Origin of the sequence: Lysinibacillus sp. RS10, assembly GCF_041956855.1 — a bacterium.
GTDB classification, from domain to species: domain Bacteria; phylum Bacillota; class Bacilli; order Bacillales_A; family Planococcaceae; genus Lysinibacillus; species Lysinibacillus xylanilyticus_A.
The window spans coordinates 2,128,781-2,590,153 of record NZ_CP167122.1 but is presented as its reverse complement, the minus strand read 5'-3'; the positions used below and the strand labels follow the sequence as shown (position 1 = coordinate 2,590,153).

The following is a 461,373-nucleotide window of genomic DNA, read 5'->3' as shown; positions in this document are numbered from 1 at the left end:
CTTTACCAGACAATGCTTTTGATGTCGTGTATATGGATCCGATGTTTGAAGAGATTATTGAAGAAGCGAATAATTTTGAGGCATTACGATTAGCTGGGGAACATGTGACATTAACGGATGATTGGGTAAGTGAGGGGAAGCGAGTGGCGAGAAAACGGGTTGTGTTAAAGGCTCATTTTCGCTCAGAATGGTTTGCTAAATATCAATTTAAACAATTTGAAAGAACAACTGCGAAGTTTCATTATGGTGTTCTGAATGTGTAGAAATATTTTTAAGAGGCTTGTTCATTTTGAACTTGCCTCTATTTTTTATCTAAATATTAACTTCTTTCAGCGTGTGTCCAAACATTTAAGAGATTCACATCCTGTGAAAACGCCTGAGTGATCAAGTACAAAATCAATTCTAGACGCAATTTTGACGAGGCATAATTGATAATATGGTAATATGAAACAGTAATGGGTTGTTATTTTATTTGGAATGTTACTATTCCCTTAAAACGAGGTAGTTTTACATTAAATACCTTCATGTTGTGCAATAGGAGATTAATATACATATTTAGGTAAGGAAGTGAAGCAATGATTTACTACGAAGAAAATAGCGGGTATGTATCGATTTGGGTTGGCCATTTTAAAAATGATGAACAGCTTAATCACTATCTTGCCACGGTGTACCAGCGTGAGGACGAGACAGATGAAGAGTTCTCCCAAAAGCTAGAGCAGCTTTTCTTACCGCAAAATCTACACCGCGCTTGTGAAGTTGAATTTAAAGAGCTATATGATGAATTTTACAATCAATTTGAATATGATTTCGGCTTAACCTTTGATGAAGATTTTTGTGAAGCTGTTTGTTATGAGTCATCTACTATTAATCTTCATCAATTAATCAATGATGATTTCTCTTATTCTGAGCAATTTAAAGAAAGATTTATTTCAATGGTAGGAAATGAATTATCGACACCATACAATACGATTATTTTATTGTACGGTGTTGATTATGATGGGCAGATTTCAACTGTCAATCATGATACATGCCAGATTGACTTTATTGGTAAGATTGATTTCGATGATGAAAGGGGATAGCCATGAGAATTCTTTTTTGTAGTGATCCTTTAAACAGACAATCTGTTGATGTTGATTATGAATTAGAAATGAATACAGCGAAATCGCTTGGGTTTAAGGTTGATTTCGTTCATCTCGAAGACGTATTAGATCATAAAGTGAAGCAAGCATTACGTCTAATTGAGCCTTCGCATACGCTGGAAACGGTCATTTACCGTGGCTGGATGTTGAGTCCTGAACATTATGAAAAGTTATATCAAGGGTTGCTAAAGAAAAACTTGGAGCTTATTAATGACCCCACGCAATATGTAGCTTGTCATTACTTTCCAAACTCCTATCCAATTATTAAAGATTACACCCCTAAAAGTAGATGGCTTGAGATAGATGCTGTTCATCAAGATTACAATAGTATCTATGAGAGTGTTGCTGAATTCCATCAACAACCGATTCTCATTAAGGACTACGTGAAATCAAGAAAGCATGAGTGGGAAGACGCGTGCTTTATTCCTGATGCGTCTGATAAAAAACAGCTTGATTTTGTAGTCAAAAATTTTATTGAGAGACAAGGTCAGGATCTCAATGGTGGGATTGTCTTTCGTGAATTTATTTCATTAGAGAAGGTAGCTGAACACCCTAAGAGTGGTATGCCGCTGTCGAGAGAATATAGATTGATGTTTTTTAAGCGTCAGCTTTTACAAGTGCTCGATTATTGGGAAGAGGTTACTTATGATTATGGGCAACCTAATTTGGACATTTTTATTCAGTTAGCTAGTCAGTTTAACAGTAACTTTTTCTCCATCGATATAGGAAAAACGGTTGATGGTCGATGGCTTATTATTGAGGTTGGAGATGGGCAAGTATCAGGATTACCTGAAAATGCTGTTGATGTGGAAAAATTTTATAAGTCTTTGAAGGAGGCTATGTATGAGCCAAGTATATGAAGAAATCGAGCTATTTTTGAAAAATCCATCTGCGGAAGAAGAAAGGTTTTGGGGTAGTGAAGTATTGGTGTGGGTGGATTGGAAAGATTTTGACGATTCTATTGTTGAATATTTTAACGCTTTCATACCTGAAGAAGAGCATCTAAAATTTGAACTCATTGAAAATGATAAGCCTAGGGGCGTTGATATTTTCTTGATGAAAGATGGGATGAAGAAAGCAATCCCATATGATGAAGAAAGAACCGATAGAGACACAACCTTGAAAGCTATTCAGGACTTTATGGCTCCAAATAATCAAATCCGTTGGTACATGGATTCACTCGGCGGAGATACTTTAGCTTTTTGTCTGCTACCAACGGAAAAGTGGTTGCAGTTAGAGAAAGAATATGGGACAGAAAAAGTTACCTATTATTTTGCACCTATTTCACAAGACTCAGTGATGTTTGAAATGGATATGGACGGAGTTTTTAATTTGATGGAAAAAAGAAAACAGTAGAGGATGTAGCAAAATAAATTGGGGATAAAGAGTTACATCAGTAATCGACTGTCAGAACTTTATCGTCTGTGCAACATGGGTAAGATATGAAATGAAAGCTTTACTTTTCAAATTCACTATAGTATAATATATTACGTGCTATTTTAGGTGGCATATTTCTGTAATCTGGCATTCTACTTTTTGTTTTTGAGGATACTTATTCACACTGGCGCATGCTTTGGGGCTGCAAGGACGCAAAAGAAGGTTGGGTTTGCGTTGCTTAAGTTAGAAGGCACACAGTGGAATTTTACCGCGGCGATGAAACATATACGTTTCAAGATAACATTCCCCAGATGATTGGGTTGAGACTTTACAATTTACAAAAATGTTACCTATCAAATACTAAAGGGGTGGCTTCGCAAAGGCGAGGCTGCCCCTTGTCTAATTTTTCGGGCAGCGTTGGCTGAAATGACGGATAGAAGGGCTGAAACGACGAATATAATCATCGAACAGACATTCAGTAGTAGACAGATTTTGTCTACTTTTTTTGTATGTTGTTGAAATTGATATAGTACTTTATAACTGTTTTGGCGGATGGATGTTCCAATTTATTGGAACATATGTAACAATAATTACTATACATTGAACCTTACCATTCATTTTTGAGTGAAAAATAGCAATAAGCACGTTAGGTTCATGAGCAAAATTTTCAATAGGTGAAGATAATAGTACACGGTAATGGAGCAATTGAACGTGTATTGAAGTGATGGAAGTTCCTATGATGGAAAAGTGGAGGGGGATAGAAGCACCTTTACAACGCACTGAGATATTAATATATAATAAGAAGATTGAAAATTTAGACAAAAGGTACCGAATATTGCTGTTATGATAGTTAAGGCAATTACAGAGGAAATGATTGTGGAGGTGTTAATATGGCATTTAAGCAGACATTAACGATTTTAGATGTATTCGTTCAGCTAAAAGTGAATGGTGAAAAAGTGGTACAACTATTTGATGAATATGGAGAGGTAGAAGCCTCCTTTCAAACGGTACAAGGTGAGCAAAGGGCAACGGACTCTGTGAAAATTGTTACTGTTGAAGTAGCGAAGGAATTCGTGGGAGGTACAGCTAAGTTTTATAATGAAAATGTATGTAAGCATTTGCGGAAATTATATGGTTCAAAGACACATCTTCAAACTTTAGGAGTGGCTGCGAATGAATAAAGTCGGGATACTAACAATCGGACAATCGCCTCGTTCAGACATTACCCCTACTTTTAAAGAATTCTTTCATGACAAAATTGAAATTGTGGAAAGAGGAGCATTAGATTCTTTAAAAGAAGCGGAATTACTCAAAGTGATTGCGAAAAAAGAGAAGAATATCTCTGTTTCGCGATTGCGTGATGGTAGATCGATAATCGTTAGTAAAAGAGAATTACTGCCGTTATTACAGCATGAATTATCAAAGTTAGCACAAGAGGTTGATATGGTCATCATACTATGCACAGATGATTTTCCGACGTTAACATGTGAAAAGCCCATTTTTTACCCTGGTCGAATAGTTACACAAGTTATTGCTGCAATGGCCGATCAGCCGAAGATCGGTTTAATTGTTCCGCTAGAAGAACAGAGAAGAATCACACAAAATAAGTGGAAAGGTGTTACGAATGAAATTACTGTTGCTGTAGCCTCGCCTTATGATTATGCCAACTTTAAAGCAGCCGCTCAATACCTTAAAGATTACCAGGTCGATCTAATTATTTTAGATTGTATGGGCTACAATGAAGAACATAAGCAGCTAGTTAGAAAAGAAAGTGGTATTTTCACAATTTTGCCACGTACTTTAATTGCGAGAATTATTCTTGAATATTTATAAATATGGAGTTCGTTCTTCCTTACTTAAAGGGGATCGTTTCAGACTGTAGGAAATGTCACGCGGCTTTACCTACAGTCTTTTTATTGACAATAAATTAATGGGATAAGTTGGATGGTTTTTATTACCGTTTACTCCAATTCTAAAATACGCCATAATAAAGAAGGAATTTTAATAAAATTTTGACAAAGGCGAGGCTGACAATGGAAAATAAAAGCTCTATATCAATGAATGTTTTTGATCAATTAATGAATGTAGCTCAAGAAAACGATGCACACGTAGATGAACTGGTCGCACGATATATACAAGAGAGATTCATATATCGATTATCAGTGTCTTCGTATCAGGATCAATTTTGGGTGGGAGGAGATTTATTACTAGTTGCTTTGACAAATGGTTTCATAAAGCAGCCACAAGAAATATCTTTAACAGCAAAACCTATCGCACAAAAAATCAGCATGATGAAGCATGCATTTCAGGAGATTTGTGGAATTGAACTACTGGAGGATGGCGTTGTATTTTTAGGAAGTGAAATAGAAATATCTTTAAAAAAAGATATGATTCATTTGAAGATACCCGCTACTTTGTCACACATCACTACATACATATTAGCAACGATTCGTTTTACAGAGATTACTCCGTTGGCACCGAAGACAATTGTTTTTCCACCATTACTCGACATAGCTTCACCAGTGCTTGTAACAGCGTCACCTGAGTTTGCCTTGGCTCAAAAGTTTGTGGAAATGTATCAATATCCAACACTAGAAACGACGATAAAAACATTTAATGATGTTTTGGCGTTGTTAAAAACGCAGAAAATAGAAGGGCGTGTATTGCAACAATGCATTCTAGAAATGTTTGATTATCAGCGACTAATTTTGGAAAGAAATCATCCGCTTTTCATGAAGCAATTGGCAGATCAGACAGTAGCATTTGTGGATATCATAAAGCAGGTGCAACGATTCTTTAGACCGGTCTATGAAGTATTGTTGAATGAAGATGAATTTTTCAAACGATGGGATTGTGAATATCAGATATGGCAATAAAGAAAAGTCCGCGAGCTCAGTAAAGTTCGCGGATTTTCTTAGTAAAATAAATTAAATTAGTCCGTGAAGCATAAAGATGATAAATAACCTAACATTAATAAAAGACCAATACCCATTGCGATTTCCATGCTTGTACCTCCTTTTAAAAAACGACACATTTTTCCTATAAATAACAGGAAGTAAATGTTGAGTGAGTTTTCACTTTATACATAAATATTGTACAATGAAATATGGAAATATGAAACCTTTTATTGGCTTGTGCGTATATATTAGTAGTAGAGTTACCAATTTGTACATAAAGAGAAGGTGTTAATTAATGAAAAAGTGGTTTAAAAAGAGTATCGTCATCATGGTTGCGTTTTTAACATTAGGATTAATTACGCCAACACATGAAATATGGGATGCATTCGATCAAAATGCTTCAAATCGTTCTTCAATTGATTCACCACCAGGGACAAGCACTGCCGTTGCAGCTGAACCAAATGCAGCAATAGAAGAAAAGACCGAGATACATCAGGAACCGGTTGACTACGGGTCATTGCTTGTTGATGCCGCTAAAGAGCAATCCTACATAAAGTTCGGCACAAAAATTGGCCCAAAAATTAGCAATGAATTTGACGCCATTATCTTCCCTAAAATGGAAGAAGCAATTGCCATGACAGTAGCGAGCTTAGACGATGCATCATTAGCATCCTTATCAATTTCAGAAAAGCCAAGTGGGAATTATGGCGAAAAAATTTTTAATATTACTAGCAATGAAACAGGCAAGGATTTAATTCGCTTCCATGTCCGTACAGAAAAAAGACCGCAGGAAGGCTATTATTACAACTTCCACTACCACAGTGCAGAGGATAGTTTTATGGCACACAACAATTTAGGGGATATTTATTGGGAGAAAAATACACCTCCGAAGTGGTTATCCTAAAAGTTACGAAACACTCGTTTAAAATACGAGTGTTTTTTTGCGCGTAAATATTGAGATATCAACGTTTATACTGATTTGCTGAGTTATTATATTTACACATGATCTGGGTGGAGGAGGGAGAGAAGGAACGGGTGCCCCAAAAAGTACCCCAAATTCATTATTTTCTGATTTCCTCAGATTCTACAAATAAACTCAAATTGATAATTTCATCCATAAGATTAGGGGCGTGTACTATAAAGGCGCATGGGAATGGGCTATTAAAGAAGGCATCATGAAAGGTGATGGAAAAGATACAAATCCTGCAGGAGCTCTAACGCGTCAACAAACGGCAACGATGCTTAAAAGCGATCATGATAAAAGACCAGCTTGGCTAAAAAAATTTAGCCAAGCTGGTCTTTTTTATTGCACAACGCCAAACGAAATACCTTGTAAGTTTAATTGTATTCAAAACACCCTTCAAAGTGTTAAATGGTGTTTTGATTTTACTAATTTTATATTGAATTTCGATAAGCATTTAATGTTGAATTGTACTTAGAATTTGATAAAAATTTTTGGAGGTTGTGCTTCCCCCATGGTCCTAATTTATTCGTACTAGAGCCTAATAAACCATCCTTAGCAGCACTTTTAAGTGTTTCAATCTGTTTACTAGAGAGTTTAGATGTTTTACTTTCTTCGATAATTTTATTAACATTGTTTATTCTTTCTTGACTCTTGGGAGTACGGTTAATTTCGTTACTGTTTTTTTGAGTGAGCCCATATTGTTTATACGATCTACGTGACATTAAATATTGAATAGTTGTTGAATTTCTTGAAGTAATCATAAAAGTTTTCCACCTTTCTAGTTAGTTGAATTTTTAGTATTTACCATACTTATTATAATATCGGCCAGTATTTTAAATAAATTAGTCTTTGTGAATATTTTACTATTAAATATAATTATTGATATTACTATTGTGAAGCGGGGGACCTATTTTAAGTTTCTACTCATCAATTCTTACGTGTCCTATAGGGAAGAAAAATAGAGAATGACATTTCAAAAACAACATCGATTTTGATGTTGTTTTTAATTTTTACAGAGCAACTAGCACGGGGAGCTGACAAAACAAACAAATGTTGGATTTGATGTTTATGAGATTTGGCTAATTGGGATGAAATAATTGCCAGTTGCGCCTTTTCTAATTTCAATCTACACGCATCTTCAGCTGCAGCCATCTCCTCAAACTGACGATTAGAATTACGCAACTCTCTGATTGCTCTCGATCAAGCAGTTGCGCCTGTCTTTCCCATGCGAATTGGAAAGTATTCTACTTCATTTAATGTATGCTCATATTTCATTTCAGTTTTACCATCGTCCTAAGTGCTCTCATTTGATGAATTCCCATACTTAAAACTTAAGTGGGAATAAATTATAAAAAATATATTTTTATGAAACTATTTTCAAACTCAAAGCGTTATAAAATAACTGGGTATATAAACCATTTATACTTATAGTTGGATCTTAGCCAAAAGTTGTAGATGACATTTGTTAAATTATATGTCATGTATATAGGTTGATTGGGGTGAAGACTGGACGCCCCCCAGGAAAGCGCCCGGTCGGAACGGAAATCAACGACACGCTATGGTGATGAGCCGAATGATGGAGGAAAAAGAACTATGACAGTTAGTTATTGGACAGGACCAAATCTTACGCTACGAGCGATACAACCGGAAGATATCGTTGTATTTGAATTATTAGATGATGAAATTCTTCGCAATATGGATTCCATACATTTTCCTCGCTCTGCGGATCAAATGAGTGAGTGGGTGGAGGAACAATTATCTGAAGAAGATGATGAATTCCGCTTTATTGCAGTAGATAAAGACAATAATATTGTTGGTATGATTGAAACCTTTGATTGTGATTTGAAGAATGGTATTTTTGATTATTATTTAGCTGTATTTGAGCCATACAGAGGTAAAGGGTATGCAAAAGAAATGATTCTTATGGTTCTTCGCTTTTTCTTTTCAGAGCGTGCATTTCAAAAAGTCAATACAACGGTTTACTCTTTCAATGAGCCATCGATGCGCTTGCATGAGAAATTAGGTTTCGTGAAAGAGGGGCAACTAAGAAATATCCTTTTCACAAAAGGAACTTATCATGATGGTATTTGCTATGGGATGCTAAAACAAGAGTTTGAACAGAATCATGGAATTCTGTAAAAAGTAAAAATCAACAATTTAACAGTACCATTGGAATTGTTATTGTTGATATTCCCTTCCGTTGAGGAGGTTGACTTAGGAATGTGAAAACGAAATGTCCTGGATCATTTGCTACAGGAGCATCATATGATGAGCGTGGCTTTCCTCGTTTGCTTTGACGGTTACGTAAGTCGATAAATGTGAATGATCTATTTGTCGATGAAAGAATATCCTAGATTGCTCCTTTTATTGGCGGTAAAACAGCATTGGCTCGCGGATATTATTGGCTGTTTCATCACTAGCCATCCGACGTCCCTGGGAAAGCGCTCAGTCGGAACGGAAATCAATCAAACATTGTGAGCCGAATTTCTAACAATACTAACAAAAATAATAAATAACTATATTAACCAAACGATCATTATGATATACTATTTTTGTTTTACATATTTGGGAATAATTTAAAGTTTAGGGAGGTAGCATCTTAGGGTGTGGAAGGCATGAAAAAATTATTTGGAAAATTAAATAAAATCGATACATTTTCACCGTATTTCTTTTTACCGTTTATTTTAATACTCTATTTCTTTACGAGTATGTTTGATTGGCATAAGTTTGAGCAGTACAATATACATGTATCTATTTGGCCAGCTGTTATTTTAGCGGTTATTTGTTATTACATAGGTGTGTATGTTATAGACAAGCTGAATTGGACGATTCCTTCATTTGGTCTATCGTTTTTAAGCAAATATGTGATTCATTTTATTGTGTTTCTGACGTTACTTGGTTTAGGTGCTTTCATACTGATGACTATTGAAGGCGGCCTTGGAATTTCGGATGAGTCAAATAGACGAAATCTTGATCCAAAGCTAAACTTCTTTAGTCAATTACTATGGTTTGGCGTTTTATTGCTACTATCTTATAAAATGATTTTGGAAAAGAATATGACATGGAAAAAAGCGTTCGTCTATGGTTCTATCTTTGCAGGCGTCCTCTTTTTATTCTTGTTAATGGCCTATCGAACGCCATTAATTATTATGCTATTTACAGGAATCATCATTTTCCACTATGTAGTGAAACGAGTCAAATTAACGTGGTTTTTAACAACGCTGTTAGTTATTGGAGTAGCTTTCTCTATGTTTAGTTTTATTCGTGTGTTAACGGAGGATAGGTCATTAGAATTCAATGACCGGGAACAACCTGATGTAGAACTGACGGAAGACGAGAGAGAGAACCTGTTAACGGCTGAACAAAAGGTTAACCAAACGCCGTTATGGATACGTGCACTAAATGAGGAGAGTGTAACAGGTCATATCGTGTTAAGTACAATTATTGAGTATACACAGGAAAACGGGTATTTAAATGGAGAAATCCATAAAGGTATCTTTAGTACGTTATTACCTGGTGAGCAAACTTCACCTCGTATGGAGGTAACGGAGGTTGTCAATTCCGTAAGTGTGGAGAAGGGTAAGAATATTACACGTGAAAACCGAACAACGACACCAACCTTTATCGGTCAATTATTTTTAGATGGCGGCTATTTATTAGTGGCAATTGGTTTCTTTTTATACGGAGCTTTAATTTCACTTATTTACAATAAAGTGAAACAGGAAGGTATTCGTAGTTTCCATACTGTCGCATATGCATTTACTATTACGGTATTTACGGTGTCTATGCATACCGGTCTACTCGATTTAATCATTATACTAATGCTTGGTTTCGTCATTATTGCATCGTCTATTATTAATATGGAAAATAAAACAGCTTCGGTCATCTTGAAAAAGACGGCTTGGGCTAACAATATGAATTCTTGAGTCATTGTAAGTAAATTTGAAAAGTGGATATCAAAAAGCCTTCCCCGTCATTGGAGAAGGCTTAATTTTATTGAGTAATGCGCTCGAAAAACGCTTTTGTTTTTTCAATATCCGTAACATGCTGATTGCACTGTTGGCTATCTGCGCAAATGTAATTACTATAATTCGTGAACGTTCCAACGACTTGCCCTTTTACGGAAGTAGTAAATAGACCTACTTCGGAATGGTGGTTGCATATTGCACATATTCCTTTAATTGTATCGTTAGAGAAAATGCCCTTAATCGCTTTTAGCTGTTCATCTTGTTCAATTACGACATATTTTCGATGTGTTCCAGGATCATCCCAAGCTAAATAACATGTCTGTTGAAAATCCATGTTTTCAAGCTTTGGTAGCTTCAGCTTTTTTTCCTTTTTAAATAGGCTTTTCAGTGTGCTGGCAGTCAGTGCTTTGAATGGGATGACATATGGTTTTAATTGCTCTAAATATGCTTCACCTTGTGTACGATCTGTAACATCAAAAAGCTGTTCGATTAGCTGAGCATCCACAGCGGACAAAGCTACTTTTGCAGTAATTTCGCTTTCAACAATACCGTGTACGGCAAGGATGACGTCTTTATCTTTTGTCGTTGCAAGTGTTTTTATGATTTTATTCATTTGCTGTTCAAGTAAATTAAAGTTTGCGACCGTTAGAAACGGCTGAATTGTTTGATTTTCCATTTGAAATCACTCCTGTATATTAGGCTTTTAATAAAGGTTTGTGGCCTAAAGAGATCCTTCAATTTATGTTAACTTTTCTAGACCTCTTTGACCTGTAAAGTGTTTAGTCTAGAGCAAGCATTACAAAAGAATGCGTCCATTTCGATTCCTCCTTGAAAAGAAAACTACTATTATAATAGCATCTTTTGGGAAGTTGATAAATGAAAAAGGTGTAGTAGTTTGCATTTTTTTGTAAAGTTGGATATACAATAAATTGGTAAATTTGGTACAATGGTAGTATTGGTTTGAAAGGGGGAATTTTTATGAAACAGGTTATGTATGATAAAAGTTTAGTTGTTTGGAGCGGGATGAAAATTTAAGGAAACAACAGGAGGAACTATATGCTAAATCAACTAGGATTTAATTTATGGGCTGACGGTTATGATAAAACGGTTCAGCTTAGTGAGGAAAGTAATCAATACCCATTTGCAGGTTACAAGGCAGTATTAAATACGATTTTTAACGAGGTCATGTACAGTCCAAAATCAACTGTACTGGACATTGGCTTTGGGACAGGGGTATTAACAGCAAAGCTTTATGATAATGGCCATATGATTAATGGGTTCGATTTCTCCTCGAAAATGATCGAAATTGCGAAGGAAAAAATGCCGGATGCTAACTTAATGGAATGGGATTTATCAAAAGGCTTGCCAACAGCGCTACTGGATCAAACATATGATGCCATTATTAGCACTTATGCGCTGCATCATTTTACAGATGACATGAAAGTACAATACATCACAGCATTATTGCAGCAATTAACACCAACAGGAAAAATTTTTATTGGCGATATCGCTTTTGAAACAAGAGAGCAGTTGGAAAAATGTCGTCAAGACAGTATTAGCTATTGGGATGATGATGAGTTTTACTTTATCTATGAGGAAATTGGCCCCTTATTAAAAGGACTATGCCAACTAGAGTTTCACCCAATTTCGCATTGTGGTGGGGTTTTTGTTATTTCGAATTGTTAGTTTCTCGATAAATCTTCGATAAATTAACAATATTAGTCGATAAATTCACGAGTTTTCTCGATAAACGAAAGAGAAGGGGCTGTCTACTGGCAGCACCTTTTTTTATGCAAACATCGACATAATATACTTACCTGATAACATAAAAACGGCATAAACTGCGAGAGCGCTAATTACAGAAATGCCAGGTTTAAACCAACTTGTTAATAAAAATGCTAGAACCGTGAAAAGTAACATGCCTACAGCCCCAAACACAGTATTTTGTAAAACGCTATGGAAAGTATCTTCCTTCATATTTTTCATCTGCATGCCCATATGGATTAGTGTTAGGATAGGCAATGCCGTAATGATGCCTGATAAAAACAAATATTTTGATTGGCTTAACAGTAATGCTAATACCATGATAGTGCCGCCTACTATAAAATATAGAATATATAACATATAAAACCCTCGATCTTGTATTCAGAATAGTGTAATAATACTGTGCGGAATAACTACTTACAAGTCCCTGTTTTGCGTATTTAGCAAGAAGATAAGAAAGATAGGTTTTTATCAAAAATAACGAGAATATTTTGATATAATAGGACATGTCTTTTTTCTGCTATTAAAAAACTATCTGAAAATATAAACTTTATCAAATCTCTTTTTATATATCGTGTTATACGATATAATCGAATCGAACGATATATTGAAGGAGTAAATTTGATGATTACAGACATAAATAACTATTTTACATCAATTTTTTATCATCTACATACCACACATGAAGATGTGATTTCGCATCAAAGCGTACGTATTTTACAGATGATTCAGAAGGAAGAGGAAGTAACAGTTCGCGATATCGCAGGGTTACTGAATATTTCTCAAAATACTGCCTCTGAGCACGTAAAAAAGCTGGAGCGTAATGGCTGGGTGAAAAAAGAACGAGACATCAATGATCAACGCAAAGTAAATCTGCATTTAACAGCGGAAGGGCTTCAGATCGTCAAGAAAAACACAGAATTAGATGATGACAAACTACAACATGCATTAAATCAATTATCAGAACAACAACAACAAACGATTTTACAGGCATTTCGTCTATTAAGCGAGGTGTCTAAATAATGTATACACTTGTGAAAATTCTCTGCTCAGCAGCTATAATCGGTATTGTAACAGAGGTTGCGAGAAGATTTCCTTCCTATGGTGGCATGATCGCAGCACTACCTCTTGTTAGTATTTTAAGTATCATTTGGCTAACTGTGCAAAGTGAGTCGAGTGAGCATATTCAGCGATTTACTTATGGTGTAATCGTTGGACTACCAGCAACTATGTTCATGCTATTTGTAATATATATGGCGATGAAATCATCGATCCATATTGTTTTTGCCATTGGACTAGGAATTGTTTCGTGGGCGGTATTTCTTGGGGTTCAAAAAGCCATTGCTGGTATTTTCAATATTTCCATTTAGTTAGGAGAATAATAGATGACAGTAATTTCTATTCAACTGTTACCTCAAACGGATGTGTTGCAGTTTTTTACAGAACATTGGGGAAGTACAGAAATGGTTATTTCTAGCGGAGTTTATGACTGTAGCAAATTACATGGTTTTGCCTATGTAGATAAACAAAATACTATTTTAGGTCTTATAACGTATAGTATTCGTCATAAAGAATGTGAAATTATTTCTCTTGACAGTATTGTAGAGGGAAGAGGGATTGGTTCATTACTTGTACAAGCTGTTGAACAAAAAGCATCCGAACAAAACTGTACAATGATTACCCTCATTACGACCAATGATAATTTACACGCGTTAAGATTTTATCAAAAACGTGGCTATCACTTAGTCGAAATATTACAGAATGCTGTAGAAAAAGCACGAGCATATAAACCTGAAATTCCTTTAATCGGCAATGACGGGATTCCAATACGTGATGAAATACGACTAGAAAAGCAATCTGGCTCATAATGAGTCAGATTGTTTTTATCTTCATTCAGCATTTATTTTATGTAGCGAAAGCGAAGCGACAGCACAATTACGCCAAGGCGAAATTGATATTCTAGGTATCATCACCTGCCATTTCTCGCTATACTTAATGGAGAGCTAGAAAGTGAGGAATTTATATGAAAAAAATACTATTTGTTTTATTATTTAGCGTTCTTATGGTGGGAGCGGGCTTCATCATTTATTTAAAAAGCAATCCACCACTTGTCATGAACAGCTATACAAATCCTACTGATGATTCAACCATTAGAATTGTTGAAATTGAGAATAAAGGACTACATGAGATTCAGCTTCAGCAAATACTCGTTAATGATAAAATGCCTGAAAATGTCGAGCTTGTCGTTAGTAAGTCTGAACCGTTTGAAGCGGAAACGAAACTGGAGGATAACCCGAATATTACATATCATAAGTTAAGACAAATTAACATTTTTCCCAGTAAATACATAGATCGCGAAGACGTTGGAAAGCAGCCTCAGCATTATGCTGTAAAGGTTGAGGCACCAAATATTAAGACCATAAAGATTAAGTACAATTATTTAAAAATCCCATTTACATTAACAGCTGAGTTACAGGCTACAAAATAAAGTGAAACGATAATCAGTGGGGTTCTTTTCCCCACTGATTATTAGTTTTCACCAATTGGGCTTTTGCGGGGAGTTAATGCCGGAAAATGATTTAAGTGTCTAATGCACTATATACTAGTTTTTTGTCTTATCATTTATGCCCGTGTCATTTCATAAGATTGTTTGGTGAAAAAATACTGTTCCTCCTAAAACATGATAATCTAATAGTAACAGTAATGCAGTGTTAGGAGGGACCCGATGGAATTTGTCGTCATTGGTATAGTACTTGTTATCTGTATATTCACTGTGATTTTAGTGGTTATCAGGAAGCTTCCGAAGGGTGATGTTATGCTGACAGTAACATCTACATATGAAGGGAAAAATGAATTAGATCAAGCAATAATGAAGATATACTTTACGTTTTCAATTGGCAAACTGGCGCATCGTAAAAAAGACATAATAGGCAGTATTGATTGGTCAGAAGGATGGATGCCCGTTTGCTTTAATTTAAAGGAAAATGGAGCCTATCAGGAGAAACGATTACTCCATGCAACAAATGAGAAAACCTATACAACCTTCGAAATAAACGCTCCAAATGCAATAGATCATCTCGGTCGGGGAGAAGGGTATGTTGTATTCGTACTAGAAGGCCATATTTCTACAGATAAATCTAGAGCAGGTGTGATTCTTGCTGTAACTGCCAATATGGTGACCTATCAGCTGTCTGATTCAACAAGTTGGCATAATGACTTTGCTGTTCAGCATTAAATACTGACGAAAGCTATTCATCGGGAGAAAAGTCCTAATGAATAGCTTTTTTATTTAGCAGGAAAATAAAGGAACCTATTAAAGTGGATTTCGTAGAATATAAAAAGGAAGGGGTGTCTATATTGTATTCATTACTATACTATAAGGAAAAACCTTGGGAGATCGAAAATGAGGAGGAACTTACTCAATATGCCCAAAAGCTTCAAAAGCACATTGCCATCTTAACCTATGGTAATAATCTAGATGAAGAAGCCTTTGATGAGCTGATTGCAAACTATTTAACAGAGGAAAGTAGCGGAGATCCAACTAAATTAAATATAAGATATGATACATATGATGCTAATGTGGATAGTCCCCATAGGAATAATTGGCTTTCGGGTATTCAGATGGATGATGAGCAGTTTTTAGCGTTTGAAGCGGCTATCCAACGTTTAGATGGGACACATGTCAGAATTCACCATAGGAGTAGAGGCCATTATGAAGTAGGAATTGATGGGAAACTATATTCCACAAGGGTTTATCGTACTAGAGATTGCTCGAAAATTTATCGAGAGCCCGTAGAGGGGAGATACTTACTTTTTATCGACGAGGAGTCCGAAGATAATGAGTTGTTAAGAAGTAAGATGCATACGATACCAGAAAAATTGCAATCGCTCTCCTTATCAGTGACAATTCCTTATGAAGAGTGGGAAGTATATGTACGAGATTGGATCAAACAATTACTCAAATTTATACAAGAGTAACAGCCAATCAACAACAAAAAAAGAAGGTAAAATACTTTGGATATTTTGACAGATAAATTAATAATGATTGGTTTGTTTATTCTCATCATTCATTCGATAGAAACGCTTGCGTATGCAGTTCGATTATCAGGTGCACGTGTGAAATTATTAGCCTCTGCACTATCATTGTTCAACCTCTTTCAACGGGTTACAAACACCCGCTGAAAGAAATTAAAGCCCCCGGCGGATGTCACGGAATCGGAAAGGAGTTCTTTGTGCAAGCACAAAGCCGATTCCGGACGCAATTATGCCGAGGCATAATTGATTGTCATGGTCATGGTTTCAAGGCTTGCAAATATGATGCAGCAACCTTTTACTGGAAGTTTGACTGACACAGCACCAAAGGAAAACACACTGGCATTTGTGGAGCAGCAGTTTCGCGTACTTATTGGCGCCGCTTCACTAGGTACATTGGTAGGCATTTTTCTATTGCCGACATTTGTAGCAATTTTTTCAAGGGCTATAATCCATTTGTCTGAGGAAAGAGGCTCCATTCCAGCATTATTCAAAAAAAGCTTTAGTATCAAGTATGTCAAACGGGGAATAAAACATATTCATATGCCAAGTTTTTCATACTTAAAGGGTATTAGTTGGCGTGATATACCTATTAAATTATTTATCGTTAATGTAGCCATTACGGCCATTTATACAATTGGTGTCCTATCTGCACTTTACGCCTCTTTATTAGTTCCTGAAAGATCGACAACCGCTGTGATGTCGTCAGGGCTTATTAATGGTGTAGCAACGATGTTATTGATTATCTTTATTGACCCTAAAATTTCCATTCTAGCTGATGATGTTATCAATCAAAGAGGCAGCTACTTAAGTCTTAAACGAGCTTCTGTGATGATGATGGGTTCAAGGCTGCTAGGCACATTCGTGGCGCAGCTATTATTTATACCGGGAGCAAAATATATTGCCTGGTTTACACAATTTATGACATAGAAGGATTCACATGACTCAAGAATCTTATGACCGTCCAACAGATAATTATGATAACCAGCTGTTTACTATTGATGAACAAATATGTGTTAAAACGCATGCCATGTATATAGGTTGATTGGAGCGGAGACTGGGCGACTCCTTGGAGATAGCGTCACAGATGAAGACCCTGCAGCGCAAGCGAAGCGCCCCAGTCAGAACGGAAATCAACCACACATTATGGTGACCAGCCATAAAATTTCAACTATTGACAAGTTTTAGTGTATTCGTTATAGTAAATAACAATTTCATCAAACAATGGAATTGGCGATGACGAGGACACGAGGTTTGAAAAGCGATTTACAGAGAGGGAGGCATTGGCTGAAAGCTTCCTAATGCAGCTATCAAAGCTTACTACCTTTGAGCTGTGCTTGGAAACTTGCACCGTTTTTGCAACGTTACTGCAAAATCAATGAGCCACTAGTGCATCTAGTGGGAATTTGGGTGGAACCACGGGTAATCAACACATACTCGTCCCTTTATGGGACGAATATGTGTTTTTTTATTTTAAAAAAGGTTAAAAGGAGTAGAGAACATGTCAAATCAATTAATTAACATTCAATTTCCAGATGGGAAACAACAAGCTTTTTCAAAAGGTGTTACACTAACCGACATTGCACAAGCGATTAGCCCTGCTTTACGCAAAAAAGCAATCGTAGGGAGTGTGAACGGAACCATCATTGATTTGACGCGCCCGATTTTGGAAGATACACAAATTTCCCTGTACGATGCTAGCTCAAAAGAAGGAATTCAGGTTATTCGTCATTCAACAGCCCATTTACTAGCCCAAGCAATTAAGCGTTTATACCCTGATGCTCAATTTGGGGTTGGCCCCGTAATAGAAAATGGCTTTTATTATGATATCGACATTGCGCATTCATTAGCACCTAGTGATTTACAACAAATTGAAAAAATGATGAAGCAAATCGTTCAAGAAAATATACAAATACAGCGCAAAGAAGTAACACGTTCTGAGGCACAGCAGCTATTTGCTCAGGATGCGCTAAAGTTAGAGCTACTAGAGGATATTCCTGAACATGAAGTTGTGACGGTTTATGAACAAGGAGAATTTTACGATTTATGCCGTGGACCGCATGTACCCTCTACAGGAAAAATACAACACTTTAAATTAATGCATGTGTCAGGAGCGTATTGGCGTGGAGATAGTAATAATCAAATGCTTCAACGTATATATGGTGTTGCATTTGCTTCAAAAAAAGAACTGGAGGAATACTTTGTTTTCTTAGAAGAAGCAGAGAAGCGCAATCACCGTAAGCTTGGAAAAGAGCTAGAGCTTTTTATGTTTTCAGAAGAAGCACCTGGGATGCCGTTTTATTTAGCAAATGGGCAGATTATACGCAATGAATTGGAGTCCTATTTACGTAATTTGCAAACGAAATTTGATTATCAAGAAGTACGGACGCCATTAATGATGAATCAGCGTTTATGGGAACAGTCAGGGCATTGGGATCATTATAAAGAAAATATGTACTTTACACAGGTCGACAACCAGAGTTTCGCATTAAAGCCCATGAATTGCCCTGGTCATATGTTGATCTTTAAAAATGATTTGCATTCATACCGAGATCTTCCGATTCGTATGGCAGAATTCGGTCAAGTTCATCGACATGAATTTAGTGGTGCATTAAATGGACTTTTACGAGTACGAACTTTTTGCCAAGATGATGCACATATTTTTGTCACGCCACAGCAAATTGAGGATGAAATTACGCTTGCTTTGAAAATTATTGATGAAGTGTATCAAGTTTTTGGCTTCCAGTACGACATTGAATTATCAACAAGACCAGATAATTATATGGGCGATATTGAACTTTGGAATCAAGCAGAAGCGGCGTTAGAAAATGTGCTTCAAAATTTAGGCTTCCCTTATACAATAAATGAAGGTGACGGGGCATTTTATGGACCGAAAATTGATATTCATATTAAAGATGCCATTCATCGTAGTCATCAATGTGCAACGGTGCAGCTCGATTTCCAGCTACCTGAGAAGTTCGATTTAACGTATATCAATGAACAAAATGAAAAAGTAAGACCTGTCGTTATTCATCGAGCAGTATTTGGCTCAATTGATCGCTTCCTAGGTATATTAATAGAGCATTTTAGCGGTGCGTTCCCAACATGGCTTGCACCTCAACAAGTAACAGTGATTGGTGTTGCCGATCAGCATCAACGCTATGTACAGCAAGTAGTAGATGCTCTCCAAAAGGAACAAATACGTGTAAAGATCGATAATCGTCAAGAAAAGCTCGGTAAAAAAATTCGTGAAGCGCAACTGAAAAAAATACCGTATATTTTAGTGCTTGGGGATAAGGAAATGGATCAACAAAATGTCACTGTTCGTCAATATGGTCAGCAAGCTTTATCCGAAAAATCAATAGCGCAGTTTATCGAGGAGATTAAGCAAGAGATACAACAAAAAGCTTTATCTTATGAAGGAAATTAAACTACTTTGATGCTTGTATAATAAATAAAAAGGCTTGTAGCTCGTCATCTAGGAGTTCATGTGAAACTAATCGAAATTAGTCACTGCCCTAGAGTCGAGCTAAAACAAGCCATGAAAGCAATGTTGTGAAAAACTATTTTTTTAAAATTTACTTAAAATTGTTAGTTTTTTCATTTATTTGCTACTATTAATCAATTTTCAAGCATACAATAAATTAAATAACAAACGAACTATATACGAAAAGGTGCTATTGTTTTGATGTTAATTTCTATTGGATGGTTTGTATCTCAGCATCGATGATAAGGTATTTAAAAAGGATGCTAAAAAATATACTTGTCAATTGGAATGAGTAAAAGTATGTTGAGAGGTCTATTTTTCATGTATACAATTTGAGTTTTTAGATGAAATGTTTCCTCAGCCTGCGGAACACCCTAAAGGCTATGTTTGACGAAAATTCAAGGTAGCATTTGTTATATTCCTCATCAGTACGAAATGATTGATATTGATTATTAGGATATTATTAAGATGTAGTTTCAGATGGTATGCTAAGTGTAGGTGCTGTGTTTTCTACTGAATCTTGAGGCTACGGTAGTAAAAAGCTTGAAATAACGACCAATGTTAATATCGATACTTAGTATTTTTAGGCCTCCTTTTTCGTGCTATAAAGAAGATTTACTGATTGTATTGATGTATACCTAATTGTAGACATGACATCAGGATCTAATGTTTCTTTATAACGGGAACCTAGTACAGGATAAAACTTGTCAAATCATTGAAATATTGGACTGGCTTTACTTTATCGATCGTTTAGTATTTCCAACAAAATGCCCCTTATAATTAGGAAGCTTTTAAATATTTATTTAATAGGACATCTAATTCTTGACTACAATCTACCACACTAGGATGGGTGAAACCTAAATCCATAGCCTTTCTATACATAATTCTTCTTTTAACTTCAATTTCCATTTTTAAAAATTGTTTACGCGATTTATTTCCCAAGATCTTTTCCTCCTAATTTCTTCTCAATATTCTTGAAATAAAATATTATATGACCTCGATTCAACTTTTTCATTGTATCTCACTTAAAATAAAAAATATGTCATATTGTGTATAGGGTGAGAAATTCGTAATATAGTCACAGGAAATTATCCTAATTCTTAAAAGAGGGGAAAGATAAAAGGTTTCAATATAAAGTATTTCGACCTATTTTTACTTACTTTTATTGTTATTGTAAGCATTCTATTGCCTTATATACGACTATATTAAAGTTTTTAATTGCTAGACTATAGAAAACGTGTAGAGATAGGTTTAATAGATTCACAACTTTTTTACTATAAAGATTTAACCTGTATTGAACTTCGTATCTTGTCATAATTTATCAAATAAACTTTTTTGTTGTTTGTTATTGAGGAGAATTCAATTTGTTTAATAATGTTGAGAATTTTCGAAATAAATGGAATAATAGGTAAATAGAGATGTAACATACATTCATTCCTAGAGGAGATTATAATGACCGTAATTTACTTTGTAAGACATGCTCATTCTTCTTATACAGCTGATGAGTACAACCGCCCGCTTTCTGAAAAAGGGTTTGAGGATAGGGAGCGTGTCACTAAATTATTTAAAGATAAAATAATCCACGCAGCCTATTCAAGTCCATATAAAAGAGCCATCCAAACGGTGGAAGGCATAGCGCAAGAACATAATCTACAGATTAATACGATTGATTCTTTAAGAGAACGAATACTATCTAATAGGGAGATCCTTGATTTCGACGATGCCATTTATCAATTATGGAGTCAGCCCAATTTTGCATTTGAGGGTGGTGAATCAAATGAATCCGCAATGGAACGAGCAATTACCACCTTGCAAAAAATAGTACTTGCACATCCAAATGACAATGTAGTAATTGGTACACATGGCAATATAATGGTTTTGATGATGCACTATTTTGATACACAATTTGATTACACTTTTTGGAAGGATCTTGCCATGCCAGATGTCTATGAACTTACATTTGAAAACCTCCTGTTAAGGGATGTTCAGAGAATTTGGAGAGAGTAGGATAAGAGAGAGAGAACAAGAATTATGTGAACAAATATTGAAGCTAGAAAAGCAATTAATGCATTATAGGAAAGCGGATTTTGAGAATATATTGGCTGATAATTATCGAGAATTTGGAAGTTCGGGCACAATGTATGATAAATTAATAGGCGTGTTGATTAGGGAAAAATAGGTTTATTATTGAGCGATGAAAAGATTTTTTTGTTACCACTTTGCCAATATATTACCATTTTAACTGATTGTAGTGTAGGGCTACTCGACTCCCGCGGGAAAGCGAGACAGACGAGACCCTGCACGGAGCGGATGTTTTCTGTGCGAAAGCGTGAGTGCTAACGTAGCGGCAGCAGCGAAGCGGAGGAAGCGGCTCGACGCTCGCCCGCAGGAAAGCGAGTAGCCCGTAACGGAAATCAGCCTCTTCGAACTCTTCGAATGTATAAAAATGGTTAATCAACACATCTAATAAATTAATACAATTAAATTCGCTGGAGAACGAAGGTGGATTTCAGAATATCCCATTTGTTGTTAGATTTTGCGATCCAGCAATGCTACATATTGTACAACTTCAATTGCAAGCGACAAAAAATCATTAAGAAGCTCTATTGCGGACTCAGAGTGGAAAATGTATTTCATCAGGGAACCCCAACTTTAAACGCTCGTATGTAATATGACATACGAGCGTTATTGAATTTGGCTGAAGTGGCAGCCCCTTATTTCGTTTTACCGAGAAAATCAAGGATTTTTATCTGGGCCATTCTTCTCGTAATAGACCAAATAATAGTAGATCATAAAACTTGCCGAAACGGAAAATCTCATTTCTTAAAGTACCTTCTTTTGTAAAGCCGCATTTTTCATAGGAACGTATTGCTGCTTCATTAAAGCTAAACACCTGAAGCTTAATCTTATTAATGGAAATGTAATTAAATATAAAATGAATAAGGGTTTTCATGGCATCTGTTCCAAGCCCTTTACCTTGCCATTGTTCACCGATTGAAATGCCTACAAAGCATGTGCTATTTTGCCAGTTAATTGCATATACAGCACAGGAGCCGATTAGTTCATTAGATGAATTTTCAAATATCCCGAAGAAAAACTCTTCCTTTTTCCCACTAATATTTTGAAAAAATGAGGAGTGATCCTCAAAGGTTTTTGGAAAGGGGATCTCGTCATTCGCAAGTAATAACGACTTTTTTTCACTTTCAATTTTTACAAATGCTTCTAAGTCAGAAGATGTCATTTGCTGTAAAGTAATAGAATGACCTGTAAGAAATTCTTTAAAATAATTTTCCATTAGTTTGGTTTTCTCCCTTGTTCAAGGGCTGCAGTTAGAGCGATATCCCTTGATTTATTTGTTGAATAAATAAAACATCTACTGCACTTTTCGCACTCATTGGCACATCTCCTTATGTTTGAATACCTTTATAATAGCATTTTTAGAAATTTATAGAAATAATTATTTTCACGTAGCTTTTTTGAAGGTCGCCAGTTTGTCTGATTATTAATATCTTGTTGCTCCTTCCACTGAAGAAAAGTTTCCGTGTCTCGAATATTGTGATCTAATACAGCTTGATAGACATAGATTGAAGGAAGTATTAAAGTTTTCTGTAGCAGGTCTTCTTTTATTTTTAAAATACACTTTCGACGATCAATTGTTAAAGAATCATTCATAAGCGAAACTAAATCTCTTGATAAAGGGCCATTTCGTGTTTCAGAAAACAGCCACATATCAATATTCCAAATGTCTGAAGGAGTATGCTGATATTGTATTTTAAAATAGTAACCATGATAGGCTGTTTCAAAATAATTACGGTACTTTAACTCTAAAACCTTAGGATGGTTAGTTAAATCTGATAGTATCGTCATGGCTTCAGCCGGATTAGGACTGACACTGAAGGTTTCGATATCGATGTCTTGATCTACTAGCAAATCATAGGCCGTAGCTCCAACAACATATGCTTGTCCGATTTTATTCCATTTTTCTAATAACGCCAATTCGTTTAGAATTGTCAAGGCAGTTTCTTTTCGCTCTTGCGCTCTCTTTAATATTTCCAAAATTTACACCTACCCTTAAATTTATTTCTAAATCATGTTAGAATACATTATATTTGTCATTTGTTCAATATTTTATTAGGAACAAAACAAGGGTTTTTTTTGCTGCTGTATGCCCATTTTTAGTTGATTAATAGAATATGATGTACTAATGCTATGAACAATATAAGACAGAAAGAAGGAATAATACATGCGTACTTTTACTCCATATTTTAATGGTCTAATGAAATACTTACCTGAAGAGGAGCAGCTTCAATTACAACGGGCAATCGGAGCAACAGAGTCTCAAATACAATTGTTGCTTGAAGTATTTCCAGAGTGTCCGGAGTCACTTATGAATCTATTAAAGGATGTTAATGGAACGTACTATTGTAAGCATGGTGATGAAACGATTTGTGTACTTGTACTCGGCTCGGGTCTTGATGAATATCCATATTATTTAAAGTCCGTCGAGCAAATCATTAAAGATTACCGAGTAGAAGATAGTGTAAGTATTTATGATCGTTATAAAGATTTTTTAGATTGGGTGGAAGTGGATGAGCGTATTAATCTTCACGTACCGCTAAAAGAACGATTATGCTTTTCGGATTGCATGAACAATGGGGGTACGTCTAGTTTATATATTGACTTCAAGCCGAATGATTGTGGGGTAGTAGGACAAGTGATTCGCTATATGCATGACCCAGATAGCTATGAAGTGATTGCACCTTCCTTTGACGCATATTTACAGCAGCTGATGGATGGGGAGTATGAATTTACTGCGCTCTATGAGGAGGACTACGACTAATGTCGGAAGGGAAAGCTTCTATGAGATTAAAGTTTCTAGAAGAAAATGATGATCACTTGCTTGAACGATATACCATAACAAAGGAGCAACTTCGCTATACGAAGTCTCCAATGGATTGCATTGAATTAGTGAAGCAGGACAAAAACCTCCATGCGATTTTGGCATTAGACGGAGACAAGCTCGTAACTTTCTTTGTGCTCCATGAAAAAGAAGGTGTCAAGCCATATTCCTCTAATAAACAAGCAATATTAATCCGTGCCTTTTCTACAGACTTTTTTGAGCAAGGTAAAGGCTATGCGAAAGCAACATTACAGCTTGTGCCGGACTTTGTTACGAAGCATTTTCCTCATGTAAATGAGCTTGTGTTAGGCGTTAATTTACCGAATACTGCTGCACAGGCATTGTATAAAAAATGTGGATTTGTCGATGAAGGCAAGATGGCTGTTGGGTTTACGGACATTAAAGTAATGAGTTATTACATAAGTGAGTCACAAGTAATCGAAGCATATATGGAGCAATTTGAGGAGATATGTGCGATTGATCAAGATGTAATTGGAGATTTCTCAAGAAGTGAAACTATTCGCACAGCCGTTCAAGAAAAACGTTGTCTTATTCAACAGTCCGAACAGGGGATTGCTGGTTTTCTCATTTTTACAAATGACTTTTTTGACAATAACTTTATTTCACTAATCATCGTCAAGCCATCTGAGAGACGAAAGGGTGTTGCTACTGCATTATTAGCTTTTTATGTAGAAATGGCAGACACACGAAAAATCTTTTCTTCGACGAACCAATCAAATACGAGTATGCATAAAGTATTTGAAGCAGCAGGATTTGTGAAAAGTGGCTATATTGAAAACTTAGACGATGATGATCCAGAGATGATCTATGTGAAAATGAAGTAAATGGCAAGTCTCGTAGAATGTTTACTGCGAGACTTGCCATTCGTTATTTTCTTGCCTTTATGAATAAAAAGGAAGGGCGACTAATCTCTTTTTTGAGAGAAGGCAGCTGTTGCATAGCTTCATCGCTAGGAATCGGTTCTAGTATTTTTTCAATCGTCAAGCCATGCGCGATTAAGGTATTGATGATTGTAGAAACACTGCGGTGATATTTGACAACGTCATCTACAAACCAAGTTTGCTCACGCTTGCCCTCATCGTGGTAATGGTCGACTGCATAATGGCTTCTATTGCCATGTTCATCATAAAACCAGTTGCCCTCTATCGTTTTACGAGCTGTAACAATCGGGTGCTCAACTGAGAAAATAAACAAGCCATTAGGACGAAGCATTCTTGTAATGTTTTCAATTACGCCATTGAAATCAGCTATATAATGTAAGGAAAGAGAGCTTGTAATACAATCAAAGCTTTCTGGGGCCGCATGATAATCCTCTAATGCTTGCAAATGGTAGTCTATGTTTGCATGAGCATGTTCACGTTGAGCAATTGACAGCATATTTTTGGAAACATCAATGGCTGTTACATGCTTTGCGCCATTCTCAATACAATAGTATGCGAATTCTCCCATGCCACAGCCGATATCAAGCATTTGTAAATGGATTAAATCAGGGAGCAATGATTTGAATGCTGGTTGCTCCAGTAAATGGTTATAGTTATAAGGTGTTTGCCGTAATTTCCGGTATTGTCGGAAAAATTCTAGATGATCATAAATGTTTTGTTTCATGTCAAACCTCCACTAGTTTTACATAACGTTATGTAACATTTGCGCATAATTATTGTCACATAGCTATTGAAAAAGAAATAGACTTATATTTCAAATTTTAGTAAGATGTAGATAGAGGCATGTCAATTTTTTACAATTGGAGCTGGCCTAAAAGTAAATATAGAATGGTTAAAGAAATTCTATAATGTAATTTTTGATTTAAAGGTAAAAATCTGCGTAGACTCCTGCGGGAAAGCAAGAGCAAGAGACCCAACAGGGAGCGTTAGCGACCGATGCGGCTCGTGTCTTGCCCACGGAAATCGATGCGGATTTTTACCTTTTACAATTATGCTAGAATTCTTATGAAGGACTTTTTAGAAAAAAACCTTATGATGAAATCGGGGAGGGAGTTAACTGAAAAAATATGTACTATTGTCTTCCACTTTATGTATATATGTCCTCACCATTGTGGTTCATTTTTTCTTGAATTCTTTTGAAAATGGAAGAGCCTTTTTAGGATTTACAATGATAATTCCACTCCTTGCCGTTTTCCTCGTTCAAAAAATGGGGGGAGGGCTACCTATTCTTAAAACATTTTCTTTGACATGGCCCTCGAATAAATGGGTATTCATAAGCATTATTGTGCCGATCATAATGGGCATTGGGCTTCATACCTATTTTTATGTCACACATGGAGATTTTTTTCTCATTACTAAACCTTCGCAATTCATAGCCTTACTACTTATAGGACTTACGATTAGTGCGTTTTCTGCATTAGTGGAGGAAGTGGTATGGCGGGGGAATTATCATTATTATTTGCGTCAACGTTTTAGTTTTTGGCCTACAGCTTTGTTCATAGGTGTGATTTGGTCATTATGGCATTTGCCCATCGCCTTATTATACAAATCCTATACAACACCCGTTCTTTCAGTTCCTGTATATTTGTTCATACTTTTTGCATTGTCACTAGTACTTTCTATTATAAGAGAAGTTGCTCAATCTATTATTCCAGTCGCACTATTACATGGCATGATGAATGTTTTTTATCTGAGTGATGGCCAACAAATGTCTGTGACAACAGATTTTCAAGAATGGCTAAAATGTATTGGCATAGTATTACTGTTCATTGTTTGTATCCTCCTTTCGCGTCATAAAATTGTAACAATTCAAAAAAATAAAAGTATTTAAAGGGAAATGATGGCACTTTTTTTTAATGAATGACGTTATTTTCATTGGGAGTAAATAGGATCATCGCCAAAAATTGTGGATGACATCTGTCAAAACTTATGGCATGCATATAGTTGATTGGAGTGGAGACTGGGCGACTCCTTGGGGATCAGCGATAGAGGAACAAAGGCTAAAAACATCACGCCCTGTGATAACGCCTTCGTGACCAACATCGTGTAGGCCCGAGACCCTGGAGCGAAGCGGATGTTTTCTGTGCGAAAGCGTAGTGCTAACGTAGCGTCAGCAAATGTTTTATCTGTGCGAAAGCGAAGCGTCAGCGGCAAATGTTTTATCTGCGCGAAAGCGAAGCGTCAGCGGCAATGTTTTATCTGTGCGAAAGCGAAGCGGCAGCAACAAAGCGCCCAGTCGGAACGGAAATCAACCACACGTTATGGTGATGCGCCAGTAAATATCTAGCCTCCCAAATAATATATTGGAGGATTTTACATTGAGTAAAGAAGAATTATTGAGTTTGAGTAGTAATTCATTGTTCGTGGCCTTTATTTTACTGCTAATCGCTATTATACCGATTGGACTTGCCGTGAAATCAAAAGGAAAAATGTTTGGTAAAGTAGGGCTTATACTTACCTATATTGCCTTTACTTTGCAACTAGTTTATTTTGTTCTAAGGTGGATTGCTGTTGACCACGCACCTGTTAGTAATATGTATGAGTTTATGACGTTTTTTGGTATCATGCTTACGGGTAGTTATTTAATTATTCATTTTTTATATAAGCAAATCGTTGTTGGCTTGTTCACCATTCCTGTGTCATTAATTATTCTCGGTTATGGAAGTGTTTTTACAAAAGAAGTTTCACCACTTGTTCCATCGCTGCAAAGCCACTGGTTAACGATTCACGTTATGACCGTTGCATTTTCAAGTGCCATACTATCGATTTCGTTCGCAACAGGTATTATTTATTTATTAAGAACATTAGATGTTTCTAAATTTTCGATTCGTACATTTGCCTTGGAATTTGTCATGTATTGTTTAGTTGTCGTGATTGGCTTTATTGGTGTGGGCACTTATTTTAACTTAGCAGCAGATAAACTTGAGGTTCATTTTGAAAATGTACAAGAAAAAGAAGAAACAGCCGTTTATACGATGAAGCCGCTCATTGTCACGAAAGACGCAGTAACATCTAGTGGGGAACCGGTTGGCGTTTTACAGATTACAAATAAGATAGACGCGAAGAAATTGAATTCGATCGTATGGGCATTTATAGCTGGAACGATTTTATATGCTGTCATTTTACTCATTGCGAGAAGACCGTTAATTGTTTTATTAAAGCCATTAACAAACCGTGTACAACCAGCATTAATAGATGAGATTACATATCGAGCCGTTGTTATAGGTTTTCCGTTGTTTGCTTTAGGAGGGCTTTTGTTTGCCATGATTTGGGCACAGATTGCCTGGAGTAGGTATTGGGGCTGGGACCCTAAGGAAGTATGGGCTCTAATTACGTTTTTATTTTATGCTGCTTTCCTTCATTTGCGACTTTCTAAAGGCTGGGAAGGAGAGAGGACAGCTTGGTTAGCGATTGTTGGATTTGGCATTATTGTTTTTAATCAGGTATTTGTGAATTTAGTCATTGCAGGTTTACATTCTTATGCATAAGAGGCTGCATTAATTTATGTTAGAACTTAAAAAGAGACATCCGCAATTGGGATGTCTCTTGAATTTGCATTTGTTTATTATAAAGCTGGAATTAAAGCTTTACAACATTCGTTGCTTGTGGTCCGCGGTTTCCTTCTTCTACGCCGAATTCCACTTTTTGACCTTCTTCTAAACTTTTAAAGCCCTCTGATTGAATTGCAGAGAAATGTACGAATACATCATTTCCACCTTCTACCTCGATAAAGCCAAAACCTTTTTCTGCGTTAAACCATTTTACTGTACCTTGTGTCATGTGAACACCCTCCTAAAAAAATTCAACAATCAAATTCCTTCAACGCTCGCAAAGAATCACGAATTCAAAAGCTCGTATTACTTTTGAATACGTGATTTTAATGATTAAGATGAAGTAATGTAATTATTTTTTTTATTATATAACAAATTCGTATATTTATCCAGTATATTCCGTTTTTAGAAAGAAAAATTTACATTGCATCGTTTTTGGCTCATTACAGCAAAAGGGTTTCGTCTGTGCGAAAGCGAAGCGACAGCAGCAGGATGTTGGTCACGAAGGGGTTATCACAGGACGTGATGCTCTTAGCCTTTGTTCCTCTATCGCTAATTCCCAAGGAGTCTCCCAGTCGGAACGAAGATCAACGTATAGACAAAGCATACGTTTTAACAAATGTCATCCACGACTTTTGGTGATGAGCCTCGTTTTTCTATAGTATTAATTGATCCATGCTTTCTCTTTAGCGACAATTACTGCCTCTGCACGAGATTCTACATTTAGTTTGACAAAGAGTTTGGATAAATAGTTTTCAACGGTGCGTTGAGTAACCCCGATGGCTGAAGCGATTGCTTTATTCGTACAGCCTTGTGCGACAAGCTGTAAAATTTCTTGCTCCTTGTCGCTTAGTAAAACGTCTTGCTGAGCATTTGATCGATTGGTGCGCTGATGTACAAAATCTAAAAAATCTGCTGCTAATAAGATTTCACCTCTTAATGCGGCTTGAATCGTTTGAATCACTTGCTCTTTCGTGGCAAGCTTGGATAATAGACCATCGACTTTTTTCTCGATAAGTAGTTCGTAATAATCGGAAAGTTCGTATCCAGTATAGAGTAAAATAAGTGCTTCTGGTTGCTTTTTCTTAATCATTTCTGAAAGCTGGATGCCGTTGAGTGGTTTCATATTAATATCAATCAAAAATAATTGGAAGTCTTGAGCATCCATTCTCGACAGTACAGAAGCACTATCCTGCTCAGTGTCTATACGAACATTTGTTAAATCCTGTAATAATGTTTTTGTACCATCTAAAACGACAGGATGGTCATCGACAATTAGAATATCAATCATTTGATTTCACGTCCTCTTGTATTTGAATAAATATATGCATTCCTTCATTTTGACTGGAAGTTATGGCGATATTTCCATTGAAAGCACGGACACGTTCTCGAATACCGTTAATGCCCATAGAAGTTGAAGATTGCAGTAAATCTTCAATATTACAGCCAATGCCATTATCGTCGTATTGGAGGATAAAACCGCGATGGGTCGCTTGTAGTTTTAGTGATACCTCGGTAGCCTCAGCATGCTTGATCGCATTATTTAAAAGTTCTTGCACTAGGCGATAAACGACTAAATGTAAGGTTGCATCATGGAATTGAACCCGTTCTATTTGCGTGGTTAACATAAAGTCGGCACGTATTTTCACTTTTTGTATCAGTTTTTTTAAGGCCATTTGTAACCCAAATGTGTCGAGCAAAGGAGGGCTTAGATTCTCGCAATATTCACGTAAATCTTTCGTTGCATTTAGTAATTGCTCCCGAATATTTAAGACTTTTTCCTTTTTTATCATCGATGAGCCAGCTAGCACATCTAATTCTCTCGCTATATGAAGCTGCTCTTGCAAAATAGTGTCATGTAATTCTTGTGCTAAAATACTCTTTTCTTTTTCAGTGATCGTCCATAACAATTTATCGAGCCAAGGAAGCTGTGTATCATGGTTATCCTTCATATGCTGTATTTCACACACTAAATCTTCAATGAGCTTTAAATTATTTATAAACATTGAAACATAGAGTGCAAGTAACTCCAACCAAAGACGTTCTTCTTTGTGTAGGGCATGTCTAATTTTTAAAATAATCTTTTCTTCACCCGTATCATGTAATAACAGATGAGTCCTGTCAGTCTCTGCGCTAACTTCACCAAGGCTAATTAGCACATCTTCCGCTATTGTTGTAATAGTAAAGGATGCAGTACCAAGCTTTTCTATTATTTCATATTTAAACAGATTAAGTAATTCTTGCTGATTTTTTGCTTTACCCATACGGTTAACGGCACCATATAAATTATGTACATAATTTCCAGTAGAAGAGAAGATAACTTTCCGATACTTATAATCAAGCTGCTCCTTAATATAGAAACAAGCAACGAAAATAAGGAAAGTAAGGATAAAGACACTCGTAATTTTAACAATCGACAATTGGTCTAAAAACACGATCATCAAGCTCGAAGACAATATTAATGTACTAAAAAAGGCTAGTGTTGAATAATAACGTAAACGAGATAATTGATATTCAATATCGAATAATCGTTCATTCATTTGAATGAAGATAAAAGAAAAAGGAATAAACAATAAAAATAATGCAGCTAAGTCAGATTTTAAAATAGGTTGATGTCCTAATATTTCAGGTATGACGAAAAAAAGTAAAAAGGGCAGAAATGGAGTTATAAATGCAATAGCGATAAGACGGATCTTGGCCAATTTCGTTCGTATGTAACTCGTTAGTAAAATATAGATGGCATAAAGTACAAGAACAGCAAACATAGCAAGGTTTACGATACCCGCTATATTAAATTCGGTATTAAATACTTCAATGAGAATAAAGCAAGGTATAAGTAGCAGTATTCCATATAGCCATTTGGTATTGATATAGGGCCATTTTATATGAAGATAGCGGAAATAGTATTGTAAAAAGTGAATAAATATCACAAGACATAAATCAATACAAATACCTATGATTAACCTTCCGATTACATCTCCTCTACCTGAGGCTCCTGTACTTATATAGGCTAGTGAACATGTTAATAAAAATAATATTAGTAAATTTGTTAGTTGATGATCTTTCTTACTTTGCCATAAGTAGATGGCAACGACAAAAGATAAGATGAAATAAAATAGTGGAAAGATAACTTGTAAATATAATTCTTCGGGAATATCTTTATGCTGAACTAAAATATTGTGAATATCGCCATTTGGCTTGGAAATGGTTAGCTCATTTGCACTTCTAGCGAGAGAATAGCGTTGAATTGAGCTAAAATCTTGTGCTGGCTTGCCATCGATTGTTAGTAAAATATCACCTTTTTCAATGTTTTGTTGCTGTGCCCAGTCAGGATAATAGAAATCAACAATCACTGGTTGTCCGCTAGTTGTGTCTACGGAAATACTAATAAAAGGTACTCGTATTGCTACTACGAGCACATAAATACCAAGAAGTAGGTATGTTATAAAAACACTATATGTCCATTTGCTCATCATTCTCTCGTCTCTTTGCATAATCGAAATGCCCCGTTCTTCATTATGTATGCTATATATTATCCATAATTTTTGGTAATTTTGGAATACCGAAATATGGTGTTTCGGAAAACCACTATTACTTTTTCGGAATAACGAAATAGTCTTTTCGGAGAAGGATATGATAGTGTAAACCTAGCATATGTGACGAAAAGGGGGAGCGTTGCATGAAAAAGCGTGGATTGTCACTGATCCTTTTTTTTCTAGTCGTCATAATGTCGTACCCAATGACAACGATCGCTAAGAACTTTGAAAATGATGTGGTGAAAGTAGATATTTGCATTAGCGGGGGTGACAATCATTTTGTCTATAAGATTCCAAAACATTTACATAATAATACGCCGTATTATGAAATGAAGAATAACATTGAAACTTCATTAGCGAGGCATTGGAAGGTCGGGGATGCCCATTATGAAGCCCAACAGTCGGAAGTTACGTATACTTTTTTTATTAATGATTTAATTCATGAACAACAAGATGGGCAGATGAAGGTAGCGATACCCTATAGTATTTTACTAGGAATGTTTGATGAAAATGATGCCATTCAATTACGTATTTTGGCGAGCAAGCTAACTAACTGGAAAGTCAACACAGCGGATTGGACAACTCTCGGCTTTGTGGAACCGCTTAGTTATTTTAGTGATCAGGAATATGTATTTGAGGGAGCAATTAACGAGCTATTACAACAGCGGGTAGGACATTTTAATGGAACAGTTATAAAAGGTCAAATGATTCTACATTGTATCATTTATTTTAACTTTATAATTGCACAGCTTATTGCCTGTATACTTTTATCAAGGCACTTTAAAAAGAGAATTATTGAAGATCCAGAAACGATGCATCAGTTCCGAAAGCTCAAATATATGTATCAAATCATTCCGTTAATGATTATTGTTGTGCAAATTGTTTTTCTAGTCATGTCAGGGTTAGTGACTGCGTTTGGGCTTTATTTTAACCCAGGCATGGATCTATTATTTGTTTTTGGCCCTATTGTATTTAATATTATTTTGTTGCCAATGTTTTTCTTCACGACTGCAAGCGAAATTTCAAAGGAGCTAGAATACAATTCCTTTGGCTCAGGCTTGTAAACATGGAATGATTGTTTTTATTTTTGGTCGACCAAATGTAGTTATTAGATTATAATGGTCAACAGCATACTTGAAGGAGCTGTTGATTGACATGACGCACCCAGAAATCGCGTACTTAAATTTACTACAACATATATTAGATAATGGAGTTAAAAGAGAAGATCGTACCGGAACAGGTACATATAGTGTATTTGGCTATCAAATGCGATTTGATTTAAGTAAAGGTTTTCCTCTTTTAACGACTAAACGTGTACCTTTCAAGCTTGTAGCAAGTGAGCTACTTTGGTTTATTAAAGGGGATACAAATATTCGTTATCTACTGAAAAACAACAATCATATTTGGGATGAATGGGCTTTTAAAAAATGGGTTGAGTCTGATGAATATTCAGGCCCTGATATGACGGATTTTGGACGTCGTTGCTTAGTGGACGAGTCTTTTAATGCCGTCTATCAACAAGAGTTAGCATCGTTTTGTGAGCGAATTTTAACAGACGATGAATTTGCACGTCAATACGGGGAGCTTGGGAATGTTTACGGTAAGCAGTGGCGTAATTGGACAACATCAACAGGAGAAAGTATTGACCAATTACAAGATGTGATCCACCAAATTAAGCACAATCCAGATTCACGACGCATTATTGTCAATGCATGGAATCCTGAGGATGTCATCAATGCTGGAGCGAAAGGCAGTAAAGCCGCATTACCTCCGTGTCATGTAATGTTTCAATTTTATGTGGCGAATGGTAAGTTAAGCTGTCAGCTAATGCAAAGAAGTCTTGATACATTGTTGGGCTGTCCATTTAATATTGCGTCCTATGCATTACTGACACATTTAATTGCCCATGAATGTGGCTTAGAAGTTGGCGAATTTATTCATAGCATTGGGGATGCTCATATATATTTAAATCACGTGGAGCAAGTGAACGAACAGCTATCACGCGAGCCTAAGGAACTACCAACCTTAAAAATCAATCCGGATAAAACGTCAATTTTTGATATAGAACTCGAAGATCTTTCTATTGAGGGCTATGATCCACATCCTGCAATTAAAGCACCAATTGCCGTATAACCTGAAGCAGCAGCCGATTTTGGTTGCTGTTTTTTTATGAAGATCGAAGCAATGGATAGAAGAATTGAATCGACCGATAGAAAAGCCTGAGCGACGGATAGAATTCAGATCGATGGATAAAAAAAGCCAGTGCGATGGATTGAAGAGGCAAAAAAACAGATAGAACCTGCAAAGTGATGGATAGAATCAGAGCGACTGAATGCTGAGGCAAAGCAAGGGATAGAAATGAGAGCGGAGGATTGAAGAGTAGAGCGACGGATAGAACCCTCAAAGTGACGGAAAGAAGTGAGAGCGACGGAAAGAAAGGCCAGAGCGACGGAAAGAAAGGCCAGAGCGACGGAAAGAACAGGCCAAACGACGGAAAGAAAGGCCAGAGCGACGGAAAGAAAGGCCAGAGCGACGGAAAGAAAGGCCAAAGCGACGGAAAGAACAGGCCAAACGACGGATAGAAGAGCCAAAATCGTGGATAGAGCCATCAAAATCGTGGATAGAACCATCAAAATCGTGGATAGAACCATCAAAGTGACGGAAAGAAGTGAGAGCGACGGATAGAAAGGCCAGAGCGACGGAAAGAACAGGCCAAACGACGGATAGAACCCTTAAAGCACAAGATAAAATGCCAAAAGAATGAGGCAAATGCCAAATTTTCTAGCACTTCATATGAAGCATGTTTTAATTTATGAAATTTTTTCCGATATAAGTTTTAAACTGGAAATAGTTTATTAAAATGTAGAGGTGAGTGGTGTGGGGATGTCAAGGGTGTTTCAAATAGATGAAAGAGAAAGTGAGCAACGTTTAAGGAGGCAATTACTTTTGAGGACTTCTCAACAAGAGCAGGAATTTACTCAACGACATGAGCTAGCAAACACCTCTGCAACATTAACACAGGAGCAAATATTTAAAATGATGCAGGTCATTGAGGAGATCCGGCTAAAACGTAATGAAGAAACACTATAAATGTAAGCGCCTTCTAAGCTATAATAGCTGAGGAGGTGTTTTATGATGAACGTGATCTTTATAGAAGCGGTTTCAGGTGCAGAACTTTTACAAATGGTGTCACATGATGTGGCGGGCATATTAGCAGCGGCACAGGGCGAAAGTGTGACGTTCCCAGTTGGGCATTTTAAGTATGAGTTTCATAATTTAGATTTTTATGAAGAAGATGGAGAAATACGACAAGAATTAGTCATTTACTTAAATAAAATATAATCATCGAATAGTACTTCTCAAAACGAAAAATAAATACAGGTGCAAATAGAACAATTCATTTGCTTTTATTCAAACCTGTAACTATAATAGTTACAACAGGTGGTGATACATATGGTGAACAGTCGGTTTTCGGTAGCGATCCATATACTTTCTCTCATCGCAACAACATCTGATAAAAGTCAGTTGACATCTGATTATATCGCAGGGAGTGTCAATACAAATCCGGTTGTCGTACGACGAATGATCGGAGTGTTGAAAAAAGCGGGTTTGCTTACATCGCAAACAGGCATTGCAGGCTATGACCTATTAGTAGAGCCAAAAGATTTAACGTTATTAGCTATTTACCAAGCTATTAATGGGCCCGAGCAGCTTTTTGCGATTCATGATGAGCCAAATCCAGATTGTACGGTTGGTCGAAAAATTCAATGTACATTGGAAGGTGTTTATACATCTGTTTGGCATGCAATGGAAGAACAGCTTCAAGCACAAACTTTACAGGATGTGCTAGATCAACTTCGTTAAATAACGAAGTCGGTCTTTTGTATCTAACCTGTAACTGAAATGGTTACAAACAAAAGTGGGAGGAACTAAATATGAAAATTGCAGTAATCGGTGCAACAGGAAAAGCGGGACAAAAAATTGCAGAGGAGGCACTACAACGTGGTCATGAGGTAAATGCGATTGTACGTACTGCCTCAAAAGTAACAGCAAAAATTGACGTTATTGAAAAAGATGTTTTCGAATTAACGAAAGAAGATGTAAAAAGCTTCGACGTTGTTGTAAATGCATTCGGTGCTCCTTTTGGTCAAGAGGAATTACATGTAAAAGCTGGCCGTCATTTAATTGATATTTTCACGGGCATTGAGACAAAACTATTTGTTGTCGGTGGTGCAGGTAGTTTGTTTGTTGACCCAGAAAAAACAGTTCGCGTAATGGATACGCCAGACTTCCCTGAAATGTTCTTTGCAACAGCTAAAAACCAAGGTGAAAACCTACAAGACTTACAACAATCAACAATTACTTGGACATTTTTAAGCCCATCCGCTTTCTTTGATCCTGAAGGTCCACGCACAGGCAGCTATACGACTGGTGTTGACCATTTATTAGTTAATGCCGCTGGTGAAAGCTATGTTAGTTATACAGATTATGCCGTTGCTGTGTTAGATGAAATTGAAAATCCAAAGCATGTAAACAGCCGTTTTACAGTGACTTCAAATAAATAATCAATAGGTACCCCAAAAAAGGCAGAATCTTTATGATGCTGTCTTTTTTTATTCGCTAAGATCAGCAATCATTTGTTATTACAAAATTGGATGGATTTGGTGGATTAAGCATGCTTGATTGATATATAATTTTAGTTAAATAGGATTTCCATTAACTGTGCAATTTAAACTATAAATGTCTTATACGCAGAATATAATGTTAATGAAGGGGGAGACTAAATGAGGTATACTCGTTTTTACTTTGGATTAGTATTATTCCTTTTGATCGCAGGTGCATTCTTTTTTTATCTGATTAATGACACTTATGTAGAAGCTGTTTATCAAATTGGAGAAGAAAATTTGGTGGAGGAAAACGGTGATTATTACCTTATATTGGATAATCGTAAATTAACTTTACCTGAAAGACTGTATGACGAAATTAAATGGGAAAAAAATGATGAATACCATGTAGGATATGAATATAAAAGTTTTTCAAAAAATAATGGTGATGTTGTCATGTTAAAAAAATATGGCTATTCACCTTGAGTTCATATGCAACAATATGAGCAATTACTTGTTAATGTTACAGAGGAACAGTCATTTTTTAGCGAAAAATGAGCCTTTTTCACAGAATTTTTCATTTTACAGAAAAATGCCTGTTTACAATACTCCATTAATTAGCTACTATCAAGTGTGAGTATTACATCAAAGGAGACGACAATTATGTCCACACAACGTATAGAAAAAGACTTTTTAGGTGAACGTGTATTACCAAGCAATGCTTATTATGGAATTCAAACGCTTCGTGCAACTGAAAATTTCCCAATTACAGGTTACACGATTCACTCATCTCTTATTAAAGCAATGGGTATCGTAAAAAAAGCAGCTGCATTAGGGAATATGGAAGTACACCTACTTTCAAAAGAAATCGGAGATGCAATTGTCGAAGCTGCACAAGAAGTTATTGATGGTAAGTGGGATTCAGAATTTATCGTAGATCCAATCCAAGGCGGCGCTGGCACATCTATTAATATGAATGCCAATGAAGTCATTGCTAACCGTGCCTTAGAGATTTTAGGCAAAGAAAAAGGGGACTACCAAGCAATTAGCCCAAACAGCCATGTTAATATGTCACAATCAACAAACGATGCTTTCCCAACAGCTATTCATATCGCTGTTTTGAATTTAATAGATGAATTACTTTTAACAATGGAAAATATGCAAGTGGTGTTCCACCAAAAAGCGGAGCAATTTGCACATGTTATTAAAATGGGTCGTACGCATTTACAAGACGCAGTGCCAATTCGATTAGGTCAAGAATTTGAAGCATACTCTCGTGTTATTAGCCGTGATATTGTTCGTATTCGTCAAACTCGCCCAAACCTTTATGATGTGAATATGGGGGCAACTGCAGTTGGTACAGGCTTAAATGCATTCCCAGATTATATTCAATCAGTAGATGTTCATCTTGCTGAAATTTCAGGTTTGCCGTTAAAAGGCGCTTCCCATCTAGTGGATGCAACACAAAATACAGATGCTTATACAGAAGTATCAGGCGCATTAAAAATCTGTATGATCAACATGTCGAAAATTGCCAATGACCTTCGTTTAATGGCATCTGGTCCACGTGCAGGTTTAGGCGAAATCATTTTACCAGCTCGTCAACCTGGTTCTTCTATTATGCCAGGGAAAGTAAATCCTGTTATGCCAGAGGTTCTTAACCAAGTTGCCTTCCAAGTAATTGGTAATGACCATACAATTTCTTTAGCATCTGAAGCAGGACAATTAGAATTAAACGTTATGGAGCCTGTACTTGTCTTCAACTTAATTCAATCGATTAGTATTATGAATAATGTTTTCCGAGCATTTACGCAAAATTGCTTGAAGGATATTGAAGCAAACGAAGAGCGTATGAAAGAATATGTGGAAAAAAGCGTTGGTGTACTAACAGCAGTAAACCCACATATTGGTTATGAAGTAGCTGCACGACTTGCGCGTGAAGCAATTCTAACTGGTCGTTCTATTCGAGAGCTTTGCCTTGAATCGGGTGTATTAACGAAAGAACAATTAGATTTAATTTTAGACCCGTATGAAATGACACATCCAGGTATTGCTGGTTCAAGTATGATGAAATTAAAATAATGATGATTAAAGCACTTTGTGTAGAGCAAAGTGCTTTTTCTATGTCTTTCGCCTGACAAAAGTTGGGCTTTTTTTCTGTTAATTTTAGGAGAATCCAACTATAATAATTACATTGAAGTAATAAAATAGTTGGGGGAATATAGTATGAGTTTACGGAAAAGAAGTATCATTGGCTTTGCAGCTTTAAATGTTCTAATGATTGGAATTTTAATCATAGATCTATCGAATTCAACATCATTAGAATGGCTAGCTACCTTAGTAACGATCATAGGAATTGCGATGACAACATCCTATATATTCTATGTCAAATATAAAATTATTAAACCAATTAAGCAATTAGCTGCTTCTGCTCAAGCAATAACTGAAGGAAACTTCCATACTGCTTCTATTGAAGTGCATACCAATGATGAAATTTCTGAGCTAGCAACAGCATTTTTTGAGATGAAAGAACAATTACATATGATGACACAAAAGATTGCCAGTGGTTCAACAGACTTATCAGCGAGCATAGAGGAGCTATCAGCTAGTACAAATGAAATTACAGTTGCGGTTGAAGAGGTAGATGCACAAATAGTGAAAACGACAGAAGGTCTTAAGCAAGCTGCGCAGTCTGCAAATGAAAGTGCCGTTTCTATGCAAGAAAATGCTGACGGCATTGAACGTATTACCGTGGCAACACAAGAAGTTTTTAATCATGCCAAAGAAGCAAATGAAATTGCAGGGAACGGTGCAGAAATTTTACATGTAGCAAAAAATCAAATGCAATTTATTTCAAATTCTACTGAAAAAACAAGTGAATTAATGCAACAATTATCAAATAAAATGACGGATATTAAATCCATGACAGACATGATCACAGCCATTACAGAGCAAACAAATTTGCTTGCCTTAAATGCAGCGATTGAAGCGGCACGTGCTGGAGAACATGGTAAAGGCTTTGCGGTAGTAGCGGAGGAAGTTCGAAAATTAGCAGAGCAATCTAAGCATTCGGCTATTCAAATTGTCGAGCTAGTCGTTGGCATAGAAAACGATACAAAACAAGTAGCGTCGTCTGTCGAAGAAGATTTGAAAAACGTACAACAAGGCGTCTATGTTATTGATGAGGCTACAAAGTCATTTGGAACGATCTCTCAGCACGTTAGTAAAATGACGAATCAGCTAGAGGATATTTCCACAACGGCTGAGGAGCTTTCAAGTGGCGCTCATGAGGTAACCACATTCATGGTGACAATCGCCAACGAAATGGACAAATTGTCTACTTATACAGAAGCCGTTCTGCAGTCTATGGATGAGCAAAGCGCCTCCATGCAAGTTGTCAATACTGTAGTATCACAAGACTTATGTGAACAAGCTGAAAATTTACAAAAGCTTACACAGCAATTTAACGGATAAGAAATTGAAAAGAGTATAAGACGATATTCATCGAAAAAGGCTATTTTGCGAAAGATTAATTTTCTGCAAAATAGCTCTTTTTTATTTTTGGTGTTGAAAATCGATTTTGATTTACTTATTAAATTTTCTTAATTTTGGTATAGTATTAAAAAAATGGCTCATTATCAAAGCGTTAAGGCATACGTCTTAGCAAATGTCATCCACAACTTTTGGTGAAGAGTCAAAAAAATAGAAGTGTGAGGAACTTAGGATGGGGATAAATTTCAATAGCTTTTTCAGAGAAGAATTGTCAGTACAAGATATTCAAGTAGCTATGGAACAGGGGGAAATAACATCTAAAGAATTAACAATGTATTATTTACACAGAATCGCTAAGTATGATCAAGATGGGCGAAAAATTAATTCTATGCTTGAAATTAATCCTGAAGCGATATTTATTGCTGAAGCGTTAGATGAAGAAAGAGTAACAAGGGGTGCTAGAGGACCTTTACACGGGATACCGGTTGTTTTAAAGGACAATATTGAAACGAAAGATTTTATGCATACTAGTGCAGGTACTATAGCTTTAGAAAATTATCTAGCTGAGCAGGATGCATTTATAGTAAGAAAGCTACGTGAAGCAGGGGCAGTTATTTTAGGGAAAACAAATATGACTGAATTAGCAAACGCAATGTCGAGTACGATGTGGGCGGGTTATAGTTCTCGAGGTGGGCAAACACTAAATCCTTATGGTGATCCAAATCTTTATGTGGGTGGATCTAGTTCTGGATCGGCGGTTGCAGTAGCATCGAATTTTTCAGTTTTATCAATTGGAACGGAGACAGACGCCTCGATTCTAAGTCCTGCTATTCAAAATTCAGTAGTCGGCATAAAACCGACTGTTGGACTCATTAGCCGCCGAGGCATTATCCCATTTACATACTCTCAAGATACCGCTGGGCCATTTGCAAGAACAGTGACAGATGCAGCTATTTTATTGGGCGTATTAACAGGAGTAGATCAAGATGACGTCGCTACACATAAAAGTGAAAGAAGGATATATCAAGATTACACAAATTTTTTAGATGCTACAGGTTTGAAGGGTGCTAGAATTGGCGTGTATAATAATGCCTTAAAAGAGTACTATGAGTCAGCGGAGTATGATGAAACACTTTTTAATAATGCCATTCAGGTTTTAAGAGAGCAAGGAGCCGTTATTATTGAAGATATCAATATCCCTTCTTTTCATAGAGACTGGAAATGGGATGTAGGACGATATGAATTAAAACATAGTTTAAATAATTTCCTTATCAATCTACCTTCGCATATGCCTGTACATTCTATCGCTGAGCTCATTCAATTTAATGAACGTTCAAAAGAAAAGTGTTTGAAATATGGGCAGGATAAATTGGAAATGAGAGAGGGACTATCAAATACATTAAGAAATTCTGAATATTTACATGCAAAATTAGAGGATCTGTATTTTGCGCAAGATCAAGGAATTGATTTTACATTGAAAAAATATGATTTAGATGCGATTATCTTTCCGTCATATATAGGTTCGACAGTTAGTGCGAAAGCAGGGTATCCCTCTATTGCAATTCCAGCCGGGTATATGAAAAATGGGCGACCGTTTGGCATAACTTTCGCAGGAACTGCATTTAGTGAGGATGTTCTTATAAAACTCGCTTTTGCATTTGAACAAGCAACTAAATTTAGAAAAGCACCGAAATTGTAATATGATTTACTAGCTAGGATATAAAACTAGAAGAACGAGCTTGAAATTTCCGTAGCAACACTTCTTTTATAAAAATTATACTACTTACAATTATTATGCAGAGCAACTACCACTTCTCATCATTTCTAACATTTAATGAGAGGTGGTTTTTTTATGCAAAAAACGATCGTGGGGGCAAAACAAAAGGACGTGTGTATATAAGTTAAATCATACACACAAGTCCTTCCTTGATGGCGATGTTGTAAAATTCAATCCTATTTCGTGAATTGGATGTTACAAAATTGCGTCTTTTACTGCACTTGTTGAATCTCTTCATCAGATTTTTTTATCAAATCACCTATTTTTGCAAGTATATAAACGAATCCATAGGTAATAGTGAGGTAGCTGAATTTATTAGCAATATCACTAAATTGCACAATTGAAAAATTAGATACCAATAAATCCATAAAAAAGAGAAACAGGGTAAATTGAATAATTTGAATCAAAAAATAGATTCCCTTATTTTTCATACCTATATGCAGCGCAAATGATTCTAATATAATGCTTATTGGTATTAAAAGAATAAAACCAATGATGATTCCAATTGATAAAATAATTGAGCTATATATACTTGTGAATCTAAAATCTAGAATAAGACTCGCTATATATTGAACGCCCATTAGTAAACTTATAATAATACCTAACACAGCAACCAGAAAAGCAGGGATTAAAAAATAGTCTCTTGTTTTCATAATTTTTAGACAAACCCTTCTTAGAAGTATCATTATTTCACGTTTTAATTGAAATAGGGAATAAAATTTTTGAAAACTGCATACGTTTACTTACTTCTCGCAGCAATTAACATTCTATGTTTGCGTAAGCCTAAACCAATACTCCACGTCACAACAATCATCAAAATTAAAATAATGATAAAACGACTACTTGGAAAGGTATCACTCATGGCAGAGTTGATTAAACCTATACAGCCAAAATAAATAAGTAATAAAGTTCCTATGCCAAAAAACATATAAATCAATACATCTTTAAGGTTCATAATTACTCCTCGTTATTCCCTTTACTTAACTAATTGTAAATTATATCCACAAAGTAATCATAACATAGCAAAGCATTATTTGGTAGTTAAATGGAAAATATGCATCCTACAGAAAGTGACTATAGCACCTGTTACGTGTTGAGAATGAAGTGGAAAAATCGTTTGTACAGTCGTCTTATGGTTGCTACAGAGCTATATGTGGAACTATCGAAGCGTTTTATGTGAAAGTGTTAGTGCATAACAAAAGGACTTGCATTTATGAAGATTAATCATAAATACGAGTCCTAATCTTAATTAATCTATAGCTGGTTTCGTCGAATAAGGGGTATTTTTTTAGATTGTTTCCAAAATCTCTTTTGCGATTTCATCAATTTCTTCTGCGAGTTCATTATGTGTAGGTGTTTCAGCCACTCTTGTTAAATACTCGCTAAACTGAACCCTTGATTCTACTGGCAATTTTATAACTAAAAAGTGTAAAATAAACCACTTCCAATTATCATCATCTGAAGATAAAACATCTTGCACATGTGGGACAATTTCTTCTGGAAAAGTTAAAAGTAATCCTAATACGCTTGGTGCCACTGGCCAATTCATATCTTGAATCCATTCGAGGAGGTAAGGCAGTAAAGGCAATATTTTATCTCTATCCATTTTTTTAATCACTTCTACTCTATCATTATCAAATATATGTCTTGGTAAAAGATCTGCAAAGTTTTCCAAATGCATCCCTCCTTTAGATTTTTATACATGGCAATCTATTTATTATATCAGTCTTTATTAAACTAATTGTCGAGCGTGAATATAAACAATTTTTACAAGCTGTGATCGCGTATTAAAACAGGCAAAGAAACTGAGCAAGATTTGTAAATAAATTACAGGTAAAGACGATTACTCACGTTGAGCAGAGAGAATACCCGCGGAAGCAGAGCAAATATCCGCGCAATCAGACCAATCTCCCATAAATCACAAAAAAACAGGACATGCATATAAAAAAATCATGTCCTGTTTTAAAATGTGAATTATTTAATGCAATGCATCGCTGCCTCAGCTTCATGCCACGGAACGGAGTAGCCTTTGCCTTTTGCACAAAATATACTAGAGGATGTATAGTCAGGATCGGCATTTTTATCGTAGCCGATTTGCGCGATCACTTCTTCTGTATTATGGCACACATCATAGCCATCAAATTGTAGGGAGAGTATGCCTTTCCCATTAGTATAGGCGGCAAAGGTTGTGCTGTAGTTCATAAATGTTGCGACAGGGGCACGTCCAGTTAAAATGACGTCATTTTCAGTTAAGATTGGTGCGTCAAATGTACCTGAAGCTTGCTGAATATCGGTCATCATGCGGCCGATAAAATCACTAGGGGCTTTAAGTTTAAAGCGATAGTAAGGCTCTAGTAATATATTTTCTGCTTGCTCAAGACCTTGCCGTAATGCACGAAATGTTGCCTCGCGGAAATCGCCACCCTCAGTATGCTTAATATGCGCTCGTCCCGTTAAAAGTGTGAAACGAATATCCGTTACAGGAAAACCTGTTAATAAGCCATGATGATCCCGTTCGAATACATGTTTTTCTATGAGTCGCTGATTGCCAACCGATAAATCATCCGCATGGCATGCATTGACAAATGTAATGCCCGCACCACGTGTGTTTGGCTCCATCAATAAATGTACCTCGGCGTAGTGCTTTAATGGCTCAAAATGGCCGTAGCCTGTTACAGTTGTTGCGATTGTTTCCATATATAAAATTTGTGGCTCACCAAATGAAACAGCTAGTGAGAAACGTTTGTAAAGGACTTCGGCAAGTACCTCGAGCTGGATGACCCCCATAATATGGACATGAATTTCCTGGAATTTTTCATGCCATAGTACACGTAATGATGGTTCTTCTGCTTCAAGCATGCGAAAAACTTTTAACACTTCTTTTATATGCTGATTGCCTGTATATTGGACTTTTGCTTGCAAGGTCGGCACTAACTCATAGGGCTGCGGGTTAGTCGCACTACCGATGATATCACCGGTGTTTGCGAGACTTAGCCCTTTGACTGCGAAAATCTCCCCAGCTTCAACCTCTTGGACTGTTTCATAGCGATTTCCATTATATAATCGAATTTCAGTCACTTTTTCAGTTAGATCTCCAAACGAAAATTCATCACGAACACGCAGAGTTCCTTGTAATGCCTTCATAAAAGTTAAGCGTTGATGTCCATCATGACGAATTTTAAATACTTCTCCTTGGAACGTTCCATTGTCGTTAAAATGTGTCTCAGAAAGTAGAGGGAGCTGTGAAATGAATTCCTTTATCCCAGTATCTTTTAAGGCAGAGCCAGTAAAACATAAAAAGGCCTTTTCCTGTTTAATCATCGCTTGTATATGAGTAAGGCAGTTAACGCTATCCAACGTCTCGTTAAGAAAAGCATCGAGAAGCTGCTCATCACGCTCAGCAAGCCACTCCATCATGTAATTGGAAACATAATCAGAACGGAGTGGTTCATCTACTAATAGTACATCCTTAGAGCAATCTTTTTGAAGCTGTGCCATAACGGCTTCGACATCTGCACCTTCACGATCTATTTTGTTAATAAATAAGAAGGTAGGGACATGATACTTGCGTAAAAGTTGCCACACGGTTTCAGTATGACCTTGCACTCCTTCGACCGCACTAATAACAATGATGGCATAATCCATAACACGAATAGCACGTTCCATTTCTGGCGAAAAATCGACGTGCCCAGGTGTGTCGATTAACGTATATGTATCGTTTCCAATCGTCATGCGACCTTGTTCCGCAAAAATAGTAATGCCTCGCTGTTGCTCTAGTTCATGATTATCTAGAAATGTATCTTGATGATCAACGCGACCACGGGCTTGAATACTGTTTGTATGGAATAGTAACTGCTCAGAAAATGTTGTTTTTCCTGCATCAACGTGAGCGAGTACACCAATTGTTTTATGCATAAAAAATCCTCGTTTCTTTTTTTCGTCCAATATCATTGTAACAGAAATAAAATAAAGTAAAGACTACTAATCAGTGAGGGTTTCGCCACCCCAACTCGATAGAGGAACACCCTGTTGCCCCAAAGTAATCGGGCATTTCCGGGCTGTTCATCTTCCGTTAAACTTCTTGGCTGTCTGCTAGTTATGTGGGACAAAAATATTTCATGTAAAATAGTTAGTGTTTATGTCGAAATAGTGCTACTATATTCATAATACTTATTTTTCGATTTTTTCGAGAGATTGCGAACATAAATTTCTTCTGCTAGTCTAACAATATCATTTTAAAAAAATAATAGATGTATTGGTGCAAATGATTTGTCATTTGCTTAAAAGGGAAATCGGTGCGAATCCGATGCTGTCCCGCAACTGTAAATGGGGAGTCTATACAAGATGCCACTGTAGCCATGCTATGGGAAGGCGTATAGATGATGAACCTAAGCCAGGATACCTGCCAATATGTAATCTTTGCTTAAACCACGAGGATGGGGCTAGTGAATAGGTTGTAGAACCCATCTTTCACTATGCGAACCTCTTGGAAACAAGGGGTTTTTTTTATGCCCTTTTTAACTTATGTTTAGCGGGTGTGGATTCGGTAAGGTGTTCTTAGGGGATGTTAGCCTAAAACCACCGCATCCATGCGATAACGGCTAACTGACCTGCACCGGTGCTGTGTTGCCGCTGCCGCTACGCTTTCGCGCAGTTAAAACCCTTTTGCTGCCGCTACGTTAGCACTGCGCTTTCGCACAAAAAACATCTGTTGCTGTCGCTACGTTAGCACTGCGCTTTCGTACAAAAACATCTGTTGCTGTCGCTACGTTAGCACTGCGCTTTCGCACAAAAAACATCTGTTGCTGTCGCTACGTTAGCACTGCGCTTTCGCACATAAAACATTTGCTGGCCTAAGCACAAAGCCGAATCCGGACGCAATTATGCCGAGGTATAATTGATCATTCAGTAGCGAGGAAGTCAAGCGATTTCTTTCTATATATTTAACACAAAGGAGACGAGGACATGAAAAATTGGAAAAGCTTGTGGCTTGTCTTTGCAATAGCAATAATCGCTATTCTAGGAGCATGTAATGCAAAGGACAAACCAGAATCGGCTGCCCAAGGTGAGAAGGTAGAACCTTCACAAGCTGAAAAGTCAGAGATAACGATTGAAAATAATGGAACAACACAAGTATATAAGGAAGCCCCCAAAAAAGCGATTAGCTTAAATCAACATGTAACAGAAATTATGTTGGCATTAGGCTTAGAAGATTCAATGGTAGGTACCGCCTATTTAGATGACAAAATTTATGAGCCCTTACAAGCTGCCTACGATAAAGTGCCTGTGTTAGCTAATCAGTATCCTTCAAAGGAACAGGTTATTGATGCAGAAGCAGACTTTTTATACGGCGGTTGGAAAAGCGCCTTTGGAGAGAAAGGTGTTGGTACACAGGAAGAGCTTGAGGCATTAGGGATTCACACTTATTTACATACAGCCTCAAGTATGACGAAACCAACTTTAGAAGATATTTTCACAGATATCCGAAATATCGCAAAAATATTCCGTGTCGAAGAACGTGGAGATGCTTTAATTGCACAAATGACTAAAGATGTAGAGGCTGTACGTGCGAAATTACCACAAAATGGGGAAGAACTGCGTGTATTAGTGTTTGATAGTGGTGATAAAGATGTTCTTACAGCTGGACAAAACTTTATGAATGAGCTTGTGACGATTGCTGGTGGTAAAAATATTTTTGGTGATGTGGAATCAGGATGGACTACGGTATCAAAAGAAGATGCAGTAGATCGTAATCCAGAAGTCGTTGTTGTTGTTGATTACGGAGAAACAACGGCGGAACAAAAAATTAACTTCTTAAAAAATGATCCTGCCTTAAAAGAAATGGAAGCTGTTAAAAATGAACGCTTTGTGATCTTACCACTTTCAGCTGCATCTGAAGGGGTTCGTGCTGCAGAAGCTATTCAAATTTTAGCAAAAGGCTTTTACCCTGAAAACTTTTAGACTAAATAAGGAGCTAGCGACTTGCTAGTTCTTTTTTTATAAGGAGAGTTATAAATGAATGCATTTTGTGAAAATATACCAGACAAAACATTTGAAAAGCTAAATCATAATGGAGAGTTTACACGTCTTGCAGTTAGCCCGGGTATTATTAATAAACATTATACCCCTGCACAATTTCAAGCAATTGCAATGGTTGTAGGGGAAACAGGTGCAATCAAATACTCCGCTTCTTACAGTATATTATTATCTATTCCGACAGTAAATGTAGCAAATACGACTAAGGAGCTACAAGATGCTGGCCTGTATGTGGCAAAGCAAGGACCAATTGTTGCGATGAAGGCCTGCGATTTCTGCGATGGGGATAAGATGGAGGCAGCACCGATTACTGAACAGCTATTTCATTCATTGGAAGGAATATCTGTACCTACAAGATTACGTTTAAACGTAAATGGCTGTGCCTCTGCCTGCTACAATGCAGTGTATGATGATATTGGCCTTGTTTATCAAAAAGATAGCTTTGATGTTTATTTAGGGGCGGTGCCAATGGGGGCAAATGCACAAGCTGGGACGCTCTTTGCTAAAAGGGTGGCAGTTGACCGTATTGAAAGTTTTCTTCATGAAATCATTCGACTCTATAATGAGCATGCTCGTCCGAATGAACCTTTTTATAAATTTTATCGCAGAACAAATTCTGCTGAATATTGGAAAATGTAAAAAAAGTGATGATAAAACACGCTACGTTTTTTTCAGTGTATGTTTTTAAGCATCTCAAATAAGGTATAACGCGGCTATTTTTAAAAATTTTCTGTTTATAAGCAGGAATAATACTTAGGGCGTCGAAATATTGTACTATGTAATGCAATTTACAAAAAGGGGCGGGAAAATATGACATCCAAACAAGGGATTAAACCGGAAGATCTATATCAATTAAAATCAGTGGCAGATCCACAAATATCACCTGATGGAACAGAAGTAGTCTATGTAGAGACTCGTATTGACGACAAGAAAAAAGACTATGTGTCTAATTTATTTTACATAAAGTTGAATGAAAAAATTCCTCAACAATGGACATTTGGTGAAGATAAAACAAATTCACCTACTTGGTCTCCAGATGGCAGTAAAATCGCGTTTGTGTCAACGAGAAATGGCAAGTCACAAATTTTTGTGCTTTCTAAAACAGGCGGAGAGGCGAAGCAAGTGACTCATTGTAAAAACGGTGCGACATCACCTGTTTGGTCGCCGTGTGGCAAGAAAATTGCTTTCTCTGTAAAGCTTGGTAAAAATGAAAGCATTGATGATAAAGCTGAACATGATAAGAAAGAAGACAAAGAACTAAAACCACTTGAAATCGAAAAGATGAAACATAAGTCAGATGCAGCTGGATTTATGGATATGGAGCAATTTACTCAAATTGCAACCGTCAATCTTGAATCTGGGGAATTAGAGCTAATGACGGAAGGAAAACATCATTTCCAGCTTGGTACATGGTCTCCAAACGGAAAATATCTTTCTTACAGTGCAGACGTAACAGAGGATCTAGATTTTTCATTCATGAGTGATCTGTACTTATTGGATGTTGAAACGAAACATGCGCGCAAGCTAACGGAAGGAACAGGGGTGTTCTACCAAACTTCATGGTCTCCGAACAGTCGCTACATAACTTATGTTGGAAGTGAAAGAGAATTTGAAAATGCGACACATGCGAAGCTATGGGTTTATGATTTGGAACATAACCTTACGACATGTGTAACGAGTGTATTTGACGCGCCTGTCGGTGATTTTGTTGTGGGTGATTTCCTTCGAAATGTTGTTGCCCCGCGTGTCCAATGGTTGGAGGATAGTGAAAGCTTTTACTTCCAAGTGACAGATCGCGGAAATACAGCCATTTATTTTAGTAATCTTTCTGGAGAATTATATCCAGCTATACATGATGATCAGTATGTATATGGTTTTTCACTTGATCAAAAAAATGATAAAGCGGTAGTCGCAATTAGCACGACGACAAATCCAGGCGATTTATTTTATGTAAATTTAAATACTGGTGAAAAGGAACAGCTTACACAAGTTAATGAAGAATTTTTGAAGACGAGAGAATTATCTGTGCCAGAAGTAATTGAATATGAAGGGGCAGATGGCTGGAAAGTAAGCGGCTGGATGATGAAGCCAATCGGCTATGAAGAAGGGAAGAAATATCCACTTATTTTAGAAATCCATGGTGGTCCGCATGCTATGTATGCCAACACCTATTTTAATGAATTCCAAATCCTTGCTGCACAAGGCTTTGCGGTTCTTTATACGAATCCTCGCGGAAGCCATGGATACGGTCAGAAATTTGTAGATGCAGTCCGTGGTGATTATGGTGGCAATGATTATCATGATCTAATGGCTGCTGTTGATTTTGCATTGGAGCACTATGATTTTATTGATCAAGACCGTCTCGGTGTAACAGGTGGGAGTTACGGGGGCTTTATGACAAACTGGATTGTCGGACATACCAATCGCTTTAAAGCCGCTGTTACGCAACGTTGCATTTCTAACTGGATTAGCTTTTATGGTGTAAGTGATATCGGCTATTACTTCAATGACTGGCAAATCCAAGCGGGACTAGACAATATAGAGAAGCTATGGCATCATTCACCGCTTAAATATGTGGACAATGTGGAGACGCCACTGTTAATTTTACACAGCGAAAAAGACTATCGCTGTCCGATTGAACAGGCAGAGCAATTATTTATCGCCTTGAAACACCGTAAAAAAGAAACAAAATTTGTTCGCTTCCCTGAATCCAATCACGAACTTTCAAGGAGCGGAAAACCAACGTTAAGAATCAATAGACTAGAATATATTCGGGATTGGTTTGTGGAATATCTGTAAGAGAAAATTTTGGTGGTCTATGAGGTTGGGGGAGGAATATGAGTAATTATAGCATTGCAAATACAACTAAAGAAGAACGAGCAGAAAGATTGGCACAAGCAGAAGCAATTAACAGCTTAGGAGCTAAACAAGTAGCACCTGAAGACCAGGTATTATTCCAGAGACATATTGACGTGAGTTGGAAATTGAAGAAGAAGTAACACAGATGTTAATTAATAAATACAAAAAATCTCCTAAAGCTCTGAATGATTAATTTCGGAGCTTTTTTGAAATTAATTATTGTTCCAGGCCCGGTACCAGCGTTGCTGTAGCCAGGGGCAAAGTAGAAAATAATTATGTATGGATTCCTGACAGAAAATGTTCTACGCGCGTCATGCCAATGATTCTTACTTGGAGTATATGTCTCTCAAAGATCTCTCTAGACGTCTTACTCATCATATTCAGTTCAATGAATAACCGCTTGAATTCGTTGGTAAAGGTGATTGATTTTTCGCCGGTTTTACTTACATATTTATTATTAGAAAAAAGTTCACGATCTGCTTAGCTAAAACATTTCTTACTCACGCTAGCCTCCTCTATGCTTACTCCCAGTTTACAAAAAGATACCCACAGCTTGAACACCCTTTATTTCTAAAGTGTCCAGTCTATGGGTACCAGTTTATCTGGGTAAAGCCAGCTTAATCATTTAATTATTTAGCTGTTTTAAATTCACTTCGCACATCTTGGTACAAATCCTCAGACCCAGCGTTCGGTGATGGAGTAAAATCTAGGGTAACTTTATTATCGGTAATCAGCACAATCATTTCTTTATCGTTTGCCGATTGAATGAGTACTAATGATCCTTTTGATTCTTCGTTCTCATATGCAACAGTTTCTGCAACCTTCGGATCCTTCAGCATTTGGTCCTCCGAAACTCCCGACTTAGCATTGGTGCGATATCCACCTTGCATATCAGGGTGCACACTCTCCTCAACAAACTTCAATTTCTCCTCTTTTTTTTCATTGTTGTAGTAATCAGTAACATAGGATAATGCCAGCTTCTCATCAGCAGCTTCTTTCTCCGAAACCGTAGCATTATTACTTGAACATCCAGATAATATGATCACTGCGGCGAATGAAATAGATAGAAATTTTGTAAAGTTCTTCATGTTTTCCCCCTTGGAATAATTGAGTATACTTATTAGTCTATCAAATGCAGGAAGGATTTGGTAGTTGGATTCAAGGCGTTTTATATATTATTTTGAAAAATATGTTAATTTATAAAAATGCCGTTTTCGACACATATTGCTCCTGGTTACAGCAACGCTAGTACTGGACCATCCAGGATGAGAAGTATTATAGCGATTTTTGTGAAATGATAGTGCTTGCGAATCGAATGCAACGAAATCATAAGCGTATTTCTGTTCGTGTTCAAGATTTCGCACTAGGTGTTTATTTGGATAAGACTACACTGGAGTTAATGAGATAAGAAAATATTTCTTAGATAACCTTTTTTTTAATGGGAGGGGGATGCATAATAACATCACTTTACCTACTATTACTTTTAAAGAAAAATTTGAGATTGATTTAGGTGGTATTCGATGTATAGTCCAACATGTATCTTTTCTTTAATTTGGAGGAATGAAGGAACTAGATGGGCGGAAACACATTTTTGAGAATCTGGGCTGCTGCATTATTCATTAATTATCCCATAATAAACTATATCCTCGTATTTACCATCTTTTATGACGTGATCCTTTAAAATTCCTTCTTGTTTCATGCCAATCTTCTCCATTACTTTTCCTGAAGCGGGGTTTGATGAAAAATAGCGAGCAAACACTTTGTGCAGTTTCTTTTCTTCAAAAGCAAATTGTACAATCGCCTGCGCTGCCTCAGTAGCATAGCCTTTTCCCCAATATGGCTCGCCAATCCAATAGGCTAATTCTCCTTGGTTAAAATCTTTCTTGTTCGATAATCCAATTGTTCCAAATAAGTCCCCAGTTTCTTTATCTGTGACTGCGAACTCATACGAAAAATCCTCGATAAAATTATCATAATGGAATTCAATCCATGATAATGCATCATCTAAACTATACGGAAAAGGTAGGTACAACGTGCTTTTATAAATATTATAATTATTGCAAAGTGTCGCAACTGTTTCTGCATCGGATGTTTGAAATAATCTGAGAACAAGCCTTTCTGTTGTAATCATTAATTTTTCAGGAACATATGCCATTCAATCATCTCCATTAATTTATAATTTCGAACTCATCACCAAAAATTGAGGATGACATATGTTAAACGTATGCCATGAGATAAGTTGATTTCCGTTCCGATTGGACGCCCGCAGGAAAGTGCCCAGTCGGAACGGAAATCAACCCCACGTTATGGTGATAGAACTATAATTTGTAAATTACATTATATGACAAGAGGGGAATTCAAACAATGATACAAGAGGGGGTTATCATAAAAAATTTCTCCCAAACAAAAAAAGACAGAATGCTAAGAAAGCGATTCTGTCTGGGTTCATCTAGTTGAGTTTTTCTATAAAAACAACCTTTAAGTAATTGAATTCTGGATATTCACGTGAGGCACGGAAATCCTTTGGTAAGCTGTATTCTTCAACAATTTTATAGCGTGTTTTTGTTTCTTTAAAGGCTTGATCAATAAAGCTTTTGAACTTTTTCATACCGAAGCTTGCATTGTTCGTTGAAGCAACAATGATACCGTTTTTCTCGGTAATGGCGATTGTATCCATCAGTAATTTAGGATAGTCCTTCGCAGTTGAGAACGTTCTTTCCTTCGTACGTGCAAAGCTAGGTGGATCTAAAACAACAAGATCGAATTTTAAATTATGGCGCTGAGCATATTTAAAATAGTTAAAGACATCCATTACTTTAATATCCTGTGATTCGTAATCAATGCTATTGACGCTAAATTGCTCAATTGTTTTGGCTAAACTACGCTTTGCTACATCTACACTTGTTGTTTTTACTGCGCCTCCAAGTGCCGCTGCGACAGAAAATGCACCCGTATAGGAGAACGTATTTAGCATGTTTTTACCCTCTGCAAAACGTTCGCGAATGGCAAGTCTCACTTCTCGTTGATCGAGGAAAATACCTGTCATTGCTCCATCATTTAAATTGACAGCGTAATTCATGCTATTTTCAGTTACGATAATAGGGAATTCGCCAGGTGTACCCATGACGAAATCGTCCTGTTCCATATATTGACCTTTAGTATCGAAACGCTTTTTCTCATAAATGGCTTTGTAGTTTACTGTCTCTGAAAGGGCTTCATATACCATTTCTTTAAATGAATAAATGCCCGCGCTATACCAGCTCACCATATAGTAAGAATCGAAAAAGTCAATTGTCATACCGCCAATACCATCACCCTCGCCATTAAAGATACGAAAGGCTGTTGTCTGAGGATCATTGAAAAATGCTTCCCGATTTTGAATGGCCTTTTTAAATTTTTTAATGAAATATGCCGTGTCTATGTTTTCATTAGCATCGGTTGTTAGTACCCATCCAATACCTTTGTTTTGTAAGCCGAAGTATCCAGTGCCGATAAAGCGGTTATGAACATCCGTAAGTCTTAATAGTGCGCCTTCCTCTTTTGGAAGATGGCGTGCATCAACAGCATCCTTTGAAATAAGAGGATAGCCTTTTTTTAATTGATTAGAAAAGGGATTGTTAATTTGTAAAGCAATTGTTTGTGTCATGTTGTCATCCTTTAAAATACATTTTGCTCTATTATCGCATTCTTTTATGTGGATAGACAAACTTATTTCACGAAATGAGTGATTTTTTCAACTGTGTCAATCGTTGCTGCCTCAAAAAACTCCATTTTGCTGAAGTAACTATGAATTAATCCAGGCATATGAATATGCTCTACTTCTACATTTGCCTCTGCTAGCTTTTGCGCGTATGAAAGGCCTTCATCATAAAGGACATCTGCCTCTGCAGCAATAATAATTGTTTTCGGTAAAACGCTTAAGTCTTCCATATGAAGTGGGGAAACAAGTGGGTTTTTATAGTTTTGTTTATCTGTGTAATGATCCGCAAACCATTGCATTCCTTGTTTGTCTAAACCATAATGTTCCCCATAAGCACTGTAGGAATCCGTTGTAAAATCAACATTGACTACAGGATAAATAAGTGCCTGAGCTGTGATCTTTGGTCCATTTAATGTAGTGGCTAAGTAAGCTACAACGGTTGCTAAGTTTCCACCGGCACTATCACCAGCCACTGTGATCGTTGATGCATCTCCGCCAAAATGTTGGATGTTGTCGTCAACCCATTCTAAAGCGTCATAGGCATCGAAGAGCGGGGTAGGAAATGGGTATTCTGGTGCTAAGCGATAATCGACCGAGACAACGATGGCTTGGGCTTTTTCTGCTAATAGCTGGCAGCCTGCATCCGTAGAGTCTAAATTTCCAAATACCCAGCCGCCTCCATGATAATAAACAATGACAGGAAGTATTTTGTCTAACACAGGTCTATAAATGCGCACATTAATTTGTGCGCCATCTCGAACCGATATTTTGCTAGTTTCGATTGCCGCAAGCTGTGGGCTATGTGGTGACGTCCATTTTGGCACTACTTTTATTGCTCGCGCTTCTTGGGGTGTTAAATTATAGTACTTCATAGAAGAATCACTTGCTTTTATATAACGGATCGCTTCATCTTTTAATGTTGTCATCATCATCAATCCTTTTTCATTACATTTGTTAGTCTCATTATAAACTATTCATATAATTTTACTAGGATTTAATAAGTAAAAAAGAAAATTATTTAATGACAAAGTAGAAATAATCCGATTGTAAAGTAAAAATATGTTTATAATATAGTGAACAATGTATTTGGAGGGACAATAGATGATTTCTTTAATAGTGGCACATGATACGAATTATGTAATTGGATATGAAAATGGTATGCCGTGGCATTTGCCTGGGGATTTACAATATTTTAAGAACAAAACGATGGGCAAGCCTATGATCATGGGACGAAAAACATTCGAATCCATCGGTAGACCGCTTCCAGGGCGTCGTAATATTGTTATTACTCGTGATGAAAACTATCATGCGGATGGGATTGACGTGGTGACAAGTGTAGAGGATGCCCTCGCTCTTGCTGGAGATGTTCCAGAAATTATGATTATTGGTGGCGAGCAAATTTTCCGCTTATCCATGGAAATCGCCGATCGCCTATACATTACAAAAATCAATCATTCCTTTAATGGGGATACATATTTCCCGAACTACGAACAGGATTTTGTGGAAATATCCTCAGAAGAGCCTGTGACAGCAAAAGAAGGCTATACATTCCAATATCAGATTTTTGAACGTAAGAACTAATTAAATAGGAACTGGTAAGCACGGTGAGCTAATGACCGTGCTTTTTTGTATAACGGAAGGCGTTTGGAAATATTTGTGGAATAAATAATAATAAGGCTCATCAGCATAATGTGGTGTTGATTTCCGTTCCGACTGGGCGCATTCAAGAAGTCTAACAAAGTAAAAATTTTACCAGTAAATCCGTTTTACCCGATCGACGGAGTGAAACGTCAAAGTGCCGGATAGCTCCTGAGGGCAATCGATGAGCTTTTTTACTGCTTAACATTCCGACAATTACATTCAAAAGATGGGGAACAATTGTGAGAAAAATAACATTGGCAAATGGAAAAAAGGTAGAAGTGGAATGTTTGAGCTGTGCCATAACGAGTGGACTCAATCAATTATGCCTTGGCATAATTGCGTCCGGAATCGGTTTTGTGCTTGCACAAAGAACTCCTTTCCGATTCCGTGACATCCGCCGGAGGCTTCAACTTCCTTCAACGGGTGTTTGGACACCCGCTGAAAGAAGTTGAACCAGATGGAGGCGTGGTAATTGAAACGGACTATTTTCATGCCCATCAAGATGTTGCTTATCCGATAAAGGGATTAATCATTCTAGCTTCAAAGCGCCATATTAGATGTTTGGATGAGCTTAACGATGAGGAGAAAATGGACTACATAAACCTTTTATCAAAAATTAGAAAGGCTCAAAGGGAGGTATTGGATATAGAACATGTTTATTATTTCTATAATGAAGATACGACACACCATTTTCATACTTGGATGGTGCCGCGCTATGAATGGATGTCTGCATTCGGACGTTCCGTAGAATCGATGAGACCTGTTTTACCTCATGCTAGAAATGAAATGAATAACGAAGAAAATATTCAAGAGGTCATGCATGCAATCAAGGCATTAACCAAGGAATTAAGTAGTGAATAGTAAATACACCAATATAAAAAATCGCTCCTTTTGTATTATCTACGAGAGCGATTTTTTGTTAATACCTACAAGTAAAAATAAACACAAGCATACATAGAGCCACAACCAGCTAACACAAAGAGGTGCCAAATTGCATGATTGTAGGGCAGGGATCTCCATGCGTAAAAGATGGCGCCAATCGTATAGAAAAGCCCACCTGCTAACAGTAAAGCAAAGCCATTAAAACCTAAGTAAAGATAGACAGGCTTAATGGCAAAAATAATTAACCAACCCATACCGATGTAAAAAATTAATGAAAGCTTCTCAAATCGATTAATGAAGAAGCATTTAAAAATAACGCCTAATAACGCAAGTGACCAAATAATACATAATAATGTAATACCTAACGTGCCACCAATCGCAATTAGAAGAAACGGTGTATACGTTCCGGCAATTAAAATATAAATAGAAGAATGGTCAAGAATGGCGAAAATGTGTTTATATTTTTCAGGCATGCTATGTAGCAGCGTCGACATTAAAAATAAAATGATGACTGAGGCACCAAAAATACTAAACGTTGTAATTTGGAGCGCACTTCCGGTTTGTACAGCGGCTAAAATAAGTACAATTAGCGCTGGAATACTTGCGATAAATCCAATGCCATGAGTAATGGCATTCCACAATTCTTCCTTCCACGTTTTATAGTCAAATGAATCTAGCATAACGAACACTCCTTTCGTGCATATATTTATTATACGCCAATAATTTTCATCCTGCTATTTACAATTGTCATGTATTTATTATCAAAATTGTCATAGTTATGGTTATTTGTTTGAAGGTCTTTGTTAGACAAGTACTCGACAAAACGTTATAGTAACCAAGGTAGTGATTCAAAACAGACTAAATAGGGTGATGTCTAAATGACAAATGTCATGTTTACATAATGATTCATTAGTCTATATAATAAATTTTAATGAAGTAAAAGGATGTGTCGAAGTGGGACGAATTCATATTGTAACTGACTCAACTTGTGATTTAACAAAAGAGGAAGTAGTGCAGCATGGTATACATATTGTGCCTTTAACGATTCAAATTGATGGAAAAACATATACAGATGGTGTTGATATAGAGCCACAATCTTTTTTAAGCTTTATGCAGAATTCCGAAAATTTGCCTAAAAGCTCGCAGCCTGCGCCGGGGAAATTCAAAGAATTATACGATGAACTAGGAAAAGACGGAGATCAAATTATTTCAATTCATATGACTGGTGGCATGAGTGGTACAGTTGAATCGGCTCGTCAAGCAGCGCAAATGACGGATGCAAATGTGACTGTTATTGATTCACGTTTTATCGCCTTTGGTTTAGCTTTCCAATTACGAGAAGCTATTAAAATGCGTGATGCAGGTGCAACTGTCGAGGAAATTATGGCTCGTCTGGACAAGGTTCGCGAAAATACGTATTTGTATGTTGTTGTCGACACACTTGATAATTTAATTAAAGGCGGACGTATTGGGAAAGGTAAAGGCTTTATCGGTTCTTTACTGAACATCAAAGTAATTGCAAACTTAGAAGGTGGCGCATACAATCCCGTAACCAAAGTGCGTAGCCATAAACAGGTTGTGAACTACTTATTTAAACAATTCCAAGCAGATACTGCCGGAAAAACAGTTAAGTCAGTTGGAATTTCTCACGCCGATGGAATGACAACGATGGGTGGACCATTAAAAGAATTGATCGAGGGAACAGGTGTAAATGAAGTAGAAATTGCCTTTACTTCACCAATCATCTCTACACATACTGGCCCAGGTGCAATTGGTTTCATGTTTTTTGCAGAATAATATACGATAGCTACTACATAGGTTTTGTAGTGGCTTTTTTTATGTGGAATGGAAAAATGCATGCCTAAAAAAAGAAATACATTGTGAAAAAATGCGTACTTTTACGGAATACCTAGGTTAGTCACTTTTCATTGCAGCATAAACTATTCTATAATAGAAGAAACAGCAAATGATGGAAGGTGGTCAAATGAACATTTGGCGAATGCTAGTTTTGTCATGTTTGACCGTCTTAATACTAAGTGGTTGTGAAATATCAATAGATGAACCGAATCCGCAAGCTGAACCGGAAGGGGAGCAAGCAGGGACGGAGCAAGATATGAGCCAAGATGAGCAACAAACGGAAAATGAGGAAAAAACCTCAAGGAATGTATTGACGCAGATTTTTGAACATTTTTTTGAGCCAACTCCCGAGGATTTACGGCAAATTGATGAGGAAAACGCAAAGCAACTACAATATTTGGCACTCGGCGATTCTTTAACAGCCGGTGTCGGTGATGAGTATAGTGAAGACGGTTTTGTAGGTAGATTAACAGATTCATTGGAAGCTTGGCCCTCGATTTCTGAAGTTGAGGTCGATAATCGAGGAAAAAGAGGAAGACGTAGTGATCAGCTATTAAAATTAGTGAAAAAAGGGCATTATGATGAAGAGCTGCAAGAAGCACAACTCATTTCCGTTACAATGGGTGGAAATGATGTCATGAAGATCGTCAGGAAGGATCTGTTGAATTTAAAACGAGATGCTTTTGATAAAGAATTGCAGGCATTTAAGAAACGCTATAGTAAAATCATTGCTGGCATTCGAGAAAAAAATCCGACAGCGCCCTTATTACTAATCGGTTTTTATAACCCATTCTCGATCGTGACAAATGAAGCCAATGAATTTGATTCGATTATTACGGAGTGGAATAAAGTCATTGAAGATGTAGCGAGAGAAGATGTTAATGCTTGCTATATATCCGTGGAGGACCTGTTTGTTTCGAATAAAGAGCTCGTTTATCATACGGATTTCTTCCACCCAAATGCAAAAGGATATGAGAAAATGAATGAACGTATTTTAGAAGCAATGGAGAAATGTGGTATGGAAGAAAAGATTAACAAGGAAATAGGCTTCGAGGAGTGACAATATGAATAAATGGAAATTCGCATTTTTTGCCTTAGCGGGCACAGTGCTTTTTGCAATCCTCCTCGTCGTTTATTTAGCAACTAGACCAGTAGATGGAGTAAATTTAGCAGAGAGTTCAGATGGTGAAAATGAAGTGAAAGGGAATGTTCTCGTTGTCCAAACAACAACGAAGGAATTGGAATCTATATCGAAAAAGTATTTAAAGGATGCTTCTAAAGGATCACCATTACCGTTGGACTTTACCATTGATGATGATATTGAATTAAGAAGTACATTAACAGTGTTCTATACAGAAATTCCAATTTCAATGAACTTTGATCCCATTGTCGATAAGAAAGGTAATATTATTTTAAAACAGACAGGAATGAATGTTGGGCTTTTAAATATTCCGCCGGAGACAGCTATGAAGATTATGCGAGACTCGTTGGAATTCCCTTCATTTATTACAATCAATCCAAATAAGGCAGAAATCTATATTGATTTATCGCGCATAAATATTGCTTCAGGATCACGTATCAAAGCAAAAGAATTAGATTTACCAAACGATAAGATTTTACTGGAAGTTATTGTTCCTGGTGAATAAGGAGTGAAATGAATGGCAAAGCAATTCGGAACATTTGCAGGTGGATGTTTTTGGTGTATGGTCAAGCCCTTCGATGAAACACCTGGCATTGAATCAGTGATTTCAGGCTATACGGGTGGACATGTTATCAATCCAACGTATGAGCAAGTTTGCTCTGAAACGACGGGGCATATTGAAGCGGTTCAAATTACTTTTGATGATGAGTACTATTCGTATGAGCAATTACTTGCGACATTTTGGACAATCATTGATCCAACAGATGCAGGTGGACAATTTTATGATCGAGGGGAGTCCTACACAACTGCAATTTTTTATCACAATGAAGAGCAACGCGAATTAGCAGAACGTTCTAAGGCAGATTTACAGGCATCTGGTAAGTTCGATAAGCCCATTGCAGTGAAAATTGTACCAGCTAGTACGTTTTACCCAGCTGAAGACTATCATCAATATTATTATAAGAAAAATCCAATGCATTACGAGCGCTATGCTGTCGGTTCTGGTCGCAAAGCGTTTCAGGAGCAACACTGGGGGCAAAAAAATGAATAAAGAACAACGCTTAAAAGAATTAACAGACATGCAGTATTATGTGACGCAAGAAAATGGCACAGAGCCACCATTCCGCAACGAATATGATAAACACTTTGAAGAAGGTATTTATGTAGATATCGTGTCAGGCAAGCCATTGTTTAGCTCCTTTGATAAGTTCGATTCGGGTTGTGGTTGGCCAGCGTTTGCAAAGCCAATTGAACAGGAAGAAGTCACAGAGCATTTCGATACATCACATGGAATGCGTCGCGTAGAGGTTCGCAGCAGTGCAGCAGATTCTCATTTAGGACATGTTTTCCCTGATGGACCAAGTGAACGTGGTGGCTTACGCTATTGTATTAACTCCGCTGCACTTCGCTTTGTACCAAAAGAAGATTTAGAAAAAGAAGGTTATGCAGAATATCTTTCATTATTTAAATAATATAAACTCCTAGCAGGATTATATCGTGCTAGGAGTTTTTTTTATTGTTTTAAAATTGTTTCAAAAGCGACGGAAAGAGCCCTCGAAACGACGGAAAGAACAACTGAAGCGACGGAAAGAGCCCTCGAAACGACGGAAAGAACAACTGAAGCGACGGAAAGAGCCCTCGAAACGACGGAAAGAACAACTGAAGCGACGGAAAGAGTTCTCGAAACGACGGAAGAACAATCAAGCGACGGAAAGAGTCGTCGAAACGATGGAAAGAACAACTGAAGCGACGGAAAGAGTCATCGAAACGACGGAAAGAACAACTGAAGCGACGGAAAGAGCCCTCGAAACGACGGAAAGAACAACTGAAGCGACGGAAAGAGTCGTCGAAACGACGGAAGAACAATTAAGAGACGGAAAGAGCCCTCGAAACGACGGAAAGAACAACTGAAGCGACGGAAAGAGTCATCGAAACGACGGAAAGCACAATCAAGCGACGGAAAGAAACGTCGAAGTGACGGAAAAGATCGTCGAAACGATGGATAAACTTGTCAAACTGATGGATAGAACGTCATAATTGATTAGAAATATTAAATGATTGAACTAGCAATTCTAAATCCGATATCATCAATAAAGAAATCAGGCATACTCTTACGTCGACAAGTAGCTCCACATCCACGTTCTTCTTCAGCCCAACTGCCTCCTCGAATTATTCGGTAATTACCAAATATCTCTTCATCGTATAAGTCCCAGCACCACTCCCAAACATTTCCTATCATGTCGTACAAGCCCCATTCATTAGGTGTTTTTTCACCAACTTTGTGAACATGTTCGTTAGAATTATCTTTATACCAAGCAATGTCATCAATATTACCATAGCGATATCCTGTTGAATTTGCTTTACATGCATATTGCCATTCAGCATCTGTCGGTAATCGAAAACCATTAGAACGAGGATTGCATACAACTGATTTACTTTTCTTATCACAATCATAAAACTTATCATAGCCTAGAGCATCAGACAATGAATTACAAAAGTTCACTGCATCTATCCATGAAACATTAACAATTGGTTTTTGATCTTTTGTTGTTAAAAAACTCTTCCCCATAATAATCGAATAAAGTTCTTCTGTTACAGTATATTTGGCAAGATAAAATGGCTTTATCTCAACATTCCAAATAACTTCCTTTAAATTTTTTCTTATACCCGGTATTCCAAATTTATAGTTTGAACTAATCCATTTTTGCTCGTTTCGAAAATCTCGTAAGTGGATTTCTCCTTCAGGAATATACACCATTAATTCTTTTAAGTAATGATTTAAGTTCGTTATCATAGTTCTCTCCAAATCTTTAATGATTGTTTTTAGACACTACTTTCATAGTACAATCTCCATCCAAGGATTAAAATAAAATGCTCGTATATTGATCGTTCATAACCTAACATCCACATAATAATGATGAACGATATCTAAAAACTCCTGCGTTAGATTATGAATCTGCATCATTTATTATGAACATGTTTCAGGGACACTGTAAACTTTAAATTCGGAGACAAGATTCCGCAGACTATCAAATGTTAGGGTGATTGTGGCGAAAGGAGACCCTAGGAAAAGTGAGCAACCCGTAGCGGAAATGAAGAAAACCTTCCGAAATAAATGTTTCATTGTTATGACTAAGAAGATATTTTCTGATAAACTAGCGGAAAGTAGATGTGTAAAGAAGGGAAAATTAGTATGAAAAAGAGCTTTTATTTGTATGTACTGACATTCAGAGGTGGGGATTGGTCAGATCCGAAGGTACGATTTGCGGAGGAAATGTTCAATGAGCATAATTTTCCGAAGCAAAGCACAGACTTTGATGAGCTATCTACTTATATTGAGTCGTTCGCCACTGAAAACTTAACAACAGGTATGTTTGATGAATTATGGTCATTATACGTAGACCAGGGATGAAATTACGTTAAAACAATAGAATTTATTTTAAGTTGCTAGACGTCTAGCATTGCGAAATTATGAGAAACACAGTATTATTTAAAGTGATAACTGACAGAAAAGAGGGATTGCAGTATGAGTATTCATATTAATGCAAAAAAAGGCGAAATCGCTGACACAATTTTACTTCCAGGAGATCCATTACGTGCTAAATACATTGCTGAAACGTTTTTAGAAGATGTTACTTGCTATAACGAAGTTCGTAATATGTTTGGTTATACAGGTACGTATAAAGGTAAACGTATTTCTGTACAAGGTACTGGTATGGGCGTGCCTTCAATTTCGATTTACGCTACAGAATTAATGCAAGAATATGACGTTCAAAAATTAATCCGCGTAGGTACTTGTGGTGCAATTCAAAAAGATGTAAAAGTTCGTGACGTAATTTTAGCGCAAGCAGCAACTTCTGATACACGTATGAACCAAATCATTTGGGGCAACAATATCGATTTCGCACCGATCTCTGACTTTGATTTACTATTAAAAGCATACAATGCAGGTAAAGAAGCTGGTTTAAACCTACAAGTAGGTAATATCTTCACAGCAGATATGTTCTACTCTGATGAGCACCAAAACGAAAAATTAGCTCAATACGGCGTACTTGCAGTGGAAATGGAGTCTGCGGCACTTTACACATTAGCAGCGAAACATGGCCGTAAAGCACTTTCTATCCTAACAGTAAGTGACCACATTCTAACTGGTGAAGTTACATCAGCAGAAGAACGCCAAACAACATTCAACGATATGATCGTTGTTGCTTTAGAAGCGGCTATTCAAGAATAAGCATAACAAGGGTTTGAAGTTTGGAATAAATTTCAAAGGGACTACACTAAAAATTAAGAAGATTTTTAATCCTCAATGGGTGACTCGATAAATGAGAGCCTGTTGAGGTTTTTTTGATTATAAAGAGTTGAAAAGCTCCGTAGCACTTTTCTTAGGATATTTTTTTTGCTGAAGGTTGTTTGTATAAGCATGTTCCTGAAGAGGTTTGTAGCATTGCTTGCTTCTAACGAGATTGAACAGCGCTCAACGTAATCGAGTGACCAACTATTCATATGTTCATTTCTCGATTCGCCTAAGAGTGCTGTTCAGAACTTGAATGACGGCAGATAAAGCCATGCCACACGTATGCAGTTCAGCACATGAGGCTTTCACAATGCCATAATAGATTTGATCGCCTTAATAGAATATCATGAAAGCCGTGCTGACCATTCGTTAGATGGTTTGTGAAGTTAAGTTATGACATTGAACGCAAAGTACATTCCAACTAGGATAGCTAATGTAATAAAAGGTTTGAAAACCCACTGTGGGGCTTTAATTATTTTCAAAACCACCCCTATAGCAACACCTGCTACAAGCATGATTATTAGAATAAGAGCTAATTGAATCGCCATGTTATTTATAACTGAATTATCTATAAAAAAATTCATTCTCTATTTCCTCCTTCTTTACTTGTAATTGTAAATGAAGTAGTAAGTGATAGCATTAATGTAATTTTTGATATTAGTAGGATTTGTGCGACTTAATCGTTTGACCGTTACTCATAGCGAGACGATTAGGTCGAAACCATTTTAAGTTTGAGTTAGATTACAACAATAGCAAGCTTACAGAGCCATTTAACGAGCCTGTAACAGTTGATAGATTTGGCTTGGGCTTGTCTCAATGGACTTTAGGAAGCTTACATATTTAACAAAAAGGTAAAAATCCAACAATCACTATTTACAACCCTTTCACAGAATCCATATTAAACAATATATGTTAGGGCTATCATTTATCAATCAATCCTGTTAAATGAAAGAAACATTGACTATTACCACTATCCTAAATATTGGGTTTATGATAACATATATTTGAATCTTTTAACTTTAGAAAATATGAAAGGAAGTGTAATATTCATATATGAAAAAGATATTGAAACCATTGATTAGTGTTATTGCCATTGGTGCCCTCTCTCTATCTATAAATATAGATAAAAATGTATTAGCTAATAATATTGCAAATACATGTGATTATGATTCGGCATCGAAAGGAAATCCTGATTTTTCCACAATGAACTGTTTGTTAACCGAAACAGCACTGATTTATGATGTTCCTCCTGAAATTGTGAAGGCAATAGCGGAAGGTGAAAGTGGAAATTGGCGTCATTTCGATAAGAATGGTGAAGCGATTGTGACAGCTGATAATGGAATTGGTGTTATGCAAATTACAAATCAAGCCGGCTACAATCAAGATAGACTAAAAAGCGATATTGTCTATAATATTCAAGCTGGTGTAGAGACTCTAAATAATATGTTTGAGCGGAAGGATTTACCTAGCATCAACGGTGGGGAAAGAGATGTACTGGAACATTGGTACTTCGCTATCATGGCTTATAACGGTACTAAGCCAGTAAATAGTCCAATTGTCCAAGCAACTGATGAAAAAAATACAAATGCCTATCAAGAAAGAATTCTCCAAATTATTGAGAAATCGGAATTAATAGACTTAACGGAGCTACCTTTTTTACGCGAACATTTTCAATATGACTCTAACAGCAGGGAAAATATTAAATTTTCAGCGATGAACTATGATTTTGATTTACCATTAAATAAATCAAAGTATTTTTTTGAAACAAATCAAAAAGTTAGTGCAACAACTAATGTAACATTAAGGACAAGACCTACTACGGATAGTCCATCTATGGGTACTTTACGTGAAAGAGAAATTGTTACCATTACGGGTCCTTTTGTATATGAAGAAGTATCAACGAAGAAAAACCATTTTGTTTGGTATCCTGTGAAAAGAAGTGACGGGACAAAGGGGTATGTAGCATCAAGTTATTTAAACTACTCAGCTTCAACACCAACGCCTCCGGTAACACCGCCTACAACGGGAAACGTTGATGTATCAAAGTTTGCTGATTACAATGCAAACCAATACTGGGCTGAGGATTTTAAGTGGGCAGTCAACATCGGTATCATCAGTGGATACCCAAACGTGAAAAACCCATCAACAGGGAAGTACGAAAACTTACTTAAACCGTACAATAACTTAACGGAAAACCAAATGTTATCTATCCTATTTCGTTACTTCAAACCATCAGAACTAGCTTCAACGATAGCTAATACTTCATGGTATGGAGACGTAAACTATCAACTGGCTACAAAATACTCCCTACCAGTCCTAGGTGCAAACACAGCATCCAAACAAGCCATTGCAGGGAAGGATATCACACGGGGTAACTTCGCTCGTATCTTAGCTTCAATGCATTATGGTAAGACTGTATCTCAGTCAGAAGCTATTAAATTCCTTCGTGATAATGGTTTAACAACTACTAAAACAAATGAAGAGTTTAAACCAAATGATTCTCTAGCAAGAGCGCACACAGTGGCATTCTTCCACCGTTACGAACAAATATTCAATAACTAAATTGCTACTTACAAGTGAAAAGGTGACTATAAAAGTCATCTTTTCTTTTTTATGTTTAATAAATCCTTTCTTGATCCTCCTCGAACCTTTCATAACTAAATTCATTGACACAGATTGCTTGATGGAAGCTACAAAGCCATGTGAGAAGCTACAGGAGAGGTTGAGGAAGCATAACAAAAGGACTTGCATGTAATGAGGTTGAATCATACACGTAAGTCCTGTTCTTTTTGGAGAGAAGCACCTGTTTGTAGCACGACTATATACTTACCATTACGGAGTCAATAAATAATAATATTAAAAAGATACCGACAATATATTTAGAAACTTGCTTTAGCTTTTCATTTTCGTATGTTTTATTTAATAAGAAAAAGAATCCTATTACCCATATGCCATTTTGAAAAAAGGTAGCAGTAATACTTCTGAGCATATTAAGAATAAAGTATATGTCCATTGTTTCCCCTCATCTTTCTCTTGATATAGTTGTTTGGAAAGTTCTGCAATTTGGCTCGATTGTTGAATAACCGAATAATTAGTTGTTTGGTATATTATAGCGCATTTACAATTATTGGTTCGTCCTAATCTTAATTAAACTAAAGCCCCATTAGTCTAAGTTTAAATCTCCACAAAGTTCGTTTCTTCCTTCAAGAATTAAAGGTAATATAAATCATCAAAACTATGAAGAAAAATAATGTTTCAAGATTAATTAGAAGTGTATTGGCTTTTGCCTTTGAAAAAAACTTGATTCGTTTTACTAAGCTTGTATCCAGCACTATAAATAAATAATAAAAAATTAGTGAACTGAATAAAAACATAATACTTGCCATTAATAATTCTCTACTATTCCAGAAAGTAAATCCTAAAAATAATGCCCAAATACTTTTGAAAACATTTGCCAATCCTTCGAAAGGATTAGATAATGTTGCCATCATATAATCTCCTTGTTTATCTGTAATTGATTTATTAACATTATGTTTTACTATATATGTAATATGACCTGTTTGAAGTGTCATTGTAATCACTATCATAATTAAATAAACTAAGCCAAATATTGTCCCCACATGTAGAAATTCCGAATTTAATAATTGGTACAAAGCCAATGGTAAAGGAAACCACATTGCATACATCAATGCCATTAAGTTATGCAAAAAAGCAAACTCGTTATTTTTAACCAACTTTTGAAATGTGAAAACAATAATTAAAAATATCAATATTCCTATCCAGCCCAAAATTATTGTGGAAATTAACATAAGTCCCCCTTAGAGCTACTTAGATTATTTATGTTTTTGTTAACCTGCTTCTTTACGTTAATACGTTCGAAATAAGTTATTCTAATTTGTAATAAATTTTACATTTAATTTTTACATTCAATACAAACCAAAATCTATTTTGTTTATATTCTGCTAATCTGCTCCGTTCGTTGGATATCTGAATGATCAGTTGTTTGGACTAGTTTAACACATTTCCAAATGTTGGTATAGAGAGGTGTGTAAGTTGATAAAGTAATTTGTGAAGAAGTTGCGGTAGCTGATGTGCTTTGTTAAGTCCCGCAGATCAGCGCTCAGATGATTCGAGTAGGGGATGGATACTTGATGGCAGAACTGCTCCAGGGTCAATGCGAGAGCATAACAAAAGGACTTGTGTGAAATTTTATGCACAAGTCTTATAGTCGGTGAGATGGATTATTCCACCAACCCCCTGTCACTAAACTTATTGACAATATTAGTGAAAGTTTCATTGTATTGTTAATTACTATTACCGGATTGCTGAGGCACAGACGATAGAAGTAGAGAATTTCCGGGAGGGAGACTAAACAGGGGGCACGACTTTTCGACCGTCTGCTACAAAATAAGGAGGTCCCAATTTGACCAACCGAAGTTCACTGGTGGCAAATATAGGCGAATGCTTAGACGGTCAAACCTTACTTCGCATATCTTAAACCGAAATCGAAAGGGGGAAAATTATGCAATATTATGACCGAAACGATGGGGATTGGGATTATGACAGTTATGGAAGGCGTCGAAGAAGAAGGGACCGTTATCCGTTTTACCCATTCTATCCATTCTTTCCACCATTTTATCCGCCGTATTACCCACCGTATTACCCGCCATATTATCCATACTATCCACCACGCAATCGACGTCCATACGGCTACTAATAAATAATGGATCTACTAAAAAATTTGAAACGACAACATCTTCAATAGAGAGCCTGTCGTTCCAGTTCGTTCAAAATAATCATTTTAAACGTCCACAATTATGACGAAGTATTATTTCAAAGAAATTAGGACAATAAAAAGGTCACTCAGTCAAAGTGACCTTGAATGAAGAGGAGTAAGGCTAGAAAGCTTTACCCTCTTAATTTTTCTAGTCTGATCATTCAACAGTGGCATTTGAAGATTAATACATGAAAGAAGCGCCGACAATAATTAAAAGTATAAATAGAACAACAATTAGAACAAATGTTGAACTGTTATTGCCACCTCCACAGCTATAACCCCCATAGTAACAATTGTTGTTGTAATTACCCATATTTCCGCAGGATCCCATGAAGCATTCCTCCTTTCTATGTCTATAATATGTACCGTTATAAAAAGTGGGGGAGATATTTATCCAACTAAAAATCCCTTTGAATTAGAAATTTGGAAAACAATTATACTAACGTTCGATAAGAAATAAAAAGGGCCACCCGATCGAAGTGACCCCTCAGTAACAATTCAAGGCGGTGTAAGCTAACAATTAGCTTATATTATGTTTATGAGGAGATAGCCTTTTTTGCATAGTGTATTGCCTTAGAGAAAGAATTATTTTGCAAACTACAGCTAGAACAAAGAAATGATGCTTGGTACATAATTGTGTTGTCGATTCATCTTACAGACCACTAAAACTTATATTTTTCTGAAGAGCTTCATAAAAGATTGATTTGATGTACTATCCCTTTGGAATGCTACTAGCCAGCCTATTATTTTGGATAAAAAAGCGATTCTATTGATTTTCAATTCATCACTTTATAATAACCTAAACCTTGTGAATCATTTTCCATAACCTATTATTATCAATAGATTGAAAAGAGGGTAAAGCGATGATGGATTCTTGCAGCAATTGTGATTGCCACAAAAAAATATTTCGGTTAAATAAGGTATCTTCTTGCCCGGATTGTCGAGGTAGTTCAGTTCAATCTTCAGTTCCTAGCAATTTTACTTCAGGAGCAATATGGAGAAATCACGAGACAGAGAAAATAGTTGTCTCTCTATTAAATAAATCAGACGTAGACCGGACAGTGACAGTATCGGTAGTAGATTGGCAAAACTGTGCCCAAGAGGAGATGCCAAAAGAAGCGTTCTTATGTGGAGAATCTCAGTCTTCGCTTTTTAATGGCACACCAACGCCTCTTACGTTTACTATTCCAGCTAAAAAACTTCTCGTCATTCACGCAATTCCGCAAAATATTTGGCAACCAAATGATCCGATTTATGAGGTGCTTGTTATAACCCCAACGGATCCTGTCCTTCCAACTGATCCCGTCTTTCCAAATGATCCCATTATCTTTAATACATGGGGGATTAATGATTCAGGGGTGCCTCAAGTAGGAAATACAGTGTTACATCAACAGTTTCATCGAACGTTTTTTGTTTGAAATAGGGAACTAGAACAACTTCTTATGAGTTAATAAAAATGACTAGAACTTATTTTTAAAGTGAGTGACTAATCATTTTTTCTTCTAATATCGTTAACCAAATTCAAGTGGTGTTTACGCTTTGTTCAGAATGAAGTAGTACTCTTGCCAAACAAGCTCAAGGGGCCATGCACTCATATTATCTAATGTGAGCTCTGGTCTTTTTGTATTGTATATACTTGATAGTTCGTTTAGCCAGTAGTTGTAATGAAGGAGATGAATTTGATGATAATCGAGGTTTGTATTGTAACTGAGGGGGCAGGCCTGAATCTGATTATAAAGAGCTAATTGAAAACGTAGAACATGATCTTCTAATAGCGAAGGAAGATGAAAGTGTAGTAGGTTTTGCAGTGAAACTTCTCCATCTTTCAAATCGCTTATTTAACGTAAATTAGGGTCACCGGAGGAAAGTGACCCTGAGTTATACTTTGAAGGTGAAGGGGTAAATTAGTATATCCTTAGTGAAAATATGAGCAACAGAGATATTGGCGTTGGCGATTATTAATAATGCATGAAGCTTGCGCCGACAATAATCAATAGAATGAATAGCACTACAATTAGGGCAAATCTTGAACTAGAGCGGTTGCTACCTGAATAGTCCATTATCTTTTCCCTCCTTTCTTTAATCTATAGTATGTATAGTTGTAGAAAGGAGGAAAGGTAATCATCTAATCTATTTATTTTTTCGAAATTTATATTCATGAATAGATATAGATTTAAATAAAAAAAGGTCACTCTGATAACAGTGACCCCGAAATGAGGAAGGATAAATTAGTTTCCTTTCCTATTACAGCATATTTTACATAGAAGATCATGTTGAAGGCTTTAGCTTTATCCATTCATGAATATTTCGAATAAAAGCTAAAGCCTTTTTAACATTAAAAAAAGAATGTTAAATTAGTACATGAAAGTAGCGCCGACAATGATTAGAAGGATGAATAGAACAACGATTAGCACGAATGTAGATCCGTAACCTCCGCCAGAGCCACCAGAACAACAATTGTAATTACCCATATTTCCATAGTATCCCATAAATATTCCTCCTTTCTACAACCTATAATATGTATAGTTGTGGAAAAGAGGAGAGTTAAACATCCAATCCATCATTATTTAGTTGGAGCGGCCATTTCAGATGAAAAATTTTTCTCAAGATTTTCTTTTGTTTCAGCATTGACGGTTTTTTCCTTTGCTTCTGCTTGTTCGCTAGCTGGGGCTTCATCTTTAGAAGAACATGCGGTTAGGAGTAATGTAGCCATTGCTCCTATATACAAAAATTTCTTCAATGCTATAACCTCCGTTATTGTTAGTTACGTTTTAGCTTGCACACATTACACTTAGAATATAACGGAATTGGCAATGATAAAATTTGGATTTGCAGCAAAAAATGATGAATGGTCATTAAACAATACGCGGGAGTGTAACTAAATTCTGAGAATTCAAAGTGGAACCTGTAAATTAAAGAAGATTTATTCATTAAACAGTTATAAATAATGCAGTATAAACCGCATCCAATGTCCAATACTAAAGCTGTTTTAAAATATTCAGCATGAGAAAGGTGGATTTCATCAGTGAGGTTATTAACATTGGGAATTATAGGCGCTGCTGCTATTTTTGGTGTACTGAAACGCTTTGGGCTAACAAACAATGCACAACAAATGACACAGTCTATTCAGCAAGGAACGACACCAGTACAATTAGTAGCAAATAGTAATCCACTTACCGCCAATACACCAAAACAGTAAATTGAATAAGCAACAGCAAGCTTATAGACCTTTTTTTTTCAATGGTCTATAAGTTTTTACATAAAAAAACACATATGAAAATGAGGAGTAATTATGACGAATTATCAATTAATAAATGATTACAAGGACAATCAAAAATATAGAGAAAGTTTCAATGACTTAACAAGGTTAGTTTTTGGATTAGATTTTAGCCAATGGTATGAAAAAGGATGCTGGAACGATCAATACATCTGTTACTCATATATTGATGGAGAAAAAGTTATTGCCAATACATCAATAACTAAAATGACTGTAGTTGTAAATGATAAGGAATATAATGCTATACAAGTTGGAACAGTAATGACACATCCAGATTATCGTCATAAAGGCTTAGCAAGAAAATTAATAGATTATATCATTGATAAATATGAGGACCAATGTGAATTCATCTATTTATTTGCAAATGAAACAGTACTTGATTTTTATCCGAAATTTGGATTCTCGCGAGTACAAGAAAGTAGATATTTTTTAATTACTGATAATTTAAAGAAAAAATCAACTACAACAATCCGAAAATTAGATAGTAAAAATATCAATGATTTATCTTTATTGCACTTGTATGCGAAGGAAAGAATTCTAGTGTCATCGGTGTTAAGTGTGAAAGACAATGAGAGTTTACTTATGTTCTATTTTCTTATTGCGTATCCTAATTCAATTTATTTTATCGAAGAGGAAGAGGTTATTGTATTATTCGAAAAAGAGGACGAGGAATTACATCTTTTTGATGTTATTAGCCGCAGTAAAATTGATGTAAAAGAGGTTTTAAGGTATATTACTTCATCAGAAATAAAAAGAATTAATTTTCACTTTATCCCTGATTGTCAAGATACAGAATCAGAAGTAATAGATGCCAAGGACGATGTGTTGTTTATTCGACCGATGATAAAATTCGGGACAGACCGACCTTTATTTCCACTCACATCACATTCATAATCATAAGATCATACAAATTGACTTTAGAATAGGTACCCCAATTGTTAAACAAAAAATCTAACGATAGGTGTTTTGTGTTAGAAAGTCTGGCAAAATGTTTGTTTACAGTTATACCCATGTACAATACGATTGTCTAAAGAATGTAAATGAAAAGGATGATTAAAGTTGTTACAAATAAAAAGGATTTATAAAGAAGATTTTCCTAACGGTAAAAAAATTATCTATCAATACAGCTCCGATAACTATTATGATGTTTCCTATAAAGAGAGCGAAAATGGCTGGGCAATTGATTTTACATTAAAACCTTTTAACATACCATTTCAAAAATATTTAGAGGGAGAAATTTTTGAAGATTATATTGAGGATATTGAATGCTATATTGCTGAGTTTGATGGGAAAGAGGCGGGAATAGTTAGCTTCAGTCATGAGGAATGGAATAATGTGTTAAGAATTAATGATATTCATATTTATCAATCTCATCAACATAAAGGAATTGGTAGCAAGTTCATGGCTTTGGTCAAAAAGCGAGCAGCAGAAAAAGGGGTGAGGGCGATCGTTTTAGAAACGCAAACTTCTAATTATCCCGCCATACAATTTTATAGAAAGAATGGATTTCAGCTTATTGGATGTGACCTATTAAGTTACTCAAATAATGATATTGAAAAAAGGGAAGTTAGAGTAGAAATGGGCCTTGTTCTTGAAACATAATTATCGAAAAAAGGGAGGGGTTACTATGGCAGATGTCATTGTTTACGATAAGGCAAAATATCATTATGAAGGAGATTTTCCAAATGGCTTGGCAATTAAATATGCTTTCGTACATACTGGGATGTTCTTAGGGTGGATTGTCGATCATTACTTATTCAGTGAAGAATTTGAGGAAGATAGTATTAATGAAATTGAAAAGTTTAAGCAAAGAGCACTGACAGGAACACAAATATATGAAATGTGGGATGGTGTTCTGTCTGAAGATATGTTAAGCGATGAAGGAATGGAATTTGCGAATGATTATTTTGATTTCGAAAAGGGGATGTTTTTACATGATTATGAAGCAACGTTCCCGGGAAAAGAATCATTGTATTTTGTAGAGGATACGTGGGAGAACTATTTTAAGATTAAAGAGGTTATAGATCAACGTTACCATGAGTGGAGGCTAGTCAAAGTAGCAAAAGACCAAATTTAAGCACTTTATAGGATTAAAAAAAGGGGGAACATGTTTCAAATCGTGTTCTCCCTTATAAATCTATATTTACCGATTTTGAGTTTGAAGAGCTAATTTGACGCCTAATCCTATATAAACGAAACCGACAGCCTTTTCAAGCCAACGAGAACTATTATTTGTTCTCGTAAAGATTTTTTCACCAATAAAGCTTGTAATGATGGCTAATAAAATAGTATACAAAGCGCTCAAGACAACAAAGGTAATGCCTAAAATCAATAATTGTACAGTGACGGATTGTCCATTAGGCTGAACAAATTGAGGTAAAAATGCTAAGAAAAATAACGCCGTCTTTGGATTTAATATTTCCGCTAAAAAACCTTGTCGGAACGAAGTACTTGCAGGGCTTTGTTCAACAGTTGGTTTTTCAAGTTTTTGTGGTTTTGTTAGTAGCATTTGAATACCTAAATAAACAAGGTAAGCGACACCTATATATTTCACTATTTCAAACGCAGTGGCAGAATTCATTAAAATAGCTGATAAACCTAATACAGCAGCTAATGTATGAACTAAGTCACCTAGCCCAATGCCTAGTGCAGTGAAAATACCGTTCTTTTTACCACTTTTCAGCGTTTGCGTGACCGTGATGATAACAGCAGGGCCAGGAATTAAAAATAAGAGAAGAACTATTGCGATAAAAGATAACATGCTTGACCATCCTATTCTAATAAACTAAACATTCATTTAAGATGAATGCAAAAAATATTATATTCTATCTTCTGTATACCTGTCGATAATGAAATGCTGAAAAGTTATGAATGTAACAAATGAAGAAAAAGGTAAAAATAGTAATATTCATATAATGTTATGTATTATTGAATTATAGAGAATGGGTGGAGGTGATAAATTGAAAACAATGAGATGGAATTTATCTTTTGGCATTCAAATTATATTAACTGTTTTTATTATAATGATTAGTATTTATTGCATTAAATCTAAAGATTTTACTTTATTGCCTTTGTCACAGGTGTTGTTAGCGCTGACCTTTATCATTATTGGGCTTCGAGAATGGAAAAAAGCAAAAAGAACGTATGTAAGCATACTCTATTTCGGTGTTGCTATTTTTATATTATTTGTAGTTGTACAATCTTTTGTTGCTTATTAGAAACATGTTCATAGGAGGTGTAACAATGAAGAATGTGATTGAAATCGTTAGAAACGTAGATCAACTAATGATTCCAGAAAATTTTGTTGGGATAGGCTCTACTAGAAAGGTTTTTCGTTTTAAACATTGGGTCATTAAGAAGCATTTACACGAGATTGGTTATATACAAAGTCAAAATGAGCAAAAAATTCATCAAGCATTAAAAAAGGTAGGATTAGCCAATTACATAGCACCTATTTTGTACTTAGATGAAAAAATCTCCATACAACCTTATGTTCAAACATTACCTTTAGTTAATGGTGAAACATTCGACATAGATTATAAAACGGATTTGCGTATATCCGTAAATTTAAAGGAAGCAATTGAAGAAATTGAGCGAGCCCATGATGGATTTGACTTTTTAGATAGCAGTAATTATGGCGAAGATGACCAAAGTCAATTGATTTTAATAGATTATTGAATGACGAAAACTTTGTATGAATCAAAATGGGTTCCACTCGCAGAAGCAGGCGTGTTACCACAAATTTATTTTGAGCCATGTATAAAATGTGGTGTAGAAAAAGAGCTTAGAATTTATGGTGAACATGATACAGATAGAAGGTGTTACGATTGTGGAAAAGAATAAGCCGAATCCGTGCCACCCGTTGAAAGAAATTAAAATAGTACCAACTACTAATAATTAGTGATAGAATTAGATGACAAATACGTTGGAGGTATTAAAATGTTAGATATTCAACAAATACAAGAAGTCATTAGACATCGTTATCCTTTTCTTTTAGTGGATAGAGTACTGGAGTTAGAAGAAGGTAAAAGAGCGGTAGCGATTAAAAATGTAACGATAAATGAAGAATTCTTTAATGGACATTTTCCTAATTATCCAGTAATGCCTGGTGTGCTTATTGTGGAAGCGTTAGCCCAAGTCAGTGCCATTATTATGCTTACAAAAGAAGGTAATCAGGGAAGACTGGGATTACTAGCAGGTATCGATAACTGTCGTTTTAAAAAACAAGTGAAGCCTGGTGATCAGCTACGCCTTGAAGTAGAAATTACACGCTTAAAGGGTGTTATTGGTAAAGGACGAGGAATTGCAACTGTTGACGGAGAAATAGCTTGTGAGACCGAGCTTATTTTTGCATTTGGAAACTAAGCCAAGTTTTGTACTTGATAAAAGAGTGCTGCAAAAAATGATTGCAGCACTTTTGTTATGTATAAAAAACAATCCATTAAGCCACAGAATATACATAAAAAACCAATAATAAAGACTTGAAGCGAAATATATATAAATGATATACATAAATTAACATAAAGAGGACCAAAAATGACAAGAAAGGGGTATTTTATATGTCGGAATGCACACCATTTATAAAAGATATACCTGATAAAGATGTAAAGTTTTCCGTTATAATACCTGCTCACAATGAAGAAAATTATATTGGAGAGTGTCTAGAGTCAATTGCAAAGGCTGCACAACCATTTAAAAATCAAGTTGAAGTGATCGTTATGTTAAATCGTTGTACGGATAGAACGGAAGAAATTGCACAATCCTACAACTGCGTGACATTGAAAAATGAAGATAAAAATTTATCCAAAATCAGAAATGCTGGAGCTGTGTTAGCAAAAGGCGAAATCCTGATTACAATTGATGCAGATAGTCGAATGACAGAAGACCTGTTATCTGAGGTTGAAAAGCACTTAGTATCCAATCAATACATTGGTGGTGGTGTGAGCGGAAATTTTGAAAGAATGTCCTTAGGTATAGTAGTTTCTACCATGCTACTAATTGTTCCCTTACTATTCAAGTATGGTTTTATTTCTGTAGGGGTTTTTTGGTGCTATAAAAAAGACTATCAGGCAATTAACGGTTTTAATGAAAATATGCTAATGGCAGAAGATGCTGATTTTGCAAAACGGTTAAAAGAATGGGGCAAGAAAAACGGAAAAAAATACGGAACGATTAAAAACGGAATGATTACTTCCTGCAGACGATTTGATCATTATGGGGACTGGATGTTACTGAAACGGCCTGATATGATTGTAGCTTATATCAAGGGCACAAATCAAAAGGCTGCTGATGAAGCCTATTATGATGATCAAGCGAGATAATGTAATACTCAATGGCTAGTATCCCAGCTTAAAAATCATAGGACTACCACTATTAAATATCATTCACCTTTATTGCATTTTCAGGTATTATAGGAATTGAAAGGGTGATGAGTGTGAGTAATAGAACTAAAAACATAATCATGTTTCTTCTAGGCTTTTTCACATTTTTTATTTTATCCACTTTATATCGCTTTTTATTCTAAGAAAAGAAGTTAAAAATGCGAACTTTCCACAATAATTACTTATTTTGATATTTATTAAGTTAAGGTATTTTATTTCAACCCCCTACATCACGTACTACTTCATACGAAAATCTATCTAGTCAAATGAAAAATAAGAATCTAATCAATCTCAAAGAGCATACAGAGTCAACGAAATTTTAATTACTTGAGGTGCTATAAAAATAAAAGATGGATTTTGTCGAAAATAACATACAACGTTCATTCCTTCATATAATTTTAGTATCTGAAAGATTTGGGTGACTTTCAACAAATGTTCTCATTAAAGTACGGTGACATACGCCGGAGAGGCATTAGATCAATAGATGTTTTTGCGCGATAGCACCAGCTCTTTCGCTACAAAACGTTTGCTGAAAGAAGTTAAATATCAGGTAAACCAGTATGAGAGGATGAGGGGGTTTGAAACATCCCAGCGCAAATATTTTAGAAAATAAAGAGGAATTATTTATACCTGAAAAAGCATTAAATAAAGATTTTTGTGATCAATTAGTAACAAAAATTCATAAAAACATACTGAATGAAAATATAGCAAATGATGTTTACATGTCATATTTCGTTATTTTTGATCAACGATATACATTGAAAGAAATTCGATATTTATTAGATGTTTTAAAATTGCAAGCAGATGAAATTATTCGATCTAAGCCAATTTATATTACATTGAGTGGTGTGATAATATCATTAATGGTCATAATTGCTTCTGCCATAAATACGAAACTGGTCATTGGGATCTCGCTTGTCCAAATTTTTGCTTTAGCAGTTTTAAGTTTTAATGTAGCTATATTGTTTATCTCCTATAAAATAGAAAAAGAATATAAAAAAATTAATGAAGTCATTAAATTAATTAACTATTACTTAAGTTTTTATAAGGAGTAGCTGACTTCTATTTTCCAATTCCGTTACTATTCAAAACCTCTATCCTGAGCTCTCCAATTTTTACACAATGAAAAAATCAAAAATAAAGCATGTTATTTATAAATCCTCAAATAATAAAGTACGAAATATTTTATTTGGGGAAGTGAAGATTTGAAAAAGTTTTTCCTGTTGTTAGTACCTATTTGCCTTTTAACGGTCTCTTTTTTTTATGTAAAAGTTAGTGCAGCCACATATGAAAATAAAGGACGAAAGTATTATGAAGAAGCAGGACAAATTGTTTGGGAAGTTAAAACGAATGAAAAGTTGATTGCTATTACTTTTGATGATGGACCACATCCAAAGTATACACCTCAGATTTTAGATTTATTAGCCAAATACAATGCAAAAGCAACTTTTTTTATTGTCGGTCAAAATGCAGATAAAAATCCTGAAGTCATTTCAAGAATGTATAATGACGGTCATGAGCTGGCCAACCATACATTTACCCATCCATTAAGGACGAATGTTCCAAACTTACTTAAGGAGATTAAGCAAACGAATGAAACCATTCATACCATCACAGGATTTACTCCTACTTTATTTCGACCAGTTGAAGGGCAGTATTCTGATGCGATGATTGAAGCGATTGCAAAAGAAAAATATAAAGTTGTTATGTGGTCATGGCATTTAGATACTTTAGATTGGAGAAGTCCTGGTACGAATAGAATTGTTGATACTGTGTTAAAAGGTGTAAAAGAAGGAAATATCGTTCTTTTTCATGACGGAGGCGGGAATCGTCAGCAGACGGTCAAAGCAATGGAAAAAATATTACCCGAACTTGAAAAGCAAGGATACCGATTTGTCACAGTCTCTGAATTACTCGACGTGCAGAATAATCACTAAAAAAGGCAATAAAACAAGAATAATGAAGATCAGGCTAAACTGCATATAGCCTGATTTTTTATTGTTAAGGAAATGATCTTGAGTGTTGTATAACCCATAGTGGAAATCTGAGCCTTCTAATGAATTGTGATGGATAAAAATGGTTAATCGACACACCTGCGAAATTATAGATTTTTTTCCTGAGGTTCATCACAAAAGCTGTGGTGATGCGGCTCATCAGACGCCCTCAGTCGGAACGGAAATCAACCACACGTTATGGTGATAATCCTAAAAAAAGGTATAATTACTATCATATATAGGAGGGGTTGTCAGTGAGTAAGGTTGAATTGCTTGAATTAAATCCTGAAATTTTAGAGGGGGAAGGCAGCTTTTGTCTTAGAAGTAAGAAGAAATCAACGGGCTATATCAATAAAAATAAATGGCTACATAATAGCTTTGAAGAGGGCTTGAAATATGTGCAAGTAATCGATAATAAAAAACAAGTAGGATTTATTGAATATACTGAAGCAGAAAATTCCTCAAGAGTCGTTCATGCTGATGGTTATTTAGTGATTCATTGTTTGTGGGTTAGTGAAGTTGGAAAAGGTTACGGGACTCGATTGATCCATAAATGTGTAGAAGATGCAAAAAAGCTAGCAAAAAAAGGTGTTGTCGTAATCACGAATTCAAAAACATCTTGGACGCCCAGTAAAGAGATATTTTTAAAAAATGATTTTCAAGTTATTGATTCGGCGCCATATGATTTTGAATTACTAGTCTATCCATTGAGCATCGAAGCCAAACAACCATATTTTCCAACCGATTGGGAGGAGAGAATAAAAAAATTCAATCATTTAACGATCCTACGTTCATTCCAATGTCCATATGTTGAAATTGCAACTGAAAATATTATAGCTGGTGCCAATAAATTGAATATATCGGTTGAACTCATTGATTTCCAAGATAGAGGAGAGTTGATGGCATTATCGCCAACTCCGTATGGTATTTTTTCGGTCATTTATAAAGGACAGCTTATTTCATTTCATAGGCTAACAGTTCATTCAGTAATAAAAAAATTAAAAGCACTTACGTAAAAACTTAGTGCATTTACTATAAAAATACTAGTAAATTCGGTTGAAACTAGTGTGGTTATTAATGCTTATAAAAACACAATAGAAGTTACAAAAGGTGCATAATATATAGTGAAATCAATTATCTATCTTCGGCACGAATGATCAGATAGTTTGATTTTTTACAAAGTATTTTCAAACGTCCTGCTTTTTGGCTATAGAACAAAGAGAAGGGAGGGAAACCTTTTGGTAACGATTCGCCAAAAATTAGTATCAGCTTCACAAGCAGTTAAAATTACAAGTGGTAAAAATAATGCAAAAAAATATATTGTCGTTCATGAAACCGATAATACGGGCGTTGGAGCCGATGCGGATGCTCATGCTCGCCTACAGAGTAATAGCAATAGCAGGCAAGCTAGCTGGCACTGGCAAGTGGATGATAAGGAAGCTATTCAATCATTTGAACATTTTTGGGAGTGCTGGGCGGCAGGAACATATACCGGTAATAAGCAAGGCATTCATGTGGAAATTTGCGTAAATAGCGATGGGGATTATTATAAAGCTGTGCAAAATGCTGCGAGTCTTATTGCAAAAATAATAAAAGATGAAAATATCGCAATTCAGAATATTGTTCAACATAATTATTTTAGTGGGAAAAACTGCCCTCGTAATATTCGCGCTGGAAAAATATCTTGGTCTCAATTTATTGAAATGATTAAAAATGCTGGAGATATTCCAAAATCGCCAGCGGAAACGTCGAAATATCGTATCATGACGGGAATCTATAGTACACTGAAAGCAGCAGAAAGCGCGGCACAGGTGATGAAAACAACATTTGGTTGGGTTGTTTACATTGAGCAAGATGACACAAACTATCGAATTAGAACAGGAACTTTTACAGGGATCAATGCAGCGAAAAATGCTGAAAACAAAATAATAGCTGCAAAATTGGCGCAAGTTACGTATATAAATGATGCATAAGAGGATATTTGATTTCTATTAATCTATGAGGATTTTAGTTGACTGCTTCTAAGAAACGAGTAAAATAGAAAAGCAGTACCATTATATACCTTTAACTTAGCAGAGTGTAAAGGTGCCTTAGAAAGTGCTTCTAAAAGCACCTTTACTTTAACTAAAATCTAAAGCAATAACGCCTACATAGAATAAAGTGGATGAGCAATATAAGCGATTAAGTTGAAAAGTTGCTTTAATATGCTGGATTTTATGAAGATCGTTGAAGGTCGAGATTTGTCTTGAAATTTTGACAGTCTTTTTCTTTTCGTCTTCTCCATAACCTGTTAAGATGGTAATAGTGTGACAACAAGTTAGTGTATATGAGAGTGGTGACAATCAAGATGGATGAACAGAAAAAAGATGGTATAGAACAGCAGCAAGAACAAACACCAACTGAAGTAAAACCGGCAGGGAAATTTATTCAATTAAAACCGTTTAAATTTATCATGCTGATGTTCTTTACAATCCTTATTACTTCAGGCTTAACGATATTTGCGTTAACATTCGGTGATAAGAATGTAGTTGAAGTGAAAGTACCGACTGAACGTGCAGAATTTAAAAAATTATATGAAGCCTTTGATTTACTTGAAAACAAATATTACCAAGATATCGATGATGAAAAAGTGGTCGATGGTGCTATTAACGGCATGTTCGATGCTTTAGATGATCCGTATTCTGATTTTATGGTGAAGGAAGAAGCAGATCAATTTAATTCTGGTTTATCTTCTAGTTTCCAAGGAATTGGTGCGGAAATTCAAGAGCGTAATGGCTTTATTACAGTAGTGTCACCTATAAAAAATTCTCCTGCTGAAGAGGCTGGCTTATTACCGAAAGATATTATCTTAACGGTTGATGGGAAAAGCATTCAAGGATTCAGTGCTTCTGAAGCGGTCGCACTTATTCGTGGTGAAAAAGGAACATCAGTGGAATTAACCGTGAAACGTGGCGAAAATACTGAGCCTCTTAAAATGACAATTGTTCGTGATGAAATTCCAGTAGAAACGGTTTATGGTGAAATGCTTGATGGCAATATTGCTCATATCCAAATTACATCTTTCAGCGAAGAAACTACACAAGAGCTAGAAAAAATCCTTGCAGATTATGAAGGCAAAGGGATGAAAGGGATTGTCCTAGATTTACGTCAAAACCCTGGTGGTTACTTGCAAGCTGCAATAGAAATTTCGAATCTATTCGTTCCAGAAGGTAAACCGATTGTTCAGGTACAAGATAAAGATGAAGAACCAAAAATCACAAATGCAATTGGTGGTAAAAAATATGATCTTCCTGTGACAGTTCTTGTCGATAGTGGTAGTGCATCTGCATCTGAAATATTAGCTGCTGCATTAAAAGAATCTGTTGGTGCTAAAATTATTGGAGAAACATCATTCGGTAAAGGTACCGTGCAAAATGTGATACCACTAAAAGATGGCTCTAACCTTAAATTCACAACAGGTAAATGGTTAACACCAAATGGTAACTGGATTAATGAAAAGGGCATTGTACCAGATGTTAAAGTGTCATACCCTCCTTATGCATCATTACCATACTTGGATCCATCTATGGAAATGAAAAAGGGCGTGCAGTCTAACTCTGTAAAAGCGGCACAAGAGATGCTAGAAGTTCTAGGATACAAGCCTGGTAAAGCAGACGGCTTTTTTGGTCAATCTACAGAACAAGCAGTGAAAAAACTGCAAGCTGCAAACAATCTTGAAGAAACTGGTGTTTTAACTGGCGATACAACGTATGCTTTAATGGATGCATTACGTGTAAAAATAAAAGCAGAGGATCCTCAATTGTTAAAAGCAAAAGAGCTGCTTACTGGTACGCCAGCAAAAACTGAGTAAACTACAAACTAACAAAGTAGCTGTCGCAGCAGGCGTTTCTAACGACCTATGGCGACAGTTTTTTTCATAGGAGGAAATGATTGTGAAGGACGTATACTTATTTAGTGGATTTTTAGGCAGCGGGAAAACATCCATGTTAACAGATGTTATTCGACAACTGAAAGAAAAAAATTTAAAACCCGCTGTCATCATGAATGAGCTTGGAAAGCTGCCATTTGACTCACAGGCTGTAGAAAAGGATATCCCGCTTAAGGAGATGCTAGAGGGCTGTATTTGCTGCTCAGGCGCTGAAAAAACAGAGGCGCAGATTCAATCTCTTCTTTTAGATAGTGACTTTGATGTCCTAATTATTGAAACAACAGGTGCTGCACATCCTGTAGAAGCATTAGACGCTGTTTATTCACCGTTATTTGCGGAAAAGTTAAATGTCAAAGGAATTGTCACAGTTGCTGATTCAAAGCTGTGGCTGGATCGTGAGACCTTAACCCCACAAGTGCGTTCCTTATTTATGGAACAAATCCGTCACGCACATTTATTACTGGCCAATAAAACGGATTTACTTACAGAGGCAGAGCAAGCCAAAGTCGTCTATGAGCTACAAGGTTTTAATCCTCATGCCTTTATATTGCAAACAACAAATGGCCGAGTACCTTTGCATTTATTAGAAGATTTAAAAGCAACTGCACAGGTGGACACACAAGATATTGTGAAAGCTCCAATCGCATCGATGCATTTAGGCTCACGATTAGTTGAATTTAAGGACGTTGACTTTACGCAAGAGCAATTTGAGGATTGGATACGTACATTACCTGAAACCGTATATCGAATGAAAGGCTACGTGCCAATTGAAGGTGTAAAAAATCCAATGTTGTTTCAATATGCTTACGGCATGGTCCAATGGCTCCCAGAGTACGTAAAAATGCCTGCAAAACTTGTCATCATCGGTGAAAATGTAGCTTCTTTACATGTAATAGGGATGGACTAAGGGTAAAAAACAACGCTCAATTTTGCTGAGATCTACTCGTGGACTTCAATATTATACTTATAGAAATGGATATGCTCTCCAATAGGTAGACAGATGAAAAAATAAATCTGTTTATCAAGGGAGAGCATTTTTTTATTGGCTCGAAGTAAGTGCTTAAAAGATGAAAAACTAGACATTCTTAGGCTTCACTACAAAAGTCACAATTTCTAGCTACTAAGTTTTACGTTCCTTATTAAAGATTGAATAATGGAATGACAAATATGAATTAGATGAAGAAGTTGACCTTGAAGTATCTTCTTCTACTCTATCGAGAATGTGAAGGAGAATACTATAGCAATAAAAGGGCTTTCTTACGGAAAGTCCTTTTCCATTGATCATTACACAACGATCTTTTTGCTCCTACTGAAAAATCCTTCAAAAAACGACCGATTTCACTTTGAATAAAAGCTTTTTTACTCAATTTTAGTCTGATAGTATTGTTTGAATTTTGAAAATAATTACTAGTTTTCTAGGGGTGTCAACCCTATTTATAACGTAAGTATTTCATAGCTTGGTGAAACCTGTTAAAAAATATAGCAAAAGAACGCTTATTTTACGCGAATCTGTTTCTGTAATGGTGTTGTTAGCAGATGTTGGCAAGAAATTAAATAAAAACGTCCTTTACGATTAGTTGCAGAGAAGGAGGAATTGCAAACATGAAAAAAACACTAACTGCAATTTGTGCAACATTTTTATTAGCAGCTCCAATTCAAATGGCTTCTGCTGCTTCAAATACAACAGAAGGGAATACTGTTCAACAAACGAATAATTGTAAAGTCTATTATTATACTTGGTCAAATAATAAGTGGAATGTAAAACTACCACAAACATCAGCACCATCAAAAGGAACAACAAATAATAATACACAAACAACTCAAAAAGAAAATACAGCAACTGCACCATCTAAATCAACACCATCTACAACTACTTCAGATGTAAATGCTTTTGAACAAGAGGTAGTAAAATTAACGAATGCTGAACGTACAAAAGCTGGTTTAGCACCTTTAAAAACAGATAATCAATTGATGGCTGCTGCTCGTGAAAAATCACAAGATATGCAATCTAAAAAGTATTTCTCACATACGAGCCCGACATTCGGTTCACCATTCGATCGTATGAAAGCTTTAGGTATCAGTTATAAGAGTGCAGGTGAAAACATTGCACAAGGTCAACGTTCACCTCAAGAAGTAGTACAAGCTTGGATGGATTCACCAGGTCACCGTGCTAATATTTTAAACGCGAAATTTACGCATATCGGTGTTGGTTATGTGAAAACAGGTAACTACTGGACACAACAATTTATCCAAAAATAATAGTGTAAATTGAATAGCTTCATTGAATAAAAGGATGTCCACTAAGTCGTCAAATACTTAGTGGCATCCTTTTTGTTTTGACTGAAAAACAAGCGAGTAAATTACCGGGGATAATTGAATACATTAGATATGTTGAAAAAAATGGCTTCACTATGCGATCTAGCAAATAGTTGAATAATTTACTGTAGCGATGAACAAAATTCATTTAAGAGGCTATAGGGCTGCGTTAACAAACTGAAAAAAGGAGAGTGGTATATGATATTAATAAAATGTGGCGAATGCGGTAAATTAATAATAGATAGAGCAAAAAGTATTTATAACACTCAAGCTGATAAATTTTACTGTAATGAAAGTTGCGAAAAACAGGACTTGGAAGACATGAACAGTCGAGTTCCTCCTATTAAAAATAATAATAATGGGCAATTGTATTGGGATTTTCGAATAGAGCACCAGAGCGATGAGAAAAGCTTTTAAGGAAATACTAAAAAGAAATAAATCTTACCATTAGTTTTTAAAACCATATTCTTTACTATTCAAGGGGATGCAAATTAGAATAAAGATTGGGGAGTTTTGTAAATGAAGTTCCCTCTTTAGAAGAGGGGATATTCAATGTTGATGAATGTTTTGGGGTTTTTCTTCTATTATGCAAAATAGCAAACTAGAACAATGTCTAGTTTGCTATTTTTACTTTGGACGTGCTTGTAAATCTTTTTTGAACAAGTAATAACCTGATTAATAAAGTAATTGCTCCTGTTGTCAGGCCTGCAACAAGTCCAATCCAGTAACCAAACGGTCCGAAATCTGTATGCGTCGCAAGCATATATCCGACAGGTAAGCCGATCACCCAATACGAAATAATAGCCATAATAAAAGTGATCATCACATCCTTATAACCTCTCAAAGCCCCTTGTACTGGCGCTTGAATAGCATCAGATAGCTGGAAAATGGCTGCGAATACTAAAAATTGTACGGCATATTCTATTACTTCACGATCAGTTGTATACATATTGGCGACGGGTTCACGCAGTAAAAAAAGGATACAAGCTGATATAAAGCTAAATAAAATCGCAGTCGCAACACATAAATAGCTATAGATTCTAGCATCTTGCATTCGACCAGCACCTATTTCAAAACCTACTAATATCGTAACGCCCATTGAAATGCTAAGTGGTACCATGTATAGCAAGCTGGTGAAATTTAAAGCGATTTGATGAGCGGCAATGATTTCTGTACTAAAGCTACTCATCATCATTGTGACTGCCGAAAAAATACTTGTTTCTGCAAATAAGGATATACCGATTGGCACGCCGATGATTAAAATTTCCTTCCAACGAAGCCATTCTAATTTTGGCCAATCATGGAATATGCGAAAGCGTTCAAAGGGCACATGTTTTGCAATAATCCAAACGGTTATAAAGAAAATAAGCCAGTAGGTAATTGCTGTTGCAACCCCTGCACCGATTCCACCAAGCTCGGGCGCTCCAAATTTCCCGAAAATAAAAATATAATTTAACATAATATTAATCGGTGTAGTAAGTAGCGTGATCATCATTGTGACGCGTGTTTGTCCGAGAGCATCAATAAAGCAGCGCAATACACAAAATAAAAAGAGCGGTAAAATACCAGCACACATCGCGTAAATATAGGATTTAGCAATGTTATGTACAGAGGTTTCTAAATTCATATTCCCTAAAATCCAATCAATTCCAACTAATAGCACACTGAAAATAAGTACAGCTAATAGAATGGCTACATAGATCCCTTGCTGGACAGCCTTTTTAGCATCCAGTTCTTTTTTAGCACCTACAAGCTGAGAAACAATTGGTGTAATGGCAAGAAGAATTCCGGAAAGTCCTATGTAGATAGGCATCCAAATGGAAGAACCGATCGAAACCCCGGCTAGGTCTGCTGTGCCGTAGCGACTCGACATTAGAATATCGAAAAAAGAAATTAGATACATCGCTACTTGCGTAACTAAAATGGGTACAATCATTTTTAACATTAGTTTATATTTATCTTTTATCGTAGTGGTTTGATACATTTAGTCTAACTTCCTCCATTAACATAATGAATAAGTATAGCATACTTAAATAGGTATAAATTGAAAAATTAAAGGCTTCATCTATATCTTTTCGTTCGCATATAGTAAAATAAAAGACTGTAAACAAAAAGTAGTGACGGCTTTTTAAGGAATAGGAGAATTTACGTGAAACAACAAACAATCATTTTAACCGGTGGAGGGACAGCTGGTCATGTATCGCTCAATCAAGCGATACTCCCGTCTTTACTAGACCTAGGTTATGATGTCCACTATATTGGGTCTGATCAGGGCATTGAAAAAGAATTAATAAGCGAGGCATTTCCTGATGTTCCGTTTTACGGTATTTCAAGTGGAAAATTGCGTCGTTATTTCTCAATGAAAAATTTTACTGACCCATTTAAAGTGCTTGCTGGATTGATGCAGGCTTTTCGTATTATTAAAAAAGTGAAGCCGCAAGTTATTTTTTCAAAAGGCGGCTTTGTTTCTGTACCCGTTGTCATGGCTGCGAAACTTGCTGGTGTTCCAGTGGTCATCCATGAATCAGATGTAACACCAGGCTTGGCCAATAAAATTGCGCTACCATTCGCATCGCATATTTTTACGATTTTTGAAGAAACATTGCAACACTTACCGAAAGAAAAGGCAACTTGCACAGGCTCCATTATTCGTGAAGAGTTATTTATGGGTGATCGAGCGAAGGGGTTATCTCTCTGTAGCTTTACAACATTAAGACCTGTTCTTCTTGTAATGGGGGGGAGTTTAGGGTCAGTTGTTTTGAATGATGCACTTCGTCAAAATGTACCAGAGCTTGTCAAACAGTTTCAGATCATTCATTTGTGCGGTAAAGGAAATTATGACAAATCATTCGAGTCTATGTCTGGTTACAAGCAGTTTGAATATGTAACAACAGAATTACCAGATTTATTACATGCGGCAGACTTTATCGTCTCACGTGCAGGCTCCAACTCGATTTTTGAATTTTTAGCACTTCACAAGCCGATGTTGTTAGTGCCATTATCTGCACAAAAAAGTCGTGGTGATCAAATATTAAATGCCAACCTATTTAAAAGACAAGGTTATGCAGAAGTATTACAAGAGGAAGAGTTAACAAAGGAATCGTTTAAAAAATCGGTGCATGTGTTAACGGAGCGCAAAGAAGAAATGGTAGCAACGATGCAAAAAACACAAAGACCTAAAACGCCAGAAGAAATGGCGAAATTGATTTTACAATATAAAAAGTAAGCTCTTTACTCGATATGCTTTAGACAATACCCACAAAATAGGGGCCTTACTGCATGTAAAGCCCGAAAATAAAAGCTATGTGCCTGTCATTACGACAGAACACATAGCTTTTTTTATTTGTAGATTACATCGCTTGCTCTTCGCCTTCTTGCGTCTGATTGGCTGTTGTCAAATAGAACAAGTCTTTTGGAATTTTAAATAAATTAAATTGCGCTTCGCCTCTGTTTACCTGTGCTAATAACGTCGGGTGTTCTTCATTTGCACAAACGACATAAGGTAGCTTTAAGGCTGCACGCTGTGATTTTATATTTTCAACACGAATACGGAGAAATACCGTATGGAAGTTGTAATCAAAAAATAGTTCATTCAAAAAAAGCATCTTTGCCTTTTGGTTATATCCTTTACCTTGATAAGGGAGTCCAATCCACGTTCCTAAAAAGCCTGCACCTTCCTCAACATCATGAATGCTAATGGTGCCGATTGGTTGACCCCAATCATCGGTAATGGTCCTAGAAATAGCGAGTCCCTTCGCTTCCTCTTCAATCAGTTGCTTTGTCATAAACCAGTATTCATCAGCAGACGTGGCTTTTTGACGGACAAATGGGAAAACAGAAGGGTGTGATAATAGCTCATAAAGCTCTGTACATTCATGAAGGTCTCGATGTTTAAGCATACGAAACGCCTCCTTTACTAGGGTAGTTAAAACAATTCCGTTGAAACATAAAGAAGAAAACTACAATTCGTACTGGAATTAAAACCCAAAGAACTAGACGTTATAACTATGATATCCATAATTTCCCGCTGTCTTACTGATTTTTCGCCCATACCGAAAAAAGGCTAGCTTTTTTAATATAATATAACATTCTTACTGCTTTATGCAATCATTTTCCACGAAAAAACAAAAAATAAATATATTAGTCAGTAAATTCCGAAAGGTGAATTGTTATATTCTAATTTTTAGGATATTTAAGTCTAAAATAACAATTTTCTGTATAAAAATATTTAAATAGTGTTTCTTTAGAATTATATTTTTTCTTCAAAAGAGGTAAAATATCAAAAAAAACCCTGAAAAGGATACAATTTTTTCGATTTGGAAAATGTGATTCCTTGATATTATGTTATAATAGTAGTATTGATTTTTTTGTATAAACAAACAATATAAATAAATTTTATCAGTCGTGTTGATTAGGAAAAAATCGGTTTATTATGGAGTAATAAAAAGTTTTTTGCTGCTATTTTGAAATATATTCCTATTTTCAACTGATTGTAGTGTATGGCTACTCGACTCCCGCAGGAAAGCGAGTAGTCCGTAGCGGAAATCAGCACCTTCTTATTAATTAGGATGGATAAAAAATGGTTAATCAACACATCTGAAAATTTTATTTTAATATGATCGACTTATGGGGGTGACAGCATGGAATATCTATTAAGCGAAGATTTTTTTAATGAATTGTTTATTGGCAAAGATTTTGTCTTTCTAATGAAAAGAGTGGGAGACGATTATCAATATATTCGCTTAAATCAAGCAGCTCGAGCTTTGTTATCACATGAGGCGATTGGGAAAATGCTTTCTACCATTACCTCGAGTCGTAATTTTTCGATAATTCTAGAGAATTACCATCAAGCAATAGCGAAGCATAGTCAAGTTGATTATGTTGATTATGCTTATGTTAAATCTGAAGTTCGTAAATATGAGACATCTGTTCGTCCGTTTAAAAATAATAATGAAGACTATATTTTAGCCATAACAAAAGAGATTCTTTATGATCGCAGTATTGAAGATAAGTTTTTATTTATGCGCTCAATGTTTGATCATGCCTTTTTCTCTACGGTCATCCTATCAGCTGAAGGGGCTATTTATGAAGTGAATTCCAGCTTCATGGAGGACTTTAAATTAGATAATGAAACGGTCAAACACAAAGTATTCGTTGATTTACCAATTGTTCCTAAAGATGAGGTAGAAAACATTCAAAACTATTTACAAAGGGCAGCAATGGGCGAAAATATTGGAGAAAAACTCATCAAGCTTCATACACTGGATAAAAAAGAGCGCACGTATTTACTTTCACTCTCTCCTGTGATGCAAGGAGATAACTCTTTTGCTATTTTTCTTATCATGCAGGATTTCACACAATTCACTCAACAAAAAGCGGAGTTACGCTCTAAATCGCATGGTTTAGAGGTTTTTAAAGCTGCTCTAAATTCTGCAACGTCCATTGCTGTTTTTGATATAGATGGAAATATTGTGGAAGTTAATGATTTGTTTTTAAGTGCGTCTGGTTTCACGGCAGAGGAACTAATTGGTCAATCTTATCATTTAATCAAACCTCGATTTCAAACGGAGGACTTCTTACAATCGATCAATGCAACAGTTGGAGCGGGGGAAATTTGGCGAGGGGAAATGTGCTACCGTACAAAATATTACGCTGAATACTGGGTAGAAGTAGCTATAGTTCCATTAAAAAATGAATTTGGCAAGACAGAAAAGTACTTATCCATTAACTATGATATTACAGACAAGAAAAGAATGTTAACGGAATTGAAAAATATTGAACGAACATTTCGTCTCATAACAGAAAATACAAATGATTTGATTGTCATTACTAACGAGGATGGCATCATTATTTATGCCTCACCATCCTATAAGGTATTCTTAGGGTACGAAAATGTAGAATTACAAGGTCAGTTTTACAGTAACATCATCGAGGACGAAAGTAAGAAAGCATGGCAAACGTTTCTAAATAATTATTCGGGTCAAACAGATACGCAGTTTGAGCTACTGCTTAAAGCAAAGGATGGTACGCCTGTTTGGACTGAAGGAAATGTAACAGTTGTACATGATCCTGAACGCGAAAAAGTTTCACAAATTATGATGGTATCCCGTGAAATAACCCGTCGTAAGGAGCGGGAGAATGATCTATTATATTTAGCTTACCACGATACGTTAACACAGCTACCAAATCGTCGTTTTTTACAAAAGGAGTTCCCGAAATTACTGACACAAGCACAAGAACATCATGTGTGTTTAGCTATTCTCTATATCGATGGGGATGACTTTAAGAATGTTAATGATTGCTACGGCCATGATACAGGGGATGATTTTATCCGGAAGTTTGGCCAAGTTTTAAATACAGCTGTACGTAGTCATGATTTAGTTATTCGCATTGGCGGCGATGAATTTATCGTTGTCTTAACAGGTTTAACTCGGGATGATGACAAGAGGCATACTCAAATTATGCACATTAATAATCGGATCCGTCATGAACTTAAAAAAGGTTGGACCATTGAAAATCATCATTTTTCCCCAACTGCCTCTATTGGAATCGCTTATTATCCGGATCACGGTACTTCATTAAATGAATTGCTAGAAATAGCTGATCAAGCCTTATATAAAGCGAAGGAATTCGGGAAAAATAATTTCTATATTGCTGATGCACAGTAAAAAAGTCTGTACAAACAAGTAATTGCTTGTGGTACAGACTTTTTGTTTGATGTTATGCTATAACAGTGCTAAGGAGGAAATCCTTATCGTTATTTTTAGAAAAGAAGGTGATGGAATGCCTAAAAAGATACTTTTGGTGGAAGATGAGAAGCATATCGCGCGCTTTGTGGAGCTCGAATTAAAGCATGAGGGCTATGATGTATTGGTCGCATTTGATGGACGTGAAGGACTTGCACTAGCGTCATCTGAAAATTTTGATGTTCTGTTATTAGATGTTATGCTTCCGGGGATAAATGGTATTGAAATTTGTCGCCGAATACGTACGCAATCAAAGGTACCGATTATATTGTTAACGGCACGAGATGCTGTGATGGATCGTGTAGCTGGCTTAGATGCTGGTGCAGATGACTACATAGTAAAACCATTTGCGATCGAAGAACTACTAGCAAGAATTCGGACTATTTTACGTCGGGTAACACCTGATGAAAAAAGTGCAGAATCATTAAATTTTCGTGATATCGAAATCGATATAGCAGCCTATGAAGTATCCGTGCAGGGGGCTAAGCTTGATTTAACGAAGACGGAATACGATTTACTTAAACTATTAATCGAGCATAAAAATAAAGTTTGTACACGAGAGCTCATTTTAACCTCTGTTTGGGGGTATGATACGGATATAGAGACAAATGTTGTAGATGTATATATCCGACATTTACGAACAAAACTACCTGGAGATATGAATGCCTATATAGAAACCGTTCGTGGGGTTGGGTACGTGATGCGTGAATGAAAAGATTGAGAGATTATTTAGTTCATCAACCCTTACAAAGAAAATGGATGCTAACATCTAGTGCTGTAATATTTTTTAGCTATACGATTATTTGTATTGTCGTTTATATTTCGCTCCATACATGGCTATTACATGACGAGGAAAGTAAAATCAAACGGACAAGCGATGATTTGGTGTCTTTTTTAGAGTCACAAGGACCCAACCTTACAATTCAGCAAATTCAAAAAAACACAGGGCTATTAAATTCCATTGTGGATCGTGATCAAACTGTTAGAGTGTTTAATTTAGATGGTGTAGAGATTTTACGTATTAATAATGCTTCACAGGCTGCGCCCATTACCTCAATGCGAGAAATTATGGAAGTGACCATTGATAATGAGGATGCCTTTGTCATAAATGTACCAATTCAGCTAGGTTTCTTTCAAGGCTATATTCAAATTATTCATCCACTGACAGGGTTCCAATCATTGATGCATTATTTATTAACGGCGATGCTTATAGCAGGTTTAGGAGCATTGTTGTTATCAGCCTCGATTGGCTATTATCTTGCTAACTATTTAATGCAACCATTACATGCGTTACGTTCATCCATGAAAACGGTTATGGATAAAGGATTTAATGAGCCAATTCAATTAACATACTCTTCTCATGATGAGATTGGTGATTTATTGAAGATGTACAATGCAATGATGGACGAACTGCAAATTTCATTTACAAAACAACAGCAATTTGTCGCAGATGCTTCTCATGAGTTACGTACGCCAATTCAGGCCATCGAAGGACATCTCTCTCTATTGAAAAGATGGGGGAAGGATGATCCGGAAATTTTAGAAGAATCTATTGATACTTCCCTAACAGAAATTGCACGGATGCGTAAAATGATTGAAGAATTATTAGAGCTTGCACGTCGTGAAGAAAAAGATGACACGAGTGAGGCTGACGCAGTAACTGTTATTACAGGGGTAATAGAAGAGATACAGTATCTTCACCCAGAAGCTCGAATAACGCTGTCGAAAAATGAAGAAATAGGTCAGTTGTTCATTACGGAAAATGCACTCAGTCAAATTGTTCGTAATATAATAGAAAACGCAATTCGTTATTGTGAAATAATTCCAGAGATTCAAATTTCACTATTCGTCTCCGGGAAGGAAGCGCTGTTAAAAATAGAAGATAATGGAATTGGAATAACGGAAGAAAACATTCCTTTCATTTTCGATCGCTTTTATCGGGTTGATGAGGCTAGAAATCGTCAAATAGGCGGTACGGGCTTAGGGCTTAGTATTACCAAAATGTTGCTAGAAAAATATAATGGTACTGTAGAAGTCAAGAGTGAAGAAAACGTTGGAACCGTTTTCTTCTTAAAAATCCCGCTAAAATATTAAGAAAAATCCACGCTTTATTTAATTATTTTAGCCTTTGCGAAAAAATTTGCTTAATTTCATAAAAAGAGTTGTATTTTTTGTGAAGAGTAGTAAGATTGAGATGGAAAAAACGTTCTTTAAATAATGGATAAGTTGTGTCAAACATCCTTTTAAAGAACAGAAAAATATTATATAATTAATTGCAATTTAATTAATGGAACTGCCGAAAGGCAAAATTTGGAGGTCATTTTTCATGTCGAACAACGTTACAACTGTAAGTTCTCCATGGTCAGCTTTCTCTGGTCCTAACCTAGGATATGTGATGGAGCAATACGACTTATTCTTACAGTCTCCTGAAGAAGTAGAACCGGAGTTAGTATTATTATTCCAACAATTTGGTGCACCAGTAGTAGTTGAAGGTGAAGTAGCTGTAGCAAGTAATGCAGCAGCTCCTGCTGGCGATTACAAAAAAGTGTTAGCAGCTGTGAAACTAGCAGATGCTATTCGTACACACGGCCATTTAGCGGCAGATATTTACCCTCTGAAAAACCGTGAACTACAAACAGCTCAAATTGAAGAAAGCGCGTTCAACTTAAGCGCTGCAGATTTAGCTGAAATTCCTGCAGCTGTCTTCTTCAAAGATGTGCCAGCAAACGTGAAAAATGGTAAGGATGCAATCGATCACTTAAAATCTGTTTATACAGAAAAAGTAGCATTTGAATATAATCACGTAGTAACAACAGAAGAACGTGATTGGATTCAAGCACAAATTGAATCAGGTTCATTTAAACAAACATTAGCTTCTGATGAGAAAAAAGCATTATTAGACCGTTTAACTCGTGTTGAAAACTTCGAGAAGTTTATCCACAAAACTTTTGTAGGTCAAAAGCGTTTCTCTGGTGAAGGTTTAGATACTCAAATCGTTCTATTCGATGAAATTTTAAAAACATCTGAAGCAAATAACGTAGAAAAAGTACGTATTGGTATGGCTCACCGTGGTCGTTTAAATGTGTTAACACATATTTTAAATAAACCATACGACATGATGTTCTCCGACTTTGCACACGTGTCTAATGAATTGTTTTTACCAGAAGATGGTCGCCTTGAAATAACTAAAGGCTGGACAGGTGATGTAAAATACCACATGGGTGCTTCTTACAACCGTGAATCAGGTATGAATGTTAAACTTGCTTACAACCCATCTCACTTAGAAGTAGGAAACCCAGTTGTTTTAGGTACTGCTCGTGGAGCACAAGATGATACTTCTAAGCCAGGGCAAGCGATTCATAACCGTACAAAAGGATTAGGTATTCTTGTGCATGGTGACGCTGCGTTCCCAGGTCAAGGTATCGTAACAGAAGTATTAAACTTTGCAAAAACTGAAGGGTTCACGACTGGTGGTACAATTCACATCATTGCTAACAACATGATTGGATTTACAACTGAACTACAAGACTCTCGCTCATCTGTTTACTCTTCTGACCCTGCAAAAGGTTACGAAGTGCCAGTTGTGCACGTAAATGCAGATAGCCCTGAGTCTGTTGCTTTAGTAGGTCGTTTCGCAGCTACCTACCGTCAAAAATTCGGTAAAGATATCGTCGTAGACTTAATTGGTTATCGCCGTCACGGTCACAATGAAACGGATGATCCAACTGTTACAAACCCTGAAACATACAAATTAGTTGTTAAACATGAACCAGTTCGTGCTTTATATGGTGCACAATTAGCAGCTGAGGGTGTTGTTTCTGCTGATGATGTAGCAGCTTTAGATACAGCTATTTATGCAGAAATGCAAGCAGCTTATGACCACGTAAAAGAAATGGCAGCTAAAGATGAGCACAAACATCTAGAAATGCCAGAAGAGTTAAAAGTAGAATTCCCACAAATTGAAACAGCAGTTGGTGCGGAACGTTTAGAAAAAATTAACGAAGAGCTTTTAGTGTTTGAAGAAAACTTCGAGCCACAGAAAAAACTTGGCAAAATTTTAGAAAAACGCCGTGATGCATTTGCTTCTGCAAAAATCGACTGGGGTCATGCAGAAACTTTAGCTTATGCAACAATTATTCAAGATGGCACACCAGTACGTTTTACAGGTCAAGATGCACAACGTGGTACGTTCTCTCAACGCCACTTAGTGTTACATGACAAAAACAATGGTAACTTATTCACGCCACTTCACCATATTTCAGGTGCAAATGCTTCATTTACAGTGCATAACTCTCCACTGACAGAAGCAGGGGTAGTAGGCTTTGAATATGGTTATAATTTAGAAAATGACCATGTATTATCAGTTTGGGAAGCTCAATTCGGTGACTTTGCAAACATGGCACAAGTGATGTTTGATAATTTTATTTCAGGTGCACGTGCTAAATGGGGTCAAAAATCTGGTTTAGTAATGCTTTTACCGCATGGTTATGAAGGTCAAGGTCCAGAACACTCTTCTAGCCGTATGGAACGTTATTTACAAATGTCAGCTGAAAATAACTGGTTCGTTGCAAACTGTTCAAATGCAGGCAACTACTACCACTTATTACGTCGCCAAGCAGCATTATTAGGAACAGAAGGTGTTCGTCCGCTTGTAGTGGTATCACCTAAATTCCTACTTCGTCACCCATTAGCTGCTGCAAACGCTGATCAATTAGCAAATGGCTCATTCCAAGAGGTAATTGAGCAACCTGGTCTAGGTTCAAAACCAGAAGCTGTTGAGCGCGTTGTATTAGGAACAGGTAAAGTAATGATCGATATTGCGGACCGTATTAAAGATGGTGAAGGCTTCGATCACTTACACATTGTACGTGTAGAACAACTTTACCCATTCCCAAAAGAGCAAGTTGCTGGTATTATTGCTAAGTATCCTAACGTAAAAGAAGTTGTTTGGGTACAAGAAGAACCTAAAAACCAAGGTACTTGGAATTATGCATTAGAAACATTATTTGACCTTTCTGAAGGTAAAAAGCTACGTTATGTAGGTCGTCCTGCAATGAGCTCTACTTCTGAGGGTGATGCAGATTCTCATAAAGCAGCTCAAGCAGCACTTGTAGAAGAAGCAGTTGCTGAGCCTGTAAAAGTTAAATAATCAATCACATAATAATTTTAAAAGCCGGGCTACTTGCTTAGGCAGTAGCCCTTTTATGTGCACACAATGCACGTTAATCAAAGGAGGAAATGAAAGTGGCTGAAATTAAAGTCCCTGAATTAGCAGAATCGATTACAGAAGGTAGTATCGCACAGTGGGTAAAAAAAGTGGGCGATCGCGTTGAGAAAGGTGAATTCATCGTTGAACTTGAAACAGATAAAGTAAACGCTGAAATCATTTCTGAAGAAGCGGGTGTATTAACTCAAATTTTAGCTGAAGAAGGCGATACTGTACTTGTAGGTCAAGTAATCGCAGTTGTAGAAGCTGGCGAAGGCGCAGCTCCAGCTCCTGTTGCAGCGGCTCCAGTTGAAGCAACACCAGCTCCAGCAGCGCCACAAGCAGCTCCGGCTCCTGTTGCAGCAGCTCCAGTTGTTGAAGAAACTTCTGGTGAGCGTGTAATCGCATCTCCAGCAGCACGTAGACTTGCTCGTGAAAAAGGTATTGACCTTGCTGCTGTATCTCCAGTAGATCCACAAGGCCGTGTACGTGTACAAGACGTTGCAGCTCATGGTACAGCTCCAGTAGCAGCACCACAAGCAGCTCCAGCAGCACCTAAAGCAGTTGTAGCTGTAGATGAATCACGTGTGACAGTTGAAAAAATGAGCCGTCGTCGCCAAACAATTGCAAAACGCTTACTTGAAGTAAAACAATCTACTGCGATGTTAACAACATTTAACGAAGTAGATATGACAAATGTTATGGCATTACGTTCTCGTAAAAAAGACCAATTCTTCGAGTCAACTGGCTCTAAACTTGGTTTCATGTCATTCTTCACTAAGGCAGTAGTTGCTGCACTTAAAAAATATCCATATGTGAACGCGCAAATCGTTGGTGACGAAATTCACTTAAACAACTTCTTTGATATCGGTGTAGCTGTATCAACAGAAGAAGGATTAGTAGTACCAGTTGTACGTGACGCTGACCGCAAAAACTTCGCTGAAATTGAAGATTCAATTGCAGACCTAGCGAAAAAAGCACGCGACAAAAAATTAGGTTTAGCAGATCTTTCAGGTGGCTCATTCACAATTACAAACGGTGGGGTATTCGGTTCATTAATGTCTACACCTATCATGAATGGTACACAAGCTGCTATCTTAGGTATGCACACTATCAAAAAACGTCCAGTAGAAGTGAATGGTGAAGTAGAAATTCGCCCAATGATGTACTTAGCACTTTCTTATGACCACCGTATTATTGATGGTAAAGATTCTGTAGGTTTCCTTAAAACTGTAAAAGAATTACTTGAAAACCCAGAAGATTTATTATTAAATTCTTAATTCCAAAATCATATTTAAACCCTGCGAACTTTGTTTTGCAGGGTTTTTTTCTTTTTATGGAACATTTAAGGGAGCGATGGATAGGAAATTTAAGTGGATGGATGGAAAAATAGAAGCGGCTGATAGAAGAGCCGGAGTGAAGGATAAAGCAATCGAAGCGACGGATAGAAGAGCTGAAGTAACGGATAGGAAACGAAGCGATGGATATGAAGTGACGAATAAGCAATCGAAGGCGATGGATAGAAAGGCCGAGTGACGGGTAGTAACTGAAGCGACGGATAGAAATCAAAGCTACAGATAAAAAAGCTAAGGCAAAGGATAAAGCAATCGAAGCTACCGATAGAAAAGCCAAACTAAAGGATAAAGCAATCAAAACAACGGAGAGGTTGCCCCAAAGTTTGCAAAACCTTCACATAGTAAAAAACATATAGTACAAAAGGCGTTATCTTTACTGATCAACAATTTCTTTCCAATTACTAAAATGGGAGTTTAGTAATAAATAGTAAAGGTTTTACTAAAAAAAATAATGATGATTTTCAATTCTGAAAAAATGTACGATGGATATAAGAAGAGTAATACCCTAATATTGTAAATAATCAGAAAAATGATGAAATTATCTTGACGAATATCTTACTTTTATTGTAGTATCTTAATATCAATTAAATAAACAAACCTCACATTTGTTCTACGGTGAGGTAGAGGCGCGGTATTTATTAGTACATTGTTGAGTATAAGCAAGCGAAGACGCAATGGAGAAGGAACTACCGCCGAAGTATAAAAGGAGCTCGTACTTTTATGCTGGGTCTGCAGTGAATAAGTGCAGGACTGTCCTAGTGAATTATTTTCCAGATTTACTAGGTTGTGCTATCTCGGAAACATGGAAATTATAGTGAGGATTTGGGCAACTGTTAATTAAAATAAGACCTAAGTTCAATTCTTAGGTCTTTTTTCGTACAGTTGTCTTATTTTTTTACAGAAAAGGGGAGTTTTTCATGAAAAGAAAATGGTTGTTATTAATGTTAACGGTAATGACTGCAATTGTGATGGCAGCATGTGGTGCTGGCGACAAAAAGGATGAAGCAACAGGTGATGCTGGTGCAGATAAAGATGGCGGAGGTGAATTCCGTGTTGGGATGGAAGCAGGTTATGCTCCATTTAACTGGACGCAGCAAGATGATGCAAATGGTGCAGTAAAAATCGCCGACAATGCTGAATATGCAGGCGGCTACGATGTGCAAATGGCGAAGAAAATCGCTGAAGGCTTGGGCAAAGAATTAGTCATTGTGAAAATGGAGTGGGATGGTTTAGTACCTGCACTGCAATCAAATAAAATTGATGCCATTGTTGCTGGGATGTCACCTACTGATGAGCGTAAGAAAACAATTGATTTCACTGAAAATTACTATACTTCTGATTTTGTTATGGTTATTAAAAAAGGTAGCAAGTATGAAAAAGCAAAATCAATCCAAGATTTTTCAGGAGCTAAAATCACATCACAATTAAACACATCTAACTACGATGTGATAGATCAGATCAAAGACGTTCAAAAACAAACTGCAATGGATAGTTTCCCAGCTATGCGTGTAGCCTTAGAAGCTGAAAAAATTGATGGCTATGTAGCAGAACGTCCAGAAGGAATTTCAGCTGCTGCAGCAAACGATAAGTTCACATATGTAAAGTTTGAAGAAGGCTTTGATACAGATATTTCAAACACTTCTATCGCAGTAGGTTTACGTAAAGGTGATGCAAATCTAGAAAAAATCAATGAAATTCTAAAAGGTATTTCTGAAGATGATCGTCAAAAAATTATGGAAGAAGCAATTCATCAACAACCAGCAGCACAATAATAAGACTGCACGGACTACTTGCTTAGTCCGTGCAATATCTTTTCATCATTATTCAATGAGTACCTCTTTAAATAATGATAATGTCCTAGCTAATAGAATCATAAAATAATAAGAAAAAGTAAGTTGCAATGAAATAGCTAAGGCAAAAAAGAACAAGCAAACAACACGACGTTGTAAGGAGGCACATCATGAGTCTTGAATGGATTATTTCAATTGTTGAGAACAACTGGCAAATGTTTTTACGAGGTGCGTATTATACATTACTTATTTCGATTACTAGTACAATTATTGGTGCACTTATCGGATTTTTCATCGGAATTATGCATACTATTAAGGTTCGTAAAAAGGGTGTAAAATACTATAGCTTAAAGATCATTAATTTTATACTAACATGCTATGTTGAATTCTTCCGTGGTACACCAATGATTGTACAAGCTATGGTTGTATTTTACGGATTAGATATGGCATTTGGTATTGATATGCACTTTATTACAGCAGGTATTTTAGTCGTTTCACTAAACACAGGTGCTTATATGACGGAAATTGTACGTGGTGGTATTGTATCGATTGATAAAGGACAGTATGAGGCTGCTTCAGCAATCGGTATGAATCATTTTCAAATCATGCTATATGTAGTCTTACCACAAGTTGCGAGAAATGTATTACCTGCAACAGGTAATCAATTAATTATGAATATTAAAGATACAGCAGTATTAAATGTGATCGGTGTTACGGAATTATTCTTCCAAACAAAATCAATTGCAGGTAATAACTTCCGCTATTTTGAATCATTCTTCGTAGCTTGTGTCCTTTATTTCATCATGACATTTACAGCATCAAGGATTTTACTATATGTAGAAAGACGACTTGATGGACCAGATGCTTATCAAAAAGAACAGAAAGAAGCAATATAGGGGGACGAACAAGTGGCCGTTATTAAAATAGAGCATTTAAGTAAATCATTTGGGCGTAACCAAGTGTTAAAGGATGTAAACTTTCAAGTAGAAAAGGGTGAGGTTGTCTGTTTAATCGGTTCTTCAGGATCAGGTAAATCAACACTACTGCGCTGCATTAATCTACTAGAAACACCTAGTGGTGGTCAAATTATTTATAAAGGTGAAAATATTTTAGACGAAAAGCATAATATCCAAGAATACCGTACACATTTAGGGATGGTATTCCAGCAATTTAACTTATTCAATAATCATAATGTGTTAAATAATTGTACGGTTGGACAAGTGAAAGTATTAAAGCGTTCAAAGGCAGAGGCTGAGAAAATTGCTTTAAAATATTTGCAAATCGTTGGCATGGATCAATATGTCAATGCAAAGCCTCGTCAGCTATCTGGCGGGCAAAAACAGCGAGTAGCGATTGCACGCGCATTGTCCATGAACCCAGATGTGATGCTATTCGATGAACCTACGTCTGCATTAGATCCAGAGATGGTTGGGGAAGTGTTGAAGGTTATGCGCCAGCTAGCGGATGGTGGAAATACGATGTTAATTGTTACACATGAAATGGAATTTGCTAAAGAAGTAGCCGATCGTGTTGTATTTATGGATAAAGGTGTTATTGTAGAAGAGGGACCACCATCACAGGTATTAATAAACCCTCAACATGAACGTACAAAAGAGTTTTTAAAACGTACACTAAAATAATTTCAAAAAAAGTGAGTCCAGACGAATGGGCTCACTTATTTTCTAGAATTCCACTCTGCATATAAAACAAAGCAAATTGCAAATGCAACGGCAATGATAAAAAACCATTGCGGTACACCACCAAAGCTCATAATATCACCTCGAAGTTAAGATTTAAGAATATAAATGGTTGAAAAAACGGACTTCTATGGTTTTTTTCTCCACAAAAGTACAAAAATATTATAAAATAAGCAATAGACATTAGCTTCATGCTAGTAAAGAAAGGTAGAGATATTATGTTACATTTAAAATGGAAAGATGCACCAACACTACGCGCAGTTACTTGTAAGCATACAAATGCATCAAAATATTTAGTATCGAACGTATTAACAGTAGGGAAACAATATGATGTAAAAAATGAAACAGAAGAGTTCGTTTTTATTATTGATAACACTGGTAATATTGGTGGCTACTATAAAGATTATTTTGAATAAGTATAAAAATCAATTTCGCCTTGGCGTAATTGTAGCTGACGCTTTGCTTTCGCTACAGAAAACATTTGCCGCTGTCGCTACGCTTTCGCGCAGAAAACATTTGTAGCTGACGCTTTGCTTTCGCACAGAAAACATTTGTAGCTGACGCTTTGCTTTCGCACAGATAAACACTGCGTCCGGATTTTCGCAGGATGCGAAGGTTATAGGCTAACATCCTTTTATTCATTCCTTTTAAAATCCGTGACATCCGCCGGAGGCTTTATTTTTATTCAATTGGTTTGAATAAAAATAAGAGGGTGGTTCAGATGATTTCTGAGCCACCCTTTTTTCGTTGGAAGAACAGAATCAGTCCCTCTTATAGCCCTTTAATTCTGCTACATCCTGTAAATGCTGTTTTTCATGTTCTGTAGCTGTATGTAGGGCAAAGACGTCTTGGATAGCAGTTTGAAGCTCATGCTGTGTTTCTTTGAATTTCGATACTTGCTGCTCGAAAGAAGGGCTTGCAAAACGGTCATTCGTGCGAGATAACCGCTCCTCTAGCTGGGCATAGTGTTGGTCCATATTCATGGATAACATCATGGCCAACTGATTTTTCCAAAGCGGAATGAGGGTAACAATTGAAAATTCTATTTTTTCTGCTAGCGTTTGATTTGATTGCTGAATCATCCGTATTTGTGGTGCCGTTTGTAAAGCAACCTGCTGCGACACTTGTAAATCATAAATGCGCTGATCGAGTCGTTCGATTTGAGCGGCAAAGTCATTAAGCTGTTGGATCGCAAGTGGTTGATTCGTTGCCTGGACACTAGTCACCTTTGCAGGAAGCTCCACTTCGATTGCTTGCTGCTTCTTCATTTGCCCAGCCGCAATAGCAGTCGCTAACTCTTCAAAAAATCCTTTATTATGTGAATAAAGTTCTTCAAGCATTTCTACATCTTTAATCATTTGAAGCTGAGCACGCTCGAGCTGAACACCAATTCGCTCTACTTGGATACTAATACGTTCAAATTCCGTTAATGTTTGCTTAATAGGACGCTCAGTTTTACCAAATATTTTTTTAAATAAAGACTGCTTTTTTGGTTCTAACGCGTTAGGATCTACGCGGTCTAACGTTTGCATTAATGAATCTAACATTTGGCCAATTTTTGAAACGTCTTTTTGTTTTACTTGTACAAGCATTCGATCAGCAAATTGAGAAAGAGCTCGCTGTGAATCTTGCCCTAAAGATAGCACTGATTCGAAGCTTGTTAGGTCGATTTTACTAGCAAATAGAAGTGAACGACTTTGTGCAAGAGGCGACAGCGTTTCATACGTCGCCATCGCCTCGTTATTTGTAGTTTCTAAATAAGATTGTACAAGGGGGGAAAGACCTTGTATTGTATTTAGTTGAAATGCGTGATCATTTGCTGTCACTTATCATCGCCTCGCCACTCCAATTGTTCTTTTCGTCTACTATTTGAACGATTTGCAAATTCGATTTCCATTTGAAGATGGTCGATATCATTAGAAAGCGCATCCTTTAAATCGATTTGAATCGTATCATTTAAATCTGTCAGTGTTTCTCGTGTTTTTGATAATGTTATTTGAATTTCCTTATCTTTCACTGGCTGCTTCGATAACATCGTATATTTTTCCGTTAATTCGACAGCGGAAGGTAGGTGAGCATAAAAAAATTGTTCAACATTATAAAATTTTCGTGGATCTGCCTTCACCATTTTCACGATATTTTTTGAAATACGTGTCATTTCGATTAATTGTTTAAATGCTGAAACAGAGCGTACACGTAAGTAGTTTTGGCTTAATGTTTGTATGTTTTTATTGGCTACTTTAAGTTGTGTTTCAATAAGTTTGTATTCTTCTTTTGTTATACCTGCAATTTGTCTGACTTTCTTTTTCTGTCTATGTTTCAACAACGCTGTACTTGGCGCGTAAGTTCCAGCAAACAATAAACCACCAAGGAAGAATCCTGGATCTGCGGCAATTGCTGCGATAGAAACAGTTGATAGCGAAATAAAGACGCTAGCGGTATGTCTAGAGAAAAACTGTCCGACACTGAGCATGTTTCTTCCTCCTAGCATTTAAATATGTCTATATTCTTATACGAAATAATCGACATAAAGTTTCAATAAAATAAAACCCTTACATAAATTTTACTGCTAATTGTAAAGTTTCTCAATGATAATACATAAAAACGAGGAAATCCGTTGCTTTATAATAGAGAATTGGGGCAAACGAAATAGAAGTTTTGGTAGAATAGTGGCGCATCACCAAACGTGTGGTTGATTTCCGTTCCGACTGGGCGCTTTTCTAGGGGCGTCCGATGAGCCGTTCCTCTTTCGCTGATCCCCAAGGAGTCGCCCAGTCGGAACGAATACAAGGCTATCTCTTAGCAAATGTCATCCAAAAATTTTGATAAAAACATAATATTATATTTGTGGTATATAATACTAATTAATTGTGTTTGAGGGGGAGAAAAATGAAGAAATTATTTATTGTGTTACTAGCAGCATTTGTATTTGCGGTAGTAAGTCCAACAAAATCAGAAGCGAAAGTGATGTATGATGGAGCGGAAGTTGTAAAGGGGCAAACAGGAAAAATGACCTTTAAAAAAGACATCAAGGTATATAAGAAAAATCCAGATGGTTCGTTTGATTCTTTAGTGGTTAAAAGAAATAACTTCTTTAAAACGTATGATATTGAAAAATATGATGGCAAAACATTCTACCAGATGGGGCAATATCGAGTACAAGCAACAGATTTGGTAGTTTTCAAAGAAGTACCGATCGATATTCGATCATCTTTTTATGACATTCCAACCTATGTCATGATTAATCATCAGGGTGTGGAAATCCCTGGACAATACAATGATATCGGATATGGTCAACCTTTAATAGTTGGAAAACGAAAAGATGTTTGTACTGGTCCAACATCAAGATTAGTTTCTATTGAGAAAGGCAAATTATATTACCATTATTGTGTTGGAGATATTGAAGGAGAGGATGTAATTGATAACGCCATTATTGATGGCACTGATGTTCGAATTTTTGAAACGATAAATAATGGTTCCTATGTATTAATAGAAGATACAGAACTTTTAAGTGCTCCAATGAAGGGGGCACCTAGTTATACAAAAATGTTGAAGGGAACGATCTTCCAGTTATCAGGGATTGAGATCAATGGTTATGTTGAGGTGGGTCTCAATAAATTTTATTTCAATTACATTCCAGCAAATCTACTGAAGCCGGTGAATGGCGAGTAAGGAACCCGGATTCAAATCTTAAAAAGAGAAAACGTGCTTGCGTTCTGAGCTAACAGCGGATAAACAAGAGCAACTTAGTCCTGTAGAAGGGGCTGTTCATAAGGGAATGTATGCAAAAGGAAGTGTTTTTTTCAGTGGAAAGGAAAGTATAGTTTTCAAGCGTATCCACATTAAAAAAGACATCAACTCCATGAATCCGATCATTTAAATGGCGTGTTAATTTCTCAGATTGGAAAATGTATTGAGCAAAAAATCGTCCAATACGAAGAAAGGTAAAATAAAAAACCGGCGGGACATAACTGGTCAAAACCTTAAAAAGCGCGAGAAATCAATTTTAGAAACGTTGATTTCTCGCGCTTTTCTGTTGTGAATTTTTTAATTTTGCTTTGAAAATATACTTATGACCAAGCCTCATTCTGTCGTTTGCTTATGAAAAGAGGAATGATACATAATGATCCAAGGAGAATGAACAGAATTAAGGTGTTGATTGGATTATCTTTTATAATTGTATCTTCTTTGTGGTTTTTTTCAAATTCTTTTACCTCTTCTATGGTCTTTACTTTATCATCTGGAAGAAATTCATTTTTATTTACATCATAGTAATAGAATCTGTGTTTGTTAAAGGTGAAAAAGTCATCTATAAGCGTTTTATATGAACTTGAAATCATTGCTAAGTTCACTTTTTCCGTATCAATCACTTTTTTTACATATTTTTCACTTTCTTTTTTAAACAATTCTTTTTCTTTTTTTAATAAGTTAGCTGCCTCACTTTTTACTTTTTCTACATCTTGCAGTGTTGTTGCTTTTTTCAATCCCTCTTCAATAAAGGCTATTTGTTCCATTTTCATTTTTTCTTCAAATTCTTTTGTTTTTTGCTCTAATAATGATTTATCTTCTCTTTCTGTTTTAATCAGCACCGTTTTTGTTTCTTGTGCTAATATTTTGGCGGAGTCGTTTTTGTAATTATGAATTTCATTTTTGTTTTTATTATTTACTGAATTCAGATGATCTTCTGTAACGATTTTTGTTGCCATGCTGGCAGATGAAAAAACGATACTCAATAGACATACTGACAGTCCGATCACACTTAATTTTTGTATAAATTTCATTTAAATCACCCCGTTTTTCCTATTATTATCCAAATAAACCCCTTTGCATTTTATCTTTTAAATTCAAATTTTTTCTATTTTATGATGGATCAAGGAACTATATGAAAGAAAGAATTTTTCTTAACCGAAGAACAACTAAAGCGTTCAGATACATTAAGACAAAAAATAATTTGGTATGAGAACAGGGGAGGGGCGGATGCATCCACTTTAGAAATGATATATTACACTTGATAATGCATTCTTTCCGTTAATCAAAGCTATAACAGAAGAAAGTCAAAACTCGTAACAACCACGCAAAAAAGTTACTATTTTGCTAATGTCTTTCCATTTTATCTGATTGTAGGGTAGGGCACTCGAGTGCTCCTGTCGCTTCGCTTTCGTCGCAGAACAAAGCTTCCCATAGGAAAGCGAGTAGCCTGTAGTAGAAATCTGTCTTGGTTAATCAACACACCTGACATGAGACAGTGATTAAAAGTGAATCAGAGCAACTATTTGAAAATCAAATTAATTGATGAAACTCTCTCATTCATTTATTGATCAAAATATCTAAATAGGTTATATGATTACAAGTAATAAGAAAGTAAGAGGAAACGAAAATTTCAATAGGGGGTAATCAATGAATCAACCTTGAGATGAAGCATTTAAAAATATGCTTAGATTTTTATTAAAAACTAGTGTTCCACGGCTAATCGCTAAAAGAATTAATAGAAAGAGAGCAATAATAAATCATCTAAATAATTATTTGCACTTGCTACGGCAGGTGTTTTTATGGGAGGGAAAAATAAAAAGGACTGGGTTACTATCCCAATCCTAATTGATAAAATATAAACTAACCTCCAGCAACTTCATTTTATAAAAACCGTATTCTAACACTACAAAAAAGGAGGAGCCAGACTAAACAATGTCTGACTCCATACGTACATAACCTTTTAAATCATCATAAAGCTCTAGCGTAAATGAATTAGAATCGGCTTGAGGGCTAACTCCTTTTTGAACAAACACTAGGAATTCGTCAATCGCTTTTTGTGCACCTTCAACTTCAACTTCTATTTGTTCATGATTGTTTAGTTTGCAATAACCTTTTAATCCTAGTTCAATCGCTTTTTGTTTAATAAAAAAACGGTAGCCAGTCCCATAAACATCTCCGAAAAATCTAATTAGCGCTCGCTTGTTCATGCTAAAACCTCCTAAAAGTTAAGGGGAAAGAGTTCTCCCTGTACTTAGTGCATAACACGTTCTTTTTCTAAATATAAAATTAGATTATTGATATAGTAGAGTACCTGCTTAGAAGCTTGGTCTACTTCTTTTAAATGAATTTCAGCCTGTTGAATTTGGCCAGCTTTGTGAGCCTCCGCCGCTAATTTTGCAGATTCATGAACACGTATATGATAGGCGTCTAATTCACGATAGTCTTGTAAGTGTCCAAAACGTTCTACAGAGCGTTGAGATGAATACCATTTACCTAGACGACATTCTTTATGAGAAGAAACATCACTTGGCTCTACGTTTTCGAGACCAAGGAACATATTATAAATTCGCCATTTCCATAAAATATGATCTGCTTTTGATAATTGTAAAAGCGCAATAGATGATAGCTGAACATTATTATTGGCAATAATATCATTGCGGAAACGATTAATTTCTTTTCCTAATAAGTGAATATCGCTAGAAGTGTTATGACTATATTCACGAATATCATCCTGAAGACTAGAAATCTCAATCATTCTTGCTGAAACTTCATCTATTGCAGCTGCTTGTTCTTGAGAGATTGCGGCTGTATTTGTGACATCCAGATTAATATCTTCAATTGCACTAACAATTGCATTTAATAATGGTAACGACTCTTTCGCTTCAACTGTTGCTTCTTTAATAATCTCTGTCGTTCCCGTAATGGAGTTGGATACATCATTTGAATAACTTTTTAAATGATGAACATTTGTAGTGACCTCGCTGAGTGCCGATACAGTTCCTTCAGCAAGTTTGCGAACTTCCTGTGCAACTACAGCAAACCCTTTGCCATGTTCACCCGCACGGGCAGCCTCAATAGAAGCGTTCAAAGCAAGTAAATTCGTTTGATCAGCAATTTGGTTGATTAACGTTACAACATGTTCAATATCATTAACCCGCTTTTGCAATTCTGAAAAGGATTCAACAATACTTGTGAATGTCTCTTCTGTTTTAAAGATTTCAGATAGGGCATGCTCAATGGCATTTTTTCCTTGTACAGCGTGATCAACAGACTCAGTTGTTTTCTCTGAAATACGAGAAGACATTCGAGCAACTTCATTAATAGAAGCGGCAATTTCTTCAGTTGCTGCGGTAGAGGATTGGATTTCTTCATTTTGTTTATCTAAGCTAAATACTAAATCTTTCATATACATGATTTTAGCGTTGACATCCATTAAAGAAGAAACCTCAGCAACTACATTTTCAATAATTCTTTCCGTTAATACTTCAACCAGTAATTCCTGATCGACATTGACAGCTGATTGAAAAGATTTCATATATTCAAAGGCTTTATAAGGTTTTAAACCGAAATTATGTAATATGTATGTAGTAATATAAAATGCGAATTGATTGAATACGACAATTAGTTTACCAGGCTCGTATTGATTTTTTCGGAATAAGTTGAAAAATTTAACGGTTTCATCCACATATTCGTCATCGCGAGTACCTAAGAAAAATTGCGTTAAGTATCGGTTAATATATTCTTCACTAATCGTTAGCTGAGAGGTTGGGGAAATTTCACTTAAATAATTATGAAAAATAGCATTCATAGAAGGTGTGATGTCTTTTAACTTATAGTAGAGAGTTTTTAAATTTTCCTCATCTTGAGAATTAAAATGGTTAAATGCAAGTGTTTTATTGAAACGGCCTGTTGCATGTAAATTTGTACCACGCTTTAATAATTCCTCAAGCTCGGCTTTCGGTCGAATACTTGAAAACATAAAAAATACCTCCTAAAAATAATGAATAATAAGGCAATAATAGCATATTTCAGGGGGTTTTAATAGACATTTCAGATGTCTTTGCTAAAATGAAAATATCTTATTACAGCAGGGAATGTGGCAAATATGTATACAATTATTTACATGAAAGCTGATTATGAGCCTTGGTGGAAATTCGAAGGCTGGGAGACTTTTATCCAAACAAATGAAACGTTTGAAACGGGAGAGCAATTTGAATTGGCATTACAAAGAAAGTTGCAACATTTCCGATTAACCTATGACAATGAGGCAACTAAAGATGGGGGATTTTGGGCCTTCTGGTCAGAGGAAGAAAGTGTTTTTTGCGAAGCCTGTGATGATGATGTACAAATATATCATGGTATTATTGCAACGAAATCTGAGGAATTGAAATAAAATTTCGAAATTAATTAAAAAAACAATTTTCTTTATTTGACAAAATTATGAATGCTGGTTATACTTAGGTTAACAATTTAATTGCTTCACCGGAAACATGAATTCACATATTACAAAAAGTGATCGCGTTAGTTCGGTACTCTTTGTAATATGTGAATTTTTTTCAATCGCTGAAGAAATTACATATTGTTCACTTTTATTTTTTGGAGGTTTTCTTAAATGAAACAAGGTACAGTAAAATGGTTTAACTCAGAAAAAGGTTTTGGATTCATCGAAGTTGAAGGTGAAAACGACGTATTCGTACACTTCTCAGCTATCGGAGGAGAAGGTTTCAAAACTCTTGACGAAGGTCAAAAAGTGGAATTCGAAGTTGTAGATGGCAACCGCGGACCACAAGCTGCTAACGTAACTAAACTTTAATTCTCAGTAATTAAAATTACTTTCGTTAATTTAAAGGCATCCTATGTAAATAGGATGTCTTTTTTTTGCATTCTTTGAATGTTAAAGGGTTAGAAATCTCTAATTTTGGTTAAAAGTATAAAGATGTCATTCTGGACTTTTAGGAAGCTTGCATTATGCTCGTAGAAACAAAAGGGACGGATAGAATCATCGAACAAATGGATAGAACGTTAGAGGGAAAAGGAGTTACAGGAACGTTTGAGCAAGCCTCGAATTGTGCCTTTCCGCAACATTTGATGTAAAATCAAGGAAGTGAAGGAGGATGAAAGATTGAATACATCAACACAAATTCCTAGTGAACAGGAGCAGCAAGATTTTTATAAAAAGCTACGTGCTAAATTAGTTTCTTATCTCACATCAAAATCCGGGAAAAAAAGTAAATTCACACAATATTTAATGTTTGTGCCCGATTTATTCCACTTATTAGTAAAAACTCTTACAGATCCTAAAATTGATAAGAAAAGTCGTACCTTAATAGGTGCCTCAATAGCATACTTTGTCATGCCAGTGGATTTTCTACCAGAAGGGTTACTTGGCTTTGGCGGATATTTAGATGATCTTGTTATTGCAACCTTTGTCGTTAATACCGTGATGAATAAATTAGGATCAGACGTTATTGAAAAGCACTGGACTGGAGACGATAAACTTCTAAACGTCCTTCAAAAAATTGCTGAAGTAAGTGATGAGGTTACTAGTAAAATCCCGGTAAAATCAGTTTTAGCTCGATTTATAAAACACGAAAGTAAAGATCTCAAATAATTTTATTATGTAAACTAAAATAAAGCTGCTTGTCTTTTTTAATAGAGGACAAGCAGCTTTAAACTGTTATTTTAATTTACGCTGTAACACTTCAACAGGAACAAATAAGCCCACACGACCATATGGATCCTTTTCTATCGTTGCAAAGACGATTCCGATAACCTCACCATCAGCATTTATGACAGGGCTCCCACTATTTCCTCGATAAACAGGGGCCTCCATCATCATAACAGGTTCCTGCCAATCTGTAAGATATGTTGATTCAAGTAAAGTTCCTTCATTAGCAATGCCTGTAAAAGCTAGTGGATTGCCAATGAAATAGACATGCTCATTGTTACCATAGTTCGGATCTTCTGCAAGTGGAAGGGATGGTAGCTCATCACCAGATACTTGCAATAACGCTAAATCAACATCTGGGAAGCTTTGTAGTAACTCAGCTTCCATTAATCCCTCCTCAGGAAAAATGACTAATAATTTTTGAGCATCCTCAACAACGTGTGCATTCGTTACGATAAGACCATCAGGTGAAATGGCAAAACCAGTGCCTTTACTAGAGCCTGTAGAGATCTCTACAACAGCCTTTTTATATGTTTGTATATCTTCTTGTGCTGATAGCCGTGCAGACACCTTTAAAAATTCAATAGCTGGGATGGAGTAAATTTGAAAGATAAGTGCAAATGTATTCAAAAACAACACAAATGCCATACTCCAGACTATCCACTTTACAATCGGTTTTAGCTTCTTTGGCTTTTTACCTTGCTGCCGCTGTTCTTGCTCTTCTGCTAACGCCTTTTGCTGTTCAGCAAGGACTAGCTCAATGAATTCTTCTTCTGTCAATTCATCTTCAGTTGCTGATTTATGTATATCATTCATAAAAACTACCTCCTTATCAAAAATGAAAGACGCCCAAGCAGGACGCCTGTAGTGTGAATATTATTCAATTTTTTGTAAGGTTGACGTTATGACAAACTGTTCTTTGTTAGCTGTCACCATCATATCTTCTGTACGGATAAGACCAATGTTTTTTACATAATATTTCGTTGTTGTTAGTGCATCTTCTGAGCGAGTAAGCTGAATAACGTCTCGATAAACCGTTGTTCCAATAGTAAGTGAAGCCGTATTCGATTGAATTGTCCAACCATTAAAGTTATTTCCTACTGTTAAAGGTTTTTGCAAAATTGTTTCGAGTACTGGAAAGGAAGCAGCTTCTTGTGCTGTAGGGAGGGTGGGGTTAGCGTCTACAGCTTCTTTATAGACAAGCTCAATCGCTAGATCCGTAATCCGGTACAACTTTAAAAGTGTGACACCGCCGTTATCTTCCACTTGTGCGATATGATTTGCACCGATGTAAGTTGTTTGAAGTGTGAAACTAGCAAATTCATTCCCTTCACCTTGAAAAAAGGCTGTTGAACCATCTGGTGGGAAAAAGGATGCGAGTTCGGCTTTTTCGTTAGTTTGTTGTTCAACAGGCTGTTTGACTTCAGGTGTTTTGTCCACCACGTTATGTTTAGGTTGATCCTCATGCTCTGTTCGATTTTCTTCACTACAACCAAAGAGTAATACTGCAAGAGAAAGTACGACTACATTAAGTCTCATATGCAAACTCCTTCAGCTATTTTCTATCATTATACGCGAAGTCCATAGGTTATACGAATGTTATGAAAACCAGTTTTCTAGCAAGGTAATCTGTTTATTAGTCGAATCGACGCGAACTCGTAAGCCGATAGGTATGGCATGAAGGGGATGCGTGTGGCAGCAATCGACATCAGCGATAATAGGAATTCTACGTCCATCTAGCTGCTCTAGCAACACATCATAAGGCTTTCTTCCAGAGCCTAAATCATCATATTGTTCATGTTTTCCTAAAATAATCGCGGATACTTTGTCAAAGAAGCCGTGTAACTTTAGCATGGCAAAGTTTTTCTCAACAACAGCAATGGTTTTAGATGTATCTTCTAGAAGTAAAATATCTCCTTCTTTAATTTGAGGGAAATAAGGTGTGCCAATAAAGCCGTACATCGTATTAATATTTCCGCCTATTAAACGACCTTCCGCTATACCGGGTTGGACGGTAATCCATGAGTTAGGATGCTGTGTTTTTTCAATCGTTTTTTCTAACCAATTTACTCGGTCATCTGTCCATATTGGTGGGATTGGTATGTCATAAGGAATCGATAATGAACGTAAAAACAAATCTTTAAAATATTGCTCTGTATAATGGACAAATGGTGGAAATTCGCCAAGGGTAGAAGCTACAGAAGGTCCATAAAAGACGGGAAGTCCAGTCTTTGCATACATCGCTAGAAGTATGGCAGTTACATCAGACAAGCCAACAAGTATTTTGGGGTTGTGCTGAAAGGCTTGGTAATCTAAATAAGGGAGCATACTATTGGCGTTCGTACCACCCATAGTGGGTAAAATCATTTTGATGTGGGGATCACGCAGTAGCGCATTAAGCTCTTCTGCTCGTTCCTTAGGTGTACCGGAGCGATAAAAATCTTCTTTTCCAGTTAAAGAACCTTCTTTTAATGTAAAGCCAAGCGCTTCCAGACGCGCTTTACCGCGTTCATAGCGAGCCTTTGCAATTGCTGTAGCTGGTTTGGAAGGCGAATAAATACCAATGATATCGCCTTTAGTCAATGGGGAAAACATAAACTACCTCTTTCTTTTTAACTTATTTCAGCCGATTCCGGACGCAATTATGCAGAGGCATAATTGCTAATAAGACAAAACTATTATACATGATTTTACAATTTTGTGATCGTAGACTCGAACTTTTGTAAAGAGAGGTAAAAAGTAACTAGAAAGCATTGTTATAATAGCTATCAACATAATTATATTATGTAAACTTGAGGTTGGAAACTTGTAAGCGTGTTTATTATTTAATATGATAGAGAAGAATTTTATGAAAATGGGGGCGTTTACATGTATCGACAAGTAGATGATTTTATTAATGAGTGGTCAGCTGCAACACAAGGTACGATTCAAGTATTAAAAGCTGTAACGGATGACAAGTTAGAGCAAAGCATCGTGGAAGGTCACAGTACACTTGGCTGGTTAGGCTGGCATTTAGTTGGTGCTGCTGGTTATTTCAGTTACTTAGCTGGTTTACAGGTACCAATGACTCGTCAAGAAGATCCAATTCCATCTACAGCTGCTGAAATTGTAGCTGCCTACGAAAAAGTAGCAAATAGTGTGAAAGTGGAAGCGGCAAAGCTTTCAAATGAAGACTTAGTAGAGGAAGTAAAGGGCTTTACTGGACCAATAGCTAGAGGTGCATTATTACGTGTACTAGTCGATCATCAAACACATCATCGCGGACAGATGACAGTGCTCCTACGTCAAGCGGGCTTGCCAGTGCCTGGCGTATTGGGACCAACGAAGGAAATGCAAAATAAATAAATGCAGCTTGAAAATGTACATGACTAAATTCAATTTTAGTGGTGTACATTTTTTATTTTATTGGAATTTTTTTAGCAAATTATTGCATAATGAAGCATTCATATTATTATCTCAAACAATGAACAAGAAAAAATTGACATTTAAATATATTTTATTTAGAATAGTTGGAAATAAAAGCGACGTAGTGAATGCAAGTAGTAAGGCTATTTATCTTCAATATAGAGAAATCGGTTGGTGCAAGATTACAAAGAAACTTCCTAAACTTGCTCCGGAGTGGTAGGACGAATAAGGTCTTAACCTCTGTCGTTCGTTATACGTTTAGAGTGGTACCACGTCAGTTACGTCTGTCGTCTCTTAGGTGATGATAGGCGTTTTTTATTACATGAATGAGGTGATGAAGGTGAACATTAGAGAGGCGACAATTCAGGATGCACAAGGTATTGGCAAAGTCCATGTTGACAGTTGGAGAACGACTTATAAAGACATTATTCCTGATCATTTCTTAAATAATCTTTCATATGAACAAAGAACAGAACTAGCGAAAAGGAATATTGCAAAAAAAGATAATCACATGCTAGTAGCAGAAAATGAATTTGGAGAAATAGTTGGCTTTGCTGATGCCTCGACTAGAGAATCAAATGTCGTACCATATTCAAGCGATTTAACGTCCATTTATCTACTAGAAGAATATCAAGGCAAAGGGATTGGAAAACTTTTATTGAAAGAGTTATTTATGTACTTTAAACAGAAAGAGTATCAGTCCATATTTGTAGAAGTATTGGCAGAAAATAAAACACGTAATTTCTATGAATATTATGGAGCGGAATATGTCAAAACAGTACAAATTGCTATTGGTGGCAAAGTATTAGAAGAATTTGTTTATGTTTGGAATGATATTGATAAGGTCTTAGAAACATTCGAATAAAGGGGCTAATGTCATTTGGTTCGCCACCCAAAATGATCAACCTTGTTTTATTCTCCTATAAATGTTGGGGGATATAATTTCTAATCTGGTTTGTTCATCAAACATCACTCCTATTAAATGATGTTCCCAAATATAAAATATTACGTAACAATAATATCAAATAAGAGGAGGCAATTCCCATGTAAAGTTAAAAAGGAATTGCCTCTTTTTATTTAGCGCAAATGATGAATCATATAGGTTATAGAATAGGTGTTATGAACATACTTCTTAATTAGAGATGCCCTTATATAAACCATCTAAAAATATTGATATAAAGCCTTTACTCTCTTGCAATAAATCGAAATCCTTTCCAAAAACTAGCCAGTCGTATAAAGAACCACGCATACAACGAGAAATATAAATAGCAGTTTGCTGAACGTCCGTTTGTACAGATAATTCGCCATCAGTAATGGCTTTTTGTATAAAAGAATGGAGGATTTTATAGAGTTTGCGTTCGGAATGTGTAAAGAAATTTTCTTCGTTTTCAATTAAGCCACTTTTGTAAACGGACCGCATTAAATCCATTCCTAAATCTTCTTTTAAATACTTCATTTGTGCCTCAATTAATGCAATAACCTTTTCCTTAAAGCAAAGATTTGCTGGTAATGTCGTTGTAAATTCCTCGTAAAAAAGATCAATTTCTTTAAATTTCTCTAAGAAAATATCGTACTTAGAAGAGAAATGACCATAGAATGCTCCTTTTGAGCTTTTGCTTTCTAAAACAATTTCATCAACAGTTACTTGATCAAAGCCTTTCTCTTGGAATAATTGAAGTGCTGTTTCGTATATATGTTTTTTTGTTTCTAACGCTTGTTGTTGTCTTGTCTTTTTCATTTTCTGCTCACCCAATTTTTATCAATTTCGCCTTGGTGTAATTGTAGCTGACGCTTTGCTTTCGCTACAGAAAACATTTGCCGCTGTCGCTTTGCTTTCGCGCAGATAAACAATGCGTCCGGCTGCATGCGCACTTCACTCATTTCATATTCCGTAACATCCGTCGGAAGCTTTATTTTCATTCAATAAGTGTTTGGACACCTGTTGAATGAAGATAATATATTCTACTTAACTTTAACATAATTTGCGTTTATGTAATAATTTTATTTTTTGAAATAATCAGAAAAATATTGACAACTAATTGTCTTGCCAATTAATATACAGACTATAGTCTATGAAACTATTTCAAAAGGGGTGTATATCATGGATTTAATTGGAAATAGAACATTGTGTTCTGTTTTAAGAGAGAGCGCTGAACAACAACCTGAAAAAAGTTTTCTTCATTTCGAAGATCAAAGTGGCATACTTTTTGAAAAAAATTATGGGGATTTTTTTCAAGAGGTCCTACGTTTCAGTAATGCACTTCTTAAGCTTGGCATAAAAAAAGGGGATCATGTTGTGTTACATTTACCAAACAACATGGAATTTTTCACAGCATGGTTTGCTCTTGCTGAAATTGGAGGCATTATGGTGCCAACTAACATTTTATCACCAGCAGATGAGATGAAGTATATGATTACACATTCAGAAGCTGTCCTTGTTATTACGGAAGAGGCTTACATCGAAAAGTTTGTAAGTATTAAGTGCGAAACGCCAACTATACAAAATATCATCATAACGAGACATCAAGGTAAGCTTGAGGGAGTGTTAAATTTCAATGAGCTTATTAATAATGAAAGCGTTAGCAATTCGCATTTTCCAACCGTGTTGTCAGAGGACATTGTGGCACTTCTCTATACATCTGGCACAACATCGAAACCAAAAGGTGTTCAACTGACACATGCCAACTATATTTTCACAGGTGAATTAATGGCTCGTACCATTGCATTAACACCGGAGGATCGAACATTTATTGTCTTACCGCTTTTTCATGGTAATGCACAATATTACTCAACGATGTCTGCCATCATGGTAGGAGCGAGTATTGCAGTGACTGAGAAATTTAGTGCTTCGCGATATTTTAAGCAAGCGAAGACATTAGGAGGTACAGTTGGTTCATTATTTGCGGCACCTATTCGGATGATTTTAGCAAAAGATTATGACGAAGATGTCAGGGATAATCCGTTACGACTTGTCCTGTTTGCACAAGCAGTAGCCGAACACCAGCTAATGCAATTTGAAGAACAATTTGATGTGAAATTATTGCAGCTGTATGGTATGACCGAAACAGTTGGGATACCGCTTATTAATCCTCTATTCGGTAAACGAAAAAATATGAGTATAGGTAGACCAAGCATTGGCTATGAAGTTCAGCTGGTTGATGAACATGGGTTACCGGTGAGACAAGGGAAAGTTGGTCAAATAGCTGTTAAAGGGATTCCAGGAAGAACTTTAATGAAGGGATACTTTAAAAATGAACAAGCGACTAATGACACACTGAAAGATAACTGGTTACTCACCGGTGATAATGCACGAATCGATGAAGAGGGCTATTTTTATTTTGTAGATCGTTTAAAGGATATGATTAAACGTTCAGGTGAAAATATTGCAGCGCATGAAGTAGAGGGGGTATTAGCGAAACATCCAGCTGTATTTGAAGCAGCAGTCATCGGTATACCAGATGAAATGCGTGATGAAGCTATTAAAGCTTATGTCATTTTACAGGCCGGTGCCACTGTTAGTGAAGAGGCGCTGATCGAGCATTGTCAAGAACGTCTCGCAAAGTTTAAAGTGCCAGATAGAATTGAATTTATGACGGATTTCCCTCGTACAGCTGTTGGCAAAATTCAAAAGCATGTTCTACGTAACTCGTATTTGATGACCAAAAATTGAATGTAGAGAGAAGGGGCTATATGAAAAATGTCAAAATATTATTAGCAAGTTTAGCAGGCTCGATCATTGAGTGGTACGATTTTTATTTGTATGGGACTGCAACGGGATTAGTTTTTACTACATTATTTTTCCCTTCGACTAACCCAGCAATCTCTATTTTAATTGCTTTTGCTACATTTGGGGCTGGGTATGCAGCACGTCCAATTGGCAGTTTGATTTTTGGACATATGGGTGACCGTGTCGGTAGGAAAGCCTCGCTAATGCTTACTTTAATAGGGATGGGTGGTAGTTCGTTCTTGATAGGTTTATTGCCTACCTATGCACAAGTGGGGTTACTCGCGCCAACGCTATTAGTCATTTTGCGACTTATTCAAGGAATTGCTCTTGGTGGTGAATGGGGTGGTGCGGTGTTATTAGCTACTGAATCCGCTACGAAAGGTGTACGTGGTTTTTTCGGTTCCATTCCACAGCTTGGTGTACCGATTGGCTTAGTGTTAGGAACATTTAGTTTTACACTTATTTCTTCATTAACGACAGAAGCGCAATTTATGGCCTGGGGATGGCGTTTACCATTTCTTTTTAGTGCAGTTTTAATTGTATTAGCCATTTGGATTCGAAGCGGGATCGAAGAAACACCTGAATTTAAACGCAAAAAGGACAATGGTGAATTAGCTAAATTACCAATTGTCCAAGTATTTAAATATAACAAAAAAGATATTTTTCGCATTATTGGCTTAAAAATAGGAGACGGATTTTTCAACGTATTTTTAATGTCCTTTATTTTAGTTTATGCGACTACGTATATTGGCTATACAAGAGATGTCGCACTGTTTGCTCTGACAATAAGCTGTGCCACAATGATTGTAACGATTCCAATTGTAGGGTATTTATCAGATTTTATTGGGCGTAAGAAAATTTATATTGGCGGACTTATATCGATGTTACTCCTAGCTATTCCATATTTCGTCATGATTCCGATTCATTCAACTTATTTCTTTATTATGCAAGTCGTTTTACTAGGTGTCGTTTGGGCAGCTATTTTCGCGACTCAAGGTACGTTTTTCTCTGAATTATTTCCAGCGAATGTTCGATATACGGGGCTATCCTTTGGCTATCAAGTCGCTGCGGCTATAGTCGGTTTCGGACCTATGCTATGGACATCTTTAGCAACAGAATATGGGGCATCACCTTATTTATTCGGTACATTAATGATCGCGGGACTCCTTCTATCACTGCTACTTGCCGTATTTTCACCTGATACACGTACAATCACGCAATATGAAGAACCTGTTGAGAAAGTACATGAAGATGAACAGATGTCTGATACTCAAGTAGAAGTGGCGATGACCTCGACAAAGTCGTAGTTTATTAAATGAAATACGAGACAAGTAAACAATTAGGGGTGAAACAAATGGAAAAAGAAGTGGCAATCATTACAGGGGCTGCAAGTGGTATTGGACAGGCAATTGCTATCGCTCTATCAGAAAGAAATATATGTACAATTCTAGTAGATAAAAATCCATGTACAGAAACCATTCAGCAGCTAACAGGTGATTTCTTTGAACATAATGGTGATATCAATAGTGAAGCCTTTATCGATGAGGTCATTACGAATACAATCAAGCGTTTTGGCAAAATTGATATTTTAGTAAATAATGCAGGAACGTGCGGTAGAAGTTCATTGGAAACAATGACACTCGAAGAATGGACACGCGATATTTCAACAAATTTACAGAGTACCTTTTTATTTATTCAAAAAGTAGTGTATCCGCATATGAAAGAACAAAAATATGGACGAATCATCAATATTAGCTCTATTTCAGGTATGAATGGCGGTGCTATTTCTGGGGGCGAAACAGTAGGGAGATCGGGCCCAGCGTATGCTGCATCAAAAGGTGGCGTCATTGCATTAACCAAATGGGTTGCAAAAGAAATAGGGGCCCTTCATATCACATGTAATTCTGTTGCACCAGGGGCTACTGAAACAGGCATCACAAAAGGTGTCAATTATGAAATTAGCAATCAGCCGATTAATCGTATGGGGCAACCAAGTGAAATAGCTGCTGCCGTTGCTTTTTTAGCAAGTAAAGAAGCAAGTTATATTACGGGGCAAGTGCTTGCGGTAGATGGCGGATTATATATGTAGGAAGGATGACAATCTAAGGAAGCGGGGAAGTAGTGATTAAAGATTGAAGGTACTAGTTACTCAAATACAATCATTCATAGTTCAACATGATTCATTTACTTCATAAAATAACATGATTCATTTACTTCATAAAATAACAGGGTTCTCCTTTTTGAATAGGAGAACCCTGTTTTGTGCATTAGTTTAAGCCTTGGCTATCTTTCCACTCTAAGAACTCATCATAAGTTAATAGTTTATCTAAAATTGTGCCGTCTTCACGGATTTCGATGACACGGTTCGCAATTGTTTGGATGAACTGATGGTCATGAGATGTGAAGAGCATCGCGCCTTTGAAGCGCATAAGTCCTTCGTTTAGTGCTTGAATAGATTCAAGGTCAAGGTGGTTCGTTGGTTCATCTAGTAAAACAACGTTTGCTGTGGCAAGCATCATTTTAGATAACATACAACGAACTTTTTCTCCCCCTGATAGGACAGAAGGGGATTTCTTTACTTCCTCACCAGAGAATAGCATACGACCTAAGAAGCCGCGTAAGAAGCTTTCTGTTTCATCATCAGGAGAGTATTGGCGTAACCATTCCACTAATGATTTCTCTGAACCTTCGAAGTATTTATCGTGATCATTTTCAAAGTAACTTTGAGAAGTTGTTACGCCCCATTTGAACGTACCAGCATCTGCTTTTCTTTCATCCATTAGAATATCAAGAAGAGCCGTTTTGGCCATTGGATTACCAAGTAAAATGATTTTATCATCTTTGTTCATTGAAAAGCGAATATCTTTAAATAGTGTTTCGCCTTCATTGCTTGCTGTAAGACCTTCCACTGTTAACACATCGTTACCGATCTCACGTCCAGTTTGGAAGTTAATGAATGGATATTTACGGCTAGAAGGTTTAATGTCGTCAAGCTCGATTTTATCCAACATTTTCTTACGAGAAGTCGCTTGGCTAGATTTCGAAGCGTTCGCAGAGAAACGAGCAACGAATGCTTGTAGCTCTTTAATTTTTTCTTCTTTCTTCTTGTTTTGGTCTGCCATCATTTTTTGTGCTAATTGGCTAGACTCATACCAGAAGTCATAGTTACCAACATATAATTGGATTTTAGAGAAGTCTAAATCCGCGATATGCGTACATACTTTATTTAAGAAGTGACGGTCATGGGATACAACAATAACCGTATTTTCAAAGTTAATTAAGAATTCTTCTAACCATTGGATTGCTTTTAAGTCAAGGTGGTTGGTAGGCTCATCTAGTAATAGAACGTCTGGTTTACCAAATAAAGCTTGTGCTAATAATACTTTGACTTTGTCAGAACCTTCAAGATCAGCCATTAACATATAGTGAAGCTCGTCGCCAATCCCTAACCCGTTTAATAATGTTGCAGCTTCTGAGTCAGCTTCCCAACCATTTAGGTCAGCGAATTCACCCTCTAATTCAGCAGCACGCATGCCATCCTCATCAGAAAAGTCTTCTTTTGCATAGATAGCGTCTTTTTCAGCTTTTACTTCCCAAAGACGTTTGTTCCCCATAACAACTGTATCTAATACATTGTATTCATCGTATTCAAAGTGGTTTTGTTTAAGGACTGATAAACGTTCGTCCTTACCCATTGATACGTGACCTTCTTGCGCTTCAATTTCACCAGAAAGAATTTTTAAAAATGTTGATTTACCAGCACCATTTGCTCCGATTAAACCGTAGCAATTCCCCGGTGTGAATTTTATATTTACGTCTTCAAATAGTTTACGATCGCCATAGCGAAGACCTACATTACTTACTTGAATCATGCAAGTTCCTCCTTTTTTTCACAATGCACCTAGTATATCATGAAATATGTTCCATAGTCTATAAACATTATTAAATCAACGTTTGACGTTATATAAATTATTTACAGTACGAATTACATCAAGATAAACCACATTAATATTATGCGTACGATGCAATACACTGAAAAAGTATCATCAAAGGCATGTACGCTTGCATGTGCTACTGAATCGGTAGTCTCTTAGTATAATTATAGTACATTCCATTTATACTATCGTGTAGGTGAATGGAGGTGTTGACTAATGGAGTATGAATATACAATGAAGTTTTACTTTGACGAAGGTCGTGAAGAAGATTATAAAATCAAGACAAATATTGAACAAGAAACATTTACAGAAGAAATGTCGAATAGATTCAATGAGAAACCCTGGTATTCATTTACGGAGACAGAAAATTATAAAACGATTTTAATTAGTACGAAAGATGTTTATAAGGTAGTAGTAGAAAAAGATGTTTTAACATTTGATTAATCCAATGTATTTAGTCACATCCAAATCAGGTGTGGCTTTTTATTATGTCTCGAAAGTTCGAGTATGATATAGAAAAAGAAAAGATATTAAAAGGGTTTTCGTTCCTTTAACAGATGCACATATAGCAAGTAATGTTTCGCCTTGATTTGTTAGCGTAGCATCAAACAATTGGATCTGTTTAGGCATTGCTCCTAATTTAGCAAATATTATTGTTTCTGTGATTGTGTCCATGTCATGCAATCCGGACAGTACATTAGTGCATATAAAAAAGCCACTTATTGAAGTGACTTAGAAAAACTAGTAAGAGCAACGCTGAGTCAAAATTGTCTTTTTGTTGAATTATTGCGTTGTACTTTTTCTAACAAAAAAAAGAAAAATCAGTTGAAACAGTACAACCACTATAAATACAATAACCAAAACTGCGAATGATATCATTTTAATTTCTGGCGTTTGAACTACTCCTGCAGCATCGACTTCTCTTACTCCTATAAATATTGCTCCAACAGCAAAAATAAATAGCCACACAATATTTATAGCCCACCACATGATTTTAATAATAATCAACCTCTCTCTATAATTGTATTTGGTTCATCACCATAAATTAGAGTTGTTTTCCGTTCCAGCGGGGCACTTTCTAAGGGCTTCCAGTAATCACTTTGGAGAAACCAGGAACGAAATCACCGCGCATTTTAAAATTTATACGCTTAAACAAATATCACCTTCGACTTTTGGTGATGAATCGCAGTGTTTTTTTCATTTTTTTCCTTTTGTGGTTTGATTATAATTCTTCTTCTTTTTATCGGCAACGAACTTGAGTCGGTGCTACCACTCAGCCTTAAGACTGATTTCCTTATCATTCACAAAAATAAATGCAAAAAACAGACAACCAATAGTAGTTATCTGTTCCTTAATCTTAAATATTTCATTTATGTCTGTTATTTAAATTAGTTCTTGCAAGACTTTGTTATTCAAGCACCCAAAAATCCTCGATATAGCTAGATGACAGCACTTATCTAATCCAATTCTGCGTTAACTTGATCGAACATCATGAAATATGTTCCTTACGTCTATAAACATTATTGAATGAACGTTTATCGTAAAATTAATGATTTGTCCTAGTTTCTTGTAAAATGTTACTGAATCAACCAATTTTGGAAACTATTTATGTATAATGAATTTAAAGGAGGGGAAATTTAACAAAAGTCTGACTGTAATGGTAAATGGATTGGCTTGTGACAAATAGCTGAGTTACTTCATTTCGAAATACGTATAGTTATTATGATAAGTATTCTTACATTATTTTCAAACAGACGCAAAAAGAAAGATAGCAAAAAATATACTAGACATAAATAGTAGGAGGAAACAATGAAACTGAAAACAATCGCAGCATTATTCGTTATGTTACTTTTAGCATTCAATTTTGAGGTAGCTGATGCGAGCTCATTTAAAGAAGTTAAAGTTATTACAAGTCCATCTATTGAAGTATATGAAAAACCCGATGCATCCTCAAAAGTATTAGGAACTGTGACAGAAGGAACGCTTGTAACACAAATCAGCGAGGGACATAATGGTACATTTTCACGTATATCCTATCTAAATAGAGATGGGAAAATAGTAAATGGCTATATAGCTGATATTGCACTTGATGATGCTCTATACGGTATTCAGATAGCTAGTTCTAAAAGTGGTTTGGTAGTGAAACAAACACCATCATTGAACGGAAAAACAGTTGCGACTCTACAACATAAAATGGTTGTGAAAGACTTCGGTTCTGTTGGAAACGGATGGTCATTGGTACAATACGGTAATGTCATTGGCTATGCTACTACAAGTTTTATGAGTGAATCTAAACCAACAACAAAATATGTCGTAACACAAGGTCTTGTTGTTAGAAATATCGCTAGTCCTTCTGGAGATAATATCGGAGAACTTTCGAAAAACGAAGAAGTTTTAGTTCATTCTACAATTGCTGGTTGGTCATTTGTAACAACGCCATTGTACGGAGGTTATGTAATAGATTCACATTTAACTTCTAAAAATCCATCGGCTAATACTAGTAATGGGTCAAGTAGCTCATCAAAACCTTCAAACGGAAGTAAGTCAAAATACAAAAATTGTACAGAACTTCGTAAGGATCATCCAAATGGAGTAGGTAGCGATCACCCAGCTTATGAAAAAAAGCATGATCGTGATGGAGATGGATGGGCTTGTGAAAGATAAAAAAAAAAGCTACCTGTAATTGAGGGCACTGAAAAACTTACGTTTTCATAAAAGCGAACCTTTCTCAGATAAAAATAAGGCACTTCTTGTTCAATGTTGAACAGGAAGTGCCTTATTTCTGTCTCTATTCCTTATTCATTTTCGTTTAGTAACTTTAATATCCGTTTCAAATTGACAGCGAATATCGTTGTAGCACCTTGAATTTCCATGCCAAATAGACCCGCAGTCGATGCCGTATCGTACCCGTGTCCGTTTTTTAATTCACTATTCTTCGCTTCTACTTTGTAGCGATTTGCGGCTAATTGCTTAAATGCTTCCGTATTTTGAAATGCCTCTTGTTCGGCATGTGTATCCGACTTAATTGTGACAGAATATGTTTTACTTTTTGCGCCTTTTTTATAACAGCCCTCTCTCATTGGACATACTTTGCATTTTTCAATGTCAAAATAATATGTCTGACTTTGACTCTTACTCGTTCCTTTTTTACCCGTACGTGCTTTTCTTGTCGCGAGATGACCGGCCTTACAAACAAACATTCCAGCGTCTTTATTAAACTCAAACTTGTCTTCTTCTTTTCGTGGTCCTTGTGTAAGAATAGGATTCAACTTTGCCACAAGCGCGATTTTCTCTTCTTTTGTATATTCGATATTTGCCTTTTCAGAGTAAGCTGCGTCTCCAATAACTGTATTAATTTTCATACCTGCTTGTGTGCTTTTTTCAATTAACTCTTGAAGATATTTTCCATCGCTTTTTTCACCTGTTGTAATGACAGCCGCTGTAATAATACGTTCATCACTCAACGCGATATGTGTCTTATACCCGAAGAAAGAAGATTCCGACGTCTTATGCCCTTTTTGCGCATCCGCATCAGAAGAGTAATTTAGATGTTCTTGGAAATCTTCTACGACTTCTTTTAAAACATTCAGCTTTTCTTTGACAGATGGCATTTGTGCAATTTGTGGTTCCTTTTCAATGACTGAAATAACTTCCTTACAGTAAGTTAACTCATCCTTTACTTCGTTAGAAGTGGTCTTTGTGGGGAATTTGTCTTTCATCGATTCGTCAATTTTGTAGACAGCTTTTCGAGCGTTTTTTGATTTCTCTTGTAAAAATTCTTTAGGCGTTTTTTGGTTGTAACGTGCTTTTGTATGTGTGGCATCCACAATAATCGTTTGACTGTTGATGATTTTTTTCTCCAATGCGATCTCAACTGTTTTCCCAATGAGCATGTCTAATAAGCTTACGTCTTGAAGACGAAGCCGACGAAATTTTGTAAGCGAACTTGAATCAATGACTGGATCTTCTGGCGCCATATCCAAGAAATATTTAAATGACATATCGTACTTCGAACGCTCTACAAGGTCGACGTCTGATACATCATAAATTGCTTTTAATAATAAGTACTTAAACATACGAATTGGAGGAATGGCATTACGTCCATTGTCTAAACAATATTTTGTTTTTAACTCTTCTAAAATGAATGAAAAATCAACAAGTTCATTGATTTGGCGAAGTATATTATCTTTTGGCACAACAATATCGTAGATCGCCATATATGGACTTAAATTAAGGGTTTCTTGATTTGAAATCATGGGGGGCACCACCTGCACATTAATTCTTTTATTATAAAGGAAAGCGTGACTAAAATAATAGTGTGAAACATTGCGTTGTTTGGAGAAGCATCGCTCGACTCCTGCGGGAAAGCGAGACAGACGAGACCCCGCACGAAGCGAAGTGTAGGAGGAGGCTCGGCGCTCGCCCGCGGAAAGCGAGCGGAATGCTTCGGAAAACAACAGTAGAGTCACAATGTGAGAAGATATAGACTTTTTCAGTGCCCTCCTGTAATTGGGTAGCTTTTTTTGATAAATTATTTAAGTTAATAATGCTCGATTTTTTAAATATATGATTTTCTTCGATAAATACTCAGCGTCAAGCCGATAGCAACGCTTCCTAGTAGCATTGGGAAAAGACCATAGCTAATAAATGGGATTGGCATTGACATAACGGGTACAAGGCCAAATAACATGAATACTTGGTAGACAATTTGTGTTGTTACAAAGGCAAGCCCACCTATAATTAATAAACGACCATATTCGTTATGAATGAAACCTAGTGTGTGTGCTATACGGTAAATAATGAAGCCAAGAATACATAAAACGATTACTCCTGCAATAATCCCATACGATTGTAAAATCGTGAGTAATACAAAATCAGTATGTGCTCCACCCGCAAATGTTTGACTGCTGGAGCCAAACCAAGTGAGGTCCTTCATCGCAGTTGAAATAAATAGTACGTTAGAAGAATCTTCTAAACCTGGTGTAAAGATCGTCTTCATTCGTGCAAGCTGATACGGTTCTAATGGCGCAACCATTAAGTATCCGATAAAAACAACAAATAGAAAACTAAATGCTGCAGTAATGGCTAGCTTGTGCTTACGAGAAAAGCTGCTTGTAAAAAATAATGTGGCAACAATCGCTGTATAGGTACTGAGTAAAGAAATGTCCGATAATCGCATGTAAAAATATACGCCTATCGCATAAAGAATAAGTAGAAACCATAATGATTTTTTTTGTTTAGCGAAAAGCCCAGCAAAAGAAATTAAAAAGAGAGGCAACGTCATCCAACCTTGAATTTCAAGAGGACCTGCTTTAAAGAAAATTACACCATTGATCGCTTCGTTCCCATTTAAGACAATGAGAAACAAAAGACATGCAAGTATATACATATGCGTGGAATAGCGCTCAAGCTTGCGACAATCGAATCGCATTAAGAACATCGCCACAGCAATGCCAGCAATAACAATAACGATATTACGCATGATAAAATCTCGTAACGAGAGCTCAGCTGGTAGGAGCGTTAAAAAGCTACACATCGCTGCCAGCACAAATGGAATAACTAGTAGCCAATCGATTTTCGGCTGATGTATCTGATTGAGCGAGATACCAAGTTTCGTTGCATTACCCATTTCAAGCACCGCCTGATGTTCCGCATCGGTATCGTTGTATCCATTTTCCTGCCAAGCCTGCTTCGACTTCGCTAAATGATACGTCAACTCCTTTTCAACCGAATCATGTGCCTCCTTATTGCGAATATGTCCCTTTACGTGTTGAATATAGTCCTTAATCGTTCGCATAGCGTGCCTCCTTCAATACTTGCTGAATAGAAGGGAGGTTGTGCGCTTCTTTGTTAAGCTTTGTCAATAGCTTGACGCCCTTATTAGAAAGTACATATCGTTTTTCGTTCTCCTGCCATTCACTAACGACTAGCTGCTGTTGTTCGAGGCGATGAAGCATGGCATAAATCATCCCTTCATTTAAATGGACTGTCTGTTTGTTGTTAGTATAAAGTAGCTGCGTGAGCTCATAGCCTGTGCGTGTCGTTTGTAGCATCGATAATAGCATTTGATCAGAAAATTCCTCATGAATTCCTTTACGTATCGCTTCCCGATGTTTTTCTGTAAACTGCACTTTTTTAAACTGATTTTTCATCGCTTGTTTAAAACGTGTTTCCGTCAAATGGATTCCCTCCTAACGCTTTTTGTAACAAAGTACGTGCCTTATGAAGTCTCGTTTTCACCGTATTTTTATTCATTGATAAAATACTGGCAATTTCCTGAACCGAATACTCCTCAAAATAATAAAAGTAAATCACTTCACGATACTTAACAGGGAGTTCCATCACAAAGTCAAACAACGCCTCGTCCTCACTATTTTGAACGACGTGTTCTAACAAATTATCCGTTTCCAGTGTTTCCGCTAACACATTCATTTCGGTAACATCAACGTTTTTCTTGTACCAGCTCTTGAGATAGTCCTTTGAATGATTAATAGCAATACGCCACAACCAAGTCTTCATACTGGCGTTCCCTCGGTAGCTAGGAAGGGCCTTATAGCACTTTATAAAAATCTCTTGTGTTAAATCCTCAGCAAGGGCCGCATCATGAACATATGTATAAACGAGCTGTAGAACCTCTTGACCATAATCTGTCATTAGCTCCTCAATTACCTGATTTCGTGATAATGCGCTTATTTGAATCGTTTCCTCCATTTTCATCCCTCCTTACCTGTTCATACATTAGACGACTGCCAAATAGTACCGGTTTTGTTTTTATTATGGATCATCACCATAACGTGTGGTTGATTTCCGTACCGACTGGGCGCTTTGTTGCTGCCGCTTCGCTTTCGCACAGAGCAAAGCTTCCTGGGGGCGTCCGATGAGCCGCTTCACTCGCTAAAGGAACGAAGGCTAAGTTCGTCACGTCCTGTGACAATGCCTTCGTGACCAACATCGTGTTGGCCTCAGGGTCTCATCTGTGACGCTAATCCCCAAGGAGTCGCCCAGTCTCCACTCCAATCAACTAATATACAAAGCATACGTTTTAACAAATGTCATCCACAACTTTTGGTGGTGAGCCTTTATTAAATAAAAAATCAACTACACTACTTCATTATTAAATGAATTGAATGATAGGCAATGATTTTATAGGCTTTTGTATAGGAATTGTTTTGGAAAGAATTCTAGATATTTGATGAGAGGGGTACAGTATTAGAAGTATGTTCCAATGGTAAAAGTTCTAATGGAAGTACCTCCAAAAGAGTGTATAAAGAATCAAAACTATTAGGAAGAGGGGTAAACTTTGAATAAATTTTTCGTTTTTTTGATAATTATTGTATTTATTTGTATAGTCTTTAGTAATAAAATATTTTCAATTGCTAATAGTCCTTCCGAATCTAAGCTTTACATAAATGTTTTTGATCCTAAAAGCTTGATGTTTACATTTTATCAATACGACCAGATTCAAAATAAAAGTAAATCATTATTAAGTAAGGAAACAGCAGATTATACTGCTTTCGCTTATTCTGAAGGTAATAATAAATTGTATTTTGCAGATGGTATATCAGATCGTACAATACAATTATTTGAAAATGACCTAAATACTAATCAAATGAAACAGTTAACCACGGTCTTTAATAACGTCGATTTTATCCAAATAGACAAAGAACAAAAAATGATCTTTATGAGAGTATTATTAAGAGATGAATTTAAAAATTTTCATATGGCTACCTATAATCTTGAAACACAGAAAATACAGATATGGGAAGAAGAAAATAAGGATAGAAGTGTTTTAGATTTTAATTATAACCCAAACAATAATCAATTAATTGTAGTATCTTTCTCCCAGGACGAACATCAGAAGAAACTTGACGTGGCTAATAAAAATCAAACGAAATTACAACCGACCAAATACAGTTTAGATATTTATGATATTGAAGGACAAAAAAAGAAACATATAGCCGATGTTGAGAGATTTATAAGTGGAGCATCATTGGCGCCAGATGCTAGTTCGGTTATCATCAGCTATGATGAAGCTGTAGACAGTCCTATTTCGCACGTTGTAGAAATAGATATTAAAACAAAAAAGGTAGTGCCTTTACTAGATCGTAGTGGTATTTATTCGAAAATTCGCTCCGAAATTCGATGAAAAAAAAGAAGGATTTTATTTCTTATCTAGTGTGATTGATGAAGAAAAGGGTTATAGCATTTTGAAAATACCTAAAGAGAGCGTACTTTCATACTATGACATTAAGAAAAAGAAAGTTAAAAATATATGGCGGGCTGAAAAAAGTGTCATTGTAAACTATTCAGCTGATAATTTTTAATGAGTAAAGAGTGCTAAGTACAACGCTCAAATATAAAGAGAGCAATCTAGCTAAATTTTATTTGCGCGAAAAACATTACAGAAATTACTCTCCATTGCCCTGAGAAGATGTTTTGGCGTTGTTTAATTAAATCGAATAATTCAGAAAAAACCATTGACTTTAGAAAATCGAGCATGTAAAATATTTCAAAATTACTGTTAAATTCGATGAAAAAGAGAGTAGTTTATGGTGGGACTGGAAAGCGAATTAGGGACGGTGTGAGCCTAATGCAGCAGCCATAAATGAAACGCACTTTGGAGAAGGTTCTCGAATGAGTTGTAGAGAATACCGGGGAGTCACCTCGTTAACAACGGAAAGTGGTCATATAATATGGCAACTAGAGTGGTACCACGGGATAACTATGCTCTCGTCTCTATTTTAGAGACGAGGGCTTTTTTTATCTTCATTCAGCAGAAAACGCTTATCTCTAAAGGTAAGAGATGAAAAGGGGATGTGGTTCCTTTTCAGTGAGTTTCCAACCCGCTACTGAATGATGATAATGCCTCCGGACGTTATTACGCCAAGGCAAAATTGATTATATATTGGGAGGAGAAAAAAACATGCATACACAAATCGCGAAAAGCATTGCTGAGGCATTAAAGAATGAGCTTTCTGTCAACGAAATTCAACATTTACTGGAGAAACCGAAAAAATTGGACTTATGGGATGTGGCATTTCCATGCTTTATACTAGCTAAGAAATTAGGGAAATCGCCTCACAGTATCGCTTCCGAAATTAAAAACAATATACGTTGTGAAAAAGTGCAAGATGTTCAAGTAGTAGGTGGTTACGTCAATATTTTTTACCATCAGCCGATGATTACAAAACAGGTGCTTAGTCAAATAGTAAAAGAAAAAAATTTATATGGAACCCAACAGGAACCAAAAGGAAATGTAGTTTTTGATTTTTCTTCCCCTAATATAGCGAAGCCTTTTTCAATGGGCCATTTACGTTCTACAGTAATCGGTAATGCTTTAGCAAACATTGCCGAGAAAAATGGCTATAAAGCAATTCGTATTAATCATTTAGGGGACTGGGGAACACAGTTTGGAAAATTAATCGTGGCCTATAAAAAATGGGGAGATCGACAAAAAATTGAAGCTGCTCCCATAAAGGAATTATTAAAAATATATGTGCAGTTTCATGAAGAGGCGGAGCAGGATGACACACTCAATGAACAGGCACGTGCCGCATTTAAAGCATTAGAGGATGGGGATGAAGAGACATTAGCTCTTTGGCAATGGTTTAGAGATGCATCACTTGTAGAATTCAAGACCATTTATCAACTGCTGGGCATTGATTTTGATTCATTCGATGGGGAAGCTTTTTACAATGATAAAATGGCTGCTGTTGTGAAAGAGCTGGAAGAAAAACAACTGCTAGTGAAATCGGATGGTGCGTATGTCGTTGAATTAGACAAAATGCCGCCATGCTTAATAACTAAAACAGATGGTGCTACGCTTTATGCTACTCGTGATTTAGCAGCCGCTTTTTATCGACAAAAAAAATATGACCCTAAAAAAATATTTTATGTTGTAGGGAATGAACAATCTCTTCACTTTACCCAATTATTTAAGGTTATTGAAAAGATGGGGTACAATTGGGCAAAAGACTTACAGCATGTTCCTTTCGGGATGATTCTGCAAGAGGGGAAAAAAATGTCGACGCGTAAAGGCAAGATTGTTCTTTTAGCAGATGTACTGAAGGAAGCGATTGCTACAGCGAAGCGAAATATCGATGAAAAAAATCCAATGCTTGAGCAGAAAGATAGCATCGCACATCAGGTCGGTGTTGGAGCGGTCATTTTTAACGATTTGAAAAATGATCGTCTACACGATATTGAGTTTTCCATTGAGCACATGATGAATTTTGAGGGAGAAACAGGGCCATATATACAATATACTTATGCACGTATTTCATCTCTATTAGAAAAAGCAGAATACAACGGTAACGAAGTTTCTTGTGAAACATTAGGTGAGCAAGCATGGCCAGTCATTTTATTACTAGAACAGTTTCCCAATGTAATTACCAACGCTTTTGAGCAAGCAGATCCAAAACAAATTGCTAAATATGCCATACAATTAGCGCGTCTATTTAATAAATATTATGCGCAAAATAAAGTATTGGTCGATGACAACCAAAGAAGTTCACGATTAGCATTTTGTCAATGTGTATCTGTTGTTTTAAAAGAATCGTTAGCAGTGTTAGGAATTGAAGCACCTAAAAATATGTAGGCGCTTCTATATCATCGTTGTAGATGCATTTTCAGTCATTTATTGATATGAAATTGACCGCAACTAGAAAAAATGGTACAAGGAAATAGTGTGAAATTTAAGGTCTTATCAGCATGTTAGACTTTAGTGGGATTTTTCGAAATATATAGAGAGAAGGTTTTTAGAAAGTATGAAGAAAAAGCAATGGCGTGTTTCCGCGCTACTTGTGATTGTCAGTATTTTTTTCGTTGCACTCAATATGCGGCCAGCAGTCACAGGAATTGGACCACTATTTAATGTACTTTTGGAGTCACTCCATGTATCCAATACAAAAATGAGCTTTTTAACGTCTATTCCGGTGTTTTGTATGGGACTCTTTGCACCATTCGCAGTACCCTTACAAAGGAAACTCGGAACAAAAACAGCAATCACGCTACTACTAATCATCATCGCATTAGCAAATGGGCTACGCTTTTTTAAAGAAAGCTATGGACTACTTGTGGTCACAAGCTTTGCTGCAGGGTTTGCCATTGCGCTAATTGGTCCCATGTTAAATGCCTATATAAAAAAGAAATTCCCGACCCGTTTTACAACAGTTGTAGGGATTTATTCATTTGGAATAGGAACAGGGGCGACATTAAGTGCAGCACTAACAGTAACATTTTATAATCGTTTTCATGAGAGCTGGACAATGGCGCTCGGCAGTTGGGCAGTACTAGCAATGATCGCTCTTGTCATTTGGTTACTGACAATACAAAAAGACCAGGATGAGTTATCAGAAACAGATGTATTGAGTGAAAATGATGCGCGAAATCCATGGAAAAATGTTCGTGCTTGGACTATTTTAATTTATTTTGGTTTACAAACATCGTTGTTTTTCTCAATGATGTCTTGGCTAGTACCGATGATACAGGATAAGGGCTATTCACTTGTCGCTGCAAGTTCTATGCTAACATTTATGTCAATCGTTCAAATGATTGGAAATATCTCTGTCCCTATACTAATGGAGAAGTGGGCGAATCGAATGGGTTGGCTTTTCTCTTTAGGAATCCTAGGTATTATCGGCTTTGCACTACTATGGTTAAGTTCAGGTGCTATGTTGTGGATTGCCGTATTAATAATAGGGATCGTTTTAAGTGGCTTATTTCCAATTGGTCTTTTGTTACCATTGGACGAGGCAAAAAATGATGAGGAGGCCAATAGCTGGTCATCAATGGTGCTTTCCGGAGGCTTTATGATAAGTGCCATCATTCCTATACTAATTGGCTATTGCTATGATGTGACGGGTAATCATACATTTACCTATGCCATATTTATGCTGTTAATGCTTGGCATAGTAGCTACTACAATATTTCTAAAGAAAAAATAATTTTGAGGCATGCGAGAATTTACGCGCATGTCTTTTTTTTATAAATAATATTTCAAACGCGATTTATAAGTCATTTTTCATAGCAAAGCTAGAAAAGAATCGTTTTTTATAGGTATAACGAATTGAATAAAAGGGATGAGTAGTATTTTCACAACAAGTCTAAACTAATAATATTATTATGTAAACTTGAAACGTATAAAAACCTTGTTTATGATAGAGAAGAAAGAAATTAACTTCTTTTAGCGATTGTCCAAACATCCGTTAAAAGAATTTATAGCCTCTGGCGGATGTCACGAATTCGGAATGGTGTTAATAAAGGATGTTAGCCTAAAATCATCGCATCCATGCGATAATGGCTAACTGACCTGCATCCAGCAGGCCTAAGCACAAAGCCGAATCCAGACACAATTATGTCGAGGCATAATTGATAGAAAGTTTTGGTGAACGTATGCGGAAAAAGATGCTCATTCTTGGAGCAACAGCTTTACTATTAACAGGCTGTGAAAATGATTCATTGGCAGAAATGTTTCATACTAAAAAGGCCGAGGTAAAATCGGAAAAAGTTGTTATGAAGAAAGAAGAAAAAATTGTACCAGAAGTAAAAATAGTTGGAGAGAACGGAATCGGTGCAGGCATTATTGTTAAAAAAGAGGACGCGAAGCTTTATATTGTAACAAATGGTGCGCTCGTAGCTTCAAAGCCAGCTGCTCTCGTCCAATTTAATAATAATAAGCTTGTGGAAGCCAATGTGCACTATATGTCTACAGCATATAATATCGCCATTTTAGAAGTTACATACAAGGCATCGGTAAAGGTGCCAACTGTTTATAACGGGGAATTAAATCAATTAGCTGTTTTTGTCGATAGTTTACCGCACGTCATTAACAAATATAGTGACAGAAAAGCAGCTTATTACATAGATGCAGAACAAAACATACCTTTAGGGAGCCCTGTTCTAGAAGCGGAGAGTGGTGAAATTGTAGGCATCTATTTTAAACGCCAGCAAAACGATGTTTCACAGCCGTACATACTGCCATTTAAAGATATTGAGCAGGTTTTAGATGAATGGATTGAAGAAGGTATGAAGACAAGAGATCGGCTATCTCAGTCAAAAAATTTATATCCATATATAGAACAGGGTGACAAAGAAGCCGTCCAGCAAGCTATTGACCGATATGGAAAGAACATTTTTGCTTATAATAGTGATGAAGTAAAACTATTTATAGATACATTTCATAAGCATTTACAAGCAGCTGTTGAGATTTATGATGCTAGTGTAATGAAACCTTTCGCAGGTACAGACGAGTTACAAAGCACACTGAATAATATGGTTGCGTATTATGAATCCAAACACGCGAAAATTCAATTTTCCAATACGACGATTAAAAACATCAAAATGGATGGACAAACTATTGTAGTTCGTGCAAAAACGGAATATGTACTAACGAATGCTGCTGGTCAAGAAGCACTTGCAAATTCTATGATGGTATATGAAATAAATAAAAATGAACAGGGCGAGTATAAGCTTATTCGTCTAACAACTGAGGAGTGAAAAGTTGGATGGAGCAAGCAAGACAAATGCTACAACATCATTTTGGCTATGATTCATTTCGCAATGGACAGGCACCAATTATAGAGCAAACATTACGAGGTCAATCAAGTCTTTGTGTGATGCCAACTGGCGGAGGTAAATCAATTTGCTATCAAATTCCAGCACTGATGCTAGATGGGCTCACAGTCGTCATATCCCCCTTAATTTCTCTTATGCAAGATCAGGTAGAAGCATTACGTGCCGCCAATATTCCGGCCGCTTATATTAATAGCACCTTATCTGTACAAGAAGTGAATGAAACAATCCAGCTTGCGAGTGCAGGTTATTTAAAGCTGCTTTATATAGCGCCAGAGCGATTAGAGAGTGCAACGTTTTTACAAGTATTAGCGAATTTATCTGTGCCATTGCTTGCTATAGATGAAGCACACTGTATATCTCAGTGGGGGCATGATTTTAGACCAAGCTACCGAGCAATTCAAAAATTATTTACATTATGGCCCCAAAAGCCTACAGTCCTAGCACTAACTGCAACAGCTACACCAGCAGTTTGTGATGATATTAGACAATTATTAGAAATTGACGAGCATTCAACGGTGATCACTGGCTTTTCGCGTGATAATTTAGCTTTCTCTGTGTTAATTGGTGAAAATAAAGAACGTTACATTAAAGATTATTTAGTGAAAAATAAAAATGAAGCGGGCATTATTTATGCAGCGACTCGAAAAGCAGTAGACGCCATCTATGAGCTTTTAAGTCGTTTGGGCGAATCTGTTGCTAAATATCATGCGGGACTACCAGAGGACATGCGTACGTCAGAGCAGGAGCGCTTTTTAAAAGATGAGGCGCGGATTATGGTAGCAACCAATGCATTTGGAATGGGGATTGATAAGAGTAATGTACGCTTTGTCATTCATTATCAAATGCCTCGCAATATGGAGAGCTATTATCAGGAAGCGGGGCGTGCAGGACGCGATGGCTTACCAAGCGCCTGTATTTTGCTGTATGCATCAGGGGATGTCCAAACACAACGCTTTTTAATTGAACAGACGCAGGATGAAGCTCGCATTACGCAGGAACTAGCAAAGCTACAAACGATGGTTGACTATTGTCATACAGAAGGCTGTTTACAAAATGCGATCTTAACGTATTTTGGCGAAGAAGCAGGCGTGCCTTGTAGTCGTTGTAGTAATTGTAATGATGGACGGGAAGTCAAAGATGTGACAGTAGATGCACAAAAGGTGTTAGCCTGTGTCGTAAGGATGGGGCAAAAATTCGGCAAGACGATGGTGGCTCAAGTGCTAATTGGCTCCAAAAATCAAAAAATGACTGAATTTGGCTTTGCAAGGCTGTCTACCTATGGCATTTTAAAAGGCCAATACTCCTCGAAGGATGTCTCAAGCTTTATAGAATTTTTAATCGCTGAAGGTTTACTGGCTGTTAAGCATGGCACGTTTCCAACTATTTATGTACCTGAGGAAGGCAAAGAAGTGCTAATGGGTAATCGAACGGTTATGCGAAAAGAAGCGGTTACTGTGCGTAAACTCGCAGAAAATGACCCGTTATTTGAGCATTTACGAGTATTGCGTAAAGAGATTGCTGATGAAGAACAGGTACCACCATTTGTTGTGTTCTCGGATAAAACATTACGTGAGCTATGCGACAAAAAGCCAATGGAGCTTGAAGGGCTGCGACATGTTAGTGGGATTGGTGAAGTAAAATTCGAAAAATACGGCAAGCGTTTCTTCGATGCCCTTCAGTCTTTTTTGAAAACAACACCAAATAGTTAGTTGAAAGTGATAAAGGAAAAAAGGCAGTGCTTAATTCAAAAGAATTAGGCACTTTTTTTTCTTGTAAAGTAGATGTGAACTTACTCAACTTGATGGTCGAATGTCATGATGTCCTTAAATCAACAAAAACAAAAAACCCGGAAAAAATTTTCCGGGTTTGATTCTCACTTACTTATAGTGCTCCATGACACACTGCCTCGCTTCCGCATTGAATCTTAAATTTTTTTAAGAAAACTGTGCTTTAGCTTTATTCAGCTTTGATGGTCCTTCTGAGTTACCGGTCAGCCCCACTCATCGGGTTAACCCTCCTTGTCATTGGATTTGAAGTGAAATCTTTAATAGTATAGACCGTTTATTCTTCAACTATACCGTTAGTTTAAGTACAATTTTACTTAATATTTATTGGAAAAATTACCTCAAATAAATCAAAGCTACAATATCGAAAAAAATAAAAACCCGGGAATAAATCCCAGGCCTGATTCTCACTTACTTAAAGTGCTCCATGACACACTGCCTCGCTTCCGCATTGATCTTAAATTTTAAGACAACTGTGCTTTAGCTTCATTCAGCTTTGATGGTCCTTCTGAGTTACCGGTCAGCCCCACTCATCGGGTTAACCCTCCTTGTCATTGGATTTGGAAGTGAAATCTTTAATAGTATAGATCGTTGATTATTTTTTATACACGCTTTTAAAAGAAAAATAAAAAATCTATTTAGAACACGTTTATACCCTGAGTAAAATAGGTGAGTTAGCAATCAAAATGGAATTTCTTTTGTCAGTATTTTTCCCAATGCTCAGTGATGAACTGATCTCGACCTGAAAGCGTACGATCTTTCTCATAATGCTCCGACTCTTTTTTATAATAGTCCTGATGATAATCTTCTGCTGGATAGAACTGTTTGGCATCGCGAATTGTGGTTACAATAGGTTTAATAAAGCGACCACTTTTTGCTAGTTTTTCCTTGGATAATTCGGCAATGCGCTTTTGCTCGTTTGAATAAGTGAAGATTGCCGTCGAGTATGATTCACCACGGTCATGGAATTGACCATGGGCATCCGTTGGATCGATTTGCATCCAGTAAATATCAAGAAGCTGCTCATAACTAAAAACGCTAGGATCGAATTCGATTTCGATTACTTCTAAATGCCCAGAAGTACCTTTCTTGACATCCTCATAAGTAGGATTTTTTAAATGGCCACCCATGTAGCCAGAAGTAACCTTATGTATACCATCCCATTCAACAAATGGCTTAACCATACACCAAAAACAGCCGCCTGCAAACGTTGCTTTTTCAATCATATTGATCATCCTTTCTACTCTATTTTGAAGAAATTATAGCATTATTTTGCTCGTTATTGGCATTTTAGGTGTAAAATAACGAATAGGTAGTTGATGATAGGCGCAGCAACGTTTAAAATGAAACTTTCCTTACGATGAATCGTTACATTAACTATAAAAAATAGAGGAGTTACTAGTTATGGAAGAGCAAGATTATACAAGACGCTCGCAACGTCCCAAAAAACGTCGATTGCGAAAAGGGAGAGTATTGTTCACATTGTTATTACTCTGTGTCATTGGCGGCGTGGGCTATGCTGTTACGCAATATCAAAATGGGCTAGAATTAGCAAGCGATACAAAGGTAGCTCAGGAAGATTTCAGCGGCGACACAGTAAAAGGCGATATTGAAAACTATTTATTATTAGGAATCGATACACGTGGTGAAGAGAAATCACGAACAGATACAATGATGGTATTGTCTTGGAACAAGAAAACAAATGATGTCAAACTCGTATCATTTATGCGAGATATTTATGCGGATATCCCTGGTTACCAATCCTATAAGCTAAACACGGCTTACTATTTAGGTGGTGTTCAATTATTAAAGGATACGATTAGCAATATGTTTGGTCTTCCGATTCATCATTATGCGATTGTCGATTTCAAAAATTTTGAATCACTTGTCGATATTTTAGCGCCAAATGGAGTGAAAATCGATGTAGAGAAGGATATGTCTGAAAAAATTGGCGTTTCATTAAAGCAAGGTGAGCAAAACTTAAATGGGAAAGAGTTACTTGGCTATGCACGATTCCGCCACGATGCTGAAGGCGATTTTGGTCGTGTCGCACGTCAGCAAAAAGTTATCGAAGCCTTAAAGAATGAAATATTAGCGCCTCAAAATATAGTGAATATACCAAAATTCGTTGGTGCGGCACAAGGCTATATAACAACCGACCTTTCATCTAAAGAAGAGGTTCAGCAAGTGCTTAAAATGGTGTCTAAAGGTAAAGTCAACATAGAAAAAGCAACGATTCCAATTGAAGGTAGCTTTAGTTACAAATACTTTAGTCATGCTGGTGATTCAATCGTTATTGATGTAGAGAAAAACAAAGAATTTTTACGTAAATTTTTAGGTATTTCTTTGGAGTGATGTTTCGCCAAAGCTAATATTTTCTTGTAAAATAAAGGTATAGGATTTGTATTGGGGTGAGTACATGGAAAAAGAAAGACCAAGAGAGCGATCCAATTTCTTTTCAACGAAGTTTATTCGCTTTTTAGGTGGTAAAAACTTATTTTTTACACTAATTATTTTAGTATTACTTGCGTGCGTTATTTTTATGTTCCAAAAAGTTGCCTTTATATTTACCCCGCTAAAGGTTTTATTTCAGGTAGTAATTCTACCAGGGGTACTTGCCGGTATTGCGTATTATTTATTACGCCCATTATTAGGGCTTTTAGAAAGGTGGCGTATCCCAAGAATTTGGGGTATTTTACTACTGTATATCGCTGTAATTGGCATATTAACGTTATTAGTATTACTTGTCTATCCGTTTTTGAGAGACCAGTTTACTAATTTAGCAAAGGAATTCCCAGAGTATTTTATGGCGTTAACGCAAAATACGGTTGATTATCTCAATAATTCACGCATTACTGAGTACTTAGATAAAATGAATTTTAACTATAATGAAGTAGTGAAGAACTTTACTACGGATATGGTGAAAACAGTAAAAGATACGGCTACCAACTTAGCGCAAGGCGTAGCATCTGGTATTACTGGCTTCGTTTCAACATTAACGGGTATTGTTCTGTCATTAGTGACGGTGCCATTTATTTTATTTTACTTACTTAAAGATGGTGAAAAACTACCGAATTTTATTTTAAAAGCATGCCCACCACGTATGCGTAAAGAAGTACATGAAATTTTCCACGATATGGACAAGCAAATTAGTTCATACATACAGGGGCAAATTTTAGTATCCATGTGTATCGGTTCAATGGTAACAATCGGCTTTTTAATTATCGGTATGAAATATGCTTTATTGCTTGGGTTCCTTGCGATGATTACGAGTGTGGTTCCATACTTAGGGCCAGTCATTGCGATTACACCGGCTGTCATTATCGCTCTTGTAACATCACCGTTCATGCTCTTTAAATTAGCCATTGTATGGACAGTTGTACAGCTGATTGAAGGGAAATTCATTTCTCCTCAAATTATGGGTAAATCACTAAGTATCCATCCAATTACAATTATTTTTGTGTTATTAACGGCAGGTTCATTATTTGGCGTACCAGGTGTTATTTTAGGGATTCCAGGCTATGCCATCTTAAAAGTACTTGTGACACATTTATTTAAGCTATTTAAGCAACGTTATAATCGTTACGAAGATGAGGAACAGCAAAAATATGAGGTGTAAGAAGAGACAGTTACTGCGAAAGTGCAGTAACTGTTTTTTGATTGAAATCAAAGTTCACAAGCTTATTCAAAGTGAAGGAATGAAAGCAACTGTGTCATTTTTTTATAGGGGGAGAAGTGTTTGAAGTTAGTCGATTTGTAAAAGTATGTAGTGCATCTAAAAATTTTTCATGTTCTTCAATAAAAGGGAAGTGGTTACTATTTTCGAATATTTGAAGGCTTGAATTAGGCAACAGGTTATGTAGTTCTTCAGAAAATTCAATAGGACATTGAACATCATATTTTCCGCATAAGATTAAAGACGGAACCGGGTTATTATTTATGGTTTCACTGACATCATAATAACGTAATTCAGATGAATAAGCTGCCATTCTTGATTTATTAATAGCGACGAATTGCATTTCTTTGTAGTATTCATCAACTTTTTCTTTAGCATGAATGCATAACTCGAAGAATTTTTTTGCTGCAGATTCTTTATTTTTCTTACTCATAAAAGGTAACATTTTAAAGAAGATTTTTATCATATCTTTTTTGTATTTACCATTTTCCACATTGAATAAATTGTTTTTAGATCGGTTTATTCTATTTGATACTGCTGTACCACATAAAATAATTTCAGATAGTTTGTCTGGATATATAGAAAGATAAGTTAAACCTAAAAAACCTCCTGTTGAGTGTCCAGCAAAAGCCCAATTAGAATATTTAAGTTCCTTACGAATACTTTCTAAATCTTTCACAGTTTCTTCCATGCTTAAATCTTTTTTTGATTTAATTTTAGTGGAAGACCCCGTATTTTTAAAATTTACTAATATTACTTTATAACATTCTCCAATTGCAGCGGAATATGGCTCTTTACCAGATAAAAATTCTTGGTATAAATGTGCTATGCAAATTGGGTCTTTGCCTTTTCCACCAATAAATACTTCAAATTCTCCACGATCTGTTTTAATCATTTCTCTCAGCAAAAGACTTCATCCTTTCTTATTTAGAGTGAAAAAAAAATATAGCAATAGCTATAAATACTTTTTAAATGCGTTGTATAGTTTGTAAGATACGAGTTCATGTAGAAGTTGTATCTTAGGAATATTGCATTTTGGTTGTGGGTTATACTTGAAACGTCAATTTTTTTGAGGTATTTTAATATTAAGGTTAGTAATGTTTGGTAAATATTCCACTTTTCTAAGGTTAATTATATCACAAAAATTGGAAATAAACAGTTGGTTCAAATCATGTCTTAACTTATAAGGAGGGCTTTATGGGATATATAAAGGATTTGCGTAAAGTAGTTGGAAGTAGACCATTAATCATGTGCGGTGCTTGTGTATTAGTCATCAATAATCTTCAACAAGTTTTATTACAGCTTCGAATAGACAACGGGTGTTGGGGCTTGATTGGTGGTTCAATGGAGCTAGGTGAAACTTTAGAACAAGTCGCCCATCGAGAATTATTTGAAGAAACAGGGCTTACAGCTAAAAATCTAAAATTAATGAATACTTATTCGGGACAAGAATTTTATTATCAATATCCTCATGGTGATGAAGTTTATAACGTAGTTACAGCTTTTGAATGTCAAAAATATAGTGGTTTACTCACTCATGATAGTAACGAGGCAACGATGCTTCAATTTTTCCCTTTAGATGATTTACCCAAAAATATTAGTCCACCTGATCGACCGATACTAGATGATTACATAGTAAGCTACAGCAAAAACCCTTCCAACAAGTAAAGTTAGAAGGGTTTTCAAATTGTTTACGTGTTTATTTTTGTAGTGTTACTTGTACTTGTACTTGTGCTAATCGATCAACAGCTTCCTGTAACAATTCTTTTGGTTGTACTAAGGCTAAACGTAAATAGCCCTGTCCAGCAGAGCCGAATACTGTACCAGGAACTGTCACAATGCCGGCTTGCTCAATTAGTTTAAAAGCTAGCTCTGTACAGTCAATGTTGTACGGATATTTTGCCCAGACGAACATGCCACCGTCAGAAGGGGCTGCATCCCATCCTAAATCACGTAAGCCATTCATTAGTGTTTTATGACGTTCTGAGAATGTTTCACGTAAACTTGCTGTAATTTCTTCTGCATTATCAAGCGCTACGACCGCAGCATCTTGAATCGGCTCGAAAATACCGAAGTCTAGGTTTGATTTTAATTGCTTGATGATGTCAATCATTTCAGCGTTGCCGGCGATATAAGCGATACGTGTACCCGCTAGGCTAAAGCTTTTCGATAAAGAGTTAATTTCCATCCCAACTTCTTTTGCTCCGGGAGCGGCTAGGAAGCTAATTGGGCCATCACCTGAAAAATAGAACTCAGAGTAAGCCGCATCATGTAAGACGATGATGTTGTATTTTTTCGCAAAGGCAATGACCTTTTCAAAATAAGCTAATGAAGGCATTGCAGGCACTGGGTTACCTGGTAAGTTTAAAATCAGTAGTTTTGCTTTTTGCGCAATTTCTTCAGGTACAGCGTCAAGATCTGGTAAATAGTCGTTGTCAGCTGTTTGTGGCATATAGTATGGAGTTGCACCTGCTAAATGAATCCCTGCATCATAGGCAACGTAAGCTGGGTTTGTGGATAGTACGATGTCACCTGGGTCACAAAAGGCGATTGGTAAATGCACTAAGCCCTCTTGAGAGCCAATCGTTTGAATGATTTCAGAAGCGGGATCTAAATCTACATTACTACGACGTTTATAATAGCGGCTAACGGCTTCATAAAAACGTTGTGTGCCTGTTAATGTATACCCGTAAGATTCTGCTAAACTTGCTCTATAGGATAAATGCTCACGGATTTTAGCGTGTGGGGGAAGGTCAGGGCTACCTAAGCTTAAATCAATCATTGTCATACCTTTAGCTTCTTGTTGTTTAGCATGTTTTTTTAAATCTCCGAAAATTGCTGGTGTAAATAAAGACATTTTTTTAGATGGTACGATTTTCAAACTAGTACACTCCTTATAGTTGTATAACAGAATAGTAGTACACATTTTATCATACTAAAACACATAAAGGGAAAGTTATTCTGAAAAAAGAATATATTTAAATAATGGACAAGATGTGTGCGTAGGCTAGCGGAAATAATTTTGCTAATGCTGGAAATAATATTTTTGACGGAAAATGAATAACATTTCTGCTATGATAATGAAATGGAAGGGAGGCTATGAAAACTATGAATGTTAATTCGTTAAGTGGCCCAAGCGGAACAGGGAAAAGTACAAGCGCACTTGTTTTTGCCCATAAAATCGGTGTAGAGGCTCTTATTGATGATGGACTTTTAATTGTAAATGGTGTGAAGGTAGCGGGAATCTCGGCCAAGTTTGAGAAAAATACGATTACAGCAGTTCGGAGAGCCATTTTTACTGACGATATCCACCGTGAGGAAGTAAAAAAAGCACTTGATACATATAAAGTACAATCGATTTTAATAATCGGCACGTCCGATAAAATGACGAAGACGATCGCTCGACAGCTAGATCTTGATCCTATCGAGAAATATTACTATGTCGAGGATGTACGTTCGCCAAAAGAAATCGCCAAAGCTCGCTTTATTCGACAGACGCAAGGGAAACACGTCATGCCAATACCATACCGCCAAGTCGAGCAAAACTTTTTTAAACGGCTCGTGCAAAAAGGGAAGGAGATTTTCTCTTCAAAACGTGAAAAAATAGGGGAGACGACAATTGTTCGCCCTGATTTCCAACAGGAATATATAGCTATTGACAGGCATGTTTATGTGGAGTTACTAACGTATTGCTGTGCAAAACAAAATATCGTACACAAGGTCGAGCAAGTACAATTTATCTTTGGTGAGCTAGCGCAAGCAACGATTACATTACAACTTAAGCTACCAATCAACTATTCATTACCAGACCGATTATATGAATTACAGAAAACGATACAGGCAGAATTTTCTCAGCATTTTGGTTATGAATTAGATGCAATTCATCTTCACATTAAGTCGGTAGTAATTAAGCGAAAATCATAAAAAATAGGTACTCCATTCGCAACGAAGGCGAGCAGAGTACATATTTTTTATTTTGATTGACGTGTAAATTGAGGCTGACGTTTTTCGACAAATGCACGGCAACCTTCTGCAAAATCGTTTCCTACAAACGGTGTTGAACCGTTCCATAATGATGGCACACTGTCCATGCATTCTTGAACAGATTGCTTCACGGCTAGTAACGATTCTGGTGACATCCCAGCCACAAGCTTACCCATGCGAATCATGTATTTATTTAAATCTTTTTCAGCTACTAAATAATTAAGCATACCAAGTTTAAAGGCTTCTTCTGCTTTAAACATGCGACCGGTAAAAACTAAATCCTTCGTAGTTGATGGGCCTACAAGTTGTACTAAACGCTGTGCAAATTTGTTATTTAAGGTAATCCCTAATTTACCGACAGGAATCCCAAGCTTTGCTTTCTCGGAGCCAATACGGATGTCACAAGCTAAAGCGAGCTCTAAGCCAGCACCCATTGCGGGACCATTAATGACGCCGATTGTTGGAATTGGTAAACGTTCAATAGTGGAAATCGTTTTTTCCATATGTACAAAGGCTTCTTCCGCTTTTTCAAGGGAAATGGCGTTGAATTCTTTAATATCAGAGCCAGCAGTAAAATTTTCACCAGATCCGCGTAAAATCAATACTTTATTTTTCGGATTATCTAATACTTGAAGGGCAATTTTGGCTAATTGATCCCACATATTCGCTGTAAGTGCGTTTTTAGCCTGGGGGCGGTGAATCGTAATAATCGCTAGCCCAGCTGTTTCTTGATAAATAATTTTTGCTTCTTCTGCCTCAAGTCGAGTTGTTTTTACTTGCATACTTGATAATCCCCCTATAGTTGAAATTTAATACACTTATTATATAACAGAAACCGTATTAAACACTAAATTATACGAATTTTCATGTAAATTATCCTTGTTATACAAGAATAGGGTCATTTCAAAGAAATTGTACTACTACAGAGTACGGAAAATTGCTATTGTAAGAAAACAAAAGATATGAGACACTGCTGTAGGAACATTTGTTTCTTCTTTGTAAAAGGAGCATTTGAACACTTGAAGTGGGATCGTGTTTGAATAATACAGATTATCCGACATTGCAATTTATATAAATAAATTAAACGTACGCACCCAAAATATAGTAAACTATTGATAAAACACGCACAGCTAACAAGGAGGGAGCCAGATGGTCACACTAGAGGCGGCATGGAACAGCTATTTATTACTTTTAAACTCTTTAAAGAAAAGTGCTGCTACAAAAAAGCAGTACAATATCGATGGACAGCAATTTTTAGCGTTTGCTCATGAAAAAAACTACTTGCATGTGGATCGTCATTTAAAAGAATTGTTATTTATATATAGTAATTATCTGAAGGAAACCTATGAAAATGTCAACACATTTAATCATAAAATTGCTACATTGCGAGGCTTTGTAGACTTTGTCTTTTTACGAGAGTGGGTGGAGCCTTTTGATTACGAGAGCATTTTACAACCAAAAAAGAGGCATAAAGAGGCATTAAAAGTACTGACAAAGAAGCAATTGATGCAAATTACAAATGTCTGGCCGACTTATTTTCAATTCGCGAAAACGATGGAACATGCGTGGCTAGCAAGACGTAATGGCTGCATTGTCCAAATGCTGATGGAAACAGGATGTAAACCAGCTGAGCTTGTTCGAATGAAATGGGCGCATCTAAACATCGACTCTTCCTTCATCTACATTTCTAACCACAACGGGCGTCGAGAAATAAAACTTTCTCCGATCTTAATGGACATGCTAACACATTATCAAGAGGCAACAGAGAAATTACATGAAGAAAAACTGGGGGAATGGGTTTGGGTTAGCGAGGCTAGTCAATCAAAATCCATCTCAACGAAAACAATTGAGCGAATTTTCCAAACGATGTCAAAGGATATCGGAACAAATGTGAGGGCAACAGATTTGCGCTACACGGTCATGCAAAAGGCATTCCAAAGTGAAAAAACAATCGAAAATATTCAGGAAAAGATGGGTAACTAAACTGTTACGACAAATTTAGGCAAAACTATACAAACCTGTATAGAAATATAGATTTATAACAGAATACCCTTCGTATCAAGCGATTGGTGCGAACTCCACGTTAATTGCTTTTAACTCCTAAAGCCTTGTGACCAACGCGGAGCTGGAAACGGCAGACGTAACGGTGCGAAAGTAGAAAAAACAACAAGGATGGCATAAGCTGAAAAAAATTACTCAGTGTCCGTAAAGGATCATCGTGACAACGGAAAACGGTAGCGCTAAGTGCTTTGACAATGGATGTTTAGCAGCGAACTCCTAAATCTCTATTGAGACATGGAAGACGTTCAACGACTATCTCCTTGAGGGAGAGTAAAACCGCAAGCGAATGGCGGAAGAAAACTGTGGCTCTTATCAGAAGATAAGATGAAGATATAGTCTGCGCTTATGTGAAAGCATAAGAGGTCTACTCGTGAGAGAAAGACTGCATGAAGGGTTGCGCCTTTGTGTGAACAAGAAAAATAGATACAAATATAAAAATGTTAACAACCTCTCTAAATAGGGTAAAGTGATTTTATCCTAGTGAAAGAGAGGTGGTACGCATGGAATTAATGTCCATTGGGAAATTTGCTAAACATGTTGGTGTAAATGTTGTCACGCTAGGGACAAAAATCAGACTAAAACCAACTAAAGAACAAGAGGTTTTGTTTTGGAAGTCTGCGGGGACTGCGAGATGGGCTTACAATTATTTCTTGGCTGAAAGCGAACGTATTTATAACGACGAGAAGCGTACAGTCAAAGAGGGCGAAGTTCGTAAGAAAATCAATAACGAGCTGAAACCAACAACGCATAAATGGCTGAAGGAAGTCGGAAGCAATGTGATGAAACAGGCGGTGAAAGATGCCGATATTGCTAGAAAGCGTTGGTTCGAAGGCATGACTGAAAAGCCAAGGTTCAAAAGCAGACGAAGAAGTAAAGTTAGTTTTTATGTAAATTATGAAAGTTTAAAACGAACAGGTGAAGGTTTTAGAGGTGAAAAGGTTGGCAGTGTAAAAACCTGCAATGCGCTTCCTAAGCTTAAAAAAGGTCATAAATATTCGAATCCACGTATTTCATTTGACGGACGAAATTGGTTCTTATCCATTGGATATGAGCAAGAATTTGAGCAATTTAATTTGACAGATGAGAGTTTAGGAATTGATGTGGGTATCAAAAAATTGGCAGTTTGTTCTAATGGTGAGTTCAAAGAGAACATCAACAAAACCAAAGAAGTCAAACGATTAGAGCGAAAGTTGAAGCGAGAACAACGACAACTAGCTCGTAAGCTTGAAGCCAACACGAAAGCGTATACTAAAAAACGAAAGCCAATCTATAAAATACCTTTAAAGAATATGAAAAATATTCAAAAACAAAACACTGAAATCCGTAATTTATATAAGCGACTTAACGACATCCGAACAAATCATTTAAATCAGTGTTCTAATGAGATTGTGAAAACCAAGCCATCTCGTATTGTAATGGAACATTTAAATGTAAAAGGTATGATGAAAAATAAACATCTGGCGAAGGCGGTAGCCAGGCAAAAGTTATATGAATTCAAACGGCAAATTCAATACAAATGTAAAAAATACGGAATTGAATTTGTTGAAGCCGACAGATGGTTTCCATCATCAAAAACTTGTTCTTCTTGTGGACAAGTCAAATCCGATTTGAGACTGAAAGACAGATTATTTATCTGCTCTTGCGGATTAAAGATGGATAGAGATTTGAACGCAAGCATTAACTTAGCAAATTATTCAATCTAAGAAGCTTAACTGAAACTAAGCCTTAGATGTGTACGCAACGATACTGCGGAATTTAAGCCTTTGGAGAGTCATACTAAATGGCAGTAGCTTCGGCGAAACCAGGCTCGGAGAATAAGGAAGACATAAATACGAAAGTCAGAAGATATAAGTTGTGTCACAGTAGAGATGTCTACATTTTTTAAGAAATGTATATGTTTTTCGTATCGGCTATGTTCGAAAGTGGGTGCTTACTGAAAGACAGGGGCGTTTTGAATAGAAATGGATAGTTTTTTCGTCTGTATTGAATTGTTATTAAGCGTCCTTAAGGAGAACACATCATAAATAGTTGAGGTTATTCTGTTTGAAAAAATAGTAATGAATCTAAGCTCAGCAAAGTGTTTAGTGTACTACTAAAATAGAGGGCAGTATAACAGTAGTTTTTCCAGAGAAGCATTTATGAGAAGACTTTATAAAAAAATCATTTGACGTTTTGTACTATTTTATGTATTATATTGAAAAAAGAATGCCCGAACTAGAACGGGAGAGGTTCATAGCTGATACCCTCTATAAAAAACTATGGAAACATGATAATATGCCATGTCCATATCGGACGTGGCTTTTTTTATGTTTTTACTTATGTTTTATTAGAATGATTGGTGATGCCTCTCTTGAAAAGTGTTGGGAAACATTTTACAAGGAGGTTTTTTGTTTGACCAAAGCCATGAAGAAGGACTGACAGATTTAACTTTATTGGGTAACCAAAGTACACTATTTTCATATTTCGTTTAACGAATCACAATCTTAATCCAGAATAAATTGAAATGCGGACTTGAATAGTTCAATGAAGAAAGAGGTATTTAGCTACCCTCTAAAAAAAACTAAGAAGAAAGCAGTACTTTTCTTAGAGTGCTGGTTTTTGATACAAGGGAGTTTTATAGATGAAGCAGGGAAAAGCAATTGTTGTATTTAGTGGAGGTCAGGACAGCACAACTTGTTTGTTCTGGGCAAAAGAACGTTTTGAAGAGGTTGAGGCAGTAACTTTTGATTATGGTCAAAGGCATCTTCTTGAAATTGAATGTGCGAAGATGATAGCAGGGGAGCTCGGTGTCAAGCATCACATTCTTGATATGTCACTCCTAAATCAGCTTGCTCCGAATGCATTGACACGACAAGACATAAAGGTAGAAGACGGAGAAAATGGTGAGCTTCCATCTACTTTTGTACCTGGCCGAAATCTTCTCTTTCTTTCATTTGCAGGCGTTTTAGCGAGCCAAGTAGGAGCTAAGCATATTGTAACTGGCGTTTGTGAAACAGATTTTAGCGGATATCCAGATTGCCGAGATGTTTTTATTAAATCCTTGAATGTAACGTTAAATTTATCGATGGATGATTCCTTTGTGATTGATACACCATTGATGTGGCTGAATAAGGCACAGACATGGGAGCTTGCTGATCAGTTTGGGGCACTTGAATTTGTTCGGGAAAGAACGTTGACTTGCTATAACGGTGTAATTGCAGATGGCTGTGGTGAATGCCCAGCATGTAAACTGCGAAAAAATGGGCTTGATGAGTATTTGAGTTACAGAAAGGAGTCTTAAGGCATGCCAGATTTTAGAATCGTCGATAAGCTCCAAAAAATAGATGAAGATATTCAAAGAAATCAATTAAACTATCATGCAAAGCGTGTTCTCGTAAGCAAAGAATTTACCTTTGATGCTGCCCATCATTTACATAATTATGAGGGGAAATGTAAAAACCTACATGGTCATACGTATCGCGTAGTATTAGGACTGAGTGGATACACAGATGAACGCGGTTTGATGATTGATTTTGGCGATATCAAAGGAATATGGAAAGAAAAAATAGAGATACATTTGGATCACCGTTATCTCAATGAAACGCTTCCACCCATGAATACGACGGCAGAGAACATTGTTGTTTGGATTTACGAAAAGTTGGCTGCGGCCTTACTTGATGAACAAAGATATAACGGTTCGCGTGTAGAGTTTATCAGGCTATATGAAACCCCGACAAGCTATGCAGAAGCGAGACGGGAGTGGATGGAAGTTGAGTAAGATACCGGTTATCGAGATTTTTGGACCGACGATTCAAGGTGAGGGAATGGTAGTTGGCCAAAAGACAATGTTTGTGAGAACTGCCGGGTGTGATTATTCCTGTTCTTGGTGTGATTCATCGTTTACGTGGGATGGCAGCGGAAAGCATCTTATTGTCCATATGACAGCGGAAGAGATTTGGTCTGAGTTGAAACGTCTTGGAGGCAATGGCTTTTCATTTGTCACGATTTCAGGCGGCAATCCTGCACTCATCCAAAATTTGGAGAAGCTCATTGCCATTTTAAAAGAAAATGACATACAGATAGGGGTGGAAACACAGGGAAGTAGGTGGCAAAAATGGATGTATGAGATTGATGAGTTGACAATTTCACCAAAGCCACCTAGTTCTGGAATGACTACAGACTATTCGGTGCTCTCTGATATCTTTGAAAAACTTAAAAATCGAAACAGTAATTATCATATATCCCTCAAAATAGTCGTCTTTAATCAAGATGATTACGATTATGCTAAACAAATTCACCACCGGTATCCAATGATTCCTTTTTATCTACAAGTCGGTAATGATGATCTCACGACGACTGACAATTCACGATTAATACTACATTTATTAGATAAATATCATGCGCTGATTGATCGAGTGATTAAGGATGAGGAATTAAGAGATGTCAAAGTACTGCCACAGTTGCATGCGCTTGTTTGGGGGAATAAAAGAGGCGTATAGTGCCATTACGGGGTCCCGTCAGAAAAATGCGGATTTACAACGTTAAGGAAAAATGGATTAAAAACGAGAGCATGCTCAACTCTAAATGTTGTGCTGCTCTTGTTTTAAATTGCGATAAATTGTAGCGCGACTAATTCCGGTCATTTCAACAATTTCACTGACGCTATATTGTTCAGATTTATATAATTTGAGTGCCTTTTTCAGCTCTCTTTCATTTACTTTAGGACGACCACCTTTGCGACCTCTTGCTCTTGCACTATTTAATCCTGCCTTTGTTCGCTGGACAATTAAATCACGTTCAAACTGACTGAACGCTTGAAAGACAGTCATCATTAATTTCCCTTGTGGCGTGGAAGTATTAAAGTTTTCTTTAATGCTAAGTAGCTTTATCTTTTCTTCAAAATAAGCAACTAATTCAATTAAATCCTTCGTACTTCTACATAATCGGGAAAAGCTTTCTACGACTACCATTTCTCCTGGTTGCAATTTGTCCTTCAAACGATTTAACCCCGGACGTTCTGCTTTCGTTCCAGACATTTTCTCTGTTAAAATCTCGTGGCAATTGTATTGTTTTAGTAAGTCCAACTGTTGAATCAATTCTTGCTGTCGTGTACTCACTCGTGCATAGCCATAAATATACGAAGTCACAGATTTCTCCCTTTCGATATTACAGATATAATATCATAAAGGGTGCTTTATGAAACATAGATTTTGAGCAAAGTTTTGAAACAGCATTTATACAAAATACAGTAAAAAAAGTAGCCTAATGAAAACGTCTCAAAAAAAATCGTTTTCGAGATTAGAACATGATATAAAAAAATATTAAATTCTATGCAACTAAATATCCTTTCAAATGCTCTAACGGTTGTAAGGAAAAGAGAGGTGCTGGTAATGGAGAATGACATTTTAGTAAAGAAAGCGCAGAAAGGAGATGGCGAAGCATTTATACAGCTGATTCAGCAATATGAACTTATTTTGTATCGCACAGCAAAACGACTAGGTTTAAAGGATGAGGACATTGCGGATTTATTGCAAGAAACCGTTATGACCGCATTTGAAAAAATCGCAACGTTGAAAAAGGGACAGTATTTTAATACGTGGATATGTCGGATTTTATTGAACAATTCCTACCGCTTTATGAAAAAAAATAAACCTTTAGCTACAATGGATGAAACAGTTCTCAATAATTTATCACATCAAGATTTTTTGTCGTTGGAGCTAGACGATGCACTAAATAGTTTAGATAACAATCACCGGATTGTACTAACGCTTTATTATGTAAACGGCTTTACTACGAAGGAAATTAGTGAATTTCTACATGAATCCGAAGGCACCATAAAATCACGTATTTCAAGGGCCAAAAAACAATTGAAAAATACGTATTATATGGAAGGAGCTAATTTAATATGAAACGTAATGCGGATGACTTAGTACGCGAGGATATGAATAAGGAGCAAGAATTACCTGCTTCAATTCGTTCTGCTTTTGACCAATCATACGAACAAATTCGTCAGCAACCCAAGAAAAAAGCAAAAAAATCATGGCTAAAACCATTCTCAGCAGCGGTGGCAGCACTTACATTAAGTTCGGCTGTCTTATTAACCAACGATACAGCATTAGCAAAGTTACAAGCTTTTTTAGGCATTAACGACCCAGGTTTAGAAACAGCTGTTGAAAATGGTGATTTACAATATATTGGGCAAACAGAGAAGTCTGAAAATATTACCATTACATTAGCTAATTTTTTTGCAGACGCCTATCGCCTAGGTCTACAGTTAACAATTGAATCAGATCATATTTCGAAGGACAACTTAAACTACTTAAGCTTTGAATACCGTCTTTTTGACGCAGATGGTAAAGAGATCAATGCTCTTGTATCGGATACAAAGGAAATTGCAGGTCCAGGGATTTATAGTGGTGGAGAATTCCAACTTACAGATGTGAAAAATAATATCGCAACACTTGAACTACTTGAGGAGTCAACTACGACAACTGCTCCATCTTTAGAAGGTGCTCAATTGGTTGTTGAAGCCGTGCATTTTTTCAACAAGGACGGAGGTAGTACATCCGTTGATGGCAAGTGGGCATTTGATTTAACATCTGCAAACGTGGTTAAACAAGTGTATGTAGCAGAAAATTCAGTTCCTGGTTTAACATTAGAACAAGCTAGCATAACAAATGGTTCGATGCAAGTGAGTTATAAAATTAATGGTATAAATGAAGATGAAAATGATATTTTTGAAACAGCATTAGTAAATGGAAATGGGGAATCCTTCTATGCAAAAAGCGCAAATTTCGAACGCTTAAATGAAGAACAGCAAACAGTGATTAGCCTTGTTTTCCCTTACAGTGTGTGGAATGAAAAGTCATCACTTTCATTAAAAGTGAAGGGGTATGAAGAATTAAAATTAGTGGAGAAAGAGTAAACTGTACGGAGAATTTAAAAGAAATTATTTTACTATAAGTAGTCCACTGTCATTTTTAATGACAGTTGATTTGCTGTTTTTAATATTAATTACAGGGTTGGTGAATCATGAAAACTTTAAGAGGACGCGAGCTACTAACAGAAAATCAACGAAATGAAATGATGGAATTACATACAGATGCATGGAACTTAGGAACGTATTATACTTTTTCAATGCAGGATTTGTAAGTAATTCATAAACGAAGACGTGAAGAAAATCGATTAGGTTTTGCAGTGCAGCTCGCTGTTTTACGTCGAAGCATCTTGCGCCCCTTGTCTTAGAAAACGGGGAAATGGTGTATTTAATAAATGCGTGTTTTGAATTCTTAAGAAAAAATAAAATTATTTTTCCAGCTTTAACAACACTAGAACGAATGGTTAGGTAATCTAATATTATTTTTTTCACTAATTTAAGATTACGTCATTTAGAAACTATTATTTAAAAATCAATAGAGAAAACCACAATTTGTAGTTTTTTTATTTTAATCTATAAAGGTTTTTCGAAGTTTACTAATTGAGCTATTTTCGTTCAAGCAGAGCAATCGCCTTATCAATTTTCTTAATCGTTTTGTCAAATCCATGATTAGTTACTTTGGTGTGTGGCTGTGTGGATTTTCTCTTTGTTGTACGTTTCAAGCTCATGTTTGTTCCTCCTGTATAGCTTTTTTATTAAAATTCTCCTTTAAGATAAGGTTGGGTTAATTTTAACATATTTAGATTGCTATTAAGTTGCATAATTGATTCATTTTAATATTAAATAATGTTTCTAAATAAGACATAGGGAATGTTCGATTCAGCAGCTAAGATCTTCACTAAGTCTTAGCTGTTTTTTATTTAATTGTCTTAATCTTATAGGCTGCCCAGCTATTACTGGGTAGTCTTTTTCGTTTTTCTACAATCGAGACATTATTTTGAATGGGGGATTTGCTTTCTTCTCCTTATTTAATGAATAATCGTAAAATTTGGTAACATTTCAAACAGCGACAAACACCGGTTTAACAGTGTTTGTCGCTGTTTTTTATAGAAAATAACACACTGAGACGCTGTGAGAAATCATTTTAAAGAGGACTGTTCGATCCACTTGTTCTGAATGGCGGTAACATATAAATAGACGCTTAATGAAATGTACCCCAAGTTCAGCTTTGGGAATGTTATTCAATTTTATTATTATTTAAAACGAGTATGATTGAACCCCGAAAGAATAGAACATTTTTATAAACATATTTACTTTTTGTTTATTTATATATAAACTTAATTAAAATTAGTTTTATGGAGGGGATTTGGTGGAAGTTCTAGATATTTCATTAGAGGATTTAATTAAAGGTTATCAATTGATTAATAATGAGTACCACTGTTTATTCTGCGAGACAACTTTTGACGATGACCACGTGTATCCAATGAATGAGCAATTTTTAACAGCTAAAGGAATGATGAAAAATCATATTACGTTGCATCATCGTTCACCTTTTCATGGAATGCTCTCATTAGATAAAAAAATACTTGGTTTATCTGATGTACAAATTGAAATGATAAAGTATTTTTATGAAGGTACATCTGATAAAGACATTGTAAGTCAGAGTAATTTAACGAGTGTATCAACGGTACGCCAGCATCGTTTTAAATTAAGAGAAAAGGAAAGACAAGCTAAGTTATTTCTTGCTCTGATGCAACTATTAAAAGAACCAGAAAATTATTTGGTTCATAAAGGGGCTAAACAAGTGGATGAACGTTATGGAGTAGAACAGGAAGAACGTGATAAAGTCTTGAAAACGTATTTCAAAAATGGGCTTGAAGGTGAAATTACGACAATCCCTAGTAAAGAAAAGAAAAAACTAATTATTTTACAGCATATTGTGAAACGCTTTGAAGCAGGAAAAACGTATTCAGAAAAAGAAGTGAATGAAATACTAAAAACGGTTCATGCAGATTTTGTTTCGTTACGCCGTCATTTAATCGAGTATGGGTTTATGAATCGAAATGATGATGGTTCTGAATATGCTTTGAAAATGTAGAGGGTTTTATAAGATGAAATTGTAAAGTAATGGAGGGCGAAAAATGAACGTAGAATTAACACGTTATCGAGTTAAAAAAAGTAAATCTGAACGAGTGGATGAATGGTTAAAATTTTTGAACGACAACATGAAAGATGTTTTAGTAACCCTTGAAGGTGAAAAAATGTATGTTGAAACTATTTTTAGAGAGATATTAAAGGGCGAGGAATATTTATACTGGTATTCAGTTCGAGGGGAAGGTGGGCAAGATGTAGAACAATCTGAACACTGGATAGATAAAAAGCATTTGGAATACTGGGATGAATGTATTGATGAAACGTTTGGCTCATTGGACTTAAAAACTGAAGTAATAATGATACCTGAAAAAATACAAAAATCTATGCAATAAAAATTTTAGTATTACGTTTATACATAAAAATTCCACCAAAATCCCGTTGGAAGTTCTGGTGAAAAAAATTTTCATGGAACCAGATAATTACTTATAAACTAAAAAACAGAAAATATAGTAGTACAAACGTTCGTTTTGTGTTATATTGAAAATGCTTCAAAGGCGATTAGCGAGATAAAAGTTAGTGAGGGCGACTACGAATGATCTTAATAAAACCCCTGATTCTTCTGCTTAGCGTAGCAAATCAGGGGTATAATTTTAACTATAGCACTTCTTTGTTACAAATGATTCACTGCTTTGACGCTCACTTTAACTGTTAAATCATGTTTTCCACCTGAATAAACACCTTCAACCGGGCTGATATCGGAATAATCACGGCCAATGCATAAAATAATGTGATTTTCTAATACTTCTACATTATTAGTTGGATCTAGGCCAATCCAGCCGATTCCTGGTATCATGACTTCGACCCAAGCGTGGGTTGCAATATCACCGACCAAAGCAGAGTTTTCATCAACATATAAATAACCACTAACATAGCGAGCTGGAATTCCTTTTGCTCTTAATACCGCAAGCATGACATGGGTGAAATCCTGACAAACACCTCGCTTAATGGCAAAGGCTTGACTTGCAGTTGTCGTAACATCAGTCGCACCAGGATCATATTCAAATGTCGAGTATAAATATTGCATTAAATTCAGCGAAAATAGCACCGGATTTTCCGCATGACCAATCGCATGATAAACTTCCTCTAACTGAATTTCTGTCATATACGTAAAATGTGTAGACTTTAAATAGGGCAAATAATGCTCATAAAACAGCTGAGAATGAAAAATTGTTTGCATCTCGTGTGAATATTGAATGCGATGAATAAAGGGTGCACGTTGAATGCTGACAATAGATGTCGTTTGAATTTCTAGCTCTTGATGCTGCTCAGGTATATAAAAAGTGCCAACCGTATTGCCCCAAATATCTGTATGCTCACGCGTTAAAGATGAAGGTGTAATGGCAATTCGATAGGATAATAAGCGCTGACGCTCATCACCTCTTGGCTTCAAGCGGATAGTATTTAAACTTTGATCGACTTCAGACTCATATTGAAAAATATTAGTATGTTGAATTTCAAATTTCATGGTGTCCGCTTCCTTTTGATTACTGACTTGCTTGTTGAAAGGGAGCTGTGGTTGATTCCTTTCAAGGTTGTACGCTGGGTTCATATAAATGATAAATTGTTGCAAATGTATTTCCAAAATCAATACATTGACACAATCTTTCCTCCATTAACAGAATCGTTTCCTCTAAGGTAATATTCCATAAGTCCACATTCATCATGGCAAATAATAAATTCTTTAATGGGGTATGAAGCTCTATATATCTTGCTGAAATAGGATCATTTTCTAAACAACTTAACGATTCCTCTAATTTTTGTAAGCAAAACATCACTGAACGTGGGAAGTGCTTATCCTGTAATAAATATTGAATGACACAAAGTAAATTTGTTTGGCGATGCTTCCGCAAATAAGACTCCGTCGCCTCCGATAAATCAAGTAAAAACGTTCCGTCCGCTTCAAATAAGGAGATGGGTACTTCCTTATGTTGCTCCAGTATAATTAAAGCCATACGAATTGTCTTTTCAGCTCGTTCTAACCATTTCCCAACGTGCATGTAATAAAAAGGTAAATCTCGATCCATCGAGCCTTCGATAAGCCCAGTAACCGTTAACGATGTCTTTCGAACATTTTGCAAAAATGAATTCAGAACGATAAGTGGAATGGGTCTTTCACGTCCGATTATTTCTTGCTGTAAAGATAAATAAAAGGCATTTTGCAATTCCCAAAGTTCAATCGGGATGCTATCTCGGGTTACCCGCGCATTTTCCCTAACCGCACGTAAAGTAGCATGAAGGGCGTTACAGTTTTTATCAGAAAATAGAAGATATTCGATCAGTAGATTAACTCGAATGGATTCATAAAAAGTCAAATACTCTTCCTTCGAGGCACAAATATCTAACACCGCTTCCCAATGGTCGATGTATTCATTTTCTTTACCTGATTGCTCCAACATATTCAACAGCTGTACTTGTAATATATGTGCATTTGTTTGTGTTCGTTCACTATATCTTGCCATCCAATACAGTGCATCGGCTACTCGACTTAGCATGCTGTAATTCCTCCTTTAATATCCATGTATCTTTTGCTCCTCCGCCCTGTGACGAATTCACGACTAAAGAACCTTCTTTCAGTGCCACACGAGATAAACCACCAGGTAGTACATAAATATCATCACCCTTCATGACATATACACGCAAATCGACATGGCAAGGATAGAATTTCCCATCCTGAAAAGCAGGTGCTCTAGACAAGTTAATCGTTGGTTGAGCAATATATTGAATCGGGTTTTCTATAATTTTTTCTTTAAATTTAGTAATTTCTTCATCACTCGCATGCGGACCAATTAGCATATCATAGCCACCAGAGGCACTAACATTTTTTATGACAAGCTCTCTCATATGCTCAAGAACCCAAGCTCGCTGTCTGTCATCATCTAAATGATAGGTCTTCACATTACGTAAAATAGGCTCCTCATTTAAATAGTAGCGAATCATATCCGGCACATAGGCATACATCGCTTTATCATCGGCTACACCGTTACCAACAGCATTTAAAATAGCAATATTTCCAGCTTTATAAGCATCCATGATATGAGGGACTCCAAGTAAAGAATCCTTTCGAAAAACAACAGGATCTAAGAAATCATCATCAATTCGACGATAAATAATATCGATTTGCTCTAGGCCATAAATTGTCTTCATATACACCTTATTATCTTGAACGACTAAATCATGCCCTTCAACAAGCTGAATATTGAGCTGCTGAGCTAGGAAAACATGATCATAATAAGCTGAATTATACATGCCCGCTGTTAATAGGACAGCCTTAGGTTCTACACCTGGCTTCATACAAGGTGGTCGATGAGCAAGTAGTGCCTTTTTCATAAAGGCCATTTGTTTGTCGAGTGACTGGATGGAATGCTTAGAGAAAAACTCAGGATATACTTCCTTCATGACATATCGATTTTGAAAAACATAGGATATACCTGAAGGATTACGTAAATTATCCTCTAACACGTAGTAAATACCGTTTTCATCACGAATCAAATCAATGCCTGCTAAAAAAATATGATTATCGATCGGTACTTTTACACCAAGCATTTCTTTATAGTAGTACGGATTGTTTTCAATAAGCCGTTTCGGAATAAACCCATCCTCAAAAATGGACTGTTCATGATAGACATCATGCAAAAAGCAATTTAAAGCTTTGACACGTTGCTTCATACCAGCTTCAATTACTTCCCACTGTTCATGTGGAATAATAATAGGGATAAAATCAAAGGGCATTGTCCGTTCTGTGCCACCTTGTGCTCCGTATACGGTAAATGTAATGCCTTGTCTAAGGAAGCTTGATTGTGCTTGTTGGTATTTTTCATCTAACTGTTCCTTAGGAAAAGCATTGAGCTTATGGTGGAAAGACCGATAATGAGGCTTCGGTTGATTGCCATCAAACATTTCATCAAAATACAAACCAGATTCATAGAACTTCATCATATGGATCGCCCTCCGAATTTAAGTAGTAGAGAAAACGTGTTAAACTAAATATGAAACAATTTCGCATTGGCGTAATTGTTGCTTTCGCACAGAAAACATTTGTAGCTGACGCTTTGCTTTCGCTACAGAAAACATTTTGTTGCTGTCGCTTCGCTTTCGCACAGAAAACATTTTGTTGCTGTCGCTTCGCTTTCGCACAGAAAACATTTTGTTGCTGACGCTTTGCTTTTGCGCAGATAAATTGCGACTGGACATGGCGTTCTTAGACTGGGTTACTCTATTTCAGTTTGTGTTAGGGCACTAATTGAAAAGGAACCACAACTGCATTCATTCTCCACTTTTAGAGGAATGAAGATAAATACATAAAAGGAGCTAGAAAAAATGACAATCATTAATTTAATGCAAGCTTATGAGTTAGACAAGCTTTCAAAATTAGGTTTAACTGATGAAGAGATTGTAGGCACATTGCATACAGGGGAAGTATCAGCCTGGCAAGAAAAAGTACCAAACTATGAATTTTCCGAAACAACGGCACTTTTTAAAGAAGGGGAACAATCGTTCTTAGACGCTCTGCATGGTAACTATCGTATCAAATATGTAACTTTGCCAGGCATTCAGCGTTTGCTGCATCTTCGTTTTTCATTAGAAGAAGATAAGGATTATCAATTATTAGAAACAGGAATCCAACATTTAACTTGTAATGAGGAAACTATCGTGAAGCTTCAACATATGCTATCAACAAACTGGTCTCTAGCAAAACAAGTAGATGGGACGTATAGTGTTTTTGTTAAGTAATTCACTTCCGCACAGAAAACATTGCATTCGGAATCAACAAAACCAGATAATTCCATGCGCATTGTGAGATAAATCGACACGTATAGTTACCCATCTTTTCTTTTTTCGAATCGTCTCACAGCATTTTAGTACACTAGATTTTAATATTCATTTTCCTTGCACTTTATGCATGAAAAAGTAGATCTTTCAAAAAAACTTTCAAAAAGGTGATTTTCTTTATAAAGAGAATCATCTTTTTTTACTCTCAATTAAACAAACGTATGTTCCGTTTTACGGAAAAAAGGCACTTTTTTCACCATAAAGTTCCCAAATTTATATTTGGGAACGTTTTTTCGTGGTAAAATAGAGAAAATAGAGGTGATTTTATGGAAAAGACTAAGCTCCCTAAAATAATGAGAGACTTCCTTGTCTATTTAACGACGATTAAAGGGAAGTCTCCGCGCACAAGAAAAGAATACGAATATGATTTGACATTATTCTCTCGTTTCTACATAGCAATCCAGAACGATCTTGATATAACAGATATAACGAAAATAGATATTTCTACTATTACAATAGAAGAAATCCGAGAGATCACACTGGAGGATCTTTATTTATTTATGGAGTATTGCGAAGTACAGCGCGGAAATTCCGCATCCGCGAGAGCACGTAAGGTGGCAACGTTAAAATCATTTTTTAAATACCTTAAAGGAAAACGCCGACTTCTTGAGGAAAATCCCGCTGATGAATTAGAAACACCAAAGATTGGACGAAAAAGACCTATCTATATGAATCTTGAAGAAGCCACTCAATTTATTGATGGCATCCAGCCAAATCGCGCATCTCCAAGAAATTATTGTATGATGATGTTTTTCTTAAATTTAGGGATTCGTGTAACCGAGCTATGTTCGCTCCATAGGTCATCTATACAAGGGCGCTACTTAACTGTTGTTGGTAAAGGTAATAAGGAACGTACCGTATACTTGAATGATAGCTGTATGCAGGCACTTGCAGACTATGAAAATAGTGGAAAGGCACCATATAAAGGAGAGGGAGAAGAGCCTCTTTTCGTCTCACAAAAGGGCACACGCTTTACACGTCAAACCGTTGCTAAAATCGTTAAACGAATCAATCAGCATTCTGGGCTTCAAAAAGAACGACTGACACCACATAAATTACGTCATACATCCGCAACGATGATGTATAAATCAGGGGCAGATATTCGAAGTCTCCAGCATATACTTGGCCATTCAAGTGTTGCGACGACACAAATCTACACACATATTGAAGATGAAGAACTGCAACATGTACTCGAAAATAATCCGTTCAATATTGTGCGAGAAAGATAATTTTCAAAACTACTTTCCAAAATTTTAAAGGAAATCAAAGTAATCGAAGAGAATACATTACATTGGATAGATTTTATACAGAACCAATAACTTTTGGTGAGGGGAGTAGTTTATGAATCCATTAATAAATGATCATCTGCGTGAAACGAGAAATACTTTAGTGAAGGAAATTGAGTTATTAAGTGATCGTCAATTAAATGATAAACCTGATTTAAAAAGTTGGAGTATCGCCCAAATTTGCCATCACCTAGCTTTAGTGGAAGAGTCTTCAGTAAAGGCGATTGCCTGGGGATTAAAACAAGAAGATAGTAAGCAAACTGAACGCAAAAATGTTCAACTTATCGTAGATCGAACAAAGAAAATGACAGCTCCAAAAATTGTTGAACCGGCTGAAGACTTATTTACAGTTCAGCAAATCATTGAGATGCTGAACGATTCGAGAAAAAAATTAACAACTTTCCTTGATACAATTGAAGATAAATCAATATTAGGTGAAAAATCCGTGAAGCATCTTGCACTCGGTGAACTACCTCTTGATCAATGGGTTGAACAAATTTATTTACATGAGCAACGACATATCGTGCAAATATTAGAAATCAAAATGTGTTTAGAGGTTGAGCATTAATGAATTCACAGGAGACGGAATACAAGCAATATAAGCCGGTTCGTTAAAGAAATGATACTAGCAAGCAAAAATTCAATCGAAATAGAACTTGTCTGGAATATGTTGATGTTTTTTTCAAAAATGATAATCTGATTATTGGAGTAGCGTCAGGGAAATGCGGATTTACAACGTTAAGGAAATTCCAATATTAAAAAGCCAATTTCTTAGCATTAAAATAAAGAAATTAGGCTTTTTTTTCGTTGCATCGGTAAAGTATTCGCTACTGAAAGTTTTCTATATAATGAAGCTCTAGATTTTTGTAGATAAGTTATCAGGTATGTTGATTCACCCTTTTTATCCACTCTAATTAATTAAAAGGCTCTGATTTCCGCTACGGGTTTTTCACTAATAAGACAGATTTTTTAAATGGAAAATTTATTTAAAATTGGAACCTGTATTTGTTTCATGCGTTTTAAATATAGAGGGTAGTATTTTGGAATAGGGGCGAATGAATGGTTAGAAGAAGAGGAACATATCAAATAAAAATTCGTGACAAACAGCTCATTTGTTTATTTTGTCAGAGCGATCAATTTCAACATCGTGAAGTTTATCTGGATTTAAGTCCTTTAGGTGAATCGGTGAAGGACCAGCTCACAATGCAATCATTTTACTGCACGTCATGTGGTAATATCCGTATGTTTCAAGAAAAGAATCGATTTGACCATACATTACAAAAACAAGTATCTATAATTGAGTATTCGGAAGTGTTAAAAGAATGAGTATAAGTAATTTAATGCAGAAAAAAAGTCGTATTACAATTTTTGATGAGCCTATTATTTGTAGGTTTTGTTCACATGATGTGTTTATCCCTTATGAAGTTAATGTGAATGTTGAACAACCGGGTATCGGTGTTCGTCATACTCGTGATATAGCAATTTGTCAATATTGTGGTGAAGGGAAATTTTTTGGAGATCCAAGTTATTATGATGCTGAAAAAGATAATTTTATTTGGGCATTGAATCAGCATTTACTTTCCGTTAGAAAATATAAGATTAAGTTTGCATTATATGTTGGGAAAAGAAATAACGATAAAATAACTTCTTTTATAGATAAACTTATTCAAGACTTAAGAATAGAAGTAGAGAATATGAGTGATTTAAAAGGTGGAGTAGGAGTAGTACTTCAAATAAAACTTTCTAGTTTAAATGATATTCAAACGATTAGATCTATTATAATCGATTCTGCAAAGCGAATGAATATCACAATTAAGGATCTAACCATTAAATAGTATTTTCTAAGTGACATTTATTTAAATGTCACTTAGATATTTTATGAGATATTTTCACTAAAACGAAACTAAATGAAAGTAAATAGTCTAATTTTTTATTAAAAATCGCTTAAAAAATCGAAGAGAGCCATTGTTTTGATCAATATTATTCAAAACAATGGCTTTGTTTATGTCGTAAGACTAAGGCTACAAAGGTATTTTTAATTAAACCTTTTTGTAATGCTTGACGAAAGAAACAAACTGTTATATATTAAATAAAAATAATATCAACTGTTATAAAACAGTTTGGTTCAGGGAGGAATTCTAATGTCTAAGTATCGTGTTGGTTATGATTTTTATTGTGAAATGTGTGAACGCTATGGTTTGGAGCCAATTTCATTCCGCTATTATGTATTACAGTTATCACAGCAGCAACTTTCAGCTTATAATATGCAAGCAAAACAATTAGATATTTAATAGTTGTTAATAAAGGATGTGGTTATTACGGAAGCCGACTTGAATATTTTATGAAGAGCCCAGCCATACTAACTTAAATGGACTGGGCTTTCGTTTATTTAAAAGAAATATCAGATAATTTGTTGACATAATAAATAATCTGTTATATATTATTAAAAAATAACAAAACTGTTATATAACAAAAAGGAGCGAATGCACATGTCTCATTATAAATCTGGCTATGAATTATATCTTCATTCAGCAAAAGACTACCACCTTTAAAAGTGTGAGATGAACGAGGAAGTGGTTTCCTTTCAATGGGATCCAACACCTACTGAATGAAGATAAAGCCTCCGGCGGATGTCACGGATTTCGATAGGAATGAATTGTGTCAGCACAATTCAAAATCCGGACGCAATTACGCCAAGGCGAAATTGATTAAAAATATCCGAACAATTTGATTTAGAACCAATTAATTTCTATTATTATGTCAATCAATTATCGCAAGAACAATTAGAGTATTATAACGAAGCTGCACAAATGAAAGGAAGTTATTAGGATGACAGATTATCGTGAAGGCTATGAATTTTATCGACAAGTATGTGAGACACACGATCTAGAGCCAATAAATTTTCACTATTATATTTTAAACTTATCTCATGAGCAACTAAATGCTTACAATGAACGAGCCAAATCATTGGGAGGTCCAATAGAATATGAAGTCTCTTAATTTATAAATGCCTTACTGCCAGTATGTGACAGTAAGGCATTTTTGTCATTTCATAATTAGAAATCAACCAAATTTGTTTATGTTGTAATTTTATTTTATGATTAATATAAAAATAAGAAAGAGATATATTATGCAAGAAACATTTTTTCAATTATTAGAACAGGCTGGTCTGTTTGCCGTATTTTTAAGTTTATTCATTAATATATTAGTGAGCATTATAGGTGTATTACCAAGTGTATTTATTACAGCAGGAAACCTAACAATTTTTGGTCTATTTAATGGTTTAATCGTTTCTATTATTGGTGAGGGTTTAGGCGCACTCATTAGCTTTCTTTTATATAGAAAAGGGTTAAAGAAATGGAGACATACGGATTACCAACATCCGGTAATTTTAAAATTAAAGCAGCTTGAGGGATATAATGCATTTTGGGTTATTTTATGCTTAAGAATTCTCCCATTTACTCCATCTGGTGTTATTACGTTAGGAAGTGCATTTTCAAAAGTTTCACTGGGTATATTTACAGTTGCTAGTACGTTAGGGAAAATACCTTCACTTATTATAGAAGCAGGTGCAATATATGGTTTTATGCAAATTGATTCGAAGTGGAAATATATAATCATTGTTGTTATCTTGATTCTCTTTCTATTATGGAAGGTAAAGAATAAGTCTTCATGATGAAGTAAGCATTCGAAGGGAGCATTATTCCAGTAATGAGCATTTTGTGGCTCATCATCATAGCATGTGGTTGATCTCCGTTTCGACTAGATGCTTTCCAAGGGACGTCCAGCCTCCGCTCAACCTATATATATAGGATACGATTTAACAAATGCCATCTACAACTTTTGGTGAAAAACCATTTTACGGAATAACTCTAAGATCAGCAACTAAAAACGCATTTTTCTTGAACGAGGTCCGTTTCCTATCGCGAATACAGAAAATGTCAATTAAAATGAGTGTCAAATTGCAGATGTATTTGACACTCATTTTTTATTGTTGTGGAACCCTTTTTTGTTAATTAAGATTGCTTTGAAATATTTATGAATTAGTTAAAAGCAATTCTGTTTACAAGCAATAGAAATAATTTTCTGATATTTCCCGAAAAATAATTGATATTATTTAACAGTTTTGCTAAAGTTATATGAAATATCAATCGATGATGTGGCCAAGTAAGTAAGAAATGTGAAACAGAAAATATAGCAATTGCTGAGAGCTATATCACCGCTTCTTATCTGAAACCTACCACGGAGGTGTTATGCAAACATAACCGAGTCGTTTTCGTTACAAAACGTTAGAGGGTTTTAATATTTCCTTAAAACTAAATTCAAGGTGGTACCACGTTTAGTCGGCACAAAGACGTCCTTATTTGGAGGATAGCTTTGTGCTTTTTATTTTTCAGTAAGTAAAGTTACAGAAATGGAGGAGAGAATATGACAACACAACAAAATGATTTTTCAAAATGGTACATTGATACAATCCAAAAGGCAGACTTAATGGATTATACACCGGTTCGCGGCTGTATCGCATTTAAACCAGACGGCTATGAAATTTGGGAACATATTCAGGAAGAAATGGATCGTCGTTTTAAAGAGACTGGTCACCGCAACGCTTATTTCCCTATGTTAATTCCTGAATCCTTCTTCCAAAAAGAAAAAGAGCATATCGAAGGTTTCTCACCTGAGCTTCCTTGGGTAACAGAGGCGGCAGGCGAGAAATTAGAAGAACGTTTAGCGCTTCGTCCGACATCTGAAACAATGATTGGTCATTTATATTCAAATTGGATCAATAGTTACCGTGATTTACCTGTCTTGATTAATCAATGGGCAAATGTCTTTCGTTGGGAAAAGAAAACACTTCCGTTCATTCGAACATCTGAATTTTTGTGGCAAGAGGGCCATACAGCGCATGTTGATGAAGAAGATGCGCGTAAAGAAACAATGCAAATGTTAACTATCTATAAGGAAGTTGTAGAGGAGTTGCTGGCAATCCCTGTCTATGATGGACAAAAAACACCTTCAGAGCGTTTTGCAGGGGCTGTTGATACTTATTCTATCGAAGCAATGATGAAAAATGGAAAGGCCGTACAAGCCGGTACCTCTCATTATTTAGGGACAAAATTTGCTGAAGCTTTTGATATAAAATATTTAAATAAAGCCAATCAGCATGAATATGTACACACAACATCTTGGGGGACTTCCACACGTTTAATAGGTTCAGTAATTATGGTTCACGGTGATGAGCAGGGTCTTATTTTACCACCACGAATCGCACCAACCCAAGTTGTCTTAATACCTGTAGGTCCATGGAAAAAGACCCCTGAAATTATGGAGAAACTAGATGACATATATGCAGTCCTTAAGAAGAAAGGAATTCGAGTACGTCTTGATGACTCCGATCAATCACCAGGCTTTAAATTTAATGAATGGGAATTAAAAGGTGTACCAGTCCGAATTGAATTAGGACCTCGTGACTTAGAAAACAATCAAGCCATGTTAAAAGCACGTGATGAAGATGAGAAACAAGCGATTGATCTTAACAACATTGTTTCTGCAATTGAAGAAGAACTAACAACGATGCAAACTCGTTTATTTGACAAAGCGCGCCAATTCCGCGATGCAAATGCTCATACACATATTGATACGCTACCTCAATTACAGCAGCATATTAATACTTCTAAGGAAAATGGCTCTATTCCAGGCTGGGTGCTTGCTGGATGGTGTGGAAATGATGCGTGCGAAGAAAAAGTGAAAGAAGAGACTAAATATACGTCTCGTAATATTCCGTTTCATCCACCAACTACTAAAACAACGTGTATTTGCTGTGGAAATGAAGCGAAACATACAGTTTGGTTTGCTCAGGCATATTAAGTTGTCAAATTTCGCTTTCAAACGCAACGCAAGTATTCAGCTTTTGTAATATCTTCATATTTCCAATCCATATATAGATTATCTGTGACGGCTGTTATTTTTTCTAACTCTTGTTGTTTAGTCTTGTAAAATTGTTCTAATTGTTTTGATTTCGTCTGAACGATTGGCTGTTTATTATTCCTTAATGTCGGTGGTCATATCATCGACAAGTGCTATTTACGCTTGAATGGCTCGTAATCCAACTTCTGTGATGTCCACTATACTCATACTGTGTCGTGTGCATTTCCCTCTATGTTTGACTACATAAGTAGAACAATCGTAGTAGGGACATTCTTTCAATTCTGTTTTCGTTTGTTTACGACTCGTTTTCCCCTGCATCTCCATCTGGAAATGCAGTGTTTTTATCTTGATTCAGCAATGTTTTTTCTGTGTTTTCAAAAAAATGCTGGTATGCTAAAATAAAAACAGAACATATATTCTTTTTTCGTAGAGGGTGAAAACAATGAGTTATGATTTAATGGTCTTTGATAAAGAGCAAGCTCCAAACAATAAAGAAACATTTTTGCAATGGTATGATGAACAAACAAAATGGGCTGAACCACATGATTACGCAACAATAACAGTTACAACACCGGCATTACAAAAATGGTATCAGGATATGGTGGAACAATTCCCCAATATGAATCTGGTGGATGAGGAATTATTGGATGAAGATGACGAGTTAGAGAGTCGTTTGACTGAATATAGTATTGGTTATGCCGTGATTTACACAGCTTTTGCCTGGTCTGTAGCGGATGAAGCATATAGTACGATGAAGGAGCTTGCAAAAAAGCATGGAGTCGGTTTTTTTGATGTGAGTGGTGAGGGGGAGATTTTCTAAATCATTAAATCGTATGTCGAGAGGTGGATAAGAAATGACAGAAAATCTTATTGCGCAATGGCAAGAGCAAAGAAAGACGTTTGATGCAAAGAATGACAAAGCAATTAACGCCATGCATACGCTAAGGGAGCAAGTTCAAAAAGCGGAGCGAACAGAGGTAAATTTGCGCATGCTCGTCGAAATTTTCTGTATGTTGAAAATCTATGACGCGGCATACAAAATTTTTACATCCGTTATGGATTTACGTAATAAAAAAGATCAGAAAAAATACGGCGCGATTAAATATTGGATTGACAATCCACAAACTGTAAAGCCACTAGTGCCACGTGTCATTCAGGAGCAAGCGGAGCTGAAAATACCATTACCAACATTTAAATATATGCCGAATCCAATACAAGCGAATATTTTTAAAACGGGTGAATTAGTTGTTTGCGACTGCTGTGAGCAAGAAGTGGACATTTATTGTACTATAGGCATTTATGCGATTAAAGAGGTGGAATATCTTTGTCCAAGCTGTATTCATAGTGGGCTGGCTGCACAAAAATTTGATGGTCAATTTCAGCAAGATTTATTAAATTCCGAGCTTGTGAAGAATGATGACTATACAGATGAAGTGTTGCATCGAACACCTGGCTATATTAGTTGGCAAGGAAATGACTGGGTAGCCCATTGTACGGATTATTGCACATTTATCGGTTATGTTGGCTGGCAAGAGCTAGTGGAGATGGGCATTACGGAGGAGTTTGAACATTTTAATGGTCATACCAAAGATGAGCTAGCCGCTACTTTGCGTAATAATGGCTCGCATCAAGGTTATTTATTTCAATGCTTAGAATGTCAGCAATACATTCTGTATTCCGACTTTGATTAAATCTAGGTTACATTGGTGAAGTATGGGGAAGTTGACCATGGCTCTGGAGAAAATGTACCAAAGTTACTACACTAGCTAGTGCGGAGAAATGACCAAGAAACAGCAGATGAATTTCATGGAGATTATTTGTTTCATTTTAGCGAAATTCGCTTGTTTTATAGATTGGAAGAAGACATTTTCAAGCATCTGGATAGTCGGTAAGGCATCGACTTCATCCTTGCGATAATCCTTGTCAATTGGCTGTTCAGGACGGACTAGTGTAATAACTCTATCTAAAAGAATGGTGAGTAAAAGTACATTGATTTCTTTTTGGTACAAGATGAATTGATGAATTGATGGATTTGAAATGTAATACAAGGATAGTCGTGGTTTTGGTGCAAAAATTAGGTACTTGTAGTTTGATAATTAAGAAATCACGATTGTCCTTTTTTGCGAGGCGAAGACAAATACTGACAAAATAGTAATTATGGAACTTTATATCCAAACAATCGAATGGGGGAAATGAATTTGTCACAGTATATAGAACAGTTTTTGGCGGATGTATGGCAACAGTTAGAGCGCTTTTATCAGCAGGAAAACGACCGAATTAGTAAAACGAAGGACTGGAGCCGGCTCCATATAGGGGTTAATCATTATATAAAGGTGAAATGGACATCAGAAAAATTGAATAAATTACAATGTGGAACCCCTCATTATGGAACGATTTCGATTTATACATACGAGCCATTTAGTTGGCGTGATGATGCTTATAAAGTAGCAGCGGGCGATTACATACAAGAGATATCAGACATCAACCAAATAGAAGAATTATTTTCCGCTTTATGTGCCAAAATGGATGCGGTTTTCCAATCCGATGAATATCATGCGAGGCTTTTTGATTATCGCCTTCAACTTATATTGGAATTTGAGCATGAGGGACGTGCGATTTGCTATCAAAAAGAGCTACTAAATAACGACAAATTCACATTAGCGAAACAAACGTTAGCTACTTTTATTGAAACAAAAGTGATGGCTGATTTACCTGTATGTCCTGGTAAGAAAGATGGATTTTTCTTTGCTCGTTGCCTAGTCAATCCTCATTTTTTCCATCAGCGCGTAGCTGATATCGAACCGTTAATGCAAAAGTTATTGGAGAAGTATAGCGGGAATGAAGAACGCTTAAAACAGTGGATATATGATTATACATTGGCATTTAAAGCTTGGGCAGAGGAGTATATTTTATCGGTTTATTTTGAGGAAACAGGAGAATATGTAACGAAATGGATACTAAACTCAGAGGCTAGACCTAAACAGAAGGAGCTAGAGTTCTTCGTTTATATTGCCTTACAAATCGGATCTAAAGAACCTGATACACGTATGCAATATCTTGAATTGGCGCAGCAACTTGGCTCACAAGAGGCGGAGGATTATTTACAAAATGGCAGTAATCATTTTGAACATAGTAGGAAAAGTGCGCGCTTTCAAGGAACAGCCAATGATATTCGAAAACTCATTTCAATTCACATCATTGTTGAGGAAGAAGAAGCCTATCGTGAAGCGTTGCAATACATCATCGATTTGTTACAAGCGGGCTTTATCAAGGGCTATAGTTTACAGTTAGAGAGTCAGGAAGAAAGCTATTTACCGATTCAAGGTCTTGCGAAAACTGAGCTGCATCAATTTTTTGCAAATTGCTTTGCGTATCCAAACCTGTTCCCATTGATTGCCGACTATGCAAAAGTGGCAATGGAGGAATATGCATGGTATGAGGACGTGGAGCCTAGCGAGCTATCCGCTATGCCTGGAACATATGCTGTATTTGGTTTAGGGCTTTATAGTGATGCTTATTTTCCCCTTGTGCAAAGCTATATGTCACTTGTTGATTCAGAGCACCAGCTTGTACAAAATAACTATGCAGAAGCTTTTCTTAACATGCACGAACTATCAGTAGAACGGATGCCTGTACTGATTGACATTTTACTTAGCGCAAATGAGGGGGACCTCGAGCAGTTAAAAGGAATTCACGTTGATGAACTGGAATTGCTAGCTGAATTGATACATCAACTGGAGAACAAAGAAGATTACCAACGTAGCTATGTGTTATATCAAATTTTTGGTAATATGGAGGATCTAGCACAGCGCATTAAAAAAGAATCAGCGCCAATCCAAGAAATGCTAGAAAAATTTCTAGGTTGGATGGAAGATTATTAATGGGTTAGCTTTCCTTAGTACTTTAAAAGGCAAGACATCTCTGTAGAGTAGGAAGTGCAATGTTGAGGAGATGCTAGCAAAATGTCATTTTTAGCATCGAGAGCAAAATAGCTGCAAGATAGTTAAAATCGCAGTTGCTTTTGATAAAAAATCAAGAAAGAGGAGGATTCTATTGTTAGATATTAATCATACTACTGCTTGGATCGAGTTGTTGTCCACTTATGAAGTTAATCCGAAATATGGCAATCCTGATGTAATTGATCAGTACCTGGATCAGCGGGATGCCGATCCGTTTGATTCACAATGGATGGCTGCACATGGCGACCTGACAGCTATCATTGACAGTATATTGGTGGCGGATCGAAAGGAGATAGAGATGCTTCAGGATCGCGCCAGTAAGCAAATTTACGAAACAATCATTGGACAGACTAGTCACTCTGACCTAGCCGCCTATGCATCCGATGATGTAAGGCTGATTGTTGGCTTCCTTGTGACGGGCCGAGTTAACAGTTTTGTTCTTGAAATGAAGGAAAGTTACGAACGCGGCGATTTACCCAATGTTGAAGAGAGTCCTTTTTCATGAGAAAAACCGTACCTGCTGATGTTTCAATCCGCTGTCGCACAGTGATACCCGGCAATATAGGCATAGTTTGTTGCTTGATTTAGAAAAAGAATGTGTGCTTGTCAGTGGTGGTTGGGGTGTAGCGTTTGCTGCATGGCGACTATGGGCTTTTACCTGAGGATGGACGCGAAATGGCATCTTCTATCTGTTAGAAAAGGAGCCTCAATCCGATTTCAATGTGATGGTCTTATGCCGGATAGTTGGCTTCGGTTAGGATGCGTTCAGAATAATGAGAAAAGCGTAAAACATGATTAGGTCAGTTAATTAACAAGGAGGCTACTACAATGACAAATGATACTTTACAATTATCCCAGAAATGGCGAGATGAGGGGTTACGTTATGCAAGTGAGATTAATGCCTACGTGCGCAGAGGATTAGAAAGCAACTGGGAGACACCTGGAGAGGAGCCGTCTGAAGATTCACGTGGACAATTAGCTTCGCAAGTGTACAAATTTATTAAAGAGGCGAATAGAACAAAGGATCTGGAAACGCTCCGTGAACAGTTTCCAGCTGCTTCTTGGCCTTTTCAGGAAACGCACAGCCAACTAATGCGAGCTGTTTATCCAATTGCGTTTCTACGTGATGGTGCATTACTTGTTGCAGCGCAAAATGAAGATTTATCACGCACTGTCTATGTGATGGATAAACAGGAAGCAAACCGTATCGAGCATGTACAAGCGGCAAGTTGTTCTCCGAATGGGCGCGACATTGCTTTGATGGATGAGCAAGGAGTTCGTATCGTACGCGAGCCTGATCGAGAGTTGAACGGTGCTCTGCTGGCTACATACACATGGGCGACAATCATCGACCAATTGCGCGAAAAATACCCCGACATTGAGACCTTACAGCCAGAAAGCTATCGAAGCGCAGATGTCATTCCATTCGCTGATGGCACGAAGTTGTTGATGGTGTCGCATGACGGCATCTATTTGATTGAGGAAACAGGTGCCCTCTTGTTACACCCGACAGTGGAAATTATACGGGAGTGGGCAAGGGAAGATGATGACTTGACAGCAAGTTTAGCGATGCCACATGGAGCTGTTTCGCGAAGCGGCAGATGGCTGGCTTATGGAAGTCAAGACAGCGAGCATATGTTGCTGGATATGGAAAAGTATGTTACGCACTCGTTTGAACCGATGTCGAGTTATCCGCATTACAGCTTGTTCAGTGCCAATGATGAGCATGTTTTGTTCAATGCATGTCATTTTTACAATGGATGTACGCTAGGTATTTCACTCCATGATCTTGAACAGTACAATAATGAAGAACCCCCTTCAATAGATGATAGTATGCGTGTATATGCCGGTGTTGCAGTGCAAGGGGGCAACATTATGGGTGACGCATATGGTTATTTACGAATGATTGATTTGGAGGGGAATGAACTTTGGCGTTACTTCGTATCTGGGACAATTAGTGGTATGGCATTAAACTCTGACGAGACAATATTACTTGTCGGTACATACAATGGAACGCTACATGTACTTGATTTGACTAGTACAGAGCCAAGTCCGTATGAGATTAGCACAAGTTCAATACGTGAATCGTACCGCTGGATTTTCTGGGATACTCAACAACCACTGTACTGGTAGTTTTTATAGGCAAAATCGACGAAACGATAAGGTTCTTTTTTATCAAAATCATATGTATTTGAAATGACAGATACATATAATAGTTTGCGTTTAGTCTAAACTTCAAGTGTTAGTAAAAGTAATTAATTGTTAGAAGTGTCACGATGGAAACATCTAAATGGATTCCTTTAATTAACATCTGGGATGAAGAAAAGATTTGGCTAGGAACAAGAGTTAGATTATACAATGTAGATCTAACTCTTGTTGAAGATAGCAAAGATAATTACTACGAATGCTTAATATCATCTATTTATGAAATCGAAACTCACTTACAGCATATCTAAGGAAGTGAAAGTATGTTTTATTCGATTGGCAACACAACAATAGATTCTGATAAATATAGAGAAAAATTTGCAAAACGTTATTATCTGCCTTTTATGAAAGAATTGATAGATTTATCAGGATGTTCTTTAAAGGAAGCAAAAGAGTTGATTGATTTAGTGATTCATGAGGAAGGCATTATTGTTTGCCAAACATCACAAGAGTTACAAGATACTTGTTTAGCTGAATTACAAGATGATTGAGAGGGAGTTGGATTATGCCAAAAAAATTATTGAATATGTGCGCATTGTTTCGATTCCTTGCTGGATTTAAACAAGCGTGTGAAAATGATGAAAAGATACATGATTTATTTTCTAGGGCGATATTGGATTAATGGATATTGAAGACGCATTAAGGAACGTGAATGGTAGTGAGTTATGTTTAAAATAACTGTTACGATCTACGCAATACTCTAAATTATAAAGGCTTTTATAGAGGGATTTTTTACTAATTAGAAACTCAAGATAAAGGGGAATGGACTATGCAAGATATTCGACCAACATCACGCTGGCGCAATGCTAAAAGAGAAGAAGAGGAAGAATTTACTGCTGGATTGATTGAGAAAGATGACTGTATTTACGCGGAATTGTTTCCAGATAGTTTTATTCATCAGACGGAAATGGTGCTAGAGCAGTATGCAGCATCCATTGCGAAACTACCAAATCACCCAGATAGCTATCCTGCAATTATGAAATCTATTGAAACGGCGGTACTTGCCCTAAATGAGATTAATGAGGTGGGTGGAGGCGGATTAATTGAAACTGGAGAACGAGAGGAGCTTTGCGACTATTTTGACCAAGTGCTGATTCATTGTGGACTTGATGTTGATGACCTTGCTAAAAGCCAGAATCTGGAACGTTATGAGTTAACAGATGATTGGCGTGAGTGGTAATTAGAGGGAAGTGTACGTTTTGCTTGAATTGACGAGTGCAGTATTGGGAAATCTGACAGGACCAAAGGGCTCTGGAGAGAATGTTCCAGCGTTATTACAGCAATTGAAGCAAGCATACGACCAAGAAAGTGGTAAGTTACCTGCAAGTTGATACATTTTATCTTCATTACCAGACCACCATCTTGTTTCAATGGCACCTGGAGATATACAATTCACTCTAATAGTAGGTGCTAATGCGATAGCTAACGATCTGGTCATTGTGTGAATGGCAGATTTTGTTGCTGCATAGGGGATTGATGAGCCTATTCCGGTCATTCCCGCTACGCTCCCCATATTCACAATCACACCCGATTGTTGCTTCTTCATATAAGGAACAACAGCTTTTACGCAATGAAACATTCCTTTCACATTTACACTGAAAAGGGTATCCCTTATTTCATCTGTTACAGCATCTAAGTCATCTAAAGCTATTTGAGCAGTAATACTCGCATTATTTATTAATGCATCAATCGTCCCGAAAGTTTCTGCAATATAGGATACTAAATCATTCACCTCTTTTGCAATCGCTACATTTGCTTTATAAGCCATTGCTGTTCCTCCTAGATGTGTAATCTCATGTACAACTTCGAAAGCTTCTTTTTCAGAACGACTATAATTAATGACAACTTTTGCACCTTCAGCTGCTAACTTTACAGCTGTTGCTCTCCCAACACCAGTGCCGCCACCCGTTATGAGAACTACTTTATCTTTTAGTTCCATGCTAAAACATCCTTACTTTATTTGGATTTTTAATAGGTTTCTAGCTCATCACTATGACGTGTGATTGATCTCCGTTCCAACTGTACGCTTTCCTTTGGCGTCTGATAAGCCGCTTCACTGCAGGGTCTCGGGCCACCAAAAGATGTCACCCATAACTTTTGGTGATGAGTCATGTTTCTATTATATTTTTATGAATATGAAGTGTATAATACTGAATAATGAAGAAGGTATCATTTTAAATGATATCAATGAGAGGGATATTATTCTTGGAAAGTCATGATTTGTGGATTTTTAAACATGTTGCAGAACTACAGTCAGTATCTAAAGCTGCTGAAAAATTGGGTTATGTACAACCTAATGTTAGTCAGCGTATTAAAGTGTTGGAAGAAGAACTGGGGGTAAGGTTATTTAAGCGTAATAATAGGGGAGTAACATTAACGGAGGAGGGTAAAGTCTTACTAGAGTATACAATTCAAATTATGCTTTTAATGGATGAAGCCAAGTCATTAGTTAATCCAAAAAAATGGAGAGAATCTCTTGTAATAGGTGCTTCTCAAACGATTTCTGCAGTTAAAATACCTCAATTATTTTCTTCTTTTTTGAGTGAACAAACAAATATTGATGTAAAAGTAAAAACGAATGATCAGGAAAAGTTACAAGACATGCTTACTTTGGGAGAGCTCGATGGTATTTTTATAAAGGGTCCATGTAATCACGCACAGTTTGAAACCGTTTATAGCTATTTTGAGAAACTCGCACTTATTTCACCAAAAAATAAAGAATTTGAAAAGCAACATCGTCAAACTTTAATTGTAAATAGTGATAAAAATTGCCTATATAGAAATAAAACATTGGATCTTTTCAAAGAGAATCAATCCATAATAGAGTTTGATTCACTAGAATCTATTCTTCAAGCAGTTCACGATGGACTTGGGATCAGTATAATACCTGCAGACGTCGCAAACAGTCGGAAAAAATCTATTCAATATCAGGAGCTTTCTGAAACAATCAAGATAGACTTCATTATCAAACATAGAAAACAGCAATCGCAAAGTCTAAAGAAATTTATTGATTTTTTACAGAGGATATAACATCTACTATACAGCGAGTTATTAAAGATTAAAATTACTGAAAAAGCTAAAGGGTATGAATTGATAAAGGTTGAATACGACATAAATACTAGGAGATCAAAATGCATATTGTTGAAAGAATTAGCACTTTAGAAAAGTATTTACAAGCATTCGATTTACATGATTATTGGGTAGGGTTTAAAACGATACCTTTTGCAATTTTTAATGACAAGATTGTCTATTTATTTAATCATCCTAATTATACAGATCATACTCCTAAATCGTATGTAGTTCTTGATAAAACGGATGATTTCAACGGGTGTACACTTATCTTATTTGAGAAAATACCTACTGCTATTATCGATATTTCATATTACGATACAGATGAATTATTATATTCTATTTTAGTGCATGAATTATTTCATGGTTCTCAATATCTCAATGAGGAATCAAGGTTTGCCAATGAAATAGTTGGCGCTACATATACAAATCACCCAGAAAATATTGAAATAAGAAATCAAGAAAGGATCGCACTATGGAATGCACTTAACGTCCAAGAAATATATGAAAAAGAATACTATACTCAACAATTTGTATCTTTTAGAAAAAGTAGACAAGAGAAATTCCCAGAATATGTAGCGTATGAAAATTTTCTTGAAACAATTGAAGGCCCAGCATTTTATGTAGAATATCAGGCTTATCAAAACGTCATGCCTGATGATATACGGAGAGATTTTATCCATGATCTGCATGATATTAAAGCTTCGACACTGAATGTTCGACAAAGTTGTTATTCATCTGGATTAGCGTGCTGCCTATTGCTTGATATATTTGAACCAAATTGGAAGAAAGATTTTTTCTGTACATCCAAGCCATTATTTGAAATCCTTTTACAGTATGTTAGTACCATTCCGGTCCCATCCATTGAAATCAGTGAAAAAGCATTTCAGTTATCGAAAGAAATGGATATACGTAAGCAAAAGGAAATCGAAAATTTTACAAAGAAAAATGTCTCAAAAATTGTAGCAATCGGTTCTATCAAAGTTGTAGGATTTGATCCAATGAATATGGTTGTAATGAATGAGCTGACATTCCATAAAACATTTGTAAAGCTACAAGTAAAAAATGATGTCATGACAATAAATCAACCAATTGTAATTAAAAAAGTGGATGAAGAAAACACCTTATTTTATTTAGAACTAGCAAATCAACCTGCTATTGATGAACCGTCAATATGCATAAAAGAAATGGGAAATTTAATAGGTGAATTGGTTTCGATGACTGAGAATACCTATGTGTTAAAAGTGTAAATTCGTGACATCACCCAGAGGCTTGATCTTGTCTAGTAATTGTTCACAAAACAAAAATAAATATATTATGTAAACTAATAAGAAAATCGAAAGTAAAGAACGAATTAGCATAGCATTTACAAAGTGATAAACTTTTAAAAAGGGGATAAGAAAATGGCTCATTTCTATTTATCTGATTTATTACAGCGTTGCAACTATAACATGAATAAAACATTACTTATTCGTCATTCATTAAAACACGAACGATTTATCAAAGCGTATCGCGACGGCTTTTTACGTGAATATACGCAAAAACAACCGCTTCATTTTTTTGATGTCTATGATCATGTGATTGTCTTTTCTGCAGATGATCGCACGACTGCTAAATATTTAACATCGTATGAAGTGAGACATGGTGAGGTACCAAATGTTTCCGATGATTGTTCACCATTTTTGCTAGAGCCTTATAAAGATGAAATCATGCACCCTTTGTTTGAAATCCCAAATGACCCATTACGTCCATATGAAAATAAATTATTTATTGAATGGGGCAAAGCTGCAGTAAAATGGTATCAAAAAGGAACGAACGAAAAAATCATCACCCAGCTAGTTAATACGAGTCAATTTATCTTTCCAGGATATGAAAATGTTCTATTAACTTTTGATAAGCTACAACAAATCGTTGATGATCCTCAAACATTTGCGGACTGGCATATTGCTTTAAGCTCGATTAATGCGATTTACGCTATCACAGATTGCTCTAACGGAAAAATATATATCGGTTCTTCCTATAATAAAAACGGTTTACTCGGTCGGTGGTCAGATTATGCTACAACGATTCATGGAGGCAATCTAGCTTTTAAGCAGCTACATGCCAACAATCCCAAAGCGCATTTACAGTTCCAATATACAATTTTAAAAGTGCTGCCAAAAGATATCACAGCATTAGAAGCGATTGAAATTGAAAACAGTTTTAAACGTAAGCTACAAACCATTCCATTTGGCTATAATCATAATTAAAGACATTGAGGTGAAGACATGCTTGCTGATGTACACGGTAAAATAAGTGAATCTAGTAATAACTTATCAGATCGATTAGAGGATTATTTAACAGGAACATTTTTCGGTACTTTACGATATATGGGCTTTCATAAAGGTTTAGGTGCTTTGCTAAGTAGAACGTTAAAGCCTAGCGAGCTGCGTACATCTATTGCAAAGCTCACCTATGATCATTGGTCTCCGAATGTAGAGTTTTGGCCGTATCATCAAGATGGTGAGCTTGATGTTGTTATAGATTTTCCTGAGTTGTTAATAGGAATTGAAGTAAAGTATTTAAGTGGGTTATCGTCAGATGATAAAGAGAAAGGATTTGTAGCGCCAGAAGAGAGTGAAAATCAATTATCTCGGGAGGCTAGAGTTTTACAAAGTCGTGGTAAAAAACCGAAAATTTTAATATTTATCGCACCTCAAGGCAGTTGCCAAGTGATATACAATGCTTCACTACCAAAAGTTACGGATGAGGTATCATTTGCTTATGTCACATGGGAAGATTTATATGAAGCATTGAATTTTATCAAAAGAGATAACCAATATGAGCAGATAATGATTGAAGATTTAAAAGCATTTTTGAAAAAAAGAGGATTTGAACAATTTAAATCTATGGCTTTTGAAACAGAGACAATTACTAATGATTATTATCAATTTAACTTATTTCAGCAGGTGTCCAATCATCCGCTGAAATAAGTTAAGCCGCTGGTGGATGTCACAGATTCGGGAAGGGGTTCTTTGTGCTAGCAGAAAGCCGACTCCGGACGCAATTATGCTGAGGCATATTTGATTAAGAATATTTCACAATTGTTTTCATTTCAGACAACTATTGATATAAAGGAGAATTACTATGTCTTTAGAATCTAATATTATCAATGCCTTTTCTGTCGTTCATCATACATATGAAAATGTCCAAAAACTAATGAATTATGTAAAAGGGATTTCTGAAGAATATGGGTATGAATGTAAAATAGATAGATTTTTACGCTATAAATCGGATGTTTATGTTGAAGGATATTACATTCATGATTTCATTGTATTATTTCAAAGTACCAATGACAGTGTTCTTGAAACGGGTTGGCGTAATGGTCCTATTTATACACTTGAAATTGAGTTGTTTAACCCAAACGAAAAAGATAAGCCGATGCTGTATGTAAGTAAGTATACTTATGCGGATATAGCATCCTGGACAGCTGGTTGTTCTTCAGGAAATCATTATATCTTTTATAATCCAGGTCGCACAGAATACTTTGAAACCGTAGAAGGAAATGACGGAATTTGTACAGTAACGCCAATAGACGACGAATATGCAGATAAAAACTATTGGGGCCTACGAGAGGTACGCTATATTGGCACGCCACTCGTTGATGTTACAGTTGAAAATATTACTGCTATATTGTTTGACGTCTTTCATAAACTTTAACAAACAGACTGTTTTGAAATAGCTATTAGTAGGGATCGAGAACAAGTTATTAGAATAAAGGAGAAAGATATTATGACAGAATGTATAGATTGGAAAAACAATGCTCGAGGGCATAGATTTATAGCTTCTTTTAGCGGAGGAAAGGATAGTGTCTTAGCTCTATATAAAGCAGCGAAGGTTGGGGAAGCGATTGGACTGATCGTCATGCTGGAGGAAGAAGGGAAACGTTCTAGATCTCATGGAATGCCTCCAGAGCTTATATGTGCCCAAGCAAAATCTATCGGGTTGCCTGTTTATACTGCCGCTTCAAGCTGGACAGATTATGAAAAAGAATTTATTCGCCTTTTAGAAAATGCTAAAAATCAAGGTGCAGAGGTGTTAGTAACTGGTGACTTAGATATGCCTGCACATGGCTGTTGGCATGAAAAGGTTACAAACAATGCTGGATTAAAGCTTGGCATGCCTTTATGGGAAATGGACCATCGTGAAGCCGTTGAGGAATTCATAAATTTAGGATTTGTAACGATCCTTGTAACGGTAAATTTATCATTAGGCATGCGAGAGGACGATTTAGGACGAACGTTAACGCATGAATACGTGAAGGAGCTTGAAGCTCGTGGTATTGACCCTTGCGGAGAAGGCGGAGAGTTCCATACTACCGTCTTAGATGGGCCAATTTTTAAAGATCCGATTCCAGTTCGTAAAGGGGAAATTATTAAAGACGGGGAATATGCTTTTTTGCCTTTAGAGCTAGATTAGAAGGAAGGAAGGAAGGAAGGAAGGGCGAGAGGATGAACTAAATCCTTATGCTTCAGCTCATATATTTAGCTTTTAAAGGTGAAATGGCAAAATTGGCCGCTTCACCATGCTGCGATATGAAATACGTTGTAGAATAGGCGATTTACTAAACCCATCAATATCATAGCCTTTGAAGTATTTTTCTTCTTTCGCAAGTTATTTCTTTCCTTTTCTCCTTAAAATATTTTATAGTCAATGTAGTCGGATATTTAGGAGGAAATTATGGGAAGATTAGTTCATTTTGAAATTCATGTAAGTGACATGGAACGCGCAAAAGCATTTTATGGAGAGGTTTTTGGATGGACCTTTCAAGATTGGAGTGATTATGCCGGAATGCCTTACTTTGGGGCAGTGACTGGTAATGACGATGAACTTGGAATCAATGGTGCTTTAATGCAACGTCAAAGTGCTCCTCCTGAAACAAATCAAGCTTTGAATGGATTTGCTTGTACAATGGGTGTGGAAAATTACGATAGTACGGAAGCTAAAATTCTCGAGAATGGCGGCACGGTCGCAATACCAAAGTATGCACTACCTGGAATGGCGTGGCAAGGATACTATCTTGATACTGAAGGCAATATTTTTGGCATTCATCAACCTGATGTAAATGCAAAATAGACTCTTTGAACTACTCCCACCTCTACAAGTGGGAGTAGTTCAAGGATTTAGGAATGAAAACCCAAATTAACACAGCAAAACGAATAGAATTGTTCTTTAAAATACATACTACCATTCAGCTTTCTAAAAGTATTTGTTTATCTGGGCTGATTAGTCGTGCCAATGTTAGTTGTAGAAGGTAGTAGCTTATACTATCATGTAAAGGGTGAGGCGACGCCCATTGTCTTTATTCATCCTCCATTACTGACAAGCACAAATTTTGTTTATCAAGTAGAACAATTATCTAAAAAATATAAAGTGATCACCTTTGATATTGAAAAGCTACCTTACTCTGTAAAATTAAAGACAAGTGAATGTATTACAAAACAGTAATATCAAGAGGTTGTCTTTAATGTCACACATTATATTAAATAATTAGAGGCTGGGACATAACTGGTTAAATCCTTAAAAAGCGAGGGAAATCAATTTTAGAAACGTTGATTTCTCGCGCTTTTCTTATGTGAAATTTTTTCATTTTGCTTGGAAAATATACTTATGTCCCAGCCTCTTTTGTTTGTTAGACCTCTAAATGAACTCATTTGCTACCACATTTCCCTAACGATACCACTTATGGTATATTAACTTCAACGATTTATTACGTCATGGTGTATGGCAATCATTCAGTCGGCAGAGGTGAACAGAATGAAGAATAGTAGTCGAAAGAACTGGGGGACTTTGCAGTATCACATCTCAATGAAGGATCAGGAATTTCAGCTTGAGCCCTACTCGAAACGTTTGTTTGATGTGATCAAGATGGGGCTGCTTTTTGCTGCAGCTCTTTATGTCGTGCTGCTTGTGTTCGAGTTGCTTACCTTGATCGGCTCTTGGAGCAGTAGTTCTTTTCTCGGAATGCAGCGTCTCAATGCATGGATTTGCGGCGGCGTATTTGTCCTAACCATTGTTGGCGCCTTTCCACGCCTTGCCAAACGTTCTGAGCATAAGCCAGAGCAACTGCGTTTTGATGATGGATCGCTTTGTTTTCGTCTCAACGGCAACGATGTTGCATGGAGGAGCAGCGACATTCTGGGAGTGAACCAGCACTACCGCCGCAATAACTTGATCACTTCGTGGATGTCCGTATACGATGTACGCACTGCCAAAGGGATATACCGGCTCGATTTGGAAGACTATGCGCGTGAAGTGGTTGTGGCGAATTACTTGCTAGACTGCAACCGGGAGCGCAATGCGGAGAAGGTACGCAAATGGCAGACAGCTAAACAAGCGTTTCGTACGTCGGATCGGGTGACGTTCGGTACGAAGCGGAGGCTCGTTGTCTTCGAACAGCAGCCCCCTAGTATGACAATTGGACATAAGCGGCTGGAACTATCGTCCGTTCGTCGGATTGTCGTCGATCCGACGGTGGAAGGACGCGGGAGATTGAACATTCATGTGGCGGTTATACAGCAGAACGGCAAGGAAGTGGCCCTATCGTCACTGCGTTACCGTGCCATCGAAGACGACTGGGATTCGTTTTTACATCATCTGTTTGCAATCGCAAGAAGGGCCAATGTCCCTGTGGAGTTGAAAACGGAAAACCGTCGTGATGTGTCGCTTGGCCCGTCACGAAACAAAACATATCCAATTTGGAACGGAAAGGAAGGAAACGGCGAATAACTAGAGTCATAGAAGTAGCGAATAAGTCGTCAGAAAAAGGTTAAATCGACCCTATCTAGACGCTATTTTGACTGTGACTTGACGCCAATTACAAGTGCACTCAAAATTTACTAAAATGCTTGAAGATACCGTGCGTTCATCTAAAACCTATAGCTTAACTTGATGGGTATGGGGTAGTACCAACAAAACGCGAATTTCGTACGCTAAGGTAGAATCGATCTTGATTTCTAAAAACACAAGTCGTGGAACAAGCAATTCTATCGTAACGAAGAAGATAATTAGGAGTTCCTAATCTTGTTTTATTAAAGTGTTCGTTCGATAAAACATATAAAGAGGCTGGGACAGAACTCGATTATTTTGAAAAATAGCGAAAACAGATAATAACTTTTTCGCTTCAATGAGTAGAGTGTTCCTTCCTAAATAAAAAAAATGTTAGACCGAAACTACTACCGGTCTAATTTTTAAGGTCACATCATTATTTGTATAGAAAAACTTGCAAGTTATCATTTTTGTCGATTGTCGCTAATATGACATCTCTAATGTCTACGTTATAGGTTGACGTAAGCTTATTTTTTAACCAATCCTCAGTAAATTTTGTTTTGTTTAACTCATCGTAATCAATTTTTCCTTCTTTTATGAGGTTAAATGGGAGAGAAAAAGGCTCTGGTACCATGTTCATATCTGCTCGTGTTGGTTGTTGTTGTTGTGGGTATAAAAAACTTGCAATAGATCCATCTGGTTCCCATAAAGCAAGAGCAATTTTTTGAACATCTTCTATCTTTTCTTTTCTTAACTCTGATAAAAGAAAATCTACGGATATTCTTGCCTTTCGTAAGTTTGCGGAAACAATCTGCCCATTTTTTATAAGTGGAATTGGAAGGGGATCTAAAAAATGTCGAAACGAGGCCCACTTCAGGCTCAATAATACACCGGCTGTATATAAAATAACTAATACTGACATTGTAATCATGGACCCTTTCATCCCTGATCCTTCATCAGATAAGGGATGGGAGATGATATTACCTAAAGATATTGCCATAGCAAAATCGAGTAATCTCAGCTGGGAAATAGAACGTTGCCCCATAATTTTTGTCGCAAAGAGTAAAAAGAAAAAAGCAATAATCGCTCTTAGAACCCATTGAATTGCTGTAAGTGTTTCTTGTCCATTTAAGAAATCCACTCCTACACGTCCTTTTTCACTTTATGTTTTTCTCTTAATTGTCTCCTTTAACACCATTATTATGTGTTTGTGTCCCACACGGTTTTTTACGGCTAATCTTTTGTGACGAAGCTAAAATGATGGCGATTTACCAATTCCTTGAGGGAAATAAATAAACATAGAGCTAGATGTCAGAGAACTCATTTGCAATGATAACTTGCAAATGAGTTTTATGTACTCGTGAATGTTTCCAGGTCAACTTCTTTTAATATAATAACGATAACCTTCACATAAAAACGATCTTCGCTATTGCTTTACCTTACCGTATAATAATCGTGTGCAATTTCATGAAGAGTGGATGATAGGACTCGGTCAAAAGCTGAGATAAGGGAACAAGATAAATTGATGGGGGCAGCATCATATGAAGCGCCAAATCTAAAATGGATGGAAGGAGACTAGAAACCAAATAGTTCAAACTAGGGAACGCACTAAGAAAATGTGAAAAAAAAAGTCGAATTCCTGTACGAAAAGGAACCGACTTTTTATTGTGATAGATGTATAGAAATTGAAAGAATCCACAATTAAATAAATTATGTACAACACATTGAAACAAATGATCTTTTGTGTTAAATTTATATAGATAGACATTATATAAATAGAATTCAGCGAGATATCCCTATTTTAATTATATAATAAAATCTATCCTTTCGTCAACTCTTATATTTATTTTTTTAAAGGAGTGATTGCTTTGAATTCGAAAATTCAGCAGGAGAAGACAGCAATACAGATCGGAGGACCGAATTAGTTTGTATCCAGAATTCTGAAGGACGTTGGATGGAGATAACAAATTGGAGAGACTTCATAAAGAAGTAATTGTGATGAAAAACAAAGAAATGAGATAGAAAGTAGGACTGATTTTATTGTCGGAGAAAACCCATTCTTTAGAGAAAAAAGCGCCATACGGCATGATTGCCATTTTATTTATTGGTGCCTTTGTTGCTATTTTAAATGAAACATTACTAAACATTGCCCTTCCGTCTATTATGGAAGAATTCGAAGTGAAAGCCACGGCAGTGCAGTGGCTTTCTACGGGCTATATGCTTGTTAACGGTATTTTGATACCCGCGAGTGCGTTCTTTATTCAGCGCTTTTCTGATAAAAAGTTATTTATAACAGCTATGTCATTGTTTACTTTAGGAACGTTCCTAGCTAGTATCGCACCTTCGTTCGGTGTGTTATTAGGGGCTCGAATGATTCAAGCTGCAGGATCGGCGATTATGATGCCGTTATTAATGAACGTCATGCTTACCGCTTTTCCAGTCGAAAAAAGAGGGGCAGCGATGGGAATGTTTGGACTTGTTATGATTACAGCTCCAGCGATTGGTCCGACTCTTTCAGGATGGTTGATTGAGCATTACAATTGGAGAATGTTATTTGATCTTGTTCTGCCAATTGCCATTTTAACCTTAATTTTTGCAGCATTTAAATTAAAAGATGTAACACCACAACGTGCTATTAAGCTTGATGTCTTTTCTCTTGTTTTATCTAGCATAGGATTTGGTGGCTTGCTTTATGGCTTTAGTTCCGCGGGGGAAAAAGGATGGGATAGTCCACTTGTTTACGGCACGATTATTATTGGTACACTTGCTTTAATTACCTTTACACTTCGTCAACTTCGATTGGATGAGCCTATGCTTGAGTTTCGCATCTTTAAATATCCAATGTTCGCCTTATCATCGGCCATCTCAATTGTCATTGCTGTCGCGATGTTTTCAGCCATGATCTTGATGCCCATTTATGTACAAACAATTCGTGGGATTTCACCAATGGATTCTGGCCTACTAATGCTCCCTGGAGCTATTGTCATGGGGATTATGTCGCCAATTACAGGGAAACTCTTTGATAAGTATGGAGCAAGAATTTTGGCAGTGATCGGATTGACCATTACCATTGTGACAACTTATTACTTTAGCAAAATTAGTATGAATACGGCTTATTCTACACTTGTTTTACTGTATACCCTACGTATGTTTGGGATGTCAATGGTCATGATGCCAGTCATGACCAATGGTTTGAATCAATTGCCAGCGCATAATAATCCACACGGAACAGCTATGAATAATACACTACAACAAGTATCTGGTGCAATTGGTTCCGCGGTGTTGATTACCGTAATGAACCATCAAACGACTGCAAAAGCAGAGGAACTAGCTGCTGACGCAATGGCAAACATGAGTGCAAACGCAGTTCAACCATCTGCACAGGCTGCAGCTGAAATGCAACAACACATCATGAATGAAGCGATGTTACATGGTATTAATTTTACCTTTTTCATTTCAACATTAATTGCGGTTATCGCCCTTATCCTTGCATTCTTTATTAAAAGAGTTACACCTCCTCACGAAGTTATGACGGATGGGGAACATTTAGAAACTGTTAATGAGAAATAATTAAACTAGAAAACGGGTGATGCTTACCTCAAGCAACACCCGTTTTTATTTGTTTGAAATTGTGCGTAGACTATTTCTTTCATAATTTATTAATATAAAAATAGTCTGAAAATTAAATTGACAATGGAAACAAATTACAATACAATTTGATTGATTCATCAATCATTTTCTGAAAGGAGTTTCTAAATGGAACCTAAACTTACTATTGATGAAAAAAAGAAAATAAAAAGATCTACTATTCTAAACGCCGCAATCAAATTATATAGCGAGAAAGGTTTTGCAGAGACAAAAGTTGCCGAAATAGCGAAAGAGGCAGGCGTTAGTTTTGGTACTGTATTTACGTACTTTGATTCAAAAGAAGCTCTTTATGAATCAGCGTTTTTAGAGCCATTGGAGGAAATCAAAACATATTTTATCGAGATAGAAAAACACTTTAAAGGTGAGCCTCTTGAAGTCGTGAAGGAAATGATAGATTGCCATGTACAACTGTTTTCAAAGAGAAATGAATACCTTCGTATAATTCAGCAGGTTCTTGCGAGACCTGATCGATTTCCAAAACTTTTTAATGAACTAAACGATTTCGTAAATGGCTTTATCGTCAGTATTCATCCAGTTATTGAAGTCGGGCAAAGGCTTGGTTACTTTTATGAAGAACCAACGTCATTAATTGCTAAATCATACTTATCCATCTTAAATGGGATGCGTTTAACGTTTGTAGATGAATCTACAAGCTTGATATGGAAGGATATAACGCGACAAGCACTGAGATTATTTGGTCCTATCACGAAAAAGGGGTGATTAATATGAAATTGAGAGATATCCATCCAAATGTCAAATTGCGTCTAGCAATGCAATTTCTAGGCAGCCTTATTTCGATGGCTGTTATACCTTTTCTAGCAATCTATTTTTCTCAAAAAATCGGCGCCACTAAAACAGGTATTATTCTTATCATCATTGTGATAAGTGGGGTCATTGGTGGGTTAATCGGAGGTCATGTCTCAGACAGAATAGGTCGAAAAAAAATAATGATTTATTCTGAACTGGGTCTATTGCTTTCATATCTGTTTATAGCACTTTGTAATTCCCCTTGGTTTGACTTACCGTATTTTTCTGCAGCATTTTTTACCATCAATATGTTCTGGGGTGGAATGTTTCAACCAGCAGCACAAGCTATGATTATTGATATTACTAATTCCGAATCAAGAAAGGTTGTATTTACAATTAGCTATTGGTTAGGGAATTTAGCAACTGCTATTGGAGGAATTATTGGCGCATTTCTTTTCAAAAATTACTTATTCGAATTATTTATTGGAATATCACTCATCTCTTTATTATCTGTATTAATAACCATATTTTTCATTACGGAAACCTACACACCCGAACCTTCTTCTAAGACTTCAAATCAAACACAAAAATTTGCATTAAAAGCGATGTTTAAGAACTTTTCTACCGTGTTAAAAGATAAGCTGTTTATGCTGTATATTTTGGGAGCAATTTTTATTTTTTCTTTGGAACAGTCATTAACTAACTATATTGGGATTCGTCTCGAAAAAGATATACCTCATCAGTCTGCTTCATTGTTTGGAATAGATTTCATACTTGATGGCACAAAGATGCTAGGTTTTCTTCGAACGGAGAATACAATTCTTGTAGTCCTCCTATCCGGTGTCGTATTATTCGTATTTAAAAAGTGGAGTGATGGTTGGACTTTAGTTACAGGGATGTTGATTTTTTCGATCTGTTTTAGTGTTTTTGCCTTTACAAATAGCGTGTTGATTCTTTTTATTGCTATGTTTATTGGAACAATTGGTGAACTGATGTATGTTCCTATTAAACAAGCGATGATAGGGGAAATTGCACCACCAAACGCTCGTAGCACCTATATGGCTTTTAATAGTATGACGATCTATGGCGCAATAGTTGTTTCTTCGCTGCTGATCATCGTTGGGGAGTGGATTCCTCCAGTATATATGGGAGGATTGCTTCTTGTACTAGGATTAACGGGTACATTTTTGTTCTACATAATAACAAAAACACTAGACTCTAAAGTAAGTGAGGAAAATGAAAGTAAAATACCTGTTTAGAATGAAAGAATATCCTCATCAGAAAACAAAAAAAGTAAATTTTTGTTTTCTAAGGAAAATAATTATGAATGCATATACTAAGAGCAATATAGTAGTTTTCATAGTCAATTGTCTCAGGCTTTAAGTGGGGCGAATTCTAACAGGGAAGCCAGAATAATAAATCATACGAAAGTGAGTTGCAAATAATAGTGGAGATCATGAGTAAGGTTCATGTTTGGGTGGGAATTAGCAACGTAGATAACGATACTTTTAATGCGTATTTTGAAATCGATTATAGTGATCCAGACATGGATATTGATGATCCAAAATATAAAATATGTGAATTTTGTAGGGATATTAATGAAAAATTCTATGACGAGGATTGGATTGGTGTCTACTGGCAAGATAAATTAACAGACGTGGATGAATTTATTGAGGAACTATCAGTAGAGGATGAGATGATGGTTGAAATAAAAAAGATTTGTATTCACAAAGGATTAGAAAAAGTAAACACAATGTTTTATTATTTCGATCCGGAAATAGAAATTACTGATGTTAACAAGCTTTATAACGGTCTGCATTATATCAGATTATTCGATACCGACTTTTAGTGCAGTAAACGATAACGAAAGCGAGGGTATAGTTCTAAATTACCAATTTATACATATAGAGAAAATAAAAATATAATTGACAATGATTATTAATGATAATAAAATGATACTCGTGTAAATGATATTGAAATTCTTTATCAATTAGAAGGTGTTACCAAGGAGGGTCTTCATGGGGAAAAGTCTATTACTTAAATTATCTATCCTTCTATTAATATTAGGAATTGGAATACATACTCCTGCTATGGCAGCTGGAAATTCTAGTCAGGATATTAAGAAGGCAGAGGAATCCGTTAATCGCGCAATTGATTTAGCTTCTCAAGGGAACCTTGCTGAAGCAGAAAATGCTTATGATCAATTTAATAAAACTTGGAGGCAAATTGAAGAAGAAATAAAAGCCTATTCTATTACTGCTTATCGTGATATTGAATCGAGTATGGGGAAAGTAGTTTATGCTTTTACTATAAATAAGCAAGATCAAGTATTGTTGGCTTTAAATGATTTAAAAGCTGTAAATGAAAAATTTGCAACTGGCGGTTATCATAAAGAGTCTGATTTGAAGAAGGAAGATCTTTCTTTAGACGATTTTATTCTCATTTTACAAAAGACTAAAAAGGAAATTCTTGAAGAAAACAAATCGGGTGCTATTGAAGGGATTAAAAACGCTAGTGACAGCTGGTTAAGTGTTGAAGGCGTTGTGGTTGCACAATCTGCATCTATATATAGTGATTCCGAAAGAGACCTTGTCGCCGTACAAGCCATGTTAAATGCTAATCCACCAAACTATGAACAAGCAGAAAAACTAATTGATAACATGGTGACATATTTAACCCCATTAGCTACAAAATCTCAATATACATATTGGGATGCAGCCATGATCCTAATTCGTGAAGGATTGGAAGCATTACTTGTAGTAATTGCCTTAATGTCGTTTGTTAAAAAATCTGCGGACTCAAAAGGAAAAGCTTGGATTTGGACTGGTGTTCTAACAGGTTTGGGAGTAAGTGTAATACTTGCTCTAATCGTTAAGTTTGTTATATCCTCTGGTGCTTTTGGAAATAACAATGCCCTTATTGGCGGATGGACAGGTGTATTTGCGGCAGTCATGCTGTTATATATGAGCTATTGGCTCCATAGTCAATCTAATATCGCTGATTGGAATAGATACATTCATGAAAAAAGCCAAAATGCATTAACAACTGGCAAGCTCGTTTCATTAGGTGTTCTCGCGTTTCTAGCAGTGTTCCGTGAGGGAACAGAGACGGTATTGTTTTATATCGGCATGGCAAGTCAAATTGAGCTTCAGTCTTTACTATTTGGATTTTTAATTGGGGCTGCTATTCTTGGGATTTTAGCTTATTTAATGGTCTTTGTTGGTTTAAAGTTACCGCTCCGTCCATTCTTTATAGTCTCAAGCGTAATCGTATTTTATCTTTGTATTAAGTTCACGGGGATGGGAATTCACAGTTTACAATTAGCAGGGTTGCTTCCTACAACGAATGCTCCGGGTATTCCAAATATAGAATTTTTCGCTCTTTACTCCTCATGGGAGAGCGCAATTCCACAGATTATTCTGGTTCTTGCTGCAATTCTTATTCTGTTAATTAAAAACATAAAAAATAAAAATTTTAAAACAGTTAATAATAACTAAAATGAAAGAAGGAATGGATTATGAAAAAGTTAATGACATTGGTATTAGCAATCGGTCTTGGATGTACTTTATTTTTAGCAGGATGTAGCTCAAAAGATAGTAAAGTTACGGATGGAGTTAATAAAATGATGGAGACTACTGATCAGTTATCCAAAGCTATCGAAAGTGGAGACCAAGCGAAAGTAAAAGAAGTTGGACCAAAATTAGAAGACCAATGGAAGGTTTTTGAAGACGAAGTAAAGAAGGATCATAAAGACCTTTACGAGAAAATTGAAAAATATCTTGACCCTACGATTGCTGGTTCAGAAGCAGATACTCTTGATAAAGAAGCATTAGGCACTTTAAACGCTCAACTTACTGATGCCTTAAAAGAATTGGAAAATAAAACTAAATAATGAAAACGGAAAACACCAACTTTATGAATTGTTGGTGTTTTTTGAACTTGAAAAGACCAACTGCGAGCATGTGAGCAAATAAGAGTAAAACTATCCTCATCTAAAAAAACAGATGGGGATTAGGTTGTTAGTTAGACCCAGGCACTCAATATTGAGCTGGGGCTTTTTTTATTTCCAAAAATGTAACCTTTTTAAAACACAATCATTGTTCTATTTCTAATTCAAATTACTTAAGGAAAAATTAAAAGGGTCACTCGGAGGTTAGTGACCCTTTGTAAATATTAGAAGGGAATGAATAGTATTATCCTACATCCTTCAAGAGTATAAATAAGGTGTTAACTAAAGGACATATCCAATCGGGAATGGCTATGATTTTTGTACAGGTGGGACAGCGATGTATTTAAAAGATAATGGGCGAGATGAGAGTTTGCAATCCAAAGGCTTTTGCAAGTAAAACGTACCACTTACAAAAAAACTAATTGGTTATTAATTGATGCATCCGTATATTCCACTTATCATGCTGGGGTGAACGTCCGTCTTAGGGAAACCTCAATTTGATTAATTTGGTCTGAAACAACTTATTTTCATTCTCTAAATTTATTTAGTAATGGTAAAAAAGGTTGCTGTAGACCCACTCGATATTCGTTTGATATCATAGTTGAGTATTAATGGAAGGAAGAAGATTAAGGGGATTTGAGGAGAATTCTTCCCTCATTTTTAATTGTAAAACTCTTAATCGGAGGAGAGATAAATGGTTAGTGAGAGAGAAAAAATTAGTAAAAAAGTTGCGTGGATTGCACTTGTATCCAACCTATTTCTAATGATAGGTAAAATCTTCTTTGGTCTTTTTGGGGGTAGTGAGGCAGTTTTTGCAGACGGAATTCATTCAGGGGCAGACGTAGTAGCTTCGATTGCTGTGCTAGCGGTAGTAGGAATCTCTAATAAACCACCTGATAAGGATCATCCATTTGGGCATGGTAAGGCAGAGGTTATTAGTGAAGCGATCGTTGGAATTATTTTATTACTGGTTTCAATATATATCTTAATAGAAGCAATTTTAGCATTTTTTGATAAACCCAGTGTACCACAGTACAGTGCATTAATTGCAGCCATAATTTCTTATATAGCAAAAGAAATATTGTATAGATACTCCATAAAACAGGGGGAAAAGTGGAATAGTAAGGCTATCATAGCGATTGCGTTAGATCATAAAGGTGATATTGTTGCTTCCCTAGCTGCATTTATTGGAGTCCTTTTAGCAATAATAGGAAATGCAATAGGATGGACATTTTTGTTATACGCGGACGCTATTGCAAGTGCTCTAGTAGCTTATTTTATTTTTAGAATCGCAATGGAATTAGTTAAGCCTTCTGTTGATGTTTTAATGGAAAAAAGTGTGAATCAGGAACATTTAGACGAGTATGAAGCTACTATTCATGAATTTAATCAAGTGCAACGAATAGACAAAATTCGCGCAAGAGAACACGGTCACTATAAGCTTCTCGACATTCGTCTATCACTTAATCATGATTTAACAATTAAACAAGGCCATGATATAGCTCGTGACATAAAAAATGAAATATTAAATAAATATCCTGATGTAGGGGAAGTCCTTATTCATGTAAATCCTTACTATATAGAACCTAATCAAGAGTAGCACTACCAAGTTGCGCAGCTTGAACTGTTGGCGCTACTATCTATGATGGCTTAAATAACCGCTGTGTTCAGTAATTGAGAAATTTATTAACAAGAAGCCTTTTATTTCGAAGGCTTCTTGTTTTAATAGCAACAATCTTTGTGAAATGCTCTTTTCGTATGGATTGTTGCTATATTAGACAGAAGATAGTTAGCTTTGATTAATTTTTTTAAAAAGTAATTTATTTTTGTTCTTGATAATTAATGGCCTCTTTAAATTCTTCGCTAGCGAGGATATTATAAAACATATTTCTACTATTTACGTTTGCTATTGTCCCTGTAATTGTATTGTCGATCCATAAATAGTATTCATCTTCGTTTAGTTTGATCTTATATTGCGGAACTACTTTGTTATCTACTTCACCAAATTCTCTAGCTTTTTTAAATGTTTTCTTTATAATCTTTATATTCTTCGCATCAGATATTAACTGTAATGTGTCGGGTTTTTCTTCTTCGAAATTAATTAATTCTTGAATTTCTATCGTTTTTGTTGTTTCTCCATTATCGTTACAAGCCACTAACCATATAGAACAAATAATTAATAACAATATTATTTTTATTTTCACCTTATCTTCACCTCTAATTTACTATTTCTTCTCCATAATCGTTGAATTCATATATCCCCTTACTAAGTACTTCTTCACATTGTAAAAAAAATCCTTTCCAATTGTCGGAAAAGCTTTTGATCGTATTGGTCCAAAATTTTACTTGCGTTTTGGATTCTATGCTTAGTTATTTCAACAACTATATTATTCTTTGTCATTAGCGCCACAACACCACCTTGGTTAGTAATAGTACCCCGTATGATTTTCTACGTAGGTGTATCAACAACTATTATACCGGCCACGGTTCCGCGGTCATAAACACACTTCAGCAAATTACAGGTGCTGCAGGTACCGCATTAGCAATTACACTTATGACAACAGGACAGCACCGCTTTACAGTAGAGCATTCAAAAGCAAACCCTGGAACACTAGTTGCAGCAGGAACACAATTTACATTTGGCACTATTGTAATTGTGGCCGTAATCGGTCTGCTATTAGCATTTTTTTGTGAGACGCCCAACAAGTCATTCGCACTAGTTTTCAATTTTTAAAAAATGATTATATGCAACAAGCTACTCTACCATAAAAGAATAAAAAACGTTGGCATCGTAACCTTGCTGAACACATAAATAAAAAATAATAGAACGAAACACCAGGATCATTGGTAAATCATTGATCCTGGCGTTTTTAGTTGCTCGTAAATTAAGAACCTTCGAAAATGTAAGAATTGTAAAAATATTCATAATATCTTATTATAGTACTGTAAATGCTTTCATTGATAAGTGAGGAGGATGACAGTGTTAAGAGCATTAAAAGTAGGTCTAGTTATTGAGCGAGCCAATCGGAAAAATTTAGTCGCACTACTAGCAGTTGTTATGATCGTTTTTGGCTTTATGTTTTATATAAATGCACAAGCCGTTGGTAATCAAATTGTCGAGAAAAAGGGTGATTATTATTCAGCACAAGCTATACTATCAAAGTTTCAAATTAAAGATGCTTCAGAAACAGGTGACGGAAGTGACTTATATAAAAATTTAGTTAAACAAAAAAGCACTATTGCTTTACAAATAGCATCATTAACGATGGACAAACAATCTATGTATTATGAGACTTCACTTAAACTTGCAGAATTAAGACAAGAAGCATTTGAATTAGAAGGATATGGAAATGTCGCAGAATTATTACCTTCTAAATTGCAAAATTCGATGGACTATCTTTATTTTAAGAGGATGGTTGATGAGGGAAAGGATACAATATCCAATTTATTTCAGTACATGCCGTTTTTATTATTTTTCTTTGTCCAAGTTGGAGCAGGCTGGTACATATTTATTAGCTTCCATACAAGTTCTATTTTGCTTGATGACTTTGAGCATTCTAGTATAATTCAGGGCTTTCCTGTCCGATTCGATCACTATATTTTATCTAAATGCATCATTGCTTTTTTAACCATAGTTACAAGTATTTTACTCATTTTTATTTGCGCAATTCCATTGTGGATATTAAATGGACTTGGTAACCCTTTAGAGCCTGTTGGGATCTATGTAGGAAATGCCACATTAATATCTACGATTCAATATATTGCAATGAGCGTTGGTTATATGCTATTAATTTCAATTTTTGTCATGCTATTGTCGATTATTTTAAATGTGTTACTGAAAAATATGTATTTAACATTATTTGTACACTTTATTTTATTCTTTTTACCAATGATTTTTCCATCTCTTATTAGTTTATTACCCTATAATCCTTTTAATTTCATGAACTTCAATGATATTTTACTAGGCGTACCTGTAGATTTAGCGAAGCCTGTAGATATTACGATGAATTTAGGCTTAATCATCATATGTATAAGTATTATTTTAATGTTATTCGTTATTAAAACATTTTTCTCAACAGGAAAAATCAATAGGGCGTAGGGGGTATTAAGCATGTGGAGTTATTTTAAATTTGAATTCAAGCAGTTTTTTACGAATAAGAAAAACCTAGCAATCTATTTTTTGCTTGCTTTTGCAACCTTTTTTTATGTATTTAAAATAGCGCCAACTTACAATCCGATAGAAAGTGTTGACTATGATGAAATTGAGGCGCGCTATTTAACACGTCAGGAATTTTTAGATCATATGGAAGGACAAGATTTAAATAATGTACATCCTTCCGTTATTTATGCTATTGAAATATTTAAGGAAATTAACCCTATAGATAAAGGAAGATTAGATGCATTAGATGAGGGCAATTTTAAAAAATATGCAGATTTAACTAGCGATTGGTACTACTTTACGAATTCGATTACATATAGAAATGAGGTATTTTCATATAACTCAAAGTATTTTATAAAAAATAACAAGTATGCAGAAGATGATGCCTTTTACGCCTATTTAGAGCAGGCTGTCCGTTATGATGCTTATTCGAAAGCAGATTATGAGTTATCATTGGAAATTTTTGAACAACGTACAGCGCTTCAAACGCTCGAACGCCTATTAAAGGGTGTACTTCCTATTATTTTAATTGTCTGTGTCCTTCTATTATCAATTGATATTGTTAAAAAAGATCAACGTCATCCATCTATTTTAAAGGGATTTCCGATTAGTGATTGGAAAAAGCTACTTGTGAAAATGTTCGTTGCACTACTAGGTAGCATGGTATTATTTGTACCGCTTATAGTTGGCGTCTTTATCATAGGTTTACAATCCGGTTTTGGGAATTTCAATTTACCATCTCCTGTGTATGCAGCTCATCTCGATTGGCGTGTGGACGGTAAATTTGAAATGATGACATTAGGTACGTTTTTTGGACAATCTTTCATTTTGCTTTTTACCTGGTTTATCGTCATGATCAACGTTGTGCTATTATGTAGTATTATTTTCCGAAGCGAGATGGTAAATTTCGCTGTTGGCTTGCTCCTTATTTTCGGCGAGAATTTTTATTCCAGCCGTTACGTCGGCTATTTTTGGGACGTTCAAAACTATCCGACATCTTACATTCAAGTCGGACAAATTGTTTCAAAAAGGCGAAATTTTTATTATATGAACAATGATTTAGATTTTACTTTAGGATTACAGCTGTTACTTGGGCTGGCAGGGGTGGTCATTTTTTTAATGATACTGATTGCATTGAATAGGCGATATAAGCTAATTAAATAGGAGGCGTAAAGATGCTTGAAGTTCAAAATATTACCGTGCAATTTGGGGAACATAAAGTGTTAAATGATATTTCTATGACATTTGAGCAAGGAGAAATGATCGGGCTTGTTGCACCAAATGGAACGGGAAAATCCACATTTATGAATGTATTGATGAATTATGTGAAACCTATGAAAGGAAAGGTAGTTTTTAAAGATGGTCTAAGTTACTCGAATAAATCAAATGAAGTGAAAATTCATCAATTCGTGTCGATGATGCCGGACCAAAGTGACTTGTATAATCACTTAAGTGGGCGAGAGCATTTAAAAATGTTTGCAACCATGTGGCAATCGGATTTAAAACTGATTGATGAAACAATCGAAGCATTAAATATGGGGCATTATGTGAATAAAAAAACCGGCACGTATTCTCTTGGTATGCGCCAGCGTCTATGCTTTGCAATGCAAATTGTCACAAATACGGAAATTATGATGATGGACGAAGTAATGAACGGACTTGATCCAAATAATGTAGAAATAATTTCGAAAATATTAGTAAAGAAAAAGGCGGAAGGTAAGATTCTTATTATTGCCTCCCATTTACTTGATAATTTAGAGAAATATGCAGACCGAATTTTCTTATTTAATAAAGGAAAGCTGGTTAATACCAATCAAGTAATAGAAGGTTTTAGTCAAGCGCATATTAAAACTATTCGAGTGAAAAACATGGAAGATCATACTAAAAAACAACTTCACGAGCTATTTCCAAATATAAAACTTGAAACACTTACAAACGGAATGTCACTAATTCATTTACCAAGTTCTGAAGCAAGTTTATTAAGTTCGCTTACATCTTTTTTAGTTGAGAGAAATGTGGTGGATTTTGCATTTGGGAAAGTTACATTAAATGATTTGTATTCAATGTATTATCATGAAGAACGCAATGGAGACAGCCAGTTAAAAAAGAACAACCACATTCATTATGAGGACTAGAAATCAGCTTAATATAGGGATTTTTAAAAAAGAAAGTCCTAACTTTTATGTACTTGTATTTGTTCTCTGTTAGTGAAACTGGTGCTAAAGCGAATGCATCTGTTTAAGTTTAGCTGAAACGGCAAAAGCGAACAGAATTGATATGAAAATATTGAAAACATTTCCATATACTCTATAATTATTTACATAAACAAATTTCTAGTAAGGGCTTGTTTATAATAATTATTCGAGGTAACTAAATGAAAAGAAAATACAATATCCTGTTTTCACCCTTGATAGTGGCGTTAGTTACTACATTCATTATTCAATTCATTGAAGAGAAGAAGCCGGAATCGGAATTAATTGGGTTCACAATGTTTGAAAATCTCATGATATCTGCATTCATTTTTTTAGGTCTCTATTTATTTACAATAATCGTTGCAGCACCTATTGATCTTTATTTAATGAATAGGTTAAAAAACAAAATACTATATTTTATCCTATTCAATAGCATCGGTTTAGTGTTGATAGCGTGTCTTAACGTGTGGATATTGAAAAGTGATGATTTAAAGTATTTGTTTTTAATTTTCCCATTATTTGCTATACTTTCATTATCAGTTGAAGTCTATTTCAAAAAATGATTTTGTGCTTTGAATTTATCAAAAATTACAACATGAATTTACTTTGTTGTGATGTTTGCAGTTTCATACTTTTCATCTCGTAAAACAATGGTTATTCACGCTAGTGTTTTATTAAACAAAGAAGAAGGATTTTTAGAATTTGAGTAGAATATTTTATAGTATCCCAGGAAATGTTTGGAGGTAGTAATGATGTTACTTTATAATTGATCGATCATCTCCCTAAAAAATTATTAAATAATTTAGGAGTTGATATATGATGATTTATAAAAAATCTATGGATGGAATTTCTTCTGATATGTTGAATGGCTTTTTTGTTGATTGGCCAAATCCACCAAATCCACAAACGCATTTAAAGTTGTTAAAAAACAGTAGTAAAGTGATTATTGCTATAGATGATCACACTAATCAAGTAGTTGGATTTATAACAGCAATTAGCGATGGTGTTCTATCTGCCTACATTCCGTTCCTTGAAGTGTTGCCAGCGTATAAAAAGAAAGGTATTGGCAAGGAATTAGTAAAACAAATATTAAAAGAACTTGATGATATATATATGATTGATTTGTGTTGTGACGATGACTTAATTCCTTATTACGAGAATTTTGGCATGATAAAATCAAACGGAATGCTCGTAAGAAATTACGAAATGCAGTCGGGAATTTCCAAATAAAAAGCGATAAGCAACAGCTCATTTAGCAACGAAAGAATAACGATAAAGACACCAAGGATTGTGCTTTGGTGTCTTTGTCATTTTATGATTTACATATAATTATTCAAAATCTTGCTTTACACAAATAAATTATTATTTGATAATAATTGCTTAACATAGATTTAACACAAACCTTTTTATAATAAGAAAATGAGGTGATGACGATATGAGAATTCTAGTTGTTGAAGATGAGATAGATTTACAGGAAGCTATCGCTGAGGGACTTAGAATTGAAGGGTATGCAGTTGATACATGTAGTAATGGAGAAGATGCTTATGAACTGGCGTACGTTGAAAACTATGACTTAATAATCCTTGACTTAAATCTTCCGAAAATGGACGGATTAAAGGTTTTAGAAAAGATACGAGAAGAAAATAACGAATTAAAAGTCTTAATCCTTAGTGCAAGAAGTAGCGTAAACGACAAAGTTAAAGGCTTAGATATTGGTGCGAATGATTATTTAACTAAACCATTTGAATTTGCAGAATTGGAAGCAAGAATAAGAAATTTATTAAGGCGAAAATTTGTGCAGGAAAATAGCCTTTTATCTTGCGGTAACATAAATGTTGATTTATCTAAACGCACCGCATTTGTGGATGAAAAAGAACTGATACTCACAAAAAAAGAATTCGCATTGCTTGAATACTTTCTGCTAAATCAAGAAAAAGTAGTCAGTCAAGAAGAGTTGATTGAACACGTTTGGGATGGAAATGCCGATAGCTTTAGTGGTGCTATTCGCGTTCATATCGCCACATTACGAAAAAAAATGAAAGTTCTTTTAGATTATGATCCAATACGTACAAAGATTGGTGAAGGGTATTTTATAACTAAAAATGATGGTGACGCTTGATGTTCAAAAAAATGCCAATTCGGCTGCGATTTACTGTAATGATGATCATTTTATTAACGATTTGTTGTATAGGACTTACATTAATACTGAATTTTTCTGCTGGTATAATGGCTACAAGAATTGATGCAGCCACTTTACTACCTGCACAAGTGGTTGGTGAAGATAACAATAATATGGACAGTCTCCAAACGCCACCAGATGTCATGATGACTACACCATCTGAAGAATCACAACAAGCAAGAACGGACTTTAAGATGAATAGTATTGTTTATCTGCTTATAGTTATAGTCGGTGGTGGCGTATTGACATACTATATATCGGGCAAAGTGTTAAAACCACTTGATACACTAAATAGTCAAATTAAAAATAGGACTGTACATAATTTATCGGAAACGATGGACATTCCTTCAACCAATGATGAAATAGCGGAACTAACACAGTCTTTTAATGAAATGACGAATAAGCTAAACGATACTTTTATGATGCAAAGTCGCTTTTCTGCAAATGCAGCTCATGAACTTCGAACGCCACTTGCGGTTTTAAAAACAAAGGTGGATGTATTTAAAAAGAAACATACACATTCTGCAGAAGAATATGATGCGCTGATTTATGTTTTTGAAAAGCAAATACAGCGACTATCTGAGCTTGTTAGTAGCCTTTTGAATATGACAAATATGAATGATGAACTTGCGAATGAAACGATTTGCTTGAAGGATGTTTTAGAAGATATTGTTTCTGAGCTTTCTCATATTGCTGAAGAAAAAGATGTTACATTATATTTGGATTGCGATGAAAGCGTTGTTTACGGTAATACCGACTTACTATATCAAGCGCTTTATAATATTGTTGAAAATGGTATTAAATACAATATTGACGGTGGTATGGTAATCATTACTGTTAAAACGGATAAAAAGCAGGTAGTCGTTGAAATTAAAGATACGGGAATCGGGATCCCTGATGAGGAAAAAAAGAATATATTTGAGCCGTTTTATAGAGTGGATAAATCACGTTCTCGTGAAATGGGCGGTTCAGGATTAGGACTTTCTATTGTGCATAGTATTATACAAAAGCATAACGGAAACATCTTAATTACGGATCATGAAAACGGCGGTACTTGTTTCGAAATTACGCTTGGCAAAATAAAATAAGAAAAAGAAAAGGCTTTAAATGGCAGCTAAAACTGTTTATTCAAAGCCTTTTTTTGTGAATTTATAAAAACTATTCCTCTTAACATGGATTTAACATGAATTATTATAAACTGGTGATATCAAGTAGAAAGGTTGCAAGCTATGCCGATGAAGTCTGTGGTACGTTCGATGGCAGACTTTCTCTTGTGAAGAAAATAGATGACTAAATCAGATAGGGGGATAGTAAAAATTACAGGTGAACCAACTCTAAGGTTACAATGAACATTTTAAGAGTAATTTCAAAAATCAGAACGGTTAACATTGTTACACATCTTGGGTAGTAACTAAAAACATTCTAGGAGGAATTTATGATGAAGAAAAAATTAACAATTACAACATTGGTGTTAGGATTATCGATTGTTGCAGGATCTGCATATGCTGCTAGCAACAACGACATGTGGGCAACTACTAAATCCAGCGAACCTGTCAACTTAGAAGAAATGGCGAAAGAAAAAGGGATTACAGTAGACGAATTGATTGCTCAACTTGAAAAAGAAGGCAAACTAACAAAAGCTGCTAATGTAACTGAATCTACGAAAGCTGAAGGCACAATTGAGTCAGATACGGCCAGCAAAACTAGTGAAGTCACAAATTCCAGTGAACCAGTTAACTTGGAAGAAATGGCGAAAGAAAAAGGAATTACAGTAGATGAATTGATTGCTCAGCTTGAAAAAGAAGGCAAACTGACAAAAGCTGAAAAAGTAACAGAATCTATGCCAGCCGAAAATAATAAGTAGCATATATAGAGTACCTCGAGCTGTCTCAAAAGTTAACTTCTACTAAGGAGAAACTTATGAACAGCTCTGTTCACTTTGTTCAGCAATAAATGAAGGAAGGACCAGTGAACAAACGGCAAGTAATTTGCAAAGTAATTCTTTGGGATTTCTTTACTAAAATTGGTAATTGCGATACCATATAAGCATGGAGATGTACGAAAGGAGCATGGACTTTAATGGGAGATATTCTTTAATGGCTTAGTAATTGTATGGAGTTATTGATTCCCCTTCATTATAAGAGGGGTAATTTTCCATTTTAATTCACACCACTTTAGGATTGCTGGGTTCATGTACTATAAACTCACCGAGCGAATGCCTATTAGGTATTCTTTTTTTTGTTTGTTAGTATTACATCTCCAATAGTACCTTGTTCAGCGTATCCATAAGGAGATGCTTTTATGAAACGATTAATGAACAAGACTGCAATTGTTACTGGCGCTAGTCGAGTAAATGGTATTGGTACTGCAATATGTCGGGAACTGGCCAAAGAAGGTGCAGACATTTTTTTCACTCATTGGTCAAAGTATGATCGTCAGATGGAGTATTTTATTGATCATGATTCCGATTGGCCGCAACATCTTATGGCGGAGATCCGTAGCCTTGGAGTGAAATGTGAATCAATGGAACTGGATCTGTCACAATCAGATGCACCGAAGAAATTGCTTCATGAGGTTCATGAGAAAATAGGTACACCATCCATTCTTGTGAACAATGCAACTCATTCTGTTGATGTCGATTTTCGTTCCATAAATGCAGATATTCTCGATGCTCATTATAAAGTGAATGTTAGAGGAACATGTCTTTTGACAGCCATGTTTGCTCGTCAAATTGAAGGCAAACATGGGGGTCGAATTATCAATATGGTGTCAGGTCAAGATAAATCACCTGAACCAGGTAACCTAGCTTATGTTTCAACAAAAGGTGCCGTTTCCACTTTTACTAAATCAGTTGCTCTTGAGTTGGCACCGCTTAACATCACGGTTAATGCCGTGGATCCCGGACCAACTAACAGTGGCTGGATGAGCAGTGAGCTGAAGAAAGGCTTATTACCGAAATTTCCGATGGGACGACTCGGTGAACCTAGAGATGCTGCAAAGTTAATCGTCTTTTTAGCAAGTAATGAATCTGAATGGATTACGGGACAAATTATTCATTCAGATGGAGGGTTCTGGTGATTTTAACGGCTTAAAACAGTTCCGGAGAAGGGTACTATTCAGAAGTAATAATAAAAGTCCAATTTCCTTTAATATTGGGGAATTGGACTTTTTATATTTACTTGTGGTGCAAAATAACTCTTAAAGTGACAGTCTAAGGAATCGTGCTCCTAGGGATTTTCACCAAGAGGAAGGTCTACAATTTCAACTATCATGGTAAATAGAATACTCGAATGAATAATTAATAATATTAATTTGCGAATTAACATTATTAATTATTTTAATTAAAAAATTTAAGTTTTATTATTTGTGTTTTCGATTTCTTGTTGTATAATCAAGTTAACTAGAAGGAAGGGATTTCATTATGGCTTATCAAGTAATCACAAATTGTCCTGTCTGCAGTAAAACATTGAAAATTACAAAGTTGCAGTGCTCTCATTGTCACACTACGATTGAAAATGAGTTTGAATTATCTAAACTGGCATCCTTATCAAAGGATCAGCTTCATTTTGTGGAAGTATTTTTAACATGCAGAGGGAATATTAAAGATGTTGAAAAGGAACTGGGAATCTCGTATCCAACGGTTCGAGGCAAGCTAACAGACATCATTTCATCCCTTGGATATGTGCAGAAGAAGAAAAATGAAGTAGACGAGAAAAAAGTTGTTACCATGTTGGAAAATGGCGAAATCACACCAGAAGAAGCCATTAAGCTCTTAAAAGAGGAATAGGGAGGAATTTATCATGAACGAGGAAATTACTAAAGTGTTAACAATGATACAAGATGGGAAGATTGATGCCGATCAGGGATCCGAACTGATTCAAGTGTTAAAAGAGAAAGAAGAAACAACTAACAAGCCCAAATATTTAGATAAGACATTAAAAATCCGTGTGGTATCAACCGAAAATGATAACGTCATGGTCAATTTGCCGATAAAACTTGTCAAGGCAGTATTAATGGCTGGACATAGCATCGCAGCGAGTATTCCTCAATCGGAAAAATACGTGAAAGATATTGACATAAACCTTCTTATTGAAGCAATCGAAAACGAATTAGATGGCCAAATTGTTGATATTAAATCAGCGAACGGGGATACCGTTTCGGTTATCATTGAGTAGTGATTTGCTTATGATGCATGTAAAAGTGAAAGCAAAAGACGTTCGGTTTACCATCCCAATTCCATATGCTATTTTAAATATCGTGATTTCAATTTTGTCTTCAAAATTTATTCAGCAAAATGTAAACAAATGGACAAAAGTGCACTTCGAAAGAAAAAAACTGGACTTTACCTTTCCGCTAATAGACAAAGAAACGCTAAAGCCTATCGTCAAGGAACTGAAAAATTATAAGGGGATCGTGCTAGTAGATGTCAAAGCTAAGGACGGTACTGAGGTTAAGGTCAAACTATAATTTATAATAGAATACACCGATCACTGACGAAAAATAAATCACAAAGAGCATGTTTTATTATAAAAAATATGCTCTTTTAGTCATTTGCAAAAGAGCTACGTAAATCCCAGAGTGCGGATGTCTTTTGTAATGAATAATTTTAAAAAATACAAAAATGGGAGCAGAACGATTTATTCTAAGAAATGAACCAAATGCCTTTCTAGAAAATGAGACAATTAATCATCTTTTGGTATAATAAAGTTTAGATTTTTTGGAACGGAGCGATTGATATGAATGGAACGCAAAAAGCGTTTTTTGAGGAAAAAGAGCGTTCACTTGGCGTTCGTCTAAATGATGTGCAGACGCAGGCGGTGTTGCAAACGAATGGCCCGCTGTTACTATTGGCATCTCCCGGTTCAGGAAAAACGACGACGATTATTATGCGTATTGGCTATATGATTGAGGCGCTTGGTGTGGATCCTTCTCGCATAAAGGCTGTCACCTTTAGTAAGGCATCGGCCGGTGATATGAAGGCCCGTTTTGCAAAGTTTTTCCCGCATTTGCCACCGGTTGATTTTTCAACGATTCATAGTTTAGCATTTCAAGTTGTGCGGCAGACACTTGAACGTCAGGGCATTTCGTACGGTATCATTGAAGAAGCGGACAAGCCTGGTGTTGTTTCAAAAAAACGAGTGCTTCGCGAGATTTTTGAACAATTAAATGGCTCAAAAATTACCGAAGATCAGTTAGACGAGCTACTGACGTACATAACGTTTATCAAAAATAAAATGCTCCCAGAACAAGAATGGGCAATTGCAGATGTAAAGGTGCCAAAAAAAGTCGAGATTTTACAGCGTTATGAGGAATATAAACGCGCAGGTAGTGACCGTTTGTTAATTGATTTTGACGATATGCTATTAATGGCGAATGATATTTTTACGAAAAATCGAGAGGTGCTGGCGCAATACCGACGCCGCTACGATTATTATTTAACGGATGAAAGTCAGGATACATCGCCCGTTCAACATGCGCTCATCGCGAAGCTCGTCGAAGTCCATCAAAATTTATGCGTCGTTGCAGATGAGGACCAGGCCATATACAGCTGGCGTGGTGCAGAGCCAGATTATTTGTTAAATTTCCGAAAGATATATCCGGAGGCGCATGTTTTACTTATGACGCAAAACTATCGTTCATCTGCAACGATTGTAGAGCCAGCCAATATATTCATTCAGCGAAATAAAAAGCGTTATAACAAACAAATGTTTACAGAAAATCCTGCAGCAGAGCCAATCTCGTTTAAAGTCTTAGAGAATTACAATTTTCAGGCCAAATATATAGTGGATCAGTTGAAAAATCTGTCAAAGCGCGGCTCAACGGCTATTTTATATCGAAATAATACGTCAGCCATTCCGCTTATGGACGCGTTTGACAGAGCAGGTTTGCCTTTCTATATGAAAGATTCCACGATTCGCTTTTTCACGCATTGGGTCGTGGAGGATATTATGAACTTCATGCGGCTAGCGTACAATACAAAAAATATCACGGTATTTGAAAAAGTTTATAGAAAAATGAATGCTTATATTACACCAACGCAATTGAAGGCGCTGCAGAATTTGCCGGAGGATGGCTGTGTATTCACACAGTTGTTAGAGCATGTTGAGTTAAAGGATTATCAGCCTGAATATATTAAGCGGATTCGCAAAACGTATGATAGCATTCAATTTGATAAAACGACGCCAACAGCCATGCTAGAGCATATCCGTTTTGACTTTGGTTATGAGCGTACCTTAAAGAAAATGAGTGAGACACTCGGTTTTAATTATGAAAATTTACTAGATGTTGTGGATGTACTTGGTTTAATTGCTCGTCATACGCCGACGATGACCGAATTTGCGGGTCGTTTGAAGCAGCTTGAAAATTTAGCACGTTCGTCTCACATGAAAAATGAATTGAATGCAATTACACTGACAACATTGCACAGTTCAAAAGGCTTGGAATTTGACCGTGTGTATTTGATTGACTTGATTGAGGGGATTTTACCTAGTGAGGCGGAAGAAGAAATCGAGGAAGAAACGCGACTCTTTTATGTCGGTATCACGCGTGCGATTCGCCATTTGGAATTAATTTCGTATAGTAAACGCTTTAAAACAAGTGTGGTGCCATCGATTTTCATGAAGGCGTTAAAACAAATCGTCTCACCGCAGGAATTGCCAAAGAAAGCGCCGAAAAGTACGAAGAAAGCACAGAAGCAATACCGTAATGAGCGGACGATTACAACCGAGTCAGCGTTAATCGTTGGCTCAAAAGTAAAGCATGTGATTTTGGGAGAAGGGGAAATATTAGCCGTTACGAGTAGCACGATTGAATTATCATTCGCTAGAGGGATTAAGCAGTTTCTGACGGATACATGTTTACAGCAAGGCTATTTAGAAACGATGGAAGATTAAATGAAGCGTATTCGAGATTTTTTCGAATACGCTTTTATAATGCTATTTTGTAGGGGTACCTTGCTGGAAAAACAAACGTCATTGCTCATCTTGTTCGTAACACAAAATAGAACTTCTATTCGATTTCTTGCGGGTTTCTTTATGTGCATTATAAAACGTGTCATAACAATGTTTTCATAGACTTCAAAGTCCGTAATAGAGAACAGAATTTCATCAATGCCATAATTTGATGTACTAGTTGTAAAGTTTTGTCCACTTTTCCACTTGATGAAACAAGGTCTTTCGTCTGCGTGTAAAATGTCGTGCCGAAGGAGTACTGTATCCCTTTTAAACTTTATACTGTGTAAAGCTTGAAAATGACCTTACGTCATTTTATATAATTTGCGTAAGGAGGTTTATTTTATGTTAAAACAGTCTGCTTTTAATTTGTTGTTCGTATTAATCATTCTTGCAGGGCGTTCATCAGGAGAAGAGTTTTCGGAAAAAAATGAAGGTTTTTGTTATTCGAGTTTGAAGGAGAGATACAATTATGATTTCAGTTAATCGATTATGTAAGTCTTTCGAACAAGGTAATCAAAAGATAGAAGTGCTAAAAGGTATTAACCTCTCTATAAAAGAAGGTGAGTTTATAGCAATAATGGGACCTAGTGGTTCGGGTAAAAGTACTCTATTACAACTATTAGGTGGATTAGATACACCATCATCTGGACAAGTGAAGATACAAGGAAAAGATTTTTCTGGATTAACTGAAAAGCAAAGAACGATCGTAAGGAGAAAAAATATCGGATTCATTTTTCAAAATTATCAATTATTACCTACATTAACTGTAGAAGAAAATATCGGTTTTCCACTTCATACAGATGGCCGGAAAGACAAAAACATCAAAGAGAAAATAAGGAACATTATCAAAGAAGTTGGTTTAGAAGGTTTTGAAAAGAAACCCCCTAATCTTTTAAGCGGAGGACAGCAGCAAAGGGTATCAATAGCAAGAGCTTTGATCCACGAGCCGAAAATACTATTAGCTGATGAACCAACGGGAAACCTAGATAGGAAACGAGCCAAAGAAATACTGGATCTATTAGCTAAATTCAACAAACAAAGAAAACAGTCAATTATTATGGTAACTCATGATATCTTCGCAGCTGGTTATGCGGATAAAATTATTCTGTTTAAAGATGGATTAATTGAAACGGAAGTAACTAGGGAGGATCATGGCTATGCTGAATATTTGGCTAGTTTCTTGGCGTAACTTAACAAAAAATAAAAAAAGGTTTTTCTTTACACTCATTGCAGTAATACTTGGTATCCTCTTAACCACTAGTATGTTGGTTGCTAATAACACGATTAAAGGTACATTTAGGTATTATGAAGAAATCTATGCAGGGGATGCTGATTACTGGATACTAAGCAAAAATTATTCTTTCTCAGAAGATGAGGTAAAAGAAATAAAGCAGCAGGATATAGTATCGGATAGCTTAAGTGTCCTTGATAAACAAGCATTGGTGGAAATAGATCAACCTAAAGCTCCGGCTGAAACTTCAGTTAGAATAACTGGTGTCAGTGATATAGAAAGTAATCTATTAAAGCTCCCATTAATAAAAGGGAATTTGGAAGGTAATGGTATAATTATACCTGAGAATGCTGCTAAACTATGGGGTAAAGATATAGGAGACACTTTGACATTTAAAGGGTTGGGTAAAATAGAAGTAACGGGGATTGTTGGCTTTACATCTTGGCTTGCCAGTCCTAATAATTGGCATGACGCTAAAGGTAGATCCTTTAGAGTTATGATGGATTTAGACACTCTTCAAGACTGGACTAACCAAGATAATCAAATAAGTTATATACGATTACAACATAACGATCGCGATAATGAAAATTGGTTATCGAATTATCAAGACTTATTACGAGGGACATCACTATATGTTCAACCTGTTGTTATTGATGATTTAAGAAATAATGACGTAGAAGGTCTATACTCTGTCTTTTATCTAGTATGTATTCTTTCTCTTTTTATAAGTGGCTTCATAATATTTAATATGATTTATTCAAGTGTAATTGAACGAAAAAAAGAATTTTCTGTTATGAAAAGTCTTGGATATACAAATGTTGACGTATTTAAACTTGTTTTGATTGAAGTCTTTTTACTTTCTCTTTTAGGTACTGCTATTGCATTACCTCTTGGTGTTTTATTCGCAGATATGTTTGTAGAGATGCTTTTAGGAATCTTTCAAGATACTATGGTTTACACGCTAAATTGGAAAAGCGCAACAATTTTATCAGGATTAATCGGAGTCTTATTTCCAATAATGATTTCTGGAATACCCATGTATATTGCTTTTAACACGCCTATAGTATACGCAATGCGAAATACAGATAAAACTTCTAGGTTTAGAGTAGAAATTCTTAGATATTTATTCGGTATTATACTCATATTCCTAAGCTTTGTTGACAGTTATTTGGGGTATATTTCCTTATTATTTGGGGTGGTATTAATATATCCATTGGGGATGAGGATCCTTGCAAAAATTCTTGCACCAATGATAGAAAAAATACTTGGCTATCCAGGGAAATTATCTGTCAGTAATATAAAAGTTAATACGAATCGAAACGCTAATACATCCGCAATGTTAGAAATAAGTATTGCTGTAGTAATTTTTTTAGGTTCAGCTTTAGAATCAATCCCTTCTGGATTCGAAAAGGAGATTCGCCAAACTTTTGGAGGGGATATTCAAGTACAGTTTGAAGAACCAGTAAATGAAGAAATTATGAATAAGGTAAGTAGTTACGCTGGAGTTGAAGGGGTTGAATGGTTCAGAGAAACAATGGTCACCTGGAAAACAGTTGAAGATGAGTATAGAGAATTCTATGTTATGAGTTCGCCATCTGAAAATACTAAAGAATATCAGCTCTTCGAAGATCCAGGTATTCGTCTTCCATCAAACTCTATACTATTAGGTGAAAGAGCGTATGATGAATGGGGTGGGAAAATTAATGATTACATTACGATTAATTCCCCTTCCGGTACAAGAGAGTATCAGGTAGTAGGGAAAGTTAATACTTCTCAAGATGGAGGATATGTTGGATTTATCTCAGAAAATGAGTTTACAAAAGGTTTTAACTGGGATGTCATTAATACAATTATGATCAATACCAGTGATTTGGGGAATCCTTATACATTGCGTGAAAAATTAAACTCTGATTTTGCAACTTACATTTCTACCGTTACATTAGTAGAGGATCAAATTACATCTGCTCAAAGTTCTTTTGATGGAATGAATGAAGTTATGCAATTTTTATTGATAATTGTGATTGCCCTTTCCAGTATAGGTATAAGTAACACATTATTGATGAATACGATGGAAAGAGTCGGAGAAATTGGTACAATTCGTGCGATTGGATTTACCACTAAACAAGTCAGAACAATGATTATAGGAGAAGGTTTAGTGGTAGGTATAGCAGGAATAATTATGGGGGTTTTATTGGGCATATTTGTAGTATATTTAAACTCTATCTCAAACACTTCTGCAATGCATATGCCATTTATTATCCCGTGGGACAACGTAGTTTTGGCAATTACTGCAGGGATATTCCTATCTCTCATTGCCTCAACAATACCATCCTATATGGCCGCAAAGGTTAATCTTCTAAGTGCATTAAAAGAAAATTAAATAATGATATAGTTCCCCTCTGGAAGACAGAAAAGAAAGTAAATTAATCTGTCTACTATAGGGGATTGTTTATGGGAAAGTCCGTATATTCTTGTCCATGTACAACGATTCGATAAATATATAATACCTCCTCTCTTCAATCGGATGGTTCCTATAATTGATCGTTTAAAAGGGGATTGGTACAAATAATTTAAAATACATATTCTCCTAAATACTTTATTCATAAACTAACCCTAAAACCTCATCAAACTAAATTGAACGTAAATTCCCAAGATAGGATTATTGGAATATTTAGGAAAGAAAAGCGGATTATTTTATTGAAATAACCAGCTTCGATCTTTTTCAAGCAGGTCTCTTTTGGAACGCAAAGGGATTCGTTTTTTAAATTCACTCTCTTTTTATTGAGTACATTCCGGTTTAAGATGTCATTATTCAGTAAAGGACACGCCATAAATAAAAGGTAGCGTATGATTCCCAGTTTTTCCATGGAAACGATATTTCTAAAATTTCATCTTTCGTAGGCTTTCGGTTCATATTACGTAATCGTTTTATCGAATTAATCAGACCCACATCATCGATTGGAAAAGCTGTCTGGAACCTGAGGCAGCGCATTAGCACATAATTGGCTGTCCAAGGACCGATTCCTCGTATTTTAATTAAGTTTTTTTCAGCATCTTTAAAGTTCATGTTCATTAATTTTTCCCTTGATAATTCTCCACTTGCCATTAATCTCGCAATTCCAATAATATATTCACTTTTTTTTACCGTCATTTTAATATCTGCTAGGTCGGCAGGTGTTAACTGTGCAAGTCGTTCGTACGGTGGGAACACCCAATACTTTTTACCATTCCATTCGATAGAATCGCCAAATCCTTCTACAAATTGCTTCTTTAAGGTGTACGCAAAGGCTAAGTTAATTTGTTGCCCTAAAACTCCCCAGCATAAAGCTTCAAATAAATCGGGAATGCCGATAACTCGCAATCCATAGAATTTTCGAGCAGGCATGTTAAGTAATGGGTCTGCTTTTGCCATTTCATAAAATGGCGTTAAATCGTTATCAAGATCAAACCATTCATGAATATATTTTACAATCTCTTCCCGTTTCCACTTTTCAATAGGTCTAGAATCATTTAGGAATTGAACAACCATTTGTTCATTATCGATAACGCTAACCTGTACTAAGGACCGAATTTCTCCAATGGCTATAACTTTTGTAATTGTATCGTTCTCTATTTCATACATACATTCATTTTTTTCCCTTGTTAGATAGCCTAGGTTTGCATTCATATCGAAATTTTCAGGTAATGTAATTACAATAACATCATTGACTTCATGCCATGTCACTTTTTCATTCTCCTCATCTTATTACGATTTTCTATTGCAATTTTACTTTATCACAAAATAATCTTTACTAATTTTGTTATCTTGCTATTACATTCTAAACACCTTATTTTTTTCTAATTATGAGGTTATAGTGTTAGTGATCAAGAATGCTAAATAGAGGTAGTGGATAAAAATGGTCCAAGATATAAAAACACGTGTCGAAAACTTAAATTGGGATTCCATTCAAAATGAATTAGATGCGCAAGGATTTGCAAAGCTTCCAGTGATTTTAACAAAAGAGGAGTGTGAATTTTTCATAGAAATGTATTGTAAGGAAGAGTCCTACAGAACGACAATCAATATGACGAGATATCGCTTTGGGAATGGGGAGTACAAATATTTTTCCTATCCATTACCTGAAATCATCCAAAGTTTAAGAGAGTCCTTTTATCTTGAATTGGCCAAAACAGCCAATCGATGGTTAGGTTATTTAAAGAAATCAGAACAGTTTCCAGATCACCTTCAAGATTTTTTGAACACCTGTGAAGAATATGAACAAACTAGACCGACACCTTTACTATTAAAGTATGAAACAGGCGGGTTTAATTGTTTGCATCAAGATTTATATGGCGATATATTTTTCCCGTTTCAAGTAGTATTTGTATTAAATCAACGAGAGAAAGACTTTTGCGGTGGAGAATCTCTATTAGTGGAACAAATTCCTCGTGCTCAGAGTAGGGGACATGTCATTACTTTAGAACAAGGCAGTGCGCTAATCTTTCCTACTAACCATAGACCTGTTCTAGGTAAAAAAGGATATTACAAAAATACGGTTCGTCACGGAGTAAGCACCGTTACTGCTGGAGAACGATACGGTCTAGGAATCATTTTTCACGATTCAAAATAAAGTGAAACTTTGATCAGTGGGGGTTTTCTTCATCCCTCACTGATCATTAGTTAAACCAACTGGGCTTTTACGGGCTGTTCATCCATCGCCTAAATTTTTCCGATTTCTCCATGTTTTGCAGTTGGAGTCTTACAGCCCGTTAATGCGGGATAAAAATTGAACTTCAATATCTTGCTATTCCATTCCCAGAATTGTACATTCTGAATTTATTGGGAGTATATTGTAAGGAGAGGTGAAATATATGCCGGATAATATTAATAACGGACATAAAGTGAGCCATGATCATCGAATTACGAATGATGTAGAAATGATAACAGATGAAAAGTGGCAAGCAATTATAAATAATGATACAGCGTACAATAATCAATTTTTCTACGCTGTCAAGTCGACAGGGATATTTTGTAAACCATCCTGTAAATCTCGCGTTCCGAAAAAAGAAAATGTATGCATTTTTTCAAACGCACAACAAGCTCTACGCGCAAATTTTCGCCCTTGTAAACGTTGCAAGCCCACTAATGAAAATCTGCCAGATAGCGAGTGGGTTGATGTAATTACGGAATACATTGATAAAAATTTCACAGAAAAATTAACGCTAGAATCGTTAGCAAATATTTGTCATGGGAGTCCGTATCATCTGCATCGAACTTTTAAAAAGATTAAAGGCATTACGCCGGTTGAGTATATACAACAAGTTAGAGTACACGCGGCTAAAAAGTATTTGATTCAGACAAATAAAGCGATTGGAGATATCGCCATATGTGTGGGTATGGCTAACGCGCCTTATTTTATTACTTTATTTAAAAAGAAAACTGGACAGACACCAGCACAATTTCGTCAAATGAGCAAAATGGAGGAAAAGTACAATGGAAACAAAGAATAAACCAACCCTTTATTGGTCTTTACTAAAGTTTAATGATTGGAATTTTTATATTGCTTCAACTTCAAAGGGTCTTGTGTTTGTAGGTTCACAGAACAAACCATTCGAGGAATTGCTCGAATGGGCTAAGAAACGCTTTCCAGGTAGTCCTCTTGTTGAAGATGATGAAAAACTTGAACTCTATGTCGTTGAAATCACTCAGTATCTAGAAGGAAAGCGGGAAACCTTTACTGTTCCATTTGAGTACGTAGGTACGCAATTTCAATTAGCAGTCTGGAATGCACTTTGTGAAATTCCTTATGGACAGACGAAATCCTATTCCGACATTGCAAATGATATAAATAAACCAGCAGCTGTTCGTGCTATAGGAGCGGCTATTGGGGCTAATCCGGTATTAATTACCGTACCGTGCCATCGTGTAATAGGTAAGAATGGCTCATTAACTGGCTATCGGGGAGGATTAGAAATGAAGATACTGCTACTGGATCTAGAAAAGCGAGCTTCATCTAGCAATGAGTAATTATTACCGTACTATGAATGGAGGTTCCGTCATGAAAAGTGAATTATTCTATAAAAGTCCGAAAACCATTCTAAATAAAGGGACTGGCTTTCTTTCTGGATATACTCATTCACTAAATCCTTATACAGGCTGTTCCTTTGGGTGTTCCTATTGTTATGTACGCGAAATGCCTGTATCTCTTTTTCGAGAAGGAGAATGGGGAAATTGGGTCGATGTTAAAAACGGAGCTGCGAATTTACTAAAAAAGGAGCTCCATCGCGCCAAAGCCAAAGGGAATGTCACCATTTTTATGTCATCAAGTACAGACCCGTATCAACCAATAGAGTATAAGGAAAAAGTGACGCGATCTTTACTAGAAGTGATGGTAGAAGATCCCCCTGACTTCCTATTTGTACAGACTAGAAGCCCACTTGTAAGTCGAGATATCGATTTGTTGCAACATTTTAAAGATAAAGTTCGGATAAGTATGACAGTAGAGACTGATAGGGAAGATATTCGCAAGCATTTTACGCCCTATGCTCCTCCTATTCCAGCAAGGCTTAAAACACTCCAACTGCTTGCTGAATTCGGTATTCCTACACAGGTTGCCATCGCACCCGTTTTACCAAGTAGCGAGCGATTTGCAGAAATATTGCGTCCCTTGGTTAACCGAGTATGTATTGATGATTATTTTATGGGGGACGGCAGCGGTGGTAAACGAACACACAAAATGGGCTTACAAACGTTATATAGAAACCCAGAAATGGAAGAATGGTATCATCCATCCGTCTATCAAATGGTATATAAACGAATGCGGCAGTATTTTTCGGAAGATGAACTTTTCATTAGCCAGAAGGGTTTCGAACCCTAGCGTTATAAATAGTAATCATCAAGTCATTTTGGAACTAAAATCGCTTTTATAACAGGTTTTGATTTTTTTGTGGGACAAACATTAGATGAAAAGCCACTAATATACCTGTTTGATTAGTGGCATCATTGTTTCTACTCTATTTACCCCCATTAGGTGCAATTATAGTCCGGACCCTCATTCCATCTCTTTTAGGTTGCCGAAACAGCGAAAGCGAATAGGTTAGATTTTTATCGATACATAGAAAAACAGCTCACTGAGTGGCCGAATGTACCATTCCATCAGGACAGGAATATTTCAGATAAGTTCATACCTGGGTCTACATCTAGCCAATCGACCTGTGGAAAATCAGTAGCTGTATATCTGATGATACTATCAAAGATATACAGCTACGCGTCATATGTTTCCAGATTTTTATATTTTTAATAACGGTTCCCTAAATAATTTTTAAATTTTTGAACGAAATGAAGCATCGATGAGTCTAATTAGGGAAGGAGGCGAAAAGGATGGAATTTGAAATCGTGCAGCGTGCTATTCGTGGGGATCATCAAGCGATACTTTCACTTATTGAAATGGATGAAGAAATTTTATATCGCATGGCTTTTACATACATGAAAAATGAGCAAGACGCTTTAGACGTGATGCAGGACCTGGTTTACAAGGCACTGAAGAAAATGCATACCGTTCAACAGCACGAATATGCCAGAACATGGCTCGTGCGCGTCTTAATCAATTGTTGTAAAGACCATTTACGAAAACGCCAACCAACCGTTTCAATTGAGGAACATCATCTAGTTGAATGGGTCATTTACTCTGATATGGAGCGGTTATTGGAACATTTATCCTTGTCGGAGCAGCAACTCGTCTATATGAAATATTTTCAGCAACTAAACTTTAGAATATGTCTGGATATTCTTGTCCAAATTCAGAGACAAGAATGTCCAGACAAACATGTTAAATTTTTTATATAAACCAAAAAGAAATAGTTGTTGATGGATAAGACCAATCTCAGTTGGATAAAATATTTGTGAACTTAAAAAGTTCAAATTTCAAGGATTGTGAGGACTATATATGTCATCTGAAATGGGAGAAATAAATCGTACTGGTCAAGACATTAACGACGAAATAGTACATTTTGGTGGGCAAGCTGAGAGTGTTTTTAGTTCATTGGCTGAACAAGGTCGACTTTCAATACAAAAGAAAGCAGACGAATTAGCTGCACAGTATCTTGAAAGTAATCCTAATCCAGACTATTATGATTGCGTTACAATTGTAGCAGAGGGAGTTTTAACAGCAGGGAACGAAATAAAGGCTAGCAGTGGTTCTTGGGGAGAATCAGTAGAAGCAGCACTTGGTGCTGGTGTTGATATTCCAGCAGCAAAAATAGCTTGTAAAAGAATAACGATGTCTGAACATTAATTTTTGAAAAAGCGTAGGCGTAAGAAGCTTATGCTTTTTGATATTTATTGATTTTTTTTATCCTCTCAAGCGGAGAATTAAGATAAGATTTTTATAGTACATATTTTTAAAGCTATTTAAATTTAATTGAAATTGAGTCACACGTCTAACATGGCTTGTCCTTTAATTATGTTGAGGAAAGTAAAAACATATTTTTATAATTCAATTGAAGTTGTGAAGGATTAAACTTATGCTCGTTTTGGCATTCATTCTAATTTCAGTATAAAAAACGCTAACCGAAAGATTAACGTTTTATACATGATGTAAGGGAACATGCAAGTGTATCTGGTGTTTACTGTATTAGATTCAAAAAATAATCTCTAATTATGAAAGTCCGCACGTTTCTAAAGTAAGTCTGAACGCTAGGATTACAAAGGTCAGAAGCGGTTTTCTAATATGGAGTCGGAGTCGGAGGAGAACAACGGAAGGAGTCAATGTCTCTTAAAGCAATCGAATATTGATTCCATCTTCCACCGAAAAACCTGTAGCCATAAGCTCTTTCGTGTCCAATAGCGGTCAGAAAGAACCAGAAATTGTCACCATTTCTAAGCCACATATACGTGAAACGAAATATACAATTTTGAAGACCCCTTGGATTCTGGCCATAGAAAGGCATTTCATCCATATATCGCATAAGTCAAGATTCACCCCTTTTAAAATTAGACATATAACCAGTTTATGCCTAATGTCAGAGCTTGGGTTGGATGTATGCCCTAAATAGTTTATGTAAGAGGATAGCAGCCACTTTTCGACAAGCTGCAATTCCTTGTTAAGTGACGGGTGTGTTCTTCGTAGATAGGGGAAGTGGCGAGTCGATTCAAATGAGATTTGAAGGAGACGGCTTTGTCATTGTGCAACCGTATGAAGAAACATATATAACAGGTATAAAGCTAATACTTTTGAAGTGGGCAAGATAATTGACTCCTTCATTTTCGTTTTTCAATCATTAAATAAATGCAATTCTATTTCGTGTTACAATAGATTCGCAGCATCCAGCTGACTCCTTTTTAGGAAGGAGGTGTGCTGCTGTGTCTTATCCATCACGCGTTAAAAAGGCCAAGGCTGAAACGAAAAAGAAACGTGAAAAAAGATTAGCCATCTTTCGCCACGCTACGGATTTATTCCGTTTTATCGATACTGTGTATCGTCTTTTTCGGATGATGCTGTAAAAAACTTACGTTTCACCGCTTTGTCTAGCCAACCAAGCGGTGTTTTTAGAAAAATAATCAAAAAAAGCGATTGGGAGCCACCCAATCGCCGCGTACTGCTGTAGATCCATCACGCATGAATCTTACTATCTTCATTGTATGCAAATAGAATAAACATGTCAATGAATTACTTTAATCTATGCAACAAAACTCCATTTTATGCATAGATACTATGGACAGCTTATATTGTCTTATTAAAGTTTAGCATATATTTATTATTAATTCCTTTGAGGTCTATCTTATTTTGGGATTTCTTATTAAACTAGCAATTAGAAGGTTAAATTTCCTTTTTTGGAGAATGTATAATTTCAGCGCATAAAAGGAGACAAGCTGTTGCTATTTTGAGATTTGTGAAATACTAATTATTAAATATAAGGGGTACGATGAGTGAAAATGAAGAAATGCCTTTTTCAACACATCTTTAAAACCTCCCTTAAAGAAGCTTTATAGGATGCCAGAAGCGGGATTAAGTGTGGATGAAGCGGCAATATCTGTTCTTTTTTCCTTTTCCATCTATTCAAATCGTTCCATTAATCAAATCAATTTGCTCCCATGTTAATGAAACAAGTTCAGAACGTCTCAGACCTGTTGTTGCTAACAATTTAAACAATTAAGCTCATTCCGCATCGAAAAACGTGATTGGGCACGTTCTAAATAGCCAAATAGCTGTTGTAGACCGGTTAATGTCATATAGGACACGCTTAATAAGCTGTTCTTTGAACTATGTCCGAACAAAAAAGATGTTATCGATATTCTCTTGAAGGCATCAACGCTTAATGATTTTTATAGTACAAACATTACCTCAATCTATCCAGTGGCTAAGCACATTTGTGACCTAGATATTAATGCGAGACTTAAAGCCGTAGATGTTACCCTGGTTGGAGATATCCAATATGTAACTTTCGGCGAGACAAAGAAGATTTTTTACTCCTTTGCCTCAAAGTATTGTAGCCATCACAATCCGCTCGATTATCCAATTTATGATAGCTATGTCGATGTGGTGCTTCGCCATTTCAGAGATCGTGATAGTTTCTCAGATTTCAAAAATAGAGATTTAAAAGACTACGTAAAATCCAAAGGCAAACTGATTGTAGTTTTATAAAAAAGATTGATCATTAAAAACAAAGTTCGATAATTTAAAATAAACATTGATTATTTTAATAAAGTTTGATTAAAAATCCTGTATCAAAGCAGGATTTTTTCTTATACCACAAACGGGACAGATTGTGGTATAACACTGCTTTATAAAAAAGTCCGCTGACCACTTCACAAATTCTTTAAAAACAATATTAATACCCATTTCAGCCTAATTACCGATAGCATATTAAATGATTATCCATTATGGTTAATAGGTCGTAAAAGAAATCGTCAGGGAAATCCTGTGAATATATGAAATGATAGGTGGAAACAATGAATTATCAAGTTTTATTATATTACCATTACACTAAGATTGAAGATCCAGCTGCGTTTTCGGCAACACACTTAACAATGTGTAAAGAAATCGGTTTAAAAGGTCGTATTTTAGTAGCCAATGAGGGCATTAACGGTACTGTTTCAGGTACGATTGAGCAAACAGAGCAATACATGGCAAACATGCAAGCAGACTCATTATTTGAAGGCATTGTCTTCAAAATTGATGCGGTAGATGGCCATGCATTCAAAAAAATGCACGTACGCCCACGTCGTGAGTTAGTAAACTTAGGCTTAGAAGAAGACGTAAACCCACATGAATTAACAGGTCGCTACCTGACACCAGAACAATTCCTTGCTGAAATGCAAGATGAAAATACAGTAGTATTAGATGTGCGTAACACGTATGAATACGATGTCGGTCATTTTCGTGGCGCGATACGACCAGATGTACAAAACTTCCGTGATACACCGGAATGGGTACGTGCAAACCGCGAGCTATTCGAAGGGAAAAATGTTTTAACATATTGCACTGGTGGGATTCGTTGTGAGAAGTTTTCGGGCTGGATGAAACGAGAAGGCTTTGGCGATATCGGTCAATTACATGGCGGTGTTGCAACATACGGAAAAGACCCTATCTCGAAAGGCCAATTATGGGACGGTCAAATGTACGTATTTGATGAGCGTTTAACTGTGCCAATCAATCAAGTAGAGCATGTGATTATCGGTCGCGATCACTATGACGGTGAACCTTGTGAACGTTACATTAACTGTGCAAACCCTGAATGTAACAAGCAAATCATCGCATCTGAAAAAAATGAAGCAAAGCATTTAGGTGGCTGTACAATCAAATGTACAAAGCATGCGCGCAACCGCTACATCGTGCGTCACAATTTAACAGAAGAGCAAGTAGCTCAAACAATTGAGGCATTACAATCATAAGCATGAAAAGCTGTCTAAACATAAAAAACGTCATTAAATCTCTTTCATAACCTCAACCATCTATTTAGAGGTACTTAAAACACTCTATGTAAGTGTTCAAACTATTCATTTCAAAATTGGACTAGTCTGCTCGCTTACATAAGGTGTTTTTTCTTTTGTAAGGAAGAAGTAGATGACTAGTTGTATGTGTTGGAACGCAGGATGAAAAAAATATGCAAGTGAAGTGATTTCTAAAGAGGATGTAGCAAAAAAGAATTTTTACTTTTTACAAAGAGTGAATTTCTTATTTTTTGAATAAAGAGGAGTGTCAATATGGAAGTAGTATATTTGGCAGGTGGATGTTTATGGGGAGTACAAGCTTTTATAAAAACTCTACCTGGAGTTACGTTTACAGAAGCAGGTAGAGCTAATGGAACAAGTCATACACTTGAGGGCGATTATGATGGGTACGCCGAATGTGTAAAAACAGGATTTGATCCGACAGTTGTAACAATCAGTGAATTAATGGGGTATTTATTTGAAATCATTGATCCTTACAGTTTGAATAAACAAGGACAGGATGTGGGCAAGAAATACAGAACGGGCGTATTTAGTGATAATCCTAAACACTTAAAGGAGGCGAAGACATTTCTTAGTGAGAGAAATGATTATGACCTTATAGTGGTTGAAGTCTTACCTCTTACAAACTATGTAAGAAGTGCAGAAGAACATCAAGATAGGTTAGCTAGATGTCCAAATGATTATTGTCATATTCCAGAAGAAATATTAAATAAGTATATAGTATAAGTATCGAGATTATTAGAAGATGATTTATGGGATCTATCGTTTCAATATTGTCTTTCTATATAATAAGGGGAAACAGAACTGTTTAATCATTTTAACTATCGGACTCATTGTTTAATTAGCTTCTATGTTCTTCTTATACTCCCATGAAAGAACTTAATCATCTTTCATTTTCTGTGATGTAGCGCTGGTTTTTGCGCTACATGGATGGCTAACGGGAGTGTTTGTTCAATAAAGATTGATTTTGAGCGCAAATACATTATTTGATGGGAATTAAACAACTTTAAAGAGCCTTACTACAATAAAATGTAGCAAGGCTCTATTATTTGTTGTAGCTAACAATTTAAACATTAGCTCATTCCACATCGAAAAACGTGATTGGGGCGCGTTCTACAAAACAAATTCATCAATGGCAGCATGTACAGAGAGGTTACTTATACATAAAAAAACGCAGCGTCGTCAAACGCTACAGCAATGTAGAATTTCCAGTAACTATAAAAAACATTGGTAGGAAAATCATATTTTAGGAATACTTTGTTATTACTTGATATGTGAGCTAATAATAATAAGTGTTATTCCCGTAAATAGGCAAATGATTCTCGCTACAGGAATTTTATCAGCTAGTCCAAATAATGCAATTGCAGTCGTTACGATTAAAACTGTTGGACCAACCAAAGCAAGCATTGTATTAATATAGAATGCTTTTTCTAAATTATTCAACTTTAGCATCAACAAACCAGCACTTACTTCAATACTTCCAGACAATACACGTAATATAACCATAGCAAGAACCGATTTTTCAATAATTGTCATCATCCTATCTTTATAGAAAATTTTCGATTATATTATCATTCCATCATTAGGATAACTATAGACTTCTGTTTTAATGAAATACTAAAAACAATATATGTATGATTCATATCAAATATTCTTGTTATATAATGCTTTATAGTATTAATTTAGTAAGTGATTTTCTAATTAAAAGTTCAAAGAATGTATTAATAGAATCAGTTTTATTAATCCATTTTCTAAGGAAATAGTATAGGTGCATATAATAAAATCCTAAATATTTATGGGAAAGATAGTACTTATAAAAGATGCAAGCTTTACAAATATCTCAATTGAAACGAAAAATAATTCCAAAGAATTTTATCCGTGAATAACTATTATTCAAGGTTTTAAATAAAAGGTTTAATTAACTGCAGATCCCAATATAGAAGGGAAAATATTACCCGTTACGAGTAGTAAGATTGAATTGTCATTTGCTACGGGGATTAAGCAGTTTTTGACAGATACATGGTTACAGCAAGGATATTTAGAAACGATGGAAGATTAAATGAAGCGTATTCGGGATTTTTTCGAATACGCTTTTATAGTAGTGCTATTTTGTAGGGGGACAGGATCCTCTTGGCCAATGCCACTCTGCATAATCATTAAGTTGTAACTGGTATTATGATTTTAACTTTTATAATCAAAGTTTAGATATTATTTTGAATCATTGAAAACGTTTCAAACAGGAGTACTCATTATTATATTTTATGATAAACAAAGGTTTAAACATGTAATTACCATATGTTATACATTAAAGTGTAATAGTGGTATTGTATAAAAAGATAGACTTTTCGCTCAATTTAAAAAAGGAAGGAGTTTTCATTATGTTATCTTTTTCTAAACCAGATGTAGAACAGTTTTTACGAACATTTTCGATTGGTGATTTTGCGGTTAGTCCAGATGAAAAACAACTAGTTTTCAGTACAAATTTAAGTGGCAAGTATAATTTATGGGCCATGAATTTACCCAATACGTTCCCGACGCCGCTTACTTTTATTGACCAGAGCTGTCAAGGCCTTCTCTATGATAAACAAGGACGGTTCATCATTGCCGGTTTTGACCAAAACGGGAACGAAAATACGCAATTTTATGGACTTCCACTTCAAGGTGGGACAATGAAGAAAATTATTTATGAAGAAGGAACTCGCAATTCCGGACCAATTTTATCCGAAGATGGGAACAAGCTTTATTATACATCTTCGAAAGGAAATCCAACGTATTTAAATGCATATGTCTATGACTTGGTGACTGGTGAGGAAGAAACAGTTCTTGAGGGAAAAGATGCGCCAACTTTTTTAATCGATTTTAGCCCAAATGAAGAGGTAGCCCTCTACTATAAACATTTTGCTAATACGTATACACTCCTATACGCCAAACGAGGAGAGGAACATATTCTTCTGACACCGCCAACAGATCAGCAACATACGGTCAGTGACGCAGTTTTTGTATCCGATGAGCTCATCTATTTATTAACGAATTACGATGCTGATTTTACGTATTTGGCTTCGTATAATTTAGAGACAAATGAGTTTGTAAAATTGAAAGATTTGGAGAATGAAAGCTTTACTACGTTGAAATATAACAAAGAAAAGCAGTGCCTGTATGTAATTAGTGAAAAAGGTGTAGAAGATCATTTATACATGCTTGATTTGCTATCGAATAATTGGGAAGAACTAGATTCACCGTGCAGTGTCATCGAAAAGCTTATAGTCACAAAATCCGGTAGTTTATATTTATTAGGAAGAAGTGCTACGAAGCCGATTAATATTTATCAATTTAAGGAAAATGGATGGACATCTTTAACGGAATACACAGTTCCAGGTGTAGATCAAAGCGAATTAGTTGAGCCGGATGTGATTACTTATTCTTCTTTTGACGGACTTGAAATTGAGTCCTTATTTTTCAAAGCTAAAAAGGAAAATGATAATGGTGAAATCATCTTTTGGCCGCATGGTGGTCCGCAAGCTGCAGAGCGTAAATTTTTTAGAGCTTCCTTCCAATTCTTTTTAAATCATGGGTATAGCATCTTTGCTCCGAATTTCCGAGGTTCGACAGGATATGGATTGGCATTCACGAAAATGGTAGAAGGAGATTGGGGACACGGTCCACGCCTTGATAATGTAGCTGGTCTCGACTGGCTCATTGATAGTAACTACGCGGAAAAAGGCAATATTTTATTGATGGGCGGAAGTTATGGAGGATACATGGCCTTATTACTTCACGGTAAACATGCTGATTATTTCAAAGCCGTAGTGGATATATTTGGTCCATCTGATTTGTTCTCATTTATCAACTCGGTTCCTGAAGACTGGAAGCCAATTATGGATCAATGGGTAGGAAACCCTGAAAGAGACAAGCAAAAACTCATTGAATACTCACCATTAACATATCTAGAAACCATGGTCAAACCAATGCTAGTTATCCAAGGAGCGAATGACCCACGTGTTGTGAAAGAGGAATCTGATCAAATCGTACAAGCTTTAAAAGACAAAGGTCGTGATGTCGAGTACATGCTTCTTGAAGACGAAGGACATGGGTTCTCTAAAAAAGAAAATGAAATTGCTGTCTATCAAAAAATCCTTTCATTTTTGAATCAATTCGTTGGATCTAAAGTGAAAGCATAACGGAAATACTGTTTGAAGTTAAATGAAAAAACTGGGTTCTACGATGGTAGAACCTAGTCAATTACATAAAACAATCAACATCCTTTGTGTTGCCCCATACACTCCTCACTTGTTGTATGGGGGATTGAAACAGACATTTATCCTACTTTAAGATATTTCATTAACATATAAAAGTAGGGAACATAGGCATATATTGAAAAACAAATTTAGACAATTGTTTATTGCTTATCCATATAGAAAAATACAAAATTTTACATATTCACTACTACCTTTATTATTTTCTTTTAGATGACTTCCCATAATAACATTCGTGTTTTATTCGATTTATGCACGATCCAGACGATGGACAAATAGCACTTTCAATAGTAAAAAACGAACATCCGTATTTATTTCTTGCGGAAAGTTCGTTTTTAATCCTCTGATAGGATTTTAGCAAACAATAGTCGCTAACTATATCAGGGTGAATCAAATGCTTTATGATATTCATAAACGGTTGCATAAGTGTAACCTCTTTTCTGTAAACTCTCTTAGCAAAGAAATTCTAACATGTTAGAATATAGATTGATATATATGGTAAATGACGTAATGAACTATATTCAATAATCTTATGTAAGGAGCGAAAATACATATGGCGAGGAAGAGAAAAACGTTACCGAAAAATTTTAATGAACTAATTGAAGCAGGTGATATTGCGGCATTACAAGAGGTATTTACAAAGTGCGAGCTAGATGCATATGGTGGTTATAGTAAAACAACAGCCTTAAGTTTTTTCAATGTACCGGATGAATTGGTTCGCTGGCTCGTGGAACAGGGGGCAAATATAAATGCGAGAGACAATTACAAAAGTTCGGCTTTACATAATCAGGCAATAAGTTGGCGGGGGAATATTGAATTGCTTCTTGAGTTAGGTGCAGATATAGAAGCCTTGAATTATCAAAACGAAACACCTTTATTTGCTGCGGCTGCTTTTTTTAAACCAAATGCGGTGCGCACATTGATTTCTAAAGGCGCAAATATTAGCGCGGTAAATAAGATGAATAAGACGCCTTTGGACAAAGCTTTAGCAGTATGTAGCAATATAAATATTGTTGATCTAGTAGAAGTTTCTGAGATTTTTCTGAGCGCGGGTATAGCTGTAACGCCGGAAATGAAAAATTCTATTAAGCGAATTGGAAAAGACTTCGAATTTCACAGAGAAGGTTTTAATAAAGAATATTTGAACGAAACGGATGAGGCACTTTCCCGTCTTTATGAGCTATTTGATGTTCCACCAGTAGAGAAGCGAAAAACGCATGATGGTACGTCTCCAATAACAGTATCTACAAAGGGCTGGCAGGCGCAACATAATGAACTATGGAATTTATTAATTCCTTCGCAAGGACATGCGCAAACTGTACAAGGAGAGGTTATTCGTATTACTGGTAAAGTCTCATACGAAATTTTAGATAACGGCGGCATCAACTGGGATAATGATTTTCGTAAAATGCTCAAAAGTTTGAACCATTACTTTAGCTTAGGTACGCCATTACATCCCGCTGTACTTCAGGAGTCTATCACTTTAGCGAAAGAACTTCACAAAGGCGATGGAGATGAGGAACCTGCGAGACTATGCGAGTTGGCAGTGCAATGGGTACTTAGCAATCCGAATCCGATTATTTTAGAACAGCCCGAATATAAGCGCTAACATATTTAACGAATCCAATAAACAATTTTATAAACAATACTATCCACTTTTCTAAGCACTTAACGGCTAAGAAAAGTGGATAGTATGCCGTAAGTGATGCAACGTGAAGCGGGTAGGGATGTGTTAGAAGGATAGCATCTACATCTTCGAAAATGTGAAGTGAAACAGTCAATGAAGTCAATGGATTTCTGCGATAATTTCTAGTGAAAGGGACTGGTGAAAGTTTACCAGCTTCACTCAACATCGGATCAATCAGTAATCATTTTCCATTTATTGAGATAATTGATGTAGCATGTCGAATATGCTGTACTGAAATGGGCATAAAAGCATCTCCTCTAAACAATTTAGTAACTACAAAAATAAATTCGTATGTATCTTCCAAAAAAACATATTTGTTTTCTTTCAAAAATATATGAACCTAGCGTTAAAACACATGTGAAAAATGGCAAGCCATCCAAAACAGTTTTGGGGTTCAGTTCAACTTTGTTCAAAATGAGATTCATTTTTAGCAGTAAAATCAATTAAAGTATAGCCTTTTTGATTAATTTTTTTATTAAACTAACAAAAATACTTGCAACACTTATTGTAGTACTGTACAGTACTAATTATGACAAAGGTAAAACTAATGAATCAAAAACGTGTGATTGAAGTAGCTGCAACATTATTTTTAGAAAAAGGGTTTGCTTATACAAGCATGGATGAATTAGTTCGTGTAAGCAAAGTTTCAAAGTCTAATGTGTATTATCACTTCTCTAATAAGGAAGAATTGTTGGAAGGGGTCGTTGATTATTGGATTGAAATGTATCAATCTGCAATTGATGGCATACTATCTCAAAACCAATTATTAGTTGAAGATCGTATCCAACTGTTTTTAAAGCAATTATCACAAGGAGTTCAGACGAGAGAATATAAGGGGAGCTGTCCATTTATAACGCTTTATATTCAAAGCCCTACAAATGCCACAAAAGTAAAAGAAAGAATAGGTCTTTTTTTTATAGGATTACAAACGAAAGTTTCTCTATTACTTAAACAAGGGGTAGAGAATGGTGAATTTAGAAGGACAATTAATATTGACGAGGTTGCATCTCTTTTTATTACAAATCTTGAAGGAGCGCTATTTATTTCAGAAACACTGAAGGATGCAACTGTAATCATGAAAACAGCAGATCATTTTTTTAACTTGCTTCGATAAAAGAAGCATTTTTTTTACATCAAATTAGTACTGAATAGTACTAAAAGGAGGATTTATATGAGAACAGTATTTTTAACTGGTGGAACAGGTTTTATTGGAAAGCAATTAGTGAAGGAATTGGCCAAAGAGCATGTTACAATTCTTCTATTAGTGAGATCGAAAAGTAAAGCAACACGCATTTATCAAGAAAGAGGCATCTTAAAAGAGGCAGTTATGCACTTTATTGAAGGTGATTTGACGAAAATAGACTTAGGTCTAAGTGCTGAAGATAAGGAGTTGGTATTGAAAACGGATGTGATTATTCATGCAGGAGGCCCCATGGATATTCAAGCGACAAGCAAAGAGGCAGCTTCCGTATTTTTGAATGGTGCCCAACATATTAGTGAATTCGCTAAAAATATTCATCAATTGAAGGGATTGCAGCAATTTATTCATGTTGTAGGCTATATGAGTCCCTTTGATGATAAAAATAGCAAGATTGCGATAGATGTGTTTAAAGAAGGAAACAATTATTTGAAAATAAAAAATCCATATGAGAGAACAAAGTTTTTAGCAGATCTTTATATCCGTCAACAGGCATCCACAGTAGGTTATCCGCTTTCAGTAATTAATCCACCAACTGTAGTTGGTAGTAGTAAAACAGGGAGTACGGAGCAAACAGGAGGCTTAGGCTTGCTTGTGAGGAGTATGCGAAAAGGGCTCATGCCAGTGATCCCTGGAGGTAAGGAATATAGATTACCACTTATTGCAAACGATGAACTAGCAAAGTTTATTGTGCAGGTTTTCAGATTGGAGCAACCAACTATACAAACATATACACTTGTTGAAGATAAACAACATGATCAGAATATTTCAGAATTATTGGATGCTATGTCTGAAAGTATGAATATGACTGCACCTAAAATTTCTGCCCCAATGCCATTTATGAAAGCACTTATGAATAGTGGCGTAAGCAAAATAACCCAAATTCCTGCTGATGGGCTAAACTTTATTACAAATCGAACATTTTCAAATGGTTCAGTGAAGAAGATTATGGGAGAAGATTGGTTTAAGGAGACAAATGTAATGAAATTTTTCCCAGCTGTAATAGCTGATCTGGATTATCGCATGATGTATTATAATGGCCAGCACAGTCATTTATTTAAACGAACATTATGTAATAATACTACCATTTACCAATCACAAGGAGAGGGAAAACCGTTTATTTTATTACATGGTTTATTAAGTGATGGAGAGGATTTATTTCCTTTAGGGAAAGAGCTTCATGAAAAAACGGGTCGACCTGTATGGATCATGGACCTTCCAGGTTTGGGACGTTCTCCTTTTAAACGAGAGAAAAATCTTTTAAATATCTATTTGAATGTATTGAATAAGTTATTGGAGAAAGCTACTAATGGTGCCCATCTAATTGGCCATTCATTTGGTGCGTATATTCTTTTGGAAGCATTAGTACAAAAGTATATCGATGAGAAGTATACAATTACTTTACTTCAGCCACCTGTTGCTAAAAAAAATGCTAAATCGATAAATGTTCCTCAATTTATGAACAAATGGACATTGAAATTGGCAACTACTAATTTGATCGAGCGTTATTTAGTAAGTAATGGTTTATTTGAAAGTACGGAGAGCATCCCTGAACATTATATTGAAAAAATAAGTAACAGTTTTACTTCTCCTAGAATTTTAAATACTACGGTTCAGCTTAACAGTTTACTATTGAAAAACGTTCAAGGTGATTTCAATGAAGTAACAAAGTATAATCTTCGCATTATTTGGGGGGATTATGACAGAGGCTATTCTGCTCCTTCGCATCTGGGTAAGGTTGATTTTGTTCCATATGGTCATCATTTTCCTCTTAACCATCCGAGTGAAACGGCTAATTTGGTAATAAAAAATAGTAGTACTAGCAGATGAGAGTGTAGGATAAATAAAAAGCGTGTAGTAAGATCGTTGTGTCTTTGAAATAAAGTCGTATTGTTTGAAAAAAAAGATTGTCTACTTGAACGCTGGATATATTTACTTAAGAATCTAAAAGCTAATCAATTACAGCGTACATATCAGTATCCTGAGGTAGTAAAATGCGAATTGAACAAAGTATTGCTCCTTACGCATGGCATGTAATCACCTTGTGAAAGTGGAGAAGAATGCAATAGGATTTTGTATTATTTAAAAGTATGCGCTAAATACAACACACCTTCTACTAAAAGTCTGGGCATGAGTAAACTAGTCATTTTAGGACTTTTTTTAGTAGATAAGAAAGGAAGAAAGGACATCATTTCGCTCTAAAATGGGCGAGATGTGTCCTTTTAATCTTCTACGTTACCGAACGGGCTAAATACATTAACATGTGGAACTTTTCATCCTTAACATGATAATCAAAAAAAGGTCCAGGATCTGTACAATAACCGATATGATCGCTTTGTGTTAGTTGAAAGTCATTGACTAATAAATTCTCCTCTATGTAATTTGGATATAAAATGTGTTGGTGAGAATCTGGATATATGGATGAAATATTTTTCAATGAATTGGACGAACTTTCGTAATAAGAGTAGCCCCCAACGATAATTGAATCGCTGTGGAAACGGTCTTTTAGAATAGGTATAGGAAACTGTGGATTGAGTAATGAAAAATCATTGGTTGTAAAACTGTCCACAAAAACATCGATACTAAGTGGTTTTAATGGCAGGTTTAAATCGGAATTCAAAATATAAAGTACGTTAAGTAAAGGATTGATACATTCAATCCTTTTTCTAACCTTCTTGAGCATCTCAAGTGAGTAGCCACTGAATACATAGGATGCACTCAAGTCAAAATTATCACTATATTTGGGTAGTGTCACAAAAGCATCGATGTTGGTTTCCACAATTAATTTGTTTTTCAAATCTATATTTTGCAGTGTTTTTTGAAACCAAAAGTTACTTTTTTCAAACAAATTTATCATTCCGTGATTCATCTCTTTAATTGTTTGTATGTCGTAAAAATAGGACGGGTATGGAGAAATCTCATACAAGTTAGCGGTGATGATAATACCTTCTTCAATAACTGCTTCGTAATCACAAGTACAAGTTAAATAACCTTTTTGAATGGAATTATCAATAATCGACACATCTTTCATTTCAAGTGGGATGTGGCACTTTGGACAATAGAGAATATTTACAAAGGATAGCGGGACACCTTTTAAATATTCCTTTTCGGACGCAGAATTTTTAGTGTGAATCGATTTATCAATTAGTTGGATTGCCTTTGATAACTCGTCTTTTTTCTGGATTAACTGGTCCTTTTTATCGATTAGCAAGGTATTGTAGTAGACGAGATCTTCAGGGTCCATGAAATTTGTAACACGCTGATACGATAGAATTTGTTGTATTTCTAGCAGTGAAAAATGGAGCTTTTTTAGCTTAGCAATAAAAATCATATCATCGTGGCTCGATTGATTCATTTGATATTGAGTGTTTTTTTTGTCTGGAAGTAACAAACCAAGTTCGATGTAATAACGAACAGTATCGATTGAAACATTGTAAATCTTTGCAAATGTGCCGATTTTCATAGATTCCCCCCAGTAAAAAAGTGGAGTTACTCCACTTTTTTTTGAAATGTGTCTAAAAAGTGAAAAAAAAACTATTGACCTTGAGTCAGCTCCAAATATTATGATAGCTCTAATAAGTTTAAATAATCAGAATATTGTTAGGGTAATTTTAACATATTAGTCAACAAAGGAGAATTACTATATGAATAAAATGGATCGAATGGATACGCTTTCATTGTGGAAAGCGACTGAAAACAGCTATAAAAAAGAGAATTCTCTTGAAGGAAATCAAGAGGCAGATGTCGTTATTATTGGCGCAGGATTTACAGGTCTTTCTTCTGCGTATCATTTACAAAAATTAGGGCGAAGCGTTATTGTGCTTGAACAAGAATCGATTGGATATGGTGCTAGCGGTCGTAACGGTGGAATGGTCTTACCAGGCTATAAACCAACAATGCAGGAACTTTCTAAAAAATATGGGTCTGTCGAGGCGGAACAACTAAATAATCTTTCATTACTTAGTGTTGAGCTAGTAAAAGAAATTATAGAAGAGCATCAAATTAACTGTGATTTTAGAAGGACAGGTCATATTGTAACAGCTTTCAAGGCGAAACATTTTGAAGGATTGAAAGCTGAAAGCGAATACTTAAATAAAAATTTCGGATATGAATCAAGTGTACTTGATAAAAGTCAGTTACATGAAGAGATTGATTCTCCAATTTATCATGGTTGCTTAGTTGACAATTCAAGCTACTCATTCCATCCGTTGAACTATGCAATTGGTTTGGCAGAAGCCGCTAAATCAGTTGGTGCAAAAATCTTTGAGTTTTCGAAAGCGCTATCAATTGAATATGACCAATCAAGTGTGAAAGTTGTAACAGCAAATGGGGTTGTTATTGCGAGGGATATTATTGTGGCTACAGATGGATACTCCGGGAAAATCGTAAATGAGTTAAACAAAGGTGTACTCCCTATTTCAGCACGTATTATTGCTACAGAAGAGCTTCCGGAAGCACTGTTAAATGCCGTTATTCCTAAAGATCGTATGGTTTTCGATACAAGCAATTTTTTATACTATTTCCGTCGTACACCTGATAATCGAATGATTTTTGGAGGGGGGGATATCCGACCCAACTTAGGAGATAGCGTCTACCAGAGTGTTTATAATGCTATGGTTACAACTATGCCAAAATTGGCTGGAAGCAAGATCGAATACCAATGGGGTGGATTTATTGGAGTAACTATGGATACTTTCCCGGTTATAGGTAGATCTAAAGAAGGTGCCTATTTTGCAACAGGTTATTCTGGACATGGAGCTTCGCTTAGCACTTTGTTCGGTAAGTTATTGGCTCAATGGATTGTTACGGGAGATGCAGGAGGATATCGTTTTGAAAAGGAACGTTTAAAAACAATCCCATTTTATAATCAAAAAACGATGTTGGTAAACCTCGCACATATCGGATTCAAAGTGCTAGATAAAATTAGATAAGGGAGAGATACAAATGAAAATTGATATGTTTATTGATGGGCAATGGAGAGAATCGTTATCAGGTGGAAGAAAAGACATTTTAAATCCAGCAACTGGAGAGGTAATGGCTTCGGCTGCTAGTGGAACAGTAGAAGATACAAAATTGGCAATCAAGGCAGCTCGTGTAGCGTTTGATAGTGGCATCTGGTCAAATTTATCAGCAGATGAAAGAGCGAATTATCTTTATAAGATAGCAGATCGTCTTGAAGAAAAGGCGGCAGAAATAGCACTCTTGGAAACGGAAAATAACGGTAAGGTTATCCGTGCAACGACAAATGTGGATATTCCCGCTACTATTCAAATCTTCCGCTATTATGGAGACCAGATCAAACTTATTAAAGAGAAATCCTATAACCGCGAGGATTCTTCGGAAACGATTATTACTCAGGAGCCGATCGGTGTTTGTGGTTTAATTGTCCCATGGAATTTTCCACTTATGATAGCTGCTCAGTCTATTGCTCCGGCCCTTGCTGCAGGAAATACAGTTGTACTTAAGCCTGCTGAAGTCACTCCTGTAAGCGCATACAAATTATTTGAAATTTTCGAAGAGGTCGGTCTTCCAGCAGGTGTGGCCAATTTGATTTTAGGACCTGGATCCAAAATGGGGAACGAGCTTGCTGAGAGTTTTGAAGTTGACCAGGTAACCCTTACCGGCGGAACAACAGCGGGACAAAGCATATTGCGAGCTGCTGCTGGCAATATGAAAAATGTCACGCTTGAGCTGGGGGGGAAATCACCACTGATAGTATTTAATGATGTGGATTTTGAAACGGCAGTCGAAAATGCAATGTTCGGCATATTCCACAATGCGGGTCAAGTTTGTACAGCCGCTTCACGTTTACTAGTACATGAGACTATTTATGGTAGGTTTGTAGAGAGATTGGCAGAACGTGCAAACAAAATTGTAATTGGCAATGGGGAAAGTGAGGTCATTGAAATGGGGGCACTTACAAGTGAGTCCCATATGAATGAGGTTTTACAATACATTAAAGTTGGAATTGAAGAAGGCGCAAGATTAGTATGCGGTGGTAATCGCATAACGGAAAATGGGCTTGATAAAGGATTTTTTGTCGCTCCAACGATCTTTGCAGATGTAAATTCGAACATGCGTATTGTTAAGGAGGAAATTTTTGGTCCAGTTCTTGTAGTAGAGAAATTTAAAGATGAGGAAGAGGCCGTCCAAAAAGCGAATGATTCCATTTATGGATTAGCGGCTGCTGTATTTACGGAAGATATGGATCGCGCAAGACGTGTGGTTAGTAAATTGCGGGCAGGAATTACTTGGATAAATAGTTATCACTTAGCTTATATTGATAGCCCTTGGGGAGGGTATAAGCAAAGTGGAATTGGCAGATCATTGGGTGTTGCTGGACTAGAACACTTTATGGAATTGAAGCAGATTAATATTCATCAGAAAGCTAAGCCTGTAGGTTGGTATGAAAATTAGAGTTAACTTGCTATTAAAATTGAATATATAGGGGGATATGCCTATGGGGGATAAAGAAAATCGCCCTTCTCTAAAGAAAGATCATGGAGAAGTATTAAATAACTTGGAGAAGGATTCAATACTAGGAACAAAAAGTATTCCTTCACTGTATTTTCGGTTTGCTTTAGCGGGGATCATGGCTAACTTGATTCTGGGGGTTTTTGCCCTTATTGATGGTCATTTCGTCGGCTATTTTTCAGTTTTAGAAATTGAAGGGATCGGAATTGGTTTCACAGTCATGGTTATTACTCGTATGGTAGGGATTCTTTTTGGAGTAGGAGCAGGAGCAGTTATTTCTCTCCGACTAGGTAAAGGGAAGGTAGAAGAAGGTAGATCAATAATGGGTCAAACCCTATGGTTCACACTATTCGTCTCTACTTTGATAGCTGTATTAGGATTGATCTTTGAAAAAGAATTGATGCTATTATTTGGTGCGAGCAGTGAGTCTCTTCCTTATGCGATAGAATACAGCCGCCTATTATGGATTTCACTGCCATTAACGATATTAGCTGTTGTACTTAGTATTTTAACTACTATCGATGAAAAACCTATATTATCCATGAACAGTTGGTTAGTGGCTGCTGTTGTTGCCGTAGTTGTAGAATGGGTAATGGTTACGAAACTTGACATGGGAATGATGGGGTCATCATGGGGCAACACAATTGCTCAATCAATTCCTGCCCTACTAATATTATATTTTTGGTTTGGTAAAACAAAACTGAAGCCAAAAATGAAAGATATTAAGATTCAACTCAAAAAAATCGGTGAAGTGGCTTGGACGGGATTTGCCTCTTTCTCGGGTCTAGTTATGATGTTTTTTGCCATAATATTCACGAATAATTTACTTCAAGAACACGGTGGTGGGTTGCACGTAGCCGCTTTCACTATTCAAAACGGCTATATTACAAACCTGCTTGCCTTAGCAGCGCTCGGTGGAATGACAGGACTTCAACCAATCATTAGTTATAATTACGGGGCTGGTAATTATGATCGTGTTAAAGAGGCCATCAAGTTCGGACTCATTTTTACGACAATATTCTTTGTAATTTCTACTACTATGCTTATCATTTTTGCGGATCCAATCGTGGCGTTTTTCGCCAGCGGAGATCCAGAATTACATCAACTAGGTGTTTGGACAACTATCGTCTTTAATTTATTGTTTACATTTAACGCGATTAATACGCTTATTTCTGGCTATTACGAAGCACAGGAGCGAAACTGGACGGCAACATTTATTGTAGCAAGTAAAATGCTAGTGTTTATGATCCCGTTAATGTTTATACTTCCGAAATTCTGGGGTGTTGAAGGTGTTTGGTACTCAGCCCCTGTTGCAGAAATACCTGGTGTACTCATCGCCCTTTATTTTATAAGAAAAGAATTTAAATATTTAAATGGTATGAGTGCGAATAAAGAATTCAAATATTTAAATGAAATGAATACGAATAAGCTAAGTTTATAGAACTCTGCTAATCTATCAAACGAAAGAGGGATGTTAAAAATGTTTTTTGCGAAAGAAGTAACAGAGGAAGAAGCTAAACAACTACGTGTTGATACGTGGGAACCATGGCTAGGTGAAACGGATAAAGGAATGTGGCACCTAGACGAACAAGAGGTTTTCTATGTAACAGATGGAGAAGTGTTCATTACCGTTGACGAAAAAAAATATCATCTTACGAAGGGATGGGTAGTTTCTTTAGCTAAAGATCTTGTCTGTGAATGGGATTGTCCTGTCCTTGTAAAAAAGAATTTTATATTAAACCAAGAAATTGATTTGAAATAAATATTGGAGGTGTACTATGGGAGAAACAAAAGTGGAAGCTGAAGTTGTATTTATTAATGGAGAAGTAATCACAGTAGATCAAAAGAATACAGTAACAGAGGCTGTAGCTGTTAAAGATAATCGCATTATCTTTGTAGGTTTAAATAGTGAGGTTAATAGTTTTATAGGAGAAAAAACGAGTGTCATCGATTTGCAAGGAAAAACACTTCTTCCTGGATTTATAGATTCTCATATTCACTTAACGTATTATGGATTGAATCAGTTGGCGATAAATTGTAAAGCTGAGCATATCGATTCCATTGAGGTTTTATTAGATGATTTGAAAAAGAAATCCTTAGAGACGCCTAAGGGTGAATGGATACGTGCTTTTGGATTCAATGAAACCGCTGTAAAGGAAATGAGGTATCCAACAATCGATGAACTGAATTCAATTTCAGTAGAACATCCAATTATGATATCGCGTACTTGTAACCATATCAGTGTTTTAAATAGTAAAGCACTTGAACTAGCGCAAATAAACGAAAATACACCAGATCCTGACGGGGGAGTTATTGAAAGAGATCTTGAAGGGAAATTGACAGGAAAATTAATTGAAGCAGCAAATATGGAAATGAGCGATGTTGCAAGACATACAGAAGATGAACAAAGACAGGCTGTAAAAATTGCTTCAGATCATTTCATTGCTTCGGGCTTAACAAGTGTACATGATGCTGGAGGACAAGGACCTGATAGTTTCCGCATACTGCAACAGGCTGTGAAAAGCAGGGATATTCGCGTCAGAGTATATGCAATGATATGTCAGATAAATAACTCCCAAGAATTTGTCCATAAAATGATGGAATCTGGTGTAGTAACTGGTACGGGAGATGAAAGATTTAAAGTAGGACCGGCAAAAATGTTTACAGATGGAAGTAGCACTGGGCCTACCATTGCGACCCGTAAGCCATACGACAGTGACCCAAACAATTATGGCATTCTATATCAAAGTGAGGAAGAAATTTACGAAGTTTTAGGAGAAGCACATAAAAAAGGATATCAACTCACTGTACATGCACAAGGTGATAAAGCCATTGAAATGTATTTAAATTGTGTGGAAAAGGCGATTGAGGAATCACCAAGAACAAACCATCGCCATCGAATTGAGCATGCGGGAATCTCATCGCCAGATTTACAAGAAAGAATGAAAAAACTTGGAATTATACCGATTCCAAATCCTCCATTTCCGTATGAATTCGGAGAGATTTATGTAAGGCATTACGGTGATCGCGTTCAACATATGTACGCTGCCCGTGATTATATTGATCAGGGGATCATAGCAGCAGGTGGATCAGATGCGCCAGTTACTGAGATTAACCCTTTATTAGGAATTCATGTTGCTGTTAATAGAAAAAGCCATTCGGGTATGGATATTGGTTCCAGTCAATGCATAAGTGTTATGGAGGCTATAAAACTATATACATGGAATGGTGCTTATGCGAGTTTTGAAGAAGATATAAAAGGGAGTATCGAGGTTGGTAAGTTAGCCGATTTAGTAGTCCTTAATGACAGCATTTTAAATGTCAGCCCAGACCAAATTAAAGATTTAAAAGTAGAAAAAACTATGATCGATGGTGAAATTATCTATTCTAAAGAAAATTTTGTGGAACTAAATCGAGTATAGATTATTAAATGATAGTATGCTGAATACTCCTATACGCCAGTTTGTATGTATAAAAATCACGTGATTTTTACCTATTAAATTATCACGGTGAACCTTACTATGAACGGAACCCCGAATAGTGGACCTATTCGGGGATTTTTGTGTTATTAAAAGGCAAAATCCCATTATACTTTCATTTGAGAATTTGTGGTTTGCGTCCTGATTTAGACCTTGTTTTTTTGATCTCCCTTAGTTTTCAGTGACATTTTATTAAGGAGTGAAGATATATTTGATTCAGAAGAGCAAATGAAAAGTGGTATGACGTGAATCTTGTCATGCCACTTTTTTTAAATTGGGTGGAATTGTATTTTACAAAGGTTGACATTTTATTAGTGGAAATTGAAGCCCACTTGATTCAGAATGTAGATTTATAAAAAAGTTTGATCATTTATAATAAAGATTGATAATTTGTAATAAAGTTTGATAAAAAAATCTCACCTTATTTAATTTTTTATCGTTGAATTCTGCATAATCCATATCAGCTAAAATTGTTTGGAATAGATCTAGTAATGCAATATCATTTTTGTCTAGTTTATAAGTGTAATCGATGATATTCTCGTGTATTTTTGTAAATGTGTATCAACTAGTTGTCCTTGTACATAGAAGCAGCAAAGCAAATATTTTCACTAAATAATATGAAAACAATACCTAATTTACTCTCAGAACAACATAAAGTTCGATAATAAAAACAGCCTGTATAGAAACCACAATGAAAAGCAGCAAGAGTTAAAAATAATTTTGCTGCTTTTCATTGTGGTTTAGCAATTTAAAGATCTGAAGTTCTTGTAATGAATTCGAGATGTTTAGTACAAAAATGGGGTGACCCGAGGTTCATGTAATAACAGACCCGAAGTTCTCGTAAGTGTACAATATACATTATTGTAAAAGGACAAGAATGTCCATACATTAAATATTCTACAGGATAACTGGTATAATAGCATTTTTTAAAAATATGTCTGGACATTCTTGTCTAAATTTAGAGACAAGAATATCCATACAGATACTTTTCGGGAAATTCAGTTTACGTGGAAGGGTGATATTTTTGTATAAACCATTGATTACTTCTGCTAGTAAAAGATATGGCAACAACAGGTGGGAATCTTTTAGTAATAAATTAAAACGAAATGTTTATTTATTTAGCGATTTAGAATATCAGCATTGGTTACAAATAGAAACGGTTTGCTGAAAATGTTCAACTACATTCACATAAGCCAACTATGACATTTCGAATTCCATTTGAAAAGAAAGAGAGTATTAAAGCAGAACTAGATGAGGAATTGGTCCAACTATTAGATATAGTAAAATTATTACGCTGAACTAATATGAATTTAGTAAACAACAGTAAATCAAGAAATTCTTAGATGTTGAATGTAAATTACAATAGGGCTGAGGATAGTTAGATTTATTGTAAATTAAAAAGGGAAATTGATTATTTGAAAGAAAGTAAATTCAAGTTTCTGGTTTCTATTTTTCAAAAATTATTAAGATATAAAAGTGCTCTGATAAATTAATTATAGAGCACTTTTAATTTTAAATTTGTAAATTAATATCTACTAACTTTTAGGCGGCGTTGAATAAAAAACAGAAAGCTAAATGTAAAACATAAAAATCACATAGAATTCTTTTCCAAAAATATTATTGTGGCAGACTTCGCAAAAAAATGTTGTATCGGAAAAAAGCAATTGCAATTTTTTTTTACTAAGTATAATATAAGTGTATAGTTATGTATCAATGTAGTCACCTGTAATTGGTAAGGTGATTTTATTTTAAATTATATATAAGCAAATGGTTATACAAGGAGCGCAGATATGATGGAAAATACACTAATTGAAAAACAATTAAAAGCAGCAGCTGACTTGAACCGTATTAAATTACTTGCATGCATGAAGAATGGGGAGGTTTGTGTATGTGATTTTGTGGATGTGTTAGAGATTTCACAACCAGCAGTTAGTCAGCATCTTCGAAAATTAAAGGAGGCTGGTATTATTACTGAACGAAAGGTTGGTACATGGAAACATTATCGCTTAGTTGAGGAACAGACACCACTTATGAAAGGTATTTTAGAACAAATTGAGCCATTAAATGGATGCAATTGCGGTTCTGACTGTACACACATAGGGGAGGAAAATTAATGGGTAATGATTCTTTAACAAAACAGCTTTCGTTTTTAGATCGCTACCTCACTCTTTGGATTTTTGTTGCAATGGCGATTGGCGTTTTATTAAGTATTACAATGCCTAATATTGGTGAAGCCTTAGAGTCTATGTCTGTGGGTACGACATCTATACCTATTGCCATAGGATTGATTGTCATGATGTATCCACCTTTGGCAAAAGTAAAATATGAGGAAATGTGGCGTGTGTTCAAGGATTGGAAAGTTCTTTTATTGTCACTTTTCCAAAACTGGTTACTTGGTCCGTTTCTAATGTTCTTCTTAGCCATTATATTCTTGCGAGACTATCCGGAGTATATGGCTGGGCTCATTATGATTGGTTTAGCTCGATGTATTGCCATGGTAATCGTGTGGAATGATTTAGCACGTGGAGATCGAGAATATGTAGCTGGTTTAGTTGCATTTAATTCTATTTTTCAGATATTAACATATTCGATTTTTGCTTACTTTTTCTTAAATGTCTTACCTGGTTGGTTTGGCTTAGATAATTTTAATGTATCGATTTCCATGTGGGAAATTACGAAAAGCGTCCTTATTTACTTAGGAATACCATTTGCAGCTGGATTCCTAACACGTTTAATAGGAATCAAAATAAAAGGGAAAGAGTGGTATGAGGAAAGTTTCTTACCAAAGATTTCGCCACTTACTTTAATTGCACTTCTGTTTACAATTGTGATGATGTTTGCCTTAAAGGGTGAGAAATTAGTGGAATTACCACTTGATGTAGTACGAATTGCTATTCCATTATTTATTTACTTTGTGATAATGTTTGCAGTTTCATTCTTTTCTTCACGTAAGGTAGGTGCATCTTATCCTGTCACAGCAGCCCTTTCTTTTACGGCTGCTAGTAACAACTTTGAGCTAGCAATTGCTGTAGCTGTAGGTGTTTTCGGACTTCATAGTGGAGTAGCTTTTGCCGCTGTTATTGGTCCACTTGTCGAAGTACCTGTACTTATTGGACTTGTTTGGGTTGCCTTGCGTTGGCAGAAGAAATATTTTAAAACCATTAAATTATAGGAGTACTTTTTATGACAAACACACTTTATTTCTTATGTACAGGTAACTCTTGCCGTAGTCAAATGGTTGAGGGGTGGGCAAGAAAATTATTGCCTACAGATTGGACAATTAAAAGTGCTGGGATTGAAGCACATGGAGTTAATCCGAGTGCAATCAAAGCTATGGCAGAGGTAGGAATCGACATTTCAAACCATACATCTGATTTAATTGATTTTGAGACATTAAACAATTCAACATTAGTTGTTACGCTTTGCGGAGATGCAGCAAATAAATGTCCGATGATGCCATCTCATGTACGTCGTGAGCATTGGGGATTTAAAGATCCAGCAAAGGCATCAGGTTCTGAAGAAGAGAAGTGGGTAGTTTTCCAAACCGTACGTGATGCTATTGGGAAACGTATTGAACAATTTGTAGTAGAGGAGCTGAAATAAAATGAGAAAAATTCATATTTATGAGCCAGCAATGTGCTGTTCTACGGGCTTATGTGGACCATCTATTGACCCAGAGTTATTACGTATGTCATTTGTAATGAATAATTTAAAGAAAGCAGATATAAAAGCTGAACGTTTTAATCTTACAAGCGAGCCCAATGCTTTTGTGGAAAATGAAGCAATCAATCAGCTCCTAATGTCAGAAGGAATGGATGCCCTACCTGCAACGTTTGTAGATGGAGAATTACTTTGTAAAGGGAAATACCCTACAAATGAACAATTTTCACAGTGGTCAGGACTTTCAGAAGAAGAGCTATTACAAAAACCAAAAGTACGCTTATCACTAAAAGGAGATGCGTAAAAATGGAGCGCTTTACAATAAGTCGATTTCCGGATACCCCTTTCCTCTTTTTCACAGGGAAAGGGGGCGTTGGAAAAACATCTGTTGCTTGTAGCTTATCAATAGCTATTGCAGATGAGGGGAAAAAGGTGCTGTTAATTAGTACAGACCCAGCATCCAACTTACAAGATATTTTCGGTCAAACACTTTCTAATACACCTACAAAAATTGAAGGTATAGACAATTTATTTGCATTAAATTTAGATCCTGAACAGGCAGCTCAAAATTACAAAGAGCAGATGGTTGGCCCATACCGAGGGAAACTTCCTGATGTAGTTCTTCAAAACATGGAGGAACAACTTTCAGGTGCATGTACTGTTGAAATTGCTGCATTTAATGAATTTGCAAAACTATTGACAGATAGTTCAGTGATTGAAAACTTCGACACAATCGTGTTTGATACAGCACCAACAGGGCACACATTACGTCTATTACAACTACCTTCTGCGTGGTCTACATTTCTAGATGATAACACGACTGGTACATCTTGCTTAGGCCCATTAAAGGGACTAGAGCCACAACGAGAGATTTACAAAGAGGCTGTTGAGCGTTTAAAAAGCGCCGAACAGACTACATTGATGCTTGTGACACGTCCAGACGAAAACCCTTTAAAAGAGGCAGCACGTGCTTCTCATGAACTGTTTGAAATCGGTATTCAAAATCAGATCTTACTAGTAAATGGCTATATGCAAGATCTTAATTCTAATGATCAAATGGAGAAGGCATTCATTGCACGCCAAACAGAAGCATTGAAGTTGATTCCTAAAGAATTAAAGCAATTTAAACAATACTACTTACCGTTTGTACCATACTCATTATCAAATATCGAGCGTATGCAAGCATGGGTGGCAGATAAGGTTATCACACATGAAAACAAATCAGAAAAGGATATGACGATCCCTAAAATAGAAATAATAATTGCTGATTATTTAGAACGGAAACCAAAGATTATTTTTACGATGGGTAAAGGTGGCGTTGGTAAAACAACGGTTGCTTCGTATATTGCCCTTAGATTAGCAGAAGAGGATATGCACGTACATTTAACTACGACAGATCCAGCCGCTCATCTAAATTGGACATTCGGAGATGACAAAGTTAAAAATGTAACGGTAAGTCGTATTGATCCGAAAGTAGAAGTTGCAAACTATGAGGCAGATGTGCTTGCAAAGGTAAGTGAAACGATGAATGAAGAAGGTTTAGCATTTGTGAAAGAAGACTTGGCTTCTCCTTGTACAGAAGAAATCGCAGTATTCCGAGCATTTGCCAATGTTGTAGAGAATCATAAAGATGAAGTAATTATTATTGATACAGCTCCAACTGGCCATACCTTATTGTTATTAGATGCTACAGAAGCCTATCATCGTGAAATAAGCCGTTCGCAGGGTGAAATCCCTCTAGCTGTTTCAAACTTGTTACCAAGATTACGTGATGCGAATTATACAAGTGTAGCAATCGTAACATTGCCTGAAGCAACACCTGTTTTTGAAGCAACACGTTTACAGAAAGATTTACAGCGTGCTGGATTATCTGTTGATTGGTGGGTTGTCAATCAGACATTTTCATCTATCGAAACAATAAGTCCGACATTAATTCAAAAACAGCAAGCTGAAACAAGATGGTTTGAAGAAATCAAATCTATCAGTAACAATCAATTCGTAGCAATTCCATGGGTGAAAACTCCACCACTTGGAACAAAGGGGTTACACGAACTTAAAGGAGAGAAAATCAAATGAAAATGAGTCCAGAAGGTAAAAATTATTTAGAGCAAGTATTAGCTGATTCAGAGGTAAAAACACTTCGCTTCTTTGGCATTCCAGGTTGCTGTGGCGTTAATTTAGGTGTGGGCTTAGAAGCACCAACAAATGAAGATGGAGTAGAGACAATTGAAGGGATCGAAGTTGCCATTCATCCTGATATTGCTCCTCAATTAAAAGACGTAACAATTCATGCAGAAGAAGAGAATGGTGAACTAGGTTTAGTGTTAGTAGGATATTCACCAAAATCTTGCTAATTTTAAACCTTGAATATACTGTCTGTCATAGTAGTTATTCAATCCGTTGAATGGAGGATTAAAAATGACAGTAAATCATGCTATCGTATTGACTAAAGATTATTTTATCGCTTATTTAAAGTTAATTATGAATAGTAGAGAATACACATTGATACAGGCTAAAGAGTTTGCTTTTGATTTCTTCTTTAAAGGAGATATGGATCGTTACGGCATTTCTACATGGTTGCAATTTGAAAAGGCTATAAAAGAAATTGGTAAAACAATGTGTGAAATTGAAATGTGTTAATTACACATTCAAAGTTTAAACGTCTAGCTAACTGCTAGACGTAAAAAATACATTTTATATAAGCATTCCCTTATATAACGAAAAAGAGGAGAAGTTAATGATGAAAACACTTAAAGTAATCAACCTAAATAGATCTTGTTGTAATACTACTAAGAATACTGAAGTACAGGAGACTGTTAACAATCCCAATAAGAATTTACCGATTGTAATAATTGGTGCAGGTCCAATTGGATTAGTTGCAGCTGTTCATTTAGTGGAACAAAAGCAAGCATTTATTTTACTAGAATCTGGGCATGAAATAGCACATAATATTCGTACCTGGGGGCATGTTACATTATTTTCACCATGGCGATATAACATCAATAAAGCTGCTAAAGCTTTATTAAATGGCTCCGGTTGGGTAGAACCTAATTTAGATACGTTACCAACAGGACATGAATTAATTGATCTTTATTTAAAACCTTTGTCTGAGTTAATACAAATAAAGCCTAACATTCAATTGAACGCAAAAGTAGTAGGGGTATCACGACAATTTAATGATAAGATGAAGACAAAAAATCGAGTAGAACAGTATTTTAATATTTTTATTGAACATGAGAATGACATCCGTATCATTGAGGCGAGAGCTGTTATTGATGCGACGGGTACATGGGGAAATCCAAACCCAGCAAATTCTACAGGTGTTTGGCTACAAAATGAAAAAGCATTAGCAGATCACATTGAGTATGGTATCCCAGATATAAATACGAATACTAATAGATATGCCAATAAAAAGATTGCAGTTATTGGTGGTGGCCATTCAGCTATCAATACCTTATTGGCACTTGCGGAATTACAAGAAGAGCATCCTACAACAAAACTAGTGTGGATTATGCGAAAAAAATCTGTAGAAGAAGCCTATGGTGGCGAAGAAAAAGATGCATTGGCAGCACGTGGCGCACTCGGTGTTCGCATTCACGAATTAGTAGATACAGGTAAGGTTGAAGTAATAACACCTTTCTATATCTCTCAGGTGAAGAAAGATAAGGGCATCCATATTGTTGGTACTATTAACGGAGAACAAAAAGTATTAACGGGATTTGAAGAGCTTATTGTCAATGCAGGAAATCGACCAGACCTTACGATTAACAGCGAACTACGTCTTTCCATTGATTCAGCAACTGAAAGTGTGCATGCATTAGCGCCACTAATTGACCCAAATGTGCATAGTTGCGGCACAGTAAGAGCGCATGGAGAAGAAATACTACGCCAACCCGAAAAGGACTTCTACATAGTCGGAGCTAAAAGTTATGGGCGCGCACCAACATTTTTAATGGCAACAGGCTACGAACAAGTTCGTTCAATAACAGCTTATTTATCAAATGATGAAGAAGCTTCAAAACGTGTGGAATTGGAGTTACCTGAAACAGGTGTATGCGGTATTAATCTTGCCAATCAATCAAATTCATGTTGTTAATAATTTGACTGTTAGTGAAAGCTAGCAGTCCTTTTAAAATACTAAGGGGGAAATGGGATGGACACACTAATTATTCGTAAAATGGAAAAGAATGATTTAAAAGAGGTATTAAAGATTTATAAAGAGGGAATCGAAACAGGGATGGCAACCTTTGAAACAATTGTGCCAAGTGCACAGATATGGGATGAAAGACATCATGCTACCTTACGTTTTGTAGCAGAAGAACACAATAAAGTGGTTGGTTGGATTGCAATTTCCCCCGTCTCTACACGCGCTGTTTATTCTGGAGTTGGTGAAGTTAGTGTTTATATATCGAGTGAGAGTAAAGGGAATGGTATTGGTACTAAGTTGTTTAAAATACTAATTGAAGAGAGTGAAAAGGCCAGATTTTGGACACTTCAATCATCTGTTTTCGCCATCAATACATCAAGTATTCAACTACATACAAAAATGGGCTTTAGAATTGTTGGTACGAGAGAAAAAATAGCTATGTTACGCGGAAAATGGCACGATACCATTATAATGGAAAAAAGAAGTGATATAATATAAATTGTCTATAAATATTAATAGTGGTGAAAAGATGAATATTTTTTTGGATTCGAATATATTATTTCCTGATCCATTTTTTAAGGAGAATTTCGCTAGAAATTTCTTAAAAACGATTAAAGAAATTGATGGAAAGATTTTTATTTCTAATGTTGTTTATCAGGAAGTTATAAATAATTATAAACGTGAATTTAAAAAAAGAAGAAAGGCTTTTGGAGAAGCCCACTTTGAGCTGAATAAAATAGTTGTGACAAGCGTAGAACACACCTTCAAAGATGATGAATTTTATCTATCAGAACTAATAGATTTTTATGAAAATATGATAAAAGACGGTCATTTAATTATTATTCCCCATACAGAGTTTGATATGTTTAATGAAATAGTTCAACGTGCCCTTAATAATAAAAAGCCTTTTGATTATCAAAAAGAGGAGTTTAAAGATACTGTTATTTGGTTAACTTATTCAAAATATGTAGAAAAACACGGGATATCTGGTTATTTCCTGTCAAATAACACGAAGGAATTCTATGCATCTGATAAAGAATCTATTCATCCAGATTTACTTGCTGATACAGAACGATTAGTGCCGTATAAATCAATCGAGAAATTTCTAACATCTAATTCTGACAATATCAAAGATTTGATTACAGAGAAAGAAGAAGAAAGAAGTTTTACTAAGTTACTTAATTGGGCAAATAGCAATCTAAACGAATCTTACGTTGAAAAAGTAATAAAGGAAGAATTTATGGAAGAACTGCAATCAGAGCTAAGTTTTTATATTGATGATCTTTCTGAAGTAGAAATAAACAATATAATCAATGATTATCGCTATAATTTATCTAAATTAGAGTCAATCACATTATTAAATACATCTTTAAATACCTTTGAAAGAGAAATTTACGGTTCAGAAATAATAATTTACGGGTCTTTAGATGTTAAACATTTTGTCTCATTATATCTTTGGAATGCATTTCGTGATAAAGGCGAAAGCCCATATTTCCCTATAGGGAATGAAACTATTACCCATACTATAGAATTTACTTTTAGTATAAACGGTGAACTCAATGCTGCGAATTTTGAAGTAAAAGATATAGAAACACTTACAAAGACGAATAATTCTATGATAAAACCAGAAGACATAGTGATAAATCCAGAAGAAATATTTTAATTAACTTAAAAAAATATAAAGTTTTATTTAAATCATAACCCCATTCTAATTAGAACGGGGTTATTTTATTGAAGACATATGTGCAATGCTGATAATCTATAAGATACAGCTGTCTACACACAATTTAGTCGTGATGTAAATTCACTGCAAATACAGATTCTTACGCAACCTAAATTTATTAAAATACAACTGAGTCGTGATGTAATTTTAAAGATCACGTAATTTTAACCACAACTTAAACGTGACGTAACCTTAAAACACTACAAGGCGTTTTTTCAAATATCTATTCTAAAAGGTTGAAGGAGAACGATGGTAATTCCTATTAGTGAAAAATCCTTTGAAACCGTTTCAAGACACCAAAAACTTCAAAAAGATGTGACTAGTATAAACAAGGATAAGCAGAATTTCGAAATTTTGTTTAAAGAGAATAAGATTTTTGCACATCTTTAATTAAAAAAGGTTTCAATTTTCTGTTTTGGGGTATTTTTTTAATAGCTTTATGGATTTACCGCGCGCATGTAACGAAATAAAAAAATTAAAGTTTTTCATTATTTAAATTCGATGCTATATTATATTTATAAATTTTAGAAATAAAAATAGGATTTCGGGTTAATCCCAAAAGACATTAAACAATGACTTAGGCTAACCCCTTTCTTATCTCCTTATAGAACGACAAAGGATGCTCTCTGTGTCCTTTGTCCTCGGTTATATTTCAACTGCTGCAATATTTGCAAATACCACCTGATTTCCGCGAGTGGGAATTGGGTACTTATTTCACATTTACCCAACATGACCTTGAAACCATCCAGCAGCGGCAAAGAGATTATTATCGACTCGGCTTAGTGGAGCAGCTGTGTGTACTTCGTTATCTTGGCTGGACGTTTTCTGAAATAAAGGAAGTGCTAGTTCAAGTCCTCAGTTATATAGGAAAGCAAATCAATGGCAACAAGATGATGCATTTTTATTCCTTGAATTATTCAAGGTTCGTTCAAGGTTCAGCGTTTAAGATGTTCTTGTAAGGCAATCGCCGGTAATTGCCGATACAATAAACATCACTTTGGAGGTAATAACTATGAAAACAAAATTCGAGTCCCTACTGAACACTGGCAAGAATAAAGCCCTGGCTGTCGCTGCATTCGGAGTGCTGACACTAACCGTCGGCTCTGACACGATCTACGCTGCACATGGAGACAATATTCACAACCTATCAGTCGAAGCAGATAAAGGCAGTAATAGCTACTCTACCAATAGCGGAATGAACAAGATTAAATATGCACCAAAAGGCGCAAATGCTGATGGAAGCTCGGCCTTTTCGGTAGGTACTCGATCAGCAGGTGGCGAGCTTAACAGCTTTGCAGTAAGACAGAATGCCGATGGCGTTACTGAATACTCGACGGATGGCGGCAAGACTTGGACAAAAAATGCACCAAAAGGCGCGGTTGTTACAAAGAATGCCGATGGAAGCTCGGACATTTCGGTAGGTACTCAACCAGCAGGTGGCGTGCTTAACATTGCAGTAAGACAGAATGCCGATGGCGTTACTGAATACTCGACGGATGGCGGCAAGACTTGGACAAAAAATGTACCAAAAGGCGCGGTTGTTACAAAGAATGCTGATGGAAGCTCGGCCTTTTCGGTAGGTACTCGATCAGCAGGTGGCGAGCTTAACAGCTTTGCAGTAAGACAGAATGCCGATGGCGTTACTGAATACTCGACGGATGGCGGCAAGACTTGGACAAAAAATGCACCAAAAGGCGCGGTTGTTACAAAGAATGCCGATGGAAGCTCGGACATTTCGGTAGGTACTCAACCAGCAGGTGGCGTGCTTAACATTGCAGTAAGACAGAATGCCGATGGCGTTACTGAATACTCGACGGATGGCGGCAAGACTTGGACAAAAAATGCACCAAAAGGCGCGGTTGTTACAAAGAATGCTGATGGAAGCTCGACCCTTTCGGTAGGTGCTCAATCAGCAGGTGGCGAGCTTAACGGCTTTGCAGTAAGACAGAATGCCGATGGCGTTACTGAATACTCGACGGATGGCGGCAAGACTTGGACAAAAAATGCACCAAAAGGCGCGGTTGTTACAAAGAATGCCGATGGAAGCTCGGACATTTCGGTAGGTACTCAACCAGCAGGTGGCGTGCTTAACATTGCAGTAAGACAGAATGCCGATGGAAGCTCGACCCTTTCGGTAGGTGCTCAATCAGCAGGTGGCGAGCTTAACGGCTTTGCAGTAAGACAGAATGCTGATGGCGTTACTGAATACTCGACGGATGGCGGCAAGACTTGGACAAAAAATGCACCAAAAGGCCTCGAAAAGTTTGTTCCCAAGACAGAAGCAAGGCTATAAACACGAAGTAAGAAAACCATAGTTTACGCAAAGTGGCTGACATACAGCCTCTTTGCATTAATATAAACCTTGATCGGAGGAAGAACGATGAGAATTCTCATGGTAGAGGATGAAATCTATATCGCCGAAGCGATCGCTCAAGTACTCAAGAACCATCATTATTCCGTGGATTTAGCCCATGATGGGGAGTTCGGGCTAGATTGCGCCTTTACTGGAATCTATGACTTTATCATATTGGATATCATGCTACCCAAAAAAGACGGCTTCACCGTTTTGGAGGAATTACGTCAAAATGACATCAACACCCCTGTAATCTTGCTTACCGCTCGTGGTGGGCTCGACGATAAAATTCAAGGTTTAGACTGCGGGGCTGATGATTATTTGGCCAAACCCTTTCACGCCGAAGAGCTACTCGCTCGGTTACGTGCACTTGGGCGAAGGCGATCTGAATGGGTTCTTGACGGACTCCTTACCTTAGATGATCTTGTCTTCAATCCTCACTCCCTCAGCCTTAGCTGTAACAACGCTGAGGTTAAACTAACTTTAAAAGAAGCTCAGTTACTCGAGTTACTCCTTTCGCGTAAGCAAGCTATCGTCTCTAAAGAAGTGATTATTGAGAAACTGTGGGGCTATGATTCAGACGCAGAGAGCAGTCATGTGGAGAATCAAATTTCCCTGCTGCGCAAGAAGCTCAATCTCATCAAGTCGCAAGTCGCCATCCGTACACTCCGCGGAGCCGGGTATACGCTAAGTGAGAAAAAGGACGGTTAAACGCCATGTTCATTAAATTACGCAACAAGTTTCTCTTACTTCACATGATCATCTCGTCAGCCGTCATGATTGTTGCTTTTTCCGTCGTTTACTTTGCGACCTACAACAATATACAAACAAACAACACACAAAAGCTCGAAGCGATTGCAAGCCCGCAATCCTTCACTATCGTCGGTTCCAAGAACTCCTCAGCAGAACCCAGCACTAACATCATTGTAGGAGAGACTGGAAACTCGGCAGTGTCCACCGTCGTCACTGCAGGAGACTCGCTATCTTTTCAATTCCAAGTCGATTCAAACGGCCAAATCCTAAATATACAGTCCTTCATGGATTTACCCGAATCTACCTATACGAAAGCAGCCAAGATCGCATGGGAGAATCGAGACCATCCGTCCATCGTAAGTCTAGAAGGTAGGACCTGGCAATATGTTGTCAAGCCAATATCCAATACAGTTGGTATTCGGGCTGAAAAAGATGGAAAAGTGTTGTCTGAACCGAACCCGTCGGTAAGGAGCGACGGGTACCAGATCGCTTTTCTAGATGTAACTGACAGCCTTCACACGCTCAAAAATCTGCTGATTACGTTTACACTGGTCAGTGTAGCTATGCTAGCCGTGATCTGGTTCATCAGCCGCTACTTCGCAAGCCGCGCCATTCAACCTATTGCTGCCGCATGGGAGCAACAGAAGCAATTCGTCACTGATGCTTCGCACGAACTTAAGACACCGCTCTCCATTATTAATGCAAACTATGACGTCCTCCTGACTTACAAAGAACAAACGATTGAAAGTCAGTTCAAGTGGATGGACTATATGAAGATTGGGATAGACAGGATGACGCAGCTCATAAACGATCTGCTTACTCTCGCTAAGACCGAAGACATGAGCGCTATTGTAGCTAAAGCACGTTTTAATATCAGTATTACTATTGAAGCAATGATGCAATCCATGGAAACGACCGCTCGGCGCAGAGGCTTATCTGTAAGTTCCAGCATTGAGAAAGATGTTGTCATGAACAGCGATCCGGAATTGTTCCAGCAGCTGATCACGATTCTTTACGATAATGCCCTTAAATATGCCAATGAGGACGGTAAGATCGAAGTCACGCTTCACCAGCACAAACATCGCATTGTCTGTACTATCAAGAACAGCGGAGAAGGGATCCCAGCGGAAGACCTGCCCCATATTTTCGACCGATTCTATCGAGCCGATCCTTCTCGGGCTAGCACAATCAGCGGATACGGACTGGGTCTCTCAATCGCGAGAAACATTGTAAATCGACTCGGTGGAGAGATCTCCGTAGCAAGCGTACGAAACGAATGGACGACTTTTACTATTATTTTCGAAAAATAAAATAAGCAACTCCTGAACGCATCGTAGAAGGTTCCTTCGCCTTTTATTTCAAAACCGTTGCCGTTACTTGTGATACGGTTCTCCGCGCTGTCTTTATCGGCAAGGTTTACAATAATTCAGAGAGGCTGGGACAAAACTAGCTAATATTTTTAAAAAAGAGAAATCGATGTAAAGTGTATCAACACAGGATTTTTAATCAATCTTTATTATAAATGATCAATCTTTTTTATAAAGCTACATTTAACCCTAAAAGTACAATTAAATTCTTGGAAAGGGGAATTATACAGAAATCTCACTTGAAGATTGCAATTGAAAAAGAGGTTTACTTACTGTTGGATAACAGTTAAATAAACCTCTTTTTATTTTTTTTAAATGATTCTTGCATCACTATTAAGTTGTGTGCGTCATGATTGGGTTGTTTACGTCACGACTAAGTTGTATACGTTACGATTGAGTTGTACATGGACAACAGCAGCTTATATTTGTAAAGGTTGTTTGGACATTATACAGGGAGTGTCCCAAAGTATTGTCTAAAAAAATGTCTAAAAGTTCTTGTACTCAAAAAAAATAAAGTGTCTAAAAGTTCTTGTCCATATACAATACAATTATTTGGGTAGTTGACGTATCCAAGCCCTCCTCCACGTTAAATAATTTTAGTTTACATAATATAAATTATAGGAAGTTATGTTTCATTGTAAAGTATACTAATAATATTGAGACGGAATGATAAAAATTGGTGGAATATTAAACAGTTTTGGATCTCGAATTTTAACAGCCAGATTGATGAATTGACTCCATTAAATATACAATACATATGGGTCCATCGATAAGTCCTCATTCGACTGCATATTTTCATGGCAATTCGTTGAAATATCAATGTTCATCTCAAGTTGAACTTTCGGTTTTTTTATTTTATCTAATCTCTGACTTATAAAGATTGTTTTCTAAATCCATTAGTACACACCGAATTTCTCTTCCATTTCTAACGCAGTCTCAAGAACTATTCCCAGTAAAATCTCTGTGCCTACGAAGCTGTTTCAATTCTCTAGAAGATCTTAACATTTAGTGATCTAAAGCAGTTTTTATGTATTTTCCTAATAAATTGTGTTTCATTATTTAGGCGTTACATCCTTAATCAGTAAAGAAATTACTTTTATATATAATGTTCGTGTTTTATTCAATCCATGAAGTCTCCAGCTGATGGACAAATAGCATTTTCATTAAAGAAACACGAACATTATTAATTATTTATCACTAAATAGTTCGTTGATTATCTTTTCAGGATTGATTACGAACACTCGTCTCTAACAATTCATAGCTTCAATCCCCTTCTTTTCAATTGCCGCTTCCAGAATTTCCACATAGCTTCCATTACTGAAAGACGAGCATGTGTTGATTACCCGTGGTTCTACCCAAATCCTCTCATACAAATACATCAGTAGCTCATTGAATGCAGATAACGCCTGTACAGGTTGCTAGTTCCTTAGCACAGCTCAAATGTCATGAATCATTACGCTCAATTGGGAAACTTTCAACCGGCGATTTCCCTCTAATCAAATTTTCTCTGAAATGATTCGTGTTCTCTTCTTCGCTTTAAAATTTCTGAAACAACAATTATTATGGCGTTAAAAAAAGCATCGGTTTTTACACCGATGCTTTCTCCATTTAACGAATGTTTATTGTTTTTGTTGCAACTGTTTGTTGAAATGCCTGATCATGCTCAACAATAACCATTGTGGGATTAAATCTTTGAATAAGCTCTTCAATCTGCATGCGAGAATAAATATCAATGAAATTTAATGGTTCATCCCAAATATATAAATGAGCTTTTTCACATAAACTTTTGGCTATAAGCAGCTTTTTCTTTTGTCCACCAGAATAATGAGATATATCTTTCTCAAATTGAATTCGGTCAAAATCCATCTTACGTAGAATGGATTTAAACAACGTTTCATCAATCTGATGCTCTTCAATAAAGTCCGATAACAGTCCCTTCAAATGAGAAGTATCTTGTTGGACATAGGAAATAATGAGGCCTGAACCTAAATGTATTGAGCCTGAATGCTGTATCGGATTTCCTAGAATTAGTTTTAGGATACTACTTTTACCGCTTCCATTCTTTCCATCCAGTACAATTCGGTCACCTTGTTCAACTTTAAAGCTAATTGGCTTATTCACAATTTGGTCATCGTACTTAACAGACACATCCGCCAAAACAATCAATTCCTTTGAATGTAATTCCAATGGTTCTACTTTTAATGTCTCCGTTTTTTCCACATTTTTTAGCAATTTTGACTTTTCCTCAATAGCTTTTTGTTGCCTTGATTGAATGTTCTTTGCTCTTTTCATCATCTTTGCCGCTTTATGTCCTACAAAACCCTTATCCAACTTAGAACCTGAATTCGTCGTCCCATTCTTAGAAGCTTCCACTTGATTAGACCAACCTGTTGAACGCTTCGAAGACTGAGTTAATCTCCCAATGTCTTTTTGTAGACGCTGATTTACTGCCGCTTCGTGTTCCTGCTGTCTATCAAAATTTAACTTCCAAGAAGAATAGTTACCACTTTGCACTTCAATATTTGCCCGATTGATAGATAAAATATGGTCAACGCATCCATCTAAAAAGATTCTGTCATGTGAAATTAAAATAAACCCTTTTTTCTTCCTTAGATAATCAGAGACCGTCTTTCGTGCATCCGTGTCTAGATGATTGGTTGGCTCATCAATTAATAGAAATTGACCCTCAGTCAAAAAAAGTGCAGCAAGCAACACCTTAGTTTGCTCTCCGTTTGATAATGTATTAAATGGTCTGTACATGATCTCGGCATCAACATTTAGATAGGATATTTCACGAAGATATTCCCAATCTTCAGCTTGAGGACAAATTTCTTCAAAGATTTCATAAGTATACTTGTTTTTATCCGAAACTGGATAAGGAAAATAATTAAATTCTACAGAAGAAATGATTTTCCCGCTATACTCATAATTCCCTAATAATAAATGAAAGAATGTTGTTTTACCTCGTCCGTTTCTACCAATAAATCCGAGTTTCCAATCCGTATCTATTTGAAAGTTTACACCTTCAAAAATATTGTCAAAGCTACCTGGATAAGAAAAAGTTAAATCTTGAACTTTAATCATTGACATGATAATTCCTCCTTTGTATATCAACACTTTTTACTCTTTATACAAAGTCGGCACATCCATCTATTCTAAATTTCTCCGTATAAGTTTGATGGATATTAACGACTTATACGGAGTATTACATGCGTAACAATCGTGTCTGATTCGCTCATTTCTCTCTCTCCTTTATTTATTAGATTTAAGTGACTATGAGAGAATAAAAAATCCCCCCAATTTGTCATTGGAAGGATTAGTCTTTCACTTATATTAAATAAGTTCTTTTTGCCATTGGAATCATGACAACAAAGTATAACTGATTTATAAAAATGGACAGACTAATCCTATATTTTGTAGTTTGAAGTTATTCATTTCAAATAAAATATAGATTAGTTAATCATTGTCCATCCATCAGTCCTCTCATAATTGTATTTTTATCTTAACAAATTTTTTTATGGAATACAATTGACCAAAAGCCTATCAATTCCAAATTGACTTTTAATTGTCGCATTAATATCTGATGTTTATGCCTCATGATCTAATTTTGCAAATTCTATAACTGCTAAACCGATTGCATAAGTTGCTTTCGGTGTATAAGCGTCCATAAAGACGAAGACACCTTTATCAACGTGCATCCATTCGTTGTCTATGTTATACATACCTCGCCCTCTTAAAACGTAAGACCATGTTCTTGAACGTGTGTTTCAATGTAACCATATGAGCACCTGGTTTGAATGAAAGAATACGAATGTTCATCTCCTATAAGTCTTGGATTAATACTTCTATCATACCTCCATATGGTTCTTGTTTGATGTCTTTCTCATTACCTGTAACAACTACTGATGTATGCCCTTTAATAGAAAAAAACACTTTAAGCAAATTCATTTATCTACATTAATTAATTTGCTCCTATGGTAGTAATAGAATGTTCGATTTTTGTTTTATCAATTACAGCAAAAAAATAACTCAGAGGCCCTTCAAACCTCTGAGTTATCACTTTTTACTTAGTTAACGCCTTCATATCTGCCACAATCGTCTCAACTGGTACTTCTGTGTTACCGCTATAATCCTTCACAACAATCCCATCAGCATTGACTAAGTAATAACTTCCCATATGTATAACTTGGTCAGAATTCGGATCATTTTTTACGTGTGAATTAAACGATTTCATTGCAAACTGTTCAATGAACTTTTGATCATAGCCAGTTAATAGCTGCCATTTACTTGCATCAGGCACTGAATATGATTTTAAGTAATTTGTTAACACATCTGGTTTATCAACTTCAGGATCCACACTAAAAGCTACGATTTGATAGTCTTCTATGCCTTCATCCTGAAGTGCCTTTTGTACCTCTGTCATGTTAAACGTCATTGGTGGACAAATGGTAGTACAATTAGTAAAGATAAACATAGCTAACCATGGCTTACCTTTAAAAGTATCAAGACTAACCTGTTCATTTTTTTGATTTGTTACCGAGAAGTCTTGTACTTCTATATTCATTTCTGGTTCAAATTTATAACTACCACAAGCAGTTAACACGCTACTTAATGCTAGTATCAAAACAATCATGACACTTTTCTTTTTCATAAATTTGCTCACTTCCCTTCAATTTACCATCGTTGTTAATTGTATAAATTATAGTAACCAAATACAAGATTATGACCATATCCTTTCATTTTTTTATGTCAAAACTTTGTTCATTGTATGATTTTGGCATAAGAATTCATGTTTTTTTAAAAATTTTTTCGAAGCTTTTTTTACTATTTCGATTATTTCCCGAGACACCACATCCGTTGTTGTATAACAAAGTTTTTTTGCGTTTTATGAGCTTCCGTTATTTAATGACACAATAACAATTTCCACAAAATTCTCTTTTATGTTCATTTTTTCTCCTACATTCGAATTTATTATCATTAAACTATTTTAATAATATTATTCTTATGGATAATTCCGTTCTCTTTTATACGGATTATTTCTATTAAATCCTTAATATTTCTATGTTATTTCCACATTTCGAAAGAGATTAAAAATTATAAAAACTCAAAATTTAGTATTGCATTATAAGAAACTACCCCATAAAATAAGTGAATATAACGACGACTTAAAAAGAAATTTGTCGTTTAAAACAGAAATATAACACTTTAGGGGGAATAATAATGGCTAATGTTTCTGGGAACAAACATATAGAATCAGTTGATTATCATGCAATTGAAGCTATGGAATCGTTCAACAAGTTCGTGAAAAAGAAGAATACCTTCCTTTTCTCGATTACAGCAGGGTTTTTAATCCTTTATATTTTGCTACCAATCCTTGCTTTTCAACCTGTACTACAACAAAAAGTCTTCGGAAATATTACGGGTGTTTGGATTTATTCAGCAGGATTATTCATTATGACAATTGTTCTTTGTACAGTCTATGTGAAAAAAGCTTCTTCATTCGATAAAGCTGCGGCGGCGGTGCTTGCAGAGTATCATGCGAAAGGTGGAAAATAAATGAACTTAGTATCCGTTGGTTTCTTTTTAGCAATCGTTAGTTTAACACTTGTTGTTACATATATCGCAGCAAAGCGTACGTCTTCTGCCGCTGATTTCTATACTGCTGGCGGAGGCCTTAAAGGTTGGCAAAACGGCTTTGCGATCGCTGGTGACTATTTATCCGCTGCCGCATTTCTTGGGGTGTCTGGCGCGATTGCTTTAACTGGTTTTGATGGTTTCTTCTTCTCTGTAGGCTATGTAGTAGCTAACTTAGTGCTTCTTTATGTAATTGCAGAGCCAATGCGTAACTTAGGTCGTTATACTTTAGCTGATATGCTTACTTCACGATTCAACGAAAAACGTATTCGTGGTGTTGCTGCGACAGGAACAATTATCATCGTTATTCTTTATATGATTGCGCAATTAGTAGGTGCAGGTGCCCTTATTAAACTTTTATTTGGTATTGAGTACTGGATTGCGGTTTTAATCGTAGGTGTTATGATGACTACTTATGTATTATTTGGTGGGATGACAGCTACTTCTTGGGTGCAAATTATTAAAGCTAGTCTTCTATTATTCGGAACAGGCTTATTAGCTGTATTAGTATTAGCTAAATTCGATTTCTCTCTTATGAAAATGTTTGATACGGTTGCTATGGAACATGGTGAAGAATTCCTTGTACCAGGGATGAAATATACAAGTACAATTGACTCTGTTTCGATGATGATGGCGCTTGTTTTAGGAACATCTGGTTTACCACATATTTTAATGCGCTTCTTTACAGTGAAAGATGCCAAAACGGCTCGTTCTTCTATTTCATGGACGACTTGGATTACAGCTATTTTCTTCTCATTAACTATTTTTTTAGGTTTTGGAGCATTAAACTTTGTAGGATTAGATAATATTCTTGCCGAAAGTAAGGCAGGTAACACGGCTGCCCCACTTCTTGCCCACTACTTGGGTGGTGATGTGCTAATGGCATTTATCGGTGCAGTAGCGTTCGCAACAATTCTAGCTGTTGTTTCAGGCTTAGTTTTAACAGGTGCTTCTGCCATTTCTCATGATATTTATGGTGAAATTATTAAAGGTGGTAAATTAACGGAAAAGCAACAGGTTGTAGCAGCACGTACTGGCTCTATCTCTATTGCCATTGTTTCGATCATCCTAGCGTTATTTGCGCAAAACTTGAATGTATCGTTTTTAGTATCCTTTGCATTTTGTATTGGCGCTTCTGCAAATTTACCAGTTATTCTTTACACAATTTATTGGAAGAAATTCAATTCAACTGGTGCTATTACAGCAATGGTAACTGGTTTAGTATCATGCTTAGTTTTAGGTGCTATGGGACCGAATGTATGGAGTCCTGTTGAAGGTGCAGCAATCTTTGTCGGTAACCCGATTGTGCCTTTAGCAGTACCGGCAGTCATTACGATTCCACTTGGCTTTATCGCGGGTTACTTAGGCTCTGTTCTATCTTCAAACAAAGTACCACAGGAAGAAGCAGATCGCATTTATAAAGAAATTCGCGTTAAAGCAAATACAGGTGTATCTGTTTCTGACGTTTCTCACTAAAAACCATATTATTACAATTACATCTATCATTTTTCTTATCCATTTAATAAAAATATCATATTAAAAAACTCGATTTTTGGTCGAGTTTTTTATTTTTTTATTACGAAAAATTTACCAATTAACTTATTGAACAATACTATTCACTTTTAAAAAAACGAAGAAAAAACAATTCTCACAAAGTAAATAGTGTTTATTTTTTAAGAAAAAATCATTCTTTTTTTCAAAATGCAACCCTATTTTTTGCTTTAAAATCTAGAATTGACCTAACTTGTTTATTTATCTGAATTTTCTATAACCCTTTAATTTCTAGGCTTTGTTGTATATTTTCTCTTTCAAGACTTTTTTTCTGAAAATTATTTTTTCATAATTTTTCTGAAATGTATTGCAATTTTGTGAACTCTCTCATAAAATGAAGATGTGAATTCACTAAATTAGCATATTTTAGTATTTAAGCAGTAAAAATAAACACAAAATGGGGAATGTTAATGGCGAACAATCAAACAAACAAGGCCGTCGTGATTGACTATGATGCAATTGCACATCAAGAATCATTTAAATCACTTGTACGAAAAAAGAATTCATTTCTTTGGTCAATAACTGTAATCTTTTTAGCAGCTTACATGTTACTTCCAATTCTTACTTCGTACACGACGATCCTACACCAAAAGGCATTTGGGGAAATTACTTGGGTGTGGGTATATTCAGCAGGATTATTCATCATGACTTGGAGTTTATGTCACTTATATGTAGCAAAAGCGAATACATTTGATAAAGAGGCAAAGGCGATTATCGAAGAATATGAAAACGGAGGTGGCCGCCGATGACTAACGGAATGAGCTTTACAGCGATCTTCTTCTTCGTAGCCATTGTTGGTTTAACATTAGTTATTACATGGTGGGCATCTAAACGCACTTCTTCTGCAAGTGATTTCTACACTGCAGGTGGTGGATTAACAGGCTGGCAAAATGGACTAGCCATTGCTGGTGACTACTTATCAGCAGCTTCTTTCTTAGGGATTGCTGGAGCAGTTGCATTATTTGGATTTGATGGATTCTTCTTCTCTATTGGTTATTTAGTAGCATACTTAGTGGTATTATACATCGTTGCTGAGCCATTACGTAACCTTGGTAAATTCACATTAGCTGACATGATCACTGCGCGTTTCGACAGCTCTAAAGTTCGTGGTACAGCAGCTTTAAGCACTATTACAATTGTTTTATTCTACATGATTGCACAACTAGTTGGTGCAGGAGCACTTATTCAATTACTTTTAGGAATCGACTATTGGATCGCAGTTTTAATCGTAGGTGTGATGATGACAACTTACGTATTATTCGGCGGTATGACGGCAACATCTTGGGTACAAATTATTAAAGCCTGTCTTTTAATGTTAGGTACTGTCATTATTTCATTCTTAGTATTAAAAGAGTTTGGTTTTAGCATTTCGACAATGTTCAAAGAAATGGGAACTGCTACTGATAGCGGTGCAGCTTATCTGAATCCAGGTCTTAAATACACAAATGGTATTGATACAATTTCAATGTTAGTCGCTTTAGTTTTAGGTACAGCTGGTCTTCCACATATCTTAATGCGTTTCTTCACTGTAAAAGATGCGAAAACTGCTCGTTCTTCAGTTATTTGGGCTACTTGGATTGTTGGTATCTTCTACGTACTTACTATCTTCCTAGGTTTTGGTGCAGCTAAATTCGTTGGTAAAGATGCGATTATTGAAGCGAACGCTGCTGGTAACATGGCTGCCCCACTTCTTGCAGAAGCACTTGGTGGCGACATCCTATTCTCATTCGTATGTGCGGTAGCTTTCGCGACAATCTTAGCGGTAGTAGCTGGTCTTGTACTTTCTGGTGCATCTGCCCTGTCACATGATATTTATGGACAAATCATTAAAAAAGGCAAAGTTACAGAAAAAGAGCAAGTACTTGCAGCACGTATTGGTTCTATTACAATCGCTATTATTTCTATCTTATTAGCGCTTGGTGCACAAACATTAAACGTAGCGTTCTTAGTATCACTTGCATTCTGTATTGCAGGTTCAGCTAACCTTCCTGTAATCATCTATACAATTTACTGGAAACGCTTTAATACAGCTGGTGCTGTAACGGCAATGTTAACAGGTTTAATCTCTGCATTAGTACTTGTAGCAGTTTCACCAAACATCTGGAATCCAGTTGAAGGAAAAGCCATTTTCGTAGGTAAACCGTTAATTATGTTAACGAACCCAGCTTTAATCTCTGTACCACTTGGTTTCCTTGGAGGTTTCATTGGAACATTACTTTCTAAAGAATCAGATGCCAAAAAATATCGTGAAGTGGAAGTTAAAGCAAACACAGGTATTTCTGTACAGGATGTATCTCACTAATCATATGACAACCGCCTCGTAAGTTACATACTTACGAGGTTTTACTTTTTCTTCCGTATTAGGTACTATATTTACAAAACCAGTTGGAGGTAATGATCATGACACAATCAAAAGCAAAAAAGAAACGCATGCATGTAAAGCGCACGAAAGGGAAGGACGTTGAAAAAAATCGTCAGTTCTCCCCTTTCAGCACACATGAACGACTAACAAAAACAAAAAAAGAAAGCATCGACCAAGATTATACAAAGCATAGAAAACCCAACCACTCTGAGGATTATTAGTGGTTGGGTTTTGATTTTAATGAGCCATCCTGAGGTGGCTGATCATAATGATAAAGTCACCCCTAATAAATTAATAGCTGAAAAAAGTTCTAGCATTTTAATATGAAATTACTGTTTGCATCTGATCATTTGTTGAGTTAATAAATAGATCCCTTTTTAAACTTTCGCTTAATAGTGGACGTTCCTTTAAACACCTTCGTAACCGTATGTAGGCTATCGTGATTCTACTATTTTTTATCAGCGATGATTGAGGGTTTATCAGCGATTCTGGCACTTTTATCAGCGATGTTGGAGATTTATCAGCGATGCTGGCACTTTTATCAGCGATTCTATTACTTTTAAAAAACACAGCTACTCTTTAAAAGAACAGCTGTGTTTTTTGCTATAAATTATAAAATGTTGTCGTATTATTTGTTATGATGTGTGCCGCTTCCTGCGTTTTGATCCCCTTTATTGAAGCAATAACCTCAATAGAATGATCCATCATCCAAGGAGACGTCCGTTTATTGTTAAAAGGACCTTCAAACGGCCATGGTCCATCTGTTTCTACCATCATCAGCTCGATTGGGTATCTTTTGATAAGCTGTTGAATCTCCGCTTCATACGTACAATCAGGCGTGACAGAAATGAAGTACCCATTAGAAATCATCCGTTCAATCACTTTGTCATCGCCTTTAAACCAATGAAAATGTGCTTTCGTTACATGATGCTTTTCCAACAAATCACAAGCAATAGCCGCATCCTCATAAACGGCATGTAAAACAACTGGTTTATGTAAGTCCTTCGCCAGCATAATAAAACGTTCTAACAATGCCACATACGGACGATCATCAATAGCCTTCTCTTGTTTCAAATAATAAGGTAATCCGACCTCACCAATCGCTACCATATCATGAGCATGCTGGCGTATCCAAGTAAATAATGCCTCTTCCTCCTCAGCACTCGGTAACGCTTGTTCAGGATGAAAACCAAATGCAGCCTTGATCTTTGCATAGGTTTTCGACAACTTCAACGTTTTTTCACACGATGGAAGGTTCATACTCACGGCAATCACATGGTCAACTTCCTCTAGTAAAGCCGGTATAGTACTTTCCTTATACTGCTCTAAATGAATATGCGCATCAATCAACATTTACGTCATCCTTTTCTTCTTTTAAATACATAAATAACTGTTGCTTTAAAGCAGTAAACGTTGTGGAATGGCGAATTTCCTCTGTTCGCGGTCTAGCAAAAGGAACGAGTATTTCTTTTTTAACCGTAGCTGGTCTTTTCGTTAAGACAATGATGCGATCGGCTAAAAAAAGCGCTTCCTCGATACTATGCGTCACAAATAGAATTGATTTTCGGTATTCCTCCCATATCGATAAAAGCCACGCCTGCATTTCAAGCCTTGTAAATTCATCAAGTGCAGAGAACGGCTCATCTAGGCATAATATGGGCTTATCACTGACGATGGCACGAATAAATGATACTCGTTGTTGCATACCGCCAGACAGCTCATTTGGATACGCATTTTCAAACGATGCAAGTCCCACTTTGTCTAACCATTCCTTAGCACGTTCAATATTCGGTTTTTGCTGCAGCTCCTCAACAATCGTGACATTTTCTACTATCGTACGCCACGGCAGTAAGCATGGCTGCTGAGGCATATAGCCAATCGTTCCTCTTTTTTGCTGGATATCTGTCCCGTTTAATAAGATAGCTCCCTTATCAATGGAAGACACACCACCAATTAATTGAAAGAGTGTACTTTTTCCACTTCCTGATGGACCAATAATCGCAACAAATTCCCCATCCTTCACTTCAAAAGATAAATTACGAATAACTTGAAGAGAATCAAATGATTTATCAATGTTTTGAATGCTGAGCATGTAATCCTCTCCCCTTCACGACAAGCTTTTCTATTAATCGAATAACACTAAATAATAGTAAACTTAAAAAAACAATGGCAAAAATCGCTACAAATACGCGGTCTGTTCGAAATGAAGACTGTGCTAATGTCATATAGACACCAATCCCCTTTTTCGCCCCTAGCCATTCTGCAATAACAGCTCCCATTACGCTATAGGTTGCTGCAATCTTAATGCCTGAAAAAATTGCTGGATACGCGTACGGCCATTCTAGCTTCCAAAAGGTTTGTGCTTTCGTTGCACCGATCATCTCAAAATAATGCTTCAGCTCCGGCGAGGTTTGACGGAAGCCATCCATTGCCGAGATCACAATGGGGAAAAAGCACACGAGGCAAATAATAATAAGCTTTGGCAATAAACCAAATCCAAACCAAATGATTAATAACGGTGCTAGGACGAGCACAGGGACATTTTGTGACATTATGAGAATAGGGTAAAATAGCTCCCGAATAAACGTAAAACGATGTAATATCACAGCAACCGTTAGCCCGAACAATATCCCAATGGCAAGACCTAGAAGTGCTAGTTGAACAGTTGCTAATGCATGCGGCAAGAACGTATCATACGATTGAAAACCTTCTTTCAAAATGGCACTCGGTGCAGGCAATAGCCAATGAGGAATGTCTGCAAAACGGACAATTAGTTCCCATATAGATAAGAGGAAGGCGATAAAAATTATCGTCCTTCCTTGTTTTATTGCCGACCTCATCAATGGTATTTCTCCGTTAACGTCTCCATTTTAATACCTGATGGCTGATATAAAATTTTCACTTGTGTAATAACATTGATCGCACCAAGTTCAATCATTTTAACATTCATTTTTTCAATGATTTGTAGCAACGACGATAGCTCACCCTCCATCGTCGTTTCGAGCGGGTGTACTTCATATTTCACTCCTGATGCGTCAATAATAGCAATTGCCGCATCGACATAAGGGATCACATCTTCATATTTTTCAGTTTTCGGGATAATTTGTACGCTTACTAATGAATTTGCCATGCTATTTTGTCTCCTTTTTCGGTAAAAAGTCGTTTGTAAATGCTTGTTCTGCGTTAAATTCGCCCTCTAAAACCTTGTTGCTAGCCATCCATTTAGCGTAGTTTTCCCAAACAGTCAGCTTTTGCTCACCCCATTGAGCGGCATCGTCTTGATATTTATCTGCTAGCCATTCCTGACTTTTATGCACAAGCTCTTTATCTAAGTCAGGTACCGCTTCTAATAAAATATCAGCTGCCTCACTTGGATGACTTATCGCATATTCATAGCCCTTTGTAGTAGCAGCGACAAATGCTTTTACCGTATCTGGATCATCCTTAATCATTTTTTCATTTGTAGCAAGTACAGGCGTATAATAATCAAGCTGATCGCTATAATCTGTTAAATAAAGCATGTTCAGCTTTTCACCACGAAGTTCTGCTTCAATGCCTGTCCATGCATAATAAATCCACGCAAAATCAATATCCTTTTGCATCATTGTGAAGAAATCTAAATCGCCTGCATTAACAATATCTAGCTTATTAATATCCGCATTTTCTGTTTGCATAAGTGATTGTAGGACAGCCTGTTCAACCGGTGCACCCCAACCACCATATGTTTTCCCTTCAAAATCTTTAGGTGACTTAATCCCTTTAGATGCTATTGACGCAAAGCCAGAAGTATTATGTTGAATAATCGCTGCAATTGATACTAAAGGTACACCCTGCACACGTGCCTGTGTAATTCCTTCCTGATAGCTTACACCAAACTGTGCCTTACCAGACGCCACTAGCTGATCAGCACCCGTTTCGCCAGGTAATAAAATCTCAACATCTAAGCCCTGTTCCCTAAAGTAACCAAGTTTCTCCGCTACATATAACCCTGTGTGATTTGTGTTCGGTGTCCAATCTAGCACGACCGATACCTTTTTTAATGCATTCGCATCGTTTTTACCCTTAGTATCCTTTGTCTCCTCTTTTTCGCTACAGCCGACAAGTGTTAAAAGCGCAGCCATTAGGATCAATAACCATTTTTTCATGCTGAATCCTCCTAGGAAGTAATTTGAAAGTGTTCATGAACGAATGTTTTAACCAGAAGAAAGCGTATCCACAGTCAGTATGCACCCAAGGTTATCGCATATAACAAAAACATAAAAAAACGCCTAGGATTCCCCCAGACGTTTTACAATCAGTATCAAAAATTTTCTTTTTTTGAATAGATGTTCCCTCCGCTGGTACGAGCCAAATCAGGTTCAAAGGGTCAGCGTCTATCGGACACAATCTCAGCTGGCAACTACCAGCCCCCCTACATTCTTTCCATATGAACTTTTCGAGATTATTATAACCATATCTATCTTTAAAAGACAAGGCTCTATTTCATATTTAATGTAATGTCATTTCAGAAGGCACTGTGAAACACAGCCTTTATTCTATAATAACTTTATATGTAAGTGTATACATTTGTGATTACTCATTCGTTGTATAAGTGTAAGGAGGACCAACAATGAGAAAAGAAAATGAACTGACCTCCTATCTAATCCATTTAGGAGAGGAAGTGTTCAAACTATTACGAATGAAAGGAGCTAATAAAGAAGATGCAGAGGATATCATTCAAAACACCTTTTACAAAGTTTACACACTATTGGATGACCTAACTGAGAGTAATCTGCGTCCATGGTTTTTCAGAGTAGCACTTAATCAATATATTGACTTGAAAAGGAAAAAGGAGCATAAGAACATTTACATCACTGAGGAAATATATTCAAAGCTCCAACACATCGATGATCACTTTGAAAAATTGCTAAATAAGGATGAGATTTTCTATTTATTAAAAGACATAAAAAAAGAATATAAAGAAATATTCTTTTTAAAGTATTACTATGATTTTTCATATGAAGAAATTGCTAATTTGTTAGATATTCAAGTAGATAGCGTCAAGCAAAAATTATATCGCGCACGTAAATGCATTCACTCAAAAATAGGAGGTACATATTAATGGAAACTTCGTTAAATGACGCTTTAAAAAAAGCTAAGCGAAAACAATTATTAAAAATTATCATCACTTCAATTATTGTAGTACTACTTCTCTGCCCTATTTTTTATAAAATAGGTAACTACTTTGCAGCAAAAAGTTCTAACAGACTGCACGAACAGCTTTTTTTACATAATGCTATTGCTGAACCTAATATTCAAATCGACTCTCAAGTAACGAGTAATTCTTCCATGTTTGGTGGAAACATTATCACAAACCGTTCGAAGAATATTAATGGTTATGTCGTTCCATGGAGCACGCTTACAAGTTCATACGGTTGGCTTCGCCTCAATATTGATACGAACGAGTTAGTACCAGGGTTTTATTGGTCTGATACAGAGTACTATGAGTACGATAAACAGACAAAAACTAAATCAGCGACATTTTATCATCCATCCATTCAAAAATACTTTGACGATGTACCAAACGAACTAGGCGAAATTTCGCAACTGGAGAATCACGTTGCAGAAGTTGCCGTTTCTTTCAACAAACCTTATACATTACAAGAAATACAAGGGAAAATTCCTAGCAATTTAAACATCGTATGGTTATATATGACTTCCCGAATTACGGATGAAAGTAATGGACCTGCTGGTTTAGAGGTTTATGGCTTTGATCCAGCCGATTCACCGAAAGAGGCCTACGATGACTTTATTGATACACTTCAAGAATATGATGCGAATAAAAATGACGAAACCATCCAAGCGTTTTTAAATTCAAATAAAGATAAACGGTTTGAGGAAGTGAAAATTTTAGGGGTCATGCTCACTGGCAAAACAAATAATTTTAAAGCCTTAGAGAATCAAGATTTTATCCGTGGTGCTTCAGTAGGCGCCACTGCACCAATCGTTCCTTATATTAAGCCAGAAAAATAAAGTAAAGAGACCAGATATCAAAGGTCTGATCGATCCCTAGATTATTCTAAAATAAATCTAGAGTGAAAATTTTACTGTTATAGTATGATAACGTTAAAGTTTATTCAGCATTTAGAAGATGATATTGAACTACGGAATGAGGAAAGTATCTTTTTCTTTTATCTGGCGTCTTATAATGCTAACGTATATGTTATTTCTGTAGGAATGTGATAAAAAAGTGTTAACGGCACTTCCCTTGATTTCTCAAAAATATTTAGCACAGCATCATCAAATTGTCTTTGTAGATTTATTGAGAACAAGTATAAAAAAGAGACCTTTCTGATTTTTGGAAAGGTCTCTTTTGTTCTCCATAAGTGTGTGCAACTTACTATTAACGGGTTCGATTCACAGGAAAAAACAAATACTAATTAGCCATACTAATCAGTATTTGTTTGCATGTTGATTACTTGGTATAGTAGCTTCCTTTAGAATGTTTACTTTCCAAGAAATTATGGTAGTACTATCTCTGACATTATTTTCTTGGATGTTTTTCAACATTGATTTAATGCTTTCTTCATCTTTAGAATGAAAGAAAGCATGATCAATTGTTGTTGGGTTTGAATATGGTTCATTAGGGCATTCAATTAGACCATCTGTGGTCAGAAATAAGCGGTTTTCCCCTTGTCTCAATTCTTTTATTCCCACACTGTAACAAGGTACTTCTTGTTCAAAAGTATTAACTTGTCCTATCCATTCATAGAATTGTCTTTGATTGATTTGGTATTGACCTAGTGCAGATAGTTCTGGATGAAATAAATAAAGAACACAATCCCCAACAGAAAACCACCAAATATATTTATCTTTTCTAACAACAATTAAACAAGCGGTTTCTCCTTTAACATTTCGACAAGTAGATAAGAATTCCTTAGATTGAAACATACATAATACCTTTTCTTCTAGCATCTTAAAAGTTTTTTGAGTTGTCGGCATAGACAATAAATGCCTTATATGAGATTTTTCATTTTCGAACAATGCTACTACTCTTTCGGCACTCTCTGCTGTGTTATGTGCATCTAAAACAATAACGAAATCCCAATCTTCTCTTTCGTTAAACCATACAAGGCATCCATCTTCGTTCTTATATTGTCCTGCATTCGAATTGCCGCCATATCGACCCACAATTATATGTTCTATATGCTGAATGTTTACTTGATCTACAAAGTTTTCTTGACTTCCAACCCAACTAAAATCTTTGAAGTGATCATTCATATTGATTGTTCTCTAAATATGTTTTAATACGATGACAAAGTTCAATAACATCATTGTTGTCACCCATAGGTGCATCTTCCCAATCGTAAACTTCCATCGGTCCCCAATGTTCTTTTGGTGTATTAGGATAACGAGCAACTAGGTGCATATGAAGATGCGGAACAGAATTTCCTGAAACAAGTGAGTAGATATGCTCTGCGTTTCCGGCTTCCTTTAGAGCTTTACTGACTCTAGCCATTATGACACCAAATGCTTTTGCTTCTTCTACTGTCATTTCAGCAAGCGTCGGTACGTGTCTTTTTAGGTCAATCATAATATGACCTAAATAGTTAGGTTTACCATTTCGATCAATGTGTCCTACATATACATATTCGTCTTCATAAATCATAACTCCAGAAGTTTCAATATTTCCAACGTGTTTATTGCAAATAAAACAGTCTTTCATATGAACGCCCCCCCTTTTTTTGGTAGTTATAGAATTATAATATAAAAAGCGTTACATTTGCGCAATTTTCTAAATATTTTTTCCTCCATGAAAAAACACCACCAAGTATGGTGATGTTATCTCAAATGAAATCAATTGGTATTATTTCTCTTCTTTTTTAACTGTTAAGACATGTGAAATGGCACCGTCTGTAGCAATATCTACTTTAAAGGAGCCGTTTGAATGGCGATCTGCTCGAGTAAGTGCTTGAACATCGAGAATCTCTTGCACACCTTTTTCTGTTTCGATGATTAGCTGTTCCTCATTGGTAGTCTTAACTACAGAGACGATACGGTGAGGATTCGCTTTTAATTCTGTTAACACTTTTAAGCCGCGTTTCGCACGACTTGTCATCTCTACTTCAGCTACATTCATTTTCTTCACAGCACCTCGTTGCGTCACAATGACAACATATTCAGTGTTATTTGGCTGCAAGATATTGACCCCGATTAAAGCTTCTCCCTCTTTTAGCGTAATTCCTTTAACACCGCCTGTTTTGACGCCTGTTACTGGTAGCTCCTCAATTGGGAAGCGAATCGCATAAGCTGTATCTGTCGTTAATAATAATTGCGCTTCATCTGTGAGGAAATCCGCAAAAATCATTTCATCTCCTGCTTTGACATTCATCGTTTTAATCGGCTTCGAATAACGAGTTACAGCATAATCTGCCAGAGGTGAACGTTTAATTTGTCCATCTTTCGTAGCTGTTAAAATATACGTATTGGCCTGTTCGAATGTCTCAAAACCATATACAGCAAGAATAGATTCGTCTTCTCCGGTCGGCACAATACTTGAAATATGCTGACCAAGATCCTTCCAACGAATATCTGGTAGCTCATGAACAGGCTGATAAATGTAATTGCCTCGATTTGTAAACAGCAGTAAGTGATGCTGCGTATTTAAGTTTTCTTCATATAATAAATAATCGGAATCTTTCATCGCAAAATCCTGGCCATTCGAGGCAGCGTGTGAGCGTGTAGATGTACGTTTAATATAGCCATCCTTTGTGACTGTAACAACGACTTCCTCACTTGGTACAAGAACATCTAATGTAATTTTGATTTCTTCAATTTCTCGTTCAATTTTCGAACGACGTGGCTCTGTAAAACGTTTTTTAATATCGAGCAATTCTTGTTTAATGACACGCACAAGCTTCGCTTCACTATTCAGAATGCCTTCAAGCTTGGCGATGAGTATATTTAACTCATCCTGTTCATGGCGAAGCTCTGTAATATCCGTATTCGTTAAACGGTATAATTGTAAGCTCACAATTGCCTCTGATTGCACTTCTGTAAAATCAAACTTCACCTGCAAGTTCGTTTTCGCATCTCGTTTATCGTTGGAAGAACGAATCGTTGCAATGACTTCATCTAAAATGGACAGCGCCTTAATTAAGCCATCAACAATATGTGAGCGATCTTTAGCTTTTTGCAAATCATAAATGGAGCGGTTCGTCACGACTTCCTTTTGGTGGGTAATATACGCGTCCAATAACAATGGCAATGTCATCATTGTCGGACGACGATTATGGATAGCAATCATATTAAAATTATAAGCTACTTGTAAGTCAGTTGTTTTGAATAAGTAATTTAAAATACCTTGTCCAGGTACATCTTTTTTCAGCTCAATCACAACGCGTAAGCCTGTACGATCTGATTCATCACGAATTTCCGCAATTCCTTCAAGTCGTTTATCCACACGCTGTTCATCAATTTTCTTTACAAGATTTGCTTTATTGACATCATACGGCAATTCTGTAATAACGATTTGCTCTTTGCCACCCTTGATTGGTTCAACAGCTGCTTGAGCACGCACAATGATTTTGCCGCGTCCTGTCTCATACGCTTTCTTAATGCCATCGACACCTTGGATGATACCACCTGTTGGGAAATCAGGTCCTTTGATGACGGTCATTAATTCATCAACCGTGGCATTCGGGTTATCTAAGCGCATTAGAACGCCGTCTAGCACTTCATCTAACGCGTGAGGCGGGATATCTGTTGCATAGCCGGCAGAAATACCTGTCGAGCCGTTAACTAGTAAATTAGGGAAACGCGCTGGTAAAACAGTTGGCTCCATATCTTGATCATCAAAGTTCGGCACAAATTCAACGGTGTTCTTGCCAATATCACGTAGCATCTCGGCTGCAATGGCAGAAAGTCTTGCCTCTGTATAACGCATCGCTGCAGGTGGGTCACCATCAACAGAACCATTATTACCATGCATTTCAATGAGCATATGACGTGCCTTCCAATCCTGACTCATACGTACCATCGCTTCATATACGGAGCTATCACCGTGTGGATGGTAGTTACCAATAACATTACCGACTGTTTTGGCTGATTTACGGAATGGTTTATCGTTCGTATTGCCCTCTGTAAACATCGCATATAAAATACGACGTTGTACAGGCTTAAGACCGTCACGTGCATCAGGCAACGCGCGGTCTTGAATAATATATTTACTATAGCGACCAAAGCGGTCACCCATTACTTCTTCTAAAGGTAAATCTTGAAACTTTTCCGTACTACTCATGCTTGGCCCTCCTCTTGTTGGATGAATTCATTGTCTAAAATATTAGAATCATCCTCCATACCGAAGTTGACATTGGCTTCGATCCATTTTCGGCGTGGTTCAACTTTGTCGCCCATTAATGTTGTGACACGTCTTTCAGCACGTGCACCATCTTCAATTGTTACGCGAATTAACGTCCGCGTTTCCGGGTTCATCGTCGTATCCCATAGCTGGTCAGCATTCATCTCTCCAAGACCTTTATAACGCTGTAATATGTAACCCTTTCCAACTTTTTTAATGGCTGTTTGTAAATCACTTTCGGTCCAAGCATATTCAATCACTTCTTTTTTACCAGTACCTTTTGACACTTTATAAAGCGGCGGTAATGCGATAAATACCTTTCCTGCTTCAATTAATGGTCGCATATAACGATAGAAGAACGTTAGTAGCAGCACTTGAATATGCGCTCCATCAGTATCCGCATCGGTCATAATCACGACTTTATCATAAGATGAGTCCTCAACAGAGAAATCTGTTCCAACGCCTGCACCAATGGCATGAATGATCGTTGAAATCTCTTCATTTTTCATAATGTCCTGAAGCTTCGCCTTTTCCGTATTAATAACTTTACCACGCAATGGTAAAATCGCTTGGAACGTACGATCTCGCCCTTGTTTAGCAGAACCTCCTGCAGAATCACCTTCGACTAAATACAGCTCGTTTTTTGCAGCATTTCGAGATTGTGCAGGTGTTAGTTTTCCAGAAAGAATCGTACTGCCTTTTTTGCTTTTCTTGCCATTTCGTGCATCTTCACGCGCTTTACGAGCCGCTTCACGTACTTGCTGTGCACGAATAGCTTTTCGCACAAGAGATGCAGACAATTCAGCGTTTTCTTCAAGTACATATAAAATTTGCTCTGAGACAACACTATCTACCGCCGAACGGGCCTCACTCGTCCCAAGCTTACCCTTCGTTTGGCCCTCGAATTGTAGTAAGTGCTCTGGAATGCGAACAGAAACAATCGCTGCTAAGCCCTCTCGAATGTCTGTCCCTTCAAGATTTTTATCTTTATCTTTTAACAGACCAATTTTCCGTGCATATTCATTAAAAACACGCGTTAACGCTGCTTTGGCACCCGTTTCATGTGTCCCGCCATCTCGCGTACGAACATTGTTAACGAATGAAAGAATTGTTTCTGAATAGCCGTCATTGTACTGGAAGGCGAACTCTACTTCAATTTCATCTTGAATCCCTTCCACATACTTTACAGGGTGAAGTACATCTTTCTCCTCATTCAAATACGCAACGAAAGCTTCAATGCCGTTCTCATAAAAGAAAACATCACCTTTGCCTTCCTCGCGTTCATCGATTAACTCAATTTTTAAGCCTTTTAATAAAAATGCTGACTCGCGTAAACGTTCTGCAAGCGTATCATAATTATATTTTGTCACAGAGAAAATCGTGTCATCCGGTAGAAAATGGACGTGTGTTCCTGTCTGTTTTGTTTGTCCGATTTCTTCAAGTGTCGTCACAGGATGTCCACCGTTTTCAAAACGTTGTCGATACTTTTTACCGTCGCGGTGAATCGTCACTTCTAAAAAGGAAGATAAAGCATTAACAACTGAAGAACCTACACCATGTAAGCCACCGCTCGTTTTATAGCCGCCTTGCCCGAATTTACCACCAGCGTGTAGGACGGTAAAGATAATTTCAGGAGTTGGTTTCCCCATCTTATGCATCCCAGTGGGCATTCCACGGCCGAAGTCTCGAACGCTAATACTTTGGTCTTTATGAATAGTGACGATGATATGAGAACCAAAGCCAGCCAGTGCTTCATCCACCGCATTATCTACGATTTCATATACAAGGTGATGAAGTCCACGGCCATCTGTAGAACCGATATACATGCCAGGTCGCTTTCGTACCGCTTCTAATCCTTCTAATACTTGAATGGCGTCATCATTATAGACGCTTGGTGACTGTTTATTCGCCAAATATTTCCCCTCCAAAAAAACAAACGCATGTTCTATTTATGTTCTCTTCCTAATAATAATAGCATTTCCTGTCAATAGCTAGTGGCAGGTCCAAAAAAATTTTAAAAATCCTTCACAACTTTTACTTTTTTATAGAATCATTTGCCATTATTGCTTCAGCTGTCCTATTTCCTTGACGCAAGGCAATAAGTTATAGTTGCAGAAATACTGATGATTAATTGCTAACTGTCAACCGCATTATGGTTTTAATATCTTCATACAGAAGCTTTTCAATACCCACTGTAAAATATTCAGGCATGTTAATAAAAATGTACTTCTTCCATTCCGCGAAATTAAAGATAGACTTCTATTCTACCAAAGGAACGGGTGAATGACAAAATTGCCATTTTACCTATATTTTAAGTAAGACGCTCGGGCTGATGGAAATACTCATGTCAAAAAGCCTAACTTATGTTCGATAAACCGATAGAAATCTTTAAAATATATTTATCTTTTGTATTGAATTCAAGATACACTAGGAAATCTCCTTCATTGCATTGTAGATTAAAGAGAAAAAGTGTAAAATACTTGTTACATATTATTAGTACCAAGTTATAAATGAAAGGAGTCCAGCTATGCTAAATGGACTTATTATTTTATGTGCTTATCTAATCGGCTCTATACCTTCGGGATTATGGATAGGCAAAATTTTTTATAAAACAGATATTCGTGAACATGGTAGTGGGAATTTAGGGGCGACGAATACATTCCGTATTTTAGGAAAAAAAGCAGGAATAGTTGTCACAATTATGGATGTTTTAAAAGGAACAGCTGCAGTATTACTCGTATCTCTTCCTGTTTTTTCTGAAGTATCCATTCACGCATTAATTCTTGGACTTATAGCGGTTGTTGGTCATATGTTCCCTGTCTTTGCGAGTTTCCGCGGAGGGAAAGCTGTGGCAACATCAGCAGGAGTTCTCTTAGGCTATTCATGGCCTCTATTTGTTTTACTATTTATTACTTTTTTCGTTACATTAAAACTAACGAAAATTGTCAGCTTAACTTCCATGATTGCCGCTTTAGTAGCACTAATTTATTCAATCGTATATTATTTTGTTACAGGTGATATTGCGTTAGGTTTTTTAGTAGCATGTTTATGTAGCTTTATCATTTATCGTCACCGAGCAAATATTGTCCGCATTAAAAATGGGACAGAGCCTAAGGTGAAATGGCTGTAACGAAGAGAGGAGCATTCTATTGAATATTGCACTAACAGATGAAGCCCTACAATGGTTTAAACGAGAGATGGAAGTAGAATCCGGAGATACTATTCGTTTTTATGCAAGATATGGTGGTTCCAGTCCCTTTCACGAAGGCTTTTCACTTGGAATGACTCGTGAAGAACCAATCGAAATTGGTGTAAAGACAATTCTTGACGATGTTACCTACTACATCGATGAAAAAGATTTATGGTTTTTCAATGATCACAATTTACATGTAGATGTGGATACTACAATAGATGAATTAAAGTATGAGTATCGCAAGTAAAGCAGTGTTTCCTTCGTTTATACGAGGGAAATACTGCTTTTCTTTTTTCCAATGATTTATTTGAATTCAATTCCAACCTTGGTTTATCTCTTCTGAAAGTTGTACATTCTAGAGGTAATGAAATGCAAACTTGAGGAGGAGAAAAATGTCAATTTCTAAAGCTTCGAATACCTCCCAATCAAATTCAAACAATGACCTACTGTATAGCTCCCTTTCTCAAAATATGAAGGTGATTAAACATACACTTGGGAATAGTAATGATATTATCATACGAGAAATTACGATTGGTAAAGCTGAAAAAAATACAAAAACAAGTGAAATTACAATTGGTAAAGCTGAAAAACATGCGATGGTGATGATCAGTATTGACGGGTTATGCGATAAAACAACCATTTCTGATTCTGTGATTGATAAGCTGATGCAAGAAGTTGAAGAAGCTCCTAACCCCGACGTAGAGAATATAAAACAATATGTAAAAGAAACTTGTTTAACAGTCGGCGATGTCAATGAAGTTTCGAATTTCTCAACACTTTACAATTCTATTTTGAATGGAGATACAGTCATCCTATTAGATGGTGTTTCGGCAGGCATCGTGACAAGTACAAAAAGCGCAAAAGATAGAGCTATTACTGATCCATCAACAGAATCGGTTATTAGAGGTCCGCGCGAGTCCTTTACAGAAACATTACGTACCAACACCGCCCTAATCCGTCGAAAAATTAAAAGTCCAAATCTTTGGATAAAGTCTCGTGTTATTGGTGAGGTCACTAAAACAGATGTTGCGGTTATGTATTTAAACGGCATTGCCAATGACAAAATAGTAGCAGAGGTTCTTGCGCGATTAGATCGTATTAATATTGACGGAATCTTGGAAGGTGGCTATATCGAAGATTTTATTCAAGATTCTAAATTCACTATATTCCCAACTGTCTATAATTCTGAACGACCTGATGTCATTGCGGGAGAACTATTAGATGGTAAAATTGCTATTTTAGTGGACGGTACACCCTTTGTGTTAATTGTACCTGCTCTTTTTACGTCCTTTTTACACTCTGCTGAAGATTACTATCAGCATTGGATCATTAGTTCTTTAGTACGCATATTAAGATTTTTTGGTATTAGCCTTGCATTAGTAGCACCTTCACTCTATGTGGCCATCACAACTTTCCATCAAGAAATGCTACCAACACCGATGCTCATCAGTATCGCATCTCAACGAGAAGGAGTCCCCTTCCCTGCAGTTGTCGAAGCACTTATGATGGAGCTTGCCTTTGAGATATTACGAGAAGCGGGTCTTCGAATGCCAAGGACTATTGGTCCAGCGGTGTCTATTGTAGGAACTTTAGTCATCGGTCAAGCCGCTGTAGAAGCAGGGATTGTCTCGGCTGTAATGGTCATTATTGTAGCATTAACAGCGATTTGTAGTTTCTTGTTCCCCGCTTATGGCTTATCGAATACCATTCGTCTTTTACGTTTCCCATTAATGATATTAGCAGCGGTGTTAGGCTTATTCGGCGTGATGTTTGGGATGATGATGATCATTATTCACTTATGCAGCATACGAACTTTTGGTGTTCCTTATTTAAGTCCATTTGGGCCATTAATCTTAAAGGATCAAAAAGATGCCTTAGTCTTGTTTCCTCGTAGAGCCCTATTAACTCGACCACGTTTAATTAGTCAAAAAAACAATGTTAGAGGGCATAATTTTTTTAGTGTTAAAAAAAGGAATTAACAATGTACAAGCGAGGAATGGACCATGTCAAAATTTAAAACGATATGCTTACTTTTGATGGTTACTTTATTTTTAAGTGGTTGCTGGAGTAAACGTGAACTCAATGAATTAGCAATTGTCTCTGCACTAGGAATAGATAAAGTAGACGATGAATTTGAAGTCACTGTTCAAATTGTGGTTCCTGGTGAAATTTCATCAAAAGCCCCTTCTAGCGGTCGATCACCTGTTATTACCAATTACGCAAAGGGCAAAACGATCTTCGAGGCTATTCGAAAAATGACAACATTATCGACTAGGAAGATTTATTTTGCCCATACACAAGTAGTTATTCTTGGGGACGAATTAGCGAAAGAAGGAATTAGTGAGGCATTAGATTTAATCTCTAGAGATCATGAATTCAGAAATGATTTCAATGTTATTATCGCTCACGAGGCAACTGCAAAAGAAGTCTTAAATATATTAACACCTATTGAAAAAGTGCCTGCCAATAAATTGATCAATTCACTTAATACATCTGAAAAAGCTTGGGGTTCAACGATTTCCATTAATATTGATGAATTAGTAAGTACTTTAAGTAGTCCTGAAACAAGTCCAATCCTTTCTGCCATTGAAATAAAAGGAGATGCGACATTAGGAATGGGTGCAACCAATGTTGATAAAGTAAAAACGCCAGTGGTATTAAAGTATGCCGGATTAGCAGTATTCAAAGAAGATAAATACATTGGGCTTTTAACAGAAGAAGAAAGTAAAAGCGTAAGTTTTTTAAGTGACAAAATAAAAAGTACGATTGAAATTATTGCTTGTCCTAAGGGAGGTACATTAGCAGCAGAAATTACGAAATCAAAGACAAAAATAAAGGGTAAGTTTGAAAATGGTACGCCAAAAATTGATGTTCGTATAGATGTTGAGCAAAATGTCGGAGAAGTTGAATGTACTATTAACCTAACCTCCCCTAAGTGGATTGATTACGTAAATAAAAAAACAGAAGAAGTGATCCAACAACAAATCGAAAAAACAATCAGTACAGTTCAGCAAACTTATCGAGCTGATATTTTTGGGTTTGGTGAGGAACTACACCGGACAGATCCAAAAAAATGGAAAAAAAACAAAGATGACTGGCCAACCATATTCCAAGAGCTACCGGTTAACGTTGAAGTAAATGTCAAAACAAAAGGACTAGGAACAATGCAAAATTCCTTATTGAATAAGAAAAAGAAGGAATAAGCTATGACAATAACAATTTTCATACTCATTATTTCAATTGTTATTGCCTTTGCTTTTATTCCAAAACTTAAAAAAAATAACGAAACGAAAACAATTGTTATTTTTTCGATTTTTTTATTGATCGGTACTGCAATAAATATAAGCATTGCTTTAAATCTCAAAATTCCAAGCCCAATAGACTTGATTACCTTTATCTTTACTCCAATTAAAGATTTCATTGTCTCACTGTCAAAATAAAAGAAGTAACTAAAAAAAGAAGGGGTAATTCATGATGGAAAAAGAAATCATTAGTTCAAGACAATTTACAATCATTACTCTTCTTTTTTCAATTGGTACAGCCATTTTAATTATCCCTTCAAGTGTAACAAGTGCAGCAAAGCAAGATGCATGGATCGCAACTATTATCGGTGTCGGTTTAAGTTTACTCTTAGTGAAGCTACTCGTTTCTTTAGGAAATCAGACCCCCACACTTACATTTATAGAAGCGAATGAAAAAATACTGGGTCGTTTTTTCGGAAAACTGACCGCAATGGGTTTTATCCTTCTTACTTTTTTTTCTGCAGGTGAATTATTATATTTTATTGGGACTTTTATGTCTACGGAAGTGATGCCAGAGTCGCCTTCAATAGCTTTTTCATTGCTGTTTGGCATTATCATCATTTATGCTGCATTCCAAGGAATCGAAGTCTTTGCACGTTCAGCAGAAATACTTTTTCCGGTGTTTATCTTTATTTTTATTTTTTTTGTAGTTTTCATATCACCATTAATCAATTTTGAAAATGTACAGCCAGTATTGGAAACATCAAAAAAATCATTATTAATAAGTATTATACGATTTATGAGTATTTTTTCATTCCCTCTTGCCGTGCTATTAATACTCTTCCCTTCCGCTGTCAACGTTCATAAATCAGCACAAAAAGGATTTTATATCGGCACAATTATTGGAGGCATTGTTTTAATTACCATCGTCACACTATGTATCCTTGTCCTAGGTCCAGCACTCACCTCTAATCGGACATTTCCTAGCTATGCATTAGCCCAAAGAATTTCAATCGGGAATTTTTTGCAGCGCATTGAAGTTATTATGGCAGCCATGTGGATCATATCCATTTTTATTAAAACGTTTATGTATTTTTATGCCTCCGTTATCGGCATAGCACAAATATGTAATATCAAAGATCATCGTCCGCTCATTGTGCCAATCGGGATGACAATTATTGGCTTTTCGCAAATTATTCATCCTAATATCGTTCATTCAAATATTTATAATAAAGAAATTTTTCCTTTGTTTGCTGGTGTTGTAACAGTTTTGTTACCGATTGTTCTACTTATCGCCGCAAAAATTCGTAAGATTAATGGTAATCAAGGGAATGAAAATGCTACAAACTGTAATTGTTGTCCACAGAATGCAAGTGGTAGTAATAACGGAAATGCTTCTAATAATGCTAGTAATAACAACAACCAAAATGCTATACAGAATGGAAGTAATTGCAATTGCGGTAATGCTTCTAATAACGCAAGTAATAACAACAGCCAAAATGCTTCTAATAATGCTAGCAATAGTAACAGCCAAAATGCTTCTACTAATGCTAGTAATAGCAACAGCCAAAATGCTTCTAATAATGCAAGCAATAGTAACAGCCAAAATGCTTCTAATAACGCAAGTAATAACAACAGCCAAAATGCTTCTAATAACGCAAGTAATAACAACAGCCAAAATGCTTCTAATAATGCTAGCAATAGTAACAGCCAAAATGCTTCTAATAATGCTAGTAATAGCAACAGCCAAAATGCTTCTAATAATGCTAGCAATAGCAACAGCCAAAATGCTTCTAATAATGCTAGCAATAGCAACAGCCAAAATGCTGTACAGAATGGAAGTAATTGCAATTGCGATAATGCTTCTAATAACGCAAGTAATAACAACAGCCAAAATCCTTCTAATAATGCAAGCAATAACAACAACCAAAATGCTTCTAATAATGCTAGTAATAACAACAGCCAAAATTCTACTACGAATGCAAGTAATAATAACAATCAAAATGCCTCTAATAATGCTAGTAATAACAACAGCCAAAATTCTACTACGAATGCAAGTAATAATAACAATCAAAATGCCTCTAATAATGCTAGTAATAGCAACAGTCAAAATGCTATACAGAATGAAACTAATAGCAATTGCGGAAATACTACAAAAGGTCAAAATGAATCTGCCAATGAAAACCCGTCAGAAAACTAACAACATATTTGGATTTAAAAAATGATGACCCTGATATGATCAAGGTCATCATTTTATTTAAGTGTTTACAGAACACATGAACTAAATATGATATTCAAGTTCATCAACGAAATCCCATTCATATGGTGTTTCTTGGTAAACATAGTAGTTCAACCAGTTTGAAAATAATAAATGAGTGTGGGCACGCCACGTATTAATCGGTTCATTTAATGGATCATCACTTGGGAAGTAATTCACTGGAACCTCAATATCCAAACCTTTTGCGACATCACGACTATATTCATCTGCTAATGTAGTCGCATCATATTCAAGATGTCCTGTAATCATAATGTTTTTATTATCCTTCGATTGCACAATAAAGACACCAGCATCTCCTGAGTAAGATAGTAATCGTAAATCAGGATGGTTGCGTACTTCGTCAATAGAAACAGAAGTATATCGTGAATGTGGGGCCGTAAATAAATCGCTAAAGCCTCGAACTAAATCCACGGTTAAATCCGTAATGACATGAGAATAAACACCTGAGCATTTAGCAGGGAGCTCAATTTTGCCAATACCGTAATGATGGTATAACGCTGCTTGTGCGCCCCAACATATATGAAGGACCGATGTCACGTTTTCCTTGGACCAATCCATAATTTCTGCAATTTCCTGCCAATAGTTCACGTCCTCAAAAGACATTTTTTCAACTGGCGCACCCGTAATAATCATGCCATCATAGCGACGATGGCGAATTTGATGAAAGGTCGTGTAAAATAGCTGTAAATGTGATTTGCTCACATTTTTCGATTCATGTGTGGCTGTGTTTAAAAATGTTATATTAACTTGTAGAGGTGTATTACCGAGTAAGCGCAGTAATTGTAGCTCCGTTTTTTCTTTTTCTGGCATCAAATTTAAAATTAATATATTTAACGGACGTATTTGTTGAGTTTTCGCTCTATCCTCTTCCATGACGAAGATTTTTTCCTCACGTAAATGTTCTCCAGCTGGTAAATTTTTTGGAATATTAATTGGCATCTTGCATTCCCCTCTCTTGTATTTCTCTACATATAAAGAATTTTATAAGTCGATCTAAATTAAAAAAATCCCCCTCATTCCATTTGAGATAGAATGAGAGGGATTTTAACCACGTTCACTCTTATCTCTCAAAGGACAAATCCTTTGGTGGAATTAGCACCTTTCTAACATTTGTTAGAGGTTGCTGAAGCGTCATCGGGCCAAATCCCTCAGCTTCTCTTGATAAGATTATTTAATTAAAAAGAATTGTAACATGAACAATTAAGAATATCAATAATACATAGAATATTTTGTAATTAACATGCATGTTCTTCTCTAAATTGATGAACACTAATCCTGATGCAAATCATGTTGACGCTATGAAATATTATGGTAAACAAGCCGTAATTATGTTACCATATATCTTTAGTAATAGAGAGGAACGTGAAAAGTTTGATTAAAATTGAATTTCCAAAACCAGATTTAGTGATTCGCCAACGCGAACAAGATTTAAAGCCAGGTGATGTACCAATCACACCATACCATGGTTTTATTGATTTCCATAAAATCACACGTGAAAATGGTGGCATTTTCTTATTCTACAACGAAGAGAACGAGCTATTATTTGTAGGTAAAGCACGTAAAATTCGTCAACGTATTAAAAAGCATTTTGAGGACAACGTGTCACCGATGAAAAATCATCGTAATGAAATTTTCAAAATTGAAGTGTATGAAGTGGAAGATCCAATGGAACGTGAAATTTACGAAACATACGCGATTAATTCATTCCGTGCTAAATACAATGTTGATAAAGTATTTTATTAATCTTTAGCAAAAAGACCGAAATCTCCTTTAAGGGGGTTTCGGTTTTTTTCGTTAGGCTTATTCTTCCTATAAACCTGTTATTACATGATCAAAATGTGTGGACTTGCCGTTTATATACACCTCGATAATTTCCTGCTCAGGGTCTTTTGTAATTTTATAAACATATTGTTCAGCAACATCGTTGGATAGATTCATTTCTTCGAATTTTATTTTTAATATATCACACTGTATCTCCAAATCAGCATGTGCAATCCCTTTCGAATAAACAACAATGTAAAAAGTCTTTTCCATCACTGATTAATTGGAGCTTATTATCGGAAATTATTTTCTTTTGCACTTCATCTGGAACAACAGCAATTTCACTAATACTTAATGCGGAAGTATTACATGCTCCTAAGATAGTTAAGGTCAACATGAATAAAATGATAATTTTCTTCACTATTTATCCCCGCTTTCATGCAACAGCCATAATTATTTTTATTTATTATATTTTAGGCTCATTACCATAACGTGTGGTTGAGGTTCCGACTTATATACAAAACATACGTCTTTATAAATGTTGTAGTTTTATAAAAAAGATTGATTAAAGATCCTGTGTTGATATGCAGAATCTTTTCTTATTCCACAATCGGACCAGATTGTGGAATAAGATTTTTAAAAGAACTTTACTAACATTTGTTGAAATATTTCCTTTAGCTTTTATATTTAAGTGGTGAGTTGTATTTATATTGTAAAATGTCATATGTAATTTAAGCGGGTTATGAAGAAATTTTTATTGACAAAATAATTTTTTTCTGTAAAATAAAAAACAATTCAAAAATATTTGTATAGAACAAAGGCTATGAAAAGAAATAGTATCAATTATTTTTACGAACAGAAAGTTACCGGTTGATGAGAGGTGCATGTAAAACGATTGAGAATTCATCTTGGAGCTGTGTACCGAAAAGATCATTCTAAGTAGGCTACGCCGGTAAGCACCCGTAATCATGTGCGAGAGTATCGTCAAATGACCGTACTTCTTGAGGTAAGTAATGTGAATTGCTTATAAATTAAAGGTGGTAACACGAGTTGAATCGTCCTTTTGGTTAATCCAAAAGGGCGTTTTTTTATTCCTTTTTTGAGCAAAGTATTTGAAAATCTAAACGTATTAGGAGTAAGACATTATGAAAGACAATCATCAAGATTCACAGCTAAAGCGCGGATTAAGTACTCGTCACATGCAATTAATTGCACTTGGCGGATCCATTGGGGTCGGTTTATTTTATGGTTCTAGTTCAACGATTCAAATGGCTGGGCCATCTATTTTACTAGCTTATTTAATTGGCGGATTAGTTATTTTCACAATTATGCGTGCATTAGGCGAAATGGCAGTGGAGGAACCTGTATCAGGCTCGTTCAGTACATACGCGAATAAATATTTAGGACGCTTTGCTGGGTTCTTATCTGGTTGGACGTATTGGTTCATGTGGATTGTCGTTGGCATGGCAGAATTAACAGTAGTCGGTGTATACATTAACTACTGGTTCCCTGATATTCCACAATGGGTAACTGCCCTTGTAGTACTTGTTATTATGACGCTTGTAAACTTAGCAAATGTAAAAGCTTACGGAGAATTCGAATTCTGGTTTGCGATGATTAAAGTTGTTGCGATTATCGGTATGATCGTTCTAGGATTAGCCATTATTTTCTTCGGTGTTGGCAACCACGGTGAAGCAATTGGCTTCGATAATTTATGGGCACACGGTGGCTTCATGCCAAACGGTTTCCATGGTATTTTAATGTCACTAGTATTAGTTATGTTCTCATTCGGTGGAGTTGAATTAGTTGGTATTTCTGCAGGAGAAGCAAAAAATCCTAGCAAGTCAATTCCTTCAGCTATTAACAACATCGTTTGGCGTATATTAATTTTCTACATTGGTGCATTAGGCGTTATGATGGTTATTTATCCTTGGAACGAAGTTGGTTCAGAAGGTAGCCCGTTCGTTCAAATTTTCGATTACGTCGGCATCCCTGCTGCGGCTCACATTATTAACTTTGTTGTAATTACAGCAGCAATGTCTGCGTTTAATAGTGGTTTATACGGTTCAGGACGTATGCTACACAACTTATCTGTACAAAAAAACGCTCCAAAATATTTTAAAACAGTAAGTAAAAACGGTAGTCCGCGTAGAGGGATATTATTTTCTTCAGCGGTGTTATTAATTGCGGTTGTCTTAAATTATGTAGTACCTGAAAAAGTGTTCATCTATATTTCTGCTGTTGCGACTGTTGCAGTCATTACAAGCTGGATGATTATTTTATTAGCACAATTGAAATTTAGAAAGTCAAAAACGAAAGAGGAAGTAGCCGAACTGAAATTCAAAATTCCGCTTTATCCACTTTCTACGTATATTGCCATTGCATTCTTATTAATGGTTATTGTGTTAATGGCGTTTATTCCAGAAATGCGTGTTGCCCTATATGTCGCACCAGTTTGGTTTTTAATCATATTTGTTGGATACAAAGTAATAAATGTTAAAAAGTAGTTAAATCATTTCATTAAACTGATACTTCTTCAACGAAGACATATGTTAAAAAGTCCTTTTGGTTAACTCGATTGGTAACACCTATCTCAAGATTAATAATTTTTATACACTAGTAAACGTTAACAACGTTACCAAATGAAAGTTAGGGAATACCCCCCCATTCAATTGAATGAGGGGGTTATTTTGGCTGCTAATGATTGTTATGTTCCCTAAGGACGCTTTGAGACGGTTATACTTCAACTAACGCGCAATTTAGTTGAAGAGCAATGATAAAATGAATTCAAAGTAAACTGTCAGAATTGGGGGGAATAAATTTGAGAGATATAATCCTTTGTCTTGTAAATGCTGTTATGATATTTGGGATTTTGTTGTTTGTTTCTATTTTTCTTTCCTCAGGGGATGAATGGTGGTCCTTATACACTTTTAATATGGAGGAAATGTCGCCCTTCAATATAGAAATATCTTGGATAAAAGTCTTTATTATGGGATTCATTTCTTTAGCGATTTCTTTTTTTCTTATAAGGATGACCTCAGAAAAAAACTAATTTTAATAACTTCGCCCTTCTTTAATTAACGTGGAGCTTTAGTGTAACAAGCACATACAAAATAAACCTAATAAACGTTCCCAAATGGAAGTTTGGAAATACATCAAAAAGTCACGAATGTTGTTAAATCAACATTTCGTGGCTGTTCCTATGAACATTATTTATACTGCTTTTTATACAAGAAGCGCAAACACTGGATACATCAATATTTACACGTTTAGGGCTTACCGTTTAGTGTGTATAAAATCGTGTATATTTCTAAACGTTGTAAGTCTGTATTTTTCTGGCGCTACCCTTTTTGTAGTATTTTTTTGAAGTCTTCTAATATGGAAATTAATTTCCAAGATGAGAATGTAAAGTGCTTGTTAAGCAATCGGGCGCGATTGTTGGTGCGACACCATTACGAAATGATCAATCTTTTTTCAAACTGGATTCTTTATATTTATTGTAAAATGCTGTTTTGTGGGATTTTTTTGATCAAACTTTATTTCAAAGCTACAAATGTCATCCACAACTTTTGGTGATTAGCCATATTTTACATAAAAATAAAAGAATCTGCGCACCATCTAAACAAATATCTCAGATGTCTTACAGATTCTTTTTTAAATACAATTTATTTACTCTAAGAAAAAGGCTTTACGTTCTTTTGTAATCCATTCCTCAAGCCCCTTATCATCACGCTTTAACAAACGATTGACAAGGACGTCATGCCATATATAATCCTCTAATAAATAAATATGAACAGGATCATTTGTAATAAAAGCCGTTTCTTGATTGGACGGTGAATGGCCATAAATCATTTCCTGACCATCTACAGATAAGATAAACCAATGGGTCGTGGAAGCTTTCCTCGTATATTGAGTAATACGGTGTTGGTCAATGGAAGCTTCATTATCCTCCACATACAAGGTAATCCCATGAACAGGAATATGCTTTGCCACCTGATGAATGTCTTCCCGTAACGAATCGTACATATCTTCCCACATCGATAAAATAACCTTTTTTTTCGCTTTTTTGATTAATGATTGACAGTAATTGACGATTGCCTGTTTCCCTTTTAGCATGACAACCTTATGTTCCACTTCTTGCTCTTTCGTTTCTAATTTTTCTAATTGAGCACTAATCGACGTAAAACTCGATTGCCAACGTTGCTGAATTTGCTGTAAAAACACAGCGACAGGAATGGAAGAGTAAGTCGTTTGATCTGTCGTTTCTTCTTTCAGTACTAGCCCTTTTTCAACAAGTACACCAAGTATGTCATATATTCTAGCCCGTGGAATACCTGAGTTTTTGCTCACTTGATAGGCACTTACATGACTATTTTGTACGAGTGCTGTATAGGCCTTTGCTTCATATTCTGTAAATCCCAGTTCTTTTAATTGGGCGATTAATGCATCCATCCAATTCCTCCATAACTATATTTCGGGCTCCTCACCATAACGTGTGGTTGATTTCCATTCCCACTGGGCGTTTTCATAGGGGCGTCCGATGAGCCACTTGGGCCTACACAATGTAGGTCAAGAAAGCATTATCACGGGATGTGATGCTCTTAGCCTTCGTTCCTCTATCGCTGATCCCTAAGAAGTCACCCAGTCTCCACACCAATCAACCTATATCAATTTCGCTTTGGCGCAATTGCGTCCAGATTTTGAAAAAAACGCTTATTTTTGGGTGTACAAATAGTTCCTGTAATAAGCTCTATAATAATTACCAGACAGGTCTTATTTTCGTTGGTAATTCACCTTCATTTATTTCATAAACTAATTTACTTAAATCTTCTTTGAGCATTTGTAGTCGTTCCACACCTATTTTTTTAATCCACTGTTGCTCAATCTCATCTAGTATCTTCTTTTTTGCATTAACTACTAACCAACCTCGTTCGGTCAAAACAATAATTTTCCCTCTCTTATCAGTGGGATGAGCTTTGCGCATTACATAATCACGTTGCTCAAGATAATCCACCATTTTGCTCACAGCTTGCTTTGTAATGCCTAAATATTCGGCTATTTCTATACCTGTAGCTCCATTGGGAATGATGCTTTTAAACATAAAGCCATGTACAGGTCTAATATCCTCAAATCCCAATACACTCAATCTGTCATGCAGTTCATTAATTGATGTGCTAAAGGATAATGATAAAAGTGATGTAAGATCCAACTCATTAAATCCTTCATGATTCATACTTAAACCCTCCTCAAATAAAGTCAATTAGGTTGACTTTATTTGAAACACATTGTACTATATACAATGTAGTCAATCAAGTTGACTATAATTCGATTACAATAGAAATAGGATACACCCAAACAAATTTAGTAAATTAATCAAATAAATTATGGAGGTTTCCATGAATACTATCGTTAAAGTTAGAGCAAGTGTATTTATTCCAATGTCTTGGACTGAACCTAAGAAGGATACTCAAACAGGAAACGTGGTTCAATTTGAAGGTGACTCACGTGAATTTACACCATATGCTGTAAACGCTATGCGTTCCAGAATTGAACAAGAAGCGGTTGTAGATTTTTATAAAAAAGACATATTCACATATGCAAATACAGGCATAACAACGGAAAGAATTATAACTCCCGATGGATCCGCTATTAAAAAAACTGGAAAAGCTAGTACTGACGGTATTTTGTGCACTGATATTATATGGGGATCAGATGACGTCAAATTTCAAATGAGTGCTAGTGCCAGCAACCCATTAAATGTATATGCACCTCCCGTTGATTATCTATTAACTGTACATGTCAAAAAAGATGGTACTGTCGATATTCACGGTGAACATGACGGATTCCCTTGTTTTGAATTTTATAAGCAAGTAAATTTTGGTCCGTTTGAGAAAATTCATACACATGACTTCAGAGAAACTGGTGATACTGCTGAAGCTCTAGGTGGAGACATGGAGTATAGTTTCACAAAGAAATTGTAAAGATATATGGTTCCCTATTTAAAACAACATAAGAGTTAGCACCAGGAGGAAAAGAAAATGACAACAGTTTTATTTGTAAAGGCGAACAATCGTCCCGCAGACCAAGCGGTGAGTGTGAAATTATATGAAACATTTTTAGCAAGCTATAAAGAATCACATCCAAATGATACAATGGTAGAACTTGATTTATACAATGAAGAATTGCCATATGTAGGAGTAGATATGATTAACGGTACATTCAAGGCTAATAGAGGATTAGATTTAACAGTAGAAGAAGCAAAAGCTGTTGCTGTTGCTGATAAATATTTAGATCAATTCCTTGCAGCTGATAAAGTTGTGTTTGGTTTCCCATTATGGAACTTAACAATTCCAGCTGTATTACACACTTATATTGATTATTTAAACCGCGCGGGCAAAACATTTAAATATACACCAGACGGTCCAGTAGGTCTAATTGGAGATAAGAAAATTGCATTATTAAACGCAAGTGGCGGTGTCTATTCTGAAGGACCAAAAGCCGAGTTAGAAATGGCTGTTAAATATGTAGCAAGCATGATGAACTTTTTCGGTGTAAAATATCTAGAGAAAATAGTGATTGAAGGTCACAATCAATTCCCTGATAAAGCGGAAGAAATTATTGCAACAGGACTTGAAAAGGCTGTTAAAGTTGCAAGTATTTTTTAATTAGCCAAAACTATCACTCTTTATGGCAGTACCAACACTATTATTTTTATATAAAGTATGGAGCGAAATCTAATTTCACTCCATATTTTTTATTCTTCCTTTTATTCAAAGGCTACTTCGCAATATATGCCTTTTTAACTCTATCCCTATCCTCTTTTCCCTTTACTTCAAGTGATGGAAATCTCTTTAATTCAACTTAGTTACAAATACAGTCTAGACTTAATTTAATAGTATCGTTTTTAAAATAATAATACCCTCAATCAGTTTACAAGAAGCTAAATTTTGTAGATCATTTACTGACGAAAAAGTCTTTACAGCCACTTGAAATTTAGTTACTATTTCAGTAGTAACTAAATATAGAGGTGCAAACATGGCATTTGAATTAGATTTAAATTTAGTAATCTTATTAATATCTTTCGGATTTCTAGCCGCATTTGTAGACGCAGTTGTTGGAGGAGGTGGCTTAATTGCCTTGCCTGCCCTCATGTTTGCTGGTTTAAATCCGGCTGCAGCCGTGGCGACCAATAAACTTGCCGGTACAATGGGCGCTTTAACATCAACTATTTCCTTTTATCGTTCTGGACAACTAGAAATCCGTCCCGTTCTTAAATACTTTCCACTCGCTTTTGTCGGATCGCTACTTGGGGCATGGACAGTTCATTTAATCAATCCTGAATTATTAAAACCACTCATGCTCATCATGCTTGCTGCTGTTGCAATCTATACAATCTTTAAAAAAGATTGGGGCTCTGTATCTGCAGTTAAACATTTATCACGTACTCATTTACTGTTATTTATGCTGTTGTTATTTAGCATTGGATTTTATGATGGGTTTCTCGGTCCTGGAACTGGCTCTTTTTTAATTTTTAGCTTTTTACTCATCGGGTTTGATTTTTTAAAAGCGGCGGGAAATGCGAAGTTTTTAAATTTAGCAAGTAATGTTGCGGGTCTTTTGATGTTCGCCTACTTAGGGCACATTCATTATGCTTATGGATTATTGATGGGGGTAGCTCAAATTGGTGGCGCAATGGTAGGCTCGCGCGTAGCGATAAAAAAAGGGAGCGGCTTTGTACGTGTGCTGTTTATTATCGTAACGATTACATTGCTAACTAAAAATGCTTATGATTACATAATAGTTCATTAAAAAAACGCTGTAGATATATTATCTACGGCGTTTTTGCTTGTCGACAAACTTTCGGGGCGTTCTACCCTTCATTTCGAAGGTTCTATCCACGACTTTGGAGGTTCTATCCGTCGCTTCAATGGTTCTTTCCGTCACTTGAGAGGTTTCATCCGTCGCTTCAGTGGTTCTTTCCGTCACTTCGGAGATTCTTTCCGTCGCTCCAGGTTCTATCCGTCGCTTCAATGGTTCTTTCCGTCACTTGAGAAGTTTCATCCGTCGCTTCAGTGATTCTTTCCGTCACTTCGGAGATTCTTTCCGTCGCTCCAGGGTCTATCCGTCATTTCAGAGGTTCTATCCACGACTTTGGACGTTCTATCCATCATTTCGAAGGTTCTATCCACGACTTTGGAGGTTCTATCCGTCGCTTCAATGGTTCTTTCCGTCACTTGAGAAGTTTCATCCGTCGCTTCAGTGGCTCTTTCCGTCACTTCGGAGATTCTTTCCGTCGCTCCAGGGTCTATCCGTCATTTCAGAGGTTCTATCCACGACTTTGGACGTTCTATCCATCATTTCGAAGGTTCTATCCATCTCCAATATAAAACGCCGTAGATATTCTATCTCTACGACGTTTTCTTAGTTAGATAAATAATTTTTCATCTTTAAATTTATGACTAGTTAATAAGCTAACTAAAACAAATATGAATAAAGATGCGACAATTGGAATTGTTACGGTATGCATACCAAAGACGGATGGGTAAAAACGATCAATAATAATATATAAGGTCATACCTGAAATCATCGACGCAATAGCACCATATTTATTGGCCTTTTTCCAGTATAGTCCTAATACAACGGACCAAATAAAGACAGCCTCAAGTCCACCGAAAGCAAATAAATTCAGCCATACTAATAAATCTGGTGGATTCAGTGCAAAAAGGACGACGGCTAAACCGATAACTGTTGTGACAATAAAGCTTGCACGCTTAATTTCAGAGTCGTTTGCTGTTGGCTTTATATAATTTAAGTAAATATCTTTTACTACAGTGGAGCTTACAAGCATCAGTAGCGCGTTGACGGTAGACATTGTAGCTGCCATCGGTGCTGCTAAGACAATGCCCGCTAAAAACGGCGGTAAAACCTCCAATGTCAGCAGTGGCATAACTTTATCACCAATTTCTATACCCGGTAAAACTGGTCGCGCAAAAACACCAATTAAGTGCATCCCAAACATAATTGTCCCTATGGCAATAGTGCCAATGATAATGGCTAAATGCATACTTTTTGAATCTTTATAGCTCATGGCACGAACTGCAATTTGCGGGAGGCCTACAACGCCAACCCCTATTAAAATCCAAAAAGTAGAAACGTATAATGGCGTTAATTCACCTTCAGCTCCAAAAGGAGACACAAGATTTGGGTTTTCCGCAACAAGTGAGGCCATAATATTATCGATTCCCCCACCCGCGATGATTGTCCCAATTAATAAAATGATCGTTCCGATGACCATAATCGAGCCTTGTACTGTATCTGTTAATGCAACAGCGCGGAAGCCCCCAATGATAACATAAACTAATACGGAAATGGCAAAAATAAAGAGTGCAGTTGTGTAGTTTAAGCCCGTTAATGATTCGATTAGACGAGCACCACCTACCCATTGTGCCATCATCGCAGAAAATAAAAAGACGATAATACTAATGGCTGATAGGATAACAATGACATGGCTTTTATAGCGTTCTCGTAAAAAATCAATTAATGTGATAGCTTGATAACGTCTTGCGATAATAGCAAATTTCTTCCCTAAAATCATTAATACAAAGTAACCTGCAGGAAGCTGCGCCATCGCCAACAATACCCAGCCAAGCCCCTTCGTGTAAGCAACACCTGGACCACCAATAAAGCTACTTGCACTTCCGTACGTAGCAATCATGGTCATAGCAAGGATAAAGCCTCCCATTTCACGACCACCGAGGAAGTATTCCTGTAAAAATGAATTGGAAGAGCGTATATGCTTATTTGACCAGATACCAATACCAAAGATGATGACTAAAAATAATAACAGTGGAAAAATAACTTGCCAGTGCATTATTGATCCACCTCCTCATCGTCAAATGGTACCTCTTTGAAAAAGAGTTTCAAGACGACCCAGATTAAAATAATCATAAAACCTGTCCCTGCAATACAGCTATAGAAAAACCATGCTGGGAAACCGAATACATACGTATAGTTTGTCGGATCACCAGAGCCTAGTCCGTAAGCAAAGCCAAACCAAATGGCAAAGTTGACGATAACAAGCCCGATGCCGATAAGCGCCTCTCGATGCGCAATTTTAAAGCGTTGATCTTTCAAAATAAAATCCCCCTAACCTACTCTATTTTACTGGTATGTTCGTTTTATGGGAACCTTTGTGAAAAAAACAAATGACAGTTAGCAAATAAATATCCCTCCTTATCCTACTACGCATCTTAAATCTAAAAAACGCCTGGATATCCAAGCGTTTTTTAGACATTTTTAATATTGGAATTTCTTCAACAAGCCTTGAAGCTCGTGTGCTTGTTGTGCCATCTCTTTGGCCGAAGAAGCCATATTATCTATGAAAGCTAATTGCTCCTTCGCTGTTAACGTAACATGCTCCGTATTTTCAGTTGCCTTGCTTGCAATGCGTGCCATTGCTTCTGTTGAGGCAGTTACTTCTTCAACTCCCGCGGACATTTGCTCTGTTACAGTAGAGACCTCATGTAACTGTGTACTAACTCCCTTAATCGACTGCATGATCTTGTGGAAGACCTGCTTTGTCTCATCAACAATATTCCTACCTGCTGCTGTTTCCTTCGAGTTACTCGAAATGGCCGTAATAACATTCGCCGTATTATGTTGAATGGAATAAATAAGTGATGCTATTTGATCTGCAGATTCCTTTGATTGTTCTGCTAATTTACGCACCTCATTTGCAACGACAGCAAAGCCTTTTCCTTGTTCACCAGCACGAGCCGCTTCTATAGCAGCGTTTAATGCAAGTAAATTCGTTTGATCGGCGATACTTGTAATCACATCAACGATATTGCCTATTTGCTGTGACTGATCCCCTAATATACGGACCTGCGCCTCTACATTGTCAGATGATTCATGAATGATTGTCATTTGTGTCATGACACGATTCAAAGAATCATTTCCTTGAGCTGCTTCATCACTCATTAAATCAGCGGCATCTGAAACGGTTGAAGCGGTTTCAGCAACTTGTTGGATGCCAATCGCCATTTCCTGCATAGCAGTTAAACTGTCACCTGTGCTATGTAGCGTTGTTCTTGAACCATCCGCTAAATCTTGTAAGGTTGATGTTAGCTGTCTCGTCATATCCGCCGTTTGCTGCGATTTAGAGGTTAAACCATCAGACGATAAATCAACCTGTTGAGAAGATTGTGCTATTTGTTGCATTAATACTTTTAAGGTTGTCAGCATTTTATTAAAGGATTGCGCAAGTTCACCCGCTTCATCCTTTGAATTAATTTGTAGCTGTTTTGTTAAATCTCCCTCGCCATCCGCAATGTCTCGTAGTTGATCATTCATTTCACGAAGTGGTTTGACAAATGCTCTTGTGAAAAGAAAACTACCTGATACAGCAATAATAGCTCCTATGAATAATACGATGAGTAACTTGCCAATAAATGCAAAAATAATAGCATTCATCTCATCTATAGGTTCACCGACAAACCACATCCCAATAATGTCTCCATTTGCATCTTTAATTGGTGCATAGAGTGTTAAGTATTTTGTTCCTACTACATCGGCTTCACCTATGAAAGTTTCCCCTTTATTCATCACATTTTCAACGACATTTGGATCTGCCTCTTTACCAACTAAACGTTCCCCATTTAGCTGTAAATTGGTAATAAGCCCTTTCGTACCTTGGAAAATAGTTACACCACCTTCGATGCTTTCTCCTACTTCATCAACAAAGGTCTCCTGGTCAACTATTTTCGTATTCCCTTTGTATAGTTCCCCGTCTTTTATAGCCCAATCTCCCTTAAATCGTTCCTCTAGTAACATATAACTAACCTTCGAAATATGTGTTATACTCTGCTCGAAATTGTTACGCATAATTTGTTTCACTTGCATATAAGAAACAATTCCAATCATCATGCTTAAAAATATGATGACTCCCACTAAAAGTAAATTGAATTTTGTACTAATTTTAAAAGCGCGCAAAAAATCCGTCTCTCCTTTTTCATATTTTTCAGGAATATTATGTATAAAATATAAATCAATTTTATTAAACACGATTCCGACTATAGTTTCAACACTTTATCAATAAATTACTATTTTTAATCGATATGGACTGTTTTTGAGCAGTGGCTATGGGAAAGACAATAAATTCACAACGTAGGGTTGATTTCCGTTCCGACTGGGCGCTTTGTTGCTGACGCTTCGCTTTCGCACAGATAAAACATTTGTTGCTGACGCTTCGCTTTCGCACAGAACAAAGCTTCCTGGGGGCGTCCGATGAGCCGCTTTGGCCAAATGGATGTTGGTCACAAAGGCGTTATCACACGACGTGATGCTTTTAGCCTTCGTTCCTCTACATGCTCGCTCCAGGGTCTCGGGCCTACACGATGTTGGTCACGAAGGCGTTATCACACGACGTGATGCTATTAGCCTTCGTTCCTCTATCGCTAATGCCCAAGGAGTCGCCCAGTCTCCACTCCAATCAACATATCCCCATAACATATGTTTTAACAGAATGTCACCACCAACTCTCGCTGGTGAACTGAAGAATTCTTCATTTTTCGGGAAAGTTTTAAAATTATGTTAATATATTATTAAAAAGGGGAGAGATTATGAAACTTGTTTTATTATTTGGTCCGCAAGCAGTGGGGAAAATGACTGTTGGACAAGAATTAGCTAAAATAACAGATTTGAAACTTTTTCATAACCATATGACGATAGATTTAGTTAGTCATTTTTTTAGTTATAGTACGACTGAAGGAAAAAGATTAGTAAATTTGTTTCGTCAGCAAATATTTGAAGAGGTATCAAAAAGTAATTTATATGGGTTAATTTTCACTTATGTATGGGCTTTTGATATGCAGGAGGATTGGGACTATGTGGACAATCTCGCTAAGCTTTTTGAGTCTAGAGGCGGAACTGTCTACTTTGTAGAGCTTGAAGCTGATGTAGCAGAAAGATTGGAACGAAATAAAAGCGGTAATCGACTTGAGCATAAACCTTCAAAAAGAGATATTGAATGGTCTGAAAAAGACTTGAAAAGCTCGATGGAAAAATACAGATTAAATTCCTTAGAAGGCGAAATAAATTATCCAAACTATCTCAAGATCAACAACACAAACCAAAGTGCAGAAGAAGTTGCTTTGAATATTAAGGAAGCATTTCATTTATAAAGATGAAAAACGCCTGGATATCCAAGCGTTTTTTCGGTTCTATAATGGAATTACATACCACTTGTAACTTTATTTTAATCTACTGATAATCCATTAATAAAACAAAATACTATTTCTTCTTCTAACTGACTTAAATCTCGATTTAATTGAGTAGATAGTTCATTAACCAAATTCGAGTGGTTTCTTTGATGTTTTTCTGTTAAATCACAAATTAACTTCAACAACATAATATACCCCATAAAATCGTCTTTAGATAATGGGGGTTCATGCGAAAGTACATAAATTTCGGCATCAAACATTTCGATGTTTTCTAATAGATGTCTAACATTTTCAATTTTATATTGCGGTTGTTGTGTGTAAACACTGGGATACAAGCAGTCCCCTAAGAAAAGTACCTTTTCTTCCTCTACAAAAATAAGTGATGAGTCATCAGAATGATCCCCACCTACATGTTTGACTACACACCGAATACCACCTAAATCAATCTCATATTTATCTTTAAAAGTAGTATTAGGTAAAGTGATGGTGATATTTCTGTTTTCTCCAAATTCTTTTTTTATCATGTCGGAGCAAAACTGATTCTCTAGGTCTTTTTCGACACGATTATCTAAAGCTTCATCTGACCAATCATACTCCATCATTTTTTCAAGATGCATTTTTGTGTTTTCATGTGCTATGGTTAAGAGATTCATCTGATTTGTTCCAAAGCAATGATCCCAATGCCAATGTGTTAATACTACAGAATGATAATTAGCAATTTGAATTTGATTTAGTTCACCAAGAAATAACTTAGCATGTTTATCAGAATTTCCTGCATCTATAATTAACGTTTCGTCATCCCCACAAACGGCAGACAATGATGGTCGATCTGTTTCAGGATCATGCGGTAAATTATGTATACGATTGGTTAGTTGTTTCAAATTTTTCTCCATTTTCTTAACTCCCTTTGTTTTCATTAGTTCCGACAATCTTATTTAATGTATCAAGGACATTTTTTAACTCAGTTAAGCTAACTTTCGAATAATATTTTTCCACAAGAATGGCATCAATTTTATTTAGAAGCTGATGAAACTCTTGACCTCTATCCCGGAGATAAATAAAGGTCTCTCTACGGTTTATTGAATTCTCTTGACGATAGATCATTTTCATTTCTTCTAGCTTTGAAATTACTTGGCTAACCGCACTTTTTGAAATACCAAAATGATTTGCAATATCATTCGCGATTACGGGTTCATTGCGAATAATATAAAACATTATAATTTCTTGTTGAGGGGTTAAGTAAAAGTTCTCTAATTCCTCAACCTCTTTGGTTTCTTGTAAAACTAACAACTTGAACTGCTCAAACTTTTGATTGATTTGGTCTATTATTCTTAAATAATCATCCACAGATTTATCAGCCCCAATTCACCCTTAGTTAAGTTCAGTTTACTTAACTGTTATTGAGTTGTCAATTATTGTATGAACTTATTAAAGATGGAAATATTTCTGTTCCCTTTGATATTATATTTTCATAGCCACTGCTCATTAACAGCTCATTTATATTAAAAATAGTAAAGGTTATTAGTGAGCAACGGGAAGACAATAAATTCACAACGTAGGGTTGATTCCCGTTCCTCTAGGAGGCGTCGGGGCAACAAATGGCTTATTTGCGAAAGCGTAGCGCTAAAGAAGTAACAGTATATGTTCTTCAAAAGAAGTAATATGATTTCTTATGAAAGCTCCCGATACGCTATTTAGTTAGATAAATAGCGTTCATCAATCGCTTGAACAGCTAGTTTCAACGCTTTCATTCTTCTTTCTAAAAGCGTTCTTTGGGGGCTACCAATCTTTGACTTCATATATATGTTCTCCATTGATGGTAATAAACCAGTAAGAACATGGCGAGCTTCTACTAAATCTTCCTGGGTATAATGATGGGGGCTTTGATTCCAAACGTATTCTAACATTGCTAAGCCAATGCAAACAGCTTTAAGTCGTTTCTTTACCAAGGTAGTATTTGCACCTTTCTGAGTCATTTGGGACAAGGCGGTTTCGAGTTTTCTAATTGTCGATTGTAAAGATTTTATTGATTCCAATTTTTCTACATTTGATACGTTTTCCATAGTAGCACTACCCTTTCTTCGTATATTCTTTGATACTGAAAATCGTTAAAAATCTGATTTCACTCGCAATATTTTATCATAATTAGACAGGAGATTCTCAACTATCTGGCCCAGTTGAATAGCATCTTATATCCGTTTATCTCCATCTTTATGAGACTTCTTCGAATAGAGAATTAAGGAAACATTTATAGAAAAAAAAGAAAAAACGCCTGGATCTCCAAGCGTTTTTTGTTAATTCGCAGCTTTTGCATACATTTGTAATGCTTTTTTATCAATTTTCCCGACACTTGTTTTTGGCAATTCGTCGATGAAAATAATCTTTTTTGGAATTTTGTAGCGACCTAGATGCTTACCACAGATTTCTTTAATATCCTCTATTATCGAATCTCCCTGATCCTTGCAAGCAATAATTGCCGTCACAATTTCTCCCCAATACTCATCAGCCACTCCAATCACTGCAACCTCTTGCACTTGCTGATGGCGCAAAATACATTGTTCTACTTCTTGAGGATAAACATTCTCACCACCAGAAATAATCATCTCCTTACTGCGCCCGACAATATAAAAATCGCCATCCTCATCCATCATGGCTAAATCACCGGTTATTAACCAACCATCATGCATGATTTTTTCCGTTTCCTGCTGATTATTCCAGTAAAAGCAAAACATATGCTTTCCTCTGACCAATAGCTCTCCCACTTCATTTGGCGCACAGCTTTCTCCCGCACTATTGATAATTTTAGCTTCATTGAATTGCATGCTCTTCCCCACAGCACCCTTTTTCAAATAAGCATCCTCTCGAGAAATATAAAAATTATTTGGACCTGCTTCCGTTAAGCCGTAGCCCTCTTTAAAAAATAGCCCTTTTTTATAAAATTCATCATAAATCGGATACGGACATGGTGCCCCTCCTGATAAAAATACTTTCACGGAAGGAAAATTACTCTCCTTAAAGTAATCCGTCGCAATCATCGCTTGGTACATCGTTGGCACAAAAAGCGAAATCGTCGCCTTATACTGATTAGTTGCTTTAAGTGCGGTTTCTGCGTCGAACTTATCACCAATAACAACCGTACCGCCAGCCATTAGCAGTGGAATACATAGGGCATTCAAACCTCCTGTATGAAACAACGGCATATAATTTAACGTACAATCAGTATCATTTAAGCCCCAGCTAATAATTGTATTGATCGCATTCCAATTAATAGAATTAAAGGATAGGACAACCCCCTTTGCCTTGCCAGTTGTGCCCCCTGTATAAATCATAAACCAAGGATCATTAAGGTCTACTTCTTTAATGTTGAGCGCACCTACTTCATTAGCTAAACGAAGGGGATGCATGTTTTCTAAAAATAAAGGGCAATTCATTTCTTCATCGTAAAGCAGTAAGGAAGGCGTAGCATCCGTTAAAATATCATTTAATTCCTTCGTACTCATACGCCAATTTAATGGTACGTAGATAAGACCTCGTAATCCGCAGGCAAATACGATCGCTAAAAGCTGGATGTGATTTTTCGAAAATACAGCTACACGACTCCCTGCCTGTAAATTTTGACGCTCAAAAAAACAACTCCATTTTGTAATTTCCTTTGTTAATTGCTGATAAGTCCACTGTTCCTGTGTTTCTAAATTCACCAATGCTATACGCTTAGGTGTTAACGATGCTCGTTTTAAAATCCAGGCTTGCTCTACAAACATCTTGAAAGCCCCCTTATCACATCATAATTGCTCCATCCACATGAAGCGTGTGACCGTGGACATAGGAAGCCTCATCAGATGCTAAAAATAAATAAGCGTTGGCAATATCTCTAGGTGTGCCTAATCTTTGCAGTGGCACGATAGAGCGCATTTGTGCCAGCACATTTTCTGGCATTTTTTTCACCATGTCTGTTTCTGTAAAGCCAGGTGCCACTGCATTAACGTTGATGCCCTTACGCCCTAATTCCTTCGCCCATGTTTTGGTCATGCCGACGATAGCAGCCTTTGTTGCAGCATAATTGGTTTGGCCAACATTTCCATATACACCACTAACGGAAGATGTATTAATAATTTTGCCTTCACCGGCTGCCACCATATGTGGAATCACCTCTTGTGTACAGTGAAAAACACCTGTCAAATTCACATCGAGTACTTGTTGAAACTGCTCCTCTGTCATTTTAGATAGCATCGCATCACGAGTAATGCCTGCATTATTTACTAATATATCAACTCTGCCTGCGTGCTCTATAACGGTTGACACCAGTTTCTTAACAGACTCTTTTTCCGCAACATTTACTTGCACAAATAATGCCTGATCCCCTAATTGCTGTGCCGCTGAAACACCAGCCTCTTCATTAAAATCTGCAATGACAACGAATGCACCTTCTTCTATAAATCGTTCAGCAGCAGCATAGCCAATCCCATTCGCAGCTCCTGTAATAATGGCAACCTTATTGTTTAAACGCATAATTCTTTCCTCCAATTTCTAAAAAAGCTTCGATTTCAGATGTAAGCTGTGGCAAATCATCTATTAATGGGGAGTGACCGCAGTCTTTCAAGCTGACAAATTGTGCATGTGCACCTAAATCGAGCATTGTCTCATCATTCATTTCTTCTGTTATAACGTAATCGCGATCCCCTCTTAGCACTAAGACCGGAATGGTAATCTGTTGGACCTCTTGAGTACCTTTTGCGACCTCATTCTCAACTGCACTAATATTAAAGCCGTTTAATGCATGATAAACTTCAGCTAAATTTCTTTGCGTTAGCATATCCTCCACATATTCCTGATAGTGTTCCGCGCTAGGCTGCTGATGTGTGTAAATCAGTGCGTTCCAAATCGACTGTAAGCCTGGCACATTTTTCGAATCATAGAAGCCTTGTACTAATTTTGTTTTAGATGTATCAACGAGCACCTCTTCATAGGTACATGCTCTCTTCAATGATGTTTGATGGCCAGTACCTGAATCTGTATAAAATGGATAGCCTCTCGTAGATGCAGTTGCTAGTAAAATAAGCTGCTGACAATAGCCTGGATAATTTGCGACAAACTGCATACATACAGCTCCGCCCGTTGACCAGCCAATCATGTCAAACTGTTGCAATTCAATGGCATCCACAAAGAGCTTTACATCATTGCTAAAATCTTTTATCGCAGAAATTGGTTTATGATAAGATGAACTACCAAATCCTCGTAAATCCATCGCATAAATGGTATATTTCTCATCCAATGAATCTATTAAAACATCCCAATGCTTAGAGGATGTCATATTGCCATGAATAAGTAATAAAACATGTTCTCCCCCTTGACGTTTACGATATGCAATCGTTTCTCCATTTGATAGTTGAACCGTTTTTAACATCGCATTGCCCCCTTATCCCCATCGAATTGTCATAGCTCCCCATACATAGCCAATACCAGCACTCACAAGTGTGATGATGTCCCCAGCGTGGATACGACCTTCTTCTAGCGCCAGCTGCAATGATAATATTTGATCAATCTGTCCGATATGACCATACTCCTGTAAATAGATGGACTGCTCCTGCTTTAGACCAAGTTCAGCTAAAATATAATCATGAGCAGATCTTTTCATATGAAGCATCGCTAAATAGCTTATACTTCCCTCGTTTAATCCACTTTTCGCTAAAGATGTTCGAATAACCTTCAAAAAATTGCTTAAAGATTTTTGTTCTAAACGTTCCTTCATCCCTATTGGATCAATGACATCCAGTTGATATAAATTATTCTCTAAATCAAAAGACGTCAACGGTTTCTTAGTACCACCAACAGGCACGACAACATCTTCCGAGAACGAGCCATCCGTCATAATAGCTGCCTCTAATAAATGATTTTTGTCATAGTTCTTTTGTAAAAGGATGGCGCCTCCACCAGCCGCTAAATTATACATAAACCGTGTTCTCGGATTGCTATAGTCGATAAAATCAACATTTCGATAGCCACCTGCTAATAGAATGGTTTGAATAGAATCGTCTGATGCCATTAAACTTTTTGCTAGTTTAAGTGCCATAATCGTCGTGCCGCATCTTAATTGCACATCGAATGCCCAAGCATTGACGGCCCCAAGCTCCTCCTGCATTTTGATAGAGGCCGTCCACAGAGGATACTCCTTATGCTCCTCCCCCATATAAATAACAACGTCAATGTCCTTCGGATCTATATTAGCCTTGCGTATTGCCTCCTGAGCTGCCCACACACCCATTTGCACTGTATGATCATGCTCACCCGGAATAGGCTTTTCATGGATACCCATTTTTTGTCGAATAATATCTTCTGGGATAGTAGAACGGGCTGCTATTTCTTTAGATGTCATTTTTGTTTGTGGAATATAAATTCCGGTACTTACAATACCTACAGTCATTCAAATCGCTCCTTTTCCTGCGGCTGGGCAACTGATGTTTTGTCTTTTTCCTTTAGCTTTAATCGCCATTTCCAATACATCATGCGAAGAGACCCAATAATTCCTTTCGGGAAAAAGATAACAGCTAAAATATAAAGAATCCCAAAGAAAATAATCCAACGCTCAAATATTGGATAATCACGGGCTAACCCCGAGAGTGTATGTTGTGCATATTCAATAACCGCCGCTCCGAGCAATGGTCCAACTAATGTGCCAACACCACCAATAATTGTCATTAGTAATGCATCTAATGTGATATCCATTGTCATCACACTCGTATTAACGAAGCGAAGTGATATAGCATATAAGGCGCCCGCTAAGCTGGCAACAGTACCTGCAACAACGGATGCAATCACTTTATAATGCAAGGTGTTGTAGCCTAATGATTTTGTGCGTTGTTCATTTTCTCGAACAGCGATTAAAATCCGCCCTGTTGGTGAGTTAACGAAGCGATATAGTGCGATAAAAATAAAGACTAAGCATGCTAATACAAAGAAATAAAACGTTATTCTGTCTCTAAATATTTCTGGTGCTCTAAATGTAAAGCCATCATTTCCGTATGTGATAGAGCGCCATTTTTCCGCCACTACTAAAAATAGTCCTGAAAAGGCTAGCGTCAACATTGCAAAGAAATGACTTTTTAACCGAAGTGTTAGTAACCCCACTAAGAAGCTAATGAACCCTGCGATCAATATGCCGACAACGATTGACAATAGAAAGATTGAAAGCGTGTTATCCATTTGTTTCAGCATGACAGATGTTGTGTACGCTCCTATACCAAAAAACATGGCGTGACCAAATGACACAATGCCTGTGTAGCCTAATAAAATGTCATAACTCATCGCTAAAATGCCAAAAATAAAAATCTGTGTTAATAAAATCATGAGTGTTCTTGAATCATTGACGAAAGGGAGAAGCACTAAAATTGCCAGCATGAGGAAAAAGCCTACATACTTTAATGACAGCTTATTTTTCATGTTGATCGCTCCTTTCGCATTGCAAATAAGCCTTGTGGTCGGAAAATTAAAACGATCGCCATTAAAATCATATTGACCGCAAGTGATAATACGGGTACATAATAAGCCATGAAGCTACCTGCTAAACCAACTAATATTGCCGCAAGTAGAGAGCCCGAAAAGCTACCCATTCCTCCGATAACGACAACGATAAAGCCCAAAATCGCATATTCCATGCCCATTTCTGCATAGATAACACCAGAATACGGAGCCATTAACATGCCGCTAAGTGCCGCTAATGATGCACCAACCATAAAAACATATAAAAATACTCGCTTTATATGAATCCCTAATGCCTGTGCCATTTCTTTATCCTGTACACCGGCCCGAACGATTAGCCCAATCTTTGTGCGCTTCAACATGTACTGGAAAATACCGAAAATCACAAAACCTACTACAATAATAAATAATCGATATTTAATGATAATAACGTCTCCAATTTCCCAGCTACCTGCTAAATAACTTGGCGTTTTCACTGCCACACCATTAGGCCCAAAGACAACTTTAATCATCTCCTGTAACACAAGCATGAGCCCTAAAGTAATTAAAATTTGTTGAATATGATTGCCATAAACAGGGGTAATAATTAACTTCTCTGTAATAAGTCCTAAAAGTGCACCTGTGACAACGGCCCCTATAATGCCGATTAAAAAGCTCTCGGTGAACATATACGTAAAGATTCCAGCATAAGCCCCCCAGACAAATAATCCACCATGTGCAAAGTTCAAAACATCCATTAATCCAAAAATTAACGTAAGACCGGCTGCCAATAAAAAAATTAACATGCCCGTCGCTAGGCCATTAACGACTAAATTTACGAATAGCTCCAATGAAGTACACCACCCTTATCCTATTCCTAGGTATTTTCTTTTTAGTTCTTCATTATGGATAAGATCCTGCATTTTACCTGAGTGAACCGTTCTCCCGTCATCAATCAATGTGTACGTATCGCCAATTCGACTCGCCATAATAAAGTTTTGCTCAACAAGTACAATGGACGTTTGTTTCTTCATTTCAACAATAGCCTCCATTACTTTCTCCACCACTATTGGCGCCAGTCCTTTTGAAGGCTCATCAATCAAAATTAACTTACTATCATTAATAAATGCTCTTGCCATGGACAGCATTTGCTTTTGACCACCTGAAAGATGTCCACCAGCCTTTTTCCAAAATTTCTTTAAATCAGGAAACAGCTCTAGCACATAATTTTGTCGCTCTAAGGTAACCGCATCCTCTTTGCGCATCGCCACTTTCATATTTTCCTCTACGGTTAAATCTGCAAAAATCCCTTGGTTTTCAGGCACATAACCTATACCTAATTTTGCCACTTTATAAGTCGGGCTTTTTTTTATAGAGTGTGAGTGGAAGTTTACCTCTCCCTTTGAGGCAGGCGTTAATCCCATAATCGTTTTTAATGTAGTCGTTTTCCCTGCTCCATTCCTTCCAAGAAGTACACTTACCTGCCCCTCCTTTGCCTCAAAATTGACTCCCTGCAAAATATGGTATTGGCCGATATATGTGTGGACATCATTTAATTTCAGTAAGGTGTTCATCGTACAGACCCCCTAAATATGCATTTTGTACGGTTTCGTTTTTCATGATGTCCTCCGGGGTTCCATCCGCAAGAAGCTGGCCATTAAACAACACCATAATCGAATCCGACAAATCTAGAATCATATCCATCTTGTGTTCAATAAGGAGAATGGTTTTATCTCCCTGTTTTTTTATCGTGCGAATGATCTCTAAAATCGTTGGTACTTCCTCTAAGGACATGCCGGCCGTTGGTTCATCAAGCAAAAGGATTTCTGTATCCAGTGCTAATAACATCGCAATTTCAAGCTTTCTCTTTTCTCCATGAGACAGCATGGTTGTTAGGGCATCTCTTTTATTGTCGAGTAATACAAGCGTTAATAGTTCCTCTGCTTTTTCTGTAATCGCCTTATAGCTTTTATAATGGCGTAATAATTGATAACGCACTTTCTCCTTAGATTGCACAGCCAAACGGACATTTTCTAAAACCGTCAAGTTTGGAAAAACATTGGTGATTTGAAACGATCGCCCTAGGCCCATACGAGTTCTTTCTATAGCCGATTTTTGCGCAAGTGATTGTCCTTTAAAATAGACATCCCCAGCAGACGGCATTAATTCTCCACTGATTAAATTAAAAAAGGTTGTTTTACCAGCACCATTCGGTCCGATAATTGATTTCAAATGCTTTTCTGGCATATTAAAATTCACATGGTCGACAGCTGTGTGTCCGCCAAAACGAATCGTTAAATTTTCTGTTCGTAAAATAGGCTCCATCATATTCTCCTTTCTAGCACTTCTATCACTCTTCATCCATTCTCATTGAGATTAGATGAAGAGAGACAGAATTTTTTCTGTCTCCACTTTCACTAATTCATAACTGGAGGTGCCGTTTCTTCAGGACTCAGCTCGCGAATTAGAACTGGTACCGGATAATCTACACCCTCTTGTTTTTCAAGACGGATCGAATACATCGACTGTAATGCTTGGTGGTCTTCTTCTCGGAAAGTCATCGTGCCTTTTGGCGTTTCAAATGACATTCCTTCCATAATGCCAATCAGTTTTTTCGCATCTGCATCCCCTTCTGATTTTTTCAGAGCCTCTACAATTGAGATTGCAGCTGACATCCCTCCTGGCGTAAATAAATCAGGCACCTCATTAAAGCGTTTTTGATGTTCTTCTACTAACCATTTATTCACATCATTTTGTGGTAACGTATGATAATAAACTGAAAAGCCTTCCATACCTATTAACGGATTCATAAATTTCAGTGCGATAATATCAGGTGCACCTGTAGAAATTTTAATGCCCTTCTCTTGAATTTTTAGATCCGCGATTTGATTCCAAGGTGAGTTTGCTCCTGCCCATACAACAAATAAATAATCTGGTTTTGCATCAATTACTTTTTGCAAATTCGATGTAAAATCCGTTGCTGCAGGATCAGCATATTCCTCTAAGACAATTTCTGCGCCTAGCTTTTCCGCAGCGCTTTTAAATGCATTCACCCCGTCCCAACCAAAAGAATAATCCGGTGCAAAAGTGGCAATCTTAACACCCTTCCCAGCGATTGCCGCGGCAGCTGCATAGGCATCCTGAGAAGAATTTCGACCTGTACGGAAAATATATTCATTAAATTCTGCACCCGTAATACTATCCGCTACCGCAGGCTCCACAACCATAATCTTTTCGTATTCTTCAGCTAATGGTAATACAGCGAGCGTATCACCTGAGCTAGAGGAACCTACTAAGAAATCCACCTTGTCATCTTCCAATAGCTTTGTCGCTTTTTGTACCGCAACCTCAGGCTTTGTTTCTGTATCTTCATATACAACTTCAATTTTCTTACCGTTAACTTCCATCGTACCGCCAGTAGCATAATCAATCCCTAATTCAAAGCCACGCTGCGTTTGTTTCCCATACGACTCAAGAGCTCCCGTCAATGATGCAAGTACACCGATTTTAATAGTCCCCCCTTCCTCAGCAGTCCCCTTTGTATCATCCTCCGAGGCCTTACCATCTGCAGAACTATCCTTCGACCCTTCTGAATTGCAAGCCACCATCAACATCGTCATCATCAATAAAAGCATAAATAACCAATGCTTCTTCATCCCATAACCCCTTTCATAATAAGTTAAAAAGAAAGCGCTTTCGTTGCTAAATCCACTATATAAAACTGTAGTTACAAATTAGTTACAAGATAGTTGGGTCAGTTTACTGAGTCAACTATCTCTGCAGCGAAAGTGAAGCTTTAGCGCAACGGCAGCTGCAAAATCTTTTAATGAGCTGCCCAAAATGGGGAGCTCATTTTTCTGCGACGAAAGTGCAGCGGAGCGTAACGGCAGTCGCAAGTTCTCTGTCGCGAAAGTGTAGCGGAGCGCAACGGCAGCGACAAAAGTGTGTTTTTTTCCGGGGATGAGGGTTTATCGAAACAGGTTTGAGATTTATCGAGAACTTTTGATTGTTTATCGACCAACTTTTTTAATTTATCACCTAACTTTTGAAAAATATCGATATCTACCTTCATGTACGCTATCTGACCGCACTGATAGTTTGTGGTGCTTCACTTAATCAAAGGGATATTTCTAAAGTCATTTACTTTCCGCTTTTTCAGTAGCTACCCTTTTATCATCAATTCCGGGGTTGAGAATTTTATCGTAATAAATTTGTGTTTTATCGGAACAATCTTGAGGTTTATCGGAACAATTTCAGGTTTTATCGGAATGTTTTATCAACTTATCGGAACATTTTAGAAAATACAGTATATCTGACCACACTGAAGTTTGCGTCGCCTACATTTAATTTAACAATTTAGCAGGTATTGTATATTTCCTGTTGTTGTTTTTACTAGGCACTTCAAACTTTTGATATGTTGATACACTAGCACTCTCAGATTGAAACTGAACATCATGTAATAAATAATGCGCATGCTACAAATAGATTTCTTGTCATTCCTGATCTACTTTGCGCTCACCAGTAAAACCCGCCCTTGTACAGTCTTCGAGCTTCCGGGATTATCTTTTATAAATTTCGTTCATGATGGGGCATAAAAAAAGGACTCACCTAATTCAGTGAATCCTTTTAGTTTGGACTAAAGATTAAACATTATATTCCTTTACCCTATCTAACCATTCATGCATAAGGCTATTAAATAGATCTGCTTGTTCAATTTGCAAATTATGTCCAGCCTTATCTAAAATTGTGAAGGCTGCCCTTGGGAACTTATCGATAATGTCAAAAGCATCTTTATAGCCAACCATTGAGTCTTGTTTGCCAAGCAAGAAAATGCTAGGTTTATCAAAAATCATTTCGTCAACAGCAAAAGAAAAACCATAGCTTTTTTGGACTTTTTCTAAAAATTCCATATCCGCCATTTTCTGACCTGCTAACACTTCATTTGTGTATCGATGACAATTATTTTCATTTAAAACAACAAGATGTGAGCTCAAATCATCAAGTTCCTGTTTTGTCAATGTTGATAAAAATTCCTTATCTGCCGAGACAATACTTTGTTCTGGTACTGTTCGACTTGGTTTATCAGGAATAATCAATGGACAAATAAATGCAGCCCCTAATATTTGTTCTTGATACTCCCTCAGAATCCCTCGCACTAAATATCCACCATAAGATTCCCCCACCAATAAATAACGTTCATTTGGGATTAAAGAGTGTATTAGTTCTACTACGGCCACTAGCATTTCATCCGAGTTATTAATTGTTTCATAGTCTGTTGTCTTACCCATCCCCGGAAGATCAATATAAATTCGCTTCCAGCCTTCACTTTCTACAAAAACAGGCTCCATACAACCCTTCATTAATCTATGATCAGGCGAATAGCCGTGAAGCATCACGATTGGTGTTCCTGTCCCAATCATTTCATAGTAAATATTCGCCTTCCTTACCTTACAAAATGCCATAGTAGTTCCTCCAAATATTATTATAAAAAATGGTTCATCACCAAAACGTGTGGTTGATTTCCGTTCCGGCTGGGCGCTTTCCTGGGGGCGTCCGATGAGCCGCTTCAAACGCGTTGCTCGCTCCAGGGTCTCGGGGCAACAGGATGTTGGTCACGAAGGCGTTATCACAGGACGTGATGCTCTTAGCCTTCGTTCCCCTATCGCTGATCCCCAAGGAGTCACCCAGCCTCCACTCCACTCAACTTATTTACATAGTATATGTTTTAACAAATGTCACCCACGACTTTTGGTGATGAGCCTAAAAAACGGTCTTTATTCCAAGTATCCACTAACCCGTAATTAAATCATAAACAACCATTGTCGATTCCATTGGTGTTGTATTTAGTTCTCTTTTTAATAGCTGCACGCATTTTTCATACCATTTCAACGCAAGGGAACGGTTTTGTAATTGATAGTAACTATACATCAACAATCGATAGCCTTCTTCCCATAACGCATCCTCTCGAAGCATTTTTTCTGCATAAAAAATAGCTTGCTTATAATTTTGTTGCCTTGTCGCATTTTGCGCTAATCTCTCAAGTACTTCAATATATAACGATTGCAGCTTTTCACGATCCTGCATGATCCAATCTAACTGCTTTTTTTCAGCATAGAGTGCATCGGTATAACTCATCTCAGCAAGATGCAGCCAGTCATTTGACAATTGTGGATCGAACTCCTCCATCCCTAATTCATAAAAATAGAGAAAGCGTTCAACATCAATCTGCAAAAATTGAATATGTTGTAATTGATACATATTATTTTTTCGCTGAATAAAAAAGCTATCTTGACGAGCACTTCTATTTGGCTCTAGAACCTTTAATAACGCATTCAATACCACTTTAAAATCCCGATCTAGTGAATCAACATTCCGCTCTGGCCATAAAGCCTGCGCAATCTCTTCCTTTGGCGTAAATCGATTGCGATGACAATATAAATAGACGAAGAGCTCCTTTGATTTATCGCGCTGCCATTCTTTATCCTCTAGCTTTCGATTCTGTCTTATTAAATCTAAACTTCCTAAAAAATTTACTTGCACCTCTTCATGTGGATAAACGACACTTTCCTCTACTTGAAAATAACGACACATTGCCGAAATAGCCGCATTTTCACCACCACTATTTCTACTAAATTGTAAAAGCTCATAAAAAATCAATCTATTAGGCGGACCGAGAATGGTTTTTCTTTGTAAAAAATAGTCATAGCCATTGGTGATACACAGTTGTGCAAATTGCTGAAAAGAAAGATTGAATTGTTGAACATCATTTTCTTTATAGGCAATCACAGATTGATAGAATAGTACATGCATCTCACCGTTTTGGTCGCCACAATCATGGAAAAGTTGCTGTGCTTTTATTAATAATTGCCCTGCTCGAGCAAATTCATGTTGAGAAAGAATGATTTTCACCTCGGCAATTAATATAAGAGCAGTCATCCATGCATCTTGCACTTGCTCCGTTTCCTGTAGGCCAAGTGCTAAATATTTTTTAGCCGAGATCATATCTCCTTGCGCATGCTTGACAATTGCTAGTCCCATATATGGTTCAGCCTTAACCCGAGAAATATTAATGGTATTCATCAATGTTAGGGCCTTCTCATAAGCGTTACAAGCGCCTTGATAGTCAGGAAAATCTACTAATAATAAAGCATGTGCTTTGCGAATATAGCCAACCGCCTCAATAAAAATAGACTTTTCACGTTGCCCCCTTCGAATCCCATGCTGAGCGGCATACCAAGCATCCTTGCCCAGCCCTAATAGCGCGTAGACAAATGATGCTAACAACTCACTCTCTCTATGTGTCGCCACTAGCTGTGGGGGTAATTCCAATCTCTTCGCCAGCAGAGACTTAGCTTCCAGTAACTGCCCAGTTCTTAACAGTATTCGAACATCAACATTCGCTCTTTGTAGCACATCCTCCGTCAAGGCAACCTCCTCTGTAAAGATATGCGCACGTTTCGCTTTCCCTAAATTCACTAAATTCTCAGCATATTGACGCTGTAATTCTAAAAGTTCCTCTTTATTTACCGGTGTATGATTCGCTAACTCTAATGCCTTTTTTAAATGCGGCTCTGCCAATGCTGGCTGGATTGTATCGAGGTAAATATGCGCTAAACCTGCCTGCGCTTTTGTCATAAAGAGATAATCATTCTTACTTTTCGCGAACTTTGCACAATTTTCATAGGATTGCTTCGCTTTTTCATAATATGCACGGTAGCGATGGCACTCACCTTCAAAATAATATATTTTGTAATATTCCGATTTTTCAGCAGCTGTAAATCGATTTATTTTTTCTAATAACCACTCAAATTGCCCAGCACGGACAAGACTTTCAGCATGATTTTGTAATAGTTCACCACAAAAGTTCTGATCATTCGTTTTAAATGCATGATGAAGAACAGCTTGTATATTGTTTTGCTCTACATAATACAATGCTGCTTGTTTATGTAATGCAATATATTGTAAAGCATGTTGTTGCCATTTCAACTCTAAAAATCGACTGAACAAGGCATGGAAACGATATAAACCATCTGTTGTTATAGTTTGAATAAATAAGTGCCGTTGTACAAATTGTCTGAGCGCCTCCGCTATTTCAATACCATAAAATTGTGTAATAAACTCCTCTGAAAAAGTGGGGAAAATCGCCAACTTTAATAATGTCTCTTGCTCGAATGTAGACATCTTAAGATAAACTTCCTCCGATAAATAGGTGAAAAGATCATTTGTAGAGATATTGAACCAATGATCTAATGTCTCGTTGTTCCATTGCTCAGCTAATAAAGAAATACTAATTGCCCATCCCTCTGTAATTTCCGAAACCTTAGCAATTTCATCTTCTGTTAAACGCACAGCTACATAATCCTCAAAAAAAACAGCAATCTCCTCTGAAGAAAATGCTAATTCTGCTTCAGAAATAACGAGTAATTTTTTTTGCAGCTTTAATTTTCTTGTAATATCCCAATTTGGCAGTGTTCTAGACGCTATTATAAAATGTACATTCGGTGGTGAAAATTCAATAATTTTTTCCATCACATAATTAATATGAAATTCATGGTCAACGAGATGGTAGTCGTCAATGACGATTAAAATTGGCTCTTCAATTTCACATAAATTATTAACAAATAATTTATACAAGCGATTGAGTTCTTCTATTTTCGGAAAACGTGATAATAGATTCCATGCATCAAATCCTTGACCGAAACCCGGAACGACTCGTTTAATACTAAAAAACAAATGCCTTAAAAACGGCAATATATTATCATCTTCCTCCGACACACTATACCAAGAAAATCTGCTAGCTTCAGTGTGTAGAAATTGTGTAAGGATGGTTGTTTTGCCATATCCAGCACCACTATGAATAAGTGTGCAAGAATGGTCTAGGCTTTTTTTTAATGTTCTCATTAGTGTAGCTCTACTAATACAATGATTGGACGGCCGCGGTGGAATACATTTCGATTGGATAATAATGTCTGTGGTCATTTTGTGATAACCTCCCCATTCAACTGGTTATGTAAGGTTACAAATCTTCAAAGTTTAAAATTATGAGCCCATCACCATAACGCGGAATTGTTCCATTCAAAAATTACTTGTCGTAATCCTTAAACTCAGGCGTTTCCATTAGTCTTTGGAAAAAGATATCTTTGGCTTCCCTGTAAGCATCCATTGATTTGGCTTCGTATTCTTTCTTCAAATTATCATATGCATCTCGATATTTATTATTTGCCAGTAAAACTTCTCTAAATTTCCAAAAGAAATCAAACTCAGAATCAATTACAGTTAATTGAACTCCTAAAGGAGGATTACTTGTATCTTCTTTAAATGCCCTAAATGTATCTGTTTTGACACTTTCATCATTTCTTTCATATAAAATAGATAGAAGTTCTATAGCTTTCGAAAATTGTTCAGCACTAACACGTACTTGGATGTCTATATCACCTTTAGTAACACTATTAGGAATTGCCGAACTACCAACATGCTGGATATCAGCCTCGGGTAGTATTTCTGTTATTTTATTTTTGTGTATCAAAAAAGCTTTCTCAGCATTTTTATGAAATAGTTCACTATTAAAAAAATTTACTTTCTCCATATAAAACCCCTCCGAATATCCCCTTTTTTTACATGTCACAACCGCTTTAGTAAATATTACCAAACTAATTCTATAGTAAGTGTAATAATTCCAATCGGTACTTTATCCTTTATTTTACCATCATATCCTACTTTTACCCTATCGCCAATATGAAACATTCCATCTGGATTCATCGCAAAATTTACAATAATTATTCTTACTGCCTAGTGGATGACGGACGGTACAGAAAAATCAGCACTTTAACCAATAACCCTGGATTTAAAAGATTTTTATACTTTAAGTTTTTAACTTTAATCAAAAGAACTTTGAAACGTAAACTTAGGACTTTCAACTTTTACCTTTGAGCTTTCAACTCAGTTTGTTTAACGTATCATTTGTTGTAGGCATGCCGGTATATCAAGTTTTAGAATCATTTATTCCACTCCCAAAGTTGAGTGATTTACTTAAAATGAAAAATCCCGATTATCAAATAACATGATAATCGGGTAGAAATAGTTTACTATTATAAAAGTTCTTTACGTAATTCAGCAGCAGATTTTGGTGATAACAGACTGAATGGAATATCGAATACTGTTTTTGCACCTTTATCTCCAGCTTTGCTTAGACGATGCGCCGCACGAGCATAAGCAACTAGAACACTAGACGTGAAGTTTGGATTGCTATCAAGTTTTAATGAGAATTCAAGAATTTGTTTATCGTTAGCGCCGCTTTCGCCACTGCGAATAACGAAACCACCATGTGGCATACCTGTGTGATTCGCTTTAAATTCCTCTTCAGAAATAAAGTTAACCGTTGTGTTATATTCGTCGAAATAGTTTGGCATTGACACAATTTCTTGCTCAATTTTTGCTGCATCCGCACCTTCTTCAAGAACAACCCAACATTCACGAGCATGTTTTTCACGTGTCGACAGCTCAGGATTTTCACCATTACGAACGCGTTCTACAGCATCTTTAATTGGTAAAGTGTATTGTACAGCGTTTTTAACGCCCTCAATACGACGCACAGCATCTGAGTGACCTTGACTTAAGCCATCTCCCCAGAATGTATATGTTGTACCTACTGGTAAAACGGACTCACCAAGCAAACGATTTAATGAGAATAAACCTGGATCCCAACCAACAGAAATGACTGATACTTTACCAGATTTTTGTGCTGCTGCATCTACCGCTTCAAAAAATTCAGGAATTTTCGCATGTGTATCAAAGCTATCTATTGTATTAAACCATTGTGCAAAGTGTGGTCCTTGCTCTGGTAAATCTGTTGCAGAGCCACCACATAAAATCATTACATCAATGTCATCTTGGAATTTTTCAGCATCGTCCACTAAATATACGTTGGCATTACTTGCAACGTTTACAGTTGAAGGATCACGACGTGTAAATACCGCTACTAATTCCATATCTGGATTTTGTGAAATAGCATATTCTACTCCGCGCCCTAAATTTCCATACCCTACAATACCTACTCGAATTGCACTCATTAAAATTCCTCCTCACGATTACGTGACTATGTGAAGCCCTTCACGTTAAATCTACTTACAATAATACGTCGTGTTAGGAAAATTCACAATAGTTTGAGTACGTATTTTTGTCTAGTAAATTATGCAAATTTTCTATGATATCTATCCATTCATGACATGAATACGGTTACAACTTCTTACACCGGGTATACAAACATCCGCTGAAATATAGAAACTCAGTCTAAGAACGACCACGTCCTGTGGCAACGACTGAGTGACCAACATCATGTTGTTGCCGTTGTCGCTGCCGCTTCGCTTTCGCGCAAAAAACATTTGTTGCTGTCGCTACGTTAGCACTGCGCTTTCGCACATAAAACATCTGTTGCTGTCGCTACGTTAGCACTTCGCTTTCGCACATAAAACATCTGTTGCTGTCGCTACGTTAGCACTTCGCTTTCGCACATAAAACATTTGCAGGCCTAAGCACAAAGCCAATTCTGAACGCAATTATACCGAGGCATAATTGATTGACTAACCTTTAAGTTTTCGTAAAAGCCTTGTAAATAAAGACTTTTCTTACCACATGTCTTGTACAATAAAACTAACGACAAAAGGGGGCATGATGAATGAAAAGTAATTGTTACTCACCAAGCACAACATTGAAACAAGGAGAATTACTTGCTTGTCCATTCCAAAATGCACAGAAATCTGCTAAAACTCATGGTACAAACATCGAAAATAAGGCAATGCGTAAAAGATTTTCAACCGATCAATACCAATGTATAGGGGTTATACCTTTTGGCGTTATGGAAGAAACCCTAGACACCTCCACACAAAAACAAAGAGTCCATGAAATAAACTTCTACCATAGCGGCAAGGAGATTGCACGCTGGTTAGTTAAAAAAAGTGAATACAATAAGCTTTAGTATTCCTCACTGAATTTCCTGTGCCAAGTGCGCAAGACGCTTCTCATTAATAATGTGATAGCCATTCTTTCTCTTCTCTAAAATTTTTTCGTCACAAAATTGTGCAAGTACATATAATAAATGTCGATAGGAAACCCCTAAATATTCACAGATTTCAGTATGCTTTTCCTTATAAATCCCTTGATCAGACGATAATTCGATAAATGCAGCTAGCCGATTTTCAAGTGGATATGCCTGATTTTGTGTATATTTAGAAGTCATAATTGTCGCCTTTTCCCCTAAAAACACACAGAGTTTACGTAAAAATAGCACATCAGTAAGTAACTTTTCTTTACAGGCCTGAGAAATAGAAAGACAGATCGTTTCGGTCACGGTCTGAATCCCCTTTGTATATCTCGCTTCATTAAGCAACTCAATTTCACCCATAAAAAGCGGAGCCTCAAGATACTCAATAAGCGAAACTTTACCGTTTTTATGCGTCATATATAGTTTCGCTTTTCCTTCGATCATGTAGTACAGCGTATCTGGAAATGATCCTTCCTTAAAAATCCATTCGCCTTTTTCAAATTTACACACTTCCAGAAATGGATCAATATCAAATGAGAAAAAATCATCAATTGGATATTTTTCTAGATAATAGGAACGTGCTTCAGCTGTCAGTATTTGCATTTATTACTCTCTCCTATAATAAAATGTGAGATATCTCACATTATTGTAGCGTTGAACGTGCTATTATTCAACATAGTTAATGGAGGTACGTAATAAATGAATAATCAACGATGGCTTTCTCAAAATTTCTTTGCATTTTTTATTACATGGGGTATTTTCTTACCTTATTGGACAGGTTGGCTTGTAGATGTTAAACACCTTACAGTATCACAGGCAAGTGTCGTGATGGGCTGTGGTCTTTTAGCACGAGCCATTTCAAATCTTTTTTTCTTCCCGACTCTTGCTAAATATGTGCATAATAAACGACTCAGTAGCATCCTAGCAATAGGTGCCCTAATTACAACTTTACTTTACATACCAAGCACAAACTTTATCTCGCTTCTTATCGTTACCCTTTTATTTAACATTTTTTATCCAGCTTTGTTACCTGCTGTAGAAAGTAGTGCTGCAACACTAATCCAGCATGGACATGTACACTATGGTAAAAGTCGCTCATATGGCTCTATTGGTTTTGTCATTGCGGTATTAATTATTAGTATGCTAACTGGTGTATTTGGTCAGAACGTTATCTATTGGAGTTTGGTCATTAGCCTTATTGGTATGCTGTTCATGCAACAATTGGCTACACCAAAAGAGTTACTTGTTGTCCCAACAAAAGAACAACGTGCAAAATCATTGTCGATGAAATCATTATGGAATATTAAAGGCTTCCCAATTGTTTTAGTAATCGTGATCCTATTGCAGGGCGCACATGCTTCTTATTACAGCTACGGCTATATCTATTTAGGTGATCTACATGTCGATCCATTCTATATGGGAATGATTATTAATATCGCCGTTATTTGCGAAATTTTATATTTTCTAAAGGCTGATACACTATTTAAAAAATGGCGCTCATCTTCTTTATTACTTTTAGCAGCAGGTGGTTCCTCATTACGTTGGTTACTGATTTACCTGTTCCCTAATGTCTGGGTATTTATCGCTTCTCAAACCTTGCATGCATTATCATTTGCACTCGCACATTTCGCTTTTATTGGCTATTTAACAAAAACATTGCCGAAGGAACAAATTCCAAATGCGCAAGGTCTTTACTCAGCATTAGCAATGGGATTAAGTACAGCGATCCTTACATTTTTAGGCGGCTATTTATACGAAATTTCGCCTGGACTATCATTTGGCGCAATGCTTATTTGTACGATTCCAGCAATCGTTATTTTACTTACTACTAGAAATAAATATCAGTATTAACAAACAAGCAGGTGAAGACATTGTATCTTCACCTGCTTTTCTGTTTGCTCACCTTCTTGGCCCTGTTCCCCAATGATCCACCTCTTCATAAAGAAATCGTTATTAAAAAAAGTATGGATTCATTACTTGAATTATTCTTTACGTGGTTCACGAAATAGAACCACCCAGTGTTGAAAAAATAATGACTTGTTTCCCTTTTAGTTCAATCTCTCTTTCCTTTTTCATGCCCATACTAATTGCTACTTTTTGAGATGCTGAATTGCCAATTTGAATAAGGGATATTAACTTATTTAAAGATATTCTTTTTCACCATAAGCTCTCAATGCTTTCGCCATCTCTGTTGCATAACCCATCCCCCAAAAATTTGGTGCAGTCCAATAGCCTATTTCGATTTGTTCTTCCTCAATAACTCTTTGAGGCACAAGACCGGCATGTCCGATTCGTTCGTTGGTTGCTTTTAATTCAATTATTTTCAATCCATATGCTTCATTCTTTTCATAAGACTCAACAATCCAATTAAAAAAACTTCTAGCTTGTTCTTCGTTACGAGTTTCGCCGCTTCCAATGTACTGCATCACCTGTTCATTTGATAAAATTGATTGTAAAAAATCAAAAACCGCTTCGTTATAATCTCTAAGTTTCAATCTTTTAGTTTCTAACATGATAAACCTCACTTTCTAAAACCCTTAGCAATCAACATATTTACATGGCATACGTTTTAACAAAAGTAAAAAGTCACTCATTTTAAAAATAAAACATGAGTGAGTCCAACGATTAATTTTTCATCCAAGTAAGTAATCTCACAATTTGAAATGGGTCGTACCAAGTAATGATGAAACTAAAAAGGAAAACTGTTAGAACAGGTAAAAACTTTATTTTTCCTTGTTCTCTTTTGAACACAGCACCAAAACTTAACAATAAACTGATAAATAATAAACTGAATCCAGATATCATAAGAATCTCAAAGTTGGTTGAATAAATGTAAGAGGAACTTAATACAACAGCACCAATTACTGCAAAAATAATGGATAGTTTGCTAAACATTTAAAAGCTCCCTTCAGAAAAATCAATTCAATTTCCAATTTATTGTAACAAACTTTTTTTGTTGATTTCTTCTGAAAATTAAGAATAAAAACGAAGGTTTATTGAAAGATGTTGAAAATATCTAATTATACAAGAGCTTATGGTAATCCGCATGAAAATTAGAATTTAATTCATTTTAGGGCTCGTCACTAAAAGTTGTGGAAGATTAAATGCTCTTTGTACAAAAAAAGACCAAAATAATTAATTTCATCTTGGTCATCGTATTTAAATTGCAGGTTTATGAATCCAATAATGCAAAGAATTTAAAATAAGCTTTCCTGAAGGTACAGTTATTGGAAGGAGTATAATACTGTAAATGACGCCCCATATCATTGAATCGTCTAGATTAAAAGTATTTAAATTACCGCGCAATATCATTTCACTAATTAAAATACCCAATGTGCCGGTTAATAAGCTGACAATTAAAGTTACAAAGAAACTAATCAACCACATTTTTTTATTTGGGATATTCTTTTGAGTAGATAGATAATACCCCATTATGACCATGGATAGAATCATAGGAATAGAAAATGCTATATATACCCAACTTGCTCCCCAGTAGTTTATACGACCTCCTGCTAAAGTATCCCCTACACTATTAAAAAGGTATGGAATGAAAATTGAACAAAAAATTCCTATAGTAATTCCTAATATTTTAGTGAAAAATATTGCAATTATTAAAAATGATTTCTAGAATAGGAAATGTATTAGCGTGGTAAAATTTACAAGAAAAAAAGGAGAGGCTTGAATGAAAGTTTGTTTCAAAATATATCCAGCCTAAAATCAAACTTGGAACGGTTATATTTATTAGCATTATTGGTTTTTTGGGTTGTCGGTTTTTTTATTAGGGTTTAGGTTACACTTCCGAAATCTCATCTCCCACCTTCACTGATGCTTACACACCTATACGTTTTGAAGTGGGAGACTTCTTTCGGAGGGAAGTTAATTTTGTCAAATTTATCTATCGTCTACCCTTGTTAAAATAATTTCCTATAATTGATGTTCTAATAGCCAACTATCATGTAACCATTTTTCTGTTATTCGACCACCTTTCCATTTAATGTCTTGCTCAAATGCCATAATATTTCCATCAGGACCGACGATGACCCATGCCCATGAATCATTCTCTGGTACATAGCATTTATATTTCATGCCTGTAAGCGTTAAAGCTTCTTTATTTACTTTAATATCTTCATCATGAGGGCGAATCCACTGATTTTCTAATTGATCAAATAATCCACTTTGAACTTTGTTCAGAAACACTTGAACAATTTCCTCTGTTCTTTTTTCAGATGGAAGCTGTTGATTGGAGGCAAAACGTTGATCCATCCATGTAATTCCTATGATTTTGTGACTTTCTTGTTCAACTGTAAAGGAATAATGCTCTCCCCCTAGCCCATTATTGTCTAAATTTTCTTTTTCATAACGGAAAACGAAAACATCTACATCATTCTGTTTGCCACTACGAACTTCTTTGAAATGGTATCCTTCAGGAATATCTATCACCTCTAGAGCTTTATCTAGTGCAATTTGATATGTTTCTTCTTCATTTTTCAATTCATGTTGTTGCATTTTCTTCACCTCGTAATTAGATTTTTGATTAATAGCAAAAGTCACAACAATAACAGTGATGGCAGCGATGGCAACACTAGTAACTAAAATTCGAATACGTTTCAACCGTTTATTCCCCTCTTTCTAGTATCTTATTTTTTAGGTTTAATGAAAAATGAGACAAACAGCCCTATTCCAATAAGTACAGCAAAAGTTTCAAATGTTAAAAAATAATTTTCTGTTTTCAAAAGATTAATTGCAATGATGGGAGCTAACGTCGCACCGATAAACAAAATAAATGTATAAAGCGCTACTGCCATTCCACGGCTCTGTCCCCCTAACTGACCTACAACGGTAATCAGTGATGGTACCGTCATTGAAATTCCTGCAACAAAAATCACACTCATAATTACTAGAAAGACTAAGTTCGAACTCATTCCAAGAATAGTAAGACCAATAACTGCGAGCAATAAACCGCCTCGTATCACATTATGTGTACCGAATTTCTCCACCAATTTTCCTGAAAAAGGCGACAGAATCATTCCAAAAATCCCTACAGCCCGAACATATAAAATTTGATTATCATCTAAGTTAAAATTAGTAGTTAAATAACTTCCTAGTACTGTATACATTCCAACAAATGAGAGTAATAGGGTAACCGTTATGATATAACAATAAATTAAATATTTGTTTGTAAAAATTGTTTTTAATTGATGCATAGTGTCTTGCAAATTTTCATTTTCATTCGGTCTCTCACCTTTTGGTATTAAAACAGCTACTAAAATAGCTGTTAAAAAATATACTCCTCCAAGAATGTAAAATACACTATTCCATCCTAACCATTTACTAACCAAGCTACTAAATACTTGACCAATTATTCCGGCCATTAAAAAGCCAGAAGCAACAAATCCCGTAGCAGTTACTCTCCTTTCTTCAGGAAATATATCTACAATGTAAGCTAATGCAACAGGCGCGAAAGTTGCCGCTAAGAACCCTTGCAATCCCCGAAGTGCTATGAGAGAAGTTATCGTTTCTACAGTTCCTAATATAGGAGAAATAATTGTCAAACAAATCAAACCTACTAAAATAATTTGTTTACGATCAAGTCGATCTGATAAATGGCCGAAGATTAATAAACCAATTGCATAACAAAGAGAAAATACACTACTAGTCCATGCTGCAGTAGCAGTAGTTTCATTGAAATTGTTAGCAAAGATAGATACCAATGGAATCGTTAAGTACAGGCTAGAGACGACTACAAGACCACACCAAAATAAAATAAGTGTAATGAAGTTGTAATTATGCTTCCTAACAATGTTTTCAATAGTAGCGACCTTATTCATACAAAAACCACCTTTATGATTTCATAAGTAATGTACATTACTAACATAGATTGTAACCTATTTACAATCAAAGTCAATACCATACAACTTCAATTTGTAACCTTTCTACTTTTAATGTAAAATAGTTACGAACTGTATTGGAGGGATTCAAATGAGCGAAAAACATGAAATAGATCCTATGTTAGACTTTGATTTACTGAACAAATTAGTTGTTGGAATAGGAGAAGTTTCTAATATAACAGGAGTTCCTACTAGAAAAATTCGTTATTGGGAAGAAAAAGGTATTATTGATTCAGAAAATGAAGTAGAAGGTACTACTCGTAGATATAACTACTTAAATATCAAAAAAATTCTTTTAATTCAGGAGCTCATTGATGAAGGATTTACTCTCGATGCAGCCGCTAAAAAAGTTGAAAACCGCATGAAAAATATTAACGAGGTGTTTTTAAAATTAGCAAACACGCAATCCGAGAAAGATAATAAAATCGAATAATTTACATGAAATTTAAAGAAATCACCCATTGTATACATGATTACATACAATGGATGATTTCTTTTAGAATCTACTTAAACAACGCAATTTGAAATTTATTTCTTCTTTTTTGTAATCTCAAAAAGGATATTTAATCCTTTTTCCAACTCTTCTTCTGTCGCATAAGCATATGATAATCGAATATGTTTAGCATCTTGCGGATCGTAAATATAACCGGGATTAATGAGAACTTCGCGGTGCAATAGTTTGGTAAATAACTCTTTATCAACAATAGGCTCATGAAACTTTAGCCAAATATAAAAACCACCTTTTGGCTTATTCCACTCTGCAATATCATAAAATTTTTCTTGTAAAATAGTCTCTACATAATCTGCTCTTTGCTGTAATTTTTGGCGTAAGCCGACGATATGCTTTTCGTACTTTCCAGTTTGCAGCCAATGCAGCACAATTTCCTGTGAGATCGCGCTTGAACCATAATCTGTTTGCATTTTTATATCTGCTAACCGCTCAATCACAGTTGTTGGACCGATTAACCAGCCAATGCGGAGTCCAGGACTTAATGTTTTTGAGACACTTCCAATGTAAAGGACTTGCCCGCTATCATCCATTGATTTTATGGGAGAAGTTGCCGCTTCAAAGAGCAATTCGTGATAGACGTCATCCTCAATAATGGGAATGCGAGATTGTTTACACGCTTCATAAAGCTGTTTTTTTTCAAGCTCTGTCCACACGCCACCAGTCGGATTGTTTAACGTAGGAACAGCATAAAATACAGCCTGCCTTTTTCTTTTTCGTTGAGCTAAAGTTTGTACAAGCTGTTCATCTCGATTTATAGCCATCATTTGCATACCTACAGACTGGAATGGATGCACTGAATTTAAATAAGATGTTTGTTCTTGAAATACGATAGACCCCGGTTCTAGCAATCCAACAGCAATGAGCTGCAATGCCTGTAGTGCACCAGATACAATACAAACATTTTGAGGCTTTACATGGATCCCTCTTTTTTTCACATATTCGCAAATCGCTTCTCGAAGTTGATTGCTGCCTTGTGGTGAGGAATAACCTAAAGCTTTTGGCTGTAAGGAAAGCTCCTTTAACGATGCCTCAATTTCAGCAGTTGGCAATAGACTTGGTGCAAGTTCACCCGTACCTAATCGAATGACATCATCTCGCTGCTCATATTCATTAATTAATTGTATCGTATGATAATTCGGCTTATGGAGACTTGTGTCAATATAGGTTTGCCAATTTGGCTGTGTTTGTTTAATGAGCGAATGCCAAGAATTATGAGCTACATAAATACCTGATCCTACCTTTGCCTCCAATATTCCAGCCGCCTTTAACTCCTCTAATACCTGCTGAACCGTACTACGATTTACCCCGAGCTGCATAGCAAGCTGTCTTTGCGTTGGCAGCTTTGTTCCTGCTACCCAATCTCCTCGTTCTATTTGCTCCGTAATCCACGTCTCGATTTGTTGCTGTAACGTAATTTCTCCCTGTCTGCTTGGCTGCCAGTTCATTCGTATCACCTCGAAATTGGATGGGTGAAAAACCATCCAATTGGTCGTTTTCTTTTAGTTATAACACAACTAGAATGATTAATGTAATGAAAGGAGGAATTTCATTGGAAGCATTTCTTCATGGAATGATTTTAGCATTTGGCCTTATTTTGCCCTTAGGTGTACAAAATGTCTTTGTTTTTTCACAGGGTGCTACACAGCCACATCTAGCCCGAGCCTTGCCAGCCAGCATTACAGCTGCCATCTGTGATACGCTACTTATCATACTCGCTGTTTTTGGATTATCTCTGATCGTGCTACAATTTGAGTGGTTACGTATCACCTTAATGACTGTTGGTATACTTTTTTTACTTTATATGGGCTATTCCATTTGGCGTTCAAAACCGGCAACTACCGATCAAAACGAAGCACTCCCTGTCAAAAAACAAATTTTATTCGCACTCTCTGTATCTCTCTTAAATCCACATGCCATTTTAGACACAATCGGCGTTATTGGGACGAGTGCTTTAAAATATAGCGGCACCGAATAAATTCTGTTTACTACTGCATGCGTTGTGATTTCTTGGTTATGGTTTTTAGGTCTCGCAGTCGTAGGAGCAGCATTTAAAAAACTCGATAACTCTGGAAAGCTAATGATTATTTTTAATAAATGTTCCGCTATCTTTATCTGGGCAACCGCTATTTATCTTCTCACTGGCTTACTGTAAATTTTGTTTACATAAAAACGCTCAGGATACCCAAATCTTTGGGTACCTGAGCGTTGCCTTCGTTTAAAGAGCGTTTGAGGGGGATTACTCGATCACTTCTTCTGCTGACCTGAGTAATATAGTTTTCACAGCTTAAAATATACGGTTACCTTTTCACCAAACACTTCAGTTTGCAAATACCGTTCACTTTTGTAGTCACTTACATAGTGAATATCTTTTAACAATACATTTGCTTTCAATAACGCTTCGTGCCGCAGGATGATCGTTGTTACTTTGGTACTTCCAGCAATCGAAATCGATATATACTGCTCAACAGGGAGTTTCCATTTTTTCCGTGTATCTTGAATTGTCCGAATTAGTTCCCTAATTTGCCCTTCTTCAAGTAAGTTAGTTGTCAGCTGTACATTCAGAAGGACTCGACATGAAGCATCTTCGGCTAAGATGTAATGTTCCTTCACAATAGATTCAGTTAACACATGCGCTTTTAACAAGGTTACCTGTTCTCCATCGATCGTTAACGTAACTGACCCTGTTTGCTGTAATAAATTTTTCTCCGCCTCACTTAAATTCATTACGTTATCTTTTACTTTGTTCACTTTAGCTCCAAATGCTGCACCTGCTGTTTTAAAATTTAGCTTATATTGAACGGTTTCGTATGCTGAGAAATAATTTGTCCAAATGCATTCTTTCATATTTAATTCATCTTGAATGAGCTCGCTATACGGTTGATAATCAGTTAGCTCCCCATCAACAGAAACAATGATTGCACTTAAAGGCTGCTTCACCTTGATGCTTTGACTATTACGTATGCTTCGGCCAAGCTCTACAATTGTTAAAATATTGGCCATTTCTTTTTCAAGCTTAGTATTCACGAGTGCTTCGTTGTAGTGAGGGTAGTCTTGTAAATGCACACTTTTTCCAGATAATTGTCGATATAAATCCTCGGCAATAAACGGTGTAAATGGAGCTAATAATTGACAAATTGCTGTGAGTAATTCATACAGCGTACTAAAGGCTCCTCGTTTATCCTCTGACAGCCCATTTGCCCAAAATCTTGCTCTTGAGCGTCGGATGTACCAGTTACTTAGCTCTTCCACAAGCTTGCCAATTTCACGTGTTGCCTGTGTGAATTGATAAGCATCCATACAAGTTGTCACAAGCTGAATGGTATGATGTAAGCGAGACACGATCCAATCATCTAACTTTGAGCGTATGCCAGTATTGGTAGCATCGTACTGGAAGCCATCTATTTCTGCATAAAGCTGATAAAACTTGAACGTATGATCTAGCGTATCGACTAGCTTTGATTTCGCATCCATCACAATTTTCTTAGAAAAACGTTTAGGATTCCAAGGAGAACTATCTACTAAAAACGCCCATCTTAGAGCATCTGCCCCGTACTGTTGAATTAATTCAACTGGCTCTAATGCATTTCCTTTACTTTTCGACATTTTCTGTCCATGTTCATCTAAAACATGTCCTAATGAAAGGACATTTTTATAAGGTGCCTTTCCAGTAAATAATGTCGATACAGCTAATAAACTATAGAAAAAGCCTCGTGTCTGGTCGATGCCTTCGATAACAACATCAGCAGGGAATTGACTATTAAAAGTTTTAAGATTTCCAAAAGGATAATGTTGCTGAGCAAACGGCATAGAACCACTGTCAAACCATACATCAATCACTTCAGGTGTACGTTCCATATCACCATTGCAATTCGGACAAGTACAAACAACCTCATCGATATACGGCTTATGAAGTTCAATATCCTGTAAAGTGCCCTTTGCTAATTCTTTTAAGGCAGCAAGACTATTTGGTGCCTCTTCATGATGACAATCCTGACAAACCCACACATTAAGTGGCGTACCCCAATAGCGATTACGACTAATATTCCAGTCCACTAAGTTTTCTAAAAAGTTTCCAAATCGACCGTGTTTAATGTGCTCAGGATACCACGTTACTTGGTCATTATTTTCTAAAAGCTGGTCTTTTAATGCAGACATGTTGATAAACCAGCTGTCAGTTGCATAATAAAGCAATGGTGAATCACAGCGCCAGCAATGAGGATAGCTATGCTCATATTTCTCCTTATCAAACAATAGCTCCTTTTTAGCGAGCATTTTTATTATATCGACATCACAATCTTTTACAAATTTACCTGCAAGCTCTGGAACCTCTTCTGTATAGCAACCCTTTACATCAACAACATTTACAAACGATAGCCCATTTTGCTGAACCGTTTTATAATCATCCTCCCCATATGCAGGCGCGATATGGACGATCCCTGTACCGCTATGCTCCGTGACATAATCTGCTAGCACAACAACATGCCCTTTATTAACGGTTACGTATGAAAAAGGTGGATGATACGATACACCTTCAAATTCATGCCCTTCATGCTCACTTAATAGTTCAACAGGTTCAGAAAAAACCTTTTCCACTAATGATTTTGCCAAAATATATACTTTATCGTGCTGTTTCACCCGAACATAAACGAGCTGAGAATTCATAGCTAATGCAACATTAGCAGGTAATGTCCATGGCGTCGTTGTCCAGCCTAGAAAATATTCCTCTCGATCCTTCAGCTTAAACATTGCCGTGACAGATAAATCCTTTACATCCTTGTATCCTTGCGCTACTTCATGAGAACTTAAGGAAGTTTGACAGCTAGGGCAATATGGTGAGACACGATGCCCCTTATATAAAAGCTTTTCCTTGTGCACGTGACTTAAAATATGCCAAACAGATTCGATGTAATCATTACTTAGCGTTAAATATGGGTCATCCATGTCAATCCAATAGCCAAGCTCTTCTGTAAAGGAACGCCACTTTTTCTCATAGGTAAAGACACTTCCTTTACACTCCTGAATGAATTGTTCAACACCATATTTTTCAATCTCTTGCTTCCCAGAGATACCTAGCTTTTTTTCCACACCGAGTTCCACAGGCAAACCATGTGTATCCCAGCCAGCTTTCCGTTCAACTAAATACCCTTGCATCGTTTTATAACGAGCCACGACATCCTTAATTGTTCTGCCAAATGCGTGACCTACATGTGGTAATCCATTTGCTGTTGGTGGGCCTTCGTAAAATACAAAGGGCTTATGACCAGCACGATTCGCAACAGATGCTTGGAACGTTTTTTCTTGTTCCCACAACTGGCGAATCCTCGTTTCCCTCTCTACAGCCGTTTCTTTTTTCTTTTCACCTTGCATGTAATTCCCTCCTATACTCATGTATAAAAGGCATACAAAAACCCCGTCCCAAGCAAGGGACGGGGTTAACCGCGAATACCACCCTAATTCTATTGAATCAACCGTTCAATAGCACTCAGCAACGTACAATCATACGTGTTCTTTTTAACGGTAGACACCCGGATTAGCTTACTATGTTCAGCCAATCTTCTCAGAGAGGATCTTCATGTATCATGTGCACACCGACTTCCACCATTATGTCGGCTCTCTGTAGAACAAAATGAAACACTACTCTTTCTCATCAACGAATTTGTATGCTTTTATTGTCACTCATCTTAACAAACTAAATTTTGTCTGTCAATAATTTCAAAGTACTAATATTGGTAGTAATTTCTTATAATTCATCGAGACATGCTTCGATGCATTTATGAAGTGCTGCGAACTTAGGCTTCCCATTTGTTTTAATATAAAAGCTTTTCACAAAGGATTTACAGTTAAAAACTAAAATTCTGTGATGCTGTACATCGAGCTGTTCTTTTTTTACTTTTAAAGTTGCAGGTAATTCTTGCAGTAATCTAATGATTTCTTGCTCCTCTAAACCATGCTCAAGCATTGTGAAGATAGGTACTAAAATCCGTTCATCTTCATTATGTATGAAAGCATGATTTTCTTGCAAAACGACGTTGTATAATGCGCTTACAATTTCACTATAAGAGGCTTTATTTAATTTCGGATTTTTCACCAATTCATCGATTGCATCAGCCATATGGGCAACACTATGAGCCCACCCTTTCACCGGCACGTAGCCTCTTACATCCTTTTCTGCCGCTAAATAAGCGAGTACTTTATCTTTACAATCAGCGATTTTCTTTTGGGATAAAAAATCGTCTGCGTTATCTCTAAATAATATGAGGGCGATCAATAGCGACGTAAATGTACGGGTAAAAACTAAATCTGATTCACTTTCTTCAATACCCTTACATAATAAATTATTCAAAGAATCCTCTAAAAGCTCCGTTAAAAGTGCATGCTCTAGTAAGTTTTTTTCATGGATCAATTCATAAAACGATCCATAAATTAAGTTATCTCGTAGTTCACTATCTAGTGAGCCGATATGTAGCATCATTGATTGTACGAGATGTGTTTGGTCTTCTTGTTGCCACGTTTTATTTCCACTGCTTATATCTGTTAATATTTTTTTTAATTCAATTTCCTTCAGTAAGTTTTTATTTAGTATCATATTCGATCTTTCTCCCCATACCTTTTTGTTTTAGTAAGAACTTGCATAATCATTCTTTACTACTCCCCCTGATTATACAAATACTTACAATAATTGTACCATAATGCAAATGTAAAAACAGCTTTCTAAAAAAAAGCTAGACATTCTTGAAGCTTTTGAATGTCTAGCCTTGATTCATGGGTATTCTTCCAGTATTTCCATGCTATCTAAATCCGCAATCCTTATTATAGAATCAGCATTTTTCCTGGGATCCCTGCTATATTTAACTTCTACATAATCCCCAGGTGACAATGTTTTAGGAACATCAATTAATGGGAACCACGTACCATTACCATGTTTTTGTACGATTTCATCTATTGATAATTTCCCAATATTTGATTCATCAGCATGTGAAACGACTAAAAATTCATGTTCTTTGATTGCTACGACTGCCCCACGTTTTGAATAGATTCCTTTTTCGCCCACTGGAATATCATATTTTTCACGTAGGTATGCTATTTCTTGACTATAATGTTCTTCAAAATAGTTCAAAGCATCTCTTTCCACTAGGAAAAGTAGCATCATTCTTTCTACGTCTTTGTATTGATTTTTTTCCTGATCTAATAGTGAATTGATAGTAGTATATTTATAATTCATTGGTTTAGTATATTGTTCAATATATTCTTCTTTTGTAAGATTCACCTTCTCCAATTGTTCCGTGAATTTCGCATTGTTCTCATTTATACTAAGTTCAATCAATGTTTCAAGCTCTTTATCTATTTTTTCTTGAGTAGGTACTATCCCCTTTGATTGTGCGTAAGCATATAAAGATTCCAACTCTAAATAGGATTCAAATTCTAGTTTTTCATCAGACGTTAATATTGGATCCTTTTCCTCAGGATCTATTCCCAGAGAGAACTTTAATAACTTTTCATCAAAAACAATTGGTATACTTGCTGATTGCTCCTGACTTCCACTGAATTGGGTATACAAAAATATGCCAATACAAACTGTCAATATTATAGACATTACACTATACTGCCAACGCCAAGACCTTTTTTTCATCTCACGCTGTTCTAAATGCTTTACAACATTGGTCATAACACGTTTTTTGCTTTCGGTTAAATCCTTTAATACCCTCACATCGACTTTACTCATGCAGTAGGACCTCCCATTCAATATGCTGAAGCTTTGGCTTTAATAGCTCTCGTCCACGACGTAGTCTTGTTTTCACTGTACTCTCCGGGATACTTAAAAGCTCGGCAATTTCAATAACAGGCATTTCCTCAAAATAAAAATAGATGAGGACCTCACGTTGTTTTAATGGTAGTGCTAAGATGGCGTTTTCGATTAAAGTTTGTTCGTCTTGCTGCACTAGCATGTCCCTTCTCGTGACAGCCTGCTTGGCAAAAATCTTCTGTTGCACTTGTATTTTACGGTATGTCCAACTGCGTAAATAGTCTTTACTTTTGTTAATGACGAGCCTCGATAAATAGGCCCGTAATTCTCCTCTTTCTTCATAGTTTTGCTGATTATCGTAAAATTTAATAAATACATCTTGCACGATATCTTCGGCACTTTGTAAATCCTTGACGTAATAAAAGGCAAGTTGGATGAGCCTTTCTGTATGCTGCTGCATTATTTCTTCGAGTTCTTTAATTTCAAGCAACATCTCTCCCCCTCTCTGCCCTATAAACGGTGCTCATAGTATAGAGGTTTGCTTTTTTGTATTTTTTTAAATTAAATTCTTGATTTTGGGTTTTCTGAGGATGTATTAATTGCTGATCTCTTCCTTACCCGAGCAGTTCTGGACTCATTCTTCTAAATTTTTATCGAAAAAAGGTGTTATGACCCCTTTTTCAGTTGAAGACAGCACAATATTTGTTGATGGCGTTCCATACGGCATCGCATCATCGATAAATTGCTCTAATGTTTCCACTGAATTAGTTGCAATTTTTACAATATAACTAATTTCCCCCGCTACCCGATAGCATTCAAGAACATCGGGATGTGCGTTACAAAAATTCGAAAGACTTTTACAATCAATTGATTTAAATAAAATAATAGCTTGAATATCACGATTGATCTTTTTTAAATTTACTTTTGCTCTATAACCTTCAATAATCCCCTGCTCTTCCAGTTTTCTTACACGTTCAATTACAGCTGGAGACGATAAATGAACCGTCGCCGCTAATTCCTTCATTGAGATTTTTGCATTTTGCTGCAATTGCTGTAAAATTTCAGTATCTATTTGGTCCATATGTATCCACCTTTTTTTATAAATTAGATTAATTAAAATTCCTTTTATTATAAAGCAAATCATTCAAATTACATTATACAGCTTCTGTAATTGTAAAGCTTTATTCACTACAATTAAACGTACAAAAGGAGGCAAAACAACATGAAAAAAATATTATTACTATTAGCAAATGGATTTGAAGCTGTAGAAGCGAGTGTTTTTACAGATGTACTTGGCTGGAATAAGTGGGAAGGCGATGGCACAACAGAGGTCGTGACAGTAGGATTGCATCAACAATTGCAATGTACATGGAATTTTAACGTTACCCCAGAAAAGTTACTTCACGAAATTTCATTAGAGGACTTTGATGCTCTAGCGATTCCTGGAGGCTTTGAGGAAGCTGGCTTTTATGATGATGCCTTTAGTGAGGAATTTCAGGCAGTTGTTCGTCATTTTGATGAACATAAAAAACCTATTGCTACGATTTGTGTAGCTTCCCTAATTCTAGGTCATAGCGGAATACTACATAATCGAAAAGCTACAACTTATAATCATCCAACTAGTAAACGATTAGCTCAACTACAATCTTATGGTGCAGATATCGGGAATGAACGGATTGTTCGAACTGGACATATGATTACATCTTCAAATCCTGGCACTGCATTCGACGTTGCATTCAACTTACTGGAAATGCTGACCTCTGCGGAAAATACAAAAAAGGTAAAGGATTTAATGGGGTTTAACTCATAAAAAATTGAAGCTGTCTCAAGGCGTTTAGTTGAGACAGCTTCATTCTATTTAATTTGATATTAATTGATATAATTTCGCTCCAAATTCTTTATTTTTCGTAACCAATGAAATTGTTCTAGTTCTCCCAAAATTATTAATTGGTAAGGCAAAAAGCTGAAGATGACCGATATTTTTAGCCAGTAACTCTGGTACAATTGTAATCCCCATACCAGACGTTACAGCCCCAAAAATAAAATCGCCAAAGTTCACTTCACTTTTGATATTAGGCTTATAGCCAAGCGCTTGTATTTGTTCTACTATATCCTTCCTTGAATCACAAGGAGCTTGATGAACAATAAGCGGCTCCTCACACAATTCTTCCAGATCCACTGCTGTTCTTGTATTAAAACGATGATTCAACGGAAATACAGCATAGTAAGGCTCCGTAAACAACTCGCAACTCCACAAAGATTCTTCGGAATATTTCACATCCACAAAGACTGCATCAAGTCTACCTTTTTGTAAAGATTGCAACAGTTCATTTGAAGTATTTTGAATCATTAATGTTATAGGCCGATCTAGTTGCTTAAGTTCATTCATCTTGTTTGGCAAATAGTAAGTTGCTAAGCTAGGCAGACCACCAATTGCAATTGGGTTGCTCTGACTAAATTGCTGTAATTCTTCACGAATAGCTGTTATTTCAGTCAAAACTGGTGTAATGCGAGTGTAAAAACGTTCGCCAGCCTCAGTTAATTCAATACCAATGGATGTCCTAAGAAATAGCTCGATGCCAAGATTATTCTCTAAGTTTCGTATATGTTTACTTAGTGCCGGTTGAGAAAGATTAGTGATTTGAGCAGCTTTTGAAAAACTTTTCTGATTGGCTGCAGCAATAAAACTGTGTAACCATTCTACATTCATTATATTCCTTCACATCCTATAACGATTTGTTATACCCTTATAAAATAGTCATTGTTCCATATTCTTGTTTTTCTAGTAACCTATTAAATATAAAAGGTGCTTCGATTATAACATAACGTTATAGGTCGTCTATACTTAACATCTTTAATATTTTATGGAGGTTCAATATATGAAAAATGTTTTATTATTATCATTCGGTATGTTTGCACTTGGCTTTGATGCCTATGTAATTGCAGGTCTTCTTCCAGGAATTAGTGATACGTATCAAAAAAGCACATCACAAGTCGGCCAGGCTGTGAGCATTTTTACATTATTTTACGCTATCTCAGCGCCGTTATTTTCTTCTTTACTCGCCGGAAAACCAATAAAAAAAATCTTAATATGGTCAATGCTTATCTTCACAATAGCGAATAGCATTACAGCTTTAGCACCGACCTATTCTATTCTTCTACTATCGAGAGCAATTGCAGGGACAGGTGCCGGTTTATTTTCACCATTAGCTGTTGCGGCCTCTTCAAAGTTCGTTTCTAGTAAAAAGAGAGGGAGCGCTCTAGGGTTGACTATTGGAGGAATGAGTATGGGAACAGTGCTTGGCGTTCCCTTAGGCATCTATATATCAAACTTATTTGATTGGAAAGTAACACTTTGGCTATTAGTTATGATCGGTGTCATTGCTGTTTTATGTATGTATATTTTCCTGCCCGATTTTCCAACAACGCCTCTCCCTGCACTTAACGAACGATTAAAGATGTTCCTCGATAAAAGAGTAACTATAACTGTAGGTATAACATTTTTCGCCAGTGTTGCAAGCCTAGGATTGTATACATATCTATCTCCCCTATTACAAGAAATAGCAAGCTCAAGTAACTTAACGATATATCTTTGGGCATGGGGATTCGGTGGACTGGTCGGAAGTATAATGATCGGTTACTTAATCGACTATTTCGGAAAACCAAAAACTTTGGTTACAATCATTTTATTTACTTTAACTTTATCCATAATTTGTTTACCATTAATGATTAACTTACATATATTAAAGTACTTACCGTTCTTTGTCTGGGGAGCAATGGGTTGGGCATGTGTAGCCCCTCAACAACATATTTTTCTATCATATCAGCCGAACAACGGGAGTTCGGCAGTGGCATTAAACAGTTCTGTAAATTATTTAGGCAGCGCAATTGGTGCAAGCTTAGGTGGAATTGTATTGTCCTTACAGATGGGAACAATAACATTGATTTATTTCGCCGTTATCTCTATGTCATTCGCAATTTGTTTACAGTTTTATAGTTTGAAGAACAAACAAATTTAGTATTTAAACTTGTTTAATAATTACGGTTCTAACTATGGATTTGATGATCCTATTCGTCACTTTGATGGTTAGAATCGCTATTTTGTGTTTCTATCCTTCTTTTCAGGGTGAGTCTTTCCGTCCTTTAGCATTTCTTTCCGTTGGTTTGATGGTTCCATCCGTCGCTCTGATGATTCTTTCCGTCACTTCGATGGGACCTTCCTTCGTTGGAGATTCTTTCCGTCGGTTTGACCGTTCTTTCCATCGCTTCGATGGTCCTATCTGTCACTTTGGCGTTCCTATCCATCATTTCGGCAGTTCTATCCACGATTTTCGCAGTCCTATCCATCATTTCAGCAGTTCTATCCACCATTTCGGAGGTTCTATCCATCACTCATAGTTCTATTCGCAATTTCAGAGTTCTCTCCGTTATTTGATTGATTTCTATACTGACCATTTCATTTTGACAGGAATGGAAAAAAAAACCGACTTCCCAGGAAATCGGTTTTATATTTTATATGATTACTCATCATCCAACAAAAAACAATTCAATTAAAAGTTAAACATTACTGACAATAATTGCGCCAGTAGTCGCGTCAATATACCGGATAGGTGATCTAGTATGCCGATCACAAGCTTGAAAGACAAGGTGATAAGATTCTTTTTCATCATCGTAATTTTTGTCCCAAGCCAATTGAAAATCGACATTTTCTAGAAATTGACGATACGCCTCTTCCGTAGAAATTGCTGGAACTGTAGGAATTTGGCTAAGTTCATCCATATCAAAATTTGGTCCACTATAATAATCAATCTGACCTGTTATACGATTAACAACGACGATAACCATTTCAAGAATAGATATACCTTGATTATGGGCATGGAATATAAATGTTTTTGATTTTCTTTCATCCTCTTCCTCATCTTCTTGAATTAATCGTTGAAGATACGGATAGTAATCAGGAATTATTTTCAGTAAAAAGTCTATTGCTATTTGATAACATGCTTCTTGACTAAGCTGTAGATTTCCTAAACGTTCATGCATCCAACCAAAGCTTCGTATTTTACCAGTTTTCTTTGAAATCATAGCTTTTACTGTATCTTCTGCCCGCATTTTAAAAAAGCTATTTATCGATAAATCTTTATCGCTCATCTCCCAATCCCGCTTACGCCACACAATCCCTATCTCTGGTCCCATGTCCACTTCTCGAATCAGCTCTAGTTCATCTGTTATACCAATGATTGCTTCATTCGTAAATTCTTTGGCAACTAAGTTAGTTGGCAAAGAAGGAAGAGCAGCATAACTTTCAGGCTCATTTTCATCATGAATAATCGTTAATGATGGTTCTAGAGAATCTGCATGATACTTAAAAATTGAATTTACTTCATAAACTAGATGAAGTCCGTCTTTCTTCACATTGTAAACATCATGACTTAGTTTTGTAATCACTAGTTGTAGCATTAATGTATTTCGTACATGTTCCATTAAGGCTTTCTTAGAAACTAGCTGTGAAGGGATTCCAGGACTCGTTTTCACTCCGTTGTATCTAAATCGAACAATATTTCCTAATGCATCAACACCTATTAAACAACCAGCTTGTTTTAGCGGTATATCCATGACAATTTGTTCAAAATAAAAGAGATCCACTCCAGATAATTCTTTAGCTTTTGAAAATGTTAAATCTTCCAGAGCAGATGGATAATGACTAAGTAAAAATTGTTCGGCACTTTTTCTTTTTTCATCAAAAGATAAAGAATCCGCCTCAGAAACAGAATCATTTTTTTCAATTGATAAGTATATGAGGTTTCCAGTGCAATCTAATTCAACAGTCATACTTTCATCTTGTTGTTCATTTGCCCACGAAAACATCACAATCTTATCTTCAGAATACTCTTCTATCATTAGTTTATAATGACTTGTTAATGGGACCATTGATAAAGCCCGTTCTTTTAGTTCATCTTTGTGCAAAACAAAGCCCTCCCAATACGAATTTTTCTCTATGTATAGACAAAAACCGACCTCCAAAGAGATCGGTTTTTATATTTAAATGATTACTCAGCAGCTTTTGCGCGAAGAACCATTTGTAGGATACCACCGTGACGGTAGTAGTCTACTTCTACTTCTGAGTCGAAACGAGCTAAAGCTTGGAAAGTTTTAACTGAACCGTCTTCAGATTTTGCAGTAACTGTTAAGATTTCACGTGGTTTTACGCTGTCAGTAATGTTAACAGAGATTTCTTCTTTACCAGTTAAGCCTAAAGTTTCAGCAGAGTCACCTGGCATAAATTGAAGTGGAAGAACACCCATCATTACTAAGTTAGAACGGTGGATACGCTCGTAAGATTGTGCGATAACAGTTTTCACGCCAAGTAGGAATGTACCTTTCGCAGCCCAGTCACGAGAAGAACCCATACCATAGTCGTTACCAGCAAGTACTACTAAGCCAGTACCTTGCTCTTGGTATTTCATACATGCGTCATAGATGTACTCTACTTCGCCTGTTGGCCAGTAAGTAGTGAATCCACCCTCTGTACCAGGAGCAACTTGGTTACGGATACGGATGTTTGCAAATGTACCACGCATCATAACTTCGTGGTTACCACGACGAGAACCGTATGAGTTGAAGTCACGGATTGCAACACCGTTTTCGATTAAATATTTACCTGCAGGTGTTTCTTTACCGATTGCACCAGCTGGAGAAATATGGTCAGTTGTAATTGAGTCACCGAACTTCGCCATAATACGTAAGCCGTCTAAGCCTTTAATAGCTTCTGGCTCTTTCGCAAGACCTTGGAAGAATGGTGGGTTTTGGATGTAAGTTGATTTGTCATCAAATGTGTATAGAGACTCAGTTGATGTTTCAATTGCATTCCATTTTTCGTTCGCTGTGAATACAGTTTCGTATTCTTTTTGGAATAATTCACGGTTAACTACAGTACCTAATACAGCGTTAACTTCTTCAGTTGTAGGCCAGATATCAGCGAAGAATACTTCGTTGCCATCTTTGTCTTTACCGAATGAATCTTTTTGTAGGTCAACATCCACAGTACCAGCAAGTGCATAAGCAACAACAAGTGGTGGAGAAGCTAAGTAGTTAGCTTTTACAAGTGGGTGTACACGACCTTCGAAGTTACGGTTACCAGAAAGAACTGAAGTTACGAATAAGTCTTCCTCTTTGATAGCTTCTTCGATTTCAGGAAGTAATGGACCTGAGTTACCGATACATGTTGTACAACCGTAACCTACAGTGTTGAAACCGATTTGGTCAAGGTATGTTTGTAAACCTGAATCTTCAAGGTAACCAGTTACTACTTTAGAACCTGGTGCTAAAGAAGTTTTTACCCATTTAGGAACTGTTAGACCTTTTTCTACAGCTTTTTTCGCAACTAAACCAGCAGCGATTAAAACGTATGGGTTAGATGTATTTGTACAAGAAGTGATTGCAGCGATTGCTACAGCACCTGTTGGGATTTCTACATCACCTTCAGCAAATTTAGCTACAGATGTTTTAGCGAATTCAGCATCAGTTAAACCGAAACCTTGTGTACCTTGTGGTGCCACTACTGCTTCTTTGTAACGAGTACGCATTTGAGATAGTGGAATTAAGTCTTGTGGACGTTTCGGACCAGAAAGGTTTGGTTCGATTTCAGCTAAGTTTACTTCTAATACGTCAGTGTAAACTGGCTCTAAAGTTGGATCGAAGAACATGTGGTTAGCTTTTAAGTAAGATTCTACAACCGCGATGTGCTCTTCGTCACGACCAGTTAAACGCATGTAGTTTAATGATTCTTCGTCAATTGCGAAGAAACCACATGTAGCACCATATTCAGGAGCCATGTTAGAGATTGTCGCACGGTCAGCTAGTGGTAATTTAGTTACGCCAGGTCCGAAGAACTCAACGAATTTACCAACTACGCCACGTTGACGTAATACTTGAGTTACTTTTAATGCTAAGTCAGTAGCAGTAGTTCCATTTGGAAGATCGCCAACTAATTTAACACCAATAACTTCTGGGATTGGGAAGTATGAAGGTTGACCAAGCATACCTGCTTCAGCTTCGATACCACCAACGCCCCATCCAAGAACGCCGATACCGTTGATCATTGTTGTATGTGAGTCAGTACCTACTACTGAGTCTGGGAATGTTTCGAATGTACCGTCAGTATTTTCGTTTACGTGTACAACTGGAGCTAAATACTCTAAGTTTACTTGGTGAACGATACCAGTTGCTGGTGGTACAGCACGGAAGTTATTGTAAGCAGTTTGAGCCCATTTTAAGAAGTTATAACGCTCAGCGTTACGTTCGAATTCAAGGTCCATGTTTGCTGCTAATGCAGATGCATTACCGTATTTGTCAACTTGTACTGAGTGGTCAATTACAAGGTCAACTGGAATAGCAGGGTTGATTTTGCTTGGGTCGCCGCCCATTTCTTTCATTGCTGAACGAAGAGATGCAAGGTCAACTACTACTGGTACACCAGTAAAGTCTTGTAATACAACGCGAGAAGGTTTGAATGGTACTTCTGCTTCTGGATCTGCACCGTTACCCCATTTTGCTAATTCGTTTACGTGCTCTTCTTTGATAACATATGCATCATATTGACGTAAAACAGATTCTAATAATACTTTGATTGAGTAAGGAAGGTTTGAAACTTTTGCAACGCCAGCTTTTTCAATCGCAGCTAAGTCATAATAATTATAAGTTTTACCATTAACTTCGAATGATGCGCGGCTGTTGTGTAAATTACCTTGTGCCATTTGCGGATCCCCCTAAATATCTTTTTGAAAAGGCCTATTAAAAAAATTTAAAGCATCTTTTCTCCAATACCCATGATAACGCATTAATATTCATAAGTAAATTACATTAATATTATCTTTTTCAATAAGCATAACTTATGACCTTGATTTCTAACCTAATGTATTTAATTTTTTGATGTGCATAACATCAATGATTTACAAATCGGAAATTTTTATACCTTTCTATATAAGTGTATTTAAATGTATTTAACTGGGGCACATTTTGCGGCACTTTCTGGGGCGCACGTAGTTTTTTTATAAATGGTGCTCCAGCAAAAAAATTATATATTTATAAAACTCGTTTCGGACAGGTACGTTATATAGTAGAAATTTTATCAAAGTAATTACAACTACTATTAAACAGGATATGGTTGTATTAATGTTTAATGTTGTTTTTCAAATGAATTTTAGGGAAACCCTATCATCTATCAGGGTTTCCCAATCATATTTCAGCTTAATGTAATTCATAAAAGCCACTATACGGATAAATATTTTACATAATCTTCGAACTGAGATAAATAATTCTTAAAATTGTTACCCACTTCTTTCAAATCACCATATATATTTTGATCTGCTAAATAAAAAGCATCCGATAAGTAAATCATTTCAACCTCTATCCACTTATTACTTTCTTCTAACTGTAAATGGTCACTTAATCGAGTTAACATTGAAAAAATTTCTGATAAGTTATTGGCTGAAAGATAATATTCGTAAAGTAGTCCGAGTAATATCTTAGAAGGAAGGTCGTTTAAATCTCCGTTGAACAATTTTAATTTCGAACAGACATCAACGGGTTTTTCCTGTGAAGACAATGATATTTCAATTATTTCATAAGGTGGATTATCAAGACTTTCAATAACATTATCAGCCCATTTAATCACATTCTGGACAGTATAAAGTCCTATTAAAACCCCTAACCTATATACTTCCGCCGTTACATTTATATCCATACTAAAACGCCTTCTTTATAATGTGTTTCTAATTCCCTTGACATATCCACGGCAAATTTTCCGAACTTACAATTTGGTTGAATTTATTTAATGTTCACCTATTAATTTTCAACTCCCTTGTTCATCATCTCAGTTTTCTTTGCTTTTTCGTAACGTGTCAGGATATGGATTGAAAAATAGTGTTGCAAAAGGTATTACATCATACAATTTATAAGTTTCAACATATTCATTTTCATGTCTTATATAATTTGGGGTAATCCACCTAACATGTCCTCTAACAGACTTTAGAAAATCCTCTGTGAGATCATCATTGGCATAGTAGTTATTAAATGTACGTTCCTCACACTTAGTTGGATAAAAAATATAAGCAATAAGGATTAAAAATGCTGCACGCAATGGAAAATCCTGGTGTTAATACTTCTTTAAAACACTTTCAAAATAGCCTGGCCAAATTTCTTTTAAGTGTTTCGAAAAATACAAAAATGTTCTTGGGTTTTTAGATTCAACTCATCATTTAACATACTAAATATTTCACTATATGAAGAATTTATTTACTTTTGATCTAATGAATCCAAACCCCAATCCTTATCATTCTTCTTAAAAGATTCATTAAATCGAGAAATCTTAATAAATTTATCTCTGTTTAAATAAAAGTAAGCCTCTAAACTCTTCTACTAAGCACCCGTTAGCTTAAGTACAATCTTTCACAAACTTATTATCACTTTGATTTAATGAAATAACTCAAATAAAAAGAAATAGTTCCCTTCGCTGAAAGAAACACCCCTTTCGTAAGAACTATATTTAATCAAACGTTCGGCATTGTTTTTCGCTTTCTTCTTGCGAAATATGTTTCTTTATTTTTACGTTTGTCACTTGTAACCCTGTTAGGTTAGAGTCCCTTACAGAAAAAGTAAGTTTATCATAATCTCCACCGTGGTGTCCTGAATAGTTTAAAGCACTGGCAAAAATGAGATGTCTCCTAGGATCTCCATTAATGGGTTCAATTTTGATTTTTGGACACATGAAAAATTCTGAATAAGATGGGCCCAAATGAGATAAATACCGTGTAAACAATGCTTCTTCAAGTACCTCTTCTTTAGTAGGTCCGTCCGATTCTTTTCTCCAGCCAACCATGAGCCAATCATAAAGAGATTGTGACTTTAATTGCACTTGTTGTCCATTTTCCGAAACGATTAATTCCCCTTCTTTAGCCGTGCAGGTTTTGCGTTTATTGTCAACAACACATATATATGCGGGTTCAATGGTGATTACATCATCATTTGCCATTTTTAAGGTCAATTTATTGGATGGATTATCTAAAGGTACCTCGATTGTTCCATTCACTCGGACAGAGTTATTAAGCCAGTAAACCACTTTTCTGAGTACACGTTCTTGAAAACCATCATTGATACTGAATACACGCTGAAGTCCAGAATTATTTTCAACTTTAATGTTTTGGACATCATTATGCTCTAATGAATGTTTCACCAATTGTCCCAAAAAAGGTGGATTGATATTCTTCTTTGTTTCAGCCATTTGGCTAGCTGAATTATCAAAAAAATACTTATTAATAAAATCTTGGTTAGGTACTTCTTGTTTCGCAAAAACAACAGAAATATTTACGAGAAATAGGATACAAAAAAGGACGTAGAGTTTTTTCTTCAATAAAGCCCACCTACCTTTTCTTTATAAGTATCTTTCTCGATTCTTATTCAACTATCCTGCGTCTTTAGTTTAATAAGAAAAAAGCTTAATTCCTTCAAGATACAGATAGGTAAGCCTTTGAAATTATCGCCAGCTTTTCCCCCTGTTCACACCGTACGTGCGACTTTCATCGCATACGGCGTTCCAACTAATCCAATTTATTCTTTCTATGTCTTAAGCAGACGAGTGCTTTTCTTCCATTATTAGATTATTTCATTGTTACATTTCAGTCGTAAATTATTTACTTTTTCTATTTGCTTATTCGAAAGCTTTACAGCTTTTAAGAGTGTTTTAATTTTTGCCTTGTCTTTCAAATGTATAAGTTGATGTATAGTCTTATTCAAAATTATTAAGTTCGAATAACTATCATCTTTTGAAATGTTCAACGGATTGATATGATGACAATGCCAATCATTAATACCTAATTCTTCACCTAAAATGGCACATTTGCCATACTGGGCAATGAACTTACTGATTCTGTTGTCGTTGTACTCAATAGATCTATTTGGAATGTAGTTTCTCATGATGTAAGAAAGAGTATTTTTATTGATAGCCTTTAAGCTATTATGAATTTTCGCTCTACCTTCGACTGTAAAATTACAAATTATTTGTGAAAAACCTAGTGTCTTTCTCCATCGTTGTGCATGGATAGGGACAAAAACCATGTTCTGTATCTTATACAGTTTAGCCTTGTATCCCTTGTACCTCTTCTGTAAAGTCTTAGTCATCTCATGGAACCTTGCCTCGGTTCTAATATTCTTTAGTTGATTGTATAACGTCTTGCGTAGGTGGAGATTTAACTCATTCAGATTAATTGTAATTTGAGTTGCAGCTGAGTAATAGTTTTGTATTCCCATCACAACGGTATTAAAATTCCAAACTGTCTGAATACAAGGCTTTCTCTTGATAACCCTTATGGCTTCTTTTATCTTTTGGAAAGCATTTGCTTTAGCTTTTTTAGACATATCAGACTTTGCTACATAACCAAATCTGGTCTTACCCTTTCTTATGGCTTTTATTGAAAAGCCTAGAAACTCCGATGAGTTTTTCTTTAAATTAACGACCTTTGATTTTTCTTCACTTGACTCCAAATGAAGCCTTTTTCTCAAGAAGTCTTTCAATGCGTAGTTCATTTTTATTGCGTTTGACCTAGTTCGGCACATTATTTTAAAATCGTCCGCATATCGGACAATGAAGCACTCTTTTAAAGCTGTTTTCTTTAAATGCTGATATTTACTGCCATTAGTGGAGTATGTATATCTGCTTTCAAACGTTTCCCATTGGTTACTAACCCACCAATCCAATTCATTTAATACAATGTTGGATAATAACGGTGACAAAATACCTCCTTGCGGAGTACCTTTTGTAGGAATACCCTCTCCTTCAATCTCTGCTTTTAGTAGCCTAGATATAATAGAGAGGAGTGATTTATCTCTTATGCCTAGAGACCATATTTGTTTTAAAAGCTTACTATGATTAACATTATCAAAGAAACCCTTAATATCTACATCAACACAATGATGAAGCCCAGTCTGATTGATAAGGAACTCAAGTCTAGCTTTGGCATGATGAGTGCTCCGATTCGGTCTAAACCCATAACTATGTTTATGGAATTTTGCTTCACAAATTGGCTCTAAAATTTGCAGTATGGATTGTTGAAAGATTCTATCCCAAATCGTTGGTATCCCTAAAGGTCTAGTTTTATCCTTTCCTTTAGGAATGAGAACCCGTCTTACTGGTTGTGATTCATACCATTTAAACATAGCTTGAACTCTTGCTATTACATCTTCTACAGTTAAATGCAAGATATCATTGATTGTTAATTTATCGGTTCCAGCAGTTTTGCTACCTGTATTTCTTTTGATGTTTCGGTAGGCTAGACGTATATTGTCTTTAGAACTCATTAATTCTGTTAAGTCATAGAAGTGATGACCACTGACACTTTGAGCATAAAGTGTATCAAAACAATCTTGCATACTATAATACTCATTATGCCTCAATTTCTTCCGTTTCAATAAGTTGGTGACCCCTTTCGGAGTTAAACCTCTTTTAGTCTCACGAGAACCTTATTAACCGATAAAGAACTGCCTTACTTGGTTGAATAAATCTTTATTAGTCTAGTGGCTATCCCTCCACGTTCATTACACGCTTCAACGGTACTGTGCCACCACTTTCACTGATATTAAGACAAGTTATACAGTAACTATTATCATTAATATTTTCCTTGCCACCGTTTCAATGGAAGTAAGTCCTCCACGTTATCAGCTTACAACGTTGAATTATATCTATTATGGAATGAACTTAGGTGCTTCCTCTAAGCCTGTTAGTATTCATACGCCTGTAACGTATCATGGATTTTCATATTAGTTAGTTTTACTCACCCACAACTAACCTCACAATTTGGTGATATACACATTTCTATGTATCGTGCTTATAGACCCGTACATTCAGAAGTTCGTCAGCTTAACCTTTTCTTATAGGTTTATAATTAGCATTCTCACCATATTCATTCAACTCAAGCACCATGAATTACACCACTCCATCGAGGTAGGCTTTCGTCAGCCGAACTGGTACGGTAATTTCTCACACCTTTTCGCCGAGCTTATAACACCATCATTCTTACTAAATCAAGTGCTATTCGACTAAGAGAGAACCATTTCAGGCGTTACCCTGTCATTTGATTCTTCGATATAACCCTTCAATTCCGAAAGGAACTGCCTAGCCTTTACCAGATTGATGTAACCATCATCCATTTGAACTAGGAACATTTCGCACAACTAAAGCACCCCGTTAGCCATCCATGTAGCACAAAAACCAGCGCTACATCACTGAAAATGAAAGATAATTAAGTTCTTTCATGGGAGTTGAATAAGAATACTTCACATTCTTTTTCATAAATCAAATTAAAAAGCGATGTCTTATTAAAAGCATCGCAACCCATTAGTGATTAATTAATGTGTTTTAAGTTTGAGTTTAATAAGTCTTGTGGTGTAAACATGTTTAATTTGAAATAAAAACCAAAGTATAAATAACACTCCACTTACAGTAAACAATCCAACTGGGAATAAATAAAACCAATCTGGAAAATAGCGATGTACAATATAATATTTCCCTGCATCAAATCCTTCAGTTAGATAAAATAATTCAGTTATCAAGTTCTCTTCCATTCTTGTATTTATTGGAAAAAAGTATTCAGCTTCATTAAAATCTAAATAGAAATATTGTATGTCATTGACTCCATCTTTTTTTCCATATATCGCAATGCTTTCAGATGTATGAAATTTTTCATTAATAGCTTGAAGAGTATTTTCGATTTTTTTAATATCATTATCGCTAAGGTCTTAATCTCATGGAAAACCTCCATATTTAGAATTTATATCCATTTCTTCTTCAACTTAACTGCACCGTTAGTTCAATAAGAATTAAACAACTTTATTATCTCTTATCACATGTTGTTTTAGAATAAAGTTTGATTATCAATCACACTAAATCTTTGATTTAACTGTACATAAAAAGCTCTCATTTTGAATAAAGATTGATTAAAATGACAGCTTTCTTTTATTTATGCTGTTTTCTCAAAGATTGTTGCTGTTAAAACAAAAAGACAGATTTAATCTACAAAACGTTTAGAATAAATTTGCCTTTTTGTATGGATGAATCGAAAAATTAAACTAAAACACCCTAGTTGAAGATGATTTAACTCTCTTCAACGTTTATAACTAGTTCCCCAAATAATTACTTTATCATTGCCAGATAACAACACTGGATGTTCTTTCCCTTCTTTGTCAATTCCAACTACTTTAAAATTACCACTGATACTATCTTTCTCTCCCCAGAAATACCACATATGTTTATTTGCTTTATTAGCAATAATCTTTTCTTCTACTGCCTCACCTTTTTTACCCGATCCAACCAAGAAACCAACTTTCCCTTCTTCACCAATCAACAAATACTCACCTTTTGTCCCATCACCAAAAGTAACGGGCAATGAAAAAGTAGAACTAACCTCCCGTGTTTCGTTCTTATCAGTATTGTCACAACCGACAAGTGACATTAAGAGTAGCACAGAAATCAACATAATCATTTTGTTCCTCATATTGCTCCCCCTTATCAACTAGACATTCCTGTTATTAAGCCTGAGATAAACGATATTCTATACTACTTCAACATTCTTACAAATATCCCTTCTTATTCAACCAGTCTGCTCCGTTAGTTGAATAACAACAATCTTTTTGAAAATAGCTTTCTGTTTTTACTGCAACAATTTTTGGGAAAACAGCCTTTTATTTAAACCATTGAAGATATACTTGTTCAGCAATTTTTTTCATCATAATTGGTGGGACACTCATTCCACATACATATTGGATGTCAGTACTTCCAAAATCATAATCATAGGGGAAACTTTGAATTCGAATAATGTCATTTTCACTCATAAAAAAAGTTCATCATATCTGATGAACTTTGAGTTACTGGCTAGTGTATTTTTGAATAGATAGTTTTAGACAATAATACTGCACAATTTGAGAATTAAATGAAAATAGAACAATCATCTTGCACACACTTTTACGAAAAAATAAAGTCTTATAAAATTAAGTCTTTTTATTTAATATTATATCACTAATGTCGCATGAATTTTAATTGAATTTTCTGTTTTCTATTTCTTCCGTTTTTAAAGAAAATGAAAGATACTTAAATAGAGATAGTAAACATCCATTTTTTTACTATAACCTTTGACCGGGGCAACTGACAGTTCTAAATCCTTATGGTACCGTAGTTCCTTCGATTTCCCGAAGCCAAATACGTGCTGGCTTCCATAGTGTTGCTTTTAAGTACCTACTAATTTGTAAGTACGTCAGTGAACTGTTTGTGTAAAGCTGTGCTAGCACGTTTAAGCAGTAAACGATCATCGCAATGTACACCTGATTATGCACAGCTTGCTCGCTTTGCCCGTAGAACTTTTTAATGTTCAGATGCTGTTTCATCCACTTGAAAAACAGTTCGATTGCCCAGCGTGACTTATACAGTTTAGCGACTTCATCTGCGCTTAAATCAAAACGATTCGTAATCAGATGTAGCTCTTTACCGTTTGGATCTATTACTTCGATACGGCGAAATACATTTTCAGCACGATTTTGCGTGTTGCCAATCAGAATCATTTCATCCGATAACACCGATGACTGTTCAGGTACTTTAAATGATTCAATCACACGTGTTACGGCGTTTTTTCGCAAGCGTGAGACAAAGAAAAGTCCGTCATCTGTCATGCGGTCAAAGCGCTCATAATCTAAGTAGCCTCGGTCAAACACGTACAAGCACTCCTTGTCATCAACGAGAATTTCAAGCTGACCACGATCATGTTCTTTCGCATTCGTCAGCACCGCTTTATCAGGGTACGAACAACCTTTTTCTAGGTAAACAAGGCGCAAATGTAACTTCACACCTGATTTTGTTTTACGGAATTCAGCCCATCTATGGTTGTTTAAGTTCAATGGCAATGTGCTAGAATCAATGATTTTTAGTGGTGTTGTGGTTTTTCGGCGCTGCTCAAAATGCGTTTTCTCATGAATTTGCCCGACTAAGTCTAGAAAAATTTGTTGGAAAAACTCAGTTGGCACTTGGTTTAATCGCCGACCTAACTGCGAAAAGCTGATGGACTCTAAATACGTTGCTTTTTGTAAGTCGTCTGATAACAGCGTGTCACTAATGGCACGTAGACTTTCGGTTTCATTCAGTTGCGCAAACAGTAATAATTTCAAGAATGAAGCGATGTGAAGCTTCTTTGTATAGTAATTTAATTGATGAATTTCAACTAATTTCTCCATTTGTGTAGAAGAAATAGGTGAAAACCATTGTTCAAATGAAGTTTTTCGTGTAAACTTATCCATGCTTATGTCCTTTATTTTGGATTTGGATGGTTTACTACCACCCAACCATTATAAAGGCTTTTTTTATGCACGGATAATATTGCAGAAAATTCAGTTTTTAAAAATACGTTGAATTATTTTAATGCGACGCTAGTGATATTATATAAATAGTAAATAACTGCATTTGAGAGGTGTGCTATTGTGGCAAGAAGTTTCAAAATCGAATTACCAAAATTACCCTCGTATTTAGAAAAAGCTAATTTTCAAGATATTTTTTATGAAGAAGAACCCTATTTATCAAATTGCATTATCTCTAACACAGTAATTACTGAAGAGGTTGTTGAAAGACTAGTTTTATCTAAAGTTATCTTTAAAAATGTAAGATTCATAGATGTATCTTTTAGAAAAATTGATTTGACTGATGTGATTTTTGAAAACTGTGATTTATCTAATTCCAGCTTTAGTGAAGGCATAATACACAGAGTCAAATTTGAAAACTGTAAATTATTAGGATTAGATTTAACAGTAGCAAATCTAGGTAACGTTTCGTTTGAAAATTGTATTGCAAATTTATGTGACTTTTCAGAGACTCGTTTTAAACATGTAATATTCGATAATTCATCCCTACAAGGTGCAAACTATTATGAATGCTTACTTAGTAAAGTGATATTTTCTCAAAGTGATATTAATGATGTTGATTTTTCTCAAACATCTCTAAAAGGAATTGATATTAGCACATGTAAATTTGAAAGACTTAATGTTACTTTAGAAAGCTTGAAAGGTTGTGAAGTATCCTCAGAACAAGCTGTTGGATTTGCTTCATTACTAGGATTAAAGGTTAAATCATAAAACTGGTAAAAGTTGAGTTTTCATTTATATTCAAATAATTTTTGTGAACACCGCTTATTTGTTTATGCGGTGTTTCCTTGTTCTTGTTGACTGAACAATATCTTTCAAATGTTCACTAATCATTTGGGTTCCTTATAGAATTGTCTATTTCTTTGTATTGTTCTTCACAACAACACCAATTTTCCGCATCAATGATAGCGTAGTGGATAGCGGATTTGCAAATGACAATACTACCATCTTCACCTTCGTAGACCTCTCGCCGCCTACTGGACTCAATATTTACTATCTTACTGGACAAATATTATCTCAAGATCCTCAATCCACCCAGGCTTTTATTGAAAAAATTGTTTTTACAGGAGCATAAATTGAAGCGAATAGTTAGATATTATCAATTTCTATAACATAGGGTCGCCACATACCTCATACTGAGCAAATCTACGCCAATAGCCTTAAATATTAGAACCATAGGGGGATGTACTTACGGTGGTGGATTTCGCCATCCACCGATAATTTATAAACGAACATGATACCCATCCGAGTACTTCACATTTTCTTTCAAGTACAAATTAATGTTTCGATATATTGATTATTTCTTTTTTGTATTCGTTTGTGCGAAAGAACTCAGGTTCACAATCACCACACCTAACAAGAAAGTCTACTTCATAACCGCATGATTCTGGCTCCTTTCCTACTGCATTAGCTAAAACGATTGTTTTATGTTCACAGTCCATTTCATCACTTCTTATTTACTCCACATTTTCTTTCTATTAACCTTTTAAATAGTTTTCAGAAAAGTTATACTATTTATATCCTTAATAGTATTTATTTTTTCCTCGAGTAGGTCAGCTAGGACTTCTGTACTCGAGGATTTAAATTTTTCTTACTTTCTCCACCTACGTAAACGACTAATCTGCTCAAGCTCTTTCCCGATGCTACGTAGTTGCCTATAAGTCTTGCATCTTCTGCATTTTTTAGTTGGATCATAAATAACTTATGACCTTAATTTGCGACCTACTGTTTCTAATTTTTGATGTGCATGATATGAAGGTTTTTTTACTGCGAAGGTCATTGAGATTCAATCCATGCAAGATTTATTTTGAATACCCACATACGCAGCGCCACTACACATATTATCCAAAAACACGAATCAATGATTTCAGAATGTCACTAGGTTAATATACCTTTTGTATATTTGATGGTGAAAAAAATATCGGTTGTTTTCAATTAGAAACTAGGCTTAGTATATGTTTCTTCTCGCGGGATCCAGATTTATCTTAAATTATTTTTCCTTTAAACCACTCACATTTCCCTTTAATTTATAACAAATTGATTAATATGACTAAAGCAATTCAATAGAGTTTGAATACTATAAAATGTAATCTGCAGATTATAAAACTTTGATTTGGCAAGGAGGTGAATTTCAAATGCCTTTAACTACTGGTCCAATTGAAAACACAGGAAATCTACCAGCTGATGCTACTAGCGTTCGTATTAAAGTCCTCAATCTCACTGGAGGCTTACTTTCCGGATTCATCAGAGTTTTTAAACTGAACGGTACTAGACAATTACTATCAACGACTGCTTTTAACGTAAGTGCTAATTCTTCTACTTTTATAAATGCTAGCGTAGGAAATGCGCTTCAATATGAAGTTGAAATTGCTCCAAATCAACCTGGCGGATTATATAGCGTTTACGGATTAACAGCTTCAGGTGTTATCATTACTGCTCAAAGAGTAGTGAACTCAGAGTTAACACAGATTCTTTAATTTTATAAGCAGATCTTAACGGTTAAGATTGTCCAATAAGTATCTTTTAAAATAATTTGTGTGAAATTAAAAAGGCAGGAATGTTGTTAAATCAACGTTTCTGCCTTCCACTATTTGCTGATTCTTGGCGAAAATCCCCTTTTAGAACCTTAAATCCGCATTCATCTCACCACCTATAGAGTTGGGAGACTTCTGTACCAGTCGCTACTCTTTCGATACAAAAGACATTTGCTGAAAGAAGTTAAATTACTCTCACAATGATCTGGATTGTATGTGAAATAATAATTAAAGAACCTATAACAATACAACCTGTCGCTACCATACTCTTTTTAAATTTTTTTTGCTTTACAAGGCCAAAAATGATCAAGCTTAATCCAATTATTATAGATACTATTGATAAAATCATAAAAAACGGAGTACTAAATGATGGATTGAAAAAAATACTTTCTAATTGCATCTCAATCTCTCCTTAAACTTAGATTTTATAAATGACAGCCCATTTGCACCTTCTTTTGTTTGTCCGTACTTCAAGTTAAATCGCATCCTCTTTTACATATCAACCAAATTTAAATTTCTTCAATTCCAGATTTAGTAGCAGTAACGTGCTCTCATCTCTCCTCTTCCATAGTCATCTCACTGCGCGGTCATTAAAGCAACACTCATTATGTTGAGTATTGGTAAGCCATCATTATGCTTGTATTCATCCATTACTATATGGAAAAACATAGCAGCTAAAAAAATGATAAATGCGAATTTCAAAAGTATATTCATGAATGCTAAATATTTTGTAACTTCAGTCCTATCCCAACTGTAGATTTTAATGCCATATAGCTGGATGCTAGGGAAATGACTACAACCATCAGTTTAAGCACGGATTCTCTCTCCTTTCATTTTGTACTTTAATAGTACGAATCGATTTTCTCTTTTTTCTTACTCATTCCTTACAAATTTATTAATTTTAAAGATGAATACAAAAAAAAAGACCAGGATCTCATTAAGAGAATCCTGATCATTTCAATTTAAAGATATTTTATAGTTGGTAGCTTGCTATAGAAGAATTCATTTTATTAGTTTAAAACTTGTGTTTTTTTAAACATTGAAATCAGCGCCACACCAGCTAATGACACAATCCCTAAGAAGAATAATAAAAATCCGATTGGAATCAAGAAGAAAGGTTCTTCTAAAGTGCCATCTGCAGCTACATTACTTCCTATGATAGCCTTTGCAAGAAAGCAGATTACTCCTAAAAGAATGGGTGTAGATGCAATTACATATTTTATTTTCATAATATATTCCTCCATTAAAGTTAGTTTATTTTCTAATACCACTTATTTGTTCTATCCTGTTTGCGTTTTGAATCGAAAGACCATACTAATGCGCAAAACACAATTATAAACTTCAACCAATTTGACAATTCTTACTGTTTAATGCCCCACCGCTTTCTCAACTTTCTATAATCAGAATACCCGAACTCTAATCCTTAGTCAATATTTATTTATCGAAAAACAATAAATAAATATTGTTATATATCAAACTTAATAATCATAGTTGGCTGAAAAGAATTGCTCCACTGCATGCATCATCCTGGAAAAATGAGAACTTTTGAATCCTACTATTGAAAATCAAGCAACAGACCATGTACATCGTAATGGACAGTAAATGCAAAATGAAAAATTCGTATGAATCTGACATTAGGAGTAAATGCTGTAGGTATGTCCACAGTTATAGAGTCCGTGGAAGAAGGACTTTGTATTTCCTCAAATAAGAACAAAGAATTTATTGATGAACGATTAATGCATGATAAATTCATAAAAACAACAGTATTAGCTCAAATTATAAAAGAAATATCGCAGGATGGCTTGCTAGTGCCATTTTTAGCCAAAAAAGAACTACATCACCTTCTATAGGAGGAAAAAATGAACATAAAATTACGTCTAAAAATAATGATTTTTCTGCAATTTTTCATTTGGGGATCGTGGCTTGTTACACTCGGCTCTTATATGATCAATACGTTGAATTTTACTGGCTCACAAGTTGGAATTGTGTATAGTTCAATTGGTCTTGCTGCCATTTTTATGCCAAGTCTTATAGGCATTATTGCCGATCGTTGGGTAAAAGCAAATATTTTATATGGAATATTACATTTCCTCGGTGCGATTACCTTATTTGTCGCTGCTCAAATTTCAGATCCAACTTTCATGTTTTGGATAATGTTCTTTAACTCCGTCGTTTATATGCCAACACTTGCCTTATCGAACACAATTTCTTATGTTAGCCTAGAAAAAGAAGGGTTTGATATTGTAAAGGACTTCCCACCTATTCGTGTCTACGGGACAATTGGATTTATACTTGCAATGTGGATTATCAGTCTTGCTAAACTTGAATTAAGTAATATTCAGCTTTTCATAGCTAGTGGAGCGTCAATGTTACTTGCACTATACTCATTTTCTCTTCCAAATTGCCCAACTTCCAATGCAATAAAGGATAAGTCGTTGCTAAGCCTTTTGGGACTTGACGCTTTCATTCTTTTTAAACAAAAAAAAATGGCATTGTTTTTCCTTTTTTCAATGCTACTAGGTGTTGCACTTCAAATTGCGAATACATTTGGTGATCCTTTTTTACACGACTTCGCGTTGAACCCAGAATATAAAGATAGCTTTGCTGTTAAATACCCAGCTATTTTATTATCAGTGTCACAAATTTCAGAAGTATTCTTTATTCTGACCATCCCTTTTTTCTTACGTAGATTTGGTATTAAGAAAGTAATACTCATCAGCATGGTGGCATGGACATTACGTTTTGTATTATTTGGATACGGAAGTCCAGTCGGTGTAGGATTCTTCTTGTTATTGTTATCGATGATTGTTTACGGATGTGCATTTGATTTCTTTAATATTTCGGGGGCCATTTTTGTAGAAAAAGAAGCCGATCCTCGAATTCGGGCAAGCGCTCAAGGATTATTCAGCACAATGGTCAATGGAATCGGCGCCTATGTGGGGGCTATCTTTAGCGGAACAGTAGTTGACTATTTCACAGTTGACGGAGTAAGAAATTGGCATAATATTTGGTTATTTTTCGGAGCCTATACTTTCGTTTTAGCCATAATTTTTGCGATCACATTTAAATATACAAATGACAGCAATGAAATGAAAATGTAACTGTTCGATCAAAAAAGAATATAGATTATGAAATAAATTCTTTTTTGATCGAACACCATGGATGTGTTCACTATTAGCAATATTATTCATAATGTTTGCTTTCCATGTAATTGAAATTAATAGTTAGACACCTTGAAAAAAGTCTATCCTATAGTGAACTGAACCCCGATTAGTGGACCTATTCGGGGTTTTTCTATATTTAATGCGATTTTCATTCAATCATATAGTATTAAATAGAATAGTTGCAGAAACACCGTTAGAAAATGCACCACCAGTTGTTGTCACTTCCACGGAGAGAAGTGTACATCTATTTACTAAAAAATTTGCTGTTGCTGTTGCACAACAATTTGGGGATGTAGACGCATTGGGTCCTGTAATTGTAGCAATGATTCCAGTAGCTACAGGTGCAGTAAACCCACAATTTGTACTTATATATATTTGTGCTGAAGCTGTTTGTCCTGCACTTAGAGCATGGTCACGTATATTCAAAGTTAAACTTTTAATAATAGCATTTTCTGGGATGACTATGGAGCTTCTAACAAACGAAGCTGATGAATTTCCTGTTCCAAGGAAGTCATGGTTACCTACTGATTGATCGGTACTAAGAAAAACTTCCATTAATCCCGAACCGCTTGGCCCAGTTGGACCTGTTGCTCCAGTATTTCCTTGAAGGCCAGGATCCCCTGTTGTTCCAGTTGCTCCTCTTATTCCTTGTGGACCAGGACCTCCCGTTGCTCCCGTTGCCCCTCTTATTCCTTGAAGGCCAGGATCCCCTGTTGTTCCAGTTGCCCCCCTTATTCCTTGTGGACCGGGATCCCCTGTTGCTCCGGTTGCTCCTCTTATTCCTTGTGGACCAGGATCTCCCGTTGCTCCCGTTGCTCCTTGTATTCCTTGTGGGCCGAGATCTCCTGTGTCTCCCTGTGCTCCGGTTGCTCCTCTTATTCCTTGTGGACCAGGATCTCCCGTTGCTCCCGTTGCCCCTCTTATTCCTTGTGGACCGGGATTTCCTGTTGCTCCCGTTACTCCTCTTATTCCTTGTGGACCAGGATCTCCTGGTGCTCCTTGTATTCCTTGTGGACCGGGATCTCCCATTGCTCCGGTTGCTCCTTGTATTCCTTGTGGGCCGAGATCTCCTGTTGCTCCTGTTGCTCCTTGTATTCCTTGTGGACCAGGATCTCCTGGTGCTCCTGGTGCTCCTTGTATTCCTTGTGGGCCAGGATCTCCTGGTGCTCCTGGTGCCCCCCTTATTCCTTGTAGGCCAGGATCTCCTGTCGCTCCGGTTGCTCCTTGTATTCCTTGAGGACCAGGATCTCCTGGTGCTCCTGTTGCTCCTCTTATTCCTTGAGGACCAGGATCTCCTGGTGCTCCTGTTGCTCCTCTTATCCCTTGAGGACCAGGATCTCCTGGTGCTCCTGTTGCTCCTCTTATTCCTTGTGGACCAGGATCTCCTGTTGCTCCTGTTGCTCCTCTTATTCCTTGTGGACCAGGATCTCCTGGTGCTCCTGTTGCACCAGTCGGACCTTGTATACTAAATGCACTATATGGATAACCATTACAACCATATTCGTTACATTTATATCTCATTTGACAATTTGTATCACACTTAAAACTCTCACTATAGTTACCACTTCTAATTTGTCTATATTGATGGTAACTAAACCACATTAAACCACCTCCTATCCTATTTTATAATATTCTTATCTGATGCAAATTAAATAGACAAAGCACCTAGGATATTTGGCTGAAAGACTTGCCATGGTTCTAAGATTACTAATTGGAAACACATCTACTTTTTAAGATGCTTTAAGTTTTATAGTTAAAAAGGGTAATTACTGTTCTTTCCACTCTTCAAGAGACATCATTTTAAATTCTTCATCAACATCTAATCTCAATGGTGTCATTAATTCTAATGAATTACCATCTGGGTCTGAGAAATAGATGGCAGCATGCGCATGGGGATTGTTTGGTAGTACTAGAGGTTGATGTTCGGAAGTAAAACCAAATTCTGTTCGAATTTCGATTCCAATTGAATTTAACCACACTGCTACACGCTCAAGATCTTCTTCATCAATTTTAAACGCTACATGTCGGATTGATGGATGGTATTTTAATTGGACACTATCACTTTCCCATAAACCTAACCAGCTTTCTCCTTTAACGATCCAAAAGAATGCAACTTTTCCTTTTTCATATGCGAGTTCTAACCCTAACTTTTTATAAAATACAATCGAGTTTTCTAGATTACTAACTGGTAAATGTGCTTCATATAAACCTTTAATTATTTTCTATATTCTCCCATTTCATCTTTCTTCATGAAATAAATATATTAAAAACACTTTCCATTTACATCAATCTTTAGTCTGAACCTTTAAAAAACCTATTAAAACAGAAAAAATTCCAACTAATACATAAATCAAACTATTGAAAAAAACTATAATAATGAAAAACATACTAATATAAGTGAAATCGTCGCCAATACTAAAAATACTTGAGATTATTTTAACCAAAGATATAAAAACAACTGGTAACAAAATTGCACCGAATAATCCAATACGTATCAATGAAATGTTTTTCAATTTATAGAAATATAAAAACACACTATTAGTTAAAAAAATTAAAAATAAAAAAAATCCAACTATAGATATATCCATAATTAATCAAACAACCTCCAAAATTTAGCGTTAAAAGAACTCATATAATCCATTAACAAAATAATCATATATTTTGTCGTCAATAATATTTTCACCATACCCTTCAAAAAAGATTTGTTTTTCGATTTCATTTTCAAAAACATTTGGTTTTGGTCGAATTGCTAGTGAGACATCATATCTTGGATCTCCATATGCTCCACTCCCCCAATCAATAACACCTGTGATTTTCCCGTTGCAAACCAATACGTTATCAATTGTAAAGTCTCCGTGAATGAACGTCTGCTTATCATGATCTGGTCTATGCTTTATAACCTGTTCCAATAACTCCTTCGTTCCATCTACTTCATTATTCATAAGATGATCATGTGCTTGACTTATCATTTGCTCAAGCCAGTTTTTATTAGGAATTAGTTCCTTTGGGCAAGGCGTTGAATGAATATCAGCTAAGAGTTTGCCAAAGTTAAATATTATTTCTTGCCTTGTTTCCTTATTTTTCTCATCTTTTAAAGCAAGTCGGATCGTATCACCCTGTAAGTACTCAAAAAGTGCCCAACATTGACTATTTTGCTTTTGTTCAACAAATAGCTTTACTTTCGGAATAAGTAGTTTTGATTCCTTGGCCAAGCAGTTTAGTACCGTAACCTCTCTTTTTAACAAAGAACAAAACCATTCACCTTTTGTTCTTTTGAGAACATAAGAGCCTTGATGATTGTGAATGATCCCAACATCCGAGGTGTATCCTTGTCTTGGAAACTTAATAGAGATAATGTTTTTTAGATATTCTCCTATTTCATCTGGTATTTCACCTATCTGTATTGGCTGCAATTAAAAACCCTCCTCTGAAAAGACTTTAGTAAAAAGTCTATTTTGCTCAGTCATGTTATTCAGCTTCCTATCTTTGTTTGTCTTCTACGACTGATTCCCCCTGAAAAAATGAATAGACACTCAGATTGTTTTTCTATTATTATAAAAGATAACAACTAATTTTAGAGATAAAAATTGCGTATTAGAGAATATTCCATACACATTCGAAGGGAGATTATTTAAATGGGGAGAGTTCAACAACTTGCACCAAACTTTTATTGTATTGATACACATGATTTAAATCGGGAACAACGTACAAGCTCCTATTTGCTAATCGATGAAAAAATTGCATTAATTGAGACCTCTGCTAGTCCGTCTATACCCTATATAATAGAGGGTTTAGAGGAATTACATATTTCTCTAGAAGATATTCAATATGTAATTGTTACGCATATCCATTTAGACCATGCTGGAGGTGCGGGATTATTTTTACAAAGTTGTCCAAATGCTTCATTCGTTGTACATCCACGAGGTGTCTCTCATATGGTTGATCCTAGTCGTCTAATCGCAAGTGCAAAAAGTGTTTATACTGCAGAATTCGATCGTCTATTTGATCCAATTGTTCCTATCGATGCAGAGCGTATTATAGAAATTGGACATGAGGAAGTACTGTCGTTAGGTCAACATCAGCTAACGTTTTATCATACAGAAGGACATGCAAAGCATCATGTTTCCATGCTTTATTCTGCGACGAATGGTTTGTTTGTTGGGGATACAACAGGTGTACGTTACCCAGAGATGGATGGAGAGGCCATTGATTTAATCATTCCTTCCGCTTCACCAAATCAGTACGACCCAGATACAATGGAACAATCAATTCAGCTTTATGAGAAGCTCCATGCTACAGAATTGTATTTCGGTCATTACGGAGCGTATAAAAATCCAGCTGAAGCTTATAGACAAGTGCGTTACTGGACACCGTTCTTTCTAGCAGAAGGGGAAAAGGCACTAACTGTCTCAAGTGATTTGAAAGAACAAGTACAATTTCTAGATACTCGCTTAAAGAAGCTTTTACACAACTACTTACAGGAAAATGGCATTGAAGAAAGTCATCTCGTTTATCAAACCATCCCATTCGATACAAATGTTTCGGCAATGGGGATTCTCGATTACTTAGAGAAAAAGAATTCCAAAAATTAAAGCATCAACAGCGTTGTACTTTAAACTTAATTGGAGAGGAGAAATCCTCTCTGTTTTCTTTTATGTTCTTTTTTCTTGAATCGTTACGAAATGTTTGATTTCAGCAGGCAAGCAAGTAAGTTCTGATTTAAAGAACTCTGGGAATAGAAAGGCATCCTTAAGATTCGAAATAGGTAACCATTCTAATCTTTCTTCCATACCTTCATTGGTGTAGCTTTCACTTTTTACTTCGACTTCAATTGATTTCATCAAATAAAAGAATGATATTTCATGAAATTGCGTTTCTCCATATGGACCGCTTTGAACGGGAAAAAAGTTTTCATGAATAAACACTAAACGATCCACTTCAAAATGCACTTTGGTTTCTTCAAAGCATTCGCGGATGATGGCTTCTTCCATCGTTTCCTGTAATTTTACTCTTCCCCCGACAGAATAGTAGTAAAGGTCACGACTATTTTTAACCATCAGCACGTTACCATCACGGAGAATTATTGCGCCCACCCTCATATTGAATACACCATCTTTAGTCGGGAATGTAATGTCTTGCTTTTGCTTATCCATCTAAATCTCCTGCCTTTCAAATGTTAGCTTTATCACTCTATGTAGCCATCTTTTCACGATATTGCACAGGACTACATTTGAGTTTATTCTTAATACGCGTATTGTTGTAGTAGTGAATATATCCATCAACAGCGAGCTTTAAAGATTCAAAACTAGAGTAAGCTTTCCTCCCTCCCCTGATAAATCTCAATTTAATAGATTCTCATATTTTACCATATAAAAACACCATTCATTAATGTGCAAGACGAATATGCATACAATCTTTTTATTAAGATGCAGAACAGCTTTGTTAATATCTAAAAGGTATTGTTTTAATCATGATCGAATATAGAAAATATAGGTAATTTAAATAAATACGGGGTGAGTTAAATGAACGATGCATTTTATAGTAAACACTTTACGCTAGAGCAAATTAGTAAAAGTATCTTTGCAGCAATAGCCAAAGAAGGTAGCGGGGCTGTGGCAAATGCAGGTAAGGATGCATGTCTCTTATTTTTGAGTGTGTAATTTGGCTTGAAATAATAATACTATCTTTAAATGTTTGGTTGCCTCGAATATGGTCGCCGTGCCAATGACTGTTAACAACCCATGTAACGGTTTTTTCACATTAGGAGGAGGTCATTCTTTTTGTGATGCTATGCTTTATATTCCGGATGAGAAAGTAATATTTATGGGGGACTTATTATTTGTGAATTGTCACCCAACGTTTTTCGAAGAGTCTGACCCTGTGAAATGGAGCAAAATTTTAAAAAAGGTTGAAAGACTAGAAATTGATGTGGCGGTACCCGGACACGGTCCAACGGGTACAAAAGAAGATATCTCAAAAATAATCAATTATATTTCTAAATTAACTTCCATTGCAGAAAAGAGCAGCTCAAATGAGAATATTGAAATCCCTGAAATCTTTAAAGAATGGCGTTCACCAGAGTTTTACCTACAAAATATAAAACGATTAAGAGAGTTGTCAAATCTTTAGTTTTTGTAATATTGCATTCACAATATTCAAGTTTAGTTAAAGAGAAGGCTTAGTAATTTGGCCTTCGCTTTTATTCATTTAAATGATTCAGGACAGATCGAAAATCCTGCGCCTCCCCTATTTCTCGAAAATTCCGAAATGGATTCTCCATCTTTTTCATTCGCTCCAGTACAGCTGGAATTGTAAAGCGGTCTGGTGTTAACTGTTCATTGACCTCCTCCCAGTATAACGGCGTCGCCACTAAGCCCTTCTCATTGCCTCTAGTTGAGTAAGGAGCAATAATCGTCTTGCCTTCTGCATGCTGTACATAATCTAAATATAATTTTTTATGCCTATTCTTCTTTAAACGCTCGATTGTATACAAGTCCGGTTTTTGCTCACATAAAAACCGACAAATAAATTCAGTAAATACTCGCACCTCTTCATAGGAAAATACATTCTCAGGTAACGGTATATAGAGCTGCACCCCTTTACCTCCTGATGTTTTAACAAAAGATTGTAGCTTAAAATAATCGATAATTTCCTTTAAATCCAGCGCCCCACGAATGGCCAGTGAAAATTGCTCTACGGATGGAGGGTCTAGATCGAAGACAATCTCAGTCGGATGCTCTGTTTGCAACGTTTGGAATGGGATATGTAGCTCTAACGCAAGCTGATTACCTAGCCACAATAATGTTTCTAGATTGTTACATACAAGATAATTAATGTCTTCTACCCTTTCCGTTGATACAAATGCCGGTATTTTCTCGGGACTGCTTTTTTGATAAAAGCTTTCCCCAGGCACTCCATGAGGAAATCGAATTAATGTAAGCGGTCGATTTCTCAGAAAAGGTAATAAATACGGAGAAATCATTTGTAAATAGTGCAAATACCCATCCTTCGAAATACCGATTTCAGGCCAAACAGGCTTATCAGGATGCGTAATCTGAACCGTATCTGGAATAGGAAAAAGTTGACGCTGCATGTGCAGCCATTGACAATCCTCTGGCAACATCTCTAGCCGAAATGCATGGAAACGTGGTTCTCGAAGTTTGCTGCCATCAAAATCAATACATGCTATATCAACACAGATGGATGGCTCCAGTTCCCATGTTTTTTCATTACACTTCTGTCCATTCGCTTGAAAAAAAGCAATAAGTGTTTTACGCTCTTCCTCTGACAGTCCATGTTTAAAACTAACTATTTCAACTAGCTCGTTATGTTGATAAACAGAGCCGTGAAAATAACCATTTCCATGATCATATTTTGTGACGATAACCGTTACAAATCGCCAATTTTTAATTTTTACCCAATGTGTAGAGCGAGAGTTTCCCATCCATTTACTCGTTTTCTTCTTCGCAACCATTCCCTCCCCATTGTAAACCTTTATAGCATGCCAAAGTGTTTCACTATGCTCCACACTACTAATCGCTTGCAAAGGGCATTGATCCTCATAATTGACAGTCACAGGGAGCTTTAAAGTTGTAAAAAGCTTTGAAAGTTGCTGTTTACGTGTTTTTAAATATTTATTTGTTAGTGACTCGCCTTTAAAGTTTAGTAAATCAAAAGCAATATAATGAAACGGAAAGGAGCTTGCATGCGCAGCAATCACTTCACTATTTTGCATCCTCCCTCTTTTTTGAACTAACGAAAAATCACTGTTAAAATCATTCGTTAAATAAACTAACTCACCATCAAATGTTATAGGTAAAAACGCTTTAATTTGATCAAATAGGCTATGACAAAAATCCAGGATCTCCGGAAACAAATGATTTAAGTTATTGCCATTTCTGCTTATTAACATTGGCTGTTCGTCCCATACTAACATACATCTAAATCCATCATATTTCGTTTCAAACATCCACTCTTCACCAATTGGCGTTTCAGGCACTTCTGTTAATAGCATTGGTTTCACATGAATACCTACTTTGCTTTTTATCTTCAGTTTTTGACGATTTCACTTTAAGATACATAAAAATAAGCAAAATATATCATAGTAAGAAAAACGAGGTGATACGAGTGCATACAGTTTGGAAAGGCAGTATCTCATTTGGTCTTGTCAATATACCAGTGAAACTACACGCTGCTACTGAAAACAAAGACATTAAACTGCGACAACTCCACAAAGAATGTCATACACCTATTAGCTATAAAAAAGTTTGTGAAGGCTGTAACCAAGAAGTTAAAGATGAGGATATCGTGAAGGCTTATGAGTATGCAAAAAATAAGTTTGTCGTATTAGACCAAGAAGAATTAGAAAACTTGCGCAAGGAAAATGAGGATAAAGCCGTTGAGATTATTGATTTTGTGAAATTAACCGAAATTGATCCTATTTATTTTGAACGTACTTATTTTTTATCCCCTGATACTACTGGCAGTAAAGCCTATTCCCTATTACGTCAAACATTAGAGCAATCCGGTAAAATAGGCGTTGCCAAAATTATTATCCGTTCAAAAGAGCAATTAGCAATTGTCCGTGTTTATCAAAACGCGCTAGTGATGGAAACCATTCATTACCCTGATGAAGTAAGAAGTGTGAGTGATGTACCGAACTTACCAAGTGAACAAAACGTTGTTCCAAAAGAGCTAGAAACAGCACTAATGCTCGTTGATCAATTAACAACTGAATTTAACCCTGAAAAATATACAGACGACTACCGCAATACTTTAATGGAGCTGATTGAGGAGAAAAAAGCTACGAATACAATCTCCACTAGCGATAAACGTCCGGTACCTGATAATGTCACGGACTTAATGACCGCACTTCAAGCTTCCTTAGAAAAAACCAAAAAGCCAACAACAAGAAAACGAGCAACAAAAACGAAGAAAAATGCTTAAAATGTACATTTAAGAAGCGTATCCATTATTTTTGGATATGCTTTTTTCAACTATTTTTCTTTTATTTGTAACGACCAATAGCTTGTCACGATACATTTCAAATTTATGACAAAAATCGGGTTTGACAATCTCTTCAAAACGACGATTCCATTTAAGCAAGTTAATGAATATAGCAAAAGTAGGTTTGTAATTCGATTTTTCTAAACCTAGTTTTTGTAAAATAAATCTTTTGATGATCCGATAGATGCGTATGAAATAATTTGTATCTAAGAAAATAATGAAGTCGGCATGATGAAAACTTTGTGTTACCCAATCTTCATTATGGACGCCCTCAATGATCCAAGTTTCAGTTCGAATAATAGCTTTCAAATGATCTATCTTTTCTTGTTCGGTCCTTCTTATATCTCCTGATTCTCTCCTGATCCAAACAACATTATCTAATTCATAATGAGGGATATTGAATTTTGTAGATAGTTCTTTCGCTAACGTTGTTTTCCCACTACCAATAGAGCCAATGATATGTATTTTTCGAGGAAATTTCATAACTAATAAAATCCTCCTTATTCATTTTTGACAAAAAGATGATTTGTGTAAATATTGGATTAATTATACAATATTTACACACATAAATTTAAGATAAAGGAGATTATTTTTTATGTATCAAAATGAATTCAGTGGTAATTTAGAGAAATATAAAAACCCTATAGAATATGATACCCTCTATGAAAATTATCAAGATGACTTGCATTATATTGAAAATCACCTTAAAAAGAAAAAAGATACAATTATTGAACTAGCTTGTGGCACAGGTCGATTAGCTATTCCCCTGGCCAAGCAAGGATTCGATGTTTATGCAGTAGATATCCATGAAGGGATGCTTCAATTAGCGATGGATAAAGCACAAAAGCACAATGTCCATGTGCATTTTACTGTGCAAGATTGTACACAGCTTCAATTACCGATTTCATCAAATTTCATCTATATGACAGGTAATTCATTTCAACATTTTTTAAGTAATGAAAGTCAAAATGCTTTATTGCAGTCTGTTAAAAAGCACTTATATGAAGGAGGAGAATTTGTATTCGATACGAGAAATGCTATTTTATGTGAGCTTTCTAATATGGATGAATACGAAGAAAGTTTGGTCAATAGTAACGGTGAAAAACGAACGATTCAACACCGTGAAGAATATGATCCTGTCACACAAATCTTGACTTGCCATGCTTTACATAAGCTGGAACATTCAGCTTCAACTTTCGAAGATTCCATACTACTTCGCTATACATATCCAATGGAAATGAAGAGGCTTTTAGCTCAAAATGGATTTGAATTGTTACATTTATATGGTTCATGGAACAAGAGTGACTTTACAAAAGACAGTCCATCTATGATTGTACATGCACGGTTAACAAAATAAATCCAAAAACAAGAACGTTTATTCCCTTTTGTGTTATATTAAAGAAAAAGCTAGGAGAAAAATAGAGGATGAACATTAGTGAACGTATGGAGCATGATCGTGTAGCTGGTTTGAGTCTTGTAGCGATCGACAAGGGAAAAATCAGTAAGGCAGATTATTTTGGTATTTCTGAAGCAGGTACCGATAATAAAATTAATGAGCACACAATTTTCAATGCTTGTTCGATTAGCAAGTTTTTAACTAGTATTTTAGTGTTGAAATTAGTAGAACACAGGCTAGTAGACTTAGATGAAGATGTCAATCAGAAGCTAGTTTCATGGAAGGTACCTGACAATGCATTTACAAAGCATAAAAAAGTTACATTACGCAACTTACTCTGTCATCAATCCGGTATTGTGGACCCAGAAGGCAGTTTTACGACGGTAGAAACTTTCAATGACACGCCATCCATGGTAGAAATACTGAATGGTAAAACTCCTTACTGCAATACCCCAATTGAGGTAACGTATGAACCCGAAAGTGAATTTCACTATTCGGATGCAGGCTTTTGCGTCATTCAATTACTTATTGAAGACACAATGAGCAAACCATTTTCAGTTCTTATGGACGAACTTATTTTTCAGCCATTGAACATGACAAACAGTATATTTTCTACCAATATTCCATCATCCAATACGGCCAATTTAGCTTGTGGTCATGATCAAAATCGCGCGTTAATTTCAGGAAAATATTCTCTTTATCCATATCTTGCAGCTTGTGGTATATGGACTACTCCAAACGATTTAGCAAAATTATTATTAGATATTATGAATGCTGTAAAAGGACAAAGTAAAATTGGTCTAACAGCAACACAAACAAAAGAATTGTTTCGACCTCAAGGATGTAAGGAATGGTCAGGCCTTGGTGTATTTCTGGATGGGGCTGACGAGAAACTCGAATTTTCATCACTTGGCTGGGGTGTTGGGTTTCAATGTATGCTAGTAGCCTATCCATATCTAGAAAAAGGAATGATCATGATGACGAATTCTGATACAGGGGTGCATCAAATGAAGGGAATCATGGGTGAAATCTATCATTCGCTATCCTAATCATAGAAAAGAGGCTTATGATCAAGCCTCTTTCATCACCATATAATGCATTTGCACCATTTGCCCATAGCGTTGGGTATTTACTAACTTCAAATCTTGATATGGATTTTTACCCTTAAACAATGGGATTCCAGAGCCTAATAGATGTGGCGTAATCGTAATAATTAATTCATCTATTAACTTTTCCTTTATAAATGCATCAAGTATGTCAGCTCCACCAACCATCCATATTTTCGAGCCTTCCTGTTCCCTTAATTTTTTCGAAAACGCTACGACATCCTCATTCACAAACTCAACATGTTCGTTTTTACCTCTTAATGTCGACGAGAATACATAACATTTCTTATCGGGATATGGAAAGTTCTCAGTGTGCTCTACAACGTAATCAAACGTTCTTTTCCCCATAATAATGGTATCGATAGATTGATACATGTCGGAATAGCCAGCATCCCCTTCCACCTCTGCCTCTTCCAGCCATTGTAAATCATCATTTTCTTTTGCAATAAATCCATCCAAACTAGTGGCAACATATAATATGATTTCTCGAGACATATCGTCATCTCCCTTTTACTTTTGAAAAACTCTTGAACACTATTTATACTAATCATAAAACATGACAACTACTGGCATGATTAAATGAAAAAGGTGAGAAAATGTCAAAAGCAAAACGTTTATTAGATATTCTTTTATTTGTTAGCGCAAAAAAGAAATTTACTGCACAGGAAGTCGCTGATGAATTCAATATTTCTATTCGTACGGTTCATCGATATATTTTAGATTTAAGCGATATGGGCTTGCCTATTTACGCAGAACAAGGACGGAACGGTGGCTATACTGTCCTCACTAGCAGACTTCTTCCCCCTATTTTATTTACAGAAGATGAGGTCGTTTCAATTTTCTTTGCGTTTCAATCACTCAAATACTATCGTGATCTGCCCTTTGATGCGGAAATCTCCTCCGCTTCTCATAAATTATATAGCTCCCTTCAACATGACGCCAAGCAAAAAGTGGATAAACTTCAATCCTATATCGCCTTTTGGAATCCTAAAAGAGCCATTGAAACACCTTTATTGAAAGATACTTTAGAGGCAGCCATTGAAAATAAAAATCTTCATATTCAATATGAATCCAAATCAGGTACAACTACGAAACATATTCATCCTCTTGGTGTTTACGCACATGATGGATTATGGTATATGCCTGCCTTTGATTTCACTAAACAAAAAATATTATTATTTCGTGTAGATCGTATTCTTTCTATCGTAGAAAGTGAAGAAAACAAAGATAAATTCTTAAATTTAGAGGAGTGGTTTGGCAGTCCATATGAAATTAAACACCCCATTCGTTTACACGTTTTATTATCAAGGGAAGGTGTAAGACAATGCAAAAGCGATCCAAGCCTGGGGGATTTTGTCGTCATAACACAAGATGGCACAGGCTATATTGATTCCATCATAGACAAAGGTGAGCTTAATTTTATTAGCCCCCTCTTTTACCGACTTGGTGTGCATGCTCAAATTTTAGAACCAAAAGAATTAATCACTAATTTACAACAGCAAGCAAAAGAAATCTTATCTATGTATCAAGTAAATGATTAATGCTTTATGACGATTTTGTAAGATTGGCGTAACATTCATCGTTACTACTATTTTAGGAACTTCTGTATACTTTGTGAGTGAGGAGGAGAGGTAAATGCAACCAATTGAATTAAACAAACGAATTGATACATTAGATTATTTAAGGGGATTTGCTTTATTAGGAATTATATTGGTAAATATTCCAGCACTCTTGTGGATTGAACCACCTAATACATCTGTTGATATTGCGTACAATAGATTTTTAATGCTTTTTGTGGAAGGGAAGTTTTTCTCCATTTTTTCATTTTTATTTGGTGTTGGCTTTTATATTTTTATTTCTCGTGCAAAAGCTAAAAATGAAAAAGCATATTTATTATTCATTAGAAGAATGATTATTTTATTGTTAATCGGACTTGTGCATTTCTATTTTCAGCCAGGAGAAGCACTAACCGTCTATGCGATATTCGGTCTGATAGCATTACCATTTTACAAAGTTCGTAAAGAAATAAACGTAACTATAGGACTTATATTGTTGGCTGTGACAGCTTTTTATGGAATCAAAATTGCTATGCCATTTCCACTTATTTTACTGGGATTAGCAGCTGGTCAGTATCGAATTTTTGAAAAGATCAACAACAATCGTAAAAGCATATTTATCTTTACAATTATAATGTTCTTTATTAGCATAGGGGGCTTGCTGTATCAATGGCATTATGTCCCAGAGGCAATGGTGAACATTGACAATTTGACAAAAGTTGAATTTACAGAACATGTGACAAACATTGAGAAATTTTCATTAATCGGGCTTCAATTTAGCCCATTTGTATCTGCATTTTATGTGGGATTATTAATACTTTTACTGCAACGCCCTGTATGTCAGGCTTTGCTTTCACCGTTAAAAAACTATGGCCGAATGGCATTAACAAAATTTAGGACAAACAGCGCTAATCTTACTAATCGGCAATGCTTTTCACCTTATAGGCAACATTCGTTTTATCCAATCTCTTTGGATTTGCATAGGCATTTACATTTTCCAATTACTATTTAGTAAGCTTTGGCTAAAATTCTTTAGATTTGGTCCATTTGAATGGCTGTGGCGAATGGGCACGTACTTGACAATACCATCATTTCGTAATAGTTCAAAAAAATAGAATGAAGAATGGCAAAGACCTAACAGCAAGTTTTTTATATACACATAATAGCATCGCACCCAATTTAATCCAATCTTTACTCATACCTTCGACAAAAAACAAACCTCATTATTTTGGGCACTTCTACTTAGGTAGTGACCTTTTTTGTTGTCCGATACTTATGAAGATGATTATATTAAAAAATCGACAAAACCTTCGTGGATTTTGTCGATTTTTACTTTTTATTTAGCGGCCCAAATATCAATTTCTATTTTAATATCAGGAAGTCCTAATGCAGTAATATAAGCGATTGTCATAGAAGGATAAGGATTACCAAACATCGTTTCCCATTGTCGATAGAAATCATCCCAATCAATTTCTTCTGTTGCCCAAATATTAGCTTTCACCACATTGTCTGCGTTTAGTCCTTCTGTTTCTAATATAATTTGGATGTTTTTTAATGTATTCTTAACCTGCTCAGTTAGTAGCGATGGCAATTCACCGGTTTGCCCTACGCCAATTTGTCCGGATAATGCATACATTGTTGCATCTTTAGGGATGATGGTCAGATGGCTGTAATTGCCAACAGGGCTAGGTGCTTGGATTGGATTTTTACGTGTAATTCTATTTTTCATGTTCAATCTCCTCTAGGTTTTTATTTTTCTAAAAAAGGGCAGACTTCTCCCTAAAAACTCAATTTTAGAAAAAAACAGCAGTTGAGAATCCAATACCCATACTTAAAAAACGCAATGATCTTTTTTTCATTTGGACTCTCCCCTTTCACCTAAAGTAGCTTTCACATTACCATATTTTTCATAAACAATCAAATCTCTTACTTATTTTCTTCTTTAGTAAAAATACGCAATAAACCTAACAAATAAAATATAACACTTGTCACGATCGCATTATAAAACAACACAGAAATTGAAGTTGGACCCCATACTTTAATAAATTCCCAATTTACCCCTATTGCAATTTTAGGGAACATCAATAAAAGTGTTAAAAATATTGCTACAACTAAAGAATGGATAATTAGGAAGGACGTCCTTTTTGCATTTAACGATACTCTAATTCGCTGTTTTTTAACAATCTTCCTCACCGTTGTTAGCAATAAAATACTTAAAAACATCACCAGTCCAACGACAATCACACACAAAAGCGTCACGATTTTATCTATCCTTTGTAAGTTGTCAGAATGATTATTGTTAACATTTTTCCCTTCCCACAGATCCATCACACCTTGACCAATAGCTGTTGTATAGCTCGAGTTCATATTGGACAGGACGGCCACTCCTAATTGTTCATCAGGCTGCATGATGAAATAAGATGTAAATGTTGGATTTTCACCTGCATGGAGGATATATTGTTTTTTGTCGCTTTCCATTACTCCCCATCCACTAGCGTAGTATGTATCCTTATCAAAAGGCTCTACAGACTGATCAGGAATATGCGATTCTTGAATTAATTTATTATCAATAGAATAAATTTGGCTACTTTCTAACTGTAGTTTTAACCATTTTGCTATATCATTCGTGTTGCTTATCATATATCCAGCAGGTATATTTCCACGATAGATAGGTGGTGTGTAAGGCTGCTCTCTCATAAGTCCGATTTTATAACCTGACGCCATCTCATTAGAATTAACTTGGTGAAGACCAACAAATGAATCATTCATATTGAGTGGCTCTAATATATGATGTTTGATATACACATCAAAGGGCTGTTTTGATACCTTTTCGACAATGAGTCCCAAAACATCATAATTGAGCGTTGCGTACTCAAACGAGCTACCTGGTTTTCGATCTAATGGCTGATCAAGTAATTTTTTCACAGTCAACTCAAGGGCATCACTTTCATTACTCTCAGGGATATTAGCTATAGTGATCGTTGGAATCCCACTTGTATGATATAGTAACTGATTAATCGTAATCGACTGCTGCTCCCCATTATATTTTAACTTCAACCACGGGATATACTTTTGGACATCATCAGATCGTTTTAACAATCCTTCCCTCTCCAATTGTAGAATGGCTAATCCTGTAAATGCTTTCGATGTAGATCCAAGTTCAAATAATGTATCAGAAGTAACTGGTGTTTTTGACTTAACATCGGCATATCCGAAGCCTTTTTCATAGACCGTTTTCCCCTTCTCTACAATTACTAACGATATCCCTGGAATTTTACTAATCGCCATTTGCTCTTCAACAAATTGTTCAATTTTTTGAATTTTTTCATTTGAGTTTGCATTTACGATTGTTGGCGATAAACTATAAAACGCTACTATCATAGCTATCATAAACAGATAGATTTTGGATGATTTCATTTTCATTTCTCCTTTGGATCTATGCTTTCAAAAAGTATCGCTAGGTATAAGCTAACAACATGTTTACTATAACAGGCAATTAGTAGCGTAACCATCGTTTAAGATGACTAAAAACGACACTACATGACAATTTTGTAACGTACAGGTCTTTTGTAGTCAATCTGTATAGACGACCACATATTAGAAAGAAATCTTACGTAACAAAAAAGACCAAGCTCAAAATAAATTGATGCCTGGTCATCATCTTTTACGCAGCAAATCGCTGTGTTATCGTTTATTTTTAATCACAACTTCTGTTACAGCTAGTAATTTCCTTGGTTTAATATTATCCATGATAATATCCGCGATATCATTAGGATCCATTAAGTTCTTTGTACGTTCCTCTGAAAATATCCCATCCCAAAACTCTGTTCTCATGCCACCCATGTATACAGCACATACATTAATGGCTGTTTCGTTTAATTCCAATGCTAGACTCTCTGTAAATCCTTTAACTCCAAATTTACTTGCACAATAAACAGATTCCGTTACTTTCCCTTCTTTACCAGCTGTGGAAACAATATTGACGATCGTTCCTTCATTACGTTCTTTCATACCTTTTAACACTTCTTGTGTACAAAAAATTGTTCCTTTTAGATTAATATCAATCATTTGATGCACTGAATCTTCACTCAAGTTTTCAGCATTATCAAAATACCCAACACCAGCATTATTAATGAGTAATTGAATTGATCCAAATTCATCTTGTATAGATTGAATGATCTGAGCGACCATTTGTTTTGAAGAAACATCAACCTCATAAATAGAATGACCATTGCTTAAAGTTTTAGCCGTTTCCTCAAGCTTTGATTTCGTTCTACCAAGCAAACAAATGTAATAGCCTAAACCCGAATATTTTTTTGCCAGTGCAGCACCTAATCCACTGCCAGCGCCTGTTATAACAACGATATTTTTGCTCATATTTATCATCCTCTCTCGCAGTTAATTATAACAGAATAGAAAATTCTATCAATAAACGAGCGTTGAATTGTATTAGTCCCCTTGCCCTAGAACTGGCATGGTAAATCTCATAAATAGGAGTTACTCCTGACATGCTAAGGAAGACATATCATTACTTATGTATAGCTACTAAAATATTTTGATCAAGAATAGGTTTGCTTTCATATGTTTTCTTTTTATTTATAGCAAATTGATTCATATGTCTAAAGCATTACAATAGAGTTTGAATATTATGATTATGTAATCTGCAGATTATAAAACTTTTATTTCGCAAGGAGGTGAATTTCAAATGCCTTTGACTACAGGTCCAGTTGAAAATACAGGGAATCAACCAGCAAATGCAAATAGCGTTCGTATTAAAATTCTTAACCTCACTGGAGGCACGCTTACTGGAACAATCAGAGTTTTCAGACTAAACGGCACAAGACAACTACTATCAACAACTTCCTTTAGCGTAGGTTCAAATGCTTCTACTTTTTTCACTCGAGGTTTAGGAAACTCAGCACAATATGAAGTAGAAATTGCTCCAAATCAAACTGGCGGATTATTTAGTGTTTACGGCCTAACAGCTTCAGGTGTTATCATTACTGCCCAAAGATTTGTGAACTCAGAATTAACACAGATTCTTTAAGTGTAAGCACAGGATTTTTCATTTAAAGTATTAAAGTTAATTCAACACATCCCTTTGTACCCACTCAAAATTTTTAAATATAATAGAAGAAAGTCACTCATTTTTATTTTTAAATGAGTGACTTTTTATTGTTCTAAGAAGATTTCTTTTCAACCTTGCTTGCGTATATAAATATCCCCAATTGCTTGGATCATCTTGACGCTTAAGTCATTTCGTCTTTTTGTGAAATCCCCTCACTTGTACCCACTCAAAATTTATATATATTATAGAAGAAAGTCACCCATTTTTTAAATGAGTGACTTTTTATAGTTCTAAGAAGATTTCTTTTCAACCTTGCTTGCGTATATAAATATCCCCAATTGCTTGGATCATCTTGACGCACAAGTCATTTCGTCTAATTTTTATTCATTTTGACGTATACAAATTCCAAGTCATCCCGACTTCTTTCTATTAGTATTATTTTGTAATTTTTTGGGTATGCAATGCATATAATATTAATTAATAGATACGGGCATACATTCATGGAATAAAGAATATAATTCTGGAGGGTGTTAAATGAATACAATAAAATCTTTAATTTTCCCCCAAGACTTGAATAGAATGACCAAAACTCTACTTAAAGAGGTTTGTAGTGATATGACTTTAGAAGCAACAGGTAATGTAAATGAACTAGCAAGTAGAGTATGGAACGCTTTTGAACTTATTGAAGGAGATGTTCTTACAACGATAAGCAATAATATTTTTACTGGGGCCGTTTCTTTAGTTTGGTATCGAACTACAAATCCAGCTGGTTTAACTGGACTTAAACAAAGTATTATTAATAAAATGCCATTTAACCCTTTCGAAACAGTAATTACACCAAAGTGCGAAAATGTTCCCATTGAACCTGCCATTATTGCTGCTACTGAAATCGAAGGTTCACAAGCATATTATTTAAGGTTTATTCATAGAACAGGGGTAAATGTAGATTACTTTTTAACTAACCGAAGAGAATACATTAAACATGAAATTACGACAGTTTATATTGATGAAATTAAGGGAATAATTGAAGTACGAGCAAGTTCAGCTGTTGCAAAGAAAATTATTGCTGGATTAGCTAAAATTGTAGATGAAGAATATGAATTCAAACAATATGATTTTTTACAGAAGTATGGCGGAACTCTTGAGCCTTTAGCTGATATTCTTCAAGGAAGGCTTATTGATGCTACAGGAAGACCAGCAGGATTAGTAAATACATTTGAAGAAACGCAAGGTAAATCTATTGTAAGAATACTTTCTGCAATTGATGAATACTATACTAATGGTGAATTATCAGCTCTTGAGCAAAACTTAAATAGCGAAGATATTACCAGCATTTTAGAAACAACACCTTTTACTTTGTTACTTTTAAGTGGTCTTGAAACAATAGGATTAGGTAGCATTAGAGAGTTAAGAGGCTTACCATTGTATAATTATTTAGAGCCTTATTTATCCAAACAAAAAGGATCAATACTATTTGAACATAGTGTTGGTGGCGTAGTACAAGAATATTCTATTCGAATTGGCGTAACTACAAAGACATTTAAGTTCAATGTATTTGCGTCTGAACATGTATTGGATTATATTAGAGAAAAATTGATTTTGCGAGGTAAAAGTTGTGAGCAATTTAAAACGATGGGAAATTTCTCAAAAAATAGATAATGCACTCGAGGCAATTGCTATAAGTAAGGTAGATAAATTTTACCATAGTTATATTGCAGAAATAACTGGCTTACCTCTTGGAGTAGTTATTGATAAATTATCTGAATTAGAAAAACAAGAAGCGCTCGTTATAGAATTAGAATTCCACTGTGAGGGATGTAGTAGAAGTATTTTAACCGCCAATAAACATGAATTGGAAAATATGGATTCACTTGCTTGTAAGTATTGTGGGGCCGAAAATTGTTTTGATCCTTTAAACGCTATTCCAATCATCAAATTAAGTGAAGATTTCAAACAAAGTTTTTCTAAAAAAAAAATAATAACAAAAGGGCTAATGTCGGGTTAAGTAAACAAAATAAACCTGAGAGTTTAAGAGAAATTATTGATATTTTAGCAAAAGAAAATTCTGGTCAATTATTAGATACAGTATCGAAACTCGGGCAAGTCACTATTATTTTAGGAGATGGTTATATGGGTGAATCTAGTAAATATGGTGGTTTAACTTTCGGAGAAAACAAAGGTAATATAACAATTGAGAACAACGGTACACTGAATCAAGGAATAGCTAGCCGATCTGATGATATTATTCTTGCGTTAAAACAACTTCACGAAGATATTCAATGCCTATCAGATGAACAACGAGAAATTGCAGAAGCGCATTTTGAACTCCTTCAAACTCATATAAACAATGGAGATAAAGAGAAAGCTAAAAAACCATTAGAGAAATTAACTGCAATACTTGGTGTTATTACCTCTCTTATAACTATTGCTTCTGCCTTAGGACTTGGAATCCCTTTAAAATAATAATTTTTATGAGATTCAAAATTAAACTGCCCTTCAATTGTCGGACACATCTAACCCTAGGACCCTAGAAGGTGCAATTTTTATGTGGAGAAATATAGTATATAACTATAGAATGATAAGCCTGACACACCGTCACGCCCTAGTATTTTGGACGCTTTCTCCACTTTACAATTGCCCTTTATTCAATAGTTGTCATGTTATTAGATCCCTTTAGATATATTAGTTTCGGGATAGCTTCTTTAGCATCGCCCCAAGCTGTAATCGCATTTTGCTATCCCACCACTATTGTTATTTACTTAGATTGTTCGGTAAGATTTTTTGAAAAACAACTACCTATGGGGATTGAGGCTGGGACATAAGTATCTTTTCAAAGCAAAATTAAAAGCCTTTGCAAAAAAATTAAAACAAAATCTATTTGTACTTTATCTGTCCTATAAAGATCCCAGAACACCATGGTATGCTAAGCTTGTGGCAATGTTCGTAGTTGCATATGCTTTTAGCCCAATAGATTTAATTCCAGATTTCATTCCTGTTCTAGGGTATCTAGATGATTTAATAATTGTACCTTTTGGAATTATTCTCGCTTTAAAATTAATTCCTCCACATGTAATTGAGGATAATAAAGAAGCTGCTGAAAAGTTGAAACTATCTGGAAAACCAAAGAATTGGTTTGTTGGAATCCTTTTTATAATTATCTGGATTATCTTTGCTGCTTGGATTAGTAAAATTATTATTCAACATATTTAAAGAAATGTGCAGCAAAATTTCTTCTCCCTTGCTGCACATTTTCTTTCTGTTGCCCCAAGCGGCTCATCAGACGCCCCCAGGAAGCTCTGCTCTGTGCGAAAGCGAAGCGTCAGCAACAAATGTTTTATCTGTGCGAAAGCGAAGCGTCAGCAACAAATGTTTTATCTGTGCGAAAGCGAAGCGTCAGCAACAAATGTTTTATCTGTGCGAAAGCGAAGCGTCAGCAACAAATGTTTTATCTGTGCGAAAGCGAAGCGTCAGCAACAAAGCGCCCAGTCGGAACGGAAATCAACCATATGTTAAGGTGATGAGCTCAAAAAGCAGAAACATTTTCCAATTTTAATCGTTTATTACTTCATAAAGGAGAGTTGAATATGTTCAGATTGCTTAATCTAGGAAGCCTTGTTCTTGGGATAATTGTTTGGCTATTACCGATTGGAAATCTTTTGCGTTCTAATAAGCAAGTTCATAATAATGGGATAATAATTTGCATGTTGAGCTACAGCGCTTGTACGAGCTCTTATGGATACATCAGGAAGTACAGTTATTGCTGTAACCATTCTGCTCATCGGTCCGATTCTCTTAAATACTTTAACTATAATTGTACATCATAAAAAAGAAACATATATTCGTAAACGGAGTGAAAAAATGTACAGAAATAGCCGTTCCTACTTTATAGTTGCTTTAACAAATATAAGTATTGTTTGTTTAGCCCAATTTTTTTACCAGACACTACTTGAAGAATCAATAAATATAGCAATTTTTGAATTTTTGATTTTCCCTTTACTTTTTGTACTTATCAATTTTTTTCTTTGGTTTAGCCAATTCAAACTAGAATTTTATGAACACACATTATTCGCCTATCTAGCTTTCTTTGTTTACGTCATTGTATCTTCTATATTGAAATTAGTAATCATAGGACCTGCTCAAGAATTACCTCCGGGCGAAATCGTATTAGGGGCAGATTTGATATTGATTCTTGCCGTCACAATAATACAGTGTCTAATTTTACTGTTTTTAAATTTCATTTGTTATATAGGTTATCGAATCTTTGGTACTCGAAAAAAATAATAATAATTTCCAAATAAAGAATGATACGGGATCATTAATTTTCCTTAATATAGAAAGTAAATTACTGATAAACACCCTAATTCCTTTCTATCAGCAGCGAATAATTAATCATCAAGCTTTAACGAGCTGCACTTCAATCCTGCATATACTTATTTTTTTCAAACTTATTACTCAATTTGTACTTCCACCATCTCCACTTCGCCCTCTTTTGTTACTTTATCTGTCCCAGATTCATTATTCGTTTTATTTTCCCATTGCACATAATAAGCATTATTTTTTACCTCTACGGATACAAAATATTGTAACGGCAAATTTGTTAATTAGTTCCATCAATATGTGTTACTATTTTCATAAAATTCATTATGAGGTGATATTATGGAGAATGATAAATCAGTCTGCAAGGTTTGTGGTTACGACTCTTTTGCAACTGGTCAACTTGGTCATGGTAGTTTTACTACAGACAGTAATGTTAGGCCTATAGGATCTTTAATTGCTTCTGGGTCCCCCCTCATTTTGTCATTTTGCAAAAATTGTGGGGAAGTGACTTCAATCAAAGTTGCTAAGCCTGAAAAATTCAAATAGATCCTCAGTTTATTAGGGTCACTTTCAGCCTAGTGACCCTTTAATAGTTTCTTTTCACATATTGTGCAGTAATTAAATAAATCCACCGTTCTAAAAATTTTCTAATTATGTTATGCTTTAATATACGATAATACACACTTTAGGAGGTATCTATATATATGAAAACACATACTACAATTGGGAAATTCATTTATTGGATAGGCTTCATTATGTTTATAAGTGGACTTGGAACGTCACTCGGTCCATTTAGTTACAATTCATTTATTCCGAACAAATCTGTAGCACTACTATACATTTTTATAGGCATTGCTTTTTTGTTAACTTCAAACTTTTTTAAAAATAGAACTAATCGATAACCAAATATTTTTAATTGCCATTAATCACACCTCCATTTAATAGGATGTCTTTACGAATGACAAATATTCGACCAGTGAGCCTAACAGTATCTGGCACCAATCAGTGACAAATAAATCATTTTGTCCACGAGTGTTTACGTCGCGTGGTTCTATAATAAATAATCGTTGCTTTCCACCGCTCCCATATTGAACAACCTCTAAACGTTCCTTTTTATCCTTCACCATATTCACCTAACTATTTTGTTTATTATATTTGATAGCATATCAATTCCACCTCTCACTAACCTCACCCGTTAGTTCAGAAAGTTCTATACTATCGGGTCTGGTAGTAAGGTTGTTTTAGATTTCACAATTTACATTTGTTCCTTTTGCTGCAACAACGCATTCATCTTATTCACATTTTCAAATTCATTTTACTTGTCCTGTAGTGTTTTTTCACAAAAGATAAAATGATCATTAGGGTTCCAAACGTGTAGATGATCAGCACGATATCCTCGAAGCCATAAAACACCGTTAATTCGTCTTAGGTAGAAGCCTTTTGGAAACTCATCATCTTCAGTTAGTATCTCTGATGCTATTGTGATGGAGCCTGATGGAGCTTGTTGTTGCTTTAAAGGATTTCCTGAATAACCCTCAAGCTGATCCAGATACTCCATCCTTAGGTGCGGTCCCAGCTCAAGTGGGCACAACTTCAGCCCAAGTTCATCAGCTCTTTTAAAGATTCGATCCGTATTAGCTCCATCAGGAAAGCCAAGGTTTCCAACAGTTAGTTCGACGGTCTGCAGGCTGTACTTCTTATTAGAAGTCGTAAATTTATCATCAGCAAATAACTTCTCTCCATACTCATTCATCAAAATAGAGTACTGTTGCAATTTCTGAATAAGCTGTGATTTAGTAAGTCCGCCCACTTCCACGATTCTGGTGATAAATGGACAATGAGGATATATTTTACCATCGTTTTCAAAGCGCAATTGTATTCACTCCTATCTAATTTGTTACTGAATTTGAAAAAACAATAAAGAAGATTATATTTAATCATTCTACAAAACCCATAATCCCCTTGTTCAACTAAACTGAAATGTTAGGAAGGAAGAAAACAGACTAAAAAGAAGCAACCTTTTGGCTACTTCATCATCTGAACTAAAATATTGTTTCTTACTTTAATAGAATATCGTTTAACATTAATGGTTACCCAAAATGATGAATTAATAGAATCGAATTTTATTTTACAGTCATCTATATAGTTTGTTCAGCTGGTGTACTTCATTAGTTACCCCTTAAGAAAATCAACAATCATTTTCTTTTCACGCTCTGGCAACATATGCATGTGTCCGCACCCTTTTAGCATATGAACTGTGATATTTGGTATGATTCTTTTTGCTCTTGGTAATACTTTTCTCGCGGGAAATAAACAATCTTTTTCTCCTGCCATAATAAGTGTCGGTGCTTTACACTGTTGCATTAATCTCTCATTCACATTGGATGGCATCCCTACTTTTGTTTTTACATGATCAAAACTATCTTTCACCATATCCAAAGTATCTTTATCAAGAACTTCTTCTTTAAGAGCCATAAATAAGGCCGTTTCTTTTATATATTTTTCTATCTTTGTTAGTTTATATTTGAGTAGTGGTATCATCATTTTCACAGTACTGATTGGAAAGGCATTATTAATACCTGAAGGCACAATTAATACGGATTTTTCTATCTTCTCCGGTGCGATACACATCAGTTTTGCCAAAACTCCGCCTCCAAACGAAACCCCAAAACAAGCTATTTTATCAAATCCAAGTCCTATAATAACGTCACTTGCCCACTTTCCATAATCATAATTTTTAGGAGAGAGACTTACTTCATCGCTTTTTCCAGGGTGACCAATAATATCAACCGCATAGATGTGAAAATCCTTAAGCAGGAATCTATACATTAATAAATTATAGGCAGTTGTACTATTCCCGCCATGAAATACTAGCAATGGTTCACCTGATAGATTGCCAGTTTCAATGATATGCGTTCTTCCAAAACGAGTATGAACGTAAACATCTTTACATGAATAATCCAATTTATTCAATTGAGCATCATAAAGCTTTAAAGACATCTCTCTTCCCGATTTTGTTTTGTATATACTCATCTGGTCCTCTCCCTCCTACTATTGAATATTGCAGCTTTTTTAAAATCAATCTTTTCTTTTTACATCTAACTGTGTTAAATCAGATTTTTCACCTAAAAGATATGCTGTGATCATGTCCTTACTTAGAATCATACAGTTTACATATTCATAGATCCCAATATTAGAATTTCTTGAATTCCCATGTGAAGCGGCGTTATTCCGAAGTCTAACTAATTTACCGCAATAATCAACCTCCCTCTCCAATTTTAAAAAAAGGAGGGTATTTTTAATTTTTCTTCGTTGCGTTACTATTCCTTCTAACATCGGAACTATCAAGTTATTAATATCATGATCTTTTCCTTCCTCTTTAAATTTTTCATCAAATAATTCCTTGAGTAAATTAGGCATTACTGAAGATATGGCATCATTAAAATCTTTTTGATGATGATTTTTGTAAACATTATTAGAAATTAATTTAATAGGTTTGTATACAGATAAAAATGCTTCTTCATACAACTCAAGTTCTGATAACTTTAAAGAGCGAGAATAATAATGGAGAGATTTTTTGATAAGTTTTTGTTTCTTAGATTCCATCTCAAATAACAGAGTTAGAGCATCATTTATTTTAATTATGTTTTTGTTTTTAGTTTCGTTAGAATGGACCCATTTAGTCATTGGTAAATTTTCCGTTTCTGAGATCATATAACTGGTAGTAATAGTTAAATCTATATTGCACATAAAATTTAATAAATCTATCATAAAACGTATATCTTTACTCGCTTTTTCTTTATCTTCTACATCTACATAAATAGATAAAGTATTTATAGAACCTGAACGATTAGTACTCCATTCACTTAGTAGATAAAAATTATGTATTTTAAACAAATTATTACGAGGTAACTTAATTAAAATCTTATTATCGCTTAAATCTTCTAATTTTAATGTTGTGACAAACATTTTTATCCTCCCCCCAATTTTTTAATATAAAAAATTAAAAAATCTAACCTCTCAGAACCAATGGTAGATTTTGTATTAAATAGTTTTAAGGTTAATCATATGCTCTACAATAATGTTCCTACTATTACGTGATCTAGATTTGATTTTTCTTAATATCCTCATATTGTGCAGTACTTTAGCCAACCCAGAAAAATCCCCAATATTTAGATGTTGAAAATTTTCTACACCTAAATTAGGATATCTAAGTACATGATTAATTAAAAAAACATTTTCACAAATAATTTAAACTAAGGCGTTGATGATATGTTAGATTTTGTTTCAGATCTTTTATCTGGAATCCTTTTTAATGGTAGTACAACTTTAGATACTAATAAAATCGATAAAAATATAGAAAAATTACAACATTATAATTGGTTTAATGAAATTTATCATGATGATAAGTATCGCAAATTATTTTTTGCAAATCGTAACGTCAGAAATTACCTTCAAAATAATTTTCGTGTTAAAAAATTATTAAGAAAACGCAGGCTCAAAAGAGATTCATATATTTTTTAAATAAACAATTGAAGTAAATGTTGCCCTAGCCATTTTTGTTGCTGCACATTTTCTTTCATATGCGTAAAAATACACTGTTCCTGGCGCTACTACCTCATCCTAATCCCTCAAGCTTACGTCTTATAAGCGATTCACCTTCAATCTCTACAGTGTCACAAAGATATTCTACTAGATACAAATATTTACTTGCGCCCTTTGATACATATTAGTAAGATAATTTCCAAGGTTTGATGCAAAACTGTCCGAAAAACATAAACCAGAGTTAATCTACAAAATGTAGAATCAACTCTGGTGACAATGCTAGTAAAAATTACCGTTACTTTTATGGGTGTTCTAATATTATTTTATTAATTGTCTCATGATAATTTCTTCGCCGATGCGTCCTATCAGCCTCTCATTTGTATCTTCAAATCCTACTTTTAAATATAGTTTTTGTGCTGGTATATTATCTTTGTCTACAACTAAAACAAGTTCATCGCAATTAGGGAATTCTGTTTTAACAAACTTAACTAGTAATGTCATGCCTTGTTTTGCGTAACCTTTTCCTTGCTCTGTATGATTAATTGATAGTGCAGTTAATAACAAAGCGTTCAAATTATTAGAGTATTTCTTTACTCTTTCATTTGAATTTAAGAGAAAGAAACCAACGGGTGTATTATCACTTAAAATAACAATACGATACTGTCCTTCAGTAACTTCCTCAAATTTGCTTGGAAGTGAAGAAAATTGTTTTTGTTCTTCTGTAAGTACAAAAGTGTTCAATTCTTCAATATATTCATTTGAAAAATGCTTTAATTCAACTCTTTTCAATTTTTCCATATGATATTTCTCCATTCATATTTTCTATACTTTACCATTTAATTAGGTTTTGGTCATTTATTTTTTGAAATATCTAAATATAAATTATCAACGTTTTTGTTTACTTCTTGAATTACTGAAAAAATAAATCTTTCTCTACTGCACATTTTCTTTCGATTAATCACAATGCAATGTTACTGCCACCTGGCTCTTTTCCGTCTCTTCTCGCCCTTTTTCAATATTTTCTAAAATTGTATCAAGTACTACCCACATTTCATTTGAGTGGTTGGATCAAGGTCTTTGTTTTATGGCTTAATATCGAGTAATTTCTTGGTTTCCCTTCCAAAGCTGTACTTTGGAAAGCTTCATCTGTTTACTGCGCAATTGCTTAAAAAGCATTTGGCAATCGGCTTTTCTATATGTTCTTTAATCTCTTCACCACACGTTGTGGATGACATTTGTTAAGCTATATGCCTTGGATATAAGTTAGAACGGAAATCAACCACACGTAATAATGATGAGCCGTTCTTTAACTTTGTTATCCATTACCAGAAAACTAGTGTTCATATTTGTTCCTCCTTCATATTGTCTTTCCGTTATTTCGAATCTTTATCAATCAAGCACCAATACAATCCAAATACATATAATGCAATTGAAAGGAGTGACAAACATGCCTTGGCAATATAAAATTAGATTTTTATTAGGTCAGCCAGTTGGCGTTTCCTTTACAAACGGTCAAGGAACTTCTGGAGTATTGTGTGGTGTTTCTGGTGGAAAACTACAAGTAATGGAGTACTTATATCAAAGTCAATTTGCATTAAAACAATATGACTTTCGGATGATTAACGATATTAACGGGTTCCCATCTTGTCATATGCAACAACCGTTATATTAGCCGAATATAAATCATAAGGCTGAAGCTTAAGCATCTCAAATACGATATAAATCTTGGTGTGCGGAATCAAAAGAAAGAATATGATAGTGAAAAAGAAGAGGACAGATTACGTATTATTACCGCAAATCTAAAACCAATAAGTAGAGTTACATTGTGAAAATGTTCAATGCCATAAAAAAGCATCAAAGCGAAAGCTTTCTGCCCATATATTGAGACACACTTTTTCTAAGCATTTGATTATGACAAACTTTACATGAAAATAAAAAACACTCAGCTCTCTTAATAAGTGGCTAAGTGCTCATTTCATTATATTCTTGAATGGCTTCCTGAATCAGTTTATTCGCTTCAACCATTTCATCATCGTTAATTACATCATCTTGAATAGCTTCGTTCAAAATGTATTTCATTCTCTCAATAGTATATAATTTCGAAAATTTACGGTACTTTTGCATCGAATAACCTTCTCTTGCAAAATCAATCCATTCTGGAACAACATCTATAGTAAATCGGTATTCAAATAGATTTTCAACGTATAGCTCTGGTAATTCTAAATTCATAAGTTCTTTCTTCATTTTATCATTTCCTCCGTATAAACTACATACCATAATATCTAGCAATCGCAACATTTACATCAGCTTCATAGAGCGAGTGCTTTAAACATAATCATCAATGCCATCAACACCTTGAATACTTTGGTAAAATCGTCAGTGAAATGGGCTTAGCGTTGAAATCCGCATTTTCCAGACGCTATTCTTTGAATAACGTGTTCCGTCCGTTTTTGACCTCATTTCCAAGGATATTCGCGGCGAAAGTTTGCGCTCTCGCCTTCCACTTCTGGATGATTTTCTCTCCTTAGAGTGGTTTATCCTTTTGCGTTTCCTGCCAAGCTCGATTCCATGCGGACCATTCCTTGATATCAACAGTTGTCATAACACTCAACTCTTTTTTTTATTTTTTGTTTTACTTACTTGTACTCAGTTCATCCAATTGCTCTGAATATCTGAGCCGCAGACTTATAAATACTAAGACCAATGCAATGACCGTTAGGAAAACTCCAAGCAAACGAAATCCTGTATAGTTGAACTCACCTCCCATGATGATGCCTGTCAACAGTGAAGATAAAATTGTTCCCAAGTATCTCGAGGTATTAAATAGGCCAGATGCTACACCAACAATTTCTTTTGGAGAGCTATTAAACAAAGCCGCCTGCATACCAACAGCGTTTAGCCCGTTGCTAAAACCGAATGCAGCTAACGCCAGGCACACACTGATGACCGGTGAATTTTGCGTCCATGTCACGATCCACACTGAACCAACTACCATCAGTAATGAGGATACGATCAATGCTGGTCTGGGTCCCGATTTACCGACCCATTTCCCGGCTATCGGCGAAGCTATGATCGAGCTCAAGCCCAAGGTTAACATAAGAATACCTGTCTGGAATTCGCTGACATGACGCACCATTTGTAGGTATGATGGAATCCCGAAAAAGAGTGCATAATAAAGCAAGTTAACGAGCATGTATTGTATATTGACCCAAGTCATCGCCGGATATTTAGCGAAAGTGTGCAAAGGAATAAAGGGCGACACCGTTTTTAACTCATGTCGTACGAATATCCCCAACGCAACGAGGCCGATTATCCCAACAACGATATTCCACATAGAGAAATCTCCGGATGATTTCGCTGACAGCAAGCTAACTAGAAGGGCAATCAGTCCCACCGCAAAGAGCAGAATTCCTGACACATCAATCACACCCAATAATTTTCGAAGCGACATGTCACGTGAAACCGATGCTATCGGCTCGTCGTTAGGAATCATTTTCCAAGCTAAAAGAAAGCTCGCCACTACAAACGGAATATTGACGATGAAGATCGCTTGCCAGTCCCACCACTGAATAAGTACTCCTCCTGCAAAAGGTCCTATAGCTGCAGCACCGGATAGGAAAATCGATAATCCTGCCAACGCATCTGCTTGCTTTTCTGTAATATGAATGCGTACAATTGCTGTTCCAACTGCAATCAGCATACTAGTTCCGATTGATTGCACGATTCGGGATACGATAAGCCATCCAAAATTCGGAGAAAATGGAGCCAGAATAGAAGAAATCAAAGATACAACAAGACCAGCCAGAAATATCTTCCTCCGACCAAATAAATCGCTAGCCTTCCCCATTACAGGTTGGGCGATAGCACTAGCAATATAAAAAGAAAATACAATCCAGGAAACAGCGGTAAAATCAATGCGATACACATGTTGCAACCTGGCAATAGCGACAGAAATCATCGATGAATTTAAAGGGTTTAATAATATTCCTAGTCCAACGGATATCATTAACCACTTGCTGGAAGAATTCATTTTTATCCTCCCTTATATTAGTTACATTGATATCTTACTTGAAATTCAACATTCATTCCAACGCATTTCAAGTTATGATATCATTGACCAAAAGGAATGATTGGAGAGAAAAAATGGAACTTCTTCAACTACAATATTTTCTAGCGGTAGCTCGATTAGAGCATGTAACCGAAGCTGCACGAAGTCTCCACGTTACGCAATCATCGCTAAGCAAAACGATTCAACGCCTGGAAGAAGATTTGGGGGTACCTTTATTTGATCGAACAGGAAGGAAACTGCGATTGAATGAGTTTGGTAACAAATTCCTTCGTCGCGCGGAAAGGGCTTTGTTTGAGTTGGAACAAGGGAAGCAGGAGATTAGCGATTTGTCCAGCGCAGAATTTGGCACACTCAAGTTGGCGGTAACCACCGCAAGCACATTGCCCCAGATTCTGCGAGAGTTTCGTAAAAAACGCCCTAATATCCAATTTCATGTGCAAATGCTGACCACACTGGAAATGGTCACGCTTTTACATCGAGGTGAAGTCGATTTTTGCTTGTCGTCCCCTCCTATCCAAGGGGAAGACATCGAATGTCAAGTTGTCTTCGTTGATCCCATTCTTGTAGCTGTTCCTATTGGGCATCGGCTAGCAGACCGAAGTAGCGTAACTTTGACTGAACTAAAGGATGAATGCTTTGTCGGTGTAAAGAGAGGCTACGGCACTCGCGATTTAGTGGACTCTGTATGTAAATCGGCCGGATTTGACCTTAAATATGTGTATGAGGGCGATGAACCTACACGGCTGATCAATCTTGTAGAAGCTGGAATTGGACTTGCTTTCATACCAAGCACAGCAAAGATGTCATGGGAAAAAGTTAAATACCTGCAAGTTGAGAATCACGAACTTGTACGCGATATCGCTTTATTATGGCATAAAAGTCGGTACATGACGCAAGCTTCTTTGGAATTCCGCGAGGTCGTTCTAGACTATTTTGAAACAATATCGAACCAGTCCGATTAATATTACAGCATGATTCATACTGATTGAATTGGTTATTATGTGGGTTGAGCACAATAATTTCAACGGTAAAATTTTGTACAACAACGAAATTAGAACTTTGAGATTTTATGAGAAGAATGGTTAGAAGAAGAACACAACCAAAGTGGAAGTTGAAATGTTCAAAAAGGTTCGCTTCATCAGCCATTAAATGAATCACTTTATTTACCCAAATTTGGGGTGCAATATGGGGTGCAAATATAATTCGCACCCCTGAAACCTTGATATATAAGCATTTATAAGACTATCAAAATATACTGTGTTCATAAATGCGTTATTAATTATTAAAGTTTATTAATTTTAAAGAATGAGGACAAATAGCTTTTTTTAATATTACAGCACAATTTAACGACATTCAATAATGGTATTAAAGATAAATGAATTGAGGTACTGTAATTTTTATTGTTTTCTACCCCACTTAAATGAAACTTTTTAGTAAATAAACTGGGCAGGTGTAAGTTTCTTTTCTTAAATAATCACTTATTTAATACCTTAAATTATTAAATAAAATTAAGTAAAAGTCACTCATTATTTTCCGAATGAGTGACTTTTTTAATGTCCGTTAGTGACCACCTTAAAATCGATACTGACAACACTTGCCAACCCAATTGTTAGATTTTTGGTCTAACGATTGGGGTGCAGTTCATAATGGGTGAGGTTTTTTTCATATAAAACTATTCATCGCTTCTTTTGTCTCAATAGAATACGACTCTTCCTCATGCATTATTGGCTCATTTCTGTCTATTCTTATCTCGTTGCCTGAACCACGTTTCACATCTTCCTCAATCAATCTTTTTACACACTTACTAAAATTTCCTATTTTTTCAGTTAGTGTGGTTATTTTTTCTGCATTTTTTAATAGTGCAAGCTCATGTTGATCTGTGATGTTAAAGCTAACAGGTTTGATCTTCCTACCTTCGTTACTCATCTAACCAGTTATAAATGTTTGATTTTTCGTTGCTATTGCCATCACCAATTACAAACTCAAATTCCTTTTCAGCTAATTCTTTTACAATTTCTTTAAACTGTCTCCTCCTCTTTGTAATAACCAAACTTTTTTAGCGGAATAGTCAATTACTAGAATCAAAAAAAGAACACTTGTACCTACTTTGATTAGCGGGCGACAACTAACAACTTTTAGTATCATTATTTTCCCTTTTAATCATAAATACTTTCCCTGTCGAGTAGTATATTCCGTAGTCTAATTTAAGGAGGGCTCTATTTAATGAATAAAGAGTTAAATGAAAAAGAAAAGCTCAATAAAGAAGAACCTTCAAACAAGAAAAAAGCTTCAGAAGAGTCAGTACAAACACATGTTCATGAATTCTTGGCAAGTACCAAATTAGCTGAAGAAGGAGATGACAGGCATAATCATCGTTTTGCAGGAGTTACAAGTGAAGTAATTCCTAAGGGGAATAGTCATATACATGTAATTATGGTTAATACTGATTTTTTAGATCATCATCATGAGGTTGCAATAGAAACAGGTCCTGCTATCCGTGTTAGCGAGAATAAACATGTACACTTTGTCAAAGGTATTACTACACTTGATGATGGGCATGTACATCAACTAGAATTTGCTACATTAATTCAAAAGCCTCTCGTATAAAAGGTATAAAAAAGCTGATTTTTTGTATGTTCAGAAACCGACTTTTTAATTTCTCTTGTTCATACAATTACCCTCTCGTAATATAACCGCATCCTGTCTTTTTACATCGATACTTGTGTAAAAGAATATGAGAATAGGTGATTTCTATGCTTTTCAATACAGTAGAAAAAAATCAGACAATCCATAATATATATTCATACCTTTGCCAACCCACCTTTGAAAATTTTTAAGGCTCCATTTTCAAAGGTGGGTTATGCTCTCTCTATAATTGGTGATGGCTCCGTTCTCAGGACATAGCTTAAATTTTTTTCTCTGGTAATAACTTTACCGCCTGATCCGCATGCATCTATGACATAGATTTGAACTTCTGGATTAAGTGTTTTAGTAATTTCATTATATCAATCTTCTATTGAACGTTTTATTTGGTGTAACCAGATAGTAGTAGTTTCAAGCTCTCACAGACAAAGCCTGGTACTATCTAAATCCCAGTAAATTATCAGGTAGCCTGAAACATTTAAATTAATCAAATTGGAACGCGTTTGGAACGCGTTTGGAACGCGTTGAAAATAGCCAGAAGAGTGCGTTTGACATCGCAGGATGATCTTTAATCGGTAGTACGTTTGGTAATGTAGGAACTATTGCTGGTGCAACGGGGGCTAATATTGGAAAGGATAAATCTGTAGCTACTCTTTTCCTAAAGCGTGAAAACAAAGATAAAGTACCATTAGTTACTAAATGTGATAAAAAGGATCTCGAAGAAGCTTTCACTTTTAATAGTTGCTGAAGAAGAAACAGAAGCTATTCAACCCGTAGCACAAAATCAAATTAGCGCAGCTGATGAAATATTAAAATTCAAGAAGTTACTTGACGATGGGATACTTACTAAAGAGGAATTTGATGCTAAAATGAAACAGCTATTAGGAATATAAAATGGAAAACCACTCTACTAAGAGTGGTTTTCTTCATTAAAAATTATAGTTTTACGATGTTTGCAGCTTGTGGTCCACGTTGGCCTTCTTCTACTGAGAATTCAACTTTTTGACCTTCTTCAAGTGATTTGAATCCGTCACCTTGGATAGCTGAGAAGTGAGCGAATACATCATTTCCGCCTTCCATTTCGATGAAACCAAAACCTTTGTCTGCGTTAAACCATTTCACTGTACCTTGTGCCATTTTTAAATGACCTCCATTAATTGTATTAAATAAAATCATATTACTACAAAAGAAAAAAATTCACATCTTACAAAAAGTATCTAACAAAACACGATTACTCTTTGTAATATGTGAATTCATTGTTCCCTTGTAAACGATTCTATTACATCAATTATATGTTAAAAAATCATATTTGTCTAGTGTAAAAGCGAATTTATTAACTATCAACTAAGCTAAATGACCATCAACAATTTTCAAATTTGAGGTACAGAGTGGGGTACAAATTAAATTTGCACCCCTGAAACCTTGATATATAAGCATTTATAAGTCTATCTAAATATACTGTGTTCATAAAGGTAATCATAGGAAAGATCGACGAACAAATACTCATGCTCATTGATAGCAATTGAAAACGTTCTCGTAATTTCCCCTGTCTCAATATCTCGATACAGCTCTGAAATTTCCCCGCTTTGATCGTTGCGCATTTTAATGATGGTTTGTAGGAAATATGGACGCCAACTCCAGTTTTTCTTAATGGCACTAGGCTGCAATTCCCACTGTCCATCAATACGCATTACGTTTGGAGATAGTTGGAAGCCATCTTCATTACAAATATACAACCTGAATGAATAACTATCCAACAGCTTAGCTAAATGCTCTAAATGTGAAATGTTATCACTAGAAGGCTTAATACGATGAACAATTGCTTCTAGCTCCTCCCGCAGTTTTTTCAGTTGAAAATATTGCGCCTCTAATATTTTCTTTTCAGTGGTAATAAATTGCTGGCACTCCTCTTTAAAGCGCTCCTTTAAAATATCTTTCTCAACAAATGTCAGTGCAGGATTTGCTAAGTATCGTCCTTGATAGAAGCGCCCTCCATTTTTCCAGGCAAACTGTAATTGATAAACAGTTTCGATTCCTTCAAATAAGAGGTTTGCGCCAATTTTATAAGCTAGACTACCTATTGCTGATATCATATCCGACTGAGCAGACCACGAATCATAATTTAAATCTCGAATATTAACCTTTAAAATTTGTGGGGATAATAGAGCAATATGTTCTAAATGACTCTCCGCTCCCACTTCTTGCACGGCAATTTTCACACCAAAAGTCGTAAAGTAACGTAGTGCATGATGCAACTTATTAATGTCACCTAAAAAACGGTGTTCAGAAACAACTAACACAATACGATGTAACTCTTCTTCACTTATATATTGTTGAATAATATTAAAGTGACTTTCGCCGAAATCCTGCATCAGTACGTTCGGATTACTTGGAATATAAATATCAAATTCCGGTGCAATTTCTTCTATTCTTGCTAATGCAGAATGTAGAATTTTATGTTCCATGTCAATACGGTACTCTTCTGGAATATCTTCATTATTTACAAAATCTTTTAAATTAATTTGTTGACCTTCAATTTGTAACTGTCCGGAAATTTCGTAGGCAATCACCGTATGCGCATCCGCGCTAAATATAGGTTGAAAATACCCATGTATTTGATCTAAATTTGTTAACACTTCAATTGCGTCCATTGTCGAAACCCCCATACATGAATAACGCCATAACTGTTATTCAAGAATAGCATTACATTCACAGCTCATTTCATAAAAAAAGCTCTCTGACTGTATAATAATTCGTTTATGGTAAATTCGCAACTTCACTTGGCATAATTTGATGGAAATAACTGTTCTGAATTTTCAGACAAAAATCACCAAACTGTTTTTAAAACGAGGTAGCTACCAATTCATTTTTACAATAAGGGATCCTAAAAAAATTACTTTATTAAGTTTCTAATACATTAAATCGTCAACTTATGTCAAATTACATTTTGCTGAAAATATCACACTAAATGACTTTTATGCTAAATTGACCATCCCTCTAAAATAAGGATCACTGTTTCTCATATACTGCTGTGTAAAAAATGTAAAAATTTCTTTATCACTATAACTTATGCAACTAACCGCAACGAATGCCGTGATAATTAGAGTTATTCATCCAATTTACTTATATTTTCAGTCGTTCGCCCATTTATTCAAATTAATTGAGCTATTGTCGCTTTAACTTCTTTTCATGATCAATATGGCTCGGTATAATTGCGTCAGGATTCGTCTTTCAGCCATTCTAACACGATGCGGGAAATTAAGGGATCTCCACAAGCTTCATGTCTTTCAAACAACATGCAAAAAAACGAGGTCATACCATCTGCTAGTATACCTCGTTTAATTTTGTTTAGATCGATATTTAATTGTTTCTTAAGCAAATGCTGAAATAGCAACTAGCACCCAGGCAACGATAAATAACATACCGCCGATTGGTGTAATCGCTCCAAGCTTTTTCACGCCTGTAACAGCTAAAACATATAAACTACCAGAGAAAAACACAATACCACCAAACATTAAATAACCTGCCCAAGAAAGCATACTAGATGCTCCTAAAAGGGCGTCACTAGATAAAATACCCAGTCCCAATAAACCTAATGAGTGATACATATGATATTGTACCGCAGTTTCCCAAATGGCTGCATACTGTGGTGACGCAAATTTATCTTTAAGTGCATGTGCCCCAAAAGCGCCTAGCACAACACCAAGACAAGCCATAATAGCCCCTAAAGCTAATAACATTTCCATATATACGTCTCCTATTTCGTCTCACATGCGATTTCTTTATATTTTGCATCCCATGCTGGATCAATTTTACTCAGGGATACCGGACGTAACGTATCTTTATGCGCTAAAATATGTACGGACTGAGCAGTCGCAGCTATTGTGCCATCTTCATGTAAAATTTCATAGCCATATGTTGTACGTAAACGATCATGTTTTTCCACCCATGTACGCACAGTTGCTACTTGACCATAATGCATAGCTGCCTTATAAGAAATGGATAAATCCATCACTGGTGAAACATAACCATCTTTTTCTAACGCTGCATACTCAAAGCCTGCATCATTTACTAACTGTGAACGACCAATCTCCATCCAAATGATGTAGTTGGCATGATACACCACGCCCATTTGGTCAGTCTCAGCATATCGAATTTCAATTTGTTTCTCACTAACAAACATTTTCTTCACCTCGTCCTTCATTATAGCGTAAAAATATTGATTTGGCGGTTTTTTGCTCTATGGAATTTTGTGAGGTGAAAAACAATGGTTCGATTAAGTGTGATGATTATTGATAAAACAAATTTATTATATGTTTATCTCTATTCCATATAAACTCGTATAAAATCTTTTAATTGGGGTACTGTGGGGTACCATTATTTTTAACATAAAATACAACAGCATCGAGCAGGTACAATACTATAAATATATAATCATTTAAAAATCACTCATTTTTTTCGAATGAGTGATTTTTATGTCCATTTCTATTATCTGAGAACAACGAACTGTCCATTAAATTAGTGGATACCCAAAAAATACAATACTTACCAATATTGATATAATTTTATTGATGCAAATATACACATTAAAGGAGACTACTTTACAAATGAAGAAAAAATTGATTTTTAGCGCAGCACTAGTACTATCGCTTGGATTAGCTGGGTGTGGCGCAGATACAACAAAGGAAGAAAAACCAAAAGAAGAAACTACTGCATCTACTGGTGAAAAAGATACAGCTAAAGAAACAAAAAGTGAAGATGTTTATTTCAAAGACAATGAAGTAAAAAGAGGAGATTTAAAAATAAACATCACTGAAACAAAAGTAATTCCTGTGGGTGAAAAAGGTAACGAACGTGGTGAAACACCAGTATTTGCAATCTGGTATAGTGTAACCAACCAAAGCGACAAAGAGATAGATCCAGGGTTGGCATGGCAATCTACATTTACTGCAATTCAAGGTGATCCAAACGCTGATAACAAATTAGGAGTTGGTTATTTACCTGATGACAGATTCATAGAAACAGTGTCAGAAAATATCAAAAAAGATGAAACTGTAGAAAACGCCATTGCATATGACCTCGAAGATTTGGAAACACCTGTAACATTAGTAGCTATACAAGGTTACGAAGGTAAAGAATTAGGAAAAAAAGAATTCGCTATAAAATAATAATATAGAAGAAAGTCACTCATTATTTTTCAAATGAGTGACTTTTTTTATTCTCCTTGATTTCTTGTTTAATATTTACAAATCACAGCTTACATATTTGATATAATTACCATTGTTATACATAATTTTCCAGGAGGTAGCAGTAATGCAAACTAAGTTTTGGACTATTTTCTTTTTAATCATCTTCTTTCCAGTTGGTTTATTTTTAATGTGGAAAAATAAACACTTCACAAAAGCAACACGCGTAATCATAACGTTATTTTTCCTAATTTTAATCCTACTTTCATCTTGTTGTAATGGTGTAAGTAGTGTTCAGAAGGAAGAATTGATAAAGAAAGAACAAAAATTAAATGATAAAGAAATAGAATTACAAAAATTCGAGAAAGAACTTCATGAAAAAGAAAAAGAATTAGATAAAAAAGTAGAAGAGTATGAGAAAAAAATTAAAGAAGAAAATAAAAAATTAGAAGAACAAGAAAACGAGCGCAAAAAACAAGAGGAGTTGAAGAAACAAGAAGAATTAAAGAAACAAGAGGAATTAAGAAAACAAGAAGAGCAAAAAAGACTTGAAGAAAGTCAGAAACAAGAAACTATACAACAATCAAACAACGCACCACAAAAAAGTTATAATTTTAAAAATTGTAGTGAAGCTAAAGCCGCTGGATTCTCTAATATCAGAAAAGGAGATCCTGCATATTCATCTAAACTAGATAGAGACGGTGATGGATTAGCTTGTGATAAATAACTTCTAATAAATAACCAGGTACTCATTCGAGCACCTGGTTATTTGTTTATTACTTCGTAAACCTTATCAAAACAAAAACCTATAAATGATACAGTTCTTAATGATTGCTTTCTATTTTTTAGATTCAACAACTTCCGAAATATACATAATTATCCAGAATTATTACTCTTATTTAAACTTTTTAACAAATAATCAAAGATCACAAATATTGTTATATAAATACTACCCATTAAAGAAGATAGATAAATAGTATCATTAAAAGTATCAATATTAAAATTAACTAAACTAAATAATAGTGAAAAAATTAATGCACAAAATAAATGCTTAATATACATGATTAGAACTTTTTTATTTTTACTGTATTTTTCAATCACAACTGATACCACAACAGCTACAAGCATAGCCGGTGCAGTAAATGCAGTACCATATATACCATATGCAATGCTGTATGTATACCCAATAAATAATGGAATAATAAATACTCCTAAAATTAATGTAATTACAGCTGAAATAATTTTGTTTTTCAAAATGACACTTCACAACCTTTATTAATTTTTTATGCTTTAAAAATGCCAAAGCAATAAGATATGATCCAACAGTATGTAAAAAAATCAATTCATCATTTATGTCACACTCTATTAAACTATAACACTATAGCAAATAGGAAGTTTATTTCTGTTTTTAAAATATACGGAAAATAAGAGGTTCATTATTTTATGAAGAGTGTTATGTAAAATTTTAATCATGAATTAGAAAATGACCAAGACACCAATTATGCAATCTTGGTCTTTAATGTTAAGCTGGCATTGATAATCAATTCGGAATTCGGAGCTGTAGCGTGTGACGACGCAGCGGCTTTTTTAATATATAAATAAACAAACTGTGTACATGTGTACAAAATTAATATTGTCATGAAGTTTTCTCTTGATTTAAAGCAACAGCTTCTCCCTTCGCTGTTGCTTTTTTTTATTTATTTTTTAACTAACTTTTCTCAATACGTTCAAAACATAAGTTTTTCCATAACAGCCCAGACTTTATTGCATGTTGTATCACATTTATATCGATTAAGCGTTTTTAATCGTTTGTTTTGAGTACCACGTCTTACTAAACGAAACCCTCTTGCTTCAAGATCAGCAATAGCAATATCTAACTCTTTGTCGTTTTTCCGCTGTATTGTAGGTAATCTAAATACGCCATTATGTGCTGATAAACGATTGAACATTAAATCCATCCCCTTTAGAAAATATTCAGTTTATCGTGAGCAACTTTGCCATATTTTATTCTGTGAATATCTAGGGATTTTTGGTTATTAAATATAGTTTGTTGATTCAGCAAATTTTCAAACCTGAAAAAATCTAAGGATAATAAAACATCTTCTGAACAGACTAAATTCGGGAGGTGAAATCCATGCCAAATAATAACAACAACCAATACGTTAACCAAATCAAACAACAAATCCAACAAGCAGAAGCTAACAAAAATCAAGCTTCTGGTCGATTCGCAACTCCGAATGCAATGAACTCAATGAACGAAGAATTCGGGACTGAGACTGATGTTAACCAAGTCAGACAACAAATCCAACAAGCAGAAGCTAACAAATACCAAGCTTCTGGTAGTAATGCAAATAATGGTTACGAAAACAATACAAATTAAGTTGATTGATCCTAAACCGGCAACCTTTTTTTGCCGGTTTTTTGTTTTCACTTGCTGAATATTAGAAAAAGTGTTCAGTATTTCCTATTAAGGTCTATTTGTTATTATTTCTGAAAGACTCTCATGATATTTTGTCGGCTCACTAAACCAACCACAACGACAGTATATTGACAACAATTAGTATGAAAGCAATGTCCCTTACTTATTAACTTCCCTGTCTAAGCTGAGTAACTAGGTCTAGAAACTTCTTCAACTTCAATAATCAATTGTTTATTTCCGCACTCAGGACATTCTTCATATTGATTCATCTAATCGCTCTTTCTGCACAATAACTTTCTGACATGTTTGTCAATTCCCTTCTTTCTCAATCACTTTATAATTATGGTATAATCACACAAAAAGGGGTTTTATTAGAATAATGCTTGTAATATTATTTTTTATATTTATAATTTGGTTTTTGATTAAATTCATTAACTTGCAGGAAGAACAAAACAACTTACATGAGAAACAAAACAGCTTGCAGGAGGAACAAAACGAAATTCTAAGAAATATATCCAACAAGCTAAATAAGTAGTATACATAGATTGGAAATTCCATCTTTTTTACTGAACAAAATCTTTCAAACCTTCACTTACCCCACCTACGCAAACAACTAATCTGCACAAGTCCCGACGCTCCGTAGTTGCCTATAAGTCTTGCATCTTCTACATTTCTTGGTTGGATCATAAGCTTTTCGTTTCGGGCATCCTCGGCACTCAAGGAAAGCTATGTGGTCCTGCTGATTGATTAGCCTTGCTCTACGTTGTTTAACTGTATTCATGCGTCATACCTCCAACGCATCCAGTAAGTTGCTGTATAGCATCTGCTTTACCAAAAGCTATATGGAAAGTGGTTTCTCAGGTCAGGAAATAAGAAATAATTTCCCGGGTAAGCGCAAGAAATGACAAGTTTAGTCTTACATTCCAGCAACAAGCGACTGATCTTATCATTACCCTCCGCATTTCTGAAAATCCAAGCTGGAAATAAATCTCTGGTCTGTACATCATTCATCCAATTGCACCACCTAATCTAGTAAATACTCAATTTCGAATGTACTTTCTAACTTCTTTGTAGCCGACAGTATTCGCACTTATCACATCGATGAGTTTTTTTATGTCCTAGCTTCCCTTTTACAATGCTCGGTAGCATTTTTCGGTTCCTTGTTCTTTTCTGCATCTGCTTGTACGAGTTGTGTAGTGTCTGTTTCTGTTTCTGTTTCTGTTTCTGTTTCTCTGTTTCTCTGTTTCTGTTTCTGTTTCTCTGTTTCTGTTTCTGTTTCTGTTTCTCCGCATCCAGCTAAACCTAAACTTAGTAATCATATGCTTTAGATAACAGTATGGAAGCCGTTGCCAGTGGTCAGAAAGTTCAAGATGTTCAACACTTAGGTATAATGGAAGGTGGAAAAATCGAAATTCATTATAAGCCTGTTATTTCATTCGATGATGCCACAGTATTTGAAATAGAAGTTAAATAGCATATCATTCTTCACAGACAATTGCGGTAGGCTTATCACAAGTCACTCAAAATAAAAACACCCCAATCGTTAGATTTTTGGTCTAACGATTGGGGTGGCAGTTCATAATGGGTGGGGGTTTTTTCATATAAAGCTATTCATGGCTTCTTTTGTCTCGATTAAATACGACTCTTCCTCATGTATTATAGGTCCGTCCCTATCTACCCTTATCTCGTAGATTCTCTTAGTAATCAAGGTTTTGTAGAACAAAACGCTTTCTTTGAAAAGGAAGAGAATGAGATGATTAACCCTATTAAACGAAGTTTGGATACAGAACATCCAACTCCTTATTCTCAAATCACGACGTATTCAGATAGTTCAGTAACTGGAGTTGATTTCAGTAAAGCTACTTTTTATGGTGAGGAAGGCAATGTAATTGAACCGCCAATCAATAGTGATACTGATTTAATAACACCTTAGTCTAGTGGTACCACTTGGTGGGAGTTGGAATACCTGTTCAGGATATAGTTGCGTAATAGGGGTTATGACAAAATCTCTAGAGTTTACAAGGAATCTGTGGATGGTTATGAATGGAATTTTCTAGAATCAAGGTGTATTTCGTGACACGGAAACATTAGATTATTCAGCATATGGTGGAATAAAAGAACAGGTAATATATGAAAAAGATGGAAATCTACGCACAGATTATGTATATTTAAGAGTAAAGGATGACACTTACTGGGTTGATTCTTCATTTTAATTACCTTAACTAACGAAAGAAGGTTATTTTAGTGACAATAGAAGGTTTATTTGGTTTAATCATTGAACCACTCTTATGGTCATTAGTTGTTTTTTTTAGCTTGCAGACAATTATTGTTACCTTCAATAAGGCTGATACAAAAGCAAAAAAATATGCAATCGTCACTAGTGTCTTAGTGTTTTTATTAGTTATATCAGATGATATTACGAGCATGATTGATTTTATTATGAGAATGTCGTAGACAAAATCAAAGAAATTTAAAATTGTCTACAAACTGAACCAGGTACTCATTTAAGTACCTGGTTTTCATTTATAAAGATATTCACTAATTAATTCTTCTCCATTCGTTTTTAGAGCTTACTTTGCAAAACGTAACACTTCATCTTCTCCAGCCGTTTTAATAACTACATCACTGAAATATTCATCAACTTTAACCCACTTCACAACCTCGATGTTTTTCTTAGCTAAAAGACGTTTTTTATCATAAAAATCTTTTCTTAGCTCTTTTAATAAACCTTCTATACTATTGGCACCTTAATTCTCTAAAGTAGCTTTTTCAATTACATAGTTTTGAGGTATGAAAAATGTTCTGGTGTAAAATTCTGGTTGTGGTTCAGTTAAATTCACTGCGTAATAGTTGCCAATTTTAAAGCCTTCACTTTTTAGAACAGTTCCTGCTTTCAATTGACCAGCAATTCTTTGATAATAATCATTATTGTTAATTAAATATGGTTTTATATGCTGCACTGTATCCTTTGTTACAATAAATAATGTATCCGTATTAACAAGTTCAGGTTCTATTATTTGAATGTCAGTTGGATCAATTTTATTTCTTTCAATACCGCCACCTACAAAACCCATATTATAGGTATGGACAAGCTCTCCTTGTTCAATTTTAAAATCTCCCCAAATATTTAAATACGTGTAATAGGAATGTGTATGAGTCCCCGAACTATCATCTTCCATGTAAAATGATTTAAATGGTTTATCTCTATTTATCCACAAATATGCTGGGTTATCATAAAATTGTACACGCTGTTCAAATGGAATCGCCATAAATACTGTTAAATCCGTTGCTTGTACACGATAACCAGAGCTCATCCAATAATACGTTTGCCCATTGTATTTTTCGATATTATATACGCGGAAGTAGTTTCCCTTTTTAACTAACATCGATTCAAACTGTCCATTGACGTTTTTCTTGTACACTTTCACATCTTTTGAAAACGTCATTTTCCCTGTTTGCCCTTTGACAATTTCTGCTCCATTATACACCACTTTTGCTTCTGAATTTGTTGGATTTACTACCGCAAATACAATTACTGCTAGGAACACAATAAATAATTTTTTCATTATTCTCCCCCTCAACTTTATTTTAGAAAAGATAATTTATTAGAACTATATACTAATAAAGGTAATATTTTATCAATAGAAATTAAGGGTGTCAAAAATCTAACAAAAGTAGATTGTTTTTCCATAACATAACTTCACCTATCGACCATTCAAACCAATTTTCTAAATTTGATCTACTATTTATTTGTGTACGACTATCACATTATGAAGCCAGTTATATAACGGCACTGGTTGTTCTCTATTTGCTGTTTCTTCTATAATTTCCGTAACGACGTAAAAGGCCTATAATTTAATTTCCAAGAGTTCTCTTTCATAAAACAAATAAAAAAATGAGGGTAAAACTTTTGCCATTACCGTCCAATAACATTTTCTCTCAGTTTTTTATTTTCTTGTTTTAACGTACTAATAGAAATGCCTGTGATTTCAGCAATTTGTTTAAATGAATGAGTATTTCGTAAACTCATAGCATGGTTTAACTGTTTTTTAGTGTATTTATTCGGCCTGCCTTCACGGAATTCTGGTTGCTGTTTAGCAATGGCTTTCCCTTCCTGAGTACGTTCAATAATAAGATTCCTCTCCATTTCAGCTACAACAATTAACGTCTGTAAAAAGAAACGCCCCATTGTCGTATCTTCAAGCAATCCAACATTAAGCACATGTACTTTTACGCCTTTTGTAAATAACTGTTCAATGATCTCGATGCCTTCTTTAGTGTTACGAGCCAATCTATCCAATTTGGTTACAACAAGCTTGCCACCTTCTTTTAATTTAGACAGCAGCTCATTTAATTGAGGTCAATCTGTTTTCGTTCCTGTGAATTTCTCTTTGTAAATAACTATTGCTCCTTCATTCTCTAATGCCTGGAGCTGAACATCTAATTCTTGCGATACAGTGGATACCCTCGCATAACCGTAAATCATAAAAAACCTCTCATTTTTATACCATTTTTACGAGCCTAAGTTATGACACTGCGTGATGCCTTGATATTACTACATCTACCAAATGACCTTAATGATGTTAAGTTTTGACATCTTGTAAATAAAAAAGACCACCTCGTATGAGATGGATAAATCTTTCTAGCTATTATAGTGATAGGTAAGCCTTTGACGTTATCTCCGGCTTTTCCCCCACTTCACACCGTACGTGCGAGTTTCCCAGCATACGGCGTTCCCATTAATCCAATTCATTCAGATTTTATGTGTAGGCTAAGTTACTACTTAGAGTCAGATTGTGGCGTTCAGACATTGCTTACGCAATTCATTTACTTTCAATAGTTGCTTTTCATCTAATTTCAATGCTTTGAGGAGCATTTGTATTTTCTCGAGGTCTTTTAAGTGGATTAGTCGGTGAATTGATTCGTGGATAATCATTAAATTGCCATAGGAATCATCCTGTGTTAAATAATACGGTGTTTTATGGTGACAGTGCCAACCATTTAAACCTAGTGAGACACCAGTTACAGCACATTTTCCATATTGAGCAATAAACCGACTAATGCGATTATCATTATATTCAATAGAGCGTTGTGGAATAAATTGTTTCATCACATAAGTGAGGGTTTCTTTAGGAATCGCTCGTTGATTGCGATGGATTTTGTGTCTACCTTTGGTAGTATAATTACAAATGTCCTGTGAGAAATTGAGATTAACTCGGCAACGTTGGGCGTGAATAGGAACGAGCATCATTTCTTTAATCTTGTACAACTTACATTCGTATCCTTTATACCGTTTCTGTAATGATTTCGTGAAGTCTGTGAACGTTGCTTCTTTTCTCATTTCTTTCAGTCGATTATGCATAGTTCGATGTGTGCAGTGGTTCAGCTTATTTAAATCTTTTGTGACGTGTGACGCTGCGGCGTAATAATTTTGAATCCCCATTACAACCGTATTAAACCGCCATACATTTTCTACTGATTGATGTTTCTGAATCGCTTTAACAGCTTGTTTAATCGTTAGTTGAGCGTTTTTCAATGCTTTTTCCGTCATGTGAGAGTGTGCGACATATAGCGTACGTTTCGCTGTTTTCTTTCGATGGGCTTTTATGCGAAACCCCAAAAATTCTGAGGAGTTTTTCTTTAAATTTACTACTTTTGATTTCTCTTCACTAACCTCTAAATGGAGGCGATTTCCCAGAAAATCAGTTACCGCATAATACATTCTTATCGCCTGTGAACGAGTTCGACATAAAATTTTAAAGTCATCCGCATAACGGACAATATAACAAGGTTTTAGGTTGGTCTTTTTTAAGGCTTGCATCTTGTTAGGTGGTGTTTTATAGACTTTTTTTGTCTGGAAGTTTTCCCACTGATGACTAACCCACCAATCAAGTTCGTTTAATACGATGTTTGATAACAATGGAGAGAGAATCCCACCTTGTGGTGTACCATTTATCGGTAAACCCTCACCAACAATTTCTGCTTTTAATAATCGAGAAATAATGGATAATAAAGCTTTATCCCGAATCCCTATTGCCCACATTTGTTTAAGCAGTTTCGCATGGTTCACGTTATCGAAAAAGCCTTTTATATCAACATCTATACAATGATAGAAACATCCTCGATTAATTAATGTTTCAAAGCGTGCTTTGGCATGATGTGTGCTACGGTTCGGTCTGAATCCGTAACTATGCTTATAAAATCTCGCTTCGCATATTGGCTCTAACACTTGCAAGATACATTGTTGAAACAATCTATCCCAAATCGTTGGAATACCTAGCGGGCGAGTTTTTCCATTTGACTTTGGAATCAAGACACGTCGAACAGCTTGCGGTTGGTAGAATGAAAACATTTTCCGTACATTCTCGATGACTTCTGAAATGGGAAGGCTTTTTACGTCATTGATGGTAAGCCCATCAAACCCAGAAGTTTGACTACCCGTATTTTTCTTAATATTACGGTAGGCAAGTCGGATATTTTCATCCGATTGCATCAGCTCTACTAAATCATAAAAATTTTGACCATTAGCACTCTGAGCATATAACGTATCGAGATGATACTGCATGTCATAATACTCGCTATGCCTCAATTTCTTTCGTTTTAACAAGTCGGTGGCTCCTTTTGGAGCTGAACCTCTATTAGTCTCGCGGGAACCTTATTAATCGTTGAAGAACTGCCTTGCATGGTGAATAAATCTTGTATTAATCTAGTGGTTATCCCTCCACGTTCATTACACGCTTCAACGGTACTATACCACCACTTTCACTGATATAAAGAGAAGTTATATACTCGCTAATCTCACGATTATTTTCCTTCTCAACGCTTCATCAAGAGTAAGCTCTCCACGTTATCAGCTTACCACGTTGAATATTATCTATTATGGAATAAACTTAGGTGCTTCCTATGGACCTGTTAGCGTTGCATATGCCTGTAACATAAGATGGACTTTCATATAGTTGATTCTTACTCATCCACAGCTAACCCTACATATAGTAGTTAATACATTTCTATATTATGTGCGTCTAGATCCGTACATTCGGAAGTTCGCCAGTAGTACACTAATCTTATGTGTCTTTCATACATTCTCACCATATCTATTCAACCCAAGCATTATGATTTACACCACCCCATCGGGTAGGGTTTCGTCAGCTGAACTGTTACGGTAAATTCTTAAGCCTATTAACCGAGCTTATAACACGCTTTTCCTTACTATATAGCGTGCTATTCGATGCAGGGGGAGCCTTTCTGAGCGTTACCTCATCATTCGACTCCTTGATAATACCCTTCAATTTAAATCATAAATTGCCTGACCTTTACCGAGATTGTGTTCACCACAACTCATTTAAGCCAGGAACGTGTCGCACCAACTAACGCACCCGTTAACCATCCATGTAGCGCAAAAACCAGCGCTATATCACAGAAAATGAAAGATGATTAAGTTCTTTCATGGGAGTTCAAGATGAATAAACGTTATAGTCAGACGCGAAGTGTGTCTGTACCTGGCACCTTGTATATTCCATTGAATCGGGTGTTTTCTTCAAAATTAGCGATCAGCATCTTTTATTCTTACAGTCAAGACTGGTATTACCATCACAACAAATACAAAATGTTTTTTGAATTAAAACACTCAGTTGTCCAAAAGCTTCACCACCAGGATTTGAAACTTTAAGACTCTCGAAATCTTCTACTTGAAAAGCTCGCGTCCCAAGTGCTGGAATCACTACATTAATTTCTAAACCACTGCGTGTATTAATTTCGATCGGGAGCGGGACGGCATTCGGTTCGCCTGCAAGTTGAGCAGATCTCACTTGTATAAGTGTTTTGTTGTGATTACATGTATAATCCTGAAAAACGACTTGCTCCGTTGTTCTTGTAGAAACAGGAAATTCTAGAAACGTCTCACTACCATCAATCGTATGAGTATCAATTTGATCTGCTTGACCTGAACAAGTAATACAAAATGTTTTCTGCATGAGTACGCCTAATGTACCATTAATAGCTGCAGAGTTTGCAACTGTGATACTTTCTAGATTTTCCACTTGAAAGGAGCGTGTTCTTGCACCTGGAATTGTTTCTATAATGGTTTTTTTGGGGTTCCGAGTTGTAATTGTGACAGTGAGCGGGACAGCTGCGGATCCGGTTGTATCAAGTGATCGCAATGTAAGAAGGGTTTTATTATGATTATTTGTATAGTCCTCAAAAACCACTTGATTTGTTGCACCAGAAAATATAATAAACGATCTGAATATATCTCCTTGAATCGTATGCGTTGCAATCCGACAATCATCATCTTTTCTAGGTGAACCTGAAATACATGGCTTCTCTTGAGATATTTGACATACATCTCTTGCTTGAAATCTTAATGGTGTACAACAGTTGCATGTACAATTTTCTTCACAACCACAATTAAAACTTAAGTTCATTATCTAATACACCTCTTTTTTGATTGAATGATAATGATATTAGGATATGATAAATGATTCACAAGGATTGAGCATATGCGTAGAAATGGATTAGTTTATTAAAATAAAGCAAAAAACAGTTTTAAAAAAGCTCCTAAGAGCTTTTTTAATCACGGGGTAATACCTTATACATTTCATGAATTTGATATTCGTTTTAGGTTTACATAATTTCAGTTTCCGGAAGTTGAATATTTCAAAAACACTGTTAGAACAATGTTCTTCCAACTACATTTTTTATTGATTATCCAGTATTTTATACATTGTTGATTTATCTGGCTTTACGCTAGTTGTTCAAATTCATTTCCAAATATTCCTTGCATAAAATTATTCTCGTTCTTTGGCCTTTTCACTAGCCCATTTTTCTTAAGCGGTTCATCCTGTATGATTTCCTTATCCTCCAACTCAGTTGCATCTTTACTTGAAATGGTTGCAACCTTTACCGTTTTGGTTGCTTCCTTTTTAGTTGCATCCCTCGACCATTTCTCGCGGCACTTACGGCTCTTGAATGTCCCAAGCTTAACTCCATGCTTTTCAGCAAGATCAGCCTGTGTAATCTTTGTGGTTTCCCATTCTATTTTAATTTCATCCCAATTAGCCATATCCCATAAACACCACTTCCGATGTTTTCCCATTAAGGAGCCTGTGAAGCACCTCAACTCTCTGTCACCGTGAACTAATGGAATACGTTGCTGCACCTCTGCAACCTTAAACTCATATTCACTATTGCGTTTATTGCTTGAATACACTCGTCGTTGTACCTCAATAAATACTGGATCACTCGTTCCTCCACTCGCCATCAGTAGCGTTGCCTCAATCTCATACATAGCTGTCTATGCACCAATGTAGCTGTTGTTATCAACCTTTGCTACTAGTTGCCTTGCTTCCTCGATTGTTTCAATCATCCAGCTATAATCCTCAATCCATTGCAATAAATTTTCTTTCGTTACCTTGCCTCCATTCAGATCACCTTCCAAACTGAACATTTTCTTCCGCATATTCAATGTCTTCCCGATCACGATGAGATTGAATATCATAACCCCAGTACTCGCTATATAATCCTACGTAACTGTGACCAGCGTTTGCACCCCCACCATTACGAATAAAATCAATTGAAATCACAAATCAAAGCCCATAACGTGCATCCATGAGAAAAACCTTAGGATATTATTATTGTGTTTTTAATACTGACCTCGTGAAATACCAATAATAACCATTATTGGTAGGAGTTAATTAAATGGATCCAATACTTGAAAAAATGAATCTACTACAAACAGTTTCTGATATCTCAGAGTATACAAATTTTATAGTCTCTGAAGTAAATGATCATGTTGTAAGAATAGTCGTTATAGACGGTGAGTATCATTGGCATGAACATGACATGATACAGATGAAATATTTATGGTTCTTGAAGGAGAGTTATTTATTGATCTAGAAAATAACGAAACTATTTCTTTACTTTCCAGGTGAAATATTTAAAGTACCAGCTTTCACCCAACATAGAACACGTTCAACTGGAAGAACAGTAAATCTATGCTTTGAAACAAAAGAAAACGATATTAAAGGAAAATCTTAAGTGCCAGTTAATTGGCGCTTTTGTTTACATTTTTTTATTATGAATACTCCTCAAAATCCTCATATTGTGCAGTAATATTGATAGCCAGGAGCATATCCAGCTTTACTGTATAGCCTTTATTTTTTTCTACTCGTACGATGCTTCTACTCCATTGCGCCCTCTGTAATCACAATATTCTGAACTTATTCACAGACTTATTCACAAAATCCACAAATACTAGAAATAATCAACCACCAGTCTAAAGTTGACATCTAAACCACAAAATATTAAGGTATAATAATCCAATAAGGAGGTTTTTATACAATTATGGAACTATTACTCGGTTTTATACCTATTTTATTTCTATTACTTTTCTATCTTGCACCATTAGTATTTATAGTTTGGTTTGTATTTAAAATTATTAACATACAAAATGAACAAACTGAAATTCTAAAAAGAATAGCTGATAAACTAGATAAGTAATGTACTAATTGGAGATTATCTATAACAAGCTCTCTAACCTCTCGCATACCGCGAAACTATTACTAACTGTTTGACTACCAACTAAAAATGCGCGAGAAATCAATTTTAGAAACGTTGATTTCTCGCGCTTTTCTGATGTAATTTTTTTGAATTTTGCTTTTAAAATGTACTTATGTCTCAGCCGCTTTTACATTTTTTTTATTTGATACCTACAAAACTTAATAATATTGAATACTAACAACGTTATTTAGCAATAGTGATGCAGAAACCTTTTCCAATTCTTTTCGTTCTTTAATATATAAAGGGAAAATGAATATGTTCGGTTTGCTTAATCTTGGACGCCCTGTACTTGGAATAATTACTTGGCTATTACCAATCGGAATTCTTTTACGTTCTAATAAGCAAGTTCATACTAATGGGATCGTATTTTGTAAGTTTTAAGGGGTTATATTAGTACATAAAAATACTATTATAATATGATAAACTATTACATTTTTGTATAAAACGATGTAATTTTTTATAAATTTCTTTTAAAATCATAGGAGGCTTTTATTATGGGATTATTTGATATGTTTAAAGGTGACAAAGAACACAACGAACAAGGTATGAACCCTCACTTCGCATTCGCAACATCTTTACTTTATATGATGGGTGCAGATGGAGAATACGATAACGAGGAGTTAGGTCAATTATTAGCAGTTCTCGGTGGGGCGAAAAAAGGTAACTCTGTATATATCGGTGGTAATAATGGTGATTTAATGGACAAAGCTATAAAATATGTGCGAACTAATTCTGTAGAACAATTTTTAAGCGAAGCTTCACCAGTCTTAACGGATGCTCAAAAAATGTGTATTTTAGTTAATATTATTGATTCTTCATTTGCTGATGGCGAAGCTGAAATTGAAGAACAACAATTATTCGGCAAATTCTTAAATGCTTTCGGAATTTCTGAAGAAAGATTCAAACCATTCTTTGAAGTTATTGTACTAAAGAATGACCGTTCTGTATTCATTAATCCAAACCACGCTAAAAATCAACCAGGATTTAAAGTAGAGCTTCCTGTTGGATGACACTTAAAAAGACTAGGTACTCATATTAATGAGTACCTAGTCTTTTGTGTGCGCCCGGCATGCGTATGAACTATAGGGTGCAAGTCCCGAACCTCGAAGACAGAAGTAGAGGTTAGCCAAGAGCAAGGGTGTCCGTGGCGACGCGGAATCTGAAGGAAGCTGGAGGCAAAACACCGGTCCGAGGAACACAAATCTCATATAAGGCTAGGTATGATTGGATGAGTGTGCACAACAACACAAAGTCCTTTCTGTCGAAGGTCATATCGAGTAAATGAGGCGGATAGATGGTGTGAAAGTGCATACGCTTACCCGGGGAGGTCTGATGGAAACGCAAAGTACACTTTGTAACCTACTTAGCGATAGGTAGCTGAACCATCAGAAGTCAGCAGAGGTCATAGTACCATTCACTTCTAGAATGAATGGAAAGGACCGAACAATTCGGAGAGAATAGCCCTTGGCATGCAGTTTTCTATGATAAACACAGAAAATCCAGAAGGACCGACTTAATGGAGGTAATGGTGAATCCCATGAGGGACATTGAGCGGGTGCAGTAGAAACTGTTATAAGAAGACAAGCTATTCACGGAGGAGTCGAACGAGATGTTAATGAATCAAATTTTATCACGAGAGAATCTGCTTCTCGCACTCAAACGGGTGGAACGAAACAAAGGGAGTCATGGAGTAGACAAAATGCCCGTAAAATTCCTACGACAGCATGTAGTCGAAAACTGGCTAACGATTAAGAAGCAAATTCTTGAGGGAACCTACCAACCACAACCAGTTCGCAGAATCGAAATCCCGAAACCTGACGGCGGTGTGCGACTATTAGGAATCCCAACCGTGACAGACCGACTCATTCAACAGGCAATTGCCCAAGTGCTATCCAACCTATACGACCCGAACTTCTCGAATCATAGTTACGGATTTCGACCAAAACGAAGTGCTCACGATGCAATCCGAGAAGCCAAAGGCTATATAAAAGAAGGATATCGCTGGGTAGTAGATATGGACTTAGAGAAATTCTTCGACAAAGTAAACCATGACCGTCTAATGAGTACATTAGCGAAGAAAATTTCTGATAAACCTCTACTCAAGCTGATTCGTAGATACTTGCAATCGGGTGTCATGATAAATGGTGTCGTTTATGATACAGATGAAGGAACACCCCAAGGGGGTCCACTGAGTCCACTTCTCTCAAACATTGTGCTGGATGAATTAGACAAAGAATTAGAGAAACGTGGTCATAAATTTGTCCGTTACGCCGATGACTGCAATATTTATGTGAAAACAAAACGAGCAGGAGAACGAGTGATGGCAAGTATCAAAACCTTTATTGAGAAGACGCTGCGATTGAAAATAAATGAGAAGAAATCCGCAGTGGCTCGTCCTTGGCAACGTAAATTCCTAGGATTTAGCTTTACCTCCCGCAAAGAACCACAAGTTCGAATTGCGAAAGAGAGCATAAAGCGAATGAAGAACAAAATTCGGGAATTAACAGCTAGAAAGAAGCCATTTCCAATGGAGTACCGAATTCAACAATTGAATCAATACTTAATTGGGTGGTGTGGCTACTTTTCATTAGCGGATACGAAATCAATATTTGAATCACTGGATGGATGGATTAGAAGAAGACTTCGCATGTGTTTATGGAAGAATTGGAAGAAGCCTCGTACGAAAGTGCGCAACCTTATTCGCTTAGGAGTTCCAGACTGGAAGGCTTACGAATGGGGCAATACTCGCAAGAGTTACTGGCGTATTTCGAAAAGTCCAATATTACACAGAACCCTTGGTAACTCTTATTGGAGTAACCAAGGGCTCAAAAGTCTGCAAGCTCGTTATGAAATCTTGCGTTATTCATCTTAATTGAACCGCCGTATACGGATCCGTACGTACGGTGGTTGGAGAGGTCGGGAGTTAGTCACTCCCTCCTACTCGATTTAGATGATACGTAATATATGTCTTTATCAAACGATTAGTCTTTATGTTACCCTGCTGTAAGTCCTTCAATGTAAAGCCTCTTGCTAACCGTTTTATTAAAGTGAATTATATTTTTTTACAACTAAAGGAATAGATAGTACATATAAATCTATAGCATACGTAATAATCGTAATCCCTTTACCTTCTTCAGTAAATTTTGCTTGTTGAAACTCTTCTGATACTTTTCTTTTTCCCCATTTTTTATGGTAACCATTCAAATCCTAAAAACATAACATTAATCTACCTTCTTTTCGCATAAATTGCACCATAAAGGGCCATTAATTCAAATTCCACTACTACACTGACTTATGTATGTAAAACTAAGAAATTTCCCACAATCTTTTGACGTCCACCAATTCTTGCCCATCGAATTCCATTCTGTATATGTCCGGTTTTGTTGTTTGAAGTAAAAAGTTCAAATCGTACTTACTGTCATAATACCCCATCATCAAAGTCATAACAGCCCCATGCGTGCCAATCACTACTCTCTTTCCTTGATATATGTTTACTATATCTTTCAAAACTGTTATAGCTCGTTTCTGGCAATCAGCATTGGACTCTCCTCCCTTTAAAGCAAAGTTTGAATCAGAAAATGACTTTTGTATTAAAGGAAATAATTCCTTGTCAGACATCCGCGTGTCTTCAGCATTAAAAATTCTCTCTTTAAGGTCTTCAAAGACAATTACTTCTTTTTCAATTAGCTCAGCTACTTTTTGAACAGTTAGGATTGAACGACGATACGGGCTTGAGATAACAGTGTCAATCCCCTCTTCTTGTAATATGTCAGTTATTAGATGAGCGTCTAATCTGCCTTTTTCAGATAATTCTCTTGTTCTTTCGTCCCCATATTTTGGCGAATCACCGTGTCGAACCATATATATGAATGTCTTCATAAATGCCCCCTATATTTTCATTGTTATTTACTATGTATTCTAAATCTTTACATATAAGAAAACAAAATGATATGCTTAAAAAAATTAACACTTGTAATTTTTTTGCCCCTTGACTATATAGTTACTATATAGCTTAAAGTGTGAAACGGACATAATTGATTGTATGTAAAACATACAACTTTATCATTTTAGGAGGATCATTGATTATGGGAGAAAGTATTAAGTTAAGACCGTTAGAAAGAGAAGATTTAAAGTATGTTCATAAATTAAATAATGATTCTAGAATCATGTCCTATTGGTTTGAAGAACCGTATGAATCTTTTGTAGAACTCCAAGACCTATTTGAAAAGCATATCCACAAACAAAGTGAAAGACGTTTTATACTTGAAAAAGAAAATGAAATTCTTGGATTAGTTGAATTAGTTGAAATTGACCTGATCCACCGCAATGCAGAATTTCAAATTATTATTGATCCTAATTGCCAAGGTAAAGGATATGCCTATACTGCTACTACTTTGGCAATGAAATACGCCTTTCATATTTTAAACCTACACAAATTATATTTAATTGTTGATAAGGAAAACGAAAAAGCTATTTACGTTTACAAAAAAGCAGGATTTCATATTGAGGGAGAACTGCAAGAAGAATTTTTTACGGAAGGCAAATATCGAGACGCCTATCGCATGTGTGTATTCCAATATGAGTTTGATAATAAAAAATAACTATACATTTAATTGTATTTTTTCTATAGTTATGCCCTCCTATGACGAACAAGCCATAGAAGGGCATAACCAATACTAAGCTGTGGCGTATTACGAAGCTATTCGAATAAGGAGATGATTGCAACAATCCACGCTGCTATCACAAGTAATAAAAACCACCAACCCATAAACTTTATGTACTTCTTTAAAAATGGTTTCTTTTTGAATTTATCTGAAAAGGAACTCATCTGTATTGCACCCTCAGGATGCTTCAACAGCATGTAAGAAATACTACCGAAAATTAAAGTAATCAATATTGCCACTATAAACATTTCAAAATACCACTCCTACACTTTAAGTATCAATTGCGTTTCATCTTCGAACTACGGACTATGACTATTTTCAAACGCCTCTTACACATTATATGGTTAAGTGATTAAATTGCCCATCAAAAAATTTACAAACAGGTTCCTATCATTTCTTAACCCCCAACAACTATTTTTCTAAATGCAGAATATAAGAGCCATTTTTTATAAAAAGCAAAGAGCCCAACTGAACATCAGCCGGGCAAGTATATTATTTTTCGTAGAAGCCATTTTTATTGAAATCATAAAAACATTTTGTATAGAGATTGTATAGAGATGACGTACTGTTTCCCTTCTCGATTGCTCTCATAACGCATAATAAAAACCCTCCACAAATATGTGAAAGGCAGTTATCAATTTCTACGATTTCATTTGTTTCATCTATCTTAATTACTTGAAATAAAAATTCATCGCGTTTTGATAAAGAATTTTTTCCGCAGCCATTGCATCAAACAATTCTTGAATTAGTTCAACATCCGCATAAGCAAAAGGTCTTTTTGCTCGTGTGGATGGCAAGTCTGTTCCGAACATTAACACCTCAGGATTGGTAGCATAAATAGATTTCAAAGCATTTTCTACATCGAGCTTCACACGACCAAAGCCTGTCGCCTTAACTCGTACACCTTTTTCTACGAGCTTCAACAAATGAGGTAAGCCTTCCTCGGAGAGCCCTAAATGATCAATCGAAATAGCTGGTAATTTTTCAATCGTTGGGGCAATGTCAGGCAAGTCTTTTGCGTCTATATATAGTTCACTATGCCAACCAGCTAAATCATGAACTCGTCTCGCAAAGTAATCGAGCTTCGATAAATCTTCGGAGCCCCCACGCTTCACATTGAATCGTAGTGCGCGTACCCCTTTTTTATGTAAATCAATAATCTCATCATCGGTCACCGAAAATGGTAGTTGCGTAACACCACAAAATGCCGAACCCATTTTCTCTAAAGCATTCACTAAATAACCTTGGTCAAAACCTTGGAAAGAACCAGATACAATGGCACCCCCTCCAATAGTATAAGTCGCTGTGTCTTTTTGGTAATCTTCTACAACATAGCTCGGTGGTACATATCCTTGATTTTCAGTAATAGGAAAATCAAAATCAATAATGTGAAAGTGTGCATCAAAAATTTTCATCTTTCCGCCTCCTTTCTTTTAAGTTATCAAATATAAAACATAAAGAAAAGTGATGAATATTTATAGAATCACATAAGCTTATCTTATCAAGATACAGGTCATCTTAATAAGCCGCTCTGCTTAGCCACCAGATACAACCTTATAAAGCCCAATTTATCAAAACGAAAAAATGCCAGGTACACAAAAATTGGTGATTGACCGGGCTTTTGGGTTAATGCGTGTTCATTTGTTCACCATGACATTGATAGGTTTCCACATCATTCACAACAGATTCTGAACAGATCATGAAATTATTTACTGTCGATCACTTTATTTAGATTGTTTGAGTTCTTCGACCATATTAGAAAGCTTCATGAGCGTTTTCCAATTACGGACAGTTGCTGGAACCTCAAGCTTTTTTAGATTATTAATAAGTTTGGAATTTCGAATGCTGTCATAGAATAGAAGATACACATCTCTTCCATTTATGACACCCAGTTCTCTTTCATTTGTAAAAGTTAAGAACTTGTCACGATCGACCTTAGTTGGAGATGCAGGTAACAAAGCAACATGCAGACATTCCCCTTTAGAGGAATTACTCGCTTCTGAAACCTCTTCCTCTGAAAATGGAGATTGACGAACAATTTGCTGTAATTCTTCTGCTGTCCTAATGACAACAACACTAGATATCGCAAAATCTTCTTTAATTTTATCGTGAATTTTCTTTTGCAAAATGTCCTCATGTTCATTTGATTCAAAAAGGATGTTTCCACTTTGGATATATGTCTTCACATTTTGTAATCCTAGTTGCTCCATGGAACTTCTTAATTCGGCCATGATTATTTTATTGTGTCCGCCTACATTAATGCCTCTAAGTAGTGCGATATAAATGGTCATACGATCCCGCCTTTTATCTCCATTTTATTTACTGAAAATATCTACATCCTTATATTGCTTCAAAGGGTTATCCTCTAGAAAGTCAATAATCATCTCGTTAAATATATCTCGGCGCATCGTACTTAATGGATCGAATGCATTTTTGAATAATGCTAGTTGTGCATGTTGAATATGGTTAAAAATAGTTCGGGATCCTTTCCCTTCATCAACGCCTGTCATAACTTTTCCTTCACCACCCATTACAAGCGTAGGCGACGTTATTCGTTGCAATTGATCAGTATGGGTTGGAAATGGTGCTTTTTTCATTGCAAGCAGCATTTTCTTATCAATTGAAAAAGACTCCCTTAAAATCTGCTGAGTATAATCGTCGTCCTTATAAAATTTCATCATGAGATTTATAATTGTACGGTATGGAAGCAGACTGAATATAAAATTTGATATCGTCAGTACCCAGTTAGCTGCAATTGTGGGCATCTCACTATAACTATTAGAGACTACAAGCTTATCTACATATGTTGGATATTTTATCGCGAGCAGTGTAGCCAATTGGCCGCCTTGCGATACACCGACTACATGAATTTTGCTAATTCCAAGTACATCTAGAAAACATTTGATATCCTCCACAATAATATGATGATCATATTCATTATTAGGGAATTCCTTTGTCGTTTCACCATGTCCTCTATAATCGGGCATAAGCATTTGATAGCGTGAAGTGAATGCTTCAAATTGAGGCTCCCACATTTTCCATGATGCTCCGCTCCCGTGCAAAAACAATATGGGCGTCCCTTGACCTTTAATTTCGTAATGGATCGTGATACCGTTCGCATTAACTTTTGGCATAAAGATTCCTCCTACTTACTACCCTTTCGTTCTTCCCACTGGACTAAAATTTGCTGCGTCTGTTGAATAACAAATTCAAAAAACTCGATACTCTCATCGATGGTTGATACAGCCTGTTCCTCAAGAACTAACTCCTTCGCTCGACCCAAATATTGTCCCATCAATACACCCTGAGCAATGCTCGTATGCAAAGTCGATGCCCATGCGTCTGAATGCAGTTGATAGAAATCTCGTTTGCTACCAGGAATCCCTACTTTACGAAACAAAGAGATTTGAACACCCTGCCGAACGGACAATGATGCCATTCCTTTGCTAATTTGCAAATCGTTCACCATGTCATCCAGTGACTTTGGAATACCTGATATCAACAAATATACCCATATCTTGCCAAGTGATCTTGCACCACCTGAGGATTCTATATAAGTTCCAAAATCCTCAATTAATACCTTCTGCTCATCGTTTAATATAGTGTTTTCCATGTCGTACACCTCTTTGCAATAGGCGATATAATGTACAGTAAAGTTTTAATGCGCTAATTAGCATACATATTAAAGTAGGCTAGGTAACATAAAAAGTGCGAGAAATCAATTTTAGAAACGTTTATTTCTCGCGCTTTTTTAATTTGAAATTTTTTATTTTTACTTTAATTATATACTATGTCCCTGCCTCTGTTAAAACATGTGCCAAAACTGGATAAAATAGTATAAATAACCATCGCAATCCGTCGAACTTATTACAATTTTTGTTTCGCCTATAAATCTAACAGAACAATGGAAACGTCCGAACAACGATTAGGAATTGCTGATAAAAAATTCGATTTAAAAGATATAATTTATCTTAGGTGTTTAGCTTTTTTAAGAGAACTAATTTTTCGATGTAATGGAAAATTTATGTTAAAATATTTTATAGATTATTAACGTCCATTGGTGGGGAGGATGACTTGAAGAAAAAGGTTATAATTATTGTTTCTTTTTTGGTTGTAATTATCTTGTTGCATTCAACACCAAGTATGGCATTAAGAACACATATATTTTTTATGGGTTATCCAAAAGCTGCAATTTCTTCAGGAATTATTGAAGATAAAGAACATAATGAAATAGATAAAGATAAATTTGCTGAATTAAATGCCAAAGCATACACCCTAACAAATCCTCCAATAGAAAAAGCTACTCAGGGCGAATTAAAAAACTTTCTTGTATGGAAATTTGGATTTTTACATTTTGCAGAATACTACGGTGATACTTAATAACCTTAGTCAGTCAAACGAGGACATTAGTTCAATTAGGTTAATAAATTATTACACAAAAAAACGCTTAGATTACTAAGCGCTTTTTTTCTGCCGTTTATGCTACTAACTTACTATTAAAATGAGTGTCAATTAAGTTGTTTTTCACATTACTTTTAGTGTTTTTTTCCCCATCAGCCGAACCCGTAATCAAATATGAGTGCCCTTTGATATTTTTATCGATACGAATCATGTGTAGGTTGAAATAAGTCTTCTTCTGCATTCCTAACAACAGAAAAGTGGTCAACATTGTAATGACCATGAAGAGTTCTGTTATGATGCTTAATAATTTGCTCTGCACTTAAAACATCACTGTCAACTGTTGAATGCCCATCACCCACTAAGGTAACATCTAAACCATTAATTGTCGCGGTTCTTACTGCACTATCGATACAGTGCTGCGTTGAACAGCCCATCACAACAACATGTATAATCGATTGAGACTGTATATGATTTAGAAGTCCTGTCCCATGAAAGCAATTTGTTGCCTTTTTATCGAAAATCTTTGCTTCTATAGGTACATTAATTCCATTATGAATATCAAACCCAGTACCTTTACCTTCTGCAACATCGAGATCTCTTACAAACACAACCGGAACATTGGATTCCTTTGCTTTCTCAATAACTAAATTGATATTCCTAACAAGCTGTTCCTTATTAAAAACAGCTCTTTCCTCCTGATTACCGTCAATTAACTCTTGTTGAGCATCAATAATAAGTAATGCTTGATTCACACAATTTTCCCCTTTCAATTTGAGGAAACGCTATATAATCAATAGTTAGACGTTTTCCTCTTTTTATTTATTACGTTAACATTATTTTTGTTTGTCATCATACATACCCCCTAAACAAAATTGTCTTTTTAAAATTTTCAGACAATAAAATTTTATCATAATTTTCCATAACAAGTAACTTTAATAACAAACTATTTTTCCCTAATCAACACGCCAACTTTAATAAATTTCTATTAAGTAGGTAATGTGAAATAATGATGATTTCCTACTATATCAATATTGATCACGAAGAGGTAATCAATAGAAGATATACAGCATCCTCCGTTACGGCATTTTTTTATATGCCCTTGCTAATACTCCCACCATTACACTCCTTTATTGTTTATTTAGTTGTTTATAGACAAATTGCCAGTCAATCTTCATCTTGCAATCATATATTACAAGTGTAAGGCTATTATTTCTTTAATAAACTAGTAAGGAAGTTTGAACATGAGCATTAGTAGAAATGTTAATAGTAATATGCGTAAAAAGTGTTTATCTTGCGTTGAAAAAGAAAACCATGTTAAGAAAACTATCAATCGTTGTAAAGGTTGTGTTTGTAATCAAATTAAGAAAATTACCAGTTCAGACATAAGTAGATCTTTTCTTATTGGGGGGTCAAATAATTGAAGATGTTGTATTTATTAACTTCGATCAAAAAGATTGTTGCGCGTTTTTCACAGATCCAACCACTGAACCTGGTTCAACGATTATTGTCGATTGCCAAGATATTCAAGCTATCCGAATTGAATCTGACTAGTTTAAAGAAATGGTTCTTTCAACTAATATAGCCCTTACACCTATGAAACTTGTTACTCGGGTCACTGAAATCTAAGTGGCCCTAGTATTTACTTTTACTTACATAGACCTTGAGAATGGTTTTTTTTCGGAAATTTAAGAATAAGGAAACCAAAATCTCAATGATTCCAAGACTATAAACTTGACAAAAAAATATTTATATGCAATAATTTACTTTTATATAATAAATTACTATAATAGGATTCTCCTGGCCGGGGGAATCCTATTTTTTTTATAAGGAGTGTATTTGCATGAACAAAGGTGAATCCAGTTTAACTTCATTAATCTCAGCCTTTAGCAGAGCTTATCATAGCCAATTCGATACCCCTAAAATTTTTGATGACTATATAGCAAAAGATTTAATCACAGTAAAAGAATTTAATGATATTCAAACAAATATGGTGCAAGGCATACAGTTTTTCAACAAAGAAATCGCAGAAAAACTAAACGGAAATACGAAAGAACTATTGAAATGGATTGTGCAAATTCAACTCTCCCCTACGCCCTTAGCACGTGCAGCATATTGTGAAAAGGTTTTACTGAATGAAGTAATGCTAGGCTTACAACAATATGTCATTCTCGGAGCAGAATTAGATACTTTTAGTTTTAGACACCCAGAACTTGGACATATTTTAGAAATTTTTGAAATCGATCAACCAGCAACACAGCAATTTAAAAAGACAAGATTAAATGAAACTCATTTTAAACTTCCTAGTAATGTACATTTTGTTGCGATGGACTTCACGAAAAGGTTTTTACATCAAACTCTAATAAATAGCGGCTTTGACAACAAAAAAACTTTCTTTAGTCTACTAGGTGTTTCTTATTATTTAACGAAAGAGGAAACTTCAAGCTTGATTGAGCATTTGTTTGCCAATTTACCATCTGGAAGCTCTATAGTAATGGATTATGCAGACGAAAACTTATTTAAAGAAAAAGGACTCTCTAATCGAGTGGACAACATGGTGAAAATGGCTGCTGCAAGTGGTGAACCAATGAAATCGTGTTTTACTTATGAGGAAATGGAAAAGATGTTAGAAAAATCAGGACTACTTATTTATGAGCATTTATCTCCAAGTAACATTAATGAGCTTTACTTTGACAATCGGGAAGATTATCTAACAGCCTTTGAAACGATTCATTACGTGCATGCTGTAAAAAAATGATATAAAGTTCGGAGGAATCTAATGAAGTTTTATCAATTTTCTAAAGTACATGGTAAAAACATCTCACAGTTTAATTCAAAATTTATTATGTCTCGCATTATCAACACCGAAGCATCAGCTAGTATCGGGTGTATGTATTTAGAAGAAAACGGTGTTATTGGCTATCATCAAGCTGTAGTTCCCCAGCTACTCTTAATTATAGAGGGCGAAGGATTTGTAAGAAACGAACAGGAGCAATATTTTAAAGTCCAAACAGGTGACGCAATTTTTTGGGAGAAAGATGAATGGCATGAAACAAAATCGGATAAAGGATTAACTGCCATCGTGATAGAATCTGAACAATTGAATCCTGCAACTTTTATGGCTTTAAAGTGAGTTACTCACATCCGCCAGAGGCTTAGGCCAACAGATGTTTTTTGTGAGAAAGCGCAGTGCTAACGTAGCGTCAGCAAAAGGGTTTTGTCTGTGCGAAAGCGAAGCGGCAGCGGCAACAACACGACGTTGGTCACTCAGGCGTTTTCACAGGATGTGAAGCTCTTAGCTTGAGTTCCTCTATTTCAGCGGATGTTTTTTGTACCGAAAGCGTAGCGACAGGTACGGATGTTTGGACACCCGCTGAAAAGCAACTAAAAATCGCATTCATCTGCTGAAAGAAGTTAAAATATTTCTCAGGCAATTAACTATGCAAGAATAACATCGTATCATATGTTAGTAATGTAAGATGGTTTAGTCTTACACCTCCGAGCTTCGTTACTAAGGGTCACTTATAATAATAAGTGACCCTCTATAGATTTACTGTTCAGGAAATAGTGTTTCTATATAGTTTATTGACAAACTCCTAGTGGATTTCCATCAGGATCATAAAAGGTGAAAAATTTCGTCTGTCCTTCTCCATCTATTTCATTAACTCTTACATTCTTTTCAATTAATGATTGATAAGTTTCTTCAATGTTTTGCGAAATAAAATTGAAGTATTTTCCGACGCCAAAATAATTGTCCGGGAAATTTAGTGGTGTATGATTTTTGGCTTTTACTAAACATACGACCGTTTGAGAATTTTCATCAATTTTCATAACTGCCGCGCCTTCTTCTATATATAGAAGTGTAAATCCCAGTTTCTCATCATACCATGTAGCAGATAATTCAGGATCCTTAATCGGAATAAATATGGCTTCTACTCCTTTCAATATAGGTTTACTCATATTTCTCCTCCTTGGATTTTTCTTTAAAAGTAGGACTCAGCTCACTCCATACATCGAATTTATTTCCGTCTACATCATAAAAAACAAAATTTCTTCCCGCATGTCCCCTATTTTCAACTTCTCCAACTGTAACTCCTTTATCGATAAAAACATTACGAATAATCTCTAATGCACTTAATCCATCCACCTCAAAGGTTAGCGAAAAATGTTCTTCCCCATAGCAATCAATGAAATTGGCGCTTTGATTGTTCATTGACCTAACAAGAAAAAAACTTTGATTGGCAAAATTAAGAATGGCTTTATCATTATCTTGATAATTGCATCCTGCACCTAATTTACTTACATACCATTCACAAGACAGTCCTACATTGCTGACTGGAATATAAGTAGTTCCTATTCTTATTAGCGTTTCACTCATCCCATCACTCTCTCTAATGTCTTTAGTGAATTATTCTATTTTAGGCTTTTAAATCCCTTTTAAGTCAATGCTACAATTTCATCCTCACAAAATGCTAAGTTTAGTCCGCAAAGTAGTGTTTGACTACAGTCTGAAATGACCAGACTCAATTCCGAGTTCTGGTCTCATAAACTTTAAAGAATCTATAACATTTTCAATCATAAATAATTTATGTGTGCGTCTAATACGTAAATCCACTATCTATTATTTTTTTATCTATATTTCTTTTTTGTAGATTAACTATACTAATAAAAAAATTGATTCTATATAATATTGAGAGAGGATTGTATAAGGTACTTTAATATCCGAGTGTATTTGATTCATAAATTTTTTGGAGGATATGTACTGTCAGAGATAAAATATATCTTTAGTATGGAGGAATTTTGAAATATGGAACAAAAACAATTAACCTTATGGCGCCCTAAAGGTTTTTTTCAGTGGCTACTTACAGGCTTTTCAATGGTACTAACACTTCTTATTGCCATGATCACATATGCCATTTTTAATACAACTAATATTCTTAGTGTAGTTGGTTTCCTTGGAACGCTTGCATTGTACACTCCATGGTTTTTATTAATTCTAACATTTTTTATCATAGTGCTATTAATACTTGCTTCTTGGAAGAAAGCTAAAATCGCTCAATTCATTTCGATCCCGCTATTGTTAATAAATGTATTTTTAATTATAGAGCCAATTATAGAAATGGAGAACTATGCCAAAAAAGAAAATGTTCAAGTTTCACTTTACTCTCACTTTTTTAACAAAACAGAAATATCATCAACGTTTATAAAAGATATCGTATACGGAAAAACTACAGATGGCGTTGAGTTAAAGCTTGATATGTGGCCCGCCAATGAAAAATTAAAAAACACACGTACCCCCGCTATTATTAAGGTACATGGAGGCGGATGGGTTGAAGGTAGTAAAGCGAGTGCCCCTTATTGGAATCAATGGTTAAGTGAATTAGGATTTACTGTTTTTGATATAGAATATCGCATGCCTCCCCAAGCAGGATGGAAAGATGAGGTAGCTGATGTGAAATCAGCAATAGGATGGGTAGTAGAACATGCGGATACTTACAAAATTGATCCTAAAAAAATAAACTTAATGGGTGATTCAGCAGGTGGAAATCTAGCTATGCTTGCTGCTTATAGTATGGGTGACACAACTTTACCACCGTCCACCGATGTACCTTCAGTACCTATTAATACCGTGATTAACTTTTATGGACCGTCAGATATGACAAAGTTTTATCAGAATAACCCTAGTCCGGGCTATGTGCAAAATGTTATGAAAGAGTATATAAGGGGCACACCTTCACAATATCCTGATCGTTATCAAAAGCTTTCTCCTGTCAATTATATTGGTGAACACACACCACCTACCATTATGTTTTTAGGAACGAGCGATAGTCTTGTCCCAACAGAACAAGCTATAATATTGGACAGGGAACTTTCAAAGAATAATGTTTCTCATGAAATCTATTATCTTCCGAAAGCTGAACATGTTTATGATGGAGTACTAGGTAGTTTGAATACCCAAATTACTTACGAGAAGCTCAAGGTATTCCTTCAGAAATATAACAAATAAAATGATACAGAAAAAATTGTAGATAAAGTTGATTTTCAAAAGAGCCCTGAATATAGCAATTATGCCACGGCATATTTGCTTCCGGAATCGGCTTTATACTTAGGCCTGCACGAGGGCCGACACGATGTCGGTCATTTCGGTAATGCCACAGGACGTGGCGTTTTTACCGATGCAGGTCAGTTAGCCGTTATCGCATGGATGCGATGATTTTAGGCTAACATCCCCTAAGAACTCCTTTCCGATTCCGTGACATCCATCAGAGGCTTTAACTTCTTTCAGCGGGTGTTTAGACTCCTGTTGAAAGAAGTTAAAGTGACCCCTGTCAAGTAGACAAAATTTTAAAAAACGAAACGAAGTAACTGAGCTATAAAGCCTGTAGTGGACTTTCACCACCTAGTTGTTGAGTATGCTGGTGCACATTACAAAATGACCAGACTTTGAGTTCTGGTCATTTAATTTATTGCTTTTACAATTATTGATCACTATACTTAAATGTTTTTAAGGAAATAATTAGTGTCAAAGCAAGGCATCCCATTAAGAGGAGCAAAGATTCCCCCCATAAACTAAAATTATTTAGAAATGCAGCTTTAATGCCATTTAAAAACCATTCAAATGGATTTACTAGACTAATATATTGTATAAAGTCTGGCGCCTTTTCCATTGTAAAAAATGCATTACTACAAAGGAGCATTGGAATCATCAGAACATTAGCTGTCATACTCAAATGTCCTTCATTTTTCACGAGACTTGAAATAAAAAAGCTTAAAAAAACAAAACTTAACGAAGCTATTAAAATAATTGGTGTCATATAAAGAAGAACATATATGGAAAATTTCAATTGATTGATGACTAAAGCGAATAACAGCACTATATATGACAGGATAATAGCTATGACAGACCATGAACTCGAAACACTGACGATATATTTCCATAAAGGCAAGGGTGTTGCGTGCAGTAAATTATAAACGCCTCGTTTTCTTTGAGATAACGCTATAAAAGCTGTAGTCATAAATGAATAAAAAAATACACTAACAGCAACGATTCCTTCTATATAATCTCCTGAATAGTTCGGTAAAAATATCCTTAACGCAATAATTGCCGCAAATGGCATTAAAATTGACCAAAATAGTAAATACATATCTTTCATGCTGGATTTTAAGTTTAATAAAAAAACAGTTTTCATCCTCTCACTCCTCACTTTGTTAATTCAAAAAATAAATCCTCTAAATTTTGAGTTTGGTATTGCGCTATTAAATCATCAGGTGAACCATTTGCTATTATTTTTCCGTGATGCATGATTAAAATTCTGTCAGCCACATTCATAACCTCCAACATATCATGGGAAGAAAATAACACGGCAACGCCACTTTCTTTTAAGCGCTTAATGATATGTTGAATTTCCTTTTGCCCCCTTGGATCTAATCCTGCAGAAGGTTCATCCAAAATGACTAGCTTAGGATTATGCAAAGATGTCACGATAATGGCTAAGCGTTTTTGCTGTCCTAGCGACAGTTTGATTGCAGGCGTTTTTTTTACATGCAGTAAATCAAAGGCTGCGAGCTTGTCTTCAATCATCTTGTTCGATAATGTCATTCCATAAAATGCAGCAAATAATTTCATATTATCTTCTACGGAATAGCCTTCGAAAAATGGTGTTGATTGAAGCTGCGTGCCTATTTCCTTTTTATAATCGGATGTCCAGTATTCAATTGTTCCACTGTCCTGAGGAATAATACCAAGAAGCATACTGATGGTTGTTGTTTTCCCAGCACCATTTGAGCCAATTAAAGCTACTATTTCACCTTCTTGAATATCAACATTTATATGATCAACGACACACCTTGCCTTATAATTTTTCGTTAATTGTCTAGCACTAATTAGCCTTTTCATATTTTCTCTCCTCCTATCAATTTTGCCTCGACATAATTGCGTCGGGAATCAACCAAGCTTTAACTTTCTAAACGCCTGCAGAAATAAGTTAACATTGTATATTCAACGTTGACTATATGGCTATTTTTTAACTCCCTCATTCGAGAGAGTTATTTTTTTTCATAATGTCAATCGCTTGATTAACAAACTTCGATTGTACTTTTACAATTTCTAGCATATTATCAAATGCTAGTTGTGTTAACGCTGGCATTTCACCTTGCATAGCAATCAGTTTAGCTTCATAACCAGCATTGATAGCCTTTTCTTCATGTTCTAAAATCTTTTTCTGCTTTTCTAGTGCTTCAACTGCTCGAGCGTTTGGCAATTTAAATGCAAATGATACACCAGAATACAAAGTTGTGGGATAAACTACAGAAGATTTTTCAAGAGCCTCGATAATCAATTCTTGCTCATGTGCCCTTCCCTTTTCAGTAATTTGGTAAATTGCTTTTTGCCTATGACCCGTCGATTCAATACTAGCCACCTCTATATAGCCATCTTTTTCAAGCTTTTTTAGGGCATTGTAGATAGAGCCGATTAGTACACCACCCCATCGTTCAGCATCATTTAATTCAAGCATTGTTTTAATATCATAGCCAGTCATTGGTTTTAGACCCAACATAGCAAGAACTAATAACCTTGTCATAATAATCACCTTTTTATATTCAACGTTGAATAAATTGACTATAACGATTCTGCATTTTTTTGTCAATAGGTTTTTAATTATTTCAGACTACATTGAAATTTTGTAAAAAACTAAATACATCGTTATAAAGTTTTTTATGATAAAATAAAACATATTGCGCCATCAAAGGGCATGATTCAATTCTCGCTGTAGCAAATTTATTTGCTACAGCTTTTTACATTCATGAAGGAAAATCGCCACCGCCATCCCCCAGTGTTCAATTAAATCAATTATCGCCCCTACATGATCGAAGTGACCGTGAGTCAAAATTAATGCTTAAGGTCGATTCTTTGATCCAACTCCCTATCTGCTATTGAAATAATGTTATATGCACTTTTTGGCATACCAGCATCCACTAATTATAAATTCACTTTTATGAGGTTCAACGTAAAGCATAATATTAACAATTTGAATCGTGCTGGTATTAATCAGGCAATACTTCTACACCTTTTCCACTCCAAATTGAAGTTGTTGGAATATATTTAAAGTCGCTACCATACTTCATATCTTTATGCATGGAAAACCCTTCTTCCTCAGTGAATTGTAGACAATCATATTTTTTCTTTATACAGTAAAAATATAGCAAGCAAAAAATCGAAACTAGCGACTTTGTTAACTAACTTCCTCTTCATTTCCCCTCCCTTTAGTAATCCATCGTGCAAACACCTCTATACCAATCAACAATTGTCATCCTCACCAATGGTAATAAGTAATAAAATAGTCACATTGTAAAACTAATACAGCAAATGTATAATTTTACTATACATTACTAAAAGTGAGTGATTCTATTTTAAATGGCGCAAAATAAAAACATGGAGAGGAATGTGACAGTTTGAAGATTTTTCTAATTATTGTAGGAATTATTGTGGCAATTGTAATTTTAATTATCGTGGGTTTGATCACAGCGAGCAAGCGAATTGAAAAACAGAATAAAAAAATGCGAGCAGAAATGGAGATGGCTAACCCTATGCCGAAGGAAAAACAGCATTTGCTTGCATATGGTGCTAATCTCGCTCTTTACCGCTCTGAGTCGCCACGGATACTGTCGATGAAGGTAGATCATGAAACTTTGAAAGAAGGCCTATCTTCATATTGGGACATTAGTAATCCGGAGGAGGCTGTACAAACTCTGGAATGGCTGATTTCGGAAGGGCACCGTACGAAGTATGATGAGCTTCTTCTGGCGTTGAAAGCTGGCCAATCTTTTACAGAGGAGGAAGTGGGTAAATCGCAGGAATGCTATGAATCAGCCCAAGAAGCGATTATGAAGAAGCTTTCCTTTACGAAATCCGATTTTGACCGGGTGGACACTATTGCTGCCTGGGATTTTGATAGAGCCGTAAATATTGCAAGATGGAGCTACATACTTGGTTATATAACCGAAGAACAGGCATGGAGCTATATAGAGAGAGCTGCTGATGCCGCTAGCCCTCACTTCCAATCTTGGAAGGACTATTTTATTTCCTTTGCATTTGGCCGAGGCATTGCATATGAGGGTGACATTTACGACATCATTTGGAATGGGAAGGAATTGCTAGGTGAAAAGGACTCGATCTGGAATGAATTTAGCATTAAGCTACCCGTAGCAGAAAGCCGATAATTCAGTATTGGACAAGGTTTATACATTTAGAAAAAATGGAATATGATAAAAACTATTAGAAAAAACCTGCTAGATTTTAGCGACTTCCTTAGCTAAAATCTAGCAGGTTTATTATTTACGAACAGCTTCAAATGTAATTAATGACTGTTCTTTTAAAGGTTTCTTGTTGTAAACATATTCAGCGGAGCAAGTAATATCAGAAAAACCTATGCTTGTTAATATGTGCTGGAATTCTTCTATTCCGTACCATCGTATCGGAAACCTTTGTAATTCTGTATCAATTAATTTACCATTTCTCCATTTTTCATATTTTAAAATGGTTAGCGTATATTGATCGATCCAGTTCATTTCAACGGATTTTCTTTCTAATGCAATTCCTTCCTCTTTCGAAATCTCATAGTAGGATGAAGCAATTTCCCCTGTTCGCCAGTCTGTAGGTAAAAGCAAGTCTACAATTAGGCGACCTCCAGGTATTAAATGATTATACATACATTTTAATGCATCCATCGCATCTTTTGAATTCTCTATTAAACAAAACGAACCTGTCGGCATTACAATCACTTCATATTTCGAGTCTAATGAAAAATTGCTCAAGTTACCTTCATATAGATTTGGCTTGAATCCTCTTTCTTTACAGCTTTTTCGGCATAAATCTAACATTTCAGGCGAGTAGTCGATCCCCTCAACATTATATCCCTTTTCGAGTAAAGGGACTAAGAAGCGTCCAGAGCCAACTCCCGCTTCAAGTATTCTTCCCTTTGTTCCGTTTAATCGTTCAAGATAATATTCAATATCCCCACCAATAGAATATCCTACTGGTTTTGTCAAATCATAAAGTTCTGTACATAAAGGACCGTAATAACTATACATGTCAATTCCTCCGATTTCGCGTAGAAGAATCTATTATTCTTAGTTCTTCCACACCTTAATTTTTTTTGATGGAATAAAAGAGCTGACTATCATCGTAAATCACTCATTTTCAGTAAAATATAGGTAAATTATACATTTTTAATCAATATAACACAATCTGGGCTCATCACCAAAAGTCGTGGGTGACATTTGTTAAAACATATACTATGTAAATAAGTTGATTGGAGTGGAGGCTGGGTGACTCCTTGGGGATCAGCGTCACAGATGAGACCCTGGAGCGAGCAACGCGAGTGAAGCGGCTCATCGGACGCCCCCAGGAAAGCGCCCAGTCGGAACGGAAATCAACCACACGTTTTGGTGATGAACCACAATCTGACTATTTTATACGGGCGAATGATTTCGAATTTGGTTAATTCAAAGACCTCCCTCCCAAAAAAGGATTTATTTTCAATCATTTCTACAATATAATGTACGAATTAACACAAATTATCAAAAACTGTTGCCCAAACCAATCGGGCATTTAGTAGCAGTTGTCCCCGTTTAATCGCTTTGATTCAACTTCATCAACTTGAAGTGGAGTTCTTACTGCCAGTTATTTACGATAAAAAGCAAGGAGAGAATCATATGAATGTAGAAAAAGTGTTTGCAGCTTTCCCATTATTAAGCTCAGAAGATCTAGTGCTGAAAAAAATTGAAGATGCACATTTACAGGATGTATTTGCAATCTATGATAATGACAAAGTATTTGAATATTGTGGGATAATTCCTAAACATAACCTACAAACTGTGAGTAAAATGATCGGGCATTTTGACAGAGATTATCAGAAAAAACACAGAGTAAAATGGGGCATTTTCCAAAAGCCTCAATGCGATACGTTGGTTGGCATGATCGAAGCAATAGACTTTAATCAAAAAGTGAATATGGTAACGATTGGTTATTTTTTGGCAGAGGATTATTGGGGTAAGGGCATTGCATCTGAAGCTGTAAAAATGCTCATAAAATTTTTATTTGAGGAAGTTAATATTAACCGAATACAGGCTGAGGTTATGCCTTTAAATGAAACATCCAAAAAGGTTCTCCTGAAAAATGGCTTTTTAAAAGAAGGACTTTTAAGACAAGCAACGTTTTGGTCTGGTAAAGGAGTAGTGGATTTAGAAATATACGGATTGCTTAAAGAAGAGTACAATGCAAAATCATTAAATAGATAATTTTCTTAAAAACTGTTCGTCCAAGTTTTAGATTTTGAAACGTTTTTCGACTTGAATCTAAATTTTATAATATTCTCCCCTCTTATCGCAATAGTAATGGGCCTTTGATGATAGACAAATTACCAATTCACCTAGGTTTTTCAACATAAATTAATAATATCTGGCTGGCGCTAGCATTACTTTCATACAGAAAGGGTGGAAAAATGGGTGAGAATCTATATTTAGAGCGGATGGATAGGGATTTTAACAATTACCATAAATTTGAGAAGTTTTATTATGATCAATATCATAGCAAAGAAGACAACTATGAAGTTGTCGAAGATGATCATTATAAAATAAAATATTACAATCATAAGGATGTTAAACAAAAAAGGAAAGATTATAGTCAAGAACTAAAAAAAAAAATGAAAAATGAAAATCATTGTAAGGGTTGCGTTTGCAATCATTTAAAATGCGTTGAACCTGGAACATTAGTAGATGTTTTCTTATCGAATGGCAGTAGTTTTATCAACATATTCTTCCTATATTTTGATAACCAAAGCTGCAGCGCACACTTCCTAGAAATTGGAGCAACTGCCATGCGACTGATGATTGACTGCGAAAAAATAGAAGCCATTCGTAATTAATCTCTGGCTAATAAGGATAAAAAAGTAACAATCTAGGCTCTTCTAATCTAGAAGCAGCCTTTTTGGAATGAAATAAAACCATCACGTCCTGTGAGAATGCCTTCGTGACCAACATCCTGTTCGCTGACGTTTCACTTTCACATAGAAAACATTTGTTGCTGACGCTTCGCTTTCGCACAGAAAATATTTGTTGCTGACGCTTCGCTTTCGCACAGAAAATATTTGTTGCTGACGCTTCGCTTTCGCACAGAAAACATTTGTTGCTGACGCTTCGCTTTCGCACAGAAAATATTTTGTCTTTGGAAAGCGCCGAGTCGGGATGGTAATTAACTATATGTTATGGTGAAGAGCCAACTTAATACATACTATCAACACGCCGAAAGAGTGATTCAATTGACTAAAGAGCAAAAACCTATTAACCACCAATATCGTAACATGCGAATAGCTTATTTGATCGCTATTGTGATCACCATTTTATTAGGCCTAGCTTCTAGAAAATGGAGCCATCTGCTTCTGTCATTTGTTGCGCAGAACGCGGGGGACATATTATGGGCTATGATGGTCTATTTCGGATTTCGATTGTTGCTAGTGAGTAAGAACATCCTCCCAGCCATTGTGCTCAGCTTTTTGTTTAGCTTCGGCATTGAATTTAGCCAGCTGTATCAGGAAAACTGGATAAATCAGATTCGTGGGACATTGCTCGGGGCTTTGGTATTGGGCAAAGGTTTTCTTACAGTGGATTTGATTCGATATACAGCAGGGATAATAATCGCTACTGTATTAGATAAGGTGGCACTTAGGTTTACTCTTCGAAGATAAATAAACAATTTAATTTTAGAATAAAAAAAACACCTCACCTTTTTTAGCATTATCATTTTACTAGGTTTTATAGTCACTTTATATTTGGAATTATTACTTCACTGACTATCCGCTCCTTGTGAATTGATATATATTTTTTACAAAAAGTGTGATTTTCATTATAATCCTTATTCAACTAAAGCCTCCTATAGTTGAATAAGGAAATTGGTTGTCTCTGTCTTTTTTTGTGGTGAAAATTCGTCAGATTATTTTATTACGGGCAATGTCATCTGATTTACCCAATCCTGAATGAATCGCTCTTGATGCGAATTCAAATGAGGTAGGTTATTACGAGGAAAGAATCGATGTTCATGACTTTCTTCTGTGTTATGAGTTAATTCTCCTGAAAAACAATTTGAATAGAAAATAATCTGGACGCTGAAAACCTTATCTCCATTTGGGTATTCTGAAAATCCTTCTTCACCTGAATAAAGACCAAACAACTTTAATTGTTCAACTATCAATCCTGTCTCCTCAAATGTTTCTCGTACAGCAGTTTCAAGAAACGTCTCTCCAGGCTCCATAACGCCCCCTGGGATGCCCCAAACATCTCGATCTTTTCGATGTTGTAGTAAAATCTGATTCTCATGTTCAATAATAATTCCACAACCTACAGTCATTAGCATTTCATTTCCAATTAACTTACGAATTGTTTGTATGTAGTTCATCATTTCCTCCAGGAATCTCTAATTTTTGATTAATATACAAAGCATTTTACTCGGGATCCTACCCCAACTATCCTGTTCCTATAATCAGAAAAGAAAAAAGCAATTACCTTAATTTCGTAATCGCCCCCATCATTTGTAATTGTTTAATACAGTTCTCCATCATCACCTTGTACCATTGCATCTATTTCTGATGCTATTTCTTTCATTTTTTCAATAATTTTATCTTTAGCATGCGAAACGGTAATCTGTCCGTTGTTATATAAAAAAGGAACTTTTATATCTCCGTATGTCCATATAAAAAAATCTCCACCAATGGACATACAAACAGGGGCAGATGTTGAGAATGTTTCGGAGTATTCAAAATCACTTTTTCCATTAAAATATTCTATTAATTCCTCTAAAGTAATTGGGTTATCTACACTTTCCGCCCAATCATCTCCTCTTGTAATATGAACATTATAACTCACATTAACCCATCCCCACTCGCTATAATTTAACATTAAATCCCATTTTACTTGTTCAAGTATTCTGCGCCGTTAGCATGAAAAACACTCATCTAGTTCTTTAAGGAAGTAACTCTACCTTTACCTTAAGTTTTATATTTACAGGAGGCTCTTCCTCTTGTACAACGTAAGATATGACATAATCTCCTTCAGGTAAACCATCAAATATCTGCTCAAAACTTTCAGTACTTTCTAAAACTCCATTTGTTACATTTGTATCTTTATCTACATTTCGAATTTTGTATAAAAAGCTTTCAGTACCAGTATTTAATAAAGATATTTTACATGGAGCGCTACCGGCATAAGTAAAATATGATTCACCTTGACCTACAGGAGACGATTTCTCTTCATCGATTTCAAGAAGATAAGAACCTCCTATTGGTTCTTCTTCTTTCTCCTTATGAGTGGAATCTAAGTCATTTGGTTCATTATCTACAAATTCTGACGCTACTTTTAAAGATGGTTCTTCTGTTTTAGATGAAAATGCATTACACCCTGACAAGAGTATAATAAACGTACATATACAGGCTAATTTATAAATCCTCATATCTTCTCCTATCCAAAATAATAAATAAGGATAATTATACCACAGAGTACAAATCTTGCTGAGTAAGGTGCCATCAAGTGTTTTGCCACCACATCATTACTCACTTACATTCTCTATGCTGACTTATAGCTTATCCAATTCCACTCCGTATTTATTGAAGATTGCATTGTATTTAGTTTCGAAAATAGGCCATCGTTTTTCCGTTCCGTACTTTTCCTGCAATGCCTTGAAATAATTTTTAGCCGCTGCTACATCATTGGATTGTAATAATAAATGAAAGTTCTCTGCGCTCAAATGCAAAAATGGACCTGAAGTGTAATAATCAACAATGGATCTGCTACTAGTCATAGTATCAAAGAAATGAATAGCCTCTTCTAATCCACTTAGCAGCGTTTTTCTTAAATCATCCATATTGGTATCAGGAGTGATTGAAAATCGATCTGGAACAGACTCAACAATTTCCCCAATTCTTGCTCTGAAGTGACACTCTGCTTCTTTGGTTGCTGTCACAATCTCTCTCGATTGTATCTGCGCCAACTGTGCCGCATAAATACTGCAGTTCACATAAAACATTACGTTGTCCGCTGAATTACCAGAAGATTTTTGGAAATTGAACATGTAGATGAGGCTTTCTGTTTTCTTATAAAAATTCAAACTCTTTTTTGTGAAGCCACATTTGGAAAGGAACAGCTTTACGTCCTGCTTAATCATATCACTAAAGAGCTGTTGCAATATGTTACCTCCTAGAAGATTACGATAGATTTTTTGTTTTAAATACGTATTTGCTAAGACTTTCGAAGATTTTATTGCTACTTCTAAATACAATATAGCAGCTCGCATTCTAGAAGAATATTTATTTTGTCCATATTATAACACTTACCCGGTAACTCTCTCACTCCCCTGCCCATTTAACAGTCACTGCAATATCTTGCCTTGAGCCCTTCCGTTAGTCTGACTCAACGACCACGATGCATCACTGACTGTCGCTCTTTCATGGGAAGCACTCACGGGAAATTCATCCTATTTAGGTTGATACACCAGCCTCTAATATGATTGGCCGTGAAAAAGATGTTTCAAATTGAAGCCTTATTTCACTTGGAATAAATTTCCAATTTACTTATCAGATGTTTACAAATAAAATGAATTGGTGCTAATTGATTTGAGAATTTACGGGGGAACAAAATGAAAGACAAGGATTTTATATATGTACTAAAATTATTGCTTATACTCGTGTGTCTATACATGCTTATGCTTGTATTAGAATGTATTGTAGGTTCAATTTGGAATCTCTTATTATTTATTACAATCATTCTCACAGTAGTATGGTGCTATTATAGAAAGAAAAAAGAAAAAACATATGCCAAAGGAATCCTTTTACTTATAATATTAATTTTATTAGCCATTTGGTTTATTGGCCCCTGTGTCTACGAACGACATATTGCTGAAATGAAGAAAACAGAGTTAGAAGAAAAACAAAGAGAAATTGAAGGTGAAAAGTACTTAAAAGAATTGGAAGAAGATATGAAGAAAGTTCATGAAGAAACACAGGAAGATCTTGCTAAAAGAAAGGTACAAGAAGACGAATCTAAACAAAATGAAAAAGCCAATGCCTCGTCTACTCCTATTTACAATTTTAAAGATGATAAGGATTGTTCCGATTTTAGTAACGCTTCTGAAGCAACTAAATTTATGAAAGAATCAAAGGCTGCTGGCTTCGGAGACCATCGTTTGGATGGAAACGGAGACGGAATTGCTTGTAACTAAGAGATATTAAGAATGGATTCATAGAACTTAAGAAATATTTTCTATTAAAAGGTTCCTCTCTGTAGCCAATATTTTTGCTCAACTAAATGGCAAAATTCAGAAGCATTTTATCAGAAATATTTTTAAATTATTGAACAGAGAACATAAAAAATGTTCTTTGTTCAAGTATTGCACACGTCCTGTCAGTATAATAATTTCTAAATTTCACAAGCTCCAATTAACACCAATTTCTTTAAAAGAAATCCTACTTTCCTGTATACCTTCTTCATCGTTCGGTTCGATCATTTGAATTTCACTCTGTGTTAAAGTAATTATTTTTGAAGGATTTTCTATCTTCCGTTTGAAGATGGACTTAAGTAAATTTATTTGTAAATCTGACATTTCGTAATACTCTTGCCATTCATAAATAGCAGTTTCAATGTCGGTGGTTTGTCTTTCTAAAAGGAAACCACCATTTTTCATTAAAACATCAAGTTCATCTTGAGAATAAAATTCCTCATTATTTCCCCAAAAAGCTGTTGTTATAACAGGAACTGATATTCCACCAATATCCTCTAACAAATATTGAAGCGTTTCATTTAATGCCAACGTTTTTACTTCATCAGGAGAATCCTTAAAGAACTCTAAAGCATTTCTATATTTAGCTACTCTCTCGCTATTATCGTCACGGAAAGCTGATACTAAGTATTTTGTATGGAAAGTTATTGTTCCCCTTGCCCCCGAGCTATCTTGAACGTTGTAATTTAACCCATCCCAAGACTGTTCGTGAGCAATTTCAGGATAATGGGCAACACTAATTGCGTGTGCAATCGAAGCCAATATACAGCCTTGCCAAAACTCTTCTCTCTTCCAAGATATTTTTTTCATATTTCAATTTCCTTTCAACTCCAAAGTATTGTTCTCTTTATTTATTATTTCGTTACCTTAAATCGAATCCCAATAGGAGACTATAATAGTCTTTTCGCAAATATGTTTTTCACAAATTCATCTTTAAAATTAGTATATTCATTAATATTTGGTGAGTTATTTTGTCGTAAATAATCTTCTTTCATATTGGCATACTCCATTCTTTCACCCTCATGCTCATTTAAATAATCTCTGAAAAAGATAAGGTTTTCCCACAATTCCTCTTTAAAACTTACTGCATGAATAAAATGTGTTTTCACCTCAAATGTTTCATTTGTAAATTTTGCAAATACTACTTCATTTGGTCTTTATACACGTAGTCGATAAAAACCGATTTTATGAAGCTTCTTTTCCATTTCCTTATCCATTTTATGAAAATCATCAACACCTAATAGAATATCAATAATTGGCTTTGCACTTATCCCCTCAATTGCAGTACTTCCAATATGCTCTATACGATTATCATCATTTTCTAAAACAGATTGTATTTCTTGCTTCACATTTGAAAATTCAACTTTCCATTCTGAATCAAATGGTACAATTCTTACTTCATCATATTTTAATCCAAGTTTCATAATGAATCCCCCTTTGTGTCACCCATCTTACCCAACATTAAAAACTAATAACAGTCTAATTATTTTCGGGATATTATATTATCGTTAAATTAACTTTAAATGGAAAATCGCTAGAGAATTATATTACTTCTCTAGCGATTTTATTTTTAGGGTGCCTGCCTACAAAGCGTCACCTTATCTATTTGTACAACAAACATAAATGTTACTTGACCTTCTGATGAACAATGATCACCTATAAAGCATAACTACGATTCATTCATTCATCCAATCAATTAATTCTCGATCAAAAGTATCTGGTTCTTCTAACATTGGATTATGGCCACTTTTTTCAAAAATGACTTTCTTCACATTTTCATAGGAATAATCGATTGAATCCCAGAGTGAAACAGGAGCTACTAAATAATCATACCGACCTAATCCTAAAAAAATAGGTTTATCGAAATGAGCCATTGATTGGATTAGATTTCGTTCAGCAAATGCTATCCCCCAGAGGTAATCAATAACTTCCATATTGGTATATACACCATCCCACATAGAAGCAGCGCTGAACGTATAATCATAAAAGCTATGGGCTCCCATCCGGATACACATATGCACAAAGCGTCTTTCCGGATCATTTTGTATATCATTTTCTAAGAAAGCAATATCATGCTCAAATTGCTTTTTTCGTTCAGCACTGGCCGTCTCAGTAAAAAAGGAAAAACTTTGATTTTGTCTGTCTTGACTGTTTGTTGGTGCCGAATTTAATAAAATAACCTTTTGAACATACTGAGGATATTTTTTAGCATACTCCATGGCCATAAATGCATGTCCGGAATGTCCTAAAATGATAAAATCCTTAAGCTGAAGCAATTGTCTTGCTGTTTCGATATCCTCTACAATTTTATCCAAAGTATAATCTTCCTGCTTTAAAGAACGAGGAGGCTTTACAAAACCTCGATGATCTAAGAAAATAAATTGAAAATGTTTATATAAGTTTTCCGAGAACAAGCGTGGGTAATACACACTGCTGCCAATTACCAATATCGGCTGACCTTGCCCCTTCACACAATATTTAAAATCAAATCCTTCACTAAAGATGCTTTGATAATTATTCATAATAATAGTCCTCTTTTCTTTTTATATAGAAGAGCGATCGTAAGTGCTCTTCTTTCTATCACACCCTTTCTTTTTTACATTCCCGCGTTTTCTCCATAGAACGTTCTAGCATTCTGACTCACCTCGATTAAAATTTTCTATGTAATATTTAATGTCAAAATAAAATTTTTAAAATAAGCACTTATTTCCTAATTATGCAATAATAAATTATAGCCTTACATACGTTTTTAGTAAACTTTAAGAGAAAAAGCCGACTAGAAGAAGCAAATGAACTAATGGTAGCACTAGTTAAAGAAGATCCTGAAAATGGATACTATCAATATCAATGTGCATGGACTTATGATTAATTAGGAAAAGAAAAAGAAGCTGCTCCCCAATATGAAAAAGCGATTCGATTAGGGCTTAATAGAAGCTTATTTAGGATTGGTTAGCACCTGTCGTACATTAGGGCAATATGGTCAGGCAAAACGTTTTTTGAACAAGCAATAAGCGAATTTCTAGCAGCTGAACATTTAGAGGTTTTTATACTATGGCGCTCTATAATCTCGGTGAACACTCAAATGCTATGGAAACTTTATTAAATACAGTAATTCCCACAACTAATCATGAAGGAATAAAAATTTAAGGTAGTTATTCTTTATTCACTTTAATCGATGTGCTTGTGTAACCACTGCTCAAATACTTTCAACTGTTCTTCAGTATGAAAGTAATGTTCACCTGCTTCCATGACTTCTAATTCACAACTGTGTTTTTTTGTAAAATAGTTAATAGTTTCAAATTCGCACAGTTCGTCCTTGGCTCCATACATAATATATGTATTTGTATTCCATGTATTAATAGGATTTTCTTTTACATAGCATAAATAATCCCAATATAACTTTTGATCAATAGGTGTTTCTATAGTCATTTCTTTTTGCAAAAGCTCAGGTGTTACATTAAACCATTTCATCATATTTTCGATCATTCGTTCCATATTAATTACCGGTGATAAAAATAATGCCTTTTTTAACACATCGTTTTGATAAGCTAAAAGGCTAAAATAAGCTCCCATACTACATGCAAACACGCTTACTTCTTTCCAATGTTCTTTTGCGTAATTCATAATTATAGATAATTCACTAACACAAAACTGTACTTTACAAGGAGTATTATCATTTTTTCTTTCTCCATGCTCAGGTAAATCAAAGCTTAATACTTGATAACCTTTTTTATTGGCTTCTTCAGCTACTATTTGAATCACTGTATCTTCTTTATTTGACATATTTCCATGTACTGCAATAAAAATTTTTTCACTCTTTTCTCCCCATAAAACTGCGGGAATATTACTAATTTTAAAATTGTCTTTAAACATATTCCCTCCATAGAATAAGACGTATGGGATTTGCAAAAAATCACATACATTTTATATTCTTCTACTTAGTTTCAATAAATCAAACTATTCATAACTTACCGCAAATTAATTATAATATCTCTCTATATCTGTATAACATAGTCTACTTTAGTTCAGTAACAGACAGTATGAAGAAAACAGTAAAGAGCGGAATGTCTCCCATTCTTATTTCAGCCTCGCACATGCACTTAAATAAGAACCTTCCATCACTTTGTTTGGAATATGAGCACTAATCTTCCGGCATTTGCCAACCCGTTTCCTCATCCCAAATGGCATCCGTATCATCTAGATGCACATGCCAATCCCCATTAGAAAGACTTCTTCTAATATCCGTCAAACAAGTCAACCAATAAAACAGCGCATGCAATGTATCTTCAAAATCATCTGAAAAGGGTAGCTTTGTTGAACCTGCAAAAATCACTGTTGGTTCATCCTGATCATAGTCATAAACACAAAATGTTTCTCCAATATCCTTCATTTCAAAACCCGCATTGTATTTATCAATGATGGCCGTTATCTCTTGCTCCTCACTGTTGGTAAGGTTATGGTTTCTCATACAAGTGTAATAAACAGAAACTCCCATGCTACATTTCTCCTTTATTATGGTTTTTACAACAATCATTCATGAACTTACATCATCATTATTATTCCATATTAATCCATTTCAAGTATATATTCATCACATTAAACTGCCCGTTAGCCATCCATGTAGCGCAAAAACCAGCGCCACACCACAGAAAATGAAAGATGATTAAGTTCTTTCATGGGAGTTTAAGAGAACAGCAACGCTTATTAAACAATCGCTCCGATTGTGGAAGATCATAAGTACATGTCTTATACAATTAATCTGTCGTTAGTTGAAAAAGTTCACTTTATCCCTTTAAATTTCCAGTAATTTTTTTCAAAAAAATTAATTATCTCATCTTTATAGTTAAATTTATCATTGAGCTTTTGTAATAACTCAATATCATGGGTATGAGTTTTTCCTGTCTCAAGCATTTCTCGATATAAGTCAATATAAGGAAGTTTATTATTAATAGCGTTGTTTAATTCCTTTTCTACATCATAGGAAATTTTTTTAAATCTCACCTCAGCAATCCCCGTCTCATCAATTTCAAGAATTGCATACTGAGCACGTAGGTCAGAATGTAACTTGTCCCATTTATAAAAGGGCTGTCCTATAGTTCCTGGGTTAATAATCAATTGATCCTTGCTACTATAGCGTAACAATTGGTGATGGGTATGAGCATAAATTGCAATATCGTAATCATGCTCAAATAAATGATCAAAATTTTTCTGATTATTAGTGGGCCATAAATCCCCTCCATAATTTTTGTTTTGTAAATTATGGCTAATACTGATAGATAGATTATTAACTTGTCTTGTTAGATGTAATGGTAAATTCTTAATAAGATTAATATAGTTTTCATCCAAATTTTCACACTGATACTGGACTAACCTAGAAACATAGATATCAGAAGCATTATCAAAGTCAATCTCTTTATTCAATACGTCAAGGAAGCAGTCCTCCCAATTTCCTTTAACATAAGTAGCAACTTTAATACTATCTAATATTTCAAATAAATCATTTGCCCCAGGCCCAGGCATGATTAAATCCCCTAAAAACCAATATTCAGTGACACCTTCTTTGATCGAATCTTCGATAACTGCTTTTAAAGCACTTGCGTTCCCATGGACATCTGCTAGTAAAGCAATCCTATGTTTCATGTCTTTCATTTGCCCTCCCCTAAAATTGACAATATAATCAAAATAGAATGTATATTCTTATTTTATCATTTTATGGTATTTTATGAAATTTATTTAACCTGTCCCCTTAGTTTAAGTACAAACCTTATACCATAATGGTGGATTAATTACTAGAAGGGCAATTATCTTATGTAATGAAAAGATTATCTACTATCCTTTATCGTGAGGATCATCATACACTAGAGGGCCATCCAGCGAGCAAAAAAAGAAATAAGAGATGCACAAAGTCAGCTAAATGTATGTTTTCATAAGGACTATGTGCATTTTATTTAAACATTTGGCGGGGCATTTGCAGGACTAACAGTTCATGTTTTTCCAATGGCTCAAGTCTAGAAAAGGAAATGGTTGGTGATTTAACGCTTGAATTCCGTGAGCAATTTAAAAATCATTCTCCTGCAAAGATTTTAAATACCAGTTATGTAATCTCTTTGGAAGGTTCAGGCAATCCAATTTTTATCAATCAGGCAGGACAAGTTTTTATTTGTTCTAACGATACGGGAGAAATCGAGCTATTAGCTGATTCATTCGAGGAAATGATTGATGAAAATTTTTTTGAATGGTAATCAGCCTCTTATTTAAATTAGATTCTAGAAACACAGATTGATACTTTTACTAAAAATGAAGCAAAGGATAAATGATATGAATAAGCGATTACAACACATAATCACATTAAGAGAAAAAGGTCGACTAGAAGAAGCAAATCAATTAATGGTAGCTCTAGTTAAAGAAGATCCTGAAAATGGATTCTACCAATTTCAATGTGCATGGACTTATGATTCATTAGGAAAAGAAAAAGAAGCTGTCCCTCACTATGAAAAAGCAATTCAATTAGGGCTAAAACCTGAAATATTAGTAGATGCTTATTTAGGATTAGGTAGCACCTATCGTACATTAGGACAATATGAACAGGCGAAACATATTTTTGAACAAGCCATAAGCGAGTTTCCAGAAGCTGAACATTTAAAGGTTTTTTATGCTATGACGTTCTATAATCTTGGTGAACATTCAAAGGCGATGGAAACTATATTGAAAACTTTACTACTTACAACAAATCATAAAGAGATAAAAGATTACAGTAAGGCTATTAAATTTTACAGTGATAAGCTAGATCAAACGTGGGATTAGTAGCACAAAATCATAAAAGATCAGGCACCTATTTGTGGACCTGATCTTTTGTCTTTTGAACATACTTAGAGTTTCTCGATAAAACGCTAAAAAGTATCGATAAATCCACAATATTAGTCGATAAATTTAGTATTCTTCTCGATAAAATGAGTAAAGAAAGTGATTCTTAATGGAAGAATTTATTTTCTCACAATTTATGCTGTTAACATTTTCTTCATGAATGATAATATGATGTAATAAGAACATACATTCCCCCTCTTTTAATTTCTTCACGGGAATATTTTGTTTTTTTATAAAAATAAATTGGGTGCGAGAATATATCCTTAAGTATAATATATACTGTCGGATAATCTGTATTTTTCCATTTTAGGTTTATAGTGCCCTATTGAATAAAAAATGGTGTTGCAAGGAAAATTCATACACAACACTACAATTCTTGTATAATGAATTATTTTCATACAATAGCTTTATCTTGATCTTTTAGTGCTCAAAAAATTGCACTATATCCGTAAGTAATTGACGAATAGCCAAAGGAAGATGACGATTTTTTAAATACACCACATACACATTGCGTCGTAAATTTGGACAGTCTATTTCTTTTTGTACAATAGTTTTAGCTGTAGGGCCTTTTAAATAATTTTCAGGTAGAATGGTAATCCCTAAGTTTTCACGAACGAGTGACACAGCCGTCTCAAAACGTTCGATTTCAAATTGGATATTAATGTTTTTTTCAGCCTTGTCAAATGCATCTAAAATGTCACGTCTCGTTTGAAAGCCCTCTGTACCAATAATAAAAGGCTCTTCACTTAAATCACCGATCGTCAGTTTATCCTTCTCCGCTAATGGGTGATTTAATGGTAAAACAGCTACAAGTCGCTCTTCATATAGGCTCTTCACTTCTAGCTCTTCATCATTCATGATCTGGTTAGTAATAATTAAGTGTGTTTTATAGCTTTTGAGTGATTTTTTGACACGCTTACTTCCTAAAATATCCACTAGATGAATCATCATTTGTGGATATCCCTTTTTATATTCTGTAATGACTTTTGGTAGCCAATGCTTAATCGATTCCATAGCGCCAATCGTTATTTCACTTGTGCCATGTACAATGACCTCATCCATTTCTATTTTTAAAACTTCCATGTTTTTCAATATAACTTTTGCCCGTTCATATAAAAGCTCACCTGCTTCTGTTAATTGCAGATTTCTCGTATTTCTTTCAAGTAATGGTGAACCAACTTCATGCTCTAACTTCTTTATAGCATTGCTTAAGGAAGGCTGTGAAATATGTAGTTTTTCAGCTGCCTTTGAGAAATTCATTTGGTCCGTCACTGCTATAAAATATTGTAATTGTTTAAAATCCAAAACATCCTTCTCCCCTATTTATAGTTAAAAGCTATAGATTAATATTAATTATATATTAGCAATTATAATTATGCGAATATATAATAAATTTATAACAATATTAACACTACAATAATATTGAAAACGGAGTTGATATAACTATGTATACAATGACTGAACAAAAACAATGGAAAGGCCGTATAGATTCAACGACAAATTCGAGTAGCTTTCGTTTACATCAAAAAGTAAAGAGAATTCCTATTAATGATGTAAGCGCTTCAAATCATCCGCATGCCGGAATTGTTGGCTTTATTTGTGATGAAGGTGTACGTCGAAATCAAGGACGTATAGGGGCAGCGAGTGGACCTAATGCTCTGCGTGAAGCATTATCTAGCTTACCTTGGACTTTTAATGATGAGCAGCAAATTATAGATGTCGGTAACGTTATTTGTCTTAACCATGCATTAGAAGAAGCGCAGGGTGAGCTCGGTGAAATTGTCAAAACATTGCTAAATAATAAATTACAATGTGTTGTGCTAGGCGGAGGACATGAAACGCTATACGGACATTATTTAGGCGTTCGTGCTGGCTTACCAAAGGATGCAAAAATCGGGATAGTCAATATCGATGCTCATTTCGATTTAAGACCATATGATGAACAACCATCGTCTGGTACAATGTTCCGTCAGATTTTAGAGCAGGACCCACATGCAGATTATTTTGTTCTAGGCATACAACGATACGGCAATACAAAAGAGCTATTTGAAAAGGCCGATGAATTGCACGTGAATTATGTGTTAGAAGAAAATATGACGCCAGAAAACAATGCGCAAATCATGGATGATCTTCAGCAATTTATGGATAATCATGATTATGTTCTTTTAACGCTATGTATGGATGTGCTAAACGCTGCATTTGCACCGGGTGTTAGTGCTCCATCACCGTTTGGCCTAGATCCAACGACTGTACGAACGATACTTCAAAAAGTAACTTCGCACCCAAATACTCATTCTTTTGATATTTGTGAGGTCAATCCTTCACTTGATGAGAACGGACGCACAGTTAAATTAGGTGCTTATTTTGTCTATGAAGCACTTAACAACTTACTTAGGGGGCAAGGTTAATGATCGAATTCAATCAAATTACAACAATATTTCTAGCAGTCGCTCTATTCGCATTGGGCGGCTGGCTCATTAATAAAATAAGTTTTTTAAAGCGCTTTTGTATTCCAGCACCTGTTGTTGGTGGCTTACTATTCGCCGCTTTGGCAACTATTTTAAAGACAACCGGCGTATTAGAAATTTCACTTGATACGTCATTACAAAGCTTATTTATGATTACGTTCTTCACAACAATTGGCTTAGGGGCAAGCTTTAAACTTGTTAAGCTTGGTGGAAAATTATTAGTTATTTATTGGTTGGCTTGTGGTTTCCTTGCCTTAATGCAAAATGTTATTGGTGTCTCACTTGCATCGCTGATGGGCATTCATCCATTAATCGGGATGATGGCTGGTGCTGTTTCAATGGAAGGTGGTCATGGTGCAGCAGCAGCATTTGGACAAACTTTAGAAGATCTAGGTATTTCATCAGCCATGACAATCGGTGCGGCTGCAGCTACATGTGGTTTAGTCGCTGGTGGTTTAATCGGTGGTCCTATCGTGAAGTACTTAGTTAGTAAATATAATTTAACGCCAGATGAACAAGAAACGGAAGAAATTGAATATGAAAATAAACATGAACAAATTACATCTGATTCATTCTTTACACAAGTATTATTAATTACGTTCTGTATGGCAGTAGGTACATATGTTGGAACATTATTCTCAGAAGCTACTGGCTTCGTATTACCTAGCTATGTCGGTGCAATGTTTGTAGCTGTGCTAGTGCGCAATATTATGGATAAAGTAAAACCTGAAGCGATTAACATGAAAAGCATTTCTATAATAGGCGATGTTACTTTAGGGATCTTCCTTTCAATGGCACTTATGAGTGTTAAATTATGGGAAATCGCTGATTTAGCACTTCCACTATTCATCATTGTGTTCGCACAAGTATTCTTTATTGTCGTATTTAGTATCTTTGTATTGTTTAAATTACTAGGAAAAAATTACGATGCTGCGGTGATGGTGGCTGGTTTTGCAGGTCACGGTTTAGGAGCAACACCAAATGCAATGGCCAATATGTCAGCCGTTGTCCAACGTTTCGGTCCATCCCAAAAAGCATTTCTTGTCGTGCCAATAGTAGGAGCGTTTTTAATCGACGTGTTCGGTATTCCGATTATTATTACGACGATCAATTTATTTAAATAATCAAAAAGCCGTGCAATTGTCCGTTAGTGACAGTTACACGGCTTTTCTATTAACCTATAAATTATTGTAATATTTCACTAACAGTTACAAATTCATAGCCTTGTTTTTGCAAATAAAGAATAACATTTTCAAGACCATTGGCTGTCGATTGATGAATATCATGCATTAAAATAATGCTTCCATCTTTCGCTGACGCTTTCACATACGATAAAACTTTATCAGCATTGCGATGTTTCCAATCTAGTGTATCGATTGACCATAATATAGATGGCATCGTAATGACTGACCGAACTTTATCATTCGTTGCCCCATATGGTGGTCGGAAAACTGTTGGATACTGACCGATTGCGTTATATATAGCATTGCTAGTTTTATCAACTTCTTGTTTAACAGCTGATGTCGATAAGCTTGTTAACTTCGGATGGTTCCATGTATGATTGCCAATTTCATGACCGGCCTCATAAACTTGTTCTACGATTGCTGGATTTTTCGATACATTTGTCCCAACCATAAAAAATGTGGCCTTTGCATCATACTTCTTTAAAATCGCTAAAACTTGTGGTGTTACTTTTGCATCCGGCCCATCATCAAACGTTAAAGCCACACGCTTCTTTTGCCCTTTCGCTACTGGTACACCTTTATTGTATACTTTGTTATCAAGTATTTGAATATTTGCTAGCTCTGAAGCTTTCACATAACCCTTTTGGTCACCCGCTTCTACATAAGCCCATCCTGCAATCGTTGTATAGTGCTGAACGACCGTTTTATTGGCAAGTGTCCCAACAATCTCGCCACTTGGACTAGCAGTTACATGAAGCACAGCACCATTTACAGCATTTACTCGTTTCTTTGTTGCAACTGGTTTCTTTATAGAATTCGTAGCAACATAGCCTGTTTCATGACCATATTGGACAAATGACCAACCTCCAGGTGCTGATCCATAAACAAAAATTAGCGTGTTTTCATTAAGCTGTCCTATTTTTTGTGCACTTGGACTAGGATATGTAAATAAAGTTGTACCACCTTTTTTCGTTACTACATATTTTTCAGACGTCAGGTTTTTTAATGTTGCCGTTTCTACGTATCCCTCAAACTTTTGATCTTTAATATGAGTCCATTCCTGATTTACAGGTGTAGCAGTTACATAACTTCCCTTTGCTACTTGCCCAATTACGGCACTATCAGCGGAAGCTTCTGCATAAACTGCTGCGTCTTTTGCTACTGATTGAATAACGGTTGTACCCTCAGCCTTTGCAGAAGTAAAATCTACAAATACAAAGCTGATTAAAAATGTCAAAAAAATTGCATAGGGTAAAAGCTTTTTCATTGTTCAACACCGCCCTTATCATTACTGAAGTCTTTTTTCGTATGTTTTCTCTAAAATATTCTAGGATTCGACTCTTATTATAGATGAATAGACTATTCCAGAAAATAGTATGAATCAACTAGTTTTTGTGATTAAAAATTTCTCTATTAACATTTTTCGGTAGCTAGGAACAACGGCATATTGTTGAAATGTTTACTGATGCTTTTCTAAAAAATCTTTCATTGTTATTTTGATAGCATGTAACACCTCCCCTCTTAAATTAAAATGGTTGATTGTATCCCCTAGCGTGAATACATTGTTAGCTATTTTATCGACATCCAAATGATTCCCAACATTTGTGCCGATCAAAGGCTCCCAAAATGCCTTCTCTTTTTGGGTGCATGAAGTCACCCTATTCATAAGACGATTGAAGCGCTTAAAAAAGTTATTAATTTTTTCATATTTTTTTCCTCTTATAGTGCATCAAACGCTGTAAGTGCATCTTCAATATGAAGTGGTGGTGTCCAAGCTTGCCCTGCCGCATTAGTCGTAACGAAAATATATTGTTCTCCATGTTTTTCGATAATAGTGGCTAAGCAAAGACCAGCCTCAGGTGTGTAGCCCGTTTTCCCCCCCAATATTGCACTTTCTCCACTTGGAATTTTAGTAAAAAGTGAGCTTGATATTGTTAGCTCATTTGGTACATGGGTTATATAGCTTTTAGAAGTCAAAATTTGATAAAATGTAGGATTTTCCATCGCATAACGAAATAGCTTACTAATATCACGGACACTTGAGACATGAGCGTCATCATGTAATCCGCTGGCATTTACAAAATGCGTATCGTCCATCCCGAGTTCATGCGCTTTATTGTTCATTAACGTCACAAATGCCTCTTCACTACCTGCAATGGCATCGGCAAGCGTCCCTGTAGCATCTGCCCCAGAGGCAAGCAATGTCCCATATAATAAATCCTCTATCGTCACAAAATCCCCTGCCTGAAAGCCAGCCATGGATGCATTTTGAGCAGTAAATTTTGAAATTGTTTGTGCTTCTACAATTGTTTGCTTCTGTAGATCAGGACTCATCTCAATGGCAACGATTGCTGTCATAATTTTCGTTAATGATGCAGGATAAATAATGGCATCTGCATCTTTTTCGTATAATACATCTCCATTTTTATTCAGTAACAAAGCATTTTTGCTATGTAACGAAGATAGATCTATTTGCGATTGTTCCGTTGTGTTATTTGTATAATAAAAAAAGATTGCAGCCGCACTTATACAACAAAATAAGATAAATTTTTTCATAAAAAAACGCCTCCCACACATTATAATAGGAGGCATTTCTGAATATTCCTGTAGGAGATTTATGAAGAAATTCTTAAGAATTGATTTTTTCATTCATAAAAATCATCGAAATCTGAACAAATTCTTGTGATTGTTTTATTCGTTAATTTAAAAAATACATCCTGAGATACTTCTAGCTTCAGTGCATCTTCCTTTTTTAGATCAGCATATACACCACGTAAGATGCGACCTGTTAGACCATGTGAAATAGCAATAACTTTCGGTATATGTTGAATGTCTTCTAGCCAAGCACTTAGTCTTCTCACGACCGAGTCATAGGCTTCTCCTTGAGGAGCATTAAAATACCAGTTATACAGGTCTGTGTTATGAAAAAGGTTTGGCCAAGAACTTTCTATTTCTTTCGTTGTTAACCCAGCCCATTGCCCCACAGCAACCTCGGTTAAACGATCATCTTTTTCAACATTCTTCAAATCAAATCCAATTGTTTCACAAATTATTTCAGTACTTTGCATGGCTCTTCCTAATGGACTCGACACAATTTTCCATTCGTTAGGATCGCCAATCAAACTTTTCAGCATTAGAGCATTTTGTTGTACTTGGTGTATACCAACTTCTGTTAACGGAGAATCCAGCTCTCCCTGATATCGTCCTTGTGTATTATATTCAGTTTCACCATGACGAAGTAAGTATAACGTTTGATTCAATGTTGCTTCCCCCTTAATCATTACTACTATTAAAATAACAGAATAATATAGACAAATCCCAAAAACAAGCAGAATGGACTATAGAACCAAGTATCATATCTAGCAAACTGTGAATGTTTTATTTTTTTAAAAAATCCAACATACTTAAAATCACCCATTGCCCTAACAATGAAAACGAAAGCACAGACAATACTTCCGATTTTAGATAAACTATTTACTTGGAACTCCTGCAAGTAACCTGCTTGCACAACAATTATGACACTAGCCAGTAGAATAAGAATAGCTACGATTAATGTTCCCCATTTTCTCGGAGTAAAGGCAGGTTTCTGCTCTCCCTCTTTTACAGGAATTGCAACAGCAGAACCCCAACGACCTCCAAAAGCCCAATAAATATGCAACAAACTGATTAACCACAGAAGCCCACAGCTATTAATATTAATAATAATTTCATTCGTTCGCCCCCCATGTCATAAATTCAAACAAAACATACACTACCGTATGTTATAGTAAAAAATTTTGTCCCTTCAGGTTTTATAACCGTATTAGGGACGTTTATTATCGTGTCAGGTGTGTTGATTAGTAGGTTTATTATTGGCCAATAAAAGGATTTTTTTGTTGATATTATGCCAATGTATGCCTATTTTATTGTAGCTAAATTCAGTGTCCAAATTATTTCCAATGGATTCAAATGGTTAATCAATACACCTGTTATCGTGTATTAAAAGCTCAACCATTCTATCAATATCAAAATCAGGATTTGCTTCAAACCTTGTCATCCATCCTACATACGTTAAATAGGCAAGTCTCGCTCGATCAATGGATTCAGTCTCGTTTATGCCCAATTTTTGATACAATTTTGCAACACAAGAAATTCTCTGTTCTTCAATATCCACTAATCGCGCTGCCACAACAGGGTCATATTTAGCCCAAGTATAAATGCCAATTTCCATTTTTTTATCTCGATTAAAACTAATCTTTAGTAGCTGTTCTAATGAGGCATCCTGTTGCTCCATACTTTGAACAATTAGCTTTGTTGCATGTATTTCCCAATAGTCGAGCATAGAATCTAACAGCTCTTGATGATCACGAAAATAGTGATAGAAGCTCCCTTTGCTTATTTTTAATAATCGAGCAAGTGCTTCAATGCGAACTTTATGTATTCCTTCTTCAGCTAATTGTTGTAATCCTGCTTTTATCCAATCTTCCCTCGTTAATTGCATGTCATCTCTCCAATAAAATACGGTAGCGTATGTTTTAAGTTAGATTACAATTATTTTCATTTTTTGTCAATTATTCATTCTGATTATTTTTATGAACTTTAATGTTATTGTTAATCGTAACATTGATCGTTATCACCCTTGGTAAAATACAAGCACATAGTAAAATTATTGACACAAGTTTTTTCATTATTCATCCTCTTTTCTTATTTCTTTGTGAACCATGGCCAAAGGTAACTTAAAAACCTTGGCCATGGTTCACAACAACTAGAATGTATTATCAAATAGATTTTCTGTTATGCCCAGTAAAATATCTTCCTCTGTAAATTCCATTAATTCCTCTTTCATAATATTCTCCTGTTGAATGAGGCGGTTGGATTGAATGGTCACAAGTTTTTCAAATAAGTTTCGGATATAACGACCGTTTGAGAAATTTGGAATCGATTCGACTGGAATTTGATGTAATTGGTCCTTCATATGGTGTGCAAATGCTTCACCATATTGATAATCATTATTTTTACATAGCATGGCGAAAATATCATAAAGCTCATCCGTGCTAAAATTATCGAATTTGACAAAATGATTGAAGCGTGATTTAAACCCTGGATTGGCAAGCAAAAATTCCTCCATGAGCTCTGTATAACCAGCAACGATGATCACTAAATCATCACGTAAATCTTCCATCGCCTTTAACAGGCTATCAATCGCTTCTTTCCCAAATGCGTCTTGTTTATCATTGATTAGTGAATAGGCCTCATCTATAAAAAGCACGCCACCTTTTGCTTTACTCACGACTTCCTGCACCTTCAAAGCCGTCTGACCCACATACCCTGCCACTAAGCCCGCACGATCTGTTTCCACAAAATGCCCGCTTGAAAGCACGCCAAGATACTTATACAGTTGGCCTATTATACGCGCCACTGTTGTTTTTCCTGTGCCTGGATTCCCAGAAAACACAAGATGGTATGTTATCGGGAAGCTTGTTAAGCCATGGTCGACACGCAAGCTTTGAATTTTAATGAAGTTAATAAGATTATGTAATTCCTTCTTGGCATTAGGAAGCCCCACAAGCCCATCCAGCTGCTTCTGTAATTTCTTAATCTCTCGCTCAATTTCTGGTGTTATGCGTAAACGTTCACCATAGATAAATTCACCACTATAAATAATCTTCCCTGCTTCATTAAAATAATCTCCCCGACCATGCTTTTCACCATTTACAAGTTCCCCGATATAACAAGCCTGTCCATTAGCATAATAAAGCGTACCATGTCCTGTCATCGTATCCTCTTTAAATTGACCCTCCGCTTCGAGCTCACCTAGTCTAGAATAGATTTTTCCTTTTCCATGTTTCATATCCTCAAAGAAATAGCCTTCATACTGAAGTATTGTTACACCATTTGCAAGCTCCTCGGCACTTGGCGACTCAGGTGCATAGTAAAGCTTTCCTGCTCCTTGCATATGGTGCCAAATAAAATCACCTTCATATTGTAAAAAACCACTTGGATAGTATTGTTTTCCCTTGCCTTTTTTCATGCCATGGACAAAATCACCCTCAAATAGTGGCTGATTTAAATGGGGATGCTGTGTACGAAGCTCTTTAAATGGGGCAATAACATCTTCCTCAAAATACAAAATTCCGTAACCATCCATTAAATCATTGCGAAAATGTCCCTCGTAATAGACCTTTCCGTCCTTATATAAAATTCCATTCCCTTGTTTTTTATTTTGAATAAATTCGCCCTGATATATCATTTGTCCTTTTAAATACATGATTCCGTTACCTTGCTTCATATGATTGGCGAATTCACCCTCGAATAATAATTCACCTTCCTGGTCAAATATCGTCCCCTTTCCATCATAAATGTCATGTCCAAAGTCGTTCTTCTTCACACCGCCACGATACATTAATGTACCATTTGGATAAAATATCTCTTTTTCTTCATATTTATGTGTCATTTGATTGCCATCCTTTATCAATTCAGTATATGCTCAATTATAGCGTGGAAAATAATGCATATGTGCGAATTTTTAGAATTTAAGGAGTTTAACATGAAAAAAAGATACAAAATACTAATTGCGATCCTATTACCTCTTATCATTTTATTTGTTTCAACATTACTACTAACTCGCGATTCAACTTTTGATGAAGAGGTTATTGAACGACTTGATATCAAGGAAATTAAGGAAATTGAAGTAATTCGAGCTTCGGATGAAAAAACAATCACGATTACAGATGCGAATAAAATCAATCAAATTATGCAACAATTTGATGCCCAGCCACTTCGCAAAGTATATTTTGCTAATGCGGATTATGATGAGGCTTATTGGTTAACGTTACATATTAACGATAATCGTGAAATTGGCTTACGTTTGGATGACGCAAAGCATCTATTTGTTTATTTATATGAGGAAAACTATATGAAAGATTATGAGCTTTTAGGGGATTTAAATACGACCTTTATTGAGGAACTTTTTTAAGAACTATAAATACCATACCAATGGTAAAAATCCGCTTCAAGTCTACGCGGATTTTTACCATTTACATAGGAAGCTTCTAGCATACTTATGGACTGTCCGAATGTTTATATATAGCGATAGTTTTGCTGCATCGATTGAATCGTTTCAATGATCTCTTCTCTAAGCTCAATTGGCTCTAACACCTCTATGTTTGCTCCTTGGCTCAGCAGCCACATTTTAATGCCACGTCCAAAAACTTCTGCTTCAAATAAACATTGTCCATCTTTCTTGGATACTATTTTTGCAGTTGGTAAGCGATCTAATACAGCCTGCGGAGAAGCTCCTTTAAAGACAAATTTTATACGCATCAGCTCGCCAGCATGCATAAACTGAATGCGTTTACGAAACTCTCCTTCTTGAAAACGCTCGGCATAAGGTATTTGAAATTTTTGATTGAGCTCAAGAAAATGTTGTATACGGTCGACCCTATAGACAATGGGCGAATCCTTTTCATGTTTATTATCATAAGCAATTAAATAAAAGTAGTATTCTGAGAAAATAACGGCGAGCGGTTTTAAAATCTTTTCTCTAGGAATTGTTTCACATTCACGCAAATAATCAATTTTAATGATTTTCTTTTTTTGAACGGCCTCTGAAAGACCCCAAATTAAATGTAATAAAGATTTTTTATGATTTAAATCTACGTACAAATGTTTTTCATTTAAAATAATATTGTGAATAAATTCCTGTTTATCGGCTGCAACAATCGAAATAAGTTTATCTATAATATCACTCATTTCTGATTTTAGAAGGGCTCTAGATTCAATCAAAATTTTGACAATCGCCAACACTTGCTCTTTTGATAAAATACTTTTCCCTGTATTCGTCAGCCTGTACACCTTTTCTACTCGCACATATTCTAAATGGCAATCTAATTTAGCTTTATCAATATAATCGCGAATTTCATTCAAATCTCGTTGTATGGTTTTTTCACCAACATTATGTGTAAATGCTTCTTGTTTTTTGTTAATTCCTTGACCATCCATCAGTCTGTCAAACATTGAAATGACACGATAGCCTTTATTTTGTTGTGAATCTACCATATATCCCACTCTTTCTTCGTAGTTACTTCCCCATTATACAAAATGAGTTGGACACTATTAGTCCTTTTAACTATGGAATTTCTATATTATAGGTATAATTGGTACTATACTAATTTATCAACAAAACACCATTAAACAGACTAAACATACTATATTTTTGTTATAATTAACTTTAATTTTACAATTAACCCTACACAATGACCAGGAATATTGGAGGGCAATGATATTCATCTTTCATTAGTTCACCAGGTGAAGGTGTAAGTTGATATCAGTTCTAAATTTATCAAAACCTAAAAGGGAAGACTCCAATAATTGATTTCAATTATCTTTTCAAAAAAGAGTTTCTATTAAAATACAAGAGCCAAAGAGGATGCTAACTAATGAAATATTTTACTAAAGAATGGTATGAGCTGTGTCAAAAAACAAGTTTCCACCTACATTTAGAGGAAGAAAAGCAAACTGAAACATTTTCAGAAGAATATTTTCAACAACTTTATCACACCGAGTTAGATAGTTGGCTTAATTTACAAGAAGAAATTGCTCATATAATGGAAGCCACCGAAACAGTAAATACAGACGGTAATAACGAATATGAACCTTTTAATAGAAAACAGGCAATAGAACATTTTCATGATGGTTTCATCTATGATCAAGAGCGTTTGAAAAAGGAATTACCAGAAACTATATTAAAACAGATAGCTGATATACGGGTATTCGCTTTAAATAAAGCAACTCGTACGGTTATTAACGCTGTAACTAAATTTTGTGAGGAAAATAATAGGTCTGTAACAGCCACAAGTGAGAAATATAGAAGATATATGAGAGCAGCCTCTAATACACTTGATAAAGATATTATTGAGAAGTTTAGATTTCACGATTGTACGATTATAAAATCTGTTCAGAATGACATGTCCTTAACATTACTCCTTGATAATACAGGTGGATTTACAAATATAGATGAAGTTACTTTTGAAAATTTTAATATAATAAAGCAAGATGATTTATTGGAAGATGCATGGTGGCTGTATGAGGAAGTATATAAAGTAAATGACAAATATGAGTTTCACATCTTGCTTCAAAATGGAGAGATGGGATTAATCGACTTTATTATTTCAGCGGATCAAGTTTCCTTTAAAAGTAACAAAAAAATTCATTTTTAATTCCCCGACTATAGGGATTGCCTTTTACTAATCCCATTAAACTACCATGATGGAATGAAATTATTTTTCCCTCTCTGTGGTGAAGTCTTGTTTTCATGTAGGGCTAGCGGGGTGTTTTTATAATATGCAGAATAACCCTTGACCATTTTGTTTTTCAACATTAGTAAGGGCTCCAATCTCGTTGATTGAAGCCCTTATCGGTTTATTCCTCTATTCTTACCGCTGTTCCGTATGCTAATACTTCTGATGTGCCATCCATGAAGCGCCAACCATATTATGAAATCTTGCCACAATATCTGTTATTGAGCATACAAAACTTCTATTTTTTATATTTTTGAACGGCTTGGACAGCTTCTTCAATGGAAGATGTAATGATTCCATTACGTTTAATCAAGCCTATGACAAATAAGTTGCGATAAACAAATTGATTTTCCATTCCGTCACGTACAAGTGCCTCAATTTTCATCATATTGTCTCGACCTTGTTGACGAACATCTGTAAATACGCCAACGATTGGTCGATTCAGCATCGCAAATGCACCTATCTCTGCTGCTACACCCGAATCAATCTCAACACCATCTAAAACGGCTACTAATACATCACTATTTTGTAGCATCTCTAAATCCGCTTGTGCAATCGCCAAACTATCTGCGTATGCGGTTTTATCATTGATCGCATCATTCTCCTGTGGTACATATAATTCAATACCTTGCACTGCCTCTCTAATTGCCGCAGCAAGTTGTTCGTTGACTAAACGATCTCCTAAAGAAAATAATCCATTTGCTAAATATGCTTTCATGATCAAACTCCTATTCCAATATTTTTTTCAAACACTATCTTATGTCGACCTTTATGATCAACAAATGTTGAAACAATGTCAAATCCATGTTTAAGATTTGTGATAAGCATTGCCTTTCGCTCATTTCTACCATATGTACGAACTTTTTTAAAGCCAAGAATCTGTAAATGTTCATGCTGCCGTCTCATTAACTGACTTGCAATCCCTTGACCACGTTGTGTTTCATGGACACCACCTAACCAGCTATAAAAAACACCATCAGGATGTGTGTAACCTAATTTAAAGCCTATTATTTTCTCATTCTCTACAGCTAATATACAAATTAGCCCTTCTTTACTTTCAATTTTTTCTAGTGGTAGATTTGTTCCATCAAATACATGGGCATGAATTTCCTGCAACTGCTTCAACCAATCATACGGTACGCCTTCAATTGTAACGATATGCATTTGTCTCACCCCTATCTGTATTGTCGTTAATTATAGCAGAAAAGGTTGAACTAGAAAGTCGAACCTTGCATATTCATTTGTGTTGTAGTTTTCTGTAAAAATTGAATTCATAGAGATGCTGCGGGGTTATGCTTAGCTACCTTATTCCCTCTGCGATCATTCTAAATAATCGAAATTAACTATTTTATGGATATTTTTATATTATATATTTTCGTTGCACGACGCATTAAGTATACTTGACATAATCACCTTAGATTAATAAAAGGAGGTAATTTCATGGCACCATTAAATAGTTGGCTGACAAATACGCTTCGTCCTTATTTCGGATTACATCCCATCGAAGAACATTGGGGGACGATTGAAATCCGAAATGATTATTACATTTGCATGGACGGTGATATCATAAAAAAACGTATCTTCGTTAATGAGCAAGCTTATCAAGAAGCGGATGTAGAGATCCCGACAAGAAATTGTGAAGTAATTCTCCCTCAAACTGCCCGCGGTAAAGAGAAAAAAATGAATTATACCAATATTTCCAGCGTTAAAGCGAGCGGGGTTGTTTTTTCTGCTGGCGTGCGTAACGAGGACCAGCCGTCCAGCTACATTAACGCTCGCAATACGAAAACCTTTTTCGAACTGCCACTGACCAACATGAAGAATTTAACAAGCAAAGTGGATATCGTTGAGTGGCTACATCAGTATCCGTCAAATTTGCCTCCAGATTATGATTTACAGCTGGAAAAGCTCACAAGGAAAAAAAGCTTGCGCTATAAAGCTGTTCCAGGAGATATTTTCCGAGTAGAAATTGATTTATTCACAGACGGTTTTGTACTTGTTATCGGAGATTTACGCCAAATGCAAAAGGATGGTCTGTTTTCGAAAGATAGCCTATGGAATGATGTCATGACGGTGCCGCTTTTTATTCGACCTTATCTGTTTAAAACAACAAATCGTTTCCCGAGTCTTGAGGAGATTACATCAGTCCAATTATCTGAACAAACCTTGATTGTTATGGACGATCAATTTATGCGGGGTGGCTATGAAAAAGTTGGACACAAAATGCTAACTGAAACAGATATTCTTCTGCCATTTGGTTACGGTATAAACATCGATTATGGAAAAGAAGAACGCTACCGCCTTTCCTGGGGAACAGGAACAATTAGCAAGTCAGAACAAGATACTTCTTTTAAGACGGGAAGCCGTTTTTCTAATTATGGTGTACATGCAGGCATCGATGTCGAGTGCTTTGATAATTCTTCTTGGTCTCGTTCACTGGATAATCCGTTATACGTAAAGGAGCGCAAACAGGCTCTGGCGGAATTTGGCTTTCCAAAGGATATAACATACGATGAATACAACCGTCAAACAGATGGGCTCACTAGGCTGGAGTATTTAGATTACTTATCGAAAAAATATGCCTGCTCCCGTAAATAAATAATTTATATGCACATGTAGTCAGGACAATTATCTTAAACTAGATACCTTTTGATTTGCTGATTAAATACCTTTTTATAATAAATTTTACGTGGATAACGTTCTTCTTTCAGTACCTCGTAAAGAACACATTGACCTTCCTTGTAGAATACGGTAACACCTTCGCATTCATCATAAAGGTGCCGTGATAATTGTTTTACTGATTCATTAGCTTCTTTTCCACTGATTCTCCATCCGAATCTGATCATATCGCTCTGGTCCAATGCGTCTCGATAAGTATCAAAAACAATACACGTATCTTGCTCATGTTTATTGGAAAACACTAGTACATGACCAGTATGTACAGGCTGGTTAAGATAACGTTCGTAAATATCTTCGATTGGTGCACGAATACCAATAGCATCCATAATCGCTTTAAAGTTCGGGTGAGGTATGTATTCATCTTTCCATTCGTCGGGATAATGAACTAGTTCTGAAATCGATGTCATAATCCAAAATTCATAATTCAAATTAAATCTCTCCTTTTCCAATTAATAATACAGAATGAAATGGTGATTAATAATGTACGTTAACAGTATAGCTTTTCCATGTTTGGCATGTAATAAAATACCTGAGAAAATAAAATTAAACAAAAATAATTTTGAAATCGTAGGATTTGAGGAAGGAATTGAATGGTCCGATTTTCAAGCCAACAATTTGCCTTCTCTTGATGAAAAAATATGGGCACGATCAAGTAATCCTCCTGCTCACTCAATTGTTAATTATTTCTAAACTAGAGTGCAGCTGTAAAGATAAAAGCACGTCCATCCGCATTTAAAATCTGTAGCCCATTATTCGTTTCAACCAATGGTGTATCCCAATGAACATGTCCACAGCAGACCAAAAGCTCAGCAGAGTTCTGTAGTTCTTTCCAAATATGTGGATTTCCAGGTAGACCTTGTGAGCTAATCTTCGGACTTTCATGAAGTAGCAGGATGTCAGGAACTTGCCTTAAAATGTGTCGAAGTCTTGCTAAATAATCGTCTTCTTCCATTCGATTTGGTTTATCTACTCTACCAATAATTCCTCCGAGTCCTGCTACTGCAAGATTAGCGTACATCATCTTCCCTCCATCCGAAAAGTAATGAATACCTGTGGTAGAACCCAAATCAGCTTGTTCCTCATTTGTTAATAGATCATGATTTCCAGCTACACCCGTGACAAATCCAAAATAATTTCTAAAAGCACTCCATACAGGCAAAGGATTTCCACTAGCACCCCTTTTGGTTAGATCTGTATACAAGTCTCCACATAAACACACCATCACCTTAGCTGGGTCCAAATCTGACAAATGGATTTGGAACAAAAGGAAAAGCACTTCCGCAAGTTCCTCACCTAGTAACTTTGGTGCTTGTTCCACCTGCTCTTGCTTATAATCCACGATGCCTTGTAAATCAGATGCAATAATCAGGGCATCTAGCTCCTTTGGCAATCCAAGTATCTCTCCCCAATAAATAGGAAGCAATTCAGAAGAAATCCCTGTTCCCTTTGATGTTGCGGTAACGTATGGTATTTTCTCTAAAGGCTCCCTAGCAATATCAACAATTTTCAATGCTCTTTTTGTATGTTTTTTCATTTAAATACATCATCCTTAAAGTTCCCCTTACAAATAAGTGCCAAAGTAATATTTCATCTTTTCTTGCGAATAACCGTCTATACCTCTCCAGGTTGCCATTGACATAAAATCGGTACCCCGTCCACGCTCCTTACGGTAATCATCCTTAGATTCTAGTAAACCGATATATCCCCAAATCTCCAGCACTACGTCACGTTCATGCTGATTCGACGGTAAAATATCCTTCCAACGTTTCTCAAGCTGTCGAGCTGCATCTTTATCTTCACAAGATTCAACAGCCTCAATCATCCGCTTCAATATGTCCACATCTTCCTCACTAACTGTAAACATCTGTTCTTTGCTAAGACATTCAAGATCCAACAGACAATAAACCAGCCAGTTTAAACGAACGCCTCCCCACTTTACACGCTCGAAATTCAGTACATTCAAATCTTCGTCAATATAAGTTTCATCTGACATCAATTTGTGGTCATTGCAATACCCACAGGCACTGTAAGATGGCTGTTCTGCTAACCATTCATAGAATGTATGTTCAGGCAATTTATGCGTGAGGGCCCAACTTGACAGAGCACTGCGTAAATGAACTTTACGAGTAGATAAACTATGTAAAAATGCTTGCACTACAATTTCCTTCGTAATGACTTCTTGATGAAGTTGCCGAAGTCTTTTTACGCATTCACCATGTGTCAGCGTTAGTGGATCAAACATTAGTCCATGATTTTTGGCATACTGGAAATCTTCATCTGTAAACGTATATCCACCTTGCCTCCAACCGCCTGATTGCCAAAATGTATTAAACAGAATTTTCTTTGCTTTGCGATCCATTCATATCCCTCTCTTTCATTGGTTCAAAACTCAAAAAGCGCTCTATTATCTTTCATTTGCTCATTTTTACAACTTCAACACTGAAGCTCTTTAGCCTTTTTCAAATAACCATACGCTTCTTTCAGCGGTAACTGCAGCATGTCAGCAATTTCTTTGATAGACATTCCACGCTTGCTCATTATCAGCACTTGCTTAGTCAATTCAGCTTCCTTGCCTCGGGCCGCTTGAAAAGCAGGGTTCAATAGAGACTCCCATAAATCTTTATCGGCATATTCATCTGCTGTTACAATCTCTTCAATTATTCGTTCAAGCTCCATACACGTTATTTTCCATGTCGATTGATTATCATTTTTCTGAGCAATTAGCTGTAGAAACCGCTGTAGAGCTAATTGAAACTTTAAAACTGAACCAGCCAAATAACTGCCTGCATCCCAGTCTCCCATACCATGCATGAGAACAGCTACTGGTTGCCCAGGTTCGGCTGTCTCTATAATCATTGGATCGCCTGTCAGTTTCATATGCCCAATCACAAGCCAATCAGCCTGCCATGACCCCTCTTCATCATAAATAAGAGAGTTCCCTTCCAGATCAATGCTATATCCTAACTGCTCACGTTCTAAATATTCTGGATCAAACATTTCAACATCGATCCATGCTGCAAGTTGCTCACTTACCATCTTCAATTGTTTTAACTGCTCAAAAAGCTCAGCATCCAATCTCATATTCACAAATCACCTACATTTAATCAATTTTATAGCATTAATCCCTTGCCCCATTCATGCCTATACCAATCTTTCTCTTTTTGAACACTAGATGCGATTATTTAACAGATTGACTTTTCTTCGCCAGCTCCTCTGCTAGGCTTCTCCAAGAATATTTCCACGAGGACTTCGCCAATTCTTCTTCATCTTGTTCCAGCCAATAATCGCCATCCAGCAGCTCATACATGTCAAGTAGGGTAATCTCTGCACAAGTTGGATTTTCAAAAGCTGCAATCATCGGCTCTGGTCCGTCATCCCAGTTATAGCCGTTAACAACTGCGTGCAGTAGTACCGGAGAAGAAAGTTTTCTGATCATATTACTCATCTTATCGAGCGATTCTTTATATAAAATATTATCTACTTTGCGTTGTTCTTCAGAATCTAACGTGAGTCGGATAGCCCCTTTGGTATTCAGCAATAAATCAGCAATGGTATTGTTCATTCTTGCTGCGTTCCAAGCTGTCGCCAAAATACCTTTAGGGGAATTCAACTCCACTCCATACTCAAGTAGTAACTTAATTACCTCTACTTGCTTGAACTTGACCGCTTTCTTTAGGACCGTATCTCCTAACTTATCTACCGCCTCTAACTCTACGTTTCTCTCAAGGAGAAGTTTAATCCCTTCAAGCAGCATTCGATTCGTGACAAAAAGCATTATAGGCGTTCTTCCCCTTGCATCCCGTTCATTCGGATCAAGCTGATTCACGCCTGCACGAACAATTTCAATATCTTTAGATTGACTAACTTCTAACCAGTCCATTTGTCTCTCCTTACCTGTCAATCATTGATGAAAAAATCTCCCGCACCAATTAAATCTACTAGCGGGAGACCATTCTCTTCATAATTATCCGATTGTTTCTACAACGTTTCCTTCCTGATCTTTAATGTAGGTTTTCATTATTTGGAACGAAAGCCCCGTTATAGTAGATAATTCTAATTCTTTTTCCTGCGGTATCAAGCTTTGGCCAAGTTCCATGGCTGCCTTTTCATTCAACGAAATGATAATATCCTGATCCTCTACACGGAACTCGGATTTTTCCCCTGGTTTAAATACAACTCGAATTTCCCGACCAACGAGAGTGAGGTTTTTTCCTTTTAAAATTCGGCCGCGCAGTAGTTTGCCAATGATTCCTGCCTGCTTTGCCCCTAGCATGACTTTATCAGGATGTTTGCTGAACCATCCCTTTTTCCCTTGTTCCCATGCCAGTTGGTCCACAAATAAAAAGCCGGTGTTCGAGCCTTCTTCATTCATTCCTTTTTCTACTGCTTCTGCAATTGATGAAATCTGTAAAAGAGATGCCCGATCTAAATCAGTAACGTAGCTTGGGATATACGCTAGACCTGCATTTAGCACACCTAATGTATTCCATGTTTGCATCGCTTCAAGCTCATCACCTGTAATACCTACCATTTGAATAAACTCCACTTGTCCATTTGGTGTATTAATAGCAGGCAACTCAGGATCAAAAGTAAAGGCAAGAGCCGTTAAAAGCGTGTCTTCACCTAGGCAGATTGGACCGTTTGCATCCAAATAATCACCAGATTTAAAAACATTGCCACTATTAAAAACATATCTTCCCATGTTTTGTAGCAAATTCAACGCCCAAGCTGGTGGCTCCTCCTCATCTTCATTACGCGCAAGACGAAATGTTAGCTCAAACCCATATCCACTGTAGTCAGCATCCTCTGATTCTTTTTCATATAACTCAGAAAACCCATATGTTACAAAATGCCAGTGCGGAACTGGTGTCTCACTTTTATAAGCGCTGATTCCTCGCAGTGGATCATCGCCTCCTAATGAATATGGAAGAATGGTTCCATAATGCTTTGGCTCCTGTTCCCCGTAAATTTTTAATAACTCCTCATCAATTGCATCCCAGCCAGTTGCCGTTACTTCTTCGCTCATCAATAACGCCTCCTATGTATTTTTAAAATTTTTTGTTTTAAGGTAATTTACGAATTCGTCTTTTTGATCTTTCAGGCTGCCAAGCTACTAAAATTCCTATTTCGCCTAATGCCATATTAACAGCCGTCAGATGCTCGTCCTTCACTTCCCATATCCAGCGATCTTTGTCGAGTAGACGAAGTACTCCTCGCTCTTTGTCATCATGGATCCAATCGAGCAATGTTTGATGAACTACTTTGATTTGCAAATGCTTCCCATTTAACACATTGTATGGATACACCATTCTCAGCATACTTGTCGTATATCGCCCAAGACCTGCATACATTCCAGGCGCTTCCTTTTGAAAAGCAAAGCCATTCTCAAACGGGAACATAGATGTGCAATTTTCTCCCGCTGCATAATGCAATGCAGCTGTGATTTTTTCTGCTGTATATACAATGCCATATGGAACATGAAATGGCTTCACTACTTTATTAAGCCAATCAGTTATTGCCCCGTAAACCTCTTCAATGTTCCCGTCACAATGTGCTCCTATATGCGGAAAATTACCATATTCACCAGTTTGATAGGTAAAAGCGGCATCCCAGGGTAATCCACCTCGTAAATCACTGTAAATCCAGTAAGAAGTAACCTTTCCATTTATTATTCGCTCTTCTAGTTCCTCTATAGGCACCTCAAAAAGATCATGATCCCCTTCATGATCCCCATCACTTAAATACTCGTAATAGCTAGCTCCTGTAATAGGCATTCCAATGGCAGCAAAAAAAGATGTTCCAATGTGAATAGCGGCCAATGGACTAATATCACTCGTGTCGTAAAGCGCAACACCTGTACACAAATGTATTACCTCCTTCATAAAAATGATAAATGCTTAACTACGGAGGATTTCTCGTTATGTATATCTTTCATATGATTAATTAAAGCATGGTTTCCCCCTAGAATTCTACTAATTAAACATTGATTTACACATTAAAGAGAATATTACCCATTCCATTACCGCAATATTATAACGGAATAGGTTTAATTTCATGCAATCGTTAGCGGACATCTGGTAAATAAGTGCGATTCAAGGGTATAACCACTTAAAGGAAAAATGTTCACTTAGCGATATGAGGTAAAATGCTAGTGAGATTATAAAGAGGTAAGCCCCGGTAGATGTTAGAATTTTGCTAATCTCTCCGAGGCTT

458 protein-coding genes, 11 pseudogenes, 5 riboswitches and 3 other annotated features (1 of these 477 running past the window's edge) are annotated in these 461,373 nt (G+C 36.0%); of the genes and pseudogenes, 271 read left to right on the top strand and 198 right to left on the bottom strand.

Annotated features, from left to right (window positions below; all coding sequences use genetic code 11):
* The 8 genes from ACB089_RS13250 to ACB089_RS13215 all read left to right on the top strand — a co-directional run.
* Positions 1–263, top strand: the 3' end of a protein-coding gene (locus ACB089_RS13250; protein ID WP_374966822.1) for a class I SAM-dependent methyltransferase. 526 nt of this gene lie to the left of the window's left edge; the window shows 263 of its 789 coding nt (coding positions 527–789); its start codon lies beyond the left edge, outside the window; its stop codon occupies positions 261–263.
* 312 nt (positions 264–575) lie between these two features.
* Positions 576–1,079, top strand: coding sequence for an immunity 22 family protein (locus tag ACB089_RS13245; RefSeq protein ID WP_374966821.1), 504 nt, complete (start codon positions 576–578; stop codon positions 1,077–1,079).
* 2 nt (positions 1,080–1,081) lie between these two features.
* Positions 1,082–1,999, top strand: coding sequence for an ATP-grasp domain-containing protein (locus tag ACB089_RS13240; protein ID WP_374966820.1), 918 nt, complete (start codon positions 1,082–1,084; stop codon positions 1,997–1,999).
* A complete protein-coding gene (locus ACB089_RS13235; protein WP_374966819.1) occupies positions 1,983–2,495 on the top strand; it encodes a hypothetical protein in 513 nt (170 codons plus the stop codon). The genes ACB089_RS13240 and ACB089_RS13235 overlap by 17 nt, the downstream gene beginning before the upstream one ends.
* A 911-nt stretch (positions 2,496–3,406) precedes the next feature.
* Entirely contained in the window at positions 3,407–3,697 is a 291-nt protein-coding gene (locus ACB089_RS13230; protein ID WP_374966818.1) for a DUF1177 family protein, read from the top strand.
* Positions 3,690–4,349, top strand: a complete 660-nt coding sequence (locus ACB089_RS13225; protein WP_374966817.1) for an AroM family protein — start codon at positions 3,690–3,692, stop codon at positions 4,347–4,349. Before ACB089_RS13230 ends, ACB089_RS13225 begins: the two co-directional genes overlap by 8 nt.
* 200 nt (positions 4,350–4,549) lie before the next feature.
* Positions 4,550–5,392, top strand: coding sequence for a nucleotidyl transferase AbiEii/AbiGii toxin family protein (locus ACB089_RS13220; protein WP_374966816.1), 843 nt, complete (start codon positions 4,550–4,552; stop codon positions 5,390–5,392).
* Positions 5,393–5,708: 316 nt separating this feature from the next.
* Positions 5,709–6,317, top strand: coding sequence for a YpjP family protein (locus ACB089_RS13215; RefSeq protein WP_374966815.1), 609 nt, complete (start codon positions 5,709–5,711; stop codon positions 6,315–6,317).
* A 491-nt stretch (positions 6,318–6,808) separates the two neighbouring features.
* Here the strand turns inward: ACB089_RS13215 and ACB089_RS13210 are convergent, their stop codons facing one another.
* The gene (locus ACB089_RS13210; RefSeq protein ID WP_375122108.1) at positions 6,809–7,138 is read right to left on the bottom strand and encodes a hypothetical protein; all 330 of its coding nucleotides are present in this window, start codon (positions 7,136–7,138) and stop codon (positions 6,809–6,811) included.
* A gap of 166 nt (positions 7,139–7,304) precedes the next feature.
* A complete protein-coding gene (locus ACB089_RS13205) occupies positions 7,305–7,559 on the bottom strand; it encodes a hypothetical protein (protein WP_374966813.1) in 255 nt (84 codons plus the stop codon).
* A 411-nt stretch (positions 7,560–7,970) separates the two neighbouring features.
* On the opposite strand from ACB089_RS13205, the gene ACB089_RS13200 reads away from it, so the two are divergent.
* Both ACB089_RS13200 and ACB089_RS13195 read left to right on the top strand, forming a co-directional pair.
* Entirely contained in the window at positions 7,971–8,516 is a 546-nt protein-coding gene (locus ACB089_RS13200; protein WP_374966812.1) for a GNAT family N-acetyltransferase, read from the top strand.
* 476 nt (positions 8,517–8,992) lie between these two features.
* On the top strand, positions 8,993–10,303 hold the full coding sequence (locus ACB089_RS13195; RefSeq protein WP_374966811.1) for an O-antigen polymerase: 1,311 nt from the start codon (positions 8,993–8,995) through the stop codon (positions 10,301–10,303).
* 67 nt (positions 10,304–10,370) lie between these two features.
* Here ACB089_RS13195 and ACB089_RS13190 read toward each other — a convergent pair whose 3' ends face one another.
* Positions 10,371–11,021: a FusB/FusC family EF-G-binding protein gene (locus ACB089_RS13190; RefSeq protein WP_374966810.1), complete on the bottom strand. Its 651-nt coding sequence runs from the start codon at positions 11,019–11,021 to the stop codon at positions 10,371–10,373.
* A gap of 380 nt (positions 11,022–11,401) precedes the next feature.
* Between ACB089_RS13190 and ACB089_RS13185 the strand changes: the two genes are divergently transcribed.
* Complete coding sequence (locus tag ACB089_RS13185; RefSeq protein WP_374966809.1) at positions 11,402–12,031, top strand: class I SAM-dependent methyltransferase; 630 nt, start codon at positions 11,402–11,404, stop codon at positions 12,029–12,031.
* Between the two features lie 102 nt (positions 12,032–12,133).
* Here the strand turns inward: ACB089_RS13185 and ACB089_RS13180 are convergent, their stop codons facing one another.
* Entirely contained in the window at positions 12,134–12,469 is a 336-nt protein-coding gene (locus tag ACB089_RS13180) for a hypothetical protein (protein WP_374966808.1), read from the bottom strand.
* Between the two features lie 264 nt (positions 12,470–12,733).
* Here ACB089_RS13180 and ACB089_RS13175 point away from each other — a divergent pair, with 264 nt between their 5' ends.
* The 9 genes from ACB089_RS13175 to thrS all read left to right on the top strand — a co-directional run bounded on the left by ACB089_RS13175 (position 12,734) and on the right by thrS (position 19,571).
* Complete coding sequence (locus ACB089_RS13175; RefSeq protein ID WP_374966807.1) at positions 12,734–13,132, top strand: MarR family winged helix-turn-helix transcriptional regulator; 399 nt, start codon at positions 12,734–12,736, stop codon at positions 13,130–13,132.
* Positions 13,132–13,479, top strand: coding sequence for a DUF3147 family protein (locus ACB089_RS13170; protein ID WP_068984106.1), 348 nt, complete (start codon positions 13,132–13,134; stop codon positions 13,477–13,479). Before ACB089_RS13175 ends, ACB089_RS13170 begins: the two co-directional genes overlap by 1 nt.
* Positions 13,480–13,494: 15 nt before the next feature.
* The gene (locus ACB089_RS13165; RefSeq protein WP_374966806.1) at positions 13,495–13,977 is read left to right on the top strand and encodes a GNAT family N-acetyltransferase; all 483 of its coding nucleotides are present in this window, start codon (positions 13,495–13,497) and stop codon (positions 13,975–13,977) included.
* A gap of 155 nt (positions 13,978–14,132) precedes the next feature.
* A complete protein-coding gene (locus ACB089_RS13160; RefSeq protein WP_374966805.1) occupies positions 14,133–14,597 on the top strand; it encodes a hypothetical protein in 465 nt (154 codons plus the stop codon).
* A gap of 237 nt (positions 14,598–14,834) precedes the next feature.
* Positions 14,835–15,344 (top strand): hypothetical protein, encoded by a 510-nt coding sequence (locus ACB089_RS13155; RefSeq protein WP_374966804.1) that lies wholly within the window; start codon positions 14,835–14,837, stop codon positions 15,342–15,344.
* 122 nt (positions 15,345–15,466) lie between these two features.
* Complete coding sequence (locus tag ACB089_RS13150; protein WP_374966803.1) at positions 15,467–16,087, top strand: hypothetical protein; 621 nt, start codon at positions 15,467–15,469, stop codon at positions 16,085–16,087.
* Positions 16,088–16,150: 63 nt separating this feature from the next.
* Positions 16,151–16,291: a lipid II flippase family protein gene (locus ACB089_RS13145; protein ID WP_374967562.1), complete on the top strand. Its 141-nt coding sequence runs from the start codon at positions 16,151–16,153 to the stop codon at positions 16,289–16,291.
* Between the two features lie 105 nt (positions 16,292–16,396).
* The gene (locus ACB089_RS13140) at positions 16,397–17,071 is read left to right on the top strand and encodes a lipid II flippase Amj family protein (protein WP_374967561.1); all 675 of its coding nucleotides are present in this window, start codon (positions 16,397–16,399) and stop codon (positions 17,069–17,071) included.
* 571 nt (positions 17,072–17,642) lie between these two features.
* The gene (thrS, locus tag ACB089_RS13135; RefSeq protein ID WP_374966802.1) at positions 17,643–19,571 is read left to right on the top strand and encodes a threonine--tRNA ligase; all 1,929 of its coding nucleotides are present in this window, start codon (positions 17,643–17,645) and stop codon (positions 19,569–19,571) included.
* 837 nt (positions 19,572–20,408) lie between these two features.
* Here thrS and ACB089_RS13130 read toward each other — a convergent pair.
* Positions 20,409–20,537, bottom strand: a complete 129-nt coding sequence (locus ACB089_RS13130; protein ID WP_374967560.1) for a Spo0E family sporulation regulatory protein-aspartic acid phosphatase — start codon at positions 20,535–20,537, stop codon at positions 20,409–20,411.
* A 543-nt stretch (positions 20,538–21,080) separates the two neighbouring features.
* Between ACB089_RS13130 and ACB089_RS13125 the strand changes: the two genes are divergently transcribed.
* Positions 21,081–21,635, top strand: a complete 555-nt coding sequence (locus ACB089_RS13125; RefSeq protein WP_374966801.1) for a histidine phosphatase family protein — start codon at positions 21,081–21,083, stop codon at positions 21,633–21,635.
* Positions 21,636–22,374: 739 nt separating this feature from the next.
* Here ACB089_RS13125 and ACB089_RS13120 read toward each other — a convergent pair.
* Positions 22,375–22,923 carry a GNAT family N-acetyltransferase gene (locus ACB089_RS13120; protein WP_374966800.1) on the bottom strand — a complete coding sequence of 183 codons (549 nt, stop codon included), beginning with the start codon at positions 22,921–22,923 and terminating at the stop codon, positions 22,375–22,377.
* Positions 22,924–23,051: 128 nt separating this feature from the next.
* Positions 23,052–23,684 carry a hypothetical protein gene (locus tag ACB089_RS13115; RefSeq protein WP_374966799.1) on the bottom strand — a complete coding sequence of 211 codons (633 nt, stop codon included), beginning with the start codon at positions 23,682–23,684 and terminating at the stop codon, positions 23,052–23,054.
* A 187-nt stretch (positions 23,685–23,871) separates the two neighbouring features.
* Here ACB089_RS13115 and ACB089_RS13110 point away from each other — a divergent pair, with 187 nt between their 5' ends.
* A complete protein-coding gene (locus tag ACB089_RS13110) occupies positions 23,872–24,468 on the top strand; it encodes an SMI1/KNR4 family protein (RefSeq protein ID WP_374966798.1) in 597 nt (198 codons plus the stop codon).
* Complete coding sequence (locus tag ACB089_RS13105) at positions 24,468–25,373, top strand: GNAT family N-acetyltransferase (protein ID WP_374966797.1); 906 nt, start codon at positions 24,468–24,470, stop codon at positions 25,371–25,373. The genes ACB089_RS13110 and ACB089_RS13105 overlap by 1 nt, the downstream gene beginning before the upstream one ends.
* A gap of 43 nt (positions 25,374–25,416) precedes the next feature.
* On the opposite strand, the gene ACB089_RS13100 is transcribed toward ACB089_RS13105, so the two are convergent.
* The gene (locus tag ACB089_RS13100) at positions 25,417–26,154 is read right to left on the bottom strand and encodes a class I SAM-dependent methyltransferase (protein ID WP_374966796.1); all 738 of its coding nucleotides are present in this window, start codon (positions 26,152–26,154) and stop codon (positions 25,417–25,419) included.
* Positions 26,155–26,658: 504 nt separating this feature from the next.
* Between ACB089_RS13100 and ACB089_RS13095 the strand changes: the two genes are divergently transcribed.
* From ACB089_RS13095 to ccsB, 3 genes are all read left to right on the top strand, one after another.
* Positions 26,659–27,321 (top strand): lysostaphin resistance A-like protein, encoded by a 663-nt coding sequence (locus ACB089_RS13095; protein WP_374966795.1) that lies wholly within the window; start codon positions 26,659–26,661, stop codon positions 27,319–27,321.
* 243 nt (positions 27,322–27,564) lie between these two features.
* A complete protein-coding gene (locus ACB089_RS13090; protein WP_374966794.1) occupies positions 27,565–27,777 on the top strand; it encodes a hypothetical protein in 213 nt (70 codons plus the stop codon).
* Between the two features lie 31 nt (positions 27,778–27,808).
* Positions 27,809–28,978 (top strand): c-type cytochrome biogenesis protein CcsB, encoded by a 1,170-nt coding sequence (gene ccsB, locus ACB089_RS13085; protein ID WP_374966793.1) that lies wholly within the window; start codon positions 27,809–27,811, stop codon positions 28,976–28,978.
* A 91-nt stretch (positions 28,979–29,069) separates the two neighbouring features.
* On the opposite strand, the gene ACB089_RS13080 is transcribed toward ccsB, so the two are convergent.
* The 3 genes from ACB089_RS13080 to ACB089_RS13070 all read right to left on the bottom strand — a co-directional run bounded on the left by ACB089_RS13080 (position 29,070) and on the right by ACB089_RS13070 (position 32,517).
* On the bottom strand, positions 29,070–29,270 hold the full coding sequence (locus ACB089_RS13080; protein WP_368634647.1) for a cold-shock protein: 201 nt from the start codon (positions 29,268–29,270) through the stop codon (positions 29,070–29,072).
* Positions 29,271–29,705: 435 nt separating this feature from the next.
* On the bottom strand, positions 29,706–30,332 hold the full coding sequence (locus ACB089_RS13075) for a response regulator (RefSeq protein ID WP_368634648.1): 627 nt from the start codon (positions 30,330–30,332) through the stop codon (positions 29,706–29,708).
* A complete protein-coding gene (locus tag ACB089_RS13070) occupies positions 30,325–32,517 on the bottom strand; it encodes an ATP-binding protein (RefSeq protein ID WP_374966792.1) in 2,193 nt (730 codons plus the stop codon). Before ACB089_RS13070 ends, ACB089_RS13075 begins: the two co-directional genes overlap by 8 nt.
* A gap of 203 nt (positions 32,518–32,720) precedes the next feature.
* On the opposite strand from ACB089_RS13070, the gene ACB089_RS13065 reads away from it, so the two are divergent.
* Positions 32,721–33,641, top strand: coding sequence for a hypothetical protein (locus tag ACB089_RS13065; RefSeq protein WP_374966791.1), 921 nt, complete (start codon positions 32,721–32,723; stop codon positions 33,639–33,641).
* A gap of 91 nt (positions 33,642–33,732) precedes the next feature.
* Positions 33,733–34,710: a thymidylate synthase gene (locus ACB089_RS13060; protein ID WP_374966790.1), complete on the top strand. Its 978-nt coding sequence runs from the start codon at positions 33,733–33,735 to the stop codon at positions 34,708–34,710.
* Between the two features lie 267 nt (positions 34,711–34,977).
* On the opposite strand, the gene ACB089_RS13055 is transcribed toward ACB089_RS13060, so the two are convergent.
* Complete coding sequence (locus ACB089_RS13055; protein WP_374966789.1) at positions 34,978–35,346, bottom strand: hypothetical protein; 369 nt, start codon at positions 35,344–35,346, stop codon at positions 34,978–34,980.
* 177 nt (positions 35,347–35,523) lie between these two features.
* On the opposite strand from ACB089_RS13055, the gene ACB089_RS13050 reads away from it, so the two are divergent.
* The 8 genes from ACB089_RS13050 to ACB089_RS13015 all read left to right on the top strand — a co-directional run bounded on the left by ACB089_RS13050 (position 35,524) and on the right by ACB089_RS13015 (position 42,372).
* The gene (locus ACB089_RS13050; protein ID WP_374966788.1) at positions 35,524–35,667 is read left to right on the top strand and encodes a hypothetical protein; all 144 of its coding nucleotides are present in this window, start codon (positions 35,524–35,526) and stop codon (positions 35,665–35,667) included.
* 42 nt (positions 35,668–35,709) lie between these two features.
* On the top strand, positions 35,710–35,919 hold the full coding sequence (locus ACB089_RS13045) for a thymidylate synthase (RefSeq protein WP_374966787.1): 210 nt from the start codon (positions 35,710–35,712) through the stop codon (positions 35,917–35,919).
* A 111-nt stretch (positions 35,920–36,030) separates the two neighbouring features.
* Positions 36,031–36,441 (top strand): Rrf2 family transcriptional regulator, encoded by a 411-nt coding sequence (locus ACB089_RS13040; protein ID WP_068984125.1) that lies wholly within the window; start codon positions 36,031–36,033, stop codon positions 36,439–36,441.
* Positions 36,442–36,512: 71 nt separating this feature from the next.
* Positions 36,513–37,142 carry an NAD(P)-dependent oxidoreductase gene (locus ACB089_RS13035; protein WP_374966786.1) on the top strand — a complete coding sequence of 210 codons (630 nt, stop codon included), beginning with the start codon at positions 36,513–36,515 and terminating at the stop codon, positions 37,140–37,142.
* 219 nt (positions 37,143–37,361) lie between these two features.
* Complete coding sequence (locus ACB089_RS13030; RefSeq protein WP_368634658.1) at positions 37,362–37,667, top strand: hypothetical protein; 306 nt, start codon at positions 37,362–37,364, stop codon at positions 37,665–37,667.
* Positions 37,668–37,844: 177 nt separating this feature from the next.
* A complete protein-coding gene (aspA, locus tag ACB089_RS13025; protein WP_068984128.1) occupies positions 37,845–39,263 on the top strand; it encodes an aspartate ammonia-lyase in 1,419 nt (472 codons plus the stop codon).
* Positions 39,264–39,407: 144 nt separating this feature from the next.
* A complete protein-coding gene (locus ACB089_RS13020; protein ID WP_374966785.1) occupies positions 39,408–40,655 on the top strand; it encodes a methyl-accepting chemotaxis protein in 1,248 nt (415 codons plus the stop codon).
* A 250-nt stretch (positions 40,656–40,905) separates the two neighbouring features.
* Positions 40,906–42,372 carry an amidase family protein gene (locus ACB089_RS13015; RefSeq protein ID WP_374966784.1) on the top strand — a complete coding sequence of 489 codons (1,467 nt, stop codon included), beginning with the start codon at positions 40,906–40,908 and terminating at the stop codon, positions 42,370–42,372.
* A gap of 290 nt (positions 42,373–42,662) precedes the next feature.
* On the opposite strand, the gene ACB089_RS13010 is transcribed toward ACB089_RS13015, so the two are convergent.
* The 4 genes from ACB089_RS13010 to ACB089_RS12995 all read right to left on the bottom strand — a co-directional run bounded on the left by ACB089_RS13010 (position 42,663) and on the right by ACB089_RS12995 (position 46,365).
* Positions 42,663–43,103 (bottom strand): hypothetical protein, encoded by a 441-nt coding sequence (locus ACB089_RS13010; RefSeq protein ID WP_374966783.1) that lies wholly within the window; start codon positions 43,101–43,103, stop codon positions 42,663–42,665.
* Positions 43,104–43,189: 86 nt separating this feature from the next.
* Complete coding sequence (locus tag ACB089_RS13005) at positions 43,190–43,405, bottom strand: hypothetical protein (protein WP_374966782.1); 216 nt, start codon at positions 43,403–43,405, stop codon at positions 43,190–43,192.
* Positions 43,406–43,738: 333 nt separating this feature from the next.
* Positions 43,739–44,131, bottom strand: a complete 393-nt coding sequence (locus tag ACB089_RS13000) for a DUF5071 domain-containing protein (protein ID WP_374966781.1) — start codon at positions 44,129–44,131, stop codon at positions 43,739–43,741.
* A 293-nt stretch (positions 44,132–44,424) separates the two neighbouring features.
* Positions 44,425–46,365, bottom strand: coding sequence for a GTP-binding protein (locus ACB089_RS12995; RefSeq protein ID WP_374966780.1), 1,941 nt, complete (start codon positions 46,363–46,365; stop codon positions 44,425–44,427).
* Between the two features lie 324 nt (positions 46,366–46,689).
* Positions 46,690–46,875: riboswitch (cobalamin riboswitch) on the top strand.
* Positions 46,876–47,415: 540 nt separating this feature from the next.
* Between ACB089_RS12995 and ACB089_RS12990 the strand changes: the two genes are divergently transcribed.
* The 4 genes from ACB089_RS12990 to ACB089_RS12975 all read left to right on the top strand — a co-directional run bounded on the left by ACB089_RS12990 (position 47,416) and on the right by ACB089_RS12975 (position 51,485).
* Positions 47,416–48,411 (top strand): ABC transporter substrate-binding protein, encoded by a 996-nt coding sequence (locus ACB089_RS12990; RefSeq protein WP_374966779.1) that lies wholly within the window; start codon positions 47,416–47,418, stop codon positions 48,409–48,411.
* 54 nt (positions 48,412–48,465) lie between these two features.
* A complete protein-coding gene (locus tag ACB089_RS12985; protein ID WP_374966778.1) occupies positions 48,466–49,125 on the top strand; it encodes a precorrin-3B methylase in 660 nt (219 codons plus the stop codon).
* Between the two features lie 171 nt (positions 49,126–49,296).
* The gene (locus ACB089_RS12980) at positions 49,297–51,285 is read left to right on the top strand and encodes a S9 family peptidase (RefSeq protein WP_374966777.1); all 1,989 of its coding nucleotides are present in this window, start codon (positions 49,297–49,299) and stop codon (positions 51,283–51,285) included.
* A 38-nt stretch (positions 51,286–51,323) separates the two neighbouring features.
* The gene (locus tag ACB089_RS12975; RefSeq protein WP_374966776.1) at positions 51,324–51,485 is read left to right on the top strand and encodes a hypothetical protein; all 162 of its coding nucleotides are present in this window, start codon (positions 51,324–51,326) and stop codon (positions 51,483–51,485) included.
* Between the two features lie 489 nt (positions 51,486–51,974).
* Here the strand turns inward: ACB089_RS12975 and ACB089_RS12970 are convergent, their stop codons facing one another.
* The 4 genes from ACB089_RS12970 to ACB089_RS12955 all read right to left on the bottom strand — a co-directional run bounded on the left by ACB089_RS12970 (position 51,975) and on the right by ACB089_RS12955 (position 55,971).
* Entirely contained in the window at positions 51,975–52,433 is a 459-nt protein-coding gene (locus ACB089_RS12970) for a hypothetical protein (protein WP_374966775.1), read from the bottom strand.
* Positions 52,434–52,957: 524 nt separating this feature from the next.
* Positions 52,958–53,500 (bottom strand): GNAT family N-acetyltransferase, encoded by a 543-nt coding sequence (locus ACB089_RS12965; RefSeq protein ID WP_374966774.1) that lies wholly within the window; start codon positions 53,498–53,500, stop codon positions 52,958–52,960.
* 294 nt (positions 53,501–53,794) lie between these two features.
* Positions 53,795–54,991, bottom strand: a complete 1,197-nt coding sequence (locus tag ACB089_RS12960) for a class I SAM-dependent rRNA methyltransferase (protein WP_374966773.1) — start codon at positions 54,989–54,991, stop codon at positions 53,795–53,797.
* 62 nt (positions 54,992–55,053) lie between these two features.
* A complete protein-coding gene (locus ACB089_RS12955; RefSeq protein ID WP_374966772.1) occupies positions 55,054–55,971 on the bottom strand; it encodes an alpha/beta hydrolase in 918 nt (305 codons plus the stop codon).
* 175 nt (positions 55,972–56,146) lie between these two features.
* On the opposite strand from ACB089_RS12955, the gene ACB089_RS12950 reads away from it, so the two are divergent.
* On the top strand, positions 56,147–56,626 hold the full coding sequence (locus tag ACB089_RS12950) for a dihydrofolate reductase (RefSeq protein ID WP_374966771.1): 480 nt from the start codon (positions 56,147–56,149) through the stop codon (positions 56,624–56,626).
* A gap of 447 nt (positions 56,627–57,073) precedes the next feature.
* A complete protein-coding gene (locus tag ACB089_RS12945) occupies positions 57,074–57,547 on the top strand; it encodes an HIT family protein (protein WP_374967559.1) in 474 nt (157 codons plus the stop codon).
* A gap of 65 nt (positions 57,548–57,612) precedes the next feature.
* Here the strand turns inward: ACB089_RS12945 and ACB089_RS12940 are convergent, their stop codons facing one another.
* Complete coding sequence (locus ACB089_RS12940) at positions 57,613–58,248, bottom strand: hemolysin III family protein (protein WP_374966770.1); 636 nt, start codon at positions 58,246–58,248, stop codon at positions 57,613–57,615.
* Between the two features lie 274 nt (positions 58,249–58,522).
* Here ACB089_RS12940 and ACB089_RS12935 point away from each other — a divergent pair, with 274 nt between their 5' ends.
* The 5 genes from ACB089_RS12935 (at position 58,523) to msrB (ending at position 62,038) form a co-directional block, all read left to right on the top strand.
* Complete coding sequence (locus ACB089_RS12935; protein ID WP_374966769.1) at positions 58,523–59,365, top strand: DegV family protein; 843 nt, start codon at positions 58,523–58,525, stop codon at positions 59,363–59,365.
* 187 nt (positions 59,366–59,552) lie between these two features.
* On the top strand, positions 59,553–60,485 hold the full coding sequence (locus ACB089_RS12930) for a GDSL-type esterase/lipase family protein (RefSeq protein ID WP_374966768.1): 933 nt from the start codon (positions 59,553–59,555) through the stop codon (positions 60,483–60,485).
* A gap of 4 nt (positions 60,486–60,489) precedes the next feature.
* Positions 60,490–61,071: a YpmS family protein gene (locus ACB089_RS12925; protein WP_374966767.1), complete on the top strand. Its 582-nt coding sequence runs from the start codon at positions 60,490–60,492 to the stop codon at positions 61,069–61,071.
* Between the two features lie 12 nt (positions 61,072–61,083).
* Positions 61,084–61,617 (top strand): peptide-methionine (S)-S-oxide reductase MsrA, encoded by a 534-nt coding sequence (gene msrA, locus ACB089_RS12920; protein ID WP_374966766.1) that lies wholly within the window; start codon positions 61,084–61,086, stop codon positions 61,615–61,617.
* A complete protein-coding gene (gene msrB, locus ACB089_RS12915; protein ID WP_374966765.1) occupies positions 61,610–62,038 on the top strand; it encodes a peptide-methionine (R)-S-oxide reductase MsrB in 429 nt (142 codons plus the stop codon). The genes msrA (ACB089_RS12920) and msrB overlap by 8 nt, the downstream gene beginning before the upstream one ends.
* A gap of 49 nt (positions 62,039–62,087) precedes the next feature.
* Here msrB and ACB089_RS12910 read toward each other — a convergent pair whose 3' ends face one another.
* Together ACB089_RS12910 and ACB089_RS12905 are read right to left on the bottom strand one after the other, a co-directional pair.
* A complete protein-coding gene (locus ACB089_RS12910) occupies positions 62,088–62,432 on the bottom strand; it encodes a hypothetical protein (protein WP_374966764.1) in 345 nt (114 codons plus the stop codon).
* 184 nt (positions 62,433–62,616) lie between these two features.
* Entirely contained in the window at positions 62,617–63,360 is a 744-nt protein-coding gene (locus ACB089_RS12905; protein WP_374966763.1) for a formylglycine-generating enzyme family protein, read from the bottom strand.
* 399 nt (positions 63,361–63,759) lie between these two features.
* On the opposite strand from ACB089_RS12905, the gene ACB089_RS12900 reads away from it, so the two are divergent.
* A complete protein-coding gene (locus tag ACB089_RS12900; RefSeq protein WP_374966762.1) occupies positions 63,760–63,978 on the top strand; it encodes a YozE family protein in 219 nt (72 codons plus the stop codon).
* Positions 63,979–64,092: 114 nt separating this feature from the next.
* Entirely contained in the window at positions 64,093–64,800 is a 708-nt protein-coding gene (gene deoD / locus ACB089_RS12895) for a purine-nucleoside phosphorylase (RefSeq protein ID WP_374966761.1), read from the top strand.
* Between the two features lie 449 nt (positions 64,801–65,249).
* On the opposite strand, the gene ACB089_RS12890 is transcribed toward deoD, so the two are convergent.
* The gene (locus ACB089_RS12890; RefSeq protein WP_374966760.1) at positions 65,250–65,447 is read right to left on the bottom strand and encodes a hypothetical protein; all 198 of its coding nucleotides are present in this window, start codon (positions 65,445–65,447) and stop codon (positions 65,250–65,252) included.
* 469 nt (positions 65,448–65,916) lie between these two features.
* On the opposite strand from ACB089_RS12890, the gene ACB089_RS12885 reads away from it, so the two are divergent.
* A complete protein-coding gene (locus ACB089_RS12885) occupies positions 65,917–67,425 on the top strand; it encodes an SH3 domain-containing protein (protein WP_374966759.1) in 1,509 nt (502 codons plus the stop codon).
* A gap of 641 nt (positions 67,426–68,066) precedes the next feature.
* On the opposite strand, the gene ACB089_RS12880 is transcribed toward ACB089_RS12885, so the two are convergent.
* From ACB089_RS12880 to ACB089_RS12870, 3 genes are all read right to left on the bottom strand, one after another.
* Entirely contained in the window at positions 68,067–68,672 is a 606-nt protein-coding gene (locus ACB089_RS12880; RefSeq protein WP_374966758.1) for a hypothetical protein, read from the bottom strand.
* 711 nt (positions 68,673–69,383) lie between these two features.
* A complete protein-coding gene (locus ACB089_RS12875; RefSeq protein ID WP_374966757.1) occupies positions 69,384–69,542 on the bottom strand; it encodes a hypothetical protein in 159 nt (52 codons plus the stop codon).
* A gap of 279 nt (positions 69,543–69,821) precedes the next feature.
* The gene (locus tag ACB089_RS12870; protein ID WP_374966756.1) at positions 69,822–69,971 is read right to left on the bottom strand and encodes a YjcZ family sporulation protein; all 150 of its coding nucleotides are present in this window, start codon (positions 69,969–69,971) and stop codon (positions 69,822–69,824) included.
* Between the two features lie 532 nt (positions 69,972–70,503).
* Between ACB089_RS12870 and ACB089_RS12865 the strand changes: the two genes are divergently transcribed.
* Positions 70,504–71,058 carry a hypothetical protein gene (locus ACB089_RS12865; RefSeq protein WP_374966755.1) on the top strand — a complete coding sequence of 185 codons (555 nt, stop codon included), beginning with the start codon at positions 70,504–70,506 and terminating at the stop codon, positions 71,056–71,058.
* 540 nt (positions 71,059–71,598) lie between these two features.
* Here the strand turns inward: ACB089_RS12865 and ACB089_RS12860 are convergent.
* From ACB089_RS12860 to ACB089_RS12850, 3 genes are all read right to left on the bottom strand, one after another.
* Positions 71,599–71,700 (bottom strand): YjcZ family sporulation protein, encoded by a 102-nt coding sequence (locus tag ACB089_RS12860; RefSeq protein WP_374966754.1) that lies wholly within the window; start codon positions 71,698–71,700, stop codon positions 71,599–71,601.
* A gap of 294 nt (positions 71,701–71,994) precedes the next feature.
* Complete coding sequence (locus tag ACB089_RS12855) at positions 71,995–72,111, bottom strand: YjcZ family sporulation protein (RefSeq protein ID WP_374967558.1); 117 nt, start codon at positions 72,109–72,111, stop codon at positions 71,995–71,997.
* 92 nt (positions 72,112–72,203) lie between these two features.
* Positions 72,204–72,380: a hypothetical protein gene (locus ACB089_RS12850; protein ID WP_175401711.1), complete on the bottom strand. Its 177-nt coding sequence runs from the start codon at positions 72,378–72,380 to the stop codon at positions 72,204–72,206.
* 285 nt (positions 72,381–72,665) lie between these two features.
* Here ACB089_RS12850 and ACB089_RS12845 point away from each other — a divergent pair, with 285 nt between their 5' ends.
* The 4 genes from ACB089_RS12845 to ACB089_RS12830 all read left to right on the top strand — a co-directional run bounded on the left by ACB089_RS12845 (position 72,666) and on the right by ACB089_RS12830 (position 74,994).
* A complete protein-coding gene (locus ACB089_RS12845) occupies positions 72,666–72,839 on the top strand; it encodes a hypothetical protein (protein ID WP_374966753.1) in 174 nt (57 codons plus the stop codon).
* Positions 72,840–72,932: 93 nt separating this feature from the next.
* A complete protein-coding gene (locus ACB089_RS12840) occupies positions 72,933–73,811 on the top strand; it encodes a GNAT family N-acetyltransferase (RefSeq protein ID WP_374966752.1) in 879 nt (292 codons plus the stop codon).
* Between the two features lie 165 nt (positions 73,812–73,976).
* Positions 73,977–74,519 carry a GNAT family N-acetyltransferase gene (locus tag ACB089_RS12835; protein ID WP_374966751.1) on the top strand — a complete coding sequence of 181 codons (543 nt, stop codon included), beginning with the start codon at positions 73,977–73,979 and terminating at the stop codon, positions 74,517–74,519.
* Between the two features lie 25 nt (positions 74,520–74,544).
* A complete protein-coding gene (locus ACB089_RS12830) occupies positions 74,545–74,994 on the top strand; it encodes a hypothetical protein (RefSeq protein ID WP_374966750.1) in 450 nt (149 codons plus the stop codon).
* 66 nt (positions 74,995–75,060) lie between these two features.
* On the opposite strand, the gene ACB089_RS12825 is transcribed toward ACB089_RS12830, so the two are convergent.
* Positions 75,061–75,678 (bottom strand): LysE family translocator, encoded by a 618-nt coding sequence (locus ACB089_RS12825; RefSeq protein ID WP_374966749.1) that lies wholly within the window; start codon positions 75,676–75,678, stop codon positions 75,061–75,063.
* Between the two features lie 208 nt (positions 75,679–75,886).
* On the opposite strand from ACB089_RS12825, the gene ACB089_RS12820 reads away from it, so the two are divergent.
* The 13 genes from ACB089_RS12820 to ACB089_RS12760 all read left to right on the top strand — a co-directional run bounded on the left by ACB089_RS12820 (position 75,887) and on the right by ACB089_RS12760 (position 86,953).
* The gene (locus tag ACB089_RS12820; protein WP_374967557.1) at positions 75,887–76,135 is read left to right on the top strand and encodes a DUF3953 domain-containing protein; all 249 of its coding nucleotides are present in this window, start codon (positions 75,887–75,889) and stop codon (positions 76,133–76,135) included.
* 25 nt (positions 76,136–76,160) lie between these two features.
* Positions 76,161–76,595, top strand: a complete 435-nt coding sequence (locus tag ACB089_RS12815; RefSeq protein ID WP_374966748.1) for a protein kinase — start codon at positions 76,161–76,163, stop codon at positions 76,593–76,595.
* On the top strand, positions 76,596–76,760 hold the full coding sequence (locus ACB089_RS12810; protein WP_374966747.1) for a hypothetical protein: 165 nt from the start codon (positions 76,596–76,598) through the stop codon (positions 76,758–76,760).
* A 96-nt stretch (positions 76,761–76,856) separates the two neighbouring features.
* Complete coding sequence (fabZ, locus tag ACB089_RS12805; RefSeq protein ID WP_368634696.1) at positions 76,857–77,282, top strand: 3-hydroxyacyl-ACP dehydratase FabZ; 426 nt, start codon at positions 76,857–76,859, stop codon at positions 77,280–77,282.
* Between the two features lie 194 nt (positions 77,283–77,476).
* On the top strand, positions 77,477–78,238 hold the full coding sequence (locus tag ACB089_RS12800) for a glycosyltransferase (protein ID WP_374966746.1): 762 nt from the start codon (positions 77,477–77,479) through the stop codon (positions 78,236–78,238).
* A 638-nt stretch (positions 78,239–78,876) separates the two neighbouring features.
* Positions 78,877–79,353: a hydroxymyristoyl-ACP dehydratase gene (locus ACB089_RS12795; protein ID WP_374966745.1), complete on the top strand. Its 477-nt coding sequence runs from the start codon at positions 78,877–78,879 to the stop codon at positions 79,351–79,353.
* Positions 79,354–79,503: 150 nt separating this feature from the next.
* Positions 79,504–80,235, top strand: a complete 732-nt coding sequence (locus ACB089_RS12790; protein WP_374966744.1) for a polysaccharide deacetylase family protein — start codon at positions 79,504–79,506, stop codon at positions 80,233–80,235.
* 311 nt (positions 80,236–80,546) lie between these two features.
* Positions 80,547–81,308, top strand: coding sequence for a GNAT family N-acetyltransferase (locus tag ACB089_RS12785; RefSeq protein ID WP_374966743.1), 762 nt, complete (start codon positions 80,547–80,549; stop codon positions 81,306–81,308).
* A 222-nt stretch (positions 81,309–81,530) separates the two neighbouring features.
* Positions 81,531–82,265 (top strand): N-acetylmuramoyl-L-alanine amidase, encoded by a 735-nt coding sequence (locus tag ACB089_RS12780; RefSeq protein WP_374966742.1) that lies wholly within the window; start codon positions 81,531–81,533, stop codon positions 82,263–82,265.
* A 374-nt stretch (positions 82,266–82,639) separates the two neighbouring features.
* Positions 82,640–84,142, top strand: coding sequence for a S41 family peptidase (locus tag ACB089_RS12775; protein ID WP_374966741.1), 1,503 nt, complete (start codon positions 82,640–82,642; stop codon positions 84,140–84,142).
* Between the two features lie 82 nt (positions 84,143–84,224).
* Positions 84,225–85,127 carry a CobW family GTP-binding protein gene (locus tag ACB089_RS12770; RefSeq protein ID WP_374966740.1) on the top strand — a complete coding sequence of 301 codons (903 nt, stop codon included), beginning with the start codon at positions 84,225–84,227 and terminating at the stop codon, positions 85,125–85,127.
* Positions 85,128–85,822: 695 nt separating this feature from the next.
* Complete coding sequence (locus ACB089_RS12765; protein WP_374966739.1) at positions 85,823–86,479, top strand: CAP domain-containing protein; 657 nt, start codon at positions 85,823–85,825, stop codon at positions 86,477–86,479.
* A gap of 255 nt (positions 86,480–86,734) precedes the next feature.
* On the top strand, positions 86,735–86,953 hold the full coding sequence (locus ACB089_RS12760; protein WP_368634705.1) for a hypothetical protein: 219 nt from the start codon (positions 86,735–86,737) through the stop codon (positions 86,951–86,953).
* 196 nt (positions 86,954–87,149) lie between these two features.
* Here ACB089_RS12760 and ACB089_RS12755 read toward each other — a convergent pair whose 3' ends face one another.
* Positions 87,150–88,520 carry an MATE family efflux transporter gene (locus ACB089_RS12755; protein WP_374966738.1) on the bottom strand — a complete coding sequence of 457 codons (1,371 nt, stop codon included), beginning with the start codon at positions 88,518–88,520 and terminating at the stop codon, positions 87,150–87,152.
* Positions 88,521–88,685: 165 nt separating this feature from the next.
* Here ACB089_RS12755 and ACB089_RS12750 point away from each other — a divergent pair, with 165 nt between their 5' ends.
* The gene (locus ACB089_RS12750; RefSeq protein ID WP_374966737.1) at positions 88,686–89,762 is read left to right on the top strand and encodes an undecaprenyldiphospho-muramoylpentapeptide beta-N-acetylglucosaminyltransferase; all 1,077 of its coding nucleotides are present in this window, start codon (positions 88,686–88,688) and stop codon (positions 89,760–89,762) included.
* Positions 89,763–89,886: 124 nt separating this feature from the next.
* On the opposite strand, the gene ACB089_RS12745 is transcribed toward ACB089_RS12750, so the two are convergent.
* Entirely contained in the window at positions 89,887–90,435 is a 549-nt protein-coding gene (locus ACB089_RS12745) for a GNAT family N-acetyltransferase (RefSeq protein WP_374966736.1), read from the bottom strand.
* Between the two features lie 741 nt (positions 90,436–91,176).
* Here ACB089_RS12745 and ACB089_RS12740 point away from each other — a divergent pair.
* The 10 genes from ACB089_RS12740 to ACB089_RS12695 all read left to right on the top strand — a co-directional run bounded on the left by ACB089_RS12740 (position 91,177) and on the right by ACB089_RS12695 (position 103,746).
* A complete protein-coding gene (locus ACB089_RS12740; protein WP_374966735.1) occupies positions 91,177–93,204 on the top strand; it encodes a diguanylate cyclase domain-containing protein in 2,028 nt (675 codons plus the stop codon).
* A gap of 115 nt (positions 93,205–93,319) precedes the next feature.
* Positions 93,320–93,994: a response regulator transcription factor gene (locus ACB089_RS12735; protein ID WP_374966734.1), complete on the top strand. Its 675-nt coding sequence runs from the start codon at positions 93,320–93,322 to the stop codon at positions 93,992–93,994.
* On the top strand, positions 93,991–95,376 hold the full coding sequence (locus ACB089_RS12730; RefSeq protein ID WP_374966733.1) for a sensor histidine kinase: 1,386 nt from the start codon (positions 93,991–93,993) through the stop codon (positions 95,374–95,376). Before ACB089_RS12735 ends, ACB089_RS12730 begins: the two co-directional genes overlap by 4 nt.
* Positions 95,377–95,608: 232 nt before the next feature.
* A complete protein-coding gene (locus tag ACB089_RS12725) occupies positions 95,609–98,431 on the top strand; it encodes a 2-oxoglutarate dehydrogenase E1 component (protein ID WP_374966732.1) in 2,823 nt (940 codons plus the stop codon).
* 95 nt (positions 98,432–98,526) lie between these two features.
* Positions 98,527–99,768: a 2-oxoglutarate dehydrogenase complex dihydrolipoyllysine-residue succinyltransferase gene (odhB, locus tag ACB089_RS12720; protein ID WP_374966731.1), complete on the top strand. Its 1,242-nt coding sequence runs from the start codon at positions 98,527–98,529 to the stop codon at positions 99,766–99,768.
* A gap of 97 nt (positions 99,769–99,865) precedes the next feature.
* On the top strand, positions 99,866–100,024 hold the full coding sequence (locus ACB089_RS12715) for a hypothetical protein (protein ID WP_374966730.1): 159 nt from the start codon (positions 99,866–99,868) through the stop codon (positions 100,022–100,024).
* 432 nt (positions 100,025–100,456) lie between these two features.
* A riboswitch (Lysine riboswitch) is annotated at positions 100,457–100,643 on the top strand.
* Between the two features lie 117 nt (positions 100,644–100,760).
* Positions 100,761–101,615 carry a transporter substrate-binding domain-containing protein gene (locus ACB089_RS12710; protein WP_374966729.1) on the top strand — a complete coding sequence of 285 codons (855 nt, stop codon included), beginning with the start codon at positions 100,761–100,763 and terminating at the stop codon, positions 101,613–101,615.
* 188 nt (positions 101,616–101,803) lie between these two features.
* A complete protein-coding gene (locus ACB089_RS12705) occupies positions 101,804–102,529 on the top strand; it encodes an amino acid ABC transporter permease (RefSeq protein WP_374966728.1) in 726 nt (241 codons plus the stop codon).
* A 12-nt stretch (positions 102,530–102,541) separates the two neighbouring features.
* Positions 102,542–103,273 (top strand): amino acid ABC transporter ATP-binding protein, encoded by a 732-nt coding sequence (locus tag ACB089_RS12700; RefSeq protein WP_374966727.1) that lies wholly within the window; start codon positions 102,542–102,544, stop codon positions 103,271–103,273.
* A gap of 275 nt (positions 103,274–103,548) precedes the next feature.
* Positions 103,549–103,746 carry a DUF6501 family protein gene (locus tag ACB089_RS12695; RefSeq protein ID WP_068984183.1) on the top strand — a complete coding sequence of 66 codons (198 nt, stop codon included), beginning with the start codon at positions 103,549–103,551 and terminating at the stop codon, positions 103,744–103,746.
* A 52-nt stretch (positions 103,747–103,798) separates the two neighbouring features.
* Here the strand turns inward: ACB089_RS12695 and ACB089_RS12690 are convergent, their stop codons facing one another.
* The 3 genes from ACB089_RS12690 to ACB089_RS12680 form a co-directional block, all read right to left on the bottom strand.
* Complete coding sequence (locus ACB089_RS12690) at positions 103,799–103,972, bottom strand: hypothetical protein (protein ID WP_374966726.1); 174 nt, start codon at positions 103,970–103,972, stop codon at positions 103,799–103,801.
* 119 nt (positions 103,973–104,091) lie between these two features.
* Positions 104,092–105,156, bottom strand: coding sequence for a toxic anion resistance protein (locus tag ACB089_RS12685; protein ID WP_374966725.1), 1,065 nt, complete (start codon positions 105,154–105,156; stop codon positions 104,092–104,094).
* Positions 105,153–105,803 carry a 5-bromo-4-chloroindolyl phosphate hydrolysis family protein gene (locus ACB089_RS12680; protein WP_374966724.1) on the bottom strand — a complete coding sequence of 217 codons (651 nt, stop codon included), beginning with the start codon at positions 105,801–105,803 and terminating at the stop codon, positions 105,153–105,155. Before ACB089_RS12680 ends, ACB089_RS12685 begins: the two co-directional genes overlap by 4 nt.
* Positions 105,804–106,219: 416 nt before the next feature.
* Here ACB089_RS12680 and ACB089_RS12675 point away from each other — a divergent pair, with 416 nt between their 5' ends.
* Complete coding sequence (locus ACB089_RS12675; RefSeq protein WP_374966723.1) at positions 106,220–107,002, top strand: hypothetical protein; 783 nt, start codon at positions 106,220–106,222, stop codon at positions 107,000–107,002.
* 37 nt (positions 107,003–107,039) lie between these two features.
* Positions 107,040–107,210: a hypothetical protein gene (locus ACB089_RS12670; RefSeq protein ID WP_374966722.1), complete on the top strand. Its 171-nt coding sequence runs from the start codon at positions 107,040–107,042 to the stop codon at positions 107,208–107,210.
* Positions 107,211–107,400: 190 nt separating this feature from the next.
* Here ACB089_RS12670 and ACB089_RS12665 read toward each other — a convergent pair whose 3' ends face one another.
* The 3 genes from ACB089_RS12665 to ACB089_RS12655 all read right to left on the bottom strand — a co-directional run bounded on the left by ACB089_RS12665 (position 107,401) and on the right by ACB089_RS12655 (position 111,059).
* Positions 107,401–108,111 (bottom strand): hypothetical protein, encoded by a 711-nt coding sequence (locus tag ACB089_RS12665; RefSeq protein WP_374966721.1) that lies wholly within the window; start codon positions 108,109–108,111, stop codon positions 107,401–107,403.
* Positions 108,112–109,005: 894 nt separating this feature from the next.
* Positions 109,006–109,287, bottom strand: coding sequence for an acylphosphatase (locus ACB089_RS12660; protein WP_374966720.1), 282 nt, complete (start codon positions 109,285–109,287; stop codon positions 109,006–109,008).
* Between the two features lie 44 nt (positions 109,288–109,331).
* Entirely contained in the window at positions 109,332–111,059 is a 1,728-nt protein-coding gene (locus tag ACB089_RS12655; protein ID WP_374966719.1) for a methyl-accepting chemotaxis protein, read from the bottom strand.
* Positions 111,060–111,185: 126 nt separating this feature from the next.
* Between ACB089_RS12655 and ACB089_RS12650 the strand changes: the two genes are divergently transcribed.
* The 4 genes from ACB089_RS12650 (at position 111,186) to ACB089_RS12635 (ending at position 112,691) form a co-directional block, all read left to right on the top strand.
* Positions 111,186–111,473, top strand: a complete 288-nt coding sequence (locus tag ACB089_RS12650) for a DUF1033 family protein (RefSeq protein WP_374966718.1) — start codon at positions 111,186–111,188, stop codon at positions 111,471–111,473.
* Between the two features lie 219 nt (positions 111,474–111,692).
* Positions 111,693–111,893, top strand: a complete 201-nt coding sequence (locus ACB089_RS12645) for a cold-shock protein (RefSeq protein WP_049665398.1) — start codon at positions 111,693–111,695, stop codon at positions 111,891–111,893.
* Positions 111,894–112,048: 155 nt separating this feature from the next.
* Entirely contained in the window at positions 112,049–112,174 is a 126-nt protein-coding gene (locus ACB089_RS12640; protein WP_368634726.1) for a hypothetical protein, read from the top strand.
* Positions 112,175–112,202: 28 nt separating this feature from the next.
* Positions 112,203–112,691, top strand: a complete 489-nt coding sequence (locus tag ACB089_RS12635; RefSeq protein ID WP_374966717.1) for a YkvA family protein — start codon at positions 112,203–112,205, stop codon at positions 112,689–112,691.
* Between the two features lie 66 nt (positions 112,692–112,757).
* Here the strand turns inward: ACB089_RS12635 and ACB089_RS12630 are convergent, their stop codons facing one another.
* The 3 genes from ACB089_RS12630 to ACB089_RS12620 are packed head-to-tail and all read right to left on the bottom strand — an operon-like array spanning position 112,758 to position 115,343.
* The gene (locus ACB089_RS12630; RefSeq protein WP_374966716.1) at positions 112,758–113,564 is read right to left on the bottom strand and encodes a S1C family serine protease; all 807 of its coding nucleotides are present in this window, start codon (positions 113,562–113,564) and stop codon (positions 112,758–112,760) included.
* 60 nt (positions 113,565–113,624) lie between these two features.
* The gene (locus ACB089_RS12625) at positions 113,625–114,287 is read right to left on the bottom strand and encodes a hypothetical protein (protein ID WP_374966715.1); all 663 of its coding nucleotides are present in this window, start codon (positions 114,285–114,287) and stop codon (positions 113,625–113,627) included.
* Positions 114,288–114,347: 60 nt separating this feature from the next.
* Entirely contained in the window at positions 114,348–115,343 is a 996-nt protein-coding gene (locus ACB089_RS12620; RefSeq protein ID WP_374966714.1) for a S66 peptidase family protein, read from the bottom strand.
* A 273-nt stretch (positions 115,344–115,616) separates the two neighbouring features.
* On the opposite strand from ACB089_RS12620, the gene ACB089_RS12615 reads away from it, so the two are divergent.
* Positions 115,617–116,093 (top strand): DinB family protein, encoded by a 477-nt coding sequence (locus ACB089_RS12615; RefSeq protein WP_374966713.1) that lies wholly within the window; start codon positions 115,617–115,619, stop codon positions 116,091–116,093.
* A gap of 400 nt (positions 116,094–116,493) precedes the next feature.
* Positions 116,494–117,018, top strand: coding sequence for a GNAT family N-acetyltransferase (locus ACB089_RS12610; protein WP_374966712.1), 525 nt, complete (start codon positions 116,494–116,496; stop codon positions 117,016–117,018).
* A gap of 267 nt (positions 117,019–117,285) precedes the next feature.
* Here ACB089_RS12610 and ACB089_RS12605 read toward each other — a convergent pair whose 3' ends face one another.
* Positions 117,286–117,891: a TetR/AcrR family transcriptional regulator gene (locus ACB089_RS12605; RefSeq protein ID WP_374966711.1), complete on the bottom strand. Its 606-nt coding sequence runs from the start codon at positions 117,889–117,891 to the stop codon at positions 117,286–117,288.
* Positions 117,888–118,034 carry a hypothetical protein gene (locus ACB089_RS12600; protein WP_374966710.1) on the bottom strand — a complete coding sequence of 49 codons (147 nt, stop codon included), beginning with the start codon at positions 118,032–118,034 and terminating at the stop codon, positions 117,888–117,890. The genes ACB089_RS12605 and ACB089_RS12600 overlap by 4 nt, the downstream gene beginning before the upstream one ends.
* A gap of 220 nt (positions 118,035–118,254) precedes the next feature.
* On the opposite strand from ACB089_RS12600, the gene ACB089_RS12595 reads away from it, so the two are divergent.
* From ACB089_RS12595 to ACB089_RS12585, 3 genes are read left to right on the top strand one after another with little or no spacing between them, the layout of a single operon-like run.
* A complete protein-coding gene (locus tag ACB089_RS12595; protein WP_374966709.1) occupies positions 118,255–119,823 on the top strand; it encodes an AMP-binding protein in 1,569 nt (522 codons plus the stop codon).
* A 20-nt stretch (positions 119,824–119,843) separates the two neighbouring features.
* Entirely contained in the window at positions 119,844–121,187 is a 1,344-nt protein-coding gene (locus tag ACB089_RS12590; protein WP_374966708.1) for an MFS transporter, read from the top strand.
* 47 nt (positions 121,188–121,234) lie between these two features.
* Positions 121,235–121,969, top strand: a complete 735-nt coding sequence (locus ACB089_RS12585; protein ID WP_374966707.1) for an SDR family NAD(P)-dependent oxidoreductase — start codon at positions 121,235–121,237, stop codon at positions 121,967–121,969.
* Between the two features lie 178 nt (positions 121,970–122,147).
* On the opposite strand, the gene ACB089_RS12580 is transcribed toward ACB089_RS12585, so the two are convergent.
* The gene (locus ACB089_RS12580; RefSeq protein WP_374966706.1) at positions 122,148–123,752 is read right to left on the bottom strand and encodes an ABC-F family ATP-binding cassette domain-containing protein; all 1,605 of its coding nucleotides are present in this window, start codon (positions 123,750–123,752) and stop codon (positions 122,148–122,150) included.
* 279 nt (positions 123,753–124,031) lie between these two features.
* On the opposite strand from ACB089_RS12580, the gene ACB089_RS12575 reads away from it, so the two are divergent.
* Positions 124,032–124,259, top strand: a complete 228-nt coding sequence (locus ACB089_RS12575; RefSeq protein ID WP_374966705.1) for a hypothetical protein — start codon at positions 124,032–124,034, stop codon at positions 124,257–124,259.
* A gap of 339 nt (positions 124,260–124,598) precedes the next feature.
* On the opposite strand, the gene ACB089_RS12570 is transcribed toward ACB089_RS12575, so the two are convergent.
* The gene (locus ACB089_RS12570; RefSeq protein WP_374967556.1) at positions 124,599–124,805 is read right to left on the bottom strand and encodes a DUF3923 family protein; all 207 of its coding nucleotides are present in this window, start codon (positions 124,803–124,805) and stop codon (positions 124,599–124,601) included.
* A gap of 819 nt (positions 124,806–125,624) precedes the next feature.
* On the opposite strand from ACB089_RS12570, the gene ACB089_RS12565 reads away from it, so the two are divergent.
* Positions 125,625–126,479: an excalibur calcium-binding domain-containing protein gene (locus ACB089_RS12565; RefSeq protein WP_374966704.1), complete on the top strand. Its 855-nt coding sequence runs from the start codon at positions 125,625–125,627 to the stop codon at positions 126,477–126,479.
* A 131-nt stretch (positions 126,480–126,610) separates the two neighbouring features.
* On the opposite strand, the gene ACB089_RS12560 is transcribed toward ACB089_RS12565, so the two are convergent.
* The 5 genes from ACB089_RS12560 to ACB089_RS12540 all read right to left on the bottom strand — a co-directional run bounded on the left by ACB089_RS12560 (position 126,611) and on the right by ACB089_RS12540 (position 130,767).
* The gene (locus tag ACB089_RS12560; protein ID WP_374964340.1) at positions 126,611–128,071 is read right to left on the bottom strand and encodes an IS1182 family transposase; all 1,461 of its coding nucleotides are present in this window, start codon (positions 128,069–128,071) and stop codon (positions 126,611–126,613) included.
* Positions 128,072–128,373: 302 nt separating this feature from the next.
* Positions 128,374–129,612 (bottom strand): FtsW/RodA/SpoVE family cell cycle protein, encoded by a 1,239-nt coding sequence (locus ACB089_RS12555; RefSeq protein ID WP_374966703.1) that lies wholly within the window; start codon positions 129,610–129,612, stop codon positions 128,374–128,376.
* A complete protein-coding gene (locus ACB089_RS12550; RefSeq protein ID WP_374966702.1) occupies positions 129,599–129,994 on the bottom strand; it encodes a helix-turn-helix transcriptional regulator in 396 nt (131 codons plus the stop codon). The genes ACB089_RS12555 and ACB089_RS12550 overlap by 14 nt, the downstream gene beginning before the upstream one ends.
* Positions 129,975–130,526, bottom strand: a complete 552-nt coding sequence (locus tag ACB089_RS12545) for a sigma-70 family RNA polymerase sigma factor (RefSeq protein ID WP_374966701.1) — start codon at positions 130,524–130,526, stop codon at positions 129,975–129,977. Before ACB089_RS12545 ends, ACB089_RS12550 begins: the two co-directional genes overlap by 20 nt.
* Positions 130,527–130,599: 73 nt before the next feature.
* Positions 130,600–130,767 (bottom strand): hypothetical protein, encoded by a 168-nt coding sequence (locus ACB089_RS12540; protein WP_374966700.1) that lies wholly within the window; start codon positions 130,765–130,767, stop codon positions 130,600–130,602.
* Between the two features lie 348 nt (positions 130,768–131,115).
* Here ACB089_RS12540 and ACB089_RS12535 point away from each other — a divergent pair, with 348 nt between their 5' ends.
* The 5 genes from ACB089_RS12535 (at position 131,116) to recQ (ending at position 139,099) form a co-directional block, all read left to right on the top strand.
* On the top strand, positions 131,116–131,961 hold the full coding sequence (locus tag ACB089_RS12535; protein ID WP_374966699.1) for a hypothetical protein: 846 nt from the start codon (positions 131,116–131,118) through the stop codon (positions 131,959–131,961).
* A gap of 375 nt (positions 131,962–132,336) precedes the next feature.
* Positions 132,337–132,556, top strand: a binding site (T-box leader).
* A 182-nt stretch (positions 132,557–132,738) separates the two neighbouring features.
* On the top strand, positions 132,739–134,412 hold the full coding sequence (argS, locus tag ACB089_RS12530) for an arginine--tRNA ligase (RefSeq protein ID WP_374966698.1): 1,674 nt from the start codon (positions 132,739–132,741) through the stop codon (positions 134,410–134,412).
* Positions 134,413–134,581: 169 nt separating this feature from the next.
* Complete coding sequence (locus tag ACB089_RS12525) at positions 134,582–135,760, top strand: CynX/NimT family MFS transporter (protein WP_374966697.1); 1,179 nt, start codon at positions 134,582–134,584, stop codon at positions 135,758–135,760.
* Positions 135,761–136,184: 424 nt separating this feature from the next.
* The gene (locus tag ACB089_RS12520) at positions 136,185–137,312 is read left to right on the top strand and encodes a hypothetical protein (protein WP_374966696.1); all 1,128 of its coding nucleotides are present in this window, start codon (positions 136,185–136,187) and stop codon (positions 137,310–137,312) included.
* Positions 137,313–137,320: 8 nt separating this feature from the next.
* On the top strand, positions 137,321–139,099 hold the full coding sequence (recQ, locus tag ACB089_RS12515; protein WP_374966695.1) for a DNA helicase RecQ: 1,779 nt from the start codon (positions 137,321–137,323) through the stop codon (positions 139,097–139,099).
* Positions 139,100–139,875: 776 nt separating this feature from the next.
* Here the strand turns inward: recQ and msrA (ACB089_RS12510) are convergent.
* A complete protein-coding gene (gene msrA, locus ACB089_RS12510) occupies positions 139,876–140,400 on the bottom strand; it encodes a peptide-methionine (S)-S-oxide reductase MsrA (RefSeq protein WP_374966694.1) in 525 nt (174 codons plus the stop codon).
* 178 nt (positions 140,401–140,578) lie between these two features.
* Here msrA (ACB089_RS12510) and ACB089_RS12505 point away from each other — a divergent pair, with 178 nt between their 5' ends.
* Both ACB089_RS12505 and ACB089_RS12500 read left to right on the top strand, forming a co-directional pair.
* Positions 140,579–141,529 carry an LCP family protein gene (locus ACB089_RS12505; RefSeq protein ID WP_374966693.1) on the top strand — a complete coding sequence of 317 codons (951 nt, stop codon included), beginning with the start codon at positions 140,579–140,581 and terminating at the stop codon, positions 141,527–141,529.
* Positions 141,530–141,593: 64 nt separating this feature from the next.
* Positions 141,594–142,793 carry an AI-2E family transporter gene (locus ACB089_RS12500; RefSeq protein WP_374966692.1) on the top strand — a complete coding sequence of 400 codons (1,200 nt, stop codon included), beginning with the start codon at positions 141,594–141,596 and terminating at the stop codon, positions 142,791–142,793.
* Between the two features lie 94 nt (positions 142,794–142,887).
* On the opposite strand, the gene ACB089_RS12495 is transcribed toward ACB089_RS12500, so the two are convergent.
* Entirely contained in the window at positions 142,888–143,757 is an 870-nt protein-coding gene (locus ACB089_RS12495) for an alpha/beta fold hydrolase (protein WP_374966691.1), read from the bottom strand.
* Between the two features lie 290 nt (positions 143,758–144,047).
* Between ACB089_RS12495 and ACB089_RS12490 the strand changes: the two genes are divergently transcribed.
* Entirely contained in the window at positions 144,048–144,518 is a 471-nt protein-coding gene (locus ACB089_RS12490) for an NUDIX hydrolase (protein WP_374966690.1), read from the top strand.
* 31 nt (positions 144,519–144,549) lie between these two features.
* Here ACB089_RS12490 and ACB089_RS12485 read toward each other — a convergent pair whose 3' ends face one another.
* Complete coding sequence (locus tag ACB089_RS12485) at positions 144,550–145,731, bottom strand: aminotransferase class I/II-fold pyridoxal phosphate-dependent enzyme (protein ID WP_374966689.1); 1,182 nt, start codon at positions 145,729–145,731, stop codon at positions 144,550–144,552.
* A 227-nt stretch (positions 145,732–145,958) separates the two neighbouring features.
* Here ACB089_RS12485 and ACB089_RS12480 point away from each other — a divergent pair, with 227 nt between their 5' ends.
* Positions 145,959–146,774 (top strand): hypothetical protein, encoded by an 816-nt coding sequence (locus tag ACB089_RS12480; RefSeq protein WP_374966688.1) that lies wholly within the window; start codon positions 145,959–145,961, stop codon positions 146,772–146,774.
* 47 nt (positions 146,775–146,821) lie between these two features.
* On the opposite strand, the gene ACB089_RS12475 is transcribed toward ACB089_RS12480, so the two are convergent.
* Positions 146,822–147,616: an enoyl-CoA hydratase/isomerase family protein gene (locus ACB089_RS12475; protein WP_374966687.1), complete on the bottom strand. Its 795-nt coding sequence runs from the start codon at positions 147,614–147,616 to the stop codon at positions 146,822–146,824.
* 367 nt (positions 147,617–147,983) lie between these two features.
* Between ACB089_RS12475 and ACB089_RS12470 the strand changes: the two genes are divergently transcribed.
* From ACB089_RS12470 to queE, 5 genes are all read left to right on the top strand, one after another.
* Positions 147,984–148,817 carry a tyrosine-type recombinase/integrase gene (locus ACB089_RS12470; protein ID WP_374966686.1) on the top strand — a complete coding sequence of 278 codons (834 nt, stop codon included), beginning with the start codon at positions 147,984–147,986 and terminating at the stop codon, positions 148,815–148,817.
* A gap of 578 nt (positions 148,818–149,395) precedes the next feature.
* Positions 149,396–150,598 (top strand): RNA-guided endonuclease InsQ/TnpB family protein, encoded by a 1,203-nt coding sequence (locus tag ACB089_RS12465; RefSeq protein ID WP_374966685.1) that lies wholly within the window; start codon positions 149,396–149,398, stop codon positions 150,596–150,598.
* Positions 150,599–151,114: 516 nt separating this feature from the next.
* A riboswitch (PreQ1 riboswitch) is annotated at positions 151,115–151,161 on the top strand.
* Between the two features lie 354 nt (positions 151,162–151,515).
* A complete protein-coding gene (queC, locus tag ACB089_RS12460; RefSeq protein WP_374966684.1) occupies positions 151,516–152,175 on the top strand; it encodes a 7-cyano-7-deazaguanine synthase QueC in 660 nt (219 codons plus the stop codon).
* Between the two features lie 3 nt (positions 152,176–152,178).
* A complete protein-coding gene (gene queD, locus ACB089_RS12455) occupies positions 152,179–152,652 on the top strand; it encodes a 6-carboxytetrahydropterin synthase QueD (protein WP_374966683.1) in 474 nt (157 codons plus the stop codon).
* Positions 152,645–153,373 carry a 7-carboxy-7-deazaguanine synthase QueE gene (queE, locus tag ACB089_RS12450; RefSeq protein ID WP_374966682.1) on the top strand — a complete coding sequence of 243 codons (729 nt, stop codon included), beginning with the start codon at positions 152,645–152,647 and terminating at the stop codon, positions 153,371–153,373. Before queD ends, queE begins: the two co-directional genes overlap by 8 nt.
* A 93-nt stretch (positions 153,374–153,466) precedes the next feature.
* Here queE and ACB089_RS12445 read toward each other — a convergent pair.
* Positions 153,467–154,021 (bottom strand): annotated as a pseudogene (locus tag ACB089_RS12445) (recombinase family protein); the annotation flags it as partial.
* 243 nt (positions 154,022–154,264) lie between these two features.
* Here ACB089_RS12445 and ACB089_RS12440 point away from each other — a divergent pair.
* The 3 genes and pseudogenes from ACB089_RS12440 to ACB089_RS12430 all read left to right on the top strand — a co-directional run.
* Entirely contained in the window at positions 154,265–154,783 is a 519-nt protein-coding gene (locus ACB089_RS12440; RefSeq protein ID WP_374966681.1) for an RNA polymerase sigma factor, read from the top strand.
* A complete protein-coding gene (locus tag ACB089_RS12435; RefSeq protein WP_374966680.1) occupies positions 154,780–155,799 on the top strand; it encodes a DUF4179 domain-containing protein in 1,020 nt (339 codons plus the stop codon). The genes ACB089_RS12440 and ACB089_RS12435 overlap by 4 nt, the downstream gene beginning before the upstream one ends.
* 107 nt (positions 155,800–155,906) lie before the next feature.
* Positions 155,907–156,217 (top strand): annotated as a pseudogene (locus tag ACB089_RS12430) (DUF4158 domain-containing protein); the annotation flags it as partial.
* Between the two features lie 139 nt (positions 156,218–156,356).
* Here the strand turns inward: ACB089_RS12430 and ACB089_RS12425 are convergent.
* A complete protein-coding gene (locus ACB089_RS12425) occupies positions 156,357–156,479 on the bottom strand; it encodes a hypothetical protein (RefSeq protein WP_374966679.1) in 123 nt (40 codons plus the stop codon).
* A 641-nt stretch (positions 156,480–157,120) separates the two neighbouring features.
* Here ACB089_RS12425 and ACB089_RS12420 point away from each other — a divergent pair.
* On the top strand, positions 157,121–157,849 hold the full coding sequence (locus ACB089_RS12420; RefSeq protein WP_374966678.1) for a DUF2087 domain-containing protein: 729 nt from the start codon (positions 157,121–157,123) through the stop codon (positions 157,847–157,849).
* A gap of 43 nt (positions 157,850–157,892) precedes the next feature.
* On the top strand, positions 157,893–158,237 hold the full coding sequence (locus ACB089_RS12415) for a DUF6176 family protein (RefSeq protein WP_374966677.1): 345 nt from the start codon (positions 157,893–157,895) through the stop codon (positions 158,235–158,237).
* 278 nt (positions 158,238–158,515) lie between these two features.
* On the opposite strand, the gene ACB089_RS12410 is transcribed toward ACB089_RS12415, so the two are convergent.
* From ACB089_RS12410 to ACB089_RS12395, 4 genes are all read right to left on the bottom strand, one after another.
* Positions 158,516–159,370, bottom strand: coding sequence for a transglutaminase domain-containing protein (locus ACB089_RS12410; RefSeq protein ID WP_374966676.1), 855 nt, complete (start codon positions 159,368–159,370; stop codon positions 158,516–158,518).
* 61 nt (positions 159,371–159,431) lie between these two features.
* Positions 159,432–160,397: an alpha-E domain-containing protein gene (locus ACB089_RS12405; protein WP_374966675.1), complete on the bottom strand. Its 966-nt coding sequence runs from the start codon at positions 160,395–160,397 to the stop codon at positions 159,432–159,434.
* A complete protein-coding gene (locus ACB089_RS12400; protein WP_374966674.1) occupies positions 160,351–161,841 on the bottom strand; it encodes a circularly permuted type 2 ATP-grasp protein in 1,491 nt (496 codons plus the stop codon). The genes ACB089_RS12405 and ACB089_RS12400 overlap by 47 nt, the downstream gene beginning before the upstream one ends.
* A 39-nt stretch (positions 161,842–161,880) precedes the next feature.
* A complete protein-coding gene (locus tag ACB089_RS12395; RefSeq protein ID WP_374966673.1) occupies positions 161,881–162,096 on the bottom strand; it encodes a hypothetical protein in 216 nt (71 codons plus the stop codon).
* A gap of 126 nt (positions 162,097–162,222) precedes the next feature.
* Between ACB089_RS12395 and ACB089_RS12390 the strand changes: the two genes are divergently transcribed.
* The 16 genes from ACB089_RS12390 to ACB089_RS12315 all read left to right on the top strand — a co-directional run bounded on the left by ACB089_RS12390 (position 162,223) and on the right by ACB089_RS12315 (position 177,290).
* Positions 162,223–162,636, top strand: coding sequence for a hypothetical protein (locus ACB089_RS12390; RefSeq protein ID WP_374966672.1), 414 nt, complete (start codon positions 162,223–162,225; stop codon positions 162,634–162,636).
* Positions 162,637–163,001: 365 nt separating this feature from the next.
* Positions 163,002–163,964, top strand: a complete 963-nt coding sequence (locus tag ACB089_RS12385; RefSeq protein WP_374966671.1) for a tyrosine recombinase XerC — start codon at positions 163,002–163,004, stop codon at positions 163,962–163,964.
* 112 nt (positions 163,965–164,076) lie between these two features.
* Positions 164,077–164,589 carry a DinB family protein gene (locus tag ACB089_RS12380; protein ID WP_374966670.1) on the top strand — a complete coding sequence of 171 codons (513 nt, stop codon included), beginning with the start codon at positions 164,077–164,079 and terminating at the stop codon, positions 164,587–164,589.
* 491 nt (positions 164,590–165,080) lie between these two features.
* On the top strand, positions 165,081–165,347 hold the full coding sequence (locus ACB089_RS12375; RefSeq protein WP_374966669.1) for a hypothetical protein: 267 nt from the start codon (positions 165,081–165,083) through the stop codon (positions 165,345–165,347).
* Positions 165,344–165,856, top strand: coding sequence for a hypothetical protein (locus tag ACB089_RS12370; RefSeq protein ID WP_374966668.1), 513 nt, complete (start codon positions 165,344–165,346; stop codon positions 165,854–165,856). The genes ACB089_RS12375 and ACB089_RS12370 overlap by 4 nt, the downstream gene beginning before the upstream one ends.
* A 306-nt stretch (positions 165,857–166,162) precedes the next feature.
* A complete protein-coding gene (locus ACB089_RS12365; RefSeq protein ID WP_374966667.1) occupies positions 166,163–166,312 on the top strand; it encodes a transcriptional regulator in 150 nt (49 codons plus the stop codon).
* Between the two features lie 538 nt (positions 166,313–166,850).
* Positions 166,851–167,021, top strand: a complete 171-nt coding sequence (locus ACB089_RS12360; protein WP_068984237.1) for a transcriptional regulator — start codon at positions 166,851–166,853, stop codon at positions 167,019–167,021.
* Between the two features lie 130 nt (positions 167,022–167,151).
* Complete coding sequence (locus ACB089_RS12355) at positions 167,152–167,697, top strand: TVP38/TMEM64 family protein (protein WP_374966666.1); 546 nt, start codon at positions 167,152–167,154, stop codon at positions 167,695–167,697.
* A 752-nt stretch (positions 167,698–168,449) separates the two neighbouring features.
* Positions 168,450–169,886 (top strand): proline--tRNA ligase, encoded by a 1,437-nt coding sequence (gene proS / locus ACB089_RS12350; protein ID WP_374966665.1) that lies wholly within the window; start codon positions 168,450–168,452, stop codon positions 169,884–169,886.
* A gap of 502 nt (positions 169,887–170,388) precedes the next feature.
* Entirely contained in the window at positions 170,389–170,766 is a 378-nt protein-coding gene (locus ACB089_RS12345; RefSeq protein ID WP_374966664.1) for a hypothetical protein, read from the top strand.
* Between the two features lie 34 nt (positions 170,767–170,800).
* Positions 170,801–171,637: a CbrC family protein gene (locus tag ACB089_RS12340; protein ID WP_374966663.1), complete on the top strand. Its 837-nt coding sequence runs from the start codon at positions 170,801–170,803 to the stop codon at positions 171,635–171,637.
* A 507-nt stretch (positions 171,638–172,144) separates the two neighbouring features.
* The gene (locus tag ACB089_RS12335; protein ID WP_374966662.1) at positions 172,145–173,827 is read left to right on the top strand and encodes a DUF6138 family protein; all 1,683 of its coding nucleotides are present in this window, start codon (positions 172,145–172,147) and stop codon (positions 173,825–173,827) included.
* Between the two features lie 172 nt (positions 173,828–173,999).
* Entirely contained in the window at positions 174,000–174,410 is a 411-nt protein-coding gene (locus ACB089_RS12330; RefSeq protein WP_374966661.1) for a hypothetical protein, read from the top strand.
* 323 nt (positions 174,411–174,733) lie between these two features.
* Complete coding sequence (locus ACB089_RS12325) at positions 174,734–176,038, top strand: PQQ-binding-like beta-propeller repeat protein (protein WP_374966660.1); 1,305 nt, start codon at positions 174,734–174,736, stop codon at positions 176,036–176,038.
* A gap of 335 nt (positions 176,039–176,373) precedes the next feature.
* Complete coding sequence (locus ACB089_RS12320) at positions 176,374–176,601, top strand: hypothetical protein (protein ID WP_374966659.1); 228 nt, start codon at positions 176,374–176,376, stop codon at positions 176,599–176,601.
* A gap of 278 nt (positions 176,602–176,879) precedes the next feature.
* Positions 176,880–177,290 (top strand): hypothetical protein, encoded by a 411-nt coding sequence (locus ACB089_RS12315; protein ID WP_374966658.1) that lies wholly within the window; start codon positions 176,880–176,882, stop codon positions 177,288–177,290.
* Here the strand turns inward: ACB089_RS12315 and ACB089_RS12310 are convergent, their stop codons facing one another.
* Positions 177,291–178,049 (bottom strand): SDR family NAD(P)-dependent oxidoreductase, encoded by a 759-nt coding sequence (locus tag ACB089_RS12310; RefSeq protein ID WP_374966657.1) that lies wholly within the window; start codon positions 178,047–178,049, stop codon positions 177,291–177,293.
* A gap of 266 nt (positions 178,050–178,315) precedes the next feature.
* On the opposite strand from ACB089_RS12310, the gene ACB089_RS12305 reads away from it, so the two are divergent.
* The 9 genes and pseudogenes from ACB089_RS12305 to ACB089_RS12265 all read left to right on the top strand — a co-directional run bounded on the left by ACB089_RS12305 (position 178,316) and on the right by ACB089_RS12265 (position 185,947).
* The gene (locus tag ACB089_RS12305) at positions 178,316–179,140 is read left to right on the top strand and encodes a LysR family transcriptional regulator (protein ID WP_374966656.1); all 825 of its coding nucleotides are present in this window, start codon (positions 178,316–178,318) and stop codon (positions 179,138–179,140) included.
* 101 nt (positions 179,141–179,241) lie between these two features.
* On the top strand, positions 179,242–180,429 hold the full coding sequence (locus ACB089_RS12300) for a hypothetical protein (protein WP_374966655.1): 1,188 nt from the start codon (positions 179,242–179,244) through the stop codon (positions 180,427–180,429).
* Positions 180,430–180,582: 153 nt separating this feature from the next.
* Positions 180,583–181,428, top strand: a complete 846-nt coding sequence (locus tag ACB089_RS12295) for a GIY-YIG nuclease family protein (protein WP_374966654.1) — start codon at positions 180,583–180,585, stop codon at positions 181,426–181,428.
* Between the two features lie 18 nt (positions 181,429–181,446).
* Entirely contained in the window at positions 181,447–182,151 is a 705-nt protein-coding gene (locus ACB089_RS12290; RefSeq protein WP_374966653.1) for a hypothetical protein, read from the top strand.
* Between the two features lie 154 nt (positions 182,152–182,305).
* Positions 182,306–182,878 (top strand): hypothetical protein, encoded by a 573-nt coding sequence (locus tag ACB089_RS12285; RefSeq protein ID WP_374966652.1) that lies wholly within the window; start codon positions 182,306–182,308, stop codon positions 182,876–182,878.
* Positions 182,879–182,950: 72 nt separating this feature from the next.
* Positions 182,951–183,637, top strand: a complete 687-nt coding sequence (locus ACB089_RS12280; RefSeq protein ID WP_374966651.1) for a diphthine--ammonia ligase — start codon at positions 182,951–182,953, stop codon at positions 183,635–183,637.
* A 261-nt stretch (positions 183,638–183,898) separates the two neighbouring features.
* On the top strand, positions 183,899–184,294 hold the full coding sequence (locus ACB089_RS12275; RefSeq protein WP_374966650.1) for a VOC family protein: 396 nt from the start codon (positions 183,899–183,901) through the stop codon (positions 184,292–184,294).
* A 156-nt stretch (positions 184,295–184,450) separates the two neighbouring features.
* A pseudogene (locus ACB089_RS12270) lies at positions 184,451–184,609 on the top strand (alpha/beta fold hydrolase); the annotation flags it as partial.
* A 366-nt stretch (positions 184,610–184,975) separates the two neighbouring features.
* Complete coding sequence (locus tag ACB089_RS12265) at positions 184,976–185,947, top strand: hypothetical protein (protein WP_374966649.1); 972 nt, start codon at positions 184,976–184,978, stop codon at positions 185,945–185,947.
* Between the two features lie 475 nt (positions 185,948–186,422).
* On the opposite strand, the gene ACB089_RS12260 is transcribed toward ACB089_RS12265, so the two are convergent.
* On the bottom strand, positions 186,423–187,127 hold the full coding sequence (locus ACB089_RS12260) for a DUF421 domain-containing protein (protein WP_374966648.1): 705 nt from the start codon (positions 187,125–187,127) through the stop codon (positions 186,423–186,425).
* 944 nt (positions 187,128–188,071) lie between these two features.
* On the opposite strand from ACB089_RS12260, the gene ACB089_RS12255 reads away from it, so the two are divergent.
* The 7 genes from ACB089_RS12255 to ACB089_RS12225 all read left to right on the top strand — a co-directional run bounded on the left by ACB089_RS12255 (position 188,072) and on the right by ACB089_RS12225 (position 195,930).
* A complete protein-coding gene (locus ACB089_RS12255) occupies positions 188,072–189,556 on the top strand; it encodes a DHA2 family efflux MFS transporter permease subunit (protein WP_374967555.1) in 1,485 nt (494 codons plus the stop codon).
* 186 nt (positions 189,557–189,742) lie between these two features.
* Positions 189,743–190,354 carry a TetR/AcrR family transcriptional regulator gene (locus ACB089_RS12250; protein ID WP_374966647.1) on the top strand — a complete coding sequence of 204 codons (612 nt, stop codon included), beginning with the start codon at positions 189,743–189,745 and terminating at the stop codon, positions 190,352–190,354.
* A gap of 5 nt (positions 190,355–190,359) precedes the next feature.
* The gene (locus ACB089_RS12245) at positions 190,360–191,640 is read left to right on the top strand and encodes an MFS transporter (RefSeq protein WP_374966646.1); all 1,281 of its coding nucleotides are present in this window, start codon (positions 190,360–190,362) and stop codon (positions 191,638–191,640) included.
* Positions 191,641–191,837: 197 nt separating this feature from the next.
* Positions 191,838–192,230, top strand: coding sequence for an immunity 22 family protein (locus tag ACB089_RS12240; protein ID WP_374966645.1), 393 nt, complete (start codon positions 191,838–191,840; stop codon positions 192,228–192,230).
* Positions 192,231–192,399: 169 nt separating this feature from the next.
* Positions 192,400–193,878 carry an FTR1 family protein gene (locus ACB089_RS12235; RefSeq protein WP_374966644.1) on the top strand — a complete coding sequence of 493 codons (1,479 nt, stop codon included), beginning with the start codon at positions 192,400–192,402 and terminating at the stop codon, positions 193,876–193,878.
* Positions 193,879–193,898: 20 nt separating this feature from the next.
* Complete coding sequence (locus ACB089_RS12230; RefSeq protein ID WP_374966643.1) at positions 193,899–194,273, top strand: hypothetical protein; 375 nt, start codon at positions 193,899–193,901, stop codon at positions 194,271–194,273.
* A 751-nt stretch (positions 194,274–195,024) separates the two neighbouring features.
* The gene (locus tag ACB089_RS12225; protein ID WP_374966642.1) at positions 195,025–195,930 is read left to right on the top strand and encodes a cation diffusion facilitator family transporter; all 906 of its coding nucleotides are present in this window, start codon (positions 195,025–195,027) and stop codon (positions 195,928–195,930) included.
* 220 nt (positions 195,931–196,150) lie between these two features.
* Here ACB089_RS12225 and ACB089_RS12220 read toward each other — a convergent pair whose 3' ends face one another.
* Positions 196,151–196,534 (bottom strand): hypothetical protein, encoded by a 384-nt coding sequence (locus ACB089_RS12220; protein ID WP_374966641.1) that lies wholly within the window; start codon positions 196,532–196,534, stop codon positions 196,151–196,153.
* Between the two features lie 350 nt (positions 196,535–196,884).
* Here ACB089_RS12220 and ACB089_RS12215 point away from each other — a divergent pair, with 350 nt between their 5' ends.
* The 16 genes from ACB089_RS12215 to ACB089_RS12140 all read left to right on the top strand — a co-directional run bounded on the left by ACB089_RS12215 (position 196,885) and on the right by ACB089_RS12140 (position 213,424).
* Positions 196,885–197,064, top strand: a complete 180-nt coding sequence (locus tag ACB089_RS12215) for a hypothetical protein (protein ID WP_374966640.1) — start codon at positions 196,885–196,887, stop codon at positions 197,062–197,064.
* Positions 197,065–197,304: 240 nt separating this feature from the next.
* A complete protein-coding gene (locus ACB089_RS12210; RefSeq protein WP_374966639.1) occupies positions 197,305–198,429 on the top strand; it encodes an ABC transporter in 1,125 nt (374 codons plus the stop codon).
* Between the two features lie 12 nt (positions 198,430–198,441).
* Positions 198,442–199,653, top strand: a complete 1,212-nt coding sequence (locus ACB089_RS12205) for an ABC transporter permease (RefSeq protein WP_374966638.1) — start codon at positions 198,442–198,444, stop codon at positions 199,651–199,653.
* Between the two features lie 11 nt (positions 199,654–199,664).
* Positions 199,665–200,624: an ABC transporter ATP-binding protein gene (locus ACB089_RS12200; protein WP_374966637.1), complete on the top strand. Its 960-nt coding sequence runs from the start codon at positions 199,665–199,667 to the stop codon at positions 200,622–200,624.
* An 876-nt stretch (positions 200,625–201,500) separates the two neighbouring features.
* A complete protein-coding gene (locus ACB089_RS12195; protein ID WP_374967554.1) occupies positions 201,501–201,911 on the top strand; it encodes a GNAT family N-acetyltransferase in 411 nt (136 codons plus the stop codon).
* Between the two features lie 205 nt (positions 201,912–202,116).
* Complete coding sequence (locus ACB089_RS12190) at positions 202,117–202,800, top strand: response regulator transcription factor (protein WP_374966636.1); 684 nt, start codon at positions 202,117–202,119, stop codon at positions 202,798–202,800.
* Positions 202,800–203,948 carry a sensor histidine kinase gene (locus ACB089_RS12185; RefSeq protein ID WP_374966635.1) on the top strand — a complete coding sequence of 383 codons (1,149 nt, stop codon included), beginning with the start codon at positions 202,800–202,802 and terminating at the stop codon, positions 203,946–203,948. Before ACB089_RS12190 ends, ACB089_RS12185 begins: the two co-directional genes overlap by 1 nt.
* Before the next feature lie 350 nt (positions 203,949–204,298).
* Positions 204,299–204,724, top strand: a complete 426-nt coding sequence (locus tag ACB089_RS12180) for a hypothetical protein (protein WP_375122146.1) — start codon at positions 204,299–204,301, stop codon at positions 204,722–204,724.
* A 437-nt stretch (positions 204,725–205,161) separates the two neighbouring features.
* Entirely contained in the window at positions 205,162–205,938 is a 777-nt protein-coding gene (locus ACB089_RS12175; RefSeq protein ID WP_374966633.1) for an SDR family oxidoreductase, read from the top strand.
* Between the two features lie 343 nt (positions 205,939–206,281).
* Entirely contained in the window at positions 206,282–206,647 is a 366-nt protein-coding gene (locus ACB089_RS12170; RefSeq protein WP_374966632.1) for a DUF2089 domain-containing protein, read from the top strand.
* Positions 206,648–206,660: 13 nt separating this feature from the next.
* On the top strand, positions 206,661–207,035 hold the full coding sequence (locus ACB089_RS12165; RefSeq protein WP_068984266.1) for a hypothetical protein: 375 nt from the start codon (positions 206,661–206,663) through the stop codon (positions 207,033–207,035).
* A gap of 10 nt (positions 207,036–207,045) precedes the next feature.
* Positions 207,046–207,327, top strand: a complete 282-nt coding sequence (locus tag ACB089_RS12160; protein ID WP_068984267.1) for a hypothetical protein — start codon at positions 207,046–207,048, stop codon at positions 207,325–207,327.
* A gap of 269 nt (positions 207,328–207,596) precedes the next feature.
* Positions 207,597–209,753 (top strand): ATP-dependent helicase, encoded by a 2,157-nt coding sequence (locus ACB089_RS12155; protein ID WP_374966631.1) that lies wholly within the window; start codon positions 207,597–207,599, stop codon positions 209,751–209,753.
* 402 nt (positions 209,754–210,155) lie between these two features.
* Positions 210,156–210,296 carry a hypothetical protein gene (locus ACB089_RS12150; protein ID WP_374966630.1) on the top strand — a complete coding sequence of 47 codons (141 nt, stop codon included), beginning with the start codon at positions 210,156–210,158 and terminating at the stop codon, positions 210,294–210,296.
* Entirely contained in the window at positions 210,283–211,002 is a 720-nt protein-coding gene (locus ACB089_RS12145; RefSeq protein WP_374966629.1) for an ABC transporter ATP-binding protein, read from the top strand. The genes ACB089_RS12150 and ACB089_RS12145 overlap by 14 nt, the downstream gene beginning before the upstream one ends.
* Entirely contained in the window at positions 210,971–213,424 is a 2,454-nt protein-coding gene (locus tag ACB089_RS12140) for an ABC transporter permease (protein WP_374966628.1), read from the top strand. The genes ACB089_RS12145 and ACB089_RS12140 overlap by 32 nt, the downstream gene beginning before the upstream one ends.
* A gap of 432 nt (positions 213,425–213,856) precedes the next feature.
* On the opposite strand, the gene ACB089_RS12135 is transcribed toward ACB089_RS12140, so the two are convergent.
* Positions 213,857–214,768, bottom strand: coding sequence for a DNA glycosylase (locus tag ACB089_RS12135; protein WP_374966627.1), 912 nt, complete (start codon positions 214,766–214,768; stop codon positions 213,857–213,859).
* Between the two features lie 172 nt (positions 214,769–214,940).
* Between ACB089_RS12135 and ACB089_RS12130 the strand changes: the two genes are divergently transcribed.
* The 9 genes from ACB089_RS12130 (at position 214,941) to ACB089_RS12090 (ending at position 223,702) form a co-directional block, all read left to right on the top strand.
* Positions 214,941–215,654 carry a 2OG-Fe(II) oxygenase gene (locus ACB089_RS12130; protein WP_374966626.1) on the top strand — a complete coding sequence of 238 codons (714 nt, stop codon included), beginning with the start codon at positions 214,941–214,943 and terminating at the stop codon, positions 215,652–215,654.
* A 241-nt stretch (positions 215,655–215,895) separates the two neighbouring features.
* The gene (locus tag ACB089_RS12125) at positions 215,896–216,534 is read left to right on the top strand and encodes a bifunctional transcriptional activator/DNA repair enzyme AdaA (RefSeq protein ID WP_374966625.1); all 639 of its coding nucleotides are present in this window, start codon (positions 215,896–215,898) and stop codon (positions 216,532–216,534) included.
* The gene (gene adaB, locus ACB089_RS12120) at positions 216,518–217,051 is read left to right on the top strand and encodes a methylated-DNA--[protein]-cysteine S-methyltransferase (RefSeq protein ID WP_374966624.1); all 534 of its coding nucleotides are present in this window, start codon (positions 216,518–216,520) and stop codon (positions 217,049–217,051) included. The genes ACB089_RS12125 and adaB overlap by 17 nt, the downstream gene beginning before the upstream one ends.
* Positions 217,052–217,082: 31 nt before the next feature.
* Entirely contained in the window at positions 217,083–217,901 is an 819-nt protein-coding gene (locus ACB089_RS12115) for a radical SAM protein (protein ID WP_374966623.1), read from the top strand.
* A 503-nt stretch (positions 217,902–218,404) separates the two neighbouring features.
* A complete protein-coding gene (locus ACB089_RS12110; RefSeq protein WP_374966622.1) occupies positions 218,405–218,869 on the top strand; it encodes a sigma factor in 465 nt (154 codons plus the stop codon).
* A gap of 100 nt (positions 218,870–218,969) precedes the next feature.
* Positions 218,970–219,317, top strand: a complete 348-nt coding sequence (locus ACB089_RS12105; RefSeq protein WP_374966621.1) for a hypothetical protein — start codon at positions 218,970–218,972, stop codon at positions 219,315–219,317.
* 1,067 nt (positions 219,318–220,384) lie between these two features.
* On the top strand, positions 220,385–220,525 hold the full coding sequence (locus ACB089_RS12100; RefSeq protein WP_374966620.1) for a hypothetical protein: 141 nt from the start codon (positions 220,385–220,387) through the stop codon (positions 220,523–220,525).
* A gap of 1,449 nt (positions 220,526–221,974) precedes the next feature.
* Positions 221,975–222,916 carry a rhodanese-related sulfurtransferase gene (locus ACB089_RS12095; protein WP_374966619.1) on the top strand — a complete coding sequence of 314 codons (942 nt, stop codon included), beginning with the start codon at positions 221,975–221,977 and terminating at the stop codon, positions 222,914–222,916.
* A gap of 312 nt (positions 222,917–223,228) precedes the next feature.
* Complete coding sequence (locus tag ACB089_RS12090; RefSeq protein WP_374966618.1) at positions 223,229–223,702, top strand: peptide-methionine (S)-S-oxide reductase; 474 nt, start codon at positions 223,229–223,231, stop codon at positions 223,700–223,702.
* A gap of 537 nt (positions 223,703–224,239) precedes the next feature.
* Here ACB089_RS12090 and ACB089_RS12085 read toward each other — a convergent pair.
* A complete protein-coding gene (locus ACB089_RS12085) occupies positions 224,240–224,515 on the bottom strand; it encodes a YqhV family protein (RefSeq protein WP_374966617.1) in 276 nt (91 codons plus the stop codon).
* Between the two features lie 839 nt (positions 224,516–225,354).
* On the opposite strand from ACB089_RS12085, the gene ACB089_RS12080 reads away from it, so the two are divergent.
* The 4 genes from ACB089_RS12080 to ACB089_RS12065 all read left to right on the top strand — a co-directional run bounded on the left by ACB089_RS12080 (position 225,355) and on the right by ACB089_RS12065 (position 231,944).
* Positions 225,355–227,154, top strand: a complete 1,800-nt coding sequence (locus tag ACB089_RS12080) for a S9 family peptidase (RefSeq protein ID WP_374966616.1) — start codon at positions 225,355–225,357, stop codon at positions 227,152–227,154.
* Between the two features lie 628 nt (positions 227,155–227,782).
* Positions 227,783–228,838: an ankyrin repeat domain-containing protein gene (locus ACB089_RS12075; RefSeq protein WP_374966615.1), complete on the top strand. Its 1,056-nt coding sequence runs from the start codon at positions 227,783–227,785 to the stop codon at positions 228,836–228,838.
* A gap of 625 nt (positions 228,839–229,463) precedes the next feature.
* The gene (locus ACB089_RS12070; protein WP_374966614.1) at positions 229,464–230,030 is read left to right on the top strand and encodes a TetR/AcrR family transcriptional regulator; all 567 of its coding nucleotides are present in this window, start codon (positions 229,464–229,466) and stop codon (positions 230,028–230,030) included.
* Positions 230,031–230,087: 57 nt separating this feature from the next.
* Positions 230,088–231,944, top strand: a complete 1,857-nt coding sequence (locus tag ACB089_RS12065) for an alpha/beta fold hydrolase (RefSeq protein WP_374966613.1) — start codon at positions 230,088–230,090, stop codon at positions 231,942–231,944.
* Positions 231,945–232,344: 400 nt separating this feature from the next.
* Here ACB089_RS12065 and ACB089_RS12060 read toward each other — a convergent pair whose 3' ends face one another.
* Positions 232,345–233,577 (bottom strand): MerR family transcriptional regulator, encoded by a 1,233-nt coding sequence (locus ACB089_RS12060; protein WP_374966612.1) that lies wholly within the window; start codon positions 233,575–233,577, stop codon positions 232,345–232,347.
* A gap of 181 nt (positions 233,578–233,758) precedes the next feature.
* Here ACB089_RS12060 and ACB089_RS12055 point away from each other — a divergent pair, with 181 nt between their 5' ends.
* The 19 genes from ACB089_RS12055 (at position 233,759) to ACB089_RS11965 (ending at position 254,013) form a co-directional block, all read left to right on the top strand.
* Complete coding sequence (locus ACB089_RS12055; protein WP_374966611.1) at positions 233,759–235,045, top strand: NAD(P)/FAD-dependent oxidoreductase; 1,287 nt, start codon at positions 233,759–233,761, stop codon at positions 235,043–235,045.
* 13 nt (positions 235,046–235,058) lie between these two features.
* A complete protein-coding gene (locus ACB089_RS12050) occupies positions 235,059–236,531 on the top strand; it encodes an aldehyde dehydrogenase family protein (protein ID WP_374966610.1) in 1,473 nt (490 codons plus the stop codon).
* Positions 236,532–236,574: 43 nt separating this feature from the next.
* A complete protein-coding gene (locus ACB089_RS12045) occupies positions 236,575–238,029 on the top strand; it encodes an MATE family efflux transporter (protein ID WP_374966609.1) in 1,455 nt (484 codons plus the stop codon).
* Positions 238,030–238,068: 39 nt separating this feature from the next.
* Positions 238,069–238,350: a cupin domain-containing protein gene (locus ACB089_RS12040; protein ID WP_374966608.1), complete on the top strand. Its 282-nt coding sequence runs from the start codon at positions 238,069–238,071 to the stop codon at positions 238,348–238,350.
* 31 nt (positions 238,351–238,381) lie between these two features.
* Complete coding sequence (locus ACB089_RS12035) at positions 238,382–240,010, top strand: amidohydrolase (protein ID WP_374967553.1); 1,629 nt, start codon at positions 238,382–238,384, stop codon at positions 240,008–240,010.
* Positions 240,011–241,860: 1,850 nt separating this feature from the next.
* Positions 241,861–242,181 carry an ArsR/SmtB family transcription factor gene (locus tag ACB089_RS12030; protein ID WP_374967552.1) on the top strand — a complete coding sequence of 107 codons (321 nt, stop codon included), beginning with the start codon at positions 241,861–241,863 and terminating at the stop codon, positions 242,179–242,181.
* On the top strand, positions 242,181–243,239 hold the full coding sequence (gene arsB / locus ACB089_RS12025; protein ID WP_374966607.1) for an ACR3 family arsenite efflux transporter: 1,059 nt from the start codon (positions 242,181–242,183) through the stop codon (positions 243,237–243,239). The genes ACB089_RS12030 and arsB overlap by 1 nt, the downstream gene beginning before the upstream one ends.
* Positions 243,240–243,250: 11 nt before the next feature.
* On the top strand, positions 243,251–243,670 hold the full coding sequence (gene arsC / locus ACB089_RS12020) for an arsenate reductase (thioredoxin) (RefSeq protein WP_374966606.1): 420 nt from the start codon (positions 243,251–243,253) through the stop codon (positions 243,668–243,670).
* Between the two features lies 1 nt (position 243,671).
* Positions 243,672–244,031, top strand: a complete 360-nt coding sequence (gene arsD, locus ACB089_RS12015; RefSeq protein ID WP_374966605.1) for an arsenite efflux transporter metallochaperone ArsD — start codon at positions 243,672–243,674, stop codon at positions 244,029–244,031.
* Positions 244,032–244,033: 2 nt separating this feature from the next.
* A complete protein-coding gene (gene arsA, locus ACB089_RS12010; RefSeq protein ID WP_374966604.1) occupies positions 244,034–245,803 on the top strand; it encodes an arsenical pump-driving ATPase in 1,770 nt (589 codons plus the stop codon).
* A complete protein-coding gene (locus ACB089_RS12005) occupies positions 245,800–246,081 on the top strand; it encodes a Fe-S cluster assembly protein HesB (protein ID WP_374966603.1) in 282 nt (93 codons plus the stop codon). The genes arsA and ACB089_RS12005 overlap by 4 nt, the downstream gene beginning before the upstream one ends.
* Positions 246,082–246,145: 64 nt before the next feature.
* Positions 246,146–246,367 carry a hypothetical protein gene (locus ACB089_RS12000; RefSeq protein WP_374966602.1) on the top strand — a complete coding sequence of 74 codons (222 nt, stop codon included), beginning with the start codon at positions 246,146–246,148 and terminating at the stop codon, positions 246,365–246,367.
* Positions 246,368–246,467: 100 nt separating this feature from the next.
* Positions 246,468–247,823: an NAD(P)-binding domain-containing protein gene (locus tag ACB089_RS11995; protein ID WP_374967551.1), complete on the top strand. Its 1,356-nt coding sequence runs from the start codon at positions 246,468–246,470 to the stop codon at positions 247,821–247,823.
* 57 nt (positions 247,824–247,880) lie between these two features.
* A complete protein-coding gene (locus ACB089_RS11990; protein ID WP_374966601.1) occupies positions 247,881–248,372 on the top strand; it encodes a GNAT family N-acetyltransferase in 492 nt (163 codons plus the stop codon).
* Positions 248,373–248,403: 31 nt separating this feature from the next.
* The gene (locus ACB089_RS11985) at positions 248,404–249,537 is read left to right on the top strand and encodes a PIN domain-containing protein (protein ID WP_374966600.1); all 1,134 of its coding nucleotides are present in this window, start codon (positions 248,404–248,406) and stop codon (positions 249,535–249,537) included.
* Positions 249,538–250,232: 695 nt separating this feature from the next.
* Positions 250,233–250,556 carry a DUF4158 domain-containing protein gene (locus ACB089_RS11980; protein WP_374966599.1) on the top strand — a complete coding sequence of 108 codons (324 nt, stop codon included), beginning with the start codon at positions 250,233–250,235 and terminating at the stop codon, positions 250,554–250,556.
* Between the two features lie 53 nt (positions 250,557–250,609).
* A complete protein-coding gene (locus ACB089_RS11975) occupies positions 250,610–251,890 on the top strand; it encodes a sialidase family protein (RefSeq protein WP_374966598.1) in 1,281 nt (426 codons plus the stop codon).
* 87 nt (positions 251,891–251,977) lie between these two features.
* A complete protein-coding gene (locus tag ACB089_RS11970; RefSeq protein WP_374966597.1) occupies positions 251,978–252,661 on the top strand; it encodes a response regulator transcription factor in 684 nt (227 codons plus the stop codon).
* Between the two features lie 5 nt (positions 252,662–252,666).
* Entirely contained in the window at positions 252,667–254,013 is a 1,347-nt protein-coding gene (locus ACB089_RS11965; RefSeq protein WP_374966596.1) for a sensor histidine kinase, read from the top strand.
* Positions 254,014–255,678: 1,665 nt separating this feature from the next.
* On the opposite strand, the gene ACB089_RS11960 is transcribed toward ACB089_RS11965, so the two are convergent.
* From ACB089_RS11960 to ACB089_RS11950, 3 genes and pseudogenes are all read right to left on the bottom strand, one after another.
* A complete protein-coding gene (locus tag ACB089_RS11960; RefSeq protein ID WP_374966595.1) occupies positions 255,679–257,160 on the bottom strand; it encodes an Lsa family ABC-F type ribosomal protection protein in 1,482 nt (493 codons plus the stop codon).
* A 497-nt stretch (positions 257,161–257,657) separates the two neighbouring features.
* Positions 257,658–257,991: pseudogene (locus ACB089_RS11955) on the bottom strand (cupin domain-containing protein); the annotation flags it as partial.
* A gap of 142 nt (positions 257,992–258,133) precedes the next feature.
* A complete protein-coding gene (locus ACB089_RS11950) occupies positions 258,134–258,721 on the bottom strand; it encodes an SCO family protein (protein ID WP_374966594.1) in 588 nt (195 codons plus the stop codon).
* A gap of 569 nt (positions 258,722–259,290) precedes the next feature.
* Between ACB089_RS11950 and ACB089_RS11945 the strand changes: the two genes are divergently transcribed.
* The 5 genes from ACB089_RS11945 to ACB089_RS11925 all read left to right on the top strand — a co-directional run bounded on the left by ACB089_RS11945 (position 259,291) and on the right by ACB089_RS11925 (position 263,838).
* The gene (locus ACB089_RS11945; RefSeq protein WP_068984300.1) at positions 259,291–259,626 is read left to right on the top strand and encodes a DUF485 domain-containing protein; all 336 of its coding nucleotides are present in this window, start codon (positions 259,291–259,293) and stop codon (positions 259,624–259,626) included.
* On the top strand, positions 259,627–261,180 hold the full coding sequence (locus tag ACB089_RS11940) for a cation acetate symporter (protein ID WP_374966593.1): 1,554 nt from the start codon (positions 259,627–259,629) through the stop codon (positions 261,178–261,180).
* Between the two features lie 485 nt (positions 261,181–261,665).
* Complete coding sequence (locus ACB089_RS11935; RefSeq protein WP_374966592.1) at positions 261,666–262,004, top strand: DUF485 domain-containing protein; 339 nt, start codon at positions 261,666–261,668, stop codon at positions 262,002–262,004.
* Between the two features lie 8 nt (positions 262,005–262,012).
* Complete coding sequence (locus tag ACB089_RS11930) at positions 262,013–263,557, top strand: cation acetate symporter (RefSeq protein WP_374967550.1); 1,545 nt, start codon at positions 262,013–262,015, stop codon at positions 263,555–263,557.
* A gap of 98 nt (positions 263,558–263,655) precedes the next feature.
* Complete coding sequence (locus ACB089_RS11925; protein ID WP_374966591.1) at positions 263,656–263,838, top strand: hypothetical protein; 183 nt, start codon at positions 263,656–263,658, stop codon at positions 263,836–263,838.
* A 382-nt stretch (positions 263,839–264,220) separates the two neighbouring features.
* On the opposite strand, the gene ACB089_RS11920 is transcribed toward ACB089_RS11925, so the two are convergent.
* Genes ACB089_RS11920 through ACB089_RS11900 form a run of 5 tightly spaced genes read right to left on the bottom strand, consistent with a single transcriptional unit; the run spans position 264,221 to position 267,762 of the window.
* The gene (locus tag ACB089_RS11920; RefSeq protein WP_374966590.1) at positions 264,221–264,970 is read right to left on the bottom strand and encodes a TatD family hydrolase; all 750 of its coding nucleotides are present in this window, start codon (positions 264,968–264,970) and stop codon (positions 264,221–264,223) included.
* Positions 264,960–265,709 carry an ABC transporter ATP-binding protein gene (locus tag ACB089_RS11915; protein WP_374966589.1) on the bottom strand — a complete coding sequence of 250 codons (750 nt, stop codon included), beginning with the start codon at positions 265,707–265,709 and terminating at the stop codon, positions 264,960–264,962. Before ACB089_RS11915 ends, ACB089_RS11920 begins: the two co-directional genes overlap by 11 nt.
* Entirely contained in the window at positions 265,687–266,457 is a 771-nt protein-coding gene (locus ACB089_RS11910; RefSeq protein ID WP_374967549.1) for an ABC transporter permease, read from the bottom strand. The genes ACB089_RS11915 and ACB089_RS11910 overlap by 23 nt, the downstream gene beginning before the upstream one ends.
* Positions 266,457–266,747 (bottom strand): MTH1187 family thiamine-binding protein, encoded by a 291-nt coding sequence (locus ACB089_RS11905; protein WP_374966588.1) that lies wholly within the window; start codon positions 266,745–266,747, stop codon positions 266,457–266,459. The genes ACB089_RS11910 and ACB089_RS11905 overlap by 1 nt, the downstream gene beginning before the upstream one ends.
* A gap of 1 nt (position 266,748) precedes the next feature.
* Positions 266,749–267,762 (bottom strand): ABC transporter substrate-binding protein, encoded by a 1,014-nt coding sequence (locus ACB089_RS11900; RefSeq protein WP_374966587.1) that lies wholly within the window; start codon positions 267,760–267,762, stop codon positions 266,749–266,751.
* 167 nt (positions 267,763–267,929) lie between these two features.
* Positions 267,930–268,040, bottom strand: a riboswitch (TPP riboswitch).
* Positions 268,041–268,226: 186 nt separating this feature from the next.
* Between ACB089_RS11900 and ACB089_RS11895 the strand changes: the two genes are divergently transcribed.
* Complete coding sequence (locus ACB089_RS11895; RefSeq protein ID WP_374966586.1) at positions 268,227–268,718, top strand: RNA polymerase sigma factor; 492 nt, start codon at positions 268,227–268,229, stop codon at positions 268,716–268,718.
* A complete protein-coding gene (locus tag ACB089_RS11890) occupies positions 268,718–269,629 on the top strand; it encodes a sigma factor regulator N-terminal domain-containing protein (protein WP_374966585.1) in 912 nt (303 codons plus the stop codon). The genes ACB089_RS11895 and ACB089_RS11890 overlap by 1 nt, the downstream gene beginning before the upstream one ends.
* Positions 269,630–270,049: 420 nt before the next feature.
* Here ACB089_RS11890 and ACB089_RS11885 read toward each other — a convergent pair whose 3' ends face one another.
* From ACB089_RS11885 to parE, 4 genes are all read right to left on the bottom strand, one after another.
* Positions 270,050–270,877: a protein phosphatase 2C domain-containing protein gene (locus ACB089_RS11885; RefSeq protein WP_374966584.1), complete on the bottom strand. Its 828-nt coding sequence runs from the start codon at positions 270,875–270,877 to the stop codon at positions 270,050–270,052.
* Positions 270,870–271,322, bottom strand: coding sequence for an HIT family protein (locus ACB089_RS11880; RefSeq protein WP_374966583.1), 453 nt, complete (start codon positions 271,320–271,322; stop codon positions 270,870–270,872). Before ACB089_RS11880 ends, ACB089_RS11885 begins: the two co-directional genes overlap by 8 nt.
* 141 nt (positions 271,323–271,463) lie before the next feature.
* The gene (gene parC / locus ACB089_RS11875; protein WP_374966582.1) at positions 271,464–273,896 is read right to left on the bottom strand and encodes a DNA topoisomerase IV subunit A; all 2,433 of its coding nucleotides are present in this window, start codon (positions 273,894–273,896) and stop codon (positions 271,464–271,466) included.
* Complete coding sequence (parE, locus tag ACB089_RS11870) at positions 273,893–275,869, bottom strand: DNA topoisomerase IV subunit B (RefSeq protein WP_374966581.1); 1,977 nt, start codon at positions 275,867–275,869, stop codon at positions 273,893–273,895. The genes parC and parE overlap by 4 nt, the downstream gene beginning before the upstream one ends.
* 614 nt (positions 275,870–276,483) lie before the next feature.
* Between parE and plsY the strand changes: the two genes are divergently transcribed.
* The 6 genes from plsY to ACB089_RS11840 all read left to right on the top strand — a co-directional run bounded on the left by plsY (position 276,484) and on the right by ACB089_RS11840 (position 282,591).
* Complete coding sequence (gene plsY / locus ACB089_RS11865) at positions 276,484–277,086, top strand: glycerol-3-phosphate 1-O-acyltransferase PlsY (RefSeq protein WP_374966580.1); 603 nt, start codon at positions 276,484–276,486, stop codon at positions 277,084–277,086.
* A 19-nt stretch (positions 277,087–277,105) separates the two neighbouring features.
* Positions 277,106–277,396 carry a HesB/YadR/YfhF family protein gene (locus ACB089_RS11860; RefSeq protein WP_374966579.1) on the top strand — a complete coding sequence of 97 codons (291 nt, stop codon included), beginning with the start codon at positions 277,106–277,108 and terminating at the stop codon, positions 277,394–277,396.
* A 145-nt stretch (positions 277,397–277,541) separates the two neighbouring features.
* Complete coding sequence (locus tag ACB089_RS11855; protein ID WP_374966578.1) at positions 277,542–279,128, top strand: spore germination protein; 1,587 nt, start codon at positions 277,542–277,544, stop codon at positions 279,126–279,128.
* Positions 279,129–279,152: 24 nt separating this feature from the next.
* Positions 279,153–280,352: a Ger(x)C family spore germination protein gene (locus ACB089_RS11850; RefSeq protein WP_374966577.1), complete on the top strand. Its 1,200-nt coding sequence runs from the start codon at positions 279,153–279,155 to the stop codon at positions 280,350–280,352.
* Between the two features lie 3 nt (positions 280,353–280,355).
* Positions 280,356–280,589, top strand: coding sequence for a hypothetical protein (locus ACB089_RS11845; RefSeq protein ID WP_374966576.1), 234 nt, complete (start codon positions 280,356–280,358; stop codon positions 280,587–280,589).
* Between the two features lie 34 nt (positions 280,590–280,623).
* The gene (locus tag ACB089_RS11840) at positions 280,624–282,591 is read left to right on the top strand and encodes an endospore germination permease (protein WP_375122145.1); all 1,968 of its coding nucleotides are present in this window, start codon (positions 280,624–280,626) and stop codon (positions 282,589–282,591) included.
* An 81-nt stretch (positions 282,592–282,672) separates the two neighbouring features.
* Here the strand turns inward: ACB089_RS11840 and metA are convergent, their stop codons facing one another.
* On the bottom strand, positions 282,673–283,608 hold the full coding sequence (gene metA / locus ACB089_RS11835) for a homoserine O-succinyltransferase (RefSeq protein ID WP_374966574.1): 936 nt from the start codon (positions 283,606–283,608) through the stop codon (positions 282,673–282,675).
* 118 nt (positions 283,609–283,726) lie between these two features.
* Positions 283,727–283,837, bottom strand: a riboswitch (SAM riboswitch).
* Between the two features lie 203 nt (positions 283,838–284,040).
* Here metA and ACB089_RS11830 point away from each other — a divergent pair.
* On the top strand, positions 284,041–284,412 hold the full coding sequence (locus ACB089_RS11830) for a nucleotide excision repair endonuclease (protein ID WP_370044156.1): 372 nt from the start codon (positions 284,041–284,043) through the stop codon (positions 284,410–284,412).
* A gap of 66 nt (positions 284,413–284,478) precedes the next feature.
* On the opposite strand, the gene ACB089_RS11825 is transcribed toward ACB089_RS11830, so the two are convergent.
* On the bottom strand, positions 284,479–284,703 hold the full coding sequence (locus ACB089_RS11825) for a hypothetical protein (RefSeq protein WP_375122144.1): 225 nt from the start codon (positions 284,701–284,703) through the stop codon (positions 284,479–284,481).
* Positions 284,704–285,244: 541 nt separating this feature from the next.
* Positions 285,245–285,496 (top strand) — a binding site (T-box leader).
* A gap of 79 nt (positions 285,497–285,575) precedes the next feature.
* On the opposite strand from ACB089_RS11825, the gene ACB089_RS11820 reads away from it, so the two are divergent.
* Positions 285,576–286,937, top strand: coding sequence for an amino acid permease (locus ACB089_RS11820; protein WP_374966572.1), 1,362 nt, complete (start codon positions 285,576–285,578; stop codon positions 286,935–286,937).
* Positions 286,938–288,099: 1,162 nt separating this feature from the next.
* On the opposite strand, the gene ACB089_RS11815 is transcribed toward ACB089_RS11820, so the two are convergent.
* Together ACB089_RS11815 and ACB089_RS11810 are read right to left on the bottom strand one after the other, a co-directional pair.
* Positions 288,100–288,882 (bottom strand): TrmB family transcriptional regulator, encoded by a 783-nt coding sequence (locus ACB089_RS11815; protein ID WP_374966571.1) that lies wholly within the window; start codon positions 288,880–288,882, stop codon positions 288,100–288,102.
* A 307-nt stretch (positions 288,883–289,189) separates the two neighbouring features.
* Positions 289,190–289,663, bottom strand: coding sequence for a MarR family winged helix-turn-helix transcriptional regulator (locus tag ACB089_RS11810; protein ID WP_068984326.1), 474 nt, complete (start codon positions 289,661–289,663; stop codon positions 289,190–289,192).
* A 163-nt stretch (positions 289,664–289,826) separates the two neighbouring features.
* Here ACB089_RS11810 and ACB089_RS11805 point away from each other — a divergent pair, with 163 nt between their 5' ends.
* The 5 genes from ACB089_RS11805 (at position 289,827) to ACB089_RS11785 (ending at position 292,817) form a co-directional block, all read left to right on the top strand.
* Positions 289,827–290,411 (top strand): DUF3238 domain-containing protein, encoded by a 585-nt coding sequence (locus tag ACB089_RS11805; RefSeq protein WP_374966570.1) that lies wholly within the window; start codon positions 289,827–289,829, stop codon positions 290,409–290,411.
* Positions 290,412–290,468: 57 nt separating this feature from the next.
* A complete protein-coding gene (locus ACB089_RS11800) occupies positions 290,469–291,095 on the top strand; it encodes an FMN-dependent NADH-azoreductase (RefSeq protein WP_374966569.1) in 627 nt (208 codons plus the stop codon).
* Positions 291,096–291,465: 370 nt separating this feature from the next.
* Positions 291,466–292,239, top strand: coding sequence for a sulfite exporter TauE/SafE family protein (locus tag ACB089_RS11795; RefSeq protein WP_374966568.1), 774 nt, complete (start codon positions 291,466–291,468; stop codon positions 292,237–292,239).
* Positions 292,240–292,272: 33 nt separating this feature from the next.
* On the top strand, positions 292,273–292,506 hold the full coding sequence (locus tag ACB089_RS11790) for a hypothetical protein (RefSeq protein WP_374966567.1): 234 nt from the start codon (positions 292,273–292,275) through the stop codon (positions 292,504–292,506).
* Positions 292,503–292,817: a hypothetical protein gene (locus ACB089_RS11785; protein ID WP_374966566.1), complete on the top strand. Its 315-nt coding sequence runs from the start codon at positions 292,503–292,505 to the stop codon at positions 292,815–292,817. The genes ACB089_RS11790 and ACB089_RS11785 overlap by 4 nt, the downstream gene beginning before the upstream one ends.
* A 38-nt stretch (positions 292,818–292,855) precedes the next feature.
* Here the strand turns inward: ACB089_RS11785 and panF are convergent, their stop codons facing one another.
* From panF to ACB089_RS11770, 3 genes are all read right to left on the bottom strand, one after another.
* Entirely contained in the window at positions 292,856–294,301 is a 1,446-nt protein-coding gene (gene panF, locus ACB089_RS11780) for a sodium/pantothenate symporter (RefSeq protein ID WP_374966565.1), read from the bottom strand.
* Positions 294,301–294,564 carry a YhdT family protein gene (locus tag ACB089_RS11775; protein WP_368634886.1) on the bottom strand — a complete coding sequence of 88 codons (264 nt, stop codon included), beginning with the start codon at positions 294,562–294,564 and terminating at the stop codon, positions 294,301–294,303. The genes panF and ACB089_RS11775 overlap by 1 nt, the downstream gene beginning before the upstream one ends.
* Positions 294,565–294,726: 162 nt before the next feature.
* Positions 294,727–296,421, bottom strand: coding sequence for a methyl-accepting chemotaxis protein (locus tag ACB089_RS11770; RefSeq protein ID WP_374966564.1), 1,695 nt, complete (start codon positions 296,419–296,421; stop codon positions 294,727–294,729).
* A 629-nt stretch (positions 296,422–297,050) separates the two neighbouring features.
* Between ACB089_RS11770 and ACB089_RS11765 the strand changes: the two genes are divergently transcribed.
* Positions 297,051–297,611, top strand: coding sequence for an AAA family ATPase (locus tag ACB089_RS11765; RefSeq protein WP_374966563.1), 561 nt, complete (start codon positions 297,051–297,053; stop codon positions 297,609–297,611).
* A 74-nt stretch (positions 297,612–297,685) separates the two neighbouring features.
* On the opposite strand, the gene ACB089_RS11760 is transcribed toward ACB089_RS11765, so the two are convergent.
* From ACB089_RS11760 to ACB089_RS11680, 17 genes are all read right to left on the bottom strand, one after another.
* Positions 297,686–298,543: an MBL fold metallo-hydrolase gene (locus ACB089_RS11760; RefSeq protein WP_374966562.1), complete on the bottom strand. Its 858-nt coding sequence runs from the start codon at positions 298,541–298,543 to the stop codon at positions 297,686–297,688.
* Between the two features lie 4 nt (positions 298,544–298,547).
* Positions 298,548–298,997, bottom strand: coding sequence for a MarR family winged helix-turn-helix transcriptional regulator (locus ACB089_RS11755; RefSeq protein WP_374966561.1), 450 nt, complete (start codon positions 298,995–298,997; stop codon positions 298,548–298,550).
* A 347-nt stretch (positions 298,998–299,344) separates the two neighbouring features.
* Positions 299,345–299,713: a hypothetical protein gene (locus ACB089_RS11750; RefSeq protein ID WP_374966560.1), complete on the bottom strand. Its 369-nt coding sequence runs from the start codon at positions 299,711–299,713 to the stop codon at positions 299,345–299,347.
* A 231-nt stretch (positions 299,714–299,944) separates the two neighbouring features.
* Positions 299,945–301,411: a class I adenylate-forming enzyme family protein gene (locus tag ACB089_RS11745; RefSeq protein WP_374966559.1), complete on the bottom strand. Its 1,467-nt coding sequence runs from the start codon at positions 301,409–301,411 to the stop codon at positions 299,945–299,947.
* A 16-nt stretch (positions 301,412–301,427) separates the two neighbouring features.
* Positions 301,428–302,159 (bottom strand): 3-oxoacyl-ACP reductase FabG, encoded by a 732-nt coding sequence (gene fabG / locus ACB089_RS11740; RefSeq protein ID WP_374966558.1) that lies wholly within the window; start codon positions 302,157–302,159, stop codon positions 301,428–301,430.
* Complete coding sequence (locus ACB089_RS11735) at positions 302,143–303,054, bottom strand: alpha/beta fold hydrolase (RefSeq protein WP_374966557.1); 912 nt, start codon at positions 303,052–303,054, stop codon at positions 302,143–302,145. The genes fabG and ACB089_RS11735 overlap by 17 nt, the downstream gene beginning before the upstream one ends.
* A 12-nt stretch (positions 303,055–303,066) precedes the next feature.
* Positions 303,067–304,071, bottom strand: coding sequence for a 3-oxoacyl-ACP synthase (locus ACB089_RS11730; protein WP_374966556.1), 1,005 nt, complete (start codon positions 304,069–304,071; stop codon positions 303,067–303,069).
* Positions 304,068–305,087, bottom strand: coding sequence for a branched-chain amino acid ABC transporter permease (locus ACB089_RS11725; RefSeq protein ID WP_374966555.1), 1,020 nt, complete (start codon positions 305,085–305,087; stop codon positions 304,068–304,070). The genes ACB089_RS11730 and ACB089_RS11725 overlap by 4 nt, the downstream gene beginning before the upstream one ends.
* Positions 305,084–305,956 carry a branched-chain amino acid ABC transporter permease gene (locus ACB089_RS11720; RefSeq protein ID WP_068984343.1) on the bottom strand — a complete coding sequence of 291 codons (873 nt, stop codon included), beginning with the start codon at positions 305,954–305,956 and terminating at the stop codon, positions 305,084–305,086. The genes ACB089_RS11725 and ACB089_RS11720 overlap by 4 nt, the downstream gene beginning before the upstream one ends.
* Before the next feature lie 15 nt (positions 305,957–305,971).
* On the bottom strand, positions 305,972–306,679 hold the full coding sequence (locus ACB089_RS11715) for an ABC transporter ATP-binding protein (RefSeq protein WP_068984344.1): 708 nt from the start codon (positions 306,677–306,679) through the stop codon (positions 305,972–305,974).
* Positions 306,654–307,430 carry an ABC transporter ATP-binding protein gene (locus tag ACB089_RS11710; protein ID WP_374967548.1) on the bottom strand — a complete coding sequence of 259 codons (777 nt, stop codon included), beginning with the start codon at positions 307,428–307,430 and terminating at the stop codon, positions 306,654–306,656. The genes ACB089_RS11715 and ACB089_RS11710 overlap by 26 nt, the downstream gene beginning before the upstream one ends.
* 92 nt (positions 307,431–307,522) lie before the next feature.
* Positions 307,523–308,761, bottom strand: a complete 1,239-nt coding sequence (locus tag ACB089_RS11705) for a substrate-binding domain-containing protein (protein WP_374966554.1) — start codon at positions 308,759–308,761, stop codon at positions 307,523–307,525.
* Between the two features lie 987 nt (positions 308,762–309,748).
* Positions 309,749–310,567, bottom strand: coding sequence for an alpha/beta fold hydrolase (locus ACB089_RS11700; RefSeq protein WP_374966553.1), 819 nt, complete (start codon positions 310,565–310,567; stop codon positions 309,749–309,751).
* Between the two features lie 328 nt (positions 310,568–310,895).
* The gene (locus tag ACB089_RS11695; protein WP_374966552.1) at positions 310,896–314,006 is read right to left on the bottom strand and encodes a BTAD domain-containing putative transcriptional regulator; all 3,111 of its coding nucleotides are present in this window, start codon (positions 314,004–314,006) and stop codon (positions 310,896–310,898) included.
* 181 nt (positions 314,007–314,187) lie between these two features.
* Positions 314,188–314,691, bottom strand: a complete 504-nt coding sequence (locus ACB089_RS11690; RefSeq protein WP_374966551.1) for a GrpB family protein — start codon at positions 314,689–314,691, stop codon at positions 314,188–314,190.
* 502 nt (positions 314,692–315,193) lie between these two features.
* Positions 315,194–316,174 carry a diaminopimelate dehydrogenase gene (locus tag ACB089_RS11685; RefSeq protein ID WP_374966550.1) on the bottom strand — a complete coding sequence of 327 codons (981 nt, stop codon included), beginning with the start codon at positions 316,172–316,174 and terminating at the stop codon, positions 315,194–315,196.
* 220 nt (positions 316,175–316,394) lie between these two features.
* On the bottom strand, positions 316,395–316,523 hold the full coding sequence (locus ACB089_RS11680) for a hypothetical protein (protein WP_374966549.1): 129 nt from the start codon (positions 316,521–316,523) through the stop codon (positions 316,395–316,397).
* A 256-nt stretch (positions 316,524–316,779) separates the two neighbouring features.
* On the opposite strand from ACB089_RS11680, the gene ACB089_RS11675 reads away from it, so the two are divergent.
* Complete coding sequence (locus tag ACB089_RS11675; protein ID WP_374966548.1) at positions 316,780–317,079, top strand: hypothetical protein; 300 nt, start codon at positions 316,780–316,782, stop codon at positions 317,077–317,079.
* 6 nt (positions 317,080–317,085) lie between these two features.
* Here ACB089_RS11675 and yeiL read toward each other — a convergent pair whose 3' ends face one another.
* Positions 317,086–317,748 carry a transcriptional regulator YeiL gene (yeiL, locus tag ACB089_RS11670; RefSeq protein WP_374966547.1) on the bottom strand — a complete coding sequence of 221 codons (663 nt, stop codon included), beginning with the start codon at positions 317,746–317,748 and terminating at the stop codon, positions 317,086–317,088.
* A 96-nt stretch (positions 317,749–317,844) separates the two neighbouring features.
* Between yeiL and ACB089_RS11665 the strand changes: the two genes are divergently transcribed.
* Complete coding sequence (locus ACB089_RS11665) at positions 317,845–318,996, top strand: MFS transporter (protein WP_374966546.1); 1,152 nt, start codon at positions 317,845–317,847, stop codon at positions 318,994–318,996.
* 290 nt (positions 318,997–319,286) lie between these two features.
* Here the strand turns inward: ACB089_RS11665 and ACB089_RS11660 are convergent, their stop codons facing one another.
* The 3 genes from ACB089_RS11660 to ACB089_RS11650 form a co-directional block, all read right to left on the bottom strand.
* Positions 319,287–319,658: a GNAT family N-acetyltransferase gene (locus ACB089_RS11660; protein ID WP_374966545.1), complete on the bottom strand. Its 372-nt coding sequence runs from the start codon at positions 319,656–319,658 to the stop codon at positions 319,287–319,289.
* A gap of 1,411 nt (positions 319,659–321,069) precedes the next feature.
* Complete coding sequence (locus ACB089_RS11655) at positions 321,070–321,756, bottom strand: hypothetical protein (RefSeq protein WP_374966544.1); 687 nt, start codon at positions 321,754–321,756, stop codon at positions 321,070–321,072.
* A 26-nt stretch (positions 321,757–321,782) separates the two neighbouring features.
* Complete coding sequence (locus ACB089_RS11650; protein ID WP_374966543.1) at positions 321,783–322,973, bottom strand: MFS transporter; 1,191 nt, start codon at positions 322,971–322,973, stop codon at positions 321,783–321,785.
* A gap of 151 nt (positions 322,974–323,124) precedes the next feature.
* On the opposite strand from ACB089_RS11650, the gene ACB089_RS11645 reads away from it, so the two are divergent.
* Complete coding sequence (locus ACB089_RS11645; protein WP_374966542.1) at positions 323,125–323,466, top strand: MerR family transcriptional regulator; 342 nt, start codon at positions 323,125–323,127, stop codon at positions 323,464–323,466.
* A 95-nt stretch (positions 323,467–323,561) separates the two neighbouring features.
* Here ACB089_RS11645 and ACB089_RS11640 read toward each other — a convergent pair whose 3' ends face one another.
* Positions 323,562–324,989: a PLP-dependent aminotransferase family protein gene (locus tag ACB089_RS11640; RefSeq protein ID WP_374966541.1), complete on the bottom strand. Its 1,428-nt coding sequence runs from the start codon at positions 324,987–324,989 to the stop codon at positions 323,562–323,564.
* Positions 324,990–325,093: 104 nt separating this feature from the next.
* Here ACB089_RS11640 and ACB089_RS11635 point away from each other — a divergent pair.
* A pseudogene (locus ACB089_RS11635) lies at positions 325,094–325,696 on the top strand (LysE/ArgO family amino acid transporter).
* Positions 325,697–325,821: 125 nt separating this feature from the next.
* Here the strand turns inward: ACB089_RS11635 and ileS are convergent.
* From ileS to ACB089_RS11610, 5 genes are all read right to left on the bottom strand, one after another.
* A complete protein-coding gene (gene ileS, locus ACB089_RS11630; protein WP_374966540.1) occupies positions 325,822–328,911 on the bottom strand; it encodes an isoleucine--tRNA ligase in 3,090 nt (1,029 codons plus the stop codon).
* A gap of 52 nt (positions 328,912–328,963) precedes the next feature.
* Positions 328,964–329,204: a binding site (T-box leader), on the bottom strand.
* An 80-nt stretch (positions 329,205–329,284) separates the two neighbouring features.
* Positions 329,285–330,130 (bottom strand): DUF2785 domain-containing protein, encoded by an 846-nt coding sequence (locus tag ACB089_RS11625; protein ID WP_374966539.1) that lies wholly within the window; start codon positions 330,128–330,130, stop codon positions 329,285–329,287.
* 174 nt (positions 330,131–330,304) lie between these two features.
* Entirely contained in the window at positions 330,305–331,267 is a 963-nt protein-coding gene (locus tag ACB089_RS11620) for a hypothetical protein (RefSeq protein ID WP_374966538.1), read from the bottom strand.
* The gene (locus tag ACB089_RS11615; RefSeq protein ID WP_374966537.1) at positions 331,260–331,781 is read right to left on the bottom strand and encodes a sigma-70 family RNA polymerase sigma factor; all 522 of its coding nucleotides are present in this window, start codon (positions 331,779–331,781) and stop codon (positions 331,260–331,262) included. The genes ACB089_RS11620 and ACB089_RS11615 overlap by 8 nt, the downstream gene beginning before the upstream one ends.
* A 141-nt stretch (positions 331,782–331,922) precedes the next feature.
* Complete coding sequence (locus tag ACB089_RS11610) at positions 331,923–332,369, bottom strand: Lrp/AsnC family transcriptional regulator (RefSeq protein WP_374966536.1); 447 nt, start codon at positions 332,367–332,369, stop codon at positions 331,923–331,925.
* 141 nt (positions 332,370–332,510) lie between these two features.
* On the opposite strand from ACB089_RS11610, the gene ACB089_RS11605 reads away from it, so the two are divergent.
* Entirely contained in the window at positions 332,511–333,098 is a 588-nt protein-coding gene (locus ACB089_RS11605) for a DJ-1/PfpI family protein (RefSeq protein WP_374966535.1), read from the top strand.
* A gap of 48 nt (positions 333,099–333,146) precedes the next feature.
* On the opposite strand, the gene ACB089_RS11600 is transcribed toward ACB089_RS11605, so the two are convergent.
* On the bottom strand, positions 333,147–333,998 hold the full coding sequence (locus tag ACB089_RS11600) for a LysR family transcriptional regulator (protein WP_374966534.1): 852 nt from the start codon (positions 333,996–333,998) through the stop codon (positions 333,147–333,149).
* Positions 333,999–334,167: 169 nt separating this feature from the next.
* Here ACB089_RS11600 and ACB089_RS11595 point away from each other — a divergent pair, with 169 nt between their 5' ends.
* Positions 334,168–335,307, top strand: a complete 1,140-nt coding sequence (locus tag ACB089_RS11595) for an MFS transporter (protein WP_374966533.1) — start codon at positions 334,168–334,170, stop codon at positions 335,305–335,307.
* A gap of 34 nt (positions 335,308–335,341) precedes the next feature.
* Positions 335,342–335,686, top strand: coding sequence for a hypothetical protein (locus tag ACB089_RS11590; protein WP_374966532.1), 345 nt, complete (start codon positions 335,342–335,344; stop codon positions 335,684–335,686).
* Between the two features lie 159 nt (positions 335,687–335,845).
* On the opposite strand, the gene ACB089_RS11585 is transcribed toward ACB089_RS11590, so the two are convergent.
* From ACB089_RS11585 to ACB089_RS11550, 8 genes and pseudogenes are all read right to left on the bottom strand, one after another.
* Positions 335,846–337,252 carry a YcdB/YcdC domain-containing protein gene (locus ACB089_RS11585; RefSeq protein WP_374966531.1) on the bottom strand — a complete coding sequence of 469 codons (1,407 nt, stop codon included), beginning with the start codon at positions 337,250–337,252 and terminating at the stop codon, positions 335,846–335,848.
* Between the two features lie 83 nt (positions 337,253–337,335).
* Positions 337,336–340,041 (bottom strand): aconitate hydratase AcnA, encoded by a 2,706-nt coding sequence (acnA, locus tag ACB089_RS11580; RefSeq protein ID WP_374966530.1) that lies wholly within the window; start codon positions 340,039–340,041, stop codon positions 337,336–337,338.
* 515 nt (positions 340,042–340,556) lie between these two features.
* Complete coding sequence (locus ACB089_RS11575) at positions 340,557–341,030, bottom strand: hypothetical protein (protein ID WP_374966529.1); 474 nt, start codon at positions 341,028–341,030, stop codon at positions 340,557–340,559.
* Between the two features lie 801 nt (positions 341,031–341,831).
* Positions 341,832–342,695 carry a hypothetical protein gene (locus tag ACB089_RS11570; RefSeq protein WP_374966528.1) on the bottom strand — a complete coding sequence of 288 codons (864 nt, stop codon included), beginning with the start codon at positions 342,693–342,695 and terminating at the stop codon, positions 341,832–341,834.
* A 242-nt stretch (positions 342,696–342,937) separates the two neighbouring features.
* A complete protein-coding gene (ltrA, locus tag ACB089_RS11565) occupies positions 342,938–344,710 on the bottom strand; it encodes a group II intron reverse transcriptase/maturase (protein WP_374967547.1) in 1,773 nt (590 codons plus the stop codon).
* A 1,730-nt stretch (positions 344,711–346,440) separates the two neighbouring features.
* Positions 346,441–346,830, bottom strand: coding sequence for a hypothetical protein (locus ACB089_RS11560; protein ID WP_374966527.1), 390 nt, complete (start codon positions 346,828–346,830; stop codon positions 346,441–346,443).
* Positions 346,831–347,017: 187 nt separating this feature from the next.
* Positions 347,018–347,217 (bottom strand): annotated as a pseudogene (locus ACB089_RS11555) (DNA cytosine methyltransferase); the annotation flags it as partial.
* Between the two features lie 277 nt (positions 347,218–347,494).
* Positions 347,495–348,619, bottom strand: a complete 1,125-nt coding sequence (locus ACB089_RS11550) for an IS4 family transposase (protein ID WP_374966526.1) — start codon at positions 348,617–348,619, stop codon at positions 347,495–347,497.
* A 180-nt stretch (positions 348,620–348,799) separates the two neighbouring features.
* On the opposite strand from ACB089_RS11550, the gene ACB089_RS11545 reads away from it, so the two are divergent.
* Positions 348,800–349,447 (top strand): pentapeptide repeat-containing protein, encoded by a 648-nt coding sequence (locus ACB089_RS11545; RefSeq protein ID WP_374966525.1) that lies wholly within the window; start codon positions 348,800–348,802, stop codon positions 349,445–349,447.
* Between the two features lie 1,424 nt (positions 349,448–350,871).
* Positions 350,872–351,213 (top strand): ATPase, encoded by a 342-nt coding sequence (locus ACB089_RS11540; RefSeq protein ID WP_374966524.1) that lies wholly within the window; start codon positions 350,872–350,874, stop codon positions 351,211–351,213.
* A gap of 241 nt (positions 351,214–351,454) precedes the next feature.
* Here ACB089_RS11540 and ACB089_RS11535 read toward each other — a convergent pair whose 3' ends face one another.
* Together ACB089_RS11535 and ACB089_RS11530 are read right to left on the bottom strand one after the other, a co-directional pair.
* Complete coding sequence (locus tag ACB089_RS11535) at positions 351,455–351,670, bottom strand: hypothetical protein (RefSeq protein WP_374966523.1); 216 nt, start codon at positions 351,668–351,670, stop codon at positions 351,455–351,457.
* A 610-nt stretch (positions 351,671–352,280) separates the two neighbouring features.
* Positions 352,281–352,499 (bottom strand): DUF3955 domain-containing protein, encoded by a 219-nt coding sequence (locus tag ACB089_RS11530; protein ID WP_374966522.1) that lies wholly within the window; start codon positions 352,497–352,499, stop codon positions 352,281–352,283.
* 393 nt (positions 352,500–352,892) lie between these two features.
* Here ACB089_RS11530 and ACB089_RS11525 point away from each other — a divergent pair, with 393 nt between their 5' ends.
* Both ACB089_RS11525 and ACB089_RS11520 read left to right on the top strand, forming a co-directional pair.
* Positions 352,893–353,120, top strand: a complete 228-nt coding sequence (locus ACB089_RS11525) for a hypothetical protein (protein ID WP_374966521.1) — start codon at positions 352,893–352,895, stop codon at positions 353,118–353,120.
* Positions 353,121–353,129: 9 nt separating this feature from the next.
* Positions 353,130–354,371 (top strand): nucleoside permease, encoded by a 1,242-nt coding sequence (locus tag ACB089_RS11520; RefSeq protein WP_374966520.1) that lies wholly within the window; start codon positions 353,130–353,132, stop codon positions 354,369–354,371.
* 219 nt (positions 354,372–354,590) lie between these two features.
* On the opposite strand, the gene ACB089_RS11515 is transcribed toward ACB089_RS11520, so the two are convergent.
* The 3 genes from ACB089_RS11515 to ACB089_RS11505 form a co-directional block, all read right to left on the bottom strand.
* Positions 354,591–356,036, bottom strand: coding sequence for an exosporium protein (locus ACB089_RS11515; RefSeq protein WP_374966519.1), 1,446 nt, complete (start codon positions 356,034–356,036; stop codon positions 354,591–354,593).
* A 164-nt stretch (positions 356,037–356,200) separates the two neighbouring features.
* On the bottom strand, positions 356,201–356,653 hold the full coding sequence (locus tag ACB089_RS11510; protein WP_374967546.1) for a VOC family protein: 453 nt from the start codon (positions 356,651–356,653) through the stop codon (positions 356,201–356,203).
* Positions 356,654–357,052: 399 nt separating this feature from the next.
* Complete coding sequence (locus ACB089_RS11505) at positions 357,053–357,847, bottom strand: phosphotransferase family protein (RefSeq protein ID WP_374966518.1); 795 nt, start codon at positions 357,845–357,847, stop codon at positions 357,053–357,055.
* A 222-nt stretch (positions 357,848–358,069) separates the two neighbouring features.
* Between ACB089_RS11505 and ACB089_RS11500 the strand changes: the two genes are divergently transcribed.
* Complete coding sequence (locus ACB089_RS11500) at positions 358,070–359,026, top strand: MBL fold metallo-hydrolase (protein ID WP_374966517.1); 957 nt, start codon at positions 358,070–358,072, stop codon at positions 359,024–359,026.
* Between the two features lie 60 nt (positions 359,027–359,086).
* Here ACB089_RS11500 and ACB089_RS11495 read toward each other — a convergent pair whose 3' ends face one another.
* Both ACB089_RS11495 and ACB089_RS11490 read right to left on the bottom strand, forming a co-directional pair.
* On the bottom strand, positions 359,087–359,587 hold the full coding sequence (locus tag ACB089_RS11495) for an NUDIX hydrolase (protein ID WP_374966516.1): 501 nt from the start codon (positions 359,585–359,587) through the stop codon (positions 359,087–359,089).
* Positions 359,588–359,624: 37 nt separating this feature from the next.
* Positions 359,625–359,777, bottom strand: coding sequence for an IS3 family transposase (locus tag ACB089_RS11490; RefSeq protein ID WP_374966515.1), 153 nt, complete (start codon positions 359,775–359,777; stop codon positions 359,625–359,627).
* Positions 359,778–359,956: 179 nt separating this feature from the next.
* On the opposite strand from ACB089_RS11490, the gene ACB089_RS11485 reads away from it, so the two are divergent.
* Together ACB089_RS11485 and ACB089_RS11480 are read left to right on the top strand one after the other, a co-directional pair.
* Positions 359,957–360,094, top strand: a complete 138-nt coding sequence (locus ACB089_RS11485) for a hypothetical protein (RefSeq protein WP_374966514.1) — start codon at positions 359,957–359,959, stop codon at positions 360,092–360,094.
* Positions 360,095–360,158: 64 nt separating this feature from the next.
* Positions 360,159–360,563, top strand: coding sequence for an MBL fold metallo-hydrolase (locus ACB089_RS11480; RefSeq protein ID WP_374966513.1), 405 nt, complete (start codon positions 360,159–360,161; stop codon positions 360,561–360,563).
* A 70-nt stretch (positions 360,564–360,633) separates the two neighbouring features.
* On the opposite strand, the gene ACB089_RS11475 is transcribed toward ACB089_RS11480, so the two are convergent.
* Positions 360,634–362,457, bottom strand: coding sequence for a DNA ligase D (locus ACB089_RS11475; RefSeq protein ID WP_374966512.1), 1,824 nt, complete (start codon positions 362,455–362,457; stop codon positions 360,634–360,636).
* 104 nt (positions 362,458–362,561) lie between these two features.
* Here ACB089_RS11475 and ACB089_RS11470 point away from each other — a divergent pair, with 104 nt between their 5' ends.
* Positions 362,562–363,380: a Ku protein gene (locus tag ACB089_RS11470; protein WP_374966511.1), complete on the top strand. Its 819-nt coding sequence runs from the start codon at positions 362,562–362,564 to the stop codon at positions 363,378–363,380.
* A gap of 9 nt (positions 363,381–363,389) precedes the next feature.
* On the opposite strand, the gene ACB089_RS11465 is transcribed toward ACB089_RS11470, so the two are convergent.
* Positions 363,390–363,923, bottom strand: a complete 534-nt coding sequence (locus ACB089_RS11465) for an AAA family ATPase (protein WP_374966510.1) — start codon at positions 363,921–363,923, stop codon at positions 363,390–363,392.
* Positions 363,924–364,035: 112 nt separating this feature from the next.
* Here ACB089_RS11465 and ACB089_RS11460 point away from each other — a divergent pair, with 112 nt between their 5' ends.
* Positions 364,036–364,797 (top strand): class I SAM-dependent methyltransferase, encoded by a 762-nt coding sequence (locus ACB089_RS11460; RefSeq protein WP_374966509.1) that lies wholly within the window; start codon positions 364,036–364,038, stop codon positions 364,795–364,797.
* A 68-nt stretch (positions 364,798–364,865) separates the two neighbouring features.
* Complete coding sequence (locus ACB089_RS11455; protein WP_374966508.1) at positions 364,866–365,885, top strand: serine hydrolase domain-containing protein; 1,020 nt, start codon at positions 364,866–364,868, stop codon at positions 365,883–365,885.
* Between the two features lie 21 nt (positions 365,886–365,906).
* On the opposite strand, the gene ACB089_RS11450 is transcribed toward ACB089_RS11455, so the two are convergent.
* Positions 365,907–366,437 carry a dihydrofolate reductase family protein gene (locus tag ACB089_RS11450; RefSeq protein WP_374966507.1) on the bottom strand — a complete coding sequence of 177 codons (531 nt, stop codon included), beginning with the start codon at positions 366,435–366,437 and terminating at the stop codon, positions 365,907–365,909.
* A gap of 101 nt (positions 366,438–366,538) precedes the next feature.
* On the opposite strand from ACB089_RS11450, the gene ACB089_RS11445 reads away from it, so the two are divergent.
* Both ACB089_RS11445 and ACB089_RS11440 read left to right on the top strand, forming a co-directional pair.
* The gene (locus tag ACB089_RS11445) at positions 366,539–367,483 is read left to right on the top strand and encodes a helix-turn-helix transcriptional regulator (RefSeq protein ID WP_374966506.1); all 945 of its coding nucleotides are present in this window, start codon (positions 366,539–366,541) and stop codon (positions 367,481–367,483) included.
* Between the two features lie 94 nt (positions 367,484–367,577).
* Positions 367,578–368,613 (top strand): annotated as a pseudogene (locus tag ACB089_RS11440) (DUF418 domain-containing protein).
* Between the two features lie 221 nt (positions 368,614–368,834).
* Here ACB089_RS11440 and ACB089_RS11435 read toward each other — a convergent pair.
* From ACB089_RS11435 to ACB089_RS11425, 3 genes are all read right to left on the bottom strand, one after another.
* Positions 368,835–369,227: a RidA family protein gene (locus ACB089_RS11435; protein WP_374966505.1), complete on the bottom strand. Its 393-nt coding sequence runs from the start codon at positions 369,225–369,227 to the stop codon at positions 368,835–368,837.
* Between the two features lie 197 nt (positions 369,228–369,424).
* Complete coding sequence (locus ACB089_RS11430; RefSeq protein ID WP_374966504.1) at positions 369,425–370,921, bottom strand: serine hydrolase domain-containing protein; 1,497 nt, start codon at positions 370,919–370,921, stop codon at positions 369,425–369,427.
* A 261-nt stretch (positions 370,922–371,182) separates the two neighbouring features.
* On the bottom strand, positions 371,183–371,875 hold the full coding sequence (locus tag ACB089_RS11425) for an SDR family oxidoreductase (RefSeq protein ID WP_374966503.1): 693 nt from the start codon (positions 371,873–371,875) through the stop codon (positions 371,183–371,185).
* A gap of 328 nt (positions 371,876–372,203) precedes the next feature.
* Here ACB089_RS11425 and ACB089_RS11420 point away from each other — a divergent pair, with 328 nt between their 5' ends.
* From ACB089_RS11420 to ACB089_RS11390, 7 genes are all read left to right on the top strand, one after another.
* Positions 372,204–372,545, top strand: a complete 342-nt coding sequence (locus ACB089_RS11420; RefSeq protein WP_374966502.1) for an ATPase — start codon at positions 372,204–372,206, stop codon at positions 372,543–372,545.
* Positions 372,546–373,100: 555 nt separating this feature from the next.
* Positions 373,101–374,225 carry a hypothetical protein gene (locus ACB089_RS11415; RefSeq protein ID WP_374966501.1) on the top strand — a complete coding sequence of 375 codons (1,125 nt, stop codon included), beginning with the start codon at positions 373,101–373,103 and terminating at the stop codon, positions 374,223–374,225.
* Positions 374,182–374,571, top strand: coding sequence for a hypothetical protein (locus ACB089_RS11410; RefSeq protein ID WP_374966500.1), 390 nt, complete (start codon positions 374,182–374,184; stop codon positions 374,569–374,571). Before ACB089_RS11415 ends, ACB089_RS11410 begins: the two co-directional genes overlap by 44 nt.
* A gap of 125 nt (positions 374,572–374,696) precedes the next feature.
* Positions 374,697–375,029 carry a hypothetical protein gene (locus tag ACB089_RS11405; RefSeq protein ID WP_374966499.1) on the top strand — a complete coding sequence of 111 codons (333 nt, stop codon included), beginning with the start codon at positions 374,697–374,699 and terminating at the stop codon, positions 375,027–375,029.
* A 318-nt stretch (positions 375,030–375,347) separates the two neighbouring features.
* The gene (locus ACB089_RS11400; RefSeq protein WP_374966498.1) at positions 375,348–375,776 is read left to right on the top strand and encodes a YkvA family protein; all 429 of its coding nucleotides are present in this window, start codon (positions 375,348–375,350) and stop codon (positions 375,774–375,776) included.
* A 93-nt stretch (positions 375,777–375,869) separates the two neighbouring features.
* Positions 375,870–376,079, top strand: a complete 210-nt coding sequence (locus ACB089_RS11395) for a hypothetical protein (RefSeq protein ID WP_374966497.1) — start codon at positions 375,870–375,872, stop codon at positions 376,077–376,079.
* Positions 376,080–376,298: 219 nt separating this feature from the next.
* The gene (locus tag ACB089_RS11390; RefSeq protein WP_374966496.1) at positions 376,299–376,847 is read left to right on the top strand and encodes a hypothetical protein; all 549 of its coding nucleotides are present in this window, start codon (positions 376,299–376,301) and stop codon (positions 376,845–376,847) included.
* A gap of 167 nt (positions 376,848–377,014) precedes the next feature.
* On the opposite strand, the gene ACB089_RS11385 is transcribed toward ACB089_RS11390, so the two are convergent.
* On the bottom strand, positions 377,015–377,158 hold the full coding sequence (locus ACB089_RS11385; RefSeq protein WP_374966495.1) for a hypothetical protein: 144 nt from the start codon (positions 377,156–377,158) through the stop codon (positions 377,015–377,017).
* 64 nt (positions 377,159–377,222) lie between these two features.
* Between ACB089_RS11385 and ACB089_RS11380 the strand changes: the two genes are divergently transcribed.
* Positions 377,223–377,429 carry a hypothetical protein gene (locus ACB089_RS11380; RefSeq protein ID WP_368634961.1) on the top strand — a complete coding sequence of 69 codons (207 nt, stop codon included), beginning with the start codon at positions 377,223–377,225 and terminating at the stop codon, positions 377,427–377,429.
* Positions 377,430–377,587: 158 nt separating this feature from the next.
* Entirely contained in the window at positions 377,588–377,785 is a 198-nt protein-coding gene (locus ACB089_RS11375) for a hypothetical protein (protein ID WP_374966494.1), read from the top strand.
* A 36-nt stretch (positions 377,786–377,821) separates the two neighbouring features.
* On the opposite strand, the gene ACB089_RS11370 is transcribed toward ACB089_RS11375, so the two are convergent.
* The 4 genes from ACB089_RS11370 to ACB089_RS11355 form a co-directional block, all read right to left on the bottom strand.
* Positions 377,822–378,007 (bottom strand): hypothetical protein, encoded by a 186-nt coding sequence (locus tag ACB089_RS11370; protein WP_375122143.1) that lies wholly within the window; start codon positions 378,005–378,007, stop codon positions 377,822–377,824.
* Between the two features lie 191 nt (positions 378,008–378,198).
* A complete protein-coding gene (locus ACB089_RS11365; protein WP_374966492.1) occupies positions 378,199–378,756 on the bottom strand; it encodes a helicase in 558 nt (185 codons plus the stop codon).
* A 299-nt stretch (positions 378,757–379,055) separates the two neighbouring features.
* Positions 379,056–379,916, bottom strand: coding sequence for an alpha/beta fold hydrolase (locus ACB089_RS11360; RefSeq protein WP_374966491.1), 861 nt, complete (start codon positions 379,914–379,916; stop codon positions 379,056–379,058).
* Between the two features lie 45 nt (positions 379,917–379,961).
* A complete protein-coding gene (locus tag ACB089_RS11355; RefSeq protein WP_374966490.1) occupies positions 379,962–380,852 on the bottom strand; it encodes a hypothetical protein in 891 nt (296 codons plus the stop codon).
* Positions 380,853–381,155: 303 nt separating this feature from the next.
* On the opposite strand from ACB089_RS11355, the gene ACB089_RS11350 reads away from it, so the two are divergent.
* The gene (locus ACB089_RS11350) at positions 381,156–381,407 is read left to right on the top strand and encodes a hypothetical protein (RefSeq protein WP_374966489.1); all 252 of its coding nucleotides are present in this window, start codon (positions 381,156–381,158) and stop codon (positions 381,405–381,407) included.
* Between the two features lie 339 nt (positions 381,408–381,746).
* Here ACB089_RS11350 and ACB089_RS11345 read toward each other — a convergent pair whose 3' ends face one another.
* Positions 381,747–382,226 (bottom strand): GNAT family N-acetyltransferase, encoded by a 480-nt coding sequence (locus ACB089_RS11345; protein WP_374966488.1) that lies wholly within the window; start codon positions 382,224–382,226, stop codon positions 381,747–381,749.
* A gap of 649 nt (positions 382,227–382,875) precedes the next feature.
* On the opposite strand from ACB089_RS11345, the gene ACB089_RS11340 reads away from it, so the two are divergent.
* Positions 382,876–383,100: a hypothetical protein gene (locus ACB089_RS11340; protein WP_374966487.1), complete on the top strand. Its 225-nt coding sequence runs from the start codon at positions 382,876–382,878 to the stop codon at positions 383,098–383,100.
* A 290-nt stretch (positions 383,101–383,390) separates the two neighbouring features.
* Here ACB089_RS11340 and ACB089_RS11335 read toward each other — a convergent pair whose 3' ends face one another.
* Both ACB089_RS11335 and ACB089_RS11330 read right to left on the bottom strand, forming a co-directional pair.
* Positions 383,391–383,726, bottom strand: a complete 336-nt coding sequence (locus ACB089_RS11335; protein ID WP_374966486.1) for a hypothetical protein — start codon at positions 383,724–383,726, stop codon at positions 383,391–383,393.
* A 334-nt stretch (positions 383,727–384,060) separates the two neighbouring features.
* Complete coding sequence (locus tag ACB089_RS11330) at positions 384,061–385,458, bottom strand: MFS transporter (RefSeq protein WP_374966485.1); 1,398 nt, start codon at positions 385,456–385,458, stop codon at positions 384,061–384,063.
* A 113-nt stretch (positions 385,459–385,571) separates the two neighbouring features.
* Between ACB089_RS11330 and ACB089_RS11325 the strand changes: the two genes are divergently transcribed.
* Positions 385,572–386,459 (top strand): LysR family transcriptional regulator, encoded by an 888-nt coding sequence (locus ACB089_RS11325; RefSeq protein ID WP_374966484.1) that lies wholly within the window; start codon positions 385,572–385,574, stop codon positions 386,457–386,459.
* Between the two features lie 700 nt (positions 386,460–387,159).
* Here the strand turns inward: ACB089_RS11325 and ACB089_RS11320 are convergent.
* A complete protein-coding gene (locus ACB089_RS11320) occupies positions 387,160–387,423 on the bottom strand; it encodes a hypothetical protein (protein ID WP_374966483.1) in 264 nt (87 codons plus the stop codon).
* Between the two features lie 297 nt (positions 387,424–387,720).
* Here ACB089_RS11320 and ACB089_RS11315 point away from each other — a divergent pair, with 297 nt between their 5' ends.
* Both ACB089_RS11315 and ACB089_RS11310 read left to right on the top strand, forming a co-directional pair.
* On the top strand, positions 387,721–388,104 hold the full coding sequence (locus tag ACB089_RS11315; protein WP_374966482.1) for a YmaF family protein: 384 nt from the start codon (positions 387,721–387,723) through the stop codon (positions 388,102–388,104).
* Between the two features lie 737 nt (positions 388,105–388,841).
* Positions 388,842–389,033, top strand: a complete 192-nt coding sequence (locus ACB089_RS11310; RefSeq protein WP_374966481.1) for an SHOCT domain-containing protein — start codon at positions 388,842–388,844, stop codon at positions 389,031–389,033.
* Positions 389,034–389,076: 43 nt separating this feature from the next.
* Here the strand turns inward: ACB089_RS11310 and ACB089_RS11305 are convergent, their stop codons facing one another.
* The 4 genes from ACB089_RS11305 to ACB089_RS11290 form a co-directional block, all read right to left on the bottom strand.
* The gene (locus ACB089_RS11305) at positions 389,077–389,277 is read right to left on the bottom strand and encodes a cold-shock protein (RefSeq protein ID WP_068984416.1); all 201 of its coding nucleotides are present in this window, start codon (positions 389,275–389,277) and stop codon (positions 389,077–389,079) included.
* A gap of 308 nt (positions 389,278–389,585) precedes the next feature.
* Complete coding sequence (locus ACB089_RS11300; protein ID WP_374966480.1) at positions 389,586–390,791, bottom strand: EAL-associated domain-containing protein; 1,206 nt, start codon at positions 390,789–390,791, stop codon at positions 389,586–389,588.
* A 720-nt stretch (positions 390,792–391,511) separates the two neighbouring features.
* Positions 391,512–391,886: a DUF423 domain-containing protein gene (locus ACB089_RS11295; protein WP_374966479.1), complete on the bottom strand. Its 375-nt coding sequence runs from the start codon at positions 391,884–391,886 to the stop codon at positions 391,512–391,514.
* Between the two features lie 11 nt (positions 391,887–391,897).
* Positions 391,898–392,323 carry a thioesterase family protein gene (locus ACB089_RS11290; protein ID WP_068984419.1) on the bottom strand — a complete coding sequence of 142 codons (426 nt, stop codon included), beginning with the start codon at positions 392,321–392,323 and terminating at the stop codon, positions 391,898–391,900.
* A gap of 424 nt (positions 392,324–392,747) precedes the next feature.
* Between ACB089_RS11290 and ACB089_RS11285 the strand changes: the two genes are divergently transcribed.
* Positions 392,748–393,308 carry a DUF5067 domain-containing protein gene (locus ACB089_RS11285; RefSeq protein WP_374966478.1) on the top strand — a complete coding sequence of 187 codons (561 nt, stop codon included), beginning with the start codon at positions 392,748–392,750 and terminating at the stop codon, positions 393,306–393,308.
* A 145-nt stretch (positions 393,309–393,453) separates the two neighbouring features.
* On the top strand, positions 393,454–394,053 hold the full coding sequence (locus ACB089_RS11280; RefSeq protein ID WP_374966477.1) for an excalibur calcium-binding domain-containing protein: 600 nt from the start codon (positions 393,454–393,456) through the stop codon (positions 394,051–394,053).
* A gap of 149 nt (positions 394,054–394,202) precedes the next feature.
* Here ACB089_RS11280 and ACB089_RS11275 read toward each other — a convergent pair whose 3' ends face one another.
* Positions 394,203–394,580 carry a hypothetical protein gene (locus ACB089_RS11275; protein ID WP_374966476.1) on the bottom strand — a complete coding sequence of 126 codons (378 nt, stop codon included), beginning with the start codon at positions 394,578–394,580 and terminating at the stop codon, positions 394,203–394,205.
* Between the two features lie 473 nt (positions 394,581–395,053).
* On the bottom strand, positions 395,054–395,275 hold the full coding sequence (locus ACB089_RS11270; protein ID WP_374966475.1) for a hypothetical protein: 222 nt from the start codon (positions 395,273–395,275) through the stop codon (positions 395,054–395,056).
* 185 nt (positions 395,276–395,460) lie between these two features.
* On the opposite strand from ACB089_RS11270, the gene ACB089_RS11265 reads away from it, so the two are divergent.
* From ACB089_RS11265 to ACB089_RS11255, 3 genes are all read left to right on the top strand, one after another.
* Positions 395,461–395,706, top strand: coding sequence for a gamma-type small acid-soluble spore protein (locus ACB089_RS11265; protein WP_374966474.1), 246 nt, complete (start codon positions 395,461–395,463; stop codon positions 395,704–395,706).
* Positions 395,707–397,498: 1,792 nt separating this feature from the next.
* Positions 397,499–397,678, top strand: a complete 180-nt coding sequence (locus tag ACB089_RS11260) for a hypothetical protein (protein ID WP_374966473.1) — start codon at positions 397,499–397,501, stop codon at positions 397,676–397,678.
* A gap of 311 nt (positions 397,679–397,989) precedes the next feature.
* Positions 397,990–398,199 (top strand): hypothetical protein, encoded by a 210-nt coding sequence (locus ACB089_RS11255; protein ID WP_374966472.1) that lies wholly within the window; start codon positions 397,990–397,992, stop codon positions 398,197–398,199.
* Between the two features lie 293 nt (positions 398,200–398,492).
* Here the strand turns inward: ACB089_RS11255 and ACB089_RS11250 are convergent, their stop codons facing one another.
* The 6 genes and pseudogenes from ACB089_RS11250 to ACB089_RS11225 all read right to left on the bottom strand — a co-directional run bounded on the left by ACB089_RS11250 (position 398,493) and on the right by ACB089_RS11225 (position 405,202).
* Entirely contained in the window at positions 398,493–399,311 is an 819-nt protein-coding gene (locus tag ACB089_RS11250) for a hypothetical protein (protein WP_374966471.1), read from the bottom strand.
* A 350-nt stretch (positions 399,312–399,661) separates the two neighbouring features.
* A pseudogene (locus tag ACB089_RS11245) lies at positions 399,662–400,231 on the bottom strand (recombinase family protein).
* A gap of 303 nt (positions 400,232–400,534) precedes the next feature.
* Entirely contained in the window at positions 400,535–402,310 is a 1,776-nt protein-coding gene (gene ltrA / locus ACB089_RS11240) for a group II intron reverse transcriptase/maturase (protein ID WP_374967545.1), read from the bottom strand.
* A gap of 985 nt (positions 402,311–403,295) precedes the next feature.
* A complete protein-coding gene (locus ACB089_RS11235; protein WP_374966470.1) occupies positions 403,296–404,168 on the bottom strand; it encodes an exosporium protein D in 873 nt (290 codons plus the stop codon).
* Between the two features lie 317 nt (positions 404,169–404,485).
* Positions 404,486–405,031 (bottom strand): hypothetical protein, encoded by a 546-nt coding sequence (locus ACB089_RS11230; RefSeq protein WP_374966469.1) that lies wholly within the window; start codon positions 405,029–405,031, stop codon positions 404,486–404,488.
* 6 nt (positions 405,032–405,037) lie between these two features.
* On the bottom strand, positions 405,038–405,202 hold the full coding sequence (locus ACB089_RS11225; RefSeq protein ID WP_374966468.1) for a hypothetical protein: 165 nt from the start codon (positions 405,200–405,202) through the stop codon (positions 405,038–405,040).
* A gap of 239 nt (positions 405,203–405,441) precedes the next feature.
* On the opposite strand from ACB089_RS11225, the pseudogene ACB089_RS11220 reads away from it, so the two are divergent.
* The 3 genes and pseudogenes from ACB089_RS11220 to ltrA (ACB089_RS11210) all read left to right on the top strand — a co-directional run bounded on the left by ACB089_RS11220 (position 405,442) and on the right by ltrA (ACB089_RS11210) (position 409,174).
* Positions 405,442–405,780 (top strand): annotated as a pseudogene (locus ACB089_RS11220) (cupin domain-containing protein).
* A gap of 1,016 nt (positions 405,781–406,796) precedes the next feature.
* Positions 406,797–407,312, top strand: coding sequence for a TerB family tellurite resistance protein (locus tag ACB089_RS11215; RefSeq protein ID WP_068984436.1), 516 nt, complete (start codon positions 406,797–406,799; stop codon positions 407,310–407,312).
* Positions 407,313–407,911: 599 nt separating this feature from the next.
* Entirely contained in the window at positions 407,912–409,174 is a 1,263-nt protein-coding gene (gene ltrA, locus ACB089_RS11210) for a group II intron reverse transcriptase/maturase (protein WP_374963429.1), read from the top strand.
* Between the two features lie 170 nt (positions 409,175–409,344).
* On the opposite strand, the gene ACB089_RS11205 is transcribed toward ltrA (ACB089_RS11210), so the two are convergent.
* Both ACB089_RS11205 and ACB089_RS11200 read right to left on the bottom strand, forming a co-directional pair.
* Positions 409,345–409,506, bottom strand: coding sequence for a hypothetical protein (locus tag ACB089_RS11205; RefSeq protein WP_374967668.1), 162 nt, complete (start codon positions 409,504–409,506; stop codon positions 409,345–409,347).
* A gap of 102 nt (positions 409,507–409,608) precedes the next feature.
* A complete protein-coding gene (locus ACB089_RS11200; protein WP_374966467.1) occupies positions 409,609–410,181 on the bottom strand; it encodes a histidine phosphatase family protein in 573 nt (190 codons plus the stop codon).
* Positions 410,182–410,387: 206 nt separating this feature from the next.
* On the opposite strand from ACB089_RS11200, the gene speG reads away from it, so the two are divergent.
* Positions 410,388–410,903, top strand: coding sequence for a spermidine N1-acetyltransferase (gene speG / locus ACB089_RS11195; RefSeq protein WP_368634999.1), 516 nt, complete (start codon positions 410,388–410,390; stop codon positions 410,901–410,903).
* Positions 410,904–411,001: 98 nt separating this feature from the next.
* Here speG and ACB089_RS11190 read toward each other — a convergent pair whose 3' ends face one another.
* The 5 genes from ACB089_RS11190 to ACB089_RS11170 all read right to left on the bottom strand — a co-directional run bounded on the left by ACB089_RS11190 (position 411,002) and on the right by ACB089_RS11170 (position 414,579).
* Positions 411,002–411,214 carry a hypothetical protein gene (locus ACB089_RS11190; protein ID WP_374966466.1) on the bottom strand — a complete coding sequence of 71 codons (213 nt, stop codon included), beginning with the start codon at positions 411,212–411,214 and terminating at the stop codon, positions 411,002–411,004.
* 423 nt (positions 411,215–411,637) lie between these two features.
* Complete coding sequence (locus ACB089_RS11185) at positions 411,638–412,381, bottom strand: amidohydrolase family protein (protein ID WP_374966465.1); 744 nt, start codon at positions 412,379–412,381, stop codon at positions 411,638–411,640.
* Positions 412,382–412,690: 309 nt separating this feature from the next.
* Positions 412,691–413,257 carry a DUF1697 domain-containing protein gene (locus tag ACB089_RS11180; protein WP_374966464.1) on the bottom strand — a complete coding sequence of 189 codons (567 nt, stop codon included), beginning with the start codon at positions 413,255–413,257 and terminating at the stop codon, positions 412,691–412,693.
* 24 nt (positions 413,258–413,281) lie between these two features.
* On the bottom strand, positions 413,282–414,100 hold the full coding sequence (locus ACB089_RS11175; protein ID WP_374966463.1) for an alpha/beta fold hydrolase: 819 nt from the start codon (positions 414,098–414,100) through the stop codon (positions 413,282–413,284).
* 11 nt (positions 414,101–414,111) lie between these two features.
* A complete protein-coding gene (locus ACB089_RS11170) occupies positions 414,112–414,579 on the bottom strand; it encodes a GbsR/MarR family transcriptional regulator (RefSeq protein ID WP_374966462.1) in 468 nt (155 codons plus the stop codon).
* A 461-nt stretch (positions 414,580–415,040) separates the two neighbouring features.
* Here ACB089_RS11170 and ACB089_RS11165 point away from each other — a divergent pair, with 461 nt between their 5' ends.
* On the top strand, positions 415,041–415,346 hold the full coding sequence (locus ACB089_RS11165) for a hypothetical protein (protein ID WP_374966461.1): 306 nt from the start codon (positions 415,041–415,043) through the stop codon (positions 415,344–415,346).
* A gap of 215 nt (positions 415,347–415,561) precedes the next feature.
* Here the strand turns inward: ACB089_RS11165 and ACB089_RS11160 are convergent, their stop codons facing one another.
* A complete protein-coding gene (locus tag ACB089_RS11160; RefSeq protein WP_374966460.1) occupies positions 415,562–416,119 on the bottom strand; it encodes an isochorismatase family protein in 558 nt (185 codons plus the stop codon).
* Positions 416,120–416,768: 649 nt separating this feature from the next.
* On the opposite strand from ACB089_RS11160, the gene ACB089_RS11155 reads away from it, so the two are divergent.
* The 3 genes from ACB089_RS11155 to ACB089_RS11145 all read left to right on the top strand — a co-directional run bounded on the left by ACB089_RS11155 (position 416,769) and on the right by ACB089_RS11145 (position 418,497).
* Complete coding sequence (locus ACB089_RS11155) at positions 416,769–416,918, top strand: penicillin-binding protein (RefSeq protein ID WP_374966459.1); 150 nt, start codon at positions 416,769–416,771, stop codon at positions 416,916–416,918.
* A 289-nt stretch (positions 416,919–417,207) separates the two neighbouring features.
* Positions 417,208–418,122, top strand: a complete 915-nt coding sequence (locus ACB089_RS11150) for a class I SAM-dependent methyltransferase (protein WP_374966458.1) — start codon at positions 417,208–417,210, stop codon at positions 418,120–418,122.
* A gap of 21 nt (positions 418,123–418,143) precedes the next feature.
* Complete coding sequence (locus ACB089_RS11145; RefSeq protein WP_374966457.1) at positions 418,144–418,497, top strand: cupin domain-containing protein; 354 nt, start codon at positions 418,144–418,146, stop codon at positions 418,495–418,497.
* A 449-nt stretch (positions 418,498–418,946) separates the two neighbouring features.
* Here the strand turns inward: ACB089_RS11145 and ACB089_RS11140 are convergent, their stop codons facing one another.
* Both ACB089_RS11140 and ACB089_RS11135 read right to left on the bottom strand, forming a co-directional pair.
* The gene (locus ACB089_RS11140) at positions 418,947–419,324 is read right to left on the bottom strand and encodes a VOC family protein (protein ID WP_374966456.1); all 378 of its coding nucleotides are present in this window, start codon (positions 419,322–419,324) and stop codon (positions 418,947–418,949) included.
* A complete protein-coding gene (locus tag ACB089_RS11135; RefSeq protein WP_374966455.1) occupies positions 419,317–419,742 on the bottom strand; it encodes a VOC family protein in 426 nt (141 codons plus the stop codon). Before ACB089_RS11135 ends, ACB089_RS11140 begins: the two co-directional genes overlap by 8 nt.
* Before the next feature lie 429 nt (positions 419,743–420,171).
* On the opposite strand from ACB089_RS11135, the gene ACB089_RS11130 reads away from it, so the two are divergent.
* Entirely contained in the window at positions 420,172–421,371 is a 1,200-nt protein-coding gene (locus tag ACB089_RS11130) for an alpha/beta hydrolase fold domain-containing protein (protein WP_374966454.1), read from the top strand.
* 472 nt (positions 421,372–421,843) lie between these two features.
* Here the strand turns inward: ACB089_RS11130 and ACB089_RS11125 are convergent, their stop codons facing one another.
* The 4 genes from ACB089_RS11125 to ACB089_RS11110 form a co-directional block, all read right to left on the bottom strand.
* Positions 421,844–422,554 carry an ABC transporter permease gene (locus tag ACB089_RS11125; RefSeq protein WP_374966453.1) on the bottom strand — a complete coding sequence of 237 codons (711 nt, stop codon included), beginning with the start codon at positions 422,552–422,554 and terminating at the stop codon, positions 421,844–421,846.
* 11 nt (positions 422,555–422,565) lie between these two features.
* Positions 422,566–423,261 carry an ABC transporter ATP-binding protein gene (locus tag ACB089_RS11120; protein ID WP_374966452.1) on the bottom strand — a complete coding sequence of 232 codons (696 nt, stop codon included), beginning with the start codon at positions 423,259–423,261 and terminating at the stop codon, positions 422,566–422,568.
* Between the two features lie 136 nt (positions 423,262–423,397).
* A complete protein-coding gene (locus tag ACB089_RS11115) occupies positions 423,398–423,946 on the bottom strand; it encodes a PadR family transcriptional regulator (protein WP_368635013.1) in 549 nt (182 codons plus the stop codon).
* 204 nt (positions 423,947–424,150) lie between these two features.
* Positions 424,151–424,252, bottom strand: coding sequence for an MBL fold metallo-hydrolase (locus tag ACB089_RS11110; RefSeq protein WP_374966451.1), 102 nt, complete (start codon positions 424,250–424,252; stop codon positions 424,151–424,153).
* Positions 424,253–424,817: 565 nt separating this feature from the next.
* Here ACB089_RS11110 and ACB089_RS11105 point away from each other — a divergent pair.
* Complete coding sequence (locus ACB089_RS11105) at positions 424,818–425,585, top strand: DUF1266 domain-containing protein (protein ID WP_374966450.1); 768 nt, start codon at positions 424,818–424,820, stop codon at positions 425,583–425,585.
* Positions 425,586–425,696: 111 nt separating this feature from the next.
* Here ACB089_RS11105 and ACB089_RS11100 read toward each other — a convergent pair whose 3' ends face one another.
* Positions 425,697–426,455 (bottom strand): class I SAM-dependent methyltransferase, encoded by a 759-nt coding sequence (locus ACB089_RS11100; RefSeq protein ID WP_374966449.1) that lies wholly within the window; start codon positions 426,453–426,455, stop codon positions 425,697–425,699.
* Between the two features lie 624 nt (positions 426,456–427,079).
* Between ACB089_RS11100 and ACB089_RS11095 the strand changes: the two genes are divergently transcribed.
* From ACB089_RS11095 to ACB089_RS11085, 3 genes are all read left to right on the top strand, one after another.
* On the top strand, positions 427,080–427,664 hold the full coding sequence (locus ACB089_RS11095; protein ID WP_374966448.1) for a GNAT family N-acetyltransferase: 585 nt from the start codon (positions 427,080–427,082) through the stop codon (positions 427,662–427,664).
* Positions 427,665–427,867: 203 nt separating this feature from the next.
* A complete protein-coding gene (locus ACB089_RS11090; RefSeq protein WP_374966447.1) occupies positions 427,868–428,290 on the top strand; it encodes a hypothetical protein in 423 nt (140 codons plus the stop codon).
* 384 nt (positions 428,291–428,674) lie between these two features.
* On the top strand, positions 428,675–429,109 hold the full coding sequence (locus ACB089_RS11085; RefSeq protein WP_374967544.1) for a DUF2809 domain-containing protein: 435 nt from the start codon (positions 428,675–428,677) through the stop codon (positions 429,107–429,109).
* A gap of 245 nt (positions 429,110–429,354) precedes the next feature.
* On the opposite strand, the gene ACB089_RS11080 is transcribed toward ACB089_RS11085, so the two are convergent.
* The 4 genes from ACB089_RS11080 to ACB089_RS11065 form a co-directional block, all read right to left on the bottom strand.
* Entirely contained in the window at positions 429,355–429,816 is a 462-nt protein-coding gene (locus tag ACB089_RS11080) for an NUDIX hydrolase (RefSeq protein WP_374966446.1), read from the bottom strand.
* A gap of 143 nt (positions 429,817–429,959) precedes the next feature.
* Positions 429,960–430,283, bottom strand: a complete 324-nt coding sequence (locus ACB089_RS11075) for a hypothetical protein (RefSeq protein ID WP_374966445.1) — start codon at positions 430,281–430,283, stop codon at positions 429,960–429,962.
* A gap of 97 nt (positions 430,284–430,380) precedes the next feature.
* The gene (locus ACB089_RS11070) at positions 430,381–430,866 is read right to left on the bottom strand and encodes a hypothetical protein (protein ID WP_374966444.1); all 486 of its coding nucleotides are present in this window, start codon (positions 430,864–430,866) and stop codon (positions 430,381–430,383) included.
* A gap of 123 nt (positions 430,867–430,989) precedes the next feature.
* Entirely contained in the window at positions 430,990–431,598 is a 609-nt protein-coding gene (locus tag ACB089_RS11065) for a DUF4304 domain-containing protein (RefSeq protein WP_374966443.1), read from the bottom strand.
* A 450-nt stretch (positions 431,599–432,048) separates the two neighbouring features.
* Here ACB089_RS11065 and ACB089_RS11060 point away from each other — a divergent pair, with 450 nt between their 5' ends.
* Positions 432,049–432,630, top strand: a complete 582-nt coding sequence (locus ACB089_RS11060; RefSeq protein WP_374966442.1) for an excalibur calcium-binding domain-containing protein — start codon at positions 432,049–432,051, stop codon at positions 432,628–432,630.
* A 204-nt stretch (positions 432,631–432,834) separates the two neighbouring features.
* Here the strand turns inward: ACB089_RS11060 and ACB089_RS11055 are convergent, their stop codons facing one another.
* From ACB089_RS11055 to ACB089_RS11030, 6 genes and pseudogenes are all read right to left on the bottom strand, one after another.
* Positions 432,835–433,497 carry a hypothetical protein gene (locus ACB089_RS11055; protein ID WP_374966441.1) on the bottom strand — a complete coding sequence of 221 codons (663 nt, stop codon included), beginning with the start codon at positions 433,495–433,497 and terminating at the stop codon, positions 432,835–432,837.
* 80 nt (positions 433,498–433,577) lie between these two features.
* Positions 433,578–434,111: pseudogene (locus tag ACB089_RS11050) on the bottom strand (GrpB family protein).
* A gap of 252 nt (positions 434,112–434,363) precedes the next feature.
* Positions 434,364–435,209, bottom strand: coding sequence for an alpha/beta fold hydrolase (locus tag ACB089_RS11045; RefSeq protein WP_374966440.1), 846 nt, complete (start codon positions 435,207–435,209; stop codon positions 434,364–434,366).
* Positions 435,210–435,855: 646 nt separating this feature from the next.
* Positions 435,856–436,560: an alpha/beta hydrolase gene (locus tag ACB089_RS11040; protein ID WP_374966439.1), complete on the bottom strand. Its 705-nt coding sequence runs from the start codon at positions 436,558–436,560 to the stop codon at positions 435,856–435,858.
* A gap of 268 nt (positions 436,561–436,828) precedes the next feature.
* Positions 436,829–437,182, bottom strand: a complete 354-nt coding sequence (locus ACB089_RS11035; RefSeq protein ID WP_374966438.1) for a hypothetical protein — start codon at positions 437,180–437,182, stop codon at positions 436,829–436,831.
* Between the two features lie 284 nt (positions 437,183–437,466).
* A complete protein-coding gene (locus tag ACB089_RS11030) occupies positions 437,467–438,327 on the bottom strand; it encodes a metallophosphoesterase family protein (protein ID WP_374967543.1) in 861 nt (286 codons plus the stop codon).
* A gap of 380 nt (positions 438,328–438,707) precedes the next feature.
* Here ACB089_RS11030 and ACB089_RS11025 point away from each other — a divergent pair, with 380 nt between their 5' ends.
* The gene (locus ACB089_RS11025) at positions 438,708–438,929 is read left to right on the top strand and encodes a hypothetical protein (protein WP_374966437.1); all 222 of its coding nucleotides are present in this window, start codon (positions 438,708–438,710) and stop codon (positions 438,927–438,929) included.
* A gap of 76 nt (positions 438,930–439,005) precedes the next feature.
* Positions 439,006–439,491 carry a tetratricopeptide repeat protein gene (locus ACB089_RS11020; protein WP_374966436.1) on the top strand — a complete coding sequence of 162 codons (486 nt, stop codon included), beginning with the start codon at positions 439,006–439,008 and terminating at the stop codon, positions 439,489–439,491.
* A gap of 480 nt (positions 439,492–439,971) precedes the next feature.
* On the opposite strand, the gene ACB089_RS11015 is transcribed toward ACB089_RS11020, so the two are convergent.
* Positions 439,972–440,856 carry a LysR family transcriptional regulator gene (locus tag ACB089_RS11015; protein WP_374966435.1) on the bottom strand — a complete coding sequence of 295 codons (885 nt, stop codon included), beginning with the start codon at positions 440,854–440,856 and terminating at the stop codon, positions 439,972–439,974.
* Between the two features lie 140 nt (positions 440,857–440,996).
* On the opposite strand from ACB089_RS11015, the gene hutG reads away from it, so the two are divergent.
* Positions 440,997–441,959, top strand: a complete 963-nt coding sequence (gene hutG, locus ACB089_RS11010; RefSeq protein WP_374966434.1) for a formimidoylglutamase — start codon at positions 440,997–440,999, stop codon at positions 441,957–441,959.
* Positions 441,959–443,143 carry a sodium/glutamate symporter gene (gene gltS, locus ACB089_RS11005; protein WP_368635023.1) on the top strand — a complete coding sequence of 395 codons (1,185 nt, stop codon included), beginning with the start codon at positions 441,959–441,961 and terminating at the stop codon, positions 443,141–443,143. The genes hutG and gltS overlap by 1 nt, the downstream gene beginning before the upstream one ends.
* Before the next feature lie 61 nt (positions 443,144–443,204).
* Here gltS and ACB089_RS11000 read toward each other — a convergent pair whose 3' ends face one another.
* From ACB089_RS11000 to ACB089_RS10975, 6 genes and pseudogenes are all read right to left on the bottom strand, one after another.
* A complete protein-coding gene (locus tag ACB089_RS11000; RefSeq protein WP_374966433.1) occupies positions 443,205–444,470 on the bottom strand; it encodes a polysaccharide deacetylase family protein in 1,266 nt (421 codons plus the stop codon).
* A gap of 452 nt (positions 444,471–444,922) precedes the next feature.
* The gene (locus ACB089_RS10995; protein WP_374966432.1) at positions 444,923–445,759 is read right to left on the bottom strand and encodes a D-alanyl-D-alanine carboxypeptidase family protein; all 837 of its coding nucleotides are present in this window, start codon (positions 445,757–445,759) and stop codon (positions 444,923–444,925) included.
* Positions 445,760–445,848: 89 nt separating this feature from the next.
* Positions 445,849–446,463, bottom strand: a complete 615-nt coding sequence (locus tag ACB089_RS10990) for a histidine phosphatase family protein (protein ID WP_374966431.1) — start codon at positions 446,461–446,463, stop codon at positions 445,849–445,851.
* 29 nt (positions 446,464–446,492) lie between these two features.
* A pseudogene (locus ACB089_RS10985) lies at positions 446,493–446,914 on the bottom strand (DUF3995 domain-containing protein).
* Between the two features lie 241 nt (positions 446,915–447,155).
* A complete protein-coding gene (locus ACB089_RS10980; protein WP_374966430.1) occupies positions 447,156–447,683 on the bottom strand; it encodes a TetR/AcrR family transcriptional regulator in 528 nt (175 codons plus the stop codon).
* A 264-nt stretch (positions 447,684–447,947) separates the two neighbouring features.
* Entirely contained in the window at positions 447,948–449,636 is a 1,689-nt protein-coding gene (locus tag ACB089_RS10975) for an AAA family ATPase (protein WP_374966429.1), read from the bottom strand.
* A gap of 93 nt (positions 449,637–449,729) precedes the next feature.
* Here ACB089_RS10975 and ACB089_RS10970 point away from each other — a divergent pair, with 93 nt between their 5' ends.
* A complete protein-coding gene (locus ACB089_RS10970; RefSeq protein WP_374966428.1) occupies positions 449,730–450,158 on the top strand; it encodes a hypothetical protein in 429 nt (142 codons plus the stop codon).
* 104 nt (positions 450,159–450,262) lie between these two features.
* On the opposite strand, the gene ACB089_RS10965 is transcribed toward ACB089_RS10970, so the two are convergent.
* Positions 450,263–451,240, bottom strand: a complete 978-nt coding sequence (locus tag ACB089_RS10965) for a helix-turn-helix transcriptional regulator (protein WP_374966427.1) — start codon at positions 451,238–451,240, stop codon at positions 450,263–450,265.
* A 380-nt stretch (positions 451,241–451,620) separates the two neighbouring features.
* Here ACB089_RS10965 and ACB089_RS10960 point away from each other — a divergent pair, with 380 nt between their 5' ends.
* Positions 451,621–452,400 carry a DUF4085 family protein gene (locus tag ACB089_RS10960; RefSeq protein ID WP_374966426.1) on the top strand — a complete coding sequence of 260 codons (780 nt, stop codon included), beginning with the start codon at positions 451,621–451,623 and terminating at the stop codon, positions 452,398–452,400.
* Between the two features lie 319 nt (positions 452,401–452,719).
* Here ACB089_RS10960 and ACB089_RS10955 read toward each other — a convergent pair whose 3' ends face one another.
* Complete coding sequence (locus ACB089_RS10955; RefSeq protein ID WP_374966425.1) at positions 452,720–453,199, bottom strand: nucleoside 2-deoxyribosyltransferase; 480 nt, start codon at positions 453,197–453,199, stop codon at positions 452,720–452,722.
* A gap of 2 nt (positions 453,200–453,201) precedes the next feature.
* Positions 453,202–453,645 (bottom strand): GNAT family N-acetyltransferase, encoded by a 444-nt coding sequence (locus ACB089_RS10950; RefSeq protein WP_374966424.1) that lies wholly within the window; start codon positions 453,643–453,645, stop codon positions 453,202–453,204.
* Positions 453,646–453,921: 276 nt separating this feature from the next.
* On the opposite strand from ACB089_RS10950, the gene ACB089_RS10945 reads away from it, so the two are divergent.
* On the top strand, positions 453,922–455,079 hold the full coding sequence (locus ACB089_RS10945) for an immunity 26/phosphotriesterase HocA family protein (RefSeq protein WP_374966423.1): 1,158 nt from the start codon (positions 453,922–453,924) through the stop codon (positions 455,077–455,079).
* Positions 455,080–455,114: 35 nt separating this feature from the next.
* On the opposite strand, the gene ACB089_RS10940 is transcribed toward ACB089_RS10945, so the two are convergent.
* The 7 genes from ACB089_RS10940 to ACB089_RS10910 form a co-directional block, all read right to left on the bottom strand.
* The gene (locus ACB089_RS10940) at positions 455,115–455,588 is read right to left on the bottom strand and encodes a hypothetical protein (protein ID WP_374966422.1); all 474 of its coding nucleotides are present in this window, start codon (positions 455,586–455,588) and stop codon (positions 455,115–455,117) included.
* Between the two features lie 263 nt (positions 455,589–455,851).
* Positions 455,852–456,694 carry a metallophosphoesterase gene (locus ACB089_RS10935; protein WP_374966421.1) on the bottom strand — a complete coding sequence of 281 codons (843 nt, stop codon included), beginning with the start codon at positions 456,692–456,694 and terminating at the stop codon, positions 455,852–455,854.
* Positions 456,695–456,721: 27 nt separating this feature from the next.
* Positions 456,722–457,519: a hypothetical protein gene (locus ACB089_RS10930; RefSeq protein ID WP_374966420.1), complete on the bottom strand. Its 798-nt coding sequence runs from the start codon at positions 457,517–457,519 to the stop codon at positions 456,722–456,724.
* Positions 457,520–457,593: 74 nt separating this feature from the next.
* Positions 457,594–458,241: a hypothetical protein gene (locus ACB089_RS10925; protein ID WP_374966419.1), complete on the bottom strand. Its 648-nt coding sequence runs from the start codon at positions 458,239–458,241 to the stop codon at positions 457,594–457,596.
* Between the two features lie 97 nt (positions 458,242–458,338).
* The gene (locus ACB089_RS10920) at positions 458,339–459,040 is read right to left on the bottom strand and encodes a DUF4274 domain-containing protein (protein WP_374966418.1); all 702 of its coding nucleotides are present in this window, start codon (positions 459,038–459,040) and stop codon (positions 458,339–458,341) included.
* Positions 459,041–459,124: 84 nt separating this feature from the next.
* A complete protein-coding gene (locus ACB089_RS10915; protein WP_374966417.1) occupies positions 459,125–460,186 on the bottom strand; it encodes a suppressor of fused domain protein in 1,062 nt (353 codons plus the stop codon).
* A gap of 37 nt (positions 460,187–460,223) precedes the next feature.
* The gene (locus tag ACB089_RS10910) at positions 460,224–461,024 is read right to left on the bottom strand and encodes a hypothetical protein (RefSeq protein WP_374966416.1); all 801 of its coding nucleotides are present in this window, start codon (positions 461,022–461,024) and stop codon (positions 460,224–460,226) included.
* Between the last annotated feature and the right edge of the window lie 349 nt (positions 461,025–461,373).

Bases quoted from the DNA above. Each gene is read 5' to 3' on its own strand.
- ACB089_RS13245 (WP_374966821.1), top strand. From the start codon at position 576: ATGATTTACTACGAAGAAAATAGCGGGTATGTATCGATTTGGGTTGGC.
- ACB089_RS13240 (WP_374966820.1), top strand. From the start codon at position 1,082: ATGAGAATTCTTTTTTGTAGTGATCCTTTAAACAGACAATCTGTTGAT.
- ACB089_RS13235 (WP_374966819.1), top strand. From the start codon at position 1,983: ATGAGCCAAGTATATGAAGAAATCGAGCTATTTTTGAAAAATCCATCT.
- ACB089_RS13230 (WP_374966818.1), top strand. From the start codon at position 3,407: ATGGCATTTAAGCAGACATTAACGATTTTAGATGTATTCGTTCAGCTA.
- ACB089_RS13225 (WP_374966817.1), top strand. From the start codon at position 3,690: ATGAATAAAGTCGGGATACTAACAATCGGACAATCGCCTCGTTCAGAC.
- ACB089_RS13220 (WP_374966816.1), top strand. From the start codon at position 4,550: ATGGAAAATAAAAGCTCTATATCAATGAATGTTTTTGATCAATTAATG.
- ACB089_RS13215 (WP_374966815.1), top strand. From the start codon at position 5,709: ATGAAAAAGTGGTTTAAAAAGAGTATCGTCATCATGGTTGCGTTTTTA.
- ACB089_RS13210 (WP_375122108.1), bottom strand. From the start codon at position 7,138: ATGATTACTTCAAGAAATTCAACAACTATTCAATATTTAATGTCACGT.
- ACB089_RS13200 (WP_374966812.1), top strand. From the start codon at position 7,971: ATGACAGTTAGTTATTGGACAGGACCAAATCTTACGCTACGAGCGATA.
- ACB089_RS13195 (WP_374966811.1), top strand. From the start codon at position 8,993: ATGAAAAAATTATTTGGAAAATTAAATAAAATCGATACATTTTCACCG.
- ACB089_RS13190 (WP_374966810.1), bottom strand. From the start codon at position 11,021: ATGGAAAATCAAACAATTCAGCCGTTTCTAACGGTCGCAAACTTTAAT.
- ACB089_RS13185 (WP_374966809.1), top strand. From the start codon at position 11,402: ATGCTAAATCAACTAGGATTTAATTTATGGGCTGACGGTTATGATAAA.
- ACB089_RS13180 (WP_374966808.1), bottom strand. From the start codon at position 12,469: ATGTTATATATTCTATATTTTATAGTAGGCGGCACTATCATGGTATTA.
- ACB089_RS13175 (WP_374966807.1), top strand. From the start codon at position 12,734: ATGATTACAGACATAAATAACTATTTTACATCAATTTTTTATCATCTA.
- ACB089_RS13170 (WP_068984106.1), top strand. From the start codon at position 13,132: ATGTATACACTTGTGAAAATTCTCTGCTCAGCAGCTATAATCGGTATT.
- ACB089_RS13165 (WP_374966806.1), top strand. From the start codon at position 13,495: ATGACAGTAATTTCTATTCAACTGTTACCTCAAACGGATGTGTTGCAG.
- ACB089_RS13160 (WP_374966805.1), top strand. From the start codon at position 14,133: ATGAAAAAAATACTATTTGTTTTATTATTTAGCGTTCTTATGGTGGGA.
- ACB089_RS13155 (WP_374966804.1), top strand. From the start codon at position 14,835: ATGGAATTTGTCGTCATTGGTATAGTACTTGTTATCTGTATATTCACT.
- ACB089_RS13145 (WP_374967562.1), top strand. From the start codon at position 16,151: ATGATTGGTTTGTTTATTCTCATCATTCATTCGATAGAAACGCTTGCG.
- ACB089_RS13140 (WP_374967561.1), top strand. From the start codon at position 16,397: ATGGTCATGGTTTCAAGGCTTGCAAATATGATGCAGCAACCTTTTACT.
- thrS (WP_374966802.1), top strand. From the start codon at position 17,643: ATGTCAAATCAATTAATTAACATTCAATTTCCAGATGGGAAACAACAA.
- ACB089_RS13130 (WP_374967560.1), bottom strand. From the start codon at position 20,537: ATGGAAATTGAAGTTAAAAGAAGAATTATGTATAGAAAGGCTATGGAT.
- ACB089_RS13125 (WP_374966801.1), top strand. From the start codon at position 21,081: ATGACCGTAATTTACTTTGTAAGACATGCTCATTCTTCTTATACAGCT.
- ACB089_RS13120 (WP_374966800.1), bottom strand. From the start codon at position 22,923: ATGGAAAATTATTTTAAAGAATTTCTTACAGGTCATTCTATTACTTTA.
- ACB089_RS13110 (WP_374966798.1), top strand. From the start codon at position 23,872: ATGCGTACTTTTACTCCATATTTTAATGGTCTAATGAAATACTTACCT.
- ACB089_RS13105 (WP_374966797.1), top strand. From the start codon at position 24,468: ATGTCGGAAGGGAAAGCTTCTATGAGATTAAAGTTTCTAGAAGAAAAT.
- ACB089_RS13100 (WP_374966796.1), bottom strand. From the start codon at position 26,154: ATGAAACAAAACATTTATGATCATCTAGAATTTTTCCGACAATACCGG.
- ACB089_RS13095 (WP_374966795.1), top strand. From the start codon at position 26,659: ATGATAATTCCACTCCTTGCCGTTTTCCTCGTTCAAAAAATGGGGGGA.
- ACB089_RS13090 (WP_374966794.1), top strand. From the start codon at position 27,565: ATGTTTTCTGTGCGAAAGCGTAGTGCTAACGTAGCGTCAGCAAATGTT.
- ACB089_RS13080 (WP_368634647.1), bottom strand. From the start codon at position 29,270: ATGACACAAGGTACAGTAAAATGGTTTAACGCAGAAAAAGGTTTTGGC.
- ACB089_RS13075 (WP_368634648.1), bottom strand. From the start codon at position 30,332: ATGATTGATATTCTAATTGTCGATGACCATCCTGTCGTTTTAGATGGT.
- ACB089_RS13070 (WP_374966792.1), bottom strand. From the start codon at position 32,517: ATGATGAGCAAATGGACATATAGTGTTTTTATAACATACCTACTTCTT.
- ACB089_RS13065 (WP_374966791.1), top strand. From the start codon at position 32,721: ATGAAAAAGCGTGGATTGTCACTGATCCTTTTTTTTCTAGTCGTCATA.
- ACB089_RS13060 (WP_374966790.1), top strand. From the start codon at position 33,733: ATGACGCACCCAGAAATCGCGTACTTAAATTTACTACAACATATATTA.
- ACB089_RS13045 (WP_374966787.1), top strand. From the start codon at position 35,710: ATGATGAACGTGATCTTTATAGAAGCGGTTTCAGGTGCAGAACTTTTA.
- ACB089_RS13040 (WP_068984125.1), top strand. From the start codon at position 36,031: ATGGTGAACAGTCGGTTTTCGGTAGCGATCCATATACTTTCTCTCATC.
- ACB089_RS13035 (WP_374966786.1), top strand. From the start codon at position 36,513: ATGAAAATTGCAGTAATCGGTGCAACAGGAAAAGCGGGACAAAAAATT.
- ACB089_RS13030 (WP_368634658.1), top strand. From the start codon at position 37,362: ATGAGGTATACTCGTTTTTACTTTGGATTAGTATTATTCCTTTTGATC.
- aspA (WP_068984128.1), top strand. From the start codon at position 37,845: ATGTCCACACAACGTATAGAAAAAGACTTTTTAGGTGAACGTGTATTA.
- ACB089_RS13020 (WP_374966785.1), top strand. From the start codon at position 39,408: ATGAGTTTACGGAAAAGAAGTATCATTGGCTTTGCAGCTTTAAATGTT.
- ACB089_RS13015 (WP_374966784.1), top strand. From the start codon at position 40,906: ATGGGGATAAATTTCAATAGCTTTTTCAGAGAAGAATTGTCAGTACAA.
- ACB089_RS13010 (WP_374966783.1), bottom strand. From the start codon at position 43,103: ATGAAAACAAGAGACTATTTTTTAATCCCTGCTTTTCTGGTTGCTGTG.
- ACB089_RS13005 (WP_374966782.1), bottom strand. From the start codon at position 43,405: ATGAACCTTAAAGATGTATTGATTTATATGTTTTTTGGCATAGGAACT.
- ACB089_RS13000 (WP_374966781.1), bottom strand. From the start codon at position 44,131: ATGCATTTGGAAAACTTTGCAGATCTTTTACCAAGACATATATTTGAT.
- ACB089_RS12995 (WP_374966780.1), bottom strand. From the start codon at position 46,365: ATGCATAAAACAATTGGTGTACTCGCTCACGTTGATGCAGGAAAAACA.
- ACB089_RS12990 (WP_374966779.1), top strand. From the start codon at position 47,416: ATGAAAAATTGGAAAAGCTTGTGGCTTGTCTTTGCAATAGCAATAATC.
- ACB089_RS12985 (WP_374966778.1), top strand. From the start codon at position 48,466: ATGAATGCATTTTGTGAAAATATACCAGACAAAACATTTGAAAAGCTA.
- ACB089_RS12980 (WP_374966777.1), top strand. From the start codon at position 49,297: ATGACATCCAAACAAGGGATTAAACCGGAAGATCTATATCAATTAAAA.
- ACB089_RS12975 (WP_374966776.1), top strand. From the start codon at position 51,324: ATGAGTAATTATAGCATTGCAAATACAACTAAAGAAGAACGAGCAGAA.
- ACB089_RS12970 (WP_374966775.1), bottom strand. From the start codon at position 52,433: ATGAAGAACTTTACAAAATTTCTATCTATTTCATTCGCCGCAGTGATC.
- ACB089_RS12965 (WP_374966774.1), bottom strand. From the start codon at position 53,500: ATGGCATATGTTCCTGAAAAATTAATGATTACAACAGAAAGGCTTGTT.
- ACB089_RS12960 (WP_374966773.1), bottom strand. From the start codon at position 54,991: ATGACACAAACAATTGCTTTACAAATTAACAATCCCTTTTCTAATCAA.
- ACB089_RS12955 (WP_374966772.1), bottom strand. From the start codon at position 55,971: ATGACAACATTAAAAGATGAAGCGATCCGTTATATAAAAGCAAGTGAT.
- ACB089_RS12950 (WP_374966771.1), top strand. From the start codon at position 56,147: ATGATTTCTTTAATAGTGGCACATGATACGAATTATGTAATTGGATAT.
- ACB089_RS12940 (WP_374966770.1), bottom strand. From the start codon at position 58,248: ATGCTAGATTCATTTGACTATAAAACGTGGAAGGAAGAATTGTGGAAT.
- ACB089_RS12930 (WP_374966768.1), top strand. From the start codon at position 59,553: ATGAACATTTGGCGAATGCTAGTTTTGTCATGTTTGACCGTCTTAATA.
- ACB089_RS12925 (WP_374966767.1), top strand. From the start codon at position 60,490: ATGAATAAATGGAAATTCGCATTTTTTGCCTTAGCGGGCACAGTGCTT.
- msrA (WP_374966766.1), top strand. From the start codon at position 61,084: ATGGCAAAGCAATTCGGAACATTTGCAGGTGGATGTTTTTGGTGTATG.
- msrB (WP_374966765.1), top strand. From the start codon at position 61,610: ATGAATAAAGAACAACGCTTAAAAGAATTAACAGACATGCAGTATTAT.
- ACB089_RS12905 (WP_374966763.1), bottom strand. From the start codon at position 63,360: ATGATAACGAACTTAAATCATTACTTAAAAGAATTAATGGTGTATATT.
- ACB089_RS12900 (WP_374966762.1), top strand. From the start codon at position 63,760: ATGAAAAAGAGCTTTTATTTGTATGTACTGACATTCAGAGGTGGGGAT.
- deoD (WP_374966761.1), top strand. From the start codon at position 64,093: ATGAGTATTCATATTAATGCAAAAAAAGGCGAAATCGCTGACACAATT.
- ACB089_RS12890 (WP_374966760.1), bottom strand. From the start codon at position 65,447: ATGAATTTTTTTATAGATAATTCAGTTATAAATAACATGGCGATTCAA.
- ACB089_RS12885 (WP_374966759.1), top strand. From the start codon at position 65,917: ATGAAAAAGATATTGAAACCATTGATTAGTGTTATTGCCATTGGTGCC.
- ACB089_RS12880 (WP_374966758.1), bottom strand. From the start codon at position 68,672: ATGTTAATTTCCACAATAATTTTGGGCTGGATAGGAATATTGATATTT.
- ACB089_RS12875 (WP_374966757.1), bottom strand. From the start codon at position 69,542: ATGGATAATATGGCGGGTAATACGGTGGGTAATACGGCGGATAAAATG.
- ACB089_RS12870 (WP_374966756.1), bottom strand. From the start codon at position 69,971: ATGGGATCCTGCGGAAATATGGGTAATTACAACAACAATTGTTACTAT.
- ACB089_RS12865 (WP_374966755.1), top strand. From the start codon at position 70,504: ATGATGGATTCTTGCAGCAATTGTGATTGCCACAAAAAAATATTTCGG.
- ACB089_RS12860 (WP_374966754.1), bottom strand. From the start codon at position 71,700: ATGGACTATTCAGGTAGCAACCGCTCTAGTTCAAGATTTGCCCTAATT.
- ACB089_RS12855 (WP_374967558.1), bottom strand. From the start codon at position 72,111: ATGGGTAATTACAATTGTTGTTCTGGTGGCTCTGGCGGAGGTTACGGA.
- ACB089_RS12840 (WP_374966752.1), top strand. From the start codon at position 72,933: ATGACGAATTATCAATTAATAAATGATTACAAGGACAATCAAAAATAT.
- ACB089_RS12830 (WP_374966750.1), top strand. From the start codon at position 74,545: ATGGCAGATGTCATTGTTTACGATAAGGCAAAATATCATTATGAAGGA.
- ACB089_RS12825 (WP_374966749.1), bottom strand. From the start codon at position 75,678: ATGTTATCTTTTATCGCAATAGTTCTTCTCTTATTTTTAATTCCTGGC.
- ACB089_RS12820 (WP_374967557.1), top strand. From the start codon at position 75,887: ATGAGATGGAATTTATCTTTTGGCATTCAAATTATATTAACTGTTTTT.
- ACB089_RS12815 (WP_374966748.1), top strand. From the start codon at position 76,161: ATGAAGAATGTGATTGAAATCGTTAGAAACGTAGATCAACTAATGATT.
- ACB089_RS12810 (WP_374966747.1), top strand. From the start codon at position 76,596: ATGACGAAAACTTTGTATGAATCAAAATGGGTTCCACTCGCAGAAGCA.
- fabZ (WP_368634696.1), top strand. From the start codon at position 76,857: ATGTTAGATATTCAACAAATACAAGAAGTCATTAGACATCGTTATCCT.
- ACB089_RS12800 (WP_374966746.1), top strand. From the start codon at position 77,477: ATGTCGGAATGCACACCATTTATAAAAGATATACCTGATAAAGATGTA.
- ACB089_RS12775 (WP_374966741.1), top strand. From the start codon at position 82,640: ATGGATGAACAGAAAAAAGATGGTATAGAACAGCAGCAAGAACAAACA.
- ACB089_RS12765 (WP_374966739.1), top strand. From the start codon at position 85,823: ATGAAAAAAACACTAACTGCAATTTGTGCAACATTTTTATTAGCAGCT.
- ACB089_RS12760 (WP_368634705.1), top strand. From the start codon at position 86,735: ATGATATTAATAAAATGTGGCGAATGCGGTAAATTAATAATAGATAGA.
- ACB089_RS12755 (WP_374966738.1), bottom strand. From the start codon at position 88,520: ATGTATCAAACCACTACGATAAAAGATAAATATAAACTAATGTTAAAA.
- ACB089_RS12745 (WP_374966736.1), bottom strand. From the start codon at position 90,435: ATGCTTAAACATCGAGACCTTCATGAATGTACAGAGCTTTATGAGCTA.
- ACB089_RS12740 (WP_374966735.1), top strand. From the start codon at position 91,177: ATGGAATATCTATTAAGCGAAGATTTTTTTAATGAATTGTTTATTGGC.
- ACB089_RS12735 (WP_374966734.1), top strand. From the start codon at position 93,320: ATGCCTAAAAAGATACTTTTGGTGGAAGATGAGAAGCATATCGCGCGC.
- ACB089_RS12730 (WP_374966733.1), top strand. From the start codon at position 93,991: ATGAAAAGATTGAGAGATTATTTAGTTCATCAACCCTTACAAAGAAAA.
- ACB089_RS12725 (WP_374966732.1), top strand. From the start codon at position 95,609: ATGTCGAACAACGTTACAACTGTAAGTTCTCCATGGTCAGCTTTCTCT.
- ACB089_RS12715 (WP_374966730.1), top strand. From the start codon at position 99,866: ATGGATGGAAAAATAGAAGCGGCTGATAGAAGAGCCGGAGTGAAGGAT.
- ACB089_RS12710 (WP_374966729.1), top strand. From the start codon at position 100,761: ATGAAAAGAAAATGGTTGTTATTAATGTTAACGGTAATGACTGCAATT.
- ACB089_RS12705 (WP_374966728.1), top strand. From the start codon at position 101,804: ATGAGTCTTGAATGGATTATTTCAATTGTTGAGAACAACTGGCAAATG.
- ACB089_RS12695 (WP_068984183.1), top strand. From the start codon at position 103,549: ATGTTACATTTAAAATGGAAAGATGCACCAACACTACGCGCAGTTACT.
- ACB089_RS12690 (WP_374966726.1), bottom strand. From the start codon at position 103,972: ATGAATAAAAGGATGTTAGCCTATAACCTTCGCATCCTGCGAAAATCC.
- ACB089_RS12680 (WP_374966724.1), bottom strand. From the start codon at position 105,803: ATGCTCAGTGTCGGACAGTTTTTCTCTAGACATACCGCTAGCGTCTTT.
- ACB089_RS12675 (WP_374966723.1), top strand. From the start codon at position 106,220: ATGAAGAAATTATTTATTGTGTTACTAGCAGCATTTGTATTTGCGGTA.
- ACB089_RS12665 (WP_374966721.1), bottom strand. From the start codon at position 108,111: ATGAAATTTATACAAAAATTAAGTGTGATCGGACTGTCAGTATGTCTA.
- ACB089_RS12660 (WP_374966720.1), bottom strand. From the start codon at position 109,287: ATGAACAAGCGAGCGCTAATTAGATTTTTCGGAGATGTTTATGGGACT.
- ACB089_RS12655 (WP_374966719.1), bottom strand. From the start codon at position 111,059: ATGTTTTCAAGTATTCGACCGAAAGCCGAGCTTGAGGAATTATTAAAG.
- ACB089_RS12650 (WP_374966718.1), top strand. From the start codon at position 111,186: ATGTATACAATTATTTACATGAAAGCTGATTATGAGCCTTGGTGGAAA.
- ACB089_RS12645 (WP_049665398.1), top strand. From the start codon at position 111,693: ATGAAACAAGGTACAGTAAAATGGTTTAACTCAGAAAAAGGTTTTGGA.
- ACB089_RS12640 (WP_368634726.1), top strand. From the start codon at position 112,049: ATGCTCGTAGAAACAAAAGGGACGGATAGAATCATCGAACAAATGGAT.
- ACB089_RS12630 (WP_374966716.1), bottom strand. From the start codon at position 113,564: ATGAATGATATACATAAATCAGCAACTGAAGATGAATTGACAGAAGAA.
- ACB089_RS12625 (WP_374966715.1), bottom strand. From the start codon at position 114,287: ATGAGACTTAATGTAGTCGTACTTTCTCTTGCAGTATTACTCTTTGGT.
- ACB089_RS12620 (WP_374966714.1), bottom strand. From the start codon at position 115,343: ATGTTTTCCCCATTGACTAAAGGCGATATCATTGGTATTTATTCGCCT.
- ACB089_RS12615 (WP_374966713.1), top strand. From the start codon at position 115,617: ATGTATCGACAAGTAGATGATTTTATTAATGAGTGGTCAGCTGCAACA.
- ACB089_RS12605 (WP_374966711.1), bottom strand. From the start codon at position 117,891: ATGAAAAAGACAAGACAACAACAAGCGTTAGAAACAAAAAAACATATA.
- ACB089_RS12600 (WP_374966710.1), bottom strand. From the start codon at position 118,034: ATGAGTGAAGTGCGCATGCAGCCGGACGCATTGTTTATCTGCGCGAAA.
- ACB089_RS12595 (WP_374966709.1), top strand. From the start codon at position 118,255: ATGGATTTAATTGGAAATAGAACATTGTGTTCTGTTTTAAGAGAGAGC.
- ACB089_RS12590 (WP_374966708.1), top strand. From the start codon at position 119,844: ATGAAAAATGTCAAAATATTATTAGCAAGTTTAGCAGGCTCGATCATT.
- ACB089_RS12585 (WP_374966707.1), top strand. From the start codon at position 121,235: ATGGAAAAAGAAGTGGCAATCATTACAGGGGCTGCAAGTGGTATTGGA.
- ACB089_RS12580 (WP_374966706.1), bottom strand. From the start codon at position 123,752: ATGATTCAAGTAAGTAATGTAGGTCTTCGCTATGGCGATCGTAAACTA.
- ACB089_RS12575 (WP_374966705.1), top strand. From the start codon at position 124,032: ATGGAGTATGAATATACAATGAAGTTTTACTTTGACGAAGGTCGTGAA.
- ACB089_RS12570 (WP_374967556.1), bottom strand. From the start codon at position 124,805: ATGTGGTGGGCTATAAATATTGTGTGGCTATTTATTTTTGCTGTTGGA.
- ACB089_RS12565 (WP_374966704.1), top strand. From the start codon at position 125,625: ATGAAACTGAAAACAATCGCAGCATTATTCGTTATGTTACTTTTAGCA.
- ACB089_RS12560 (WP_374964340.1), bottom strand. From the start codon at position 128,071: ATGATTTCAAATCAAGAAACCCTTAATTTAAGTCCATATATGGCGATC.
- ACB089_RS12555 (WP_374966703.1), bottom strand. From the start codon at position 129,612: ATGCGAACGATTAAGGACTATATTCAACACGTAAAGGGACATATTCGC.
- ACB089_RS12545 (WP_374966701.1), bottom strand. From the start codon at position 130,526: ATGGAGGAAACGATTCAAATAAGCGCATTATCACGAAATCAGGTAATT.
- ACB089_RS12540 (WP_374966700.1), bottom strand. From the start codon at position 130,767: ATGTTGGTCACGAAGGCATTGTCACAGGACGTGACGAACTTAGCCTTC.
- argS (WP_374966698.1), top strand. From the start codon at position 132,739: ATGCATACACAAATCGCGAAAAGCATTGCTGAGGCATTAAAGAATGAG.
- ACB089_RS12525 (WP_374966697.1), top strand. From the start codon at position 134,582: ATGAAGAAAAAGCAATGGCGTGTTTCCGCGCTACTTGTGATTGTCAGT.
- recQ (WP_374966695.1), top strand. From the start codon at position 137,321: ATGGAGCAAGCAAGACAAATGCTACAACATCATTTTGGCTATGATTCA.
- msrA (WP_374966694.1), bottom strand. From the start codon at position 140,400: ATGATTGAAAAAGCAACGTTTGCAGGCGGCTGTTTTTGGTGTATGGTT.
- ACB089_RS12505 (WP_374966693.1), top strand. From the start codon at position 140,579: ATGGAAGAGCAAGATTATACAAGACGCTCGCAACGTCCCAAAAAACGT.
- ACB089_RS12500 (WP_374966692.1), top strand. From the start codon at position 141,594: ATGGAAAAAGAAAGACCAAGAGAGCGATCCAATTTCTTTTCAACGAAG.
- ACB089_RS12490 (WP_374966690.1), top strand. From the start codon at position 144,048: ATGGGATATATAAAGGATTTGCGTAAAGTAGTTGGAAGTAGACCATTA.
- ACB089_RS12480 (WP_374966688.1), top strand. From the start codon at position 145,959: ATGAATGTTAATTCGTTAAGTGGCCCAAGCGGAACAGGGAAAAGTACA.
- ACB089_RS12475 (WP_374966687.1), bottom strand. From the start codon at position 147,616: ATGCAAGTAAAAACAACTCGACTTGAGGCAGAAGAAGCAAAAATTATT.
- ACB089_RS12470 (WP_374966686.1), top strand. From the start codon at position 147,984: ATGGTCACACTAGAGGCGGCATGGAACAGCTATTTATTACTTTTAAAC.
- ACB089_RS12465 (WP_374966685.1), top strand. From the start codon at position 149,396: ATGGAATTAATGTCCATTGGGAAATTTGCTAAACATGTTGGTGTAAAT.
- queC (WP_374966684.1), top strand. From the start codon at position 151,516: ATGAAGCAGGGAAAAGCAATTGTTGTATTTAGTGGAGGTCAGGACAGC.
- queD (WP_374966683.1), top strand. From the start codon at position 152,179: ATGCCAGATTTTAGAATCGTCGATAAGCTCCAAAAAATAGATGAAGAT.
- ACB089_RS12440 (WP_374966681.1), top strand. From the start codon at position 154,265: ATGGAGAATGACATTTTAGTAAAGAAAGCGCAGAAAGGAGATGGCGAA.
- ACB089_RS12435 (WP_374966680.1), top strand. From the start codon at position 154,780: ATGAAACGTAATGCGGATGACTTAGTACGCGAGGATATGAATAAGGAG.
- ACB089_RS12425 (WP_374966679.1), bottom strand. From the start codon at position 156,479: ATGAGCTTGAAACGTACAACAAAGAGAAAATCCACACAGCCACACACC.
- ACB089_RS12415 (WP_374966677.1), top strand. From the start codon at position 157,893: ATGAACGTAGAATTAACACGTTATCGAGTTAAAAAAAGTAAATCTGAA.
- ACB089_RS12410 (WP_374966676.1), bottom strand. From the start codon at position 159,370: ATGAAATTTGAAATTCAACATACTAATATTTTTCAATATGAGTCTGAA.
- ACB089_RS12405 (WP_374966675.1), bottom strand. From the start codon at position 160,397: ATGCTAAGTCGAGTAGCCGATGCACTGTATTGGATGGCAAGATATAGT.
- ACB089_RS12400 (WP_374966674.1), bottom strand. From the start codon at position 161,841: ATGATGAAGTTCTATGAATCTGGTTTGTATTTTGATGAAATGTTTGAT.
- ACB089_RS12395 (WP_374966673.1), bottom strand. From the start codon at position 162,096: ATGTCCAGTCGCAATTTATCTGCGCAAAAGCAAAGCGTCAGCAACAAA.
- ACB089_RS12390 (WP_374966672.1), top strand. From the start codon at position 162,223: ATGACAATCATTAATTTAATGCAAGCTTATGAGTTAGACAAGCTTTCA.
- ACB089_RS12385 (WP_374966671.1), top strand. From the start codon at position 163,002: ATGGAAAAGACTAAGCTCCCTAAAATAATGAGAGACTTCCTTGTCTAT.
- ACB089_RS12380 (WP_374966670.1), top strand. From the start codon at position 164,077: ATGAATCCATTAATAAATGATCATCTGCGTGAAACGAGAAATACTTTA.
- ACB089_RS12375 (WP_374966669.1), top strand. From the start codon at position 165,081: ATGGTTAGAAGAAGAGGAACATATCAAATAAAAATTCGTGACAAACAG.
- ACB089_RS12370 (WP_374966668.1), top strand. From the start codon at position 165,344: ATGAGTATAAGTAATTTAATGCAGAAAAAAAGTCGTATTACAATTTTT.
- ACB089_RS12365 (WP_374966667.1), top strand. From the start codon at position 166,163: ATGTCTAAGTATCGTGTTGGTTATGATTTTTATTGTGAAATGTGTGAA.
- ACB089_RS12360 (WP_068984237.1), top strand. From the start codon at position 166,851: ATGACAGATTATCGTGAAGGCTATGAATTTTATCGACAAGTATGTGAG.
- ACB089_RS12355 (WP_374966666.1), top strand. From the start codon at position 167,152: ATGCAAGAAACATTTTTTCAATTATTAGAACAGGCTGGTCTGTTTGCC.
- proS (WP_374966665.1), top strand. From the start codon at position 168,450: ATGACAACACAACAAAATGATTTTTCAAAATGGTACATTGATACAATC.
- ACB089_RS12345 (WP_374966664.1), top strand. From the start codon at position 170,389: ATGAGTTATGATTTAATGGTCTTTGATAAAGAGCAAGCTCCAAACAAT.
- ACB089_RS12340 (WP_374966663.1), top strand. From the start codon at position 170,801: ATGACAGAAAATCTTATTGCGCAATGGCAAGAGCAAAGAAAGACGTTT.
- ACB089_RS12325 (WP_374966660.1), top strand. From the start codon at position 174,734: ATGACAAATGATACTTTACAATTATCCCAGAAATGGCGAGATGAGGGG.
- ACB089_RS12320 (WP_374966659.1), top strand. From the start codon at position 176,374: ATGTTTTATTCGATTGGCAACACAACAATAGATTCTGATAAATATAGA.
- ACB089_RS12315 (WP_374966658.1), top strand. From the start codon at position 176,880: ATGCAAGATATTCGACCAACATCACGCTGGCGCAATGCTAAAAGAGAA.
- ACB089_RS12310 (WP_374966657.1), bottom strand. From the start codon at position 178,049: ATGGAACTAAAAGATAAAGTAGTTCTCATAACGGGTGGCGGCACTGGT.
- ACB089_RS12300 (WP_374966655.1), top strand. From the start codon at position 179,242: ATGCATATTGTTGAAAGAATTAGCACTTTAGAAAAGTATTTACAAGCA.
- ACB089_RS12295 (WP_374966654.1), top strand. From the start codon at position 180,583: ATGGCTCATTTCTATTTATCTGATTTATTACAGCGTTGCAACTATAAC.
- ACB089_RS12290 (WP_374966653.1), top strand. From the start codon at position 181,447: ATGCTTGCTGATGTACACGGTAAAATAAGTGAATCTAGTAATAACTTA.
- ACB089_RS12285 (WP_374966652.1), top strand. From the start codon at position 182,306: ATGTCTTTAGAATCTAATATTATCAATGCCTTTTCTGTCGTTCATCAT.
- ACB089_RS12280 (WP_374966651.1), top strand. From the start codon at position 182,951: ATGACAGAATGTATAGATTGGAAAAACAATGCTCGAGGGCATAGATTT.
- ACB089_RS12275 (WP_374966650.1), top strand. From the start codon at position 183,899: ATGGGAAGATTAGTTCATTTTGAAATTCATGTAAGTGACATGGAACGC.
- ACB089_RS12265 (WP_374966649.1), top strand. From the start codon at position 184,976: ATGAAGAATAGTAGTCGAAAGAACTGGGGGACTTTGCAGTATCACATC.
- ACB089_RS12255 (WP_374967555.1), top strand. From the start codon at position 188,072: ATGATTGCCATTTTATTTATTGGTGCCTTTGTTGCTATTTTAAATGAA.
- ACB089_RS12250 (WP_374966647.1), top strand. From the start codon at position 189,743: ATGGAACCTAAACTTACTATTGATGAAAAAAAGAAAATAAAAAGATCT.
- ACB089_RS12245 (WP_374966646.1), top strand. From the start codon at position 190,360: ATGAAATTGAGAGATATCCATCCAAATGTCAAATTGCGTCTAGCAATG.
- ACB089_RS12240 (WP_374966645.1), top strand. From the start codon at position 191,838: ATGAGTAAGGTTCATGTTTGGGTGGGAATTAGCAACGTAGATAACGAT.
- ACB089_RS12235 (WP_374966644.1), top strand. From the start codon at position 192,400: ATGGGGAAAAGTCTATTACTTAAATTATCTATCCTTCTATTAATATTA.
- ACB089_RS12230 (WP_374966643.1), top strand. From the start codon at position 193,899: ATGAAAAAGTTAATGACATTGGTATTAGCAATCGGTCTTGGATGTACT.
- ACB089_RS12225 (WP_374966642.1), top strand. From the start codon at position 195,025: ATGGTTAGTGAGAGAGAAAAAATTAGTAAAAAAGTTGCGTGGATTGCA.
- ACB089_RS12215 (WP_374966640.1), top strand. From the start codon at position 196,885: ATGACAACAGGACAGCACCGCTTTACAGTAGAGCATTCAAAAGCAAAC.
- ACB089_RS12210 (WP_374966639.1), top strand. From the start codon at position 197,305: ATGACAGTGTTAAGAGCATTAAAAGTAGGTCTAGTTATTGAGCGAGCC.
- ACB089_RS12205 (WP_374966638.1), top strand. From the start codon at position 198,442: ATGTGGAGTTATTTTAAATTTGAATTCAAGCAGTTTTTTACGAATAAG.
- ACB089_RS12200 (WP_374966637.1), top strand. From the start codon at position 199,665: ATGCTTGAAGTTCAAAATATTACCGTGCAATTTGGGGAACATAAAGTG.
- ACB089_RS12195 (WP_374967554.1), top strand. From the start codon at position 201,501: ATGATTTATAAAAAATCTATGGATGGAATTTCTTCTGATATGTTGAAT.
- ACB089_RS12190 (WP_374966636.1), top strand. From the start codon at position 202,117: ATGAGAATTCTAGTTGTTGAAGATGAGATAGATTTACAGGAAGCTATC.
- ACB089_RS12185 (WP_374966635.1), top strand. From the start codon at position 202,800: ATGTTCAAAAAAATGCCAATTCGGCTGCGATTTACTGTAATGATGATC.
- ACB089_RS12180 (WP_375122146.1), top strand. From the start codon at position 204,299: ATGAAGAAAAAATTAACAATTACAACATTGGTGTTAGGATTATCGATT.
- ACB089_RS12175 (WP_374966633.1), top strand. From the start codon at position 205,162: ATGAAACGATTAATGAACAAGACTGCAATTGTTACTGGCGCTAGTCGA.
- ACB089_RS12170 (WP_374966632.1), top strand. From the start codon at position 206,282: ATGGCTTATCAAGTAATCACAAATTGTCCTGTCTGCAGTAAAACATTG.
- ACB089_RS12165 (WP_068984266.1), top strand. From the start codon at position 206,661: ATGAACGAGGAAATTACTAAAGTGTTAACAATGATACAAGATGGGAAG.
- ACB089_RS12160 (WP_068984267.1), top strand. From the start codon at position 207,046: ATGATGCATGTAAAAGTGAAAGCAAAAGACGTTCGGTTTACCATCCCA.
- ACB089_RS12155 (WP_374966631.1), top strand. From the start codon at position 207,597: ATGAATGGAACGCAAAAAGCGTTTTTTGAGGAAAAAGAGCGTTCACTT.
- ACB089_RS12150 (WP_374966630.1), top strand. From the start codon at position 210,156: ATGTTAAAACAGTCTGCTTTTAATTTGTTGTTCGTATTAATCATTCTT.
- ACB089_RS12145 (WP_374966629.1), top strand. From the start codon at position 210,283: ATGATTTCAGTTAATCGATTATGTAAGTCTTTCGAACAAGGTAATCAA.
- ACB089_RS12140 (WP_374966628.1), top strand. From the start codon at position 210,971: ATGCTGAATATTTGGCTAGTTTCTTGGCGTAACTTAACAAAAAATAAA.
- ACB089_RS12130 (WP_374966626.1), top strand. From the start codon at position 214,941: ATGGTCCAAGATATAAAAACACGTGTCGAAAACTTAAATTGGGATTCC.
- ACB089_RS12125 (WP_374966625.1), top strand. From the start codon at position 215,896: ATGCCGGATAATATTAATAACGGACATAAAGTGAGCCATGATCATCGA.
- adaB (WP_374966624.1), top strand. From the start codon at position 216,518: ATGGAAACAAAGAATAAACCAACCCTTTATTGGTCTTTACTAAAGTTT.
- ACB089_RS12115 (WP_374966623.1), top strand. From the start codon at position 217,083: ATGAAAAGTGAATTATTCTATAAAAGTCCGAAAACCATTCTAAATAAA.
- ACB089_RS12110 (WP_374966622.1), top strand. From the start codon at position 218,405: ATGGAATTTGAAATCGTGCAGCGTGCTATTCGTGGGGATCATCAAGCG.
- ACB089_RS12105 (WP_374966621.1), top strand. From the start codon at position 218,970: ATGTCATCTGAAATGGGAGAAATAAATCGTACTGGTCAAGACATTAAC.
- ACB089_RS12095 (WP_374966619.1), top strand. From the start codon at position 221,975: ATGAATTATCAAGTTTTATTATATTACCATTACACTAAGATTGAAGAT.
- ACB089_RS12090 (WP_374966618.1), top strand. From the start codon at position 223,229: ATGGAAGTAGTATATTTGGCAGGTGGATGTTTATGGGGAGTACAAGCT.
- ACB089_RS12085 (WP_374966617.1), bottom strand. From the start codon at position 224,515: ATGATGACAATTATTGAAAAATCGGTTCTTGCTATGGTTATATTACGT.
- ACB089_RS12080 (WP_374966616.1), top strand. From the start codon at position 225,355: ATGTTATCTTTTTCTAAACCAGATGTAGAACAGTTTTTACGAACATTT.
- ACB089_RS12075 (WP_374966615.1), top strand. From the start codon at position 227,783: ATGGCGAGGAAGAGAAAAACGTTACCGAAAAATTTTAATGAACTAATT.
- ACB089_RS12070 (WP_374966614.1), top strand. From the start codon at position 229,464: ATGAATCAAAAACGTGTGATTGAAGTAGCTGCAACATTATTTTTAGAA.
- ACB089_RS12065 (WP_374966613.1), top strand. From the start codon at position 230,088: ATGAGAACAGTATTTTTAACTGGTGGAACAGGTTTTATTGGAAAGCAA.
- ACB089_RS12060 (WP_374966612.1), bottom strand. From the start codon at position 233,577: ATGAAAATCGGCACATTTGCAAAGATTTACAATGTTTCAATCGATACT.
- ACB089_RS12055 (WP_374966611.1), top strand. From the start codon at position 233,759: ATGAATAAAATGGATCGAATGGATACGCTTTCATTGTGGAAAGCGACT.
- ACB089_RS12050 (WP_374966610.1), top strand. From the start codon at position 235,059: ATGAAAATTGATATGTTTATTGATGGGCAATGGAGAGAATCGTTATCA.
- ACB089_RS12045 (WP_374966609.1), top strand. From the start codon at position 236,575: ATGGGGGATAAAGAAAATCGCCCTTCTCTAAAGAAAGATCATGGAGAA.
- ACB089_RS12040 (WP_374966608.1), top strand. From the start codon at position 238,069: ATGTTTTTTGCGAAAGAAGTAACAGAGGAAGAAGCTAAACAACTACGT.
- ACB089_RS12030 (WP_374967552.1), top strand. From the start codon at position 241,861: ATGGAAAATACACTAATTGAAAAACAATTAAAAGCAGCAGCTGACTTG.
- arsB (WP_374966607.1), top strand. From the start codon at position 242,181: ATGGGTAATGATTCTTTAACAAAACAGCTTTCGTTTTTAGATCGCTAC.
- arsC (WP_374966606.1), top strand. From the start codon at position 243,251: ATGACAAACACACTTTATTTCTTATGTACAGGTAACTCTTGCCGTAGT.
- arsD (WP_374966605.1), top strand. From the start codon at position 243,672: ATGAGAAAAATTCATATTTATGAGCCAGCAATGTGCTGTTCTACGGGC.
- arsA (WP_374966604.1), top strand. From the start codon at position 244,034: ATGGAGCGCTTTACAATAAGTCGATTTCCGGATACCCCTTTCCTCTTT.
- ACB089_RS12005 (WP_374966603.1), top strand. From the start codon at position 245,800: ATGAAAATGAGTCCAGAAGGTAAAAATTATTTAGAGCAAGTATTAGCT.
- ACB089_RS12000 (WP_374966602.1), top strand. From the start codon at position 246,146: ATGACAGTAAATCATGCTATCGTATTGACTAAAGATTATTTTATCGCT.
- ACB089_RS11995 (WP_374967551.1), top strand. From the start codon at position 246,468: ATGAAAACACTTAAAGTAATCAACCTAAATAGATCTTGTTGTAATACT.
- ACB089_RS11990 (WP_374966601.1), top strand. From the start codon at position 247,881: ATGGACACACTAATTATTCGTAAAATGGAAAAGAATGATTTAAAAGAG.
- ACB089_RS11985 (WP_374966600.1), top strand. From the start codon at position 248,404: ATGAATATTTTTTTGGATTCGAATATATTATTTCCTGATCCATTTTTT.
- ACB089_RS11975 (WP_374966598.1), top strand. From the start codon at position 250,610: ATGAAAACAAAATTCGAGTCCCTACTGAACACTGGCAAGAATAAAGCC.
- ACB089_RS11970 (WP_374966597.1), top strand. From the start codon at position 251,978: ATGAGAATTCTCATGGTAGAGGATGAAATCTATATCGCCGAAGCGATC.
- ACB089_RS11965 (WP_374966596.1), top strand. From the start codon at position 252,667: ATGTTCATTAAATTACGCAACAAGTTTCTCTTACTTCACATGATCATC.
- ACB089_RS11960 (WP_374966595.1), bottom strand. From the start codon at position 257,160: ATGTCAATGATTAAAGTTCAAGATTTAACTTTTTCTTATCCAGGTAGC.
- ACB089_RS11950 (WP_374966594.1), bottom strand. From the start codon at position 258,721: ATGAAAAAGAAAAGTGTCATGATTGTTTTGATACTAGCATTAAGTAGC.
- ACB089_RS11945 (WP_068984300.1), top strand. From the start codon at position 259,291: ATGGCTAATGTTTCTGGGAACAAACATATAGAATCAGTTGATTATCAT.
- ACB089_RS11940 (WP_374966593.1), top strand. From the start codon at position 259,627: ATGAACTTAGTATCCGTTGGTTTCTTTTTAGCAATCGTTAGTTTAACA.
- ACB089_RS11935 (WP_374966592.1), top strand. From the start codon at position 261,666: ATGGCGAACAATCAAACAAACAAGGCCGTCGTGATTGACTATGATGCA.
- ACB089_RS11930 (WP_374967550.1), top strand. From the start codon at position 262,013: ATGAGCTTTACAGCGATCTTCTTCTTCGTAGCCATTGTTGGTTTAACA.
- ACB089_RS11925 (WP_374966591.1), top strand. From the start codon at position 263,656: ATGACACAATCAAAAGCAAAAAAGAAACGCATGCATGTAAAGCGCACG.
- ACB089_RS11920 (WP_374966590.1), bottom strand. From the start codon at position 264,970: ATGTTGATTGATGCGCATATTCATTTAGAGCAGTATAAGGAAAGTACT.
- ACB089_RS11915 (WP_374966589.1), bottom strand. From the start codon at position 265,709: ATGCTCAGCATTCAAAACATTGATAAATCATTTGATTCTCTTCAAGTT.
- ACB089_RS11910 (WP_374967549.1), bottom strand. From the start codon at position 266,457: ATGAGGTCGGCAATAAAACAAGGAAGGACGATAATTTTTATCGCCTTC.
- ACB089_RS11905 (WP_374966588.1), bottom strand. From the start codon at position 266,747: ATGGCAAATTCATTAGTAAGCGTACAAATTATCCCGAAAACTGAAAAA.
- ACB089_RS11900 (WP_374966587.1), bottom strand. From the start codon at position 267,762: ATGAAAAAATGGTTATTGATCCTAATGGCTGCGCTTTTAACACTTGTC.
- ACB089_RS11895 (WP_374966586.1), top strand. From the start codon at position 268,227: ATGAGAAAAGAAAATGAACTGACCTCCTATCTAATCCATTTAGGAGAG.
- ACB089_RS11890 (WP_374966585.1), top strand. From the start codon at position 268,718: ATGGAAACTTCGTTAAATGACGCTTTAAAAAAAGCTAAGCGAAAACAA.
- ACB089_RS11885 (WP_374966584.1), bottom strand. From the start codon at position 270,877: ATGAATGATCACTTCAAAGATTTTAGTTGGGTTGGAAGTCAAGAAAAC.
- ACB089_RS11880 (WP_374966583.1), bottom strand. From the start codon at position 271,322: ATGAAAGACTGTTTTATTTGCAATAAACACGTTGGAAATATTGAAACT.
- parC (WP_374966582.1), bottom strand. From the start codon at position 273,896: ATGAGTAGTACGGAAAAGTTTCAAGATTTACCTTTAGAAGAAGTAATG.
- plsY (WP_374966580.1), top strand. From the start codon at position 276,484: ATGCTAAATGGACTTATTATTTTATGTGCTTATCTAATCGGCTCTATA.
- ACB089_RS11855 (WP_374966578.1), top strand. From the start codon at position 277,542: ATGTCAATTTCTAAAGCTTCGAATACCTCCCAATCAAATTCAAACAAT.
- ACB089_RS11850 (WP_374966577.1), top strand. From the start codon at position 279,153: ATGTCAAAATTTAAAACGATATGCTTACTTTTGATGGTTACTTTATTT.
- ACB089_RS11845 (WP_374966576.1), top strand. From the start codon at position 280,356: ATGACAATAACAATTTTCATACTCATTATTTCAATTGTTATTGCCTTT.
- ACB089_RS11840 (WP_375122145.1), top strand. From the start codon at position 280,624: ATGGAAAAAGAAATCATTAGTTCAAGACAATTTACAATCATTACTCTT.
- metA (WP_374966574.1), bottom strand. From the start codon at position 283,608: ATGCCAATTAATATTCCAAAAAATTTACCAGCTGGAGAACATTTACGT.
- ACB089_RS11825 (WP_375122144.1), bottom strand. From the start codon at position 284,703: ATGGAAAAGACTTTTTACATTGTTGTTTATTCGAAAGGGATTGCACAT.
- ACB089_RS11820 (WP_374966572.1), top strand. From the start codon at position 285,576: ATGAAAGACAATCATCAAGATTCACAGCTAAAGCGCGGATTAAGTACT.
- ACB089_RS11815 (WP_374966571.1), bottom strand. From the start codon at position 288,882: ATGGATGCATTAATCGCCCAATTAAAAGAACTGGGATTTACAGAATAT.
- ACB089_RS11810 (WP_068984326.1), bottom strand. From the start codon at position 289,663: ATGAATCATGAAGGATTTAATGAGTTGGATCTTACATCACTTTTATCA.
- ACB089_RS11805 (WP_374966570.1), top strand. From the start codon at position 289,827: ATGAATACTATCGTTAAAGTTAGAGCAAGTGTATTTATTCCAATGTCT.
- ACB089_RS11800 (WP_374966569.1), top strand. From the start codon at position 290,469: ATGACAACAGTTTTATTTGTAAAGGCGAACAATCGTCCCGCAGACCAA.
- ACB089_RS11795 (WP_374966568.1), top strand. From the start codon at position 291,466: ATGGCATTTGAATTAGATTTAAATTTAGTAATCTTATTAATATCTTTC.
- panF (WP_374966565.1), bottom strand. From the start codon at position 294,301: ATGCACTGGCAAGTTATTTTTCCACTGTTATTATTTTTAGTCATCATC.
- ACB089_RS11765 (WP_374966563.1), top strand. From the start codon at position 297,051: ATGAAACTTGTTTTATTATTTGGTCCGCAAGCAGTGGGGAAAATGACT.
- ACB089_RS11760 (WP_374966562.1), bottom strand. From the start codon at position 298,543: ATGGAGAAAAATTTGAAACAACTAACCAATCGTATACATAATTTACCG.
- ACB089_RS11750 (WP_374966560.1), bottom strand. From the start codon at position 299,713: ATGGAAAACGTATCAAATGTAGAAAAATTGGAATCAATAAAATCTTTA.
- ACB089_RS11745 (WP_374966559.1), bottom strand. From the start codon at position 301,411: ATGTTTGTAGAGCAAGCCTGGATTTTAAAACGAGCATCGTTAACACCT.
- fabG (WP_374966558.1), bottom strand. From the start codon at position 302,159: ATGCGTTTAAACAATAAGGTTGCCATTATTACAGGAGCTGCGAATGGG.
- ACB089_RS11735 (WP_374966557.1), bottom strand. From the start codon at position 303,054: ATGTTAAAAACGGTTCAACTATCAAATGGAGAAACGATTGCATATCGT.
- ACB089_RS11730 (WP_374966556.1), bottom strand. From the start codon at position 304,071: ATGACTGTAGGTATTGTAAGTACCGGAATTTATATTCCACAAACAAAA.
- ACB089_RS11725 (WP_374966555.1), bottom strand. From the start codon at position 305,087: ATGAAAAATAAGCTGTCATTAAAGTATGTAGGCTTTTTCCTCATGCTG.
- ACB089_RS11715 (WP_068984344.1), bottom strand. From the start codon at position 306,679: ATGAACACCTTACTGAAATTAAATGATGTCCACACATATATCGGCCAA.
- ACB089_RS11710 (WP_374967548.1), bottom strand. From the start codon at position 307,430: ATGGAGCCTATTTTACGAACAGAAAATTTAACGATTCGTTTTGGCGGA.
- ACB089_RS11705 (WP_374966554.1), bottom strand. From the start codon at position 308,761: ATGAAGAAGCATTGGTTATTTATGCTTTTATTGATGATGACGATGTTG.
- ACB089_RS11700 (WP_374966553.1), bottom strand. From the start codon at position 310,567: ATGGCATTTTGTAAGGTAAGGAAGGCGAATATTTACTATGAAATGATT.
- ACB089_RS11695 (WP_374966552.1), bottom strand. From the start codon at position 314,006: ATGAGAACATTAAAAAAAAGCCTAGACCATTCTTGCACACTTATTCAT.
- ACB089_RS11690 (WP_374966551.1), bottom strand. From the start codon at position 314,691: ATGGAGAAAGTAAATTTTTTTAATAGTGAACTATTTCATAAAAATGCT.
- ACB089_RS11685 (WP_374966550.1), bottom strand. From the start codon at position 316,174: ATGAGTGCAATTCGAGTAGGTATTGTAGGGTATGGAAATTTAGGGCGC.
- ACB089_RS11675 (WP_374966548.1), top strand. From the start codon at position 316,780: ATGAAAAGTAATTGTTACTCACCAAGCACAACATTGAAACAAGGAGAA.
- yeiL (WP_374966547.1), bottom strand. From the start codon at position 317,748: ATGCAAATACTGACAGCTGAAGCACGTTCCTATTATCTAGAAAAATAT.
- ACB089_RS11665 (WP_374966546.1), top strand. From the start codon at position 317,845: ATGAATAATCAACGATGGCTTTCTCAAAATTTCTTTGCATTTTTTATT.
- ACB089_RS11660 (WP_374966545.1), bottom strand. From the start codon at position 319,658: ATGTTAGAAACTAAAAGATTGAAACTTAGAGATTATAACGAAGCGGTT.
- ACB089_RS11650 (WP_374966543.1), bottom strand. From the start codon at position 322,973: ATGAATAAGGTCGCTACTATTGAAAACATTGTTAGGAAGCATAATTAC.
- ACB089_RS11645 (WP_374966542.1), top strand. From the start codon at position 323,125: ATGAGCGAAAAACATGAAATAGATCCTATGTTAGACTTTGATTTACTG.
- ACB089_RS11640 (WP_374966541.1), bottom strand. From the start codon at position 324,989: ATGAACTGGCAGCCAAGCAGACAGGGAGAAATTACGTTACAGCAACAA.
- ileS (WP_374966540.1), bottom strand. From the start codon at position 328,911: ATGCAAGGTGAAAAGAAAAAAGAAACGGCTGTAGAGAGGGAAACGAGG.
- ACB089_RS11625 (WP_374966539.1), bottom strand. From the start codon at position 330,130: ATGATACTAAATAAAAACTTACTGAAGGAAATTGAATTAAAAAAAATA.
- ACB089_RS11620 (WP_374966538.1), bottom strand. From the start codon at position 331,267: ATGAGTAAAGTCGATGTGAGGGTATTAAAGGATTTAACCGAAAGCAAA.
- ACB089_RS11615 (WP_374966537.1), bottom strand. From the start codon at position 331,781: ATGTTGCTTGAAATTAAAGAACTCGAAGAAATAATGCAGCAGCATACA.
- ACB089_RS11610 (WP_374966536.1), bottom strand. From the start codon at position 332,369: ATGGACCAAATAGATACTGAAATTTTACAGCAATTGCAGCAAAATGCA.
- ACB089_RS11605 (WP_374966535.1), top strand. From the start codon at position 332,511: ATGAAAAAAATATTATTACTATTAGCAAATGGATTTGAAGCTGTAGAA.
- ACB089_RS11600 (WP_374966534.1), bottom strand. From the start codon at position 333,998: ATGAATGTAGAATGGTTACACAGTTTTATTGCTGCAGCCAATCAGAAA.
- ACB089_RS11595 (WP_374966533.1), top strand. From the start codon at position 334,168: ATGAAAAATGTTTTATTATTATCATTCGGTATGTTTGCACTTGGCTTT.
- ACB089_RS11590 (WP_374966532.1), top strand. From the start codon at position 335,342: ATGGATTTGATGATCCTATTCGTCACTTTGATGGTTAGAATCGCTATT.
- acnA (WP_374966530.1), bottom strand. From the start codon at position 340,041: ATGGCACAAGGTAATTTACACAACAGCCGCGCATCATTCGAAGTTAAT.
- ACB089_RS11575 (WP_374966529.1), bottom strand. From the start codon at position 341,030: ATGGATATAAATGTAACGGCGGAAGTATATAGGTTAGGGGTTTTAATA.
- ltrA (WP_374967547.1), bottom strand. From the start codon at position 344,710: ATGCAAGATTGTTTTGATACACTTTATGCTCAAAGTGTCAGTGGTCAT.
- ACB089_RS11560 (WP_374966527.1), bottom strand. From the start codon at position 346,830: ATGAGGAACAAAATGATTATGTTGATTTCTGTGCTACTCTTAATGTCA.
- ACB089_RS11550 (WP_374966526.1), bottom strand. From the start codon at position 348,619: ATGGATAAGTTTACACGAAAAACTTCATTTGAACAATGGTTTTCACCT.
- ACB089_RS11540 (WP_374966524.1), top strand. From the start codon at position 350,872: ATGCCTTTAACTACTGGTCCAATTGAAAACACAGGAAATCTACCAGCT.
- ACB089_RS11535 (WP_374966523.1), bottom strand. From the start codon at position 351,670: ATGCAATTAGAAAGTATTTTTTTCAATCCATCATTTAGTACTCCGTTT.
- ACB089_RS11530 (WP_374966522.1), bottom strand. From the start codon at position 352,499: ATGAAAATAAAATATGTAATTGCATCTACACCCATTCTTTTAGGAGTA.
- ACB089_RS11525 (WP_374966521.1), top strand. From the start codon at position 352,893: ATGAATCTGACATTAGGAGTAAATGCTGTAGGTATGTCCACAGTTATA.
- ACB089_RS11520 (WP_374966520.1), top strand. From the start codon at position 353,130: ATGAACATAAAATTACGTCTAAAAATAATGATTTTTCTGCAATTTTTC.
- ACB089_RS11515 (WP_374966519.1), bottom strand. From the start codon at position 356,036: ATGTGGTTTAGTTACCATCAATATAGACAAATTAGAAGTGGTAACTAT.
- ACB089_RS11500 (WP_374966517.1), top strand. From the start codon at position 358,070: ATGGGGAGAGTTCAACAACTTGCACCAAACTTTTATTGTATTGATACA.
- ACB089_RS11495 (WP_374966516.1), bottom strand. From the start codon at position 359,587: ATGGATAAGCAAAAGCAAGACATTACATTCCCGACTAAAGATGGTGTA.
- ACB089_RS11485 (WP_374966514.1), top strand. From the start codon at position 359,957: ATGAACGATGCATTTTATAGTAAACACTTTACGCTAGAGCAAATTAGT.
- ACB089_RS11480 (WP_374966513.1), top strand. From the start codon at position 360,159: ATGACTGTTAACAACCCATGTAACGGTTTTTTCACATTAGGAGGAGGT.
- ACB089_RS11465 (WP_374966510.1), bottom strand. From the start codon at position 363,923: ATGAAATTTCCTCGAAAAATACATATCATTGGCTCTATTGGTAGTGGG.
- ACB089_RS11460 (WP_374966509.1), top strand. From the start codon at position 364,036: ATGTATCAAAATGAATTCAGTGGTAATTTAGAGAAATATAAAAACCCT.
- ACB089_RS11455 (WP_374966508.1), top strand. From the start codon at position 364,866: ATGAACATTAGTGAACGTATGGAGCATGATCGTGTAGCTGGTTTGAGT.
- ACB089_RS11450 (WP_374966507.1), bottom strand. From the start codon at position 366,437: ATGTCTCGAGAAATCATATTATATGTTGCCACTAGTTTGGATGGATTT.
- ACB089_RS11445 (WP_374966506.1), top strand. From the start codon at position 366,539: ATGTCAAAAGCAAAACGTTTATTAGATATTCTTTTATTTGTTAGCGCA.
- ACB089_RS11435 (WP_374966505.1), bottom strand. From the start codon at position 369,227: ATGAAAAATAGAATTACACGTAAAAATCCAATCCAAGCACCTAGCCCT.
- ACB089_RS11430 (WP_374966504.1), bottom strand. From the start codon at position 370,921: ATGAAAATGAAATCATCCAAAATCTATCTGTTTATGATAGCTATGATA.
- ACB089_RS11425 (WP_374966503.1), bottom strand. From the start codon at position 371,875: ATGAGCAAAAATATCGTTGTTATAACAGGCGCTGGCAGTGGATTAGGT.
- ACB089_RS11420 (WP_374966502.1), top strand. From the start codon at position 372,204: ATGCCTTTGACTACAGGTCCAGTTGAAAATACAGGGAATCAACCAGCA.
- ACB089_RS11415 (WP_374966501.1), top strand. From the start codon at position 373,101: ATGAATACAATAAAATCTTTAATTTTCCCCCAAGACTTGAATAGAATG.
- ACB089_RS11405 (WP_374966499.1), top strand. From the start codon at position 374,697: ATGGGTGAATCTAGTAAATATGGTGGTTTAACTTTCGGAGAAAACAAA.
- ACB089_RS11390 (WP_374966496.1), top strand. From the start codon at position 376,299: ATGGATACATCAGGAAGTACAGTTATTGCTGTAACCATTCTGCTCATC.
- ACB089_RS11380 (WP_368634961.1), top strand. From the start codon at position 377,223: ATGGAGAATGATAAATCAGTCTGCAAGGTTTGTGGTTACGACTCTTTT.
- ACB089_RS11375 (WP_374966494.1), top strand. From the start codon at position 377,588: ATGAAAACACATACTACAATTGGGAAATTCATTTATTGGATAGGCTTC.
- ACB089_RS11360 (WP_374966491.1), bottom strand. From the start codon at position 379,916: ATGAGTATATACAAAACAAAATCGGGAAGAGAGATGTCTTTAAAGCTT.
- ACB089_RS11355 (WP_374966490.1), bottom strand. From the start codon at position 380,852: ATGTTTGTCACAACATTAAAATTAGAAGATTTAAGCGATAATAAGATT.
- ACB089_RS11350 (WP_374966489.1), top strand. From the start codon at position 381,156: ATGTTAGATTTTGTTTCAGATCTTTTATCTGGAATCCTTTTTAATGGT.
- ACB089_RS11345 (WP_374966488.1), bottom strand. From the start codon at position 382,226: ATGGAAAAATTGAAAAGAGTTGAATTAAAGCATTTTTCAAATGAATAT.
- ACB089_RS11340 (WP_374966487.1), top strand. From the start codon at position 382,876: ATGCCTTGGCAATATAAAATTAGATTTTTATTAGGTCAGCCAGTTGGC.
- ACB089_RS11335 (WP_374966486.1), bottom strand. From the start codon at position 383,726: ATGTTGCGATTGCTAGATATTATGGTATGTAGTTTATACGGAGGAAAT.
- ACB089_RS11330 (WP_374966485.1), bottom strand. From the start codon at position 385,458: ATGAATTCTTCCAGCAAGTGGTTAATGATATCCGTTGGACTAGGAATA.
- ACB089_RS11325 (WP_374966484.1), top strand. From the start codon at position 385,572: ATGGAACTTCTTCAACTACAATATTTTCTAGCGGTAGCTCGATTAGAG.
- ACB089_RS11320 (WP_374966483.1), bottom strand. From the start codon at position 387,423: ATGAGTAACGAAGGTAGGAAGATCAAACCTGTTAGCTTTAACATCACA.
- ACB089_RS11315 (WP_374966482.1), top strand. From the start codon at position 387,721: ATGAATAAAGAGTTAAATGAAAAAGAAAAGCTCAATAAAGAAGAACCT.
- ACB089_RS11305 (WP_068984416.1), bottom strand. From the start codon at position 389,277: ATGGCACAAGGTACAGTGAAATGGTTTAACGCAGACAAAGGTTTTGGT.
- ACB089_RS11300 (WP_374966480.1), bottom strand. From the start codon at position 390,791: ATGGACGCAATTGAAGTGTTAACAAATTTAGATCAAATACATGGGTAT.
- ACB089_RS11295 (WP_374966479.1), bottom strand. From the start codon at position 391,886: ATGGAAATGTTATTAGCTTTAGGGGCTATTATGGCTTGTCTTGGTGTT.
- ACB089_RS11290 (WP_068984419.1), bottom strand. From the start codon at position 392,323: ATGTTTGTTAGTGAGAAACAAATTGAAATTCGATATGCTGAGACTGAC.
- ACB089_RS11285 (WP_374966478.1), top strand. From the start codon at position 392,748: ATGAAGAAAAAATTGATTTTTAGCGCAGCACTAGTACTATCGCTTGGA.
- ACB089_RS11280 (WP_374966477.1), top strand. From the start codon at position 393,454: ATGCAAACTAAGTTTTGGACTATTTTCTTTTTAATCATCTTCTTTCCA.
- ACB089_RS11270 (WP_374966475.1), bottom strand. From the start codon at position 395,275: ATGTTCAATCGTTTATCAGCACATAATGGCGTATTTAGATTACCTACA.
- ACB089_RS11265 (WP_374966474.1), top strand. From the start codon at position 395,461: ATGCCAAATAATAACAACAACCAATACGTTAACCAAATCAAACAACAA.
- ACB089_RS11260 (WP_374966473.1), top strand. From the start codon at position 397,499: ATGATTAACCCTATTAAACGAAGTTTGGATACAGAACATCCAACTCCT.
- ACB089_RS11250 (WP_374966471.1), bottom strand. From the start codon at position 399,311: ATGAAAAAATTATTTATTGTGTTCCTAGCAGTAATTGTATTTGCGGTA.
- ltrA (WP_374967545.1), bottom strand. From the start codon at position 402,310: ATGCAGTATCATCTCGATACGTTATATGCTCAGAGTGCTAATGGTCAA.
- ACB089_RS11235 (WP_374966470.1), bottom strand. From the start codon at position 404,168: ATGAACTTAAGTTTTAATTGTGGTTGTGAAGAAAATTGTACATGCAAC.
- ACB089_RS11230 (WP_374966469.1), bottom strand. From the start codon at position 405,031: ATGTATGAGATTGAGGCAACGCTACTGATGGCGAGTGGAGGAACGAGT.
- ACB089_RS11225 (WP_374966468.1), bottom strand. From the start codon at position 405,202: ATGCGGAAGAAAATGTTCAGTTTGGAAGGTGATCTGAATGGAGGCAAG.
- ACB089_RS11215 (WP_068984436.1), top strand. From the start codon at position 406,797: ATGGGATTATTTGATATGTTTAAAGGTGACAAAGAACACAACGAACAA.
- ltrA (WP_374963429.1), top strand. From the start codon at position 407,912: ATGTTAATGAATCAAATTTTATCACGAGAGAATCTGCTTCTCGCACTC.
- ACB089_RS11200 (WP_374966467.1), bottom strand. From the start codon at position 410,181: ATGAAGACATTCATATATATGGTTCGACACGGTGATTCGCCAAAATAT.
- speG (WP_368634999.1), top strand. From the start codon at position 410,388: ATGGGAGAAAGTATTAAGTTAAGACCGTTAGAAAGAGAAGATTTAAAG.
- ACB089_RS11190 (WP_374966466.1), bottom strand. From the start codon at position 411,214: ATGTTTATAGTGGCAATATTGATTACTTTAATTTTCGGTAGTATTTCT.
- ACB089_RS11185 (WP_374966465.1), bottom strand. From the start codon at position 412,381: ATGAAAATTTTTGATGCACACTTTCACATTATTGATTTTGATTTTCCT.
- ACB089_RS11180 (WP_374966464.1), bottom strand. From the start codon at position 413,257: ATGACCATTTATATCGCACTACTTAGAGGCATTAATGTAGGCGGACAC.
- ACB089_RS11175 (WP_374966463.1), bottom strand. From the start codon at position 414,100: ATGCCAAAAGTTAATGCGAACGGTATCACGATCCATTACGAAATTAAA.
- ACB089_RS11170 (WP_374966462.1), bottom strand. From the start codon at position 414,579: ATGGAAAACACTATATTAAACGATGAGCAGAAGGTATTAATTGAGGAT.
- ACB089_RS11150 (WP_374966458.1), top strand. From the start codon at position 417,208: ATGAACAAAGGTGAATCCAGTTTAACTTCATTAATCTCAGCCTTTAGC.
- ACB089_RS11145 (WP_374966457.1), top strand. From the start codon at position 418,144: ATGAAGTTTTATCAATTTTCTAAAGTACATGGTAAAAACATCTCACAG.
- ACB089_RS11140 (WP_374966456.1), bottom strand. From the start codon at position 419,324: ATGAGTAAACCTATATTGAAAGGAGTAGAAGCCATATTTATTCCGATT.
- ACB089_RS11135 (WP_374966455.1), bottom strand. From the start codon at position 419,742: ATGAGTGAAACGCTAATAAGAATAGGAACTACTTATATTCCAGTCAGC.
- ACB089_RS11130 (WP_374966454.1), top strand. From the start codon at position 420,172: ATGGAACAAAAACAATTAACCTTATGGCGCCCTAAAGGTTTTTTTCAG.
- ACB089_RS11125 (WP_374966453.1), bottom strand. From the start codon at position 422,554: ATGAAAACTGTTTTTTTATTAAACTTAAAATCCAGCATGAAAGATATG.
- ACB089_RS11120 (WP_374966452.1), bottom strand. From the start codon at position 423,261: ATGAAAAGGCTAATTAGTGCTAGACAATTAACGAAAAATTATAAGGCA.
- ACB089_RS11115 (WP_368635013.1), bottom strand. From the start codon at position 423,946: ATGACAAGGTTATTAGTTCTTGCTATGTTGGGTCTAAAACCAATGACT.
- ACB089_RS11100 (WP_374966449.1), bottom strand. From the start codon at position 426,455: ATGTATAGTTATTACGGTCCTTTATGTACAGAACTTTATGATTTGACA.
- ACB089_RS11095 (WP_374966448.1), top strand. From the start codon at position 427,080: ATGAATGTAGAAAAAGTGTTTGCAGCTTTCCCATTATTAAGCTCAGAA.
- ACB089_RS11090 (WP_374966447.1), top strand. From the start codon at position 427,868: ATGGGTGAGAATCTATATTTAGAGCGGATGGATAGGGATTTTAACAAT.
- ACB089_RS11080 (WP_374966446.1), bottom strand. From the start codon at position 429,816: ATGAACTACATACAAACAATTCGTAAGTTAATTGGAAATGAAATGCTA.
- ACB089_RS11070 (WP_374966444.1), bottom strand. From the start codon at position 430,866: ATGAGGATTTATAAATTAGCCTGTATATGTACGTTTATTATACTCTTG.
- ACB089_RS11060 (WP_374966442.1), top strand. From the start codon at position 432,049: ATGAAAGACAAGGATTTTATATATGTACTAAAATTATTGCTTATACTC.
- ACB089_RS11055 (WP_374966441.1), bottom strand. From the start codon at position 433,497: ATGAAAAAAATATCTTGGAAGAGAGAAGAGTTTTGGCAAGGCTGTATA.
- ACB089_RS11045 (WP_374966440.1), bottom strand. From the start codon at position 435,209: ATGAATAATTATCAAAGCATCTTTAGTGAAGGATTTGATTTTAAATAT.
- ACB089_RS11040 (WP_374966439.1), bottom strand. From the start codon at position 436,560: ATGTTTAAAGACAATTTTAAAATTAGTAATATTCCCGCAGTTTTATGG.
- ACB089_RS11035 (WP_374966438.1), bottom strand. From the start codon at position 437,182: ATGGGAGTTTCTGTTTATTACACTTGTATGAGAAACCATAACCTTACC.
- ACB089_RS11030 (WP_374967543.1), bottom strand. From the start codon at position 438,327: ATGAAACATAGGATTGCTTTACTAGCAGATGTCCATGGGAACGCAAGT.
- ACB089_RS11025 (WP_374966437.1), top strand. From the start codon at position 438,708: ATGGTTGGTGATTTAACGCTTGAATTCCGTGAGCAATTTAAAAATCAT.
- ACB089_RS11020 (WP_374966436.1), top strand. From the start codon at position 439,006: ATGAATAAGCGATTACAACACATAATCACATTAAGAGAAAAAGGTCGA.
- hutG (WP_374966434.1), top strand. From the start codon at position 440,997: ATGTATACAATGACTGAACAAAAACAATGGAAAGGCCGTATAGATTCA.
- gltS (WP_368635023.1), top strand. From the start codon at position 441,959: ATGATCGAATTCAATCAAATTACAACAATATTTCTAGCAGTCGCTCTA.
- ACB089_RS11000 (WP_374966433.1), bottom strand. From the start codon at position 444,470: ATGAAAAAGCTTTTACCCTATGCAATTTTTTTGACATTTTTAATCAGC.
- ACB089_RS10995 (WP_374966432.1), bottom strand. From the start codon at position 445,759: ATGAAAAAATTTATCTTATTTTGTTGTATAAGTGCGGCTGCAATCTTT.
- ACB089_RS10980 (WP_374966430.1), bottom strand. From the start codon at position 447,683: ATGCAATTAACGAGGGAAGATTGGATAAAAGCAGGATTACAACAATTA.
- ACB089_RS10975 (WP_374966429.1), bottom strand. From the start codon at position 449,636: ATGACACATAAATATGAAGAAAAAGAGATATTTTATCCAAATGGTACA.
- ACB089_RS10970 (WP_374966428.1), top strand. From the start codon at position 449,730: ATGAAAAAAAGATACAAAATACTAATTGCGATCCTATTACCTCTTATC.
- ACB089_RS10965 (WP_374966427.1), bottom strand. From the start codon at position 451,240: ATGGTAGATTCACAACAAAATAAAGGCTATCGTGTCATTTCAATGTTT.
- ACB089_RS10960 (WP_374966426.1), top strand. From the start codon at position 451,621: ATGAAATATTTTACTAAAGAATGGTATGAGCTGTGTCAAAAAACAAGT.
- ACB089_RS10955 (WP_374966425.1), bottom strand. From the start codon at position 453,199: ATGAAAGCATATTTAGCAAATGGATTATTTTCTTTAGGAGATCGTTTA.
- ACB089_RS10950 (WP_374966424.1), bottom strand. From the start codon at position 453,645: ATGCATATCGTTACAATTGAAGGCGTACCGTATGATTGGTTGAAGCAG.
- ACB089_RS10945 (WP_374966423.1), top strand. From the start codon at position 453,922: ATGGCACCATTAAATAGTTGGCTGACAAATACGCTTCGTCCTTATTTC.
- ACB089_RS10935 (WP_374966421.1), bottom strand. From the start codon at position 456,694: ATGAAAAAACATACAAAAAGAGCATTGAAAATTGTTGATATTGCTAGG.
- ACB089_RS10930 (WP_374966420.1), bottom strand. From the start codon at position 457,519: ATGGATCGCAAAGCAAAGAAAATTCTGTTTAATACATTTTGGCAATCA.
- ACB089_RS10925 (WP_374966419.1), bottom strand. From the start codon at position 458,241: ATGAGATTGGATGCTGAGCTTTTTGAGCAGTTAAAACAATTGAAGATG.
- ACB089_RS10920 (WP_374966418.1), bottom strand. From the start codon at position 459,040: ATGGACTGGTTAGAAGTTAGTCAATCTAAAGATATTGAAATTGTTCGT.
- ACB089_RS10915 (WP_374966417.1), bottom strand. From the start codon at position 460,186: ATGAGCGAAGAAGTAACGGCAACTGGCTGGGATGCAATTGATGAGGAG.